Origin of the sequence: Apibacter sp. ESL0432, assembly GCF_019469225.1 — a bacterium.
Lineage (GTDB): Bacteria > Bacteroidota > Bacteroidia > Flavobacteriales > Weeksellaceae > Apibacter.
Genome location: NZ_CP048266.1, coordinates 980,413 through 1,441,785, shown reverse-complemented (window position 1 = coordinate 1,441,785; position 461,373 = coordinate 980,413). Strand labels below are relative to the sequence as shown.

At 30.2% G+C, this 461,373-nt stretch carries 382 protein-coding genes and 4 tRNA genes (2 of these 386 cut by a window edge); 209 read left to right on the top strand and 177 right to left on the bottom strand.

All coding sequences use genetic code 11. The annotated features are described in order from the left end of the window. The 4 genes from GYM73_RS06075 to purB form a co-directional block, all read left to right on the top strand. Positions 1-2,240: the 3' portion of an efflux RND transporter permease subunit gene (locus GYM73_RS06075; RefSeq protein WP_220233299.1), read on the top strand. Its footprint begins 859 nt before the window's first position; only the last 2,240 of its 3,099 coding nucleotides appear in the window; its start codon lies off the left edge, out of view; it ends in the stop codon at positions 2,238-2,240. 31 nt (positions 2,241-2,271) lie between these two features. Next, complete coding sequence (locus GYM73_RS06070; RefSeq protein ID WP_160557280.1) at positions 2,272-2,961, top strand: response regulator transcription factor; 690 nt, start codon at positions 2,272-2,274, stop codon at positions 2,959-2,961. Continuing rightward, a complete protein-coding gene (locus tag GYM73_RS06065; RefSeq protein ID WP_220233298.1) occupies positions 2,961-4,325 on the top strand; it encodes a HAMP domain-containing sensor histidine kinase in 1,365 nt (454 codons plus the stop codon). Before GYM73_RS06070 ends, GYM73_RS06065 begins: the two co-directional genes overlap by 1 nt. A 266-nt stretch (positions 4,326-4,591) precedes the next feature. Beyond that, positions 4,592-6,019: an adenylosuccinate lyase gene (purB, locus tag GYM73_RS06060; protein ID WP_220233297.1), complete on the top strand. Its 1,428-nt coding sequence runs from the start codon at positions 4,592-4,594 to the stop codon at positions 6,017-6,019. Between the two features lie 158 nt (positions 6,020-6,177). On the opposite strand, the gene GYM73_RS06055 is transcribed toward purB, so the two are convergent. From GYM73_RS06055 to thiL, 5 genes are all read right to left on the bottom strand, one after another. Next, positions 6,178-6,825 carry an HD domain-containing protein gene (locus GYM73_RS06055; protein WP_220233296.1) on the bottom strand — a complete coding sequence of 216 codons (648 nt, stop codon included), beginning with the start codon at positions 6,823-6,825 and terminating at the stop codon, positions 6,178-6,180. A 210-nt stretch (positions 6,826-7,035) separates the two neighbouring features. Then, on the bottom strand, positions 7,036-7,989 hold the full coding sequence (locus GYM73_RS06050; RefSeq protein WP_105297870.1) for an acetyl-CoA carboxylase carboxyltransferase subunit alpha: 954 nt from the start codon (positions 7,987-7,989) through the stop codon (positions 7,036-7,038). A 108-nt stretch (positions 7,990-8,097) separates the two neighbouring features. Beyond that, the gene (rimM, locus tag GYM73_RS06045; RefSeq protein WP_220233295.1) at positions 8,098-8,616 is read right to left on the bottom strand and encodes a ribosome maturation factor RimM; all 519 of its coding nucleotides are present in this window, start codon (positions 8,614-8,616) and stop codon (positions 8,098-8,100) included. 8 nt (positions 8,617-8,624) lie between these two features. Continuing rightward, positions 8,625-9,182, bottom strand: coding sequence for a 30S ribosomal protein S16 (locus tag GYM73_RS06040; protein WP_220233294.1), 558 nt, complete (start codon positions 9,180-9,182; stop codon positions 8,625-8,627). A gap of 106 nt (positions 9,183-9,288) precedes the next feature. Beyond that, positions 9,289-10,344 (bottom strand): thiamine-phosphate kinase, encoded by a 1,056-nt coding sequence (gene thiL / locus GYM73_RS06035; RefSeq protein ID WP_160543367.1) that lies wholly within the window; start codon positions 10,342-10,344, stop codon positions 9,289-9,291. A 602-nt stretch (positions 10,345-10,946) separates the two neighbouring features. Here thiL and GYM73_RS06030 point away from each other — a divergent pair. The 12 genes from GYM73_RS06030 to GYM73_RS05975 all read left to right on the top strand — a co-directional run bounded on the left by GYM73_RS06030 (position 10,947) and on the right by GYM73_RS05975 (position 26,784). After that, positions 10,947-15,188 (top strand): PAAR-like protein, encoded by a 4,242-nt coding sequence (locus GYM73_RS06030; protein WP_220233293.1) that lies wholly within the window; start codon positions 10,947-10,949, stop codon positions 15,186-15,188. A gap of 9 nt (positions 15,189-15,197) precedes the next feature. Continuing rightward, entirely contained in the window at positions 15,198-16,472 is a 1,275-nt protein-coding gene (locus GYM73_RS06025; RefSeq protein ID WP_220233292.1) for a hypothetical protein, read from the top strand. 106 nt (positions 16,473-16,578) lie between these two features. Further along, a complete protein-coding gene (locus GYM73_RS06020) occupies positions 16,579-17,880 on the top strand; it encodes a peptidoglycan amidohydrolase family protein (RefSeq protein WP_220233290.1) in 1,302 nt (433 codons plus the stop codon). A 17-nt stretch (positions 17,881-17,897) separates the two neighbouring features. After that, complete coding sequence (locus GYM73_RS06015) at positions 17,898-19,160, top strand: hypothetical protein (RefSeq protein WP_220233288.1); 1,263 nt, start codon at positions 17,898-17,900, stop codon at positions 19,158-19,160. Positions 19,161-19,202: 42 nt separating this feature from the next. After that, entirely contained in the window at positions 19,203-20,405 is a 1,203-nt protein-coding gene (locus tag GYM73_RS06010; protein ID WP_220233287.1) for a CHAP domain-containing protein, read from the top strand. Between the two features lie 7 nt (positions 20,406-20,412). Beyond that, entirely contained in the window at positions 20,413-21,015 is a 603-nt protein-coding gene (locus tag GYM73_RS06005) for a hypothetical protein (protein WP_220233286.1), read from the top strand. Next, positions 20,954-21,688 (top strand): hypothetical protein, encoded by a 735-nt coding sequence (locus GYM73_RS06000; RefSeq protein ID WP_220233284.1) that lies wholly within the window; start codon positions 20,954-20,956, stop codon positions 21,686-21,688. Before GYM73_RS06005 ends, GYM73_RS06000 begins: the two co-directional genes overlap by 62 nt. A 387-nt stretch (positions 21,689-22,075) precedes the next feature. Continuing rightward, positions 22,076-22,702 (top strand): TIGR02594 family protein, encoded by a 627-nt coding sequence (locus GYM73_RS05995; protein ID WP_220233283.1) that lies wholly within the window; start codon positions 22,076-22,078, stop codon positions 22,700-22,702. A gap of 9 nt (positions 22,703-22,711) precedes the next feature. Continuing rightward, on the top strand, positions 22,712-23,983 hold the full coding sequence (locus GYM73_RS05990; RefSeq protein ID WP_220233282.1) for a hypothetical protein: 1,272 nt from the start codon (positions 22,712-22,714) through the stop codon (positions 23,981-23,983). Between the two features lie 470 nt (positions 23,984-24,453). Continuing rightward, positions 24,454-25,161 (top strand): CHAP domain-containing protein, encoded by a 708-nt coding sequence (locus GYM73_RS05985; protein ID WP_220233281.1) that lies wholly within the window; start codon positions 24,454-24,456, stop codon positions 25,159-25,161. 13 nt (positions 25,162-25,174) lie between these two features. After that, positions 25,175-26,470 (top strand): hypothetical protein, encoded by a 1,296-nt coding sequence (locus tag GYM73_RS05980; RefSeq protein WP_220233280.1) that lies wholly within the window; start codon positions 25,175-25,177, stop codon positions 26,468-26,470. A 98-nt stretch (positions 26,471-26,568) separates the two neighbouring features. Further along, positions 26,569-26,784 carry a hypothetical protein gene (locus tag GYM73_RS05975; RefSeq protein ID WP_220233279.1) on the top strand — a complete coding sequence of 72 codons (216 nt, stop codon included), beginning with the start codon at positions 26,569-26,571 and terminating at the stop codon, positions 26,782-26,784. Between the two features lie 437 nt (positions 26,785-27,221). Here GYM73_RS05975 and GYM73_RS05970 read toward each other — a convergent pair whose 3' ends face one another. Next, positions 27,222-27,662, bottom strand: coding sequence for a hypothetical protein (locus GYM73_RS05970; RefSeq protein WP_220233278.1), 441 nt, complete (start codon positions 27,660-27,662; stop codon positions 27,222-27,224). Positions 27,663-27,764: 102 nt separating this feature from the next. Between GYM73_RS05970 and greA the strand changes: the two genes are divergently transcribed. The 4 genes from greA to GYM73_RS05950 all read left to right on the top strand — a co-directional run bounded on the left by greA (position 27,765) and on the right by GYM73_RS05950 (position 32,384). Further along, positions 27,765-28,235: a transcription elongation factor GreA gene (gene greA / locus GYM73_RS05965; protein WP_220233277.1), complete on the top strand. Its 471-nt coding sequence runs from the start codon at positions 27,765-27,767 to the stop codon at positions 28,233-28,235. 19 nt (positions 28,236-28,254) lie between these two features. Further along, positions 28,255-28,644: an HIT family protein gene (locus GYM73_RS05960; protein ID WP_160564843.1), complete on the top strand. Its 390-nt coding sequence runs from the start codon at positions 28,255-28,257 to the stop codon at positions 28,642-28,644. 67 nt (positions 28,645-28,711) lie between these two features. Continuing rightward, complete coding sequence (gene clpP, locus GYM73_RS05955) at positions 28,712-29,371, top strand: ATP-dependent Clp endopeptidase proteolytic subunit ClpP (RefSeq protein WP_105297863.1); 660 nt, start codon at positions 28,712-28,714, stop codon at positions 29,369-29,371. A 109-nt stretch (positions 29,372-29,480) separates the two neighbouring features. Further along, positions 29,481-32,384 (top strand): DUF5686 family protein, encoded by a 2,904-nt coding sequence (locus tag GYM73_RS05950; protein ID WP_220233276.1) that lies wholly within the window; start codon positions 29,481-29,483, stop codon positions 32,382-32,384. A gap of 71 nt (positions 32,385-32,455) precedes the next feature. Here GYM73_RS05950 and GYM73_RS05945 read toward each other — a convergent pair whose 3' ends face one another. Beyond that, a complete protein-coding gene (locus tag GYM73_RS05945; protein WP_220233275.1) occupies positions 32,456-33,070 on the bottom strand; it encodes an NUDIX hydrolase in 615 nt (204 codons plus the stop codon). A 29-nt stretch (positions 33,071-33,099) separates the two neighbouring features. Between GYM73_RS05945 and GYM73_RS05940 the strand changes: the two genes are divergently transcribed. Further along, positions 33,100-33,492: an SRPBCC family protein gene (locus GYM73_RS05940; protein ID WP_160543200.1), complete on the top strand. Its 393-nt coding sequence runs from the start codon at positions 33,100-33,102 to the stop codon at positions 33,490-33,492. Between the two features lie 70 nt (positions 33,493-33,562). Here the strand turns inward: GYM73_RS05940 and GYM73_RS05935 are convergent, their stop codons facing one another. From GYM73_RS05935 to GYM73_RS05925, 3 genes are all read right to left on the bottom strand, one after another. Then, entirely contained in the window at positions 33,563-35,257 is a 1,695-nt protein-coding gene (locus GYM73_RS05935) for a S8 family peptidase (RefSeq protein ID WP_220233274.1), read from the bottom strand. 14 nt (positions 35,258-35,271) lie between these two features. Further along, a complete protein-coding gene (locus tag GYM73_RS05930; protein ID WP_220233273.1) occupies positions 35,272-35,871 on the bottom strand; it encodes a WbqC family protein in 600 nt (199 codons plus the stop codon). 120 nt (positions 35,872-35,991) lie between these two features. Beyond that, positions 35,992-38,031, bottom strand: coding sequence for a TonB-dependent siderophore receptor (locus tag GYM73_RS05925; protein ID WP_220233272.1), 2,040 nt, complete (start codon positions 38,029-38,031; stop codon positions 35,992-35,994). A 125-nt stretch (positions 38,032-38,156) separates the two neighbouring features. Between GYM73_RS05925 and GYM73_RS05920 the strand changes: the two genes are divergently transcribed. Then, positions 38,157-38,822: a metal-dependent transcriptional regulator gene (locus GYM73_RS05920; protein ID WP_220233271.1), complete on the top strand. Its 666-nt coding sequence runs from the start codon at positions 38,157-38,159 to the stop codon at positions 38,820-38,822. An 86-nt stretch (positions 38,823-38,908) separates the two neighbouring features. Beyond that, the gene (locus GYM73_RS05915; protein ID WP_220233270.1) at positions 38,909-40,165 is read left to right on the top strand and encodes a DUF763 domain-containing protein; all 1,257 of its coding nucleotides are present in this window, start codon (positions 38,909-38,911) and stop codon (positions 40,163-40,165) included. Between the two features lie 14 nt (positions 40,166-40,179). Here the strand turns inward: GYM73_RS05915 and GYM73_RS05910 are convergent, their stop codons facing one another. After that, complete coding sequence (locus GYM73_RS05910) at positions 40,180-41,187, bottom strand: chorismate-binding protein (RefSeq protein ID WP_220233269.1); 1,008 nt, start codon at positions 41,185-41,187, stop codon at positions 40,180-40,182. After that, positions 41,187-41,624, bottom strand: coding sequence for a hotdog fold thioesterase (locus tag GYM73_RS05905; RefSeq protein ID WP_220233268.1), 438 nt, complete (start codon positions 41,622-41,624; stop codon positions 41,187-41,189). The genes GYM73_RS05910 and GYM73_RS05905 overlap by 1 nt, the downstream gene beginning before the upstream one ends. A 163-nt stretch (positions 41,625-41,787) precedes the next feature. On the opposite strand from GYM73_RS05905, the gene GYM73_RS05900 reads away from it, so the two are divergent. Beyond that, the gene (locus GYM73_RS05900) at positions 41,788-43,773 is read left to right on the top strand and encodes a heavy metal translocating P-type ATPase (protein ID WP_220233267.1); all 1,986 of its coding nucleotides are present in this window, start codon (positions 41,788-41,790) and stop codon (positions 43,771-43,773) included. Positions 43,774-43,911: 138 nt separating this feature from the next. Here GYM73_RS05900 and GYM73_RS05895 read toward each other — a convergent pair whose 3' ends face one another. Further along, positions 43,912-44,910 carry a tyrosine-protein phosphatase gene (locus tag GYM73_RS05895; protein ID WP_220233266.1) on the bottom strand — a complete coding sequence of 333 codons (999 nt, stop codon included), beginning with the start codon at positions 44,908-44,910 and terminating at the stop codon, positions 43,912-43,914. Positions 44,911-45,204: 294 nt separating this feature from the next. On the opposite strand from GYM73_RS05895, the gene pnuC reads away from it, so the two are divergent. Together pnuC and GYM73_RS05885 are read left to right on the top strand one after the other, a co-directional pair. Then, positions 45,205-45,822, top strand: a complete 618-nt coding sequence (gene pnuC, locus GYM73_RS05890; protein ID WP_220233265.1) for a nicotinamide riboside transporter PnuC — start codon at positions 45,205-45,207, stop codon at positions 45,820-45,822. Positions 45,823-45,833: 11 nt separating this feature from the next. Further along, the gene (locus tag GYM73_RS05885; RefSeq protein WP_220233264.1) at positions 45,834-46,073 is read left to right on the top strand and encodes a GlsB/YeaQ/YmgE family stress response membrane protein; all 240 of its coding nucleotides are present in this window, start codon (positions 45,834-45,836) and stop codon (positions 46,071-46,073) included. Between the two features lie 47 nt (positions 46,074-46,120). On the opposite strand, the gene GYM73_RS05880 is transcribed toward GYM73_RS05885, so the two are convergent. From GYM73_RS05880 to GYM73_RS05850, 7 genes are all read right to left on the bottom strand, one after another. Continuing rightward, on the bottom strand, positions 46,121-46,723 hold the full coding sequence (locus GYM73_RS05880) for a superoxide dismutase (protein WP_160543189.1): 603 nt from the start codon (positions 46,721-46,723) through the stop codon (positions 46,121-46,123). 168 nt (positions 46,724-46,891) lie between these two features. Further along, on the bottom strand, positions 46,892-49,489 hold the full coding sequence (locus GYM73_RS05875) for a DNA gyrase/topoisomerase IV subunit A (RefSeq protein ID WP_220233263.1): 2,598 nt from the start codon (positions 49,487-49,489) through the stop codon (positions 46,892-46,894). A gap of 39 nt (positions 49,490-49,528) precedes the next feature. Further along, complete coding sequence (locus GYM73_RS05870) at positions 49,529-50,014, bottom strand: hypothetical protein (RefSeq protein WP_160543187.1); 486 nt, start codon at positions 50,012-50,014, stop codon at positions 49,529-49,531. 49 nt (positions 50,015-50,063) lie between these two features. After that, complete coding sequence (locus GYM73_RS05865; RefSeq protein ID WP_220233262.1) at positions 50,064-51,902, bottom strand: DNA topoisomerase IV subunit B; 1,839 nt, start codon at positions 51,900-51,902, stop codon at positions 50,064-50,066. A 130-nt stretch (positions 51,903-52,032) separates the two neighbouring features. Further along, positions 52,033-52,725, bottom strand: a complete 693-nt coding sequence (locus GYM73_RS05860) for a hypothetical protein (RefSeq protein WP_160543185.1) — start codon at positions 52,723-52,725, stop codon at positions 52,033-52,035. After that, complete coding sequence (locus GYM73_RS05855) at positions 52,715-53,215, bottom strand: RNA polymerase sigma factor (protein ID WP_105297843.1); 501 nt, start codon at positions 53,213-53,215, stop codon at positions 52,715-52,717. The genes GYM73_RS05860 and GYM73_RS05855 overlap by 11 nt, the downstream gene beginning before the upstream one ends. Before the next feature lie 68 nt (positions 53,216-53,283). After that, entirely contained in the window at positions 53,284-54,672 is a 1,389-nt protein-coding gene (locus GYM73_RS05850) for an FAD-binding oxidoreductase (protein ID WP_220233261.1), read from the bottom strand. Positions 54,673-54,765: 93 nt separating this feature from the next. On the opposite strand from GYM73_RS05850, the gene GYM73_RS05845 reads away from it, so the two are divergent. Both GYM73_RS05845 and GYM73_RS05840 read left to right on the top strand, forming a co-directional pair. Continuing rightward, positions 54,766-55,755, top strand: a complete 990-nt coding sequence (locus GYM73_RS05845; protein WP_220233260.1) for an iron ABC transporter permease — start codon at positions 54,766-54,768, stop codon at positions 55,753-55,755. A 4-nt stretch (positions 55,756-55,759) separates the two neighbouring features. Then, positions 55,760-56,752, top strand: a complete 993-nt coding sequence (locus tag GYM73_RS05840) for an ABC transporter ATP-binding protein (RefSeq protein WP_220233259.1) — start codon at positions 55,760-55,762, stop codon at positions 56,750-56,752. A gap of 9 nt (positions 56,753-56,761) precedes the next feature. On the opposite strand, the gene GYM73_RS05835 is transcribed toward GYM73_RS05840, so the two are convergent. Beyond that, entirely contained in the window at positions 56,762-58,297 is a 1,536-nt protein-coding gene (locus tag GYM73_RS05835; protein ID WP_220233258.1) for an anaerobic C4-dicarboxylate transporter, read from the bottom strand. Positions 58,298-58,476: 179 nt separating this feature from the next. Further along, complete coding sequence (locus GYM73_RS05830) at positions 58,477-59,652, bottom strand: MalY/PatB family protein (protein ID WP_220233257.1); 1,176 nt, start codon at positions 59,650-59,652, stop codon at positions 58,477-58,479. Between the two features lie 154 nt (positions 59,653-59,806). On the opposite strand from GYM73_RS05830, the gene GYM73_RS05825 reads away from it, so the two are divergent. Then, on the top strand, positions 59,807-60,229 hold the full coding sequence (locus tag GYM73_RS05825) for a DUF4359 domain-containing protein (RefSeq protein ID WP_220233256.1): 423 nt from the start codon (positions 59,807-59,809) through the stop codon (positions 60,227-60,229). Between the two features lie 165 nt (positions 60,230-60,394). Here the strand turns inward: GYM73_RS05825 and surE are convergent, their stop codons facing one another. After that, entirely contained in the window at positions 60,395-61,171 is a 777-nt protein-coding gene (surE, locus tag GYM73_RS05820) for a 5'/3'-nucleotidase SurE (protein WP_220233255.1), read from the bottom strand. A gap of 108 nt (positions 61,172-61,279) precedes the next feature. Here surE and GYM73_RS05815 point away from each other — a divergent pair, with 108 nt between their 5' ends. From GYM73_RS05815 to GYM73_RS05740, 16 genes are all read left to right on the top strand, one after another. After that, positions 61,280-63,424 carry a carboxy terminal-processing peptidase gene (locus GYM73_RS05815; RefSeq protein WP_220233254.1) on the top strand — a complete coding sequence of 715 codons (2,145 nt, stop codon included), beginning with the start codon at positions 61,280-61,282 and terminating at the stop codon, positions 63,422-63,424. A 105-nt stretch (positions 63,425-63,529) separates the two neighbouring features. Further along, on the top strand, positions 63,530-65,587 hold the full coding sequence (gene ppk1, locus GYM73_RS05810) for a polyphosphate kinase 1 (RefSeq protein ID WP_160566531.1): 2,058 nt from the start codon (positions 63,530-63,532) through the stop codon (positions 65,585-65,587). Beyond that, positions 65,584-66,483, top strand: coding sequence for an exopolyphosphatase (locus GYM73_RS05805; protein ID WP_160543174.1), 900 nt, complete (start codon positions 65,584-65,586; stop codon positions 66,481-66,483). The genes ppk1 and GYM73_RS05805 overlap by 4 nt, the downstream gene beginning before the upstream one ends. A gap of 481 nt (positions 66,484-66,964) precedes the next feature. Then, positions 66,965-67,750: a polysaccharide biosynthesis/export family protein gene (locus tag GYM73_RS05800; protein WP_160543173.1), complete on the top strand. Its 786-nt coding sequence runs from the start codon at positions 66,965-66,967 to the stop codon at positions 67,748-67,750. Between the two features lie 13 nt (positions 67,751-67,763). Then, complete coding sequence (locus GYM73_RS05795) at positions 67,764-70,166, top strand: tyrosine-protein kinase family protein (protein ID WP_220233253.1); 2,403 nt, start codon at positions 67,764-67,766, stop codon at positions 70,164-70,166. A gap of 59 nt (positions 70,167-70,225) precedes the next feature. Continuing rightward, positions 70,226-71,767 carry a lipopolysaccharide biosynthesis protein gene (locus tag GYM73_RS05790; RefSeq protein WP_160543171.1) on the top strand — a complete coding sequence of 514 codons (1,542 nt, stop codon included), beginning with the start codon at positions 70,226-70,228 and terminating at the stop codon, positions 71,765-71,767. A 311-nt stretch (positions 71,768-72,078) separates the two neighbouring features. Continuing rightward, the gene (locus GYM73_RS05785) at positions 72,079-72,813 is read left to right on the top strand and encodes a glycosyltransferase family 32 protein (RefSeq protein WP_220233252.1); all 735 of its coding nucleotides are present in this window, start codon (positions 72,079-72,081) and stop codon (positions 72,811-72,813) included. Next, positions 72,800-73,738: a glycosyltransferase gene (locus tag GYM73_RS05780; protein ID WP_220233251.1), complete on the top strand. Its 939-nt coding sequence runs from the start codon at positions 72,800-72,802 to the stop codon at positions 73,736-73,738. The genes GYM73_RS05785 and GYM73_RS05780 overlap by 14 nt, the downstream gene beginning before the upstream one ends. After that, complete coding sequence (locus GYM73_RS05775) at positions 73,735-74,730, top strand: glycosyltransferase family 2 protein (RefSeq protein WP_220233250.1); 996 nt, start codon at positions 73,735-73,737, stop codon at positions 74,728-74,730. Before GYM73_RS05780 ends, GYM73_RS05775 begins: the two co-directional genes overlap by 4 nt. Further along, a complete protein-coding gene (locus GYM73_RS05770; RefSeq protein WP_220233249.1) occupies positions 74,727-75,626 on the top strand; it encodes a glycosyltransferase family 2 protein in 900 nt (299 codons plus the stop codon). Before GYM73_RS05775 ends, GYM73_RS05770 begins: the two co-directional genes overlap by 4 nt. Beyond that, on the top strand, positions 75,623-76,507 hold the full coding sequence (locus GYM73_RS05765) for a beta-1,6-N-acetylglucosaminyltransferase (protein WP_220233248.1): 885 nt from the start codon (positions 75,623-75,625) through the stop codon (positions 76,505-76,507). The genes GYM73_RS05770 and GYM73_RS05765 overlap by 4 nt, the downstream gene beginning before the upstream one ends. Continuing rightward, entirely contained in the window at positions 76,485-77,669 is a 1,185-nt protein-coding gene (locus GYM73_RS05760) for a glycosyltransferase family 4 protein (RefSeq protein ID WP_220233247.1), read from the top strand. The genes GYM73_RS05765 and GYM73_RS05760 overlap by 23 nt, the downstream gene beginning before the upstream one ends. Positions 77,670-78,058: 389 nt before the next feature. Then, positions 78,059-78,904, top strand: a complete 846-nt coding sequence (locus tag GYM73_RS05755) for an O-antigen ligase (RefSeq protein WP_220233246.1) — start codon at positions 78,059-78,061, stop codon at positions 78,902-78,904. After that, positions 78,885-79,979, top strand: a complete 1,095-nt coding sequence (locus GYM73_RS05750; protein ID WP_220233245.1) for a glycosyltransferase family 1 protein — start codon at positions 78,885-78,887, stop codon at positions 79,977-79,979. Before GYM73_RS05755 ends, GYM73_RS05750 begins: the two co-directional genes overlap by 20 nt. A gap of 49 nt (positions 79,980-80,028) precedes the next feature. Next, positions 80,029-81,141, top strand: a complete 1,113-nt coding sequence (locus GYM73_RS05745) for a glycosyltransferase (RefSeq protein ID WP_160543163.1) — start codon at positions 80,029-80,031, stop codon at positions 81,139-81,141. 47 nt (positions 81,142-81,188) lie between these two features. Continuing rightward, complete coding sequence (locus GYM73_RS05740) at positions 81,189-82,541, top strand: exopolysaccharide biosynthesis polyprenyl glycosylphosphotransferase (protein ID WP_220233244.1); 1,353 nt, start codon at positions 81,189-81,191, stop codon at positions 82,539-82,541. Positions 82,542-82,608: 67 nt separating this feature from the next. Here the strand turns inward: GYM73_RS05740 and GYM73_RS05735 are convergent, their stop codons facing one another. After that, a complete protein-coding gene (locus tag GYM73_RS05735; RefSeq protein ID WP_220233243.1) occupies positions 82,609-83,847 on the bottom strand; it encodes an OmpA family protein in 1,239 nt (412 codons plus the stop codon). Positions 83,848-84,408: 561 nt separating this feature from the next. Beyond that, positions 84,409-85,737 carry an RIP metalloprotease RseP gene (rseP, locus tag GYM73_RS05730; protein WP_220233242.1) on the bottom strand — a complete coding sequence of 443 codons (1,329 nt, stop codon included), beginning with the start codon at positions 85,735-85,737 and terminating at the stop codon, positions 84,409-84,411. 110 nt (positions 85,738-85,847) lie between these two features. Here rseP and GYM73_RS05725 point away from each other — a divergent pair, with 110 nt between their 5' ends. From GYM73_RS05725 to obgE, 4 genes are all read left to right on the top strand, one after another. Beyond that, the gene (locus GYM73_RS05725) at positions 85,848-86,306 is read left to right on the top strand and encodes a universal stress protein (protein WP_160543159.1); all 459 of its coding nucleotides are present in this window, start codon (positions 85,848-85,850) and stop codon (positions 86,304-86,306) included. Between the two features lie 103 nt (positions 86,307-86,409). Next, complete coding sequence (gene hpt, locus GYM73_RS05720; protein WP_160543158.1) at positions 86,410-86,952, top strand: hypoxanthine phosphoribosyltransferase; 543 nt, start codon at positions 86,410-86,412, stop codon at positions 86,950-86,952. A gap of 14 nt (positions 86,953-86,966) precedes the next feature. After that, positions 86,967-87,545, top strand: coding sequence for an adenylate kinase (locus tag GYM73_RS05715; protein WP_166004005.1), 579 nt, complete (start codon positions 86,967-86,969; stop codon positions 87,543-87,545). Positions 87,546-87,624: 79 nt separating this feature from the next. Further along, a complete protein-coding gene (gene obgE, locus GYM73_RS05710; RefSeq protein WP_220233241.1) occupies positions 87,625-88,611 on the top strand; it encodes a GTPase ObgE in 987 nt (328 codons plus the stop codon). A 109-nt stretch (positions 88,612-88,720) separates the two neighbouring features. Here obgE and GYM73_RS05705 read toward each other — a convergent pair whose 3' ends face one another. Next, positions 88,721-90,274, bottom strand: coding sequence for a Do family serine endopeptidase (locus GYM73_RS05705; RefSeq protein ID WP_160566479.1), 1,554 nt, complete (start codon positions 90,272-90,274; stop codon positions 88,721-88,723). 230 nt (positions 90,275-90,504) lie between these two features. Here GYM73_RS05705 and pdxY point away from each other — a divergent pair, with 230 nt between their 5' ends. Beyond that, positions 90,505-91,365 (top strand): pyridoxal kinase PdxY, encoded by an 861-nt coding sequence (pdxY, locus tag GYM73_RS05700; protein WP_220233240.1) that lies wholly within the window; start codon positions 90,505-90,507, stop codon positions 91,363-91,365. A gap of 120 nt (positions 91,366-91,485) precedes the next feature. Here the strand turns inward: pdxY and GYM73_RS05695 are convergent, their stop codons facing one another. Together GYM73_RS05695 and GYM73_RS05690 are read right to left on the bottom strand one after the other, a co-directional pair. Beyond that, positions 91,486-91,935 carry a MarR family winged helix-turn-helix transcriptional regulator gene (locus GYM73_RS05695; RefSeq protein ID WP_166006061.1) on the bottom strand — a complete coding sequence of 150 codons (450 nt, stop codon included), beginning with the start codon at positions 91,933-91,935 and terminating at the stop codon, positions 91,486-91,488. Between the two features lie 147 nt (positions 91,936-92,082). Beyond that, positions 92,083-92,295, bottom strand: coding sequence for a heavy-metal-associated domain-containing protein (locus GYM73_RS05690; protein ID WP_160543152.1), 213 nt, complete (start codon positions 92,293-92,295; stop codon positions 92,083-92,085). A gap of 256 nt (positions 92,296-92,551) precedes the next feature. On the opposite strand from GYM73_RS05690, the gene GYM73_RS05685 reads away from it, so the two are divergent. Together GYM73_RS05685 and GYM73_RS05680 are read left to right on the top strand one after the other, a co-directional pair. Next, positions 92,552-93,370 (top strand): AraC family transcriptional regulator, encoded by an 819-nt coding sequence (locus GYM73_RS05685; RefSeq protein WP_220233239.1) that lies wholly within the window; start codon positions 92,552-92,554, stop codon positions 93,368-93,370. Positions 93,371-93,420: 50 nt separating this feature from the next. After that, positions 93,421-94,266, top strand: a complete 846-nt coding sequence (locus GYM73_RS05680; protein ID WP_255570948.1) for a carboxymuconolactone decarboxylase family protein — start codon at positions 93,421-93,423, stop codon at positions 94,264-94,266. Positions 94,267-94,600: 334 nt separating this feature from the next. On the opposite strand, the gene GYM73_RS05675 is transcribed toward GYM73_RS05680, so the two are convergent. Continuing rightward, on the bottom strand, positions 94,601-99,649 hold the full coding sequence (locus GYM73_RS05675; RefSeq protein ID WP_220233238.1) for a T9SS type B sorting domain-containing protein: 5,049 nt from the start codon (positions 99,647-99,649) through the stop codon (positions 94,601-94,603). A gap of 411 nt (positions 99,650-100,060) precedes the next feature. Here GYM73_RS05675 and GYM73_RS05670 point away from each other — a divergent pair, with 411 nt between their 5' ends. Beyond that, a complete protein-coding gene (locus GYM73_RS05670; protein ID WP_220233237.1) occupies positions 100,061-101,260 on the top strand; it encodes a DegT/DnrJ/EryC1/StrS aminotransferase family protein in 1,200 nt (399 codons plus the stop codon). Between the two features lie 84 nt (positions 101,261-101,344). On the opposite strand, the gene GYM73_RS05665 is transcribed toward GYM73_RS05670, so the two are convergent. Together GYM73_RS05665 and GYM73_RS05660 are read right to left on the bottom strand one after the other, a co-directional pair. Then, entirely contained in the window at positions 101,345-101,659 is a 315-nt protein-coding gene (locus GYM73_RS05665; protein ID WP_160543148.1) for a hypothetical protein, read from the bottom strand. A 3-nt stretch (positions 101,660-101,662) separates the two neighbouring features. Continuing rightward, positions 101,663-102,658, bottom strand: a complete 996-nt coding sequence (locus tag GYM73_RS05660) for a cation diffusion facilitator family transporter (protein WP_220233236.1) — start codon at positions 102,656-102,658, stop codon at positions 101,663-101,665. Between the two features lie 246 nt (positions 102,659-102,904). On the opposite strand from GYM73_RS05660, the gene GYM73_RS05655 reads away from it, so the two are divergent. Together GYM73_RS05655 and GYM73_RS05650 are read left to right on the top strand one after the other, a co-directional pair. Beyond that, on the top strand, positions 102,905-104,251 hold the full coding sequence (locus tag GYM73_RS05655) for an MATE family efflux transporter (protein WP_160556771.1): 1,347 nt from the start codon (positions 102,905-102,907) through the stop codon (positions 104,249-104,251). After that, entirely contained in the window at positions 104,248-104,535 is a 288-nt protein-coding gene (locus GYM73_RS05650; protein WP_160543145.1) for a hypothetical protein, read from the top strand. The genes GYM73_RS05655 and GYM73_RS05650 overlap by 4 nt, the downstream gene beginning before the upstream one ends. Positions 104,536-104,553: 18 nt before the next feature. Here GYM73_RS05650 and GYM73_RS05645 read toward each other — a convergent pair whose 3' ends face one another. Further along, the gene (locus GYM73_RS05645) at positions 104,554-104,838 is read right to left on the bottom strand and encodes a hypothetical protein (protein ID WP_220233235.1); all 285 of its coding nucleotides are present in this window, start codon (positions 104,836-104,838) and stop codon (positions 104,554-104,556) included. A 145-nt stretch (positions 104,839-104,983) separates the two neighbouring features. On the opposite strand from GYM73_RS05645, the gene GYM73_RS05640 reads away from it, so the two are divergent. The 5 genes from GYM73_RS05640 (at position 104,984) to GYM73_RS05620 (ending at position 114,930) form a co-directional block, all read left to right on the top strand. Continuing rightward, entirely contained in the window at positions 104,984-105,418 is a 435-nt protein-coding gene (locus GYM73_RS05640) for a helix-turn-helix domain-containing protein (protein ID WP_220233234.1), read from the top strand. A 582-nt stretch (positions 105,419-106,000) separates the two neighbouring features. Further along, the gene (locus GYM73_RS05635; protein ID WP_220233233.1) at positions 106,001-107,671 is read left to right on the top strand and encodes a site-specific DNA-methyltransferase; all 1,671 of its coding nucleotides are present in this window, start codon (positions 106,001-106,003) and stop codon (positions 107,669-107,671) included. An 11-nt stretch (positions 107,672-107,682) separates the two neighbouring features. After that, positions 107,683-110,346 (top strand): DEAD/DEAH box helicase, encoded by a 2,664-nt coding sequence (locus tag GYM73_RS05630; RefSeq protein ID WP_220233232.1) that lies wholly within the window; start codon positions 107,683-107,685, stop codon positions 110,344-110,346. Positions 110,347-111,871: 1,525 nt separating this feature from the next. After that, positions 111,872-113,134: a site-specific DNA-methyltransferase gene (locus GYM73_RS05625; RefSeq protein WP_220233231.1), complete on the top strand. Its 1,263-nt coding sequence runs from the start codon at positions 111,872-111,874 to the stop codon at positions 113,132-113,134. Between the two features lie 5 nt (positions 113,135-113,139). Then, a complete protein-coding gene (locus GYM73_RS05620) occupies positions 113,140-114,930 on the top strand; it encodes a DGQHR domain-containing protein (protein ID WP_220233230.1) in 1,791 nt (596 codons plus the stop codon). 198 nt (positions 114,931-115,128) lie between these two features. On the opposite strand, the gene GYM73_RS05615 is transcribed toward GYM73_RS05620, so the two are convergent. The 5 genes from GYM73_RS05615 to GYM73_RS05595 form a co-directional block, all read right to left on the bottom strand. Continuing rightward, positions 115,129-115,204: transfer RNA gene (locus GYM73_RS05615), tRNA-Met, on the bottom strand. A 399-nt stretch (positions 115,205-115,603) separates the two neighbouring features. Further along, on the bottom strand, positions 115,604-116,284 hold the full coding sequence (locus tag GYM73_RS05610) for a hypothetical protein (RefSeq protein WP_220233229.1): 681 nt from the start codon (positions 116,282-116,284) through the stop codon (positions 115,604-115,606). Positions 116,285-116,377: 93 nt separating this feature from the next. Next, positions 116,378-117,394, bottom strand: coding sequence for a tetraacyldisaccharide 4'-kinase (gene lpxK / locus GYM73_RS05605; protein ID WP_220233228.1), 1,017 nt, complete (start codon positions 117,392-117,394; stop codon positions 116,378-116,380). Between the two features lie 28 nt (positions 117,395-117,422). After that, positions 117,423-118,448 carry a UDP-N-acetylmuramate dehydrogenase gene (gene murB / locus GYM73_RS05600; RefSeq protein WP_220233227.1) on the bottom strand — a complete coding sequence of 342 codons (1,026 nt, stop codon included), beginning with the start codon at positions 118,446-118,448 and terminating at the stop codon, positions 117,423-117,425. Beyond that, positions 118,445-119,644: a pyridoxal phosphate-dependent aminotransferase gene (locus tag GYM73_RS05595; protein WP_220233226.1), complete on the bottom strand. Its 1,200-nt coding sequence runs from the start codon at positions 119,642-119,644 to the stop codon at positions 118,445-118,447. Before GYM73_RS05595 ends, murB begins: the two co-directional genes overlap by 4 nt. Positions 119,645-119,878: 234 nt before the next feature. Here GYM73_RS05595 and GYM73_RS05590 point away from each other — a divergent pair, with 234 nt between their 5' ends. From GYM73_RS05590 to GYM73_RS05580, 3 genes are all read left to right on the top strand, one after another. Further along, entirely contained in the window at positions 119,879-120,160 is a 282-nt protein-coding gene (locus GYM73_RS05590; protein WP_160543134.1) for a YtxH domain-containing protein, read from the top strand. 69 nt (positions 120,161-120,229) lie between these two features. Further along, the gene (locus GYM73_RS05585) at positions 120,230-120,568 is read left to right on the top strand and encodes a phage holin family protein (RefSeq protein ID WP_160543133.1); all 339 of its coding nucleotides are present in this window, start codon (positions 120,230-120,232) and stop codon (positions 120,566-120,568) included. Then, on the top strand, positions 120,555-120,950 hold the full coding sequence (locus GYM73_RS05580) for a hypothetical protein (protein ID WP_220233225.1): 396 nt from the start codon (positions 120,555-120,557) through the stop codon (positions 120,948-120,950). Before GYM73_RS05585 ends, GYM73_RS05580 begins: the two co-directional genes overlap by 14 nt. A gap of 104 nt (positions 120,951-121,054) precedes the next feature. On the opposite strand, the gene GYM73_RS05575 is transcribed toward GYM73_RS05580, so the two are convergent. From GYM73_RS05575 to GYM73_RS05555, 5 genes are all read right to left on the bottom strand, one after another. Further along, on the bottom strand, positions 121,055-121,327 hold the full coding sequence (locus GYM73_RS05575; protein WP_160543131.1) for an HU family DNA-binding protein: 273 nt from the start codon (positions 121,325-121,327) through the stop codon (positions 121,055-121,057). Positions 121,328-121,480: 153 nt separating this feature from the next. Further along, positions 121,481-122,536 carry a diphosphomevalonate/mevalonate 3,5-bisphosphate decarboxylase family protein gene (locus GYM73_RS05570; RefSeq protein ID WP_220233224.1) on the bottom strand — a complete coding sequence of 352 codons (1,056 nt, stop codon included), beginning with the start codon at positions 122,534-122,536 and terminating at the stop codon, positions 121,481-121,483. Then, positions 122,529-123,542, bottom strand: a complete 1,014-nt coding sequence (locus GYM73_RS05565; RefSeq protein WP_220233223.1) for an NAD-dependent epimerase/dehydratase family protein — start codon at positions 123,540-123,542, stop codon at positions 122,529-122,531. Before GYM73_RS05565 ends, GYM73_RS05570 begins: the two co-directional genes overlap by 8 nt. A 235-nt stretch (positions 123,543-123,777) precedes the next feature. Beyond that, positions 123,778-124,782, bottom strand: coding sequence for an acyltransferase family protein (locus GYM73_RS05560; protein ID WP_220233222.1), 1,005 nt, complete (start codon positions 124,780-124,782; stop codon positions 123,778-123,780). A 248-nt stretch (positions 124,783-125,030) separates the two neighbouring features. Continuing rightward, positions 125,031-125,591, bottom strand: a complete 561-nt coding sequence (locus GYM73_RS05555) for an AraC family transcriptional regulator (RefSeq protein WP_160543127.1) — start codon at positions 125,589-125,591, stop codon at positions 125,031-125,033. A gap of 131 nt (positions 125,592-125,722) precedes the next feature. Between GYM73_RS05555 and rpe the strand changes: the two genes are divergently transcribed. The 7 genes from rpe to murC all read left to right on the top strand — a co-directional run bounded on the left by rpe (position 125,723) and on the right by murC (position 135,585). Further along, positions 125,723-126,376, top strand: coding sequence for a ribulose-phosphate 3-epimerase (rpe, locus tag GYM73_RS05550; RefSeq protein WP_105297791.1), 654 nt, complete (start codon positions 125,723-125,725; stop codon positions 126,374-126,376). A 17-nt stretch (positions 126,377-126,393) separates the two neighbouring features. Continuing rightward, on the top strand, positions 126,394-127,272 hold the full coding sequence (locus GYM73_RS05545) for a diacylglycerol kinase family protein (protein ID WP_220233221.1): 879 nt from the start codon (positions 126,394-126,396) through the stop codon (positions 127,270-127,272). 316 nt (positions 127,273-127,588) lie between these two features. Further along, the gene (locus GYM73_RS05540) at positions 127,589-130,351 is read left to right on the top strand and encodes a 2-oxoglutarate dehydrogenase E1 component (protein WP_220233220.1); all 2,763 of its coding nucleotides are present in this window, start codon (positions 127,589-127,591) and stop codon (positions 130,349-130,351) included. Between the two features lie 28 nt (positions 130,352-130,379). After that, positions 130,380-131,600, top strand: a complete 1,221-nt coding sequence (gene odhB / locus GYM73_RS05535) for a 2-oxoglutarate dehydrogenase complex dihydrolipoyllysine-residue succinyltransferase (protein ID WP_220233219.1) — start codon at positions 130,380-130,382, stop codon at positions 131,598-131,600. A 98-nt stretch (positions 131,601-131,698) separates the two neighbouring features. Beyond that, positions 131,699-133,009 carry a S28 family serine protease gene (locus GYM73_RS05530; RefSeq protein ID WP_220233218.1) on the top strand — a complete coding sequence of 437 codons (1,311 nt, stop codon included), beginning with the start codon at positions 131,699-131,701 and terminating at the stop codon, positions 133,007-133,009. A 318-nt stretch (positions 133,010-133,327) separates the two neighbouring features. Further along, positions 133,328-134,152: a 1-acyl-sn-glycerol-3-phosphate acyltransferase gene (locus tag GYM73_RS05525; protein WP_160543121.1), complete on the top strand. Its 825-nt coding sequence runs from the start codon at positions 133,328-133,330 to the stop codon at positions 134,150-134,152. Between the two features lie 86 nt (positions 134,153-134,238). Continuing rightward, a complete protein-coding gene (gene murC / locus GYM73_RS05520; protein ID WP_220233217.1) occupies positions 134,239-135,585 on the top strand; it encodes a UDP-N-acetylmuramate--L-alanine ligase in 1,347 nt (448 codons plus the stop codon). 63 nt (positions 135,586-135,648) lie between these two features. Here murC and GYM73_RS05515 read toward each other — a convergent pair whose 3' ends face one another. From GYM73_RS05515 to GYM73_RS05480, 8 genes are all read right to left on the bottom strand, one after another. Further along, positions 135,649-136,170, bottom strand: a complete 522-nt coding sequence (locus tag GYM73_RS05515) for an NAD(P)H-dependent oxidoreductase (RefSeq protein ID WP_160543119.1) — start codon at positions 136,168-136,170, stop codon at positions 135,649-135,651. 303 nt (positions 136,171-136,473) lie between these two features. After that, a complete protein-coding gene (gene recN, locus GYM73_RS05510; RefSeq protein ID WP_220233216.1) occupies positions 136,474-138,126 on the bottom strand; it encodes a DNA repair protein RecN in 1,653 nt (550 codons plus the stop codon). Positions 138,127-138,132: 6 nt separating this feature from the next. After that, on the bottom strand, positions 138,133-139,041 hold the full coding sequence (locus tag GYM73_RS05505) for a DUF4835 family protein (RefSeq protein WP_220233215.1): 909 nt from the start codon (positions 139,039-139,041) through the stop codon (positions 138,133-138,135). A gap of 3 nt (positions 139,042-139,044) precedes the next feature. Next, positions 139,045-140,253 (bottom strand): bifunctional phosphopantothenoylcysteine decarboxylase/phosphopantothenate--cysteine ligase CoaBC, encoded by a 1,209-nt coding sequence (coaBC, locus tag GYM73_RS05500; protein ID WP_220233214.1) that lies wholly within the window; start codon positions 140,251-140,253, stop codon positions 139,045-139,047. Between the two features lie 15 nt (positions 140,254-140,268). Next, positions 140,269-140,586 (bottom strand): DNA-directed RNA polymerase subunit omega, encoded by a 318-nt coding sequence (locus GYM73_RS05495; RefSeq protein ID WP_160543115.1) that lies wholly within the window; start codon positions 140,584-140,586, stop codon positions 140,269-140,271. A 21-nt stretch (positions 140,587-140,607) separates the two neighbouring features. Further along, positions 140,608-141,489, bottom strand: coding sequence for an outer membrane protein assembly factor BamD (locus GYM73_RS05490; protein WP_220233213.1), 882 nt, complete (start codon positions 141,487-141,489; stop codon positions 140,608-140,610). A gap of 120 nt (positions 141,490-141,609) precedes the next feature. Next, positions 141,610-142,497 (bottom strand): 4-hydroxy-tetrahydrodipicolinate synthase, encoded by an 888-nt coding sequence (dapA, locus tag GYM73_RS05485; RefSeq protein WP_220233212.1) that lies wholly within the window; start codon positions 142,495-142,497, stop codon positions 141,610-141,612. A gap of 114 nt (positions 142,498-142,611) precedes the next feature. After that, entirely contained in the window at positions 142,612-143,646 is a 1,035-nt protein-coding gene (locus GYM73_RS05480) for an acyl-CoA reductase (protein ID WP_220233211.1), read from the bottom strand. Positions 143,647-143,711: 65 nt separating this feature from the next. Here GYM73_RS05480 and GYM73_RS05475 point away from each other — a divergent pair, with 65 nt between their 5' ends. The 5 genes from GYM73_RS05475 to GYM73_RS05455 all read left to right on the top strand — a co-directional run bounded on the left by GYM73_RS05475 (position 143,712) and on the right by GYM73_RS05455 (position 147,479). Next, the gene (locus tag GYM73_RS05475; protein ID WP_105297776.1) at positions 143,712-144,062 is read left to right on the top strand and encodes a 4Fe-4S dicluster domain-containing protein; all 351 of its coding nucleotides are present in this window, start codon (positions 143,712-143,714) and stop codon (positions 144,060-144,062) included. A gap of 61 nt (positions 144,063-144,123) precedes the next feature. After that, positions 144,124-145,188, top strand: a complete 1,065-nt coding sequence (gene serC / locus GYM73_RS05470) for a 3-phosphoserine/phosphohydroxythreonine transaminase (RefSeq protein WP_220233210.1) — start codon at positions 144,124-144,126, stop codon at positions 145,186-145,188. A 22-nt stretch (positions 145,189-145,210) separates the two neighbouring features. After that, complete coding sequence (locus GYM73_RS05465; protein ID WP_220233209.1) at positions 145,211-146,164, top strand: D-2-hydroxyacid dehydrogenase; 954 nt, start codon at positions 145,211-145,213, stop codon at positions 146,162-146,164. A gap of 63 nt (positions 146,165-146,227) precedes the next feature. After that, positions 146,228-146,905 carry a DUF1015 family protein gene (locus tag GYM73_RS05460; protein WP_220233208.1) on the top strand — a complete coding sequence of 226 codons (678 nt, stop codon included), beginning with the start codon at positions 146,228-146,230 and terminating at the stop codon, positions 146,903-146,905. Then, entirely contained in the window at positions 146,874-147,479 is a 606-nt protein-coding gene (locus tag GYM73_RS05455; RefSeq protein ID WP_220234365.1) for a DUF1015 family protein, read from the top strand. Before GYM73_RS05460 ends, GYM73_RS05455 begins: the two co-directional genes overlap by 32 nt. Positions 147,480-147,554: 75 nt before the next feature. Here the strand turns inward: GYM73_RS05455 and GYM73_RS05450 are convergent, their stop codons facing one another. The 3 genes from GYM73_RS05450 to GYM73_RS05440 all read right to left on the bottom strand — a co-directional run bounded on the left by GYM73_RS05450 (position 147,555) and on the right by GYM73_RS05440 (position 150,684). After that, the gene (locus GYM73_RS05450; protein WP_105297772.1) at positions 147,555-148,175 is read right to left on the bottom strand and encodes a DUF4230 domain-containing protein; all 621 of its coding nucleotides are present in this window, start codon (positions 148,173-148,175) and stop codon (positions 147,555-147,557) included. Positions 148,176-148,308: 133 nt separating this feature from the next. Beyond that, entirely contained in the window at positions 148,309-148,866 is a 558-nt protein-coding gene (locus tag GYM73_RS05445) for a hypothetical protein (protein ID WP_166003925.1), read from the bottom strand. A gap of 273 nt (positions 148,867-149,139) precedes the next feature. Next, entirely contained in the window at positions 149,140-150,684 is a 1,545-nt protein-coding gene (locus tag GYM73_RS05440; RefSeq protein ID WP_160543106.1) for a bifunctional response regulator/alkaline phosphatase family protein, read from the bottom strand. A 57-nt stretch (positions 150,685-150,741) separates the two neighbouring features. On the opposite strand from GYM73_RS05440, the gene GYM73_RS05435 reads away from it, so the two are divergent. The 11 genes from GYM73_RS05435 (at position 150,742) to prmC (ending at position 163,489) form a co-directional block, all read left to right on the top strand. Continuing rightward, positions 150,742-151,971 carry an HD domain-containing protein gene (locus GYM73_RS05435; RefSeq protein ID WP_220233207.1) on the top strand — a complete coding sequence of 410 codons (1,230 nt, stop codon included), beginning with the start codon at positions 150,742-150,744 and terminating at the stop codon, positions 151,969-151,971. A 41-nt stretch (positions 151,972-152,012) separates the two neighbouring features. Further along, the gene (gene lpxD, locus GYM73_RS05430) at positions 152,013-153,032 is read left to right on the top strand and encodes a UDP-3-O-(3-hydroxymyristoyl)glucosamine N-acyltransferase (RefSeq protein WP_220233206.1); all 1,020 of its coding nucleotides are present in this window, start codon (positions 152,013-152,015) and stop codon (positions 153,030-153,032) included. 25 nt (positions 153,033-153,057) lie between these two features. Then, entirely contained in the window at positions 153,058-154,461 is a 1,404-nt protein-coding gene (locus GYM73_RS05425) for a bifunctional UDP-3-O-[3-hydroxymyristoyl] N-acetylglucosamine deacetylase/3-hydroxyacyl-ACP dehydratase (protein WP_166003921.1), read from the top strand. A gap of 4 nt (positions 154,462-154,465) precedes the next feature. Continuing rightward, positions 154,466-155,254, top strand: coding sequence for an acyl-ACP--UDP-N-acetylglucosamine O-acyltransferase (gene lpxA, locus GYM73_RS05420; protein WP_105297766.1), 789 nt, complete (start codon positions 154,466-154,468; stop codon positions 155,252-155,254). 33 nt (positions 155,255-155,287) lie between these two features. Beyond that, positions 155,288-155,854, top strand: coding sequence for an elongation factor P (efp, locus tag GYM73_RS05415; RefSeq protein ID WP_105297765.1), 567 nt, complete (start codon positions 155,288-155,290; stop codon positions 155,852-155,854). 49 nt (positions 155,855-155,903) lie between these two features. Continuing rightward, on the top strand, positions 155,904-156,815 hold the full coding sequence (locus tag GYM73_RS05410) for a UDP-3-O-(3-hydroxymyristoyl)glucosamine N-acyltransferase (RefSeq protein WP_105297764.1): 912 nt from the start codon (positions 155,904-155,906) through the stop codon (positions 156,813-156,815). Positions 156,816-156,850: 35 nt separating this feature from the next. Then, a complete protein-coding gene (gene sucD / locus GYM73_RS05405) occupies positions 156,851-157,723 on the top strand; it encodes a succinate--CoA ligase subunit alpha (RefSeq protein ID WP_220233205.1) in 873 nt (290 codons plus the stop codon). Positions 157,724-157,763: 40 nt separating this feature from the next. Next, on the top strand, positions 157,764-158,345 hold the full coding sequence (locus tag GYM73_RS05400) for a porin family protein (protein ID WP_220233204.1): 582 nt from the start codon (positions 157,764-157,766) through the stop codon (positions 158,343-158,345). Between the two features lie 531 nt (positions 158,346-158,876). Then, the gene (locus tag GYM73_RS05395) at positions 158,877-159,098 is read left to right on the top strand and encodes a DUF2795 domain-containing protein (RefSeq protein ID WP_055424695.1); all 222 of its coding nucleotides are present in this window, start codon (positions 158,877-158,879) and stop codon (positions 159,096-159,098) included. Between the two features lie 97 nt (positions 159,099-159,195). Next, positions 159,196-162,528: a preprotein translocase subunit SecA gene (gene secA / locus GYM73_RS05390; protein ID WP_220233203.1), complete on the top strand. Its 3,333-nt coding sequence runs from the start codon at positions 159,196-159,198 to the stop codon at positions 162,526-162,528. A gap of 91 nt (positions 162,529-162,619) precedes the next feature. Further along, on the top strand, positions 162,620-163,489 hold the full coding sequence (prmC, locus tag GYM73_RS05385) for a peptide chain release factor N(5)-glutamine methyltransferase (RefSeq protein ID WP_220233202.1): 870 nt from the start codon (positions 162,620-162,622) through the stop codon (positions 163,487-163,489). A gap of 79 nt (positions 163,490-163,568) precedes the next feature. Here prmC and GYM73_RS05380 read toward each other — a convergent pair whose 3' ends face one another. From GYM73_RS05380 to GYM73_RS05355, 6 genes are all read right to left on the bottom strand, one after another. After that, the gene (locus GYM73_RS05380; protein WP_220233201.1) at positions 163,569-163,988 is read right to left on the bottom strand and encodes a hypothetical protein; all 420 of its coding nucleotides are present in this window, start codon (positions 163,986-163,988) and stop codon (positions 163,569-163,571) included. Positions 163,989-164,883: 895 nt separating this feature from the next. Further along, a complete protein-coding gene (locus GYM73_RS05375) occupies positions 164,884-165,231 on the bottom strand; it encodes a hypothetical protein (protein WP_220233200.1) in 348 nt (115 codons plus the stop codon). Positions 165,232-165,241: 10 nt separating this feature from the next. Then, a complete protein-coding gene (locus GYM73_RS05370; protein ID WP_220233199.1) occupies positions 165,242-165,712 on the bottom strand; it encodes an ankyrin repeat domain-containing protein in 471 nt (156 codons plus the stop codon). Between the two features lie 6 nt (positions 165,713-165,718). Further along, positions 165,719-167,602 (bottom strand): polymorphic toxin-type HINT domain-containing protein, encoded by a 1,884-nt coding sequence (locus GYM73_RS05365; protein WP_220233198.1) that lies wholly within the window; start codon positions 167,600-167,602, stop codon positions 165,719-165,721. A 5-nt stretch (positions 167,603-167,607) separates the two neighbouring features. After that, positions 167,608-168,417: a hypothetical protein gene (locus GYM73_RS05360; protein WP_220233197.1), complete on the bottom strand. Its 810-nt coding sequence runs from the start codon at positions 168,415-168,417 to the stop codon at positions 167,608-167,610. A gap of 10 nt (positions 168,418-168,427) precedes the next feature. Then, positions 168,428-170,662, bottom strand: coding sequence for a type VI secretion system Vgr family protein (locus GYM73_RS05355; RefSeq protein WP_220233196.1), 2,235 nt, complete (start codon positions 170,660-170,662; stop codon positions 168,428-168,430). 515 nt (positions 170,663-171,177) lie between these two features. Between GYM73_RS05355 and bshC the strand changes: the two genes are divergently transcribed. The 9 genes from bshC (at position 171,178) to GYM73_RS05310 (ending at position 183,392) form a co-directional block, all read left to right on the top strand. After that, positions 171,178-172,776: a bacillithiol biosynthesis cysteine-adding enzyme BshC gene (gene bshC / locus GYM73_RS05350; RefSeq protein WP_220233195.1), complete on the top strand. Its 1,599-nt coding sequence runs from the start codon at positions 171,178-171,180 to the stop codon at positions 172,774-172,776. 36 nt (positions 172,777-172,812) lie between these two features. Beyond that, positions 172,813-174,546 carry a LysM peptidoglycan-binding domain-containing protein gene (locus GYM73_RS05345; RefSeq protein ID WP_220233194.1) on the top strand — a complete coding sequence of 578 codons (1,734 nt, stop codon included), beginning with the start codon at positions 172,813-172,815 and terminating at the stop codon, positions 174,544-174,546. A gap of 56 nt (positions 174,547-174,602) precedes the next feature. After that, entirely contained in the window at positions 174,603-175,490 is an 888-nt protein-coding gene (gene fabD, locus GYM73_RS05340; RefSeq protein WP_160566347.1) for an ACP S-malonyltransferase, read from the top strand. A 371-nt stretch (positions 175,491-175,861) separates the two neighbouring features. After that, complete coding sequence (locus GYM73_RS05335; RefSeq protein WP_105297756.1) at positions 175,862-176,557, top strand: ABC transporter ATP-binding protein; 696 nt, start codon at positions 175,862-175,864, stop codon at positions 176,555-176,557. Between the two features lie 10 nt (positions 176,558-176,567). Beyond that, positions 176,568-177,797, top strand: coding sequence for an ABC transporter permease (locus GYM73_RS05330; RefSeq protein WP_220233193.1), 1,230 nt, complete (start codon positions 176,568-176,570; stop codon positions 177,795-177,797). A gap of 31 nt (positions 177,798-177,828) precedes the next feature. After that, positions 177,829-179,079, top strand: a complete 1,251-nt coding sequence (locus GYM73_RS05325) for an ABC transporter permease (RefSeq protein WP_160543213.1) — start codon at positions 177,829-177,831, stop codon at positions 179,077-179,079. A gap of 193 nt (positions 179,080-179,272) precedes the next feature. Continuing rightward, positions 179,273-181,891, top strand: a complete 2,619-nt coding sequence (locus GYM73_RS05320) for a valine--tRNA ligase (RefSeq protein WP_220233192.1) — start codon at positions 179,273-179,275, stop codon at positions 181,889-181,891. A 129-nt stretch (positions 181,892-182,020) separates the two neighbouring features. Then, a complete protein-coding gene (locus GYM73_RS05315) occupies positions 182,021-182,914 on the top strand; it encodes a hypothetical protein (protein WP_220233191.1) in 894 nt (297 codons plus the stop codon). A gap of 340 nt (positions 182,915-183,254) precedes the next feature. Then, positions 183,255-183,392, top strand: a complete 138-nt coding sequence (locus GYM73_RS05310; RefSeq protein WP_105297751.1) for a multidrug transporter — start codon at positions 183,255-183,257, stop codon at positions 183,390-183,392. Positions 183,393-183,883: 491 nt separating this feature from the next. Here the strand turns inward: GYM73_RS05310 and hemN are convergent, their stop codons facing one another. The 4 genes from hemN to GYM73_RS05290 form a co-directional block, all read right to left on the bottom strand. Next, positions 183,884-185,248, bottom strand: a complete 1,365-nt coding sequence (gene hemN, locus GYM73_RS05305; protein WP_220233190.1) for an oxygen-independent coproporphyrinogen III oxidase — start codon at positions 185,246-185,248, stop codon at positions 183,884-183,886. A gap of 237 nt (positions 185,249-185,485) precedes the next feature. Further along, positions 185,486-186,304, bottom strand: coding sequence for a 3-deoxy-8-phosphooctulonate synthase (gene kdsA / locus GYM73_RS05300; protein WP_160543217.1), 819 nt, complete (start codon positions 186,302-186,304; stop codon positions 185,486-185,488). A gap of 213 nt (positions 186,305-186,517) precedes the next feature. Continuing rightward, positions 186,518-187,570: an RluA family pseudouridine synthase gene (locus GYM73_RS05295; RefSeq protein WP_220233189.1), complete on the bottom strand. Its 1,053-nt coding sequence runs from the start codon at positions 187,568-187,570 to the stop codon at positions 186,518-186,520. Positions 187,571-187,592: 22 nt separating this feature from the next. Further along, on the bottom strand, positions 187,593-188,597 hold the full coding sequence (locus GYM73_RS05290) for a PASTA domain-containing protein (protein WP_220233188.1): 1,005 nt from the start codon (positions 188,595-188,597) through the stop codon (positions 187,593-187,595). A 137-nt stretch (positions 188,598-188,734) separates the two neighbouring features. On the opposite strand from GYM73_RS05290, the gene GYM73_RS05285 reads away from it, so the two are divergent. The 9 genes from GYM73_RS05285 (at position 188,735) to GYM73_RS05245 (ending at position 197,047) form a co-directional block, all read left to right on the top strand. Next, positions 188,735-189,715 carry a D-alanine--D-alanine ligase gene (locus tag GYM73_RS05285; protein WP_220234364.1) on the top strand — a complete coding sequence of 327 codons (981 nt, stop codon included), beginning with the start codon at positions 188,735-188,737 and terminating at the stop codon, positions 189,713-189,715. A 2-nt stretch (positions 189,716-189,717) separates the two neighbouring features. Beyond that, a complete protein-coding gene (coaD, locus tag GYM73_RS05280) occupies positions 189,718-190,179 on the top strand; it encodes a pantetheine-phosphate adenylyltransferase (protein ID WP_105297745.1) in 462 nt (153 codons plus the stop codon). Between the two features lie 210 nt (positions 190,180-190,389). Continuing rightward, positions 190,390-191,205, top strand: a complete 816-nt coding sequence (locus tag GYM73_RS05275; protein WP_160543221.1) for a MotA/TolQ/ExbB proton channel family protein — start codon at positions 190,390-190,392, stop codon at positions 191,203-191,205. An 81-nt stretch (positions 191,206-191,286) separates the two neighbouring features. Further along, positions 191,287-191,898, top strand: a complete 612-nt coding sequence (locus GYM73_RS05270; RefSeq protein ID WP_105297743.1) for a biopolymer transporter ExbD — start codon at positions 191,287-191,289, stop codon at positions 191,896-191,898. Positions 191,899-191,934: 36 nt separating this feature from the next. Then, positions 191,935-192,471, top strand: coding sequence for a biopolymer transporter ExbD (locus GYM73_RS05265; RefSeq protein ID WP_160543222.1), 537 nt, complete (start codon positions 191,935-191,937; stop codon positions 192,469-192,471). Positions 192,472-192,486: 15 nt separating this feature from the next. Continuing rightward, positions 192,487-193,329: an energy transducer TonB gene (locus GYM73_RS05260; RefSeq protein WP_160543223.1), complete on the top strand. Its 843-nt coding sequence runs from the start codon at positions 192,487-192,489 to the stop codon at positions 193,327-193,329. 195 nt (positions 193,330-193,524) lie between these two features. Continuing rightward, on the top strand, positions 193,525-194,211 hold the full coding sequence (locus GYM73_RS05255; protein WP_160543224.1) for a succinate dehydrogenase cytochrome b subunit: 687 nt from the start codon (positions 193,525-193,527) through the stop codon (positions 194,209-194,211). 22 nt (positions 194,212-194,233) lie between these two features. Further along, positions 194,234-196,249 (top strand): fumarate reductase/succinate dehydrogenase flavoprotein subunit, encoded by a 2,016-nt coding sequence (locus GYM73_RS05250; RefSeq protein WP_160543225.1) that lies wholly within the window; start codon positions 194,234-194,236, stop codon positions 196,247-196,249. A gap of 21 nt (positions 196,250-196,270) precedes the next feature. Then, positions 196,271-197,047, top strand: coding sequence for a succinate dehydrogenase/fumarate reductase iron-sulfur subunit (locus GYM73_RS05245; protein ID WP_220233187.1), 777 nt, complete (start codon positions 196,271-196,273; stop codon positions 197,045-197,047). Between the two features lie 239 nt (positions 197,048-197,286). On the opposite strand, the gene GYM73_RS05240 is transcribed toward GYM73_RS05245, so the two are convergent. After that, a complete protein-coding gene (locus GYM73_RS05240) occupies positions 197,287-198,411 on the bottom strand; it encodes a GNAT family N-acetyltransferase (protein ID WP_220233186.1) in 1,125 nt (374 codons plus the stop codon). Between the two features lie 126 nt (positions 198,412-198,537). Between GYM73_RS05240 and GYM73_RS05235 the strand changes: the two genes are divergently transcribed. The 9 genes from GYM73_RS05235 (at position 198,538) to cysK (ending at position 206,029) form a co-directional block, all read left to right on the top strand. Then, positions 198,538-199,242 (top strand): zinc metallopeptidase, encoded by a 705-nt coding sequence (locus GYM73_RS05235; RefSeq protein WP_220233185.1) that lies wholly within the window; start codon positions 198,538-198,540, stop codon positions 199,240-199,242. A gap of 24 nt (positions 199,243-199,266) precedes the next feature. Further along, entirely contained in the window at positions 199,267-200,316 is a 1,050-nt protein-coding gene (gene aroB, locus GYM73_RS05230) for a 3-dehydroquinate synthase (RefSeq protein ID WP_160565031.1), read from the top strand. A gap of 170 nt (positions 200,317-200,486) precedes the next feature. Continuing rightward, positions 200,487-200,828, top strand: a complete 342-nt coding sequence (gene rpsF, locus GYM73_RS05225; protein ID WP_105297735.1) for a 30S ribosomal protein S6 — start codon at positions 200,487-200,489, stop codon at positions 200,826-200,828. A 3-nt stretch (positions 200,829-200,831) separates the two neighbouring features. Beyond that, positions 200,832-201,137: a 30S ribosomal protein S18 gene (rpsR, locus tag GYM73_RS05220; protein WP_055425972.1), complete on the top strand. Its 306-nt coding sequence runs from the start codon at positions 200,832-200,834 to the stop codon at positions 201,135-201,137. Between the two features lie 20 nt (positions 201,138-201,157). Beyond that, positions 201,158-201,622 (top strand): 50S ribosomal protein L9, encoded by a 465-nt coding sequence (gene rplI / locus GYM73_RS05215; protein WP_105297734.1) that lies wholly within the window; start codon positions 201,158-201,160, stop codon positions 201,620-201,622. A 125-nt stretch (positions 201,623-201,747) separates the two neighbouring features. Next, positions 201,748-202,848 (top strand): Nif3-like dinuclear metal center hexameric protein, encoded by a 1,101-nt coding sequence (locus GYM73_RS05210; protein WP_220233184.1) that lies wholly within the window; start codon positions 201,748-201,750, stop codon positions 202,846-202,848. 310 nt (positions 202,849-203,158) lie between these two features. Continuing rightward, positions 203,159-203,935, top strand: a complete 777-nt coding sequence (locus tag GYM73_RS05205) for a zinc ribbon domain-containing protein (protein ID WP_105298147.1) — start codon at positions 203,159-203,161, stop codon at positions 203,933-203,935. Positions 203,936-204,255: 320 nt separating this feature from the next. Continuing rightward, positions 204,256-205,077 (top strand): serine O-acetyltransferase EpsC, encoded by an 822-nt coding sequence (epsC, locus tag GYM73_RS05200; protein ID WP_160543229.1) that lies wholly within the window; start codon positions 204,256-204,258, stop codon positions 205,075-205,077. Positions 205,078-205,114: 37 nt separating this feature from the next. Then, the gene (cysK, locus tag GYM73_RS05195; protein ID WP_220233183.1) at positions 205,115-206,029 is read left to right on the top strand and encodes a cysteine synthase A; all 915 of its coding nucleotides are present in this window, start codon (positions 205,115-205,117) and stop codon (positions 206,027-206,029) included. Between the two features lie 72 nt (positions 206,030-206,101). On the opposite strand, the gene GYM73_RS05190 is transcribed toward cysK, so the two are convergent. The 8 genes from GYM73_RS05190 to GYM73_RS05155 form a co-directional block, all read right to left on the bottom strand. Beyond that, on the bottom strand, positions 206,102-207,808 hold the full coding sequence (locus GYM73_RS05190; RefSeq protein ID WP_220233182.1) for a phospho-sugar mutase: 1,707 nt from the start codon (positions 207,806-207,808) through the stop codon (positions 206,102-206,104). A gap of 24 nt (positions 207,809-207,832) precedes the next feature. Further along, positions 207,833-208,543 carry a GIN domain-containing protein gene (locus GYM73_RS05185; RefSeq protein ID WP_220233181.1) on the bottom strand — a complete coding sequence of 237 codons (711 nt, stop codon included), beginning with the start codon at positions 208,541-208,543 and terminating at the stop codon, positions 207,833-207,835. Between the two features lies 1 nt (position 208,544). Further along, the gene (locus GYM73_RS05180; RefSeq protein WP_160543233.1) at positions 208,545-209,507 is read right to left on the bottom strand and encodes a glycosyltransferase family 2 protein; all 963 of its coding nucleotides are present in this window, start codon (positions 209,505-209,507) and stop codon (positions 208,545-208,547) included. Then, complete coding sequence (locus GYM73_RS05175) at positions 209,473-210,060, bottom strand: DUF4199 family protein (protein WP_220233180.1); 588 nt, start codon at positions 210,058-210,060, stop codon at positions 209,473-209,475. Before GYM73_RS05175 ends, GYM73_RS05180 begins: the two co-directional genes overlap by 35 nt. Before the next feature lie 186 nt (positions 210,061-210,246). Next, the gene (locus tag GYM73_RS05170; protein ID WP_220233179.1) at positions 210,247-211,425 is read right to left on the bottom strand and encodes a carcinine hydrolase/isopenicillin-N N-acyltransferase family protein; all 1,179 of its coding nucleotides are present in this window, start codon (positions 211,423-211,425) and stop codon (positions 210,247-210,249) included. A 10-nt stretch (positions 211,426-211,435) separates the two neighbouring features. Then, positions 211,436-212,128 (bottom strand): thioredoxin domain-containing protein, encoded by a 693-nt coding sequence (locus tag GYM73_RS05165; RefSeq protein ID WP_220233178.1) that lies wholly within the window; start codon positions 212,126-212,128, stop codon positions 211,436-211,438. Between the two features lie 13 nt (positions 212,129-212,141). Beyond that, complete coding sequence (locus tag GYM73_RS05160; protein ID WP_220233177.1) at positions 212,142-214,910, bottom strand: TonB-dependent receptor; 2,769 nt, start codon at positions 214,908-214,910, stop codon at positions 212,142-212,144. Positions 214,911-215,580: 670 nt separating this feature from the next. Continuing rightward, the gene (locus GYM73_RS05155) at positions 215,581-216,588 is read right to left on the bottom strand and encodes a peptidylprolyl isomerase (protein ID WP_255570947.1); all 1,008 of its coding nucleotides are present in this window, start codon (positions 216,586-216,588) and stop codon (positions 215,581-215,583) included. Between the two features lie 740 nt (positions 216,589-217,328). Between GYM73_RS05155 and pheS the strand changes: the two genes are divergently transcribed. From pheS to rplS, 6 genes are all read left to right on the top strand, one after another. Further along, a complete protein-coding gene (pheS, locus tag GYM73_RS05150) occupies positions 217,329-218,345 on the top strand; it encodes a phenylalanine--tRNA ligase subunit alpha (protein ID WP_220233175.1) in 1,017 nt (338 codons plus the stop codon). Positions 218,346-218,481: 136 nt separating this feature from the next. Next, complete coding sequence (locus GYM73_RS05145) at positions 218,482-220,218, top strand: thiamine pyrophosphate-dependent enzyme (RefSeq protein ID WP_160566283.1); 1,737 nt, start codon at positions 218,482-218,484, stop codon at positions 220,216-220,218. Positions 220,219-220,327: 109 nt separating this feature from the next. Beyond that, positions 220,328-221,389 carry a chorismate synthase gene (aroC, locus tag GYM73_RS05140; RefSeq protein ID WP_220233174.1) on the top strand — a complete coding sequence of 354 codons (1,062 nt, stop codon included), beginning with the start codon at positions 220,328-220,330 and terminating at the stop codon, positions 221,387-221,389. A gap of 232 nt (positions 221,390-221,621) precedes the next feature. After that, complete coding sequence (locus GYM73_RS05135; RefSeq protein ID WP_220233173.1) at positions 221,622-222,224, top strand: thioredoxin family protein; 603 nt, start codon at positions 221,622-221,624, stop codon at positions 222,222-222,224. A 235-nt stretch (positions 222,225-222,459) separates the two neighbouring features. Next, positions 222,460-223,551, top strand: coding sequence for a redox-regulated ATPase YchF (ychF, locus tag GYM73_RS05130; protein WP_160543242.1), 1,092 nt, complete (start codon positions 222,460-222,462; stop codon positions 223,549-223,551). A 271-nt stretch (positions 223,552-223,822) separates the two neighbouring features. After that, positions 223,823-224,176 (top strand): 50S ribosomal protein L19, encoded by a 354-nt coding sequence (gene rplS, locus GYM73_RS05125; protein WP_105297718.1) that lies wholly within the window; start codon positions 223,823-223,825, stop codon positions 224,174-224,176. A gap of 84 nt (positions 224,177-224,260) precedes the next feature. Here the strand turns inward: rplS and GYM73_RS05120 are convergent, their stop codons facing one another. Next, positions 224,261-224,770 carry a helix-turn-helix domain-containing protein gene (locus GYM73_RS05120; RefSeq protein ID WP_220233172.1) on the bottom strand — a complete coding sequence of 170 codons (510 nt, stop codon included), beginning with the start codon at positions 224,768-224,770 and terminating at the stop codon, positions 224,261-224,263. A gap of 311 nt (positions 224,771-225,081) precedes the next feature. On the opposite strand from GYM73_RS05120, the gene GYM73_RS05115 reads away from it, so the two are divergent. The 4 genes from GYM73_RS05115 (at position 225,082) to GYM73_RS05100 (ending at position 228,947) form a co-directional block, all read left to right on the top strand. Next, on the top strand, positions 225,082-226,263 hold the full coding sequence (locus tag GYM73_RS05115) for a M14 family zinc carboxypeptidase (protein WP_220233171.1): 1,182 nt from the start codon (positions 225,082-225,084) through the stop codon (positions 226,261-226,263). A gap of 198 nt (positions 226,264-226,461) precedes the next feature. Then, positions 226,462-227,418 carry a thioredoxin-disulfide reductase gene (trxB, locus tag GYM73_RS05110; RefSeq protein WP_160543245.1) on the top strand — a complete coding sequence of 319 codons (957 nt, stop codon included), beginning with the start codon at positions 226,462-226,464 and terminating at the stop codon, positions 227,416-227,418. Positions 227,419-227,442: 24 nt separating this feature from the next. Beyond that, positions 227,443-228,057, top strand: coding sequence for a recombination mediator RecR (gene recR, locus GYM73_RS05105; RefSeq protein WP_220233170.1), 615 nt, complete (start codon positions 227,443-227,445; stop codon positions 228,055-228,057). A gap of 26 nt (positions 228,058-228,083) precedes the next feature. Beyond that, on the top strand, positions 228,084-228,947 hold the full coding sequence (locus tag GYM73_RS05100) for a glycosyltransferase family 2 protein (RefSeq protein ID WP_160566269.1): 864 nt from the start codon (positions 228,084-228,086) through the stop codon (positions 228,945-228,947). A gap of 75 nt (positions 228,948-229,022) precedes the next feature. On the opposite strand, the gene GYM73_RS05095 is transcribed toward GYM73_RS05100, so the two are convergent. Beyond that, positions 229,023-230,210 carry an MFS transporter gene (locus GYM73_RS05095; protein ID WP_220233169.1) on the bottom strand — a complete coding sequence of 396 codons (1,188 nt, stop codon included), beginning with the start codon at positions 230,208-230,210 and terminating at the stop codon, positions 229,023-229,025. Between the two features lie 187 nt (positions 230,211-230,397). On the opposite strand from GYM73_RS05095, the gene GYM73_RS05090 reads away from it, so the two are divergent. Beyond that, positions 230,398-231,132, top strand: coding sequence for a carbonic anhydrase (locus GYM73_RS05090; RefSeq protein ID WP_160543249.1), 735 nt, complete (start codon positions 230,398-230,400; stop codon positions 231,130-231,132). Between the two features lie 131 nt (positions 231,133-231,263). After that, positions 231,264-232,598: a tRNA (N(6)-L-threonylcarbamoyladenosine(37)-C(2))-methylthiotransferase MtaB gene (mtaB, locus tag GYM73_RS05085; protein ID WP_220233168.1), complete on the top strand. Its 1,335-nt coding sequence runs from the start codon at positions 231,264-231,266 to the stop codon at positions 232,596-232,598. A 78-nt stretch (positions 232,599-232,676) separates the two neighbouring features. On the opposite strand, the gene serB is transcribed toward mtaB, so the two are convergent. Beyond that, positions 232,677-233,909: a phosphoserine phosphatase SerB gene (gene serB, locus GYM73_RS05080; protein ID WP_220233167.1), complete on the bottom strand. Its 1,233-nt coding sequence runs from the start codon at positions 233,907-233,909 to the stop codon at positions 232,677-232,679. Positions 233,910-233,940: 31 nt separating this feature from the next. After that, positions 233,941-234,762, bottom strand: a complete 822-nt coding sequence (gene folP / locus GYM73_RS05075; protein ID WP_220233166.1) for a dihydropteroate synthase — start codon at positions 234,760-234,762, stop codon at positions 233,941-233,943. Positions 234,763-235,252: 490 nt separating this feature from the next. On the opposite strand from folP, the gene GYM73_RS05070 reads away from it, so the two are divergent. From GYM73_RS05070 to gyrB, 5 genes are all read left to right on the top strand, one after another. Next, the gene (locus GYM73_RS05070; RefSeq protein ID WP_220233165.1) at positions 235,253-236,290 is read left to right on the top strand and encodes an acyltransferase; all 1,038 of its coding nucleotides are present in this window, start codon (positions 235,253-235,255) and stop codon (positions 236,288-236,290) included. 25 nt (positions 236,291-236,315) lie between these two features. Then, the gene (locus GYM73_RS05065; RefSeq protein WP_220233164.1) at positions 236,316-236,858 is read left to right on the top strand and encodes a DUF1599 domain-containing protein; all 543 of its coding nucleotides are present in this window, start codon (positions 236,316-236,318) and stop codon (positions 236,856-236,858) included. A 10-nt stretch (positions 236,859-236,868) separates the two neighbouring features. Then, a complete protein-coding gene (locus GYM73_RS05060) occupies positions 236,869-237,963 on the top strand; it encodes a BT_3928 family protein (protein WP_220233163.1) in 1,095 nt (364 codons plus the stop codon). Positions 237,964-237,980: 17 nt separating this feature from the next. Further along, on the top strand, positions 237,981-238,739 hold the full coding sequence (tpiA, locus tag GYM73_RS05055) for a triose-phosphate isomerase (RefSeq protein WP_160556681.1): 759 nt from the start codon (positions 237,981-237,983) through the stop codon (positions 238,737-238,739). Between the two features lie 157 nt (positions 238,740-238,896). Beyond that, entirely contained in the window at positions 238,897-240,834 is a 1,938-nt protein-coding gene (gene gyrB, locus GYM73_RS05050; RefSeq protein ID WP_220233162.1) for a DNA topoisomerase (ATP-hydrolyzing) subunit B, read from the top strand. A gap of 75 nt (positions 240,835-240,909) precedes the next feature. Here gyrB and GYM73_RS05045 read toward each other — a convergent pair whose 3' ends face one another. The 3 genes from GYM73_RS05045 to GYM73_RS05035 all read right to left on the bottom strand — a co-directional run bounded on the left by GYM73_RS05045 (position 240,910) and on the right by GYM73_RS05035 (position 243,095). Then, positions 240,910-241,443, bottom strand: coding sequence for a GNAT family N-acetyltransferase (locus GYM73_RS05045; protein ID WP_220233161.1), 534 nt, complete (start codon positions 241,441-241,443; stop codon positions 240,910-240,912). A gap of 87 nt (positions 241,444-241,530) precedes the next feature. Next, positions 241,531-242,418 carry a hypothetical protein gene (locus GYM73_RS05040; protein ID WP_220233160.1) on the bottom strand — a complete coding sequence of 296 codons (888 nt, stop codon included), beginning with the start codon at positions 242,416-242,418 and terminating at the stop codon, positions 241,531-241,533. Then, on the bottom strand, positions 242,415-243,095 hold the full coding sequence (locus tag GYM73_RS05035; RefSeq protein ID WP_160565080.1) for an RNA methyltransferase: 681 nt from the start codon (positions 243,093-243,095) through the stop codon (positions 242,415-242,417). The genes GYM73_RS05040 and GYM73_RS05035 overlap by 4 nt, the downstream gene beginning before the upstream one ends. 67 nt (positions 243,096-243,162) lie before the next feature. Between GYM73_RS05035 and GYM73_RS05030 the strand changes: the two genes are divergently transcribed. After that, on the top strand, positions 243,163-244,185 hold the full coding sequence (locus GYM73_RS05030; RefSeq protein ID WP_220233159.1) for an asparaginase: 1,023 nt from the start codon (positions 243,163-243,165) through the stop codon (positions 244,183-244,185). 291 nt (positions 244,186-244,476) lie between these two features. Here the strand turns inward: GYM73_RS05030 and GYM73_RS05025 are convergent, their stop codons facing one another. Next, complete coding sequence (locus GYM73_RS05025; RefSeq protein ID WP_160543261.1) at positions 244,477-245,115, bottom strand: porin family protein; 639 nt, start codon at positions 245,113-245,115, stop codon at positions 244,477-244,479. Between the two features lie 1,462 nt (positions 245,116-246,577). On the opposite strand from GYM73_RS05025, the gene GYM73_RS05020 reads away from it, so the two are divergent. Continuing rightward, the gene (locus GYM73_RS05020) at positions 246,578-247,177 is read left to right on the top strand and encodes a DUF4468 domain-containing protein (protein ID WP_220233158.1); all 600 of its coding nucleotides are present in this window, start codon (positions 246,578-246,580) and stop codon (positions 247,175-247,177) included. A 294-nt stretch (positions 247,178-247,471) separates the two neighbouring features. Here GYM73_RS05020 and GYM73_RS05015 read toward each other — a convergent pair whose 3' ends face one another. From GYM73_RS05015 to GYM73_RS04980, 8 genes are all read right to left on the bottom strand, one after another. Next, positions 247,472-247,618 carry a hypothetical protein gene (locus tag GYM73_RS05015; RefSeq protein ID WP_160543263.1) on the bottom strand — a complete coding sequence of 49 codons (147 nt, stop codon included), beginning with the start codon at positions 247,616-247,618 and terminating at the stop codon, positions 247,472-247,474. Positions 247,619-248,665: 1,047 nt separating this feature from the next. After that, positions 248,666-250,297: a type I restriction-modification system subunit M gene (locus tag GYM73_RS05010; protein WP_220233157.1), complete on the bottom strand. Its 1,632-nt coding sequence runs from the start codon at positions 250,295-250,297 to the stop codon at positions 248,666-248,668. A 21-nt stretch (positions 250,298-250,318) separates the two neighbouring features. Continuing rightward, the gene (locus GYM73_RS05005) at positions 250,319-251,437 is read right to left on the bottom strand and encodes an AAA family ATPase (RefSeq protein ID WP_220233156.1); all 1,119 of its coding nucleotides are present in this window, start codon (positions 251,435-251,437) and stop codon (positions 250,319-250,321) included. Between the two features lie 3 nt (positions 251,438-251,440). After that, positions 251,441-252,709, bottom strand: a complete 1,269-nt coding sequence (locus tag GYM73_RS05000; protein ID WP_220233155.1) for a restriction endonuclease subunit S — start codon at positions 252,707-252,709, stop codon at positions 251,441-251,443. Next, entirely contained in the window at positions 252,702-255,737 is a 3,036-nt protein-coding gene (locus GYM73_RS04995) for a type I restriction endonuclease subunit R (RefSeq protein WP_220233154.1), read from the bottom strand. The genes GYM73_RS05000 and GYM73_RS04995 overlap by 8 nt, the downstream gene beginning before the upstream one ends. Positions 255,738-256,025: 288 nt before the next feature. Beyond that, positions 256,026-256,271 (bottom strand): hypothetical protein, encoded by a 246-nt coding sequence (locus tag GYM73_RS04990; protein WP_220233153.1) that lies wholly within the window; start codon positions 256,269-256,271, stop codon positions 256,026-256,028. Between the two features lie 167 nt (positions 256,272-256,438). Beyond that, positions 256,439-256,525: transfer RNA gene (locus tag GYM73_RS04985), tRNA-Ser, on the bottom strand. Positions 256,526-256,763: 238 nt separating this feature from the next. Next, the gene (locus GYM73_RS04980) at positions 256,764-258,518 is read right to left on the bottom strand and encodes a long-chain fatty acid--CoA ligase (protein ID WP_220233152.1); all 1,755 of its coding nucleotides are present in this window, start codon (positions 258,516-258,518) and stop codon (positions 256,764-256,766) included. A gap of 173 nt (positions 258,519-258,691) precedes the next feature. Between GYM73_RS04980 and GYM73_RS04975 the strand changes: the two genes are divergently transcribed. From GYM73_RS04975 to GYM73_RS04955, 5 genes are all read left to right on the top strand, one after another. Then, positions 258,692-260,206, top strand: a complete 1,515-nt coding sequence (locus tag GYM73_RS04975) for a GH3 auxin-responsive promoter family protein (protein WP_220233151.1) — start codon at positions 258,692-258,694, stop codon at positions 260,204-260,206. A 16-nt stretch (positions 260,207-260,222) separates the two neighbouring features. Next, the gene (locus tag GYM73_RS04970) at positions 260,223-260,615 is read left to right on the top strand and encodes a hypothetical protein (protein ID WP_220233150.1); all 393 of its coding nucleotides are present in this window, start codon (positions 260,223-260,225) and stop codon (positions 260,613-260,615) included. A gap of 224 nt (positions 260,616-260,839) precedes the next feature. Continuing rightward, a complete protein-coding gene (locus GYM73_RS04965; RefSeq protein ID WP_185149850.1) occupies positions 260,840-262,117 on the top strand; it encodes a replication-associated recombination protein A in 1,278 nt (425 codons plus the stop codon). Positions 262,118-262,321: 204 nt separating this feature from the next. Then, the gene (uvrC, locus tag GYM73_RS04960) at positions 262,322-264,109 is read left to right on the top strand and encodes an excinuclease ABC subunit UvrC (protein ID WP_220233149.1); all 1,788 of its coding nucleotides are present in this window, start codon (positions 262,322-262,324) and stop codon (positions 264,107-264,109) included. A gap of 107 nt (positions 264,110-264,216) precedes the next feature. Next, positions 264,217-264,921, top strand: a complete 705-nt coding sequence (locus GYM73_RS04955) for a DUF4197 family protein (RefSeq protein WP_220233148.1) — start codon at positions 264,217-264,219, stop codon at positions 264,919-264,921. Positions 264,922-265,099: 178 nt separating this feature from the next. On the opposite strand, the gene htpG is transcribed toward GYM73_RS04955, so the two are convergent. After that, on the bottom strand, positions 265,100-266,983 hold the full coding sequence (gene htpG / locus GYM73_RS04950; RefSeq protein WP_220233147.1) for a molecular chaperone HtpG: 1,884 nt from the start codon (positions 266,981-266,983) through the stop codon (positions 265,100-265,102). Between the two features lie 279 nt (positions 266,984-267,262). On the opposite strand from htpG, the gene GYM73_RS04945 reads away from it, so the two are divergent. After that, positions 267,263-267,709, top strand: a complete 447-nt coding sequence (locus GYM73_RS04945) for a GNAT family N-acetyltransferase (RefSeq protein ID WP_220233146.1) — start codon at positions 267,263-267,265, stop codon at positions 267,707-267,709. A 333-nt stretch (positions 267,710-268,042) separates the two neighbouring features. Further along, positions 268,043-269,524, top strand: coding sequence for an amino acid permease (locus tag GYM73_RS04940; RefSeq protein ID WP_160565100.1), 1,482 nt, complete (start codon positions 268,043-268,045; stop codon positions 269,522-269,524). A 68-nt stretch (positions 269,525-269,592) separates the two neighbouring features. On the opposite strand, the gene GYM73_RS04935 is transcribed toward GYM73_RS04940, so the two are convergent. Then, positions 269,593-270,480 carry a nucleoside phosphorylase gene (locus GYM73_RS04935; RefSeq protein ID WP_220233145.1) on the bottom strand — a complete coding sequence of 296 codons (888 nt, stop codon included), beginning with the start codon at positions 270,478-270,480 and terminating at the stop codon, positions 269,593-269,595. A 40-nt stretch (positions 270,481-270,520) separates the two neighbouring features. Beyond that, entirely contained in the window at positions 270,521-270,859 is a 339-nt protein-coding gene (locus GYM73_RS04930) for a translation initiation factor (RefSeq protein ID WP_220233144.1), read from the bottom strand. A 177-nt stretch (positions 270,860-271,036) separates the two neighbouring features. Between GYM73_RS04930 and GYM73_RS04925 the strand changes: the two genes are divergently transcribed. Then, entirely contained in the window at positions 271,037-271,549 is a 513-nt protein-coding gene (locus tag GYM73_RS04925) for a GNAT family N-acetyltransferase (RefSeq protein ID WP_220233143.1), read from the top strand. A gap of 120 nt (positions 271,550-271,669) precedes the next feature. Here the strand turns inward: GYM73_RS04925 and GYM73_RS04920 are convergent, their stop codons facing one another. After that, entirely contained in the window at positions 271,670-272,269 is a 600-nt protein-coding gene (locus GYM73_RS04920) for a nitroreductase family protein (RefSeq protein WP_220233142.1), read from the bottom strand. 144 nt (positions 272,270-272,413) lie between these two features. Further along, a complete protein-coding gene (locus GYM73_RS04915; protein ID WP_220233141.1) occupies positions 272,414-273,460 on the bottom strand; it encodes an alpha/beta hydrolase in 1,047 nt (348 codons plus the stop codon). Between the two features lie 370 nt (positions 273,461-273,830). On the opposite strand from GYM73_RS04915, the gene GYM73_RS04910 reads away from it, so the two are divergent. Next, a complete protein-coding gene (locus tag GYM73_RS04910; RefSeq protein WP_220233140.1) occupies positions 273,831-274,490 on the top strand; it encodes a hypothetical protein in 660 nt (219 codons plus the stop codon). A gap of 126 nt (positions 274,491-274,616) precedes the next feature. On the opposite strand, the gene GYM73_RS04905 is transcribed toward GYM73_RS04910, so the two are convergent. The 8 genes from GYM73_RS04905 to GYM73_RS04870 all read right to left on the bottom strand — a co-directional run bounded on the left by GYM73_RS04905 (position 274,617) and on the right by GYM73_RS04870 (position 284,031). Then, the gene (locus tag GYM73_RS04905) at positions 274,617-276,530 is read right to left on the bottom strand and encodes an ATP-binding protein (RefSeq protein WP_220233139.1); all 1,914 of its coding nucleotides are present in this window, start codon (positions 276,528-276,530) and stop codon (positions 274,617-274,619) included. A gap of 1,103 nt (positions 276,531-277,633) precedes the next feature. After that, complete coding sequence (locus GYM73_RS04900) at positions 277,634-278,161, bottom strand: GNAT family N-acetyltransferase (protein ID WP_220233138.1); 528 nt, start codon at positions 278,159-278,161, stop codon at positions 277,634-277,636. 4 nt (positions 278,162-278,165) lie between these two features. Beyond that, positions 278,166-279,347, bottom strand: a complete 1,182-nt coding sequence (locus GYM73_RS04895; RefSeq protein ID WP_220233137.1) for an aminopeptidase C — start codon at positions 279,345-279,347, stop codon at positions 278,166-278,168. 10 nt (positions 279,348-279,357) lie between these two features. After that, complete coding sequence (gene lepB, locus GYM73_RS04890) at positions 279,358-280,968, bottom strand: signal peptidase I (protein WP_220233136.1); 1,611 nt, start codon at positions 280,966-280,968, stop codon at positions 279,358-279,360. 64 nt (positions 280,969-281,032) lie between these two features. Continuing rightward, positions 281,033-281,734: a 4-hydroxy-tetrahydrodipicolinate reductase gene (gene dapB / locus GYM73_RS04885; RefSeq protein WP_160556652.1), complete on the bottom strand. Its 702-nt coding sequence runs from the start codon at positions 281,732-281,734 to the stop codon at positions 281,033-281,035. Positions 281,735-281,770: 36 nt separating this feature from the next. Next, a complete protein-coding gene (locus tag GYM73_RS04880; RefSeq protein ID WP_160566168.1) occupies positions 281,771-282,370 on the bottom strand; it encodes a DUF5683 domain-containing protein in 600 nt (199 codons plus the stop codon). Beyond that, a complete protein-coding gene (locus tag GYM73_RS04875) occupies positions 282,367-283,251 on the bottom strand; it encodes a ParB/RepB/Spo0J family partition protein (protein ID WP_105297598.1) in 885 nt (294 codons plus the stop codon). The genes GYM73_RS04880 and GYM73_RS04875 overlap by 4 nt, the downstream gene beginning before the upstream one ends. Before the next feature lie 3 nt (positions 283,252-283,254). Then, complete coding sequence (locus tag GYM73_RS04870; RefSeq protein WP_160542095.1) at positions 283,255-284,031, bottom strand: ParA family protein; 777 nt, start codon at positions 284,029-284,031, stop codon at positions 283,255-283,257. 317 nt (positions 284,032-284,348) lie between these two features. Here GYM73_RS04870 and GYM73_RS04865 point away from each other — a divergent pair, with 317 nt between their 5' ends. Next, on the top strand, positions 284,349-284,732 hold the full coding sequence (locus tag GYM73_RS04865; RefSeq protein ID WP_160566165.1) for a Spy/CpxP family protein refolding chaperone: 384 nt from the start codon (positions 284,349-284,351) through the stop codon (positions 284,730-284,732). Between the two features lie 100 nt (positions 284,733-284,832). On the opposite strand, the gene GYM73_RS04860 is transcribed toward GYM73_RS04865, so the two are convergent. The 9 genes from GYM73_RS04860 to GYM73_RS04820 form a co-directional block, all read right to left on the bottom strand. Continuing rightward, the gene (locus GYM73_RS04860; RefSeq protein WP_220234325.1) at positions 284,833-286,674 is read right to left on the bottom strand and encodes an ABC transporter ATP-binding protein; all 1,842 of its coding nucleotides are present in this window, start codon (positions 286,672-286,674) and stop codon (positions 284,833-284,835) included. Between the two features lie 49 nt (positions 286,675-286,723). Beyond that, positions 286,724-288,325 carry a BamA/TamA family outer membrane protein gene (locus GYM73_RS04855; RefSeq protein ID WP_220234324.1) on the bottom strand — a complete coding sequence of 534 codons (1,602 nt, stop codon included), beginning with the start codon at positions 288,323-288,325 and terminating at the stop codon, positions 286,724-286,726. A gap of 292 nt (positions 288,326-288,617) precedes the next feature. After that, on the bottom strand, positions 288,618-289,322 hold the full coding sequence (locus tag GYM73_RS04850; protein ID WP_220234323.1) for a hypothetical protein: 705 nt from the start codon (positions 289,320-289,322) through the stop codon (positions 288,618-288,620). Between the two features lie 52 nt (positions 289,323-289,374). Next, on the bottom strand, positions 289,375-290,163 hold the full coding sequence (gene pgeF / locus GYM73_RS04845) for a peptidoglycan editing factor PgeF (RefSeq protein ID WP_220234322.1): 789 nt from the start codon (positions 290,161-290,163) through the stop codon (positions 289,375-289,377). 57 nt (positions 290,164-290,220) lie between these two features. Beyond that, entirely contained in the window at positions 290,221-293,046 is a 2,826-nt protein-coding gene (polA, locus tag GYM73_RS04840; protein ID WP_220234321.1) for a DNA polymerase I, read from the bottom strand. Positions 293,047-293,375: 329 nt separating this feature from the next. Next, complete coding sequence (prfA, locus tag GYM73_RS04835) at positions 293,376-294,455, bottom strand: peptide chain release factor 1 (protein ID WP_220234320.1); 1,080 nt, start codon at positions 294,453-294,455, stop codon at positions 293,376-293,378. A gap of 244 nt (positions 294,456-294,699) precedes the next feature. Then, complete coding sequence (locus tag GYM73_RS04830; protein WP_220234319.1) at positions 294,700-296,550, bottom strand: DUF3413 domain-containing protein; 1,851 nt, start codon at positions 296,548-296,550, stop codon at positions 294,700-294,702. Next, entirely contained in the window at positions 296,550-297,005 is a 456-nt protein-coding gene (locus GYM73_RS04825; RefSeq protein ID WP_160542103.1) for a CvpA family protein, read from the bottom strand. Before GYM73_RS04825 ends, GYM73_RS04830 begins: the two co-directional genes overlap by 1 nt. 2 nt (positions 297,006-297,007) lie before the next feature. Continuing rightward, entirely contained in the window at positions 297,008-297,835 is an 828-nt protein-coding gene (locus GYM73_RS04820) for a prephenate dehydratase (protein ID WP_220234318.1), read from the bottom strand. A 93-nt stretch (positions 297,836-297,928) separates the two neighbouring features. Between GYM73_RS04820 and GYM73_RS04815 the strand changes: the two genes are divergently transcribed. Further along, on the top strand, positions 297,929-298,627 hold the full coding sequence (locus GYM73_RS04815) for an ABC transporter ATP-binding protein (protein WP_105297586.1): 699 nt from the start codon (positions 297,929-297,931) through the stop codon (positions 298,625-298,627). A 37-nt stretch (positions 298,628-298,664) separates the two neighbouring features. Here GYM73_RS04815 and GYM73_RS04810 read toward each other — a convergent pair whose 3' ends face one another. Both GYM73_RS04810 and GYM73_RS04805 read right to left on the bottom strand, forming a co-directional pair. Further along, positions 298,665-299,288, bottom strand: coding sequence for a hypothetical protein (locus tag GYM73_RS04810; RefSeq protein WP_220234317.1), 624 nt, complete (start codon positions 299,286-299,288; stop codon positions 298,665-298,667). Positions 299,289-299,305: 17 nt separating this feature from the next. Continuing rightward, positions 299,306-299,848, bottom strand: coding sequence for an RNA polymerase sigma factor (locus tag GYM73_RS04805; RefSeq protein ID WP_160556641.1), 543 nt, complete (start codon positions 299,846-299,848; stop codon positions 299,306-299,308). Positions 299,849-300,096: 248 nt separating this feature from the next. Between GYM73_RS04805 and GYM73_RS04800 the strand changes: the two genes are divergently transcribed. Then, complete coding sequence (locus GYM73_RS04800; protein ID WP_220234316.1) at positions 300,097-301,002, top strand: TIGR01777 family oxidoreductase; 906 nt, start codon at positions 300,097-300,099, stop codon at positions 301,000-301,002. A gap of 133 nt (positions 301,003-301,135) precedes the next feature. On the opposite strand, the gene alaS is transcribed toward GYM73_RS04800, so the two are convergent. Together alaS and GYM73_RS04790 are read right to left on the bottom strand one after the other, a co-directional pair. Further along, positions 301,136-303,745 carry an alanine--tRNA ligase gene (alaS, locus tag GYM73_RS04795; protein ID WP_220234315.1) on the bottom strand — a complete coding sequence of 870 codons (2,610 nt, stop codon included), beginning with the start codon at positions 303,743-303,745 and terminating at the stop codon, positions 301,136-301,138. A 60-nt stretch (positions 303,746-303,805) separates the two neighbouring features. Then, entirely contained in the window at positions 303,806-304,306 is a 501-nt protein-coding gene (locus tag GYM73_RS04790; RefSeq protein WP_220234314.1) for a hypothetical protein, read from the bottom strand. A gap of 281 nt (positions 304,307-304,587) precedes the next feature. Here GYM73_RS04790 and GYM73_RS04785 point away from each other — a divergent pair, with 281 nt between their 5' ends. Continuing rightward, positions 304,588-305,064, top strand: coding sequence for a septal ring lytic transglycosylase RlpA family protein (locus GYM73_RS04785; protein ID WP_220234313.1), 477 nt, complete (start codon positions 304,588-304,590; stop codon positions 305,062-305,064). Between the two features lie 232 nt (positions 305,065-305,296). Here the strand turns inward: GYM73_RS04785 and GYM73_RS04780 are convergent, their stop codons facing one another. Further along, a complete protein-coding gene (locus GYM73_RS04780; RefSeq protein ID WP_220234312.1) occupies positions 305,297-306,193 on the bottom strand; it encodes an AraC family transcriptional regulator in 897 nt (298 codons plus the stop codon). Between the two features lie 166 nt (positions 306,194-306,359). On the opposite strand from GYM73_RS04780, the gene GYM73_RS04775 reads away from it, so the two are divergent. Then, positions 306,360-307,346: an aldo/keto reductase gene (locus GYM73_RS04775; protein WP_220234311.1), complete on the top strand. Its 987-nt coding sequence runs from the start codon at positions 306,360-306,362 to the stop codon at positions 307,344-307,346. 310 nt (positions 307,347-307,656) lie between these two features. On the opposite strand, the gene rimO is transcribed toward GYM73_RS04775, so the two are convergent. From rimO to lpdA, 7 genes are all read right to left on the bottom strand, one after another. Continuing rightward, positions 307,657-308,958, bottom strand: a complete 1,302-nt coding sequence (gene rimO / locus GYM73_RS04770; RefSeq protein WP_166003718.1) for a 30S ribosomal protein S12 methylthiotransferase RimO — start codon at positions 308,956-308,958, stop codon at positions 307,657-307,659. Positions 308,959-309,039: 81 nt separating this feature from the next. Further along, positions 309,040-310,002, bottom strand: a complete 963-nt coding sequence (locus GYM73_RS04765; protein WP_220234310.1) for a hypothetical protein — start codon at positions 310,000-310,002, stop codon at positions 309,040-309,042. 101 nt (positions 310,003-310,103) lie between these two features. Continuing rightward, positions 310,104-311,267, bottom strand: coding sequence for a class I SAM-dependent RNA methyltransferase (locus GYM73_RS04760; RefSeq protein WP_220234309.1), 1,164 nt, complete (start codon positions 311,265-311,267; stop codon positions 310,104-310,106). Between the two features lie 290 nt (positions 311,268-311,557). Then, the gene (locus GYM73_RS04755) at positions 311,558-312,895 is read right to left on the bottom strand and encodes a peptidylprolyl isomerase (RefSeq protein WP_160542115.1); all 1,338 of its coding nucleotides are present in this window, start codon (positions 312,893-312,895) and stop codon (positions 311,558-311,560) included. Between the two features lie 72 nt (positions 312,896-312,967). After that, positions 312,968-314,833, bottom strand: coding sequence for a hypothetical protein (locus GYM73_RS04750; RefSeq protein ID WP_220234308.1), 1,866 nt, complete (start codon positions 314,831-314,833; stop codon positions 312,968-312,970). 127 nt (positions 314,834-314,960) lie between these two features. Next, on the bottom strand, positions 314,961-315,530 hold the full coding sequence (locus GYM73_RS04745) for a Maf family nucleotide pyrophosphatase (RefSeq protein WP_220234307.1): 570 nt from the start codon (positions 315,528-315,530) through the stop codon (positions 314,961-314,963). A 157-nt stretch (positions 315,531-315,687) separates the two neighbouring features. Continuing rightward, on the bottom strand, positions 315,688-317,076 hold the full coding sequence (lpdA, locus tag GYM73_RS04740; RefSeq protein WP_220234306.1) for a dihydrolipoyl dehydrogenase: 1,389 nt from the start codon (positions 317,074-317,076) through the stop codon (positions 315,688-315,690). A 150-nt stretch (positions 317,077-317,226) separates the two neighbouring features. Between lpdA and GYM73_RS04735 the strand changes: the two genes are divergently transcribed. Then, the gene (locus tag GYM73_RS04735) at positions 317,227-317,544 is read left to right on the top strand and encodes a TM2 domain-containing protein (protein ID WP_220234305.1); all 318 of its coding nucleotides are present in this window, start codon (positions 317,227-317,229) and stop codon (positions 317,542-317,544) included. A 46-nt stretch (positions 317,545-317,590) separates the two neighbouring features. Here GYM73_RS04735 and GYM73_RS04730 read toward each other — a convergent pair whose 3' ends face one another. Beyond that, positions 317,591-322,066 carry a translocation/assembly module TamB gene (locus tag GYM73_RS04730; protein WP_220234304.1) on the bottom strand — a complete coding sequence of 1,492 codons (4,476 nt, stop codon included), beginning with the start codon at positions 322,064-322,066 and terminating at the stop codon, positions 317,591-317,593. Between the two features lie 2 nt (positions 322,067-322,068). Between GYM73_RS04730 and tsaD the strand changes: the two genes are divergently transcribed. Together tsaD and GYM73_RS04720 are read left to right on the top strand one after the other, a co-directional pair. Beyond that, positions 322,069-323,085, top strand: a complete 1,017-nt coding sequence (tsaD, locus tag GYM73_RS04725) for a tRNA (adenosine(37)-N6)-threonylcarbamoyltransferase complex transferase subunit TsaD (protein WP_220234303.1) — start codon at positions 322,069-322,071, stop codon at positions 323,083-323,085. A gap of 4 nt (positions 323,086-323,089) precedes the next feature. Continuing rightward, complete coding sequence (locus GYM73_RS04720) at positions 323,090-323,713, top strand: hypothetical protein (protein WP_220234302.1); 624 nt, start codon at positions 323,090-323,092, stop codon at positions 323,711-323,713. 38 nt (positions 323,714-323,751) lie between these two features. Here the strand turns inward: GYM73_RS04720 and GYM73_RS04715 are convergent, their stop codons facing one another. Further along, entirely contained in the window at positions 323,752-324,558 is an 807-nt protein-coding gene (locus GYM73_RS04715; RefSeq protein ID WP_220234301.1) for a M48 family metallopeptidase, read from the bottom strand. An 89-nt stretch (positions 324,559-324,647) separates the two neighbouring features. On the opposite strand from GYM73_RS04715, the gene metK reads away from it, so the two are divergent. The 4 genes from metK to GYM73_RS04695 are packed head-to-tail and all read left to right on the top strand — an operon-like array spanning position 324,648 to position 327,535. Beyond that, positions 324,648-325,916, top strand: a complete 1,269-nt coding sequence (metK, locus tag GYM73_RS04710) for a methionine adenosyltransferase (RefSeq protein WP_220234300.1) — start codon at positions 324,648-324,650, stop codon at positions 325,914-325,916. A 16-nt stretch (positions 325,917-325,932) separates the two neighbouring features. Then, a complete protein-coding gene (gene ruvX, locus GYM73_RS04705; protein WP_220234299.1) occupies positions 325,933-326,343 on the top strand; it encodes a Holliday junction resolvase RuvX in 411 nt (136 codons plus the stop codon). A gap of 4 nt (positions 326,344-326,347) precedes the next feature. Then, on the top strand, positions 326,348-326,923 hold the full coding sequence (def, locus tag GYM73_RS04700; protein ID WP_160542125.1) for a peptide deformylase: 576 nt from the start codon (positions 326,348-326,350) through the stop codon (positions 326,921-326,923). A gap of 42 nt (positions 326,924-326,965) precedes the next feature. Then, the gene (locus GYM73_RS04695) at positions 326,966-327,535 is read left to right on the top strand and encodes a DUF5606 domain-containing protein (RefSeq protein ID WP_220234298.1); all 570 of its coding nucleotides are present in this window, start codon (positions 326,966-326,968) and stop codon (positions 327,533-327,535) included. 135 nt (positions 327,536-327,670) lie between these two features. Here the strand turns inward: GYM73_RS04695 and dnaJ are convergent, their stop codons facing one another. Together dnaJ and GYM73_RS04685 are read right to left on the bottom strand one after the other, a co-directional pair. Continuing rightward, complete coding sequence (gene dnaJ, locus GYM73_RS04690; protein ID WP_160542127.1) at positions 327,671-328,789, bottom strand: molecular chaperone DnaJ; 1,119 nt, start codon at positions 328,787-328,789, stop codon at positions 327,671-327,673. 28 nt (positions 328,790-328,817) lie between these two features. Continuing rightward, positions 328,818-329,363, bottom strand: a complete 546-nt coding sequence (locus GYM73_RS04685) for a nucleotide exchange factor GrpE (protein ID WP_105297562.1) — start codon at positions 329,361-329,363, stop codon at positions 328,818-328,820. 133 nt (positions 329,364-329,496) lie between these two features. Here GYM73_RS04685 and GYM73_RS04680 point away from each other — a divergent pair, with 133 nt between their 5' ends. From GYM73_RS04680 to GYM73_RS04665, 4 genes are all read left to right on the top strand, one after another. Further along, positions 329,497-330,477, top strand: a complete 981-nt coding sequence (locus GYM73_RS04680) for an acyl transferase (RefSeq protein ID WP_220234297.1) — start codon at positions 329,497-329,499, stop codon at positions 330,475-330,477. A 132-nt stretch (positions 330,478-330,609) separates the two neighbouring features. Beyond that, a complete protein-coding gene (locus tag GYM73_RS04675) occupies positions 330,610-331,194 on the top strand; it encodes a YdcF family protein (RefSeq protein WP_105297560.1) in 585 nt (194 codons plus the stop codon). 33 nt (positions 331,195-331,227) lie between these two features. Then, positions 331,228-333,930 carry a PD-(D/E)XK nuclease family protein gene (locus tag GYM73_RS04670; protein ID WP_220234296.1) on the top strand — a complete coding sequence of 901 codons (2,703 nt, stop codon included), beginning with the start codon at positions 331,228-331,230 and terminating at the stop codon, positions 333,928-333,930. 62 nt (positions 333,931-333,992) lie between these two features. After that, positions 333,993-335,219, top strand: a complete 1,227-nt coding sequence (locus tag GYM73_RS04665) for an aminotransferase class V-fold PLP-dependent enzyme (RefSeq protein ID WP_220234295.1) — start codon at positions 333,993-333,995, stop codon at positions 335,217-335,219. A gap of 177 nt (positions 335,220-335,396) precedes the next feature. On the opposite strand, the gene GYM73_RS04660 is transcribed toward GYM73_RS04665, so the two are convergent. The 7 genes from GYM73_RS04660 to GYM73_RS04630 all read right to left on the bottom strand — a co-directional run bounded on the left by GYM73_RS04660 (position 335,397) and on the right by GYM73_RS04630 (position 344,247). Next, positions 335,397-336,209 carry a YgcG family protein gene (locus GYM73_RS04660; RefSeq protein WP_220234294.1) on the bottom strand — a complete coding sequence of 271 codons (813 nt, stop codon included), beginning with the start codon at positions 336,207-336,209 and terminating at the stop codon, positions 335,397-335,399. Further along, positions 336,181-336,603: a TPM domain-containing protein gene (locus tag GYM73_RS04655; protein ID WP_220234293.1), complete on the bottom strand. Its 423-nt coding sequence runs from the start codon at positions 336,601-336,603 to the stop codon at positions 336,181-336,183. The genes GYM73_RS04660 and GYM73_RS04655 overlap by 29 nt, the downstream gene beginning before the upstream one ends. Positions 336,604-336,624: 21 nt before the next feature. Then, positions 336,625-337,242 (bottom strand): LemA family protein, encoded by a 618-nt coding sequence (locus GYM73_RS04650; protein ID WP_105297555.1) that lies wholly within the window; start codon positions 337,240-337,242, stop codon positions 336,625-336,627. Between the two features lie 125 nt (positions 337,243-337,367). Beyond that, positions 337,368-338,747 carry a tetratricopeptide repeat protein gene (locus tag GYM73_RS04645; RefSeq protein WP_220234292.1) on the bottom strand — a complete coding sequence of 460 codons (1,380 nt, stop codon included), beginning with the start codon at positions 338,745-338,747 and terminating at the stop codon, positions 337,368-337,370. Positions 338,748-338,757: 10 nt separating this feature from the next. Next, complete coding sequence (gene gyrA, locus GYM73_RS04640; RefSeq protein WP_220234291.1) at positions 338,758-341,370, bottom strand: DNA gyrase subunit A; 2,613 nt, start codon at positions 341,368-341,370, stop codon at positions 338,758-338,760. A 173-nt stretch (positions 341,371-341,543) separates the two neighbouring features. Further along, complete coding sequence (gene nrdG, locus GYM73_RS04635) at positions 341,544-342,047, bottom strand: anaerobic ribonucleoside-triphosphate reductase activating protein (RefSeq protein ID WP_220234290.1); 504 nt, start codon at positions 342,045-342,047, stop codon at positions 341,544-341,546. Continuing rightward, entirely contained in the window at positions 342,040-344,247 is a 2,208-nt protein-coding gene (locus GYM73_RS04630) for an anaerobic ribonucleoside triphosphate reductase (protein WP_220234289.1), read from the bottom strand. Before GYM73_RS04630 ends, nrdG begins: the two co-directional genes overlap by 8 nt. A gap of 454 nt (positions 344,248-344,701) precedes the next feature. Between GYM73_RS04630 and GYM73_RS04625 the strand changes: the two genes are divergently transcribed. Next, positions 344,702-345,121, top strand: coding sequence for a hypothetical protein (locus GYM73_RS04625; protein WP_105297550.1), 420 nt, complete (start codon positions 344,702-344,704; stop codon positions 345,119-345,121). A gap of 2 nt (positions 345,122-345,123) precedes the next feature. Here the strand turns inward: GYM73_RS04625 and GYM73_RS04620 are convergent, their stop codons facing one another. The 5 genes from GYM73_RS04620 to GYM73_RS04600 all read right to left on the bottom strand — a co-directional run bounded on the left by GYM73_RS04620 (position 345,124) and on the right by GYM73_RS04600 (position 352,681). Next, on the bottom strand, positions 345,124-346,128 hold the full coding sequence (locus GYM73_RS04620) for a glycosyltransferase family 2 protein (protein WP_220234288.1): 1,005 nt from the start codon (positions 346,126-346,128) through the stop codon (positions 345,124-345,126). Between the two features lie 16 nt (positions 346,129-346,144). After that, positions 346,145-347,458: a UDP-N-acetylglucosamine 1-carboxyvinyltransferase gene (murA, locus tag GYM73_RS04615; RefSeq protein ID WP_220234363.1), complete on the bottom strand. Its 1,314-nt coding sequence runs from the start codon at positions 347,456-347,458 to the stop codon at positions 346,145-346,147. Then, positions 347,455-348,099, bottom strand: a complete 645-nt coding sequence (locus GYM73_RS04610; RefSeq protein WP_105297547.1) for a DUF4290 domain-containing protein — start codon at positions 348,097-348,099, stop codon at positions 347,455-347,457. The genes murA and GYM73_RS04610 overlap by 4 nt, the downstream gene beginning before the upstream one ends. Positions 348,100-348,681: 582 nt before the next feature. After that, entirely contained in the window at positions 348,682-351,921 is a 3,240-nt protein-coding gene (gene ccsB, locus GYM73_RS04605) for a c-type cytochrome biogenesis protein CcsB (RefSeq protein ID WP_220234287.1), read from the bottom strand. Between the two features lie 106 nt (positions 351,922-352,027). Further along, positions 352,028-352,681 carry a DUF4294 domain-containing protein gene (locus GYM73_RS04600; protein WP_160542140.1) on the bottom strand — a complete coding sequence of 218 codons (654 nt, stop codon included), beginning with the start codon at positions 352,679-352,681 and terminating at the stop codon, positions 352,028-352,030. 61 nt (positions 352,682-352,742) lie between these two features. On the opposite strand from GYM73_RS04600, the gene GYM73_RS04595 reads away from it, so the two are divergent. Then, entirely contained in the window at positions 352,743-353,828 is a 1,086-nt protein-coding gene (locus GYM73_RS04595) for a M42 family metallopeptidase (protein WP_220234286.1), read from the top strand. Between the two features lie 696 nt (positions 353,829-354,524). Here the strand turns inward: GYM73_RS04595 and GYM73_RS04590 are convergent. Beyond that, positions 354,525-355,067: a YqgE/AlgH family protein gene (locus GYM73_RS04590; protein ID WP_160542143.1), complete on the bottom strand. Its 543-nt coding sequence runs from the start codon at positions 355,065-355,067 to the stop codon at positions 354,525-354,527. Between the two features lie 50 nt (positions 355,068-355,117). Here GYM73_RS04590 and pdxH point away from each other — a divergent pair, with 50 nt between their 5' ends. Next, positions 355,118-355,762 carry a pyridoxamine 5'-phosphate oxidase gene (pdxH, locus tag GYM73_RS04585; RefSeq protein ID WP_220234285.1) on the top strand — a complete coding sequence of 215 codons (645 nt, stop codon included), beginning with the start codon at positions 355,118-355,120 and terminating at the stop codon, positions 355,760-355,762. Between the two features lie 104 nt (positions 355,763-355,866). Here the strand turns inward: pdxH and priA are convergent, their stop codons facing one another. From priA to GYM73_RS04570, 3 genes are all read right to left on the bottom strand, one after another. Beyond that, positions 355,867-358,290, bottom strand: coding sequence for a primosomal protein N' (priA, locus tag GYM73_RS04580; RefSeq protein WP_255571034.1), 2,424 nt, complete (start codon positions 358,288-358,290; stop codon positions 355,867-355,869). Positions 358,291-358,382: 92 nt separating this feature from the next. Then, positions 358,383-359,309 (bottom strand): tRNA epoxyqueuosine(34) reductase QueG, encoded by a 927-nt coding sequence (gene queG / locus GYM73_RS04575; RefSeq protein ID WP_220234284.1) that lies wholly within the window; start codon positions 359,307-359,309, stop codon positions 358,383-358,385. 95 nt (positions 359,310-359,404) lie between these two features. Then, a tRNA-Arg gene (locus GYM73_RS04570) sits at positions 359,405-359,476 on the bottom strand. A 152-nt stretch (positions 359,477-359,628) separates the two neighbouring features. On the opposite strand from GYM73_RS04570, the gene GYM73_RS04565 reads away from it, so the two are divergent. Together GYM73_RS04565 and GYM73_RS04560 are read left to right on the top strand one after the other, a co-directional pair. After that, the gene (locus GYM73_RS04565; protein WP_220234283.1) at positions 359,629-362,073 is read left to right on the top strand and encodes a cation-translocating P-type ATPase; all 2,445 of its coding nucleotides are present in this window, start codon (positions 359,629-359,631) and stop codon (positions 362,071-362,073) included. A 1,672-nt stretch (positions 362,074-363,745) separates the two neighbouring features. Further along, positions 363,746-364,471, top strand: coding sequence for an SHOCT domain-containing protein (locus GYM73_RS04560; protein WP_105297537.1), 726 nt, complete (start codon positions 363,746-363,748; stop codon positions 364,469-364,471). Between the two features lie 352 nt (positions 364,472-364,823). Here the strand turns inward: GYM73_RS04560 and GYM73_RS04555 are convergent, their stop codons facing one another. The 6 genes from GYM73_RS04555 to GYM73_RS04530 form a co-directional block, all read right to left on the bottom strand. Then, the gene (locus GYM73_RS04555) at positions 364,824-365,357 is read right to left on the bottom strand and encodes a hypothetical protein (RefSeq protein ID WP_220234282.1); all 534 of its coding nucleotides are present in this window, start codon (positions 365,355-365,357) and stop codon (positions 364,824-364,826) included. A 284-nt stretch (positions 365,358-365,641) separates the two neighbouring features. Next, positions 365,642-365,992 carry a hypothetical protein gene (locus GYM73_RS04550; RefSeq protein WP_220234281.1) on the bottom strand — a complete coding sequence of 117 codons (351 nt, stop codon included), beginning with the start codon at positions 365,990-365,992 and terminating at the stop codon, positions 365,642-365,644. Positions 365,993-366,123: 131 nt separating this feature from the next. Then, positions 366,124-366,327, bottom strand: a complete 204-nt coding sequence (locus GYM73_RS04545) for a hypothetical protein (protein WP_220234280.1) — start codon at positions 366,325-366,327, stop codon at positions 366,124-366,126. 296 nt (positions 366,328-366,623) lie between these two features. Further along, positions 366,624-367,811 (bottom strand): site-specific integrase, encoded by a 1,188-nt coding sequence (locus tag GYM73_RS04540; protein WP_220234279.1) that lies wholly within the window; start codon positions 367,809-367,811, stop codon positions 366,624-366,626. A 212-nt stretch (positions 367,812-368,023) separates the two neighbouring features. Beyond that, positions 368,024-368,097, bottom strand: a tRNA-Arg gene (locus GYM73_RS04535). A gap of 30 nt (positions 368,098-368,127) precedes the next feature. Beyond that, positions 368,128-371,577: a DUF2723 domain-containing protein gene (locus tag GYM73_RS04530; protein WP_220234278.1), complete on the bottom strand. Its 3,450-nt coding sequence runs from the start codon at positions 371,575-371,577 to the stop codon at positions 368,128-368,130. A 194-nt stretch (positions 371,578-371,771) separates the two neighbouring features. Between GYM73_RS04530 and GYM73_RS04525 the strand changes: the two genes are divergently transcribed. Both GYM73_RS04525 and GYM73_RS04520 read left to right on the top strand, forming a co-directional pair. After that, entirely contained in the window at positions 371,772-373,274 is a 1,503-nt protein-coding gene (locus GYM73_RS04525; protein ID WP_220234277.1) for a GH3 auxin-responsive promoter family protein, read from the top strand. Between the two features lie 48 nt (positions 373,275-373,322). Then, on the top strand, positions 373,323-374,177 hold the full coding sequence (locus GYM73_RS04520; RefSeq protein ID WP_220234276.1) for a glycosyltransferase family A protein: 855 nt from the start codon (positions 373,323-373,325) through the stop codon (positions 374,175-374,177). A 42-nt stretch (positions 374,178-374,219) separates the two neighbouring features. Here GYM73_RS04520 and GYM73_RS04515 read toward each other — a convergent pair whose 3' ends face one another. Next, on the bottom strand, positions 374,220-374,936 hold the full coding sequence (locus tag GYM73_RS04515) for a class I SAM-dependent methyltransferase (protein ID WP_220234275.1): 717 nt from the start codon (positions 374,934-374,936) through the stop codon (positions 374,220-374,222). A gap of 55 nt (positions 374,937-374,991) precedes the next feature. On the opposite strand from GYM73_RS04515, the gene GYM73_RS04510 reads away from it, so the two are divergent. The 4 genes from GYM73_RS04510 to GYM73_RS04495 all read left to right on the top strand — a co-directional run bounded on the left by GYM73_RS04510 (position 374,992) and on the right by GYM73_RS04495 (position 378,872). Further along, positions 374,992-375,879, top strand: a complete 888-nt coding sequence (locus tag GYM73_RS04510; protein ID WP_220234274.1) for a glycosyltransferase family 2 protein — start codon at positions 374,992-374,994, stop codon at positions 375,877-375,879. Further along, positions 375,880-377,361 (top strand): lipopolysaccharide biosynthesis protein, encoded by a 1,482-nt coding sequence (locus tag GYM73_RS04505; protein WP_220234273.1) that lies wholly within the window; start codon positions 375,880-375,882, stop codon positions 377,359-377,361. It begins immediately after the preceding gene. Positions 377,362-377,454: 93 nt separating this feature from the next. Next, positions 377,455-378,279, top strand: coding sequence for a hypothetical protein (locus GYM73_RS04500; RefSeq protein WP_166006379.1), 825 nt, complete (start codon positions 377,455-377,457; stop codon positions 378,277-378,279). 74 nt (positions 378,280-378,353) lie between these two features. After that, positions 378,354-378,872, top strand: coding sequence for a PaaI family thioesterase (locus tag GYM73_RS04495; protein ID WP_166003639.1), 519 nt, complete (start codon positions 378,354-378,356; stop codon positions 378,870-378,872). A 76-nt stretch (positions 378,873-378,948) separates the two neighbouring features. Here the strand turns inward: GYM73_RS04495 and GYM73_RS04490 are convergent, their stop codons facing one another. The 4 genes from GYM73_RS04490 to prmA form a co-directional block, all read right to left on the bottom strand. Next, on the bottom strand, positions 378,949-379,902 hold the full coding sequence (locus tag GYM73_RS04490) for an electron transfer flavoprotein subunit alpha/FixB family protein (RefSeq protein ID WP_220234272.1): 954 nt from the start codon (positions 379,900-379,902) through the stop codon (positions 378,949-378,951). Between the two features lie 43 nt (positions 379,903-379,945). Then, entirely contained in the window at positions 379,946-380,692 is a 747-nt protein-coding gene (locus GYM73_RS04485; protein WP_220234271.1) for an electron transfer flavoprotein subunit beta/FixA family protein, read from the bottom strand. A gap of 119 nt (positions 380,693-380,811) precedes the next feature. Next, a complete protein-coding gene (locus GYM73_RS04480) occupies positions 380,812-381,099 on the bottom strand; it encodes an ATP-dependent Clp protease adaptor ClpS (RefSeq protein ID WP_105298139.1) in 288 nt (95 codons plus the stop codon). After that, on the bottom strand, positions 381,096-381,926 hold the full coding sequence (gene prmA, locus GYM73_RS04475; protein ID WP_220234270.1) for a 50S ribosomal protein L11 methyltransferase: 831 nt from the start codon (positions 381,924-381,926) through the stop codon (positions 381,096-381,098). The genes GYM73_RS04480 and prmA overlap by 4 nt, the downstream gene beginning before the upstream one ends. Before the next feature lie 226 nt (positions 381,927-382,152). Between prmA and GYM73_RS04470 the strand changes: the two genes are divergently transcribed. Both GYM73_RS04470 and GYM73_RS04465 read left to right on the top strand, forming a co-directional pair. Continuing rightward, on the top strand, positions 382,153-382,986 hold the full coding sequence (locus GYM73_RS04470) for a hypothetical protein (RefSeq protein ID WP_220234269.1): 834 nt from the start codon (positions 382,153-382,155) through the stop codon (positions 382,984-382,986). 11 nt (positions 382,987-382,997) lie between these two features. Continuing rightward, positions 382,998-383,612: a deoxynucleoside kinase gene (locus GYM73_RS04465; RefSeq protein WP_105297521.1), complete on the top strand. Its 615-nt coding sequence runs from the start codon at positions 382,998-383,000 to the stop codon at positions 383,610-383,612. A gap of 129 nt (positions 383,613-383,741) precedes the next feature. On the opposite strand, the gene recQ is transcribed toward GYM73_RS04465, so the two are convergent. Beyond that, positions 383,742-385,937, bottom strand: coding sequence for a DNA helicase RecQ (gene recQ, locus GYM73_RS04460; protein ID WP_220234268.1), 2,196 nt, complete (start codon positions 385,935-385,937; stop codon positions 383,742-383,744). Positions 385,938-386,021: 84 nt separating this feature from the next. Here recQ and GYM73_RS04455 point away from each other — a divergent pair, with 84 nt between their 5' ends. Next, entirely contained in the window at positions 386,022-386,984 is a 963-nt protein-coding gene (locus GYM73_RS04455; RefSeq protein WP_370625985.1) for an SIS domain-containing protein, read from the top strand. 40 nt (positions 386,985-387,024) lie between these two features. Further along, positions 387,025-387,846, top strand: a complete 822-nt coding sequence (gene tatC, locus GYM73_RS04450) for a twin-arginine translocase subunit TatC (RefSeq protein ID WP_160542164.1) — start codon at positions 387,025-387,027, stop codon at positions 387,844-387,846. Between the two features lie 36 nt (positions 387,847-387,882). Here the strand turns inward: tatC and GYM73_RS04445 are convergent, their stop codons facing one another. After that, positions 387,883-388,731: a fructosamine kinase family protein gene (locus tag GYM73_RS04445; protein ID WP_220234267.1), complete on the bottom strand. Its 849-nt coding sequence runs from the start codon at positions 388,729-388,731 to the stop codon at positions 387,883-387,885. Positions 388,732-389,081: 350 nt separating this feature from the next. Between GYM73_RS04445 and GYM73_RS04440 the strand changes: the two genes are divergently transcribed. Further along, entirely contained in the window at positions 389,082-389,624 is a 543-nt protein-coding gene (locus tag GYM73_RS04440) for a plastocyanin/azurin family copper-binding protein (protein WP_220234266.1), read from the top strand. A 70-nt stretch (positions 389,625-389,694) separates the two neighbouring features. Here the strand turns inward: GYM73_RS04440 and GYM73_RS04435 are convergent, their stop codons facing one another. The 3 genes from GYM73_RS04435 to GYM73_RS04425 all read right to left on the bottom strand — a co-directional run bounded on the left by GYM73_RS04435 (position 389,695) and on the right by GYM73_RS04425 (position 394,053). Continuing rightward, a complete protein-coding gene (locus GYM73_RS04435; protein ID WP_220234265.1) occupies positions 389,695-390,462 on the bottom strand; it encodes a hypothetical protein in 768 nt (255 codons plus the stop codon). A 591-nt stretch (positions 390,463-391,053) separates the two neighbouring features. Then, positions 391,054-392,340 (bottom strand): adenylosuccinate synthase, encoded by a 1,287-nt coding sequence (locus GYM73_RS04430; protein WP_166003622.1) that lies wholly within the window; start codon positions 392,338-392,340, stop codon positions 391,054-391,056. Positions 392,341-392,592: 252 nt separating this feature from the next. Further along, the gene (locus GYM73_RS04425; protein WP_220234264.1) at positions 392,593-394,053 is read right to left on the bottom strand and encodes an aminoacyl-histidine dipeptidase; all 1,461 of its coding nucleotides are present in this window, start codon (positions 394,051-394,053) and stop codon (positions 392,593-392,595) included. Between the two features lie 494 nt (positions 394,054-394,547). On the opposite strand from GYM73_RS04425, the gene tssD reads away from it, so the two are divergent. The 12 genes from tssD (at position 394,548) to GYM73_RS04365 (ending at position 408,287) form a co-directional block, all read left to right on the top strand. Continuing rightward, positions 394,548-394,946 (top strand): type VI secretion system tube protein TssD, encoded by a 399-nt coding sequence (gene tssD / locus GYM73_RS04420; protein ID WP_166003618.1) that lies wholly within the window; start codon positions 394,548-394,550, stop codon positions 394,944-394,946. A 38-nt stretch (positions 394,947-394,984) separates the two neighbouring features. Then, a complete protein-coding gene (locus GYM73_RS04415) occupies positions 394,985-396,772 on the top strand; it encodes a type VI secretion system Vgr family protein (RefSeq protein ID WP_220234263.1) in 1,788 nt (595 codons plus the stop codon). 16 nt (positions 396,773-396,788) lie between these two features. Further along, a complete protein-coding gene (locus tag GYM73_RS04410) occupies positions 396,789-398,159 on the top strand; it encodes a PAAR-like protein (protein ID WP_220234262.1) in 1,371 nt (456 codons plus the stop codon). Between the two features lie 67 nt (positions 398,160-398,226). Then, on the top strand, positions 398,227-399,219 hold the full coding sequence (locus GYM73_RS04405; RefSeq protein ID WP_220234261.1) for a hypothetical protein: 993 nt from the start codon (positions 398,227-398,229) through the stop codon (positions 399,217-399,219). 62 nt (positions 399,220-399,281) lie between these two features. Beyond that, entirely contained in the window at positions 399,282-400,091 is an 810-nt protein-coding gene (locus GYM73_RS04400; RefSeq protein WP_220234260.1) for a hypothetical protein, read from the top strand. Next, positions 400,078-401,808, top strand: coding sequence for a hypothetical protein (locus tag GYM73_RS04395; RefSeq protein WP_220234259.1), 1,731 nt, complete (start codon positions 400,078-400,080; stop codon positions 401,806-401,808). The genes GYM73_RS04400 and GYM73_RS04395 overlap by 14 nt, the downstream gene beginning before the upstream one ends. 12 nt (positions 401,809-401,820) lie before the next feature. Further along, positions 401,821-402,849 carry a hypothetical protein gene (locus tag GYM73_RS04390; RefSeq protein WP_220217240.1) on the top strand — a complete coding sequence of 343 codons (1,029 nt, stop codon included), beginning with the start codon at positions 401,821-401,823 and terminating at the stop codon, positions 402,847-402,849. A 109-nt stretch (positions 402,850-402,958) separates the two neighbouring features. Continuing rightward, on the top strand, positions 402,959-404,188 hold the full coding sequence (locus GYM73_RS04385; RefSeq protein ID WP_220234258.1) for a peptidoglycan recognition family protein: 1,230 nt from the start codon (positions 402,959-402,961) through the stop codon (positions 404,186-404,188). A 35-nt stretch (positions 404,189-404,223) separates the two neighbouring features. Then, on the top strand, positions 404,224-404,988 hold the full coding sequence (locus tag GYM73_RS04380; RefSeq protein ID WP_220234257.1) for a hypothetical protein: 765 nt from the start codon (positions 404,224-404,226) through the stop codon (positions 404,986-404,988). A 761-nt stretch (positions 404,989-405,749) separates the two neighbouring features. Further along, positions 405,750-407,048 carry an aminopeptidase P family protein gene (locus GYM73_RS04375; protein ID WP_105297512.1) on the top strand — a complete coding sequence of 433 codons (1,299 nt, stop codon included), beginning with the start codon at positions 405,750-405,752 and terminating at the stop codon, positions 407,046-407,048. A 29-nt stretch (positions 407,049-407,077) separates the two neighbouring features. Beyond that, positions 407,078-407,947 (top strand): cupin-like domain-containing protein, encoded by an 870-nt coding sequence (locus tag GYM73_RS04370; protein WP_166003601.1) that lies wholly within the window; start codon positions 407,078-407,080, stop codon positions 407,945-407,947. A 97-nt stretch (positions 407,948-408,044) separates the two neighbouring features. Further along, positions 408,045-408,287, top strand: coding sequence for a hypothetical protein (locus GYM73_RS04365; protein WP_220234256.1), 243 nt, complete (start codon positions 408,045-408,047; stop codon positions 408,285-408,287). Positions 408,288-408,362: 75 nt separating this feature from the next. On the opposite strand, the gene GYM73_RS04360 is transcribed toward GYM73_RS04365, so the two are convergent. Together GYM73_RS04360 and ahcY are read right to left on the bottom strand one after the other, a co-directional pair. Then, positions 408,363-409,574 (bottom strand): acetate/propionate family kinase, encoded by a 1,212-nt coding sequence (locus GYM73_RS04360; RefSeq protein WP_160565279.1) that lies wholly within the window; start codon positions 409,572-409,574, stop codon positions 408,363-408,365. Positions 409,575-409,939: 365 nt separating this feature from the next. Further along, positions 409,940-411,253 carry an adenosylhomocysteinase gene (gene ahcY / locus GYM73_RS04355; RefSeq protein ID WP_166003598.1) on the bottom strand — a complete coding sequence of 438 codons (1,314 nt, stop codon included), beginning with the start codon at positions 411,251-411,253 and terminating at the stop codon, positions 409,940-409,942. Between the two features lie 301 nt (positions 411,254-411,554). Here ahcY and GYM73_RS04350 point away from each other — a divergent pair, with 301 nt between their 5' ends. Continuing rightward, positions 411,555-412,337 carry a nitrilase-related carbon-nitrogen hydrolase gene (locus GYM73_RS04350; protein WP_166003595.1) on the top strand — a complete coding sequence of 261 codons (783 nt, stop codon included), beginning with the start codon at positions 411,555-411,557 and terminating at the stop codon, positions 412,335-412,337. A 106-nt stretch (positions 412,338-412,443) separates the two neighbouring features. Here the strand turns inward: GYM73_RS04350 and GYM73_RS04345 are convergent, their stop codons facing one another. Next, positions 412,444-412,998, bottom strand: coding sequence for an RsmD family RNA methyltransferase (locus GYM73_RS04345; protein ID WP_220234255.1), 555 nt, complete (start codon positions 412,996-412,998; stop codon positions 412,444-412,446). Continuing rightward, a complete protein-coding gene (locus tag GYM73_RS04340) occupies positions 412,995-413,756 on the bottom strand; it encodes a DUF3822 family protein (protein WP_220234254.1) in 762 nt (253 codons plus the stop codon). The genes GYM73_RS04345 and GYM73_RS04340 overlap by 4 nt, the downstream gene beginning before the upstream one ends. A 459-nt stretch (positions 413,757-414,215) precedes the next feature. On the opposite strand from GYM73_RS04340, the gene tig reads away from it, so the two are divergent. Continuing rightward, positions 414,216-415,574 carry a trigger factor gene (gene tig, locus GYM73_RS04335; protein ID WP_220234253.1) on the top strand — a complete coding sequence of 453 codons (1,359 nt, stop codon included), beginning with the start codon at positions 414,216-414,218 and terminating at the stop codon, positions 415,572-415,574. Between the two features lie 796 nt (positions 415,575-416,370). Here tig and GYM73_RS04330 read toward each other — a convergent pair. After that, positions 416,371-417,048, bottom strand: coding sequence for a hypothetical protein (locus tag GYM73_RS04330; RefSeq protein ID WP_220234252.1), 678 nt, complete (start codon positions 417,046-417,048; stop codon positions 416,371-416,373). Positions 417,049-417,193: 145 nt separating this feature from the next. Here GYM73_RS04330 and GYM73_RS04325 point away from each other — a divergent pair, with 145 nt between their 5' ends. Beyond that, complete coding sequence (locus tag GYM73_RS04325) at positions 417,194-417,544, top strand: hypothetical protein (protein ID WP_105297502.1); 351 nt, start codon at positions 417,194-417,196, stop codon at positions 417,542-417,544. A 17-nt stretch (positions 417,545-417,561) separates the two neighbouring features. Here the strand turns inward: GYM73_RS04325 and GYM73_RS04320 are convergent, their stop codons facing one another. The 5 genes from GYM73_RS04320 to GYM73_RS04300 all read right to left on the bottom strand — a co-directional run bounded on the left by GYM73_RS04320 (position 417,562) and on the right by GYM73_RS04300 (position 422,648). Continuing rightward, a complete protein-coding gene (locus GYM73_RS04320; RefSeq protein WP_220234251.1) occupies positions 417,562-418,512 on the bottom strand; it encodes an endonuclease in 951 nt (316 codons plus the stop codon). A gap of 382 nt (positions 418,513-418,894) precedes the next feature. Beyond that, positions 418,895-419,455, bottom strand: a complete 561-nt coding sequence (locus GYM73_RS04315) for a hypothetical protein (protein ID WP_220234250.1) — start codon at positions 419,453-419,455, stop codon at positions 418,895-418,897. Between the two features lie 168 nt (positions 419,456-419,623). Then, entirely contained in the window at positions 419,624-421,663 is a 2,040-nt protein-coding gene (gene metG / locus GYM73_RS04310; RefSeq protein WP_220234249.1) for a methionine--tRNA ligase, read from the bottom strand. A 127-nt stretch (positions 421,664-421,790) separates the two neighbouring features. Then, positions 421,791-422,216: a DUF2752 domain-containing protein gene (locus tag GYM73_RS10015; RefSeq protein WP_160542182.1), complete on the bottom strand. Its 426-nt coding sequence runs from the start codon at positions 422,214-422,216 to the stop codon at positions 421,791-421,793. 57 nt (positions 422,217-422,273) lie between these two features. Continuing rightward, positions 422,274-422,648, bottom strand: coding sequence for a CD225/dispanin family protein (locus tag GYM73_RS04300; protein ID WP_166006416.1), 375 nt, complete (start codon positions 422,646-422,648; stop codon positions 422,274-422,276). A 360-nt stretch (positions 422,649-423,008) separates the two neighbouring features. On the opposite strand from GYM73_RS04300, the gene GYM73_RS04295 reads away from it, so the two are divergent. From GYM73_RS04295 to GYM73_RS04255, 9 genes are all read left to right on the top strand, one after another. Next, on the top strand, positions 423,009-423,938 hold the full coding sequence (locus tag GYM73_RS04295; protein ID WP_160542184.1) for a dihydroorotate oxidase: 930 nt from the start codon (positions 423,009-423,011) through the stop codon (positions 423,936-423,938). Between the two features lie 72 nt (positions 423,939-424,010). Then, positions 424,011-424,631 (top strand): uridine kinase, encoded by a 621-nt coding sequence (udk, locus tag GYM73_RS04290; RefSeq protein ID WP_160542185.1) that lies wholly within the window; start codon positions 424,011-424,013, stop codon positions 424,629-424,631. 3 nt (positions 424,632-424,634) lie between these two features. Then, on the top strand, positions 424,635-424,988 hold the full coding sequence (locus GYM73_RS04285; RefSeq protein ID WP_160567302.1) for a septum formation initiator family protein: 354 nt from the start codon (positions 424,635-424,637) through the stop codon (positions 424,986-424,988). 299 nt (positions 424,989-425,287) lie between these two features. Next, positions 425,288-426,382, top strand: coding sequence for an AI-2E family transporter (locus tag GYM73_RS04280; protein ID WP_160567304.1), 1,095 nt, complete (start codon positions 425,288-425,290; stop codon positions 426,380-426,382). A gap of 149 nt (positions 426,383-426,531) precedes the next feature. Beyond that, entirely contained in the window at positions 426,532-427,707 is a 1,176-nt protein-coding gene (locus GYM73_RS04275) for a class I SAM-dependent methyltransferase (RefSeq protein ID WP_220234248.1), read from the top strand. 125 nt (positions 427,708-427,832) lie between these two features. Then, positions 427,833-429,047 (top strand): serine hydrolase, encoded by a 1,215-nt coding sequence (locus GYM73_RS04270; protein WP_220234247.1) that lies wholly within the window; start codon positions 427,833-427,835, stop codon positions 429,045-429,047. A gap of 113 nt (positions 429,048-429,160) precedes the next feature. After that, the gene (asnS, locus tag GYM73_RS04265) at positions 429,161-430,609 is read left to right on the top strand and encodes an asparagine--tRNA ligase (RefSeq protein WP_220234246.1); all 1,449 of its coding nucleotides are present in this window, start codon (positions 429,161-429,163) and stop codon (positions 430,607-430,609) included. 443 nt (positions 430,610-431,052) lie between these two features. Then, positions 431,053-432,522 carry an RNA polymerase factor sigma-54 gene (gene rpoN, locus GYM73_RS04260; protein ID WP_160542191.1) on the top strand — a complete coding sequence of 490 codons (1,470 nt, stop codon included), beginning with the start codon at positions 431,053-431,055 and terminating at the stop codon, positions 432,520-432,522. A 16-nt stretch (positions 432,523-432,538) separates the two neighbouring features. Further along, complete coding sequence (locus GYM73_RS04255) at positions 432,539-433,333, top strand: thymidylate synthase (RefSeq protein ID WP_220234245.1); 795 nt, start codon at positions 432,539-432,541, stop codon at positions 433,331-433,333. An 88-nt stretch (positions 433,334-433,421) separates the two neighbouring features. On the opposite strand, the gene GYM73_RS04250 is transcribed toward GYM73_RS04255, so the two are convergent. From GYM73_RS04250 to GYM73_RS04225, 6 genes are all read right to left on the bottom strand, one after another. Continuing rightward, on the bottom strand, positions 433,422-434,933 hold the full coding sequence (locus GYM73_RS04250) for a YARHG domain-containing protein (RefSeq protein WP_220234244.1): 1,512 nt from the start codon (positions 434,931-434,933) through the stop codon (positions 433,422-433,424). Positions 434,934-435,231: 298 nt separating this feature from the next. Next, the gene (locus GYM73_RS04245; protein WP_220234243.1) at positions 435,232-436,626 is read right to left on the bottom strand and encodes a DHA2 family efflux MFS transporter permease subunit; all 1,395 of its coding nucleotides are present in this window, start codon (positions 436,624-436,626) and stop codon (positions 435,232-435,234) included. Between the two features lie 229 nt (positions 436,627-436,855). Further along, entirely contained in the window at positions 436,856-437,530 is a 675-nt protein-coding gene (locus tag GYM73_RS04240; RefSeq protein ID WP_220234242.1) for a YiiX/YebB-like N1pC/P60 family cysteine hydrolase, read from the bottom strand. A 95-nt stretch (positions 437,531-437,625) separates the two neighbouring features. Then, positions 437,626-443,535, bottom strand: coding sequence for an alpha-2-macroglobulin (locus tag GYM73_RS04235; protein ID WP_220234241.1), 5,910 nt, complete (start codon positions 443,533-443,535; stop codon positions 437,626-437,628). A 318-nt stretch (positions 443,536-443,853) separates the two neighbouring features. Continuing rightward, positions 443,854-444,243, bottom strand: a complete 390-nt coding sequence (locus tag GYM73_RS04230; protein WP_220234240.1) for a DUF3037 domain-containing protein — start codon at positions 444,241-444,243, stop codon at positions 443,854-443,856. After that, positions 444,221-445,003 carry a HipA family kinase gene (locus tag GYM73_RS04225; RefSeq protein ID WP_166006445.1) on the bottom strand — a complete coding sequence of 261 codons (783 nt, stop codon included), beginning with the start codon at positions 445,001-445,003 and terminating at the stop codon, positions 444,221-444,223. Before GYM73_RS04225 ends, GYM73_RS04230 begins: the two co-directional genes overlap by 23 nt. 281 nt (positions 445,004-445,284) lie before the next feature. On the opposite strand from GYM73_RS04225, the gene GYM73_RS04220 reads away from it, so the two are divergent. The 3 genes from GYM73_RS04220 to GYM73_RS04210 all read left to right on the top strand — a co-directional run bounded on the left by GYM73_RS04220 (position 445,285) and on the right by GYM73_RS04210 (position 447,541). Then, the gene (locus GYM73_RS04220) at positions 445,285-446,364 is read left to right on the top strand and encodes an Mrp/NBP35 family ATP-binding protein (RefSeq protein ID WP_220234239.1); all 1,080 of its coding nucleotides are present in this window, start codon (positions 445,285-445,287) and stop codon (positions 446,362-446,364) included. A gap of 14 nt (positions 446,365-446,378) precedes the next feature. Next, positions 446,379-446,618, top strand: a complete 240-nt coding sequence (locus GYM73_RS04215) for a NifU family protein (RefSeq protein WP_105298136.1) — start codon at positions 446,379-446,381, stop codon at positions 446,616-446,618. A 137-nt stretch (positions 446,619-446,755) separates the two neighbouring features. Beyond that, complete coding sequence (locus GYM73_RS04210; protein WP_220234238.1) at positions 446,756-447,541, top strand: DUF3108 domain-containing protein; 786 nt, start codon at positions 446,756-446,758, stop codon at positions 447,539-447,541. A 5-nt stretch (positions 447,542-447,546) separates the two neighbouring features. Here the strand turns inward: GYM73_RS04210 and GYM73_RS04205 are convergent, their stop codons facing one another. Further along, complete coding sequence (locus tag GYM73_RS04205) at positions 447,547-448,545, bottom strand: hypothetical protein (RefSeq protein ID WP_220234237.1); 999 nt, start codon at positions 448,543-448,545, stop codon at positions 447,547-447,549. Then, the gene (locus GYM73_RS04200; protein ID WP_220234236.1) at positions 448,542-449,108 is read right to left on the bottom strand and encodes an RNA polymerase sigma factor; all 567 of its coding nucleotides are present in this window, start codon (positions 449,106-449,108) and stop codon (positions 448,542-448,544) included. The genes GYM73_RS04205 and GYM73_RS04200 overlap by 4 nt, the downstream gene beginning before the upstream one ends. Positions 449,109-449,283: 175 nt before the next feature. Between GYM73_RS04200 and GYM73_RS04195 the strand changes: the two genes are divergently transcribed. From GYM73_RS04195 to GYM73_RS04175, 5 genes are all read left to right on the top strand, one after another. After that, a complete protein-coding gene (locus GYM73_RS04195) occupies positions 449,284-450,363 on the top strand; it encodes a DUF6263 family protein (RefSeq protein WP_220234235.1) in 1,080 nt (359 codons plus the stop codon). A gap of 30 nt (positions 450,364-450,393) precedes the next feature. Beyond that, positions 450,394-450,621, top strand: a complete 228-nt coding sequence (locus GYM73_RS04190; protein WP_166006457.1) for a hypothetical protein — start codon at positions 450,394-450,396, stop codon at positions 450,619-450,621. Continuing rightward, positions 450,608-453,121 carry a YfhO family protein gene (locus tag GYM73_RS04185; RefSeq protein ID WP_220234234.1) on the top strand — a complete coding sequence of 838 codons (2,514 nt, stop codon included), beginning with the start codon at positions 450,608-450,610 and terminating at the stop codon, positions 453,119-453,121. Before GYM73_RS04190 ends, GYM73_RS04185 begins: the two co-directional genes overlap by 14 nt. Before the next feature lie 3 nt (positions 453,122-453,124). After that, entirely contained in the window at positions 453,125-454,405 is a 1,281-nt protein-coding gene (locus GYM73_RS04180; RefSeq protein WP_220234233.1) for a glycosyl transferase family 1, read from the top strand. 1,067 nt (positions 454,406-455,472) lie between these two features. Then, a complete protein-coding gene (locus tag GYM73_RS04175) occupies positions 455,473-456,072 on the top strand; it encodes an acyltransferase (RefSeq protein ID WP_160542209.1) in 600 nt (199 codons plus the stop codon). A gap of 1,324 nt (positions 456,073-457,396) precedes the next feature. On the opposite strand, the gene GYM73_RS04170 is transcribed toward GYM73_RS04175, so the two are convergent. Further along, positions 457,397-457,783, bottom strand: a complete 387-nt coding sequence (locus tag GYM73_RS04170; RefSeq protein ID WP_220234232.1) for a hypothetical protein — start codon at positions 457,781-457,783, stop codon at positions 457,397-457,399. Between the two features lie 81 nt (positions 457,784-457,864). On the opposite strand from GYM73_RS04170, the gene GYM73_RS04165 reads away from it, so the two are divergent. The 4 genes from GYM73_RS04165 to GYM73_RS04150 all read left to right on the top strand — a co-directional run. After that, positions 457,865-458,101 carry a hypothetical protein gene (locus tag GYM73_RS04165; RefSeq protein ID WP_160567349.1) on the top strand — a complete coding sequence of 79 codons (237 nt, stop codon included), beginning with the start codon at positions 457,865-457,867 and terminating at the stop codon, positions 458,099-458,101. A gap of 96 nt (positions 458,102-458,197) precedes the next feature. Further along, entirely contained in the window at positions 458,198-460,198 is a 2,001-nt protein-coding gene (locus GYM73_RS04160) for a hypothetical protein (protein ID WP_220234231.1), read from the top strand. Between the two features lie 45 nt (positions 460,199-460,243). Continuing rightward, positions 460,244-461,098 (top strand): AAA family ATPase, encoded by an 855-nt coding sequence (locus tag GYM73_RS04155; RefSeq protein WP_166003534.1) that lies wholly within the window; start codon positions 460,244-460,246, stop codon positions 461,096-461,098. Beyond that, a protein-coding gene (locus tag GYM73_RS04150) for a hypothetical protein (RefSeq protein ID WP_160542212.1) crosses the window boundary here: on the top strand, positions 461,095-461,373 show its 5' portion. Its footprint extends 336 nt past the window's final position; 279 of the gene's 615 nt are visible here — the first part of the coding sequence; it begins with the start codon at positions 461,095-461,097; the stop codon falls past the right edge of the window. Before GYM73_RS04155 ends, GYM73_RS04150 begins: the two co-directional genes overlap by 4 nt.

Sequence of the window (461,373 nt, the reverse complement as noted above, 5' to 3'; positions counted from 1 at the left end):
TAATGTTGAGAGGACAAAATCCGGGAGATGTGATTAAAAATTTAAAGGTTAAAATAGCTGATTTAAATGATCGTATATTACCTGAAAACGTAAAAATCGTACCTTTTTTAGATCGAACAACCTTAGTAGATGCTACTGTCCATACCGTAATGAAAAACCTTATCGAGGGTATTGTGTTGGTTTCCATTGTAGTATTTATTTTCCTGTTTAACTGGAGAACCACCTTGATTGTGGCTACGGTTATTCCGCTTTCTTTCTTATTTGCCATTATTATGCTTCGAATACAAGGACTTCCGGCGAACCTTATTTCAATGGGAGCACTAGACTTTGGATTGTTGCTCGAGGGAACATTGGTTATTGTTGAAATCATATTTGTCTCGATGGTAAAGAGAACGGAAGAGTTGGGAGGAGAACGATTTATAAAATCGTCCAAAGGGGGATTAATTAAAAAAAGTGCCGGAGGAGTTGCTTCTCACATATTTTTTGCTCAGATAATTTTGGTCGTTGCCTTATTTCCTATCTTTTCATTTCAAAAAGTGGAAGGTAAAATGTTTTCGCCGTTGGCATTTACTTTAGGATATGCATTAATGGGATCATTAATTTTATCTCTTACCTATGTGCCGGTTATGTGTAAAATTTTGCTAACCAAACCGGTTAAAGAAAAATCAAATGCAATCAGCAGATTCTTTTCCTCCCATTTATATAAAATTTTTCTATTTGCATCCCGACATCGTAAAGGAAGTATTATAACCTTCTGTATACTTTTAGTGCTTTGCATCGTAAGATTTAGTTTTTGGGGTACGGAATTTATACCCAGTATGAACGAAGGAGCAATTTATATACGTGCTACCTTACCCAACAGTATTAATTTGGACGAATCAGTAAAAATCACTCAACAAATGAAAAAGAAGTTGAGGAGTTTTGATGAAGTACAATTTGTATTGTCACAGACCGGACGTCCGAATGACGGAACAGATCCAACCGGGTTTTTTAACATAGAATTCCATGCCCAGTTGAAGCCGGAAAATCAATGGAAGAAAAAAGTTAAAAAAGAAGAGCTTATCCGAGAAATGAAAGATTCTTTAGACATTTATCCCGGAACAGTTTTCGGCTTTAGCCAACCCATACAAGATAATGTAGAAGAATATGTAGCAGGAGTAAAAAGTTCCTTAGTAATTAAAATATACGGAGATGACTTACAAAAGTTGGAACAAATGGCAGATCATGCAGCTTCTATCATACAAAAAGTGAAAGGAGTAGAAGATGTGAATGTGTTCCGAAGCATCGGTTTACCTGAATTACAAATCCGTTTATCCGAAGATCGTATGGCCCGTTATGCGGTGTCCATGGCAGATGCTCAGGCAGTAGTGGAAATGGCAATAGGAGGTAAAGCTGCTACCCAGTTTTATGAAGGCGAAAAAATATTTGATGTCAGAGTACGATTTCAAAAAGAATTCAGAGATAATGAAGATAAGATCGGGGAAATTCTAATACCTACCATGGATGGAAAACATGTTCCGTTAAAAGAAATTGCCGATATCAAATTTGTAACCGGCCCGACATTTATCTATCGAGATGGAAGCAGCAGGTACATCGGAGTTGGGTTTAGTGTTCGCGACCGTGATTTAGGTTCTACTATCAAAGAAGCCCAAGAAAAAGTAAATAAAGAGGTCAAACTAGGTCGAGGAAACCGCATGGTTTGGGCAGGAGAATTTGAAAGCCAACAAAGAGCAACACAACGATTGATGATTATTGTACCTTGTGCCTTATTATTGATCTTATTTTTACTCTATATGAATTTTAGGACCATCAAAGACACTTTAATTGCAGCAAGTGCCATGCCTTATGCTTTTATCGGTGGTTTTATTTCCCTGTGGATAACCGGTACCACTTTTGGAATTTCTGCAGGAATAGGATTTATTATACTCTTTGGAATTACCGCTATTGACAGCATTTTGTTGATTGCTTTGATGAAGAAAAAGATGAATTCAACCGGAAATTTAAGATTAGCCATAGATAGTGCAGTTAAAAGCAGGATACGTCCGGTGCTGATGATAGCCCTTATGGGATCGATGGGATTATTACCGGCCGCTATGTCCAATGGAATGGGTTCTGAAGTTCAAAAGCCTTTGGCAATTATGATTGTTGGGGGTATAATCACTTGTATGCTTTTATCATTTACTATTTTACCGCAGGTTTTTTATTTTGCTTACCGCAAGAAAAGAAAAATTAAATCATAAAATAGTAACTTTATAAAGCAAAAAGTAAAATATGGAGTTGTTATTGGTAGAAGATAATAAAAAAATCAGTGAGTTCATGATCAAAGGATTAGAAGAAAGCGGTTTTTCAGTCACTTTGGTTGAGAACGGTGTGGATGCAAGAAGTCGTTTAAATGATACCAATTGGAATATGATCTTATTGGATATTATGCTGCCTGATATTGATGGAATGGAGTTGTTGCAGTATATCCGCTATAAAAAAATAACCACTCCTGTTTTAGTAATCAGTGCTTTAGGAGATCCCGATGATAAAGTAAAAGCCCTAAGTTACGGTGCAGATGATTATCTGACCAAGCCTTTTCATTTTAAAGAACTCGTAGCACGAATTCATGCATTGGACAGAAGAAGGAAAATGAATTATGATTCTTCTTCCAATGTATTGGTATGCGGAGATTTAAAAATGTATTTGGATGAGCATAAAATTCTAAGAGGAGATACAGAAATAGTTCTAACCCATCTTGAATTTAAATTATTAAAATTCTTAATGGAAAATAAAAATAAAGTTGTTTCAAGAACCCAAATTCTAACCAGTGTTTGGGGAATTAACCATGATATAAACACCAATATAGTAGAAGTATATATTTCTTATTTAAGAAATAAAATTGATGGCGAGTTTGAAACAAAAATCATAGAAACCATAAAAGGAAGGGGATATCGTATTAAATCTTTATTAGCTGAATAATGAAAATACAGACAAGATTAAGTTTACTAAGCTCCGGTTTTTGGGGAATTGTCTTTATAGCCGTAGCGCTTCTGATATTCAGCTTCTACAAAAGGAGCATTGAAAACTCCGTTTACAGGAATTTACAAAAGACTGCTCAAATTATCGGCTATTACTTTTTTGAAGAAGATGAAATAAGCGCAAAAGAATTTCAAAAAATAAAAAAGCAATACGAAAAAATAAACAATCCCTACTTTGAAATTTACGACGATCTGAATCAATTAAAATATGGAAATATACAAGATGTTCCCGAATCGGTAATTAATGAAATACGCTATCAAAAGAAATTGTCCTTTACCACCGATAACTTTTTATGTTATGGAATGTATTATAATGACAACGAAGGCAATTTCGTAATCATTGCTAAGGAAAATAAACACGATGTGTATCAATACATCAATCCCCTTATAGGAATATTAGTATCCGCCTTTATTGTCGGGTTATTGGCTACCATATTGCTAAACCGTTGGATAGCCAATATAGCCTATCGTCCCATAAGAGAAGCCATTAACCAAGTAAAACAAATGACTCCGGGCGATTCCATGGAATTGAAGACGAGCCGAAATACAGTTAAAGACGAATTGTACGATCTAACTGAAACCTTTAATGAATTGCTTAAAAAAATTTCCGATTCAATTAAAATACAACAAAATTTTGTGAGCTATGTTTCACACGAATTCAAAACACCTTTGGCGGCAATTCAAGGAAATTTGGAGGTATTTTCCATGAAAAACCGTTCACCCGAAGAATATCAAGCCTTATCCCAAACATTGATGGAGGAAATAGACCGGCTTCAAGAAATATTAGATATTTTACTCATTGTTTCCGATTTGCGAAAAAATACAGACATTTCAGAACAAATACGTATTGACGAACTCATATTTGAAATTATTAAACGGGTTTCAGATAAATATTCCGATTGCAGTGAGATCATAGATTATACTTTAGATGTTACTTCGGAAAATATAGAGTTGCTTTACATTAATATAGATAAAACACAATTATTTATAGCCTTATTCAATCTGATTGAAAATGCGGTTAAATTCTCACAAAGAAAATTAGTACGTATTCAACTGTATGAACGTGAAGGAAAATTACATCTTTTGATACAAGATCATGGGATTGGAATTCCCAAAATGCAATTAAGCGAAATAAGTCGTCCGTTTTATCGAGCCCCAAATGCTGAAAAAGTATCTGGATCGGGGATAGGGCTTTCCATTGCCCTTCGTATTTTAGAAAAAAACCATATAGAATATACCATAGAATCCGAAGAAAATAAAGGAACTAAAATTACCTTAACTTTTTTCGGCATGAATCAGGAGTAAATTTACACTCATATTTGTTTTAGCTGTTTATTGTTAAGTAAAATTAGTATCATTTAAATACTAATTCACTTAGCTGGAAAAGGTGAATTTTAAGTAATTCACCTTTTCATTTTTTAACAATAGAATCTTTCCAAAAAAAGATATTTTTAATAATTACAAAAAGCAAAGTGAGTTAGTAAACTTTCATAATTTAAAATTTTTAAAGGAGCATCTTAATTAAATCCTTATTTTTGAGCTGATTTAATCCATATAACCAAGAAGATAAAATGAATACGTATCAAAATCCGTTGGAAAGCCGCTATTGCAGTGATGAAATGTTGTACAATTTTTCTCCTGAAAAAAAATTTACTACTTGGAGAAAATTATGGTTAGCCCTGGCAGAAATACAAAAAGAGCTTGGTTTAGATATTTCGGATGAGCAAATAAAAGAGCTTAGAGAGCAAGTATCGAAAATAGATTTTAAGAAAGCAGACGAATACGAAAAAAAATTTCGTCATGATGTTATGGCCCATGTACATGCATATGGAGATGCAGCACCGGCTGCACGTCCCATTATTCATTTAGGGGCAACTTCTGCCTTTGTAGGGGATAATACGGATCTTATCCAAATACGTGACGGTTTCGAACTGGTGAAGAAAAAATTGATTAATGTTATTAAAGGATTGCATTCGTTTGCACTCAAGTATAAAGACCATCCTACCTTAGGGTTTACTCATTTTCAACCGGCACAATTAACAACGATTGGTAAACGAGCTACTCTTTGGCTGCAATCGGTTTTATTAGATTTGGAAGATTTAGAATATCGTTTGGAAACGTTGCGCTTCAGAGGAGTTAAAGGTACTACCGGAACGGCTGCCAGTTTTAAAGAATTGTTTGACGGGGACTTTTCAAAAGTCAAGGAATTGGACCGGAAATTATCAGAACGTTTCGGCTTTAAAAAAGTTTTTAAAGTAAGTGGTCAAACTTATGACCGAAAGATAGATGCTCAGGCACTAGAAGTACTTTCCAATATTGCACAATCTGCACATAAGTTTACGAATGATTTGCGCTTGTTGCAAAGCTTAAAAGAAATAGAAGAACCGTTTGAAAAGAATCAGATAGGTTCCAGCGCCATGGCTTATAAGCGTAATCCGATGCGATCTGAAAGAATTGCTTCATTAGCTAAATTTATAATCTCTTTAGCAACATCTCCTGCAATGGTTGCATCCACTCAATGGTTTGAAAGAACATTAGACGATTCCGCAAATAAAAGGTTGAGCATACCTCAGGCATTTTTAGCCGTAGATGCTATCTTATTAATCTGGAATAATATTTTGGACGGATTGGTCGTATATCCTAAAATGATTGAAAAGCATATTAATGAAGAACTGCCCTTTATGGCAACCGAATACATCATTATGGAAGGAGTTAAAAACGGAGGAGACCGGCAGGAACTTCATGAAATCATTCGTCAACATTCTATGGAAGCAGCCAAAAAAGTAAAAATGGAAGGAAAGCCTAATGATTTAATCGAGCGAATTATCATGGATGAAAAAATAAATATTGACAAAGAAAAATTGATGAAATTGATTAATCCATCCAATTTCATTGGCTTTGCTCCGGAACAAACAGAAGAGTTTTTAGATCAGGAAGTAAATCCTATTTTACTAAAATATGAACATCTACTAGGAATAAATTCCGATCTTAGAGTCTAAAAATATATATACTGAATTAACCACTGTGGCAGTCCTGATTGTTTAAACTAATTTAAACTAAACATAAACTAAATATTAATTCGATTTGCCGATTATATGGCAAAGTAACGATCTTCGTGCCCGGTGGTTTTTCAGTAGTATTTATTAATTCGGTTTCGTTATCTAGGATATCCGATTTCTTTATAAAATTCTTCCAAAAATTTCAGCATAAATAAATGCCTTTCTTCAGCCATTTCTTTAGCAATATCGGTATTCATCAAGTCTTTCAGCTTCAATAGCTTTTCATAAAAATGATTGATCGTACATGAGGTACTTTTTTGATAAGAAGCACTTTCCGTATATTCGGTCGGTTTTTCGTTCGGATCAAACAATTCTCGACCTTTGGTGCCACCATAAGCAGATGCTCGGGCTATTCCTACAGCACCTATTGCATCCAATCGATCGGCATCTTGAACAATTTTTGCTTCAAGTGAAGTAGGAGGAGGATTATGTCCACCCTTATACGAAACTTCGTTAATAATTTTAATGATATCTTCAATGAAACTTTTCGGATATGATAAAGAAGACAGTAATGGAAATACGAGTTCTTCAGTACGGTCCGTTCCATTATGGAGTTTATAATCTCCGACATCGTGAAGCCAGGCTGCCAATAAAACTTTAGAACGATCAGCCTTTTCGTGAAGGAGAATATTTTGGGCGTTGGTTACTACTCGCTCAATATGCCAATAATCATGTCCACTTTTATCCGAAGAATGTTTATTTTTTATATAATCCCGAATGATTGATATTGCTTGGTCTAATTCCATGCTTAAATATAGAATTTTAATAAGAATTATAGGTAAATATAAGTTCAATAATTTAAAAACCCTTTTATTATATTAAAGGGGTATAAAGATATTGAATAGGACTTTTCAACTTCAATTGAAAGTATTGAAATGAAAAATAAAAAAGAAAAAGCCCCTTTATAAAAAACAGGGGCTTATATTATATTTAATATGGTAAATGTAAGTAGATAACTATTCGCTATATACACCCATATTTATAAATTTATTTTGTCTGTGTTCCACCAACTCATCAGGAGACATTTTAGAAAGCTCATTATAGGCCTCTAAAACTTGATTTTTTAAAGACATAAAGGCTCCTTCCGGGTTGTAATGAGCGCCGCCAAGCGGCTCCTTAATTATTCCGTCAATAATGCCTAATTCCAAAGAATTTTTAGGAGTTAAACGAAGATTTTCGGCAGCAACTTCTTTGTATTCCCAGCTTCTGAATAAGATTGAGGAACAACTTTCCGGAGAAATTACGGAATACCAAGTATTTTCCATCATGTAAACCTTATTTCCTACACCTATTCCCAACGCACCGCCACTGGCACCTTCACCAATAACTACGCAAATAATCGGAACTTTAATTTGGCACATCTGAGCGATATTATACGCGATGGCTTCTCCTTGTCCTCTTTCTTCGGCATCAAGTCCCGGATAGGCTCCCGGAGTGTCTATTAAGGTTAGAATAGGGATGTTAAATTTTTCAGCAACCCTCATCAAACGTAACGCTTTTCGGTAACCGTCTGGATTGGGCATACCAAAACGACGGTATTGTCTTTCTTTGGTATTTTTACCTTTTTGTTGACCGATAATCATAAAAGTTTTACCGTCAATTCTTCCCAATCCTCCAATCATGGCTTTGTCATCGCCATAGTTGCGGTCTCCGTGTAATTCAATAAACGTATTATCAGTGATGGCACTGCAATAGTCTAACGAATAAGGACGAGAGGGATGTCTGGATAATTGAACGGTTTGCCAAGGGGTAAGGTTATCGTATATTTGATGTTTGGTTTGTTCGATTTTCTTTTCGATTTCTTTGCAAGTAGAATTTATATCTACTCCGCTTTCTTTACCAAGCTCGATCCATTTTTTAAGCTGGTCTTCTAATTCTTTTATAGGCAATTCAAAATCTAAATATTCCATTTTATGAGTATTAGTGACTAAATATACTAACTTTTAAATAAATCAAATTAAATTCTCATTTTTGAAACTACTTAGAAATGGTATTTTCAAAAATAAATTTCCAATGAATTATAAATCCAAAATTCCTTCAGGTAAAGTCATTGAAATGTAATGATCATTTCTGTTTACTTCAATAATCCAATCATTAATAATAGGAATGTAAATAAATTTATCATTTTTAGATAGTTTTATAATAAAAAGAGCTTGTGCGCTGTTATCGTTTATTTCAGTAATTTCTCCAATCTTTTGTAGGTTTTCGTCTACTAAAGAAAAGTGTATAACTTCATGATAATAAAATTGTTTTCCTTTTAATTTAGGTAATGTATTTAAAGGAAGGTACAGCTGCGTCCCTATTAAGTCTTGTGAATTGATAGAAGTATCTTCAAATTTTACACGTAATGAATCTTTATTATAGAGTTGACATTCATTTAGAAAAAAAGGAACCGGCATTTCATTGATATTAATAAATACCGATTCCAAATTATTGTAAACCTCCGGTTCATCTGTGTCTAGTTTAACAATCAGATGACCTTTCAGACCATGAGTTTTAGTGATTGTGCCTAGGTAGTAACAATCTTCCAATTGCATGAATCTAATTAGGCTTTAGGTTCTTCATTAGTTTCAGCCTGAGCATCAGTAGCTGCTTCATCTTCTGCGATGATTGCTTCTACTACTTCCTCTGCATCGTTAGCTTTTGCATCTTCTGCTTTTTGTTGAGCAGCGATACGGCTTTCATTTACTTTTCTTTCAGCTTCAAGCTTTTCTTTTTTCGCTTGTTGCTTAGAAGAAGCCAATTTGTCTTTTTTCGCTTGAATAGCTTTTTCTTTGTCTTCCAACCAAGCTTGGAATTTTTTCTCTGCTTCTTCAGCCGAAAAAGCTCCTTTTTTAACCCCTCCGTTCAAATGCTTTTTTAATAAAGCACCTTTGTAAGAAAGGATAGATTTTGCTGTATCTGATGGTTGAGCTCCTTTTTCTAACCAGCTCACTGCTCTGTCAACATTTAATTCAATGGTTGCAGGGTTGGTCGTAGGAACGTAAATTCCTAATTTTTCGATGTTTTTACCATCTCTTTTAGCTCTAGAATCTGCTACAACAATGTGAAAAACCGGTTTTCCTTTTTTACCGTGTCTTTGTAATCTAATTTTTACTGCCATAATTTTTTATTTTGGGATCCCGTCCCGTTATTAGTTAAGTTTGCAAATATACTACTTGTTTTACTATTGCTGCAAATTTTTGCGTACAAATTATCGTTTTATACTCTTAGTTTTTCTTGGAAAAATGAGCATCCCAGCCTTGAGCATTCAACGGAATGCGCTGTGTATTTCCTTTAGTTATCAAAACATTTTCAACCGTTTCGGTAGCATGACCGATAATGGTGAAGTTAGGATTATGTTTGATCTTATCATGATCTTCAATAGGGATGGTAAATAAAATTTCATAATCTTCTCCCCCGTTTAGTACCCCTGTTACGGGATTAATACCGAATTCTTCCGCTGTAGTAATTACCTGGCTGTCCATCGGGATTTTTTCTTCATAAATGGAGAAGCCAACGTTACTTTGTTGGGAAAGATGAATGATTTCAGATGCCAACCCGTCGGAAATATCAATCATAGAAGTAGGATGTACGTCCATTTCTTTAAGTAAGGCTTTAATTTCCGTACGTGCTTCAGGTTTTAATTGCCTTTCCAAAATATAAGTATACCCCGATAAATCCGGTTGAAGGTTTGGGTTAACTTTAAAAACAGAATTTTCACGTTCCAATACTTGTAATCCGAAGTAAGCACCGCCCAAATCACCGCTGACAACCAAAAGGTCATTGGGTTTTGCTCCTTTTCGGTAGACAATCTCGTCTTTATGAGCATATCCCACGGTAGAAATATTTATTACCAATCCCAGGTTGGATGAAGTGGTATCTCCTCCGACTAAATCTATAGAATAGTGCTTACACGCCAGGTGGATGCCGGTATATATTTCTTCTAATGCTTCTACCGGAAAACGATTGGATACGGCTATGGAAATCAGTATTTGTTCCGGAACGGCGTTCATGGCAACCAAATCGCTGAGTCCGATAACTACTGACTTATAACCTAGATGTTTTAAAGGGGTATAAGCCAAATTGAAATGAATATTTTCCAATAGCATATCGGTAGAAACTAACACCTTTTTATCTTTTGGATCCAACACGGCGGCATCGTCTCCAACTCCTTGTAGAGTAGAGGGATGTTTGGGTTTGAAATTTTGAGTAAGATGTTCGATCAGTCCAAATTCACCATATTCTGAAATTGAAGTTTTATATGGATTCTTATTATCAAGCATACTGCGGATATCTATTAATTTATTTTGAATTCGATTTTCGAATTTACGGCTTTTTCGGGTATATGCCTTATTATTTGTATTGCGATCCGTAATTTTTTCGATTTTTTACTAAATAGTAGGAGTGTAATTAAAATATTTTACAAGGATTGAATAATATAAAGTTTTTTTAGAAAAAAAATCCATACAGATTCAAAGATTAATTTTTAAGGCGGTTACCCATAACAATAACAACACTCCAATCCCCGTAATTCAATAAACTACAAACAGATATCCCATACTTATTTTCAAAATAAGAACCGAACCAATCCATAACTTTGTTCAGACAACCCAACAGCATCTTTTTGATGATCAACAAGTTAAACTAAAAATAACCGTAAAAGTTATAAATTCTGATAAAAAAATCTTTATCTTAGCCGAATAATTTTCACAAAGCCTAACTTATGAATATAACGTTTTGTTGTTTCGTGTATAGTTTATTTAGTGTAAATCGGAATCTAATTCTTATGGAATTTTTCCGCTTGTAAAGCTTAAAAAATAAAAAAGTAAAGGGAATTTTTAATTGCTTTACTCCCACTAACTCAACCTTAAAAAAAACTAACTCCATGCCCGATAAAAAACCCGATCATTTAGCCTTAGTAGTAGAAGGAGCTTGCGTAAGCTGCAACCGAGGAAGCATTCCCGAATGTATTTTAAAAGTAAAGCATAAGGACGATGACAAGTACCTGGCCAACCAAAAGAAAATAGCCACTTGGCTGGAAGATGACCAAGACCACATGAATTTTGGATTGTGTAACCGAAGCAGCCCCCAGCCGGCCTGCACTCCGCAAATTTCATGGAAAGATTATTATCAAAACGCCGAATTCGGCAAACAAAAACCACTGACGGAAGCTTCCTACGGGGAGTGTAAGTATAAGGGGAAAATCACCATAAAAAACCACGGCCAAAAGGTCAAACTCTCGGCTAAAATTTTTAAAAAACACCTCAGGGAATCGTATGATATTTTTATGATAAGTCCTAAGGTTGCGGCTTCATTAGGAAATACCATTCCTTCGGTAAGCAAAATAGATTTGGTTTCTTCAAGCGTTCCCAAGCAAACAATCCCCTCCCATCGAGAAGTGTGCTTTGAAATAGGCGGAGCGGTTAAAACAATCACCCTTCAGGCCACAGTAAGGGAAAAAGACGATGCCAGCCTGGTCAATTGGGCCTACTACAAAGGAGATACTCAAAAAGACCGAATAAAAACCTATCTGGAATACGGAAGCACACACCAAGTAAATCTGGAAGAGTTACCTGAAGGCAAGACCACCATCTTCGGATACGGAAAGGTTCCCATCGGCGATTCTACCAAAATAATCATCCATCGCAAAGCAAACAAACTCGAGGAAATTGTTGTCAACGCAAAGCAGGTTTCCAAAGAGAAAATCGTGGAACTTCCCAAAAATACCCCCGCCTATTTTACCCCTCGCTATACCTTTCCCGATTCGGAAAAAACCAAGTTTTTTATGTTGCAAGGCATGCGATGGCGCATCAAAGATTTGAACGGGACGATCTTATATACCAATGCTCCGGGATTTTCTGCCGATCATAAAAACAGTCCTTTGGGAGCGCAGATTCTCTCGGGAAGTCTGATGGCTTCTTTTCGCAACAGCGGCTCTTATGTTATAGAGTTGGAAGACCATAATTATGTTCCGATGGGAATGTTGCCTAATCGGCGCATGTTGACCGTAAAAATAAAAAACCGATCGGCAGAAAATATAAAAAACCTGGGAAGCGACAAGATACGAAAAGACGGCATTTTTCATCTGAAAGTCTCGAAAATCAAGTATAATTACGAAGGAATGATCGGATTAGGGAATCGGGCTTTTTGGATTGTTCAAAAAGACGGGGGAAAAGTCATGCGGTTAGGACTTAAAGAAGAGTTAAAGATCAGTGTTGCAGCGCTTGTCGAAGAATTCAAAAAACAAGGGCAGCCTGTAACCGACCTTTACGGGATTTATAAATTCCAAGCCTTCGGGGAAGATAAAGACTCGACAGCTGTTTTGGGAAAGGGCCCGGATACGGCATGGATTGAAGTAGGCAAGAACCGTTTGGAAAGCATCAGCGGTCCTGAAAAAATACCCGTGGGAGCAGAAGCTGTCTATAAGATCCAACCCTTGATGTCTCTGCAAGCGGGAGAAACGCCGCAATGGACCTATCCGCATTCTGTCGAGTTGGAATGGAGTCTGTCCTCCGACTGTCAACAAGCGTTTTTACGAATGGACAGGAAAGATAAAGTTACTTTTTCGGCCCAACTGAAGGGAGAGGAAGTAAGTCGCCGTTCGGTAAAAAAAACCGTACAAGCGGAAGAGGTTTTTCTGGAAAGAGCCCTGTGGTGTTACAAAAACGGAACCAGAAGGACCGAGACGGGCTGGGAGGAAGAAAATTATTTCTACCTTAGTTTGAAAGGGTTGGAGAGCGTTGGAATCAAAGTAACGATTTGGGCAGAACATCCCAACTTTGAACCGTTGGAAACCTTCCGCCGACAAGAATGTTTGATAAAAGAACTGGATGCCGTCTTGGATAAAAAAGGAAGTTGTCAACTTTCCTTTATTGTGGACCGGGAAAGTAAAGAAAAGATACAAACCATCAATCCCGACCCTAAAGTACAGACCCAACTTTTTTTTACGGTGGAATTTACCTCAAAAGAACCGTTGGATCTTTCTCGCATATCCTTGATCCACCGGGCAGACGGTCAAGAAGTGGAAACGGTGCATATAGACGGGAAAACGTTATATTTGATATTGGATCGCAGAGAATATTTGAAAGTCCCTGCTCCTGCGCGCATTACTTCTATGTGTTTTTCTAATGAGGCAGCGGATGATGTTCAGATAAAGACTACTGAGTACGGCATAAAACATACGGTTTGGGTACATACCGTGGGTATGGCTAAGGAAAAACTAACGGTGGTTGTGTATAAAAAATTGGGGGCGGATGATTGGGCGGATTCTTATAACGAAAAGCAAAAGTCCTTTATGGTGGCAACACAGGCAAAAAGGTATGAGGCTGAGGTGGTGGGGACCGACGGCTTACTGTCGCTGGATTTTACCCCGGAGAGGGACTCGAACGTTCCGAGCCCTCAGGTGTTCTATATCGCTGTTTTTAAGGAGGAAAAGGATGCAAACGATGCAACGGTTTGGGTGGAATTGGAATCTCAGCTGAAGACGGTAAACAGGGATTCGTATGAAAAGGTTTTTAATGAGGAGTATTCGCAGGTGGGCATTGCCATGCCCACTTTGGAGGAAGGGCAAACTCCTACCGCGGAACAATTAAAAAAGGTGGAATCTGTTTTTTTCCGTTTTTTTAATCCGCTCTATGTTTCTGATCTGGGAAATCTTGAAGATTTATCTTCGGTTTCTTTGGTTACCGTGGCCAGGGGGAAGAATTTGATGAAAAAACGTAATTGTTATTGTCATCGAGATTTTACCGAAGAAGAAATGGAACAATTGCTGATCCATATGAACGGGAATACGAAACTGTGGACCGACGGATTGATTAATGACAACAGCGTAAAAAGTTTAACTAGGGAATTAAATCAAATGTTTCGCAGATATGGTATTAATTCTTGCATACAAAAAATTACTTTTTTGGCTCAAGTAAATGCGGAAACGGGATTTTTTAAATTATCGCAAGAAAAACCGAGTAAATATAAATCCAGTACTTCCTTTTATAAAGGGAGAGGATTGATTCAACTTACAGGCAATTTAAATAAGGATAAAACTGTTTACGATGATCCCGGTCCTTATGAAAAGTATGGAAAATATTTAGCAGACAATGGTTATCTGAAAAAAGAAGAGGAAGGAATATTTATCACCAATCCTGATTTGATATCCAAAGATCTACATTATGCCATAGACAGTGCCGGTTGGGAATGGGAGGTTTTTAAAAGGGTTTCAAAATGGGGAGATAAAGACTATGATTCGGCTAAAATAAGAGAAGTTAAGGCATGGAAACGGGAGCGTTTTAGTAAAGGATTAGATCAAAGTTTAAACCGATTGGCTTTGGTTATGGAAGAAAGCGGAGAGGAAGAAAATTATTTTTGGCTGCAGTCTAAAATACTTAACGGTTACTCGCCCGATCATAAAGATAAACCCGATCCGCATGGTTGGGAAAAGCGCAAAGAAGGACTTAGAAAGTTAAAAACATGGTTTAAGTACGACAAGGCTGTTTGTAGAGGGGAGAAAGAGTTGGAGTTTATAAACACCAAAGGGAGAGCGCCGTGGATGGAACTTGCAGAAAGTATAGCTAAAGAAATGAAAGGTTGTAAAGAAGGTAAAGAGCCCATGTACTCAAATGCTAAAAAGTATTTACAATATTGTGGACTTAAGACTAAACCCACAGATGGGGAAAATGGTCCTTGGTGTGCCGCTTTTATGAATTGGGTAATAGGACAGACTATAAATCCTAAGACAAATATGCCATATAACCATGCAAAATCAGCATCATCATTAGCCCCAACACATAATTTAACAAAAGATAAATATAAACAAATATCAGAACCCATTTATGGTTGTTTAGTAGTTTACAAACATATAAAAGAATGGAAAGGGCATACTGGTTTTCTTTATGGTAAGACAAAAAGTGGAAGATATATTTTATTAGGAGGGAATCAAGATGATACAATACGATTCGATTCCTATGGAGAGATGATAGGAAATGTTAAAAAAATTCATGGATTTTATGTTCCAAAAGACTATGAAATTAAAGATCAAGACAAATTAACGGATAATGACATATATGAAAGTGCAAAAATATTAAATATAAAATTTGGAATTATAGCAGAACCATCAACAGGAAAAACAAATTAATTATAACTTATGAAAAAACAGATAATAAATATATTATTTCTACTGGGAAATATTTTAACTATTTCTTGTCAGGAAACCCCAAAAAACGAAACCGTACAAAAAAACAAAAAAGAAATTCAATCTATTGATACCCTTACTTTAAAAAAATCGGATACTATGTTGAATATAGAAGAAATTAAAAAGCATATAGAATTACAAAAAAGAATAGAATCGGATGAATTAGAGTTTGATGATCCGTATGAATATACCGAAAAAGACTTAGAATTAGCCTTAAAAGTTATACATATAGGATTACTGAACAATGGTTTTAAAGATATAACTGATCATGATTTCAAATTAAAGATGCAAAAAATATTTAATTATGAAAGGAAATATAGTGATAAATGTGCTTATAACTGGTATTATTTAAACGATAATAATTATAATTATATATTATATGGATTCTCAACAGTGTTAGATGGAGAAGTAATAAAAGCTGACAATATAAAATTTAGCCCTTTTATTGATGTGGGAAACTATTTTTTTAGTAAAGATTATCATTTTGTGACAATTATACCGTATCTAAAAGATTTAATCCAAATTAATCCCGATAATTCGTATAAAATAAAATTACCACAAGAAATAATATCACGAAACAAATACTTATTTACTGACGATAAAAGCCAGTTCCCATGGCTGATTACGCAAGATGAATTTTTTATGCGCAGTTTAGTAACAGACTTTGGTTATACGGAAGATAAAAAACTATTGAAATGGGTGATTGAAAACACCCATCTTCCATTTTTTTATACTTATGCTAAAGACGATGATTTGGAGGAGTTGGGAAAATTATTATGGACTAAAGATTGTAATGGAGAAATACGAGTTCATCAAAATACCTTAGATCTTCTAAAAGAAATGTCAACACCGGATAAAAATTTATATATCATGTATGTAGCAGAGTATTTATCAAATTATTTGGTATCCTCTGCAATTAAAGAAGAAAAATTGACAATAGAACAAAAAGCAAAAATAGCTGCTCATTTGTTGTATTGGGGAGAGCAATATAAATACGATAAACATTACGATTATAATCAAATGTTTATGGGGCATTTCTGGCATATTATTGATAATGGCAATTATGAAAAGGAATTTAAAAAGAATAATTATTATGGTTTACCTAAATTTAAAGAGTGGTATGAAGCAGCAAAAAAAGAAGAAAATATATTTGAAGGTTATGAAGATTATTTAAATGATGAACCACAACCATTAGATTATGAATTTAAAGCAAGACCAATAAAATAATAATCCCTTTTTAAATAAACTTTAAAATAAAGACAACTTTAACTTAGACACTTGTGCTCGAAAAGCACATTTTTTTGCACAATCTCGAGAAGAATCAGGCTTAGATTTGAAAGCAGCCCTAGAAGGAGAAAGTTTAAATTATGCTGCGGAAGATTTACCCAAACATTTTAAAGCTTTTCGGGCCAATCCGGCCTTGAAAGAAAAAAGCCCTCCTAATGAATTAGCCTATCAATATGGAAGGACGGCTCATCACCCGGCCAATCAAAGAAAAATAGCAGAAATAGCATACGGCAATCGTAAGGTATTAGGAAATAAAGGAGGAGAAGACGGTTGGAGATTTAAAGGAAGGGGATTGCTTCAGATAACCGGAAGAGAAAATTACGGTAAAATTCAAGAGCAAATAGATCAACTTGCTCCCGACAGTGGTTTTAATGTATTTACCTCCGCAATTAATGAAAAAGGCTATACCCCGTATCAAGCAGCCCTAACCGGAATGGCCGACTGGTATAAAGATAAAATGTATTTGGAAGCAGATAAGACCGGTCAATACTCCGATGATAGGGTTGTGGAAATGATTGTTGATATACTAAATAAAAACACGAAGTCACGTCCTAAAAGAAAAGTATGGTACAGAGGAGGAAAAGAAGAGAAATTATCCGTAGCCGTTGAAAACTCAACCAAGGTCCTATTTAAGGTAGCAGAATGTGAAAAGGTAGACAAGCCGTTAGACTATATTGATAGCGATTTAAAGATACAACAAGGAATAGACTGGTTATTAACCAAAGCCATAAGCCAGGAAGAAGCAAAAGCAGGAAAATCGTATAAAGTAAGATATGCCAACGATCAAAACCGAGTAGAAGAATCGGGAGAAAATACGATGGATTGTTCGGAATTAGTGTGCCGATATTTACAAAAAATAGAATGGAGTAAAAAGGTAATGGCAGGAAATACAAGGATACTGCATGACTTTGGTGAAACCTATTCGGAATATTTACTGAAACATGATGATATAAATTACAAACCTCAAAAGGGAGATATATTTATATGGAAAAATAAAAGCGGAGGAATGGGCCATACCGGGGTAATTATCGATTATGAAGAAAAAAAGATAAAAAGGAAAAATGAAGAAGGAAAAGAAGTTGAAGAAACCCTGGAAATAGTCACCACCATTGAAGCAATCAGTTCTTCTGAAACTCCTTATGGAATGAGTTCGAAATTAATTATGGGAGGAGTTATTAAACTCAAATGGTTAAGAAAATCAAAACATTTGCTCAATCACGCTCTAACTAAAAATAGGCAAAGCTTTACACCCTGCCGTTTTTATACCCCCAAAGTTCACTTTAGTAAGACAGATAAAAAAATACGGTGGAAAGATCAAGGGTACACCTTTGAAATAAATAAAAAATAATAAAAAAATAAAGAATTATGAGAAAGATATTGGTCTCATGTATACAAGTATTGGTTTTATTTTCTTGTCAAGGCCAAGAAAATAAATCGGCAATACAACTTAATAATGAAAATAAAGAAACAACAACAAAACCTATTGAAAAACCGACAGAAAATAAGCCCGTTATGAATAATGATATAGATTTAAAAAAAATAGCCGAGCATATTGAATTACAAAAACGGGTTTTTGTAGCAGATCATACTCCGGAAAACGAATATGTTGCCACCCGGGAAGATTTAGACTTGCAACAACCCTTAATTGAAAAAACGCTGTTTAACAGCGGATATAAATTTCCGGAATATGCCGAATTCAGAGAACGTGTAAAATATCTTTTTGGAGTAGACTTGGATAAAAGTAAAGAAACGATAGTTACCTTATATCCACTTCGTTTTGCCAATCTAAGGGGAATAGCTTATACGGATGAGGAAATCAAAGGTAATGTCAGTAAAACCATGACTTTTGATAAATATAAATATACTTTTGCCTGGGATGGATGGAATTTATTTATAGATAAAGAAAGAAAAATAATAACCCCGATGGTTTTTTTGGAGGATTTAATAAAAATAAATAATATCGATAAAAAGGAGTATTCGGTTAAACAAAATTTATCGATAGTAAGTTTAAATAAATATTTAATGTATGGAGATAAAGCCGGTTTGATATATTTACTTTCAAGGGAAAAAGAAATGGCTCATGACTTATTATTAAATTTCAATTATGATAAGGAAGATAAAATTAATAAAAGTGTTTTAGATAGTTTGTATAATCGATGTAATCCAAGAAGTTATGAGTTTGGGCAAGAGGTTAGAAGTTTAATTTTTGTAGATAATTTTAAAACGGATGATAAATTATATATCAGAGAAGGAATATTAAAAACGATAGAACATATAACTAATGAAAATGAAGGCACCTATGCGATAGAATTAATTGACAGCACATTATATCTATTAAGAGAATTAGATAAAAGTGATTTAACAAAAGCGCAAAAAGGATATAGTTATAAAAAAATAGGGTATTTAGCCAATACCTGTGATCCTCTATTTAGGAAATATCATTTATCAAGAACTGTAAGGTGGGGAAGGGGAAATATCTTAGGTGCATATCATGCCTCATTAGAAGATTTGGAGCCTTGGTATGATTTAAAAAACACCTTTATAGAAAACAACTACTATAATTTACCCCATTTAGAAGAAATGGTAGATTATGCGGAACAATTTAGTGATAAGGAGACTCCTGAATAATTCAAGTAAGGTACACGTAAAGGCTCAGATATAATATAAATATTGGTATTCAAAAAGATAACTTTTTGGGCTCAAGTAAATGCAGAGACGGGATTTTTTAAATTATCGCAAGAAAAACCGAGTAAATATAAATCCGGTACTTCCTTTTATAAAGGGAGAGGATTGATTCAACTTACCGGTAATTTAAATAAGGATAAAACTGCTTACGATGATCCCGGGCCTTATGAAGACTATGGAAAATATTTAGCAGACAATGGATATCTGGAAAAAGGAAAGGAAGGAATATTTATCACCAATCCTGATTTGATATCCAAAGATCTACATTATGCCATAGACAGTGCCGGTTGGGAATGGAGTATTGAAAAAAAGGCACTTTCATATATAAGAGATTATGGTGATAAAGAAAAAAATGCGTACGCTAAATGGAAACGAGATACATTTCCAAAAGGAGTGGGAAAATCATTAAATGATATTGCATTAGCCTATGAAGAAACTATAGAGGAAGAAAAATACTTTTGGTTTCAATCTAAAATATTAAATGGGTATCCGCTCACACATAAAGATAAACCCGATCCGCATGGTTGGGATAAGCGCAAAGAAGGGCTTAGAAAGTTAAAAGCATGGTTTAAATACGACAAGGCTGTTTGTAGAGGAGAGAAAGAGTTGAAACTAGATACAGGAAATAGGGCGCCATGGATAAATATTGCATGGGAAGAATATAATAAATATAAAGGACTTATAGAAAAACAAAGTCCATTAAAAGAAAAAATTAGTATATATTTTAAAGAATCTAATTCAAAGTTGAATTATAATGATCCTTGGTGCGCAGCATTTGTTACATGGTGCTTTAAACAAACAGAGTACTTGAATATAATTCCAGAAGGATGTACATATGCTTTTGCTTATACGGAATTAAATAGTCCAAAGGCTAAGTTAAGAGGAGTTAAAGGATGGTTACAAGGAGAAATATCTGAACCATTCATTGGTGCAGTAATAGTTTTTAATTATTCTCATGTTGCGTTTATAGTAGGAGAAAATAATGATGGATCTAAATATGTATATTTAGGAGGGAATCAAGGAGATAAGAGACAAAATCATCAAAAAATATGTTTAGGTTCTGTGAGTAAAAAAGATTCTAGTATTTATGCAATCATGAAACCTAAAAAATATATAATCTCAGATGATGAGAAAAAATTGCCTAAATATGATGTAAATATAGAAAATTCTGGAAATAGTTCAAGATAAAAATAAAATGAAAAAAATTAAATTTATAACTCTGTTATTACCTTTATTTTTTGGATGTCAAGAAAAGGAAAAACAAAATATCATGTCGAAAATACCTAATAATATGAATAATATTATAGAAATTGTTTTAAAAAAACAATTAGAAAATGGAGCAAATCAATATATAATAAGTGCGGGAGTAGAACTTCCTAAAGAAGAATTTTCAAATGAGGAATTAGATGTAAGTGTACATTTTGGAAAAAAAATATTAGATTCAAATGGATACAAAATTATTTCAAATAAAGATTTTAATAATAAAATTAAAACTATATTTAGAAGAAAATTAGATAGCACCACACAAAATAGATATATATACATAAATCAAAATAATATTTGTGATAAAACTTTTATAAAATATCCAAATTGGGAATTTCAAGGTTTTTACATTATAAAAGAGTGTAACTTTATTTCTAAGTTTTATTTTGTTCCAGAAATTGTAAACTATCAAAATGAATATTCTAAAATAGCTGAAATAGAAAATACAATATCATTAACAAAAAAAATTAATGATGAAAAGGTTTCTATCGAACGATGGAAACTTGGAAAATTTATCAAAAAAAAGATATATTAATCAACAATTATTAATTTCCCGAAACAAATACTTATTTAATGACGATAAAAGTCAGTTTCCATGGCTGGTTATGTATGATGAATTTTTTATGCGCAGTTTGGTAACTGAATTTGGTTATACTGAGGATAAAAAACTATTGAAATGGGTGATTGAAAATACGGATTTACCACTATTTTCAAAGTTTGCCGAAACAAAACATTTGAAAGAATTGGGAAAACTATTATGGACCAAGGATTGTAATGGAGAAATACGAGTACATCAAAATACCTTGGATTTACTGAAAGAATTATCTACCCCACATGACGATTTATATATTATGTATGTAGCAGAGTATTTATCAAATTATATGGCATCCTCAGCAATTAAAGAAGAAAATTTGACAATAGAACAAAAAGCAAAAATTGCTGCTTATTTATTGTATTGGGGAGAGCAATATAAATACGATAAACATTACGATTTTAATCAAATGTTTATGACCCGATTCTATTACTATCATTTTGAAAGAGAGGCTTACGAAAAAGAATTTAAAAAGAATAATTATTACGGTTTACCTAAATTTAAAGAATGGTATGAGGCAGCGAAGAAAGAAAAAGATTATTTTAATGGAGGAGAAGGAATGGAAGATGATCCAAACCCTTATGATTACAGGCGTATTGCAGAACCAATAAAATAAAAAATATATTTAAATATAACAGGTTTAATTCAACAAACAATGTATAAAAGAAGATGATCATATAAAATAAAAACACATTACAGTTTAAATTGAACTATATATATTAAAATAAAATTCTATGTCTATACGACATTTATGCTGTTATAACCAATTTTTTAAATATAGAGTTTATTATAAAATTCAAAAATAATCTCTAATAATATCTTTAAAAATATTAATTCAGAGGAAGAAAAATACTTTTGGCTGCAGTCTAAAATACTTAACGGATATTCGCCAGGTCATAAAGATAAACCCGATCCGCATGGTTGGGAAAAACGTAAAGAAGGACTTAGAAAGTTAAAAACATGGTTTAAATACGACAAAGCTGTTTGCAAAGGAGAGAAAGAGTTGGAGTTTATAAACACCAAAGGCAGGGCGCCGTGGATGGAACTTGCAGAAAGTATAGCTAAAGAAATGAAAGGTTGTAAAGAAGATAAAGAGCCCATGTACTCAAATGCTAAAAAGTATTTACAATACTGTGGACTTGAAACTAAACCTACAGATGGGAAAAAGGGCCCTTGGTGTGCCGCTTTTATGAATTGGGTAATAGGACAGACTATAAATCCTAAGACAAATAAGCCATATAACCATGCAAAATCAGCAGCCTCTTTAGCTCCTACAAAAGATGCAACAAAAAATAATTATAAGCAAATATCTGAACCTATTTATGGTTGTTTGGTTGTATACAAACATTCCAATGGCTCTAATGGGCATACGGGATTTTTAATGGGCAAAACGAAAGATGGAAGATATATTTTATTGGGTGGAAATCAAGATGACACAATACGTTTTGATGCTTATGGAGAGCATACAAGCAAAAGTAAAATAAAAAAATTATATGGATTTTATGTTCCTAAAGACTATGAGATAAAAGATCAAGATAAATTAACGGATAATGATATATATGAAAGTGCAAACGCATTAAATATAAAATTTGGAATTATAGCAGAACCATCAACAGGAAAAACAAATTAATTATAACTTATGAAAAAACAGATAATAAATATACTATTTCTACTGGGAAATATTTTAACTATTTCTTGTCAGGAAACCCCGAAAAACGAAACCGTACAAAAAAACAAAAAAGAAATTCAATCTATTGATGATACCGTAACTTTAAAAAAATCGGATACTATGTTGAATATAGAAGAAATTAAAAAGCATATAGAATTACAAAAAAGACTAGAAACAGCTGAATTGGAGTTTGATGATCCGTATGAATATACTGAAAAAGACTTAGAATTAGCCTTAAAAGTTATACATATAGGATTACTTAATAATGGTTTTAAAGATATAACTGATCATGATTTCAAATTAAAGATGCAAAAAATATTTAATTATGAAAGGAAATATAGTGATAAATGTGCTTATAACTGGTATTATTTAAATGATAATAATTATAATTATATATTATATGGATTATCATATAAATTGGATAATGAAATACTAACAGCTGAACGACTTAAATTTGGATCTTTTATAGAAATAGGAAACTATTTTTTTAGTAAAGACTATCATTTTGTGACAATTATACCGTATCTAAAAAATTTAATCCAAATTAATCCCGATAATTCGTATAAAATAAAATTACCGCAAGAACTAATCTCCCGAAACAAATACTTATTTACTGACGATAAAAGTCAGTTTCCATGGCTGGTTACACAAGATGAATTTTTTATGCGCAGTCTGGTAACTGAATTTGGTTATACGGAAGATAAAAGACTATTGAAGTGGGCACTTGAAAACACCCATCTTCCATTTTTTCATACCTATGCTAAAGACGATGATTTGGAGGAGTTGGGAAAATTATTATGGACTAAAGATTGTAATGGAGAAATACGAGTTCATCAAAATACCTTAGATCTTCTAAAAGAAATGTCCACCCCAAATGAAAATTTATATATTATGTATGTAGCTGAATATCTTACAAATTTAGAACACCTAAATGCTAACAAAGAATTAAGTGATGCGCAAAAAGCCAAAATAGCAGCTCATTTGATGTATTGGGGAGAGCAATATAAATACGATAAACTTTATGATTATAATCAAATGTTTATGGGGCATTTTTGGCATTATAAGGATGATGGCACTTATGATAAAGAATTTAAAAAGAACAACTATTATGGCTTACCCAAATTTAAAGAGTGGTATGAAGCTGTCAAAAAAGAAGAAAATCTATTTTTAGATGATCAGACTATACCTGATTCACCACAACCTTTAGATTATAAGCATAAAGCAAGACCGATAAGAAAATAATTATTTTTTAAATAAAATTTAAGATAAAGACAACTTTAACATAGACACTTGTGCTCGAAAAGCACATTTTTTTGCACAATCTCGCGAAGAATCGGGCTTAGATTTGAAAGGAGCCTTAGAAGGTGAAAGTTTATATATCGTGCAGATATAATTCCAGTAAATCTAAGTATAAAGGAAGAGGTTTCCATCAGTTAACAGGAAAACAAGATGATACCGGATAATATAATAAACCCGGACCTTATGAAAAATATGCGGAATTTGTAGAAAATAAAAAAATAGTAGAACAACCGGATTTAATTTGTACTCAAATTCACTATGCTATAGATAGTGCCGGGTGGTTTTGGACTAATAAAGAAAGCGGAAAAACTGTACCTAATTGGTCTTCATCGTCCCAAAAAGAATATATAAAATTCCGTGCAGAGCATTTTTCAAAAGCATTAGGTAAACCTTTAAATGAAGTATCTCGTTTAGTGGAAGAAGATGAAAAATATTACTGGCTTCAAGCTAAGTTACTTAATGGATATCCAAAAGGACAAAAACTTGAAACAAATCCTATAGGATGGAACATTCGGGAAAAAGCATTTAAAATACTCAAAAATGAGGTTTTTGAGTTTGATAAACTTTGCAAAGGAGATAAAGAACTAGAATTTAGTATAAAAGAAAGAGCCCCGTGGATAAATATTGCAATTTTAGAATATAACAAATATAAAAATTATTTCAATCCAGATTCAATAATACAATCAAGAATTAAAGAATATTGTAGCCCAAATAAACCTTACTATACTTTATGGTGCGCTGCTTTTGTACACTGGTGTTTTCAAGAAGCAGGATATTCCAAAATACATAGTGGAAATTGGCTAGGTGCATATCAATTCAAATCAGAAAATTGGAAAGAAGGTGAATCATGTGAAGCTTTTGTCGGAGCAGTAATAGTTTTTAATTTTTCACATGTGGCTTTTATAATAGGACAAACAAAGGATAAGAATAAGTACGTATATTTAGGTGGAAATCAGGGAGGAAGTGCAGGTAAAAGAAGCATTTCAGTAAATGCAATCAGTAAAACTAGCAATACATTTTGGATTACTAAACCAAAATCTTATATTATTTCAAAAGAAGAAAAGGAATTACCATTGTTAGAGGCCTCAGGAAAAGATCTAACATATGATGATACTCATTAAAATTAAAATTTGTATGAAATATTTAGTAATAATTTTATTATTAATTTTTGTTTCTTGTCAAGGACAAATAAACAATGACAATCATATAACAAAAATTAATGATAATTTAAATAACGAAAATGTTTTGAACGAAAAAATAGAAAAATTATTAAAAAAACAATTAGAATATGGTGCCTCAGCAAAAAATGAGGTTACCGATATTTCTACTGGTTATATATTTGAAGAAGAAGATATTAATGTAGAATCTATATTGATTAAAAAAATATTAGATAATAATAACTATAAAACCAATCAGGATAAATTTAATGAAAAAATTATAAATATTTTTGGCATTAAACAAAAAAAACATTTTCATATTAATCTCCTTAAGAGTAAATGTAAAACTGAGTTAAATCATGATATTTTTGATTTTCCATTCGAACAAATATATGTTATACCTGATAAGCAAATTATTTTTCCAATATTTTTACTTCCAGAGTTAATTGATTATCAAAAAGATTATCCTAATATGAAATTATTGGAAGATAAAGTAATTAAAGATTTTGTTAGAGATGGCTATAAAGTTAATATTAAGTTATGGAAAGAAGTAAAAGATTTATCACAAAGAAGAAATTTTAATAAGCAACTATTAATTTCTAGAAACAAATACTTATTTAATGACGATAAAAGCCATTTTCCATGGCTGGTTACCCATGATGAATATTTTATGGAATCTTTAGTAACCGTTTTCGGCTATACAGAGGATAAAAGATTACTAGAATGGGCTTTTAAAAAACAAGGCTTTAAATATGTGAAATATCCATCAGATAAAATCTTGGAAAATTTCGGGAAATTTTTATGGACAAAACAATGTAATGGTGAAATTAAAATTCATGATACAACATTAAACCTAATAAAAGAATTATTAGTACCTTCTTCCCAATCAGGAAATGAAGTTAATATATTGTATTTAGCAGAATATATAAATTATTTGTCTAATGAAGATAAAGATATTCCTCTTGATTTTTCGCAAAAAGCAAAACTAATAGCCACATTATTAGCCTTTGGAGAACAATATAAGTATAACAAAGAATATGGTTATAATCAAATGTTTTTAGGTAAGTTCATACATTATCAAGATATCGAAAAAAAATATAAAAAAGAATTTGAGAAAAACAATTACTACAACATACCTAATCTAAAAAAATGGTTTTTAGAAGCAGAGCAGGAAAAAGATATGTTTGAAAATGATCAAACCTTATCAGATGATCCTCAACCTATGGATTATCTATACAAAGCTACATATAAGAAAGGGCCTTTTTCAAAATAGTTTAAAAAATTTAATATTCTCCAGTATAAATTAAAGGGTGAATATTAAATTTAAAGAAAAAAGGTTGTTATTGTCATCGAGATTTTACCGAAGAAGAAATGGAACAATTGCTGATTCATATGAACGGAAATACGAAACTGTGGACCGACGGATTGATTAATGACAACAGCGTAAAAAGTTTAACTAGGGAGTTAAACCAAATGTTTCGCAGATATGGTATTAATACTTGCATACAAAAGATTACTTTTTTGGCTCAAGTAAATGCAGAGACGGGATTTTTTAAATTATCGCAAGAAAAACCGAGTAAATATTAATCCAGTACTTCCTTTTATAAAGGGAGAGGATTGATTCAACTTACAGGTAATTTAAACGAGAAAGAAGAAACCTCTAATTGGTTTAGAAAAGCTTAATTGAAAAAAAATTCATAACTAAATGAAAAATTAGTAACATTAAATTCTTACTATGAAATAATTTATAATCAATAAAATTTGAAAACAATTCACAACAAGCTTCTGATTACTATCATAAAATAAAATTTATATTAATTAACATAGTATCAGAATATAAGAATCATTATCTCAAATTTATTTAAAATTTTATACCACATTATTAGTATAATTGAAAAAAAGGCGTGAATAAGTAGTTAAATAAATTTGAAAACAATTCACAGCTGCTCAGGCAATGCATTAATTTTTGTATACTATACAAGTATATTATTATAACTGATAAGTATTAAAAATATTATATAAAATTAATACGATATTATAACCGTATTTCCAATCAATTGTGCAGGATAAATTTTAGGTGCTCGGTCAGCTATCTCTAACGGTTGACCGGAGGTTAGAGACCATTTTGCTCCATCTTCAGGACAATAGATATAAAAATCGTCCTTAACTTCCAATTGGGTATTTGGTCCCGGGCAAATATGCGGTGCATTTCTGTCGTAGGCTAAAAACTTATTAGCCTCTATTCTAACCAATATTAAGCCTTTAGTACCGGTTAAAGGACCCGCCTCAATATAAGCATAACCATTAATACCGGATAATTTTTGGAACTGAGGTAAATTGAGATCGGCTGAATAACTTATAGAAGAATTAGGAAAACAACTAATTGTTTTATTTCCATTTTCGCATTGGATGAAGATGAATAACTGTGAAATTAATAATATATAAAGAATTAATTTTTTAATCATAATAAATTTGCTAAATTTGCATACGGATAATCCGACCGTGAAGAGTCGGGTTATTTTTTTTATGTTTATAAATTACAACGCAAAATTACAAAAAATAGTATCATGAATTATGTAACGAAAGAAGGTCTAGATAAATTACGTAAGGAACTTGATCAATTGGAACAAGTTGAAAGACCTAAAATCACACAGCAAATTGCTGAAGCTAGGGATAAGGGTGATTTATCTGAAAATGCGGAATACGATGCGGCTAAAGAAGCACAAGGTCTGCTTGAAATGCGTATAGCTAAGCTTAAAGATATAATTTCTAATTCTAAAATAATAGATCAATCGCAAGTTGATACTTCTAAAGTAGCTATATTATGTTCTGTTAAAATAAAGAATACTGCCAATGGACAGGAGATGAAGTATACCTTGGTTCCGGATACGGAAACCGATTTAAAAACCGGAAAAATATCTGTTAATACACCCATTGCTAAAGGACTTTTAGGAAAGGAAGTAGGAGAAACTGCCGAAATAAATTTACCGAACGGTAATCGAATTAATTTTGAGATTTTAGAAATTTCATTAGATTAATAAGCTAAATTTACAACCTATGGCAAGTATATTTTCAAAAATCGTAGCAGGAGAAATTCCCTGTTATAAAGTTGCAGAAAGCGAAAAACACCTTGCTTTTTTAGATGCATTTCCGGTAGTTATAGGACATGTCTTAGTAATTCCTAAAAAAGAAACCGATAAACTGTTTGATTTGCCCAAAGAAGAGTATGATGAATTAATGGATTTTACTTATAGGGTGGCTCAGGCAGTAGGGAAAGCTATTCCATGTTTACGAGTAGGAATGTCTGTACAAGGATTGGAAGTTCCCCATGTTCATGTTCATTTAATCCCATTAAACGCTATCGGAGACATGAATTTTGGTAACAAATTGACACTGAGTTCGGAAGAATTTACTGAAATTGCTGACAAAATAAAGTCTTATCTATAGGGACTCTTGTTTGGTATAGTTTTAGTGAGAAAATTAAGTAAAAAATTTTAGAAAAAGATTAATAAAAATGGATTTAGGAAAAGAGTTCCATAAATATGCAGTAAAACACCAGGGAATTAATAGTCTGGCGGTAGATCAGTACGTAAATTCAATGACTCCATATATTACTGAAGAACGAAAATTAAATGTAGCACAAATGGATGTGTTCTCTCGGTTGATGATGGATAGAATTATATTCCTGGGAACAGGTATAGACGATCAAATAGCCAATATTGTAACCGCTCAATTATTGTTCTTGGAAAGTACAGATGCCAATAAAGACATTCAAATATATATTAATTCTCCCGGAGGAGGAGTGTATGCCGGACTAGGGATATACGATACCATGCAAATTATTAAGCCCGATGTGGCTACTATTTGTACCGGTATGGCTGCTTCTATGGGAGCCGTATTATTGACAGCCGGTGCTGCAGGAAAAAGATCAGCATTGAAACATTCTCGAATTATGATTCATCAACCATTGGGAGGAGCTCAAGGGCAAGCCTCCGATATGGAAATTACATTAAAGGAGATCTTAAAGCTGAAAAAAGAATTATATGAAATTTTGGCAGAGCATTCCGGTCAACCTTTTGAAAAAATTGAGAAGGATTCAGATAGGGACTATTGGATGATTGCTTCGGAAGCTAAAGAATATGGACTTATTGATGAAGTTCTTGAAAAACGGTAAAGCTTTGTTTTGTTGAGAACCACATACATATAATATAATATTTATACTAAGACTTTCGTTTGTTCGATATCTACAAACGAAAGTTTTTTGTTTTTTTAAATAACGTTCAATGAGTAATAAATTACTTTTTTTGTTTGCATTTTTATTTAGTTTATCTTATAATGCACAAATCAAAATTACGGGGGTAATTATAAATCAGGATACCCAGCGTCCTATTGAAGGAGCAAAAATATCTTTTCCTGAAGCTCCCGAGATTTCAACCCTTTCAAATAATATTGGATATTTTTCACTCGAATCTAAAAATAACTTTGATTCTATCGTTGTTCAGATTGTAAATTATAAGAAAAAGTCATTTCCTGTCAATAAAAAACAAAACTTAAATTTAATTATTAAATTCTCTGAAAAAGATAAGATTGGTACATCCTCAATTCCTCCATCAATTATCAATCAAACTAAAATTGATACCGATACAATATCACAATCTTCAAACCAGCAAGTTAATTACGTTAGAGTTTCCGGTCAATTGCTAGATGAAGATACAGAAAAGCCAATTACGGATGCTGATATTTTTCTTAAAAATACTCAGGTTTACGCCACTACCGACAGTGATGGAAATTTTGAATTACAATCCAATAAATTCATTGACACGTTACAAATTATTACAGATAAATACCCGACAAAATATATACCTTTACAAAGGGGAGATAATTTAGGCTTAATTGTAAATCTCAAATTAAAAAACAAAAATAGTAGCCAATCAACCGATAAAGGAACCGTAAGCAAAGAAAAGGAAATAGACGAGGTAGTAGTTACCGGCTTTCCGAAAAAGCGTTTACCTAAAAAAGAAAATCCGGCATACCGCATACTGCGTGAATTATGGAAGAGAAGAAGAACCAACGGTTTGACTAATTTTAAGAATTATCAATATAAAGAATATGAGAAAATCGAATTTGATTTAAATAATGTTGATAGTGCTTTTATAAGTAAAAAAATCTTTAAAAAATTAAACATTTCAGCCAAAGACATAGATACATTAGATATCTCAGGAAAAACGTACATTCCCGTTTTTCTTAACGAATCCCTTTCCGATATAGTTGGACAAAATACACCTTCTAAACGGGAAAAATCCTTTTTGAGAGGAAATAAAGCTTCCGGAATTCCTAATAATGATATTGTAGCCAATACGGTTAAAAATTTGTATAAAGATGTTAACATATACGATAATGTGTTAAACTTTTTTAATAAAGGATTCACCAGTCCGGTAGCTACTATTGGATTTTCCGTATACGATTATTTATTAGCTGATACGGTTTCCGTAGATGGAATTGATTGTTATTATATTAAATACAGACCTCGAAGAGAAAATGAGCTTACTTTTAAAGGAGATTTATATATTACTAAAGATACTTATGCAGTAAAGCAAGTAACCTTACAATCCACTTCAGGTATTAATGTAAACTTCGTTAAAGACATATATATGGAATTGAATTATGACAATGTCAATGATTCAATCTTTATTCCATTACGAAATTACACGGTTTTAGATATGTCTCTTATAACTAAAAAAGAAGGAGGAAAAGGTATGTTTGCAAAACGTACCATAACTTATAATGATTATAAATTCGATGAACCGCAAGATACTGTTGAAAAAATCTTAGATCAACAATGGGAACCTATTTCTGAAGGAGCTTATAACAGGAAAGATGATTTTTGGGCCGACAATCGTCCGGATCGTCTTAATGAAGATGATAAAAAGGCATATGAAATGGTAGACAAGGTATCTAAAACCCGATTATTTAGAAATATTGTAGATGCCGTACAAATTCTTTCCTCAGGCTATGTCAATGTGGGTAATGCCATTGATATTGGAAATCTGTATCAAACACTAGGATATAACGATGTTGAAGGAACCAGAATTCGTTTAGGAGCCAGGACGTTTTTCTCTCCCAATGATATGTGGAGAGTGGAAGGATATACGGCATACGGATTTAAAGATGATCAATTTAAATATGGTTTTGAAGGGCGCTTGATGTTAAATAAATACAATCGTTTTACGATAGGTGCGGGAACAAAAAGGGATATAACTCAGTTAGGGACTTCGCTTACAGAAAATGAGGGAATTATGACCCGTTCTTTTGCATCATCTTCCATCATATCCCGAGGAAGTAATGAATATTTGAGTTCTGTCAATCAAACCAATGCATTTTTATCTATTGAACCGTGGAAAAATGTACAATTGCGATTAGATGGAACTTATCAATACATAAAATCGGCGAACCCTTTTAAATTTAATATCGGGTATTACAACAAAAAAGGTGATAATAAAAACGATTTGTATGATTCTCATTTAACATTTAGTATTCAAGCGAGACCGGGAGCTAAATATTCTCGTTTTGGATTAGACAGGTATGAGCATACGACTTTATCTCCAACCTTAATTTTAAAATATATAAAAGGATTCAATGGAGTATTGGATGGTGATTTTAACTATGATAAAATACAATTTTTATACAATCATCCGATCCTTTGGGGACCGATTGGTAAATCGAATGTTACTTTTGAATTCGGAAAATCGTTTAATAAATTGCCCTTATCCTTGTTAGGAATTATACCGGGTAACCAGTCTTACGGTATCGTAAATAATACCTTTGCATTGCTGGATTACTATGATTTCGTAACAGATATATATACGGCATTGCATGTTGAACATCACTTCAACGGAAGGATATTTTCCTATATTCCTTTATTGAAAAAATTACAATTAAGAGAAGTAGCGATTTTCAGAGGTGTTTGGGGAGATATATCCGAAGGCTCCAAGAATATGAATGCTTCTAATATCAGATATGTAGCTCCCAATAAAGATATCTATTATGAATATGGATTTGGTATCGAAAATATAGGGTTTGGAAATTTAAGAATCTTTAGAGTAGATTTTAACTGGAGAGGGAATTACTTACATATGCCGGATGTTAATAAATTCGGAGTTAAATTTGGAATGCAATTTACATTCTAAAAATCATACGATTTAAAAAGAAAAAAAAGGAGTAATTATAGTACTCCTTTTTTTATTGAATTTTATATTAATTATTTTTTAATTCGAGAATTAGTTAAAACATAAGTGCCGACTAATTCCCTGATATTTACATAGGTTTTCTTCATAAGTTTAGGGATATCCTTTTTTCTAATCCATTGGGCTTTATCAATTCCTTCATTTTTTTGAGGTTTAGGTTTTTCATTTCCATCATACTTCATTTCAAACCATTGAACTATTTTTAAAAAGTATTTTTTTTCAGATTGATACACATGATAAGTTGTCGTTAGGTATTTTTTTAATTTTAGATCAGAAATAGAACATTCTTCTTCTACTTCCCGTTTGGCAGCTTTTTTAAAAGTTTCATTTTCTTCCACATGACCTTTCGGTAAATCCCAATAACCGTTTCTTTTAATAAATAAATAATTGTCTTTACTATTATTAACTAATCCTCCCGCTGCATACACGGGGGTAGCTATTTTTAGTAATTTTTTCCAAACTTTTTTGGTTTCAGATGAGTAAACATGAATGGAATTTACTTTCGTATGGTACAAAATATCCAGAGCGTATACTAAAGTTTTCGAATTTTCGTATGGAAGGTTAATGGCACCTTTTCTCTTATTTTTACCAAGGGTAAGAAATCTTTCGTTTACAGAAATTTTGTACATTTGTGTTTGTTTTTACCAAAATTACAAAAATGAATATTAAAGGAGAAAAAATACTGGTTAATAAATCGGCAGAAGATATTTACACGTTAGCATCTCAGCCTTCTGAATTTAAAAAGTTCATGCCTGAAACCATTGATAAGTTTGAGGCAGATGAAGATGGATTTGTTTTTGCATTAAAAGGAATGCCTGAAATTGCCTTGAAAATGAAAGAAAGAATTCCTTATTCAAAAATTGTATTAAGTTCGGCTAAAGAAACTTTGAATTTTGACTTAAGTTTATTAATAGATCAGGTTACAGATAGTTCAAGTGAAGTTCAATTTACTTTCGATGGTAAATTTAATATGTTTATATCTGCCATGGTTGAAAAGCCTTTAAAAAATTTAATTAAAGCTTTAACGGAAGGAGTTACTAAAATTTCATAACGTTAAATTTGAAACATAAAAAAAAGCTATTTTATTTAAAATAGCTTTTTTTATATAAAGAGTATTCAACTTATTTTTTTCCTTTTTTACTTCCTTTTTCAGGGTTGAAATTATCATACGCATATTTCACGGCTCTAAAAACATCTACAACACCTCCGGTTGCTGAAAGTTGATCAAAAGTTGTTTTAATCATAGGACTGTTTTCACTCTCGCCACCTGCTGTTACTTCTATAGTAGATTTATTTGCTGTTATAAATAATATATTTTTCACTTGTTCAGCAGTTAACTGAGGAAAATAAGACCATAAAAGGGCAGCACATCCCGCAACAACCGGAGAAGCCATACTGGTACCTTGTAAAAATTTATATTTTCCTTTAGTAACGGTAGAGTAAATTTCTAATCCGGGTGCAAAAATATCAACTTTTTCTTTTCCGTAGTTAGAAAAAGACGCCTTCAATGCATTATTATATCGAGTACTGGCTCCTACGGTAATCCAATTATTTACAAAAGATTTATGCTCATTATCCTTAAAATTGGTTGGATAATTATATTCAGTATCTACATTTTTATTATCATTACCGGCAGCATGAACCATTAATACACCCTTTTTTTCCGCGTATTTCATAGCTTCCCATACTCTCTCTTTATTAGGAGAAAAAGGCTTACCAAAACTCATATTAATGACTTTAGCGCCATTATCAACGGCATAATATATGGCATTGGCAATATCTTTATCTCTTTCATCACCATCCGGAACGGCTCGAACTACTAAGATTTTTGCAACATCCCCGGCAATACCGTCCATACCTATATTATTATTTCTAACTGCTGCAATTATACCGGAAACATGAGTTCCATGTAATGCATCCGGGCCTTCCACTTCATTGTTACCGTAATGTTTTTCCTTAATATCAGTATAATCATCACCTACAATGTAGCGAGGATCATAACTTTTATTAAGCATGTAATCTACTTTTCCGGAATAATAAGCAACTGCTTCACCCATTTCACTATCCGCCAACATATTGATTTGAGTTGCATTTTTTCCTTCCAAATCGTTATTATTTGCAATCATCTGAAGGAAAGCTTGTTTATATTGAGGAACAGTAAAAGTTGCCTCATTTACATTTTCAAGAGTCAAAGGTTTGTCACCCAGAGCATTTTGTAATTCAGTGGTCATTTGTCTTATCAAAGCTTTTTGCTCTTCAATATTAGATAGGGCATCTTTAGCTTCACCTAAATCTTTATCATATGTAAATTTAGCTCTTTGATATTCTTTGAATTCGTTCGGATACTTTTCCCGATTTTTTTCATTCGTTTTCAGGTCACCGGTTTCGAATAGTTTTTCATATAAAGAAACAATACGGGTTGATTCCATAGTATCGTGGTCTACATCTTTTCCATCTTTTCCACCGATAAAATCCCATCCATGAACATCGTCAGCATATCCATTACCGTCGTCATCTTTACCGTTATTAGCGATTTCTTTTGGATTATTCCAAATATTATTTTTCAAATCCGGATGATCAATTTGTACACCACTATCAATTACACCGACGATAATAGGAGAGGGCTTGAGTCCTTTAGAATTTAGAAATTCAATAGCATCAGTAGTCCCTACACCATAAATACCGGTTTTTTCATAACTTTGATGATACCAATTTTTTAAAGCAAGGGAATCAACTGCCGGAACGTTATTTTGAGCAAATGCATTGGCAGTAAAGAATGCAAAAGCGAAGCTTAGGCTTAATAGTTTTATCTTCATTTAAAATTATTTATTTATTCGACATTAGTAAGGTAATTAGCAGATTTCGGGCCAAGATTGTATATAAGATCTAGTATGGAAAGATCATTCATAAACTCGAAACGGTCTGAAAATACCTGAATATATTTTTTATTTTTATAGGGACTTTCTTTTTTTGCATTGAATGCTTCTCGCGCATCGGTAAACGGAGGATTTTTTACATATTCATCCGTTAGTTCGTACGAACATTCCAACTTTAGGATAGAACATGCCCATTCTATTGTGTTTAGATTTAAATCTAATAAAAAGGTTTCTTTTTTTTCCAATAATTGGATTAGCTTATCTTCGTAATATTCAAAGTAAGGAGAACTTTGATATGCTGATTGCAATGATTTACTATGTAATTTTTGCCATGAAGACGCATAGGAAATCTTAATATCTTTTATAATTCTGGCTCCTGAATGTTCAATAGGAACAATAAGAGGCAATTTTCCATTAGCTCCTTGAACAATGCAACGATTACGATAAGTTTGTTTAGGAAAATTTTCCCACTGTTCCAAATAGATCTTTTCCGAATGGATCCATTTTTCAAAATAAGAAACAGGAGGAAAATAAAAACAAGGTAAGACGATCATAGTTATTTTTTATGAAAGTGCTAATTTACCATAAAAATAAATATGATCTTCTTATTTTAACAAAATATGTATGCGATCTATTTTATATGAAATTTACTTTTTTTCTGTCTTTAAAATTAATTAGAAAAAATTATATCGTATACCCATAAATCCTCTTAATTTTTGCAAGGACGCATAATTATAAGAAGTATCAAAAGTGTACCCGTTAGGATTGGTAATCGGATTATCTACCTCTTTATTGAATGGGTCAAAAGGACGCATGATCGGGTTTTTGGGCGTAAAATTAAATAGGTTTTTAATTCCTCCGTAAATTTCCATTCCATTATGGAATTTCTTGGTTACCTGTATATTTGCAATGCAATACCACGGGGAATATTCACTTCTAAAATCATTAGGCTCGATAGGCAACCTCATTTTTCCGTTCCATTGTCCTGAAAAGTCCAATATATAATTTTTAGGAAATGTGTAAGTCATAACAAATGTTCCGGACCATTTAGGTGCATAAAGCTGATCTGTTCTAAAATAAGAACCCTTGTCATCTTTTTCTTTGGTGTAAACATCCATATAAGTAACACCCGCCATAATTTTAAAAGGAATTAAAAAAGACCATTCCGTATTTAAAGATATACCTTGCGAAACAGCATGTCCGTCTAAGTTATCATAAATGATTTTAGTAGGATCGGAATCGAAATCACCAATAATTTTATTAGTAAAATAAGAATAAAAACCGGTGATATCCAGATTTATATTCAGATCATCGAACATCATTTTTTTAACATAGTTCAAATTTCCGTTATATGAACGTTCAGGCTTTAAAGAATTCAAGATAACTACATCTCTGGCTCCCGTAAGAGCAGAATGATCTTCCGTAAAGATATTTACAACTCTAAAACCGGTTCCAAAACTGGCTCGGAAGGTATTCGTATAATTGGGTGAAAACTTATAGGCAATTCTGGGAGAATGTACATTTCCATGATGTTTATCGTTATCGTATCTATACCCAAGTAAAAGTTTATTTTTAGTATTTATAGACCATTCATCTTGTAAAAATAATCCCGGTAACGGTGTTTCTGAAGGTCTGTTTTTCGAGCCGTCAGGAGAAGCGGTCGCAGGTGTATTGTCATCGTAGTAAGTATATCTAAAAGAAGCACCTGCTAAAAAGTTATGATTTTTTATGGTTTTATCCCAATAACTTTGGATAAAGGCTACTTGTTGAGTTGCCATATACGGAGTATTCCCATACCATGAGTTTTGATCATGCCAATTATATGAAAATTGGGTGTATATTTTTTCATGTAGAGGTAATTGGTAAAGTCCGATAACTTCGGCACGTTTCGTATATATACTTTCTCCGTAAACCTCGTCACTTCCTCGATATTTTTTACTCCAGTTCATTTCTCCACCCCAGCGATCTTCATTGACCCATCGCAGCCCTAAACTGGCAACTCTGTTTTCTTTTCGTTTAAAACTCCATTTATTAAAAACCGATATCCTGTTTTGTAAAGTTAAATCGGTAAATCCGTCGTGATTGGCATCGATAGGATTATCATAATAAAAATGATTGATACCCAGTAAACTGGTTACTTTTTTACCGGCATTAAATTTAAAGGATAAATCCGTACTTAATTCTCCCCAGCTTGTACTGAAAATATCCGCTGCAAATTTGGGTGCTTTTTGCGGGTTTTTAGTGATTACGTTTATAATTCCCCCCATAGCTTCTGAGCCGTATAAAGAAGAGGCGGGACCTTTAACTACCTCAATTCTTTCTACCAAACTATTGGGAATCCCACTTAAACCATAAACAGTAGCTAATCCGCTAACGATAGGCATCCCGTCAATTAATATCATAGTATAAGGACCTTCCATACCGTTTATGTGAATATCTCCCGTATTACAAACGCTGCAATTTATTTGAGGTTTAACTCCGTTAATCATTCCTACGGCATCGAAAAGACTGGGAGTAGGATTTTTTTTGAATAGTTTTGGTGTAATAATTTCAACAGGCACCGGGCTGTCAGATTTTCTAACTTCCTTCAAGGTTCCTGTCACGACAATATCGTCAATCGATTTTTCTTTAGAGTTTTTAATTGAATCTTTAACTTCTTGGGAATATAGTGTGCAAAGGGATAATGCAAAAAGTACAGTCAATCCTCTTTTCATAATTATTAATTTTAGACTCGCAAATATAAAAAATTAGATTAGTCTAACAAATTTATTTTACGATTGTATTTTGGAAAAATAAATTATTTGGTCTTGAAAAATTAATATTTTAAATATATTTGTAAATGTTCTCATCTATAGAAGAAAATTATCTAAAAGCCTTATATAATCTGTCTGACGAAAAGGGAGAAGTATCTACTTTGGCGTTAAGCCAATCCTTAGATATCAAAATGCCTACTGTGAACAGCATGATGAAAAAATTCTTGAAAAAAGGATTGGTATACTATCAGAGCTATAAACCGTTAAAACTGACAGAAAAAGGTAAAAAAGAAGCCGCTTTAATTCTTAGGAAACACCGTCTAACAGAAATGTATTTGGTTGAAAAAATGGGATTTAGTTGGGAAGATGTTCATGAAGTAGCCGAACAAATCGAACATATACATTCAGAAAAATTTTTCAATAAAATGGACGAATTGTTAGATTATCCTAAGTTCGATCCTCACGGTTCACCTATACCGGATAAACAAGGAAATATTGAAGGGGGACGCTTTAAAAGGTTAAACGAATACCAAATTGGAGAAATCGTGGAATTATCCGCTATCATTCACAGTTCTAAAGAATTTTTAAAATATTTAAATTCTAAAAATTTCAATTTAGGAATTAAATTTCAGATTGAATCAGTCGAAGAGTTTGACGGAAGTGTAACCGTTCAAATTGTAGGTCAAAATAGAACAGAAGTTTTAAGTAATATGATTGCTGAAAAACTTTTAGTCAAAAATTGTTTAAATTAAAGTTACCGCGCAATTACTATCATTTAATTATAAGGTAAAAGTGCAGTAAATGAGTTAATTAATTTAATTTTTACTATATTTACTATATGAAGAAGGGATATGCAGATTTACCTTTACACTATGGAACAGTTCCCGCCTGGTTAGCTAAAAGAATGGCTTTATTAGGTGGAGCGATTGTAGAGGCTATAGTTCAAGAATACGGAAGAAAAACTTTATTACAAAAATTAAGCGACCCGTTTTGGTTTCAATCTTTAGGATGTGTTTTAGGAATGGATTGGCATTCTTCAGGAATAACCACTTCCGTTATGAATGCTTTGAAAAAAGCAATAAATCAAAGATCCTCGGAACTTGGTATTTATGTATGCGGGGGCAGGGGAAAATCTTCACGAAATACTCCAACGGAATTACTTCATATTGCCGATAAAACCGGTTTAGATGGAAATGAACTCATTACTAAGAGCAGATTGGTAGCAAAGGTTGATAATTGTGCGGTTCAAGATGGTTTCCAAATATATTTACATTCTTTTGTAGTTACTAAAGATGGGGATTGGACAGTTGTACAGCAAGGAATGAATATCAACGATAAATTGGCAAGAAGGTATCATTGGCTGTCCTCCTCAGTTCAATCCTTTACGGAAACTCCCCATACTTTTATTTATGGTAAAAACAAAGGAGAAATCCTTAATCTGACCGATAAAGATGCTTCTACTACCAAACAGGGAATTTTGGAACTAACTAAGGAAAATCCGGATCGTTTAATGAAAGAAATATCCCTTATATTGCCTACTCATCATGAGGTACGCGAAAAAGACGTCAATTTGAAGAGATTGGGTGCTGCTTTGGTACTTGCTCATGAAACAGATGTTCAAGATGTGGAATCTCTGTTGCTTTTGAATGGAGTAGGACCCAGAACGCTTCAATCGTTGACCTTAGTTAGTGAGGTAATACATGGCACTCCTTCCAGATTTTCAGATCCCGCCCGATTTTCTTTTGCACACGGAGGAAAAGACGGACATCCTTTTCCTGTACCCACTCGAGTGTATGATGAAACCATTGAAGTTTTTGATAAAGCATTGCAACGATCTAAATTAGGAGATACCGATAAATTGGAAGCATTGAAAAATCTTTCCAAAGTATCTATGGAAATTGAAAAGAATTTTAAACCCAGTGACAATTTTCATGAATGGATTGAAAATGAACGGAAAAATTCCTGGAAATACGGTGGTAAAACCATATATGGAGACGCCGTTGAAAACAGCAGTCTTATAAAAAAAACCGGCAAGAAAACTAATAAATCTGTAACTAAAAAAATTGATAAAAACCAACTCAGTCTGTTTGATTAAGCATAAGAAGGTATTTAAAGACTTTCACCAATAAATTTAGCCTTTAATTCTGTTTCCGTCCATTCTTTTTGCGGATTACTTTGCGCTGTAATACCACCACCTACATAAAGTAACGCTCCATTAGCATATAGTTTAGCACATCGTAAATTAACGAAATACTTTTTAAATTTCTGAGTTTCCAATCCTATATATCCTGCATAAAAATCACGATTATATCCTTCATTCTCCAAAATATAACTTCTACTTTTATTTAACGGAATTCCACAAACGGCAGGTGTAGGATGCAAATCTGCTATCAATTGAGGTAGTTGATCAGAAGTATTTAATTTTGCAGAAAGATAGGTTACTAAATGTTTAACATGTCCTAAATGAAGTGTTTCAGGACCTTTTACCGTTAAATTCGAAGTATAGGCTTTAATTTTTTCACAAATATAATCTGTGACATATTTTTGCTCTTCTATTTCTTTGCTTTCCCACTGAACAGAATCAATATCCGGTAATGTTCCGGCAAGTGCCATCGTTGTAAATAAAGAATTTTCAAAAGAACCTAAGAGTTCAGGAGTAGCCCCCATCCAAATTTCATTTTGATTCCAATAGCTTACTTGGCAAAAGGAGGATGGATATTTTTCACATAAAAACAAAAACGATTTGAAAGGGTTGATCTTATCCTTATCGATCCATTTTTCGCGAGAAATTACAATTTTATCTGTTTGTTTTTGTTGAATATAATGAATGGTCCGTTGAAGTAGATTTAAATATTCTTGTTCTGAAATAACCTTTGTATTTTCATTGTTAGGTAGAGGAAATATATGATCATTCGATGGTAATAAATCTTTTACCTCAGTAAAAGTTGAAAAATGGAAAGTATATTTCTTTGAATTATCAAAAGATTGAAAAGAATATTCATATAAGCCGCCCTCTTCCTTTTTAATTAAAAATATTTTTTTGTCTTTAGGAAGTCGAATAAAAGCAAAAGGAATATTTTTTTTAATGCAATCTTTAACTATTTCAGAAAGTACCATTATTCAAAATTATTTTTAGGAACAATGCGATTAGTCATGGTAACATAACAATTTTTAAAAGTATTTCCCTCATCATCCGTACAAAAAATATTAATTTCAACCACATGGGATGTATTTCCTTTGTTAATAAATTGGGCTGTAGCTGAAATTTTTCCGTTTTTAACAGATTTTAAATGATACCCGTTTACTTGCGTTCCGAAAACATAATAATTTGAAGGATCAACCGTGGTAATAGATAAAACCGAACCTACAGTTTCAGCAAGAGCTAATGAGACTCCACCATGTAAAAATCCTATCGGTTGGTGTACCCGGGAATTTACTTCCATTTCTGCAGTTAGTGTATCTCCTGTAAAATCAGTGTATACGATCCCTAAGGTATCCATTAGTGTATTTGGTGAAGATTCATTTAGCTTGGCCAAAAGTTCTGCCTTATCCATTTTTTATTATTTACGTTTCATGCAAATTTATAAAAAATTAAACTCAAGGATTGGGCGAGAGGAAAGAATACCGATTCTAATTTTTTTACTATTTCTTTCTTTGCAATCTAATTGCAACATAGGGGAATTATTTTTGTTATATAATTAAAAAATACAGATAGTTATGTCTTCTTATAAACCCGGTTGCGCCTGTAATGACAACGATAGAAAAAATATTACTAATCAAGGAGATCATGAATCTTCTCATGGACATACCCATGATCACGAACTAGATTTCAACATAAATATTTTTCAATTATTTTTACCGGCCATCATAAGTTCTATCCTTTTAGCTCTCGCTCTCATTTTAGATTATTCTAAAACTTCATTTTTCAATTCTTGGATTAGATTGGGAGTATATATTCTAGCTTATTTGCCTGTAGGGTTTCCTGTATTTAAAGAAATGTTGGAAGAATTTAAGCATAAGGATTTTTTCAATGAGCTATCGTTAATGTTTTTAGCTTCGGTAGGTGCTTTTTATATAGGAGAATATCCGGAAGCGGTTGCAGTTATGTTATTTTATTCCATTGGAGAGAACTTCCAATCGTTGGCAGTAGCTAAAGCTAAAAGAAATATTAATGCTTTATTGGATCAAAGACCCGATGAAGCAACAATTATTGAAAATCAAACTACTAAAGTCGTAAAAGCTAAAGAGGTTCAAGTAGGCGAAATTATACAATTGAAACCGGGAGATAAAGTAGCATTGGATGGAGAATTGATTTCTTCAACGGCTACGTTCAATACCTCTGCGTTAACCGGGGAAAGTACTCCGCAAAGTAAAGAAAAAGGGGAGACCATTTTAGCAGGAATGATAAATCTTAACACTTCATCACTTGTAAAAGTTACTACTCCTTACTCAGACAGTAAACTATCTAAAATATTGGATTTAGTTCAAAACGCTACCGGTCAAAAAGCGAAAACAGAATTGTTTATCAGAAAATTTGCGAAGATTTATACTCCGGCGGTTTTCTTTATTGCTTTGCTGGTGTTTATATTACCTTATTTTTTTATTGCAAACTATGAATATGAAACCTGGTTGTATCGATCCTTAATATTTTTAGTTATATCCTGTCCTTGTGCTTTGGTAATCTCAATACCTCTAGGATATTTCGGTGGCATAGGTTTAGCTTCAAGAAACGGTATTTTGGTTAAAGGTTCCAACTTTTTGGATATCTTGGCTGAAGTCAAACAAATTGTATTTGATAAAACAGGAACTTTAACCTTAGGAAATTTTTCTGTTCAAAATGTACATGTTGAGCAAGGTTTTGATCGGACTCAATTATTACAATGGGTTAATATAGCTGAATCTCATAGTAATCATCCGATTGCTATCGCAATTCAAGCTTATGTTAATCATAAACCTGAGGTAACAAAAATTACTTCCATGGAAGATATTCCGGGAAAAGGGATTAAAGTGGAAATAGAAGATAATGAATTATTAGTAGGTAATTTTAAATTAATGGATGCCTATTCTATTTCTTATCCGGAAACTTGTAAAGAAATCATAAATACTGTAGTTTTAATTGCAGTAAATAATAAGTTCGCCGGATATTTGGAAATTGCAGATCAAATTAAATCAGGAGCTCAACAAGATATTAAAAAAATACATGATTTAGGTATCGGGTCAACTATTCTTAGCGGAGATAAAAATACAATCGTACAAAAAGTTGCCCGAGAATTAGGTATAGATCATGCCTATGGTGAACTTTTACCGGAAGATAAGGTAAGTAAAATGAAGGAAATAAAATCAACAGTGATTGGTAAAGTAGCTTTTGTAGGTGATGGATTTAATGATGCACCGGTGATCGCTTTAAGTGATGTTGGAATTGCCATGGGAGGTTTAGGCAGTGATGCGACGATTGAAGTAGCCGATGTCATAATTCAAGACGATCAGACCTCTAAAATTCCTTTAGCCGTTAAAATAGGAAAAGCCACCAAACATGTTGTATGGCAAAATGTGATATTAGCTTTTGGTATTAAAATTATTGTAATGATTTTAGGAATTTTTGGTGATATCCATCTATTGGAAGCTGTATTTGCCGATGTGGGTGTAGCCCTTTTAGCAATATTAAATGCCGTTCGTCTACAAAAAGCCAACCTAAATAAATAGAATTTTCTCTACCATTTGTACGAATAAATTTTAATACATTCTTCATTAAAACAGGTAAGTAAACTAGGTACTTATCTGTTTAAAATTCGATACATGTTGATTTCCGATTAATTTTTGATTTTAAAGTTTAAACAGATATTAATACAATAAATTATTTTTCAATTTATCAATATTTAAATGCATTCTTTTAATCAAAAAATTTTGAATGGAACCATATTCATTTTCTATTTCGTTTAATGCGCTTTCTAAGTATTCCGGTATGACCGTATATAAATATTTGTTGGATGGATTTTGTTCAATTAACGGATGGTATTTATCCGCCAGATAATCGTTGGATGCTAAATAATCCTTTAAAATAATATCTTTTGGAATATCTAGAGCATATAGCAACAATGCGGTAGCCAATCCGGTACGATCTTTCCCTGCTGAACAATGAAAAAGGAGCGGTAATTTTTCTTGATCTTGTATATAGGTAAAAAATTCTTCGTATGCGTTCAAATATTTATCTTCTGTAACTAAAAGTTTGTATAAATGCTTCATAGCATTTATTACATCATTTTTGCTTGTATGAATACTTTTAGCATATGCTTTTAAACGACCGGGTTCAATACACAAATAGTAATGATTTTTAACTTCTGCAGGAATTTTGTCGGGTAAGGCCTTATATTCTTCTTCGCATCTGAAATCAACTAAAGTAATTATAGGAATACTGGATAAATATAGTAAATCATTATGAGTTAGATTATATAAATCGTCTGTTCTAAATAATTTCCCCCATTTAATTCGTTTTCCGTCTTTAGACTCTAAACCTCCTAAATCCCTAAAATTATATCCTCCTTCCATCGGAAGGTGTGTTTCCGCAAGTATAGCCGATCCTTCCGAAGTCTCTAATTTAAAATAACTTCTTTTGGATGGTAATATATATAAAGGATAAGTACCGTAATCTTTACCTTGCGCGATCGGTTTTTTAGTATCAATAGTTTGAACTGAATCGCCTGAATATAATTTCCATTCTCCCGAAATATTTATATTTAAATAAGCTGATTTTGTATGCTTTTCTCGTATAATTTTACATCTTTTTAGAATGTCAATAGGGTTATCTGAATTTTCTTTTTCTTTAGTCATACCTGCTATCATACTAATTTTTGGATTATATTACTTATTAAAAACTTAAATCACATCAAATTTATTGCCATAAAAATTATTGAAATAATCTATATTTTAATTATTTGTAAAAGAATACTAATTAAAGTAGGTCTTTTTAATATCTTTGCAGGTAAAATAATAATTTACTATACGAAATCAGGAATACTACGTTTTAATTAATCGGATTGATTTTAAAATTTATTTTAAAATCATGACTTTCTAAGAAAATAAAATATCTACATATAATGTATGTTTAAGTACTAATAAATAAATATAGGTGTTACTATGGTTTCAATACACGAATGGTGGACAATTTTAAAACAACAATTTTATCAAATTTCTTTTTTAGAAGCCATAGGAGTTGCTTTTGGTATAGCGGAAGCTTTATTCGCAAAATATAATAAGGTTTGGTTGTATCCTTGCGGAATACTTAATATACTCATAACCATGTATATTTATTGGGATTTTCGTTTATACGCGGAAATTTTATTGCAAGTATATTATTTTGTAATGAGTATATACGGATGGTTTTTATGGACAAGTAAAACTAAGAATAGTAGTACGGTAAGTTTATGTACTGTCAACGATAGATTAATTGCATGTTGCATTGTGATATTTTCATGGTTTCTTTTATATTTTTTCTTAACGAATTATACTAATTCAGATGTTCCTGTATGGGACTCATTGGTGAGCGCATTTGCTTGGGCCGGTATGTGGCTATTAGCAAAAAGAAAACTGGATAATTGGATTTTTTTAAATATTAGTAATTTTATAGCCGTTCCATTATTACTTCATAAAGGACTTTTATTATATTCTCTTTTAACTATATTTTTATTTATCATCGCAATTTTTGGATATTTAGATTGGAAAAAAATTATTAATTCACAAAAGTTAAAAAATTAGAACATAAAATAATGTGGACATTACTTATAGGGATTTCATCCGGTTTTTTAGCAGGGACTTTAATTAAAGGTCGAGGTTTTGGATGTTTTGGAAATTTAATGATTGGTATTTTAGGTAGTTTTTTAGGAAATTGGCTATTTAAACATCTTCAAATACCGGTTAATGAAAATGATAAAACTCTCCTGTTGGCTATGTCCACTCTTGGCGCTATTTTCCTTTTAGCATTGGTGTCAATCTTCACTAAAAGATAAAAAGCCATCTAATTTAGACGGCTTTTTATTAAATCTTTATACTTGATTTATTTACTTGATTCAAATAATTCAGAAACTTTATCCCAGTTTACCACGTTAAAGAAAGCACTGATGTAGTCTGCTCTCCTGTTTTGATAGTTAAGATAGTAAGCATGTTCCCAAACATCTAACCCTAGAATAGGAGTTCCTGATGCACCTACTCCCGGCATTAAAGGATTGTCTTGATTTGCCGTTGAGCCAATGCTTAATTTTCCATTATTGGATAACAACCAAGCCCATCCGGATCCGAATCTGCCGGCTGCTGCTTTTGAAAATTCCTCTTTGAAAGCATCAAAAGATCCAAAAGATTCGTTGATTGCTGCAGCTAAATTTCCTTCCGGTTTACCTTTACCATTAGGGGTTAACCATTCCCAAAATAAACAATGGTTCAAATAACCACCGCCATTATTTCTTATAGGGGTTTTATCAAAACCTTTAATTATAATTTGTTCTATAGGTAAATTTTCAAGTTCTGTACCGGCGATTGCATTATTTAAATTTGTAGTATAAGTACCATGATGTTTCGTATAATGGATTTCCATGGTTTTTGCATCGATATAAGGCTCTAGCGCATTGTATGCATACGGTAATTTTGGTAATTCAAATGCCATATTCTTTTTTTTAATTAAAAATTAAACTTAACTTAAATTTATTAAACAAATCTAGTGAATTTAAGAGTAAGTATGCGGTAAAGGCATTAAATTATTTAATAATGATATTTGAAATTAATATGTAAACAAATATTTATTGTTTTTTTGAAATAAAAAATATTCAGATTATTAGAAAAGATTTATCTGTTCACCATCTGTACCGGAGTTTCCATCTTGAGAATCTTTAGGTTCAGTTGGGGCGTCTTCAGTTTCAGCATTGGCATTTGCTTCATTTTCCTGTTCGGAAGGTTCTTCTGTAATGGTTATCTTTTTTATTTTTTCTTTAGAAATTTGATTTCCTTGTGCCTTAATTCCTTTAATAGCTATAAAGTCTTCTAAATTAATAGTTTCCGGACTCTTATCTTTTCCAAAGTTGATTTCAGCAATTAATTTCCATCCGGTTCCAACCCATTCTATAAAAGATCTTGGATTTTCTGAGATAAAAAATACTTGCGGATTCAAGGTATCATCTAATAAGAAGCGTTTAATATAATAAATGGATTTATCTCCGTCGTAATATATACAACATACCGGTTTTTCCGGATTCCATTTTTCAAGCACTAAAAATTCATTATCAAAATGATTCAAAAGATCAAAAGTATGAAGTTTAGCAATACCGGTAGAAGAGAGGGTAACAATTTTATCGGCTCCTTTAAAAGCGCCTAAATATTTACCGCGGCCTTCAACGTTTAAGCGTTGTACTGATTCATCAAACCATATTTTTCTAGGGGCTAAAGTAGAAATACCTGATTCTTTTAATTCAATTTTCTTTATATAATTTTTTGATACTAAATTTCCTTTAGAGCTTCTTCCCTTAATGGCTAATTCTGAAAAATCAATGTCAAACTTTAATTTTTTTAACCTTTGGCTGGGTTTAAGGAAAATGGTAACTGATTCCGCTTCACCATTAGGATTCGCAGTAAAATATTGGACTTCTGAACCTTTAGCGGTAGAGGCTAAATTGTATTCTTTATCTCTAGTTATGGAGGTAACCGGAAATCTTTTCATATACCAAGGACCTAGTTTACCTTCACGATAGATCATGTTGTAAATAGTACGGGTATCATTTTTCTTCCAAATTCCAACATGGATGATGTTTTTTCCTACAAAAGTTTTAGCATCTGCTTTAGTAACCAGCATTACCCCGTCTTTTCTAAACACAATTATATCATCTATATCCGAACAGTCAAAAAGGTATTCATCCTTTTTAAGGGAATATCCAATAAATCCTTCTTCACGATTGACATAGAATTTAATATTTGCAACTGCAACTTTTGCTGCGTCGATTGTATCAAAAGTTCGAATTTCGGTTTTTCGTTCTTTATTTTTTCCGTATTTTTTCTTTATATTGGTAAAGTATTCAATTGCATATTGGATTAAATGATCCAAATGGTGTTTTACTTCTTTTATTTTTCCATCTAATGCTGCAATATTTTCCTCTGCTTTATCCAGGTCGAATCGGGTAATTCTTTTAATGCGTATTTCAGTTAACTTATTAATATCGTCTTCGGAAACTTCTCTAATCAAATGGCCGGTAAAAGGTTTTAATCCAGCATCAATAGTAGAGATCACATCTTCCCACTTAACAAGTTCTTCGATTTGATGGTAGATTCTGTTTTCGATAAATATTTTTTCTAACGAAGCAAAATGCCATTGTTCCTGCAATTCGCCGAGTTCAATCTCTAATTCTTGTTTAAGAAGATTTACAGTATGGTTGGTATTTCTTCTTAATATTTCAGAAACACTTAAAAATTCAGGTTTGTCTACATTGATGACACATGCATTCGGAGAAATTGAAATTTCGCAATCTGTGAATGCATATAAAGCATCAATCATCTTGTCCGGAGAGACATCGTTAGGTAAGTGTATTAAAATTTCAACTTCTGAAGCGGTATTATCTTCAACTTTTTTTATTTTAATTTTTCCCTTCTCATTGGCTTTAAGGATACTGTCTATAAGAGATCCTGTATTAGTTCCATACGGAATTTCATTTATTAAAAGAAGTCCTTTTTCCGGATTTGAAATTCTGGCTCGAGCTCTTATTTTTCCTCCGCGTTCTCCGTCATTATAATTCGCAACGTCAATTAAACCTCCTGTTTGGAAATCAGGATATAAGGTAAATGGTTTTCCTTTTAAAATCGCAATAGAAGCATCGATTAATTCTAAAAAATTATGTGGTAAAATCTTAGTTGATAATCCCACGGCAATACCTTCCACTCCTTGAGATAAAAGTAAGGGAAATTTTATAGGAAGGTTTTCAGGCTCTTTATTCCGTCCATCATAAGATGGTTTCCAAACCGTAGTTTTAGGATTAAAGACAACTTCTAAAGCAAAAGGAGTTAATCTGGATTCAATATAACGGGCAGCAGCTGCTCCGTCTCCTGTATATATATTACCCCAGTTTCCTTGGGTATCAATTAATAGTTCTTTTTGTCCTATTTGAACGATAGCATCAGTAATAGCAGCGTCTCCATGTGGATGATATTTCATGGTATTACCCACCACATTGGCAACCTTGTTATACCGGCCATCTTCCAATTCCCTCATTGAGTGAAGGATTCTTTTTTGAACCGGTTTTAAACCGTCGAAGATGGATGGAATAGCCCTTTCAAGAATGACATAAGAAGCATAATCTAAAAACCAATTCTGGTACATACCAGATATTTTTTGAATAGTTTCAGTGTTTTGATTATTTTTATTTACGTTTTCTTGATTGTCTTCGTTCATTATTAGTTTAAAAGTGTTTTTTTATGCTTGTGTAAAATTTTATTGATATATTTCCTTTTTATTTTCGCTAATTACTTTATTAAGAGAAATTCGTATATCTCTAATCTGTCGGGAATCTAGATAAGATATATCAAAATTCACTTTAGATTGTCCCGAACTTACTCGTTTGCTTGATATGTAAATTTCTAAAACTTTTTTGAATAAAGGTTTATTTTTAATTACAAATTTAATAAGTTTTCTTTTAGGAAAGTCAGATAATGATTCTTTAACCATAAAAGCAATCGGAAGAGATTTTTCATTTTGAAATATTAATGTTTCTCCGTCACTGTCATACCTAAAGAAAGGACAACCTAAATAGGCCAAATAAACAAGTACTAACAGACTCATTAATAAAACAAATTCATCTCCTCTGCCAAATGCAGGTACATTTAAGTAGATAAATACAAAGCTGGTAAAAAAAATGATCAATATTACAATGTTAATAATTGCAATTTTACTTTTAGTTTTTGGATTTTGAAATTTCATAAAATAGTAGCTTTTAAGTCATTATTCATATTTAATTTTGTTTATATCACTAAAAGGTATCTATTACTAAATTATTAATTATAAATTCTTGCCTGGTTTGTGTATTTTTTCCCATGTAAAAGTCCAATAGTTCTTCAATAGAAGTATTTTTACTTAACATTACGGGTTCTAATTTTATATCTTTACCGATAAAATTTTTAAATTCGTCAGGAGATATTTCTCCCAACCCTTTAAAACGAGTTATTTCGGGATTTTTTCCTAATTCTTGAATTGCTTTAATTCGCTCTTCATCAGTATAACAATACCGTGTTTCTTTTTTATTTCTAACCCTGAATAAAGGAGTTTGGAGAATATATAAATGTCCGTTCTTTATTAAATCAGGGAAAAATTGTAAGAAAAAAGTTATCATAAGCAAACGGATGTGCATTCCGTCAACGTCGGCATCAGTTGCGATAACTACATTATTATAACGTAAATCTTCTAAGCTTATTTCAATATTTAAAGCAGATTGAAGTAAATTAAATTCTTCGTTCTCATAAACTATTTTTTTGGTTAATCCATAGCTGTTCAATGGTTTTCCACGAAGGCTGAATACCGCTTGGGTTTCCACGTCTCTACTTTTAGTTATGGATCCGGAGGCTGAATCACCTTCCGTAATAAATATAGTAGATTCTAATTTTCTTTGAGACTTCTGATCATTGTAATGTTGACGACAATCTCTTAATTTTTTATTGTGTAAACTTACTTTTTTTGCTCTTTCTCTTGCCAGTTTTTGAATGCCGGAAAGTTCTTTCCTTTCTTTTTCAGATATTATAATTTTTCTTTGAAGAGCATCCGCCACCTCCGGATTTTTATGTAAAAAATTATCTAAATGTTTTTTTAGAAAATCATTCATAAAAGTTCGAATCGTGGGTAATTCGGGTCCCATTTCACTACTTCCCAATTTAGTTTTAGTTTGCGATTCAAAAACCGGTTCAATAATTTTAATTGAAACAGCAGCTATTATTGATTTTCTAATATCAGATGCATCGTAGTTTTTATTATAAAATTCGCGTATGGTTTTTACGAAGGCTTCTTTAAAAGCATTGAGATGTGTTCCTCCTTGTGTGGTATGTTGACCGTTTACAAAGGAAAAATAAGCTTCTGATTGAGAACGTTCGCTGTGAGTGAAAGCTACTTCAATATCTTCATCTTTTAAATGGATGATAGGATAAATAGTTTCTCCTTCAATATTATCTTGAAGTAAGTCTTGCAAACCATTTTCAGAATAGTATTCTTCTCCATTAAAGAAAATTTTCAGTCCGGGATTAAGATAGACATAGTTTTTAAGCATTTTGTCTATATATTCTTTCCTAAACTTGAAGTTACCGAATATGGATGAATCAGGTTCAAAAGAAATTTCGGTACCTTTTCTTTCTTTGGATTCTGTTTCAGGGCTTTCGTATGTCAGTACACCTTTTGAAAATTCAGCATATCGTGAAACTCCATCACGTACGGATTTAACCTTAAAGTAGGAGGATAATGCATTTACGGCTTTTGTACCCACTCCATTCAATCCTACGGATTTTTTAAAGGCTCTGGAATCATATTTTCCTCCCGTATTCATTTTAGAAACGGCATCAACCATTTTTCCTAAAGGAATACCTCTTCCGTAATCTCGTATTTTTATTATGGTATTATCAAGGGAAAGATCAATTTTTTTTCCTGCTCCCATAACATATTCATCGATGGAATTATCGATTATTTCTTTTAAGAGAATATAGATACCATCATCCGGGGAAGATCCGTCACCTAATTTTCCAATATACATTCCCGGACGGATACGAATATGCTCCTGCCATTCGAGAGTTTTTATATTATCCTCGGTATATTGAGTACTTTGATTCATCTTCTTCCAACTAAATATGTGCAAAAATACGATTTTTCATTTATAAAAAAAATCATACACAAATTGTATATTGTATATGATTTTGTAATAGGGTAGACCACTGGTCGACCTCTTGTATTTTTAAAATAAATTATAGATTGTCTTTTTCCAATTTTTTAATTTCGTTTAAATTTTTCTTTAATTTTTTTAGTAATATTCCATAAATTAATAAATAGTAGGCGATAATTATTAAAAATAAAATTATGCAAATGATAATAAAAACAAATATATTTTCAGGATAAGAGAAATTAAGTCTTATTTGATCAATATTTAAAATATCTGTAGAATTGAATCCTCGTCCCAATCTTTTTCCATACATAAATTCATAAAAGCCGGTTAAAATAAGTATTAATACACCCAGCAAAATATTAATACAAATGAACCAATTAACGCTTTTTCTAAATCTTAATATATTATTGATTAAATCTTTGGTTGAATACAGGAGATTGATTTTTTTATAGCATCTGTAAAAATAAAATATAAATCCAATGGAAGTTATAAGATTAAAATAGATGAGCAATCTGCTAATATGGTAGTTACGAATGTAAACTTTTAGAGCTTCCCCTCCCAAATTGGGCATAATAAGGTTCATATCCGCTGCTGTAAACAGAAGAGAGGTCATTAAAATTATAAATTCAATAACACTTATGATTACAATGTATTTTACATTATTACGTGATTTTTTATTAAGCATCAATATTAATTCTGCCTGAGAATATTGATTGGTCTCACTTTGCTTTTGCCAAGATTTTTTTAGACTGTCTATATCCAATTCATTCTTCATTTTTGTTCATTATTTCTTTTAATTTGGTTTTCACACGATTCATCTTTACCCGAGCATTAACTTCTGTAATACCCAAAGTCTCGGAAATTTCTCTGTAAGATAAATCTTCTAAATATAGCAACACTAAAGCTCGTTCTATTTCAGAAAGTTTTTTGATAGCCTCATAAAGCTTGTTGATTTGTTCTTGCTTTTCACTAAAATCATCATTTTCAGATATTTTATATAAGGTGTTATCAATTTCTTGGGTATTGATGGTTTTAGTTGATTTTCTAAAAAGAGTGATAGCCGTGTTTAGTGCAACTCTATACATCCAAGTAGTGAATTTAGAATTTCCTTGAAAACTTTTATAGGATTTCCAAAGTTGTAATAGAATTTCTTGAAATAAATCTTGAGAATCTTCTTCATTGTTTGTATAAATTCGGCAAACTTTATGAATGATTCCCTGATTTTTTTCAATTAATTTCGAAAATTCTAATTCGATTTTTTTCACAGGTTTAGTTATTAAATTATAAGTAATTACATTAAAAATTTTGTTACATAAATAGAATTTGGATTATTTTAATCGGGGATTAATTTTCCAGGATTCATAATATTTTTAGGGTCAAGGGCTTTTTTTATGTTTTTTTGGATTTGCAAATTAGCCTTTGAAAAAACTATAGGCAAGAATGTTTTTTGAAGCAATCCTATGCCATGTTCTCCTGAAATTGTTCCACCAAGAGAATGGATATACTCAAATAATTCAAAAAGCATAGCGTGGATAACCGGATTATTATACGAATTTTTATATTTCGGATGATTGAATCGAATGTGTAGATTTCCATCTCCTGCGTGACCGTAACAAACTACTTTACATTCATTTTTTTCAGCTAATTGATGAGCAAATTTTATCAAATTAGGTAATTCAGCTCTTGGTACAACCGTATCTTCTTCAATAGTATACCCGTTTGATTTTACAATTTCAGCAACTTTTCTTCTTAATTCCCATAAACGGTTTTTATCTGTTTCATTGTCAGCAAAGTAAATTTCTTCTGTCGGAAACGATTCAACAACCGATATGGTTTGTTCAAGTAATGGTAATAGCTCTTCTTGAGAATTTCCGTCAAAATTTATTAATAGATGAGCTTGTACATTTTCCTGTAAAATAATAGAGTTTTCATCTAAATGCAATAAGGTTTGTTCCAAAGCATTTCTTTCCATAAGTTCAAGTGAACAGGGTAGTAAACCGCTTTTAAAAATTTCCGTTACAGCCTTTGCCGAATCCTCTAAATTGTGGAAAGGAATAAGCAAAGTTATATCAGTTTTGGGTTTTGTAAGAACTTTTAAAACGGCTTTGGTAACTATACCTAATGTACCTTCACTACCAATAAACAATTGGGTTAAATTATACCCTGTTGAATTTTTAAGCGTATTAGCACCTGTCCATATAATTTCTCCATTGGGGAGTACTACTTCTAAATTCAATACAGAAGCAGAAGTGACTCCGTATTTCACCGCTCGTAATCCTCCTGCATTGGTAGCAATATTTCCTCCTATATAGGAACTGCCCCAACTCGAAGGATCGGGACCATAAAATAAACCGTGCGGTTCTAAGGCTTGTTGAAGTTGGTAATTGATAACACCAGCTTCTACAACAGCCTGATAGTTCTGAATATCGATTTTAATAATTTTATTAAGTCTTTCCATGGATAAAACAATTCCTCCATGTATAGGTAAAGCTCCTCCCATTAGTCCGGTACCCCCGGATCTAGTTGTGATAGGTATCGTCTTTTCATTGCAGAATTTAACTATTTGAGAAATTTCTTCCGAATTTTCAGGCTTAACAACCAACATAGGTTTAAAACTTAAATTTTCGGTATGATCATAAGAATAAAATTCAAGACTTTGTTCATCGTAGAAACAATGTTCAGGTCCTAATAATTCAACAAAAAAATCAATATATTCAGGCATAAAGTTAAAATTCAATGCAAAAATACTAATTTGATAACAGAATTTACTAGATTATTCACTACAAATGGTCGAGTAGTTTTTATATTTGTATTTATGTTTTCAAAAAGATTTATACTTCTTATAATTTTACTTTTACTAAGTTGTATATTCTTATTTCTTATTAATTTATTGACCGGATTTGAAAATATTTCTTTATACGATCTTTTTTTTACTCAAGAAGAAACTAAAAAATTAATTATATCGTATCGATTTAACAGGACGGTAGCTTTAGTATTAGCAGGGATATCATTACCCGTTAGTGGATTTTTACTTCAAGAACTTTTTAAAAATCCTTTAGCAGAACCTTCCGTTTTAGGAATTACATCTGCTTCAGCTTTAGCTGTAGCATTGCTTATTTTTTTAGGTGGAGGACTTTTCTTTCTTCAATATCAATGGCTAGAAGGTTGGTTACTTATCATAAGTGCTTTTACGGGTGCCTTGCTTACTTCACTCCTGTTATTGTTTATATCCAAAGAAATTAAGAATATTTCCACATTTATTATTATTGGTTTTCTTTTATCCTCTTTTTGTGGGTCATTAATCAGTACTTTACAATTTTACTCACAGTCTGAATCTCTCAAACAATACGTATATTGGTCTTTTGGTTCATTTGAAGGATTATCCGGAAATCAAATTTCAGTTTATACAATTTGCACGATACTGGGACTACTTCCGGCTTTTATGTCGGTAAAAAAATTAATAGGTTATCTCATGGGAGAAGAGTATGCAAAGGTTTTAGGAGTGAATATGGCGAAGCTTAAAATTAATATTCTGATAGCCGTCTGCTTACTCACGGGAAGTACAACCGCTATGCTTGGACCGATTGTATTTGTAGGTATTATTATTCCGCATTTTTGCAGACAAATTTGGAATCCTGCCGCACTTTGGGCTCAAGTTAATTTAAATATTTTAATAGGCAGCGGATTTATGTTATTGGTAAGCCTTATTATGAGCTATACGCAATTGCCTGTAAATATACTTTCCTCTTTGATTGGTGTACCAACAATATTATTTATAATTTTAAAAGACAGATTTAAAAATTAATCCTTTGGAAACAAACAGTAATTCTATACTTGAATTTCATAATCTATCCATAGGTTATCAATCGCCAATTCTCTCAGGGATAAATGCTACCGTGAAAAAAGGAGAAATTATACTTTTGACTGGAAAAAACGGAAGTGGAAAGACAACATTATTAAAAACCATTTATGGAGAACTCCCTTTGCTTGAGGGATCAATAAAAATTGTGGGTAAAAATATTTCTGAAATCTCACCCCTAGAAACAGGAAAATATCTTGCGGTAGTTCTTTCTCAAAACCCTGTTAGCTCCTCTCTACGGGTTTTTGATTTAGTGGCTTTAGGTAGATATCCTTATAAAAAATGGTATCAGAGTCTTACAAAAAAAGAGATTGAAGCTATTGACGATATACTGCACCTGTTGAATCTTAGCCAATATAGAGAATATAATATAACTAAACTTTCGGATGGTAATCTTCAAAAGGTGATGATTGCCAGAGCTTTAGTTCAAAATTGTCCAATATTAATTTTAGATGAACCTACCTCACATTTAGATATAGCTAATAAATTAGAAATCATGAATGTAATTAAAATGTATGCCCACGATCAGGGTAAATCTATTTTATTCACTTCTCATGATTTATCCTTAGGCCTTGCTATAGCAGACCGATTATGGTTTATAAAAGATGATTTGTTACATACAGGTTTTACAGAAGATGTTGCTAACAGATACAACTTATATGATTATTTTGTAAACGATACCATAAGTTTTGATTATCAAGCTAATGAATATAATTTTTTCAAATCTGATAATTCTAAAACGGTACGAGTAGATTCCAATTCACAATCTGCATACTGGTTAAAAAAAGCTTTGGTAAAAAATAATTTTGTTATTTCTGATCAAGCATCCATCCAAATTTTAGAAAAAGATTCCGTATTTTATCTTCTTTATAAGAATCAAAATGAATACAGTTTTATATCCATTGAAACACTTATCAATTTCTTGAGATTAAAAAATAGTTAATCAGTTAATTTAATTAACTACGTAATAGGATAAAAATAGAGCAATGGCTGTAGCTGAAATTACACCGATTAAACCCGGTATCATAAAACTGTGATTGAGAATATATTTTCCGATATGGGTTGTTCCTGTTCTATCAAAATTTATGGTCGCTAAATCTGATGGATAAAAAGCAAAAAAGAAGTAAGCATACGATGCAGGAATACACCCAATTAAAATGGATACAGGTATATGTAGCATAAATCCAATGGGCATCATAACCAATATTGTGGCTGCTTGACTTTTTAAAAACATAGACACACAGAACATGGCTATGGCAAATGTCCAGGGACGTTCTTTCACCATATCACTTATTAAAGACAATAAGTAGGATTCATTATTTTTTATTACGGTTTCACTCATCCAAGCTATACCAAAAATCATAATTACAGCAATCATTCCCGCATTAAAAACCTTAGTATCCGATATAGATTTAGCTTTAACTCCGGTTATTAAGACTATAATAGCACCAACTCCTAACATGATAAATTGCAATACGCTGGTCATTGGAATAGTTTTGCCGTTATTTTTTGGTAAAATTGAATCCGGGAATAAAGCAATTAAGATAATAAATAGGATACCAATAAAGAATAAGCTTAATGATATTTTAGCATCTTTTGAAGGTTTAGTACTTTCAGATCTTTCTAAATCGCCTACTATATAGGCTTTCATATCAGGATCTTCCATTTTCTTTAAAAATGCAGGATCTTTATCGAGATCTTTTCCTCTGTTTAAACTCCAAGTTGCAGCTAACATCACTCCTAAAAAACAAGAAGGTGCGGTAACTAATAAAATGTCAATTAAATTTATGGTAACTCCGGCTTTATAGGCTACACCGATCATAGCAGCTGTTGCTGCTGCTATAGGACTGGCTGTAATTCCCATTTGACTGGCTATGGAAGCTACCGCCATAGGTCGTTCGGGTCTAATTTTTTGTTTAAAAGATACATCGTAAATAACCGGTAATAATGGATATACAGCATGACCGGTTCCTACAAGCATGGTTAAAAAGAAAGTGGATAAAGGAGCTAAATAGACAATATATTTTGGATTTTTACGTAAAATTCTTTCCGCAAAACTCACCAACATACCGAGTGCACCGGTGGCCTCTAAGGTTGAAGAAGCAGTAACTACGGCAAGTATTATAAGCATTACATCAATGGGAGGTAATCCGGGAGAATCCCTGAATAATAAAACTAATATGGCCACTCCAAATCCCCCTAATAAACCTAAGGAAACTCCTCCTTTTTTTATACCAAAATAAATAACGATTAATAATAACCCTAATTGTGTTATAAATTTTAAAGGGGCGTTATTTTCATTCGTTGCATTCGAATTAGAAATGGTTTCTTTTTTAGTTTCCTCTGATTTTATTTCATTAGAATTCGCAGAAGTTTTTTGATTTACCTGAGCTGTTGAGGCAATTGCAAGTAAACTTACATTCTGGGATTTAATAAATATTGGCGTGAATAAGATGAAAGTTAACAATATAATATAAATGTTTTTCATATAACTCCTTTTTCAAAGATAAAACTAGATAATTTATCATTTTTTATTTATATGATTTTTAACATGTATATGTATAATAGGATCTAACATGCTGATAATGTGATCGAAAAGTAAAAAGTTAACTACTAATTTATTTTAATTATAAATAAGTTAATGATTAGTTAAAATAATAAACCTAATTATAATTGACTGACAGCATCTGATAATTGTTTTAAAGCAACATCAAGTACAGATCGAGGACATCCGACGTTCATCCTCATAAATCCTGTACCTTCCTTACCAAACATAGCTCCATCATTTAATGCTAAACGAGCTTTCTCTATAAAAAACGAATTCAATTCTTTTTGAGATAATTTTAATTCTCTGCAATCCAGCCATATCAAAAATGATGCTTCCGGTATGATTACTTTGATTTTTGAACAGTTTGATTTTAGGAATTGGTCAACATATTTAGTATTTTCTTCGATATACTTTTTTAATTGATTCATCCATTCTTCTCCTTTTTCATACGCAATTTGTATGGCCAGATAGGCAAATATACTTCCTTGATTCAATTCATTGCTAACCAAATATTTATGATAACGCTCTCTTAAATTTTTGTTTTTAATAATGGAGTAGGAGGTAACCAAACCGGCTATATTGAACGTTTTGGAAGGTGCACTAAGGGTAATGCTGTTTAGTTCTGCTTCTTCTGAAACTGTTGCAAAAGGAACATGTTTATTTCCAAATAATACCAGGTCAGAGTGTATTTCATCCGAGATAACCAAAACCTTATTTTTATAGCAAATTTCAGCAAGTTTTTTCAACTCATCTCGACTCCAAACTCTGCCTCCGGGATTGTGGGGATTCGAGAGTAATAAAATTTTACATTTAGTAGTCATTAATTTTTCCAATCCCTCAAAATCCATTCTGTATTGATCTCCTATTAAAAGTAAAGGGTTGGTTACCACTTCTCTGTCATGTAATTGGGTTATAGTGCGAAAAGGATGATAAACGGGCGGTTGAATTATAATTTGGTCTCCTTTTTCTGAAAAGACATCTATAGCAAAAGCAATTCCTTTGACTACTCCGGGTAAATAACTAATCTCTTCTTTGCTTACTTTCCATTGATGTTGTTTCCATTGCCAATTACAGATTGATTGATAGTATTCATTGGAAACATAAGGATATCCAAAAATTCCGTTCTTTGACCTTTCAACCATAGCATCAACAAGTTCCTTTGGAGATTGAAAATCCATATCTGCAACCCAAAGAGGGATAAGATCATCTCTTCCAAATCTTTCTTTAAGTACTCCAAATTTAAGTGAATCTGTATTTTTTCTATCTATGATTTGATCAAAATTATAATTGCCCATTTCCGAATAATATTTACACAAAAATATGAGTTTTATTTAAATGAAGAAGGTGATTTTTTATATAAAATTTTATATTACTGTTTTGTTATTCAGAACAATAAAATAGTTTTATATAATTTTTAGCTTACCTTTACAACTGCTAATTTGAAGAATTATGAAATTAAGGTATTTATTTATTTTTGTTATTATACTACTGAATGGTAGTCTTTTTATTACTAATCCGGACAAAGAAATGCACCAAGCATTTATAAAAGATAAATTAACGTCCATTATGAATCAGAAAATGGGGGATGAACTAAATGAAAACAAAGATCCTCATCTTAAATTTTTAGCTGAATTTAGTAAGAATATTATTCCCGTCATCAGTGATAAGATCGTTACTTACATGATGGATACTCATATACGAAGAGAAAATTATTATCTGTTTTCTACCATTCAAATCTTATATCATGATCAATGGAAAACTATCGGATTAGGTATATTCGATAAAATATTCTTATTTCCTAAAGTAGAGGAAGAAATTCAAAAAGTTGATTTTAAGAAAGAATTTAATAAACTATTGCAAAATAATCCTTAATATCAATATGATTTTAAATTGTTTTGAAGAGAAAAGCTTAATATAGAATCTATTTTTTATTATTCAATATAGCAAAAAGAATTATCCCCAAAATTGCAAAAATACATATACCAATAACAACCAACATTTGAAATATTTCTTTTTTAAAATTTATTTAAAATCAAATTATTTTATTTCAAAATTCCATTGTTTAATTTTTTCCATAAAATGGTAAGCAGTTAAATCAAATTGAACGGGAACTATACTTATAAAATTATTCTCTAACGCCCATTCGTCCGTGTCATCTCCCTTATCTGAGTTACACCAGTTACCCGTCATCCAATAATAAGTTTTGCCTTTAGGATCAATTCGACGGTCAAATTCTTCATCCCAATGAGCATTTGCCTGTCTGCAAATTTTAATTCCTTGAATATCTTTTTCTTCGGCTTTAGGAATATTTACGTTGAGAACGACCCCTTCCGGTAATCCATACTTTAAAATATTTTCACATATTGATTTTATATGTTTTCTGGCTGATTTGAAATTTGCATTATATGAAAAATCGCAAAGAGAGAAACCAACGGAAGGAATTCCTTCAATACCTCCTTCAATGGCAGCAGACATCGTTCCGGAGTAAATTACATTAATTGAGGAATTGGAACCGTGATTAATTCCGGAGACACAAATATCCGGTTTTCGGGGTAATAATTGATCAATGGCTAATTTCACACAATCCACAGGAGTACCGCTACAAGCCCATTCTCTGCGGGAATCATTTTCAATATACATTTTTTCTGCACGAATAGTGGAATGAATGGTTACTGCATGTCCCATTCCACTTTGAGGCTTATCCGGAGCAACAACATATACTTCACCGATTTCATTCATAATATCAATCAACTCACGTATTCCCGGAGCATTGATTCCGTCGTCATTGGTAACTAAGATTAAAGGCTTTTCCATAGGATTTCAATGAAATTTAAAATTTATAACAAAACTAAGATTTTTCCTTGTAAAAATATAGTATCTTTGAATTTATTTTTTAAAATTACAAATAATATACGTAAACCGATGCTTAATTTAAAAAAGACCTGGATATTTTTATCGCTATGTTCCATGAGCCTGTTAGTGTTTTGTTTTAATGCTTCTTCTCATGCCGACAATGAAAGAGAGATAATTAAAAGAGTTAGAGAAACACTACTTTTTACAAGCTATGCGCCTAAAAATTTAGATGTGTCTTATTCAAGGGATGTTTTTAAAAAATATATGGAAGACTTAGATCCGTTTAAAAGATATTTTCTGGATTCTGATATGGATGAGTTTTCTGAATACAGAGATAAAATGAGTGATATGTTTATTAATAATGATGTTTCATTTTATCATTTAACTATCGATAGGTTGTATAAAAGAATTGATGAAACGGAACAATATGTTAATGATATTTTCAGTCAGCCAATTACCTTCTCTAATGATGATTATTTTTATTCTGATGATAAAAAAAGAAAATTCCCAAAAAATAAAGATCAGGCAAAACAGTATTGGAAATCTTACATTAAATATAGAATACTACAGGAAATATTTAATACTCAAAACGTAAAAGATAGCATTAATACTAGTGACTCCATAAAAACGGATTCGATCAGTAAAAAAGTTACCAAAAAAATTGAAAAGCCTAAAACAAAAGAAGAAATAGAAGCAGATGCCGTAAAAAAAGTTAAAGAAAACTTGTCAGAATACTTTAGACAAATAAAATTAAGAAAAAAATCTGATCTATTTTCCATATTTGTCAATGCATACACGGAAGTTTTTGACATTCACACTACCTACTTTTCACCTAAAGATAAAGAAAATTTTAACAGCTCTATAAGTGGTAAAATTATAGGAATTGGTGCAACATTACAAGATATTAAAGGATATCCTACGATCAGGGAACTAGTAATTGGTGGTCCGGCTTGGAAATCTAAAGAAATTGAGGCAGGAGATAAAATAATTAAAGTACAACAAGGTAAAAATGGTAATCCGGTAAGTGTAGTAGGAATGTTATTAGATGATGCCATTCGATTAATAAGAGGTGAAGAAAAAACTACGGTAGTATTAACTTTAGAGAAAAAGGACGGAAGTACCAAAACGGTAACTTTAGTAAGAGAGGAAATTGAAATTCAAGAAACCTTTGTTAGAAGTGCGATTATAACGGATGAAAAAGGTAATAAATTCGGTATATTGTATTTGCCAGAATTTTATGTGAATCTAGAGAGTAACAGTAAAGGTAGAGATTGTTCCGATGATATCAAAAGAGAAATTAATGAATTAAAAAAGCAAGGAATTACCGGTTTGATTATGGACGTAAGAAACAACGGGGGAGGATCATTGTCTGAGGTGGTTGATATAACCGGATTATTTGTAGGAAAGGGGCCCGTAGTTCAAGTGAAAGATTCCGGTGGAAAAATAAAAGTATTAGACAGCAAAGAAAAAGATATTGTTTGGGATGGGCCTTTAATTCTTATGACCAATGAACTTTCAGCGTCTGCGTCAGAAATACTGGCCGGAGCTATGCAAGATTATCATAGGGCTGTGGTTGTCGGACCTTCTCAAACATATGGTAAAGGAACGGTACAAACTATCTTTCCTTTGGATCGATTTGGTATGAAAGACGATAAGTTCGGGGCCTTAAAGGTAACTATTCAAAAATTTTATAGGATAAACGGAAGTTCAACTCAGTTGAAAGGGGTAAATTCCGATATAGTTATTCCCGGTATTTTTTCCTATTCTGATATCTTTGAAAAGTCTCAAGAATATGCTTTACCGTGGGATCAGATATATCCAACAAATTATTCTACCTGGAATGGTACTCCTAAAATAGATTATGAATATCTTAAAGCAAGAAGTGCAGAAAGATTAAAAGGCAGTACCTATGTTTCGTCTATAGAGAAAGCAGGTAAATGGACAAAAGAATTGGAAAAGATTACTAAAATTCCGCTAAAGTATGATAAGTTTATGCAGGAAATGAATAAAAGAAGGGATCAAAGTAAAGTATATGAAAAGGAAACTAATTTTGATGCAAAAATAAAAGTAGAGGCTCCGGCTTACGAGTTAGTCAAGTTTAAAGAAGATACTGTCCTTAAAGCAAAACGTGAAGATTGGTACAAAGGAATGAAAAAAGATTTTAACCTTAGAGAATCTGTCAATGTTTTAAATGATATTATTAATAAAAAGTAATTGAACAATAGTAAAAACAATCCATAAATTTTATGGATTGTTTTTTTTTAACCCATTTGAAAATAGAATAAATTTTTTTAGATTTAATTATAATAAATTTTAGTCATGGATAGATCTAATTTTCGATATATCAATAGGGAAATAAGTTGGCTTAAATTCAACTCTCGAGTACTTCAAGAGGCAATGGATAAAAAAAATCCTTTATTGGAAAGACTTCGTTTTTTAGGAATATATTCTAACAATTTAGATGAATTTTATAAAGTAAGGTATGCTTATATAGCTCGAATGGTTCAATTCAACAGAAAATATAATAATATTGTTGAGAGTCAAGAAGATGTAAATTTATTGGAAGAGATTAATATGACGGTTGCTCATCAGCAAGAAAAATATGATAAATTGTATGAACAAATTATTAAGGAGCTGGCTAAAGAAAAAACCTTATTAGTTGATGATAAGACCTTACCCGAGAGTTTGAAACCTTTCGTTCAAGATTTTTTTGAAAATAAATTAAGTCATAATTTAACTATATTATATTGGAAAGAGGGAGATAAAACAATCAACCTTAGAGATAATGTTTTTTATTTAATAGTAACCATGACTAAAAAAAATGGAAATCAACAATATGCACTTATTGAAGTTCCTTCGGACAGATTTTCGCGTTTTTTAGTCTTACCTGATATTAATGATAAACATTATGTAATATTTCTTGAGGATATTATTAGATATCATTTAAAAGATATCTTTCAATTTTTTAAATTCGAGACCATCGAGGGTAAATCCATAAAATTAACGAAAGATGCGGATCTGTCCATTGATAACGATGTGCAAGTCAGTTATGTAGATAGCATAGCCGTTGCCTTAAAAGAAAGATTAAAAGGATTACCGGTCCGCTTAGTATACGATAAAACTATTGATCCTAAAACGCTCAGGTTCTTAAAGAAAATGTTTGATCTTGATGAATACGATAGTTTAGCACCCGGAGGAAAATATCATAATAAAAAAGATTTTATGAAATTTCCTACCTTAGGGCGACAAGATCTGGAATATAAAAAAATAGAACCTGTTATTCCTAAAATTTTAAAAGGAGAAAAAAACTATTTTAAGGCTTTTGCCAAAGAAGATACTTTACTTTATGCTCCGTATTATGATTATTCTGTTTTTTTAAAATTTTTAAGAGGAGCGGCTATCGATCCAAAAGTAAAAAAAATAAAAATAACCATATACAGGGTTGCCAGTGACTCCCAAGTTCTAAGTGCCATACTCAATGCTGCAAGGAATGGAAAAGAAGTAACGGCAGTTTTAGAATTAAGGGCAAGATTTGATGAAGCTCATAATATAAAATGGTCGAAGCAATTACAAGATGAAGGAGTCAAGGTAATTTTTGGAGTTCCCGGATTAAAAGTCCATTCAAAAATTGGAATTGTAGAAAGAGAACCTCAACGAGGTGCAGCTACTAAATATGCATTTATTTCAACAGGAAATTTTCATGAGGGTACCGCACGATTGTACACGGATTTTACTCTTTTTACAGCTAATGAAGCTATAGTAAAACAAGTGGACCAAGTTTTTGATTTTTTTAATGCCAATTATTTAGTTAAACATTATAAAGACATAGCAGTAAGCCCTTGGGGAATACGTCGAAAAATTATACAAGGTATTGAACGGGAAATAAACAATAAAAAAAACGGATTACCCGCGCAAATTAATATTAAAGTTAATAGTATATGTGATAAAGAAATCATTGATTATTTATATGAAGCCAGTAAAATGGGAGTGGAAGTTCGAATGGTCGTACGGGGCATTTGTTCTATTATCCCTCAAGTTCCCGGTTTAAGTGATCATATTAAAATAATTAGTGTTGTAGATAAATTTTTAGAGCATCCGCGAGTGTATTGGTTTAAAAATGGAGGTGATGACCTCATTTATATTTCATCGGCGGATATTATGGCAAGAAATCTTGATCATAGAGTAGAAGTAGCATGTCCTATTATCAGCGCAAAAAATAAACAGGAGATTATGAAAATTTTCGAACTAGGTTTTAACGATAATGTCAAAGGACGTTTGATACAAGAAGGATTTGAGGAACCCTACCAGAAAAACAGAAAAAAGAAAAACCGTTCTCAAGAAACAATATACCAATATATTAAAGAGTTAAATAAATGATGAATATATTAACCTATGCTGCTATAGATATTGGTTCTAATGCAGTACGACTACTAATAAATACCATTTATGAAACTAAAGAAACTGTAACATTTAATAAGACCAGCTTAGTTCGTGTACCTATAAGATTGGGACAAGATGTTTTTACAGATAAGAAAATATCTAAAAAAACTATGGTGCGGTTAAATGATGCAATGACAGCTTATAGCTTATTGATGAAAGTTTATAATGTGGATGAGTATAGAGCATTTGCAACCTCTGCTATGCGAGAAGCTTCAAATTCCAAAGATGTTATCAATTATATAAAAGACAAAAGTGGAATTAAAATAGATATCATCTCCGGAGAAGAAGAAGCAAAGATCATTTTTAGTTCAGAACTTAAAAATTTTTTGTATTCCGATAATTATTATTTATTCGTAGATGTTGGAGGGGGCAGTACGGAAATATCCCTTTTAAATAAAGGTAAAGTTCATCATAGTCAATCTTTTCCTATAGGAACCGTTAGATTATTAGATAAAAAGGTAGATGAAAATTATCTAACAAATGTCATTAAACCCTGGGTGACTAAAATAACAAAAGGTAAATCCGTGGATTTAATAGGATCAGGAGGAAATATAAATTTTGTATTTAAAAATTCAGGAAAAAAAGAAGGTAAATTTCTTTCGGCTTCTTATATACATCATCAGTACGAACTATATAAAGGCATTTCTTATGAGGAAAGAATTGAAAAATTTAATATGAAACCGGATAGGGCAGATGTAATTGTTCCGGCATTATTAATATATAATTCGGTCATGAAATTTGCACATTCCACACGAATTCATGTTCCAAAAATTGGTGCTGCTGATGGCATGATTAATTTAATGTATAAGAAAATAAATAATAAATTAAGGTAGATTAATAGTTGTTCTTATTTTTATTGATATAAATTATTTATTAATTATATTTATAATTATAAATTTTACCATTAAAAAGTATATAATTTTTGGATAATTTATTATATAAACATTTTACAATCTGTTTTTTTGTTAATTAATGATAAAATTTAGCTCTTAAATATTAACAATTCCTCAAAGTTATTTATTGATTAATTATATAGTTTTTAGCTAATTTAAAGATAAAAGTAAACCTAAATTTTAAATTAAATTTATATTTTGAAATTAAAAGTAAAATAGTTTATTTTTGTGAATTAAAATAAAAATTAAGAGAAAAATTTTATACAACCTAAAAGACGATCTTTTTATATTTCTAAATTAAGATTTATTATTAATATATAAAGGTTGTTTTTAGTTAAATTATAAGATTATATAGTATAGTATTATTATAATTTAAAAGATTTTAAATAAATTTTTAAGTATAAAACTAATGAATAAACTAATGAAAAAAACTAGTTCTTATATTGTTTCAATAATAGTAGTATTATTCCTTATTTGCCTTTCATCTTGCGCTTCAAAAAAAAAACTATATTATTTTCAAGGTAATGAAACTATATTAAAAGAAGTGTATAAATATGTGCCAACACTAAAACCGGATGATTTATTAATTATAACTATTTCTGCCTTAGATTTGGAATCAACACTTCCATTTAATCAACAGAGTCCTTATAATGCTAATGCAGCAGGCTCTGAAAGCATCACGTCTACCAACCCAAGATTGAAAACCTATTTGATAGATGAAAATGGTGAAATAGATTTTCCTGTTTTAGGGAAATTAAAATTAGGTGGATTAACTCGATCTCAGGCGATGGATTTTATGAGAGAAAAACTAAGAGTTTATATCAAAGACCCTTCTGTCAATATTCATATATCTAATTTTAGAATTACAGTATTAGGAGAAGTATCTAAACCGGGAACCTATACACTATCCAATGAAAAAATTACGATTTTAGAAGCCTTAGGTTTAGCAGGTGATTTAACAATTTATGGAAAAAGGAAAGATATAATAGTGATTCGTGATAAGGATGGAAATAAAACTTTTACACATGTTGATTTAACATCAAATGAAATTTTTAGATCTCCGGTATACTATTTATCTCAAAATGATGTGATTTATGTTCATCCGAATGGAGCAAAAACCAACTCATCGGCCTATAGTGCTACAAATTCTGTCTTTATATCTTTGGCAGGTATTATATTATCTGTGATTTCAATTATTACCCGTTAAATAATTATATATAATGAAAAATTATAATAAAAATTTTTATTCCAAAGAAGAAGATGATCTAGATATAAAAGATTTGGCTTATCGTTATTTATTATATTGGAAATGGATTATCTTTTCTATAATAATCACAATTTCTTTAGGGTTTTTATATTTGTATGTTACTCCTAAAAAATATTTATCAGAATCAAAAATTCTTATCAATACGGGTAATCACGATAATTTGGCTTTATCCGGAATGATGGAAATAACTGAATTTACGGATTTAACTAGGAATAATATAGATGATTGGATAGAAATGTTAAAATCACGTCGATTATTATCTAAAGTAATTGATAAATTAGATTTAAACGTTCAATATAGTGAGAAAAACGGGTTTATAACCAAACAAATTTATAAAAAAGATGCCGGTGTTTCGATAAAATTTATTGATGAAAAATCTAAATATTTAATTGATAAACCCATTAATTTAGAAGTTATTATTGATGATAATGAAAAATTTACATGTAAAGATTTAAAAAAAGACAGTGTATTTAATGGGAAATTTAATGAACCGGTGAAATTTCCTTTTGGAGATATACTTTTCGTTCGTAATCCAAAATCAGAATCTGGAGATCAATTATTTATATCCCTTAATCCCATAATCGATGTAACATTAGAATATATTAATTCTCTTGAAATTGAAAATGTTTCTAAAAATGGAAATATTATTAACTTAGGTTTACAAAGCATTTTACCAGAAAATGCAAATAAAGTTATAGATCTTTTAGTTTTACAACTTCAAGAGGATATTATTGATGATAAATACAAAATAGGCCAAAATACAATATCATTTATAAATGATAGATTATCATTGATATCTAAAGATTTAAGCAATGCAGATGATCATATGGAGAAGTTTAAATCGAGTAAAAAAATCATTGATGTTGAAACGGAAGGAAGAAAGCAAGTACAAGAATCTTCAAGAATAGAAGAACAGCTTAAACAATATTCTATACAGTTGAGCTTAATCGATTATATGGAAAACTTTATTGGTTCTAATAATAATTCTTTATTACCTTCAAATATTGGACTTAATGATGCGTCTATAGTATCTACTACACAAGAATTTAATAAATTAATACTTGAAAGAGATAATTTACTAAAAAGTTCAACCCCGGAAAATCCTATTGTTAAAAATTTAGATATTCAAATTCGTGATTATAATAATAATTTAAGAAAAAGTTTAAAAAATTATAAAAATTCAACTAGCATTGCTATTGGTAATTTGCAAAAGCAAATGGGGCAAGTTTCAAATAAAATATCAGATCTTCCGGCAAAAGAAAGAGGATTTAAAGATATTTTTAGAAAACAGCAGACTATAGAATCTTTATTTTTATTATTACTTCAAAAAAGAGAAGAAACAGAAATTGCTACCTCTTCAACCCCTAACGTAGTTAAAGTGGTGGATACAGCATATTATTCCAATCAACCGGTTTATCCTAAGCCCTATATTATTTTATTTATATCAGCCATAATGGGATTAATAATTCCAATGGGGATTTTATATGTAAATTTCTTTTTTGATGATAAAGTAAAATCTAAAAAAGAGATAGAAAATGTTATATCAAATTTTCCATTTTTAGGTTACATTCCAAAAGCAGAAAATGATATGGTTGATATCCAAAGTACTAATTCCTCTTCAGCTGAGGCATTTAGAATTTTACGAACTAATGTAAATTTTTTATTGTCTGAATCGGTATATAAAAATAAATGTATTTATGTTACCTCAACAATAAGTGGAGAAGGAAAAACTTATACATCCCTAAATTTAGCTTATACTTTAGCATTGGCTAATAAAAGAGTATTGTTGGTTGAGGCAGATATTCGCAAACCTAAAGTTAGAGAAAATTTAGGTATAAATAATAATTTAGAGGGTATTACAGAATATTTATCCGGGAATGTTTCGGATTTATCTAAAATAATATTTTCAAATTCTTATTCTAATAATAAAAAATCCGAACATTCTTTAAATATAGATATACTTCCTTCGGGTAGAATAGCTCCCAATCCTTCAGAATTATTAATGAATGGAAAATTTAAGGAAATAATTAAATATGGTAAGGATTATTATGATTATGTTATCATAGATACAGCTCCGGTAGGGGTAGTTACAGATACACTTTTGATAAATGAGTATGCTGATTTGGTTATATATCTAATAAGAGTCAACTACTTACAAAAGAATATGTTAGATATTTTGGTTCAGTTACAAGAAGAAGGAAAATTTGATAAACATAAAACAGCCATATTGATTAACAATGTGGATTTAAAAGGTGGTTACGGATATGAACGTTATAATCCATATGGATATAATCAAGAAAAAAAAGCATGGTATAAATATTTCACAATAAATCGAAGTAAAATTTTTCACCGTTGAAAATAAAATACTAATTAAAGGTAACTAACTAACTACAAATTGAAAATTTATTGCTAATCATGGAAGAAAAAAAACGCTTATTGGTAAATTTAGCAGCACAATTAAGTTCATTTATAGTTGGTTTTGTAATTAGTTTTTTTTTAACACCTTTTGTAATTAAAAAATTGGGTGCAGATGTATACGGTTATATAGGATTAGCAAATAATTTTGTATCGTATACATCGCTAATTTCGGTAGCTTTAAATTCAATGGCAACTCGTTTTATTACCGTAAGTTATCATAAAGGAAATTTAATTTTAGCAAAAAAATATTATTCTTCAGTTTATTATTCAAATATTTTTTTAGCTATAATAATACTATGTGTAGCGTTTTTAGTTGTTTTTTACTTAGATAACTTAATTAAAATAGATATACAGCAGCAATGGGAAGTGAAATTATTATTTGGACTTACCTTTTTAAATTCTGCCATTTCATTAATGTTTAATATTTATTTTGTTCCTCTTTTTATAAAAAATAGAACAGATATATCATCTGTACTTAATATTATTTCAAATATATTAAGGATTATATTTGTAGTAGTTCCTTTTTCATTATTTAAGCCACATTTATGGTATTATTCAATATCTGCCTTAATTAGTACTTTATTTATAGGTTTGTGTAATAAAAAAATAGCTGTAAAAATATTTCCGGATTTTAAAAATAACAAAAATTTATATGAATTTAAGTTAGTAAAAAAGATACTATTATCCGGTTGGTGGAATTTATTGAATAAATTGAGCGATATACTTTCAACAGGAATGGATTTATTATTAGCCAATGTTTTTATTAGCACCTTAGCTATGGGAACATTATCTATAAGTAAAACTATACCTACAATTATTTTATCATTGTGTGCTTCTGTAGCTATTATTTTTGCTCCAAAATTAACCGAATATTATGCTAAAGATAAAATTCTTGATTTACAAAACGAGATTCACAAAAATATTAGAATAATGGGTATTATTTCAATTTTACCTATACTAGTATTTATTATTCTTGGTGAAGATTTTTTTCAATTATGGTTACCCAATCAAGATCATCAAAAATTATATCAGCTTTCTTGTATTTCCCTTTTTTCATTAATGATTGCAATGCCACAAGAAAGCCTTTGGAATATATTTACTATAACGGATAAGATAAAAATTTCATCTTTAAGTCTTTTGTTTTTTAGTATTCTCATTTTTATTACAATTTTTATAAGTGTTAATTTTTTAAAAGATGATTATGATAAACTATTAGCAATTGTAATTTCAAGACTGGTATGGGGAGGTCTACGTTCTTTGACTTTTTTACCAATTTATGGAGCAAAATGTTTAAAATTAAAATGGAATACATTTTATCCGATAATATGTAAAAATTTAGCAATTTCTCTATGCTTATTAATACTATTTTTAATCATTAAATATTATTTTATTAAGATTGATGGATGGGGCACTTTAACTTTTTATTCAATCATTATATCCATTATAGTATTATTAATTATGAGTTTAGTTATGTTAACTAATAATCAAAAAAAGCAATTTAAAAGTATTATAAGGAATTTGATCATTAAATTTAAATAAAATTATTAATTTTTTAATTTTCAAGTATTAAAAGGCAGTTTCAGGATTTTAATAAAATAAAATATAAATAATATAAAACATTTAAATATAAAATAAATTAATTTATAAGATTTAAAATGAATATAATTATTAATGAATTAATGGTAAAATATTATAATTTATATATTTTAAATATATTTAAATTTATATCATTATGATAATTTAATTAGTTGTTTATAATTATTTTGATTTTAATAATAGCTTTATAATTAAAATTAAATAATAATTTGAAATAACTTTAGTTAAATATAGTAATTAAAATTATTTCTACTATGATACCAAAAATTATACATTACTGTTGGTTAGGTAAAAAACCATTGCCGGAGAATTTAGAAATATATATTAATTCCTGGAAAAAATATTTGCCGGAATATGAAATTATCTTATGGGATTTAGAAAAATTTGATATTGAAAAATCATTATGGGTAAAACAAGCATGTGATTCAAAAATGTATGCTTTTGCGACAGATTACATGCGATTATATGCATTATATAATTATGGAGGAATATATCTAGATACAGATGTTGAGGTTTTAAAAACATTTAATGATTTACTTCATTTGCCTTATTTTATTGGAAAAGAAAACACAAAATATGGAATTGAATCAGCAATATTAGGTGTAGAAAAAGGATGTGTGTGGATAAAAAAATGTTTGGATTATTATGATCATAGAAATTTTATTAAAGAGTCAGGAGTTTATGATATTGAACCATTACCTTCCATAATGAATAAGGTAATACGAGCTAATTTTAATTTAATTTCAATTCCAAGTATTGACAAAATAGATAATAATCAGGAAAACGTTTATATTTTACCGTTAGAATATTTTAGTCCCAAGAAATGGGATGATCCATCTGTTTTGAATTTAACGTGTAATACTTATACAATTCATCATTTTTACGGATCTTGGAAAAAAGATAAATCTAAATTTAACATTTCAAATAAAAATTTATTACGGAACAAGATAAAAAAGTTAATCAAAAAAATTTTTTATGTCAAGAATTAATCAGAATCTTATATCTGTAATAATTCCTGTTTATAATGTTGAGAATTATCTTGATAGGTGTATTACCAGTGTGATAAATCAAACATATAAAAATTTAGAAATACTATTGGTAAATGATGGATCAACAGATACGAGTGGTGAAATCTGTGATAATTATGCTCAGCAGGATGAAAGAATCAAAGTAATTCATAAAAAAAATGGTGGGTTATCCAGCGCAAGAAATGCAGGTTTAGATATTTCGAAAGGTGATTTTATAGGTTTTTTGGATAGTGATGATTTTATAGCATTAGAATATTATGAAATATTGTTCAAAATATTAGCAGAATCAAATAGTGATTTATCATTTTGTAGCTTTCAACGCTTTTATAATTATGATGAATTAAAAAAAATTGATTTAAATAATTATACTATAGATATTTTTCAAAATAATAAAATTTTTGATGATTTTTATAACAAATCAAATTTCGTTGAAAATGTAATAGTATGGAATAAACTTTACAAAAAAGAAATATGGAATTCTTTAAGATTTCCGATAGGAAGATTTCATGAAGATGAATTTATATGTCATGAAATATTTTTTTTATCACAAAAAATAGCTAAAGTTGATTTAAAAATGTACTATTACCTTCAAAGGGAAGGGAGTATAATGAGCAATAATAATTATTTAGAAAAATTTATTGATATTCTAGACTCAAATAATTTAAGATTACAATTTAGCAAAAAAAATAATCTGCAAAAGCTATATAATGATACGTTAAAACTTCGATATAGAAGATTAAACAATATTTATCAACTAATACCCTATGAAAAACTTACTCCATCCATACAATCGGAGATAAAAAAATCATGGATTCATTTTAGTTTAAAAGATAAAATAAAGGTTGCTATTTTCTACTGTACTAATTTATTAAAATTAAAAAAATGAATTCATTAGTATCAATTATTATTCCGGTTTATAATGTAGAAGAGTATTTGGATGAATGTTTGAATTCAGTAATTAAACAAACGTATTCTAACGTTGAAATTATAATTATTAATGATGGATCTACCGATCGAAGTGTAGACATAATAGACAAATATAAAAAGAAAGATAATAGGATAAAGGTTTTTTCAATTAGTAACAGTGGACAAGGTAAAGCAAGAAATATCGGTATCAATAATTCTTTAGGAGAATATATCTATTTTTTAGATTCAGATGACTTTATTGAAGCTCAAACTATTGAAATTTTAGTAAATTCAATTTCTAAGAATAACATTTGTATTTTTAATGCTGTTTCTTTTATACACGAATCAGGTAAAATTGTATCCTCTAAATATTTCGAAATAAATGAAGAAGATCTAAAGAAGGAAATAAAGATAGGGAATCAAATTAAATATTTAGCTCCTTGGATTTCTCCCTGGTCAAAATTATATTCTAAAAAATTTATTCAAAACAATAATATTTATTTTCCTGAAGGTATCTATGGTGAGGATGTTGAATTCTGGTTAAGATGTATCATATCTACTAACAAAATAACTTATGTAGACTACTATGGATATCACAGAAGATATAGAAGTAATTCAACTATGACCGGAGGCAGCATCAAAAATTTAAAAGATAGAATATATTCAATGGATCGATTGATAAATTTAGATCCTTTCTCAAAACAGCTTAGGTTATTTGTTTTACAATATCTATTAGATATTTGGCGTCAATCATACCAAAAGAATGATCAAGAATTAATTGAATATGCTAAGTTGAAATTTTCGGAATATAATGCCAAAAGCTTATGTGAAAATGTAAATATTTTATATAAGGTAAGATATATTTTATTTTATAAACCAATAGTAAATAATCGTATGTTACTGGTAAACATAGATAAATTGTTATTTAAATTAATAAAATTCTGCAACTTATTTAGTTTTAACGATAAATGATTAACTATACTATAATAATTCCACATAAAAACTCCATTAAATATCTACAAAGATGTTTAGATTCTATTCCGGATAAAAATGATATACAAATTATTATTGTTGACGATAATAGCGATGCTGTTGAAATAAATAATTTTCCGGGATTAAATAAAAAAAATACAGAAGTATATTTTACTAAAGAAGGAAAAGGAGCCGGATATGCAAGAAATATCGGATTATCTCATGCAAAAGGTAAATGGCTGTTATTTGCTGATGCAGATGATTATTTTAATGATGGATTTTACAATGTCATTGAAAAATATGTGAACTCAGATTATGAAATAATTTACTTTTCAGCAACAAGTATAGATAATAATTCAGGTGCAAAGGCAAATAGAAATAAAAACATAGTTAAAGTAATAAATAATTTTAATAAAGAAAAGTATAAAACCTTTGAAGATTTAATTTTTAAGAATTGGACACCTTGGAGTAAGATGTTTAAACATAAATATATAAAACAAAAGAATTTATTATTTGAAGAAGTAAAAGTCGGTAATGATGCTTTATTTGTTTTAGAATCGGGAATAAACGCCAAAAAAATTGCTGTAGATAAATATCCTATTTATTGTGTTACCTATAGCCCAAATAGTCTGACCTATACAATTACCAGTGAAAAAAGATTTGATGAAAGATTCAATGCAAAAATTAGAATTAATAATTATTTACATAATATACAACAAAACAAATATAAAATACCATTAGGAGAAGACATAGTTATTTCAATGAATTACGGATTTAATAAATTTTTCAATGCAATAACTCAAGCAAAAAAAAATAATAATAAAATTATTTTTAGTATTGGCAAATCATTAATAAAAAGATTTTTAAAAAAATTTAATTTTAAAAACTACCTATGAAACAAGCAATATTAATATTAGGTTATCAAGATATTAATAATATAATTAGAATAATACATTATTTTGATGATTGCTTTGAATTTTATATACATATAGATAAAAAAAGTAAAGCCGATTTATCACGACTTTATACCATCAAAAATAAATCACTAAATATTTACAGAAAATATGTAGTGAATTGGGGAGGGATTTCCATTATGAAAGTTGCCTTATTTTTAGTTAAAAAAGCATTAGAGAATGATAGTAATAAATATTTTCATTTGATCAGTGAACAAGATTTTCCAATTAAACCATTAAGTTATTTTTATGATTTAGCTAAAGAAAATAAAAACTATTTAGTGTTCGAAAAATTGCCTAAAAAAGTTTGGGATGGAAATGGGGGACTTGATCGTATACATTATTATCATTTTAATGATTTCTTCAATGCACGGAAATTTGGACGCGGAAAATTATTAAAACTGTTAATTCACCTTCAAAAAACATTGAAAATAAAGAGATCTTATGAAGAACATTTACCTCAATTATATGGAGGTAGTATGTGGTGGAGTTTAACAAGAGAAGTTTTACTTTATGTTATTCATGAGAGCGAAAATAATACTTTTCTAATAAATAGATTAAACTATACCCTTATACCGGATGAAATATATTTTCAAACAATTTTAGTCAATTCACCCTATTTAAAAAATATTATTAATGATAATTTAAGATATATAGATTGGACCTATAGGGGAGGTAGCAGACCTGCTTTTTTAGATATGAGCGATTATAATAAATTGATTACTTCGAATAAAATATTTGCTAGAAAGTTTAATGAGAATTCGCAAGTTTTAATTAATAAACTAAATGAAATAATAAAATATGAAAAAAATTTTATTAATTAATACTTTATATTACCCATATATTGGTGGTGGTGCAGAAATAATTTTTCAACAACAGGTTGAAGGTTTAAAAAAAAGAGGATATGATGTAGCTGTATTGACAACCGGAAAAAATGAAAATTTAATTAAAGAATATATAAATGGAATTAAAATATATAGAGCCGGTATAAAAAATTTTTATTGGCATTATGGAAATAACAAATCCAATAATAAATTGATTAAACTTCTTTGGCATTTGAGAGATTCGTATAATATAGAAATGAAAAAATATATAAATGTCATTATAGATATGGAAAATCCGGATCTTATTATATGCCATAATCTAGCCGGGTTTTCAATATCGATTTGGGACGAAATAAAAAAAAGAAATGTAAAAGTAATTCAAGTATTACATGATTTGTATTTATTATGTGCAAATAGTACTATGTTTAGAAAAGAGCATACTTGTAAAAAGCAATGCACTATTTGTAGGACATTAAGAAGAATTCATAAGTATAAATCAGAAAAGGTTGATGTTTTAGTTGGGGTCAGTAAATTCGTAATTCAAAAAATGTCCAATTATAATTATTTTACTACGGTTAGAAAACACATAATTTATAATGCCCAAAATATTAACTATGTAGATAAAGTAAAAATATGGGATGGAAAGGATATTTTTAAAATAGGATATATAGGATCTTTAACTCAATCAAAAGGTCTAGAATGGTTAATTACTCAATTTAACAAATTAAATATTAATGCAAAATTATTAATTGCAGGAAAAGGAGAATTGAATTACGAAAAATATCTTAAGCAACTTTCCAATGATAAAATTGAATTCTTAGGATATACTGACTCATCAGAATTTTACAAAAATGTACATATAATTTGTCTGCCTTCAATATGTGAAGACAACCTACCGGGAGTAGCTTATGAAGCCTCTGCAAATAACATACCCGTAATAGCTTCAATGCGTGGAGGTATACCGGAAATAATAATAGATATGGTAAATGGTTTATTAATAGATCCAGAACAGGAAGACTCTTTGGGGAAAGCAATTTTAAAATTATATAATGATAAAAAATTATTTAAAAAATTATCACAACAAGGTAGAAATAGTGTTGAAACTTTTTTAAATGTAGATAAAATGTTAGATAAATATGAATCTATTATTGAAAATTTATGAAGTTGTATAAATATATAGTATCGATACTTATAGTTGCAGCAATGCAATTAACAGATTATAAAATTTTAGATATAAAATTTGGTGATGTATTGTCTTTATATTGTGTTTTTGTGTTTATTATTTTAATTACCCACACTAAATTACCAAAATTTTATTTTCAATTAATATTAGTTTTTTTTCTTTTATTTCTTTTTTCTTTAATAACTGCGTTATACATTAAATTTTATTTGCCTCCAAATATAAATTTTTTAAAAAAGCCGGTAATTTTGAGTATATCCAGATATATGCAATATACGGGTTGTGTATGCTTTTCATTTTATGTTTTTAAATTTTTTAGTTCGAGCATAAAAAATTCAGATATAAAAATATTTACATATATTGATAAATTAATGATAGTAATATCATTCTTTTTTGCATTAATATTTTTATTAAGTTGGGTAGGGATAGAATCACCATTTATATATTCCGGACATAGATTGAGAGGAGGTTATGTTGAAGGGGGGCCTTTTGGATTATTTATTGGTTATTATCTAATTTTACGATACTTAGTTTTTGAAAAGTTCGATAGATATACAATTTTATTTCTTATTTTAATTATTTTCTCAGAGTCAAAAGCTGCCATAATATTTATGTTATTTTTTTATGTTATTTATTTACTAATTGAAGGTAAATTAAAAATCTATAACATATTTATTTTATTAATGATGGGAAGCCTATTTTACTTATTTATAAACTATTATTATAATTTTAATCAAAGAATTTTATCTTATTGGACAGAATATAATAATATAAAATATTATATTTCTTTACGTGGAGATGATGATCCCTCGTTAGTAATGGGAAGGATTGCAGCTATGCACATTGCACCCAATATTATTAAAGATAATCCAATATTAGGAGTAGGTATGGGAAATTATTCTTTAGTAAGAAATAATCTTGACTATTTACAAGGCCTGCCGCGGGTTGTAGGATGGGATTTATCGGGGCTTGGTGGGGTCTTTAATACGGTTATTGAGTCTGGTTTTGTAGGATTATTAATTTTATTAATACCCTTTATCTATTTATGGAGGAAATACAATAGTAAAATTATTAGACACGGGATTGTACTTTTTTTTCTTGCTCAAATTTTTGGAGTTCAGTTGTACTTTCAATATATATGGTTTGGTTTAGGTTTGTGTTTTTATTTAGGTATTAAAAATCAATCAGAATTAAAGAATGAAAAAAATAGTCATTGATTGCCGAATGATTTCAATGTCAGGAATAGGTAGATATATTTCTACGTTAATACCCTATATAATTGATGAACTAAGAGATAATGTTGTGCTATTAGGTAGAAAAAAAGAGCTTAAACAATATGATGCTGAAACCATCCCATTTGATGCTCCAATTTATTCCATACAAGAACAATTGAGTTATAGAAGAATTATTCCTCGATCAAAGATATTTTGGTCTCCACATTTTAATATCCCCATATTGCCCATAAATTCCGAAAAAAGAATTACAACCGTTCATGATGCCTATCATTTAGCTTATTATGATAAGCTGACACTAGTACAAAAAATATATGCTAAAGCAATAATTAATAAAGCATTAAAAATATCAGATAAAATCATCACAGTATCTAATTTTTCTAAGAAAGAGCTATTGCAGTATACTCATTCAATATATAAAGATAAAATTGAAGTAATATATAATGGTATTTCAGATAAGAAATCAGATGAATATAATAAGAATGTGAGTATAAATCCTAATCCTTATATTTTATATGTAGGAAATATAAAGCCTCATAAAAATTTGGAAAATGCCCTTGAGGCATATGCTCTTTTTTTAAAAAAACATTCTGAAATTACTAATAAGCCATTATTTAAAATAGTCGGAAAACGAGACGGATTTATAAACGGAAGTCAAGATCGATTAAAAAAAATACTAGATAATAATCCTGTTTTAAATGAATTTGTTGTTTTTACAGGCTTTGTTTCGGATATAGAATTAAATAAATTATATTCTGAAGCTTTAGCTTTTATTTTTCCATCTAAATATGAAGGATTTGGTTTACCTCTCTTAGAAGCAATGAGAGCGAATTGTCCGGTATTAGCATCCAATATTCCACCTGTCAAAGAAATTTGCGGAGATAGTGTTTTATATTTTGATCCGGAATCTATAAACGATATTTCAGAAAAAATCAGTTTAATATATTCTTCTAAAGATTTAAGAAAAGAACTTATTACCAAAGGAAGTCAAAGAGTTAAAAATTATTCATGGGAAATATCAGCTAAAAAACATTTAAATATTTTTATGCAATTATTATAATTTTTTTATAAATTGCGAACACTAACAACTAGATACTCATTGTTTTTATATGAACAAAGCATTGATCCACGATTGGTATTGTACTATAGGTGGAGGCGAAATAGTAGTAAAGGCTCTCAATGAAATATGGAGCGATTTTGATCTTTTTTCTTTAATAGATACTTTCGATGAAACCAAAAGGAAAGAAATATTAAATGGCAAAAAGGTTACCACTAGTTTTATACAAAAGTTACCTACAGCCAAAAGAAATCATAGAAAATTCTTGCAATTTTATCCAAAAGCCATTGAACAGCTAGATGTAAGTAAATATGATCTGATTATTAGTTCTTCATCTTCCTCAGCAAAAGGTGTGCTTACATCCAGCAACCAATTGCATATATGTTATTGCCATTCGCCGGCAAGATATGCTTGGGATTTATATCAACAATATTTATTTGAATCAGGACTTACTCATGGTCTGAAAGGATTATATGCAAAATATATACTACATAAATTCAGAATATGGGATGTAATTTCATCAAACAGAGTAGACCATTTTATAGCCAATTCAAATTATATAGCGAAAAGGATTAAAAAAATCTATAACAGAGATTCTGAGGTTATCTATCCGCCAATTGATACGGAATACTTTAGCTATTACGATAAAAAAGAAGATTTTTATTTAGCTGCTTCTAGAATGGTTCCTTACAAAAAGATGGATTTAATTGTGGAAACATTCAACAATATGCCGGATAAAAAATTAGTTGTTATAGGAGACGGTCCGGATTTTAAGAAAATAGAAAAACTTGCTAAATCCAATATTGAACTAAAAGGATTTGTTTCGAACGAAAAATTAAGATTTTATCTACAAAGAGCTAAAGGATTTGTATTTGCAGCCGATGAAGACTTTGGTATGCTGCCTGTTGAGGCACAATCGTGTGGAACTCCTGTCATAGCCCTGGCAAGAGGTGGAACGCTTGAAACAGTCATACCCGGAGTAACGGGAGTATTTTTTAATAATCATAGTACAGAAAGTTTAAAGGCTGCTTTAGATAAATTTTCTACAATAGAATTTAATTATAAAATTATAAGAGATCATTCATTAAATTTTTCAAAAGAGAAATTTAAAAATAAAATAAAAGAATTTGTATTAGAAAAATATAAAGAATTTCAAAATTCTTAATTATCTGAATTTAATATTAATAGGATAACAACAAAAAAAATCTTAAAATGAATCCCTATAAATCATTTATACCAGTGATTCAATTTCTAATTGATATTCTAATAATTATTTTTTTGTTCTTTCGTTTTCTAATAATACAATATGAAACACTAGGCAATAAATGGGATATTGTATTATTATTTGAAAACCATTATAAAGCCTTGTTGCTATTTATTATAAGTTGGTATTTTATTTCAGAAAAAACCGGATTATATAAATTAAAAAAGAGCAATTTTTTAGAATCAATAAGAAAAGTCTTAATACAAGCAATTATATTTACACTTATAGTATTTACAGTCTCAGAATTAAAAAGTAAATATTTATTTAATAACGATATAACATTACTGTATAACATTTCAATATTTATATGCATAGCCATACATCATATAATCGCAGATCAATTTCAAAATAAGAAATTTTCAAGAGTTGTATTTATAGATTCTAATAATAATACAAACAATGTTATAAAGCAATTCTTCCATGGTGAAAAGATGTATAATTATGGAAAATTTGTTAAAGTTCCCCAAGAAAAAAATCAATATAAATATGATTTCGATAAATTGGAGACATTTATAAGAGATCATAACATACACATTTTGTTTTTTTCATTGAATGGAGAATTAAGTAAAGAAGTTGAGGATGCCATTATCAAATTTTCAGAAAGTAAATATTTAATTTATATTATTCCGGATATATCCTATGAGTTCTATAATAATTCAATCATAAGCTATTACGGGACTTTTCCTATATATATTTATAGAAGAAAATCAAATATATTTAATAAAATTTTTAAAAGATTATTTGACGTAGCGTTTTCACTATTTTTTATCACATTTGTATTAAGTTGGTTATTGCCCATATTAGCCTTAATTATTAAATTTACATCTAAAGGGCCCATTATTTACAAACAAGAAAGAATAGGATTAAATGGTAGACCATTTAAAATAATGAAGTTTAGATCAATGTATGTTGATGCGGAGTATAGTGGACCAAAATTGGCTACAGATTCAGACCCGAGAATAACATCTGTTGGTAAAATCATGAGAAAATACCGCATTGATGAATTTCCGCAATTTATTAATGTATTAAAGGGAGAAATGTCCATAGTAGGTCCTCGTCCGGAAAGAAAATTTTTTATAGATAAAATTATAAAATTAAATCCCAATTATAAAAAATTACATAAAGTAAAGCCCGGTATAACGTCCATAGGGCAAGTATATTTCGGCTATGCCGAAACAGTTGAAGAAATGTCACAACGTTTAAAATATGATTTATTGTACCTACAAAATGAAAATTTCTTTTTTGATTTAAAAATCATATACTTAACTATAGTTGTTATGATTCAAGGTAAAGGCAAATAGTTGATAGAAATAAGAAAAGCTAATCATTAATTACTAATGATTAGCTAAAATAAATTAAAATTAAAATCTAATTAGAATCAACTAGCGTTATTATAACTACACGGTTCCATTGATTTTTAGGATATGGTTGAACGGTATCACCTTTGCCTAAAGTAATGATGCGATTAGGTGATATACCATAATCTTTAATCAGCTTATTTTCAACCGCTTTTGCTCTCTTAATAGATAAAATTTCATTGAATTTAGGTGAACCGGTATTTTTGTCGGCTAATCCCACAATTTCAACTTTTAAGTCTTTATTCTTTTTTAATAAATCAGCGATATCATATATAACAGCTTCTTGTCTAGATTTTATTAAACTACTATTAATATCGAAAGGTATTGAATAAGGATTGTTTTTAATTATAAATTCTTTAGAATAAATAGTATCAGGTTTCTTATTTCTGGCAATTTCCAATTCTTTAATCAAATTTTTATTCTCCTTGGCTAATGAATCTATTTGTTTAGATAACTTGCTTAATAATATTTCATCAATATTGTTTTCAGGTTTATTAATAATTACTGTATCGCAATTTATTTTATCAAATTTTTGTTTACGACTTAAACCTATGATTAATCCGACATTTATTGAGCCAATACAATCCCAGTCCTGTTTTTTATATGATTTTACCCACTTTCTTTGATATTGAGCATCATTAAATTTTGATTGGACCACTTGACCGGATATGTCGAAGCTTATAGCTAATTTTTCATTAATCCTAATAGTATTAAGCAAACCAAGAACAATGACCGGTGAATTATTGTCTATGGCATTTCTATCCGTACCAATACCTGCTCCGGCATACGTAATTAAATTATATAATCTATCGTATTTATACCCGTAAAATAAATTTGAAAAATTAAACAAAGCATCAGCATGTACAGTGATATAGTATCCGCGTGTCATGTGATGAAATTTACCGGGATCAAGAGTATTTAAATCAATAGGTTCACCGTTAATATCGAACACGGGTTTACCATTAACATTAAAAGTATGTTTTTTTCCTCCCTGAAATGTCAATCTTGCTCCTATTACAGGAGAAAACCATTTTCCGGTATTTAATGTAGCTGCCCAGTTAAGCCTATCAATAAATTTAGCTTCTTTATGTTGTTTACCTCCAAAATATACACCGGTTCCGCCACCAAAATTTAAAAACCAGTTATCCCAAAAATCGTTAAAAACAATTTTTTGATTAGTCAGAGATTCCTGTGATAATAAATAAACTGAATGTAAGGATAAAAAAAGAATTAAAAATATCTTTTTCATGTAAAAAAACATAAATATTTTGTAAATATAATATTAAAGAATTTTTATAAATAGAATTAATAAAAAAATAAATTAATTTCATAATAAAGATTAATAAAAAATAAAATTTATTATTTTTTAAATTAATAGGTATAAAATAAATTTTTTTGTTTTATTTGTATGATATCTCTGTTTTTTTTAATTACTTACTTGGATTTATAAGTTACGATTTAATAAATAGAAATATGAGTATGAAAAAATCGAAAAATAATTTTATCCATTTTTATAGTATTATATAATGTCCAACAAATAAAATCGAATTAAAAATATTTATTGATTATAAATTTTTATAATTCTTAATTGAATTGAGAAGATAAGATTAATTTTTAATTAAAGTAGGATATTAGCAGCTATAGAGTATGACTAAATATAAATAATTCTGAAGATTATTAATAAAAAAAGGTTGCATTTAAAAGTATGCAACCTTTATATAAGTAAAGTTTAATTAAATTTATTTTACGAATTGGATTTGTTTTAATAATGAGAACATGAAATATTAATCTTGGCAGTAAATTAAAACAATTATTTGTTTATAACACTTTGTATAATATTCCATATATCGTTTCCAAATACCAAAATCATTAATCCAAGAAGGATAAATATACCCACCATCTGAACCTTTTCCATTGTCTTATCACTTAATTTACGACCGGTAATCATTTCAGCAATGGTAAATAAAGCATGACCTCCGTCTAAACCGGGAATCGGTAATAGATTTAAAAACGCAAGCCATATAGAAAACATAGCGGTAAAACTCCAAAATTGTCCCCAATCCCATTCAGGTGAAAATGCTTTATATAATCGTAAAGGACCGCTTACTTGTTTATAAGCTTCTGTTTTTGGATTAATAATAAGTTTAAATTGTTTTATTTGAACCAATAACATTTCCCAAGACAATACCGGCGCCCTTTTAAAGGCATCTATAAAATTATATTTTTTATATGCAGTTGCATTTTTTAAATTCGAAGCACTAGGAACAAAACCTAAAATGGCGCTATCAGGAACAAAAAGTTTTTCATTTATATTTTGTCCGTCTCGATATATTCCTAAAGTTACACTGTCATTTTTATGTTTAGAAAGTTCTAATCTAAATTCATCAATATATTTAATAGGTTGCTTGTTGAAACTAGTTATAACATCCCCTTTTTTAAGATATTTTGAAGCAAGTGAATTAGGTAAAATCGAATCAACATCGGCAATTATTCTCGGAGAAATAAAGCCTCTGCCTTCCTGTTTTAAAACATCCCTTTTTTCTTCAGGGAGGAGGTTAAATTTAATGATTTTTCCATCGCGCTTAACCGTTACATGATCTCCGAATAAAAGAGAAACAGGTAAATAATTAAAAGTAGGAATCTCTTTATTATCAACTTCTAATATAATATCACCATCTTTAAATCCTAATTTTTTACCTACATCAGAAAATGCATATCCGTCTTTTAATTGATCCGTATTAATAGTTTGTTCACCCGTAGTCATTAAAATTCCGGCATATATAATGATAGCCAATAAGATATTAACAAAAATTCCGGCAAGCATAATAATTAAACGTTGCCAAGCCGGTTTAGAACGAAATTCCCAAGGCTGAGGTGGACTTTTCATTTGCTCAGTATCCATGCTTTCATCAATCATGCCTGCTATTTTAACATATCCCCCTAACGGCAACCAACCAATACCATATTCAGTATCACCTATTTTCTTTTTGAATAAAGAAAACCATGGATCAAAGAATAAATAAAATTTTTCAACCTTTGTCTTAAAATATTTTGCCGCTAAAAAGTGTCCTGCTTCATGAAAGACAACTAAAATAGATAAACACAATAATAACTGGGCAATTTGGATAAATATATGCATATTCAAAATAAAACTTAGTTTGCAAAAGTAAGAAAATTTATTCTATTGAAATTTTATGATAAAAATAAAAATATTCATTAACTTTAAGCTGTATAATAAAATATTAGGTTATGAAAACAATGATAGTCCCTGTAGATTTTTCAGCAACTACAAAATATATTTTGAAAGAAGCTGTGATCTATGCCAAAGCTACCGGAAGTAAAATGTGCCTTTTACATGTTGCCAGTTTAGATTTAGGTTTTATTATAGGGGATATCGGTTTTCAATATCTTCCGGAATTGGAGGAAGCAGGTATGAAGGAAGAAACCAGACAATTGGTAGAATATGAAAAATCAATTAAAGAACAAGGCATTGAAGTTGAAATTGTTATAAAACAAGGAACTCCTGCAGATATAATTTTGAAAGAAGCAGAATCCAGAAAAGCTAATCTCATCATTATGGGTTCTCATGGAAGAGGTTTACTTATGGAAGCAATCCTTGGCAGTGTTTCAAAAAACGTTATTAATAAATCTAAAGTACCCATTCTTATAGTTCCTCCCAATCAACATCAACATCATCATGAAAAATAATCTTTTATGATGGTTCAGTTATCTAACATTAAAAATTATATACTTCAAACTTTGATATTTAGTCAATATCATTATATTTGCGGCATAGTAAAGATAGTTATATATGGAAGAAATTAAGATTCTGGATAAAACTTTTACCCCTTTTATATCTTCGGAAGAAATAGACCATTCCATACAAAGGATGACCAATACTTTGTATGAAGAATACAAAGACACCGTCCCCGTTTTTATAGGGGTACTTAACGGAGTTATTATGTTTTTCAGTGATTTTTTAAAAAATTATAAAGGCAACTGTGAAATAGGTTTCCTTCAGTTGTCTTCATACAAAAGTGGAATGCAAAGTTCAGGAACCGTTGATTTAATTACAGATATGACTGTAGACATCACAAACCGAGATATAGTAATACTTGAAGATATTATTGATACCGGTAACACCTTGGAATACCTTTATAAATTACTTGAAGTAAAACCGGTGAGAAGCATTAAAATTGCAACTTTGTTTTTTAAACCGGATGTTTATAAAAAGGATCTAAATATAGATTTAATAGGAATGAATATACCAAATAAATTTGTTATAGGGTATGGGTTGGATTATAATGGTTTAGGAAGGAATTTTAAAGACTTATACCAATTAAAAGGAGAATAAACAGAATTTCAAATATGAATATAATTGTTTTATTTGGCCCTCCCGGGAGTGGAAAAGGGACTCAAGCAAAAATTTTAGCAGAAAAGTTTCACTTAGAACACATTTCCACCGGAGACTTATTCAGATATAATATAAAGAATAATACCAAATTAGGTCAAGAGGCTCAAACCTATATAAATCATGGAAAATTAGTGCCGGATGAACTTACAACAGAAATGTTGATAGATGAACTTAAAAGAAATTCAAACAAAAAAGGGTTTATCTTAGATGGATATCCAAGAACTAAAAGCCAAGCAGAAGCCCTTGATGAATTATTGGATTCTATATTTCAAACCCAAGTTGATGTAACGTTAGCCCTTTATGTAGAAGATGAAATTCTAGTCAAAAGAATTTTAAAAAGAAGTGAAGAAAGCGGTCGTTCAGATGATGCAGATGAAAGTATAATTCGTAACAGAATTAAAGAATATTATGAAAAAACAGCCGTTGTTTCCAACTATTATAAAGAACAACATAAACTGGTTGAATTAGATGGAGAGGGAAGTATTGAAGATATAACCGCAGAACTGTCTAAAGAAATAGAAAAGTTTGTATAAAAAATACATGTAACACATACAAATAAAAGGATTATTATGAAAAATGATAATCCTTTTTTTATAAAAAAATAAAAGATATATGCAGTCGAATTTTGTTGATTATGTTAAAATTTTTTGTAAAAGCGGACACGGAGGCGCCGGTTCTGCACACCTTCACAGAGCAAAATATATCCCTAAAGGTGGCCCTGATGGAGGAGATGGAGGAAGAGGGGGACATATAATTATACGTGGTAATGCTCAACTATGGACCCTTTTGGCTTTAAAATATTCCAAACACAATAAAGCTGAAAACGGTAAACCCGGAGGAAAACAAGAATTAACCGGAGCTAATGGAGCGGATTTATATATCGAGGTTCCCGTTGGAACTATTGCTAAAGATGAAAGCGGAACTATTGTTGGAGAAATAACTAAAGATAAAGAAGAGATAATTTTACTTGAAGGAGGAAAAGGAGGGTTAGGAAATTCACACTTTAAATCATCAACCAATCAAACTCCGCGATATGCTCAACCCGGATTGCCCGGTAAGGAAGGTAATTTTATTTTGGAATTAAAATTATTAGGTGATGTGGGATTGGTAGGTTTTCCAAATGCAGGAAAATCAACATTATTGTCTGCTTTAACATCTGCAAAACCGAAAATAGCCGATTATGCTTTTACCACCTTAGTACCGAATTTAGGAATCGTTAAATACAGGGATTTTCAATCATTTGTTATTGCCGATATTCCGGGTATTATTGAAGGAGCATCCGAAGGAAAAGGACTAGGGTATAAATTTCTAAGACATATAGAAAGAAATTCAATTTTATTGTTTTTGATTCCGGCTGATGCAAAAGATTATTACCAAGAATATAAAATTCTGTTAAATGAGCTGAATAAATATAATCCTGAATTAAATGATAAAGATCGAGTAATTGCTATTTCAAAATCAGATTTACTGGATAAAGAATTGGAGGAAGAAATAAGGAAGACTTTTCCTGAAAATTTCAAATTATTATTTATTTCTGCCGTAACCGGAGAAAATTTAATTCAATTAAAAGACGAACTTTGGAAATTATTACATCAGTAATAATTTATGTATCATAAAAACATTATATAAAAAGAATTGCAACTTTTTAATAAATTTAAAAAGTTGCAATTCAAACTACTAATTAATTATATATCAATAACTACATTTCTTATTCCATTTTAAATCCTCTACGATAGATTCTACCATAAGGATCTACATATCTTACAGAAACTGTTCCTTTATAATTTTTTAATATTTTTTCAATGTCTTTTTCACTATTAACAGGCTTATCGTTTACTTCCATTAAGATATATCCTTCACCAATGCCTGCTAATTTCAATTTTCCGTTAGAATCGATTCTGGTTACAACAATACCGGATTCTAAACCGTAATTAACCTTTTGGTCATCAGTCAATTCTTGAAATTCAGCACCCAACTTTTCGGCGACACTTAAATCGTTCTTCGTTTTAACCGAAGTCCCTCCTTTAGCATCTTTAATTCTAACATTAAAAGATTTATACGAATCATCTCGTATAACGGTAACCTTCACTTGGTCACCCGGTCTTTTCTCTCCAATAACTCCCGAAAGAGTAGGGAAGTTTTTAATATTCGTTCCGTCAATTTGCTTGATAATATCTCCTTTTTTCAAGCCGGCATCTTTTGCTCCTCCGTCATTTTGAATATCAGTGATAAGTACACCTTCTTGTGATTTATAGTTGGTTTTATTTTGAGAATTATATTGTTTAACTGCAGAATCATCACTTAAGTCAAGAGCACCAATACCCAAATAACCCCGTTGAACCAAACCGTATTTGCGAATATCTTCCACAACTTTTTTAGCTATGTTGGAAGGAACAGCAAAACTGTACCCTTCAAATGTTCCGGTTCCGGAATGAGAAGCAATTGCTGTATTAATACCAATTAAATCACCATTGGCGTTTACTAAAGCACCTCCGCTATTCCCGGGATTTACTGCCGCATCGGTTTGAATAAAAGATTCAATAGGACTTCTGGAATTGGAACGCAAAAGATCTAAACTACGACCTTTGGCTGAAATGATACCCGCTGTAACTGTTGAAGTTAATCCAAATGGATTTCCTACAGCTAATACCCATTCTCCAATTCTCACATTATCGGAATTATAGAAATTTAAAAAGCTTAACCCTTTTTCATCAATTTTTAACAGAGCAATATCGGAGTTGATATCCGTTCCTACTAAAGTGGCTGTATATGTTTTTTGATTATTAAGTGTAATTTCTATTTTATCAGCTCCATCAATCACGTGGTTATTGGTAACAATATAACCATCACTAGAAATAATTACTCCCGAACCTAAACCGTTTGGAGAATCTTTTGGAGTTTGTTGCTGTCTTTGTTGCCCTTGAGAATTAAAAGGATCTCCAAAAAAGAAATCAAAAGGATCTAAGGATCTGCGTTGTTGTTGCTGCACATAGGAAGAATAACATTTTACACTCACTACTGCATTCACGGTTTTTTCTGCTGCGATGGTTAAATCGGGAGGATTTAATCCAACTACGCTATTAGTAGAAGCTGAAGTAAAATAAGCTTTTTCGTTATGAGTAGGATTTTTAAATATTTCAAAATCATTTAAATTCGTATTTTTTGATATGGAGGTAACTGCACCTGCAGAAATTAATCCCCCTATCGCACCTACTAAAATATAAGAACCTATTTTTTTAATTTCAAACTTATTTTTTTTCATAGTACAATTTAATTTAAATAAATACTGGATTTTTTTATTTCAAAAGTAATACCAAATTTCAATTATTTTGTTGCTTTAACGGTTTTTAACAAGAAATTAATCTTCTTTTATATGGTTTATTAATTATTTCACTTTTCATATTGAGAAATGAACATACTGAACAATTCTTAATAAATAACTACTAATTGCCAATAAAGTTTATAAATTTGTAACTAATAATTGTAAAACTAATGAAAAATATTTTATCCATCCAATCTCATGTAGTGTATGGCCACGCAGGAAACAGTGCAGCTGAATTTCCCATGCAGCGTTGCGGCGTTAGAGTATGGTCATTAAATACGGTACAATTTTCCAATCATACACAATATGGACAATGGACGGGTGAAGTAATGACAGCCAAACATTTATTGGATATTGTTCAAGGAATCGATAATATCCATCAGTTGAAAAAGTGCGATGCAGTTTTAAACGGATACATTGGTTCTCCCGAACAAGGAAAATCAATTTTGGAAATAGTTAAAAAGGTTAAAAATGAAAATCCAAATGCCGTTTATTTTTGTGACCCCGTTATGGGACATCCGGAAAAAGGCTGTATTGTAGCTCCCGGAGTGTCGGAATTTTTTAAAAATGAAGCGATGGGAGTAAGTGACATTATGGCACCTAACTTATTAGAGTTGGAAATTTTAACCGATCGAACTATAACTTCGGTTGCGGAAGTAGTTTCTGCAATTGATGTAATTCACAGTAAAGGGGTAAAAACAGTATTAGTTAAACATTTAAGCAGGGCAGGCTATCGTTCAGATAAATTTGAGATGTTATTGTCTACTTCTGAAGGAAAATGGCATATATCAAGACCTTTAGTAGATTTTGGAGTTCGTCAACCGGTTGGCGTAGGGGATCTTACTTCCGGTTTATTATTGACCCATATGTTACTGGGGAAAAATTATAAAGAAGTTTTAGAACATACAACTGCTGCTGTTTATGCGGTTATGCTGGAAACTCATAGACAAGGAGAGTATGAATTGCAATTGGTAGCAGCACAAGATGAAATTGTAAATCCGACTCAAATGTTTGAGGCTGTAAAATTATAATTGATATTTTAAGGTAAGCTATTACTTAAAACGCATATCTTTTTTACCGCAAATTTTAAATTTTAAAACGCATAGTGGTGAAGAATAAACCTTTTATATAAAAAAGTTTATAAAGCATTTCTATATATTAGATTCATTAATATTTTTCTGGATAATCTTAAGAATAGTAAATAAATCATTAAGTTGTTTTTCAGTTAGTCCTTTGGCTACTTCTTTCGCATATTGCTTTGCTATGTCTTTGGCATTATGTAAAAGTGTAATTCCTTGCTCAGTGATTAATATAATTTTTTTCCGACGATCTTTTTCTGCATTGACTCTGCTTACCAAATTTTTTTTTTCTAAAATATCAATGGATCGGGTGATGGCAGAATTATCTCTGTGTATTTTTTCTGATATTTTCTGCATGGATATTCCTGTAGAATGTTCCGTTAATAAATCTAAAATAATAAATTGTTCGGGAGTAATGTCTAACTTATTGGTAGAAAATTTTTTATTTAATAGATTCCTGTGCAGATTTTCTGTATAACTTAATTGGTAACCGATCGAATTTTCTTTTTCAGAGTTAGTCATTGCTATCCGAATTATATTTTATTTATATATAAATTTTTAAAATGCAAAGGTAATTAATATTATTATAGGATTAAAGAACAAAAAGAAGATAACAATAAAAAGAACCCTTAAAAAAATAAAGGTTCTTTTAGCAATTTTATTGAAAAATTAAATTTTTTCAATGGTAAATCCGGCTTTTTTTACTGCATTGACAACCTCTTCTTCCGTAGCACCCGCTAAGTCTACAGTCAAGATTTTATCCGGATTGGCTGTATCAACTTCCCATTTTGAAATACCTTCTACTTTAGACAAAAAGGGGGTTACTGCTTTTACACAACCTCCACAATCTATATTAGTTTTAAATTTTAATTCATTTTTCATATTTATTGTTCAAATTTATTTGATATCTCAAATGTACTCTATAATTAATGAAAGTAAATTATATAATTATGGAAACTTTTTATATAAAATATATTTGATACTAATCAATAATACAAATTTTACTGTCAATAAATTATATAATTCCATTATAAAAAAGGTAATCATTAGGTTTTCAAACTAGTTTTTAAGTTCAGTATCAGAAATTTAAAAAATATATTTCTATTATATCACTCACAATAAATTTTATCTTTGTTATATGTTAAAAGAATATTCAATAGCAAATATCTTAGGGGTACCGAATCATTTCATTTCGTATTTTGTAGGAACATTTGAAGGAACAGAAGATCCGGATATTGAATGGCCTCATCGACATTCCTTCTATTCTCTGGTTTGGTTTACTCATGGAAGCGGATTTTATGTTGTCGATTTTCAAGAGTATCCCATAAAACCCAACCGTATTTTTCTTGTAAATACTAAACAGATACATAATTGGGAATATTCTTCTGACAGTAAAGGATATATTTTGATGGTGGATGCTTGCCTAGGCTTGGAATTGGGTATTAATAATCATAGGGCATTTGTAGATATTCCAACTTCATATATACAAATTATGGAAAGCTGTTTTATGAACCTTATTCATGAATTTGGATTGAAAGATGAAGTAGCCGAAACAACTATAAAATTAGGAATTCCCTATCTCTATTCCATACTTAACAGATTGTCATTTAAAAAAGAAACAAACTTTCATCATACTCTTTTAGACGATTTAAAAATGGTAATTTTTGAAGAAAATTTTAAAACATCATCCATTGAAGATTACGCTGAAAAATTGAAAGTTACAACTCAAGAATTAAATGAAATTTGTAAACAATACAAAGGCATTTCTTCCAAACAATATATTATAGATCTTAAAATTACGGAGGCCAAACGATTATTACTATTTAGCGAGTATAATGTTAACGAGATAGCTTATAAATTAGGGTTTGAAGATCCCTCTTATTTTTCACGTATTTTCAAAAAGAAAACAGATTTCTCTCCTTCAACCTTTTTGGAAAAGTACCGAAAACAGAAATAAAAGTCCTACCTGTAGAGTGTTGATCTCCGGTACCTTTGCTTAAAAACAAAATGAAAAAATTACTTACCGTATTAATGGTATTTATATTAACATTAAATAGTTATGCGCAAATGGAAAAATCAGAACGTTACCAAAAAGGTTGGGAAAAATTAAAAGAAATTGATGGAGAAGCCGGAATCAGAACCGTTGAAAGTTTAAAAGATATTTCACCGGAATTAAGTAGATTTATTATTGAATATTCATTTGGAGAAGTGTATAGTTTAAAAGCACTGGATAATAAATCAAAAGAAATAGCGGCCATCTCATCTCTCATGGCACAGGGAGCCATACCTCAATTAAAAGTCCATTTACATGGAGCCTTACAAGTAGGTTGTTCCATAAATGAAATAAAAGAGGTTATTTTGCAAATGTCGGTATATTGTGGATTTCCAAAATGTATTAATGGAATGAATGCATTTAGAGAGGTCCTTAAAGAAAGAAAAGAAAAAGGAATCAAAGATGAAGAAGGTAAAAAGGCTTCTAAAAATGAGACAGACCGATATAAGTTAGGAGCTGATTATTTAGCCATGTTGAAGAAAGAACAAGAAGATATTCTAAAAAAGGCGTATCGAGACATTTCACCGGAGTTGGTTAATTTTGTTATCGAATATGGATATGGAGATATTTTTTCAAGAGATAATTTAGATAAAAAATATAGACAAATTGCCACCATAGCAGCTTTAGCAACATTGGGAAATGCACAATCTCAATTAAATTTTCATATAAAAGGAGCATTGAATATAGGTTTAACTCCTGATCAAATCAAAGAGGTAATGCTACTTATGACAGTCTATGCAGGATTTCCTGCTTCTATAAACGGAATAAATATTCTTAAAGAAGTTGTTTATAATAAATAAGAATACACTTTAACTGCTATATTTTATTAATTACACACACCAAGTCTTAAAAATTTAAATGATAATAGTTTAAATTTTAATCTTAACAACCGCTAAGCCTTCTGATTGTTTAATTCATTCAGAATGGCTTACTTTTAAATTACCAATTCAAAAATTTTTATAATGCCCTCGACTCTAAACTTTGTATTCCTTACTCTTTTCAAAAAATTTTATAAGTATTTACGAAGTTAAAACATAAAAAAATACAGACATATAATCGCTGCTCAAAAAATTGAATACGTATATGCCTGTACGTGTTTTAAAGATAAAAATTTATATGAGAACTATTTATTCATTAATCAACGTGATTATTATGGTTTCTTACAACGATCCATCCGGTAAATTGTCTTCCGTCAGCAATATCAATAACATACCAATAGGAAGTAGTAGGTAATGGTCTGCCCAAATAATATCCATTCCATACAAAGCATGAATTAGAACTTTGTGAAAATACAACTTTACCATATCTGTCAAAAATTTTGATATGAGAAGGAAGTGAGTCGAAATTTTCCAGGCCGCATAATCGCCATGCATCATTAAGATTGTCTCCATTGGGAGTTATCACATTATTTATCTTAAATAAAACTCCTTTCTTTTCAGGAGAATAACAACCGTTTGCCAATGATCTTACATAGAAAGTATATATCCCCGGTTTTAGATTATAAAATGTATTATGGGATTGCCAATTTTTATTATCCATAGAATATTCCAAAGGAGCATCCCCTTCGGCAATTACCGTTATATAATCATTACCTTCCTTTAAATCTGTAATTCTCGTTTTAGCATATTCGGTTACATGAGTAGTATAAGTATACTTACAACCGTTTTTACCGGTAATGGTAACCGTATAAATACCTGCTTTATATATGGTTATTGTATGTTTATCATATCCTTTTACTCCGGTATTCCATTCGTAAAAATCCTCAGGATTTTTTGTATCCGCTACTAGTTCAAGAGTTCCATTCGGACATATTTTTAGGTTCTTTTGTAATGTACTTACAGGAACCGGTAAAACCTTAAGATTTATTACACTTAGAGCCGGACAGTAATCGGGAGATGAAACTCGGACGTATACTTGGTCCTTAAAAGATACAATATTTTTATAATTATATGGATCTACAATAGGATTGGTTTGGTTTTTAGCATCGTTTAAAGTGCTGAAATATTCAAAAGTAGCCTTTGGATCTTTGGTTATGGATGAGTTCATGGTAGTGATATTAAAAAAAGTTAATCCATCAAAGTCATCATCACAACTTTCAATTTCCATGGATTGAGTTGATACCTTAATTTTATCTTTTGTGTATAAGGTAACAGTTCTGATTGAGCTGCACCCGTATTTATTGGTTGCTTTTAGTACTATTTTTTCATTAAAGCTTTTTACTGTGTATTGATGTATATTTTTGATCTTATTGATGTCTTTAAAAGCATCTTCCTGAGAATGATAATAGGAAAATGTATACCCGTCGGGATTAAAAATTACGGTATAGCGAAGATCATCTAAATCTACTTTATATATATCGTCAAAATCTGAATCACAAACTAAATATTTAGCATTAATAAGTTTAGGAAGAGGTTCTAAATTAACTTCTAAATATCTAACCGTATAACAACCGGTAGAAGGATTATCCATCCGTACCCATACATAATCTTTTGCTAAGGTAACAGAATAACGTTCAGGATTTTTTATAAGCGTATGGCTGTCTCTATTATTAGCTCCTTCCTCGGTTTTGTAATAATTTATAGTTAAATTTTGGCCCGAGGTAATTAAAACATCAGATATATAGTTGGTTAAATTAACATATTCTTGCATATCTGATCCCACATCGCAAATATGTATTTTTTTATTTTGAGCTAACACTTTTTCTGCACTTTTGAATGTGAGCTTTGCAATGGAAAAACATCCTGAAGAATTCGTAATTCTTACATAAATGGTAGTAGGAAATGGTTGAATGACATATTCTTTTGTATTGGAAATACTAAATTTATCAGCATACGCATTTTCATATGAAGTGTAATATGAGTATTGATAATTTGATCGGGAAGTTGTAACTAAATCTTCTTCATATAAGGTTAAATCGACGATTTCCGTATCATCGGCATTGTTGTCACATATTTCAACAATTTTATCTTTAACTAAAGGTGAAGATTGTAACGTAAAACCTAATTTTTGAATGATCTGGCATTCCTTACCTGAAGAGATTTTAACATATAGTTGCGTTGAATTTTTTATGGTATGTTTTATAATAGTATTAATGTTGTTTAAAGCATCTTGTTCATTTAAATAATAGGAGAAAGTAAAACTTTGCGGATTGATAACTATATGAGAGTTTAATTCACTTAAAATTACTTCTTCCTCATTATCATTACTAAAGTCACAGATATCCAAGTTATATTTTAAGACAATAGGAAAAGGATTTAACTTTATTTTTAAAGGCTTTATTTCACAACATTTTGATTTTTTGTTGGTAAAACGAACATATAGTGTAGTAGTGTTGTATAAGACGAAAGCAGCAGGATCTAAAATTTTTTCATTATTGTTTTGATTTTGAGCTCCTTCTGCCGTTAAATAAAAATCTACCGAAACTCGTTTCGTATCAACTCCGCTTTCTGCAATCACCGGAATTAAATTTACGATTTTGTTATGGCTATTGTCTGTATCACAAACCTCAATAGTTTTCAAATCAGGAACTGTTACCGATTCCAATAAACGTATTTCTACAGGTATAATACTTGGACAACTGTTTTCATAATTAGTTCTAACATATACTTTATTATTACTTATACTTATAGGATAGGGTTCTATAGCAGAAATCGGATGTATTTCTTTGAAAGCATCGTGTTCAGACGTGTAGAATTGAACAGAACTGTAATCGGTTAGGCCTAAAAAATTTATTAAATCGTTCAAATAATAAATTTCATTTCCATCATTTCCCCTATCGCATAGATATACGTTTTGCCATTCGGATAATTCTAAAGGTTTTAAAATCAAATCAATTTTATGAAAATATCTACACACATCGTTTACTTTTACTTTTACGTAAATAGTTTTTTTACCTCTTACAATCGTTTCTTTTATGGGATTAACTTCATTAGTATAGTCATCCAATGTTTCATAAAATGAAATTGAGGATGGAGGATAACCGGCAAGAAAAATAGGTCTTAATGTATTTAGGTTAAATTTACTTTCTCCTGAATTATTTACATCGCATATGTTATAACTCGGCCTTTTTTCAATTTGATCGATAACTTCTAATTTTATTTCACGTATATGTACACATTGAGTTTTATTGTCAAAAAATCGTACATAAACTATGGAAAAAGGATAATTAACCGGGTAATTTTCCAAGTCTGAAATAAGTTGAGAACTATCTTTAGAAACAGCCCCATCCCAAGAATTGTAAATTCCTTCCAGCACAATGTCATGCCCTTTCTTCATGTCATTATAATATTCCCAAAGATTTTCATGTAATCCCGATGTTTTTTTATCGCATACATATTTATGCATGTTATTTACCAAGGTATTTTTGAAAGTAAAAGAGAGGGTAGTTATAGAAGGGCAATACCCGGGACCGGATATACTTACATAAATAATTTCTTCATTAGTAACCGAATACGATTCGGGATTTTGTATAGGATTTATATTTTGTAAAGCATCAGATTCGGAAGTAAAATAACTAAAAGAAAGATTATCATATCCCGTAATCGAGGCTTCATAGGATCTCAAATTATAAATTTCTCGTCCTTTTAAATCTTCGTTACAAAGTATAATTTCTTGAGGTTTGGAAACAATCGTTTTTTGAAATTTGAAAGTTACAGGAATGATAGAAAAGCAATCTTCAAAGTCTTTATTACTTGCTTTTGCATAGACGGTTACCGCAGAAGAAAGCGAAAGAGTACTAATGGGATGATTTCCGTGTAGAGCATTAGTATAGGAATCGTAAAAATCGAGGTTCATCCATTCTTCATATCCATTTATTTGATTCGTATAATTGTTTAAATATATTATTTCAGAATCCCGGTCACCATTACTGCAAATTATAATAGGTTCCATTTCTTTTAGGCCGGGTTTTCTTTTCATGTGAATGGTAATCACCGAAGTCGAATAACAATCTTTACCCTTTGAAGCTCGTAAATAAAAGGAATTTGAATTAGAAGTAATCGGATAGGAATTTAAACCCGTCAAAGGATATTGTCCTGAATGGGCATCGTCTAAATTCTGATGTAAAGTAGTAATGACATCGGGAGCAGATTCAGAAGCTTCTTTCATCAATTCTTCTAAATTGATAACTTCATTTGGGGTTATACCTTCAAAACATTTATTTACCTCTAAGTCTTTCACTTTTGGAAAGTCAGAGGCGAAAATAATTCGGAATTCATCATTGAGGGTAACCGGAGTACAACCGGCATAGGATACGTTCACATAATAAGTTGTTGAATTTTTCGGATTAACTTCCGATGAAGGAATAACGGTTTGATCAGCATCTTTCCATTCAACTTTAGGAACATTAGGAGTACCTTGCGGAGCAAATCTCCATGCTTCATGATAGGCTTCCCAGATTCCTGTATTTCTTTGATCGGGTGAAATTCCTTCAGATCCATCGGAATTAGTGATTCCGATAAGTGCTCTTTTTTCATTTCCTATTTCACAAGTTAACGGTTTTTCTTTTACATAGACTTCGATAACATTAGTAGTTTCATAAAGTATTATTTGCACGGTCGATTTTGAGTTTTCGCAACCAAAATGATTCATATTATAATAATTTATGATTGTTTTTCGGAAAGGAATCATCCCTGTCGTATACATGGTAATTTTACCGCAATCACGAGTACAACCAAACACATCACTATCATTGGTCATATCATGATATGCCCCGAATATGGTATTATGCATTAAATTAGGGTCGGGGATAGATCCTGCAATGGCATAAGGACATTCTGTTCCCGCATATTGGGTATCAAAACAGATGACTCCGTTATCACCTAAAATAATAGAGTTAAAAGTATTACCGTAAAAACAGAAATTAAAAGGGAGTTCTTGCGCGTTGCTCCATTTATCATCACTGTCAATGATAACTTCTTGACCTTCAGAGAATGTTCCCACCGGATTAAAAGGAATAGAGGTTACAGCATAGGAAGACGTGTTTTTTAGTTCCGGATATTCAGCCTTCAGTAAAATTTTATGGTTTTCGTTGAATTTATAATTACAATCAATGGTAACAGGACTTTTCAGGCCATTATGATCTTTTATCGTCACCGAAGGGCTTGTCATAATTTGGGCAGGAATTGAATTAAAAATTCCTAAGAATAATAAAATGAAAAAACGGTATGGAGCCTGTGTGCTCATGTAATTTTTTAATGTTAATGTTAGTTTAACAAAGTTAACAATTATTAACATTTAATTTTATATAATTTTAAATATTTTTTCAAATAAAATAAATTATTATGAATAAAAATTAATAATGTTTAAATATTTAATAAATTTTATGCAATAAAATTAGATATATTATAATTTTATAAAATGAGTTAATATAATAGTTGGTATTTTTTATTTCTAATAGGGAAAATATAAAAGCTTGATTACTGTTTTTTACCTTTATAAACGGGAGTTCAGCTCCAAAATTTGTAAATAATCTATAGTGAAATAGTTCAGGTATTAACTTTTTTTTATTTGTTTTTATAAAGATTCTTTTCAGTCAATTTGTTACCTTTGTTTAACATTTTTAACAAAAAAAAATAATATAAAAATAGTTTTATTATGCCAGGATATGAGCTTTGGGGTGAAGAAGAAAAAAAACACCTGAACGATGTTATTGAAAGTGGTATTCTTATGCGTTATAACTTTGAATCCGCAAGGAATAATCATTGGAAGGCAAAAGAGTTTGAACAGGCCATTCAAAAAAGAATGCATGTAAGTCATGCACAACTTACCAGTAGTGGTACAAGTGCTTTATTAACGGCTTTGAATGCTGCAGGAGTTGGGGCGGGAGATGAAGTGATACTTCCAACCTTTACCTTTGTGGCCAGTTTCGAGGCGGTATTAAGCGTGGGAGCCATTCCTGTTTTGGTTGACATTGACGACACGTTAACCTTAGATCCCAAAGCTGTAGAAAAAGCCATATCTTCCCGAACCAAAGTAATTATGCCCGTACACATGTGTGGAGCTATGGCAGATATTTCCGCATTGAAAGAATTGGCAAAAAAATATAAATTATTATTAATTGAAGATGCATGTCAAGCATTTGGCGGTACTTATAGAGGTAAATATTTGGGAACTATAGGAGATTTAGGATGCTTTTCATTTGACTTTGTTAAAACCGTAACTTGTGGAGAAGGAGGAGCCGTAGTAACCAATAAAGATGAGTACTATGTACATGCCGATCAATATACGGATCACGGACATGATCATATCGGCAATAATAGAGGCGCCGAAAATCATCCGTATTTAGGATTAAATTACAGAATTTCTGAGTTACACGCCGCTGTAGGTCTTGCTCAATTTGAAAAATTAGATCAAATACTTTCCATACAACGTAAAAATAAAAAAGTATTGAAAGATGCGTTGAAGGAAGTAGAGGGTGTTAATTTCAGACGAATACCGGATGAAGCGGGAGATAATGCTTCTTTTTTAAGTATATTTTTACCTAGCCAAGAATTAGCAAAAAAAGTATCGCTTGAATTAAGCAGTAAAGGTATTGGCAATGCTTATTGGTATGATAACAATTGGCATTATATCAGAAAATGGGATCATTTGAAATTACTGAAATCGTTAGCCCCTCTTTATAAAGAGCACAAAGAATTGTTACCAAATTATGCTAATGCAGATTATTCACAATCAGATGATATTATCAGCAAAACGGTAACCATTCCTATTTCTTTATTGTGGAATGATGAAGAATTAGCTAAAAAAGCAGAAATTATAAAATCTGCCGTTTCAAGCATTTTAACTAAAAAATAAAATTAGAATATATTTTATAAATAGAAAAGCTGCTTTCTAATCAGGAAGCAGCTTTTTATTTTAGTGTAATTTTTATTGTTAGATCTATTTAGAAAATTCATTCGTTAAAGCTTTGCTTCTATAAAAGCCCAAAATAATAAATATAACGCCAAAGAAAACTATTTTAAATAAGGAGAAAGAATAATTTTTCCACATTAAGTTGATCCAATTTGAAAAAGGAATTTCCCCTGAGAATAAGAATTTAGAAGTATAATGATTATCTACAAAACAATGAAGTATAAAATCTACTAACACCATTACGAGAGAAAATACTAAAGTAAAGATAATGATATATCCAATTTTTCCTAAAGACTTAAAAATAGTTTCTTCAATACGTAAATAATTTTTTTTCTTACTCATATTTTATTTATCTAATTTATGGCGTTTGTCAATCTCAATAATTTCTTTTGTCCACAAAACCTCCTTATCAAAAAGATATTTACGATAAGGGCAATTGGTTTTTGTACAAATTTTGCATGAAATAGATTCACAGCAATCATCAACGTGAACAAACATTTCAAAACTGTTGCCAAAGTTATCAATAATTATCTTTTTAAGCGCATCTAATTCTTTATGAGCTTCCCTCACATTAAAATACCAGGGCAAGGTTAAATGACAGTCCAGATGTAAGCTGCTTCCGTATTTTATAAACCGTACATTATGAATGTCAATCCAATTTGGATTTCTGTTCTTATTTAAAGTTTCAACTAATTGAACGATCAATTCTTCGTCGGCTTCATCCATAATTCCCGCATAGGATTTACGAATAATTTTAACCCCGGTAAAAATAATAATCAAAGCAAAAATCAGGGCTATCACGCTATCCATCCAATATATTTTAAAAAAATACATGACAAAAAGACCCAGTACAAGTCCTAAGGTGGAATACGTATCTGATTTTAAATGCTCTCCTCCCGAAATTAAAGCCAAAGATTTATTTTTCTTACCTTTTTTAATGGCGGCAACTCCCATAATATAGTTAACCAGTCCGGTCACGGCAATTAAAAGAATTCCAAAGTCCAGTTTGCGTATTTCATGAACGTTGAAAATATTAAGTACCGATTCATAAATAATCAGTACACCGGCTACGGTAATAAGACTTCCTTCAATCCCGGCCGAAATAAATTCAATTTTACCGTGTCCGTAGGGATGGTCTCTGTCTTTGGGTTTGGAAGATAGGTAAAGGCTGTATAATGAAAATAATCCGGCAGCAACATTAATAATACTTTCCAACGTATCGGTTAAAATCGCTATGGAATGGGTAAGCTGCCATGCAATAACTTTAATAATAAATAAAGCCGTTCCGACAATAACCACAATTTTCTGAAAAAAATAATTTTCTTTTGCAGGGGTATTCATGTATTAGTGTATTACATTTATAATGGCGAATGCCTGGCAGTGCAAAGGTACATCTTTTGTTTGATTAATACTGATATTATTCTTGAAAATTTAAAAGTTGACTTCTATATAATACAAAATGCCATTGATACAATAGATTTTATTCTATAAAATGAAAATATTTTGGATTTTTAGTATAAAGATTCAGAAAGTCCGGTAATTGAATTTCTGTTAATTCACTATCTTTGCAGGCTCTAATAAAATCAAATGGATTTAAAAGGACATTTTAAAGCAAATATTAAATTAGCATTACCTGTTGTAATTACTCAATTGGGACAAGTTTCCGTGAATTTTATTGATATTATTATTATAGCAAACTTAGGAGAAAGAGCCGTAGCCTCATCCTCATTGGCAACCAGTTTGTTTTTCATTTTCTTGGTTTTCCTGTTAGGGTTTTCCTATTCCATGTCGCCTCTTATATCTTCATCTGTTGCCAATGGAAACACAGACCGAGTGAAAAAAATATTTACTCACGGAATGGTTTTGAATGTATCTTTGGCCTTAGGGGTCATTCTTTTACTTGAGTTGTGCTCACCTTTAATGTACAAAGCCGGACAAGATGTATCCGTAATTCCCGATGCAATTACTTTTCTTAATATAAGCGCATGGAGTTTATTGCCTCTAATGATTTTTCAATCTTACAGACAATTTTCTGAAGGTATTTCCATGACTATTTTAGTTACCATCGCAACCATTATATCTAATATTGTAAATGTAATTTTGAATTTCGGATTGATTTACGGATATTGGGGATTGCCGGAAATGGGATTGCAAGGTTCTGCAACGGCAACTTTAATAGCGCGTATTTTAATGATGTGTATTATTATAGTGGTTTTATATACTAACAAAAAATCATTATTTTATTTAAAAGGGGTAAAATGGAAAAATTTTCAAGCGGCCTATTTTCGTAAGCTTATATCCATAGGGTTGCCTTCTTCATTACAGTCTTTATTTGAAATAAGTTCGTTTGCCCTTGCTGCATTTATTGCAGGAATGCACAGCTATTTAGATACTTCTGCCCATTCGGTAACATCCAATTTGGCTTCTATAACCTTTCAAGTATGTACCGGTTTCGGTGTGGCAGCAACCGTTAGAGTAGCCGGATATTATGGAGTAAAAAATATGGCGGATCTAAAAAAAGCAGGGATGGCAAATATTTATTTGGTTGTCGGTTTTATGACGATATGCGGTATACTTTTTATCATTTTTAAAGATCAACTTCCGTTAATATTTTTTGATAAAAGTAAAACCGAAGTTATTGCTATTGCTTCACGATTAGTGATTTTAACGGCCTTATTCCAGATTTTTGACGGAATACAGGTGGTGAGCTTAGGTTGTTTACGAGCCATGAGAGATGTGAAAATTCCGACCCTTATTTGTTTTATAGCGTATATTATCTTAGCTATTCCCATAGGATACTATTTATGCATCCAACAAAAATTGGGAGCTGTGGGAACCTGGATCGGTTTGTGTATTGGGTTAGGATTTGCTGCCGTTATGTTGTTATGGCGTTTTCATATTCTTACGAAAGATAAAAAGAAATTTAACCATTGATTTTACTTTATTTAGAAAATAGTTCTAAATTACTTTCTATTAAAAGGGAAGAGGCTTTACCTGCATTAAAATCGCAAGTACTCGAAATTTTTTCTAAAATAAATTCGATTGAAAATGCCGTTTTAGGTTTGTTTGTAGATGCTTCAATGGAGATTAGAATTCAATCGTACAACAAATATATTTGGAAAGTTGAGGTCATGGATTTGCTTAATTATAAAATGTTTTTGTATTATTATTCAACCCAAAGGGTGCAACAACTAATCCAAGATATTTTTAAAGTATAATTGCGTATTCCAATTTCGTTAGTCTTCGACTAATACCTTATCTAAAAATTCAAATTCGAGATGTGGAAGAAGTTTTTTTATTAATTCCAAAAGGTTATAAATATCAATCCGTATTTCTTCTTCTTCCTTTGAACCTTGATTTTCCAAAGAAAACAAATGCGTTTGACAACTATTTAGCATTGAAAGAATAGTAAACCCTAAATGTTTATAACTTCCGATACCTGCATATTCACTGTGTTTAGCGTGATCTTTTTTTAATTCATTGATTAAATCTTGTATGTGTTTATAAGGCTTGTGATTCATATTTTAATTATATTTATACAAGCAAAGTAACGACACCTAGATAAGATAAATAATTATAAAATGTTAATTCGCACAACAACCGAAGAATATCTTATTTAATTCGTATAATTTTATATTTTTGTAAACAGATAAAACGAAACAGATCATGAATGCTGATATTAGCTCTAAAAAAGTACATCTCGGAAGAAATATAAAGAGATTGCGCGAAATGTTAGGCGTTAAACAAGATGCTTTAGCCGTTGAATTGCATATAACACAAGCAGGAGTATCTAAATTGGAAGCCAAAGAAGAAATTGAAAAAGAAACTCTTGAAAAAATCGCTCAAATTCTTAAAATTCCCGTAGAGGCGATTGAAAATTTCAATGATGAAGGCGCTTTGAATTTTATTGCAAATACATTTCACAGTCAAGATTTAAGTGATAATTCTATAGGTCATCAATTCACATTTAACTTTAATCCGATTGATAAAATCGTAGAACTTTATACCGAGAAAGAAGATCTTTATAAAGAAAAACAAGAGCTCTATGAACGCATGATTCAAGAAAAAAATGAGTTGATTGAGAGATTATTGAATAAATAGTTTGTTTTAGGCAGCTAAAATAATCAAGATATTGGTTTATTATTAATCCAGTCATTAATAAAAAAAACATATAATATATATTGACTGGATAAGCAATATTTGTTTCTTATAATAAGTTAATGACTTATTTTAATTATTAATTTTTACAAAATTTATTCTGAAAGTATATTGTTAAACAGAATATTATATATTTATTAAATTGTTAACTTTTATTTCTAAAATAATTTAAATAATTGAATTTCCATTCTATTTTTTTTTCATTTAACATAGTTAAATATTTTGTTTATTCTCTTTATAAAACCTTCTTTGCTTTTATCTTTTAAAGTTATACTAATGGATAATTTTCCAAATTTTTGCTCATTGATATAATATTTTAGTTTAAAAATAAGATAAACAACTAACTCTAAACAAAAAATTAGAAATATTTTAAATACAAATATTTGCAATAATTTATTCCATATACATTAAATAAGAAATAAAAATCGATTAAAAAATAAAAATTAATATAATAAATTTGTTAATTTATATTGTATACTAAAGTCTATATTTTTTATCTTTGCTCTAGATAAAAAAATTAGATAAATGCCTACACTCCACTGGATAGGAAAAGAGAAAGTAACCAATCATCATCAGGAAGTACCCTTTAGGATATTAGAAAAGCTATATACCTATACAAACGGTACACAAACAGAAGAGAAAGAGAAAATCAGCGAAAATAAAATTATACACGGCGATAATCTGGAAGCCTTAAAAAGTTTACTTCCAGAGTACGAAGGCAAAATAAAGTGTATTTATATAGATCCTCCCTACAATACCGGAAACGAAGGCTGGGTATATAATGACAATGTAAACGACCCTAAAATAAAAAAATGGTTGGGGCAGGTAGTAGGTAAGGAAAGCGAAGACTTAAGCCGTCACGATAAGTGGCTTTGTATGATGTATCCCCGGTTAAAACTATTACATAAATTATTAGCTGACGATGGGGCTATTTTTATTTCCATTGACGATAACGAACAGGCAAACCTAAAATTAATCTGTGATGAAATTTTTGGAAAGAATAATTATTTAGGATTAATTACACGTAAGCAAAGTAGTGGTTCAAAAAATGATACAGGAAATAATAAAATTATAACAACTACAGATTATATTTTACCGTATAAAAAAAATAATTTTACATTTAGATCTTATCAAATTAAAAATAGTAAAAAATTTAAATTAAAAGATAGTATTGGATTTTACAGTATTCGTGCTCTAGAAATGCAAGGGGGAGATGATACATTAGTAAAAAGAAGTAAGATGGGGTATTCTATTTATTATAATGAAGAATATAATAAAATAGACTTAAAATTTGACTATAATTTGGAAAGAAGTACTGTTTATGAGAATGAAGATTTAGAATTAATAGCAAAAGGATATAAATGTTATAGACCTAGAAAAAGAGGTAATGAATATGGGATATGGAGATGGGGTTATGATACTTTTATTGAAAGATTTAGGAGTAATTTAGTTCATTTTGAAAAAAAAAGAGTGTATATGAAAGAACGAGAGATAGATTTTGTAAACAAATACCCAGAGGCACTACTCGAAGAATTTTTAAATACTCAAGGTACTAATGAATTAAAAGATATTTTTAAACAGAAATTATTTGATTTTCCTAAGCCATCAGAATTAATAAAATTTATACTTACTGTATCAACAGATAAAAACTCCATTATTTTAGACTCCTTTGCAGGCTCAGGAACCACGGCTCATGCCGTTTTAAATCTTAATAAACAAGACGGAGGCAACCGCAAGTTTATTTTGGTAGAAATGGAAGACTATGCAGAAAGTATTACCGCCGAAAGGGTAAAACGGGTAATTTCCGGCTATGGAGAAGAAAACAAAGCGGTAGAAGGCACCGGAGGAGATTTTTCTTATTACGAACTAGGTAAACCGCTGTTCTTAGAAGAAAATATATTAAATGAAGAAGTAGGAGAAGATAAAATCAGGGAATATATTTGGTATTCCGAGGTGAAAACTCCTTACCAAAAACAGGAAGAAAACTATCTGTTAGGAAAACAATACCAAACGGCGTATTATTTTTATTACGATAAAGAAAAGCTTACCACATTGGATGAGAACTTTTTGCGCATCCTGAAAACGAAGGCAGAACAATATATTATTTATGCAGATAACTGCTTACTCGATGCAGATTTTATGAACAAACATTCCCTTATATTTAAAAAAATACCCCGGGATATTACCCGGTTTTAAGAACAATTAGTATGGAATTAAAACCCTACCAACAAAAGGTAATAACCGATTTAGAAAACTATTTAAGTTATCTGGAAGAATGTAGCTCTCCGGCACAGGCATTTAATGAGTATTGGAAAGACAAACTGGGAGAATATACCGTAAAATTAGACGGTTCTACCACCGGAATGCGACCGTATAAAGATACCATTCCCGGAGCGGCTCATATAGCGATAAAAGTACCTACTTCCGGCGGAAAAACCTTTATTGCCTGTAATGCCTTAAAAAGTATTAACACTTATTTTAACAAAGGAAATCCAAAGGCCGTGGTTTGGCTGGTACCCTGGTCTAACCTGTTGCAACAAACGGTGGGTAATTTATCCAACCCTTCTCATCCGTACCGCGAAAAACTCAATACTCTCTTTAACGGAAGAGTAGAGGTATACGGAAAAGAGCAACTATTGCAGGGAGCCAATTTTAATCCTTCCTCAGTACTGGAACAATTAAATATTTATGTTTTCAATTTTAGCAGTTTACGAATAAATAAAGCCAACAAGGAAGATCGCAAAATATATCAGGAAAACGGAGCCTTAGAATCCTTTGTAGATACCATCATTGATGAAGAGGTAGTATTGGAAGGAACGGACAGAACGGCTCTGATTAATGTAATAAGAAGCCTTAATCCCGTGGTAATAGTAGATGAAAGTCATAATGCAGAGAGCGATTTAAGCGTGGAAATGCTGAATAATTTAAACCCTTCTTTGGTTTTGGATTTAACAGCGACCCCCAAATCGAACAGTAATATTATCAGTTTTGTAAATGCAGTAGAGCTGAAAAAAGAGCACATGGTAAAACTACCGGTAATTGTGTACAATCATTACCGGAAAGAAGAGGTGATTAACAGTGCCTTACATTTACAACGACAATTAGAATTACAGGCACTGGAAGAAGAAAAACGGAAGGGCAAATACATACGCCCGATTATTTTATTTCAGGCCCAATCCAATATTAAAGGAAAAGATAATACTACTTTTCAGAATATAAAAGAAAAACTAATTCGCTTAGGTATACCAGAAGAACAAATCAAAATAAAAGTAAGCGGAATAGATGAGCTAAAAGGAATAGACCTAACTTCCAAAGATTGTCCGGTGCGGTATATTATTACCATTAATGCATTAAAAGAAGGTTGGGATTGTCCCAATGCTTACATTTTAGCCTCATTGGCAGATAAATCTTCCGCAGTAGATGTAGAACAGATTTTAGGGCGTATTTTACGTCAACCCTATGTAACCCAACACTCGCAAACTCTCCTAAACCTTTCCTTTGTTCTTACGGCTTCTGCTAAATTTAAAGAAACACTGGATAAAATTGTGAAAGGATTGCAAGATTCCGGCTTTAGTAAAGATGATTATTATGCAACTGATACCCAACAAGAAGAAGAGCTTACAGACAATGATATTTTAAAGCAGGAATTGCTTTCTGTTGATACACCGGAAAACACCTCTTCAGATGATGATTTTGCAATTGAAAAAATAGAGTATATCCCGTTAAATGATAACGGAATTGTTTCGAAAGTAACAGATAATAGTATTGTTCAGCAAATAACCGAAAAAGCGATAATTGAAGGAAAAGAGTTTGAACAAAAACTTGCAATTACCGATGAAGACGATGACACCTATCTTATACAAGCAATGGGAGGAACAGTGAAAACCTATAAAATAAATGAAGAATATATTGCCGGTAATATGAAATTACCTCAGTTTTTTAAAAAATCTCCAGTAGAAGATTTGAATGCAATTCTTTTTAAAGAATTGAAAGAAAATGAAATTTTTCTTAGTAAAAACAGTCTTTTAGAAGGATTTGTCTTAGCCACTCAGGATACACAGATTGACTTTAAAATCTCTGCCGATATTTATAAAACAGATATAGATGAACGAACAGGAACCGTTAAAACGGAAAAAATAGTAACCCGGGGAAAAGAATTGTTACTCAACGCCATACTCAACACTCCGAAAGAAGGACAAATAAGACAGATAAGTAGCTTAATAGTTAGAAAACTGGGAGATCAGAGCCCTATCTCTCAGCAGGATTTAACCAAATATGTAAACAAAATTTTTGAAAATCTTACCAATACGGAACAAATTAGAGATATAGTTACTAACGTATATATATACATAGCAAAAATAAAAGAAAAAATAAATAAATTAACCGATGTCTATTCCCGGGAAAGTTTTAACCGATTACTAGATACCAACCATATTATCACTAAAGAAAGTTGGAGTTTTCCTAAGCAGGTAAACCTGGTAGAACCTAGCAGTCCAATCATTAAATCCTTATATGAACAGGAAGAGAAAATGAATCAGTCAGAACATAAACTCATTATGGAAGTAGCCGCTTTAGAAAATGTAAAGTTCTGGCATCGGAATTTAGAGCGAAAGAAAGGTTTTTTTCTGAACGGATATAACAAAAACCATTACCCGGATTTTATCATTTGTACCGAAAAGAATAATCTGATTTTATTAGAAGTAAAAGGAGATCATTTAAATAATGAAGATAGTAAAAATAAAAATTTATTAGGTAAAAAATGGGCTGAAAAAGCAGGAGAAAAATATAAGTATTTTATGGCTTTCGAATCAGTTCAAGTACCAGATACTTATACTTTCAGAACAATTACTGAAGTAATAAAAAGTTTATAATAAAAAGTAAACGTAAAACCTGAAAACTAAAATCTATGAAAGAATCAGCATCTATACTCAAATCACGTAATCAATTTGTTATTCCAATATACCAACGTATTTATAACTAAATATTGGAACATTGTCAAGAATTATTTAAAAATATTTTAAGTATTGGATGAAAATATACCGGTTGACACTTTATGGAGTTTGTGATCTATTTTCAGGAAAGCATTCTTGCCATTTCGAATATATCCCAATTGCAAATAATAGATGGTCAACAGCGATTTACTAATGTTTCAATACTTTTTGCAGCTCTGCCAATTTATCAAAGAGAATAAGACTTATATAGAAAATACTTCTTATAAAACACCTACAAAACTATTATGTGTTTTATTAAGATGAAGAAAATGATTAACGATTTAAATTATTACTTATAAAAAAGGATAAGTAAACTTATTTAAACAATATAAAAGGAATAGATCTTTTCGAAAATTATTCACTTTGTTTACTGGAAAATTTATAATTTTTAAAAAAGAGATTAATTTTATAAATGTAGTACAAAATTATAATGGCTTTTTATTCTTACTTATCGTGAATATAGCCTTAGAATAAAACTAAGACAATCGCCAGCTTATTTTTGAAAGCCTGATTTTATAAGAAATTATATATTTATTGAGCGTGAAATAGTTAAACAAAACCATTTATGCAATAAATATTGGTTTCCCATAGAGCAAAGTTACGGGATTAAGTAAATATCATTAACCTTTATACAGTAAAAGAAGATCTTTACAAAGAAAAAAAGAGCTCTATAAACACATGATTCAAGAAAAAAATGAGTTGATTGAGAGATTATTGAGTAAATAGTTTGTTTTATTCAGTTCATAGTTTAAACAATCCAGAATAAGCCTAGAAAAGGTGAAAAATATATTTTCATAAGTTACCACTCAACCAAAAAATAATAAGTTTATTTGATTATTATTAAATAGATTGCAGATACTAAATACATTAAATTATAAGCTTGTTACATTTTTCTCTGTTAAATTCAATCACTTTTATAATTTTTTTAAGAAGTAAGAATAATTAGAAATGGAAAATGATTTTATCAAAAGTAGAAGGAATAAATTTCATTTTATTCCTAACTTAATAATTGTCTATCAGCTAAAATTATCTCATTTCAATGCTATCAGAAATTTCTCATACTCATGTAACTTGAATCTTCTCATTTTCTTTCTTTGAAGGTGATAATTTTTATCATTGATTTATGTTATTCAGTTAGTAAAGTCACCGGTAAATAAAAATACAGCGGAAAAAGACCAAGATTCTTATTGAATTTTTATTATCTCAAAATATTTAAGTTTTCTATATTATATATTAGTGATGGAAGGTCTTCATTTAATATTAGTGAGAGTATATTTTTATCTAGGTTACACATGTAAAATCTATCTAAAAAAAATTCCATTAGGATTTTATCTTATTATTATGTAGTTTTGCATATTATGAAATTTTTAACTTACTTAAGTAACAAATTATTGGAAGTTTATTAATGAAGAAAATAAAGAATGATATTTTAAATAAAATTTTCAATAAAGATGCAAGAAATATTTTAGATTTTCTTGATAAGTCTATTTCAATTAATTCGACTATTACCTCTCCTCCCTATTTTGATATGAAAGATTATGGTTCAGATAATCAGATTGGTTATGGTCAATCATATCAAGAGTATCTTAATGATTTAAAAGACATATTTGAGAAGATATTTCAGATAACAGAAAAAGATGGTAGTTTATGGATAATTATTGATACTTTTAAAAGAGAAAATCAAGTTGTTACTCTTCCTTTTGATCTTTCTAATAAGCTAAAAGAAATAGGATGGTTACTACAAGACATTATTATTTGGAAAAAAGATAAAACTGTTCCTTGGTCAAATAATGGCTTTGTCCAAAGAAAGTTTGAATATATTTTATTTTTTGCAAAGTCAGAAAAATTTAAATATAATAAGGATAAAGTCAGAAATTTTGATGTAAATCAATTAAAAAAATGGTGGGTTAAATATCCTGAGCGTTATAACCCTAGAGGTAAAGCTTTGGATGAAATATGGGAATTTCCAATTCCTGTTCAAGGATCTTGGGGTGATAAATATATTCGTCATTTTTGCCCCCTACCGAAAGAAATGGTGGCTACTATAATCGAAATTAGTTCAAATGAAGAAGATATCATTTTAGACCCTTTTGCTGGAAGTGGATCTGTTCCATTCCAATCTGCATCAATGAATAGAAAATATATTGGATTTGAATTAAATACCACTTATATCGAAATGTTTGATGATTATCTAAAAAAGAATTTAGAGCAATCAAAAAAGGATTATCTTTTATTACAGAAAATAACTGATCAAGAGGAATTTAGAAAAAGAATACTTAATTTAAGATCTTTAAAATATGGTCGTATATTAATTAATGAAATTGAAAAGAAATTTGAACTTGATTTAAAAATTTTTGTTAAGATAAAAGAGTATATTAATGATAGCAAAACCCATATAAACGTTGAATATCAAATTATAGGAGATATTTCAAATAAAAAAAAGTTTTTAATAAATGAAATAAATGATTTAACAAATAAACCTCCTCTTTCTAAATTTGGTATAAATCCAGTTTTCAAATTTTTAAAAAATAAAGAATTTAATTCTAAAAAATATTATAACTACACAAATACTAACACATATTCATATTCTGATTTACCTTCAACATCTCCCAAAATTAAAGTCATTAGTGAAATATGTGTAGATTTTAATGAAAATGATTATAATTAATAATTATGGCCAAAAGAATAAAGATATCTTCAAAAAAAAAAGTTCAAAAATTGACGCCTGAGCAAAAAAATCAAAATAAATTAAAAAGAACTCAGGAAAATGAAATAAGAACAATTTTTAAAAATTTAGGATTTATACGATTGCCTAATATTGATGGAAAACAGATTCACTATAAAGATAGAACATCTGAAATGGACGATATATTTATCTGTGAGAATGTAATTTTAATTACTGAATATACCATATCAGAAAACCCTGGAAATCATATAAAAAACAAATCTTTTTTTTACAATAAAGTACTTAAAAACGAGAAAGAATTTATAGAATTCTTACTCAATGAACCTAAATTAAATAGTTTTAAAAAATATTATAATGAAAATGTAGAAACAAGTTATACTCTTAATCAGCTAAGATTACGAATCTTATACTGTTCAAGATATAACGTTGCTGAAGAACATAAAAACATAGCTAAAGGAGTATATTTTTTTGATTATGATCTTGTTCAATATTTTAAATTATTGTGTAAAGTTATAAAAAAGACAGGTAAATATGAATTTTGCGATTATATCCAATTACCATTTGATGAATTTGGTGAAAATATTTTAAAAAGTGATAATTCTCAAAAAAATAAATATTTAGGACATATACTTCCAGAAGAAAAAAGTTCTTTTAAAGAAGGATATAAAATTGTATCTTTTTATATTGATGCCGAATCTCTAATGAGAAGAGCTTATGTTTTACGTCAAGAAGGATGGAGAAAAAAAGAAAATATTGGTTATTATCAACGTATGATTGAAGGAAGTAAAATTTCAAGTATGCGTAAATATTTATCTGAAAAAAAGCGAGTCTTTATTAATAATATTATTTCTACAATTTCAGAATCTAAGATAAAGCTATATGATGAAGATGGAAATCAATTGCAAATAGATGAAAATGGACAATTTGTTAATTCTTCTAAAACAAGAGTTACTCCAGCCCAAATTGAGATTAATGACGAATGTAATATTATTGGGATAATTGATGGACAGCATAGAACTTATGCGTATCATGAAGGAGATGATTTTTATGAAGAAAAAATTAAATCCTTGAGAAAAATACAAAACCTTTTAGTTACAGGAATTATTTTTCCTAAAAATGAAAATCAATCAACAAGATTAAAATTTGAGGCTAACTTATTCTTGGAAATTAATTCTAACCAAACGAATGTAAAATCTAAATTAAAACAAGAAATAGAATTAATGATAAGACCTTTTTCTAATATAGCTATTGGAAAAAGAATTTTGATAAAACTTAATGAGAGTGGTCCATTTGAAAATTTAATAGAACAATATAGCTTTGAAAAAGGAAAATTAAAAACAGCATCTATTGTTAGTTTTGGATTAAGGCCACTAATTAAACTTGATAATGAAAAAACTCATGATAGTTTATTTTATATATGGGATAGAAATGATAAAGAAAAATTAAAAGATAAAAATATAGAAAATTTTGATTTATTAGATGAATATATAAATTATAGTGTCCAAAGAATTAGAGATTTATTTATTGCTGTTAAAAACAATTTAGATAAGGATCAATGGTCATTATATAGCCATAAAACTCAAAAAGGAATATTAAATGTAACTTTTTTTAATGGTTTTCTAAATGTGCTTAGATTACTTATAGAAAACAAAAAATTAAATCAATATTCAGAATATTCCAAAAAATTAGAAGGATTAAATAAATTTCCGTTTAAAAATTATAAGTCAAGTCAATATAGAAAAATGGGAGAAGATATTTACAAAAAATATTTTTTATGATTTATAATAGTGAATCCTATATTAGGATTCTTTTTGTTTTTAATGTTTTTTTATTTTCATAAATATGTCCTCAAATTGTTGGGTTTTATTTAGAACGAAATAATAAAATTTAAATATTTTTTAGGAGTTAAAATTATATAGAGTTCCTTAACAATAAACAAAAAAAGAGAATCAATATGCTTGATTCTCTTTTAAACTTGGTAGCGGGAACAGGACTCGAACCTGTGGCCTTCGGGTTATGAGCCCGACGAGCTACCTACTGCTCCATCCCGCGGTGTTTGTGAGTGCAAATATACAACAAATTTGTTACAATGCAAGTTTTATTTGAAAATTTTCAGGTAAAAAATGAATTTTTTACAATTAAAATAGAATTTATCTTGATAAAAAAGATAGTTCGCATCAAAAATAGCTGAATTATAAGTATCTCTCTCAACCCTTTATACACATAAGAATTGAAAACGTTACATAACTTATTTAAAAAAAGATTTAGTAGAAAAGATTGATAAATTTATAATTACGTTTAGGTATTTACGAATAATGAACGATGGAGGCATTTAATTTTTAAGACTTTGCAATTAAAATCAAAACGTTTGTAAATAAATTAAACAAGAATATAAATTTAAAATCACTCGATTTTATATTTTATACATTAATAAAAGAAACAGTATTTGTTCTATAAGGACTTTTGTAAAGCCTCAAACTCATCCCATCGATCTGTTGCTGCCAGTTCAGCCAGTTGCGGCCAATGGCTTGGATTGTGTATACGATAGGAAGCTCCTTCATAAAGCTCAAGAATATTTTTCAATGAATCTACAGATTGTTGAGAAAGTTGTTCCCAAGTATAAATGCCGCTTTCATTTAAAAAGAATTCAATACGTTCACCAATACCTTCAATAATTTTTAAATCGTCTTTTTTAATGGGCTTATTTTCTTTATTTTCTTCATCAACAATACCGTTTTCAGAAGCAGAGAGGGGAGAGGTGTTTTCAAGCGTCTTTATGGGTCTTCTTCTGATTTTTCCACCGGTATATAAAACCTTCATGGTTTCAATTTTATCAATATGCGTGGCAATTTCGTTTTTTAATTGCTCATTTTCTTTTTCAATATCCGTAAAATATTTTTCCTCTTTTTTACCAAACAATAAACCTATAAAATAAAAAAGAAAAGCTGTGATCAATAAAGGTACAAATACCACAGATACAGCTTTAAAAAAAGCCTTAGTATTCGGGTCATTGCTGCTTAAATTTAATTTGCTTAAATCCAGATTTTCAATCCATATATACCAATAACTTGCCCCTAAAATCCATATTATTCCTGTAATAAGAAAAACCCAAAATAATATCTTTTTATTCATGTAAAGGTAATTTAATGTTAAAATTTTGTGATAAAGATAAGGAAATCCATTCAAATATAGATAAATATCTATTTCAAAGATGAGTACCTCTCTTTATCCTGCGAATTTCGTTAGTAATTTTTTAAACTCTTCAGGTCTGTCTAATTTAATATTAATAGGAAGATAAAAAAGAATATCTTGCAGTTGTTGAAAATGTTTTAACCGCATAAAGTCTTTTTCAGTAGTTAAAATGACTGCTTTACCATCTAATTTTTGATAAGCTTTTTCAATTTCCACAATATCCGCTTCCGAAAAATTATGATGATCTTTAAATTGTAAATGAGTAACCGATGAAAATTTACTTTCCGCAAATTCCAATATATCCTGATATTTAGCTATTCCTGTTACTAATAGGATCTGATAAGAAAGCAGATCATCAATAGGTAAAGTTAAAGTAGAAGAGATCACCTGTTTTTCGTATATAATGGTTGAAAAAAACAATGATTGATAGGGTTGTAATTTTAATTTTCTTTCAATGGTCTTTTTATTTTCATCATCTAAATTTTCGGGACATTTGGTAACAACAACTATTTGTGCCCTTCTAGCACCATATCTGCCTTCACGTAAACGTCCAACAGGTAAAATATGATCTTCATAATAGGGATGACTGTAATCTGTTAAAAGAATATTCAATCCCGCCTTTACATACCGATGTTGAAAAGCATCATCTAAAATAAAAAGATCAGGATTAAAATCCTTGATTAAATTGTCGATTCCATGGGCTCTTTTTTCGTCTACTCCTACAATTATTTTGTTTTTAAAACGTAAAAAAAATTGCATGGGTTCATCACCAATATCTTCATAACTGGTAGTATAATTTGCAAAATGGAAACCTTTGGATTTCCTGCCATAGCCGCGGCTCAAAACGCCTATAAGATGAGTATCTTTCAACAATCCGATTAAATATATAACGAAAGGTGATTTACCCGTTCCTCCAACGCTTAAATTTCCTACCGTAATAATCGGTTTTTTATAACTTTTTGAATGTAAAAGTCCCCAATCAAAAAATTTATTTCTAATATAAGTAACCAGCCAATACAGACCGGCAAAGGGATAAAGGAATATCTTCATATTTTAATAAGGAAGCAAAAATATAAATTTATAAGATGATATTTACTTCTCGTTCTAATTGAATATTAAAAATTTTATTAACATCTTCAATTATAGAGTTTGATAGTGATAAAATTTCTTCTCCGTCGGCATTATGCAGATTAACTAATACCAACGGTTGTTTTTCGTGCACACCCACGTTTCCGATTTTTTGGCCTTTCCAACCGGCTTTTTCAATTAACCAAGCAGCAGGAATCTTAACCCAAGTATCGGAAATGGTATAAAAAGGTATATTTGGGTAATTTTCTTGAATTTTAGTTAATTGATCGATCGTTATAATCGGATTTTTAAAAAAGCTTCCTGCATTTCCCAAAAGTGCGGGATCAGGAAGTTTACGTTTACGGGTAGCTATAATTTGATTTCTTATGTCTAGCAAAGAGGGTTCAGAAATATTATTTTTTATAAGTTCTTCTTTTATATCTCCATATGAGAGTTTAAGTTTATGTTTTTTAGTGGTTAATCGAAAAGTAACTTCAATAATGGCATATTTATTTTTTCCTTCATTCTTAAAAAAAGATTCTCTATATCCGAATTTACAATCTTCAGAAGAAAAAATCTCTATTTCACGGGATTTTAGATTAAGAGCTTTCAGTTGATAAAAAGAATCTTTCATTTCAACTCCATAAGCTCCAATATTCTGTATAGGAGAGGTTCCAACATATCCGGGAATAAAAGATAAATTTTCCAATCCTCCGTAATTTTTAGCTACACAATAGCTCACAAAAGAATCCCAGTTTTCTCCGGCCATAGCAGATACGAATACATGATTCTCATCATTACCCGGCCTTTCTTGAATTCCCTTTAAATTAACTTGTATAACTAATCCATGAAATGCTCTTGTAAATAAAATATTGCTTCCTCCTCCTATAAATAATACAGGTAAATTTTGATTTTCAGAAAAATTTAAAGCCTCGTTGAGCTCTTCGAGTGTAGATATTTCCGTAAAAAAATTACAAAGCGCAGGTACTTGAAAAGTCGTAAATTTTTTTATATCCTTATTCTCCTGAACTATCATTGAAGTGAATTATATTTTTCTAAACCTTTTTTGATAATTTTTATGGATTGGGCAATGTCATCTTTATTGATTACATAAGCAAGTCTAACCTGTTTTTTGCCATGTTCATGGTTGGAGTAAAAACCTTGTGCAGGGGTAAGCATAACCGTACCGTTTTCATACTCAAAGTCTTTTAACATCCATAAACAAAAATCCTCAGCATTATCAACCGGCAATTCTACAGTGCAATAAAAAGATCCTTTGGGATTGGGACAAATTACCCCCGGGATTTCATTAAGTAATTTTACCAATAAGTCCCGTCTTTCCGAATATTCTTTTCTTACGTTTTCAATGTACGAAAGAGGTTGTTTATGTGCGGCATTGGCAATAATCTGTCCAATTAAAGAAGGGCTCAAACGAGCTTGGGCGAATTTTAAAGCTATTTCCAAAAATTTTGTATTTCTGGTAACTAAAAAACCGCAACGGATTCCACAAAGGCTGTAACGTTTGGATTCGGAATCTACAACAATCACATTGTCTTTAAGTTCAGGAAAATCTAATACGGAATGGAACGTTAATCCATCGTATACGTATTCTCTGTATACTTCATCGGATATAAGAAATATATCGTGTTTTATTGCTATATCTGCCAATTTTTGCAATTCTTCTCTTGAATAAAGGTAACCTGTGGGATTACTTGGATTGGTAATGAGAATTGCACGGGTTTTGGGTGTAATTACTTCTTCGAATTTTTCAATATCGGGTAATGAAAATCCGGTGTCAATAGTTGAAACAATGGGAACTATAGTAACACCAATAGATTCTGCAAAACTATAATAATTTGCATAAAACGGCTCAGGAACGATAATTTCATCTCCATGATCGCATAAGCAACTTAAAGAAAATGAAAGAGCTTCAGACCCCCCGTTGGTAATAATAAAATTGTCTCTGGTTAAGTCATTGAATCCTAACGAGTGATAATAATCTTTTAGTGTTTCTCTATAATCAAATTTTCCTTCAGAAGGAGTATACGCATAAATATCAATATCAATATTTTTTAAAACATCGATGGAAGTTTGCGGGGATTTGATATCCGGCTGTCCGATATTCAAATGGTATACATGCAACCCTTTTTCCTTTGCTTTAACTGCATAAGGAGCTAGTTTCCTTATAGGAGACTCAGGCATATTTAAACCTCGTGAAGAGAACTTTGGCATAATTTTTTATGTTGTTTTGGAAATTACAAATTTATTGAGTAAATTTGTTTAAGGCAACAAAATTAAAAATAAGTTTTAAATTTTTAATTATTATAGTTTAAGCATATTATATAAATAGTAAATTTATTTAAATGTTTAGTTAAATAATTGACAATCTTAGTTGTTTTTTCTTGTCTTAAGTAAAGTGCGAAAATTCTAAAAATAACATTATAATAATATTTAATAGTAATTAGTATGGGAAATAAAAATGCTCAAAATGTTTTAACCGGTATGGTATTAGGAGCTGTTGCCGGATTTCTTGCCGGTGTGTTAATTGCTCCTGATAAAGGTAAAAACACCCGTAAAAAAATAAAAAGAAAAGCAGAAGATTTAGGGGAAAGTCTAAAGGATTCTTATCATAAATATAAAGATGAATTGAAGGAGGGGTATGATAAGTACAAAAAAGAGTTTAACAGAAAAAAAGATGAGACAATTGATCATCTCGCGGAGGAATACGATGAGTTGACCAAAAAATAATTACTGAAAATTTAAAAGAGTCTGTTTTAATGACTCTTTTTTAATTTTATCACTATATTTTAATAACTTATGTTAGGTTTTGTAAAAAAATATATCAATAATAGAATTGAACTTCTTAAATTGGAATTGACTGAAACTATTTCCGGTTTGTTGAGCATAGTAATTTTCATTATTATTGTTTTCAGCTTAGGAATGATGTTCTTATTTTTAGCCAGTATTGCTTTGGGAGTAATGCTTGGAACTCATTTTAATAATATGGGATTAGGCATTTTAATTATTTCTTGTATCTATCTCATCATTTTTATGATTCTTCTGTCCAATTATTCGAAAATCAAAAAATTTATTGAGAGGAAAATTATTGAATTACATTTAAATGTAAAAGAAAATGAACTTAATGACAAAAACTAACGGAAGATATACGTATGAAGATTTTTTATTACGTAAACGTGTATTAAAAGATGAGATTTCTGATATGGAGAATAAACTCTCCCTAAGTCATTTACCTGAAACCTTAGGTTTAGTTAATGATAATGTAGGAAACAAAGCATTAAACTTTGCTTCTAATTCAAATCTCTTAAAGATGCTAATTAATTTTGGAATAGGTTTCGGAACTGAAAAAGTAATTTCAAGGTTTGTAAATAAGAAATCTTTATCAGGAAAATTGATCATGTTGGCTTCTTCTTATGTTGTTCCTATGGTCATTTCTAGAGGTAGGAATATTTTATCATCTATACGTAACAGAAATGAAGTTAAAGCTCTGAGGAATTTTAATGAAGATGACGAAATTTAGAAAGTAGTATTTTTTAAATACATATCAAATCCATTACAAAATAAATAAAAAGGCTGTTATCATAACAGCCTTTAATTTTTTTAAACTTAATTAATTTAGTTTATCTAGTTAACTGCAGAGGATAATTCTGCACCTGCTTTAAATTTAGCAACTTTCTTAGCAGGAATTTTAATTTTAGCTTTTGTCTGAGGATTAATTCCTTCTCTTGCACTTCTTTTAGAAACAGAAAAAGTTCCAAAACCTACAAGAGTAACTTTGTCTCCTTTTTTTAATGCTTTGGTTACATTATTCAAAAATGAATCTAAAGCTTTTTTTGCTGCTGCTTTAGTAATATCAGCATCAGCTGCAATTGCATCAATTAATTCTGATTTGTTCATGATGATTTAATTTTAATAAGGTTATTTATCTTAATTTAACAAAGGTAATATTTTGTTTGATATAAACAAGCAAATTCCCTCTTTTTTTCGTTCTAACAAAGAAGACTTTACATTTTTTTGTTAAGAATTAAATTGTTTTTTTATACCTTATGTTTAAAATAAAACCCTATCTAATATTAAATTTCCATTTTCAGTATATTTAATAAGATCATTTTTTATAAAACTGGTAATCAGACCTTTTTCTCTTTCAGGATGAAGCAAATGTATATTAGCTCCGGCATCCAAAGTAAAATATAATTGAGCGTTAGAATCGTGTCTGAATTTCCAAATTTTATCAATGATCGCCAAAGTGTTAGGCTTAATCAAAATATAGGGCGGGGTAGAAGTCATCATCATGGCATGAAGTGTCAATGCTTCATGTTCAACTATTTTACCAAATTGTTCCCAATCTCCGGATTGAATCAAATCGCAAACTTCAGATAAATTTTTATTTGCTTCTTGGAAACGTGTGGATGCATAGGGATGTCCTTTCATTAAACTATGGCCAACGGAGCTGCTCACTTGTTTAGATCCTTCATGGACCAATAAAATGGTATCTTGAATTTCTTTAAATATAGGCGCTATTTCATAGGGAAAAGGAATAGCATATAAATCGGAACTGGAAGGTATATCTGGGCTTTTACCCCATACAGCCAATCCCTTGTAAATTGATCTGCATGCACTTCCGGAACCTAATCTAGCCAAAAAAGAAGCTTTTCTTAACCTAAATTCTTCGGAATTTTTCTCTCCCAATAATTCGCTCATATTCATAAGACATAAGGCCAAAGCACCAAATCCGGATGCAGATGAAGCAATTCCACTACTGTGAGGAAAAGAGTTTTTGGTATGTATGGAATAGGAGTATTGGTCAATAAATGGTAAATACTTTTTTATAGATAAAAAATAGGTATGAATTTTTGCTGCGAAACTTTCTTGAATTTGGTCTTCAAGATATACTTTTACCGAAAAGGTATCGGATTTTTGAAATTGGATTGAAGTCTCCGTAAAACTTTCGGTAAGTGTGTAACTTATAGATGGATTGGCTGGTAATTGTGTGTCATATTTACCCCAATATTTAACTAATGCTATGTTTGAACTGCATTTAGCGTTCACTTCTCCATTTTCTATATTTTTATACGTTTCAGATGGAATAAAATTTTCCTCAGTCATTATTTAATTTTTTATATTGTAGATAATTTTTAGCGTGAGATTTTAACGAATCTTGAATAGGTATGAATGCATACGACAATAATTTTTTTATCTTGTCGTTGGAATAGGTGTTTTGAGAAGTCAATGCTAAGTAAACAGGCTTACTTATCGTTTTCTTACCGGGTAAAAATCGAGACAATACGGATATCCTTTTTAACAATGAATTAGATATTTTAATAGGAGGTTTCCTGTTCAATTCTTTTCTTAACAGGCACATGAGGTTTTTATACGATATGTTGTCTGCAGTTAAAATAAATTTTTCATTACTTATTGAAGGATCATCCATAAGTCGTATACAAACATCGGCGACATCCGAAGCATCAATACATCCGGTGATCCCCGAAGTATAAAAGGCTCGATCTGCATATGCCTGATCGTAGAGTAATCCATTGCCTCGTTTCCAATTTCCGGAACCTAATACGATACCCGGATATACAACTAATACATTTAATCCTTCTTGAGAACCTCTCCACACTTCCATTTCAGCTCCGTATTTTGAGCAAGCATAGGAAGAATGATTGAATTTAAAATTCCACTCAGCATTTTCATTAATTGAAGAATCTTCAAAGTTGGAGTCTAAGGTGGCGATTGAACTTATATAACAAAATTTATCTATTTTATGATTAATAGATAAATTAACCATATTTTGAGTTCCTTCAATATTTATCTTGCGTAATTCTTTTTTATCTTTTTCATTAAAACTAACCTTTCCGGCAACATGATATACTTTTGTTACACCTATAAAAGCTTCTTCCAGGGAAATAATATCAAGAATATCCCCTTTAATCCATTGTAAAGAATCATATAATTCGTTAAATCTTTCCGGTTCGTATAATTTAAACAAGTTGAAAACTTCTTGTTTAGAATCTTCCGATCTATATAAAGCTTTAACTTGCTCACCTTTTTCGGCTAATTTTAATAAAAGATAGCTTCCTACTAAGCCCGTACCTCCTGTAACTAATATCATAATGGATTGCTAAATTACAGCTTTTTAATTTTATTTATTAGTGAAATTAGCTTAAGTTTTGAAAATATACAGTAGGTAGTTTGAATAAAAAAAATAAGCTTATTATTTATCAAATTAAATAATATACAAGTAAATTGCTTATTAAAAAATTATCTCTAAAAAATTTATATAAAATATGAGTATTTTAAAAAAGGGTGTATAACAAAAAAATGCCTGTATTAAACAGGCAATTTTTTTATTTTTTTTGAAAAAACATAATTGGACTCATCCAATATTGGACCGGTTTTATTTCCGATAAGTATAAACTTATAAAGCTTATAACCAATGCTAGTGGAAAATCAAAAAGAATCGGGTAGGTAATATCTAAAGGAGGAAGTAAATACATCCTGATACCGGATATTATAAAAATAACACAAGGATGCACCAAAAATATTCCCAACGAATATTTACCTAATTTATAAAATCGATCAGTTGCTAAATTTATTACGCAAGTAATGCTAATCATACTAATTAAATAGAAAGATGCTCTATATAAAAATCCCTGTAAAAGAGTCGGATAAGTACTTTTATAAGATCCTTCTCCAAAAGTAGCCATCACGAAATAAAAAAGGTTTTTAGCAAAGTATAAGCCGGTGAATATGGTTAATAAAATAGCAACGGGTATAATAGGATTAACTTTTCTGATCTTATTGAACATTTGTTCATTGCAATAATAACCTAATACAAAGTACGGAAAGAAGGTAATTACTCTGAAGGCATTTAATTGGATATCTATAAAGCCAAACAGTAAAGGTATAATTAGTGAAAGACTAAACACTAATGGGAATTTTAAATTTAACTTAGCAATATAGTAAACCAGTAATCTCCAAACTAATAGACCAACCACATACCAAAGCCCTCCATAAGGAAGAATGAAAATAGAAATAATTTTTTGAACAATATTAAATTGATCCGCAGGAAGGGTTACTGCTTGTACAGTTATGAAAGGTATGGAATAAGTTAGCTGTGCTGCTAAGTAGGTGAGTCCTAAAGATTTAAATGATTTGATATATTTATCCCACGTAATGTTTTTTGAAAAATAGCCGGATATAAATATAAAAAGAGGCATGGTAAAAGTAGAGAGAAAGCTAACTAAAACTGCTGTTCCTCTATCTTTGTAAAGGTTTTCGGTAGTATGAGCATATACTACAAAACAAACTAATATAAATTTCAAAGAGTCAAAGGTCTTATTCCTGTTCATTGTTAAAAAGCAATTAAATTAACGACGACAAAACTATAAATATAATAGTAAAAGTCCAAATTAATAAGTATATTATAAAAAATTTTATTTCAAGCCTAAAATTTTATATGAAATTGAATAAAAATAGATAAATATCATAAATTTAATATCTTATAAACATAAACTTTAGTAAATCATTTTATATTTATATGCTAAAATAATATAATATTTAAATAAATAAATTAATATATAATAATAAATGAGAAATATTATATTATTTTATCTATACTTTTTCTTGTTTTTATTTTTTGAGCTTTAAATTGAGAGGGTGTTAGTCCGGTTACCTTTTTAAATTGCGCAGAAAGGTGAGCTACACTGCTGTATCCCAGTTTATAAGAGATTTCCGATAAATTCAATTCATCATAAGACAATAATTCTTTTACGGTTTCAATTTTTTGAAGAATGATATAATGTTCAATGGTAATGCCTTCAGAAGAAGAAAAAAGTTTGCTTAAATAAGAATAGTCTTTGTTTAATTTGTGGGATAAAAATTCAGAATATGTTATCGATGGTGCTGTATGTTCTCGAATCTGTGAAATTAACAGAGATTTAATCTTTTCAATTAATTTTTGATTAGAATCACTTATAAGCTCGAAACCCAGCTTTTCTAATTTATCACTAAAAATATGCTCCTTTTCTTTGCTCAATTCCTCATTTAAAATAACCATCCCAAGCCTGACAGTAACCGGCTTAATATGAATTTCTTTTAAAATTTCCTCAACCGCAAAAATACAGCGATCACAAACCATATTTTTAATATATAAATTCATAAATGAAATTTTATACAAATGTAATGCCTAAATTCTTACTGTAAAGTGATGGATAGTAAGTCGCACTCATTTTTTCGGCTAAATTTCAATATCGATTAGTAAATAGTTTTTTATAAATTTGTATAAAAAAAATGGCACTACTAGCACCTTCCATCCTTTCGGCAAACTTTGGAAATTTAGATAAGGATATAGAAATGATCAATTCGAGCGAAGCCGATTGGTTTCATATAGATATCATGGATGGAGTATTTGTCCCTAATATTTCTTTCGGATTTCCGGTTTTAGAAGCTGTTAATAAAAAAGCTAAAAAAATCAAAGATGCTCATTTAATGATTGTAAATCCGAGTCAATATTTTCAAACTTTTAAAAATTTAGGTATAGATTATATTACGGTTCATTATGAAGCCTGTATCCATTTACACCGGACTATTCAGGAAATTAAAAATTTAGGTATGAAAGCCGGAGTGGCCTTAAATCCGCATACCAATATAAATTTATTGGATGATACTATCCAAGATTTGGATTTAGTGTTAGTAATGACTGTAAATCCCGGGTTTGGAGGACAAAAATTTATTGAAAACTCATATAAAAAAATAGCCTCTTGTAAGGATTTAATTATACAAAAAAATTCCCAAGCATTAATACAAGTTGACGGAGGAGTCAGTCTGGAAAATGCTAAAAAGCTAACTGATGTCGGAGCCGATGTATTGGTTGCCGGAAGTAGCATTTTCAATGCGAAAGATCCCATACAAATGATCAAAGATTTAAAAAATAGTACCAACTAAGTTCATAACCCATTAAAATGAAAGACAAAAAAATTCATTTTATAGTTAATCCTATTTCAGGTAAAGGAATAGGTAAGAAAGTAAAAAATAGGATTGAAGAACTTTTTGCAGACTATGATAAAGAAATCAAAGTAACAAGAAAAAAAGATGATGGATATAAATTTGCATTGCAATCCATTAAAGAAGGAGCCGACATTATTGTAAGTTGTGGAGGTGACGGAACACTTAATGAAGTAGCTACTGCCTTACTTAATAAAGAAATCCCCTTAGCAATCGTTCCTATAGGTTCCGGAAATGGATTGGCCAGACATTTACATATTCCTCTTACTTATGAAGAAGCATTACAATCGTTGAAAACTTCCCAACATACTAGTAAAAAAATTGATTGTGGAAAGATTAATAATATATATTTCTTCAGTAATGCAGGTATAGGATTTGATGCACATACTGTGAAAGAATATGCTCATCAAAAGAAAAGACAATTAGCAGGATATGTTAAAAGTGCTATCGTAAGTGTTTTTAAATATAAGCCCATTCAGATTGATATGCATTCAGAAACGAAAAACTTCAAGGGAAAAGCCATGATGCTGAATATCTCTAACAGTAATTGCTTAGGATACGGGTTTTCCATTTCGCCAAAAGCTTCTTTGCAGGACGGTAAATTTGATGTTAATTTGATAACTGAATGTTCCTGGGGAGCATTTGGTTTAATCGGTATGGGATATTTATTAAATACTAATTTTGGAAGTAAGAAGAAAATATTTTTTAAATCCAATCAATTAGAAATTGAATTTGATGGAAAATATTTACAAATTGATGGAGAATTTATACCCACCAATGCTAAAAAACTAACAGTTTCCTTATTACCTCAATCACTTAAAGTTTTAGTAGCTTAAATATATAACCTATAAATTAATATTCTTTAAGTTGCTTAATGTCATTTTTAAAATATAGATAAATTCTAGAAATGTTAAAATTATCGAATAACTAAAATTTGGATGAATAGGGTAGTTAATGAGGAATTTATATAGAATTTTAATGTATCAACATACATACAAACTAAAAATAAGAATCTTATTTTCAAAAAATAATTGTTCACTTACTGCCAATAAATTTATAATATATAAAATATTTACTTTGAAGATATTATCAAAATCAGTAGATTTGAACCTATACAGTAAATAAAATATACCCGTTAAAGCAAAAAATAAAATGGACCAATTTTCATTTTTAAATGCAATCAATTCAGAATACATAGATGAGTTGTATCAAAAATATTTGAAATTTCCTGATAGCATAGAACCCAGCTGGAGAAGCTTTTTTCAAGGATTTGATTTTGCCAGAAAATCCTACAATGAAACATCAGAATATAATCAATATAGTGAAAAGGACTTTTCAAATGCAAAAGGAATTTCTGAAGATATCATAAGAGAATTTAAGATAATAAATTTAATAAACGGGTATCGAACAAGAGGTCATTTATTTACTAAAACCAATCCGGTCAGACAAAGAAGAACTTATACTCCCGATTTAAGCATTGAAAATTTCGGACTTAGCAAGTCAGATTTATCCGTACCCGTCAACGGTAAAATTATAGGAATTGAAGGAGAATATACTTTAAAAGAAATAATAGACATACTTAATAAAGAATATTGCAGTTCCATTGGAATTGAATACATATATATTAGAAAACCCGAAGAAATCCGTTGGATTCAAAATTGGATAAAGCAAAATTTTAATCAGCCCGTATTAGATGTAGAAGAAAAGAAAAGAATATTAAAAAAGCTTTCACATGCCGTTGCCTTTGAAAATTTCTTACATACGAAATTTGTCGGTCAAAAAAGATTTTCATTAGAAGGAGGAGAAACTTTAATTCCCGCTTTAGATGAAATAATTAACCATTCCTCAGAACTGGGAGTGGAAGAAATCGTTATCGGAATGGCTCACAGAGGAAGATTAAATGTTTTAGCCAATATATTTAATAAATCGTATTCGCAAATATTTAATGAGTTTGAGGGTAAAGATTATTCAGAAACCATTTTTTCAGGAGATGTAAAATATCATTTAGGATCTTGTAATAATTATAAAACTAAAAAAGGTAAAACCGTAAAAATAAGTTTAGCTCCCAACCCGTCGCATTTGGAAACCGTTGATGCCATAGTGGAAGGAATTGCGAGAGCAAAAACAGATCACGAATATCAAGAAGATTACGGTAAAGTCATGCCTATACTAATCCATGGAGATGCAGCCATTGCCGCTCAAGGAATTGTATATGAAGTAATTCAAATGATGAACTTGGACGGCTATAAAACCGGTGGAACCATTCATATTGTAATTAATAATCAGGTAGGATTTACTACCAACTATTTAGACGCACGTTCCAGCACCTACTGTACAGACATAGCTAAAACGGTTTTATGTCCGGTATTGCATGTAAATGCAGATGATGCAGAAGCAGTTATCCATGCAGTACGATTTGCTTCGGATTACAGGAATACCTTTAATAAAGATGTATTTATTGACCTTTTAGGGTATAGAAAATATGGACATAATGAGGGCGATGAACCTCGTTTTACACAGCCTCAATTATATAAAATAATTGAAAATCATCCGAATCCCAGAGAAATATATCGAACAAAACTTGAGAAAGATGATATCATCACGCAAAAAATGGTGGCTGACGATGATGAAGAATACAGAAAGTTACTGGATAAAAATTTGGAAGATTCTAAAGAAATGGAACAAGCGACCGTTGAATTATTCATGCAGCAAGAATGGAAAGATTTTGAAAGAGTAGGAGCTGCCGAGCTTTTAACACCCATAGATACAACCTTTCCATTGGAAAACTTGCGTACCATAGCGCATCAAATTACGGAAATACCGGAAGGAAAAAACCTCTTTAATAAAACCAAACGTTTATTGAAACAAAGGCGGGATATGATTGATGTTACCCAGACCATAGATTGGGGGATGGCAGAATTGTTAGCTTACGGTTCGCTGTTAACGGAAGGACATCATGTCCGATTATCCGGAGAGGATGTTGAACGAGGAACTTTTTCACACCGTCATGCAGTGATTAAAACGGAAGACACAGAAGAAGAAATCATTTTATTAAACAGCTTGAATACCAAAGCTAAATTCTATGTTTATAATTCCCTGCTGTCAGAATATGGAGTTTTAGGATTTGAATATGGATATGCCATGACTTCTCCTTTTTCGCTTACAATTTGGGAGGCCCAATTTGGAGATTTTGCTAACGGAGCACAAATTGTAATTGATCAATATATTTCTGCCGCTGAAGATAAATGGAAAATGCAAAACGGATTGGTTATGTTACTTCCGCATGGTTTTGAAGGACAAGGAGCAGAACATTCTTCGGCGAGGATCGAACGATTCCTATCTCTTTGTGCCAATGGAAATATGTATGTAGTAAATGCAACTACTCCGTCGAATTTATTTCATTCTTTAAGGCGACAATTGAAAACTGATTATAGGAAACCGTTGATTGTTTTTTCTCCTAAAAGTTTACTAAGACATCCTCAAGTAGTGTCTACCCTGGAAGAACTAGCAGATGGTGCCTTTGAAGAGGTAATCGATGATTCAAAAGCAACTAAGATAGAAAAAATAACTCGTGTCGTTTTTTGTTCAGGAAAATTATTCTATGAATTGGATAAGAAAAGAGAAGAACAAAAAGAGGATCGAGTGGCATTGGTACGTATAGAACAACTCTATCCTTTACATTGGGATAAAATCCAACAAATATTACAAAAATATTCTTTTCAAAAAGAGTTAATTTGGGCACAAGAAGAACCCGAAAATATGGGCGCATGGTGGTACATACTCAAAGAATTTAGAAAATTCAATATTGAAGGTATTTATACATCCGAAAGCGGTTCTCCTTCACCGGGCTCACACAAACGTTACGATAAAATACAAAAAAAATTAATCAATTCTGTGTTTGAAAATATAAAATAAACCATTAAAAAATAAAATATTTGAACTTATGATACTTGAAATGAAAGTTCCCTCTCCCGGGGAATCAATAACAGAAGTAGAAATTTCAACCTGGTTGGTTAAAGAGGGAGATTATGTTGTAAAAGATCAGGCTATTGCAGAAATAGACAGCGATAAAGCCACTTTAGACCTTCCGGCAGAAGCTTCCGGCAAAATATCTTTGAAAGCTCAAGAGGGAGATACAGTTCAGGTAGGACATATTATATGTTTAATTGACACGGATGCTGTAAATCCAATTCATGATAAAAAAGAAATAGTAACCAACGAAGCAGAAACAACTGTTCCTATTCAAACTACGGAAAATTCTAAAGAAAGACCCGCCGATTCATATGTAAAAGGAACTTGTTCACCGGCAGCCAGAAAAATAGTTAAAGAAAAAAATATTTCTCCCGAAGATATTCAAGGAACCGGTAAAAATGGAAGAATAACAAAAAATGATGCCTTACAAGCAGTTCCATCTCTTGGTAATTCTACAGGAAATGGAGTCAGAACGTACCAATCAGTTAAATTATCGGCACTTAGAAGAAAAGTAGCCGAAAGATTGGTAACCGTAAAAAATCAAACCGCCATGTTAACTACTTTTAATGAAGTGGACATGAGTGAAATTTATTGTATAAGGAATGAATATAAAGAGGCATTTAAAAATAAACACAATGTGAATTTAGGATTTATGTCTTTTTTTACCCTTGCTGTTGTAAGAGCATTGCAACTGTTTCCTGATGTTAACTCTATGATTGACGGTGAGAATAAAATAACCTATGATTTTCAAGACATAAGCATAGCTGTGTCCGGACCTAAAGGATTAATGGTTCCTGTGCTTAGAAATGCGGAAACCATGACATTTAGAGGAGTAGAGCACAATATAAAGATCCTTGCGGAAAAAGTGAGAGACGGAAGAATTACCGTGGATGAAATGACCGGAGGAACATTTACCATTACCAACGGTGGGGTTTTTGGTTCTATGTTATCTACCCCGATCATCAATCCACCACAAAGTGCAATTCTTGGAATGCACAACATAATTGAGCGACCCATCGCAAAAAATAAACAAATTGTTATTGCTCCCATGATGTATGTTGCCCTTTCTTATGATCATAGAATTATCGATGGTAAAGAATCGGTTAGCTTTTTAGTGGCTGTGAAAGAAGCACTTGAAAATCCATTGGAATTATTAATGAATAATAACATAAATAAAGCATTTGAATTATAAAAAACTATACAACCGCTTATAGCGGTTTTTTTTATGAACCAAAAACGTTTTTATACTAAGATTAAATCCATAAAATAAAGCATATATAATATTTTAATATGAAAAGAATACTCTTTGTCTTTACTCTATTATTTTCGTTTCATATTTTATCAGCTCAAGAGTCAGACAGAAAAAAACTGGAAGAATTTCTTTCGAAACAGCAAGATATAACTTATGAAAGGATTGAAACTTATAAAGGAGGACCTTTACAATATAAGTTACAAATTAAACAACCTTTAGATTGGTCGAATACCCATGCCGGTTATTTTAATCAACAAGTCATTTTGACTCATACAGGCTTTGATCGGCCTATGCTCATGGAAACGCAAGGGTATGGGATGTATGATGTTAAAAATGAATTGCAGCAAATCTTAAATTCTAACGATTTAAATATTGAACATCGATATTTTGGTACTTCAATACCCGACTCTTCAATATTTAACTGGAAATATTTGACTCTTTATAATGCAGCTCATGATTTACACCATATAAATACTATTTTTAAAAAAATATACGGTAAAAAATGGATCAGTACAGGTATAAGCAAAGGAGGACAAACAACTATATATTATCGATATTTTTTTCCTGAAGATGTAGATGTCTCCGTTCCGTATGTGGCCCCGATAAATTATTCTTTGGAAGATTCGCGAATATATAGTTTTTTAAACTCGGTGGGATCGGAAACTTGCAGAAAGAAAATTAAAGATTTTCAATTGTTTATGCTAAAAAATGAAAAGGAAGCCTTAAAATATGTACAAGCCTATTCTGATATAAAAGGTCTTACCTTTAATTATTTGGGATCCATAGGCAAAGCATTTGAATATACGGTATTGGAATATCCTTTTTCATTTTGGCAATGGGGATATTCTTGTGATTCCATTCCTCAATCAAACGAGGTTGCGAAGGGAGTGGATTATCTTATAAAAGCCGTTGATATAAGTTTTTTTAGTGATCAGGAAATTAAGCAATATGCGCCACATTATTATCAAGCAGCCTTAGAAATGGGATATTACGGATATGATATTTCACCATTTAAAAATTATTTAAACTATTTTACTGAAAATCCTTTAGCAACATTTCCTCCTAAAGAAGCAGGAAAAATCACGTATAGTCCGAAACTCACTAAAAAATTAGAAAAATGGTTAGATACTCAGGGTACTAATTTTATATATATTTATGGGGAATTGGACACATGGAGCGCTACCAAAGTTATCCCTTCTTTAAAAACTAATTCCATTAAATTGGAACTCCCCGGAGCAAACCATGCTTCAGCAAGAATCGCAAACATGGATCAAGTGATGAGAAATCAGTTGAGCGATACCTTATATCAGTGGATAGGGATTAGGCCTAATTATAATTTATTGAATTAATTATTTTATATTTTTAAAAAGAAGTAACTAATAAATTTATTAAAATATAAATAGGAAACTAAATTTAAATTTTTATTTTATCTTGGAATAGAATTTGTATTTAAATGATTTAATTGTAGGATATTTCTTTTTTTTAATTAAAATAGAGATAAATACAGGGTTAATTAAAAATACTTTCGTTTTAATTAATATTTAATTAACAAGAATTCTGTATATAAATTATAATTTTGTGTAATCATTAATGTACTAATAATACGGATTGAATTAATTATAAATTTAAAAGTAATAAATTTACAATTTTAAAACCTGGGTGTAAAAATGGAAAAAGGAAAGAAGAAGAATAGAATATTTAGAGATGCGTTTGGCCATTGGTTTATCTTAAAAAGATTTCTTATATTCACCTTTGGGGTTATATCATATAATAGATTCAACGGATTTAATAAATTAAAGCTTAAAGGAACTGAAAACTTGTTAAAGCTTCCCGATACCAATGTATTGTTCGTATCCAATCATCAAACCTATTTTGCGGATGTATTTGCCATGTATCATGTATTTTGTGCCGTAAAGCACGGATATATTGACACCATTAAAAATCCTGTTTATCTTTTAGATCCGAAAGTAGATTTATATTATGTGGCGGCAAAAGAAACCATGAATAAGGGATTATTAGCCAAATTATTTTCTTTAGCAGGAGCAATTACTGTTAAAAGAACTTGGAGAGATGCAGGAAAAGATGTCAATCGAAAAGTTGATATGAATGAAATAGATAATATTTTGCAAGCCTTGGATAGCGGATGGGTAGTTACCTTTCCACAAGGTACGGTAACTCCTTGGTCACCCGGTCGAAGAGGAGCGGCAAAAATTATCAAAAAAAATAAACCCATTGTAATACCTGTTGTAATCGATGGATTCAGAAGAGCTTTTGATCGTAAAGGCTTACTCGTTAAAAAAAGGGGAGTTGAACCCAAAATGACATTTAAAGCTCCTTTAGACATCGATTATGAGAACGAAGATTCAAATGAAATTTTAGCTAAAATCATGATAGCTATAGAACAAGATCCAAGTTTTTTAAAAGTCAAATCGGTTGAGGAACTGGAAGCAGAAAGGGAAGAAGAAAAGACCCGATCATTTTTTGAACTATAATTTATTACAGAGATAAAAAAAGGCAGTAGTATTTAGCTGTCTTTTTTAGTTTAAAAAAGTATCTTTGTTCTGAAAAATATCGGTAAATGAAAATACATTTTATAGCGATAGGTGGAAGTGCCATGCATAATTTGGCTTTGGCCTTGGCTCAAAAAGGCTACACTGTTACAGGTTCTGATGATGCAATTTTTGAACCCTCCCTCTCAAGATTAAAAAAACAAGGTATAGCACCCAATTCATTGGGGTGGTTTCCCGACAAGATTACTCCGGATATAGATGCAGTAATTTTAGGAATGCATGCTCATTCAGATAATCCCGAACTTCAAAAAGCAAAAGAATTAAATTTAAAAATTTATTCATATCCTGAATTTTTATACGAACAATCTAAAAATAAAACCCGAGTAGTCATCGCAGGTTCTCACGGTAAAACCACGATAACCTCTATGGTTCTTCATGTACTTAAGTATCATCAGGTAGATGTTGATTATATGGTTGGTGCTCAGTTGGAAGGATTTGATACCATGGTGAAGCTCACAGATACTAATGAATTTATGATTTTAGAAGGGGATGAATATTTATCTTCACCGATCGATTTACGTTCAAAATTTCTTTTGTACCAACCTAATATAGCTTTACTCAGTGGGATCGCCTGGGATCATATCAATGTTTTTCCAACTTTTGAGTCTTATAAGCAATCCTTCCTAAATTTTGTAAATACGATAAGTCAAGGAGGTGCTTTAATTTATAATGAAGAAGATAAAGAAGTTGTTGAGGTAGCAGAACAATCGAGTAACTATCTGAAAAAGTTTCCCTATCATACACCCAATTATGTAATTAAAGATGAAAAAGTATATCTTCAAACTTCTGAAGGAGAATTACAATTGTCGTTATTTGGTAGACATAACCTTTTGAATTTAGAGGGAGCGCGATTGGTTTGTAATCAAATAGGTATACAAAATGAAGCGTTTTATGAAGCAATACTATCATTTAAAGGTGCTTCACGAAGATTGGAAAAAATATACGAAACAAATGAATATATAGTATATAAAGATTTTGCACATGCACCTTCTAAAGTAATGGCAACGGTCAAAGCGGTTAAAGAAAATTTTTCCAATAAACGACTGGTAGCTTGTTTAGAACTCCATACATATAGTTCACTAAACCCTGAATTTTTAAAACAATACAAAAACACATTAGACAAAGCTGATGAGGCACTTGTTTTTTATAGTGAAGATGCTTTAAAAATCAAAAGAATGGAACCAATTTCAAAAGAACTGATTATAAATTCTTTCGAAAAAAATAATTTACAAGTCTTTACAGATCCTGTTATATTAGAGAACTATTTAAAAGAAATCGATAAAAATAAAAGTATTTTTTTAATGATGAGCTCAGGAAATTACGGCGGAATAAATTTGGACTCAATTTTTAAATAAAAACAAAATATACTAAATCATAAAAATCTTTCTTTTCGGAAAGATTTTTTTATGCGATGAATTTTATAAGCCTTTTATAAAGGATATATATTCGTCTATGCTTTTATCCAAAGTACCATTATCAGCTGCATAATAAGAATTATATAACATATAATATCCCCTAAAATTCGAACTAACGTAGGCTGCCGTAAGTTTAATAGGCAAAATTAAATCTTCCAAATTCAGATTTTTATTATCTTTAAGATCGTCTTCACTTATACCGGCAGACAATGCTAATGCTATTTTTTTATCTTTTAATTTATCCCCTTTAGATCCATAGGCCCAGCCATAAGTAAATACCTCATCAATCCATCGTTTTATTAAACCGGGTACATTAAACCAATATATTGGATATTGTAAAATTAAGTTTTCATGGTTTTCAATTAACTTTTGTTCTTTTTGAACATCAATTTTATAATCCGGATATTCATAGCAAAGATTATGAACTGTAAAATCTTTCGGATATTTTTTTAATTCTTCGGACCATCTTTTATGAATTATCGATTGATTTAAATTGGGGTGACCATTAATAATTAATGTTTTCATCTTTTTTAATTTGATTATAGTTTTTATAAATTATATATTGTAATCATTGTAAATATATTAATTTAAAATCAAATTTAATATAATTATGAATCAATATTTGCTAAAAAATAAATAGATGAATAATTTTGATTTCAATAATTATTAGTACTTAACCAATATAAATAAATGTAATATGAAAAATAAAGAAGTATAAATGATTATACTTAAAATAGTGTATATTTTAAACTTTTGAATAAAAAAGGAAATCAGACTATATTTTTAGTAAGTAAGGATTAATTCAAAATGTGACTAAAAAACTTGAAATTATTTCAATAATTCAATAGCTTGTTTTCTTGCGTTTTCTGTAATATCAGAACCGCTTATTAACTGAGCAATTTCCTCAATCCTTTCCTCATGATTCAGTAAACGTATTTGAGTTTGTGTTTCCCCCGATTTTTCCGTTTTTTCGACCTTAAATTGACTGTTTCCTTTTGCTGCGACTTGAGGCAAATGAGTAATGGCAATTAATTGCATGGTTGAAGCCATTTGTTGCATTAATTTTCCCATTTCGTTAGCAATACGTCCTGAAACCCCCGTATCAATTTCATCAAGAATTAAAGTAGGCAATGCTTCTTTTTCAGACATAATTTTTTTTATTGCCAACATAACGCGAGATCGTTCACCTCCCGATATGGCTTTAGCTATAGGCTGTAAGGACATGCCGGCATTAGCGGAAAATAAAATATTGAAGATATCTGTACCGTTTGCAGTAAATTGATCTGTTTTTTGTATGGAAATTTCAATTTTAGATTTTTCCATTCCTAAATGTGAAAGAATAGTGAGTATTTTGTTTTCTAATTCAGGTACATGTGTCTTTCTTTTAGTATGAAGATCCTGAGCCCATTTAGTAAGTTCTGAAGAAAGTGTTTTTATAGTATCTAGACAGGCATGGATTTGATTTTCCAAATTCATCAAATCAGAGGTATCTTTAGATAAAGAATCTCTAATTTGTTTTAATTCCTCTATAGTGGTTACTTTATGCTTCGCATATAAAGAATGAATTAAATCAACTTTTTTAGTAAGATCTTCATAACGCAGCGGATTGAAGTCTAATCTTTCAAGGAAAAACTCGGATTCTGTTGAAATATCTTGTAATTCCAACTTAACGCTGCTGATTCTTTCAGATAATTTCATTAAATCCCCTGAATATTGCGAGCCTTTATCCATGCGCGAAGATACTTCACGTAATTGATTTAAAATCCCTATCTCATCATTATCTAAGATTTGTTTAACTTCAGTTAAGATTTGAGCTAAATATTCTGAATTTTTCAATAAATTCAGTTCATTTTCCATTTCAACAAAATTGATGGAATCTAATTGAGCCGTATTTAACTCTTCTAATAAATAGTTTTTATAATCAACTTCTTCATTACCTAAAAGTAATTTATCCTTTAACGAGGTAAGCCTCGAATTTTCAAATACGTATTTTTGATAAACATTTTGATACTCTTTCAAATCTAAAGTTGCACCGGAATAAGTATCCAATATATGTAATTGATATTTTTCATTCATCAGATCCGAAGTATCAAATTGAGAATGAATATCAATAAGTTTTTCAGTTAGCGAATGTAATACAGATAGGGTAACCGGAGTATCATTAATGAAAGCTCTAGATTTACCTGAAGGTAAAATTTCTCTTCTAATAATAGTAATAGGATCGAAATCCAATTCATTTTGAATAAAAAAGTCAGAAAATAGTTCGCGATCAAGAGTGAATTCCGCTTCAACAAAGCATTTTTCATCAGCATTTTTCAAAGATTTGTAATCTGCCCGCTCGCCTAAAACTAATTTTAATGCTCCCAGAATTATGGATTTACCGGCACCGGTTTCGCCTGTAACAGTTATCATACCGGAAGGAAAGTCAATATCCAGGATATCTATCAACGCATAATTACGAATTGATAAATGAGATAGCATAAATTTCTAATTTTTAATTTTATTCCAGTATTCGTTACTGTTGATTGGATTGATTTTTTGTAACAGAGTTTTCAATTCTGAAATGTTCATTGAAGTAACCGGAGTTCCGCCAGAAAATATATTGGCTATTTCTTCACGTTTTGCAGTTAAGAAAAGATCTAAAGGATAAAACTGATAATTGGAAGAATATTCATTTAATTTCATTAAATAAGTAGCAATGTGAGTTTTAGCTTGTAATTCATTCGAAGACATTACATCTAATCCTAAACGATGATAGTTATAAGAAATATTTCTTAACATTTTTGCTTTATCATTTATTAGATAGGAAATAAGAGATCCTCGGGTTCTAGGACCGTCAAAAGTATTCCACCCGTTGTATCCTTGATTAATGGAATTATCTGCAATTTTTTGAGCTTTATCAAAGTATTCATTTCCTCCGTATCGTGAAAATGTGTCTGCGTCATATCCTAAGATCATATAAATATAATAGGCAATAACATCAGTTAAATTTTTTCCGCTGAATCGGGTTTCATTAAATACTAAATTTTCGGATTCTAGATAATTAAAGGTAAAATCGGTATCTTGATAATTTAATACGGGTGTGATATAAGACGAATTATAAACCGGTCTGCTGGATTGAATTAATAAGGTAGCTTTAAATTTATCTGTTGAAATTCGTTCCTCAATAATAATTCCGAACGAACATTTAATTCGTTCCTGCACAGATAATTTTTTACCCTGAACCCAATCCGTATTGTTGATAAATTCTTTTAAATCTTTTTTCAAGGTAGTAAAAACTTGATTGTTTGATCCTTGAACTTTACTGAAATCGATATTAACATCAGCCAATAATTGTTGGCAAGCAGCAAACAAAGGTAAAAATAGCAATAGAGTAATTAAAGATATATGTTTCATAAATCAGGTTTTAATTCTTTCATGAATAGATTTTAAAATATTTTCAGCAACTTTTTCTTTGGTTTGAAGATCAAAATACTCTATACCTCCCTTGTTATCTAAAATAGTTATTTTATTGGTATCGTAAGAAAACCCTGCGCCTTTATCCTGTAAAGAATTTAAAACAATCATATTCAAATTCTTTTTGTTCAATTTAGTAAGAGCATTTTCTTCTTCATTATTCGTTTCAAGAGCAAATCCCACTAAAAATTGGTTACTTTTGGTTTTACCTAACTCTAAAAGTATATCTTTATTTTTTAATAAGGGTAAAGAAAATGATTCTTCATTTTTCTTAATTTTAGTTTTAGATACAGTTTCTGGTCTATAATCGGCTACAGCTGCGGCCATAATAACAATATCTGTACTCTGATAATGTTCTGTTACTTTTTGATACATTTCTTCAGAAGACATAACATCTATTCTTTTAATAGAAGAATAATGAGAGAGTTTTTGACAGGTAGGACCGGATACTAAGGTAACTTCAGCCCCTAATTTTTCGGCTGCTTTAGCTATTTCAAAACCCATTTTACCTGAAGAATGATTGCCTATAAAACGTACCGGATCAATAGGTTCATAGGTAGGACCGGCAGTGATCAATAGTTTCTTTTTATAAAAAATTAACTCTTTTCGTATATAATTTTCAATAAAGTCTAAAATTTCTTCCGGCTCTGCCATTCTTCCTTCACCTTCCAATCCACTGGCAAGTTCGCCCTTATTTGGAGGTATTAAAATATCTCCTTTTTGTTGAAGTTTCTTAATGTTTTCCTGATTGTATGGATTTTTATACATATCCAAATCCATTGCAGGAGCAAAAAAAACTGTGTTTTTTGCTGACAAATATGTTGCTAAAGCTAGATTATCAGCTTCGGCACTGGCCATTTTAGACAATGTATTGGAGGTAGCAGGTGCTACCACTAAATAATCGGCATGTAATGCTAAATCTACATGGTTGTTCCATTCTCCGGTGTTACCTTCAAAAAATTGAGTATATACCGGTTTTTTGGAAAGAGTCGATAAAGTTAAGGGAGTAATAAAATTATGGGCCTTATGGGTCATAATTACCTGCACTTCACAACCTCTTTTCATGAAAAGCCTTACAAGGGAAGCAGTTTTATAAGCAGCTATGCCACCTGTAATAATTAAAACGATCTTTTTCCCTTCTAAAACCGACATTTGAAAAAATGGATATTAGGCGTCTGTTTTTCTAAAATATACTTCGTTATCTAACCATTCTTGAATGGCAATTAACGTTGGTTTAGGCAATCTTTCGTAATATTTAGAAACTTCGATTTGTTCTCTGTTTTCGAATACTTCATCTAAAGAATCGCTATTAGAAGCAAATTCATCCAATTTTTGGTTTAAATCATTTTTAATGAAGGTATTGATTTGTTCAGCTCTTTTACCTATGATTACTATGGCTTCATAAATGTTACCTACTTTACTTTCAATTTGTTGTCTGTTGAAAGTAATGGTTGTGTTGGGTGCATTTAATTCTTTTAAATTCATATTTTGATGGTGTATAATTAGTTAACTTATTTTATTTTTTCGCTCTTTTTCTGCTGATTTTAGTTTATCTTCTGATTGATCTTTTGCGTCATTAATGCTTTTTTCTTTGTTCTGATATACAATTCTGGCATTTTCCAATCGATTATTCAATCTTTTAGCTTCGTCCAAATATTCAGATTTTGGAAATAATTTGCAAAAGTTGTTATATGAATTAACCGCATCATTGATCCGTTCATTTTGCAATCTATGAATGGAATTAACTGCTAATTCAGTTTTTGCTCTTAAAGAATAAATTAAGATATCCTCACGTAATTTAGTATCCGGAAAATCGCTTAATACATTGTCAAAAGAAATAATAGCGGCTTTATATTCTGTTACTTTATATAAAGTTTTAGCATTTTCAAAGGCTTTCTTTTCCAACTTTCTTGTCAAATCGTCCATCATTCGGTTGCATTCTGCAATCTTATCCGAGTTTGGATATGTGTCGATATAAAGTTGTAGTTCTTTTAACGCATCACGAGTATTTGTTTGATCCAAATTATAATCAGGAGAGTCTGCATAATAACAATAGGCAGCCATAAATGCAGCTTCATCCGCTCTTGAATCTTTAGGATACGACATTACAAAATTTTTAAACTGATGAGCCGCAAGTCTGTAGTTTTTATCCAGGTAATTCAAATAAGCTGTTCGATAAGAAACTTCAGGAGCTTCATCTGTTCCTACTATAAATTTGTTTGCATACTCGTATAAGCTAATGGCTTGAGAATATTTTTTTCTTTGTTCATATTCTTCAGCAACCTTTAATATCAAGTCTTTATCAGTACTTTTCAAAGCTTGATTTAATCTTCTCTCACAACTAATTAAAAGGAGAAATGACAAACCTAGTAGAGGTATTTTTTTCATCTAACTACAAAATTACATCTTTTTATAATTTAAAACAAATAAATAACATTTATTGATATAAATGATACCTAAAAGTAAACAGCTAATAAATAGGTCGATAAACCCTTATTGCAATAAAATTTAAGCTAAGATGGATAGGTTTTCTAATTCTTTTTCTATTTTTTCAATGAGATTAGAAGACGCAGGAGTCAATGGTAAACGTGTATAGGGTTTACAAATTCCTTTAAGAGATAATAATGCTTTTATACCGGAAGGGTTACCTTCAGCAAAGATAAGTTCAAACAGTTTTTTAATTTTATAATGAATTTTATACGCATCATCGACTTTCCTTTCTAATGCCAGTTGCATCATTTGAGAAACTTCATGGGGAAGAGCTTGACCTAAAACAGATATAACTCCCAAACCTCCTGCTAAAACCATAGGTAAAGCCAATTCATCATCTCCGGAAATCACCATAAAATCCGATGGTTTATCTTTAATAATCTGTGTGGATTGTAAAAAGTTTGGGCTTGCTTCTTTAATTCCCAAAATATTTGAGCAGTCTTGAGCTAATCGTAGGGTTGTTGCAGCTTCAATGTTAGAGCCGGTTCTCCCGGGAACATTATATAGTAATATAGGTTTGTTGCTGTTTTCTGCTATGCTTTTATAGTGAAGGTAAATTCCTTCTTGGGAAGGTTTATTGTAATAAGGAGAAACGGAAAGTATTGCCGTAAAATCTTCCAGATCGGTTGTACGAACTTGATGTAATATATCTGCCGTATTATTTCCCCCTATACCCAAAACCAAAGGTAATCTCTTGTTGTTACTCTTTTTTACGCAATCAATTACCTGTTTTTTTTCTTCTGAGTTTAAAGTAGCATTTTCGGCAGTAGTACCCAAAATTACTAGGTAATTGGTACCGCCTTCAATATTGTAATTTACTAATTTTTCTAAGGATGGAAAATCAACCGTCCCATCTTCGCAAAAAGGTGTAATCAAGGCCACACCTAATCCTTGTAATGATTTCATAAGAGTAACAATTTTGTCTTTATACTATAAAAAGTAAAAATACTATTAATTATTGAAATATGTAAAAAAATGAATGATAGATATAACTATTTTATGGCCTTAAAAATAAGCATCTTACAAATTCGATAAGAAGTCTAAAGTATCAACGCCATCTGCATAATCATCTATTTTAGGATTTTGGGCCTGTCCGGGAGCTACAGTTTTAAATTGTTGATAAGGTTGAGCACTCACTACGCATTGTAGAGAATCGGCATGCTGAGAGATAAATTTTTCAAGTTCTGAGTCATCCGAATATGTACTGTAATATAGAGTGCCTATAGGACTAAATAAATTTCGTGATTCTTTCAATAGTATAAAGTTATTGTCCCAAAACAGTTCTTGATTCATTAGATAAATCGCTTTATTATAATCGTAATTATTCGAATATTTGGTATGATTAATACAATCTTGATAGGAAATAAAAACTTCGAAGAGTTTATTAATATCATAATTCTCTGGAATGAAAAGTTGAGTAACACTTCTGCATCCTAAACCAAAATAAGAAAATACATCATCAGCCAGGCCGTGCAAATCTTCTTTCGATTCATTCCCATTAAGTATAGCGATTGAAGTTCTATTTTTACGTATTATATGCGGTATATCTTTAAAATAATATTCAAAATACCTGGCAGTATTGGTAGTTCCGGTAGTAATAACCGCATCACAAGGAGGAAGTTTATCTACCCATTCAAATTCCAATTCTTCACAAAATTCTTTCCATAAGTTAAGTATAAAAGGGATAAGAACAGAGTCTTTAGATGATAATTTTATTTTTGCCTGATGCCCTGCCAGCAAAGTACTGATACAGTCGTGAAATCCAACCATAGGTATATTACCCGCTAATACCAATCCAATTTTTTTAGATTCTTCGGATTTTATTGTATAGTTAGATAACCATTGGGTTAGTATTTCTTCAGTAAGAACATTATTCCAATAATTTAAAACCGAAAGAATGCTGTTTTCAGTAAACCAAGGGTTTTTTATCTCAGCAAGAGAGATACTATTTTTAAATTCGGAATATGTTGGGGATTCCGCCCGGTTTTTAGTAAGAAATTGATCTAAAATATTTCTTACGGCAGCTAACGACTTTATTCTTTGATTTAAACTCATTTTTACTTATGATAAATGTGAAAAAAATTGTATAATTTTGCACAAAAGTAAATTAAAATTAAATAATGGCTATAAAAATTACGGATGAATGTATAAATTGTGGAGCTTGTGAGCCGGAATGTCCTAATAATGCAATATATGAAGGAGCTGTTGACTGGAAACTGTCTGAAGGAACAGGTTTAACCGGTATGGTAGTTACGAAAAGTGGTCTTTCAATTGATGCGGATGCTCCTCAAAAACCTATATCTGACGATATTTATTATATAGTTGCTGACAAATGTACAGAATGCGTAGGGTTTCATGAAGAACCCCAGTGTGCTGCTGTATGTCCTGTCGATTGTTGTGTTCCGGATGATGCTCATGTTGAAAGTAATGAAGAACTACACGCTAAAAAAGATTTTTTACATCCTTCTTAAAAGAAGTTGTACGCATTTACTTTATTTCTCAATAAGATAAAAACATTATATTTATTAAATAATGAAAAAATATAACTTTAGTGCAGGACCTTCTACTTTACCGGAAGAAGTTATTCAACAAGCCTCTCAGGCTATATTGGATTTTAATAATAACGGGATCTCTTTAATTGAAATATCTCATAGAAGTAAAGATTTTATAGCTATCATGGAAGAAGCTAGATCGCTAGCTAAGAAATTAATGAAGTTGGATGATAATCATGAAGTTTTATATTTACAAGGAGGAGCCAGTTTGCAATTTTCTATGGTTCCCTATAATCTGCTTAAATCGAAAGCGGCTTATATTGACAGTGGAAATTTTGCATCTATGGCAATTAAAGAAGCAGAAAAAATCGGTAATATAGAAGTTGTTGCCTCATCTAAACAAGATAAATATACCTATATTCCTAAAGATTATGTGGTACCCTCTGATGCTGATTATTTACATATAACCACTAATAATACGGTTTACGGAACAGAAATAAAAACATTTCCTGATACTGATATACCTTTAGTATGTGATATGTCATCGGATATTTTAAGCAGGAATATCGATTATAATAAATTTGCTGTATTGTATGCAGGTGCTCAAAAAAATCTTGGTCCGGCAGGAGTTACGCTGGTTGTTGTGGATAAAAGATTTTTGGGAAAAACAGGAAGAAATTTACCTTCTTATTTAGATTATGAAGTTCATATTGCCAAAGAAAGCATGGCTAATACTCCACCCGTTTTTGCAGTGTACACCACCTTATTAAATTTACGCTGGTTGGAGAAACAAGGAGGAACAGAAGGCATTGAGAAAAAAAATAAAGAAAAGGCGGAAGTGTTATATAATGAAATCGATCGAAATCCGTTATTTAGAGGTGTTTGTGTGAAAGAAGACAGATCGCCTATGAATGTATGTTTCTTTTTGAACGATGAAGAAAAACATAAAGCCCGATTTGATCAAATGTGGAAAGATGCAAATATTGTAGGTGTGGGAGGATACAGAACAGTAGGAGGATACAGAGCCAGCATTTACAATGCCATGCCTTTAGAGGGGGTACAAGTGTTAGTTAATGTTATGAAAGAACTTGAAAAAACCGCTTAAAAATTAATTTAAAAGTATTACAATGAAAATATTACCTAACGATGGCATTTCTTTATCTGCGATCGAATTTTTAGAAAAAGAAGGACATGAAGTTTTAAACCATAAAGTTGCTCAAGAACAATTAGCTAACTTTATAAATGAGAACAACATTGATGTATTATTAGTTAGAAGTGCTACTCAGGTTCGAAAAGAACTGATAGATCAGTGTCCGTCAATAAAAATTATTGGTAGAGGAGGAGTAGGCATGGACAATATAGATGTACAATATGCCAAAGAAAAAGGAATTCATGTAATTAATACTCCGGCTGCATCTTCCAGATCTGTCGCAGAATTGGTGTTTGCACATATGTTTAGCCTATACAGATATTTGCAAGATTCTAATCGTAACATGCCTTTAGAAGGAGACACGAATTTTGCAGCATTAAAAAAGTCTTATTCAGGAGCTATGGAGCTTGGAGGTAAAACTTTAGGAGTTATCGGTTTCGGACGAATCGGGGTGGAAGTTATCAAAATAGGATTGAGTTTAGGAATGAAAATATTGGTTTCTGATGTAAATGACATCACTAAAACTATTACATTGGATTTCTTTGACGGTCAACAAGTTCATTTTGAAATATCCACAGTTCCAATGGAAGAAGTCATTAAAAATTCTGATGTTATTTCTGTCCATATTCCTAAACAAAATAAATATATAATTGGCGAAGCAGAACTTAATAAAATGAAGCCTAATGCAATTATTGTGAATGCTTCAAGAGGGGGGATTATCGATGAAGTTGCCTTAATTAATGCCTTAAATGAAGATAAAATATTCGGAGCAGCATTAGATGTTTTTGAAAAAGAACCTAAACCGGAAATTACTTTATTAATGAACCCTAAACTATCTTTATCTCCACATATAGGAGGAAATACCAAAGAAGCTCAAGAAAGGGTAGGTATGGAATTAGCTGATCAAATTATTGAATTAGCAAAAAAATAGTATTGTTAACAATATACATTAAAAATTTTATTTAGTTCTTACATTGTTCTTAAATGGTCTTATATGTTAAGTTTTAAACCTTTTAAAGGAATACATGCTAAAGAGGAAGATATCAAAGATTTTCCCATGTATTCACCGGATATATATTCTGATGAGCAAATAAGAATGAAACTAAGAGGCAAAACTCCTTCTTATATCGATCTTATTAAACCGATTTTTTTCAAAGGAGAAAGTCCTTTGGAAAATCGTTTAAAAAAGATAAGAAAAAGGTATGAGGATTATGTGAAAGACAATTTGCTTGATCATGATCCTGCCTCATTTTATATTTATGAGCAGAAAAAAAAATCCGGAGAAACCTTTAGAGGAGTTATAGGATTAATCTCTGTGGATGATTTTGAAGGAAAAAATATAAAAGTACCTTCGCCTACTAATGAAACAAAAGTCAATGGATTTACCCAATTTTTAGATACCACCTATTTGCAAACTAATCCAATATTACTTTGTTATGAATCCAATTCCAAAATAGAGATATTAATGGATTTAGAAATGAAAAGTAAACCATTTATCCATTTTGAGGATGAAATGGAGGTTTCACATAGGTTATGGAGAATAGATAACCGATTAAAGTTATCACAATTTAAAGACGTTGTTTCCAATTTGCCTTCTTTATATTTAGCCGATGGATATTACCGGTTGATGGGAGCTATAAATCACTCAGACAAGATTAAAGATAAAAAGTAAAACTAAAAATTTCTTATTTGACCAAAACCATCAAGTATTATCTTTATTAGTTTCTGGTCAAAACTTAAAAATTATAGAATATAATAGATTAATAAAATCACTAAACGGGTTAACAAAAAAAGATATTTTCTCAAAACTGGAAGAACATTTTACTATTAATTATAAAGGCAAAGAACCCTATTTTCCCTCACATAAACATCATATAAGCATGTACATGGACGGAGAGTTTTTTGGTTTATACATTAAACACGAATTTAGGGGAATGAAGGAAGGATTAGGTACTATTGATACGTATTTATTTAATACCTTTATCTTAGAAAGGATTTTTAATATAAAGGATTCCACACAAGAAATGAATTTAGTATCTTATATAAAAGGTTCCAACGGTATTGAAGGGATAAAAAAAATAAAAGAAGAAGTAGATAAGGGTGATTTTACTATAGGATTTGGTTTTTATCCTCCTTCATTTTCCGACTTACAAAAAGTATTGGAATTAGGAGAAAAATTACCCGATAAAATTACCTATATTGAACCTAAATTTCCTACGGGTTTGATCATGGTAAACATGAAATAAATAATAATAAATTATTATAATCAAAATTCATATCCATGAGTCGATGGATAAAATTTTGTAATTATCCAAACTCAATTAATCTTTCATTGATTGTATTTGACCGGCATAAGGGGTGTCATCAATAATTTTCCAATTATTAAGTTTTACCATGTTATACAATTCTTTCAGATTGGAAATTAATTGTTTTTTAGCTAAAGATTGTATATTAGATTTTTGAACTTCTTTAGTTATATCTTTTTTCCCTTCTTCCATTACTTCATTAAGTTCAGATTTTGAAAAATCATTTAAAAAACCGGTTTCCATATTATAAATTTCAACATCTGGATATACATGTAATTCGGGATCGGGTATTGACAAAATATGTACTGTTTTATGAGCTGAATCTACCTCAATTTTCATCTTTTTCATATCATACGTTACTTGAGCCATGGCAGTAATGTACAATACAATATTTTTATTTAGAAAATCAAAATATTTAGGATTAAAATTATTATACTTTTTAGTCTTAAATGAAGAATAATTTTGTTCAATAACAATCATTTTATTCAAACGCTGAATTTCATGATTTATAATTCTGGTTTCAGATTTTACATTTTCTTTACCCGATTGTCTTAAAATAAATATAAATAGTAATAAACCTAAGATTAAAAATACTATGGATATAAAATATTTTTTTAAAAATTTAAGGATTATCATTATATATTTTTTAGTGTTAATAATAGTGCATAAATCATGCAAAAAGATAATAAAATAAAAAGAGTTTAAGGCGTGAATGGAATAATTTTTATGTAGGATTTTTATTTGATTTAAACAATAGTATATTAATATACTATTGTTTAAATTCTTTTCCGGTAAGAATTTTGTATAAATCTAATTCCAGGGATTCTTTTGGAGATTCAACTATTCTGCCAATTTCTATATCGCTACGTTTCGGGTTATGATTGGCTTTATAGAGTATAAAAGTCGGTATACTAACTATATTCTTTTGATTTTGTTCGCCATACAAACTCTCTTTTTTACGATTTAAAGCATAAAGTTTTAATTTTCTTTGAGGATAATTGGTTACATCCAGGATTTTTAAAAATCGAGGAAGTTGCTCATGAGTGTCGCTGCACCAAGTTCCAAAATATATTTCAATTTTATATATTTTTATTTTATTTTTTATTTTATTTATAACATTACGATCAGGAACATAGGAATTATATTCGTCTGTATACCATGAATTAAAATCAGATTGTTTCAAGGCATCTCTAGTTATTTGACCAAATAAAATGGTTTCTCCTTCCGGATCGGTTAGCTTTTTATTAACAATCATTTTATCGGATGTTCTACAACTTATAAGTATAGTTAAAATAAATATAAAAATAAGGGATTGTTTTAACTTCATATAAATATAATTTTGGTAAATATACAAATCTCCGCCTATTATCTTAAAAAGAATAGTTCAAACATTTAATATAACATAATTTCACAAAATTTAATTTACGAACACCAATAATATAAAATACAATATTTAAATATTTAATTATGTAGAATCAAACATTAAAATAAATAATAAAAGATAATGCTTACAAGTTTATCATAAATAATTAAATATATTGTTCGTATGTTAAATGTTGTTAGTTCAAGCAACAGCGTTTAGATGAGATATTATAATTGTTTACTCCAAAACAGCTATGGGAATAATCATTTCCTCAAGTGAAATCCCACCATGCTGGTAAGTATCTTTATAGTAATTAACATAATGATTATAATTTTTTGGATAAGCGAAAAACTTGTTTTCTTTAGCAAAAATATATTTTGAGTTTAAGTTAACTTTTGGTAAAAAATAATCCTCCGGATCACTCACCGCAAAAACATCTTTTTCATCGTATTGTAGGTTTTTTCCTAATTTATATCTAAGATTGGTGGATGATTCTTTATCGCCGATTACTTTACTAGGTTTTTTCACATAAATGGTCCCATGATCGGTTGTAATGATCAATTTAAATCCTTCCTCAGCGGCGGATTGAATAATTTTTAATAAACTTGAATTTTCAAACCAGGTATAAGTTAAAGATCGGAACGTTTTGTCATCCCTGATTAATTCATTGACAATATTATTGTTGGTTTTCGCGTGAGAAAGAATATCTATAAAGTTATAAACGATAGTAATAAAATCTGCATTACTGCTGTGATGTTTAAATTCATCAGAAATTTTTTTCTCAAATTCAGCATTTAAAATTTTAAAATATTTATTTCTGATATTTTTTAGACCTAAACGCTGAAGCTGAGCAGTTAATAATTCACTCTCATATTGATTTTTATGTTCTTCATCATTCTCGCCTATCCAATATTGAGGAAATTTTTTTTCAATCTCTAAAGGTAATAAACCGGCAAAAAAAGAATTTCTTGCATATTGAGTAGCTGAAGGAAGAATGCTGAAATAGGATTTCTCAGTTACAGAATTAAAATATTTAGAAAATAAAGGTTCAATAATTTTCCATTGATCATAACGCAAATTATCGATCATTAAAAGCAAAACCTTTTTATGTTTGTTAATAACCGGTCTAACGACATCATTAAATGCAGTATGAGACATGATCGGTTTTTGTTCAGAATGCAACCAATCATGATAATTATTTTCTATAAACTTTGCAAACAAACTATTTGCTTCATCCTTTTGATTACTTAAAATAGCACTCATTTCAACATCGGAAAGTTTATCAAAACTAATATCCCATTGAATAAGTTTTAAATAAAGTTGTATCCAATCTTCATACGATTGAGCATACATTAAGTCCATTGAAATCTTTCGAAATTCCTGTTGATAATTTTGAACCGTTTTTTTCTCGATTATCTCATCGCTTTTAAGTATTTTCTTTAAACTTATCAATACTTGATTGGGATTAACAGGCTTAAGGATATAATCTGTGATTTTTTCGCCAATGGCTTCTTCCATAATATCTTCAGCTTCATTTTTCGTTACCATAATTACAGGTAAATTCGATTTTATTTCCTTAATCTTTTGTAGAGCTTCTAAACCGCCAATACCGGGCATATTTTCATCAAGCAGAACTGCGTCAAAATTGTTTATGGGAATCAGTTCTAAGGCCTCAGCTGCATTGTTGACATAAATAACCTCATATCCTTTGTTTTTTAAAAAAATTATATGAGGTTCCAATAGTTCTATTTCGTCATCAATCCATAATATTTTTTTACCCATGCCTATATAGTTATTTATTTACATTAATTTTGCATTAATGTACAAAAAATATGCCTATTGGAAAAAATAAATAAGAGGAAAATTTTTAATGATCCGGTATTAGGATTTGTTTCCATATCCGATGATTTATTATTTGATATCATTGAACATCCCTATTTTCAGAGGTTACGACGGATATCTCAAACAGGCTTAAGCTATTATGTTTATCCCGGTTCTACACATTCGAGATTCCTACATGCCTTAGGGTGTATCAATTTAATGCAAATTACCCATAAAGTTCTTAAAGATAAAGGCGTTAAAATTTCTAAAGAAGAAGAAAGAGCCTCTTTAATAGCTATATTATTACATGATATAGGACATGGACCCTTTTCTCATGCACTAGAATCAACATTGTTGGAAGGAATACATCACGAAAAACTTTCAATCACTTTTATGAAATTATTAAATGAGGAATTTAATAATGAATTATCATTAGCAATTGATATTTTTTTAAATAAATATTCTCGTAAATTTTTCCATCAATTAATTTCAAGTCAAATAGATTTAGATCGATTGGATTATCTAAAAAGAGATAGTTTCTTCACCGGAGTTTCTGAAGGGAATGTAAATTCAGAAAGGATAATAACTATGATGAATGTAGTTAATGATGAGTTGGTAATTGATGGTAAAGGAATCTATTCAATAGAGAAATACTTGACATCAAGAATGTTTATGTATTGGCAGGTATATTTTCATAAAACATCGGTAACTGCCGAAATATATTTAATTGAAGCTTTAAAAAGAGCCAAACAATTGGTAAAAAAAGGTAAAAATGTTCCTTCTTCCGATGTTTTGCAATATTTTTTGGAAAAATCTGACTTTATTGAAATTAACAAAATGGATTTGGAGAAATTTGCACAGCTTGATGATTCAGATGTAATTTCAGCTTTGAAATTATGGCAGTCTCACGAAGACAAAACATTGAGTTTATTAAGTCAATTCATTATTCAAAGAAAATTACCCTCATCACTTATAATTTCAGAACCTATTTCAAATGAAAAAGTAGAACAAATAAAAAATGAAGTTAAAAAATTATATTCCATAGAAGATGCAGGGTATTTTGTACACCAAAAAGAATTAAGTGTATTAGCTTACAACGATACCAAAGACCCGATCAAATTACTTTTAAAAAATGGGGAAATTTTGGAATTACAAAAAGCAGATAATCAAGTCTTAGTTAAAGATTTAAGAAAGAAAATAACTCGTTATCATTTATGTATACCCAGAGAAATTAGTGGTGTTAAATAAAGATTTTTATAATCATAATAAAATGTTTACATTTGCCAATCATGGAATTTAGCGCTGAACAAGTAGCAAATTTAGTAAATGGGGTTATAAAAGGTAACCCCCAGGAAAAAGTATCTTATATATCTAAAATAGAAGATGGTAAGCCTGGCACCATAACCTTTTTAGGAGGAGAAAAATATCAGGAATATTTAAAAGATACCAAAGCTTCTATTGTTATTATATCAAAAGAACTATTACCGAAGGACATTTCCAATTTACCAACTATTATTGTTGTGGAAAATGCATATTCAGCTTTCAATAAATTATTGACTATTTATAATGAGATGAAAATAAAAAAACAGGGTATTGAAAGTCCTGTATTTTTATCTCAATCTGCAACTTTATTGGAAGATGTTTATGTAGGGGCATTTGCTTATATATCAAATCATGTAAAAATAGGTAACAATACTAAAATTTACCCTCATGTATTCATAGGTGAAAATGTTAGTATCGGAGATAATTGTTACTTAGGTCCTGGAGTTAAAATTTATGATGATTGCGTTATAGGAAATAATTGTTCTATTCATGCAGGAACTATAATAGGAGGAGACGGTTTTGGATTTCAGCCAACAAGCGAAGGATACGAAAAAGTACCCCAATTAGGTAATGTTATTATTGAAGATAATGTAGAAGTAGGATCGAATTGTTCTATTGACCGAGCCACCATAGGATCAACAATAATCAAAAAAGGAGTTAAATTAGATAATTTAATACAAGTGGCACATAATGTAGTAATTGGAGAACATACAGTTATAGCAGCTCAAGCAGGTATAGCAGGTTCTTCAAAATTAGGAAAATGGAGTATGATCGGTGGACAGGTGGGAATTTCCGGACATCTAAATGTAGGAAATAGAGTTATAGTTCAAGCACAAAGCGGGATAACTAATGATGTAGAAGATGACCAAAGACTATTCGGTTCTCCTGCAATACAATATTTAAAATATCAAAAAAGTTTTATATACTTTAAAAAACTTCCTGAAATAGTCAATAGATTAGAGAAGTTAGAAAAAGGTAAAAAGTAAATCTTTAACTAGTAATTTATATAAAATGTCAGATAAGCAAAAGACACTTAAACAGGAGTTTACATTAAAAGGAAAAGGTTTGCATACAGGTAAAGAAGTTGTCATGACAATTAAACCTGCACCTGTAAACACAGGATTTATTTTTGTTAGGGTGGATTTGGAAGGGCAACCTACTATTGAAGCTGATGCAACCTATGTGACTTCTACTGAAAGAGGTACCGTTTTAGAAAAAAAAGGAGTAAAAATACATACTTGTGAACATGTATTAGCTGCATTAACCGGAATGGATTTGGACAATGCATATATTGAGATGGATAGTTCAGAACCTCCTATTATGGATGGCTCATCTAAATTTTTTGTAGAAGCTATTGAAGAAGCGGGTGTAGTTGAACAAGAAGCAAACAGAGAATACTTCACAATAAAAGAAATAATTTCTTACACAGATCCGGAAACAGGTTCAGAGATTACTGCAATACCTTCCGATCACTTTGAAGTAGCAACTATGGTAGATTTTGGTACGAAAGTATTGGGAACACAAAATGCTACCATGAAAAGTATTCAAGATTTTAAATCAGATTTTGCCAATGCCAGGACCTTCAGTTTTCTTCATGAACTGGAAACCTTATTAGACTCCGGATTAATAAAAGGCGGAGATATTAATAATGCCATTGTTTATGTAGATAAAGAACTTTCCCCGGATACGCTGGATAAACTAAAAGTTGTATTTAATCAACCGGAAGTTAGTGTAAGACCTAACGGAATATTAGATAATGTGACCTTATACTATCCAAACGAAGCAGCCAGACATAAATTATTAGATGTCATTGGTGATTTAACCTTAGTAGGGGTTCGATTAAAAGCTAAAATTATAGCTACCAAGCCCGGACACCATTGCAATACACAGTTCGCAAAAAAATTAAATAAATTATATAAATTATTTAAAAGAAAAAATATACCGGAAATTGATTTGCAAAAAGAACCGGTATACGATATAAAAGATATCATGAGAATGCTTCCCCATCGTCCTCCATTTTTATTGGTGGATAAAATAATGGAAGTTGATGATAAACATATAATCGGAGTTAAAAACGTAACTATCAATGAACCTTTTTTTGTAGGTCACTTTCCTAATGAACCTGTTATGCCGGGAGTATTACAAATTGAAGCTATGGCTCAAACAGGAGGTATTTTTGTGCTCGAAAATGTAGATGATCCTCAAAATTACTCTACCTACTTGATTAAATTAGATAATGTGAAGCACAAAAGAAAGGTGATACCCGGAGATACCTTAATTTTTAAAATTGACTTATTAGAACCTATACGAAGAGGAATTGTACATATGCAAGGATATGGATACTGTAATGGACATATGGTTGTTGAAGCAGAAATGATGGCTCAAGTAGCGAAAACAAAAGAAGAGAAGGAGTAGAAAAATGATTCAACCATTAGCTTTTGTACATTCCGATGCAAAAATTGCAAAGAATGTTGTTATTGAACCATTTTCATCTATTTATAAAGATGTTGAAATTGGAGAAGGAACATGGATAGGCTCTAATGTCATTATTATGGAGGGAGCTAGAATTGGAAAAAATTGTAAAATATTTCCCGGAGCAGTAATTTCAGCAGAACCTCAAGATTTAAAATATAAAGGTGAAAAATCTTTAACGATTATAGGAGATAACACTGTACTGAGAGAATGCGTTACTGTAAGTAGAGGTACTTCAGATAAAATGAAAACAGTTATAGGTGAAAATTGTTTGATAATGGCTTATTCCCATATCGCCCATGATTGCGAAGTTGGGAATAACTGTATATTCTCTAATAATACCACCTTAGCAGGACACATAACTGTAGGAGATTACGTTGTTATGGCAGGAATGACAGCCGTACATCAATTTTGTTCCATCGGTAATCATGCATTTGTAACCGGAGGATCACTTGTAAGGAAAGATATTCCCCCTTTTGTAAAAGTAGCAAGGGATCCATTGTCCTATGTTGGTATTAATTCTGTAGGACTAAGAAGGAGAGGTTTCAGTTCCGATAAAATTGCGGAAATACAAAACATTTATCGAGTTATTTTTCAAAACAAATTGAATATCACACAGGCCTTATCAGTAGTAGAAGCTGAATTTGAGGCCACCCCTGAAAGAGATGAAATCATCCAATTTATACAATCAAGTATGAGGGGGGTAATGAGAGGATTTAACGCTCAAGGATTATAAAAATAGTAGTAAAAAAATTTAAATTATATACATATGGCTGGAATGGGAGATATAAAAAAGGGACTTTGTATCAATTTTAATGATGACATCTATAAAGTAATTGAGTTTTTACATGTTAAACCGGGTAAAGGCCCTGCTTTTGTAAGAACTAAATTAAAATCTTTAACATCAGGAAAAGTTGTTGATAATACCTTTTCAGCAGGTAGTAAAATAGAAGATGTAAAAGTTATTACTCGCAAATATCAATATTTATATGATGACGATCATGGTTTTCATTTCATGAACAACGACGATTTTTCTCAAATTTATATAGATAAAAATTTGATTGAAAACGCTCAATTTATGAAAGCAGGAGAGGAGGTTATGATTATCCTGAAAGAAGAAGATGAAACACCATTGTCAGCAGAATTGCCGGCAAGTGTTATCATGGAAGTAATAGAAGCAGAACCCGGCGTTAAAGGAAATACAGCTACCAATGCGCTTAAAAATGCAATCATTGAAACCGGAGCTAAGGTTTTAGTGCCCCTATTTATTGAGGCCGGTGAAAAAATAAAAATTAATACAGATGACGGCTCTTATATCGAAAGAGTAAAAGATTAGAAAAGATTAAATATATTCGTATATTTACCTATCATTTTTATTTAATATCATGAAATTTCCAAAATCATTTACACTAAAAAACATTGCATCAATTATAGGATGTGAATATATTGGAAAAGATGACTTTCCAATTTATGGAACTAACGAAATTCACCGCGTAAAAGAAGGAGAAATAGTTTTTGTAGACCATCCCAAATATTATGACAAAGCATTACGCAGCGAAGCAAGTGTAATTTTGATTAATAAAAAGGTTGAATGTCCGAAAAATAAAGCACTCCTTTTATCTGATGATCCTTTCAGAGATTTTAATAAAATCAATGATTATTTTGTAAAATTTACGCCTCAAAATAAGTTAATTTCCGATGACGTTCAAATTGGTACAAACACCGTCATACAACCGGGAGTATACATTGGTAAACATGTAAAAATTGGCAATGATTGTGTAATTTTTCCAAATGTTACCATACATGATTATACTGAAATAGGTAATAATGTCGTTATACAATCAGGAACGGTACTTGGAGGTGATGGCTTTTATTATAAAAACCGCGGAAGTTATTATGATCGATTGAAATCTGTAGGTAATGTTATAATAGAAGATAATGTTGAAATTGGTTCTAATTGTACCATCGACCGAGGGGTTACAGCTTCTACCATTATCGGTGAAGGTTCAAAATTGGATAATCTCATACAAGTGGGACATGATACCGTTATTGGAAGAAAATGTCTAATAGCATCTCAAGTAGGTATTGCCGGTTGTTGTAATATTCAAGATGAAGTGAGCATATGGGGACAAGCAGGATTTGCCTCTTCACTTACCGTGGGAGAAAAAGCTGTGATATTGGCACAATCGGGAGTTTCTAAAAATTTGGAAGCAGGAAAAACTTATTTTGGTTACCCTGCCGAAGAAGCTAAAAAGAAATTAAAAGAAATGGCTACACTCAAAAGATTAGCCAAATAAAAATTGAATTAATTATTCATCTTTAAATTATAGATATGTCTGTTTTGGTTGATAAAAATTCCAAAGTAATTGTTCAAGGATTTACAGGTAAAGAAGGTTCTTTTCATGCTGAACAAATGATTGAATACGGAACCCAAGTGGTTGGAGGAGTAACTCCGGGAAAAGGAGGAACTACCCATTTGGATAGACCTGTTTTCAATACAGTTAAGGAAGCCATCGACCAAACAGGGGCTAATACCTCCATCATATTTGTTCCCCCTGCGTTTGCTTCAGATTCGATAATGGAAGCAGCACAAGCCGGAATAAAAGTTATTATATGCATTACAGAAGGTATTCCCGTTGAAGACATGGTTCAAGTTAAAAATTATCTTAAATCGTACGATTGCACATTAATAGGCCCTAATTGTCCGGGAATTATATCTGCCGAAGAGGCAAAAGTTGGAATCATGCCCGGTTTTATTTTTAAAAAAGGAAAAGTCGGTATAGTTTCTAAATCAGGTACGCTAACCTATGAAGCTGCTGACCAAGTGGTTAAAGCCGGGTATGGCATTTCAACCGCAATTGGAATTGGTGGAGATCCTATCGTAGGAACATCTATTAAAGATGCCTTGCAACTACTTATCGAAGATAAAGATACAGAATGTATAGTTATGATAGGGGAAATTGGAGGTCAACTGGAAGTAGATGCGGCATTATGGTATAAATCTAATAATATAACCAAGCCTATTGTCGGATTTATTGCAGGAATTACTGCACCTAAAGGAAGAACTATGGGTCATGCCGGGGCTATTGTTGGAGGAGAAAATGATACAGCACAATCAAAAATGAAAATTTTGGCTGAATGCGGTATCCACGTTGTCAACTCTCCTGCAGATATAGGAAAAACGGTTGGCAAAATATTCGTTTAGGTATTTTTTGCACAGCAACAAACCAAAAAATTATATATTTATGAAAAAAAGCGTTCTTTTATTATTATTAATTCCGATTTTGTCTTATTCGCAAGTAAGATTTGGTGTAAGAGGAACACTTCAAAATACAAGTGTTTCCAATATACATAAAGAATCCAGCAGTAGAAATGCAGCATCTATAGGTGTTTTAGCCCAAATTCAATTAGACTCTTATAATCGGTTTTTCATACAGCCTGAGATATCATATTCCATGCAAGGCGAAAAAGATAAGGTTAAGATGTCAGGAAATCAAACGAAAGCTAAATTTTTTCAAAATTATATAAACATACCGATTTATTTTAGGGCGTATTTATCAGAATCCGAAAGCGAATTTTTTGCAGAAGTTGGACCTCAATTAGGAATATTAATATCCCAAAAAGATAAAGACTTAGAAAAAAAGCGATACGGATCCAACCCTAAGAATCTTGATACATCCATATCAGTAGGGTTAGGATATAGCATTGTAAGAAAATCAGAAATTTTCGTTCGTTATAATTACGGTTTTATGGATATTTATGATAAATTTTACCAAAAACAAAATACATCAGTAATTGCTTTAGGTTTTGCCTATATTTTTGATTAACGAAATATAAATAAAATATATTCATGGGATTAATTTTGTTTAATCCCATTTTTTTATGCTTATAACTCTCTGTGTTTTTTAAATATTTGATCTAAAATACCGACAGCTTTAAGCTTTATCTATGAAAAATTGTCAGTTATAATATATGACATTTGTGACAGAAAATTTTCAGCTATTATTTTTTTTAAAATTGCAACATTTATTTTTAAAATATGTATTATTTAAACTAAAGGACACTTTTTATAAAAATAATATTAATATTTTTATTTATAACAGTACAATAATTTATATTTTAAATACAATAATTATCACTTTTATATATTGTCTGACCTATATAATAGTCAACTTGATAAAAATTATTGACGATAATAATCCAATAAACTAAGTGAACAAATTATCTCAAATACTATAATAATTAGATTATAAATTGAAACTATTTGTATTAAATAGAAATAAAAAATGGGATTAAAAAATTTGGCTTGAAGTTTGATGTGTGGAAGGAAAAATTAATCATAATATAAATTTTACCTTATGTATTGGACCTTAGAATTAGCGTCTTATTTAAGTGATGCGCCGTGGCCCGCCACAAAAGATGAATTAATTGATTATGCCATCAGAACCGGCGCCCCTTTGGAAGTAGTTGAAAATCTACAGGCAATTGAAGATGAGGGCGAGATTTACGATAGCATTGAAGAAATATGGGCGGATTATCCGACTGATGATGATTTCCTCTGGAACGAAGATGAATATTAATTTATAAGCCCTAGCTCGTTTAGGGCTTTACTTTTCATAGTTCATACTAAAAAAGCTTTTTTTTAGTACATTTGTACGTACAAATTAATTACATATAATGAATATATTAAATTCAGTCCTCAAATTATTTATTGGGGATAAACATAAAAAAGATCTTGCACAATTAAATAAATATCTGGACAAAATTAAAAAGGAAGAAGAAAGTATTTCTTCTTTATCTTTTGATGATCTAAGATTTAAAACCATTGAGTTTAAAGAAAAAATATCTCAAGCAACTTTTGATCTTAAAAATAAAATTGCAGAATTAAAAGAACAAACTCAAAATGTTGATAATATAGACGAAAAAGAGCGATTATACAGCGAGATTGAAAAATTTGAGAAGGAATCCTACGAAGTAGAAGAAAGAATATTGGAAGAAATACTTCCTCAAGCGTATGCTTTAATTAAAGAAACAGCCCGACGATTTGCTGAAAACAATACTATTACCGTTACAGCCACCGAGTTTGATAAAACATTGGCATTAACTAAAGAGTATGTTACCATTGAAGGAGATAAAGCCGTATGGAGAAATTATTGGAATGCGGCGGGTAAAGAAGTAAAATGGGACATGATTCATTATGATGTTCAGTATATAGGAGGAACGGTATTACATCAAGGAAAAATTGCTGAAATGGCAACCGGTGAGGGAAAAACGTTAGTAGGAACACTTCCTATGTATTTGAATGCTCTACCGGGACGTGGAGTTCATGTAGTAACAGTTAATGATTATTTAGCAAAACGGGACTCCGCATGGATGGCTCCTTTGTTTGAATTTCATGGATTAAAAGTAGATTGTATTGATAACCATCAACCTAATTCTGAATCTCGAAGACAAGCTTATCTTGCTGATATTACTTACGGAACTAATAATGAATTTGGATTCGATTATTTACGTGACAATATGGCAAATTCTCCAAATGACTTAGTTCAAAGAGAACTTAATTATGCCATTGTCGATGAGGTAGATTCCGTTCTAGTAGATGATGCACGTACGCCATTAATTATATCCGGTCCGGTACCTCAAGGAGATAAACAAGAATATCAGGAATTAAAACCGGTTGTTGAAACCATTTTTACGGCTCAAAAAAATGAAATTTCAAAATTATTTCAGGAAGCAAAACAATTAATAGCTTCTGGAGATAAAAAAGAAGGAGGTTATAAATTATATCAAGTATATAGAGGATTACCTAAACATAAGCCTTTAATTAAATACCTTTCAGAAGAAGGGAACAAAGCTATTTTGTTAAAAGCAGAAGCTTATTTTATATCGGATAATAACCGAATGATGCCTGAGGCTGATAAAGATTTATATTTTTCAATTGATGAAAAAAATAATCAGGTGGAACTTACCGATAAAGGAATTGAATTTTTGTCAAAAGGAAATTCCGATCCTAACTTTTTTGTATTAGAAGATTTAGGAACTGTATTTGCCGATATTGAAAATAAAAACTTATCCAAAGAAGAAGAACATAAAGAAAAAGAAGAATTCTTACGATACTTTGCTATCAAATCCGAACGTATTCATTCTTTAAGTCAATTGCTCAAGGCATATACTTTGTTTGAGAAAGATGTAGAATATGTTGTAATTGACGGACAAGTTAAAATTGTTGACGAACAGACCGGACGTATTATGGAAGGGCGTCGTTATTCTGATGGATTGCATCAAGCTTTAGAAGCTAAAGAAAATGTAAAAGTCGAAGCAGCAACACAAACATTTGCTACAATTACTTTACAGAATTACTTTAGAATGTATAATAAATTGGCAGGTATGACCGGTACTGCCGAAACGGAAGCCGGAGAATTTTGGGAAATATATAAATTAGATGTAGTGGTTATTCCTACCAACAAACCTGTAATTAGAAATGACCAACAAGATTTAGTTTATAAAACCAACAGAGAAAAATTCAATGCCGTTTTAAATGAGGTGATACGTTTATCTCAAGAAGATAAAAGACCGGTATTGGTGGGAACTACTTCTGTAGAAATTTCCGAATTATTAAGCAAAGCTTTAAAATTAAGAAAAATACCGCATAATGTATTAAATGCAAAATTACATAAAAAAGAAGCAGACATTGTTGCAGAAGCGGGAAATCCGGGAGTAGTAACTATTGCTACCAATATGGCAGGAAGGGGTACCGACATTAAGTTAACGGATGAAGTTAAAGCCGCAGGAGGGTTAGCTATTATTGGTACGGAAAGACATGATTCTAGACGGGTAGACAGACAGTTAAGAGGTCGTGCCGGTCGTCAGGGAGATCCGGGATCTTCTCAATTCTATGTTTCTTTAGAGGATAACTTAATGCGTTTATTCGGTTCTGATCGAATAGCTAAAATGATGGATCGATTAGGGCATAAGGAAGGAGATGTAATTCAACATTCTATGATCACTAACTCTATTGAAAGAGCTCAGAAAAAAGTTGAAGAAAATAACTTTGGAATTCGTAAAAGATTGTTGGAATATGACGATGTAATGAATAAACAAAGGGAAGTAATTTACAGCAGACGTAAAAATGCTCTTTTTGGTGAGAAATTAAGTATCGATATCGCTAATATGATTTATGACACTGCTGCTTTGTTAGTTAGAGACAATAAACAAGATAAAAACTATAAAAATTTTGAGTTTGAGTTGGCAACAGTGTTTGCTATGGATACTCCTGTAGATGAAGCAGAGTTTAACAGATTATCTGAAAAAGAACTTGTTGATAAAGTTTTTGAACAAGCAGAAGCTTATTACAAAGAAAAATTAGAAAATACGGCACAACAGTTGTATCCTATCATATCTAACGTCTTTTTAGCAAGAGGAAATACATTTAAAAATATTTCGGTTCCTTTTACTGACGGCACAAAAGTATTAAATGTAACCACCAATTTAGAAGATGCTTACAATTCTGAAGGAAAAGCTTTATTAAAAGACTTTGAAAAAGGAATTACTTTAGCATTAATAGACGAAAATTGGAAAGAACATTTAAGAGAGATGGATGAATTAAGAAAGTCTGTACAATCAGCCGTTTACGAACAAAAAGACCCGTTGGTTATTTATAAACAAGAATCCTTTGCTTTATTTAGGGATATGCTAGATAAAACCAATAAAGAAATTATCTCTTTCTTGTTCAAAGGAGGTTTACCATCTGAACCTGAAGAATCAAAAATAGAACAAGCTCGTGAAGTAAAACAAAAAGTGGTTGAGAGCAGAGAATTTGTTGAAAACGATGAAAAACAGACTCAAGAAAAGTCGGTTTCCGAACCATTACGTGTAAACAAGATCGGAAGAAATGAAATGGTACATGTGCGTAATTTGAGAACCGGAGAAGTTAAATCTTTGAAATTTAAACAAGCGCAAAGTCTTATAGAGGAGGGAAGTTGGATATTGGTTGATCAAGAAGATGAATAACTTCTAAAAAATATTAGAAATTTGAGCCGGAATAATAATATTTTATTATTCCGGTTTTTTATAAAAAAATTAAAACCTTAATGCATTTAGCATGAAATCATTAGCAGAAATTAGGAACGAGTTTATTAAAAATCTTTCTTTGCAATATACTCTTAAAGAAATAGATATTATTTTTTATGCGTTGGCAGAAACATATTTGCATAAAGATAAAATTACTTTAAAATTAGGATTGGATGAAATGCAAGAAGATTCTCAAATAAAGCCTACACTTTTTCAAACAGCCTTATTTCATTTAATTAGCGGTATGCCTTACCAATATGTGGTAGGATATACGGAATTTTACGGCTGTAAAATTTCTGTAAATCCCCATGTTTTGATTCCCAGACCGGAAACAGAAGAATTGGTATCTTGGATTTGTAATGACTTTGAAAATAAAAATGAGGAATTGAATATCATCGATTTATGTTCCGGAAGTGGATGTATTGCTATTGCATTAGCTAAAAACTTAAAAGCAAAAGTATCTGCTCTTGAAATTGATGAAAAGGCGATAAATTTAGCCAAAAAAAATGCAGAAAGTAATCAAGTTCAGGTAGATTTTATACAGGCTGATTTACTTAATACGGGGCATCTAATAAAGAATACTGAAAAGTATGATATTATTGTATCCAATCCTCCTTATATCAGAGAATATGAAAAAGAAGGTATGGAGAGTAGGGTAGTCAATTATGAACCATCCAAGGCCTTGTTTGTACCGGACAATGATCCATTTGTTTTTTACAGGAGTATAATAGATTTTTCTCTAAAAAATATGAAGCCACAAGGAAGAGTATATGTTGAAATTAATCAAGATTTAGGAGAAAAAACCAGACAATTGTTTTTGGAATACTTTAATTACGTAGAATTAAAACAAGATATATCCGGAAATTTTAGGATGATTAAGGCTAAAGAAATAGCTTCCTAAACAAGTAAATTTTTTATGTAATGTATTATTGCTTTAGAAATAAAAAAATTAAATCTTAAGATAAAAAATAAGCTTTATTTTATAAAATAATACTTCCTAAACGAGAAAATTTCAATTTTTTATCGGTAACATACGTTCCTTCTAATTTAATTCCGCTACAGTTACGGGCGCATATACTGGATTCATTTCCATTTAAAGACCTGCGATAGGTATATATAAAATCATGTGAATTAGGTATATTAATTGAAAATCTTTTATCTTTATAAACGTTTGGTATAAAGGTAATTTTTCCACTTTCAAATGCTTTAGTTAATTCAAATAAATTTAAAAGAGTATGGCTGGTTTCGGAATTATTGCTGTAATGATCATCAAAATAATTTTTATCCTTAGTTGCATCTTTAAATAAGTGATTACTTCTAAAATTAAAGTCAAAAGTACAAGTATATTCTTCTTTACCAATTTTAATTTTTCTCTCCAATGTATAATCAGAATCTTCCATAATTTTTATATTTTTATAAATATAAGCATATTAATTGAAATATAAGTATATATATTTAAAAATTTATATTTATTATTTTTTATAAATATGTATTAATGCTTAATTAATAATATATTTTTAATAATGTGTGAATTTATTCAAATTAAAAAATGGATTAAAATTAATTGGATTCTATCTATTATTATAATGTTTCTTTAAATTTAAAATAATTGTGATCATTTGATCATGTTTATTTGGAATTATACTTAATTCTTTGTTTAATATTATATAAATAATTTTACTAAAATCATTGAAAATATCAAGGTAAATCTATTCTATTAATACAAATTGAGTTTATACAGAGATTTTAACCAATAAATCTTTTATTCCTCAAAGTTTAATTATAAAATTGCTTAATAAACTAAATAATTTAAATATAAGAATATATATAATAATATTTTAAAATTTATTCATTTATAAATATATTTATATTTTTCATACAATTCTTTAATATTCAACATATGTAATTTACTTTTAACTATAAATTAAAGCAGTAGTAAATTTTAAAAGAGATTTATATTTAACCTTTATATTTTTATATTTTAATCTGTTAAAACAGGGTGATAATAGGCATATTCTTTATCTTCTAAAATTCATATAGCAATTACAATCTATTTATTTTCAAAAGGTTACTCCTACATATGATTTAATTAACAAATCTAATTTTATTTTACCCGAAATAATTTCGTCCGGATTACAAAAACTAAACGTAATCTTGTTTTTCCATAACATCTAAAGACTTAATACTATTTCAATTTATCTATAATATTTTAGAAAATTTATACGTATAAGAATATATTTTGAAATATGTATAAAATATAATTTGATAAGAATATCGACTATTAAAAAGTATTAATTACTTATTATATCCGTTAAGTGTTTTTTTATTCATAGTGAATTTTACCATTCCATCAACTACAATAATTCTATTATTTCTATATATTTCCGTAATAATTTTTTTGCACTCATCTATATTTGCCCTTTTAAGAAAGTTCACAAATGTTGGAGCAATAGATATATTCACCAAAAACAGATTTTCGTTTTCACAATATAACTTCAAAACACTATTATTATCGTCTTTGATTCCAAAAAGGCTCCCATTTTCTTTTGACAGCTCATCAAATTCTTTTAAACACTCATGTTCTGAGAAATTTAAATTTTCTAAATATTGATGTTTAATTATATCATTAAAAAATATTTCCATACATATTTGATTATTTATATTTTTCTAATATTGTTAATAAGTCTTTATCATTCAAAATTTTTGCCAAATCATAGCATGTTTTATTAGAATGATTTATTATATCAATTTTTGCGTGAAATTCTAAATATAAAATAACTAAGTCATACTGCCTCCTAGAATTAAATATTGCTGTCCATAATGGGGTATTTCCCCATGAATCTTGTTTATTAACATCTCCTCCATTTTCTAAAATTAATTTAGCTATTTCTAAATTTTTATATAAAGGGATATAATGCAATGCTGTTTGACCATTTGAATCTTCGCTATTAACATTTATATTTTTTGATATTAAAATTTTTGCTATATCAAAATGTTTTGAAACTATAGCTTGCTGCAATAATGATTGCTTTTCTACATTCCTAGCATTTATTATGCTTTTATTTAAAATATTTTTTAATACATTAATCTTATTTTCTCTAACTAATCTAAATATATCTTCCATTTTATATTATTTTTTTTCAAATTTTCTACTTCTATTACTTGATGGAGATTCTGGAAGGTAATTTTCTGGATTTCTATATTCATCTAAAAACTCTTGATATGTAATTTGTTCATTTTCATATTTATCACATAATCTTCTATATTCATTTCCTGGAGTATGTCCCATGTCCCACGTACGAGTTTCATCCTTTAATCTATTCCAAGTTATTGGTTCTGAAGTGTTTGGATCTAAAGCTATCTCAGAATAATCATCTTTTGTTAAAAGTTTATTACCTTTAGAATCTGTAAGTGCCCTTTTTTCCCAAACCTCTTCAACTTGACCTGGAGCATATTTAGGCCTATTAGTTCTTAATTTAGGACGTTTTTGATTTGGAAATTCAGCAAATCTCTTTCTATTATATCTTTTTCGTTTAGAAATTCTTGTAGGATCAGATTTTTTGGTAGCAACACCAGAATTCTTTTTTTTGGTAGTAACATCAGAATTCTTTTTTTTGGTAGTAACATCAGAATTCTTTTTATTGTTAGCGACATCAGAATTCTTTTTATTGTTAGCGACATCAGAATTCTTTTTATTGTTAGCGACATCAGATTTCTTTTTATTGTTAGCGACATCAGAATCCTTATATCCATTATGCACCAATATTCCTTCTTCGGTAACATAATAATTTTCATTATCTTTTACGGTTAAATTATAAACTTTTTCATAATGTGGCAAAATTTCTTTATTAAGGACTGAAATATAGTCGCCGTGTTTATTTTGTAGAAGGTCGCCTACTTGCAGCGCTCGGGCTTCTATCCATTCTTCGTTGTTATAGAACCGGTGCTCGGGTGTTACCCGCAGCATTTCGTTCCCAGAAATCTCAAGTCCACACATTTGCATGGTATACCGCTGGTGTGTGACTAAAATAGGTTTGTATTCCTGTTCTTGAGTTTGCTCATTAAAAGTTAATACTTTATCCTCAACTTTTAAGTCTTCGATATGGGCAAGGCCGTTATCGGTATGTACCAATGTTCCTTCAGGAAAACAAACGGTAGTAAGTCCTTTAGCAGCAAAGATACTCATTATTAAGCTCAATGTGCAATCTTGAATTTTTTCCATTAAGCTTTGATCGCTACTCCAAATTTTATACTGTTGATAGTAGGCGCCTCCAATTCCTAAACCTCTGACTATTTTACAAAAGATTCCGCCATTGCCGAATCCCTTAAAAGTAAATTGTTCAAACAAATCTTTCTTGGCAGTTTGTAAAAAGTCTTTTCCAAATTCTTTTCCAAAAGTAGTTACTCCCTGTTTCGTAAGTAAAGCTCCGGATTCCCTTGCAGCCGATGTAGCACCCATAGCCATACTTCCTATACCTCTTCCGGCTAAAAATCCAAAAGCAAATTGACTTAGATGACCTAAATTGGTTAATGTTGCTGAACCCCATGCACTCCAAGCAGTTTCCTTAGGGGTTATTGTTCCTCCCTCTTGGGGACATATCATGACTGAATTTAGCGTTAGAGCCTTGCCTTTAACTATTTCAACCTCAAGTGTTTGAGTCCAAACTCTGCTAGAGGCTGCTCTTGTACATATAGCATTTCCGCTAAGCATAACGGCTGCTATGGCTACAGCTATAATTCCTGCTACTACCCACCCGGGTCCGGGAATACAAGCGCAGGCTGCCGCAATGGCTCCCGCTCCCAAAGAAGCAACACCTGCAACAGCACCCGCTAAAAAAGCATACTTACCTACACAAGTGAAGTTGTTACTTTTTAATGTATCTTTAGAAGTAGCTGCTAAATAACCTCCAATTTTTACTGTATTATGGCTAGTAACTTTTATCTTTTTAGGCTTTAATCCTTTATTACAAACTAAGTAATGTTTTTCTGTGAGATACTGATCATTTTCATCCATGGTTTTTAAATTATTTCAATTAGTTTCATTTCTAGATAGGAATGGGTAGAATAATTCTTTCCTAATTCTTCCTTTAAACTGAATCCTGAATAATCAAGTTCTCTCTTATCGTTGTAATAATATTTTCCATTTAAGAAAAAAGTGGGCTGCATACTTTTGTCATTAACAGATTCTTTAAGCCTTTTTATAGTTTCCGGAGATAATTCCATTTCTGAATGAAAAACTTTTTCATAGTTATTATTTTCCGTATTTTTTCCAATAGACGTTATTTTTAAAGGAATAATTACACCTGAACCGAATTGATCCATCTCATTTTTTTTAAAAATTGTGTGTAAATTAGGCTCCAATGCGCGACCTAAAAGGAAAAAATATTGGTGGATAAAATGAATATATTGTATATTTTTAAACATAAATTTTTCTTCTTTTAATTCGAACTCAATACCTCTTATAATTTTATAAGACTCCAAGGGATGGGTGTTTATAAGCCATTCCTTAACTTTTTCCCATTCTTTATTTATATGATATATATTATTAATTTTTTCAATATTTCCAAAACGATTGACTGTAATATCTAACTCTTTATATATACTACATATCTTATTAGTCATTTCAGTAATTGCGGTGAGTATTGCATCTTCATATTGAATAAGTTCATACTCCAACTCTTTAATAAAATATCTTCTATCTCCATTATTTTTTTGTTCTAATAAGGTAATTTCTGTCTTAATCTTTATTTTAAATTTACTTTCAACTTCAACAGCCTTAGTTGTTCCTTCAATATTTTGTTGATACACATATTTTTTATTTAATACCATATTACATTAATTATGTGTTTATTTTAACTTCTTGTCCGTGAATATTAGTTGAAGACATGCCAGTAATATTGATATTTTTACTATTAATAACTAAATGTTCTGCTGCACCTAAATTGGTTTGTTCAGTTGCGTTTAATGTTATTAATTTTCCATTAACTGAAATAGTACCGTCTGCCTTGATTGAAACAGTACTAACACCAACTGTTATTTTAAATTCTTTTGTAGCATTTAAAGAAACTTCACCGGTTTTACTCATTTGTATAACAGAATTTTTATCTCCTACATTGATTTCATGTTTTGATTTAGATTCCTGTTTGGTATTTCCACTATTATCCATGGTAATAGCCGTTTGTCCATTTCCTACATCTATAATATTGGTTTTGCCAACTTTTGTTATATTATCAATATCTACTTTTGTAGTAGCATTCCCTTTTCCATCAAAGTTCATCATCGCAGGTCCTTGGTCAGCCAAAGTCATGGAGCCTTCTTTATCATTGAAAGTAAGGTTAGATCCTGCTGCTGTTTGCAAACCTTTCATATAATTACCTGCTCCCCCGTGTCCGGATTTACCTCCTCCATTAAACATAGCCCCTAAGCTTACCGGCTTTTCTGCATTTCCGTTTTCAAAACTTACGATTACTTCCTCACCAATTTCAGGCACTACATGCATTCCTTTGCCTTTTCCTGCATACGGGGTAATTGAACGAATCCAGGGTGTCATACCGTTAAAAGGCTTTTGCCAAGGAAACTGTACCCGAATTCGGGACATTCCCTCCGGGTCGTTATTATCCGTAACCGTAGCCGATTGCTCTTCACACAAAGGAATTGCATCTTCATCCATATATTCAGGAACCATATTGTCCATAGGCACACCTATCAATTCATTATAATATCCTTCGGTAATATCTTGAGAATGCGTAATTTCTATAATTTTATATCGTTCCAAAGGAACTTCCCCGTCTTTAAAAAGTCCGCTTTTAGGCATCCAGCCTTTAAGCTTTACAATATCTCCCAATCTTAAATTAGGATTATTGGTCTTAGCTTCTAAAAACAGTACATGTTGACGTCTGAGCTTTTGCCTTTCCACGGCTTGGGTTACCTCAATAGAACCTTTTTCCAATAAAGATTGATTGTATAAGGATAAAGGCACCTTAGCGTATATTTTTTCCGAAGCAGTGATAGCATGTTGTTGAAAAGGATTAACAATACTCCATTTAGGAGGAATACTGTCAGAGTCTACCGTATGGTTTTGAGCCCTTTTCGCATCATAACCAACATAGCTGAATTTTTGAGGAACTAATCTCATTTTCAGCTCATAACTGTAGACATCTTTTTCTTCCACCAATTCCACGGTTTTACCTCCCGCTCCTCCAAAAACAATTTGTTGCCCGTTATAATAGAGCCATTCCCCATACCTTGTAGCCAAACGTTTAATAAACTCCCAATCCGATTCACGGTATTGTACCGTATAAAGTAGAGGGTCTTTTAACATAGGACGTAAGTCCCAGCTGAGCAAATCCGATTGATATTCCGAAGTGGCCTGTTGAATAATAGCGTCCAAACTTTGATTTTCAAAACTTTGGCAATCCAGCCCGTTTTCCAATAAAATAGTAGGAGCATGGCCCTTGATAAAAAGCTTATTATAGCCATCCACCTTTTTATTGGAAAGTTCGGTAACAATACCCGAAAAAATATAAGCGGTTTGTCCGTATTGTTTGAGTTGAATAGAAATTTTCTTACCTAAAAGCTCACGAGAATTGGTCATCGGATAAGAATCCCTGTCACCGAATGCTTCCGCATAACAAGAAATTTCAAAATGGTCATGGTCCGCCATTTTTTGATTTAGCGTAAGAGTAAAATGACTGTCTCGTAATACTTCGTTACCATCAATAGAAATAGCTGCATAAACAATATGAGAATTTTTAAGTTGAGAAGCTAAATCCCCTCCATATTTAGCAAAAAATTGAGAAGCCATATCTTTAATTTTCTTTTCCAGAGCATCCGGAGGAGTTACACTAAAACAATCGGGAGGTTTAATGGCATCTTCAAGTTTAATGGATATATCACTACCGGCAACTATATTTTTTTTAAGCATATTAAGCTTATCCGAATGATCGGAAACAGGAGCTGTAAACGAATTAATTTTTTGATTTACCTTATCGGTAATTCCGGAAGAATCAACTATATTTTTAGTCAAATCTTTAGTGTTAAGATTCACCGAATTCTTTTTATCCAAAGGATTCATGGGATTTTAATTTAATTAAGTTAAAAAATAAAAACTAATATTTATAAAAAATATGGAGTAAATATAGTTATTTTATTTATTTATTAATAATTAAATATTAAAAAATATCTTAAATAAATACATAAAATAATAAATATATATCTATAAAAGCTAATAAAATTAAATAATAGAGAAGATTTATGAGTTTTGAATTTTTTATTAATATCTACACTATAAATATTACATAGATGAAATAATAACTTATAATGTAATATATTGGAGATGAGGTTTTTAATAGTAAATACGATTCTTTAATTTAAAATCAAAGTAAAGTATAAGATCTAATTCTACTAATTAATCTGTATTTCATTAAATATTTTAAATTAATAATTAATATACATTACTATTATTATTATAACTATTTGGCACAATTATTTTATTTACAGTACATAAGGTTAAAAACTAAATCTTTGTCATTACTATTTAAATACAAAAGTGTAGTTTTTATCTGAAAAAATTTATTGTAAATTTGAATTGTGAAAAATCAGATTAACATTGCCGATATTCCCGGAATTTCTCAATTAATTAAAGATTATGTAACTAAGGAGGAAAAAACAGCATCTCTTTATGGAAGAAATTTATCGCCTGAATCTTTACTTCTACAAGCTAGAGAAAAAATTACCAATTATAAACACAGGGAAAAGTTAGTTGATGAATTACAAAGACAGTTAAAAAATTTACAATTGTCTGAAAAGCAAACACTCAATCTAAAAAATCTTAGTTTAGCGAATTCAATAACTGTCACAACCGGGCATCAACTAAATTTAATGACCGGTCCGTTATATTTCATCTATAAAATTTTACAGGTAATAAAATTATGTGATACGATGAATGAAAGACAAGAGGAATTTAAATTTATTCCAATTTTCTGGATGGCTACGGAAGATCATGATTTTGAGGAAATAAATCATTTTAATTTTAATAGGGAATTTATAAGTTGGAATGAGAAACATCATGACTATGTAGGTGAAATTTCAACCGGTGGATTAAAAACTGTCCTATCCGATTTTTATGAAGAATTGAAATATTATCCTTTTGGAAAGGAATTAAGAAAGATTATTGAAAAATCCTATTATACCGCGGATAATCTTTCAGATGCCACTCGAATTTTAGTTCATGAATTGTTTAAAGAACATGGTCTATTGTTTATAGATGGTAATACAGAGTCTTTAAAAAAATTGTTTATACCTTTTATTAAAGATGATATCAAGGAAAAAAAATCTTTCCGAATCATTTCAAAAACAATCGAAAAATTAAAATCAAATCATTATAAAATACAAGTAAATCCAAGAAAAATTAATTTTTTTTATCATAAAAATAAAGAAAGAAACCGTATAGATGAAACCAATGGTAAATATTATATTTTAGGAAGCTGTAAAAATTTTAGTGAAGTTGAAATACTGGAAGAAATAGATAAACATCCCGAAAATTTCAGTCCCAATGCATTAATGAGACCGGTGTATCAGGAAGTCATATTGCCTAACGTTGCCTATATTGGTGGAAATGCAGAAATTGCATATTGGATGGAACTTAAAGATTATTTTTCTGCACAAAATATTCCTTTTCCTATATTGGTACCAAGAAATTCCTTTTTATTGATTAATGACAATCAAGAAAAAAGAATGAAAAAACTTTCTTTAAATATCAATCATTTATTTCTTCCTAAAGAACAAACAATTAATACCCTAGTAACTCAAAATTCATCCTATATATTTGATTTTGCAAAGTACGAAAGTCGTTTAAAAGTTATTTTCGATGATTTATTGAAAGAATCTGCCAATACAGATCCTAGTTGGAAAAATATGATTTTGGCTCAAAAGAAAAAGCAGCTCAATGGGTTGGAAAAAATAAACAAACGTTTTTATAAAGCAAATAGATTAAAACATAAAGAAATTGTGTACAATTTTGAAAAATTATATGAAGAATTATTTCCTGAAGGTAGTTGGCAGGAAAGGGTCTACAATTTTTCATTTTATTATGCCACAATGGGAACTGAATTTTTAGCTCGAATATATAATGAAATCAATGAATTTCAAAATATTGTAACAGTATTTAATTTAGAAAAAGGGAAATAAATAATTTAATTACATTTGCAACAAAGTTATTTAGAAATGAAAAAGCAATTTAATACGCTGCTATTATTATTTATAAGTTCCTTGATGCTTTCGCAACAGCAAAAACATACTGTTATGGCGAAAGAAACGCTTTATGGGTTAAGTAAAAAATACAATGTTTCTATTGATGATTTAAAAAAAGTAAATCCTCAATTAAACAGCCGTACACTTCAGATAGGGGAAATACTTAATATTCCGGATAAAAAAGCTTCTTCTAAAGCGAATGAGTATTTAACTTCCAACACTGCTAATAACACACAAAATATAGAAAATTCAAAAAATTTAGATTATTTTTATATTACCGTTGAGCCTAAACAAACGTTGTACGGATTAAGTAAAAAGTATCATACTTCGATTAAAAGCATAATAGCTCTTAATCCGTCTATGGATAAGAACGGTCCCAAAATTGGTGAAATTCTAAAAATTCCTGCCAATTCCTCATTGGAAAATTCAAATGCTTATAATCATGTTTATAGTGATGATAAAAAGGATCAGGAAGAATTAAAAATAAATAATTCAGATTCAAAAGAAGAAATCAACATAAAAGATAAAAAAGAGTTAACTTCGGCAAAAGATGATCCAATAGAAACTAATAAAAAAGAAAATATTGAAAATCAGAATGATAAGGAATCAGATATCTTAAGTAAAAATAAATTACCTGAAAATGGTTTACAGAATGATGCTAAAGATCAATCATTAAGTCAAGCCGATAGTGAATTTAGAAAAGACGGAGTAAATGTGGTTTTATTTTTACCTTTCCATACCGGAGAATCGTCCGTTAATGCGGAAAGACGTATAGCTACTCAATTTTATTCAGGAGTTAAACTTGCACTGGATTCTTTGTCCAATAGAGGAAAAAGAGTTCATGTAAAGATATTTGACACAAGTAATGATAATAAATTCAGAGAAATTGTAAATACCTATGATTTTTCGAATACCAATCTTATAATAGGACCTTTATTTAAATCGAACTTATTGACCCTAGCAGATAAAATTAAAAAAATTCCGATAATTTCTCCATTTTCTTCCAGCGATGACCTAGATAAACACGAAAATTTAATTTTATATAATACAAAAGATCAAATATTAGCTGAGAAAGTAACTGAAGAAATGTTAAAAAAATATTCCAACGAGAAAATATATATAGTATATGATGAGGAACATTTTAAAACGGCTCAATTTATTCAATCATTAATTAAAGATAGAAAAAATAATGCGGAAGTAATTTTAACTAAAAATGCAGAAGATATTAAACCGGATCAGAATTTAGTTACTGAAGAATATAATAAAATTTATGCCCTATTAATTTCAAATCAAGATCCGGTAATAAATAAATATTTGGATACGATAACTAGTTTTGAAAACAATCAAATACAACCTATTTCTTTATTTTACTCTTCTTTGTTTGATAATAAAAAATATGAAGAAAAACTTATAAATTTCGGATTGTTATATTTAGACACAAATTATGTAAATGAATTTGGATTTAATGAACAAAAAATGATGAATTTATATAAGAAAAAATATTGTCATATGCCGGATAAATATGCTATTACCGGTTTTGATGTAACCTATGATATTTTAAGTCGTGTTGATGAAAAAGGGAATTTATCAAACGCAATTATGAAAGCGGAAAGCAAACAAGTCAGCAATAAATATTCTTTTAGAAGAATAAATAAAAATGGAGCTTGGGTTAATCAAGAAGCTAGAATTATTCAATTATTAAAATAACTTAGAACAAACAAAATTACATATAACAATAAAATACTTAATATTAAAAAAAATTAATGAATTCATTAGTATTTCCCGGACAGGGTTCTCAGTTCCCAGGCATGGGAAAAGAAATATATGAGAGCAGAGCTGATATTAAAGAAATGATGAACTCTGCTAATGATATATTAGGGTTTAATATCATTGATATCATGTTTAAGGGAACCGAAGAACAACTAAAACAAACAAAAGTAACACAACCTGCAATTTTTATCTATTCCATAGCTTCTGCTAAAGTTAATGAAAATGCCCGAATTGAAATGGTAGCAGGGCATTCCTTAGGAGAATTTTCTGCATTAGTTGGAAATGGAGTCCTGTCTTTTGATAACGGTTTAAAATTAGTTTACGAAAGAGCCTTGGCGATGCAAGAAGCTTGTGAAGAAAATCCTTCTTCGATGGCAGCGGTTATAGGTTTAGATGATGAAACTGTCGAAAAGGTATGTCAGGAGATTTCCTCTGAAAATAATATTGTAGTTCCGGCAAATTATAATTGTCCGGGGCAATTGGTTATATCAGGAAATACAGAGGCAGTTAAACAAGCTTGTGAAACTTTAAAAGAAAAAGGGGCTAAAAGAGCAATTTTGCTGCCTGTTAGCGGGGCTTTCCATTCACCACTTATGAAGAGTGCCGAAAAAAGATTAGAAGAAGTTATTCTTAAAACTAAATTTAATACACCTAGTGTCCCAATATATCAGAATTATACCAGTAAAGCAGTTACCAATATTGAGGAAATAAAAGAAAATCTTATTAAACAATTGACCTCTCCGGTAAACTGGACAAAAATAATTCGTAATATGATACAGGATAATTGTTCGGTATTTACAGAAACCGGTCCGGGAAAGGTTTTACAAGGATTAATTAAAAAAATTGACAGTTCCGTTGAAGTTTCCTCACTTTCCAACTAAAAAAATTTGATAGAATACAAAAAAGAGATCTTATTATAAGATCTCTTTTTTTATGACGAATATTTTTTAATGATAAATCTCTAACTTTTTTTAAACAAAAAGATTTTAAATCTGTATAAAATATCACCATTTAGAATTTATGTTTATAAAAATTTTTAAAACAGATTAAACAAAAATTCATTAAAGGTTTATACGGATATAATTAATTTGCTTTAGTAAAAGCTATAATTAATCATTAAATTTAATTTATCGATCATTTTTAGTTTATATAGAATGTTAAACATATATTAAATAAACTGTTTCGATTTTGCGGTAATCTGTAACATTTAGTAGTTAAATTATACAAATTAGTAACTACAATTGCAAACGACATGATTTCATTGAAAAACATACATAAGTATTATGACATAGGTCATAATAAATTACATGTATTAAAAGGAATTAATCTGGAAATAGGAGAAGGAGAAATGGTTGCTATTATGGGATCTTCCGGATCAGGTAAATCTACCTTATTAAATATTCTTGGAATATTGGATTACGCTGACGAAGGAGAATATCTATTGGATGGGGTTAAAATTGAAAAAGATTTAAGCGAATCAAAAGCAGCAGATTATAGAAATAAATTTTTAGGCTTTGTTTTCCAGTCCTTTAACTTGATAAGCTTTAAAAATGCTATGGAAAATGTCGCACTTCCTTTATATTATCAAAAAGTAAAACGTTCTCAAAGAAATTCCAGGGCCATGGAATATCTAAAAAGGGTAGGATTAGATGATAGAGCAGATCATATGCCCAATGAACTGTCAGGTGGACAAAAACAAAGGGTGGCAATTGCTCGCGCTTTGGTAACACATCCTAAAGTTATTTTAGCCGATGAACCTACAGGAGCACTTGACAGTCAAACCACTTATGATGTAATAAAATTTTTACAAAAAATTAATAACGAAGGAAAAACTATTTTAATAGTTACACATGAACCCGATGTGGCGAAACAATGCAAAAGGGTAGTTCATTTAAAAGATGGTATAATTGAAAGGGATGAATTTATTAATCAAGAAGTTTTAGTATAATTTATTAACTATGTTTAATATAGATCGCTGGCAGGAAATATTTTATTCCATCAAGCAAAATAAATTAAGAACTTTTCTTTCGGGTTTTACAATATCATTAGGATTATTTATCTTCATTATACTTTTCGGTTTTGGAAATGGTTTAAAAAATGGCTTTTCACAAGCCTTCATATTGGATTCCTCCAGTACAATTAATATTATTCCGGGAAAAGCAATCGAAGCATATTTAGGTTTACAACAAAACAGGGATGTTACTCTTAAAAATGAAGATCTTGAACTTGTTAAGAAAGAATTTGATGAAAATTTAGAGTTTAAAACAGCTACCATCACACAGCCTGAAAATGTTACTTACAGAACATCCTCAGGAATCTATACAGTTCAGGCAACTTACCCGGATAAGCAATATATTGAGAAAGCAATTATTACATCAGGACGTTTTTTAAATCAATCAGATATAATAAACAAAACTAAATTTGCCGTTATAGGTCGATTGGTAGAAAAAGATCTTTTTAAAAATGAAAAAGCCTTAGGTAAATATATAAATATAGGCGGAATCAATTATAAAGTGGTTGGTATATTCTACGATGAAGGAGGGGATAATGATGAAAGAATAATTTACATCCCTATATCCACTTTACAAAGTCTCAAAAAAAATACGGATCATGTAAGCCAGATAGATGTTGCTTATTTATCGGATATGAAACCAAGTGTAGCTGTGAAATTAGGAGATGAGATTGAGAGAACTTTACGTTCTAAACTTAAAATTTCTCCTACGGATAAAACCGGTTTGGTTATTCGAAACAGAGCCCAAAATATGGAAGATACCTACTCGTTTTTCACGGTGATTTCTTCTTTGGTTATGTTTATAGGATTTGGTACCATAATGGCCGGAATTATCGGTATTAGTAATATTATGGTTTATATAGTAAAAGAAAGGACAAAAGAAATAGGAATTAGAAAAGCCTTAGGAGCAAAACCGTTCAGTATTGTTTGGCTTATCTTGCAAGAATCTATTTTCATTACAGTTATTTCCGGTATTTCAGGGGTTATTTTAGGTAGTCTGGCACTTTATTTTATAGGTAATAATCTTTCCACCTATCTTATAGTAGATCCTTCGGTAAGTAAAGAATTATTAATTTTTGCGACGGTATCCTTAATAACTTTTGGTACGGTAGCAGGATTTATTCCGGCAAGAAAAGCTGCAAAAATAAAACCTATAGAAGCCTTAAGTTCAGATTAAACTATTTATTGAAATTTAATATCTTATACAAATGCAAATTTTAGATAGAGAAACATGGGTTGAAATTTACCATACTCTCAGCAAAAATAAGTTGCGCACCATTTTAACAATGATCGGTGTGGCATGGGGAATGTTTTTGTATGTATTTCTTTTAGGAGCTGCTAAAGGTGCTGAAAATGGTTTTTATAAAATATTTGACGGATATGCAACCAACAGTATATTTCTTTGGGGTGGATCTACAGGTGAACCCTATAAAGGATACCCGAGAGGAAGGGAGTTAGCCATTCATTTGGATGATGTAGAATATTTGAAAAAACAAGTTCCTGAAATTGATTTTGTAGTACCTAGAAATGCTGCTTCCTCAGAACAAAGTGTTATAAACAGAAAAAATAAAAGTAAAAATTTCACCGTATTTGGTGATTTTGCTTCGGTATCCAAAGTACAAAAGAAACAATTGATTACAGGAAGATTACTAAATGAAGAAGATGATGTTCAGAAAAAAAAGGTTGCGATAATCGGTAAAGAGGTTTATGAACAATTATTCAATAATAAAGAAAATGCTATAGGTGAATATATCAAAATTAACGGAATTTATTTTCAAGTAGTTGGAGTTTACAGAAATCCAAATTCAGGATTTTTACCGGAAGATGTGGTTTATATTCCTTTCAATACCTATCAGAAAATCTACAATCAAGGAGATAAAGTAAATTGGATGGTAATTTCCATTAAACCACAATACAATGTTAATGTGGTCGAAGAAAAGATTAAAACAGCTTTAAGAAAAAAATACGATGTAGCTCCTACAGATGAAAAGGCTTTCGGTGCTTGGAATTTTGCTGAGAACTTTAGAAAATTAACCAATTTCTTAAAAGGATTGCAAATACTTACTTGGTTTGTGGGAGGTTTAACCATTCTTGCCGGAGTAGTTGCTATTTCCAATATTTTATTAATAACGGTGAAAGAAAGAACCCTGGAAATAGGTATCCGAAGAGCATTAGGAGCCAAACCGGGTGAGATAAGATCACAAATACTTATGGAAAGTGTGTTTTTAACTGTCTTTTCCGGTCTACTCGGTTTCATATTAGGAGTATTACTTTTAATAGGAATGAGTTCATTTATGGGCGATGCCAATCCTAAATTTCCGTTCTATAATCCAACCGTAAATATTTGGAACGTATTAGCAGCCTTGTTTTTAATGGTAAGTTTAGGTTTGTTTATTGGACTTATACCGGCCCAAAGAGCAGTTCAAATAAAACCGATTGAGGCTTTGCGAACAGAATAATAGTCATATAAATTAGTTTAATTTTGGAAATTATGACTTTATCTAAAAAATCAGATAAGTGATAAGACACAAAAGCAAATGCAATGGGATTTTCAAATTTTGAAAATCCTATTTTTATATCTAGTAATATAATTTTTTTAAAAAATTTTAATAAAATACTACCTTTGTAGTCATTCTCAAAAAATAAGAATACATGTCAGAAATTACAGCAAAATATTCTCCTAAAAACGTTGAAGATAAATGGTATAAATTTTGGATGGATAACCACTTTTTTCATTCAGAACCGAATGAGAAAAAACCGTATACTATTGTAATTCCTCCCCCTAATGTAACCGGTGTATTACACATGGGACATATGCTTAATAATACAATTCAGGATGTATTAATAAGACGTGCCCGAATGTTGGGATATAATGCATGCTGGGTTCCCGGAACAGATCACGCTTCCATAGCCACTGAGGCCAAAGTAGTTAATAAGCTAAAAGAACAGGGAATTAGTAAATTTGACATAGGAAGAGAAAAGTTTTTAGAACATGCATGGGAATGGACTCACACACATGGTGGTATCATATTAGAACAATTAAAAAAATTAGGTTGTTCTTGTGATTGGGATCGTACTAAATTTACCCTTGACGGTGATCTATATAATTCAGTAATTAAATGTTTCGTGGATCTTTATAATAGAGGATATATTTATAAAGGGAACAAGATGATTAATTGGGATCCGGAAGCGAAAACCAATATATCCGATGAAGAAGTAATTTATAAAGAACATAACGGAAAACTATATTTTTTGAGATATAAAGTAGCTCATGAAGACCATTATGTAATCGTAGCTACTACAAGGCCGGAAACTATATTCGGTGACACCGCTCTTTGTATAAATCCTAGTGATGAGCGTTATCAATTTTTAAAAGGAAAGAAAGTTATAGTACCGATCTGTAACCGAGAAATACCGGTCATTGAGGATGAATATGTAGATATGGAGTTTGGAACGGGAGTTTTAAAAATAACGCCTGCTCATGATGTGAATGATTATAATTTGGGTAAGAAGCACCAATTAGCTACCATTGATATTTTTAATGATAATGCAACTCTAAATGATAATGGATTGCATTATAAAGGAAAAGACAGATTCATAGTTCGTAAGGAAATAACTAAAGAGCTTAAAGAAAAAAATCTTCTTGAAAAAGAAGAAAATTATGTAAACAAAGTGGGAACTTCTGAACGAACCGGAGCAGTTATTGAGCCTAAAATATCGGTACAGTGGTTTATGAAAATGAAGGATTTTGCTAAACCGGCTCTTGATGCAGTATTAAATGAAGAGCTTAAACTGTATCCGGATAAGTTCGTTACTACTTACAAAAATTGGTTAGAAGACATTCATGATTGGAATATCTCTCGTCAGCTTTGGTGGGGACATAGAATACCTGCTTATTATTATGGAGAAGGCGAAAATGATTTTGTAATTGCAGAAACAAAAGAAGAGGCTCTAAAGTTAGCTCAAGAAAAAAACTCATCCATCACACCCGAAACCTTACGACAAGAAGAAGACGTATTAGATACCTGGTTTTCTTCCTGGTTATGGCCTATTTCAGTTTTCAATGGAATCAATGAACCGGACAATAAGGAAATTAATTATTATTATCCTACCCAAGATTTAGTTACCGGACCGGATATTATATTTTTCTGGGTTGCCAGAATGGTAATGGCAGGATATGCTTTCAGAAATGAAAAACCATTTTCTAACGTTTATTTCACCGGAATTGTACGAGATAAATTAAGAAGGAAAATGTCTAAGCAGCTCGGAAATTCTCCGGATCCTTTAAAATTGATTGAAGAATACGGAGCAGATGGTGTACGAGTAGGGGTATTATTAAGTTCATCTGCAGGAAATGATCTTATGTTTGATGAAGATTTATGTTTACAAGGGAGAAACTTTTCAAATAAAATTTGGAATTCTTTCCGTTTAGTACAATCTTGGAATGTAGATTCATCAAAACCTCAAACCATTGAAAGTAAAGAAGCTATATCTTGGCTAAAAAATAAAATAGCTAAAACAGTTACTTTAATAAATGGAGATTTTGAAAAATATCGAATTTCCGACGCTTTAATGAATATTTATAAACTCATTTGGGATGATTATTGCTCTTGGTATTTAGAAGCTGTTAAACCCCCATTTGGTGAAGATATTGATGAAAAAACTTATATAGAAACAATAGCGATTTTAGAAGACCTGTTAAAATTGCTTCATCCCTTCATGCCATTTATCTCTGAAGAGATTTGGCAAACAATTAAAAAAAGAGAAATACAAGAAAGCCTTATTATCACTTCCACAGTCTCTGAAAACGCATATAATGAATCCATTATATCCAATTTTGAAGTAACCAAAGAAATTATTTCAAGTATTAGAAATTTCCGTTCTGAAAAAGGCCTTTCACCCAAAGAATCGTTAACGCTTATAGTTAAATCATCCGATAAATTGGAAAATATTGCTACCATAAAAAAATTAGCTAATATTTCACAAATAAAGGATCAACTGAATGAAAATGAGCCATCATATACATTTTTAGTTGGTAAATTGGAATTTGCCATACCTTTTACACAAACAATCGATACAGAAGCAGAAAAAGCAAAAATATTGGAAGATATAGCTTATTTAGAAGGATTTTTAAAAAGCGTAAATGCAAAACTGTCTAATGAAAAATTTGTGAATGGAGCTCCTCAAAAAGTAGTCGAAATGGAAAGAAAGAAGCAATCTGATACACTGGAAAAATTAACTATTTTAAAAGAGAGCTTAAAAAAGTTATAAGACTAGCTATTTTTATCAAATTTTAGTTTACAGAAAGAAATAAAACTATTGAAACATTTCTAAATGATTTGATTTATTTGAATTAATAAGTAAATAGGATTAGTCCTATCAATTAAATACTGAGAACGTATGATGAAACTACTTAGCCTCATTTTTTGTCTAGTTTCAATAGTTTTATATAGTCAGGTAGAAAAAAATATATTAGACTTATCCGAATATCCCGAAAAAAATATATTGTCGTCTCAAATCAAGGAAACTTCTGCACTTGAGTTTTATAATGATTTCTTATATACCTGTAATGACAGCGGAGGAGAAGCCGAAATATATAAATTAAGCACCCTGGATGGAAAAATAGTAGAAACGATAAAAATCAAAGGAGTTAAAAATGTTGATTGGGAAGAATTGGCACGTAAAGGAGATACTCTTTTTATTGGTGATTTTGGAAATAATTTAGGAATTCGCAAAGATTTAACTATATATCAAGTAGTTTTGCCTACTAATGCAACAAATTTTAAAGAAATAACTATAGTCGATCAGTTTCAATTTACGTTCGAAGATCAAAGAGATTATGAAAACAAAGGAAACTTTAAGACAAACTTTGATTGCGAAGCGTTTATTTATTATAAAAATAAGCTTCATTTATTTACTAAAAGATGGGGAGATTTTCATACCGCTCATTACGAAATAGATTTAACTTCTGTATCAAAATCTAAAATTGCAAAAAAGATAGAAACTTTTAATACGGAATGTTTAATAACCGGAGCAGACATACTCAATGATATATTATATTTGATAGGATATACCAAAGAAGCAGCCTATGTATGGAAATTTTATGATTTCAAAGATCATAATTTTTTTAATGGTAAATCCAAACAAACCTTGATCGGTTTAACTGCTGCTATCGGTCAAACAGAAGGTATTGCCGTAACAGATTCCAAAATATATATAACCGCTGAAGAAATGAATTATTCGCTCTTTCATGTTAAACCCACGCTATATATTCTCAATAAAGATGAACTCTAGTTTAAATAATATTTTTTGATTTAAATTTATAACTGAAGATGGTTTTATTTAATATCATTTTATAATCCATAATTTTATATCTTTTAATTTAAATAGAAGGTTGCTAATGCTCAAATTAATAATCCTCAAAGTTATACCTTCATAAAAAAATAGATGTTTCTATCTGTATTTATCCTTGTAATCAGTTTTTTCATTTTATATTAAAAATAAAATCAAATACTATATTTAGTGAAAATAAATTTATTTATTTTAAAAGTAATAGAAGATAAAAAAATGAAAATATATACTTTATTTTTAAAAATTATTTTATCTTTGCCTATAAATCACAAAAATTAATACTATGGCTAAAGAAAAAAAAATAGTAAGGTACAGAGATGCCGAAACTGGACACTACACCACTAAAAAATATGCTGAAGAAAATCCTAAGACTACAGTAAGGGAGACTGATCGGGTTAGACCCAGAACTAAGAAAAAATAATAGTTAATTTTGCCTTTATCTTTTTTGTCATCTAATTAATAAATTATGCAAATGTTGCATTTATTAAATGAAAATTTATTCATTTTTCCTTAGTAACGTGGAAAAATCAAACCTTTATATATTGAAACTATCTGATTATAACAAAATTTCATTAATAGTTTAGTTTGCATAAATAATAATGGCAAAAGTAATAGATAAAATAATAATTAGTAGTATTCCGATACTATAATCTTATAATTTTCGAAACTAGTTATAGTACAGTTAAAGCTCACATCAATTAATGTGAGCTATTTTTTTGCATACTTTATTTGCTAATTTATAGTATAGAACAAATTATAATTCAATCAATTAATCTATACAGTATAATGTTGGACTTATATATGAGCCCTTTAAAAATAAATTTTACGCAATTTAACTATATATTGAATGCGATATATATTTACTTAAAATTCGTAGATAGTAAAATAAATCAAATCAAACGATTTTCAAGATTAAACCGTCATAGAAAATAATTTGGTTTGAGGTGCATTTTTCATCATTCTCAGATCAAAAGCCATACAAATATTACGAATAAATGAACGACCATTTTCTTTTATAACTAAAGAATTTTCCAATAATTCAATAAGACCGTCTGCTTCAAACTCTCGTAATCTTTGAATGATTTCAGGATAATTTTTTTGAATAATTCCATCTTCCCAACGGGTTTCCAACAAACACATTAAATTCAGTATGTGTCTTCTAATAAATAAATCTTCCTTGCTTAAGATATGCCCTCTAAAAACAGGAAGTTCTTGATTATTAACTTTTTGGTAGTATTCTTCTATAGTTTTTACATTTTGAGCAAATGCATACCAATTATCTGAAATCGAAGAAACTCCTAATCCGATCATTACTTGAGTGGAAGAGGAAGTATATCCCATAAAATTTCTATGTATTTTTCTATTTAGCATGGATTGGTACAAAGAATCTGATTTTAAGGAAAAATGATCCATTCCGATTTCAAAATATCCCATATTTTCCAATAACTCTTTACCTTTTTCATATAATTCTCTTTTTTCCTCACCGCTTGGCAAATCTCCATCTTTGAAACCTCTTTGTCCTACACCTTTAATCCACGGAACATGAGCATAAGAATAGAATGCAATTCTGTCTGGATGCATTACTTCGGTCATCTTGATGGTATGCTTCACTTTATTTAAATCTTGAAAAGGCAGACCAAAGACTAAATCATGGCTTATACTTTCATATCCTATTTCTCGAGCTATATCGGTTACTTTTTTAACGTTTTCAAGAGGTTGAATACGGTGTATCGCTTGTTGTACTTTAGGATCGTAATCTTGAACTCCAAAACTTACTCTTCTAAATCCGAGATTGTATAAGGATTGAAGATGTTCACGGGTGGTATTATTCGGATGCCCTTCAAAACTAAATTCTTTTTCCGAATGAATTTCTGCTTTTGAGAAAATATTTTCTAATAAATACGTTAGATTTTCAGGAGAAAAAAACGAGGGAGTTCCACCTCCTAAATGTAATTCTTTAATAATGGGTTTTTCAGGCAGTAAAGCTAAATACAATTGCCATTCTTTTAAAAGAGTTTCTATATATACTAACTCAACATTATGCTGTTTAGTAATACGCTTATTGCACGCACAAAAAGTACATAAACTTTCACAAAAAGGAAGGTGAATATACAAACTAATGCCTTCTCTTTTATTACTTTCTAAAAAAGATTTTTGTAGCGTTTGAATCCATTTTTCAGAAGAAAAATTTTTTTCATCCCAATAGGGTACCGTAGGATAACTGGTATATCTGGGACCGGGTACATTGTATTTTTGTATAAGAGTATTATTTTGCATATTTCGTTTCGTTACTGCAAATTTATTGATAACAAAATATATGACTTACATAATTCAATTACTTTGAATTATGTATTTATAAATCAAACCAATAAAGTTATTTTAAATTTTATTAAGATGGTAAACCCAGGATAAAAAATTAATTAAAAAACAATGTCAAAATCAATAATAATCAATAAAAGATATGAAATGATTGATTTATATTGTATTAAATTAAAATCATTTTTTACCCAAATACTAACTGATAGCTTTTCGTATTTTTACCAATTTTTCCAACAAGTTTTCCAGTAAATCCAGTTTTAACATATTTGCACCATCGGAAAGGGCAATTTCAGGTTTCGGATGAGTTTCAATGAAAATTCCATCAGCACCAACGGCAATACCTGCTTTAGCAATAGTTTCAATCATATCGGGTCTTCCTCCCGTTACACCGGTTGTTTGATTGGGTTGTTGTAATGAATGCGTAACATCTAATATTACAGGTGCGTAGTTCCTCATAGTAGGTATTCCTCTGTAATCTACAATTAAATCATGATATCCAAAAGAAGTTCCTCGATCAATAATTGCATAGTTGGAATTTCCTGAATCTTTTATTTTTTGAGCGGCAAATTGCATGGCTTCTGGAGACAAAAATTGACCTTTTTTTAAGGTAATATACTTTCCGGTTTTTGCAGCCGCAACTAACAAATCGGTTTGTCTAACCAAAAAAGCAGGAATTTGTAATACATCCACATATTTTGCAGCCCATTGAGCATGTTCGTTTTCATGAATATCGGTAGTGGTGGGTATTGAAAACGTATCACCAACTTTTTTTAATATTTCTAAAGATTTTTGCTCTCCAATCGTGGTGAAGCTGTCAACTCTTGATCGATTTGCCTTTTTGAAAGAACCTTTAAAGATATAAGGAATACCTAATTTATCAGTAATTTCAACAATTTTTCCGGCAATATCCATAGCCATTTGCTCACCTTCAATAATACAAGGTCCTGCAATTAAAGTGAAATTATTAGTAGTTGTATTTTTTATTTTAGGAATTGAATATAAGCTGTTTTTCATGAGGAATCTTTTTTACAAATTTAGTATATATTTATGATCCATAGAAATTACCGATAGATCACTTTTATAAAAGGCTGAAAAGAAATTACTTTCCAATAAAAAATGATTATTTATATAAAATATATACTAATTAAAAGATGTAAAATTGTATAAAAACACTTATAATTTTTATGAAAATGATTTAAAAATACCAATTTAACAATTTACTAAAATTTATTGCGGTGTATTGAAATGAATATAAGATCTCCATTTTTCTATCACCTGTTTCATATCATCAGGTAATTCAGTTTCAAAAAACATTTCTTTTTTTGTTCTTGGATGAATGAAACCTAAGGTACGAGCATGCAAAGCCTGTCGCGGAAGAACTTGAAAGCAATTTTCAACAAATTGTTTATATTTTGTGAAAGTAGTTCCTTTTAGAACAATGTTTCCTCCGTATCTTTCATCATTAAAAAGAATATGCCCTAAGTATTTCATATGGGCCCTAATTTGGTGAGTTCTTCCGGTCTCAAGTTGACATTCAACCAATGTAACATAACGGAATCTTTCTAAAACCTTGTAATGGGTTACCGCATGTTTACCATGAGAACCATCAGGGAAAACAGCCATTTGCATACGGTCTTTCAAATCGCGTCCTATATGACCGTTTATAGTTCCTTCATCTTCCTCAAAATTACCCCAAACTAATGCATTATACACCCTTTTAGTAGTCTTATTAAAAAATTGCTTAGCTAAATGATTCATCGCAAATTCATTTTTAGCAATTACCAATAATCCCGAAGTATCTTTATCAATCCTGTGAACTAGTCCGGGACGCTTGTCTAAGTCTGTTTGAAAATAGGGGAGAGTACTAAAATGGTAAGCCAAAGCATTAACTAGGGTGCCTTCAAAATTTCCAAATCCGGGATGAACCACCATGCCGGCTTTCTTATTAACCACCAACAAATCTTCATCTTCATAGATAATATCTATAGGAATATTTTGGGGAACAATACTCGTATCACGAGGAGGATGTGCTAAAACAATGGAAACGATATCATTAGGCTTAACCTTATAGTTAGATTTTACAGGTATATTATTAACTAAAACATTACCGGCAAGAGCAGCCTTTTGAATTTTATTTCTTGTTGAATTTTCAATTAAATTTACAAGATATTTATCAATACGTACGGAACCTTGACCTTTATCTACAGTGATTTTAAAATGTTCATATAATTCATCCGCATCATTATTCTGATCAGTATCTAATATATCTTGCTTTTCCATAATATTTATAAATCTATCCTAACTATTCCAATATTACTCTCTTAGGTTTTTTCGGAGCATCATCTTTTGGAAGATGAGCAGGTTGAGCCGAATTTTCTTGAATATTAGAACTATTATTAGTAGTGTTAGTAGTTTCGTTAGAAGAAGGAATATTTTGATGATGGTTAGAAGAATTACTAATATCATGAGAATAATTAACAGAGTTCAAAGAATCGGAATATTTATGAATGTTAAATGTTTGATCCAATTCTCTGATCTTTTCTCGTAAACTACTCAAAGGTTTATCACTAAGATATAAATCTATGGGTTGACCTTGATCATAAATAAATGAAGGAGCAGGCACTTGATAATAAACACGATTGTTTTCTGTTTTGGCAGGATCATCATAGGTTATATTACCAATTGAAAACAGGTTTTCTGTAATCAGTTTCTTGGCTGTTTCTTCATTTAAACCAATAAAATTAGGTACGGAAACATTTTTGGCAAGGCTTTTTGCCAATACAATAGTTAAAGGAGAAAAACGGGGTAACGTTAAACCCGGTTGTACTTCTTTACCTTTATATAATAGTTTTAGAACCGTATTTGTTGCCAAACTTGGTTCATAAATCGTATCGGTAACTTTTAATCCAACTAAATCTAATTGGCTGAAAGCTAAGTATTTGTATTTTCCGATAACATTGGGTACCGTTACAGGTTTCCATGTTTTGGCATTGGCTCGAATAAATATTCTTCTGCCTTTTTTAACATGCGAACCTATTAGAGGATATATATCTAGAATTTGATATGATTTATATTTAGGATCATACTTAGAAGTATCAATCTCATATTCCAAGTCATTATCTTCAAGCTTAACTACTGCTTGATCCAGAGTTAAATTATTTAAATTAGGAACTTCCACTTGAACACCGTGATTTGTGTAAGCATTCAACCATAGAAAGGTTCCTTGTAAAAGTCCAAAAAATATTACTATAGCTAGAATAATGCTGACCCAAAATTGCCAAGATCCTAACAGTTTTAAGAATTTCATACTTACATTTTACAAAGCAAATATATAAATAATAAAAATATTATGGTTTATTAGTTAAAAATATGTTTAATTTTGTACGTTCTAACTCTAAATAACAATAAATAATTAATTACTATTATAATAATTGAAATTTTATGATGACAGTCGGAATTGTAATGGGAGGCTATTCTGAAGAAAGTAACGTTTCTTTAAAAAGCGGTGATTATTTTTATTCTCAAATAAATAAATCAAAAAATACTGTCTTTAAAATAACCATTTTAAAAGACGGATGGAATGTCATTATAAATGATCAATCATATCCTATAAATAAAGGAGATTTTAGTTTTCAGTTAAATGAAAAAAAAATCCATTTTGATGTATTATTAAATACAATACATGGAAATCCGGGTGAAAACGGATTGATGCAAGCTTATTGGGAATTGTTGAATATTCCCTATTCAGGATGCTCTTTTTATAATTCTGCATTAACATTTAACAAAAGAGATACTTTATCAGTGCTTAAGAAATTTAATGTTTCGGTAGCCAACTCAGTTTATTTAAATCAAGGAGATCATATAGATGTTGATTCTATTATTGAAGAAGTAGGTTTGCCTTGTTTTGTAAAACCCAATCAGTCGGGATCGAGTTTAGGAGTATCAAAAGTGAAAAAAAAGGAAGATTTTTTAACAGCCTTAAATTTTGCATTTAAAGAAGATAAAGCCGTATTGATAGAAAGTTATTTAGAAGGTAGAGAAGTTCAAGTAGGAGTATTTAAAAATCAAGGAGAAGTGGTTGTAGTAAATACAACCGAAATAATTTCAAAAAATGAATTTTTTGATTACGAAGCCAAATATTTGGGAGCATCAGAAGAAATAACTCCCGCTCCTATTTCAGAAGAAGAAGATAAACGAATAAGAGAGGCTGCGGCCCATATTTACAGATCTTTAGATATGACCGGGTTTTCAAGATTAGATTTCATAATAGTTAATGGAAATCCCTATTTCTTAGAAATTAATACAACTCCCGGATGCTCACCGGCCAGTATATTTCCACAACAAGTTAAACAAGCAGGGTTGGATTTTTCGGAATTATTAGACAACGAAATTTCAATTGCATTACAAAGATTTGAAAATAAATAAACATGGAAAGAGTAGCAGTATTTCCTGGTTCTTTTGATCCAATTACCTTAGGACATTCAAATATAATTGAAAGAGCTGTCCCATTATTTGATAAAATTATTGTTGCCATAGGAAATAATTCCAATAAACAATATATGTTTCCCTTAGAAAAAAGAATGGAATGGATACGTGAGACAGTTAAAATATTTCCTAATGTAGAAGTTGACTCTTTTGATGGGCTTACGATTGATTATTGTGCAAAAAGAAAAGCTCCTTATATTATTAGAGGTCTTAGAAATCCAGCAGATTTTGAGTTTGAAAAAGCAATAGCACATACCAATCGAACATTGGCAAAAAAATCTGTAGAAACCGTATTCTTTTTAACATCATCCGGAAAATCTTTCATAAGTTCAAGCATTGTAAGAGAAATAATGAGATATAACGGAGATTATGAAATATTAGTGCCAAAAGCAGTTAGAATATGAATTTATTATTAAAATAATATATAACTAAGAACGGCTGCTAAGATTTTTTGTGAAATCAATATTCTTAAAATAAATATAGTTCGATTAATGAAGGAGGAATGTTAATAATATCTAGTAAAACTTAGATAAAAATTATTGCTTAGTTAATTTTTTTGTATTTATTTTACGTGATATTTTTACGAATAGTTAAAAAATTAATTTATATATCAGATGGAAAAACAACAATTAACCCAAACAAATTCAAAGACTAGAGTAGGAGGATTAAATCCTTTTATTACGATCATTATTTTAATAGCTATAGGAGAATGCATTTATCACTTTGTACTAGGTGCACCTTCAAATTTTAAAGGTGATACTACCGATAGCGACCCTAAAACATTTATGGGTATTATCCATAAAGGGGGTGTGATTGTTCCTTTTTTGATTTCCTTTTTACTTATGGTTATCGTATTTTCAATTGAAAGATTTTTTATCATTGGAAAAGCGGAAGGAACAGACAGCTTAACAAAATTTGTAAATGATATCCGTGTATTATTAGATAAAAACGATATCAATAATGCCATTTCATTATGTGATAAACAAAAAGGTTCTATAGGAAATGTAGTAAAAGAAGGGTTAATTTCATATAGAGCATTAGCTAATGATACAACTTTAGATAAAGAACAAAAATTAGTTTCATTAAACAAAACATTAGAAGAAGCTACCTCATTGGAAATGCCAATGCTTGAGAAAAATATGACTATTTTAGCAACAATAGCATCAATCGGTACATTAGTTGCCTTAATGGGAACCGTAATCGGTATGATCAAAGCATTCTTTGCATTAGGTGAAGGAGGTGGGTCTCCGGATGCCGCTGCTTTATCAGTAGGTATATCTGAAGCCTTAGTAAACACGGCATTAGGTATTGGTACTTCAGCACTTGCTATAATTGCTTATAACTATTTTACATCAAGAATAGATACTTTAACTTTCAAAATTGATGAAATAGGTTTAAGTATTCAACAGTCTTTTTCTGCTCACCATTAATTAAGTTTCTAATTTTCTTTAAAGAGTAAAGAAAATTAAAAAGATAAGATTAAAAATTATTTTAAAAACTTAAAAAATAATATGGCAAGAGTTAAACCAAAAAGACACGGGATACACATAGATATGACGCCAATGAGTGATTTGGCGTGGTTGCTGTTAACGTTCTTTATCTTGACAACACAATTTAAGCCTAAAGAAACGGTAACCATTGATCCGCCTTCATCTATATCTCAAATTAAAGTCAGAGATCATGGAATGATGAAGATATCTATAACTTCAGATGGAAAATACTATTTCTCAATGGATGAGGAAAAATACAAAGTTCAATTGCTCGATGCAATGGGAAAGAAGTATGGCATCAATTTTACGGATAGAGAAAAAAGCGAATTTAAAAAATTAACGGATTTCGGGGTATCAATAACCGGTCTTAAGCAATATTTAAATATTCCGGAAGGACAAAGAGAATCTGTAAAAGTTCAGGGAATACCGGCAGACAGTGCAAAACCTGAAATTACCGATTGGGTTTTTGAAGCTAGAGAAATAGCTAAGAAAAATGGCGATTCATTAGACTTAGGGATCAAAGGTGATGTTAATACGCAATATCCTGTATTTAAAAATCTTTTATCTAGATTACAGGAGAAGAATATGAATAAATTTCAATTAATTACTTCAGCCGAAAGTAAACCGGAATAATGTAATTAAATTAACCCATTAACGAAAAAGAAAAATATGTCAGCAGGCGTAGATACAAGTAATAGTGGAAAAGGGGATGGAAAGGTAAGGGCTAAAAAAATGAACCTTAATGTGGATATGGCACCGATGTGTGATTTAGGTTTCCTTTTAATTACATTTTTCATGTTTACAACCACATTCAGTAAACCGAATATCATGCATTTAAACATGCCACCCAAGGTTGAAATCCCCCCTTCTAATATTCCTGAAATTAAAACAAAGAATTCGTTAACTATAATTTTAGGAAAAGACGATAAAATATATTGGCATCAACAGGAACAACAGGATTTAAATGCTTCCACTCTGATGGAATCCGATTATTCAAAAGAAGGAATACGTAAAGAAATATTACGAGCTCAGAAACAAGCAGATCAAAATAAATTCACTGTAATTATAAAACCTACCGATGATTCAAGTTATAAGAACTTGGTGGATATATTAGATGAAATGGAAATTACTAATTCTGATCGATACGGAATTAAAGAGCTTTCTTCAAAAGAAAAAGCAGTATATAAAGAAAAAGTTAATAACTAACGAAAAATTAAAAGAATGGCAGAAAATAATATGAAGTCCTTAGACGACATAGTTTTTGAACATAAAAATAAAGACTATGGAGCCTATTGGATAAGAAATACAGAAAGAAAATATCTGACAAGAGCATTTATTATAGGAACGGCTATCTTTATTGCATTCGTTTTGTTATTATATTTTTATAACAGATGGCAAGCTAACAGCGGAGAAGTACAAAAGGCGGTAAATATTGAATTAACGGATATACAAACTCCTGAAGAGGAAAAAGAAGAAATCTTTGAACCTAAAGATGAACCGCCACCGCCACCACCCGTACAGCAAGATGAAGTGGCTCAAGTAAAAATGGTTATCCCTGAACCTAAAAAGGTTGTGGTTAAAGAAGAAACCGTTCCTAAAGTTCAAGATACCAAAGACAAGGCAATTGGATTAGAAGATAAAGAGGGAAAAAATACAACAGATGCAGCCATATCTCATGGACCTAAAAATGATGTACCTCCGGCACCACCACCGCCAATCCCTCCAGCAGATCCTAACAAAGTATTTACTCAAGTAGATCAAGAAGCCGAATTTAAAGGAGGAGGATTGAAAGAAGTAAGTAAATTTATTGCCCGTTATATGGAATATACAGATCGAGCAATAGATAATGGAACTGAAGGTAAAATAACCGTACGTTTCGTGGTAGAAAAAGACGGTAGCGTAACCGATGTTCAGGTTGCCGGTAAAAAATTGGGTGACGGGTTAGATGAAGTAGCTATTGCAGCTATTAAGAAAACCAGTAAAATGTGGACTCCGGCCAAAGTAAATAATCAACCGGTAAGATCTTATTTTAGAGTACCCGTAGCATTCAGATTGCCACAATAATTTTATAATTATTTACAATAATAGTAAAACTATCTCTTTCTAAAAGAGATAGTTTTTTTGTTTTTATATACAATTATATACGGATGAAATAAATTATTTAGATGCATTCTAAAAGAACGAAAGGTGATATAAGTCATAACACACAGGGTTAGACGTTTTTTAAATTTGTATTCCAAAATTAAACATTAAAGTATTATGACAAGATTTTACTCTTCCTCCATAGGAAGAAAGTTTATGATGGCTTTAACAGGCTTTTTTCTCATGATTTTTTTACTGGTGCATTTAGGAATAAATTTAACTCTATTTGCAGGTAATACAGATAATGAAGGAAAATTATTGCCTAAAGAAGAAGTGATTTTTAATCAGGCGTCACATTTTATGGCAACTAATCCCTTAATCCAGATCATGCAATATGTACTGGCTTTTGGCTTTATCTATCACATCTTCTTAGGAATTATATTAACCTCCAGAAATCAAAAAGCAAGAGGAAAAGAACGTTATGCCGTAAATCAGTTTTCAGCAAACACTCCTTTTAATTCAAGAACTATGATTTATACAGGGTTGTTAATTTTAATATTTTTATTATTACACCTTTATAATTATTTTGTTCCCATTAAATTCGGTACGGTAGGAGATGATTATTTATTAGTGACAGAATTATTTAAAAGTCCGGTATATACCTTAATATACGTCTTGGCTTTTATATTTTTAGGATTGCATTTAAGTCACGGATTTGCATCTTCTTTCCAGTCAGTAGGATTTAATCATAAAATTTATACTCCTGTTATTAAAATACTGGGAAAAGCATATTTTATATTTATCGCAGTTGGATTTGCCGCAATTGCAATTTATTTTTACTTCAAAGGCAATGGTTTAATTTAAATTATTTTAAGAAAATACTATTATGGGTATAAAATTAGAATCAAAAATACCGGAAGGAGATATCCATGAAAAATGGAAAAATCATAAAGATCATATGCGTTTGGTTGCGCCCAATAACCGAGGAAAAATAGATATAATTGTAATAGGTACAGGATTAGCGGGAGGTGCAGCAGCAGCATCGTTAGCAGAGATGGGGTATAATGTAAAAGCTTTCTGTTATCAAGATTCCCCGCGACGTGCGCACTCCATTGCAGCTCAAGGAGGGATCAATGCAGCTAAAAATTATCAAAATGATGGCGACAGCGTTTACAGATTATTTTATGATACAATTAAAGGAGGAGATTACAGAGCGAGAGAAGCAAACGTATACAGACTAGCTGAAGTTTCCAATTCAATCATAGACCAGTGTGTGGCACAAGGAGTACCTTTTGCACGAGAATACGGAGGACTATTAGATAACCGATCATTCGGGGGTACACAGGTACAAAGAACCTTTTATGCAGCAGGACAAACCGGACAGCAACTATTATTAGGCGCTTATTCCGCAATGAACAGACAAATAGGTAAAGGGCGTTTACAAATGTTTAATAGACATGAAATGCTCGATCTGGTTGTGGTTGATGGAAAAGCTCGTGGAATAATAGCCAGAGATCTGGTTACCGGAGAAATACAAAGACACTCTGCTCACGCGGTTGTTATTGGATCGGGAGGATACGGAAATGTATTTTTCTTATCAACCAACGCCATGGGATCCAATGGAACAGCAGTTTGGAAAATACATAAAAAAGGGGCAGCCTTTGGTAATCCTTGTTTTACACAAATTCACCCGACTTGTATTCCGGTACATGGTGATCAACAATCTAAATTAACCCTAATGTCAGAATCTTTAAGAAATGACGGAAGAATTTGGGTACCTAAAAAAATTGAAGATTCACAAGCTATACGTGCAGGAAAATTGAAACCAACAGAGATAGCTGAAGAAGACAGGGATTACTATTTGGAAAGAAGATATCCGGCATTTGGAAATTTAGTTCCAAGAGATGTGGCTTCACGTGCGGCAAAAGAACGATGTGATGCAGGATACGGAATCGAAAATAATGCTACCGGAGAAGGAGTTTATTTGGATTTTTCTTCATCTTTTGTAAAATACGGTAAAGAAAAAGCAAATGAGCTGGATATTCACAATCCATCACAAGAAGAAATTATTAAATTAGGAAAAAAAGTAGTTGAAGAAAAATATGGAAACTTATTTACCATGTATGAAAAAATTACGGGTGATAATCCATACGAAACTCCAATGAAAATATATCCTGCAGTGCACTATACTATGGGAGGAATTTGGGTTGATTATAACCTAATGAGTACCATTCCGGGTTGTTTTGTAACGGGTGAAGCTAATTTCTCTGATCATGGAGCTAACCGCTTAGGAGCGTCAGCCTTAATGCAAGGGTTAGCCGATGGGTATTTTGTTTTGCCGTACACTATTGCTGACTATTTAGCCGATGATATACGTACCGGACCGATATCAACAGACTTACCTGAATTCGTAGAAGCTGAAAAACAAGTCAAAGATCGAATTCAACATTTTCTAACCAATAAAGGAACTAAAACCGTTGATTATTTTCATAAAAAATTAGGTCGTGTCATGTGGAACAAAGTAGGTATGGCTCGGGATGAAAAAGGATTGAAAGAAGCAATCTCTGAAATAGAAGAAATCAGAAAAGAATTTTGGAGAGATGTTAAAGTACCGGGTTCCGATAATACAATTAATATGGAACTTGAAAAAGCGGGTAGAGTGGCAGATTTCCTAGAATTAGGTCAATTGATGGCCATGGATGCATTAAATAGAAATGAATCATGCGGAGGACATTTCCGAATTGAATACCAAACAGAAGACGGTGAAACGCTGCGTAATGATGAAGAATATTCTTATGTAGCCGTTTGGGAGTATAATGGTGAAGATTTAAATAAAGAAATTCTGCATAAGGAAGATCTAAATTACAAATACATTAAAATAGCAGCAAGAAATTATAAATAACCTGTAAATAAAAATAAAAAAATGGCAGGAAAATTATTAAACCTAACACTAAAAGTTTGGAAACAAGCAGGTAGGGGACAAAAAGGAAAATTTGAAGAATATAAATTAGAAGGAGTATCTACTGAAAGTTCATTTTTAGAAATGTTAGATATGCTAAATGAGCAATTAGTAGAACAAGATAAAGAACCCGTTGCATTCGATCATGATTGTCGTGAAGGAATATGCGGAATGTGTTCACTATATATAAATGGAAGGGCTCATGGTCCGGATCGAGGAATAACCACTTGTCAATTACACATGAGAATGTTTAATGATGGAGAAACTATTGTTATTGAACCTTGGAGATCAGCAGCTTTTCCTGTAATTAAGGATCTAATTGTTGATAGAACTGCATTTGACAGAATTCAACATGCCGGAGGATTTGTTTCTGTGAATACTTCAGGAAATACAATTGATGCCAATGCGATACCAATTGAAAAAGAAAAAGCAGATAAAGCATTTGCTGCAGCCGCTTGCATTGGTTGTGGAGCTTGTGTGGCTACTTGTAAAAATGGATCAGCCATGTTGTTTGTTTCTGCTAAAGTTTCTCAATATGCATTATTACCTCAAGGTAAAATAGAAGCTACCCGCAGGGTATTAAATATGGTTAGAAAAATGGATGAAGAAGGATTTGGTAACTGTACCAATACAGGTGCTTGTGAGGTTGAGTGTCCTAAAGGAATTTCTCTTGAAAATATAGCCAGAATGAACAGAGAATTTCTACATGCCAGTATTGTAAATGATATTAAGGCAGAATAATTGTCAAATATTTTTAAGTATAATTTACAGTTCGAAGCGTACGTTTCGAACTGTTTTTTTATTTTATAATCTCATCTACTATATTAATATTTTGTATCAGAATATATTCCGAAAACTATTTATCCCAAAAAAAATAAAGATATATTACGAGCTTAATTGATCCGTAAACGTTAATAATCTTTCATAATTATTATAATTCAGAATTACCTTTGGTAAAATTTCAAATTAAGACAAAAATATTATATTTCCTTATAGTATGTTTTCCTTCTTTTATGATTGATAGGATTATAATCCTTCCATAATAATTGAATACTTTTATTATCTGCTAATTCAGGATTAGTTTCCAAATATTTAACACCTTTATTGTTAAACAAATCAAAGAATTCTTTCAAAACAATGGCAGTAATTCCTTTCTTTTGATAATCGGGATGGATGCCTATCAAATAAAAATTAGCCCATTCATTATTTTTGGAAGCTCTTAGTAAATGATACCATCCGAATGGAAATAATTTTCCTTTCGCTTTTTGTAAGGCTACGGAATAGGAAGGCATGGTTATGGCAAAACCCACTAAATTATTACTTTCATCTGCAATACAGATGACATAATCCTTATTTATAAATGGAATGTATTTTTCCTTATAATATTGTATTTGCTTATCTGAAAAGGGAACATAAGTGGGTAAAACCTTGTAGGTATCTTCTAACAATTTAAAAATTTCATCCGCTCGCTCAATTAATTCATCTTTCGTTTTAAACTGTAAAGATTTTAATTTATATTTTTGCTTTAATAAGTCGGAGAACCGAATAACTTTATCCGGTAATTCTTTAACAACTTCAATGTAAAATTCAACCCATTCATTAGCTTCAGTAAAACCTAATTTTTTAAAATGATCATGATAATAAGGAAAATTATAAATACCAATCATAGTTGCTAATTTATCATATCCTTTACTTAAAAATCCCGCCTTATCAAGATTAGTAAAACCAACCGGTCCTTCAACTCGTTGAATACCCTTTTCCTCAGCCATTTCATAAGCTTTATCTAAAAGTCTTTTGGTAACTTCAAGATCATCTATAACATCAAACCAACCGAATCGTAGTTTCTTTATACCGGAAAATTTTTCCTCATTTTTATTGATAATCAAAGCAATTCTTCCAACGATTTCATTATCCCTGTAGGCAAGAAATTTTTTACATGTTGAAAATTCAAAAACAGGATTTTTAGTTTCGTCGAAAATTGCCATTTCTTCAGAAATTAGCGCCGGTACATAATAAGGATTATTCTTATAGAGTTTAGTTGGAAATGTTACAAAATTTTTTAAATCTGATTTCGTGATAACCTCGTTAATACTAATTTTGTTCATGTACTGTTAGATTTACAAGTCTTTTTGGTTTTACAACTAAAAAGTTATAATTTTAGCAAATATACTTAGTATAAATTAATTTTAAAATTTACAAGAATAATAAGTCTATAAAGAATTTAAACAATTATGGTAAACGATCCCATTTATTTATTAATAACAGCAATTATTTTCATAGTAAGTACGATTGTTCAAGGACAATTAAAATCAAAATTTGAAAAATACTCCAAAACAAGGTTATCCAATGGGTTGAGCGGAAAAGAAATTGCAGAAAAGATGTTACGAGATAATGGAATAACCGATGTTAAAGTTACATCAACTCCCGGAATGTTAACAGATCATTACAATCCGGTAAATAAAACCGTCAATTTATCTGAAGGTGTTTATAACCAGCGGTCTACAGCCTCAGCAGCGGTGGCTGCTCATGAATGCGGACATGCCGTACAGCATGCCGTTGGATATTCCATGTTACAATTACGTTCCCAACTAGTTCCCATAGTAAGTATTAGTTCTAAATTTCTACAATGGGTATTATTAGCAGGGTTAGCTATTATGGTGTTTTCCGGAAATACGATTGTATTAGGAGTTGGAATAGGTTTATTTGCCATAACTACCCTTTTTGCATTTATCACCTTACCGGTAGAATATGATGCCAGTAACAGAGCATTAAAGTGGTTAGAAAATAATCATGTCGTTCAACCCGGTGAATATGATGAATGTAAAGATGCTTTGAAATGGGCAGCAAGAACTTATTTAGTATCAGCTGCCGGGTCTTTAGCTCAATTAATTTATTTTGTCATGATATTTTTAGGAAATAATCGAAGAAATGACTAACTAATAAGCCAATCATAACGAGTTATGAATTTTATAAATCCTATATATTACGGAGTTGAAGGAATCAAAGAAATCAATAAGTATATTCAAAGCTATCAACCTTCCAAAATAGTTTTTTTGGTGGATGAAAATACGCATGAGCTATGCTACCCGAAAATTATTACTGAAATTGAAAGTTCTGCTGAAATTGAAATTTTGGAAATTGATTCAGGAGAACATAATAAAAATTTATATATATGTATAAATTTATGGGAGGCTTTAACAGAACTCAAAATAGATAGAAAAGCCTTACTGATAAATGTTGGAGGGGGAGTACTTACGGATATGGGAGGATTTGTAGCAAACTGTTACAAGAGAGGAATTCCTTTCATAAATATTCCAACCACACTTTTAGCAATGGTGGATGCCTCCATTGGAGGAAAAACGGGCGTTGATTTAGGCAGTCATAAAAATCAAATTGGTAACTTTGTTTTACCTCAATTAGTCCACGTAGATGTTGGTTTCCTTACTACGCTTCCTACCGAGCAAATTTTAAGCGGTTTTGCAGAAATTATTAAGCACGGACTAATTGCAGATAAAAAATACTGGGAAGAAATAATTCGCTTAGATGATCGTAATCCGGATTATTTAGAACCATTGATAAAATCCAGTATTGAAATAAAAAAGAAAGTAGTTTCAAATGATTTTACCGAATCAGGATTAAGGAAAATATTAAATTTTGGTCATACCGTAGGTCATGCAGTAGAAAGTTTCTTTTTAGAAAATAACACCCCTATTTTGCATGGAGAAGGGGTAGCCATGGGAATGATTGTAGAAAGTTATATTTCCATGAAAAAAGGCTTTCTTTCTTATCCCGAATATGAAGAGATTAAGCTATATATTTCCTCCTTGTATCCTAAATTAAATCTGAAGAAAGACTATTTTGATGATATTTTTTCATTCATGCAAAACGATAAAAAAAATGTGAATCGGGAAATTAAATTTGTTTTGTTGGAAAAAATAGGACAAGCAGTTTATGATATTTCTGTGGAAAAAGAACTTATTAAAGAGGCAATTTATTTATATATAGAGTAAGAAGGTTGAATATGGTTTAATTAACCATTTGAGAAAATATAATTAGCTAACTCTAATAGGTATCATTTTTTTCAATCAATCTATATATGTATATGTAGATTTCATTTTGCAAAACCAATAAAAATCTATATATTTGCACTTCGAAAAAAATAATTAAAAAATTTTGATCTATGAATCATTACGAAACTGTTTTCATTTTAACTCCCGTTCTGTCTGATTCTCAGGTAGAGGAAGCAGTTAAATCATTTGAGGCTTTACTCAAAGAAAACAATGCAACTATTGTAAACCAGGAAAATTGGGGATTAAAAAAATTAGCATATCCAATTCAACTTAAAAGAAATGGATTTTACAATCTGATTGAGTTTCAAGCTCCCGGAGAAATTGTTAATACATTAGAATTAGCATTCAAGAGAGATGAAAGAGTACTAAGATTCTTAACTGTGAAATTAGACAAGCACGGGGTAGAATGGGCTAGAAAAAGAGAAGAAAAAGTTAAATCATTAAAAAAATAAGACATGGCAATTGATGAATTAGCAAAACAGGCAGCAGGAGGAAATGTCAGTGAAGTAAAATTCTTAAGTCAATTAGATATTGAGACTAAGACAGAAAAAAAATATTGCCGTTTTAAAAAATACGGTATAAAATACGTTGATTATAAAGATCCTGATTTCTTATTGAAATTTGTAAATGAGCAAGGTAAAATCCTTCCAAGAAGACTTACCGGAACATCTTTAAAATTTCAAAGAAAAGTATCTCAAGCAATTAAAAGAGCAAGACATTTAGCATTATTGCCATATGTTGGAGATCAATTAAAACCTTAATTTAAAGAAAAAAAGAGATCATGGAAGTAATTCTTAAACAAGACGTTGAAAATTTAGGACTAGAGTTTGACGTGGTTAGCGTAAAACCGGGTTATGCTCGTAACTTTTTAATACCTAAAGGATTTGCCTTATTAGCAACTCCTAAAAATAAAGCAGCATTAGAAGCTACTTTAAAAGAAAGAGAAGCAGAAGAAGCAGCTCAAGTTAAAGCAGCTAACGATATCGTTGCAAAATTAAAAGAAGTAGTAGTTTCTATTCCTGCAAAAGTAGGTGCCGGAGATAAATTGTTCGGTTCTATTAATAATTCAGACTTAGCAGAAGCATTAGCAAAAGCCGGAGTTAATGTAGATAAAAAATACATTAAAATTCCTGGAAATACTATTAAAAGACTAGGAAAATATACAGCAAAAATTCGTTTACACAGAACCGTTGAATATGACTATTCCTTTGATGTAGTTTCCGATGGAGTTGCTGCAGAAGAATAATATAATTTGTAAAAAGTAAATACAATACAAAAAACTGTCAGTTAAACTGACAGTTTTTTTATTGCTTAAATTCTTGGCTTATTTTATTTCTTATCTTATCTTTGATAAGAAAAATTATTTAAAATATGAAAGTAGCAGATGTTGCAGAACTTTTAAAACAACTGGCGCCTGAGTCCAATGCAGAAAACTTTGATAATGTTGGTTTATTAGTTGGAGACCTTCAAGCTGAAATATCAAGCATTTTAATAACCCTGGATTGTTTAGATGAAGTAGTAGACGAAGCAATTCAAAAAAATTGCAATATGATTGTTACCTTTCATCCCATAATTTTTTCGGGTATGAAATCAATTACCGGTAAAAATTACGTTGAAAAAGCAGTTATTAAAGCCATCAAAAATGATATAGCAATCTATGCCATTCATACGAATTTAGATATAGCTAAAGAAGGTGTTAATTATGAAATATGTAAGCGTTTGCATATTAAAAACAGTAAACCGTTAATTCCTAAAATTAGAAGCATTAAAAAGCTGCAAACATTTGTTCCTTTGACGCATTTTACCCAAGTACAACATGCATTATTTAAAGCCGGGGCAGGAGAAGTAGGGAATTATAAAAATTGCAGTTTTAGAGTTGAAGGAACCGGCACATTTTTACCAACAGAAAATTCTAATCCTTTTATTGGCAAAAAAAACGTAATTGAAGAAGTACAAGAGGTATTGATTAGTGTAATATTTGAGGATTTTAAACAAGCAACCGTTTTAGAAGCATTACGAAGATCTCATCCTTACGAAGAAATTGCTTATGAAATTTTCACTTTAGATAATGTAAATCAAGAATTAGGTATGGGTAGGATAGGAGAATTGGAAACCTCATTATCTCAAGAACAATTCTTATCATTTCTTAAAGAAAATTTGCCTACCTCATGTATTCGCCATACCAATTTAAAAAATAAACAAGTCAAAAAGGTAGCAGTTCTAGGGGGAGCAGGTAGCTTTGCAATAAAAAACGCGTTAAATGCCGGAGCAGATGTTTTTGTGACGGCAGATATAAAATATCATGAGTTTTTCCAAGCAGAAGGAAAAATTCTTCTGGCAGATATCGGACATTATGAAAGCGAGCAGTTCACTAAAAATTTATTGCATAATTATTTACGTGAAAAACTAAATAATATCGATATTTCACTCTCTGAAATAAATACAAATCCGATAAACTATTACTTTAAATAATAGTTGAGTTTTAAAACTCCTTTTTTATAAAATTGTGACAATTAATTTAGATCAATCATAAAATATGGTATTACAGGATTAATCAACTATACTGTAAATAATAGAAGTTAAAAGATTATTATTTTTCCTTAAGCATATTTTTAATATAAAGTAACTATATTAAATAATAAATTAATAATTTAACTAAACGATGAATGTTCGTTAAGCAAATACCTCATGCTATTGAAACATATTATAAAATTTAGTAACTTTGTAAACTTTAATAAGATATAAACATAAATTCCAAAAAATAATTATAATCAACCCTATGATAAAGAAAAAAGCAGATAATACTACTGTTGAAGAAAAGTTGAGAGCATTATATGATTTACAAATCATAGATTCCCGCCTGGATGAATTGAGAAACTTAAGAGGAGAATTACCTATTGAAGTGGAAGATTTAGAAAACGATATAGCCGGATTGGAGAAACGAATAGGGAAAATGGAAGATGAAGTAGTTCATCTGAATAATGAGATTAAAGTAAAAAATGAATTAAACAAAAATTCAGAAGCTCAAATAAAAAAATATAAAGTACAGCAAGATAATGTACGTAACAATCGTGAATTTGAAGCATTAACAAAAGAAATTGAGTATCAAGAATTGGAAATTCAATTACAAAATAAAAAAATAAAAGAAATTAATGCTAAAATTGAGTTTAAAAAAACTCAGATAGAAGAACAACGTACCAAATTATCTAATTTCCAAGAACATCTTAAATTTAAAAATTCCGAATTGTCCAATTTGATAAAAGAAACTGAAAAAGAAGAAAATTTCTTATTGGAAAAATCGGAAGAATTTGCTTCTAAAATTGACGAAAGATTATTAAATAGCTATCGTCGTATTAGAAAAAGTTCTAAAAATGGTTTAGCTATAACCAGCATTGATCGTGGTGCTGTGGTAGGATCATTCTTTACCGTTCCTCCTCAAAAACAAGTTGAAATTGCTTCCAGAAAAAAAATTATTTTGGATGAACACAGCGGAAAGATTCTTGTTGATGAATATTTAGCAGGAGAAGAACAACAAAAAATGAAAGACTTATTAAAATAAGATACCAATATCTTTTAAATAAAAAGGCCTATTTCAATTGAAAAAGGCCTTTTTTATTTTAGATAAAGTTTTAATTGAAAGATATTAAAATGTAAAGAAAATAATATTTAAACATAAAATAATAAATATTTATACATTAAATCTTATTTTATATTTTATTTATAAAATATATTGGTCTACTATTTGACAATAATTAAATATTATAAAAAAAATAAAATAGGTTTTAAAATATTTTTATAGATTTGTTTATCGCAATAATAGGATAGCAAAGATTTATTTAAGGTTCTCTTTCATAAATCAACTATAATCCAAAAATAGTCATGAAAAAAAAAATAAATGAACTTATTGATCGATTAGAACTTCATCCAATCTGTTTGCCTATAAATAAAAAAGAATTAGAACAGGTAGTAAAAATACTATTTTCCAAAATGTTTCCGGTATGTGAGAGAAAAAATCGACGTAAAATAGAGCAAGAACTTACATCCGTTTATAATATCTTATTGGAAAATATTTCTAAAATTATCAATACTAAGGCTGCAGAATCAATAGTAAATACTTTTTTTGATAAAATTCCTTCGATTCAGGAAGCACTATATAAGGATGCAAATGCCTTTTATAAGAATGATCCGGCAGCAGATTCATTGGAAGAAGTAGTATTGGCATATCCCGGTTTTTTTGCGTTGGCAGCTTATCGTATTGCCCATGAATTTCATAGGTTGGAGGTTCCTATAATACCTCGTATTTTTTCTGAATATGCACATGCCAAAGTAGGTATAGACATACATCCCGGAGCACAAATAGGAGAAAGTTTTTTTTTAGATCACGGTACGGGAACAGTCATTGGAGAAACAACCATTATCGGAAACAACGTTAAAATATATCAGGGAGTAACTTTAGGAGCTTTGTATGTAACCAAGAATCTGTCTAAAGTTAAAAGACATCCTACCGTTGAAGATAATGTAGTGATTTATGCAGGAGCTACCATTTTAGGGGGAGATACAGTTATAGGTCATGATTCAATTATTGGAGGTAATGTATGGATAACAAAATCCATACTTCCTTACACATTGGTGTATTATTCTTCAGAAATGAAAATTAAAACCGTGAAGGATTTCAAAGAACCTATTAATTACGTAATTTAAAACTTATAATAACCATAAAATTTAAAAGCAAATCGTCATGAAAATAAATAGTATTTTAGAAGCCATAGGAAATACTCCCCATGTGAGATTACCCAAAATATTTCCCGATCATGAAGTATACATTAAACTAGAAAAACAAAACCCCGGAGGAAGTATCAAGGACAGAATTGCTTTAGCAATGATAGAAGATGCTGAAAAAAGAGGAATTCTTAAACCCGGTGGAACCATTATAGAACCGACTTCGGGAAATACAGGAGTGGGATTAGCATGGGTGGGAACGGTTAAAAGGTATAAGGTTATATTAGTTATGCCGGAATCCATGTCAATTGAACGCAGAAGACTTGCAGCCGCTTATGGAGCTGAATTGGTATTGACTCCCAGAGAAAAAGGAATGAAAGGAGCTATTGAAAAAGCGGAAGAGTTACAAAAAAATACACCAAATTCATTTGTTCCTCAGCAATTTAAAAATCAAGCCAATCCTAAAATACATGCACAAACAACCGCTAAAGAAATTGTTCAGGATTTTCCGGATGGAATAGATGTTCTAATTACCGGAGTGGGAACCGGAGGACATATTACCGGAGTAGGCGAAGTATTAAAACAAAAATTTCCTTCTGTAAAAATCTTTGCAGTAGAACCTACTGAATCTCCTGTTATTGCAGGAGGAAATCCCGGACCTCATGCAATTCAAGGAATTGGTGCAGGATTTATACCGGAAACTTTAGATACAAAAATTCTTGACGGTTCCATACAAATTACAAAAGATGAAGCATTTAATTATGCAAAGCTTTTAGCTAAAAAAGAAGGAATTTTAGGTGGTATATCCACCGGAGCTTCTTTGGCTGCTGTTTCTAAAAAAATACAAGAATTGAATCTTCCTTCAAATGCTAAAATTTTAACATTCAATTACGATACCGGAGAAAGATATTTTTCTGTAGAAGGTTTATTTTAAAACGTTTTAATCAAAAATATAAATGCAAAAAAAATTCCGATAAATACTTATCGGAATTTTTATTTAGATTTTTTATTTTTCTAAAAATTCTTTAATTTTTTGAATTTTATTTTGAGCATGGCTCAATTTGCTTTCAAATTCATCTTTAGAAGATAACGTATCTTGCACGGAGAAATAGAATTTAATTTTCGGTTCAGTTCCTGAAGGTCTACAAGCTAATTTAGTTCCTTTATCTGTGTAGAATATTAATACATTTGATTTGGGAATATCAATTGGTGTTTTTTCACCCGTAATCAAATTTAAAGAAGTGGAAGATTGGTAATCATCTAGTTTAACAATTTTCTCACCTACTAATTCTTTAGGAGGATTACTTCTAAATTCTTCCATCATTTTCGCGATTTGTTCTGCTCCATCTTTACCTTTTTTAACGATTGAAACCAATTCTTCATAATAGTATCCTACTTTGGTGTATATTTCAATCAATTTATCAAATAAAGTTTTACCTTCATTTTTAGCTTCCTGAGCCGCTTCACAAGCAACTAAAATTGATGAAATGGAATCTTTATCGCGAACATAGTCACTTGGCATAAAACCGAAACTTTCCTCACCGCCGCAAATAAATTTTTCTTTACCTTCAGCTTTTCTAATCAAATCGGCAATCCATTTAAAACCGGTTAAACCAACTTTACATTCTACCCCATAATATTTAGCTAAAGGAAAAAATATGTCAGAAGTAACAATAGTTGAACCGATAAATTGTTTACCGTCTATTTTACCGTTTTTTTTCCATTTTCCTAAAATATAGTCAGTAATAACCGTGTTGGTTTGATTCCCGTTTAAAAGTACTAATTTACCGTCTAAACCGCGTACGGCTACTCCTAAACGGTCTGCATCGGGGTCGGTACCGAATACGATATCAGCATTTTGTTCTTCGGCATATTTTAAAGCTAACGATAAAGCTTCCGGTTCTTCCGGATTTGGGGATTTTACAGTAGGAAAATCTCCATCGGGATTTTTTTGTTCCGGTACAATAAATACATTTTCAAAACCTGCTTCGGCCAAAGCATCAGGCAATATTTTTATGGAAGTTCCGTGTAAGGAAGTATAAACAATTTTTAAGTCTTTTTTACCTTTTAAATAGGAAGTATTTTCAACCGCGGCATGGATAAATTTTTTATCTTCTTCTTCCCCTAAATAGGTAATTTTGGAATCATCACCGTCAAATTTAATATCGGCAAAATCAACCGAACGAACTTCTTTTATAATAGCAGAATCATGAGGAGGAACAATTTGAGCTCCATCATTCCAATATACTTTATAACCGTTATATTCCGGTGGATTATGAGAAGCTGTCAATACAATCCCTGCATCGCATTTTAAATTACGTACGGTGAAGGACAGTTCCGGTGTGGGACGAAATTCTTTATATAAGTAAACATATATACCATTGGCAGTAAGAACATCAGCTACCAATTTAGCAAACGTGTCGCTGTTATGTCTCACGTCAAAAGCTATGGCTACTGTAATTTTTTTATCAGGAAATTGCTGATGCAGGTAGTTAGCCAAACCTTGGGTTGCTTGACCATAGGTATATTTATTCAACCGATTTGTACCTATACCCATAATTCCACGCATTCCTCCCGTTCCAAATTCGAGGTTTTTATAAAAAGCATCATCCAATTCTTTTGGATTAGAATTAATTAAGTTTTGTACAGCCTTTTGAGTTTCTTCATCAAAAGGAGGTTGTAACCATGTTTTTGCAATTTCTAATGAATTCATATAATAATAATGTTAAATTTATAATTATTTAAAATTGATAACCGCGAGATCTTTTTGTTGAATGTTCTTAGCGGGATTACCAATTACTGTTATTTTCGTATTGTCAGATATTCTTCCAACCAATTTGCTTTTTACATTTATTTCTGCAGTGGCAACATCGGAAAGCTCAACATTTGCTTCAGATACTTCTAAAAACGGCGCAGTAAAGTCACTTGTATCACTGGCAGTTAAATGTAATGTATTACTAGTCCCTTTTAAATTTATCTTGGAAACATCCCTCACATTTACATTTAATTCATCGGTAATCACTGTGTTGGCTATAAGTTTAGAAACATCATTTAAATTAATGGATAATTTTGAAACTCGTAATTGAGAGTTTATGTCAACATTAACAAGATCATGAATGTCAAATGTTTCGATCTGAGGATTGTAAATATATACATTATAGAGGTCAGGATCTTTAACGTTATCGATTTCAGAGATAGTTAGTTTTCCGTTGGAATCATCAATTTTTAAATTATCGATCAAGTTCTTATAAGATTCTATTACAATTCTCGGATTATTGCTGTCATATAAATAGATCAATCTATAGGAGCCATTGGCTAAAATTTCTTTTACGGGACTAATTTTAAGTTCCTTGGTGGTTACTTCTCCTTCTCCTTTAATAGAACGAGAACAAGAAAGTAAAACGATAGATAGTATACATAAAATGCTATAATGTACTAATTTTTTCATGTTAATTAATATTTAGATATTGTGAAACCGTATAATCATCTTTTTTTCCTCGTTTTAATTGTACGATTAATTCTCCTAAAAATCCGGCAATAAATAACAAAGTACCTAAAATCATCATAGTTAAAGCTATGTAAAACAAAGGATCATTAGTAACCAGTTGAGCAGGAATTTTTTTCCATACTTTTATTAATTTATTGATGCCTATCCAAGCGGAGGATATAAAACCGATAATAAACATTAAAGTACCAATAAAACCAAAAAAATGCATAGGTCTTGTTCCAAAGGTGGACATAAACCAAACGGTAATTAAATCTAAAAATCCGCGTACGAATCGATTGGCACCAAATTTTGATTTTCCATACAATCGCGCTTGATGAGGTACTTCCTTTTCAGTTATTTTAGTAAATCCCTCATTTTTCGCCAATACAGGTATGTAACGATGCATATCGCCGTGTACGTCGATGGCTTTAGCTACTTCATTTCTATAAGCTTTTAACCCATTATTAAAATCATGCAATTTGACCCCTGAAGTTATTTGAGCGGCTTTATTAAATAATTTAGAAGGAAGGTTTTTTGTTAGAACATTGTCGTATCTTTTCTTCTTCCAACCGGAAACCAGGTCAAAACCATCTTCAACAATCATTTTCCTAAGTGCAGGAATTTCTTCTGGAAAATCTTGTAAATCTGCATCCATAGTTATGATTACTTCTCCTTTCACTACTTTAAAAGCAGCATTTAAAGCTTGAGATTTTCCGTAATTTTTAGCAAATTTAATACCTTTTACTTCCGCATATTGTTGGCTGAATTCTGAAATGATTTTCCAGGATAAGTCGGTGCTACCATCATCTACGAAAATGATTTCATAAGTATAGTTTTCTTTTTCACATACGGCTTGTATGCGATTCAATAATTCTTGCAATGATTCTGCTTCATTGAGCAGGGGAATGACTATAGATAGTTGCATTAGGTTTTCTGGTTCTAAAAAATATTGACAAAAGTACGGATATTATAAAGTAAAAAAAGTATAGCACACTTAAAATAATGCAGGAATTTTTAAACGTGAAAAAAGATTCCTTTTCAATTATTCTTGTTTGAATATTGTTTACGTATTCCTTATATTTTAACGTAATTTCTTCTGTTGGGTGCTCAATGGATGCATATTCGGAAGTAAGATTTTCCAACATTTTATTTAATCCTTGATTTTGCAAAAGTTGTTGCGCATCTTGATCTATATAATTGAAAAATAAAGCTATAAAAAGGAAGGAAAGAGTACCTCCTATAAACATCGTCGTAAATGAATATTGTAAACACGTTAGAAAAGAAAGTTTTTCATAATTAGTCAGTTTATATAGCAAAAGTATCGATGCTAACGTATAAAGAGCAGGAAGAACAAAAAAATTAACCTGAATACTAATTATATAATAATTAAATCCTATAAAGTAAAAATATACAGCAAAAAATAAAATAAGAGTAGTTGCTGCCAATAATAATCCGTAATGCGTAGGTTTATTTTTCATATCGATATGAAAGCAAATTTAACGTTTTTTGCCATAATCGAAAAAATATCCTTTATTTATGCTTATAAATCGATTAGATTCCAAAGAATAAAAAATATACACCTGCAGAAACTTTTTCAATGAAATTTTTTAAAATTTAAACAGGTGTAATAAAAAATAATCAGCCGGATTGAAAAAAAGTGATTTTTATCGTGTTAACGGATAATATTTATCATGGATGTATTTATCAATCCAAGAGTAAAAATTAATTAATTCTTTAGTATTAATTTTACCCTCATTTCTCCATTCATTAAGAAGCACGCCCGATTGTTCCAATATTTCATTTTCAATCGATATAAGTTTAGGATAAACCGATACTAAAGTAGGAACATGAATATAATCAGATCCTTCTCCTTTTTGTATGGGAAATAATTTCTTTTTTATTGTTGTGGCCCATTCATCCATTGGTGTCGAATTGTTTGAATCAGCAGTTAAAACTTTGGGAAATATTTGATTGGAATTTAACCATAAAGGAATGCTAACAGAGCCCAGCGAAGAACCTAAAATAGTCCAGGCTGTAGTAAGTAAAGGCGTTTCGTTAGGTTTAACTCCTTGAATAACTACCACGGATGCTGTATAATAACGAGGTATAAAATCTCTGAAAGCTGAAAATTGCTCAGGATATTTGGTCAAGTCAACTTTGGTCAAACCATGAACTAAAGATCTGGAAACATTTTGTAAAAAGTATTTCGGAGTAAGAGAATTAGTAAGAGAAGCCGAATATAACAATTCCTGTGCGCGAAGGAATCTACTATATCCTTTACCATCTTCAGGTTTGCCTGAAAAAGAATAATTCGTACGTATCAGATATCCAAACGGTGCCACATCAGGATTATTAGCGTCGTATTTAACAAATCCCTGATTTCCTGTTTCATAATAAGCAGCACCACCGTGTGCATCAATAACTCCGAAATTGGAACTTAAGCGCAAAGGTTTAGAAAGATTAGAAAGTAAGTTTTCAAAGTCTTCAAGAGTGGAACAAGTTTCCAGTGCAAGTCTCATTATTTCTCCATCTTGTCTTTGATCCTCTTTCAATTCAGGATAATTGAGGTTATAGCTGTCAGAATTCATGATGGCAAATCCGGCACTATTATGTCCGTTCAGTATATTTTTATTTTCTTTATCCTCGGGGTTAGTCATTCCTATAAAAGAATATTTTCCACGATTGGAATAAACCATTCGACTATGTAGGGTGGTCGTATCCCTGTTTTTATATAATAAAGGTCTTCCGTCAGGGGTGGCTTTACCGGATATCACGGCAGTAGTACAGCCGGATCCTATTGCCATTGAAAAAATTAAAATAGTTATAAGAAAATATTCTTTCATAGGTAAGATTTTAATTTATTAATTTTTCAATACTTTGTATAAGATCTTCTTCATCGATCAATCCTACTTTTTCCCATTGCGTTTTTTGGTTTTTATAAGCTATTAATTTTGGAAAACCATCTTTAATATAGGGTTTAGCTAAATTTTTATTTTCATCGCTGTTAATTTTGATAATTTTCACTTTGTTTTTATATTTTTCAGCTAAATTTTTAAACATAGGTTCCATTTTCAAACAAGGTCCGCACCACGGAGCATAAAAATCAATTAAAACTATGCGATCAGAAGAAATCATTTTTTTAAATTCTTCTTTAGATATTTTGTCTTCGGCTTCACCCACCACCGGTAAATTTTCAGTTTTCCAAGCATTGATTCCCCCTTTAAGGTCGTATAGATGAGTAAACCCTAAGTTTTTTAGAGAGTCAACCGTTGAAGCGGAACGTTTTCCTGATCTACAATAGATCATGTATGTTTTAGAAGGATCCAACTTACGAATTTTATCACTAAAAGAAGCATTTCTGTAATCTAAGTCGATAGCATTTTTGATATGTCCGGTTTCAAATTCTTCAGGTGTGCGGACATCTATCAATATACTATTTGAATTTTTTAATTTTTGTAAAAAATCTTTGGGCTCTAAAACCGAATTCACTTGTGCGGATATATACCATCCGAAAAGTAAGTTAATGGTTAAAATAATTTTTTTCATGGTTTTATTATAATTATAGATTAAAATTTAATCGAGTAAAAATATAACGACCATTAAAACCAAATTGACTGACATATCGAGAATAAACGAATTGTCCTTGATTACTATTGGCTTTTTTGGCTACTTTTTCGGGATAGCAATTAAACAAATTATTTGCTCCTACGGTAAGTTTTAAAACATCAGTTAATTTATAGGCTATAGAAGCATCCGTAATCCATCTTGGATTATAGTATTGTTGATTTGAAAGTATATTAGAAGGTTCCGTTACGCCTCCAAAATAATTATTTCGTAAAAATAAGTTCCATTTTTGGATAGCATAAGTAAGTGAGATGTTAAATTTCTGGTTAGGAATTACATTTTCTAAATATACTTTACTGGAGTTGCTGAAATATATATCTTTTTTATCTTTTAATAAACGGGAAGTATGAATCGAACCCACTTGTTGAGTATAGGAGATCGTTCCGGCTAAATCTATAAACAGCTTTCCATTTCCTAAAAGAGTATTATAGGAAAGTACAGCATCTATACCTTTAGTTTCCGTGTCAACAGCATTGGCAAAAAATCGAGCTTTTTGAGCTCCTGCTTGTTGCAATATTTGATAGATTTCTTTTTCTGAAGAGGAGCCGTTGGGATCTCCGCTAAACAAATCGGTATATACAATTTTATCATTAATTCGAGTAAAATAACCGTCAAGGCTGAAATGGAATCTTCCAACCTTAGCCGAAAGTCCCGCACTCAAACTCCTGGATTTTTCCGGTTTGAGTTTGGGTATACCCAGAAGTTGAGCTACTTTACTGTCATTCGTAAAAGTTCCTACCTCATACATATTTCCGTTGACATATGAAGTCCCCGTACTGGAATAGTAACGTTGTTGTAAGGAAGGAGCACGAAATCCGGTGCTTCCCGAACCTCTTAAATTAAAAGAATTGGAAATTTTGTAACGAAGAGCTATTTTACCGTTAACGGTCGATCCGAAATCATTGTAATATTCATATCTTCCGGCCAAGTCCACCAGGAAAGATTGGTTGAAATTGATTTCAACATCTGTATAAGCGGCGAGAGAGTTTCTTTGAGAGTCCGTTGCATTTTGCGGAGAAAATCCTGCATTTCCTTGTGCTCCGCCCGGTATCGGTGTTTTACCGTCCGGTCCAAACTTCATAGGTATAGTACCATTAATATCGGGTACGAGGGAAATACTGCCATCGGGATTGACTATTTCTCTGCCCATAGCATAATTGGCATAAGAAGCTTCTTCACCGGCAATAATTTGGTATCTTTCATATCTGTATTCACCTCCCCATGCTATTCCTACGTCGGAAAGCCAATTAAATTTTTTTGACATATCTACATTGACCACGTTTTGTGTAAATTGTAGTTTTCCCCCACGGAAGGAGGTTGGAGACTGTTCGCCTAAAGAAGCATTTAACGTGTTTTTCGCTTTATTAGTAAATGTATTTTGTCCGAAAGTATTGCTTACTTCCATTTTCCATCCTATGAACATTCCTTTTACCCCGAGAGTGGCAGATCTGTCATAAATGCTAACTTCTGCTTGGGGTCTAAAACCTAAGGGGTATATGGATGGTACATTATTTTCAGAATTTGGATATCTGTAAAATTGAGAAGCAGTGCTGTTTCTATATCCGAAAATTCCAAAAGAATATACTTCCGTTTGAGTATTTAAGGGTAAAGAGGCATTATAAGCAACTTGCCCATTTAATGCCTTAGATTGGCCGATAATTAAACTATAATCGCGACGATTGGTATGTGTAGTTTCTAAAAATTCATCGGTTTTATCTACAGGAGCACCCGAAGTATACTCTTTATAAATACTACCTTGATACATTCCGCCTCTGTTTGTCGGGTTTCTTCGGTCGAATGTTGCCGAAAAGTTGATATATCCTCCTTTTTCACTCAATGGAATACCATAATTTAAACCCACCTGTACAGCTTCTCCGTCTTTGGAAGTTTTACCTTGAGCGCTATTTTTACTTATATATTCTCCGCCTGTAATTGTTGCACTAAATTTATTAATGGAAGTTTTTAAGATAATGTTAATTACTCCCGCTACGGCATCACTCCCGTATTGAGCAGCAGCTGCGTCTCTCAATATTTCGATTCGATCAATTGATGAAACGGGAATTGAATTTAAGTCAGTACCGACTGTACCCTTACCAAAAGTTCCGTTGACATTTAATAAAGCAGAATTATATCTACGTTTGCCGTTTACTAAAACTAACACCTGATCCGGAGTTAAACCTCGTAAGGATATGGGATCTGTCATATCCGTTCCGCCACCTAACGATTGAGTGGTAGAGGTAAATGAAGGTGCTACATAATTTAATATTTGATTGACACTAACTTGTGCTCCGTTTTCTGCTATTTTTTTAACATCAATAATGTCCACAGGAGTGGGGGATTCCAATAAAGTTCTAGGTTTAGAGCGTGTACCCGTTACTACAACATTCTCAATCGTAAATGTTTTTATGGTAAAATCTACAATTTTTTGTTTTTCATTATTGATAGGTATTATTTCCGAAATTTCATCGTGATCGGGCGTGGTAATAATAAATTTATATTTACCATTCGGAAGGGTGATTTCATACCTTCCATGAGCATCGGTTGATGTTTCCATACCTATTTCTTCCACATTAATTTGTGCTCCTTTTATTTTTTCTTTTTTATCATTTTGTACCGTTCCTTTAACAAGGGTTTGCGCAGATAGAAACGAATAAAAGATACTAATAACCGCTACCAAAGTCTTACTAGTTAATTTTTTTTTCATGAAAAATTAAAATAATTACTACACTAAAAATATTTCCTACTTAACAGGTAGGAATAATGTCAAATGTAAAAAATTTATTTTATATTATTATACCTTTATAATTAAAATTTTATATTATTTTATCATTATTGATATATATAACTGATAATCAGTATAATAAAATTATTTAGAAATACTATTATTTATTTAAATAATTTAATTTTAAATATTTGTAAAAAATATAATTATAGTGTGTATTTATGGTAATAATAACTATTTAAATAATTTTATTCTTTTATTTAAACATGATATCCTTCCTGAAAAAAATGAGTATAATAAAGGAGTTGAAAATTTTATATTCTTTTTTTTATATCTGATGATACGAAATTTTTAAAGTAAACGAATGTTTATGGTTTCGCATTATAAATAATTTGAGAGAGTAATAAAAGTATCTGATTTATGAAATCTGTGGTAACGATTTTTTATATACTATTTTTTTAATTATTTAAAGGTAATGGTTGTAATACTTAGAAAGAAATATTTAATCCTTACCAGGTTTCAATAACTAAAGGAAGAATTTTTTAGAATCAAATTTAGTGTATACTTAAAAATTAAGAAAAAAAAGAATACTCAATTTAAATAAAAAATCCGGTTACTATCTAACCGGATTGATTTATAAAATAAGATTTTTTTATTTAGCTTTCACAAGTTCAACTTTGAAAATAAGCCAAGCATTCGGAGGAATAACTCCACCACCGGCACCTTGAGCTCCATAACCTAAAGAAGGTGGAATTAAAAAAGTAGCTTTATCACCTTCATTTAATAATGAAATACCTTCTTCCCAACCTTTAATTACCATTCCTTTGCCCAAAGGAAATTCAATAGGTTCATTTCTTGCAAAAGAAGAATCAAATACACTTCCATTAGCTAAAGATCCTTCATAATGTACGGAAACAGTATCACCCGATTTTGCTTTTGCTCCTGAGCCTTTTTCATTAATTTTATAAAATAATCCACTAGGCGTTTCAGTCATATCGGCTTTTAATTCATCCAATTTGGCTGCAATCTGTTTTTGTTTTTCCTCAAGATATTTTTTATTTCTTTCGGAAATTAAATCTTTATTATCTCTAAAAAATTGTGCAGCATCATAATTTTTATACTCGTCCCCTTTGGTAATTATAGAAACTTTTTCCATAATTACAGGATCAATCGGTTTATCTTGAGCTCCGGTTTTAACACTTGCAATGATATTAACGGTTTCTAAACCTTTAATAACTTCTCCGAAAATAGTATGTCGTCCATCCAACCACGGGGTTGGGACTTCTGTTATAAAAAACTGGCTTCCGTTGGTATTAGGGCCGGAATTAGCCATTGATAAAATTCCTGTTCCGGTATGTTTTAAATCATTTTTCTCATCTTCAAATCTGTATCCCGGGCCTCCCATTCCTGTTCCCTGAGGATCTCCGGTTTGAATCATAAAATCTTTAATGACTCTGTGAAATATAATTCCGTCATAGAAGGGTTCTCCCGGTTTTTTGGCATCATTAGGAATTTTACCTTCTGCCAATCCTATAAAGTTAGCGACAGTTACCGGAGATTCATGATCAAAAAATTTAACCAACATATCTCCTTTATTGGTTTTAATATTTGCATATAAACCGCTTTGCAGCCCGTCATACGTTTGTTTGTCTATTTCCAATGTTTTACAATTTATAAAGGTTAGTATTAATAAACAATATAGTACGATTTTATGTATCTTACGTATACTGTTATTTAGAAAATTCAAATTTACTAAATTAATTAGTATCTTATGTTTTAAAGTTGATAGGAACGGAAATTCTTCAGCCATATGTATGAATTCAATACATTATTTATTTATATGAACGGCTATATTATCAAATTTTATTTTATACGATATTTTTTTTCGATCAATTAAACACATAAAGTAATTGAAAAACAATATAGATAAGTTAAATTTCTATGTAGTCATTGACTGTAAAAAAACAAATTGTTTAGAAAAATAAACATTTTGCTATATGAAAATAGAAATATAATAATATAAAATTACTTTATTGTCATAAATTTATAGTAATATTGATATAATTGATATTTTAATTAAATAATTTTTAAAAATTAAAAATAATAAAATAGGATAAAACCAGATAAATGGTATGGTGTTTGTTTATTGGTACAATGATTACAAACACACTAAAATAGTTTATATTAAAAAAGGCATTATTTTAATGTTTATTTAGTTTTTATTTCTTTAAAAACCTTGGCCTCTGTAAAAGGAGGCTTTTTTATTGAATTTACTTTCTGTTTAATTGATCTAAAATTATTTATGATATCTTTTATTTAAATTAATAATAGTATTTTTGTTTTATTATTTTTGCAAGAAGATAAAAATCTTTATAAAATAGAAAATATTAAAGATAACTAATGATTAATACTATCAAAAAATATTTAGAAGAAGTAGAATCTTTTACTTCTCAAAAAACTGAGGATGTTGAACAGTTTAGAATCAAGTATTTAGGTAAAAAAGGAATTTTGAACGATCTGTTTCAAAAATTTAAAGAAGTACCTAATGAAAATAAAAAAGAATTTGGACAATTGATCAATAACTTAAAACAGTCGGTTGCTCAAAAAATAAATACGTTAAAAGAGAATGTCGGCGAGTCTACAAATGCCGGTTTGCAAGAAGATTTAACCCGTCCGGGACTAGCCTTGAATTTAGGCAGTAGACATCCCATTAATATTGTTAAGCATAAAATCATAAACATATTTAAAAAAATAGGTTTTTCAGTAGCTGATGGCCCTGAAATTGAAGATGATTGGCATAATTTCACCGCCTTAAATATGTCTGAGTATCACCCTGCAAGGGATATGCAAGATACTTTTTTCATAGAGAAAAATCCGGATAGAGTATTGAGAACTCACACTTCTTCTGTACAAATACGATATATGGAGCAAAATGAACCTCCCATTCGTATATTGTCTCCCGGACGAGTTTACAGGAATGAAGATATATCGTCTCGATCTCATTGCATGTTCCACCAAATAGAGGGATTATATATTGATACGGACGTATCCTTTGCAGATTTAAAACAAACCTTACAATATTTTACTTCAGAATTGTTCGGTAAATCCGAAATTCGAATGAGACCTTCATATTTTCCCTTTACAGAACCCAGTGCAGAAGTAGATGTATATTGGGGATTGGAGACAGAAACCGATTATCGCATCACTAAAGGAACGGGTTGGTTGGAAATTCTAGGATGCGGAATGGTTGATCCCAATGTTCTAAAAAATGTTAATATAAATCCTGAAAAATACAGTGGTTTTGCCTTTGGTATGGGTATCGAAAGAATTGTCATGCTGATGTACCAAATTGGCGACATTCGAATGTTTACTGAAAATGATATACGAATGCTACAGCAATTTAAATATGAATTTTAAATTAAGCTAAATTTATAACTATTTGTAGATGTATCATATAAATAATAATTTTTAAATTTATTAATAAAGTATATTTACCTGGAACAAATTTTGAGCATTCAGTATCTAAATATACTTTATAAATTTAAAAATTATTATGGAAAAAAAAGTAGCAGATCAATTAGTTGAAATACTAGTTGATGCCGGTATAAAAAGGATTTATGCTGTAACAGGCGATAGTTTAAATGAGCTTAACAGGGCCATTAAAAAAAACGGAAAAATACAATGGATCCATGTTAGGAATGAAGAAGCCGGAGCCTTTGCTGCCGCAGCCGAAGCTGAATTGGAAGGCATTGCTTGTTGTGCCGGTAGTTCCGGACCCGGGCATGTACATTTAATTAATGGATTGTATGAAGCAAACAGGGCAAATGTACCTGTTATCGCTATTGCCTCCACGTGTGGAACAAGAGAATTTGGTACAGATTATTTTCAAGAAACTAATATAACCAAACTATTTGATGATTGCAGTGTATACAACCAAATTGCAACATTACCGGAACAAGCCCCTAGAATGTTACAAAGAGCAATTCAAAATGCTATATCTAAAAAAGGCGTAGCCGTTTTCGGGTTACCCGGTGATTTAGAATCAAAACCGGCGGAAGATATTTTGAGTTCTTTAAAAGTTTATCAAAACGAACCTATTTTAAGACCATCCGATAAAGAACTACAAGAGTTGGCAGATGTTCTTAATGAACATGATAAAGTTACCATTTATTGCGGTATCGGTGCTTCGAAAGCTCACAAAGACTTGGTAAAACTTGCAGGTAAATTGAAAGCTCCTGTAGGGTATTCTTTTAGAGGTAAAATGGGTATACAATATGATAATCCTTATGAAGTGGGCATGACCGGATTATTAGGGTTGCCTTCAGCATTCCAAAGTATGCACGAAGCGGATGTAGTACTACTTTTGGGTACAGATTTTCCGTATGCGAATTTTATGCCTTCCAATAAAAAAATAATTCAGATTGACGAAAGGGCAGACCGTTTAGGCAGAAGAGCTAAAGTAGATATGGGATTGTGCGGAAAAATTGAAGATACTTTATCTGTATTATTGCCTTTGATTGAAGAAAAACAAGATGATTCTTTTCTTAAAAAACAGCTGAAAAAATACGATAAAGTTAAAGAAGATTTAGATGTATATGTTAAAGATCCAGGAAAAGAAAATTTAATTCATCCCGAATATGTAGCCTCAGTTATCAATAATCTAGCAGCTAAAGATGCCATATTTACCGTAGATACCGGTATGTGCTGTGTATGGGGGGCGCGGTATATTCATGCCACTGGAGAAAGAAAAATGTTAGGTTCTTTCAGTCACGGTACGATGGCCAATGCCATGCCGATGTCCATAGGAGCATCGTTATCTCATCCTGACAGACAAATTATAGCTTTTTGCGGAGATGGTGGTATTTCAATGCTTTTAGGGGATTTAGCCACTATATATCAATATAAATTGCCTGTCAAATTATTTGTGTTTAATAATCGATCATTAGGAATGGTAAAACTTGAAATGGAAGTGGATGGTATCCCTGACAATGAAACCGATATGGTAAATCCTGATTTTGCCATGATAGCAATGGCTATGGGCTTTAAAGGAATAAATGTCAATAAGCCTGAAGAGGTTGAAGGAGCTGTAAAAGAAGCATTTTCAACAGAAGGTCCGGTTTTAGTTAATGTAATGACCGATCCCAATTCACTTGCTTTACCGCCTAAAATTGAATGGAGCCAAATTAAAGGTATGACAACTTCCATGACTAAAATGATGCTTGGAGGAAATATTAAAGAAGTGGTTGACACAATTCAAAGCAATATCAAACATATAAAATCCTTAATTTAAAGGATAAGCAACCGAATATCTTAATGAAACAGAAAATCTAATTTAGATTTTCTGTTTTTATAGTTAACGCTAGGTTTACATTTACTTTATTTCTTACATTTGTAAGCATATGTTCAACGAATTCGGTAAATTTATTAAGCTTACTACCTTTGGTGAAAGTCATGGACCGGCACTGGGAGGCGTAATTGATGGTTTTCCGGCTGGATTATCCGTTAATTTTGATGAAATACAAAAAGAATTGGATCGCAGAAAACCCGGACAATCGAAAATTGTAACTCAACGAAAAGAAGACGATAAGGTAGAATTTCTTTCCGGCATTTTTGAAGGAAAAACTACAGGACAAGCTATTGGATTTGTTATTAAAAATACCAATCAAAAATCCAATGATTACGATCATAATACCGGTATTTTCAGACCTTCACATGCAGACTTCACTTATTTTCAAAAATATGGAATCAGAGACCATCGGGGCGGAGGAAGAACCTCAGCAAGGGAAACAGCTAACTGGATTGTTGCCGGAGCTTTAGCTAAACAATTACTATCCTCAATATCTATCCATGCATTTGTTTCTTCAGTAGGGGAAATTACTTTGAAAAAGAATATCCATGAACTGGATTTAAGCCAAACGGAATCTAATATAATCCGATGTCCTGATTGGGAAACTGCTGAACAAATGATTCAGAAAATAGCTGAAATTAAAAAGGATGGAGATACTATTGGCGGAGTCATAACCTGTATGATTAAAAATGTTCCAAGGGGTTTAGGCGAACCGATTTTTGATAAATTATCTGCCAGATTGGCTCAAGGAATGATGAGTATAAATGCAGCTAAAGGTTTTGAAATTGGCAGCGGCTTTGCAGGTACTCGATTAAAAGGTTCTGAACATAATGATATTTTTACTCAAGGAGGAAAAACACTGACGAATAATTCGGGAGGTATACAAGGGGGAATATCCAACGGTATGGATATTGTTTTTAAAGTTGCCTTTAAGCCGGTTGCTACCATTATGAAAGAGCAACAAACGATAGATGAAAACGGAAATGTATGTTCAATTAAAGGGAAGGGAAGACATGATCCTTGTGTGGTTCCTAGAGCGGTTCCTATTGTAGAAGCTATTGCAGCTTTTATTTTGGCTGACTTTTGGTTGATGAATAAAGTTAGAAAAATTTAATTTTTTATCTTTAAAATAAACCTTTACATACAATTGGCAATAACTATCCTTTACCGGTCAAAAATACTATTTGAAGATATCTTTCGTTTAACTAACCAAGAATATACATAACTATATTTTCGATTTATCGGTTAAATAAAGAACATATAAAATTATGTATTTGAAAACATGTAATTTTTATAATTAATAAAGATTACCAAACTATATATTGGTAACAGCTAATAAATATACGATGGATTCAATAAAATTAGAAAACTATTGGGACAAAGGGGTGTCTTACAATGAATATAAAGATATTATAGAGATTCAAGCAAAAGAAGGTTTACTTTCTAAAAATGAAGATATTAAAAAACTTGCTGAATACACACGTTTAAATTTGAGCCGAATCCATAGGAATGATAAAACGCTCGTATTGGATGAATCAGTGAGTTCGGGCTTGAAGAAAATTAGTCGTAAAATTCATATATTAGTCATATCCGAAGGATGGTGTGGAGATGCAGCGCAAATAGTGCCGGTAGTCAATAAAATTTGCGAATCATCCGAGAGGCTGGACATGAAAATTTTTTTTAGAGATCAAGATGAATTATTGATTAATCAATATCTAACTAATGGAGGAAAGGCAATTCCCATTGTAATTTTTATTGATGCGGAAACTTCCGCAGAAATTGCTCATTGGGGGCCTAGACCTAAACCTTGTGCTCCTTTCCTAAAAAAATATAAAACAGATCCTGAAAACTATACCCATGACGATTTTGCAAAGGATATTCAAGGATTCTATAACAAGGATAAAGGACGTACCATTTCAGAAGAATTGTTGGAAAAGATTTTACAGTAAAAATGTTTAATTTTTTCGAAAATCTATAGTATTCTTTACATAAGTTATTACAAATCTTTATTTTTTTAATTTGGCAAAAGATCTTATCTAATTCTATCCTTTGTATATAATAAAATACTCATTGCATCAATGTTTTAGTGGGATACTAGTTTTTTCGTATACACATATTTTGATTTAAAGAGCCAGTTCTTAGGCTAAATTATAATTTTATATATTTGTCACAAATTTTTCGAGTATGAAATGTGGAATTGTTGGTCTACCCAATGTAGGGAAATCTACTTTATTTAATTGTTTATCTAATGCAAAAGCACAATCGGCTAATTATCCGTTCTGTACCATCGAACCGAATGTAGGTACAGTTTCTGTGCCTGATTTAAGGTTAAATAAACTTGAAGAATTAGTAGTGCCGGAAAGGGTAGTGCCTGCCGTAGTGGAAATAGTAGATATTGCCGGTTTAGTTAAAGGAGCCAGTAAAGGAGAAGGTTTGGGAAATCAATTTTTAGCTAATATCAGAGAAACCCATGCAATAATCCATGTGTTGCGTTGTTTTCAAAATGATAATATTACCCATGTTGAAGGAACTATAGATCCGGTTAGAGATAAAGAAATTATTGATATTGAGCTGCAACTTAAAGATTTGGAAACCATTGAAAAAAAATTGGATAAATCCAAAAGAGCGGCTAAAGCAGGAAATAAAGAAGAGCAGCAAATTGTGTCTGTGTTGGAAAAGTTGAGAGCTTTTATTGAAGAAGGTAAAAATGCACGAGAATTCGAAACAGATTCTATTTCAGAGCCGATTATTGCAGAATTACAACTCTTGACCTTTAAACCTATTATGTATGTGTGTAATGTAGATGAAAAATCAGCAAAAGAGGGCAATGAATTTGTTGAAAAGGTAAAAGAAAAGGTAAAAAACGAAAAGGCGGAAGTGATCGTATTAGCGGCTCAAATTGAGGCAGACATTTCTGAATTGGAAACCTATGAAGAGCGTAAAATATTTTTAGAAGAATTAAATTTAGAAGAACCGGGGGTAAATCGCTTGATTCGCCAAGCATACAAACTCTTAAATTTACAAACTTATTTTACTGCCGGAGTTAAAGAAGTTAGAGCTTGGACAATTGAAAAAGGATGGACAGCTCCTCAAGCTGCCGGAGTAATACATTCTGATTTTGAAAAAGGATTTATTAGAGCTGAAGTTATTTCCTATCAAGATTTTGTAACTTACGGATCGGAAGCTAAGGTTAAAGAAGCCGGAAAATTATCGGTTGAAGGTAAAGAATATATCGTTAACGATGGAGATATTATTCATTTCCGATTTAATGTTTAAGCTATTTTAATGTCAATCGTTTAGTTTTAAACTATATTTTTAAAACACGTCTCCTTTATTTAGCATAGATTATAAATAAAGAACTCATTTTTGAATACATTATAAAATTATTCAGCTATTTGTTATAAAACTTTTTAGTATTCAAAAGAATTTTAAATTTACGTATAGTATTTGTACAATTAAATAAGAATTATTAATTTTGCACCCAATTGATTAACCTCTGACGAAAGACGTGAATGTTATTCAATTTTATAACTGTTATATTTTTTAAATGGAACCATTAATTAAGTACGTACAGGATAAGTACATCGCAAAAAAAGAATTTCCAAAATTTGGAGCCGGGGATACCCTAACTGTTTATTACGAAATTAAAGAAGGTAATAAAACAAGAACCCAGTATTTTAAAGGGGTAGTTATTCAGGTTAAAGGAACCGGAGCAACCAAAACATTCACTATCAGAAAAATGAGCGGTGATGTAGGGGTTGAAAGAGTTTTTCCTATTAATATGCCAGCGCTTCAAAATATTGAAGTTAACAGAAGAGGAAAAGTACGTAGAGCAAGAATTTACTATTTTAGAGACCTACGCGGTAAAAAAGCAAGAATTAAAGATGCTAGAGTTAAATAATATTACTTTTAGCATTTATTTTAAAATAAAAGAGGAAAATTTAAATTTTCCTCTTTTTTTTGGTTTTTACTTTCCTTTTAAAAATTAATTTTCGAATACTTCAAACGTATGATCTTCGTATATAATTAAGATTTTTTCTATTTTTTTCTTGTTATTTTTCGTTTTCTGCAGGATTGAATTTTTAATTATTTGATCTTCTGTCTGAGAATTTTCTTTTACGCGATTCTCAGGCGCTTGAATAGTATTATCATTATTAGAGTGTGAAGAATCTTTTTGTTTTTGATCCATTTCATCTAAAGAAAAGAGTGTAGGGGATGGTTGTTCCTGAACCGTTTTATTTTCTAAATCTAAACTTTCCTTTTTATTATTTTCCAATTGAGTTTTCAAAGGTTTTCCTTTTCCTAAAATAAGCCATTCAGAATTTATTTCAGGAAAAACAGATAGAGTTCTTTCTAAAAAATCTAACGAAGGTTTATTTCGAGCAGAAGTGATATGCGAAATGCTCGATCGTTGGACATTTATCTTATCTGCAAATTCTCCTGATGTTAAACCTAATATTTCTATGAGTGTAGCTATTCTTTTATCAATTTCCATGATTTACAAATGTTAACTATTTACATATGTGAAATAGAATAATAAATACAAAGTTACTAAAAATACCATTGATTCTGTCAAAAAATAACTTAAAGTTAACTTTAATAAAAACATTAAATAAATATATATAAAATAATGGTAAATAAATAATTAAATATTTTTTAATAAGAAATTAAATAAAATAACTCATAATTATATGACACAATATTAGAACGGATAAATTATGGAAGAAGATGTTTTTACAAATGTGAATTACAAATGTAAATCAAGAAAACTGTGTATAATTGAATATCTTTGTAAAAAATATAATTATGTCTGCAGAGTTTAAAATCTTTGATTTAAATGAAAATTTAAGTATCGAAGAAAATTTTAAAAATAGATATGTAAACCCTTCGGAGCTTTCCGATTTTTTAATAAAAAATTATAAAAGCTTACTTACAGAAATTGGAAGATCGGAACTTAATAAACCTATATATAAATTGACCTTAGGAAAAGGACCTAAAAATATATTACTATGGACCCAAATGCACGGGAACGAAACAACGGGAACCTTAAGTTGTCTAGATTTGCTTAAATTTTTTGAAAATGAAAATAATTGCTCACACGAAATTCTCAGCAAGTTTACCCTCGATATTATTTTCATGTTAAATCCGGATGGAGCTGAAATTTGGACACGAAGAAATCGTTTAGGAATTGATATTAATCGGGATTTTTTAACCGCTTCATCAATTGAAATGCAAGTATTAAAAAAAACTGCAAGTGAAAAAAAATATGATTTAGCGTTTAATCTACACGATCAAAGAACTATATTCGGTGTAGAAGGAAAAAAAGAACCGGCCACCCTAGCTTTTTTATCGCCATCGGAATCGGTTGATAGAAAGGTGACTGAAACCCGAAAAAAATCGATGGGATTAATAGCTGATATATATAAAGAAATTTCAAAACTTATACCTAATAAGATATCAAGGTTTACCGATGAATTTTATCCAAGATCAGTCGGTGATAATTTTCAAAAATTAGGAATTCCTACTATACTGTTTGAAGGCGGGCATTTTCCCAAAGATTATTATCGTCAAAAAACCCGACGATATTTTACATTATCGTTGATTACTGCTCTATATTATGCCTCTTTTAAGGATGAATGGCAAAAGGGGTATGAATTATATAATGAAATACCTAATAATTCTTTATCATTTATTGATATTATATATAGAAATGTACGCATACGTGAAGATAAAAAAGAAACAGTTGATATTGGTATACAATATGTAGAAAAGATTACTAAGGGAGAAAATGAACTTTCATTTATTGCCAAAATAGAAGACATTGGAGACCTTTCATTCATGTATGGACATGAAGAAATTGATGCAGATGGAAGATGTATCGTTTTCGCGGACTCTGCCATACAGTTTCCTAAAATAGGCATCTTGGCTGATTTTAAATTAGATGAGTGGATTATTGTAAATGGAAAAAAATTGGATTCATTTGCTTAATAGTTACTTAACAATATATTCAAACATGATAATTTATTTCTAATATTAGCGGAAAAAATTGCTTAATACTTGAAATAATTCATTTACCGTCCTTTTAGATAGTAAATCATAATAGTATTATATAGAGTTTACATAGGCTTACACACAGTCTCAAAGATAAATTTAGTAACTTTGTCCGGTTAATTATATATGATAAAGATGACAGAAAACACAGATATATTAGAAACTATTATTATAGGTTCCGGCCCTGCAGGATTTACGGCTGCAATTTATGCTGCCAGAGCCGAAATGAATCCGCTTATGATCACCGGTTTAGAATTAGGGGGACAGCTAACGACTACGACCGAAGTTGAAAATTTTCCTGGATATCCCGATGGGATTACCGGTCCTGAAATGATGATTCAGTTACAAAAACAAGCCGAAAAATTCGGCACTCAAGTTATCATCGATACCGTATCAGAGGTTGAATTAGGAAAAAATGTAGGAGACATACATATTGTAAAAACTATATCGGGAAAAGAATTTAAAACTAAGACTATTATTATTTCAACGGGTGCTAGTGCAAAATATTTAGGTAAAGATTTTGAAAAAACGTATAGAGGAGGCGGAGTTTCTGCTTGTGCCACTTGTGACGGATTTTTTTACAGAGGTAAAAATGTGGTAGTTGTAGGAGGCGGAGATACGGCAGCAGAAGAAGCAACGTACTTAGCAAAAATATGTAAGACTGTTTATATGCTTGTACGTAAAGATTATTTAAAAGCTTCTAAAATTATGCAAGAACGAGTAGACCTTACCACTAATATTGTACTTATGTATAATACCGAATTGCAAGATTTAAAAGGCGATAATAATTTGGTTTCTCAAGCAGTGGTTATTGATAATTTAAACAACGAAGAAAAAGTATTGGATGTAGACGGAATATTTATTGCTATCGGACACAAACCCAATACCGAGATATTTAAAGGTAAATTGGAAATGGACGAAACCGGATATTTACATGTTAAGCCATTTAGTACAGAAACAAATATTCCGGGAGTTTTTGCGGCGGGTGATGTTGCCGATAAAAAATACAGACAAGCAATTACTGCCGCAGGAGCAGGTTGTATGGCTGCTTTGGATGCAGAAAAATATGTATCGTCCCTAGATCATCATTAAATTTAAGCAGGTCTTGATAATTGTATGAATTATCCCAGCAAAATATTAGAAAAAGCAGTTGAAGAAATTTCACAACTTCCGGGTATTGGAAGGAGGACGGCCCTACGTTTAGCCTTGCATTTATTGGATATACCTGAAATTCAGGCAGATAATTTATCAAAATCAATTAGTCAGTTAGTACATGAAATAAAGCACTGTAAACTGTGCAACAATCTATCGGATACTGATATCTGTACCATCTGTGCAAATCCGTATCGAAATGAAAAAATTATCTGTGTGGTTGAAGATGTAAGAGATGTAATGGCAATAGAAAGTACCCAACAGTTCAATGGGAAATATCATGTATTGGGGGGAAGAATTTCCCCTATGGAAGGAGTCAGCGCAACCGATTTGTGTATCAATCCGCTAATTGAAAGAGTTAAAGAACAGGGAACAGAGGAAATTATATTTGCATTAAGTGCTACTATAGAAGGAGACACAACCATGTTTTATTTGTATAAAGTATTGAATGATTCTCATATAAAATTCACTGCAATAGCAAGGGGAATAGGAGTCGGTGATGAACTTGAATATACAGATGAGTTAACTTTAATACGTTCCATACAAAACAGAGTACCTTATAAACAAGGAATTAAGTAGTTCTTATAGTAATTAAAAAATAATTAATGAATTTGAAACAACTTTCAATTATTATTGTTAATTATAATGTAAAAGATCTTTTAAAAAATTGCATTCAAAGTTGTTTACATGCAATAAAAACTATTGATGCAGAAATTATTATTGTAGACAATAACTCCAATGACGGTAGCAAAGAATTTATAACGCGAGTATTTCCTCAAGTTAAATGGATTCAAAATTCGGCAAATTTAGGTTTCTCTAAAGCAAATAATATAGGTGTGGCGTATTCAAATGGAAACTATTTACTAATTCTCAATCCCGATACTATTGTTAAGCCGGATGTTTTTGAAAAAATTATACCTTTTGCCGAACATGCAAAAAAATTTGGAGCCTTAGGGGTTCGAATTACCGATGAACACAACCATTATCGTCCGGAATCGAAGAGAAATTATCCGAATCCTAAAAATACATTTGATAAGTTATTCAGCCAATTATTTTTTAGTAAATCAAAAAAATCTAAAGGCTATTATAATACGGAATTGGGTGAATATGATATTGGAAAAGTGGAAATTTTAACAGGATGCTTTTTCTTTACTACCAAAAAAATATATACTGAAGTAGGAGGTTTCGATGAATCTTATTTTATGTATGGTGAAGATATCGATCTAAGTTATACTATTTTAAAAGCCGGTTATCAAAATTATTATTACGGGAAAACTTCCATAATACATTATAAAGGAGCAGCAACTAAAATAGATAAATCGTATTACAAAAATTTCTATAATGCTATGGAAATTTTTGTAAGAAAATATTTTAAAAAGCCTTTTGTAATGTATATTTTCCTATTGTTCGGATTAAAAATAAGATATTATTTAGCTTTATTAATATTTAGCATGCAAAGAAAAAAATAACACAATATTTATAAAACAATGCTCATAAATTTATTTAAATTTATGAGCATTGTTTTTTTTGGAAAACTACTTATTTTAATCTTTAAAAACTTTTAAATTAGAAGAAAGTATAAAAATACAAATTCCAAAAATACCTATTAAAGCAAAGGAAAATCTAAGATTAAGAGCTTCGGATATGTAACCTATTACCGGAGGACCTAATAAAAAACCTATAAATCCTATGCTGGAAACTATAGTCAATGCCATGCCGGTTGGAATTTTAGTTTTCTGTCCTGATAAGCTGTAAATTGTGGGTATTATGCTGGATACTCCTAAACCGATAATCATAAAAGACAAAGTGGTGATAATCAAATTAGGAAAGGCAACAGAAATAAATAAGCCCAATGATATCAGTATTCCACTTAGTTGAACTACACGTTTTCTTCCCCATTTTTGTATGGCATGATCAGCAATAAAACGACCACTTGCCATCATAATCATAAACGAGGTAAAACCCAAAGGAGCCCAATTTTTGGAAGCTTTAACGATTTCTTCAAAATATATTCCACTCCAATCAAACATGGCACCTTCGGAAGCCATACCACAAAAAGCAGTAATTCCCAAGAGAAATAAAAATTTTTCAGGTTTTTGCTTTTCTTTTGTACTTTTTGTTTCTGAATTTTTATCAGAAATATTTTTTGCGTCTATTTGTAGATATTTGAAATTAAATAAAATAAGTATCCCTACTGTAAAAAGAATAAACAAATAATGTTGAAAAGGCGATAGCCCTAAATTTACCATTACTAAACCTATTAAAGAACCGGTAAATCCGGCTATGCTCCAGCCTCCATGAAAAGAAGACATGATGGATTTATTGTATAGATTTTCAACAAGTATTCCTTGAGTATTAACGGAAATATTACAAAAATTACCAAAAAAGCCAAACAAAATTAAAGTAAGAATTAACATTAATTCGGTTTGTGAACATCCGATTAATAATAAACTTAAGGCATAGCAAGGAAGAGAAGCTATCAATATTTTTTTACTTCCCATTTTAGATATTAAAAATCCCGATAGGGTCATCCCTAAAATTTGACCAACCGGCAGCATTAATAAAATAGTTCCCCAGGAAGCATCCCCTAATTTCAAAAAGTTTTTAATATCGGGAATCCTGCTGGCCCAGCTGGAAAAACAGATTCCTTGTGAAAAGTAAAAAGCAAATACCCCCAAACGGATTCTTTTGGGCGATAGATTGTTAGGCTTCGAATCAATAGCGTTAGTCATGAATAAAATTTTGTTTTTTTTGAAAATTAGCTGCAAATTTAATTCGCAAGTTTGTAAAATCATAAAATATTATGTAAAGCTCTTAAATGAGGACATTTTGTTTTAAATTAAACTAATTAACAAAAATTTAACATTTATATTGTTTCATGGTTCTATAATTTTGTGCTAAATTATAATAGATAAAACAATGAAAAAAGTATTTTTATTTTTAAGTATACTTGCTGCAAGTATGAGCTATTCTCAAAATCATCATTGGGGATATGAAGGAGAATCTTCTCCGGAACATTGGGGAGAATTGGAAGAAGGAAAACAATGCGGTACAGGTAAATTTCAATCACCAATTAACATTTCAAAATCTAACTATAAAAAAGATTTATCGCCTATACAATTTAATTACGGATCCGGAGAAATCGAGGATATCGAAGACAATGGGCATTCTCTTCAATTTGATTTTAAATCGGGAAGCACCATTACGTACAACAAAAAAGTTTATACCTTAGTTCAATTCCACGCTCATGAAGAATCTGAACATACCATTGATAGAGTGAGATACCCGTTGGAATTACATTTTGTTCATAAAGCAGAAGATGGTTCAGTATTGGTAATTGGTGTTATGGTAAAAGAGGGCAATTTAAATTCTTATTTTGAAAAACTCGAAATTTTTAAAACATTGAAAGGGTTAGGAAAAATTAATACGGTTATAAAATTCAATCCTGAAAATTTATATCCAAAAGATAAATCCTATTACACTTATTTAGGATCTTTGACTACCCCTCCTTGTGCAGAAAATGTAACTTGGATCGTATTTAAAAATCCAATAACTATGAGCGAAGAAGAAATTGATGAAATAAAATATCATTTACCAAAATCAAATAACAGACCTCTTCAACCTTTAAACGGTAGAAAAATATTTAATAATTAAAAAAATACACTCATAACTTAAATTCCCTGATTATACTTTTAATAATCAGGGAATTTTAATAAAATCATAAAAATTATTTAATACTAATTATATTAATTTCAGTAAATAAATTAAATACGTAATTTTGCACTATGCTAAACGAAATCAGGAAATCCGTAGCTTTTCATACCATAGGATGTAAATTAAATTTTGCTGAAACTTCTACAATTGCCCGTCAATTAATAGAAGAAGGATTTGTAAAGGTATCTTTTGAAGAAACAGCAGATGTTTATATTATTAACACATGTTCGGTAACCGATAATGCCGATAAAGAGTGTAAAACTATCGTTAAAAGAGCGTTACATTTAAATCCTGATGCTCTGATTTGTATTATTGGATGTTATGCTCAATTAAAACCGCATGAAATCAGTAAGATTGACGGGGTAGATTTAGTTTTGGGTGCAAAAGAAAAGTTTAATATCCACAAGTATATTATGGATCTTAAAAAAGATTCTGAAGTAAAAGTTCATTCTTGTGAGGTTGATCAAGCTGATTTTTTTGTAGGTTCCTATTCAATTGGAGACAGAACACGTGCTTTTTTAAAAGTACAGGATGGTTGTGATTATAAATGTACGTATTGTACTATTCCTTTAGCAAGAGGAATTTCACGTTCTGCTGAGCTTGAAACCATTATTAAACAAGCCGAAGAAATTTCTGAAAAAGGTATTAAAGAAATTGTACTTACTGGCGTGAATATTGGCGATTATGGAAAAGGTGAGTTTGGAAATAAAAAACATCAACATACTTTTTTAGAATTAATACAGAATTTAGATAGGGTAGAAGCTATTGAACGCATACGAATATCTTCAATTGAACCAAATTTACTTAAGGATGAGATTATTGATTATGTTGCTGATTCGAAAATTTTCGTTCCTCATTTCCATATTCCTTTGCAATCCGGCTGCGATGATTTATTGAAGAAAATGAAGAGAAGATATCTGACTCATTTATACGAAGAGAGAATCCATAAGATACATTCTGTAATCAAAGATGCTTGCATAGGAGTTGATGTAATTGTAGGTTTTCCAGGAGAAACGGAAGAAAAATTCTTAGAAACGTATAATTTTTTACAAAATCTGCCGATTAGTTATTTACATGTTTTCACTTACTCGGAGAGGGATAATACAGAAGCTGTTCATATGGAAGACAGGGTACCATATTCTGAGCGCAAGAAAAGGAATAAAATGTTAAAAATCCTTTCTGAAAAAAAACGCCATGCATTTTATGAATCTCAATTAGGCAAAGTTAAAACGGTCCTTTGGGAGCATGAGAACAAAAATGGGATGATGTTTGGATATACTGAAAATTACGTACGCGTTAGTCAGCCTTATAATCCTAAACTTATTAACCAATTAGAAGAAGTTTATCTGGAAAAACTTGATTCTTTTGGAAATGTGCTGGTAAAATCTACCATTGCAGCTTACTAAGCTAAGAAATTTAATCTAAGTATTAAAATTGTACACATAAACCGTTGGTTTACGTTTATTTAACTTTACAATCAAATGTTAAGAAATAGACGTCATTTCAATATCTTCGGAAGAATCTTTATAACCTAAGAAATATAAAATTCCATCTAATCCGATGGTAGATAACGAATGATTCGCATTTTGTTTGACTGTTGGCTTCGCATGAAATGCAATTCCGAGTCCGGCTATGGATAACATAGGTAAATCATTTGCTCCATCGCCAACCGCAACAGTTTGTTGTATATCTATATTTTCAAAAGTTGAAATTAATTTTAAATATTCGGCTTTCTTTTTGCCATCCACAATATCTCCAATGTAATTACCTGTTAACTTTCCATCAATAATTTCCAATTTATTGGCAAATACATAATCGAATCCAAATTTATCTTTGAGATAGTCTCCGAAATAGGTAAATCCTCCGGATATAATTGCTGTTTTAAATCCACTTTTCTTAAGAATTCCCATTAATCGTTCGAGCCCTTCAGTAATGGGTAAATTTTCTGCTATCTCTTTTAAAACATTTTCATTCAAGCCTTTTAATAACTTTATTCTTCTTTTAAAGCTCTCGGAAAAATCTATTTCTCCGTTCATGGCAGAATCAGTGATGGCTCTAACTTCATTTCCAACCCCTGCTTTTTCTGCAAGTTCATCGATAACTTCAGTTTGAATTAAGGTTGAATCCATATCAAAGCAGATCAAGCGTCTCATTCTTCGGTACCTGTTTTCTTCCTGTAAGGCAATATCAATATTTAAATCAGATGATAAGGATAAGAATTTATTTTGTATTTCTTTTAGGTTAGATAGATTACCTCTTACAGCAAATTCAAAGCAAGTTCGATCAATATTTCGATCTAAAGGTATGCGTTGAGTTAAACGTATAATCCGTTCGATATTAAGTTTAAAATCCAATAAAACTTTAGAAACTTCAGAAATTTGGTTAGCACTGATTTCTTTACCTAAAATATTTATTATATATCTATTTTTACCCTGAACTTTAACCCAATTACTGTATTCTTCTTTGGTTAAGGCTGAAAATCTAACATTAATTTCTAATGAATTGGCTTTAAATAAAATTTCTTTTAAAATATTTCCGGAACTTCCGTTTTCAGACATGAAAATAATAGCTAAGGATAAAGAATGATGTATATTGGCTTGACCAATATCAAGTATTTTTGCATTATATTTTCCTAAGATATGAGTGATTGCTGTTGTTATTCCCGGTTTATCAACTCCTGATATGCTGACTAAAATTATTTCTGATGAATTTTTCATGTGAAAATTAATTTTTTAAATCATTTAATTATTAATTTAACATTTTCCACAGTTTAATCATTTGTTTTGCTTCTTTCACATCATGAACACGCAAAATCTGAGCACCTTTTTCTAAGGCGTACAAATTTAATGCGGACGTACCTATCAATGCATCTTCAGCAGAAGTTTCTAAACATTTATAAATCATACTCTTTCTGGAAATTCCTATATATAAGGGAAGATTAAATATTTTGAATTTATCTATATTTTTCAGCAAATCGTAATTTTGTTGTAAAGTCTTACTGAATCCAAATCCCGGATCTAATAAAATATCATTGACTCCAAATTTTCGTAATTCACTAATTTTTTTAGAAAAGTAATAATTAATATCGGTGATTAGATTTTCATAATCTGTATAATTTCCCATAGTTTGAGGAGTTCCTCTCATATGCATTAAAACATAAGGAACGTTGAGTTTTCCCATAGTTTCAAACATTTTATTATCCAAAGTACCTCCCGAAATATCATTTATCATTCCCACTCCTTCATTGACACTTTCAATGGCAACTTTAGACCAAAAGGTATCGATCGATAATTTCACCCGAGGAAATTCTTTTTTAATAGCTTTAATTACTGGAATTACTATGCTTAGTTCTGTTTCATCAGATAAAAATTCGGAATCCGGACGAGTGGATTGTCCACCAATATCAATGAAATCTGCGCCTTCATCTATTAATTTTTCTGTTTGTTTTAAAGCTTTATCAATAGTGGAATACCTACCACCATCAAAGAAAGAATCCGTAGTAACGTTTAGTATTCCGGCTACTTTTGGTTCATTACAATCGACTAAATCACCATTAATATTAATTGTCATATATCGCATTTGAAGCTGTAAATTTAAAAAAATAAATAAAGTTTAAAGTAAATATAGTTACACAGTTTAATAGCATCCTTTTTTTATATTAATTAAATTTAGTTGAAAATTATATTTTCAGAAATGTTTTAAAATTGTTTAAAATAAAAATGGTACAGAATTAACTTCCTACTATTCTTTGTTTTTATATTATTTATATTTTTATATTTCAAAATTTATATAATATAGAATTTTTTATCATACATATAATTTTGTAGATGAAAAATGATTTTTATAACAATTAAATTAGTGTAATAAATTATATTGTAACAATTTATTGAATTGATAGACCAATAAATTTCCAAGATTTAATCTTAAAATAAAGAGAAAGAATGTATCTAAATTTTACCTGTCATGTAACTAATATTATAGTCAATTAATAAACATCTATGAATAAAAAGATATAGTAAGTAAAATTAATTTATTTTTGCGCTCTTAAAACTAGGATTAAATGAAAAAATCTGTGAATAAAAATAATATCATATGGATTGATAATCTTAGGGCTGTTTCGGCTATAGGAATTATTTTATTGCATGTGGCAGCCAGAATGAGCCATCATTATGGAAGTGTTCCTAATAAAAGCTGGTGGATATCAAACTTTTATATTAATATAGCCCGATTTGGTGTACCGGTTTTTGTTATGATGACCGGTTTATTATCATTGGGAAAACAATACACTTTTAAACATTTTACCAAAAAATTATCGAGAATATTAATACCGTTTTTATTTTGGAGTTTAATATATATTTTCTTTAAAATACTAGGTATTCATTATAAAGATCATGTGGATCTGGGATTTAGATTTGTTATTGATTATACCTATCTAGAATTGGTTTCGGGAGCGAGTTATCATATGTGGTACATTTACATGATTATAAGAATTTATCTATTATATCCGATTATTAATCAATGGATTTTAGATAGTAATCCCAAACAACAATTATATTTTATAGTCGTTTGTTTTTTAATATTTTTAATTTTCTATACTTTCTTTAGTACTGTTTATTTAGTTAACTATATAAAATTATATTCCGAATTCTTGGGATATTTAGTATTAGGATATTATTTAGTAAGAAGAAAATATGAATATAATGTTAAATATTATGTTTATGTGTGTCTAATTATTTACTTATTGTCCTATTTAGGAATTTGCTTTGATACCTATTTAACGTCAAAAATGAACAATTTTTATATAGAGCAATATAAGCCCTGGGATTTATTTCAAGCTATTTCTGTTTTTCTACTTTTCTTTTTAGTTCCGATTTTCAATAAAAAAAGTAAAATATTATCATTTATTAGTGAATACAGTTACGGGATATATTTAATACATGTATTAGTTATGGCCTTAGTTGAACAATTCGGCCTAAGCGCTTATTCTTTTAATCCTTTATTTTCTATTCCAATTACTACCTTATGCACTTTACTAATTTCTATTATCATATTATATACTTTAGATAAGATACCTTTAGGAAAATATATAGTTAAATAGTACATTTGTAGGTATTAATGGAATAATGGAAAAAACATCAGAACAATTTGATTCAGTAATTTCGGTTTGTAAGGAATTATTTATAAAAAAAATGATTGATTACGGATCGGCTTGGAGAATATTACGATTGCCTTCCTTAACAGATCAGATATATATCAAAGCCAATCGAATTAGGACTATTCAGGAAAAAGGAAATCAAAAAATTTCAGAAGGAATCGACGAAGAATTTTTAGCGATAGTTAATTATTCTATTATGGCATTGATTCAATTGGAAAAAGGAATTGCAGAAAATCCTGATTTAAATTTAGAAGAGGCTGTACAGCTTTACGATGAAAAGGTTAGTCAGGCTAAAAACTTAATGATGCATAAGAACCATGACTATGGTGAGGCTTGGAGAGATCTGAGAATAAGTTCTATTACAGATTTAATTTTGCAAAAATTATTGCGTATAAAACAAATTGAAAACAATGAAGGCAAAACATTAGTTTCCGAAGGTTTAGACGCCAATTATTTTGATATTCTAAATTATTCTGTATTTGCTTTAATTCTTCATCAGGAAATTAATTAATTGTTGTTACATGAAATTTTTAACTCAATTTTTTAGAATACTTGTTGGAGTAGTTTTTATAATATCCGGTTATGTTAAAACTATTGATCCCATTGGATTTTCATATAAATTGGAAGAATATTTTGGAGAAAGTGTATTTAATCTGCCGAGCTTACATCACTTAGCACTTCCGTTGTCTATATTTTTTGTAGTTTTTGAAGTAATGTTGGGTGTATTTCTTTTATTGGGAGTTTGGAAAAAATTTACACTTTCTTCTTTGTTATTATTAATAATTTTCTTTTCATTTTTAACTTTTTATTCTGCATATTTCCACAAAGTAACTGATTGCGGTTGCTTTGGAGATGCGCTTAAATTAACGCCGTGGACTTCATTTGGAAAAGATATTGTTCTTTTGGTAATGATTTTAATCTTAGTTTGCGGTTCAAAATACATCCGCTCTGTATTTTCTGTAAAAATTAATTGGATAATCATAAGTGTTTCTTTTGCTATCTGCTTATGGACTGTTTATCAAGGGATTGCCCATTTACCCATCATTGATTTTAGACCTTATGCTGTGGGAAAAAATCTTAAAGAAGGTATGAATGACGGTGAACCGGAGCAAAATATAATTATATATACACTCAAGAATACTTCCAATAATGAGATTAAAAAAATGAATTCCGAGGAATATATCAGTTCCGGAATTTGGAAAGACACCCTAACGTGGAAGATCAACGATACTTCGGTTAAAATTTTAAAAGAGGCAAAATTACCTTCTGTTCACGATTTTACAGTAGAATGTTTAGGAAATGATATAACGCAAGATATTTTAGATCAAGAAAAAATAGTGATAATTACTGTGCCATTTGCAAAAAAACTTAGTATTATTGAACGAGCTAAATTGAGAAAAATCACTTTTCAATTTAAGGAGAAAAAACTTAATTTTGTTATTTTAACGAATGATCCACAATATTTGAATCCTTTATCTTCATGCATTACAGATCAAACAACATTAAAAACAATTAATAGAAGCAATCCCGGGGTATTAATATTAAAAAGAGGAATAGTTGTTGCCAAATACAATGGCAATGATTTTCCAACCGTGAATGAAATAGAAAAATTATAAACTTAATAAACATACATATGAGAAAAAAAATTGTAGCCGGAAATTGGAAAATGAATAAAACATTGCCTGAAGCTAAAGCTTTATTAGCAGAAATTGACTCATTTATTCAATCTAATTCACCTAAATGTGAAGTTGTTGTAGGTATACCATTTATATATTTAGAAAATGCCAAAGCTAATCATAAAAATGTACAAGTTTTTTCTGAAGATATTTCCGAACACAAGTCGGGAGCATATACAGGAGAAATTTCCGCAGAAATGCTTACCTCTATTCAGGTAGACGGTTCAATCATTGGCCATTCTGAAAGAAGACAATATCATAAAGAAACAGACGAACAAATAGGAGCTAAAGTTAAAATAGCTTTAGATAATGGTTTAACCCCTATTTTTTGTAATGGAGAATTATTAGAAGAAAGAAAAGCAGGTAAACATTTTGAAGTAGTTAAAAGACAAACCGAAATTGCTTTATTTAACTTATCAGCTGAAGAAATCGTTAAAGTAGTAATTGCCTATGAACCGGTTTGGGCTATTGGTACCGGCGAAACAGCTACCCCGGAACAAGCGCAAGAAATACATGCATATATCCGTTCATTAATTGCTGATAAATATGGAAAAGAGGTTGCTGATTCAGTATCCATTCTATATGGAGGAAGTGTGAAACCGGATAATGCTAAAGAAATTTTCTCAAAACCGGATGTTGACGGTGGATTAATCGGAGGGGCTTCTTTAAATGTTAAAGACTTTGGATCATTAATCAATACGTACAAAGAAATTTAATTACATTATAAAATAAGTTTTAAAAAAACAGATTCAGTTATTTGAATCTGTTTTTTTATTTGGTTTTATAGAGTATGAAATACCTTAAATACTAGTAAATATCAATATTTTTACGTATATTTGTAAGCATTTCTTGAAATAAATTAACGATTAAAAAATGAGTGAACAAAAATATACTGCAGATAGTATTCAAGCGCTTGAAGGAATTGAACATGTACGTATGCGTCCCTCCATGTATATTGGGGATGTGGGAGTTAGAGGATTACATCATTTAGTATATGAGGTAGTTGACAATTCCATTGATGAGGCTTTAGCCGGGTATTGCGATACTATTAATGTAAGTATAGGAAAAGATAATTCTATAACGGTAAAAGATAACGGTCGAGGTATTCCTGTAGATACCAATAAACAGACGGGATTGTCTGCTTTAGAATTGGTTATGACAAAAATTGGAGCAGGAGGGAAATTTGATAAAGATTCATATAAAGTTTCCGGTGGATTGCATGGAGTGGGAGTGTCCTGTGTCAATGCATTATCTACTGAATTGATTGCTACCGTTAACAGAGACGGTAAACAATACCAGCAAAAATACTCTAAAGGGGTTGCATTAACTTCTGTTGAAATTGTTGGAGTTTCCACCCATACAGGAACTTCAGTAACATTTATTCCCGACAGTTCAATTTTTACCGAAACTATTTATAATTACGATACATTAGCCACTCGTCTTCGTGAACTTTCATTTTTGAACAAAGGAATTACTATTACTTTATCAGATGAACGTGAAGTAGATGAAGAAGGCAACATTAGATCGGAAGAATTTTATTCTGAAAGAGGATTAGAGGAATTTGTCGAATTTATAGATGAGAACAGAGAACCCTTAATGGATGAAATCATCCATATGGAGGGAGAGATTGATGAAATACCGGTTGAAGTTGCTATGAGATATAATACTTCGTATACGGAAAATATTCATTCATATGTAAATAATATTAATACCCATGAAGGGGGAACGCATTTAACCGGGTTTAGAAGGGCGTTAACCAGAACCTTGAAAAAATATGCCGATGAAAATATTAATTTGGCAAAAGAAAAGGTTGAAATTACCGGTGACGATTTTCGTGAAGGTTTGACTGCTGTTGTTTCAGTTAAAGTCATGGAACCTCAGTTTGAAGGACAAACTAAAACTAAATTAGGTAATTCGGAAGTTAGTTCTGCTGTAGATAAAATAGTTGCCGAAATGTTAACTAATTATCTGGAAGAACATCCTAATGAAGCAAAACAAATTGTTCAAAAAGTTCTTCTTGCAGCAAAAGCGCGACAAGCGGCTAAAAAAGCAAGAGAACTTGTACAAAGAAAATCTCCGTTAGGAGGAAGCGGTTTGCCTGGAAAATTAGCTGATTGTTCTTCACGTAAAGCAGAGGAAAGTGAATTATTCTTAGTCGAAGGAGATTCAGCAGGGGGGACAGCCAAACAAGGTAGAGACAGAAACTTCCAAGCGATCCTTCCATTGAGAGGTAAAATACTTAATGTAGAAAAAGCTGTTAGCTATAAAGTATTTGAAAGTGATGAAATAAAAAATATTTATACGGCCTTAGGGGTATCTGTTGGTACAGAAGAAGATTCCAAAGAATTAAACCTTTCTAAGCTGAGATATCACAAAGTGGTAATTATGACCGATGCGGATGTAGACGGTTCTCACATTACAACTTTAATATTAACCTTTTTCTTCCGTTACATGAAAGAAATGATAGAAAAAGGATATATTTATATTGCAACCCCTCCTTTATATTTATTGAAAAAAGGAAATAAAGAATATTATGCCTGGGATGATAAACATAGAGAGGAAATAGCTTCACAATTAGGTAATTCTCAAGGTAAAGGTTTTACCGTTCAAAGGTATAAAGGTTTAGGAGAAATGAATGCTGAACAGCTTTGGGATACGACTATGAATCCTGAAAAAAGAACGTTGAGACAAGTTACTATCAATAATGCATCTGAGGCAGATCGTATATTCTCCATGTTAATGGGAGATGATGTACCGCCACGTAGAGAATTTATTGAAAAAAATGCTGTTTATGCAAATATTGATGCTTAAAATATTTTAACATTTATATATAATAAAAAAGCCTATTTTTATTAAATAGGCTTTTTTTATTAGTAATATTTTAGATTAAACTTGGTACACTTCTGAATGTATTAACTTTATAACATTTATTTCCTCTTTATCTAATTGTATTTCACGAAGAGACATTAATTTCATTGGATAACTTTTACCATCCTGATGATAGGAAGGTTGTTTATATTCAATTTCATTCCATAATTTGAAACCTAAACGTTCATAAAAATTAATTCGACGTATATCCCAATGTGAAGTTGGAGGTTCCACTTCAAGTACAATAGGTTGTGAAATTTTTTCTATGAATAGTTGCATAATCTTACTTCCATATCCTTTTTGTCTATAAATAGAAGAAATCGCAAAATGTTCAATAAATGTAAAAGTATTTAATTTCCAGTAAGTAATGAAACCGATCCTTTCGTTGTCTTTTATACATAATAATATTTTAAATTTATCTTTATAATCTTCATAAAGTTTAAACATTTGATCCGTAGGCCTCCTTTCTTCAACAGGAAAAGATTTTGTATAATTATTTTCGACAAATGTAATTTCATTTTGATCTAAAAGATTTAATTTTTCAAGTTTCATATTAATTTATGGAATTTTATTTAAAATTGAGAGAAAACACTTTTATTAAAAAATTGAATATAATTTATTTCAAAACGATCAAATTTATTAATGATTATCAAAATAATCTGAAGAATGATAATCTTTTTCTTGATCAGTTGTATTTAAATTTTCATTGTTATCAGTACTAATGGTAGCAGAATTATTATAATTAGTATTGGGTTCACTTTCAGTTGAAATATTATTTTCACTCTGATCATCAGTAGAAACTTTACCTTCTAGAGTGTCTAATTTGTTTTGGAAACCTTGAATGACCAATGTTTGAGAATTTAATTCTTGATCAATGTCTTTATTACGGTTTTTTAAAGTTTGTAGCTCCGCTTCATTTAAAATTATCCTTTCTTTAATTTTAGTTAAATTATCTTGTTCTTTGTCAGAAATTTTGGAGTTGGCTTTTAAGTCAATTTTATTGTAATCGTCACGAATAATTTTTTCTAAATATAAAATTCTATCGGAATTACGAACTTTTTCTTTAGTAAGCTTTATGGTAAAACTTTTCGCATTCGTTAAATCATCAATTACACAAGATTTTTGAATGTCTAACTTAAATTCTTCAAGAATTGGGATTGCTAATTCTTTTTCAGTAGTATTTGAATTGATGAAAGTATTGGATAAATTATGAAAAGAAGTGAATATCGTCATACTTTTATCATCATTATATTCATATGCAAAATTTCCTAACCAGCTTTCACCATTTGGTGAAAATTTAATATCCGAACCATACACTTTATTAACAATTCCACCTTTCACTTTACCTCCTTGTTTTTTGATAAAATTCTTCCAAGTATTTACTAGGACTTCCTTATTACAAATTGGTAATGTAAAACTTAAGGATTCCATAATCTTGTTTTTTTCTGTATATGAAGATTCTTCAATAGTTTGAGAATGTGCAAAAGCACAGATAAAACTTAAAAGTATAATAGGTGTTTTATTCATCGTTTTAAAGATTTAATATAATGGGCTGCAATTTCCTCACCTGAACTAACCGATTTTATAGCCCATTTTATTTTTAAATTAAGTTTTTGAATTTCAGTTAACTGCCAATTTAAATGACTATCTTCCAATTTCTTTCTCATTTCATAAAAACATATTCCGGCTGCTACAGAAACATTAAGACTTTCTGTAAAACCTAACATTGGAATTTTAATACACGCATCAGCATAATTTAAAGTTTCTTCATTTATACCTTTAAATTCAGTACCGAAAATTAAAGCTGTTGGCTGAGTTAGTTGAAAATCATAAATATCTATAGCATTTTTTTCAGGAGAAACTGCTACCAATTGATACCCATTTTCTTTAATCTCTTTTAAAGATTCCAGATTTGAAGACTTATAAGATATATCAATCCATTTATCGGCTCCTCTTGCAACAGTACTTTCCGGCTTAAATTCATTTCTGTTTTCCAGGGCAATCAATGATTGAAACCCAAAAGCTTCCATACTTCTAACTATGGCACCGGCATTACGATATTGATACAGATCCTCTAGTATCGGAAGTACATAATTTGACCTGTAATTAACCAAATTTTCTATTTTTTCAAATTTTTCTTTTGATATAAAATCTGTTAAATAGTTATATAAATCCAAATTATTCAAAAATTCTTTTGAAATCATGTTTCAAAAATAACAATTAAAGCTGTTAATATTTTCATAAATTGCAATTTTAAACCGAGAAATATAGATGAAACGTAAGATTTTATTAATTTATACAGGAGGAACTATAGGAATGATCAAAGAGTATAGTACCGGAACACTAAAACCTTTTGATTTTAATGCGCTATTAAAGCATATACCCGAGATAAAACTAATTGATGCAGATATAGATATCAACGTATTTGAAAAACCTATTGATTCTTCAGACATAGATATTCTTGATTGGATTACATTAGGCAATATACTTGAAAATTCTTATTTCAAATATGACGGATTTGTAATATTGCACGGTACTGATACGATGTCCTATACTGCTTCTATGATGAGTTTTATGTTACAAGGATTGAAAAAACCTGTAGTATTTACGGGATCTCAATTGCCAATTGGTGAATTGCGAACAGATGCCAAAGAAAATTTGATAACTTCAATTTATTATGCTTCTTTATATGAGAATGATAAGCCTGTTATCAACGAAGTGTGTATTTATTTTGAATATAAATTATATAGAGCAAACAGAACAACCAAATTCTCAGCAGAACATTTTGATGCTTATATTTCACCCAATTATCCTAAATTAGGAGAGTCCGGCGTTAATCTTGGAGTTTTTAAAGAATATCTTTTAAAACCTAGTCATACAGATTTTAAGGTAAATAAAAATCTTGCTAATAAAATTGATATATTCACATTTTTTCCGGGAAAAAATAAGTATTTATTAGATCGAATGGTTTCAGACAATGATCTAGAAGGGATTATCTTAAGAACCTTCGGTTCGGGAAACATTCCTTCCGACAAAGAAACCTTAAGAGCCTTACATAAAGCCAAAGAGTTAGGAAAAGAAATTATAGTTATTACACAGTGTGTAAGAGGAAATGTAAATTTTGGAAAATATCATAATAGCCTCATATTTAAAGATTTAGGAGTAATATGTGGTTATGATATAACAGTAGAAGCTGCCACAACTAAGCTAATGCATTTACTCGGACAAAATTTAAAAGGTAAAATACTCAAAAAACAGTTTGAGGAAAATTTATCCGGTGAAATAACTAATTAAGATTAATTAATTTCAACCATTATTTTAGTCTTTAAAATAATTAAAATTGCTTGTAAATTAGGCTTATATATTTCTTTCTTTCTTTCTTATAACTTACTTTTATTATAGTATATAAATATAACTTTATATACAAAATTATAAATATTAATAAATAAAATTATTTTACAACAGTATCATAAGTAAACATTATCAATATACTTATGATGATATATTAATAAAATAAATACCTTTTTAAATTAATCATTAACTAATAAAAAATGATTAAATAACAATAGAAATAGTGTGTTTATATTAGAAAAAGTAAAAATAAGAAACTCCTAAATTAGATGTATTATGAGATTTAAACCATTTTCCATGCTTTGAATACACTTTATTATTATCATATATATTATTTAACCCCCAATTATATCTGATACCTATTTCATGTTTACGGGCAAAGCTAATTCCACCTCCTAATCCTGCTGAAATATCAAATTTTGAAGCTCCTCCGTACCATTTTTTGTCTCGGTGTTTATTTTTTTCATGAATTAAATAACCAACCTGTGGACCGGCTTCTATAAATAATTCATGTGTTTCTTTTCCTCTACAGCAAGGAGGGAATATAAAATCTCCAAAATAGAACTTAACCATCAACGGAATGTTGATATAAGTCTGATAAAATTTAACATTAATATCTTTACCATCTTTTTCTCCTTGTTCAGAATAAACTATTTCCGGTTTGAAAAACCAACTATCGTTGAAGTCATTAAAAGGAATTTGTGCAAACAAACCTACAGCAGGTGCAAAAATACGCGTTTCTGAGTGTCTATGCACATTTCTGATATTTGTAAATTGCAAGCTCCCTTTTACACCAAATTGAACTTGCGATTTTAATGTAGAAAAACTTAAAAATAAAATTACTACATAAAAAATTTGTAAATTTTTAATCATTTTATGAAATATAACTTGTAAATATTTTAAAGATATTAATAAACTTTTATAAAAAATTTAACATTTGCGCAAATATAATCATTATTTTAAAATATAAAAATGAAAATAATCTTAGAAAATATCATTAAATAAATATAAAATATATGTAATAATTAAAGATTATTTATTAGTATTTTATATCATTTATTTGTAATAAAATAATAAAAAATATTTATAAATAACTTTTTAAATTTAATTTATTTCTTAATATTTAATTTATATGCGCTTAAAATAATTATTTTTTAAATCTAACATGTAAATTCTTATAGAAGTATTAAGCTTCCCATAACTTACATAAAATATTTTTTTAATTTAAAAAATAATATTTAACAGTATAAAATTATAAAAAAAAAAATTATTATAAAAAGCTTTTACAATAATTTTTTTAATTATGAGAAGTATATTTTATTATTTTTAAATTATTATCATAAAAATAATTAAATAATATAATATTTAGTTAAAAATTTAAAACTATTATATTTAAATTAGTTATTAATAATTTATATTAAATAGTAATATTTAATTTTTTGTATTAAATTTAATAAAAAAAAAAATCTAAATACGATTAGTTTTATATTTTATATTTATAAATATATGTTTATTTATAAATGTGTTTATTAATATAAAAATAAATGTTTTTTATTGTTTATATTTATAATATTAAAAATTAAGTAGGGGGAATATTGATTTTTTAAAAAATAATAGTATTTTTGCGTAAAATTAACACTAATAAACACCTTATGAAATTTAGAAGAATTATTTCCGCTCTTAATTTAGAAAATTCCTTATTGTTTATTGCTTTAACTTTATTTTATTGTTTTGCTAAAATGTTAAAAATAGCAACTTCTTAAAAACATATTATATTTACCATAATATATAGATATTATCTTGAATTTTAGTTGAATATAGTTTTTAAATATATATATGGCTAAAACTTTAAAGTGATTATAAAAATTTTAAGCTTAAAAAAATAAAGGGAATATGATATCATATTCCTTTTTTTATGATTTTCAAAATTTAAATTAATTAAAATTTAAAATTATTACTAATGAATGCTTAAAATTTAAAAAATATTTTAAATTTTTTTGATATCGTAATAGATGATGAAGTTTTATTTAGTCTTTTTTTGTTAAGAACTTATTTTATTTATAAAAAAATTTTGTTACCAATGTAAAAAGTTTAGCAAAAATAATCTTTGAATATGGCACTGGCAAAAATTACCTCATTTGTAAAGTCGTAAGAAGTGGTTAAAATTTAATCAATTAATATTTCATTTATATATTTTGGTAAGATTTAAATCTAAATCGCTATTATATAAATCTCTTTAATTTTATTTTCAAATAAGTAATATTTGTAAAAATAATATTTTTATTAGAGATAAAATAAAGTAAATTTTATATATTTGAATTCAAAATTGATTAGTATGAAAAAGATATTTTTAGTTTTATTTATTTTAATTTATACAGTTTCTTTTGGACAGAGCGCAAAAGAAATGCTTAAAGAAATACAAGGTAAATGGAGTTTAGACGATAATAATAATGTTACCGTTGTTAGAATCATTGAAGTGCCAAATATGAGCAAAAATGAAATCTACCAAAGGGCATTAAATTATTTTACATATAATTATGTAAACGGGTCATCAGCAATTCAGACCCAAGATAAAGAGGCTGGAGTTATTGTTGGCAAAAGCCTTTATAACAATGTACATAAGGGTATCAATATCTTCACGATGAACGTTAATGCAACGTATATATTGAGAATAGATGCTAAAGAAGGTAAAGCTAGAGCTATGGTAACACTTTTACAATATGAAAAAAAAATAGTTAGTAGAAATACGGCACCAAGTTATACAACAACCAATATTGCCCAAGAATATCCAATAAATCCTAATGGTGCGAATAAAACAATTATGGCTAAAGCATTTTATAAAACATTCAAAAAAGCCAATGTTACATTAGAAAACTTAGAAAAAACTATTAAAGAAGGTTCTACATCAAAAGATATAGAAAATTCTGATTGGTAAATTTTTAATTTTGTGACACATCATAACCATCAAAAATTTAATCCGTTGAATTATCAGCGGATTTTTTTTTACTATTTGTACAATGTAAAATTTGTATTTCTTATATTTAATATAATTATTATTATGTCCTTGTTGAAGATGATTTACGGAAATACCTTTACCTATTTCTCATTCAAATTTTACACTACCGTCTCCGGCATCACTGACTTCCGCAATTGAAAAAAAATTTTTTTAATCATTTTTTTTATCTTTAGATTCTTTTATGGTTGCTTTAATGGGGATTCTTTCAGAATTTTACAAAATCCAACTATCTAAATAGTTTGTTTCTTCTTTCTCTTTATTTAAAAATAATTCTAATATGGCTTGAAATTTTTTTGTGTCCGGATCTCTTGTCATACATCTGAAAATGAGTTGTAAATCGTCATTAGTTTGGTCTCTCATAATATCTACTTACTTTTAATTAGTTATAATGTAGCTTTTGTTTTTATATTTATTGATGAAGGGTATTGTCTGGATATAAAACCGTTGCCCAATATTTCCTCTAAGTTCTCTTTAGGTGTTTAGTATTATTTTCCATTGTTTCATCAATTTATTTAAGTATTAAAATAATATTAATTTCTAAAAATTTATTTTTAGGATGGCCTATGAAAGTAATGGATTTACTATTGCTGCTGTCTTTAAAGAAAGGCATAAAAAATAAAATATTACTGTTCGTATCGGTGTTTTTTGGAGGCTGCTTTGGCACCGACATTAAAAACGGATGAACACCAACCATAGTCGTTGGTATAAGCTATAATTATAATTTTATAAGGCTTTAAATTTATATTTATTTATGAGAAAAAATAGATTGTTGTATTTTAAATCATGAATTTTTTGGTCACATAAATCTTTTATTGTAAATTTGTATATATTTAAATTAGACATTAGAAATTTGACATATTAGACATAGAAAAATTAATTGAACATTCTAAATCACTCTGAATTACTCAATACAGAGTGATTTTTTATATTCTAAAGTAAATTTTTATTATGATGTAGAATATTCAAATTCCTAATTATTATATTAAAGATAATCTTTAAAAATTTATTTAATAATAAATTAGTACAATATCTTTAATACAAATTGTAATAAACTTTTGTTACAAATTTAAAATAGTGTAACAAAAATTAGGAGAATATGGCACAGGTGAAAAAACGTAAAAAAGCACCATAATCTGTATAAAAACAAGGAAACCCTCTATATAAGCGAGTTTATTAGCAGAGAGGATGGTCTCTTTCTAAAATATCGTAACATTGTTCTATAAGATCTTATTTTTATTTATATATTACGGTAACGGTTTGATAACACTCCTAAAAAAGAAAAACTACAATTAAACATTGATTAAACCGATGTATACTATCGTACGTTCAGTGTAGTTTTATTCAAGCTTTTCGCAAGTATCTAAATATAGATATTTGCGCCTTGCATTAAATTTATAACTCTTCCTATTAGTTAATAGGAGGTAACCCCAGCTCTTTTAGAAATTCATTATGTTTATCCGTATTTGTTTTTATTATTTTGTTTATTGATATCAATTTTTTATTTACCTCTTTTAAATCAATTGGTACTTCATCATCTGATATATCTACATATCTCGAAATATTTAGGTTATACCCATTTTTCACAATTTCTTCCATCGAAACTTTACGAGAATATCGTTCTATTTCATATCGGTGCTGATATGTTTCGACAATTTTATCTATATGTTTATCTTCTAATGAATTTTGCCTTTTACCTTTTTCATAATGTTCACCGGCATTAATAAACAAAATATCATCCTCTTTTTTACATTTTTTCAAAACCAGAATACAAACCGGAATACCTGTTGAGTAGAATAAATTGGAAGGTAAACCAATAACCGTGTCAATATTATTATCTTTTAATAGCTTAGTTCGTATTCGCTCTTCTGCTCCTCCACGAAATAAAACACCATGAGGCAATATAATAGCCATAGTACCTTCTTTAGCTAAAAAGTGAAATCCGTGTAATAAAAAAGCAAAGTCAGCTGCTGATTTTGGCGATAACCCATGGCTTTTAAAACGAAAATCTTCTGCCAGAGTATCGTTCGGTTCCCAACGTAAACTAAAAGGAGGGTTAGCTACTATCGCATCAAACTCAATCTTCTTAGAAGGATTCATTTCGTTCAATATATCCCATTGGTTGAGCAAAGTGTCTCCATGGAAAATTTCAAACTCGGTGTCTTTCATGCCGTGTAGAAGCATATTCATACGTGCCAAATTGTAAGTCGTTACGTTTTTTTCCTGCCCGTATATTTTCCCTATAGTACCGCCATTTTCCCTTAATTTGGTTCTTACATTTAATAGTAACGAACCCGAACCACAGGCAAAATCCAATACTTTGTCTAATTTAGATTTTGGACCTCTTACAGGGTCTTGAGTATCTAAGATAACAATTCGGGAAAGAATGGTTGAAATTTGTTGAGGAGTATAAAACTCTCCTGCCTTTTTTCCTGAACCGGCGGCAAATTTTCCAATCAAATATTCATAAGCATCTCCAAGAGTATCGGTATCTGTAGAAAAATCAGCAATGCCTTCGGCTATTTTTGTAATTATCTTACAAAGCTTATCATTTCTTTCTTTGGAAGTTTTTCCGAGTTTTTCCGAGTTCAGATTGATTTCAGAAAACAAACCTTTAAATGTGGTTTCAAACGATTCGTTTTCAATGTAACGAAACCCTTTTTGGAGTGTTTCCAATAAATCATTATCTTGAGTACGAGCTAGTTCGGTAACATTACTCCATAAATATTTCGGTTTGATAACATAGTGAACTTTTCTACGCATCTGCATTTCAAAATTTTCTATATCCTCTTGGTTTTTGTCGTACCAGAATTGTAAAGGGAGAGGTACAATAAAATCATCTCGGTTATCTTTAGAAGAACTTTCGGGATAATCTTTTCCTAATTCCTTTTTGGCTGCTTCTTCATAGTTAAAAGACAGATACCGGAGAAAGAGAAACGAAAGCATATAATCACGAAAGTCATCCGCATTCATGGCTCCTCGCAATTGATCTGCTATAACCCAAAGTGTATCCCCTAATTTATTTTTATCTTGTTGTGTCATACTGTTTCTGTTTTAAGTTTTTTAGTTAAATATTTCTGGAAAATGAAATTCGTACTTTTCTGTAAAACCGGTAAAAATTCTTTTGAAAAGTTCTTTGTTGTCATCTCCCATTTCTACGGGGTCGAATATTGAATATTTACCATGGCTGAATAATTGTAATGCCCGTTCAAAAAGTACTTCATCTTCTAAACCAACAATACATTTATCAATTTTATCATAACCAAAAAAAGTTGCCGTTTTTTCTAAAATACTTCTCAAAGAATTAAAATGATAGGTATAAATTTTATTTGATTCACAGACTTTTTTTAATTCGCTCAGTATGGCTATATGATGAAAAAAAGGGGTATCATTGGTATTTTGTAAAGCATAACCATCAGCTCCTTTACAGTGTAAAAAGTAGCGTTTATTCTTTAGTTTTTTTCTACCTAATTCATTCCAAAGAACATTAAAAAACAAGCCATGATGAGTTGATATTACCGTTTTAATCATGTTACCTTCCGTGGTAATTAAATTACATAAATCACAAGCAACCGCAATAGCATTATTTTCATCAAGGGAGGATATGGGATCATCAATATAAATATACTTCACCCAACTGTATGCAGGGTCTTTATCAATAGCTAACTGACAAATGGCGAGAAAAAAACACCATATAAATAAGGTTTCTTCCCCTCTTGAGATTTTAATATTCTCTACAGTTTGTTCATTTCCGTCAACAATCATGCTTCGTGAAAAAGCTACGGTGGAGGTATCATAATCGATGCCGAACTTTAAATCTACATAATTATTAAAAAATGATTCAATTTTGACATCCAAATCCAACTCATGTAATCCGTCAAAAAATACAGAGTCAGGATTTAATTTAAGTACTCGGTTGGTATCATTTTCAAGGTCATTATTCCAGAAGAATAAATCTTCAGTAAACGCATTGAAATATAAAGTATCCCGACTGGTTACATTACCATCAACATCAACCTTTTTTCCGACCTGTTTAAATTCCATGGAAAGCCGGGTTTTACCACTACCATTATGAGCAAATAATAATACCAAATCTTTCATTTTACGATTATCTCCTAGTAAATCTTTTCGGAGATGCTGGGCTACCTCTGCAAGGTTTGTAAAATTAATTATTGTACTCATATTCTAGTCGTTTATTTTAGGGAACAATCCCTGCATCAAACCTTTTTTATGTAGTTTTAGCTGTTCTATCTTTTCTGTCTGGGCTGTAATTAAAGCATCTAAGGATGATAGGCAAGATGCGATTTTTTGTTGTTCTCTGAACGAAGTGTGAAAAAGTATTGTTTTATATACAATCTCACTACTAATATTTTGGACGATTCCACCAGCAGATAATTTTTGATATTGCCTTTGCATATAATCTGAGTTAAGCAGTTGTAATAAGAAAGGTTTATAATAATGATTTTCATATTCACGAAGCACAAACCAACCATCATAAATATAACCATTAATTGCTAATTCATAGGTTTTTCCAAAACTCATTGAGTTTGCTAATATCAATTCTCCAGTTTTAACTTTTCGAGATTTTTGAGCTCCTTTAAGAGTTATTCTTTCCTCAACCTTATAAATAGTAGAATTAATAGCATTCTTCGTATCACCAATTTTTATCCAATTAACACCATTTTTATCTTGTGTTAAGTAATTTTGGATTGGCCTTGGAGAGCTTCCTCTATATAGTTTAATGTAATTTGAAAACTCTTTTAAATTCCACTCTCCATCTTTCTCAAATTCCTTAAACCTATATTTAGGTACTTTTTCTCCTTCTTGAGGAAAAAGCTTTTGCATTAATCCTTTTTTGTGGTCTTTAAGCAGATCCAGCTTTTGGACTTGAGCTGCTATCATCTCATCTAAAGAGGATAGGCAGGAAGCTATTTTTTGTTGTTCGCTGGGTAAAGGATATAAAATCGGAATATTCATAAAAACAGAATCTGTTATGCTCATTCTGTCAAATCTGGCACCAGTGTTTGAAGCTTTTCTTATTGCGCTATACCAATGAATTGTTTTGAAATAGTACTCATAAAAATCGTTATTTTTATTTGTAAATCTAAAAACAGTATAAAGTGGAGACAGTACCCCTCTTTTCTTTGTTTTGTTTTTAGATATTGGACCTACTGGAGCAATATTCGAAATACGAGGGTTATAGACATAGTCGCCATCTTCTACTATATAATAATTCTCTAAATTATTTTTATTTGCAATATCTTTATCAAAATAGTCCCTTTGGTCTACGATGCCATCAATAGCGGAATTAGTAAAAACATTATTTATTAATCCATCTTTATTTTTTTTGACTATTATTTTTGCGAGTTTCCCAAGTATTTTCTCCTCCCATTCACCTTCATCCACAAACTCAGGAAAACGCAATTCAGGTGTTAATTTAGTCTTTTTACTCATAAGCTGTTAATCCTGATATTTCACGTCCTTGGGCTAATTTATTTAATTGGGGTACTAGGTCTTCCATCAATGCTAATTCTTTAACCCTGCGTTCTTTCCAGCCTAAGCTTAAGGGTTCTAATAAATCCGTAAGCTTTTCCCCGTCAAAAATCATCCGGCTCATGATCTCTTCTACAAAAGCTTTCAGGTCTGCTGTTTCTAATCCGTACTTGTGAGCTATGGCAGCCAGTTCTTTGTTGTATTTTTGAACTTTAAATGTATTGTACCCTTGATAAAGCGCCTTTACATCCTGTCCGCTGTTCCAATCCAAACTGTTGATATATTCGGTTAAATCTTCTTCTTCTTCCATTAAATTGGAATTGGATTTCAGCAAACTAATTACCTGTTCTTTAGTCATCTTATGCTTAGAAGGTTTCTTTTGCGTATTGTCTGCAATCAGTTTTATGATATAATCATAATCTATATCTGCAGAGGCAAACAATACAAATTCAAAATCCAGTTGTTGAATTTCGGGCGGTACTTCATCGCCTCCTTTTTGCTGGATTTCTCTTAGTCGCTTCGCTGTTTCCAAATACGAACTTCTAAATTCTTGTAAAGTTTCGTAAGGTAAAATGGTTTCGATGGTAGTTTTTTGATCTTCATCCAAGTCTGTATATTGATCAAGTTGGGTTTTAAGCCGTTGTACCTCTTTAAAGTTTTTCATAAAGGTAATCCTTGCAGCATCTCCTCTCAATCCGTATACTTCTTGCGGTTCATTAACAAGGTTTTGTTGTTGCATAAAATCTCCCAATTTATCTACGGCTTCTTTATATTTTTCAATAATTACCGGAGCAGGATCAACCAGCCAAATTTTTCTGGACTGTCCACTGTCTTCTCCCGAAAAAAGAGCGATAGCTTGATTTACGGCATCCTGCTGCGAACGGAAATCTAAGATATTGCCGTAAGGCTTGGAGTCATTGAGTACCCGATTGGTTCGTGAAAATGCCTGAATCAGTCCGTGATATTTCAGGTTTTTGTCTACGTACAAAGTATTCAGGTATTTGCTGTCAAAACCTGTAAGCAACATATCCACTACTATGGTAATATCAATTTTATTTTTATGTGGATAATCTTTATTACTATATTTTTGATCTTTAATGCGTTTTTGTACGTCCTGATAGTATAAATCAAACTCATGGATGCTATGATTCGTACCGTATTGTATATTGTAATCGGTAATAATTTCCGTTAAAGCTCTTTTCTTTTCTTCAGGGTTTTGTGTATTGTCTTCTCTTTCCTGAATTAAATCTTCCTGAAGTTGCTTGATATCTGCTGCATTCTTTTGGCTTTGACGGTCTCCATCCTTAGCAATTAACTGTGCGGGTGGTGAAAATACACAAGCAATATTCAACGGCAGATAATCAGGATTTTCGCTTTGTTTCTTTTTCTGAACTTCTTTGAATAACTGATAGTATTCAATAGCATTGTTGATAGAAGCAGTAGCCAAAATAGCATTAAATTTTCTGTTGTTGGTTGCTCCATTATGCTTCTCCAAAATGGACTCCACAACAGCCTTTCGTTTAACCGTTTCTCCATGATTTATTTTAGTAGAATTTTTGCCCTTAAAAAAATCTATGTGAAAACGCAATACATTTCTATCATCAATAGCATGAGTGATGGTATATTTATGTAACTTGTGTTCAAATATATCTTCCGTCACTTTGTATGTTGCTTCTTCCCCCTCTCTTATAACATAAGTCGCATTATCTCCAAAAATGGGTGTACCTGTAAAACCAAATAGCTTTGCATTGGGAAAAAACGCTTTTATCGCTGTATTATAATTTCCAAATTGAGAACGATGGCATTCGTCAAAAATGAAAACCATACGTTTATCTTTCAAAGGTTCTAACCTCTTTTTATAAATTTCTTTACCGTTTTTTTCCTTTGGTTTGTTATGCTTACTATCTTCCTCGGCTAAAGCCAAACCCAATTTTTGGATGGTAGTAACAATTACTTTGTCGGCATAGTCGGTAGAAAGCAAACGCCTTACCAATGTTTCTGTATTGGTATTTTCTTCTACACTCCCTTCCTGAAATCTATTGAATTCCTCACGGGTTTGTCTATCGAGGTCTTTCCGGTCAACTACAAATAAACATTTTTCAATATCAGGCATATCTTTCATCAAAGTAGAGGCTTTGAAAGAAGTTAGGGTTTTACCACTTCCTGTAGTATGCCAAATGTAACCGTTTCCTCTGTTTTGTTTAATAGAGTTAATAATAGCCTCTACTGCATAAATCTGATACGGACGCATCACAAGCAATTTTTGTTCGCTTTCCACCAGTACCATATATTTACTAATCATTTCTCCAAGTGTGCATTTTTTGAGGAATTTATCAGCAAAATCATAAAGATTATTAATCTTGTTATTATTGATGTCAGCTAATTCATAAACCGGAAGAAATTGTTCATCTGCATTAAATGCAAAATGCTCATTTTTATTATTCGCAAAGTATAAGGTTCTGCTTTCATTACTAACTATAAATAACTGCATAAAGCAAAGCAGAGAGTTTCCGTAACCATTGCCCGGTTCGTTTCTATAATCCACTATTTGCTGCATGGCTTTTCGCGGCGATATATCATACTTCTTTAATTCAATCTGCACCACAGGCAAACCATTGATTAAAAGAATAACATCATAACGTTGATTACTATTTTCTGTATTAATGCGTAATTGATGTATAACTTCATAATTATTTTTACACCAATCCTTGATGTTTACTAAAGTATAGTGTAGAGGAGTTCCATCTTCACGCAGGAAGTATTGTTTTTCACGCAACATTTTGGATGTAGTAAATACATCGGAATTAATTATTTCTTCCCGAAGTCGAGAAAATTCACTATCTGAAAGATGAACACGGTTAAGCTCTTCAAATTTGGCTTTAAAGTTTTCCTCAAGTGTTTTTCTATCAACTATATCCGGGCGATAATTATATTTTAAATCTGAAAGTTGTTTAATTAATTTTTTCTCTATTTCTATTTCTTTAATCATATATAAATGTATATGCCAAAATGATATATATTATTCCCTATTCTGTTAATTACAGATGGTTAGTAATTTATCTGTTCTGTTACTAGTTAATTAGATAAAGAGTACAAATATACATAAAAAGCAACGCTTATTGATGATTATAAATCATATTTACTATTCTAATGTTATCTCATCCAAGCCCTTAAGAAGATTCAATTTTTTTGATCCCGAATGGGTATTTTTAAAATCTATTTTTATGTTAATTATATGTAATACAGTAAAATATAATATAGAATTTAAAAATATAAACTACCGAAATAATAATGGGATCCGATGAGCCTTAGCGGTTATAGCAGTTGCATTAGGATGGTTTTTGCAGGTAAATCCGTTTTTGGATGTAAATTCAGATGGTTTTAATCTAATGCCTGTAGATATAAATATACGGTTTATGGTTTTGTTCTGCCTGACTTCAATGTGTAATAGCCCTGTTTCTTTACCTTTATTCTTAATTTCATTTTTCCTGTCAAATATAAAGCGTAATGATAAGCTATCCATGTAATTATAAATTTGATTAAAGGTATCAAAAAATTTGATACTTTTTTAAAAAAAGGTATCAAAAAATTGGCAGAATATGGCAGAATATGGCATAGATAAAAAAACGTAAAAAAGGGCTATAAACCGCGTAAACACAACAAAACCCGCTATTTAAGCGGGTTTATTAGCAGAGAGGATGGGATTCGAACCCACGATACGGTTACCCGTATACTACCTTTCCAGGGTAGCCTCTTCAACCACTCGAGCACCTCTCTGTTTAGTAGAGCGCAAATATAGAAATATTTTTAGATTGAACCAACTATAATATAATCTTTATTAAAATTAAATTTTATCGGGATGAACGTTTAAATTTATATTTCATCAAGAAATTAATAATATAGATATAAAACTCAAATAGTATTAAAACTATGTTTCTGATTACACTAATTATAAAATAAAAAACAACTAAGATTATCTTAGTTGTTTTTTATAATAATAAGAATTTATTTACTGTTAACTATACATATCATCGATTAGAAATTTAAATTTTTCCAATACAATTTTACGTCTAACTTTTAAAGTAGGAGTGATCTCACCAGAATCCATGTTAAAATCCATAGGAAGCAATTGAAATTTTTTAATTTTTTCAAATCCTGCTAAATGTTGCTGAATATGATTGATTCTCGCAGTGAACAAATCTTTTATTTTTTGATGAGATATAAGCTCCTCAAAAGAATTAAAATGAATATTTAAATTTTCTGCAAAATGTTTCAACGCTTCAAAATTAGGTACTAATAAGGCAGTTACATACGGTTTATTATCACCCACAACCACAGCTTTCTCAATATAATTATCATTGGTTAAAAGATTTTCAATCGGCTGCGGACAAATATATTTACCGTTAGACGTTTTCATTAAATCTTTAATGCGATCAATAATAATTAAATTACCGTTTTCGTCAAATTTTCCTGCATCACCGGTTTTGAACCATCCATCGGCAGTAAATGCATCTTTAGTCTCTTTTTCCTTCTTATAATAACCTTTAAAAACTCCGTATCCTTTAATTAAAATTTCATTCTCATCGCCTATACGTATTTGTACTCCTGTCATGGGCTTACCAACTGAATTATAGTCATAGTTTTTCAACGGAAAAGCTGCCACAGTTGCAGTGGTTTCAGTTAAGCCATATCCCACACATAAATGAATTCCAATACAATCCAAAAATTCTGTTATTTCAGGACTGATCGAAGCTCCTCCCACAGGAATAAATCTAAGATTTCCTCCCAATTGTTTCTTAACTTTTTTGAAAAACAGTGTATCAACGATTTTATACTTAAGGGCTAAAAACCAAGGGATTTTTTTGTCATTTCTTTTTAGATTGGAGTATTTTTGACCAATTTTCAAAGATGATGTAAATAATTTCTTTAAAAATTTGGGACTGTTTTGGATCTTTTCATTAACAGAAATGAAAATCTTTTGGAAAAGGCGAGGAACCGAACACATGGTTGTCGGTTTCACTTCTAAAAGAAATTGTGATATTTCTTTCGGGTTTTCACAAAAGCTCAGCTGTCCACCACTTGAAAGTACAAATGAACTCCAACATTTTTCGAATACATGACTTAATGGTAAAAACACTAATGAATTTTCATTTTTAGGAGTAAAACCAAAGAAACTTTCATGAGCTTTACAAGCTTCGATAAAATTTCCGTGAGAAAGCATTACGCCTTTAGGTTCTCCGGTTGTTCCGGAAGTATATATTATAGAAGCGATATCGTCTTTATCTTTAGAAACCACTTCACAGTCTGTTGACTGATCTTTAATCAAATCATAAAAATGATAGGAATATTTACTTTGTAATTCAATAAAATTCTTAGCTACTAAAATATGTTCAAGAGATGTTCCTTTAGAATAGATCTTTAAACAATTCGTATATTGTTTTTCATTTCCGGCAAGAATAATTTTTACATTAGCATCATCTATAATGTATTCAGCTTGTTCAGAAGTTAGAGTAGCAAAAATCGGTACAGTAACAGCACCAATAGTAAGAATCGCTAAATCTAAAATCATCCATTGCGGCATATTATCAGCATATATGGCAATCTTGTCATCAGGTTTAGCACCTAAAGACTTTAGAGCATTGGCTGTTTGTTTAACTAAATTAGTAAACTCTAACCAAGTATACGATTTCCATTCATGATTTTCTTTAAAATTTAAGGCTACTTTAGAAGATAATACTTTATTATCAAGTATGATTTGCGAAAAATTCATATATAATTTTTTTTATCGAAATTTAGAATAAGATAAGCCTAAATCTCGAAATGTAAAGTTAAGAATAATATAATTCTTATGAAATTAAGGTATGTTAATTATTTCAAAAATTAGTTAATTTTTGGCTAGATTTAGTAATATATGTACTTTTATATCCTAAAATTAGTAAAGAAATGGTATCAGGAATTGTAAATACCTTTATCCAGTGGTATGTAAAGAAAAGGGTTAAGCAAATGGAAGTGTTCATTAATAATCCTGAAGATACCCAAAATGCCGTATTAACAGCTCTTTTATATAAGGCAAAAGATACCGAATACGGGAAAAAATATAAGTTTAATCAAATAACTTCATATAAGGATTTCAAAAATCAAGTTCCATTAGTACATTATGAAGATTTCGAACCTTATATAACGAGAGCAAGAAAAGGCGAAAAAAATGTTATATGGCCCGGAGTAATTCAATGGTTTGCCAAATCATCCGGTACAACCAATGCTAAAAGTAAATTTATTCCAATTACAGAAGATAGCTTACAAGAATGTCATTATAAGGCAGGAAAAGATTTATTTTCAATGTATGCTTTCCATAATCCAAATACAAAAATTTTTCAATGTAAAAATTTAAGATTGGGAGGAACCAGGGAAAATTACGCCGGTTTCGATTCGAAATATGGAGATTTATCTGCCGTTTTAATAGATAATCTACCCTTTTGGGCAGAATGGAAAAGCACTCCAAATAAAGAAGTTTCTCTTTTAAAAGATTGGGAAATCAAATTACCGGCAATTGTGGAACAAGTCATTACGCAAGATGTGGGAAGTTTTACCGGAGTTCCCTCCTGGATGATGGTATTATTAAGAAAAGTTTTGGAAGCCACTGATAAAAAATACATTGATGAAGTATGGCCGAATGTTGAATGTTTCTTTCATGGGGGAATAAGTTTTACTCCTTATGTTGAGCAGTATGCATCCATATTTTCCAAACCGATTAATTATTATGAAATTTATAATGCTTCCGAAGGGTATTTTGCCATGCAAGATACCAATGAAAGTAAAGATATGCTCTTAATGCTCGATTATGGTATATTTTATGAGTTTATACCTATGGATGAATTTTATTCGGATAATCCGACAGTTATATCCATTGAAGATGTAAAGTTAGACACCAATTATGCATTGGTTATAACAACTAATGGCGGATTGTGGAGATACATTATAGGAGATACGGTAAAGTTTGTTTCTAAAAATCCGTATAGAATAAGAGTTACGGGAAGAACCAAATTTTATATTAATGCATTTGGTGAAGAATTGATGGTTGAAAATGCTGAAAAAGCCTTAAAAGAGGCGGAAAAAGAAACCCAAGCGATAATATCCGAATATACGGCCGGGCCGATATTTATGAAAGGAAAAGAAAAAGGTTCGCATGAGTGGATTATAGAATTTGCGCGTCAACCGAATTCTCTGGAAAAATTTACGGAAATTTTAGATAATGAATTGCAGAAATTAAATTCTGACTATGAAGCCAAAAGATATAATAATATGACATTAACGATGCCCAAAGTACATTTAGCAAGACCTCATCTTTTCTATGACTGGATGAAGGAAAGAGGTAAATTGGGTGGTCAAAATAAAATACCCCGTTTAGCTAATGACAGGGAATATTTGGATTCATTGCTGAACTTAAACCATAAATAATCTAAAAACTTTAATAATGAAACAATTTTTTTTAATTTTAGGAACTACTCTAAGCTTACTTGCCTGTTCATCTAAAAATAATACCCATTCGGTCATTGTAGGAAATGATGCAGACGAACACGGGTGTAAAAGATCTACCGGATCTCAATGGTCGCAAATTAAAAGAGATTGCGTTCAACCATTTAGTGTAGGAATTAAATTAAAACCAGTTTCCACAACCTCTACTCAAGCAGCTTATATACTTGTAGATAAAGATCGTATAGAAATATTTTCATCTGAAATACCCGGTTCAGTGATCGCACAAAAGATAAATGATACTGAATGGAAAAATGGAAATTGGATAGTAAAAAAAATTAATGATACTTATGAATTAGAAAAAGACGGCAAAACGCTTTACAAAAATAACTAATAAGGATATCTATTCAATATAATATTAGTTTACGAAAAATTATATGGTAAAACTACAGAAACTTTAGGTAACTCTATTTTTATAAAGTAGGATTTTTTTAAAGTTTTAAATTCAAATATGTATAGCATATATACACTAGAAAATGTAAAAATTTATTGCCTTAAATAATAAAATTTGAAAATAAATAATTACATTTAGAAACAGTATTAATAAATAAGAGGATGATCCAGTCACCTTTAGCAGAAAGAATGCGTCCGAAAACCCTTGAGGACTATCAATATCAAAATCATTTAATTGGAAAAGACGGTCCCATTAAACGAATGGTGGAAAGTGGAAATCTGGCTTCCATGATTTTTTGGGGTCCTCCGGGAACAGGAAAAACAACTCTGGCAGAAATAATAGCCCATGAATCTCAAAGAGACTATTATACACTTAGTGCCGTAAGCTCCGGAGTTAAAGAAGTAAGAGAAGTAATAGAAAAGGCTAAAAATCAAAATTTATTTACCGGAAAAAGTCCTATTTTGTTTATTGATGAAATCCACCGATTCAACAAGTCGCAGCAAGACAGTTTATTACAAGCCGTTGAGAAAGGATGGGTCGTATTAATCGGAGCAACCACGGAAAATCCCAGTTTTGAAGTTGTATCAGCACTATTATCCAGGTGTCAGGTATATACCCTTTATCACTTAGATAAAAAAGCGTTGTCCAATTTATTGCACAGAGCTATAACAGAAGATGAAATTTTGTCCCAAAAGAAAATAATCATAGATGAAGAAGAGGCCTTATTGCAATATTCAGGAGGCGATGCCAGAAAACTGTTAAACAGCTTGGATTTAGTAGTACAACAATTCAGTGATCAGGAGGAAATCCATATCAATAATGAAGAAATAAAAAAAGTCATTCAACAAAATATGGCTTTGTATGATAAAGGAGGAGAACAACATTACGATATCATTTCCGCCTTTATAAAGTCGATTCGAGGTTCAGATCCCAATGCAGCCGTATATTGGTTAGCTCGAATGCTGGATGGGGGAGAAGACATTAAATTTATAGCCCGAAGGATGGTTATTTCCGCTTCAGAAGATATAGGTATGGCCAATCCTACAGCTTTAATATTAGCAAATAATACCTTTCAAGCGGTAAATGTCATTGGAAATCCCGAAGCAAGAATTTTATTAAGTCAGTGTGCCATTTATTTAGCAACCTCTCCTAAATCAAATGCTTCCTATTTAGCAATAAATTCAGCCTTAGCATATGTTAAAGAAACAGGAAATTTGCCCGTTCCTCTACCAATAAGAAATGCACCCACTCAATTAATGAAAGAGCTGAATTACGGTTCAGGATATAAATATGCCCATGATTATCCGGGAAATTTTGTATATCAAGAATTTTTACCCGATCAAGCTTCTCATCAAAGTTTTTATCAACCCGGTAATAATCCGAGAGAAAACAAACTCAGAGATTATCTTAAAAATTTGTGGATGGATAAATACAATTTTTAATATGATCACAGAATCGACTAAAATTCAGTGATGTAATAAGATGTAGTAAAATAGAATAAATCTTCCTTTTAGTCCTATTTTAATTTTTCCAACCTTGCCATTCAATAGTTGCAACTAAGATAAGAATCTTAGTTCGTCTCTATTTTTGAATCATTAATTAATTTAGTTATACGTATTTTTGTATAGGAAATTTCAGTAACAGATATGTCATTAGAACTTCAGTTAAAAACATTACCTAACAAACCGGGAATTTATCAGTTTTTTGATGAAAACCAGAAAATTTTATATGTTGGAAAAGCTAAAAACTTAAAAAAAAGGGTTTCATCCTATTTCAACAAAGAACATGTAGGTAAAACTAAAGTTTTAGTTTCAAAAATTAAAAATTTAAAAATTACGATTGTTGATACTGAATACGATGCCTTATTGTTGGAAAATAATCTGATTAAAGAATTTCAGCCGCGATATAATATTCGTTTAAAGGATGATAAAACCTATCCTTGTATATGCATTAAAAATGAACCCTTTCCAAGAGTTTTTTTAACCAGAAAATTAATAAAAGACGGTTCCGAATACTATGGACCCTATAGTTCCGTAGTAGTTGCCAAAGCACTGTTAGAGTTAATAAAAAGTATCTATCCCTTACGAAGTTGTAATTTAGATTTAACTCAAGAAAAAATTGAATCACATAAATTTTCCGTTTGTCTGGAATATCATATCCATAATTGTTTAGGTCCCTGTGAGGAATATCAAACGCTTGAAGATTATTTAGAAAATATCAAAGAAATACGGGATATTATCAAAGGTAATATATCCGAGCCTTTAGCATCCTTACGAAAAAAAATGATGCAGTATTCTGATAAAATGGAATACGAAAAAGCTCAGCAAATAAAAGAAAAACTAGATATATTAGAAAAATATCAAGCGAAATCAACTGTAATTTCACCCACTATATCCAATGTGGATGTATTCGGAATAACTTCCGATGAATCGGCTGCTTATGTTAATTATTTTAAAATTGTTAAAGGTAGAATCATTCAATCCTATACAACTGAAATAAAAAAACAATTGGATGAATCCGATGAAGAAATACTACAAAAAAGTATAATTGAAATACGAGAAAAATTCAATTCAGTATCTAGAATCATTTATATTCCTTTTCCTGTAGATATAAAAATACCGGATGTAAAATTATATATTCCTAAAATAGGGGATAAAAAGAAAATATTAGATTTATCTGAAAGAAATGCCAAAGAGTATAGGTTAGAAATGCTAAAACAGGTTAAAATTGTAGATCCCGAACGACATTCCAACCGAATTATGGCTGAAATGAAAACGCTTTTACATTTACCGGAAGAACCACGATTAATTGAAGGTTTTGATAATTCCAATATACAAGGAACCAATCCGGTTTCTGCCTGTGTTGTCTTCCGCAACGGCAGACCGAGTAAAAAAGAGTATCGTATTTTTAATGTTAAAACAGTAGAAGGACCTAATGACTTTGCTACTATGGAGGAGGTAATATATCGCAGATACAAAAGGCAATTAGAAGAAAATAACGAATTACCTCAACTTATACTAATTGACGGAGGAAAAGGTCAGTTAAGCTCTGCCTATAAATCATTGGAATTACTGGGATTGGCGGGAAAAATACCTATTATCGGGATCGCCAAAAGGTTGGAAGAACTCTATTTTCCCCATGATTCCATCCCTTTATATTTGGATAAAACTTCAGAAACCCTAAAAGTGCTGCAAAAAGTTCGAGATGAGGCGCACAGGTATGGAATAACGAGGCACAGAAATAAAAGAAGTAAAAAAACATTCACGACTGAACTGGAAACAATACCCGGAATTGGAAAAAAAACCATTGAAATACTTTTAAATCACTTTAAATCCGTATCAGCCATAAGACAGGCTAGCGAAGATGAAATTCAAAAGCTTATTGGTGATAAAAGAACTTCAATAATCCTAAATTATTTTAAAACGGATAAATAAGTTTTATTAAACCTCTTAAACTCGATAAAAAAGTTAATCGGATAAAATCGTTACTATAATTAAAAGATAATAGTATTTTTGCTTGTTATTTTTAATTATAAAAATTTATGAATTATACATTTTATTCTAAAATTGGATTGCTTTTTATTTTTATATTGAGTTTTCAACTATGTATCTGTCAAAAAAGATCATCCAATCATTTAGCCGCCTTACATGCCGTAAAAAAAATTTTAACTGCAAGTACCAATGAAAGTTTTTCCGTACTAAAAGATACAGGATCATTTCTGATCAATACGAAAATGGAAGATGCCTTACCTGATGAACTTAAGGATATTAATACGAAACTCGAAACCTTAGGCTTATCCAGTATTGTTGAAAGTGAAAAGCAAAACATCGGTAAAGCAGCTCAATCTTCGGTTAATTTATTTAAGCCTATCATTAATTCTGCAATTAAAGACATCACGCCTTTAGAGGCTGCTAAAATTATAGCAGGTGGAAAGGGAGCAGCTACTCAATATTTGAAAAAGAAAACGGAAGCGAAACTTTTTGAAGCAATACAACCTAAAGTTGAAAATGAATTAAACAGCAGTGGAGTGACCGCATTGGTTAATTCTGCATTAAACAACAAAACAATTCAAAATGCCTTAGCCATGATTACGGGAAACCCTGCTTCAACAACTGAAAACGGAGCTAATTCGATTGCTAAGTACGCAACTAGTCAAATTGTTAATGGATTTTTTCAAGTAGCAGAAGAATATGAAGTAAAAAATTCCAATCTTTCTACAGATCTTATTAAATCGTTAGTTAAATAAGCTAAAAATAAAGCTATTTTTGAATTAAACAGTATCTATCACTTAATTTTAGTCATTCGGAAAAAAGTAAAGAAATGGTTAAAATAGAGGATTAGATAACTAAAATAAGTTTTATTAAAATAAAATTAAAAAAAGCCATTCTGATTAGAATGGCTTTTAATGTATCAAAGATTATTTTTTACTTTATCATTTCGTAACTTCTCTTAATAAAATCAGTAAGATCTTTACCTTTTAGTATATTTTGAGAAAGTTTAGCTAAGTCTAAAGCTTGTTTAATAATGGAAGCTTTTTCGTCTTTATTTTCCTTCTTTAAGATTTCGGAAGCAATAGGATTATTGGTATTTACGACAAGATTATAAGATTCAGGGAAATTACCCATCATGCCGTACATTCCACCGCCCACTTGTTGCATATCTTTCATTCTTCTCATAAATTCCGGCTGAGTCAAAATAAAAGGAGCATCATCCTTACTTAAGTTTTCTAACGAAATAGTATAAGTTTTAGATTCTACATTTTCCTCAATTTCTTTTTTAAGAGTTTCTTTTTCTTCATCGGTTAAAACAGATACGATGTTTTCGTCCTTCTTGATAAGATTGTTAATATGATCTGCATCTACTCGTACAAAAGAAATATTTTCTTTAGAAGTTTCCAATTTTTGAATTAAATGAGGAACTATTGGAGAATCCAATAATAAAACTTCATAGCCTTTTTGTTTAGCCGTTTGAATGTATTGATCTTGCTCATCTAAATTGGAAGCATATAAGATCACTAATTTACCATCTTTGTCGGTTTGGTGATCTTTAATCTTATCTTTTAACTCGTCGAACGTATAATATACATGATCTACCGTAGGATAAAGCGCGAATTTATCTGATTTTTCATAGAATTTTTCTTCGGAAATCATTCCGTATTCTATTACTATTTTAATATCATTCCATTTCTTTTCAAAATCCTCGCGGTTTTCATTAATTAAAGAAACCATCTTATCAGCCACTTTTTTGGTGATGTAAGAAGAAATTTTCTTAACGGCGCCGTCAGCTTGTAAATAAGAACGAGAAACGTTTAACGGAATATCGGGAGAATCTATAACCCCTCTCAATAACATTAAGAAATCGGGAACAATGCCTTTAACCTCATCGGTAACAAAAACTTGATTTTGATATAATTGGATTTTGTCTTTATCTAAATTCAGGTTATTGGCTAATTTAGGAAAAAATAAAATTCCGGTTAAATGAAACGGATAATCTACATTCAAATGAATGTAAAATAAAGGTTCATCAAATTGCATCGGATACAGCTCATGGTAAAATGCTTTGTAATCCTCATCTTTCAATTCAGAAGGAGACTTTGTCCATGCCGGATTAGGATTATTGATGATATCATCAACGATTACTTTTTCAGGTTTGGCATCTTTATCAGCACCCTCAGGTAGCGGTAACATTTCTTCCTTAGTTCCGAATTTAATCGGAATAGGCATGAATCGATTGTATTTTAACAGCAGCTCGCGAATTTTGTATTCTTCTAAAAATTCAGAAGAATCTTCGGCAATGTGTAAAATAATTTCAGTACCGCGATCTTTTTTATCCGCAGGACCTAAATCGAATTGAGGACTTCCGTCGCAAACCCATTGCACGGCAGGAGCATCTGTATAAGATTTAGTTATGATTTCCACTTTATCGGCAACCATAAAAGCAGAATAGAAGCCTAAACCGAAATGACCTATAATACCTTCTTTTTCAGCATCTTTGTGTTTAGAAATAAAGTCTTCAGCTCCGGAAAACGCTACTTCATTAATATATTTTTGTACTTCTTCTTCTGTCATACCGATCCCTTGATCGATAATATGAAAGGTTTTATCTTCTTTGTTTATTTTAATTTCAATAATTGGACTGCCGTATTCAACGTTAGCTTCTCCAATATTCGATAAATGTTTAAGTTTTAATGTAGCATCGGTAGCATTAGATACCAGCTCACGTAAAAATATTTCGTGATCGTTATATAAAAACTTTTTAATCAGTGGAAAAATATTTTCAACCGATACATTAATATTTCCTTTTGCCATATATTTTTTTGTTTTTTACGATTAATTAATGAAAATTAATTTTCAAAAGTCAAAAAAAGTACCAATGAAAATCTTATGACAAAATGACGGGAAACAAAGGTAAAAGGCGGATTAGCATTAGATAATTTTTATTTCCAATATTATAAAAGCATTTATTATTGAATTTACTATATACTATCCAATTTTTATTTTCTAAAATAAGATAAATTTATTTTAATTTTTTATCTTTAATAGTTTAAATTAAAAATTATTACAAACTTAATTTTAAGTGTAAACAGAATGATAAGAAAAGCAGTTAAAGGAGATTGTAAAAGATTAATAGAATTAGTACAAGAATTAGCCGATTATGAAAAAGCACTGGATGAAGTTACCGTAAATCTATCCCATTTTGAAGAAAGCGGATTTGGAGATCATCCCGTTTGGTGGGCGTTAGTCGCTGAAGATGAAAAATCTAAAATCCTTATAGGTTTTGCTTTATACTATGTGCGATATTCGACATGGAAGGGGCAACGCCTGTATCTTGAAGATCTGTATGTATGCCCCGATTGGAGAGGAAAGGGAATAGGAAGTCAACTTTTTGAGGCTGTGATTAAGGAAACTAAAGATAAACAATTAAACGGGATGGTATGGCAGGTATTGGGATGGAACGAAACGGCGATAGAATTTTATAAAAAGTATAATGCAAAATTTGATGCAGAATGGATCAATTGCAGTATCGATTTATAGTCTCAAGCATTTAAAAAATATATCAAAGGGTTTATTTTATACAGCAAAGTAGATAATTTACATTTTTTTGTGTTGAATCTTTAGTTTTAATTGTGATTTGGTAAAAAATCATTGTTAATTTAGGAATAGATTTATCGAAAATGTAAGATTTTAACAGATATATATCATTAAAAAAACAGTTATTTTTCGAATTTCATTATATTTGTAAAATTTATTAAATTCCGTATAAAATAAGATAAATTTTATCTGAAATTATATATTATTTGAAAATAGAGCAAAAATAATTACAATTTTTTATACTAATACTAAATTACTAACTGTAAAGAATTAATTTTGAAGAATTTAAAGTCTGATAGAACAAAGAAAGAATTAAAAAGAGGATTATCTAATCGACATATACAACTTATCGCTTTAGGCGGCTCCATAGGTACCGGTTTATTTTTAGGAATCGGACCGGCTGCTGTCATGGCAGGACCATCCGTTATTTTAGGTTATACCATTGCCGGATTTATAGCATTTATGATTATGAGGCAACTGGGAGAAATGGTGGTTGAAGAACCGGTATCGGGAAGTTTTAGTCATTTTGCCAACAAATACTGGGGACCTTTTGCAGGTTTTGCTTCCGGTTGGAACTATTGGTTGTTATACACGTTAGTAAGCATGACGGAATTAACCGCCATAGGAACGTATGTACATTTTTGGTGGCCGGAAATTCCATTATGGGTATCGAGTTTATTCTTTTTTGTGGTTATTAATTTAATTAACCTGGCTAATGTTAAGATTTACGGAGAAGCAGAATTTTGGTTTTCAATCATAAAAGTTATTGCAATCATTGCTATGATTGTTTTTGGAAGCTATCTTTTGATAAGCGGTTCGGGAGGCCCTAAAGCATCCATAACTAATTTATGGAACGACGGTGGATTTTTTCCTAAGGGCTTATTTAATTCAGATGGAGCAGGAGGTTATCAAGGGTTACTTGCCGCAATGGCTTTCATTATGTTTTCTTTCGGAGGATTGGAGCTGATCGGGATCACTGCTTCGGAAGCAGAAAATCCTGAAGTAACTATCCCTAAAGCAACGAATCAGGTAATATACAGAATCCTTATTTTTTATACCGGAGCATTACTGATTTTATTTTCACTTTCTCCTTGGAGAGAAATAACAACAGGAAGCAGTCCGTTTGTAACCGTTTTTGATACCCTTAACGGTTTTAGTTTTACATTATTAGGTCATACTTTTTATTTTACAAGCATCATTGCAAATGTTCTGAATGTGGTGGTTTTAACTGCAGCCCTATCTGTTTATAATAGCAGCGTGTACAGTAACAGCAGGATGTTATATGGTTTGTCCGTACAAGGAAATGCTCCTAAATTTTTATCGAAACTGAATGCCAATCATGTACCGGTAATGGCCATATTGGTTTCCGCCTTATTTGCTGCTGTTTGTGTTATTGTAAACAAAGTAATGCCGAAAGAAGCTCTCAATTATTTAATGTCGTTAGTAGTTTCTTCTCTAATCATCAATTGGATAATCATCAGTTTAACCCATTTTTATTTTAAAAGAAGTAAAAATAAAGAAGGAGTGTTTAAAACTAAATTTCCTTCTTTATGGTTTCCGCTGGGAAATATTATTTGTTTGATATTCTTAGTTGGAATTTTACCCATTATGTGGTTTACCGGTATGGAATTATCTATTGAGCTGATTCCTGTATGGTTGTTTGTTCTGTATTTCTGTTATAGATTTCCTAAATATAAATGGATTTTATTAATTATATTTTTAGCCTATTTTCTCTGGAGAATTTACTGCTTAATTTAGTGGGTTATTATATTTTCAACCATACAATGATTAAGAAATAGATTAGGGTTCTAATTAATTTAAAAAAATTAATTAGAACTTGTAAGCTTTTCTAAAGCATATTGTATCATTTTATCTATAGAGGAATAAGGATCTTTACTAAAAGTACCTGCATAACGGTTAGCTACAATAGTATTTAATGATAAAGCACGATGACCCATCAATTGAGATAAACCGTAAATGGCTGATGTTTCCATTTCAAAATTGGTAATTCTGTGATTTTTATATTCGAATCGATTAAGTTTTTCGTTCATCTTTTCATCATCTAAGTCCAAACGTAAAATTCTTCCCTGAGGACCGTAAAAACCAATAGCAGTTGCAGTGATACCGGCTCTGACGGCTGAATTTTCACACATAAGGTCCAATAATTCTTGAGAGCCGTCTACAACATAAGGAGCTGCTCTTTTTTTATTCCAGTTGGTTTGCGATGTAAACGCTTCTGCAATTTCATTGGTGTAAAAATTTTCAGTATTTGCGTAAAAGCTCATTAAACCGTCAAATCCTAATCCTTTAGTTGAGGCAACCATCGTATCTACCGGAATATCGGACTGTAAAGAACCGGAGGTTCCTAATCGAACAAAAGTAAGTCGGTTAGAGGTAGTTTTAATTTTCTTATTAACTAAGTCAATATTGGCAAGAGCATCCAACTCATTCAAAACGATATCAATATTATCGGTACCCATACCTGTGGATATTACAGTAAGCCTTTTTCCGTTAAGTGTTCCCGTGTGAGTAACAATTTCTCGTTTTTGAGACGTAACTTCAACGGTATCGAAATATTGTGACACTTTAGGTACTCGTCCCGGATCTCCAACCAGTATAATGGTATCTGCCAGCTCATCGGGTTTGATATTGCAATGATAAATACTCCCGTCGGGATTTAATACTAATTCTGAATTTGATAATTTAGAAGCCATAGTTTGTAAAGCTAATTTTTTTAAATTTGATATCTATATTTTATCCGCCCACTCGTTTTACGGAAAATCCTTTTTCTTTTAAAATATCCATTATTTTATCTCGATAATTTCCCTGAATAACAATAATTCCGTCTTTGGCAGATCCGCCCACCCCTAATTGGGATTTTAGTTCTTTGGCAAGTTGTTTTAAATCTTCATCTGCTCCGTTATAATTTTCCAAGATAGTAACGGGCTTTCCATTTCTCCCTTTTTTTTCATATTTACAAATAATAGGGTCCTCCTGCATAAATAATTCTTTTTCAGGGGTGGAAGATGATTCTTCAGGTTCTTCAAACTGATGATTCGGAAATAATTTCTTAAGCTGATCTTGCAAATCCATGGTATTGCTTTATATATACAATTACGAAATTAGTAATTTTTTATTGTAAGAAATTGATTTTACTTATCTATAGTTTGAAATTATTATAAGGAATTGTTTCAATTGATAAAAAATTTATACGATCGTGTATGAATAGTAATTTTAGTTTAATTTTGAATTTAAAAAAATTCAGGTAAAATGCTAGAGATACGAAAAATAAGTGAAAGAGATATAGAATCACTGGTTCATATAAGTTATAAAACTTTTGTTGAAACTTTTGGAAGTTCAAATACTCAAGAAAATATGGATCGTTATTTGAATGAACATGTAAATTCAGATCAATTGAAATCCGAGTTAGCTGATTCAAATTCAGAATTTTATTTTGCCGAAATCGATCAGAATCCTATAGGTTATTTTAAAATTAATTTTGGAGAAGCTCAAACGGAAATTAAAGAAAATGAGGGAATGGAATTTGAACGGATATATGTTCTTAGGGATTTTCAAAAACAATTTATAGGACAACAATTATTTAATCAGGCCATTGCCATAGCTAAAGAAAGAAATTGTACTTATGTTTGGTTAGGAGTTTGGGAGAAAAACACTAAGGCTATAAAATTTTATCAAAAAAATGGACTCAAGGTTTTTGATACGCATTTTTTTGTATTAGGAGAAGATAAGCAAACGGATCTTATGATGAAATTGGAATTTTAATATACGTATTTGATCAAGTATCATTTATTTAAAAAATAGCTTGAATTAAATACGTTGAAGCATATAAAAAAAATACTATTTAAACATTAAATAGTATTTTTTTTAAACTTTTTATTCTAATTACATTGATTTTATAATCTTGTCCATTTCCAATCTGGATTTTGGAGTTTTAGAAGGTTGATTATTGTCATCCGTATTTCTATATCCAATGGCTACAGCAAAAAGGGTTGTATAATCGTTGAGTTTCAATATTTCATTATATTTTTTAGGTTCAATTCCTTCCATGGGAGTACTGTCAATACCTAAGGCGGCACAGGCACTTAAAAAGAATCCTAAGGATAGATATACTTGTTTTTGAAACCAAGATTTTATTTCAAATTCTGATTGCGGTTTTAGTACTTGATTATAATAAACCATGCTTCCTTCAGGTAAATAGTTTGGCATTTCCTCTTCAAATTTTTTAACATTATCCAGAGCAGTAAATACTATGATATGGCTGCAATCTTTTATTTTTTGTGAATTAAATTCAGAAGCTCCCGCTAATTGATCTTTAAGTGACGGATCTGATATAAAATAAAATTTCCAAGGTTGGCTGTCGATGGAAGAGGGACTAAGCCTCAAAATTTCTTTTAATTTTTGAATATTTTCTTCAGAAACTTTTTTAGTGGGATCGTATAATTTAGTAGTATACCTGGTTTTTGCTAATTCCAAAAAATCCATATTTTCTATTTTTAAAATTTAAATAATTATTTATTCTGTTACTAAGTTATGAAGATATGACGAATTAATAAAATTATAGGGTTAATACTGAGATATTTTTTACTATTTATTTAAAATCTTACAATAAAAAAATTTTATTTAGTATTATTTTAAATGCTCTTTAAAAAATCGTTCCAATGTATTAAAAGGTATGATAGTTACGTTATCATATAAATCCACATGAACAGCATTTGGAATTAGTAGTAATTCTTTAGGTTCTGCAGCCGATTGATAGGCATCTTCACTGAAATATCGTGAATGTGCATTTTCTCCGGCAATTAATAATATCGGACGGGGTGAGATTTCTTTAATATAGGTTAAGATAGGCATATTCATAAAGGAGAGGGGATTGGTAGCATTCCAAGCTCCTATTGAATTCAAAGAGCGTTCATGAAATCCTCTGGGTGTTCGGTAGTAATCGTAATAATCTTTTACAAATTGCGTTTCATCGCCATTCAATTTTACAGGATTTAATAAAGGGCCTGCATGAAATATGCCATCTTCTGCATCCTTCCATCGTTGCTCACTCAATTGCTTTAAAATGTTGGTTCGTTCTTCTAAAGTCATTTTATCAAAATATCCTTTGGACATCACCCGGGACATATCATACATACTTGTTGTGGCAACTGCTTCTACTCTTTTGTCTACCGCCACAGCATTTAGGGCAAATCCTGCCCATCCGCAAATACCAATAATTCCAATTTTATTTTTATCTACATTTTTTTGAATTCCCAGAAAATCAACGGCTGCACTAAAATCTTCAGTATTAATATCGGGAGATGCTACATTGCGAGGTTCCCCGCCGCTTTCTCCTGTATAAGAAGGATCAAAAGCCAAAGCAATAAAACCTCGTTCTGCCATTTGATTGGCATATAATCCCGAAGCCTGCTCTTTAACTGCTCCAAAAGGTCCACACACAGCAAGTGCGGGTATGGGCTTGTTAGTGTGTTTTTTAGGGATATATAAATCTCCGATAAGAGTAATTCCGTAGCGATTTTTAAATGTAACTTTCTGTCTTGTTACCTTATCGCTTAACGTAAATGTGTAATGTTCGGTTTGTTTTTTCTGATTCATTTCTACTTGATGTTTATTTTGCTGACCTGCTGCCCAAATAACTAGGTTCATTGCCAGTAATAGGATTATTTTTTTCATTCGTTGATAATTGATGGTGTTAATAAAATCATTATTTCAACCTTATTAATGATATAATTGTATGGTTTGAATGATATTTATTTTATCAAGTAAAAATATAATGGGATTTCTTTTTTTATTTTGTTGTACGGATCATTTTAGTATTCTGTAAGGCTCAATTCTTTTATTTGCCTTGAAATAAAAAATTCCTAAGAAATCATCAATATGCACGTTTTCTGAAATACGTTCAACTTAAACTTAAATTTGTAAAGTAACGAAACAAAAGTTAAAGAATTATAAAATTCATATTATATCTAACTGTTTAAATTATGTTTATATTGGATAAAATATAAAAAATTTATTACATTTGTAAATAAAAAAACATTTAATCATGAAAAAGATCATTATTGCTTGCCTGGTATCAATTTTTCTGGTATCGTGTTCAAATCCTTTAAATAAAAAATTTGATCCCAAAACATTTGATACAGATTATGAAGCTATTTTAAAAAGTAAAAAACTAGATAAAGAAGATGAAGAATTACTTGCAGCAATGGCATTATTTGGAAATCGATCTTCAATAGGCAAAACATATAAGCAAATTTTAAAGGAAGCTAAAGAAAAAGAAAAAGAAAGAAAAGAATTAGCAGAAAAATCTGCAAGAGAAAAAGCAGAAAAGGAAGAAAAGATTAATAATGCTATAACTATTTCGTTTTATGATTATTATTTTAAACCTACAGATGTTGATCATTTATTTACCTCTTATCATGTTTTTAAATATGCTGTTCAAAATAAAACAGATAAAGAAATTGTTGGAGTTAAATTTACTTATACAATCTATAATACTTTAGGTGAAATGATTGGTTTATCTAATACGGTTAGTTTGACCGACAAAAGAATACCTCCCAAAGAATCTATCCAAGCTGAAACTGAGATTGCTAAAGGACGTAGTGAAAAAGAAAAGGATATTAATGAGTCCAATTTTCGAAATTTAAAATTTAAAATTACTATAGAAAAAATTGTATTTGCCGATGGTACACAATTAGAAAATTAAACTTATATTACCTAATGTTAAAAGCCTGATAATTTAATACTATCGGGCTTTTAATGTTACATAGCTTTGGGCTATTTAATTAAAAAAAGGAGAGGGGAAAAGAAAATTTATTTGAAGATTATTATTTCACAATGCTATTTTCTTTTGTGTATTCAAAATATCATTATCTGTAAACTCTGAATATCTTTCAGACAACTTATTTCTTAAATTAAAAAGTCTTTTTTCGGAAGAATCAACAATTTGAGAAAATAAACATACTTGTACCTTTCCCATTTCATTTCCACTTTCATTCTTTATAGTTTGGATTGGTTGTATTTTCTCAGAAAATGACTCACCAACTACAAAAGCATTTATATATGGAGTTCCTATAATAGTACCACAACTCATAAGATCTTCCACATATCCCACAGCTTGATCACGTTCTTTTCTACCTATTTTAAATCCACCTCTTTTTAATTCTATTATTAAGACTTTTTTAATATTAGAGATTTCAGAATCTGTATCAACTTCATTTATACAATTAATTGAAAAAGTAGAATTTCCCATCACAACTATATCTGGTCTTTTCATATAATTATTGAAAATATTTTTATCAATCTTTTTTCCAAATACTTTTTTAACAGTTGTTTGTAATTGATTATTGTAAGAATATTCTGGAGAATCAAACTCAGGACCAAATATCCATCGTGCGTTTGCTATTAAAGGATGTAAAACATGTAATTCATCTACATTTTTCTCAGAAGATAATTTTCGGATTGATTCAATAACAGATATTCTTTTATCAATTTCATCTAGAACTGTCAAGGCATCTTTTACGCTCCAATTATCTAATAATCTATTTAATCCCTCTATATCTTCACTCTTTAAATTAGATAATTTAATTAATAACTCACTACCACCTCTCGTATTTTCTAAATTTATCAAAGTATCCATTGCTAAATTAATAGAATCTTGTCTTGCAGAAGGATTAGTTTTGGCTATATGCTCTAAAGCCTCATTAAATTCATATTTAGCTAAAGGAGTTAAAGAGTTATATTCGTTTTTATATAATTTCTTAACATTTTTTTTTGTTTCTTCAATGTTTTCAATAGCAATTTCTGCAAATATTTCTGATATTTTTTTAGATAGTTCTAAAAAAATATTATTAAGCTCCTTATTGTTTTTAAATCCAGACCAATCTTCTCTAATATAGTTTTCTAAATCTTTTGTTTGTATTACTATTGAATATTTTTTTGCTTCTTGTGTTCTACCATCAAGGACGATATTAGTTCCTAAAGTCCATGAAGGTTCTCCTATTAATCTACCTGACTGCCAGATAGCAATTCCCTGATATAAAGTATTCTTTCTTGATTTTTTTGTATCTATTAAATTAATTTTAAAATTGTATTTTTCAAATGTGAAGTCAATTGTTTTAATAAGACCAGAATGAGTCTCCAAATTTATAATTTCTCGATTTATTGTAATTTTAAAATTTGGGTCATGTAAAAATCGAGCAGAAATTATGTCATTAATTTCATTGGATTTAGGAAGGTTTTTTTGTACAATAACTTGTAAAGTTGTTCCATGTGATTTTGCTTCGTTATGTGATTCTTTTTTTATAACAAATGGCTCTTTTCCACTTTTTGTTGTTATTTGGAAAGTTGATTCAATTGCATTCTTACTTGTTATAACATTATATTCATCATTAAAACATAAAAGACCGTGTCTTCCTACACCATTTCTTCCATAAGCATATCTTTTTAAATCAACTCCAGTTGGAAAAACAACTCTCTTTCCTTGATTTTTAACCCTATTATAACCAAGTTTCATCCAACGTGTTTTAAATTCTTCTGAAGTAAGCCCTGTTCCATTATCTTTGATTGTTAATATTTCTCCACATTCTTCAGGTATAAAGACATCTACTTCTGTAGCTCCTGCATCCCAAGCATTTGCTATCAATTCAGTTAAGGCAATATCTGGTTGATTAGCTAAATTTCCTAATGTTCTAATTAAAAAATCTTCTTCAAATAATGAACCTTGAATATAATCTTTATTCTCCATAATCTTGATTATTATTCGATTAATTTATCTTATCCAAAATATCCATCATAAGCTGGTTTTTTTCTTTCTCAATTTATAACAGGCGTTTAAAAGTTTCTTATTTTCGTCTAATACCTCTAACCTATTGTTAATAGGATTAATATTAATAATAGGAGTATACATTGTATTCAAAAATATACATCAATAAATTTGTTTAATATTCACATAACAAAAGCTAAGACATTTGGTTTTATACCAAATATTTCACGAAAACGGTTAATATTTTTATTTTGAAGTAATTTTTTAGATCTGTAATTGTTCAAAATCATAAGGCAAAATCATTAATTTATATTTTAGCTAATTTACAAAAAAAAATACAAGATAAGCTAAAAAATTATTTGTAAATCAACAGATTGAAAAATTAAATATCGGGCAGGAAAGAATTTTCTTTGTGGAGAAATTAGTAAGTTCTCAAATGTAAGAGCAAAAGCAAAATACACACTATATAGTAATAATATATTGAACAGGAAAAAGGTTGCAAAACTAGGGATTAAGACTAGGAGATCAGATAGTTATTATATACATATACAGCCAAAAAAGGGTTATTGCAAAGATATGATAAGAAATGTAGATATATTATGTTAAATAGAAAAAGAATAAGTAATGATAATAGTGAAGAGGTTTAACAATCTTTCTTTTTAAAATATTCTTTTATCTAGATACAAAAGCTTTGTATACTTGAACTCCATATAATTTATTAAAAAAGAATCAAAAATTTTAGTAAATAAAAATTCGCTAGTGCTCAAACATTTATTTTTCTTCATGTATGGAAATCATAGTTTTTCACATACATAAATTCAAAGAAATTAAAGACATAAAAATAATATTTCTTTTCACAGATGTTAGACAAAAAACTAAATAATACAATCACAATCTGCCGGTATAGAATTTTTTTAAATAATTTACAATATAATATTAAAGCCACAGTTCGAAGCTTAAACAGAGACACAAAATAACATTATAGAAAATGTATGAAAACATCTTTAATTTAGAAATATTTAATTTCCTATAATTTATATTATGTTAAATAGAATATTTAATACTGTTATTTAAGTTTATCGATTCTATCTCCAATTTTCTTTTTTTAGTTCATACAAATAATTAATATAGGAACTGTTTCCATCGGTAACTGTGATTTCCTTAGACGTTTTGATTGCATTTATTTTAGCTATAGCTTTTTGTGATCTAAAGTTAGTAGAACCTATATGAAAATAAATTTTGTCAACATATTGGAAAATATAATCAATCATCAATTTTTTAATTGAAGAATTTATACCTGTTCCCCAGTATTTCACTGCTATAAAAGTATATCCGATTACGATACTTTTATCATTTTCCGAATAATCATAATATCGAGTACTTCCGATTAATTCTCCGGTTGTTTTATCAATAATTTTAAAAGCTGCTTTACTTTCAATTGCTTCTTTAAAAAATACTTTGAATACGTCTTCTTTCCAACGATTATGACAAGGATGTTGTTCCCAGATTTTTTTATCTTTTGCTACTTGATACAAACTCTCAAAATCGTTGATTTCTAAGGGTAATATTTGTACAAAATCATTTTCTAAATTGGGTTGAATTGAAAAATTCATTGTATTAATTCTTAAGGTTTAGTTTTTTATTAATTTTTTTAGGAATGGCTTTTTTGTTCACTAAAATTCCAGTGGTTTTGAATTGAACGTAATTTTTTGTGACGTATAAATATCCTTGATAATCATTACTAATTCCCCAAGAATTTTTAACTAAATAATATTCCTTTCCGTTTTGGTCTTTTGCCAAGCCTACTATATGCATGGCATGATCATCTGTTGTAGTTTTATTGTTAAAGGCTTTCTGACGCAATTCTTCAGTGATAACCTTTTCCGGCTTGGGATAACTGAATAAATTAGCTTTTTCTTCGGAAGAAATGGAATAAATATTCGTATCGGGAACATAAGCGATACCATTTTTCCAACTGAAATACGGCTCGCTAACATCGCTGGCCCATCCAATCGTATATCCCGTTGATAAAGCATGATCTATAATTTCAGTCAATTCCTTCATGGGAACATTGTACATTTTGTCTCCACTCCAATTATCAGGTAATGGCGGATAAAATAGTGTATAATATTCGTAATCTTTAAAAGATGAAATTTCTATATAATCATTTGGATCTAAATCAACGATTTCTTCTGCAAATGTTTTAGGTGTATATTCTTTACCCTTATAAATAAATGTTTCAGGAACTTTTCCAATGTATTTATCTAAAATAGATGAAAAATTTTGCGTCCATTGGGTATTAATAGGTGCTTTTTGAGATTTTACCGTATCTAGATACTCTTTAAGTTCTTGCTGCATTTTACTGAAATTATTCTTTATAGCACCATTAATTAGTCCGGTATAGGCTTCCTGAGGAACCATTCCATATTTTTTGTACATATTAATAACATCGTGTAAAGAACCGCCATCACCATAATTAACGTAACCGTCCATTAAAATATAATTTTTGGCTTTATCCTCGTAAGTTTTTCTGGCAGTGTATATTTCTGCTATATCTAATACTCGATGATGTTTTTTATATATTTCAGATTCTAAAAAAGAATTTCCTGCATAACTCCAGCAAGTCCCTGAGGATCCTTGATTTTTTACGGAAGTATTATCCAGTTGTTTTATGATGGTAAAACGAAAATCGGTATGGGTTGACTTATTATCTTTAATTTTATTGATTAAATCATCTTGAGCATAACTTATTGAAGGTAAGATCCATAATGCCATTACAAAAAAGATGGTTTTCTTCATACTTTGATAATTAATTTTTATCGTTTGCTTTCTTTTTCTTTTTGTTAAAGTAATCGTATGCAAAATATCCTCCTAACAATAAGATAAATACAGGTATATAATTAGTTTTATCTTTAAGCGGAACATTTGTGTTAACGGTACGAAACATTCTATCCCATCTTATTTTAAATTTGGCAGGATGCCCGAAAGGATCATTTTCGAATAAACCTTGAATGCTTAACCAGGTAAAAATAGGAGTTCCTATAATGTGATCTTCCGGAACATATCCGAAATAACGGCTATCCAAAGAATTATCTCGGTTGTCCCCCATCATCCAATAATAATTTTGTTGGATGGTATAGGTGTTGGTTTCCTTACCATTAATGTAAAATTTGCCCTCCTTTTCCTTAAAATCATTATATTCATAATTTTTAATGATTCTTCTATATTGATCTATATTTTGACGGGTCAACGTAATAACATCCCCTTTTTTAGGTATCATGATAGGTCCATATTGAGAGCCGTTCCAACCACTATGAAGGGGAAAAATGGAATTAGTTGTATCAATTTTAGTTTTAGCTATATCTCTATAATGGATGCCCTCCTCTCCTTTATTTGCATATAAAATCTGAATAGAGTCTACCGTATCAAAATTTTTTATTTTGTTTGCATTTTCTTGGGTAAGCCCTTTGAAATAATAAATAGTATTACCCTGTTCGTTCATTCCTTCTTGATAGGTGGCATATCCCAATAGATCTTCAATTTTTCTTTGACTGATTCCGGCTTGGGTTGTATATACTAAATAGTCTCTTTGTTGTTCTTCATCTTTTTTTATTTCTTCGGGTTTTCCATTGATAAATAAATTTCCATCAATCAATTGAATTTTATCTCCCGGTAAACCCACACAGCGCTTAACATAAGGATCTTTCCTATCTATGGCAGTATGCAGAGAATCTGTAGGATAATTAAAAACAACGATATCATATCTGTTAACCTTTGTCCAACCGGGAAGTCTCATATACGGCAAACGAATTTTATCCACATAAGAATTTATTTGATTTTGAGGTTGTTGATTGTTTCCCAACGGAATTTTATTTTGTAAAAAAGGCAACGCTACCGGAGTCATCGGAATTCTTATTCCGTAATTCAACTTACTGACAAAAAGGAAATCTCCTACCAGCAAGGTTCTTTCCATAGAAGCTGTTGGAATGGTAAACGGTTGAATGACAAAAGCATGGATGACTGTGGCAAATATAACGGCAAACAATACGGCAGATATAAATGTTTCTTTTCGTTCTTGTTTACCACTGTATTGTGTTTCAGGTGAATAGTTTATATATGCTAAAAAAATAAATGAGAAGAATAAAACTAAAACGGCATCTAAGTATGAACGACGATTGTAATGTCTTATGAAATCTACTAGTATAATAGCTCCCATAATTGGACCGACAATCGGGATAAATACTATAATAAACCACCACCAAGGTCGATGAATAATTTTTAAAGTAACTAAAATATTATAAAAAGGAACTAAGGATTCCCATGCTTTTCTACCTGCTTTTTGAAATAGTTTCCAAGCAGTCAGGAAATAAAATATATTTGAAAGTAAAGCGAATAGTAAATAATAAGTTAAATAATGCATGAGATAATCTTTAAATCTTTTTAATATTTAGTTATTTAGTAGCCTAAAATAAAATAGTTTTTATCTAAAAGCCTAATACATCTTTCATGGTGAATACCCCTTTTTTTCCGATAAGCCATTGGGCTGCGATTAATGCTCCCATAGCAAATCCTTTTCTAGAATGGGCTACATGTTTCAGTTCAATATCGTCTATAGGCGAATTATAAATTACAGTATGTGTTCCGGGAACATCATGAACTCTCTTAGCTTCGATTCCCAATAAATTATTATTGGTTTTATAGGATAAATTCCATCCGTCAAAACCATAAATCGGTATGATTTCATCCGCAAGCGTTATGGCAGTACCACTGGGTGCGTCTTTTTTTTCTGTATGATGAATTTCTTCAATGTGAACTGTATATTCCCGGAACTTCTGCATAATTTCAGCCGCTCTTTTATTTATTTCGAAAAATAAATTAACGCCTAAACTGTAATTGGAAGAATAAATAAATCCCCCGTTATGCTTTGCGCAATATTCTTTTACTTGAGGAAGCTTATCTAACCAGGCAGTTGTTCCACAAACAACAGGTATACCCAATTCTAAACAAGCAATTACATTTTCATAAGCAGTAGAAGGAGTTGAAAATTCAATAGCTACATCCGCACCATTTAAATTTTTTTGAGTTGGTTTTTCTTCTAATCGGGCTACAATTTCGTGATTATGATTTTTAGCTATTTCTTCAATGGCCTTACCCATTTTACCATAACCTACTAAAGCTATTTTCATAAGAATATATATTATTTTTTATAAACATTAATCATTTTAAAAAGACAAGCAAAATGAAAGTCCTACTTTTTGATTAGTAAACCAGGTATCGGCGTCTTCCATAATAACAGGTCGTACGGCAAGATCTTTATCTTTGTCGAATATTGAAAGATGGGCGTCAACGGTGGCATCAACAATATTTAAAAGATAAGCCAGAGAAGTTAGCACAATCGCATAATCTCTGTTTCTCCTTTCCGAATCTTGAGCGTTAGCTAAAACTTTAGGACTGATTCCCGCTACATCTGAAAATTGATGCTTTTGTCCGCTAAGTTCCGCTAAATAGGCTTTGTGATATTTATTATATCGATTGTCGTAGTATTTTATAAAACCGATCCCTGCACCAATAACCCCTAACACAATAGGAGCTTTAATGTATTTTTTATTGTACAATTGTCCTAAACCGGGAAGTATGGCAGAATATAAAGAAGCTTTCAGAGGGCTTCTCAACATCGTTTGAGTTAGAGAATCAGTATGATTAATATTGCGTATTATAACGCCATCATCACTAATGGTGGCATGGTTTGTTTCTTGATTTTGCGCTAAAATAAAACAAGTAAGAAATAATGAAAGTATAACCAATATTTTCTTTCGTATCATTCTAATAATTTCTGAATTCTTTCAAATTCTTCCGTGGAATCAAAATTAATGATAATTTTTCCTTTTCCTTTTTCTGTAGCCTTTATTTCAATAGTTGTTTCGAAATAATCCTCAAAATTTTTCAAACCCTTTTTTAAATGATTGGGTAATTCTTTTTCTTTGGAAACTTTTTTGCTTTTAGGATTTTTAAAGGTTCGAATGAAACTTTCGGTTTGTCTTACGGATAATTGTTCTCGAACAATTTTTTCATAAACAAATAATTGTTTCTCTTGCTCTTCCAAGGATATGAGCGCCCTTCCATGTCCCATGGAAATTATCCCGTCTCGGATTCCCGTTTGGATAATCGGAGAAAGTTTTAAAAGTCTTAAATAATTGGTTATGGTGCTTCTGTCCTTTCCTACTCTGTTACTCAAATTTTCTTGAGTTATATTGATTTCTTCAATTAATTTTTCAAAGCTTAAGGCAATTTCAATAGGATCCAGATCTTTTCGTTGAATATTTTCAACTAAAGCCATTTCTAAAAGTTCCTGATCGTTAGCTAATCGAACAAATGCAGGTAATTTTTTTAAACCGGCCTGTTTGGAAGCGCGATATCTCCTTTCACCCGAAATTAAATCGAATTTGTCTCCATTTTTACGAACAGTTATTGGTTGTATTAATCCTAACTGTTTAATAGAAATGGATAATTCATCTAATGCTTTTTGATCAAAATTAGTTCTGGGTTGATTGGGATTGGTTATAATATCATCAAGTGAAATCTCCAAAATGTTACCTACTAATTCTTCTGCTCCTTTTTCTTCGGCAGAATTAACTTTTTTAGAATTCTCACTTAAGATTGCGGATAGACCTCTACCCATAGCTCTTTTTTTGTCTATAGCCATAATTTATTTAACTTCAGCCTTGTTTTTATTTAATACTTCTTCAGCAAGTAAGATATAATTTATAGCACCTTTGCTTTCTGCGTCATATTTTAATATGGATTCGCCAAAACTCGGAGCTTCGCTTAATCGCACATTTCTTTGTATGAGACTGTCAAACACCATATCCGGAAAATGAGTTTTGACTTCTTCCACCACTTGGTTCGATAAACGTAAACGAGCATCATACATAGTTAATAATAACCCTTCAATAGTTAGATCCGGATTGTGCAATTTTTGCACGCTGTTTATCGTATTAAGGAGTTTTCCTAAACCTTCTAAGGCGAAATATTCACATTGGATGGGAATTATTACAGAATCGGCAGCAGTTAAAGCATTTAAAGTAATTAATCCTAATGACGGGGCACAATCAATGATTATGAAGTCATATTCATCTTTTATATCTTTTAAAGCTTCTTTTAACATGTATTCTCTATTGACCTTGTCAACCAATTCAATTTCGGCAGCAACAAGATCTATATGAGCCGGTATTAATTCCACATTTGGGGAAGTAGAAGGTTGTATGGCATCTTTGGCAGAAGCGCTGTGTTCCAACACTTCATATGTACCATATTCTACTTCTTCGATATTAATACCTAATCCGGAACTGGCATTTGCCTGAGGGTCTGCATCGATGAGTAAAACTTTTTTTTCAAGCACCCCTATGGCCGCAGCCAAATTAACGGCTGTAGTGGTCTTTCCAACTCCTCCTTTTTGATTAGCTATAGCAATAATTTTTCCCATCAGTATAATAAAATTTCAAGCTGTAAAAATACAATTTTTAAACGGTATATTCAGAAAAAATTATCAACATTAGAGGGATTTATAGCAGGTTATTGACTATTTTTTTGGTATTATTATGCTGTTTTTTCTCTCTAATTTAATTATTTTACTTTGAACTTTATTTTAATTTTATTTGGTTTTAAACATTCATCGCAAAAGTATTACAAGTAAAAAAGGTTGCTCTTTGTTATATATTAAAAAAATAGTTTAGAATATATAACTTTAAATTAAACCTTTTAAAATATGCTTTGTCAATAAAGTTGTAAATCTAAAGTTATATGAAAAAAATAATTTTTGTAGGAGCATTAGTATTTTCCTCTACTTTTGCTTTTACACAATCCAAATGTGAGGATCCTAAGGATCATGATAAAAAAGAAGAAAAAGTGAAAGAGATGAGGGATAGGATGGCTAAAGAACTTAATTTAACAGAAGATCAAATTAAAAAGATTAATTTAATTGAGGATAAATATAAAAGCCGTGAAGATGAGTTAAGGAAAAAATCAGAAGAATTGCGTCAACAAATTCATCAATTAAAGGAAGATAAAAAATCTGAAATAAATAAAGTTTTTACTGAAGAACAAAGACAAAAGCTTAAGAAAATTAAAGAGGACATGCATAATAAAAAGCATTTACATAAACAGGGTAAAAAATTTCATTCCTAGAGAAAATAGTATATAATACAATTCTTATTTCAATTAAAAAGAGCTTCTATCTAATAGAAGCTCTTTTTAATTTTATAGTATAAATATTATTCTCAAAAAGTTAAGAAAAATTTTGCATGTCAATTAATTTTTTATAAATACCATTTTTCTCCAATAATTCAGCATGAGTTCCTTGTTCCATTATTTTTCCTTTATCCATCACCACAATCATATCTGCATTGACAATGGTTGATAATCTATGAGCTATAACCAGGGATGTTCTGTTAGACATAAGATTATCTAAAGCATCTTGTACCAATCGTTCACTTTGAGTATCTAAGGCAGAGGTTGCTTCATCTAAAATCATGATAGGTGGATTTTTCAATATAGCTCTGGCAATAGCAATCCTTTGTTTTTGTCCACCCGATAATTTTCCACCTCCTTCACCAATGGTTGTTTCGAAACCTTCCGGCATTTGCTCAATGAATTCCAGTGCATTGGCTACTTTAGCAGCTTCTATAACTTCTTGCATGGATGCATTTGGATTGCTTAATTTAATATTATTGGCAATGGTATCATTGAATAATATGGATTCTTGAGTAACCATGCCCAGTAATTTACGGTAAACTTTTAAATTTAAATCTCTTAAATCATGACCATCTACATAGATCACTCCGCTATCTACGTCATAAAACCGTGCAATTAAATTGGCTAAAGTAGTTTTACCGCTACCGCTCTGTCCCACTACTGCTATTGTTTTGCCTTTAGGTATAAATAAATTTACATTTTGAAGAATGGGATGTCCGTCAACATATTGGAAATTAATATTTTTCAGTTGAATTCCTTCTTTTATTTCGGATAATTCTATGGCATGTTCCGGTTCGTAAATCTGTATACTGGTTTCTAATGTTTCCACCAAGCGATCTGTAGAGGCCGTACCTTTATGTAAATTCGTGATGGAAGTTGACAAGGTTTTGGCCGGTTCCAATAATTGAAAAAATAGAGCTATATAGACTAAAAAGGAAGGAAGATTTAAACCTTCACCGTCTAAAATAAGAACTCCGCCGTACCAGGTTATAAAAATCATGGCAACAGAACCTAAAAATTCTGAAGAAGGCGAAGCAAGTTCATATTTTTTCATCATATTTATGGATAGCCTTCTGAGATTAAGAACGCTATTCATAAATCGGTTTTTCATGGATTCTTCGGCATTGAAAATTTTGATTATTTTAGTTCCGTTTAGCGTTTCATCAATTACTGAAAGTACATTACCCGATTCGGCTAATCCCTTTTTAGCATCTTTTTTCAAACTTTTTCCAATTGCGGAAATAATCCACGCCATAAAAGGCAGAACAATAAATGCTATTAAAGTTAACGAAGGACTAATGGTAATCAAAGCGATAAGAGTAAAAAGAATGGAAAAAGGCGTTCTCCAAAGCTCTAAAATAGAAGTTAAAATATTGCCTTCCACCTCTCCTACGTCTCCGGAAAGTCGTATCATAATATCCCCTTTTTTTCGATCAGTGAAATAAGAAACCGGAAGCGTAAGGATTTTATCATACATAGCAACCCGCAAATCTTTGGAAACTCCGCTTCGTAACAGTACAATAAAATATTGAGCTAAATATCTGAAAATATTTCTAAATAAAAATAAAACTATAACAGTAACACAAAGATAAGCTAAAATCGTTTTAGGATTGGTTCCTTCAAGGGAATGATCTAAAAATACATAAAATTTATATTTCAGCTCAGCCATCATACCCGTTGAGGCTTGCATTTCTTTTTTCGTTTGTTCAATTAAAATTTGATTTTTTCCTCCTAAAAGCATTTCCAAAATGGGCATAATGGAAAAAACGGAAACTATTGAAAATAAAGAATATAGAACGTTAAATAGAATTCCTAATATAAATTCTTTTCTGTAGGGAGAGGCAAATTTTTTTAGTATTTTTTTTAATGATTTCATGCTACCTTGAGATTAATACAAAGGTAAACAAAAATTCGATTCTTTTTTGTCAAAAAGTAGCTTGTATTCCAATATGAATTTTAGAATCTGAAAAATTTACAGGTTCAGAATCGTATTTGCCAACGGCATAGTTCAATGAAAAAATCCCGAAACGCGTTAAAAAGCTAATTCCTACTCCGGTTCCCAATAAAAAGGGTCTTGTATTTTGATTTTTATTCTCAATCCATGCAACATCTGCAAATAAACTTAAATACAGTTCTTCAAACGGAACGTATCTGTATTCTAAACTTCCGATGATATACGCATTGGCATAAATAGATTGTTCATTGAATCCACGGATAGTTTTCAAACCACCGATTTTAAATAATTCATTTACTGTCAACGTATCCGACAGTAAGGTTGAAGCATTTATTTTCGGTTTTAGATAATGAGAAGCAGATAATTTTATTAATTTCTCTAGGGAAGCACTTACATTATATTCAGTTAAATTTTTTCGATCTTCCGGTATATTCCTATATGCAATTCCTTTTATAGAGTATAAATTTTTAGGACCTAAAATTTCGTTTTCATTTCTTTCTTTGTATTGATAACTTATGCCTAATCCTGTTTTGGAAAAGTTGTTATTATTATCTAATTCCGATACATATCGTGAGTTTTCATATAATCCTTCTATACCTAACCGTTGATTTACGGTATATTGATAATATATATGTTCATTCAGGCGAATGGTTGCATAGGTGCTGTCTTGTTTAAATATAGTTAACGATGATTCCGATCCGAATTTAGATTTAAAAAGATAGGGCACGTTGACTTGAACTTCAAAGTTTTGAGATTTATCCGGTGTGGATAACCAATTTAAGTTAATGGTTTCAAATGAATTCAATACATTACCTAAAGATAGTTGCAGTTGACCGTTGACTTTGAATTTACCTTTTTCGTCATTTCCAAAGCCTACCATGCCATCCAATGAACTGGCTTTTCTTTTTTTTAAATATAAATAAATTTTGGTGGAATCGGGGGTGAATAATACTTGCGGATTTTTTTCTTCTGCTATAAATGCTGTTCCTTGTAACATAGCTGAAATTTCTTTAAGTCGCTCGTCTGAGTAGGTTTTACCAAGAAATTCATATTCTAATTCTTTTATTATTCCGCGAGGGATTTTGGTATATCCGTTTAAAACAAATGAATTGATGAGTCTTTTTTGATGAAGTTCAACATGTATGGATGCTTCTAATGGTTCATTTGCAAGGGATAATTTTGTATGGACTTGGTTAAATGCATAGCCTTTTTTTATATAATAATAATGAATTACTCCTGCTAAAGAATCAATATTATCTGTTTGAAAATAATTTTTGTTAGTAATTGCCGCTTGTGAAAGAGAGTCTAATTGTACCCATACTTTTTTGTAAAATTTTCCTCTGTTAATATAAACTAAGGTTTCTTTTTTATCTTTTTTTAAAGAATCCAGTTTTAAGGTATAAAAACCTAGATCTACTAAAGAATCCAAAATTGAACCTACTTTATTTTCTGAATAGGTTTTTGAAAACCAAAGTTTTTGATTATTATATATCTTAATGAAATTTTTTTCTACTTGGCCATGAAGCAAAATGGGTAAAATAATTATATAAATATAGAGCAGCTTAAATTTCATAAGTTGTACTAACAAAAAAGCTCAATGGTAAGGTACAAATTTAAAACTAAATTATTTTATATTTTTATTTAATAAAATTCTTTAGTTTTTTGTAGGCGTCATTGTAAATGTAATGGGAAAATTACAGATATTTTAGTATAATCGTCTTGTAATGAAATATATAAATACTTATATACTTTCTAATTAATTATAGTTATGTATGCATTTCCTTTAAATAGATTGTAAAATAGTTTGTAAATTTTTTTATTAACTAAAATTTGAAATAAAATGTAAGTAGTTATATATCAGAATTTTAAGATTTAAGGATATTTGAGTTAATAATTTCTAACATATGCTCTTTACCTATAGTATGGGCTGTTTTAAGTGATAGAATCCATTGGATGGTATGATCCAGCTTTTCTTGTTTTTTTATACTATCTTTTTGATTGATACAATGAAGAAGCATAAATAGTATTGAAAAAATAAGTAAAATAATAGCCAATGCAAACGCAGGATTAAATTGTTGATAGGCGGAAGGTGATGGATTTACATCATAGATCCAATTAACTAATAAAACAAGGGCGGAAATTATAAACAATCCAATAGCTGTCATATAATTAAGCAATGATAATTGTCTTACTTGCTTTATTTTTTGTTCAGAACTTGCTATCCATAATTTAAATTCTTCTTCCATGTTTTTCCAAGAATCAGAAGTATTGTTTTGTTCTTTATTAATGAGCGTAAATTCATCGGTTGTGAAATGAGTGAATACCCAATATTCCCATCCCAAGCCTAAAGCCAAAACAATTACAATAAAAATTATAGAAAGAAAACTGTAAAATATCTCTTGGATGATATGGTAATAAAATCCTAAACCTACTAAGACAAACACTAATAGGGTAACTAAAAAATACTTTAAGGATCCTGAATTTTTTTTCTTCTTTTGATCATTATCTTTTTTATCGATATTATCAATAGTATTTCCTATATTTTGTTTATCTGATATATTTTTATCCATTTTATAAATTTATTAACAAAATTATATAATATTTTAATAAATTCATAAAAAATTAACGTAAAATACCACCGGTTACCATTCTACCGGAATTTATGGTTTGCCTTCTTGCCGAAAAAAATAAATGAGGTTGAGTAACCGTACATAAATTTTTTATTTCTATATGTTGAGCGAGACAACCTGCTTGTTCCAGTAGCAACTGATTTGCTTTTCTAAGATCAATATGATATTTTCGGGTTTCTTTATTTTTAAAACTAATTAGATTACTATCAAAACCTTCTTTAATAAAATCTTCAATGACATGATCTCCTACTTCAAAACAATTCGCGCAAATGCACGGACCAATTCCTACTCTTATATTTTCAGGTTTGCAATTAAAAAGACGTACCATTTCCGACAGAGTTTTTAAAGCAATTTTGCTAACGGTTCCTCTCCATCCTGCATGGATGGCTGCCAAAGTTTGGGTTAAAGGATCATAAAGTACTATAGGTACACAATCGGCTGTAGTTATTCCTATGCAAATTTCCTTTTCTTGAGTCAGTAAAGCATCTTTATTTTGAAGAATTTCAGATTGTTTATCACTTGTTAAATCTAAAAAATTTCGATCAATAAGTAACACGTGATTGCTGTGAGTTTGAACAGGTATAAATAATTTATGGTTTGAAATACCTATCTCATTACAGAGTCTTTTTCTGTTTTCAATCACATTTTTCGGATCATCACCGGAAGTAGTTCCTAAGTTGAACGATGCATAATTCCCGATACTTACTCCTCCTACAATTGTAGTTGTAAAATGGGTTAATTCTCTGTATGCAGATAAATTATCAAATGTCAGAAAATTCATATAGTTAAAAGAGAATATTTATAAACTCATCAATTCTAGAGTGTTCTATATAAATTCTTAATGGGCTTCCAGCCAATTGGGGCCCACTCCAACATCTACTATTAAAGGAACTTCCATACGTACGGAGTTTTCCATTGTTTTTTTAATCAGTGTCGATACTTCCTTAATTTCTTCATCGGGAGCGTCGAAAACCAATTCATCGTGCACTTGTAACAAAAGTTTGGTTTGAAATTTTCTTTCCTGCAACAGTTCATGAATGTGTATCATGGCTATTTTAATTACGTCTGCTGCAGTTCCCTGAATGGGTGCATTTACTGCATTCCTTTCTGCATGAGAACGCACTACGCTGTTTCCGGAATGGATATCCGGCAAATATCTTCTTCTTCCCAATAAGGTTTCTACATATCCGTTTTTTCGTGCTATCTGTACTTGTTCAGAAATGTATTCTTTTAAAACGGGATAAGCCTGATAATAAGCATCAATCAAACTTTTTGATTCGGATCTAGATAAACCGGTTTGTTCACTTAATCCGAATGCAGATACTCCGTAAATGATACCAAAGTTAACCGTTTTCGCTTGAGAGCGCTGCTCTTTAGTCACTTGATCCATAGGTACATGAAATACTTTTGATGCGGTAGCCCTATGGAAGTCCTCACCGTTTTTAAAGGAAGTGATCATGGTGGGATCTTTACTCATGGCTGCAATGATTCTCAATTCAATTTGGGAATAATCGGCAGAAATTATTTTATGTTTAGAATCCTTTGCTATAAAGGCTTTACGTACTTCTTGCCCTCTTTCGGTTCTAATAGGAATATTTTGAAGATTGGGATTATTAGAAGCTAAACGACCGGTAGCAGCTACAGTTTGTGCAAAGGTTGTGTGTACTCTTCCTGTTAGTGGATTTACTTCATTGGGTAGGGCATCAACATAGGTTGATTTTAATTTTTGCAGCTGTCTGTATTCTAATAATAAATCTATAATTTTATGTTTATGCGCCAGTTTTAATAAAACATCTTCGCCGGTTGCATATTGCCCTGTTTTGGTTTTTCTGGGCTTAGTACCTAATTTTAATTTATCAAAAATAATATCTCCTAATTGTTTGGGTGAACTGATATTAAATTCCTCTCCGGCTAAAGAATAAATTTCTTTTTCCAACTTAGACAGGTCTTCAACTAATTCTTTAGACATTTCGCCTAATGCTTTGATATCTAAATTGATACCTTCCCATTCCATGTCTTCCAACACCTTCATTAAGGGCATTTCTATGTCATCAAAAAGCTTTTTAAGATTATCATGTTTGAGTTGAGGTTCAAATTTGTCTTTAAGCTGTAAGGTAATATCAGAATCTTCAACCGCATATTCTTTTTGCAATTCAATAGGAACGGAAGAAAACAATTTTTGATTTTTTCCTTTTTTTCCGATTAAAGATTCTATGGGAACAGGCTTGTAATTAAGCTCTGTTTCAGCCAATAGGTCCATATTATGCCTTGCATCGGGGTTGATTAAGTAATGCGCAATCATGGTATCAAAAAGTACCCCTTTAACTTCTACCTTATATTTTCTTAAAACTTTACAATCATACTTCAAGTTTTGGCCTACTTTAACTATATTCTCATCTTCGAAAACCGGTCGGAGCAGTTCTATAAATTCTTGTGTTTTTTCTTTGTCCTTAGTACTAAAAGGTACATAGTACCCTTTTGCCTTTTCATATGAAAATGAAATACCGACTAATTCCGCGATCATGGAATCAGTTGAAGTAGTTTCCGTATCAAAGCATACAATTTTTTGCTTTAAAAGCTTATCTACCAACAATTTTACTGCCACAGGCGTTTCTGTCAGTTGATAGAGATGATCTGTATTTTCAATAGTTTTCCAGTTGGCGCTTTCTTTCATTTCAATGTCCTGATCGGTTGTATCAAACAACGATCTTTGTCCATTTACCGGAGCTTTACCGGAAGAATTTTTTTCTAAATTAGATTCACTTTCAGAAATAATATGATACGTTTTCTGAAAATTTGTAATCATATTTCTAAACTCTAATTCTTCAAAAATTTTAATGACCTCATCAACATTCGGCTGATCCACCGTTAAACTTTCATAATTAAATTCGATAGGAACATGAGTATCAATGGTTGCCAATTTTTTTGATAAAAGGCCTAGTTCTTCATTTGCTTCCACTTTTTCTCTCATTTTTCCTTTTAATTTAGAAGAATGAGCAAATAAGTTTTCAATGCTTCCGTATTCTTTAATAAATTGTTTAGCCGTTTTTTCGCCTACACCGGGTATTCCGGGTATATTGTCTACACTGTCTCCCATCATGCCCAAAAGGTCAATAACTTGAGACGGATTTTTAACTTCGAATTTTTCTTTAACAGATTCTACATCCCAAATTTCAATATCGTTTCCTCTGGATGCCGGTTTAAAAACAAAGATATTTTCGGAAACTAATTGCGCATAGTCTTTATCCGAGGTCATCATATAGGTTGTATATCCCTCCTTTTCCGCTTTTTTTGCCAAAGTTCCTATAACATCATCGGCCTCGTATCCTTCTTTCCAAAGACAAGGAATATGTAATGCTTCCATCAGTTTATGGATATAAGGAACAGCTATGCGTATAGCCTCCGGTGTTTCTTGCCGATTGGCTTTGTATTCTTTATAGACCTGATGACGGAACGTTTCTCCCACATCAAAAACTACTGCCAGATGTGATGGCTTTTCTTTTTTCATTAAATCGAAAAGCGTATTGGTAAATCCGAAAATAGCGGAAGTATTTAACCCTTTAGAATTGATTCTCGGGTTTTTTATAAAGGCATAATAAGCTCTGAATATAAGAGCATAGGCATCAATCAGAAATAGTTTTTTATCGCAATCTTGACTGGTCATTCTTTAGGGTTATCTGTGTTTTTATTTTCAAATATAAGATATTTGAAGTTAACACTTGTTGCAAAATGTAAAAAGAAAAACCTTAAGATATTAATTGAAAAAATGTTTATATTGATTTTAAAGTAGTAAATCCTGAAGAAAACTAAAATATCAATGATTTATACCGATAGTAATTTTAACACGTAAAGGATTTATTTAACAGATAAATAGAACTTTATAGAGTAGTATAGTATCTTTTAAGTATGATTTATAAATAATAAACTTTATATAATTCGTTAAGATAAAATGGTAGTTGATAGCGAATTATATAAAGCTTATTATGTAACAATTTAGTCTTCTTGACCTTTTAGTTTTTCTGCATTTTCGGCAATTTTTACCGCTTCAATCATTTCATCAATATCTCCATTCATAAAGTTATCTAAATTATAGATGGATTTATTAATACGATGATCCGTTACACGACCTTGCGGGTAATTATAAGTACGAATTTTAGCCGAACGGTCTCCGGTGGATACCATCGTTTTTCTGTGTGCCGAAATTTTATCAAGATGCTCTTGCAACTTCATATCGTATAATTTGTTACGAAGCATTTGTAACGCCATCTCTCTATTGGCATGTTGTGAACGTGCTACCTGACATTGAATCATTATTCCGGTGGGCTTATGCGTAAGCTGAACTTTGGTTTCTACTTTATTAACGTTCTGTCCTCCTGCTCCACTAGATCGTGCGGTTTGATATTCTAAATCTGCCGGATTAATTTCAACATCTACTTCTTCGGCTTCAGGTAAAACGGCTACGGTTATGGCTGAAGTATGTACTCTTCCTTGTGATTCGGTTTCGGGAACCCTTTGAACTCGGTGTACTCCCGATTCAAATTTCATGGTTCCGTAAGCTCCTTCTCCACTAACATTAATAATCATTTCTTTATATCCTTTAACGCTACCTTCCGTAGCGTCTACTACTTCAAAGTTCCAACCCTTTTGTCTCCAATACATGGTATACATTCGGAAAATGTCTTCCACAAAAATAGCCGATTCATCACCCCCCGTTCCGGCTCTTAATTCAACGGTGATATTTTTGTCGTCTTCAGGATCTTTTGGAATTAACATATATTTTATGTTTTCTTCCATTTCAGGAATTTTGGTTAAGGCATCATTTTTTTCTTCTTTTGCCAATTCAACCATATCAGGATCAATGCCTTCTTTAATAATTTCATCGGCATCTGAAACTGTATTAAGTAAGGATTTGTATTGATGATAGATTTCTACTATTTTATTTAAGTCTTTATATTCTTTGTTTAGTTGAGCATATCTTTTTTGGTCTGAAATAACATCCGGTTGAATGATTAAATCTGATACTTCATCAAATCTTTGTTTTATAGCCTCTAATTTTGATACTAAATCTGACATATATACTGATGGTTTAAGTTTGCAAATGTACAACTTTGATAGAATATTTTCAGCTTCTTGCTTTTATATATATTTTTTTTAAAATTATTTTTGAAAATAACAAATAGGTATTTTAAATCATTAATACTTTGATAGTCGATTAAACCGGAAGTTCAGTCGTTTTATTAATTATTCTGAATATATTTTTTTGTTTAATTTTCTGTTATTTGATGTATAGAATTCTTTTATTTAGCAAATAAAACTACTATTTTTTGGATGTATGGTAAAAACGTGAATTTTCAATCACCGCATCTTTAATTACACTAAAATCAACGGTATTTTCATTTACCGGATTTAATTTTTTATCGACAACATCATACATTCCCGAAGAATAAACATTAATTATCATATTTTTTTCAATGATAGCATATTTTTGATTATACCCGCAGATAAACCATTTTCTATTCTTGCAATCATATAAATTTTGGCCTACGCTATAATCGTAATATTGATTTGTAACACCCAAAACGGTATTCATAAGCATTGGAATAATATCATAATGTAAAGTTAAATGAGTATAAGTTTTTGCCGGTCTAGAAGCATCAAATACAATTAGAGGTGTGCCAATTTGATAATCTGAAAAATTTCCTCCGTGTTGCCAATATCCTTTTTTATTGTCATTAAATTCTTGTCCATGATCTCCTGTAATGACTACAATTGAAGATTCTAAGAGCTTTTTCTCTTCTAATTTTTTCAATATGTTGCCGATGAGACCATCAATATAATTTAATGAATTTTTATATCTGTTATAAAAAGGGATTGGATTGTAATCATCGTTTAAGGCTATATAATTTACTTCATCTAAGGTCGGTTTAAACTTAACAGGAAAATCTGAAGGGTAATCAAAGCCATGAGCAGAATCAAAAAATAAGAAGCTAAAAAAGGGAGTATTTTCTTTTGAATCATAGCCGTTAATAAATTTTATCCATTCATTATAAATGTCTTTATCTCTTTCTGAGGGAGAATTTCCATTCGATTCCAGTCTTAAATTTTTAATTCCTGAAAATACATTTTTATTAAAAGGGGGATTTTCAAGCGTTGAGCTGGACAAAATTGATAATGTATAGCCTTGTTTAAGTATTTCATTGAAAAAAACCGGAGATACTTGTAATCCAGTAAAATTATCATAATAAGTAGCAGGTATGGCATAAAATAATGAAAATATACCTCCTGTGGTCATATTTGATCCGCTTTTATGGTTTTGAAATACTTGTGATTTTTTGGACAACTCAAAAATATGCGGAGTTATATTTTCGGTCATGCAATTGAATCTCCATGAGTCTATTACTATGAAAATTATATTCTTTTTTTGGCTATTTTCAGATAGAATGGGCTTTAAAGGATAATTGATCAATGATTTTGAGTACGAGCGACTAAGTAAAGTATTTTTTTCAATTTCTTGTTTATTAATTAAATTAAGTTTGCGAAAAAGTGATTCAGAGGTTAACGGATAGAAAACAGGATATATATTTTTCATTTGAGCAATAGGCCTGTATCGACTCGCATCAGCCCAAGCATATATAAAGTTTGTACCAACTAATAAAAATCCTATAATCACTAAGATTAGCTTAATTTTCAAATTAGGTAATTTTTTGGATAGTTTGGAAGAAAAATACAGTATTAGTATCATAAGTAAAATAAGTCCAATTAGGTAAAGTATTGCAATGGTAGTATTTATAGTTGAAAAATGAAAAATATCTGTAGCTCTTTTTCCAAAGACTAATTTAAATACTATAGGGGATAAATGATACCTAAATTGGCTAAATACCAGTATATCTATTTGCAGATATAGTATAATAAGAATAGAAAGTAAGCTAAAAATAAGTTTAGATAGTAATTTTGATTTGGTAAAAAATAAGAATAAAAGACTCAGTAACAGTGGAACACAATTAAGAATAAAAAAATGTGTAATAAGTGAAGAAAATATATAAAAATATGTAATGAATCCGCTTAAATTTTCGGTATATTTTAAATATTTAATCCCTAAAAAAATTACCAGTAAAAAATTAAAAAAATTGGCTAAACATAATTGTTTACTAAAAAAATTAATTTTCATTATATATATTTAAAAACAACAGTTTTGAATAAAGATACAAAATTTAATAAATTAATAGAACAATTTTCTTCAGTTAAAATATTTAAATAGTATAAAAAACAATAAATCATCATTATTAGTAAGAAATATTTTAAAGCACCCAATGCCATTCCTGCTAGTTGGTTAGTAAAACCTAAACCTAATTTTTTTAAAATTTTTTCAATAATTCGGGATAAAAATAGAATACTTATAAATAAAATAATAAAAACGCAGACATAGCTAACCCATGTCGATGTTTCTTCTGAAATTATTTTATTTTGTAATAAAATGTGATGCATTTGAGATAAAAACAGAGAAGAAAATAAATATCCGACCGTGAGTCCTGCGATTGAAGAAATTTGTTTTAGAAAGCCTTTAATATATCCTATAATTGCACCGATTAGAGTGCCTCCCAATAAAATATATTCATAGTTCATTTTTAAATTTTATCTTCCTTATACTCCCCTAAGATATGTAAAAAATTGGTATTATTTTTTATCTCTTCCAACGCCCTGCGGTAATTGTCATCATTTCCTCCGGGAGTAATAATATCCGCATGAAAAGAATATTGGAAAACCGATCCTGATAAAGGCACAGATTGTATTTTAGTGATATTCATTTGATAGTTTGCAAGAATATTTAAAACTTTTGCTAAACTGCCCATTGTATGATCTGTAGTGAAGTATAAGGATGCTTTCGTAAAATTTTCAACTTTTTCCGTTTGAGGAGATAATAAATAAAAACGGGTGTAATTGTCAGAAACATCATGAATATTTTCAGCCAATACTTGCAAATGATACATTTCTGCTGCCAATTTTGAGCCAATAGTCGCTATACCTTTCATTTTCTTACTATGAATGTTGTATGCACAAGTTGCGGTATCGTCTTTAGATAATAATTTCCAATCAGGATATTTTTCAAGAAAATTTTCACATTGTAATAAAGCCATAGGATGGGTTCTAACTTCAGAAATAGAATCTAATGTTTCTCCCGGTAATGCTAATAAATGATGTTTAATCGGTAAGACCACCTCACCGACTATGTGTAACCCGTGTTTGGTAATTAAACTATAATTGGGTAAAATAGCTCCCGCTATTGAATTTTCTATGGCCATCATTCCATAGTTTGCTTTCCCATTAATTACATCCCTTACTACGGTTTTAAATGTAGGACTATCAATTATTTCCACTTTTTCATTTTGAAAAAAACGGTTTACGGCTTCATGATGAAACGATCCTTTAATCCCTTGTATTGATATTGACTTCATAAATTAATGGTACTAAATACCCAATTTTTTTTATTTTTATTAATTATATTTACATAAATTTAATGGAACAGCTTTGTTCAAGCTAGAAATAAAATGTCTGTAAAAATACAAAATCTATCTAAACATTATAAAGGACAAATTGCTTTACATGCTATTTCTCTGGAAATAAAAAAAGGTGAGATTGTCGGCTTATTAGGTCCAAATGGAGCAGGTAAAACAACCATGATGCGGTCAATTACAGGATCGTTATCTTTTGACCGGGGAAAAATTTGGATCAATGGTATGGATAATCAAGAGTTCCCATATAAAACCAAATCGTTAATTGGTTATCTTCCGGAAAATAATCCATTATATTTAGATATGTATGTTAAGGAGTATTTAAGCTTTGTTTCGGATATTCATCATACTCCCAAAAGCGAGATCTCCGACATTATTGAAAAGGTAGGCCTACAAAAGGAACAAAATAAGAAAATCAGTCAATTATCTAAAGGATATAAACAACGAGTGGGACTGGCACAAGCAATTCTCTTTGATCCTGAAATTTTAATTTTAGATGAGCCGACTAATGGCTTGGATCCCAATCAAATTATTGAAATCAGGCAATTAATTCAGGAATTAGGTAAAAAGAAAACCGTTATTTTATCTACTCACATTATGCAAGAGGTTGAAGCCTTATGTTCAAGAGTCATACTTTTAAATAAAGGATCTATTATTCAAGATAGAAGCATTGAGGATTTTAAAGGTAAATATTTAAGTTTGGAAGAAGCTTTTTTCGAATATACCCATCATTAATTCATTAACTATTGAAAAAATAACAACTTTACTTTTTCTAAAATAAAACAAAACTATCCTGTGATGTTTCTTCATCGTATAAATTGGTAGTTTCTTCATTGGTAAAATACAAATCATAGATAACATTTGAAGAAGAAATCATCTCTTGTTCAATCATTTTATCTTTACTAGATTCCATTTTTTTTGGAATTCTTTTAGTTGAACTTTTAGGAATATTATTAGTGGTTTTATGAATATTGGACGTTAAACCGGAAGTTGATACAAACGAATCCGACGGTTTAGGTGCATATAAATTATCTGTTAGAGCTAAATGGTTTTGATTTTCTAAGTTAGCACTTGTTATCGAAGAATCATTAGTGTATTGATTTTTAGTACTATATATTCCCACCATTACAGCGAAAAATAAACAGGCTGCTGCCGGAATCCAATATATTTTTCTAGAAAATAAAGTAAAAATTTTTGGCTTATCAGGATTTATTTTTTCAATCGTATTTGATACAATTTTCTTGTCTAAATTTTCAAAATAGTTATTTGGAATTTTGTAGGGTGATTTTGAAGTTTTATTAATTAACGATTTGGAAACAATACGTTTCTCCAACTGAGCAAAATAATTTTCAGGGGTTTGGAAAGGAGTAGATTTATTTTTATTGACGTTATTCATACAAGGTTTTAAATAAACTATTTTTCTATATTAGCTAAAAGAAATTGTTCAACTTTTTTAGAAGCATGGTGATAGGAAGACTTCAAAGCCCCTACAGATGTTTCCAGAATTTCCGACATATCTTCATATTTTATATCGTCAAAATACTTCATATTAAATACAATTCGTTGTTTTTCGGGTAATTCGGCTATGGCTTGTTGCAATTTGAATTGAATTTCATCTCCATCAAAAAAATTATCATCTTTGAGTTGAGAAGACAACTGAATGACTAATTCATCGCTTCTTATATTTTTTTTCTGAGCAGCACTATTAATAAAATTCAGCGATTCATTAGTTGCTATTTTGTATATCCAGGTTTTAAGACTTGAATTTCTTTTAAATCCGGATAAATTTTGAAAAACTTTAATAAATACATTTTGAGTTATATCGTCTGCATCTGCATGAGTATAGACAATTTTACGTATATGCCAATATATGGGTTGACTATACCTTTTTACCAGCAGCCTGAATCCGTTGTTAACATCTTTTTCTAAAAGAAGTAAAAGTTCTGTTTCGTCCATTTTTATTTCTTATTATTTAGACAATAAGAAATTAGAAAAGTTTAATTTCAATTAATAATTTCATGCATTATAATAAAAATATTCTTTATTAAAGGAATGTTATTTCAAAAAATTAGAAATTATTTTTAAATATATAAAATAAATTATGGGATTAAACCAACGGCCTGTTATTTGATATAATAGTTTGATAACTATCAGCATATAATTTTGTTATCGCAATTACAACGATTACCGTTAAATACTAAAAAATGGAAGAAAAAGAAATTATACTAATAACCGGCGCTCACGGAGCGGTTGCCAACCAATTATCGACACTCTTAAAAAGTTACTCTCTACGTTATCTTACCAGAAAAAAAACCAAACCGAATGAATATGAATGGGATATTGAAAAGCAATATTTGGATACCAACGCTTTGGAGGGAGCTAAACATATTATTCATCTAGCCGGTGCAGGTATTGCCGATGAAAGATGGTCGGATGAAAGAAAAAAAGTTATTCTTTCCAGCCGTGTAGATTCGGCCAAACTTATTTTAAAAGCTCTAAAGGATAGGAATCAAAAAATACTCACCTTTATCAGTGGTTCGGCTTCCGGCTATTATGGCAATACCACTTCAGACAAGATATATAAAGAAACAGATTCTAAGGGTAATGATTTTTTAAGTGAGGTATGCTTTCAATGGGAATCAGCAGCTGATGAATTTTTATCAGAAGGTGTAGCTGACAGAGTAGTAAAAATAAGGACAGGTATATCTTTATCTAAAAATAAAAAAGGCGTTTTATATAAAATTAAAAAAATGGTAAACTATTATGTAGGCGCCTGTCTCGGTTCAGGAAAACAGTATATTCCATGGATTCATATTGATGATTTATGTTCAATTTATAAATATGTTTTGGTAAATGAAGGTTTACAAGGCACTTACAATGCGGTGGCTCCTTCCTACACAACTAACAAAGATTTAACCGTTGCTATTGCCCGAAAGTTAAATAAACCTCTTTTTTTACCTAATGTGCCCGGTTTTATACTGCGCTGGTTATTTGGTGAAGTTTCTACACTTTTATTGGAAGGCAGCAGAATTTCATCGGAGAAAATTCGCACATCCGGATTTACTTATAAGTATCCCGATTTAGATAGTGCTTTAGATTCTTTATTATAGTTTTATTATAATTTAAAGAATAATGTTTGTGGTAGAAAAAAGTTTAGACGAAGTCGCAATCTTTTCATACAAAAAGTTTGTGCTCAATTATAAATTTTTATAATTGAGCACAACACAAATTATTATTATTTATTTATTGTAAATAGTCTAAAGACTTTTTAATAGCAATTTCCAATCCTGATAAATCGCTTCCTCCCGCTGTGGCAAAAGAGGGTTGTCCTCCACCGCCGCCTTTTATTTCTTTAGATAAAGCTTTTATGATCGTTCCTGCATGTAAATTTTTAGCTTTGATTAAATCTTCAGAAATACCTATGGAAAGTGTAGGTTTTTGATCGGTATGAGTACCTATGATAATAAACAAATTGGAAATTTCATTCTTTAGTTGAAAAATTAAATCTTTTACCGAAGCATTACTTAAGTCGGTCTGTAATCCAAGGTAGTTTACTCCCTTCACTTGAGTAATTGAATTTTTCCAAAGTATTTTTTCATGATTTGCTTTTTCTTTGTTGAGTTGCTCAACTTGTTTTTTTAGTTGATCATTTTCCGAATATAATTTCTCAATGGATTTAATAGGATCATCCGGCTGTTTTAAAAAGCTTTTTAAACGATCATATTGACTGAATTGATCTTTAAGAAATGCTATTCCCGTTTCGCCGGTAATCGCTTCAATTCTTCGTACTCCTGCGGAACTGGAAGATTCACTCATAATTTTAAAAAATATGATTTCATGCGTATTTTTTACATGGGTTCCTCCACATAATTCAACCGAATTTCCAAATTTAATTACCCGTACTAAATCGCCATATTTTTCACCAAAAAGAGCCATAGCTCCCATATCAATAGCTTTTTTAAATGGGACTGCCCTATTTTCGTCTAATTCGATTCTTTCATATATTTTGGTGTTGACCAACATTTCAACTTTTTGTATTTCTTCCGGACTCATTTTGCTGAAATGGGAAAAGTCAAAACGTAAATAGTCCGGTCCTACATAAGAACCTTTTTGTTCAACATGTTTACCAAGTACTTCCCGCAATGCTTCATGTAAAAGATGGGTCGCCGAGTGGTTTTTGGTAATTGCCTCTCTTCTTTTGCTGTCTACCTTTGCATTAAATGGAAATTCAGGGTATTTCGGAAGTTCTTTTACTGTATGGATAATTAAATTATTTTCCTTTTTAGTATTTAGAATTTCAATTTTTTCATTTAAATTTTCAATATACCCTATATCCCCTACTTGTCCTCCACTTTCGGCATAAAACGGGGTAATTTGAAATACTAATTGATAAAATTCTCCTTCTTTATTTTCTACCTTACGATATCTTGTTATTTTAACATGAGTTTCCAAAAAATCATAACCTACAAATTCTTCTACATCATCTTCTTGTAAGATAACCCAATCATAATTTTTAAAAGTGGAAGCAGATTTGGAACGAGCTTTTTGCTTGCTCATTTCTTCATTAAAGCCATTTTCATCAATGGTTTTTCCATGATCCTCGGCAATTATTCTAGATAAATCTGAAGGAAAACCATAGGTATCGTATAATTCAAAAACAACATCTCCGGGAATGATTTCTAATTTAGGATTGTTTTCCATAAAATTAGCCAATCGTACCAATCCTTGATCCAGCGTTCTTAAAAATCCAATTTCTTCTTCTTTTATAATTTCTGATATAAGGCTTTCTTGTTTAGAAATTTCGGGAAAAAACTCTCCCATTTGAGTATTTAAAATCGGAACCAGCTTGTATAAAATAGGTTCTTTGATATGCAATACTCGGTATGCATAACCAATGGCTCGTCTTAAAATTCTTCGTATTACATATCCTGCTCCGGAATTAGAAGGTAACTGTCCGTCGGCTATAGAGAATGTGATGGCTCGTACGTGATCTGCCAAAACTCGCATGGCAATATCTACGTTAGTGTTTTCGCCGTATTTTAGTTCGGATATTTCTTCTATTTTTTTTATTAATGGAGTAAATACATCGGTATCGTAATTAGAAATTTTGCCTTGTAATACCATACAAAGCCTTTCAAATCCCATTCCCGTATCTACATTTTTTTTAGGAAGTTTTTCTAAACTGCCGTCCGCTTTACGGAGAAATTCCATAAAAACCAGGTTCCAAACTTCAATGACTTGCGGATGGTCATGATTAACTAAATCTTTACCATCGATTTTTTTTCTTTCTTCATCCGAACGGATATCAACATGTATTTCCGAACAAGGCCCACAAGGTCCTGTTTCTCCCATTTCCCAAAAGTTGTCTTTTTTGTTACCGAGAAGTATTCGATCTTCTGAAATATGTTCTTTCCAAAAGTTGTAGGCTTCCCTATCTTTTTCTAAGCCTTCTTCTGCATCTCCTTCAAATATGGTAACATAGAGCCTGTCTTTTGAAATTTGAAATACATCAGTTAACAATTCCCAAGCCCATTCAATAGCTTCTTTTTTAAAATAATCTCCAAAACTCCAGTTTCCAAGCATTTCAAACATGGTGTGATGATAGGTATCTTTACCTACATCATCCAAATCATTATGTTTTCCTGAAACCCGTAAACATTTTTGAGTGTCGGCCGTACGCTTATTTTTAGGTTCTTTATAGCCTAAAAAATAATCCTTAAACTGTGTCATTCCGGAATTGGAAAACATGAGTGTAGGATCATCTTTTAAAACAATCGGAGCAGACGGAACTATACTATGTTGTTTAGATTTAAAAAAATCCAGAAAAGTTTTTCGTATTTCTTTAGAAGTCATTTTTACTACTTGGTTTTTGGAGCTACAAAAATAAGAATTTTAAAATTTCGTTTAAAAAAATTAATTTATTTCTGCGTTTTGTTTAAAATTTATGATATCCTTTAAATCATTCATGGTGTATTGCATCCACTCGATTTGTTTTTTAATCTTTCCCTCTTTATCAAAATAGAACCATGAAGTGAATTTCATGGAATGTATTAATTTATCCTTATAATAATAGGGATTATATTGCCCACTAACTGCTACGATGCTATCATTCGAAACTATTTCTTTAATTGTTACGCTTTCGGGATAATCTTGATGTTTTTTAAAATTTTTGTCATTCCAACTGTTCTCATACATATCCAAAATTATATTTTTGCCTTCCAATAAAGATTGCGAAACGGCATCTACCCATTTAGGATTGTTATCCGTATAAAAGCCCATAAGTTGTTTAGCGTCTTCTCTTTGAGCATATATTTTATAAAATTCTTCTACATTTTTTATATTTTTCTTTTTCTCAATTGAAGTACACGATAGTAAGACGAGGCATAAAAGAAAATAAAAAACAATTTTTTTCATTATATAATTATGTTTAGTTGTCAAAAATAATACTATTAATTTATATTTATTTATCAATAAAACATTTGTTTTTAATAAAGTGAATTTCATTTATGATTAAAAGTGAAAAAAATTAACAAAATCAATATAATTTAACATTTTTTTAACTATCTCATTGAAACCCTTTATTTAAAATAAATATAGAAGTTTTCATATGTATGCTTACCATATGTGAAATGTATTTAAGAATATTTTAGATAATGAGATTGTAATTTTGCAGCACAAAAGAGTAAAACTAAAATATGAAGAAAGTAACTTTAGCATTGATGATTATTTTATTAGTGTCTTTATCATTTACATTTTTTCACAGTGAAGAATTGGTAAAAGCTCCTTCCCTTTCTCATGTATCCGGTGACACTATTAAAGTAAATTTCCAAAATGACAGTTTGACAAGTAACGTTTCCAAAGAAGAGGTAGATAGTAATGAAAAATCCACTCTTTCCGGGCGTGTTTCTTGGTATGGAGGAAAGTTTCACGGTCGATTGACTTCAAGCGGAGAAAGATATAACATGAATGATTTTACTGCTGCACATAAAACATTACCATTTGGGACGAAAGTTAAAATTATAAATCCAAAAAATGGTAAAGAAGTTATTGTACGAATTACTGATCGTGGACCATTTGTACCTAAAAGAGAATTTGATTTAAGTAAAGCTGCTTTTGCAGAATTAACAAGCTTAAATGCAGGAGTCATAAAAGTTAATTATGAAATATTGTAATTTCATTGCTTAAAAAAATTTTAATTATAAACTCCGGTTATTGTTAACCGGAGTTTTTTTGTTTATAAATAGGGAATCTTTCTTTTAATTATTTTAAAATGAAATGGAGTAAATAAATTGTATTTTAAAAGATATTTTATTTGATAAGATTTCAATTGATTTTCTTTATTTACGTACAAGTTATTAGGTAGTTAATTGTTTAAATTTGAATATCCAATACTTATAAAAATTTTTAATTGATATTCCTATATTCATTAGGAGTAATACCCAATTGATTTTTAAAAAATCGGGTAAAATGTTGAGGATATTTAAATCCAAGTTCATAAGCGATTTCAGAAATATTTTTATTCAGATCTAAAATTTTTTCTTTAGCTAAATAAATAACTTTTTCTTGGATATATTCTTGAGCTGATTTTCCGGTTTCTTTTTTTACTAAATCTCCAAAATAGTTGGATGATAAATTCAATTGTGAGGCGCAAAAAGCTACTGAAGGTAAACCCAAATTTTTTGAATTATCAGAAGAAAAATATTCATAAAGTAGTTTTTCAAATTTTTCTAAGATTCCTTTATTAATATCTTTTCTTGTATCGAATTGACGATCAAAAAAACGAGAACTGTAATTTAGTAGTAGTTCAATATTGGTCGTGATCAGTGTATTGCTGTGTTTATCAATAGGTTGTTCAATTTCATATTGAATATTCTTAAAACATTCTAAAACCATTTGTTTTTCTTTGTCGGATAGATGTAAAGCTTCGTTACTATCATAAGAAAAAAATGAGTATTTTTTTATGTCTTTACCTAATTGAGTTCCAAGTAATAGGTCGGGATGGAACAATAATCCCCATCCTTTAGGTGCAAAGGTGGTTACATTGGGCTCCACTTTCATAATCTGTCCGGGTGAAATAAAAACGAGAGAGCCTTCTTGGAAATCATACGTATTTCTTCCATATTTTAATTCACCGCATTTTAATTCTTTTAAAAATATGGCATATAAACCGTAATTGAATGTTTGAGCTGTTATCGGTTTAGTTTTTGATAAATCAAGTACGTTAACTAATGGATGAGTGGTTTCAACTCCTCGCATGGTATTATAGGTTTTAACACTATCTATAGAAATAATTTTTTCCATTTTAGATGATCATTAGATTCATTCAAATTTACATAAATCATGTTTTTACTCGTATAAGAAATTAATAATCAGTAAAATTGATAACAATTTCAGTAAATTATATAAAATTAAAGCTATCTTATAAAAGTATCTTTGTTGATATAAATTTACTATTAAATATTTTTAAATGAAAACAAGAATATTAGGAAAAAATGGACTTGAGGTTTCCGAATTAGGTTTGGGTTGTATGGGATTAAGTTTTGGTTTAGGTCCGTCCACTGAAAAAAAAGAAGCAATAAAAGTAATACAAACTGCTTACGATTCCGGAATAACTTTTTTTGATACAGCTGAAGTGTATGGCCCCTTTACGAATGAAGAACTATTAGGAGAAGCGGTAAAAGAATTTAGAAGTAAAATAAAAATAGCCTCCAAATTTGGATTTAAAGATGGAAATTCTGCCAATCCTCCCGACAGTAGACCCGAAAGTATCAGAAAAGCTTTGGAAGGCTCACTTAAAAGATTAAAAACCGATTATATTGATTTGTATTATCAACACCGAGTTGATAAAAATGTACCGATTGAAGAGGTGGCAGGAACAATAAAAGATTTAATGAAAGAAGGCAAAATTAAACATTGGGGATTATCGGAAGCAGGTCCTCAAACGATAAGAAAAGCTCATGCCGTTCAACCGGTTACTGCTCTGCAAAGTGAGTATTCCTTATTTTACAGAGATCCTGAAAAAGAGATTATTCCTACACTGGAAGAATTAGGGATAGGATTTGTTACATTTAGTCCACTTGGCAAAGGTTTCTTAACCGGAACCATTAATGAAAATACCCGGTTTGACAAAAATGATTTTAGGAATATAGTTCCTCGTTTATCGGCTGAAAACAGGAAAAAAAATTTTGTATTAATTGATTTTATAAAATCTATCGGTACAGAACTTAATGCAACACCTGCCCAAGTTGCTATTGCTTGGTTATTAGCTCAAAAGCCGTGGATTGTTCCAATACCGGGTACTACTAAATTAAATCGTTTGAAAGAAAACATAGAAGCTACTTCTCTAAAATTAAGTCCTGAAGTTTTAAATCGGATCAATGAAGGATTGTCTAAAATTAATATTGTTGGAGATCGATATCCGGAAAATCTTAATAAAATGATTGATAAGAATTAAAAGAATTATAGTTGGATAGGGTTTTTAATGAGTTAAGATTGCTAAACAATTTTATATGAGTTAATAAACGCCGAAAATCAATCAATTATATTATTTTTTTTTTGCTTATTTGTGACAACCGTTGATTGTCATATAATTTAAGTAAATGTAACTTTATATAAGGGACTGATATAAATTATATATCAGTCCCATTTTTATATTGTTTACCAATATGTAGAAGCAAATGCATAAATAAGAATTTTTTTAATCAAATGAATCGATGATAAAAACGATTATTGATAGCCGGCAAAATTTTAAATAAATAGGATTACTAAACTAATTCGCCATAAAGGTCAAAATCTTCTGCACGATTAATTTTAACAGATACAAAACTTCCTACGGATAAATATACATCATGGGCTGAAATTAAAACTTCATTGTCCACATCCGGTGAATCGTATTCTGTACGGGCAATATAATAATCTCCTTCTTTTCTATCTATAATACACTTATAGGTTTTACCGATCTTTTCTTGATTTAATTCCCACGAAATTTGAGATTGAATTTCCATAATTTCGTTTACTCGATTCATTTTTTCTTCTTCAGAAAGAGAATCTTCTAATGAATAAGCGGACGTGTTTTCCTCATGGGAATAAGAGAAACAACCTAAACGATCAAATCGTTGTTCTATAACCCAATTTTTTAATTCTTCAAAATGTTCTTGAGTTTCTCCCGGATAGCCTACAATTAAGGTTGTCCTAATTGCCATGTCGGGAACTTTCGAACGGAAATCAGTCAACAATCGGTTGGTTTTTTCTTTGGTAGTTCCTCTTTTCATGGATTTTAATATATCGCTTGAAATATGTTGGAGAGGAATATCAATATAATTGCAAATTTTAGGTTCATTTTTCATAAGTTCCAGAACGTCCATAGGAAATCCTGTAGGGAAAGCATAATGCAGACGAATCCACTCAATACCTTCCACTTTAATAAGCTCTTTTAATAAATCTGCGAGAGCTCTTTTTTTGTATAAGTCTAAACCGTAATAGGTTAAATCTTGAGCAATTAAAATTAATTCTTTGGTTCCACCTCGAGCCAACGATTGAGCTTCTTTTACCAGTTCTTCAATGGGAGTTGAAATATGCTTTCCACGGATTAAAGGAATTGCACAAAAACTACATGGTCGATCGCAACCTTCCGAAATTTTTAAATAGGCATAATGTCTAGGAGTGGTAATTAATTTTTCTCCTACCAATTCATGTTTATAATCAGCACCTAAAGCTTTTAGTAATAATGGCAATTCACGAGTACCGAAATATTGATCGACATTAGGAATTTCTTTTTCTAAATCGGGTTTATATCTTTCCGAAAGGCATCCGGTAACAAATATTTTTTCAATAGTTCCTTCTTCTTTTTGTTTGACACATTCTAAGATTGTATTAATACTTTCTTCTTTGGCATTATCTATAAATCCGCATGTATTAATTACTACAATGTCTCCATTTTGTTCATGAACAACCTCTTTGTTATTGGCTTTTAATTGATTGATGAGAACTTCAGAATCGTAAATATTTTTAGAACAGCCTAAAGTTATAACGTTAATTTTTTTTTTCCCAACAGATTTTGTTCGCATTCGCTGTTATTTTTAATAAGGCAAATTTATTTATATTTTTATGAAATGTACAGGATTGATTACAATCAAATAGTTTTTTGATCAATTTAATTCTAAAATTTGTTTAACCCATGTTTTAACATGGTATTTATTAAGTATATGATCCGGAACTATCTCGTATTTTGAATATAAAAATTCATCCGGTATTTCAATATTTTCAGGGTCTATAATTAAAATGTTCGCAGGATTATAAAAATCGTAATTGATAATGTCTTTATTGGTAGTTATCAATTTTTTATGATTTCCTAAAGCTTCAAATACACGAAATGTCAAGCCTATTTGTTCAGGCCTTTGTATGTCAACCATAAGATTAGATCTTTTAATTTTTTCAAGGACTTTATCTCTGGAGACCATTTTATTTAAATATTTAATCTTGGTTTTGAATTTTTGAGTGTAAAAATTAAAATGGTTACGATTTACAACCAGAAATTCATAGGGATAATTTTTATTTTCTAAAATTTTTGCAATTTTTTCTAATATGGGAGTTCTATTATCTAATGATGAAATATTGAAAGCTATTTTTTGCTCATGAAGATTTCTATCTTCCATTTGCTCATAAATATAATTGGGTATAAATTTTAAATTATATTTTTCAGCATCATTTCTATCATAACTGTAAATTTTATCAAAATATTTAAAAGTATCTGTAATAGAAGGCATACGCTGAATACCATCGTAATGGTAGGCAATCATTTCATTACTTGTATGTTTACAAAATTTTAAAGTTTCAGGAGATAACCATTCTGCATGAATAATAACGATCTTATCAAATTTATCGTTTTTAGATAAAGCATTTTTAATTAATTTTTCCAGATGGGTTCTTTTGATATTAGTATTAAAAAATGATTTATTAATTAAATTTTTTAATCGAACCCATAAATTGGGATACCTATATCTGTTTGCATAAATATCAATATGAATTGCTTCTATATCTAGTTCTTTCATTGCAGAGATAATATATTTATCATATCTATAATAATCTAAAGATATTAAAGCGATTTTCATAATTTACTGTTATTATATAACCGTTGTTAGTTATTAAAATATAGCAAATTTAACTGTATGTACTAAATTATTATATTATAATCATCAATTTTCACTAATTTTTAACTTATTATCTTATTTTTTTTACTTCCTTCATAAATATCGTATTGAAAAAAACGACATTCCAATTTCCCGTTATAAATTTTAATTTTTCTTGAGGGACGTAAGCCGATTTTTTTATAGGCTTCCAAATCTGAAGTAATGAACCAAGCTAATGTGTTCTTATAATTATTTTTTAATGTATCGCCGATATTTTTGTAAAAATGATCTGTAGTAATGGATAGTCTTTCATCGTAAGGAGGATTAAAAACAACTAATAAGGGAAATAGTTCTTTTTGTGAAGTAAAAAAATCTTTATTTTTTAATTCTATAAATTCTGACAAATCTGCTGCTTCAATATTATTCTTTGCAGAAACTAAGGCTTTATCAGAAATATCATATCCGACTATTTTACCTGAAAAATCTTTAATCCTGTTAATTCGAGTATCTTTTATTTTGTTAAATAACTCCAAATCGAAATTTTTCCAATTCATAAACCCAAATTGTTTCCGATGTAATTGCGGAGGCATATTTAAAGCGATCATGGCGGCTTCTACTAACAAAGTGCCCGAACCGCACATCGGGTCAAGAAAATTTCCTTTCCCGTCCCATCCTGCTAAGTTCAATAATCCGGCAGCTAATACTTCATTTATGGGAGCTTCAAAATGAGATTTTCTGTAACCTCTTTTAAAGAGTGGATCTCCACTGCTGTCTAGAGATATAGTAACTTCTTGGTTACTGATATGTAAATGAAATTTTATATCCGGATTGAATCTTTCAATATCGGGTCTTTTGCCAAATTTTTTTCTGAAACGATCAACGATTCCATCTTTCATTTTTAACATAATGTATTGGGAATGTTTAAAATAATCGGAATATACCGTTGCATCAATTGCAAAAGATTGCGAATTGAAAAAATAATTTTCCCAAGGAATTTTATTTATTTCCTTTTCAAAAATAGTTTCATTTTTAGCTTTAAAATGGTGTATGGGCACCAAAATTTTCAGGGCTGTTCTTAACGAATAATTCGCTTTGTATAAAAATCCTAAATCACCAAGGAATTCAACCGCTCTGTTTTTTTTAACAATTTGAGAAGCACCTAATTGTTTTAGTTCTTGTACAAGCACATCTTCTAAACCATAAAAGGTTTTGGCTTGCATCGTAAAGGAATCGTTATTAGCAAACATTATAATATTTCAATTAAAATGAAGTTAAATGTGTTAATAGGAATATATTAAATTTTATTTAAAATATTTTTTTATTAGATCTTATGGGTTCTTTAAATATTTTTCAAATATAGGATTACTTTTTTTAGAAATTGGTAATTGAGTACAATTATTAGTTGAACCGAAATAATTATTCAATCAATAGTTATTGATTTCAGATAAATTATAAAAAACATTCGCATATACTAATGAAGTTTATAGAAAAAAATAAAGCCCTGTAATACAGGGCTTTTTAACTAATAGTTTACTAATTATCTATTTTTATTTTGTAACCAATCGATAGAAAAGTTACATTTTTTATATTCATCTTGAACTGTTATAAAGGTTGAAGGAATTTGCGCTTCTACCCATTTTTCAATTACTTCATTTTCTTTAGTTTTCTGAGCAAAGCCTTTGATTCTGTTATAGTCAATTTCTAAATTCATTTTGTGAGCCGGAATAACATCGGTTATTTTCAATAGTTTTACTACCGTTCGGTTATTTTCTTTATCTTCAAATACTTCGGATAAATCTCCTTTTCCAAGTCCTGAAAGGTTATAAAGCACTTTGGTAGGTAGTTTTATTTTTTCAAATCTGTTATCACCGGTTTGAGAATTTGATAATAAACCGCCATTGTATTTAGTATATTTATCGTCAGAATATTTTAAAGCAGCTTGATTGAACGTTATTTTTTCTGATTTAATATCTTCCCTGATATCTTCCAGTTTTTTTATGGCTGTTTTAATTTCTTCTTGATTAGGAACAGACATTAATAATATATGTCTTAAATCAATCACTTGTCCTTTCTTTTTTTCAAGATAAACAATATGGAATCCATATTCAGTTTCAAATGGTTCGGATATTTGTCCTTCTTCCAATCCAAAAGCAACGGCATCGAACTCTTTTACCATTTGTTCTCTTCTAACATTTAAAATTTGTCCACCATTAGCAGCTGAACCCGGATCTTGTGAATATTTTTTAGCCATGTCAGCAAAACTGGCTCCTTCTTCAATTTGTTTTTTTATAGATTTTAATTGATCAATCAATTCTTGTTTATGACTTTCTGTTAATTTAGGATACATATAGATTTGCCCATATTCGATTTCTTCATTTAAAGTAGGAAATTCTGATTCATGAGCTTTGTAAAAATCTTTTAAATATTCTGGAGAAACGTCTACATTTTTGGTTATGTCAGCCATTTTCCTTTGAGTATACATTTGATTTTTAATCATTGTTTCGAGTAAACTTCTTAGCTCACCCATAGTTTTAAATTTGAAATTGGTTAGAATATTAACATCTGAACCAAAATAATTTCTATATCCTTCGATACGTGATTCAGCCTCTCTAGCTACTTCATCTTTATTAACAGTTATAAGAGTATCTTGTTTTGCTTTATATAAAATAATTTTTTCTTTCATCATATTTTCTATAAAGCTGCATCTATCAGTTACGGTTTGTCCTTCAGATCGAGCGTAATTTTCACCTTCTTTAACATCAGTTTCTGTAATAATTTCATTTCCCACGACAGCTACAATTCCATCAATTTTTGTTTCTTGTGCAAAAATGAAGGTAGCCATAAAAAAGGTTACAACTATAAATAATCTATTCATTTTAATTTTTATATTCTGCAAATTTAAAATTCTTTTATGAGTAATTAGTGTTTATATTAGTTTTTAACGTTATCATTTATAAATATCTTTTAATCTTTTTACTTGATTTGAATCCATTGTGACAACAGCTTTCTCTTTTAATAATTTAATTGTTTGTGACGTTTTATAATCAATGAATTCATTTAAACAATATTTTTGAAGATCATCTAAACTCATTTTATCATTTTTAATTATTTTTTTAATATTTATTATTAATCTTCTATTTTTACTGTCAACGACATATAATCCTTTGGTTAATTTTTTATTTACAGGCAAATTAAGAGATTCTCGAGTCTTTTTACCTTCTTCGATTATTAATTCTTCACGTTTATCTTCAAATTGATTTTTTATAAAGTTTACTGACTTTTTATTTTTTAACCAGTTAAGGACTTTAGTTTCTATATCAGAATTGAGACAATAATAAAAAGTACCTTCAATTCTTTCCTTCCAGGTCAATCGAGCAGCTTGATCATGTAAAAATTTTTTTTGACCGATTTTATCGTTTTGAGCTTTGTAAGCAATAAAATTAAGTGCATATTTAATAAGAAGTTGATCTTTAATATTCTCATAATTTTTTTTAGCTTTGTTGAATTCGAAAAAGTGTGTCGTGTAAAATTCCAAAATATTCTCTTTCCCCCATTTATTTAAATAATCAAAAATTAATTGATTTCTTTCAAAATAATTTTCAGAATTTAAATATTTTTTAAGATTTACCAGTATATCATTTAAGGTAAGTGTATAGGAATCTCCAATAGTAATAATTGTCTCATTATTTGGAATAGTAAAATCAGAAAATTGATTATAAGTTTGAGGTAAAGAAGAAATAAAATTACTTAGATGGATAAAATTTTCTTTATAAAAAGGTTGTTTTTTTAATTTCAAAACTAATAAATCGTTTAATCGGTTGATTTCTTCTGATTTTTTTAAGCTGTTGTATATTTTATTTCTAACGATTAAATATGAATCATAATTATCATTAAAATAATATTCACAAATAACATAACCATCTTCTAATTTAATGGGTTGAGAATAATCTGAGATATTATTAGATTCGGATTTAATTTGATTCACCACGTATGTATATACTTCCTCATTAGAAAGAATGTTATTTTTATTTAAAACATTATAATTTTTATAGATTTCATCTTTAATTTTAGAAAAGCTTTCTCCTTGTTTAAGTTTTTTATAAACTTTATCAATCTCAATTTTACCTAATCGAGAAGTATCCGGAATATATATTTGGCCTAAAGATACTTCACCTAAGTATTTTCTTTCATTGGAAACCAAAATAAGATATATATTATCATTTTCATCTACAAATGTAGTTACCTGATTAAGCGGTGCATTATATATAGCATCCACCATTTTTTTATTTAAAGCGAATATATTTAAATAAGAAGGTTTTTTAAAATCCGAAAGCATTGAATATTTTGATACGGCTTTTTCAAAGCGTAAGGGATCATTACCGATGCTATCTATAATTGAATTTATAAATTTGCCTTTATCAGTTTCATTTTTGTTGGTTAAAAATTCATTTTTAAAAAACAACAATTGAAATTTTTTTTCAACCAGAATTTTTTTATAATAATCGCGCAGTAACGGTTCAAGAAATTCAGAAGGATAAAATAAGCTGTTTTTTAATTGTTCAGCTCCTTTGGCTAATTCTGTCTGAAAACCTATAGAATTTTCTATGTTGTTTGCAAGTGCATATTGTTTAAGAAGGTTAAAGTCAATATAATTGTCTATGGTCTTGTCCGTTCCAAGCAGTTCTAAACTTTTTCTATAATTATTTTCAAAATTATTGGTATAAATATTTTCATTATTTATGGTCATTAAAACCGATTGTGAAAATACAATACAGGTAAAAAAATATAAACAAACACTTATGGATTTTTTCACTTTTACTTATTTTATATGATACAAAAATATATAAAGAATTAGTACTCTGAAAATATTTTTAACTCTTTAAATAATGGAATATTTTGATTGTAATTACTTTACAGCTTTATACTATATATAAGATAGGTTAAAAGGTTAGATTTTCAAGATATTCATACACTATATGCGTTGGTAATCCCATAATAGTAAAAAATGAACCGTTTATTTTATCGATTTTAGCCAGTCCTATCCAGTCTTGAATACCATAAGAACCCGATTTATCATAGGGTTTGAAATGAGATAGGTAAAATTCAATTTCTTTTTCATTCATAGGTAAAAAATGAACTTCTGTACAATCCGTAAAAACCTTAAAATCATTTTTGGTTGAAAATCCTACAGAAGTATACACTTTATGTGAATTTCCTGATAATTCAAACAACATTTTTTTTGCTTGTTCGAAATTTTCAGGTTTTTCCAATGCATGATCTTTCATCCAGACAATGGTATCCGCTGTGATCACAACCGTTTGATCAGCTACTTCTCCATAGTGTTTCGATTTCTGCTCTGCTAAATATTCGGTAATTTGATTTTCTTTTAATAAGGGAGAATAACTTTCATCTATATTTAAATTTAGGGTCTCAAATTTGTAATTTAAACTTTTTAAAAGTTCTTGTCTTCGTGGAGATTGAGAAGCTAAAATAATTTTAAATGTATTCATATAGTTGTAATTCGATAATCAATAAGTTAAAAAATAAAAGACTATCTTATGAATAGATAGTCTTTTATTTTAAAATTATATTTTGCATCCATTATATATTTATTTAAATAGAATAAGAATTCACACTATTTAAACAGAACTATATAACTAAACAATATTATAAATCGATTGCTTCTCCATATGCCGCCTCTGTTGCACCTTTAAATGCTTCTGAAATAGTCGGATGTGGATGCACAGTGGTTAAAATTTCATGTGAAGTAGCTTCTAATCTTCTCACAGCTACAGCTTCCGCAATCATATCAGTAACTCCGTTACCAACCATATGACAACCTAATAACTCACCGTATTTTGCATCATAAATAACTTTTATAAAACCATCAGTGTCACCGTTAGCAGTTGCTTTACCGGATGCTACAAAAGGAAATTTACCCACTTTAATATCATAACCTGCTTCTTTGGCTTTTTTCTCTGTCATTCCCACAGAAGCGATTTCAGGAGAACAATAAGTACATCCCGGAATGTTTCCATAATCAATAGGTTCAACATTCATACCTTTAATTTTTTCAACACAAAGAATTCCTTCTGCAGAAGCTACGTGGGCTAAAGCAGGGCCGGGAATAACATCACCAATGGCATAATAGCCCGAAATGTTTGTATTGTAAAAACTGTCAACAAGGATTCTTCCTTTATCTGTAGATATTCCTACCTCTTCTAATCCTATATTTTCGATATTTGCGGTAATACCTACTGCAGATAAAATAATATCTGCTTCTAAAGTTATTTCTCCGTTCGCTGTTTTAACAAAAGCTTTAACTCCGTCTCCCTGAGTTTCAACTCTTTCAACTGACGAATTAACCATAACTTCTATACCATGTTTTTTAATAGATTTTTCAACATGTTTGGAAACTTCTTCATCTTCAACAGGGACAATATTAGGTAAAAATTCAACTACGGTTACTTTAGCTCCCATGGTTGCATAGAAATATGCAAATTCAATACCTATAGCTCCTGAACCAACTACAATCATAGATTTAGGCATAGTTGGAAGAGTAAGGGCTTCTCTATAACCGATTATTTTTTTACCATCTTGAGGTAAATTAGGTAATACTCTTGATCTTGCACCGGTAGCAATAATAATGTGAGATGCTGAATATTCTGTTACTTTACCATCTTTATCAGTAACCTCTATTTTTTTTCCGGGCTTAACTTTGGCATTTCCGTTAATTACATCAATTTTATTTTTTTTCATAAGGAAGCCAACCCCTTTATTCATTTTATCGGCTACTCCCCTACTGCGTTTAATAACATTAGAAAAATCAAAAGATGATTCGGTTTTATTCAATCCAAATTCTTCAGCATGATTTATTTCTTCATATACGTGAGCACTTTTAATAAGAGCTTTAGTTGGTATACATCCCCAGTTTAAACAAATTCCTCCTAGATTTTCTCGCTCTACTACAGCTGTTTTAAAACCTAATTGAGCGGCTCTAATAGCAGCAACATATCCACCGGGCCCGCTACCTATAACTATAATATCATAATTCATGGTACAGATTATTTTGTTGACAAAAATACTATTTTTTTTCCAAAAAGAAGATTTATATATATAAACCCAAAAAATGCATAATATTTGTTTATAATTTAAAAAATATTATAAGATTACGGTTTTATTAATATTTAATATAAATAAAAATATATGCAAGAAACGAATCAAACTTATAGTAATTCATATGAAATTTCACAAGATCAACTTAAAGATGCTAATAGTAAAAAATTAATAGCCGGAATTTGTGGTATTCTACTAGGTAGTTTTGGTATTCATAAGTTTTACTTAGGGTATAATAAAGAAGGCTTAATTATGTTATTAATTACTTTATTAACTTCATGGTTTACTTGTGGTGGAGGCGCAATTGCAATGGGTATTATTGGATTAATTGAAGGAATTTTGTACCTTACCAAATCTGATAAAGAATTTTATAAGACTTATATTTTAAATCGTAAAGGGTGGTTTTAATAAAATTTATAATAATTTATAACGCTATAATTAATTTTGGAATCCATTAGTGAGTACTAATGGAATCCTTTTTATCCTTTATAATTTCTTTTTTCTTTCTCTTTTTACTAAACAAATCACTGAATTTATTAAAAGATTTTTTGTAAACAATCCCCCCGCCATACGATTGATTATTTGCCCCTGTAGTGGATAATACCGATGTTTCCAATCCAAAAGTGGAAGGTTTTGAAAAACCATTGATAATTAGCGATTTATCATTGTTTTTTGATATGTCATAATTAATTTTTGCACCATAGGTCCATACGTCGGCAGCACTTTTTTGTTCCAGAGGCATATTAACTGATCCAACTATGGATAACCTTTGATTCACTTTAAATGTAGGGTCTAAAGAGATCCGGTCACTTGTATCGTCGACTCTTGAACCGGCATTAAAATTAGCATCCAGAGAAAATACTCCACTTATATTATTTATTGCAGAAGTTAATTGTTTCAATACTACATCATAAGCAGAAGAAGCATAACTGCTACCTCCCATTTTATCGGATAAAAAGCTTCCAAAAACAACAATTCCTGCTACTTGATTGTATTTTTCCCCTTCATTATTATTTAGTTTAGTATTGAGTTGATCACGAACCGAAGAAGAAGCATCTGCTTGTATATCAAAAGTCAAACTTGGTTTAGATAAATAACCAGTTAATAACGCCGAAACTGTTACATTAGAAGCGGGAACTGTAGAAATACCCAAATAATCGCCAATATTACTTACTAATCTGGTATAGGAAGCGCGAATATTTAAATCGGCTTCGGTAGGACCACGATTTTCCCATCGGATAGTACTTCCGGGAACAATAGTAAAGTCCTTATTAACAAACATATTATAATAATATTTACTATCACCGGTTATTGTGTAAGTACCGTCCATAGAAATAACTCCTGCTTTTGACATATCAAATTTTAGATGTTTTGCATCTCCCCGAACCACTATTTTATCTCCGGTTTCTTGACTAATAATTAAATTAACCACAGATTTATTGTCTGCTGTAACGTCTGCACGTATGGATAATCCCATAGGTGGTTTAGTTTCTTTTTCATCTCCTTCTTTATGTTGTTCAGGAATGAATTTGATAAATTGAATGTCGGTAGCATTAGTTGTACTACTGCTGTTTATTGTGAGGCTGCTTCCCTCAAGAGCCATGGCAGTTGCTGAAATATCAATACCTTTATCCGTTGTTCCTGTTATGGAAAAATTACCTGAAGCATAAATAGTTCCATAAAAAAGATCATTTTCTTTCATGGTAGTATTCAACACTAAAAGTTTATCCGAAGTAAAGTCTAGGTTCATTCCCCATTCTGAAAAATTTTTAGTCATTAAAGGTCCAAAAACTACTCCCTTAGTTTTTCTTTGAGTATCCATCAACTCAATATTATCAAATAAAAATATGCCGTCAGATATTTGTAAGTCTTGATCTTTAGTAAGTTGATAATCAACCCCTAAAAAGTTAACTTTAAATCCAACTTTAGACATTGTAAGGGATCCTTGATATTTAGGAGAAGTTATATCTCCTGAAATTTGAACATTTCCTGTGGCAGTTCCTCTGAAATTTGAGAAGATACTTTGTAAAAAAGTCCCTATAGGAGCAATGTTCATTTGATTGGCTTGCAAATCTATATTCAATTGAGAAGGCTTACCATTTTGATTGGCTATATATCCGTCAGCTAAAAAACGATCTTGTCCGGAATCTTCTAATTTACTTTGTAATAAATATCGGTTGGTTTTAGCATCGTAGATTGCTCTCATGGCCAAATTCCCTAAATTTTGACCATTAAATTTCAATTGATCGATATAAAGATCCACAAGAGGTTTAAGTTCACTTGAATTTTTAAGTACTTTGGCAGATCCATTGGCAACACCCTCAAAAGACATATCTTTAAGTAAGCTGTGAGGTAATATTTTTTCTAATTTAACATCTTTTAAATTCAAATCAAAAGTATATTCGTTTTTGGTGGTATATTCACCGGACATTAAAATTTCAGAATTTTCAGATGTTAATTCAATTTTTTGTAAAACTAATTTGTTAGTTAATAAATTATATTTCGCAATGGCTTCATCCGATTTAAAATTAGGATTCAGTTTCCATTTTGCTTGTGCCAAATTAATATTAGAAGGTTTAAACCCAATAATAATATCATTATTTTTTTGAGTTTGATATAAATTTAAATCAAAATTAGTTTGTTTTTCTTTATATTTTCCATGATAAAAATTAGTGGAAACAAATAGGGAATCATTTTTATTATATCCGGAAAAATTGATTTTTTCAATATTCGTATTGTCTATATTTAGAGAAGATAAAGATCCCATAAATTGTCGTAAGGTATCTTCTGTATTTAAAAATATATTCGGATTGGTTAGTTTGATATTTTTATAATATATATATTCTGAAATCATTTGTGCCTGTAACTTATTTCCATTGCCAACATACCTTCCTGTAATAGTCGTTCCCGGGGATAAGTTAACATCCATCATTAATAAATCAAATAAATCCTTTTGTATATCCAAAATAAATGAAAACTCTTGATTGTCAAATCGTTTATTAGTTTTAAAATTAGCTACCAGGTTCCCAATTCCTTTCTGTAACATATCAGGAATATCTTCTAATTTGTATTTACCATAAATATTGGCAGTAATCATGTTCGGAGAAAAAATATCTAAATTTCGATTTCCTTCTTCAAAACTTGTTTTAATTTGAATATCATTATAATTTGTAGTTTTACCATTATTTTCTAGAGAAATTGAATTAATGTTGATTTGTCCAATTAAATCATCAATGGAGCTGAATTCAATATCTGCTTTAACAAATCCTTTAAATGATTTATTTTTATCGGCTTGAGAAGTAAAATAGCCTAAATTTAATGATTGGATATCTACATCAAAGTTGGTTTTAATATATTTTTGAGCGAAATTTATTGTACCATTAAAGTCAAAATTAGCGTATTTATCATCGGAAATAATTTTACCTTCAAAAATTTTATCTCTTAAGTTACCCACAGCTGAAATATCATTAATCGTTTTACCATTAATAACTAAGCTATTCAGTTTTGCATCAAATTTAGTATCCATATGGTCCAGATTAAATCCGCTGCCGTCAAATTGAATTTTAGCGGATATGGGACCTAGTGTTGTTGTTTTAATAAAAGAAGCTAAATTTAATTGGTATGTTTCTAATTTTCCTTTATATCTAGGTTTTTGGGAAGCGTAATCTTTTAATTGAGCATCCGCTGTTACTGTACCTAAAGAGCTAATCATTTTACCATTTATACTAAGGTCTTTTTTATCAATTAAAAATGAACCCATATAATTCATAGTTCCAAATTCTGATACAATTTTGGGTATTTCCTTAGAAATAAATTTCGGTAACCATGAATTAAGAGAGGCATATGAAGATTGAAGATGCGTTTCTTTGGTTTCTATATTAAAAGATTGGGAAGGATCATTACTAACTAAATTTTTCAACACTAAGCTAGGGGAAGAATAAAAAGTACCGTTAACCGATAAGATTGGATTAGTTAATGTTAAATTATTAAGTGTACCATTAACTTTCGAAGAAATGTTAAGTATAGAATTAGTATCCCAGTTTTTTACAAAATATCGTATGTCTTTACCTGATACTTTACTTCCTTTGGTAACATCCATATTCCAAGCTACCTGATCAGAAAAGTTGCTCAATCCATTTTCTTTGGTGTGATTAAAAAATAAAGAACCTATTAACAATGAGGTATCTGATTCAAAAAGAAGGTCTTTGAAAGAAAGTTCTGTTTCTGAATAGTGAATATCGGATGAAAATTGGTAAACCGTATAATTTTCCTTATGCCTTTTAGCTTTGAAATTAAATTGCTCAACTAAAACCCTTACATCCGAATTAAAAACATCAACGCTCGAAGCTTTTAAATTTAATTCAGAAGTATCTAACCAGACTTGATCTTCTAATGGTAAATTTTGATTTACAATTGAAAATCGACCATTGATTATATCTACCCTTCCGTTTAATTTAAAATCTTTTTTTTGAGATGGTTTATCTGAGTTAAAATTATCTATGAAAATAGAAAAATTATCATGATTTTCATTTTTATAAGTAATTACTTTGATGACAGGATCTTGTAAGCGCAATTGATCAATTTTGATATCATCAACATGCTTAATTACCAAATTTTCAATTAGAGATATGGTATTTAAATATCCTTTTAATTCCTTTACGGTTAATAAATTATTCTGATGATGATCTTTAATAACTACATCATGTAAAGTAAGATTTCCAAAATAATCAACTTCAATTCTTTGAGCAGAAATGGAAGTTTTAAATTCTTTGTTTAAATAAGAAAGTGCCTCTTTTGCTATTTTATCTTTTACAGAAGGTAAATTTATAACAATAATTAAAGATAGAAGTAATAAAAATAAAATGCAAAAAGCATAGAGAATTGCTTTGGATGACTTAAAAAATATTTTTTTAATTAGTAACTTTGTCATAAATGAAAACACCCATTATTTTAGGAATAGAATCGTCATGTGATGATACATCAGCAGCTGTAATACAAGGTAAAAAAATACTATCTAATGTAGTATCTACCCAAAAAATACACCAAAATTATGGCGGTGTAGTTCCGGAATTAGCCTCTCGTGCACATTTACAAAATATTATACCCGTTGTACATCAAGCAATTCAATTAGCAAATATAAATAAAAAAGCAATTGATGCGATATCTTTTACCCGTGGTCCGGGTTTATTAGGTTCCTTATTAGTAGGTACCAGTTTTGCTAAATCATTATCTATGTCATTGAACGTTCCTCTTATTGAAGTTAATCACATGCAGGGGCATATATTTGCACATTTTATTGAGGATGAATCTAAAGAAAATATATCATTTCCATTTTTATGTCTCACGGTAAGTGGTGGACATACCCAAATTGTTCAGGTAAATGATTATTTTAATATGGAAGTGTTGGGAGAAACTTTGGATGATGCGGCGGGCGAAGCTTTTGATAAGATAGGTAAAATTTTGGGACTTGAATATCCGGCAGGACCTACAATTGATAAACTTTCTCAAAATGGAGACAAAGATAAATTTAAATTTCCTTTACCAAAATTAGAAGGAATCAAATTTTCCTTTAGTGGCATAAAGACTTCCGTGCTTTATTTCATACAAAAAGAACTACAGAAAAACCCGGACTTTATAAAAGAGAATCTTGAAGATATATGTGCATCCGTCCAAAAAACAATCCTATCTTCATTGTTAGATAAATTAAAGTTGGCTATTGAAATTACGGGAATTAAAAATGTAGCAATTGCCGGTGGTGTTTCGGCGAATTCGGAGTTAAGGAGAGAAATAAAAAAATTAGAATTAGAAAAAAATTGTAAAACTTTTATCCCAAAATTCGAATATACAACAGACAATGCAGCCATGATTGCCGTGGTTGGAAGCATTAAATATGAACATAATAAATTTTCTGATCTTAAAACTATAGCTATCGCTAGATATAAAATGTAAGATTATGATTGGAAATAACTTTTATAAAAAAAGCTTACTATTTATTTTAAGTTTATTAATTTTTAATTCCTGTAAAAAAGAGTCTCTATTGTTTAACGATGATTTTCATACCAATACCAATCATTGGGACACGATATCTACAGATGCACTATATACTAAACTTGAAGAAGGAAATTTATTGATGAAGGCTGATTTGAAAAATGTTTTAAATTATTCTTTACTCTCCCTTCCAATATCCGATCGAAATATTACCTATACTACTTTATTACAAATTAATAGTTTTTATGATCCTAAGGGCGTTGCGGGTTTAATTTTATATGCTGATGATCGGAAATATCCTGAAAATTATCTCCTATTTGGAATTAATGCAGAAAACGAAGTAGTTATATCATACGAGAGCAAAAGAGAAGGAAAATCACAAATTTATTTTAAACAAAAAACTCAAAAATATAAAAAAAAGGAAAAGAATAGTTTTTCAATCGTAACAGACAAAAGTTCTATTCAATTCCTTTTGAATGGTAAAATATTGACAACCATATCCAAAAATAAAGAATTAGGATCCTATTTTGGTTATATGGTAATCAATTCGAATATATCTGTTTCTTCTCTTCAAATTAAAAGTCATTAGTTAAAGCCAAATTACATGCCAATAAAGACTAATTCAAATTAATTAGTTTTATAAGCTTGATAGTATTGTAATGCTTTAGGCATTATTTTATTTATATCAGCAATTCTATTTTGAGGATTCGGGTGCGTGGAAAGAAATTCAGGTGTATCGGAACTTCCGGTAGCGTCAATCATTCTTTGCCAAAATAAAGGGGCTTGTCTAGGATCATATCCTGCCATTGCCATAATATATAAACCCATTTCATCTGCATCAGATTCTTGTTTACGACCATAACGTAAAAGAGTGATACCACTGGCTACGGGGTAATATTGATTAATTGCCGAACGCAAAGCTTGGTTATTGGTAACCCCTCCTAATACCTGTCCACCGATTTCTGAAATATATGATTGTGAAATTTTTTCAGCTCCGTGACCTGCCAGAGCATGGGCAATTTCATGTCCCAAAACAACAGCTAATCCTGTGTCGTCTTTACAAATAGGTAAAATTCCTGAATATACAGCCACTTTTCCTCCGGGCATACACCATGCATTAACCGTTTTTGGATCATCAATTAATACAAATTGCCATTGATAACCGTTTAAAGCCGAAGACTTTCCAATGAATCTATAATAATCTTCTGCGGCTTTTTTTATTCTGTTACCAACTTCTTCCACTTGCCTTGCTTGAGGAGTTCCGGTAATAATTTTATTGGAAGATAAAACTTGTTGATATTGCTGAAATGAAGATGGCAATAATTGAGAATTGGATACAAAATTTAACGATTTTCTTCCGGTTAACGGATTAGTTGCACATGCTACTGTTAATAAAGATACTAGCGATAATAATAAGCATTTTTTTGAATTCATAAACTCTATAATAATTTTTGAAATATAGTAAATTTATTAATTAATGTTCTTAAATTTGCAATGATTATAATAAAATAAAAGCAAAAAATATGCCTTACTTATTCACATCCGAATCGGTTTCGGAAGGCCATCCAGATAAAGTTGCTGATCAGATTTCAGATTCGATATTAGATAATTTTTTAGCATTTGATCCCGATTCTAAGGTAGCTTGTGAAACTTTAGTTACTACCGGTCAGGTAGTATTAGCCGGAGAAATTAAATCCAACACATATATTGATGTTCAGCATATTACCAGAGATATTATAAAAAAAATAGGCTATACGAAAAGTGAATATAAATTTGAAGCCGAATCTTGCGGTATTTTATCCGCTTTGCATGAACAATCGCAGGATATAAACCGCGGAGTGGATAAACAGAATAAAGAAGAACAGGGTGCAGGTGACCAAGGGATGATGTTCGGCTATGCCACCAATGAAACGGATAATTATATGCCTTTGGCTTTAGATATTTCACATAGCATCTTACGTGTGTTAGCTCGAATAAGAAAAGAAGGTCAAATTATGACCTATCTTCGTCCGGATGCAAAATCACAAGTTACTATTGAATACGACGATAATAATAAGCCGATACGTATTGACACGATAGTTCTTTCTACACAACATGATATGTTCGATGAGGATGAAAAGGTTGTATTGGACAAAATTGCCAAGGACATTATTTCAATTGTTATTCCTGAAGTTAAGGCAGAATCAAAAGATGAAATAAAAGCATTATTTGATGATAATATCACTTACCATATAAATCCAACCGGAAAATTTGAAATCGGAGGACCTCATGGAGACACCGGATTAACCGGAAGAAAAATAATTGTTGATACTTATGGTGGTAAAGGAGCTCATGGCGGTGGCGCATTTTCCGGAAAAGATCCTTCTAAGGTGGATCGTTCTGCTGCCTATGCTACAAGACACATAGCTAAAAATTTAGTAGCGGCAGGGGTTGCTGATGAAGTTTTAGTACAAGTTTCATATGCTATTGGTATTACCGAACCGTGCGGTGTTTATATTAATACTTTTGGCAGCTCAAAAGTTAACCTGTCCGATGGAGACATAGCATTGAAAGTTGAAAAATTATTCGATCTAAGACCTTATGCTATAGAAAAAAGATTGAAATTAAGAAATCCAATATATACGGAGACAGCAGCCTATGGACACATGGGAAGAAAGAACGAAATCGTTACAAAAAAATTTGTAAGAAATCGTGATAATGGAAAGACAGAAATAAAAGAAATCGAAGTAGAATTATTTACTTGGGAAAAATTAGATTATTTAGATCAAATTAAAGAAGCTTTTAATCTGTAAACTAACATTTATTTTCATGTCAAAAATACTGGCCATCGATTATGGTGAAAAAAGATCCGGATTAGCAGAAACGGATGATATGCAAATTGTTGCCAGTGGGTTGGCCGGAATTATGACTTCTAATTTGATTCCATTTCTTGAAAAATATATGTCTGAAAATTCCGTTGAAAAAATAATTATTGGTTTACCTGTTCGATTAAACGGAGAACTTTCAGATGTTGAAATTTCAATTCAAAAATTAATCAAGAAGATTAACTCTCTTTTTCCAAATATTCTGGTTGAAAGAGTAGATGAGAGATTTACTTCAAAAATTGCTTCTCACTTTATTAGTTTGAGTGGAAAAAGTAAAAAAAATAGAGAAAATAAGCATTTATTGGATGAAGTAAGTGCTACTTTAATTTTACAAACCTATTTAGAGAAAAAATAAAATTATGATTTTACCTATTTATGGCTATGGAGAACCTGTTTTAAGAAAAAAAACAGTAGAAATCGGTAAAGATTATCCCGATTTAGATCAATTAATTGAAAATATGTATGAAACCATGTATAAAGCACATGGAATTGGTTTAGCAGCCCCACAAGTAGGATTGAACATACGTTTATTTGTTATTGATGCATCTCCATTGGCAGAAGATGAGGATTATGTCGACATAAAAGACGAGTTAGCCCTTTGTAAGAAAGTTTTCATAAATCCGAAAATAACTAAAAGAGATGGTGAACTTTGGAAGTTTAACGAGGGATGTTTAAGTATTCCTGATATTCGAGAAGATATTAAAAGATTGGAAAATATTACAATTGAATATTTTGATCAAAATTGGAATAAAAAAACTGAAAATTTTGGTGATGTTCGTGCGCGCATTATTCAGCATGAATACGATCATATTGAAGGAATTCTGTTTACAGACTTATTATCTCCACTTAAGAAAAAATTACTTAAAGGTAAACTTGCCAATATTAGTAAAGGAAAGGTGGAGACTGAATACCGAATGAAATTTCCGTCTCATTAAATTTTAAAATAAATTAATTAAAAATATAATTACAATATTGATATGGATCTTACTAAAATCATTGCAATTACAGGGAAATCCGGTTTATTTGAATTATTATCTCAAACTAAAGGAGGTTTCATTGTTAAAGATTTAGTTGCTCAAAAGAAATTGTCTATTAATGCAAATAGTCAAGTAAGTTTACTACAAAACATTTCAATCTATACTCAAGATTCTGAAGTATCATTAATTTCAGTTTTAGTTTCAATTTCCAAAAAACATCAATTTAAAGAAATTGAATTTGATAAAAATGATACCAATACGTTAAGATCTTTAATGAAAGATGCTCAACCGGATTATGCAGAAGACAGAGTATATAATTCAGATCTTAAAAAGCTTTTTACTTGGTATAATATATTGGTTAAAAATGGTATCATAACTGAAGAAAGCGTAAAAGCTTATGAAGACAATCTAGCTAAAGCTTCGAATGATAGCCAAAAAGAAAATTCAGAAGATTGTAACATTTCACAAAAAACAGCTACTAATGAGGTATCAAATGATGATACAAAAGATGAAGCCGGTGTAACTAAAAAATCTACGAAAAAAATACCTTCTAAGAAAAAAGCTGAATAGTATAAATAATTTTAAATATTATTAATGAAAAGGTATCAATGTAAAGTTGGTACCTTTTTGTATATTAACTATAAAAAATCTTTGAGTATCATATATACTCAAAGATTTTTTTCTATATAAATTCCGGATAATTTTTTACATGAACATATCTTTGATCTTTTCAAAAAATGTTTTATCATTTTTTGAGGGTTTAGGATGAAAATGTTCATTATCTAACATAGATTCAAAAAATTCTCTCTGCTCTTTAGTTAATTTATTCGGATTAGGTGTCCAAACATTGATATGAATAAATAAATCTCCGTATCCATATCCTTGAACTTGAGGCAATCCTTTATCTTTCAATCGTAGAATTTTCCCTGATTGAGTTCCGGAATCTACTGTAATTTTTACTTTTCCCGTGATCGTAGGAATTTCTTTTTTCGTACCTAAAATAGCTTCGGGTACAGAAATATATAGTTCATAATGAAGATTATCCCCTTCCCTTTTTAAATTTTCATCCTCAATTTCTTCAATCACAACGATTAAATCTCCGGGTATTCCTCCAAATGGAGCATCATTTCCTTTACCTCTAACTTGCAGTTGAACTCCTTCTCTAACACCGGCAGGAATTTTAATGGATACTTCCTCTTCAACTTTAATTAAACCATGATTATTAGCACCGGGTGGTATATGATCCGCAACTTTACCGGTACCTCCACAAGTATTACATACTGATTGAGTTTGCATTTGTCCAAACGGAGTATTCATGATTCTTCTCGTTTGACCGGTCCCGTTACAGGTAGGACAATTTTTTGAGGTAGCTCCCGGAGCTAATTTAAATCTTTTTACTTTAACGGTTTTTTCAACACCGTTAATAATTTCTTTAAGAGTTAATGATAAACGGATACGTAAATTGGAGCCTTGAACTTGTTGAGGTCTTGAAGAAAAGCCGCCAAAACCGCCTCCGAAGGCACTACCGAAAATATCACCAAAATGGGAAAAAATATCTTCCATATTCATTCCCCCTCCAAAGCCACCACCGGCAGCCCCTCCTACTCCGGCATGACCGTATTGATCATACCTTGCTCTTTTTTGAGGATCACTTAAAACTTCATAAGCTTCAGCAGCTTCTTTGAATTTTTCTTCAGCTTCTTTATCACCGGGGTTTTTATCCGGGTGATATTTGAGTGCTTTTTTCCTATAGGCCTTTTTTAACTCTACTTCAGTTACACTCTTAGAAACCTCCAATACTTCGTAATAATCTCTTTTAGACATAATTTTTTATATAAACCTCTTTGAGTTCTTAATTTCCAATAACTACTTTTGCGTATCTAATTACTTTTTCATGCAATAAATACCCTTTTTGAACCACATCTATAATTTTACCTTTTAGACTTTCATCAGGAGACGGGACTTGGGTAATTGCTTCATGATAATCAATGTTAAAATCATCACCGGCCTTTACATCAATAACAGTCAATCCTCTATCTTTCAAGGTATTGAACAACTTATTATAAATAAGTTTCACTCCCTCTAAAACAGAAAGGTCATCCTCCTTTTTTTCAAGTTCGGTAATAGCTCGATCAAAATCATCCAATACCGGAAGTAAGGATTCTAAAATATCTTTATCCGAGTATTTAAGAAGATCCTGTCTCTCTTTAATTACACGTTTTTTATAGTTATCAAATTCAGCAAATAAACGGATATATCTGTCTTTTTCTTTTTCAAGTTTTTCTGTTAAGTCAGAATTATTGTTAGGTTCTGACATATTTTCAGTATCCTTAGAATTTTCTTGATTGTTATTTTCTTCAATTAATTCGTTTTCTTCGTTATCACTTTGAATTGACATGGTTAAATTCTTTATTGGTTACTGATATTTATCAATTTTATTGCCATAATAAAAATGCTGTCAAATCGACCTATATTTAAAAAATTATTTAAATACTTCTTATTAAATTTGCATATAAAGTAAATATATTCAAATGTTGAAAAGTTTTGATATTTTTTCAATCAAATCGGAGGAAGAATTTAATTCACTCGCCATCCAAATTTTTTTGTATCAATATAAAAATAATATACCCTATAGAACTTTTGTTGATTTATTATCTATAGATTGTAATAAAATTCTCAATTATCGGCAAATACCTTTTTTACCGATTGAATTTTTCAAAACCAATACAATAGTTGATAAAAATTTCTCACCGAATTTATATTTTCAAAGTAGCGGTACTACTTCCGAAAACCTATCCAAGCATTATATAGCAAATGAAAATATTTATAAACAAAGTATTTTACATTCATTTTCAATTTTTTTCGGAGACCCTTCCGAATACATATATTTAGGTTTGCTTCCTTCTTATTTGGAGAGAAATAATTCTTCGCTTATATATATGGTAAATTATTTAATGGAGCAATCGGGAAAGGTGGAAAATGGTTATTATCTACATAACTTTGATGATTTACATGTTATAATTAATCGACTGGAAAAAGAGAATAAGAAAGTTATTCTTTTTGGTGTTTCCTATGCTTTGTTAGATTTTGCGAATTCTTATCCTCAACAACTGAGAAATACTATAATTATCGAAACAGGAGGAATGAAGGGAAGAAAAAAAGAAATGACAAAAGATGAGTTGCTAACAGAATTAAAAAATTCATTTCAAACCGATAAAATTTATTCAGAATACAGTATGACGGAATTATTGTCTCAAGCTTATTCTTTATCTAATAATGTTTATAAATGTCCTCCCTGGATGAAGATTTTAATTCGAGATGTGGATGATCCTTTTGAATATGTTGAGACAAACAGATCAGGAGGTGTCAACATCATAGACTTGGCAAATATTCATAGTTGTTCATTTATATCTACCCAAGATATTGGTAAAGATGAAGGTAAGAATGGTTTTAAAATTTTAGGAAGAATGGATAATTCCGATATTAGAGGGTGCAGTCTTTTATTATTATAAAATATAAAATTTACTAATTAAGCTTATTTTAACTAAAATTTGTATTTAATTTTAAACTTTTTCTATAAAAAAATAATAAATTTAATAAAATTATATATATAAGTTTTATTTTTCGGAATTGTATATTGTAATATGTCTTATTACAGAAAATTAATAAAATATATTATTACAGGAATTATACTTTTATTCTTGTGGTTTATTCTTCATACCATTGCTATTATTATTGATGGGAACCAAGAAGATACCAGGGATGCAGACGTAGGAGTTATTTTTGGAACAAAAAATAAAACAGACGGTTCTATGCCTATGTCTTTAATACGAAGACTAAATATTGGTTTAAAATTATACAATGAAGGTCAAGTTCAAAAATTAATTGTTTCCGGAGGTTTAGCTAATAAAAACTTTTGTGAAGCTGATCTCATGCAGGAATATTTATTGGAACACGGCGTGCTTTTATCTGATATTATTTTAGATAATAAAGCCTTAAATACTGAAGAAAATGTGGAAAATTCATTAAAAATAATGAAAGATAATAATTACAGAAAATTAATTATTATATCACAATATTATCATATTTCTCGTATTAAGCTGATGTATTATAAGCTAGGCTTTTATAATTTAGGTTCTGCAAGTTCTCATCACTATAGTAAAAGGCATCATTATATGTCATTAATAAGAGAATTTTTTGCCTATTACTATTATTATTTTTTTAAATAAATTAATTCTTTAACAAGCGCTTTTTATATATTTATGCATACAAATTTTATAGAAAAAGTAATTGATGAGTTATTGGAAAAAAATAATGATTTATCTAAATTTACTATCATTATTCCCGGAAGAAGACCTATCATATTTTTTAAAAGATATCTTATTAAAAAAGGGTATAACGGATTTTTGCCCACTTTCTATACCATTGAAGATTTTATATACAAACATTCCCATTTAGTTAAAATCGAAAATATTCCTCTTTGGTTGGAAGCTTTTCAGATACAGAAAAAATTCGTAAATGCAGAGGAAACTTTTGATGAATTTTTAAAATGGATCCCTACTCTTCTTAAAGATTTTAACGATATAGAAATTTTCTCTGATAATCCTCATAAGGTTTTAGAGCATATGGCTTCCATTGAAAGAATAGAAAATTGGGTGAATAAGCTGGATACCACCAGTGAAAAAAAATTATATTATAAAAATGTAAAATTCTGGGAAAACAACATAATTTTATATAATAAATTAAAGGATTCTTTGGAAACTAAAGGATTGGGTACGTACGGAATGATTCTAAACCATGTGTTAAGCCAATTAACAGGTATTCATATTCCTGAAAATGATAAGTATGTTTTTGTCGGATTAAATGCCTTAACGCCTAAAGAAGAAAAGCTGATTAAACATTATATATCACATGCCGAAACGTATTTATATTGGGATGCCGATAAATACTATTTAAACAACAGTAATCAAGAAGCCGGAGATTATTTAAGAAAATATAAAAATTGGAATTATTATGCAACTCGAGATTTCAAATGGGTAACTGATGATTTCAACCAAAAAAAAAATATACATGTAGTGAGTACTTCTCAAGACGTAGCTCAAGCCAAATATATCAGTTCAATCTTATCTACCCTTCCTGAAGAAGAGTTACACAATACCGCATTAGTATTAAGCGATGAATCAATTCTACCGGCAATATTGGAAAGCATACCTAAAAATATATCCCGAGTTAATATAACTATGGGATTTCCTCTTAAAAATTCATTTTTAGCATCATTATTTAAGCAAATTTTTAAATTACACATATTTAGAGAAAAAAATACATCTAAAGGATATTACTATAACGATATCTTATCCCTTCTTCAGAATCCATTACTACATAATACTATATCTGTTATTGAATTTATTTCTGAAATAAAAAGGAATAATCTTATCTATTTAACTGATTCTCTCATATATAAACGTTTAGGTAGTTCTTACTATTATTTTATATTTAAAGAATATGCAAATCCTATCGATTTGATACATAAACTTTATGAATTTTGTACTGAACAATTTTGGAAAACAGATTCTGATCATCAGGTGTTAAAAGAAAATTATTTAAAATTTAAAAATCTTTTCTCCATTTTACATACACAATTATCGCAAGATCTTTCCATTCAAAATTTTTCTCTTCTTTATACATTTTATCAGCATGTAATCAATAATGAAACTATTGATTTTATTGGCGAACCGGTAGAGGGACTTCAAATTATGGGAGTTTTGGAAACTCGATTGCTAAGCTTTAAAAATATACTAATGACGGGAGTTAATGAAGGAATTTTGCCGGGTGGAAAAAATGATAATTCTTTTATTCCTTTTGATGTTAAGAAAAATTACGGAATCAATACTTTTCTTGAAAGTGATGCCATCTATGCGTATCATTTTTATAGATTAATACAACACGCACAAAACATTACCTTAGTCTATAATAATTATACTGAAGGTTTTAACTCAGGAGAAAAAAGCAGATTTATTAATCAATTAGAATTTGAGTCTCAACATACCATAATAGAATCTGTAGCCACCTATGGAGGAAATTTAAAACAATCGAAGGAACTAATCATTGAAAAATCTCCTGCTATATTGAATTCAATTCAAGATTGGCTAAAAAATCCTATTTCGCCAACTCATTTAACCAATTATCATTACAATCCAATCAATTTCTATTTGCAAAAGATTTTAAAGATTAACGAGCAACAAGAGATGGAAGAGGAAATTTCTGCTTTAAATTACGGAAATTTGATTCATCATACTCTAGAGTCTATTTATTCCCCATGGCAAGGAAATAAACTAACGGAAAAGGAGTTACTTGCAGCTTTAAAAAATTATTCTGTTTATTTAAATAAATATATTGAAAAAGAATTAAATCCCGACTTATTTAAAAAAGGGCAAAATTACTTGCAAAAGCTGCTAGCGGAAAAAACCATTGAAAAAATATTGTTAAGAGATTTAACCGACCTAAAAAACGGTAATATCATTTTCTTAAAAGAAATTGAAAAAGAACTTAGTTCCACTATTAATTTACCTGAAATAGGCACCTTATTTTTGAAAGGATTTGTAGACCGCTGGGATAGTTTTAATGGCCGGGACCGAATTATAGATTATAAAACATCATCTATAGATACTCTTATATTTAAGTCAGATAGATTTGATCAAATTCAAGAAGATAAAAATTTTAAATTTTATATTCAGCTTGTTTTCTATGCTTATATGATTTTACATGAAAAACTTTCAGAATCGGTAAAGGTGGGAATTTGGAGTTTTAAAAAACCTTTTCGAGGATTGGAGATTTTAAAAATTGATTCTTCTGAAAGTTTAAACGAATCTCAAGCTACTATTTTATTTGAGGAAGTTTCCCGATTGATATTAGAAATTGCTGATCCGGATATTCCATTTGTAGAAAAATCTTCTTTTATTAAATAATAACAAAAAAATAATTTTTAATTCAATTTAATCATTTAATTTTGAAGTTTAACTTTCTTACCATGAACGAAGATTTAAAAGATATAAAAAATATTTTTCCTATACTGAATCAGTTAGTAAATGGCAAACCTTTAGTCTATCTTGATAATGCTGCAACTACTCAAAAGCCGATTTCCGTAATAGAGGCAGAAGAAAAATATTATAAAACTATAAACTCTAATGTTCATAGAGGAATTCATACCTTAAGTCAATTGGCTACCGTGGAAATGGAAGAATCCCGAAAGTCTGTGCAACAATTTTTAAATGCAAAAAAGGATTACGAAATTATTTTCACTAAAGGAACGACCGACAGTATCAACTTAGTAGCTACAGGAATTGAACCCTTACTTAATGAAAGCGATGAAATTATTATATCCAACTTAGAACATCATTCGAATATCGTTCCTTGGCAATTATTAGCCGAAAGAAAAAATCTAAAAATTAAAGTTATTCCTGTGGATGACAACGGAGATTTGATGATGGATGAATATGATCGACTCCTTTCGGAAAAAACTAAAATAGTAGCTGTAAATCATATTTCCAATGCATTGGGTGTAGTTAATCCAATTGAAGAAATAATTTCCAAAGCTCATAAAATGGGTTCATATGTGCTTATAGATGGAGCGCAAGCCGTATCTCATAGAAAAGTTGACGTACAAAATTTAGATGCTGATTTTTATGTATTCTCTTCACATAAACTTTATGGCCCTACCGGTGTGGGTATTTTATACGGTAAAGAAAATATATTAGAATCCATGAAACCCTACCAGGGAGGTGGAGAAATGATTAAAGAAGTTACTTTTGAAAAGACGACCTATGCAGATTTGCCTTTTAAATTTGAAGCAGGTACTCCGAATATTTCCGGTAATATTGTCTTAAAAACTGCTATAGATTTTGTGCAAACTATAGGTTTTAAAAATATTAGTAAGCATGAAGACGAAATTATGAAGTATGCTAAAAATAAACTTTCGCAATTAGATAATATAATCATCTATGCTCAAAATGCAAAACATACCTCCGGAGCACTTTCTTTTAATTTAGATATCGAAAATATTCATTCGTCAGATGTCGGGTTTATTCTAGATAAACAAGGGATAGCAGTTAGGACCGGACATCATTGCGCTCAACCCATTATGCAACGCTTGGGAATAAAAGGTACTGTTCGAGCATCATTTGCCATCTATACAACTAAGGAAGATATTGATCAATTAATTGATGGGATGTATTTAGCTCAAAAAATGCTTAGATAAAACTAAATTATGATTAATTAAACAGTTATTTCAATCGTCTAATAAGGATGACAATATTTAATTAGAAAAGTCTGGCCGGCGATTATATAGTATTATTATATTCCTATTCATTTCCATATAAACACGAATAAATAATGAGGAAAATAATCGATAACTAATAGTTATATTTTTTAAATATTACCAACTACCACTGGCACCGCCTCCACCGAAGCTTCCTCCGCCGCCAAAACCTCCAAAACCACCACCTCGGGAACTACTGCCGCCACTTCCGCCAAATATACTTCCGCCGATAAATCCACCTAATCCACCCCAAAAATCATCATCATTATTTCTTCTCTTACCGTTACGGTCATAATATGTGTTGTTTCTATTGTTTTTATGCATTAATATATACAGTAGTATAATGAAAAATATAAATACGGCTACTATAATCCCTGAAGTAGTATCATCAGTATCTTCCGGGTTATCTGCTTTAAATTTCCCTTGAAGAACCTTTATGATTTGATCCGTACCGGAGTTTATAGCACCGTAATAATCATTTTGCTGAAGATAAGGAATCATATATTGATGAATAATAGTACTGGAAGTATAGTCAGTCATGACATCTTCCACTCCTCGCCCATTCTGTATAGCTAATTTATGATCATCGGAAGCAATTAATAATAAAATACCATTATTTTTATATTTTTGTCCGATTTGCCATTTTTCACCCCATTTGGCTCCCACGTAATTGATATCGTCACCATTTAATGTTTTAACAATACAAACAATTATTTCCGTGGAGGTTGAATCACTATAAGATATTAACTTATTATTTAAATTATTTTGTTGCTCTTCCGTAAGAATTTTAGCATAATCATTAACGGGATAAATTATTTTTGGTTTTTCCGGGATTTTAAATTCCGTTTGGCCGTAAATGAAATTATTTAAAAATAATACGCCAAAAAGGACTAAAATAATTTTAACGGGATATTTCATTGGGTAATTCATTTTCTATATTTTTTCCATCTCTTGGAAAAAATTTTTTCAATTTAGTTCCGGTTTTTAAAATTGCGTTGATTAATCCTTCTTTATAATTATCTTTTTTAAATGAAAATGTAATTTCCTTTAAAAGTCCATCCCAAAAACTTTGATGCACATATTTATGAATGTTGACATCTCCAATTACAGCAATTTTTTTCTTATTTTCGGATACATAAAATAAGACACCATTTCTATCTTTTGTTTTTTCCATACCCAATTTGGTAAAAAGGGATTGCGCCGTGGCTAACGCATCCCCCGTTAGGTTTTGGTCTAAATGTACCCTAATTTCCCCTGTAGACATCGCTTCGGCTTGTCTAATGGCTTCAATAATATCTTCTTCGTCCCGGGGTGAAAATAACATTCTAAAAGTAGTTTTTTTAAATTATTTACCGTTTAACAATTGATCAACATTTGGGGCTTTTTCAGCACCTGCATCGGCTTTAAATGTACCTTTTTCTTTAAAATTTCTAAAATTAGCTACAATACTTGCGGGAAACTTTTGTATATAATTGTTATAGGTTGTAACAGATTGGTTGAAATTATCTCTATCGATTTTAATTCTATTTTCAGTTCCTTCCAATTGATTTTGAAGTCCTAAAATATTTTGATTGGCTTTTAAATCAGGGTATTTTTCAATAGTAACTAATAATCTGCCTAAAGCAGAACCTAAGCCGGATTGCGCTTTTTGATATTCAGCTAATTTTTCAGGAGATAAATTTGAAGGATCAATCTGTACTGAAGTTGCTTTTGCTCTGGCTTCAATTACAGAAGTAAGAGTTTCTTTCTCATAATTGGTTGCTTTATTAACGGTTGCTACTAAACCGGGTACTAAGTCTGATCTTCTTTGATATGAACTTTCTACAGCACTCCATTTTAAATTTACATCGTTATTTAGTTCAATCATATTATTATTAATGCTTACCCCCCACATAAATACTCCGATTACAATTATAGCGATTAATCCTATTATACCACCTCCGATTAAACATCCTTTTTTCATAATTTTTACTTAAATTTATATTTACGATTAATTAATTATATTATCCAATATCAAATATTATTCCTAAAAAGTAAGGGAAGTTTTCAACTACTTCCCTTACAATATGTTGTATTATATTATTTTCTTTATAAAGCAGATTCTGCTTTTTTCATTTCTTCCATTTTATCCTTCATCTGTAAAACTCTATACGCTTCTATTAACGCTTGAATAATACCTTTATCTTTTTGATCATAACTATATGCTTTCTCCATGTAAGGTAAGGCCTGTTTGAACATTGCTTTTCTTTTTTCGACTAAAGCATCATATTTTTCTTGATCAGCTCTAGAAGATCCTAAAGCTTTCATTTTTTCTACAATTTCTTTATCAGGAGCTAATAATAAAGCTGCCAAATTCAGATATGCTGCCGGATAATCCGGCTTAATAAGTATAGTCTTATTATAATATTCTTTAGCTAATTCAGCTGCTTTAGGATCTTTGCTGTATAATACTCCTAAGTTATAATAAGAAATATAATCATAAGGTTTTTTTACAATAGCTTCTCTTAATTTAGCAATATATTTATCAGTTTGACCGGTTTGATAGTATAATTCTCCTATTTGAGAATTTAAATTAGTATCATTAGGAAATTTTTTCAATCCTTTTTCAGCTAAAGTCATAGCTTCATTATACCTTTTATCTGCAACTAATAAGGAAATTGCATAATTGTATAAATCTGCTTCAACGGATGGAGATTCCTCTTTTTTAAAGTCAGAAAACCCGGAATTGGGTGCCGATTTGAATAAATTGTATTGTTCTTCGCTTAAACCGACTCTTTTACCGTTTTGTAAAGCTGTATACGTGGTTGTCTTACCGGTATAGCTTTCATTTAGTAATTCTAAGTACAGTTCAAGAGCTTTTTTATTATAATTGGCTGCATGATAAGAAATTGCTGCATAATATTTAAAAACTTCATCCGCATTTCCAGCTGCTTGAGTTAAATAAAAGGATTCTAAAAAATCATCAGCCGCTTTCGAAAATTGTTTCGCATTATATTCAGAAGTTGCCCGGCCGGATAATTCTTGTCTTTTTTGCTCTAAAATCGGAATTATTTTTTGAATATAGTTTGTACCTGATTTAGTTTCTTTTAAACCAGTAAAACCTTCTGATTTAAGTTTTTCTACTTCTTCTTTAGTAAGAACAAAAGCCTTTTCTTTAGTATTTTTATTTTTTAAAGAATAAATAGGGCCTTTTTCATAAAGGGCTAATTTGGAAAATATTTTAGCAGATTCAAGAGTTTTTCCTTGTTCCAATAAAGAATTTCCTTTTACATATAAATATTTAGCATATACGTCGGGATTGATTCCGGATATATTAGAACTAACCGTTGGTTCTACTTGCTGAATTAATGACTCTGCCTGAGTTTTATTTCCTTTCTCTAATGCATTAAAAGCATCTTTTATTTCTTTCTCTTGGCCAAAAGACCATAAACTAACTAATATAAATAGAGAAACTGATATTTTTTTCATATAATGATTTTTAATCCTGTGATTCTGAATTATTTTCTTCGTTTGATTCATTTAAATCATTTTCTGAATCGTCAGAATCATTTAATTTTTCATTTGTTTCTGTAACGTTTAGCGAGGTTTCACCATCCATACTATTTCCATTTTCATCATATTCTTCTTCATCAACCCCTTCTTCTTTTTCAATTTTAGTTATGGCAGCAATTTCATCGTTCTTTTTAAGATTAATTAATTTAACTCCTTGTGTATTCCTGCTCATAACTCTAAGTTGTTCCACAGACATTCTGATGGCAACACCGGATTTATTAATAATCATTAAATCGTTATCATCGGTAACTTTTTGGATAGCTATCAGATTACCGGTCTTATCAGTTATATTTAAAGTTATTACTCCTTTTCCTCCTCTGTTAGTAATACGATATGCATCGGCGTGAGTTCGTTTTCCATATCCTTGTTCTGATACAACTAAAATTGTGTCATTTTCAGGATCTGAAATAATAACCATTCCAATTACTTCGTCATCCTCATCGCCAAGAGTAATACCTCGTACACCTGAAGCATTTCTACCGATAGGTCTTAATTTTTCTTGAGGGAAGCGAATAGCTTTTCCATATTTAGTAGCAATCATTATTTCATCGTTACCGGAAGTTAAACTTGCGCTTACCAAAGTATCTCCTTCCCTAACATTAATAGCATTAATTCCGTTGGCACGTGGTCTGGAATAAGCTTCCAATGTTGTTTTTTTAATGGTTCCTTTTTGGGTAACCATTACTAAAAACGTATTATTTATATATTCCTCATTTTTCAAATCATGAGTTAAGATATAAGCTTTGATTTTATCGTCTGATTCGATATTTATTAAATTCTGAATAGGTCGTCCTTTAGCTATTTTGGAACCTTCTGGAACTTCAAATACTCGTAACCAGAAACATTTACCTTTTTCTGTGAAGAAAAGCATATACTGATGTGCAGTAGCGGAAACAACGTATTCAAGGAAATCTTCATCTCTGGTAGATGCTGCACGGTTTCCAACGCCACCTCTTGATTGGGTTTTATATTCTGAAAGAGAAGTTCTTTTGATATATCCCATTTTAGAAATAGTTAAAACAACTTTTTCGTCAGGAATAATATCTTCAATGCTCATTTCTCCACCCGCAAAATTGATTTCAGTCTTACGCTCGTCACCGTATTTTTGCTTGATCTCTTCTAATTCTTCTTTAATGATAGAATATCTTAGTCCTTCGTCATTTAAAATAGTCTTAAGGTATTCGATCTCTTTCATAATAGCATTGTACTCATCTCGGATTTTATCCAACTCCATTCCGGTTAAACGAGCCAATCTAAGATCCAGGATCGCTTGAGCTTGTATTTCCGTTAATTCAAATTCTTGAATTAAGCCCGTTTTTGCTTCGCTTGGACTAGAACTTTCACGGATTATTTTAATGGCTAAATCCAAAGTATCTTGAGAAGCAATAACTTTCATAAATCCTTCCAAGATATGGGCTCGCTCTTGAGCTTTCTTAAGAAGGTATTGAGTACGTCTTACCACGACGTCATGTCTGTGCTCAACAAAATGATGAATGATATCTTTTAAATTAAGCTGAACGGGTCTACCGTTTACTAGTGCAATGTTATTAACACTAAATGAGGTTTGTAATGCGGTGTATTTGTATAAAAGATTTAATACTACATTCGGGATGGCATCATGTTTAAGCTCATAAACTACTCTCATTCCATTTCTGTCAGACTCGTCTCTGATTTCAGAAATACCTTGTAGTTTATCTTCTTTGATTAACTCGGCCGTACGAGCAATCATATCGGCTTTATTTACTTGATATGGAATTTCTGTTACTACGATGGCTTCTCTGCCGTGTACCTCTTCGAAATTGGCTTTTCCTCGTAAAATGATTCTCCCCCTTCCTGTTTCAAACGCAGATTTTACCCCTTCATAACCGTATATGATACCACCGGTAGGAAAATCGGGAGCTTTAATGTGCTGCATTAATTCATCAATAGTAATATTTCTGTTATCAATATACGCACAAATGGCACTAATAGATTCAGTAAGATTATGAGGAGCCATATTGGTAGCCATACCAACCGCGATTCCTGATGCACCGTTCACTAACAGAATAGGAATACGGGTAGGCATTACTTTAGGCTCTTCTAACGTATCGTCGAAGTTAAGTTGAGTATCAACCGTATCTTTATCTATATCCGATAATATTTCTTCGGAAATCTTTTTTAATCGGGCTTCAGTATACCTCATTGCTGCAGGCGGATCGCCGTCTACGGAACCGTAGTTACCTTGACCGTCTACCAGCTGATACCTCATAGACCATTCCTGAGCAAGCCTTACCATAGTGTCGTATACTGACGAGTCTCCATGAGGATGGTATTTACCCATAACCTCCCCAACGATTCTTGCAGATTTTTTGTAAGAACTGTTGGCAGTAACTCCCAATTCATACATCCCATATAAAACCCTTCTATGTACGGGTTTCAAACCATCTCTTACATCGGGTAGAGCCCTGGAAACTATCACAGACATTGAATAATCAATGTAAGATGATTTCATTTCATCTTCAATATTAATAGGAATTAATTTTTCCCCTTCTCCTATCATAAGTGTACTTGTTTATTTTTTCTTTAGTATATAAGACCGTAAAGATAATGAATTTTTATCGAACACGCAATTAGACATGCCTTTTAAGGATTTTGTGCGATTATAGTTCGTATTTATATATCAATTTGGATTCAAATGAATTTATCTCAATGGAATATTTACTTATTAAATTTTTATATAAATTGGTTCTCTCTGATTACTATACTTTTATGCAAAAGTGTTTTTTGGACATCAATTATTCTTTGATTGGTACTTCCTCTAAATGGTAGTCCTTCTTCGTATAATGTATTCACGTATTTACCGTCTACAAGTACGTCTATATAAGGTAAAATTTGTGATAATTTTTTGGATTTATGTATTTGCTCAAAGGTAAATCCGGTGTAACACCAAATATTTTTATGGGAAGTAGCTTTAATTTCTTTGGCTAGTTCGGTAAATTCTTTTACTTGTATTAACGGATCACCGCCCGTAAAAGTTACATTTGAAAATTCTGATTGATTTATAATCTCAATCAGCTCATTAATTGTATAGGGTTTTCCATTATCAATATCCCAAGATTCCGGATTGTGGCATTCTACACATTTATGAATGCAACCTGCCGCATAAATTGAAGTCCTAAAGCCGGGCCCGTCCACCGTTGTATCCTGTATAATATCTAGTATAGATAATTTAGTCATGAATAATACGGTCGTTTAATTCCGCTAACTTAGCATAATTCCATCTATCGGTTGTCCCTACTAAATATCCCGTAATTCGTTGCAAACGGTCAATATGGGTGCTTCCACATTTTGGGCATTCGTCTAAATGGGCAGAAGCATTTTCATACCCGCAGGGTAAACATCTGTTTCGAGTATGATTCACAGAAGAATAGCCGATGTTATATTTATCCATCATATCTACAACAGTCATGATTGATTCGGGATTGTGAGTGGCATCTCCATCTATTTCAACATAAAAAATGTGTCCACCGCGAGTTAAATCATGATAAGGTGCTTCAATTTTAGCTTTTAGGTGAGCGCTGCATTTATAATATACCGGTACATGATTAGAATTAGTATAGTATTCTCTGTCCGTTATTCCTTTAATACTTCCAAAGTCTTTTTTATCTTTTCTGGTAAACCTACCTGCTATACCCTCTGCCGGTGTGGCTAGAATACTATAGTTATGTTTATAATTTTCTGAAAAAGTTAAAGATTTGTCCCTCATAAATGTAACTATTTCCAGTCCTAATTTTTGAGCCTCCTCATCTTCCGCATGATGTTTTCCTATCAAAGCTACTAAAGCTTCAGCAAGTCCTATAAATCCGATTCCCAAAGTTCCTTGGTTGATTACTTTTTCTACTGTCTCTTCAGACTTTAGTTCTTCGGATCCATTCCATAATGTCGACATCAACAAAGGAAATTGTTTAGGGGCTGCTGTTTTTTGAAATTCAAAACGTTGATGCAGTTGTTCAGCAGCTATTTGTAACGTATGATCCAGCTTTTGGAAAAATTGACGTTTTCTTTCAGTTTCATCATTTATTTCGCGGGTTTCTAATGCCAATCTAACTAAGTTGATTGTTGTAAAAGATAGATTACCTCTACCTATGGATGTTTTCTCTCCAAATCTGTTTTCAAACACACGCGTACGACATCCCATAGTGGCTGTTTCGTATTGATATCTTTTAGGATCTTGTGCATTCCATTTTTCATGATGATTGAATGTAGCATCTAAGTTCAAAAAGTTTGGAAAAAAACGTCGGGCGCTAACTTTGCATGCTAATTTATACAGGTCATAATTCGGATCCTCCGGTAAATAACTTACTCCTCGCTTTTTCTTCCATATTTGGATAGGAAAAATCGCAGTTCCACCGTTTCCAACACCTTCATCCGTGCTTGTTAAAAGTTCTCTTATCACACATCTTCCTTCCGGAGAAGTATCCGTACCGTAATTAATGGAACTGAATACTACTTGATTTCCTCCCCTGGAATGGATCGTATTCATGTTGTGGATAAATGCTTCCATGGATTGATGAACTCTGCTTACGGTTCTATTGATGGCATGTTGTACAATTCTTTCATCACCTTGTTTTTGTTCAAGTTCTTCCTTAACATAATCCTTAATCGCGTAGTCATACAGGTGTTCATAATTTTGACCGTTTATATTTTCAAGAATTTTTATTTCCTCGATATAGCTTTTTCTTACAAACGGCGCTAAATAAAAGTCAAATGCCGGAATTGCTTGTCCTCCGTGCATTTCATTTTGAGCGGTTTCTAACGAAATACAAGCCAACATGCTGGCGGTTTCAATTCTTTTTGCCGGTCTTGATTCTCCATGTCCTGCAAAAAGACCGTTTTCTAAAATTTTATTTAATGGATGTTGTACACAGGTTAGACTTTTAGTCGGGTAATAGTCTTTATCGTGAATGTGTATATAGTTGGAAAGGACCGCTTCTTTGGCTTCAGGACTTAAAAGATAATCATCAACAAAGGGTTTGGTAGTTTCACTGGCAAATTTCATCATCATTCCTGCAGGGGTGTCTGCATTCATGTTTGCGTTTTCCCTTGTAACTTCATTGGATTTGGTTTCAATAATCTCCAAAAACATATTGCAAGTTTTAGCCTTTCTTGCAACATTTCTTTGATCTCTATAGGAGATATATTTTTTTGCAACTTCTTTACGGGGACTGTTCATTAATTCCATCTCTACCATGTCTTGAATGGCTTCAACCGTCATTTCTACATTGCCTGTTTGGGATATATCTTCAGTAATTTTTTGTATTAAAAAAGAATCCACTCCATTTTCCGTATTTTGCATAGCTTTGCTAATCGCATTAAAAATCTTATTTTTATTAAACTCGACAATGCGTCCATCTCTTTTAATAACTGTCTGAATCATTTTATGTTTACTTTATCTATTGCACTTTATGTAAGATGAAAACCTTATACTTGGAGACATAAAATTTAATTGTCGCCAAATACAGGGTTATATATGAAACTTGGAATACTAATAATTGTAACGTAATTATTGAATATTCAATAATTTAAGGTAGTAAGAATACAGGATTTTTTCCTGTTATTGGTCATGTATTCGATAAAGCTTCATATGTTAGTACAAAGATAATTTTATTTTTACTTAGCTTTTTTTATTTAAGAATTTAATTTTCAACATAATTATTTCTTATGATATTATTACTAAAATTTATAGAAAAATATCAATTATTGATCGAATCGTCTAAAAAAATAAATAAGTCAAAATAATAAATAATCACATTTTAAAAGATCAGCATTTAGGTAGTAAAGTTATTAACAGGGACTTAAATTTGGAGATATTATTTTACTATATTTGAGACATGAAAAAACTATCAGTACTTTTATTTTTATATACTTCTTTTATCTGCTATGCTCAGGAAAAGAACCTTACCTGTCTTGACTTTAATCGGGGTGAATTCAGAAATATTAGCGAAAATTCCAATTTAAGTTCCCTTATTGTGAGAAATGGCAATAAACAGTTGGAAGTTACCAACGGAGTTGAATCTTTTAAAAGGATTGAATGGTTAAATGATTGCGATTATATATTATTTTTCTCTAATCGAGACGCTAAAAAGGACAGTTTTAAAAGATTTATCAATAAAAATGGAGGGATTAAAGTAAAGACTGTTAAAATTGAAAAAAACATTTTATACTATAATACCTATTATTTTGATGGTAAAAAAGAAATTATGGGAGAAGGAAGATTGCTCAAAACAAGTAATCATGCTTCATTTAAATAAAACTAATAAAAGTGTGATGGAAATGCCTCTTTAGGTTCCCTATTTAAGATATTTAATTTTATATAGGATTGTAAAAATCCAAATCCATAGGAAAAAAATTGAATAAATGTTGTAAGTAAAGATATGAGACCAATTTTGATGCTCCTGTTTTTATAGCTTGAATCGAGGAAAATAGCACAGCAATAAAAAAGCAAAGGAAAGATACACCTATAATTAACTATCGATAAAACTAAGGACAAAACAGTGAATATCAAAAAAAGAGAAGGAAACCAAAAAGTAATTTTTGAAAAGTTAGGATGTCTTTGATTCAATATGGGACGGGCAATTCCAAAATGATATACTTGATTAGCAAATTTCTTAAGTGAAGTTCTTCTTTTATGAAAAACCTTGCATTCAGGAAAAAATCGGGTTTTAAACCCTTTTTCCCAAAGAGTAAGACTTAAATCGGGGTCTTCTCCTACCCTCAGTTCCGAAAATCCGCCAACACTTTTAAATGCTTCTTTGGATATACCCATATTAAAACTTCTGGGCTGGAATTTATTTATCGCTTTTTTATTGCCACGAATTCCTCCCGTGGTTAATAAAGAAGTCATGGAATATGAAATTGCTTTTTGTAAATCATTAAAATTTTTATCGGCCGAATCAGCTCCTCCAAAAGCATCCACATAATTTAATCTTAATTCTTTACGCACATTTTCTATATAATGAACCGGAGCAATACAATCTGAATCTAAGAAAATATAATAATTTCCTGAAGCATGTTCCGCTCCGTAATTTCTTGATAATCCTGCTCCGGAATTCGATTTGTAATAATATTTAATATCCAATACTTCTGCATACGTGGAGACTATAGGTTCTAACTTTTCTTGAGATCCATCGTCAACAATAATAATTTCAAAATTTTTATCCGTTTGATTAATTAAACTAAACAGTAATTCCTGTAGTTCATCTTTTCTATTATAGACTGCTATAATAATTGAAATTTTTAAATGTAAATCTCCATGCATAGATTTGTTTTATAGATTATAGTTCAATCCGAATAATATCGGCCCCCAAGGCCCTTAATCTCTCATCGATGTTTTCATATCCTCTATCGATTTGATAAATATTATGTATTCGGCTGGTTCCTTTTGCAGACATGGCGGCAATCAGTAAAGATATTCCGGCTCTGATATCCGGAGAAGTCATTACTGTTCCTCGTAAAGGAATTTCATGATTTAATCCGATAACTGTTGCTCTGTGCGGATCACAAAGAATTATTTGTGCCCCCATGTCAATGAGTTTATCAACAAAAAACAGTCTGCTTTCAAACATTTTTTGATGTATTAAAACACTTCCTTTAGCTTGTGTGGCAACTACTAAAATAATACTTAATAAATCGGGAGTGAATCCCGGCCAAGGAGCATCGGAAATCGTTAATATAGATCCGTCTATAAAATTTTGAATTTTATAATGTTCTTGTGAAGGAATATATAGGTCTTCACCTCTTTTTTCGATTTGAATACCCAATCTTCTAAAAGTATCCGGTATATTACCTAAATTTTCCCAGCTAACCTCTTTGATGGTAATTTCCGATTTAGTCATGGCAGCCAAGCCAATGATACTTCCAATCTCAATCATATCAGGGAGTACAGTGTGTTCGGCACCGTTAAGTTCGGAAACGCCATAAATAGTTAAAAAATTAGAGCCAATTCCTTCAATCTTTGCACCCATTTTAATCAACATCTTACATAATTGCTGGATATAGGGTTCACAAGCGGCATTATATATTTGAGTTTTTCCTTCAGCCAAAACTGCAGCCATAATGATGTTTGCCGTACCTGTTACGGAAGCTTCTTCTAAAAGTAAATAATTACCATTTAACTTTTTAGCTTTTACGGAATAAAACTTTTCTTCTTCGTCATATTCAAATTGAGCTCCTAAATCAATAAATCCTTTAAAGTGAGTATCTAATCTTCTTCTACCGATTTTGTCACCGCCGGGAACGGGAATATAAGCTTCTCCGAATCGACTTAAAAGAGGACCTAATAGCATGATAGAACCCCTTAGCTGAGCTCCGTTTTTTCTAAATTCTTTACTTTTCAAAAATTCAAAATCAATTTCTTCAGAACAAAAGGTATAATCTCCCTTAACGTTTCGGGTAACTTTTACACCCACTGTTTTTAATATTTCAATTAGTATTAAAACATCTTGAATTTCGGGTATATTTTTTATCCTAACTGATTTAGATGTTAAAAGGGTTGCACAGATAACTTGAAGAGCTTCGTTTTTGGCACCTTGCGGAAAGAATTCACCATGAAGAGGCTTTCCACCGCAAATCTGAAAAGTATTCATTATTTATTTTTATTTTTAGAAAAATTATTTTTCTTTTGATTTCTATAGTTACTATTGTTGTTTCTATTCTTGTTTTTATAAGAAGTATTTGAATTAGTCTGAACCGGCACATTCATTAAAGCTTCTTTTGAACTCAATTTTAAGGAACCGTTAGATAATTCTTCTAAATGATTAAATATTACTTCATCTTCTACCTGATCTTTGTTCCATTTCAGGTAATTTTTTTTCATTTGATTAGCGATCACATATTTCAATCCTTCTTTCTTATCACCTTCTTCCCATGACTTTGCTATTTCAATCATTTTTTTCACATTCGTTCCATAATATCTGTATTTAGATTCATTGGAAGGATAAGCCATTTTTTTGGGAGCCGTATTCATTTCTGCCTTGGTAGGAATCGGGTAAGGTGAATCTACTTTTAAATCAAAATTGGCCATTATAAAAAGTTGATCCCATAGCTTATGTTGAAAATCCGGCACATCTCTTAAATGAGGATTTAAATCTCCCATAACATCAATGATTGATTTGGCAAATTTATTTCTTTCATCATCGTCCTCGATCGTCATACAATGATCAACTAATTGTTGAACATGTCTTCCATATTCCGGGATAATTAATTTTTTTCTTTGAGTATTATACTCCATATTTTAATTTTAAAATTAATAATACAAATATTATTTTGTGTAAAATTTACTGTAGAAAAGACTCCTTTTTTCCGACCTATTAGGTAAGCTAATGGTTTATATATAAACCGTGTAATTTACATTAACATAAACAAATTGCCATAAAGAAATTTTTGTCATAAAATTTCTGAATCTCTATTTATTTAGCTTATACTTTAGTCTTATAAAGTATATTTTTGTTTTTATTATATAGTAAACTGTAAACTCCTGACTAAATCATATACATTTATGCGACTTATAAATAATGTCATCGGAAATTTTTTTAAAAGGAACAATAGTTTTAGTAAATTATAAATCTACTATTTGTAGGTTGCAAATGTAATCATAATTCTTGATATTTTCCTTGTAATTAGTATTTATTTATCATATAGTTATTTTTTTTTCATTAATAAATAATTAATTGATGTAAATAATTTTATTTTTATGCAATTAATAAGGTTATCTAGGAATGTAATTGATTTTAACAAGCTTGATTCTCTATTAATTTATCTTTTTAGAATATTTATAACTATATTTTATATTTTGTTTATTTATTTAACTTTTTTAGGAATTGAATTTTCTTTTTTGGGCTATATATGAAGTTAATCCTAATATAGCAACCAATAATAGTACAATATATACCCATAAAGGCATAGGAACCGGATCTCCTTGTGCGTAAGAGTGTAAACCCGATAGATAATAATTTACACCAAAATATGTCATTATAATGGTCGAAAAAGCTACTAAAGATAAAAAATTAAATAGGTATTTACCCCTCCAATTAGGAACTAATCGCAGGTGTAAGACAACCGCATAAACTATTACGGAGATAAATGCCCAAGTTTCTTTAGGATCCCAACTCCAGTACCTCCCCCAGCTTTCATTTGCCCAGATACCGCCCAAAAATGTTCCGATGGTTAATAAAAAAATACCAATCGTCAATGATAGTTCATTTACAATAGTTAATTCTTTAATTGAATTTTCAACTTTATAAGAAATATCTTTACGGTTTATTATAAACAAAAATAAAACTACGGTTCCTATTAAGGCACTCAATCCGAAAAAACCATAGCTGGATGTAATTACCGCAACATGAATCATTAGCCAATACGATTTCAACACAGGAACTAACGGCGTAATTTGTGGATTCATCTGATCTCCTCCATGAGCAAATCCCATTAAAATAACTGCTACCCAACAACCCGCCGCAGGAATAAATCCATTTCTGTTTCGATATAAGAGAAAACCGGCCAATACACTTATCCAACTTATGAACAGTACCGCTTCGTATCCGTTAGACCAGGGTTCATGTCCCGAAACATACCATCGAATCCCTAATCCCATTCCATGTATAAGAGCAGTTAGTATAACTAGGATTAACAAAATACCCTCTAACCAAGAATAAAGCTTATAATTTTCAGTAAATAGCTTGGTAAATGCCAATATTAGTAATACAAGTCCCAGTACGGCATATACTATCATTATTTTAAAAAATACATCCCAATTATTGTATCTTAATTCCCAATTGATCTTGGCTTGAGAAGGTATAATTTCTTTACCCCATTTGAGTTGATAATCGGATATTTTTTCCAGGGCTTCATCCGCTTGATTCCAATTATTATTTTTTTCAGCCACTACTATCGCTCTAAAATACCCTCCCAACAAGTTCAAAGCAACGCTATCAGTTTTCATATCGGGTAAAATCCAGGAAGTCCAGGTATGATTTTTATCGTTGGGTATCGGAATAAATTTTAAATAATACCCGCTGATTAATCCTTGCATTACTTGTAGCTTATCATTTAACTCAATTATTTCTTTATCATAATTTGATCTTTCTGCCGGTTTTTTTCTAAAAGCTTTTTTAAAATCATTTTCCAAAATAAAATCGGGAGATCCATCCGGTTGGGTAGTAAATAAATTCATTAAGGAGGTATAACCTTCTGTATTTGCTTGAGTAATTTTTTTTAATTGGTCCCCTCCCTTATTTCCTATTTTGAGTAAAGGAACATTTGCCCAAAGCATAGGATTGGTGGATATGGAAATAAAAAATTGATTAGCGTCCAACTCAAAGAATTTTTCGCTTTTATGTAATTTTCGCAAAATTTCTAAAGCCAATGTATTCACCGGTTCTATTCGTCCCTCGGATGATTGAACCAAAAGTGCCCCAAATTTATCTGAATGTGATTTTGGAATGTGTATACTTTTACTAAAAGTTTCCCCGTCTACTACTTTTGAATACGTTGTATTTTTACTATGGGTATGCTCATGAATTTCCGGTTTACGGACGGAAGATTCAGGTAAGGTGTCCAAATTGTTCTTCTCCTGATTTTGACTAAAAGCATATTGACTGAATAAAAGAAATAATAAAAGAAATGATTTTTTATGAGCAGCTATTTTTTTAAGTTGAACATTAAGTTTAGAAAATCTTGTCCCCTTCCAAAATAAAGTCATAAACATTCCCACTATTAATAATGCATAGCCTACATAGGTTAAAGTTGTCCCCCAGAAATCATGATTAACGGAAAGTACGGTTCCTTTTAAATCTGAATCAAAACTGGATTGAAAAAATCGGTATCCTTTGTAATTGAGTATGTGATTCATATAAATTTTAAAAGGTGTTTCTTTTCCATTATCTAAAATGGATATATCGGATTCATACGAAGATGGACTGTTACTTCCCGGATAATGTTCCATAATGAATTTATTCAGTTTTAACGAAAATGGAGAAGTGGTATAGATTTTAGAACCATAACCTATAGAAATGAGCAAATTATCTAGGGCTACTTGTTTTTGAACCCCGGTTAACCCTTTTTTTCCATAAAATAAAAATTCTTTAGATTGTTGATTGGTTGAGGCTTTCATGTAAATAAGATCGGGATCTTCAGAATTTTTATTTTTATCCCCTTCATAATAAATAATTTTACCCGATTGAGGAGTAATCGGTATCACAAAACTTACATTGGGAAATTGATAGAGACTGGCAAAATGTAATTTTTGTTTTTTATCGCTTCCTTCTACCGAAAGTTCTTCCTGTGTTGTCATAATCATACGCCTTCCCATCATGGGCGAAGAAATATAGATTTCTTCATTTTCTGTGGTAATATTTATGGCTCCTTGAAGATAATTATTGAAACTTAGGGTTGAATTTTGAACTTGTCGGGCACTTCCTTCTTCAATATAAATAGTTTCTCTTCCCTTTGATCCTGAACAAATTACTTTCAATATTTTTTTACCTGAAGGTGTTATTTGTACTGAATCTTGAGCTCTCGGAATAAATTTTACAGATTCTAATTTTACCTTTTGACCTAAAAAATCGTAATTGGCAGAAAATTTCTTTTGAAATGGCTTAAGTAAAAAAGGAATATTTTCTGAGGTTAAAGTGAAAGGAATATCTTTATATGCTCTGGTTTCTCCTTGAAAATTTGAAATTTGTACTTTAAAGTAGGTTGCGTCTGATATAATTTCATTACTAGTCTCTTCTTCTCTAATATGCATTTGTCCTTCATAGCTGATATATCTTGTGATTGCACCTCCTAAAAAAATAAAGATAAAAGATAAATGAAAAGTTAAAATGGGCCATTTTTTTAAAGACCAAAGCTTATATTTTTTAATATTTCCTATGAAATTTAAGATTAAAATGAGCATGATCAGTTCAAACCATTTCGAATTGTATATTAATGCCTTGGCAACTGAAGTACCATAATCATTTTCTACAAAAGTTGCCCATGCCATAGAGAGAGCATAAATGACCAACATAATCGCTGTTGTTTTATTAGAAAACAACAAGTCAAGAATTTTCTTCATTGGTTTTTTTATATTATTTTATATAAACTCCCAAAAATACGTCAACTTACCTCTTCATCAAAATGTTTATAAAATAAATAGTTAAAACATGATTTTTTTTAATTTTTTAATCATGTAATTCATTGGGCGGAATCAATTCTCCTCGTTGGAAAGCTCTTTGAAGTATCGATTCTACAAAGGCATCATCACGGATATGATAAGGATCAAAAGGTTCTTTTAAATCAATATCAAAAGCGCCCGCTTTTGCATTCCACCAAAAAGCCGACCAACCGTTCCTTAATTCTTTAATAATTTCATAAACGGTTTTACCGGTGTAACGATACATTAATTTGGAAAATATTCTGCCTTCCGTTTTGGTTAATCCTTTTAGTTTACCTTCATATTCTTCGGACAGTTGCTTTTGCCTTTTTTTTAAATATTTACGAAAAGCAGCATTATTTAAATTCAAGTTTAAGGAATCGTGTAAATTATTGTATTGTTTGAGTGCAATAAGAAAATAGGGATATACTCTAAAAACTCTTTTTTTAAGCCAGTTGTACTGATTCTTATCTAAGTTGTTGTTAAACTTAGGCATACCTTCTACTTGTATTGTTTTTAAGTCAATTAATACACTGTCTTCCGTAATGCTGTATTGGGATGATTCATTACGCATTACTGAATCAGAATTAAAATGAATAGTAGTTTCTAATGAATCTGTTTTTTGACATAGAACGATGTTAAAAATCAAGATAAATAAAAGAGTAAAAATTCTTAAGTTCATAAATTTTATCCCGTCAAAAACTATTCCCAAATTTAGTACATTTGTAAAAAAACAGGTTAATATGAAAAATTCAATTATAAATGAAAATTCGTTGAAATTTTTAGAAAAATATATTAATACTCCTTCGCCCACCGGAGCCGAAAGTAAGGGACAAAAATTATGGATGGATTATATTACCCCTTATGTGGACGAAGTCCGAACCGATAATTACGGAACAGCTTACGGAATTATTAATCCCGAATCAAAGTACAAGGTGGTAATTGAAGCTCACGCAGATGAAATATCCTGGTTTGTAAATTATATCACTGATGACGGCTTAATTTATGTTATTCGTAATGGGGGATCCGATCATATGATAGCTCCTTCAAAAAAAGTTCATATACATACTAAAAAAGGTATCGTAAGCGGTGTATTCGGTTGGCCGGCAATTCATACCAGAAATTATACCGGAGTTGAAGAACCGCCTAAAGTAGAAACTATATGGGTTGATTGTGGTGCCACCACTAAAGAAGAAGTTGAAGAATTAGGGATTCACGTGGGATGCATCATCACATATCCGGATGAATTTTTTATATTAAATGATACGTACTTTGTCGGCAGAGCTCTAGACAACCGTGTCGGCGGATTTATGATTGCAGAAGTAGCTAAGCTTATTAAGGAGAATAAAGATACGCTCGATTATGGTTTATATATTACCAATGCTGTTCAGGAAGAAGTTGGATTGCGAGGAGCTGAAATGATCACGCAAACCATTAAACCTGATGTAGCTATTGTTACGGATGTTACTCATGATACTACTACTCCCATGATAAATAAGATGAAGCACGGAGAAATAAAATGTGGTAAAGGTCCGGTAATTTCCTATGCGCCGGCCGTACAAAATAATTTAAGGGAATTAATAATTGATAGTGCAGAAAAAAATAATATTCCTTTTCAGAGACAAGCTTCCAGTAGAGTAACCGGAACCGATACGGATGCTTTTGCTTATTCGAACGGCGGTATTCCATCTGCATTGATCTCTCTTCCTTTGCGTTATATGCACACAACGGTTGAAATGGTGCATAAAAAAGATGTTGAAAACACTATTCTTATGATTTATAATGCTTTAAAAGCAATAAAAAATAATCAAAGTTTTAAATATTTGTAATATAAATTTAAAAAGGAGCTACAAAAATAGCTCCTTTTACATTCTTTGTTATTTCCATTGTATGATATCAATGGTTTTAAATAGTTTATGATATTTTGGAAAAATAAACAAAGTGGGTCTCTGATAATTCAAAGACATCAATTATATATAATTTATAGTTAGTTACGATTTGAGTTTTGAATGGGTTTACTTTAAAAGCACGGGTTGTAATGCCTTTATTGATAGATGAAGTGTTGAATATATTTTGATTATATAAATCTCTGAAACAGCATTGAAAAATATTTTTAATTCTGTAATTCCTTGCTAATTTTTTTGAGGTGGTTGAAACAAAATTTTCAGTATGAATTTTTAAATCTGTTGATTTCTTATTTTGATGTAATTTATTGAAGTAAATATTAGAATATGACTTACCAATAGTAGTTTGCCCATTGAAATAATTTATTCTATTAAAACCGGCAAAAATTATTAATATTAAAATTAATAATAATTTGTGAATTTTCATGATAATATTGGTTAGCAAAATAAGATAATGTTAACTTATCTGCAAAAATATTAAAAAAATTGTTAAAATTCATAATTTTATTATAACTTTCATTTTTATAAGGTTAGTTGGAAAAAAATTAAAAATTAAACAAATAATTTTTTATTATTATATCATATCATTGTTTTATAAAAAAATATTTATATTAAAGTATATTAATTTAATTTTGGATTTTTAGGAGAATTTATCCAAATTATATTCTTTTTATCTACTTTTATCAGTTGGTTTTTCCATAAATGATCTTCCCATTTTAATATATTTAACTCTTTATTATCACTTATCAACCAATCATCATTTTTAATTTCATTTTCTAATTGATTAGCTTTCCAACCGGAATATCCGATAAAAAAACGAATTTCATCCGGTTTTATAAGCTTTTCTTTTAAAGCTGTTTTAATGTCTTCAAAATTTCCGGACCAATAGTATTTATCGTTAATTGAGATACTGTCCCCAATTACATCAGGTCGAGAATGGATAACAAAAAGATGATCTGAATCAACCGGTCCTCCCACATAAACATCCATATCTATATCAATATCAGGGACTAACTCCGATAGTTTTTGATGATATATTTTTGTAAGAGTGAAACCTATAGTTCCTTTTAACATATCATAATCAGTAATAAAAATTACACTTTTAGAAAAAAAAGAATCATAGCTGATAGGTTTTGAAATTAAAAATTTACCTTTGTAATCCATTTTTATCTTCTTTTATAACTTAGAGACATAAAATTACATATTTTTTACTAATGAAAGACTTATCTGATCGCAGAAAAATATACAAACAAGGTTCGCTAACTGAATCGGATATAACAGACAATCCGATGGAACTATTCAGAGAATGGTATTTACTGGCTGAACAAAGTGATCAAGTTTCTGAAGTCAATGCTATGGCTCTTTCAACTGTTGAAGATAATTTGATTCCCCGAACTCGCAGAGTTTTATTAAAACAATATACTTGGGAAGGATTTATTTTTTATACTAATTACCACAGTAGGAAAGGCAGAGCAATAAGTAAAAACCCGAATGTATGCCTGAATTTTTATTGGGAAAATCTTGAAAAACAAGTTACCATTAATGGAATAGCAGAAAAATTGGCTCCTAATTTATCTGATGGATATTTTCATTCCCGACCTTTGGGTAGTCAGTTAGGTGCAATTGTATCTCCTCAAAGTGAAGTAATACCTAACCGAGATTATTTGGAAAATAAATTAAGGGAATTGGAACTTTCTACTAAAACTAAGGATGAAATCAAAAGACCCAAACATTGGGGAGGATATTTAGTTAAACCGTATCAAATTGAATTTTGGCAAGGCAGACCTAATCGCCTACACGATCGGATTGTTTATACATTGCAAGATATGGATTGGATTATCCAAAGGTATGCTCCATAATTCTAATTTTAACTATTCCTACTTTCACATAATTAGAATCCCCCCAACTATTTGTTGCAGTTTTACCCTATAATTGTAATTCAAAAATAGGATATACAAATCGATTAAGAAGGATCAACGTCTACATCAATTTTTACCGAACGAAACGACGAAAGACTTTGTAATTTTGAAATAGCTTCTTTTATGAACTTTTTACTATTTTTAGTAGATTTTATAGATGGTATTTTTAAAAGAATTTTATATATAAACTGATTATTTATCCTCGGTATCAATCCTTCTTCCGGTCCTAAAATGAACGGTTCATGAATAAAATTTTTTAGATAATCTCCTACCATTGCAGCTGCTTTTTTAACCTTTTCATTATTTTTATGCTTGAAAGTCAACTCAATCAATCTAAAGTAAGGAGGATATAAATATTCTTTACGTTCTCTTAAAATACCTTCTTTTGCCAAATTATAGTTATTCTCTTTAATAAATAAATAAAACGGATTTTCCGGGTCAAAAGTTTGAATTAAAACCTTACCTTCTTTTCTTCTTCCTGCTCTACCACTTACCTGAGTCAAGAGTTGTAACGCTTTTTCTTCTGCTCTGAAATTGGGCAGATTTAATAAAGAGTCCGAACGTATGATTCCTACCAACTGAACGTCATCAAAATCAAGTCCTTTGGTTACCATTTGTGTGCCGATAAGGATATCTATTTCTTTAAGAGCCATATTTTCAAATAATATTTCATAGGCATGTTTGCGTTTCATAGTATCAACATCCATACGGGCAATATTAGCATCGGGAAAAAGTTGTTTTACCTCTTCTTCGATTTGCTGGGTTCCTATTCCTTTCGTTTCTAAAGCATGGGAATGACAGCTTGGGCATGATTGGGGAAATGCCATGGTATATCCGCAATAATGACAACGAAGGGTTGAGCTTACCTTATGATACGTAAGTGTAACATCACAATTAGGACACGACGGTGAATGTCCGCAGTCATTACATTCCAAAATAGGTGAAAATCCACGTCGGTTATGAAAAAGAATAACTTGTTTTTTCTGAATTAAACATTGATGGATTTCTTCTTGTAACCGATACGATATATTGGGGGTTACTGTGGGTTTACATAAGGAAACCATTTCTATTTCAGGTAGTTTTACATTGCCAAACCTTTCCTTAAGCTCTACTAAACCGAATTTTCCTTGCTCATGATTATAAAAACTTTCCATCGAGGGGGTGGCAGATCCTAATAGAACTTTTGAATTATTTTGTTGCGCTAAAATTTGAACACAATCTCTTGCTTGATAAAAGGGTTTTGTGTCCGTTTGTTTATATGAGCTGTCATGTTCTTCATCTACAATAATCAATCCGATGTTAGATAATGGTAAAAAAATAGACGAACGAGCTCCAATAATTACTTTATATTTATTTTTTAAAGTATTTTTCCAAACTTCCACTCGTTCATTTTGATTGAGTTTAGAATGATAAACCCCCACTTCATCGCCAAAACGTTTTTTTATTTTACTCACCAGTTGCGTTGTGATAGATATTTCAGGTAATAAAAAAAGGGAATTACGAGAATTAGAAATTTGTTTTTCAATCAATTGAAAATATAATTCGGTTTTTCCGGAAGAAGTGATGCCATGCAATAAAACCGTCGAAAATTTTTGAAATTGCTTTTCAATCTCTCTTAATGCTATATCTTGAGCGTTAGAAAGTTTATAAGAATCTTCAATATGATCATCATATTCCTCTATACGATCTTTTTGGAGTTGAAATTCTTCTAAATATTTTTTTTCAATCAGAGATTTAACGACAGAGGGTGATGATATTTCTATCAGCTCTCTTTTTTGTATGAATGTTGCTCTCTGTTGTTGCATTTTAATAAATAATAGTAACGCTTCTCTTTGTTTTTCCGCCCTATTAATATCGACCAATGCTTTTTGAAATAGTTCTGAATCTTCAAATAAAGGATTTAATTTGATATAAGTAAGTTTCTTGGGTTTATATTTATCAATGATTTGCTCATCTAATTCAATTAATTTTTTATCATATAAAGATTTTATGGTAGGAATGATGTATTTTTTCGCTAAAAAAGCTTCTATTTCTTTTAAATTAATTGCAGTTTTAATTTCGAGATTTTGCATAATGAACGTTTCCTTTTCGTCCAACTCTTCCCAAATTATATTTTGAGATGTTTTTCGGATAAATGTTTCACTTTCCAATTTTAAGGCTGAAGGAAAAGCATTTCTAAATACATCTCCTAAAGAGCACATATAATAATCAGCAATCCATTTCCAAAATTCAATCAGTTTAGGAGTTGCTAAGGGGTAATCTTCAAGGATGGTATATATTTCTTTGGTTTTATATAGTTCCGGCTTCTTATCATGGAGACTTTCCACTATAGCCGTATATAATTTTTTTTCTCCAAATGAAACAACCACCCGTTGCCCGACTTGAATGTGGTTTTGTAATTCTTTAGGTATATGATAGGTGAAAACACCTTCTAATGAAAGTGGAATAATTACGTTTGCAAACTCCAATTGATATATTTTTTAAGTAACAAAGATACAGTATTTAATATTTACAGTTTTTTATTTTAAACCCGTATATAAGAGTAATTAAGTAGATACGGCTATGTTTTTTTGTTAAAAAGAATATTTCTTTGAAAACCTGAAAATTTGGTTCGTTTAACAGCTGAATTTTTAAATAGTATTTTAAAGGCTTCTTCATTTATATCATTCCAATCATTTTTAGTGTATGATAACAAATCGGGATGCGGATTAAATTTATCTTCTGTATGCGGTGTAGAAAATCTATTCCAAGGACAAACATCCTGACAAATATCGCATCCAAAAATCCAATCTTTCAATTTTCCATCAAACTCCTCTCCGATCTGATCTTTTAATTCTATGGTTAAATAGGATATACATTTTGTGGAATCTATGACCCTTTCAGATATGATGGCTTGGGTGGGACAAGCATCCATGCAACGGGTACAGCTTCCGCAATGATTGGTTGGAAAAGCTTCATCATACTTCAATTCGAGGTCGCAAATGATTTCAGCAAGAAAAAAAAATGAACCTTTTTGTTTGGATAATAAGAGTGAGTTTTTTCCGATCCAACCTAATCCGGATTTTTGCGCCCATGTTCTTTCCATCACGGGAGCCGAATCTGTGAATACTCTATAGGAAAATTGACCGATTTTATCTTGGATTTCTTCTACAAATTTTTGTAATTTTTTACGTATTACTAAGTGATAGTCTTCTCCATATGCATATTTAGCAATACGGTAACTTTCCGAATTTTGTTTTTCTTGCGGGTAATAATTATATAAGAAGGAAATAACTGATTTTGCACCGTCTACAAGTAATCCGGGATTAAGCCTTTTATCAAAGTTATTTTCTAAATATTTCATGTTTCCATGATAACCTTCTTTAAGCCATTTTTCTAATTTTAGAGCTTCTTCTTCCAAAAATCTTGAACGTGAGATCCCACATCCTATAAAAGAATATTCTTTGGCTTTTTCTTTTATGAAATATGTAAGTTGCTCTTTATTCAATTGTTTCGTAGTATAGATAAAATATAATGGTGAAGGTCAAGTATATAAAAAAAGACTCAAAATACTGCAAACAATAGATTAAGTCTTTTTCATAGTAGCCCCAGCGAGGATCGAACTCACATCTAAAGTTTAGGAAACTTTTGTTCTATCCATTGAACTATGAGGCCTTTTTTAAAATCTTTTGCAAAAATATGAAAAACTATGGAAATTTTGTACTATAAATTTATTCCATAATTGTATAACATATTCCACTACTTTTCAACCTACTTTTGTATAGGTAAATAGATAGTTAAATTTATATTCAGTCTGAAATAAAATTATGAATTCTTCTAAAAAAAATAATCCGGTATATTATTACATACCCTTCAAAAATGACATTGACGAATCAGATGTTTCCAAGATAACCCATGCTTTACAATCAATAAAAGAAATTGATACATGCAATTTAGAATTAAATAATCAAAAGATCCGTATAACCAGTAAATACCCTGATGAAGCCATAGCCAAGGCTGTTCCGATTCTCACAGAATTACAAGTTAAAGTTCCGGTTACCAAAAACAACTTTCCTTTACTCAACTTAAGTTGCGCATCTTGTGCCAATAGCAGTCAAAATATTCTTAAAATGCAACCGGGCGTGATAAACGCCTCGGTAAATTATGCAAATGAAATGGCATACATTGAATACATACCTTCAATGATAAACCCGCAAAAATTGAAAGACTCTCTCCAAGAAGCCGGTTATGATTTGATTATCAAAGAAAATGATGATTCGCAAAATTCATTGGAAGAAATACAAAAAAATCATTACAAAGCTCTAAAAAGGAAAACCATCGGTGCCATGATTTTTTCCATTCCTTTATTAATTATAGGGATGACACCTTCACTCATGCATCAACATTGGGCAAATTACATCATGTGGATCTTAGCTACTCCGGTTGTTTTTATTTTTGGAAAACAATTTTTTACGGGAGCTTATAAACAAGCAAAACATAGATCCGCCAATATGGATACCCTGGTAGCGGTAAGTACGGGAACCGCATACATTTTTAGCGTTTTTAATACATTATTTCCTTCGTTTTGGATTAAACGCGGATTGCAACCGCATGTATATTTTGAAGCTTCGGCTGTAGTTATTGCATTCGTTTTATTAGGTAAAATATTAGAAGAAAAAGCAAAAGGGAATACTTCTTATGCCATCAAGAAGTTAATAGGTTTACAACCTAAAACAGTTACTGTAATTCAAGGAAATGAGCAAAATGAAATTCCCATTAAGTCAGTTTCTATTGGAATGACCATTTTAGTTAAACCGGGTGAAAAGATTGCGGTGGATGGAACTGTTCTTTCGGGTAATTCGTATGTTGATGAAAGTATGATCAGTGGTGAGCCCATTCCAATTGAAAAAGTGAAAGGTTCAAAAGTATTTGCAGGAACGATTAATCAGAAAGGAAGTTTTCAATTTAATGCAGATAAAGTGGGTAAAGATACTCTTTTATCTCAAATTATTCAGACGGTGCAAGAAGCCCAAGGCAGTAAAGCTCCTGTTCAAAAATTGGTTGATAAAATTGCCGGAATTTTTGTTCCCACAGTTTTTATTATTGCTTGTTTATCGTTGATTATTTGGATTTTTTTCGGTGGTAAACAAGGGATAATTTATGGTTTTCAAAGCTTTGTAACCGTATTGGTTATTGCTTGTCCGTGTGCTTTAGGTTTAGCAACTCCAACAGCCATTATGGTTGGTATCGGTAAAGGTGCGGAAAAAGGTATTTTAATTAAAGATGCAGAAAGTTTGGAAAATACCAAAAATATAAATGCGATAGTTTTGGATAAAACCGGTACGATTACAGAAGGTAAACCTCAGGTTGAAGATTTTAAATGGTTTAGTTCAACGCATGATCTTGAAAAAAACATTTTATATAGTATTGAACGTTCCTCTGAACATCCTTTAGCCGGAGCTATTGTAAGTTATTTGAATGATAAAAGCATAACTTTTATTCCTGATATGGAAATTACAAATGCATCAGGGCAAGGAATTATTGGTATTTACAATAATCAAAAATATTTTATTGGAAATCTTACTTTGTTATATAAAAATACAGTTCCTATCGATAAAGAAGTTAAAAATTGGTTGGATAATAAATTTAAACAAGCTACTACTACTATTTTATTTGCTAATGAAAATACTATACTTGCAGGAATATCCATTTCAGATAAGATTAAACCTACTTCTCTAACTGCTATTAAGCAGATTAAAATGTTAGGAATTGAGGTTCATATGCTAACGGGAGATAATCATACTACAGCTAATTATGTAGCTAAGGAAACAGGAATTAACAAATTTAAAGCCGAGGTTTCTCCACAGGATAAAATTGATTATGTGAAAAAACTTCAAGCTTCGCCTAACAATAAAATTGTGGCTATGGTTGGTGATGGTATTAATGATAGTGCTGCCCTCGCTCAAGCGGATGTTAGTATCGCAATGGGCCGTGGATCTGATATTGCCATTGATGTTGCTAAGATGACTATAATTTCAGGAGATCTTCAAAAAATACCTGAGGCAATTAAACTTTCCAAGCAAACGGTTAAAACTATTAAACAAAATTTATTTTGGGCATTTATTTATAATATAATAGGTATTCCTATCGCTGCGGGTATATTATTTCCTATCAATGGCTTTTTATTAAATCCAATGGTTGCCGGTGCTGCCATGGCTTTAAGCAGCGTTAGTGTGGTTAGTAATAGTTTGCTTTTAAAATTAAAAAAATAACTGTTGAATAATTAATTCCTTTTTTAACAAATTAAAAGAGCCTCCTATAATAGGAGGCTATAATACAAAACTCAAAAAATAAAATTAATCTATAATTATTTTATTATCTAATTAAAATACGTATACTAACATATACAGCAAAAATCATTGCTATAAAATAAATTAGGGTGAGTAATGAAATAGAGGGTCTAATATGCTTCATAAAGTTTAGTGTTTAAGGTTTATACTAAATTCAGTTATATAAAAATTAAAATAAATTAACTATCTGTTATTTTAATACTACAAATATATAAAATTATTTTATTTATATAAATATAATATTTATCATATTTAAATCTTATAAAATTTTAGTATGATTTAATCAAAAAATATTTATTTTTTTTTATATAATTCATATTATTATTTTATTTATTTAAACTATAAAAATTATTAAAAATAAAATTAAGTTTTTTTATAATAAAATGCAGTGAAGAATGCTAAGTATTAATTTAAAATAGTGAAGGTATATTTAACAAAATTGATCCTCTACTACCCAGAGAAGATTTTTTAAAAATATTAGTTAACAGCTTTTTAAGCTTACTTTATTAATAAAAAAATTTTATCAATATTTAAAATTAACTATGTAATATAATATTAAATTATCCTATCTAATAATATAAATGACTTATAGTAAAAAATATGTTTTTATAAAATAAATAACATATAATAATGTCACTTCCATAGTAAGAAAAATCTAATTTACTATAATATTATTTTTTATTTTACGGAATTCCGTAATCTAACCTTTTTATTTTTTTATAATTTCAAAAAATATCATTTACAAGTTATTTTTCAATAGTAAGAGTATTAAAAATATAATTTGAATGTTAATCTAAAATATATCACTTGCAGAACCATCTGATTAGTCTTTAAGAAATCCTGAGATAAAAACTCAGGATTTTTTTATTTAATAAGTGATATTTATATTTATACAAATATAATTCCATGTTTTAGTCAAAATGTTATGTACCCAACTTAGCTATCTTAATTCTATATTTATTGTATTTAATTTGTTAGAATATTAAAATCTAAAATTACTTTTAAGTTCAGACAAAGTTTTTCTTCCTTCTTTTTTAAATATGATTACATAACCAATTATTTTAATTTAATCAATATATTTTGATAAAACGTTTTAAAAATATTTATAAGTTAAATTAAATATTTAAAATAATTAAAATATGATTTATCTTTTATGTATAAAGCAATGTTTAAGATATCATAAAATATTTATATTAAAAAAAAATATTTTTTTTCTTTTATTAAGCTAAATAAATAAAATAATTTATATATTTGAAAAAAAATAAGAATTTATATATTAAAAAGAGATGTATTTTTTTAAGTTGTAATATATAAATTCTTTAATTCAAATTATATTATAAATATCTTATTATAAAAAATTGTAAAGCTTTATTATTTAAATAGAAGAATTGCTCTTCAAAAAATTGGTTCTTAAAAAAATATAATATAATTGAAATTTTATTTAAAATTTATGAATAACCTTATATCTTTTGATTAAAAATTACTAAAAAATTTAGATTAGGGATTATAGTCTTTCATAAATGTTTGAATGAACATATTAAATCTTAATTAGTTAGAAATAAAAAAATAACAATAATATATTAATTTAATTAAAATGAAAATTTTTATTATCATTATTATAACATTAGCAATTTTGTATATTATATGGAGATATTATGAAATATCTCAATGCCGTATTGACGAAGATAATCCTTTAAAATCTAATAATAATTTTACTCCTTCAAAAACGATTATTGGTTATAGTAAATTTTACACATTTAATGTAGATGATAAAAGAAAACAGATAGCTATTTTAAAAGGTAAATCTGAACCTATATATATTGATTTCAAAGATATTTTAGGTGTTAAATTCATTGAAGATATAACATATTTTAATTTATCAAATAGGAAATTTGTAGCAGGAGGTTTTTTTAGCCGTATTTTTTTTGGTTTGTTTGGAACAGTTGTAGGAGGTTCAACCAAGTCTCATCATAAACAAAAATATGTTACAAAAGTATGTGTTAAAATATTTATTAAAGATATAAATAATTCAGCGGTACTAATTGATTGTTTTGACCCTGGTACAATGCTTTTTTTTAAAAGACATAGAGTTGATATAAGTAAATTATTTATTAGAAAAGTATATCAAATAGGAGTTCGAGATGCAAATGAAATAAAAGATACCATAAATATGATCATTAAACATACTCCAAAAAATTTATCTGAAGATATTTCTTTTAAAATTTCAAATCAATTATTGAAATTACATGAATTAAAAGAAAAGGGAATTTTGACAGAAACAGAATATCTTTCTCAAAAACAAAAAATATTAAATACTTAACAAATCTTTATTTAAATCTATATTTTAAACTTTGTTATTGAAAATGATCTATTTAGAATTAAAAAAGTTTTAAATCAAACTTTAAATACGAAAATTCATTTTAGGTAAATATATTCGTAAATAAAGATAGATTGCTTTTATTATCAGTGAAAATTAGCCTTATAGAGGAAGAGGTTATCCTGAAATAAACTATATGTATTTTAAACTAAAATAATCAATCATGCTGATTATTATTAAAATAGTTTAGATAATTTATTTATATTTTATCTCATAGTTCTTACTTACATTTTGATAACATTTTAGTTCATATTCCCAAGTAAGATTTAAGAAACAAATAAAAAGGTTTAAATTTTTAATTTATTGCTTCTAATATTCTGTTTTTTATAGGATACTTATATTGTTCTGTACCATAATAAGTTAAATGATTCGTATCATACATATATGGAATGTAATTAGGACATATCTTATTAATTTTATAGTCCATTAAATCAATATATTTATTACCCAAATAGTGTTTTAAGAAATTATTGATTTCAATTAAATTTTCATTATTTTTTATATCATTTCTATATTCATTACCATAGGTAGTTTTTAAATAATAATAGGTTGGATAATCTATTGGATAAATATCTGTTTGACCTAAATAAAGTACTTTAATATTGTATTTGTTAAAATACGAATCAGTAAAATTAATTTTTTTTATTAATTCATCTTTAGAATATGCTGCATAATTAGCACTTCTTTCCAGGTCCTCTTCTATTTCATCGATTATACTGTCATAAGGTTTATTGAAGTTGTAAAGAGTTGAATAACAGTCGATAACTTCTTCCAAGTAATTGCAGGAGTAATTGTAATTTTGAAAATCTTTTGTCCAATAAAATTTCACACTTACGATGGATCCTTCTATTTTTTCTATCTCGTAATGTAACTTGCTTTCTTTAGGAAGTATTATTATGTTGAATAAAACCTCAAGAGACTCTTGAAAAATTGACTCAGCTAATTTTTTTGATACTTCTCTTTTTTTAGTTACATTTGCATATATTATCTTGATGATAATATTTGATTGATTAAAAATTATTAAGTCCTATTGCTGCAGGGATTTTTTTATTTTATTACCCTAATTTTTGATTAGCGATTTTACAGGTAAAGGGTTTTGAACGTTTTTGTTTTCTACATGATTTTCTGTAAATGCTCGAAAAACTCATTATATTTCTCTGTCTCTAATTCGGAAATGCGATCGATATTGAATTGGTTTAGTAATTCTTTAACTTCTTGACTTTTTTTAAACCTTATAAGAGAGTTAATCTTTTTTTTGATTTTTTCGAATTTTATATTGTCGGTGAGTTTATAGAAAGGTTCTACAGTCTGGATATTTTTTTTACCCTCTTTCTTGTTTTCTTTTATACTTTCATCTGTCGGTTCATTTAAATCAACAATATCTAAGAAATTTTTACCGCATTTTTTTAAAACTTCTAAGGCTTTTTCTCCAAATTCTATATTGATTTTTATATTTATTTCCATAACAAGACAATTTTTTAAGGTTTTTTCTAATTATACCTTCTGTGTTTATTTATAAAATCTTCAACCCTCTGCTCAGTTATGACTCTTTTTTCTGATGTTACCCACCAAGAAAGTATCATCTAATCCTATTATCATATAGGGTTTCTGGATTTAAAATATTTGTTTATAAGTAGTTGCCTATATTCTTCCATAATCTTTTGTTTTTCCGTCATAGGCTTAGGTTTTAATTTTTTTTCTTCCTTTTCTTTTACTTTAACATACCCCATTTTTTTCAATATTTTTTTCAAATCTTCTTCTGGGATTGCATTTAATATTTTTTCGTAAGTATCTGACATTTTTCTTTTTCTTATTTAAAACAAAAAAATTTTTGTTCCATATTCTGTCACAAATATAAAAAAAGTTAATTTTTAAGGGGACTATATTTAAATTATATTCAAAATATTGGCAAAAATGGTTAAAATTTAGAATCAATGCCATTTCTTTTACCTGGAATTTTACGGCACTTAAAGAAAAAATAAAAGATATTACCGTTAAAAAGAAATTATATGCATACCATAAAGTACATATTCCTAAAAAAATAACCCGCTCGGATTTATCCGATCAGGTAGTTAAAATTGAAGTTGAGACCTATTCAGAATAAATTGTCCAATAAAAAAATAGATTCGTCCTCCTCGGCTTCTACCATATGTACATAAATCATGGTTTCTTTTATTGAGGTATGATTGAGCAGTTTTTGTAACTGCTCAACTTTGCCTCCGGCGCGTAAATAATTAGTGGCAAAAGTATGTCTTCCAACGTGTAATGAAACTTCTTTTTTTATATTTAATTTTTGGGTCACTCTTTTTATAACCTCATTTATATTTTGTTCTGCTATCCATCTGGTAAATAAATCGGGGACCTGCTCAACAATCGATAAGGCTTTGTTATTGACTCGTACGCGATGCATATACGGTTTTGACTGTTCTGTTTTTACCGGTATAAACTCTAATATTCCGGTAAATATTTGTTCTCTTGTTAATTTTTTAAGGTCTGATATCCTCAATCCGGTATAGCATGAAAACAGAAAAATTCCGATCGGTATTTTTTCTCCCGGTAATATAAATTCCGATAAATAAAAATTGTACAATTTCTTTACTTCTTCCGGGGTTAATGCAACCCGATTGGATCTTATATTTTTTATTTTAATGGTATCAATATCTATCTTTAACGGAATTCCTTTTTTGGATGCTTTCCTTAAATATTTCTTTATTACTTTTAGGTTGGAGTAATAGGTATTGTAATTTCTTGTTTTTAAAAAATAGCTTTTATAATTATCTAAAAAGGTTTCGTCTATTTCTGAAAAATAAATTTCCTTTTTAAATTTTCTTAAATTCATAAGAACGCTTTGATGTCTACGATACGTGCCATCTTTTAAAATGGTTTTCTCTTGGCTTAATTCATACTCAAAAAAGGAAGTAAATTCCCCTCTGGGTATGTTATTCTTTAATTCTTCTATTAATTTTTCGGGGGTTAATATTTTGTTGGAAAGCCAATAAAAAGTTTTTACGGCGGTTACTTTAGACTGCACATTATCTAGTAAAAGCTGTAATTCTTTATGTCTTGATTCTTTGCCGATAATTTTTTGAGTTGATGAATCAAACTCATTATCTTTTACTGTAAAGCCTAAAGATAACTTTAGTTGCTTTCCATTACCACATATATGAAGATACATAAGGTATTCTCCGTTTTTATTTTTATTCTTTCTTCTGTAAAATCTGGCTTTCATAGCTGTGTATATACCTGTACACGTTTGAAAATGTTTATTTCTAAGTTCTTCCATACTATCTAACTTATTAATTTAGATAGTGTTACAGTTAGTGACAGATAAAATCGAACAAACTTTTTTTTATTTTAGAACAAAAAAAATTCTTGTTCTATATTCTGTTCTAAAAATTTAAAAAAAAGCCAAATTATAACTAAACGAATTTTACTTATATACCCTATTATTTCAGTAGGTTACTTGAATTTTAGTGTTTTTTTTTTCTTGTTTTGTGACCACGGAGGGATTCGAACCCCCAACCCTCAGAGCCGAAATCTGATATTCTATCCAGTTGAACTACGTAGCCGAAAATATTTTCTGCAAGTATACTAATAATTTAGTCTAACTTCATAATAATATTTGAAATTTCTTCTGCTTTTTCTTTTTCATATACAGAATCAATAGGATGCAAAACTTGAAGCATCTGTCCATAGGAATACATCAAATTCTGAAGTGATACTTTTTGATCTTTCGCATTATTTTTACCTAGCATTTCAAAAGTTTTTAATCTTTTATCTAAAGGTTTCATTGATTCTGTGATATATGCTATAGCTTTATCTCTTTGATTTAATTCCAGATAAGTATTTACAATATTATCAACAATAAGTGTATAATAACTGGATAGTTTACTCATATCATCGGTAGCAAACGTTTGATCGTGTAGTGGTAATGATAAATAATAATTTAATTCCTTAAAAATTTGATCTTTATATGCTTCTGCTAATTTTAATCCTTCTTTTTCTTTTCCTATAAGAAAATATCCGGATATAATTGAATTATAAGAAGGCGTAGCCGGATACATAAATATTGGAATCTCTTTATTGATTAACTCTAAAATATCATTGGCCCTTTTTTTGTCTCCACTTTTTGCTAAAGCGATAGCAGCTCTTCCACAAGACATTCTATAATTTAAAATATTACTTCTACAAGTTTCATCAAAATAAGCTTTCGGATCTTTTAAATTTCCAAATTTATAATTCATAACTAAGTTATAAATCGTATTAGGATTTATTCTTCCTTGTTCCCCGTTGTTGGTTTCGGGAGTATATATAGGTACTAATTTTGAAATTAAACCTTGATATTCCAAGTAATTTTGTGCAAACATGATATTAGATTGAGAATAGGTTCCTCCTGAACTAAAATAAATGGAACGATCCCAATTGTAATTGGCAAGTAAATCCAACATAGCTAAACCGTCTTTATACAAAGCTTGTTTATTTATTGTTAATACTACCTTATTTACCATCAATTTAGAATCTTCGGGTTTAACTATTCCATATTTTAACGCATTTTCCTTGTTTACAGGCAAAGATATTTTGTTAACAGGAATAAATCCAACATCTGTTCCTCTATAATCCCTTTCAGTTACATATGTATATAAATCTTTAATAGCAGATTGTTCTTTTTTATTTCTAAGAAAATTAATGGCTTCTTTAGCAGATATAGTATCAGAAATTGCATATTTCTTAAATGGAAGAATATCCGCAGGTATACTATCAGCCGGAAGATTATCAAAAATTTGCTTCCAAAAATCTCGATTTAATAAAATAACCTGATCATTAACGCCGTCTCTAAATTCTTCATGTGTTAATGAAGAAGGAATACCGGGTGCTTTATAAGTTCTTCTCTGAACCTGATCAATATACCATGCAGTACCCAGCAAAGTAAAATTAACCACTTTGGCATCTGATCTAAATTCTTCAGTTTCTTGTAATGCCCATAACGGATATGTATCGTTATCTCCATATACAAAAAGTATAGGATGATTTGCATCTAAACTTTGTAAATAGCTTTTTGAAAAATCATAAGCTGTATATCTCCTACTTCTATCATGATCGTCCCAATTTTGGAATCCAACCAAAACAGGAACTCCTAAGGCAAGAAAACCAATAATAAGTCCTATTTGCCTTTGTTTAAGTTTATTTAATAAAAACATAATTGCTGTCACTCCCATCCCTATCCAAATAGCAAAAGTGTAAAAGGATGTCACTAACGCATAATCTCGTTCTCTGGGTTCAAATGCTTTTATACTGGTGTATAAGATAATACCCACGCTGGCTAATAAAAATAAAGCTATTAAAGAAAAGTTTCTACCCGGATCTCTGTTTAGTTGAAAGAAGAATCCTATTAAACCTAATAACAATGGTAAAAAATAATATTTATTGGTAGCTTTGTTCACATATGCTTGAGGTAATTTGTCTTGGTCTCCCAAACGTAAATTATCTAAAAATTTAATACCGCTGATCCAATTTCCTTTGGTAGATTCATAATTACCTTGTAAATCATTTTGACGACCGGCAAAATTCCATAGAAAATATCGTATAAACATATATCCCATTTGATAGGTCATCATAAAATCCAAGTTTTGGCCTAAAGTTGGTTTTTTAACATTAATTAGTTCATTTTGTTTAGCCATTTGATAATCACGAACAGATATTTCTCCCGTTTTCTTTTTCCTCACTAACTCATCAAAAACCTTTTGTGCTTCAGGATTACCAATATATTTAGAATTTAAAGTAAAATCGGGGTATCCTTCCATTAATCCGTAATTTTCAATAACACTAGGATCAGGATTATACATTCGTGGAAATATACTGACTTGCTCCGGATTAAACTTATAATTAATCCTTCTGCCTGTTTCAATATACCTGCCTGAATTTTCATCCTTTTCATAAATAGGGCCATTATCCTCGGTTCCAATAATTCCGTTAGGATCTAAATATGCAGTATAATTAGCTCCGTAAAACACCGGCCAATCACCATATTGAGCCCTGTTATAATAATCCAACATACCTATTGCATTGTCGGGATCATTTAAATTAATTGGAGGATTTGCTTTAGCACGTATGGGAAGTACCACCCAACTTGAAAAACCGATAAGCATAAACAAAATCGATAAAATAATGGTATTTCCTGTTTTATATCCATGATTGGATGTATATCGTAAGGCAAAATAAAAAGCAACAATTAAAAGTATGAATGCCACTACCGAACCCGTATTAAATGGCATTTGTAGATTATTTACAAAAAATATTTCACATTTTCCGAAGAAAGACATCGTAAAAGGAAATATAATTTTAAAAACGGCTAAAAATACACCGCCAATAGCAATATTGGCCCATATAAAACTTTTCCAAGTAAAGGTATATTTTTTTGCATAATAAATATATCCTAACGTAGGAACCACTAGTATTACCATTAAATGGATTCCAACAGACAGACCGATAAGTAGAGAAATTAAAATAAGCCACTTATTGGATCGGGAATCAGATAAATCATTTTCCCACTTACACATAAGCCACAACAGCAAAGCGGTAAAACAGGAAGCCGCCGCATAAACTTCTCCTTCAACTGCTGAAAACCAAAAAGTATCGGTAAAAGTAAAAGTTAACGCCCCTACTGCCCCGCTTAATAAGATGGTAGCGATCTGATAGGAAGTAAATTCTTTGGGTTCGGTATGTAAAAACAGAGTTTTACGAACCATATGAGTAATTGTCCAGAATAAAAATAATATAGCAAATGCACTCATAATAGCAGACATAGCATTTATAACTATGGAATATTTGGTGGGATCGCCAAAGGCTAAGATCGCCCAAACGGCACCCAATATTTGAAAAAATACGGCTCCCGGTGAATGAGTAACTTCCAGCTTAACCGCTGAAGATATATATTCACCACAATCCCAAAAACTGAAATTGGGTTCAATAGTTAATAAATAAGTTATTGCTGCTATAATAAAAACAACCCATCCGGTAAGGTTATTCAATTTATTGTAATTTAACTTCATTTTACCTTAATTCTTGTTTGCGAATATACTAATAATATTAATTTTAAAAGTTTTCATTTTATATTTTATTCTCTTTTTATATTAATTGTTAGAAAGTTATTTATAAAAAATTATAAGTTTTATTATTCTTTAGATTTTAACATACTAAAATTAAATTACGATATTTGTTACGTGATAAATTCATACTAGTTACCATGGGTTTTTTAAAAAAGAAACTGGCACAAGGGTGGGCATCCCTTCACCATAAAAAAGAGCAAAAATGGATTGACAATCCGGTGGAAACACAAAACTATTGGTTTGAAAAACTCATTAAAGAATCTCAAAATACAAATTTTGGCGTTGATTACTCTTTTTCTAAAATAAGTTCTATTTCAGATTTTCAAAAAAATGTTCCTGTTCAGAATTATGAAACGTTAAAACCTTATATAGAAAAAATTAAATCGGGACAAGATAATATTTTATGGCCTAATAAGCCCCTTTATTTTGCAAAAACCTCAGGTACCACCTCAGGCACTAAATACATTCCTATTACTAAAGAATCCATGCCCTTTCATATAGAAGGAGCTAAAAGTGCTTTACTTCACTATATATATAAAAGAAAAAATCCCAATTTTATCAATGGTAAAATGATTTTTTTACAAGGAAGTCCTGTTTTGGAAAATAATAATGGGATCATGACGGGAAGGCTGTCAGGAATTTCCGCCCATTTTGTTCCGAAATATCTTCAATACAATCGTATGCCTTCATGGAAAACCAATTGCATTGAAGATTGGGAAACTAAAGTTGATAAAATTGTAGAGGAAACTGTTGATAAGAATATGACTTTAATCAGCGGCATTCCTCCATGGCTGGTTATGTATTTTGAAAGATTGATTGCAAAATCGGGTAAATCTATAAGTAAAATTTTTCCCAATTTACAGCTTTTAGTAACGGGGGGTGTAAATTATAAGCCGTATGAAGATAAAATAAATGAATTAATTGGTAAAAAGTTGGATATTATCCAAACCTATCCGGCTTCGGAAGGATTTATAGCCTTTCAGGATGATGTAGACCATGAAGGATTGTTGCTTATGTTGAATCATGGTATTTTTTATGAATTTATTCCTTCAGAAGATATTGGTAAAAATAATCCGAGACGTCTTACTCTGGAACAGGTGGAATTGAATACGGATTATGCTATACTATTGACAACGAATGCCGGATTGTGGGCTTATGAAATAGGTGATTTAGTTCGATTTATCAGTAAAGATCCGTATAAAATTCTTGTCACCGGAAGAACTAAACATTTTACTTCTGCATTTGGTGAACATGTCATTTCATTCGAAGTAGAAGAAGCTATTAAAGAAACCATGGAAGTAACGGGATGTATTGTTCAAGAATTTACTCTTGCTCCTCAGGTGAATCCTTCGGAAGGGCTGCCCTATCATGAATGGTTCATAGAATTTGAAAAACCGCCGATCAACATTGATGAATTTGAATCAAATTTAGATCAGGCTCTTAGAAAAAGAAATTCTTACTATAATGATCTTATTACGGGTGCTATCTTAAGACCTTTAAAAATTTCAACTATCAAAAAAGGTGGATTTAATGAATATATGAAAGAAATCGGTAAGTTAGGAGGTCAAAATAAACTTCCTCGTTTGTCTAATGATCGAGCTATTGCCGATAAACTTGAAAAATATGTTTTGATAAGTTAGAACGAAAATATGGTAGTAAATTGAAATCATTTTGAAAAAACATACTATTTGAAAATTTTAGTTGTAATACCGGTATTTAATGAGTCTAAACATATATTGAAATGTTTACAATCTTTCAATGAACAATCCTATAAAAATATTGATTGGATTTTAGTCAATGATTCTTCAACGGATAATTCAAAAGAAGTTATTGAAGATTTTATTAAAGATAAACCTACTTTCCGCCTTATTAATTTAATTAATAGCTCCGAACATATACCGGGTGCAAAAGTGGTTAAAACGTTTTATGCCGGATTAAATTCAGTTAATTGGAAACAGTATGATGTTTTAGTTAAACTGGACGCAGATATAATTCTTCCTGATAATTATTTTGAACTAATCATAAATGAGTTACAGAACAATCCAAAAATTGGCATTATCGGTGGATTGGTTTACATAAAAAAAGGGAATCAATGGGTTTATGAAAATATTTCAAATAAAAATCATGTACGCGGTCCCATAAAAACTTATAGAAAAGAATGTTTTATTGATATTGGTGGCCTTCGTATGACATTAGGTTGGGACAATCTCGATATATTACTTGCCCGTATGCATCATTGGGAAGTTAAAGTCTTAAAGAATCTTTTCGTAAAACACCTAAAACCAACTGCATACGTTTATCAAGAAACTAAATCCCGAAAATTGGGAGAATATTTTTACAATATCGGACTATCCAAAAAATTAGCCTTTATATCCTGTGCAAAATCTTCATGGAAAGAAAAATCTTTACGACATTTTATAATTTCATTTAAAACTTTTATTTCTTTAGAAAAAGAAAAGAAAGAACGAGTGATCACTCAAGAGGAAATGAATTTCATTCGCAAATTTCGATGGAATGAAATGATTAAAAAATTCAAAAGTTAAATTTTTCAACTTTCCTTTTATACTATTTTATATGAAAAACTATTATTCTTTTCCTAAAAAAATTTCAATGGGTACTAGATTTAAAAGTTCTTTTCTATGTGAAGCCAAAAAAGAGTATTCCAATTGTGGAATATCTTCATTTGATATTGAATCAAAAACAGGAGGTAAAACTTCTTGGGTCGGAATTTTTTTGACTACTCCTAATCCATGATCGGTATCTAAAACACTTACTGTTAATTCAGGATGATTTTTTCTAAGAAAAACAATCGTTTTCCATACATCGCCGTTCCAAATATTTTTCCAACTTTTATGAGATGAAAATTTAATTCTTGCATCTTCAATATTACTCGCAGGAAAGGCTGCAATTTTATCCTGAGGATTACAATCATGTAAGATTATAATTCCTTGATCAGACAAATACTTAAGCGAATTTAGCGTATCTTTGAGAGATTGACTGAAAGTGTGTAACCCATCGATAAAAGTTAGATTTATCGGATTATTTTTAAGAAATTTATGATGGCTGTCAAAGAAACGATCACTGGTCATCTCAAAATATTTGTTTTTAAAATTATGCGGATTTTTAACTAAATATCTAATTTTTTTGATAAAGCTAAAATTAAAATAAGGATCCACTGCAATTCTTTGTTTTGCTCCTTTGATATTAAAAAAACATTTTCCTCTGTTTACACCGATTTCTAAATAGTTTTTAACATCATAAACTTTTATTAAATAATTTAAAACATCAACTCTAGTAATCATAAGGTTTCTACTATTTTATTATTTATATATTTGTAATAGGTTTTATATCATGTAAATGTACAACATTGTAAGTGTAATTGTTACATATAATGGGGAAAAATGGATAAAAAAATGTTTGGATTCTTTATTGGCATCTAGCATACATACAGATATTTACCTTATAGACAATGGATCGACCGATAACACTTTAAAAATTGTCGAAAATTATCCCGCTGTAACTTATATTGAAAGTGGCCGTAATGTAGGGTTTGGACAAGCTAACAATATCCTTTTAAAAAAACTATATAAAGAAAAAAACTATACCCATTATTTTCTCATCAATCAAGATGCTTGGATAGACAAAAATTGTCTACAATATTTAGTTGATGTTTCCATTAAAAATCCAAAGTATGGTATACTAAGTCCCATACATTATAATCATGATTTCTCTGAAATGGATTTTAATTTTAAGGAATATTTAGCGAAAAGTAAAAAGAAAAATCAAGTTATTTTAGAAACTAATTTCGTTAATGCCGCTTTTTGGTTAATTAGTAAAAAATGCTTGGAAAAGACGGGAGTTTTTAATCCTTATTTCACCCATTACGGAGAAGATAAAAATTATTGTAATCGAGTTATTTATTCCGGCTTAAAAATAGGAATTGTTACTACAGCTAAAGCTAATCATGATAGAGGTAAAACAACAGATTTTAGTAAAATACAAAGATTATCAAAAATAAAATTGGATTGTATACTTTTAAATCCAAATAATAATCTTTACAAAGCATATTTTGAAGCTTTTATTAATGTTTGGGGAATACCTAAGTATTATTTTAAAATGTTATCTATTAAAAATACTTCCGTATTATTTTATAAATTAGGGATTCACTATATACATTTGCTTTTCTCTAAAAAGATCCGATTGAATCGTAAACAACAAAAGGAAAACTTATTTAGCATATATTAAATGGGAATAGTAGCACGTCAAGGGATAAAATACAGTCTAATTAGTTATCTAAGTTTTTTACTGGGTACATTTTCAACCATTTTTATCTATCCTTCCAATCCTGAATTTTTGGGTAAATTAAGGTTCATTCAGCCATATGCTGAACTGATCTGTCCATTCATCCTTTTTGGACTTAGTTATGCAAACATAAAATTCCATCAAAAACTTAAAGCAAAAAATCAACAGGTCGACTTTCTTTATGCTTCAATTCAGTTTGTGTGTCTCAATTTTATTTTTATCTCATTAGTATATTGGATAATCACTCGAGTGATTCCAAGTATTCAAGAATCTGATTCCTGGAAAATGAAACAGTATGTTTTGCCGGCCGCTTTGTCTCTTGCGTTAACTCAATTACTTTCAAAATATATCTCTAATTTAAAAAGAATAACAGTTCCCGGAATTTTTGAAAATTTTTTTCCTAAATTGGGAGCTCTTACGGCTTTTATCTCCTGTGTATATATAGGATTATCACAAGAAAATGCTCTTTATATATTCGTATCATTTTTTGTGATTGCTATGATTGGACTGGTATATTATTTTGTAAAATTAAACAAAGACCATAAGAGCGGATCATTAGATATATTGAAAGAAAAAAATTTTAGACTTAACTTATTAAATTTCTGTATATTTTCAGTTCTTGGAAGTATTGGAAATAGATTAGCTCTACAAATTGACAACCTGATGATTCCCGAACTATTGGATTTTAAACAAAACGGGATCTATTCTATTTTAACTTCTATTGTGGGTTTTCTTACCGTTCCATTGATGGGTATTTTCACCATATCCGGTCCTATAATTGTTGAAAAGCTGGAAAATAATAAATTAGATGAACTAAATGATTTCTATAAAAAAGTATCCAAATTTTTATTCTTATTTGGTACGGTCTTGTTGTCTTGTATTTTAGTCGGAATAGACTATCTATTCTTATTCATGAAAAACGGAAAAGAATTATCGGATGCAAAAGTTATTATTTACATTCTAGGAGCAGCCACCTTATTTGATTTGGCAACCGGTTTTAACAGTAATATTATTTCTTATTCAAAATATTTTAGATTTAATATTTATGCAATGCTATTTTTAGCGATTTTTACAATTATTTCAAATATTATATTTATTTCGTATTTCAAATTAGGTATCGAAGGTATTGCTTTAGCAACGGCCCTATCTTTAACATTGTTTAATTTAATAAAATTAGGCTTTAATTATCGTAAGTTCGGCATTCAACCGTTTTCAAAAGAGTATATATATATAATTTTAACCGGAATAATGGGTGTTTTACTTGTAAATTATATACCCGATTTTTCCAATAATTTATTTAATTTAATTACTAAGCCCCTACTCATTTTATGTATTTTTTTCGTCGCCAATAGTGTATTTAAATTTATTCCGATAAAAGAAATACTATCCACAAATATTAAATCTTTTTTAACGGGTAAAAAATAAAATATATAATTTTTTCAATAATAATAATTAATTTTTAATGAGTTGATAGATAATTGTTGTATTTAATGTATTTTTGTTAGGTAATTTTAATACATGAAACTTTTCTATACTTATTTTTTACTTTTATTTACCATAATCATCTTTTCTCAAGATAGAAAACAAATTAAAGGAAAAGTATATATTCTTGATAAGTATCATGAAATGGTTTCCGGTATTTATGTTAAAAATCTTTCAACCAATTACACAACGTTAACCGATATAACCGGTAATTTTTCTATTCCTGCACTTATTGGAGATGCCATTACTTTTCAATCATTCAATATCGAAAAAAGAACTATTTTGGTTACCCAAGACATGTTTGATCATTTGCAAATGAAAATTCAATTAGATCTTAAAGAAAAGCAATTAGAGGATATTTATGTTACTCCTTTTAAAACTTTTGGAAGCCTTGAATTGGATGTCAAACGAATTCCAATGATGAATAAAACCAACGAGATTTTAAAAAAATTAGGCAGTTTAAATCCATCACAAAAAATGGATGGAAGTACGGATGTTGATTCCGAAGCTGCAAAGTTATCTTCCATGAAATTTGGTATTGAAGGTATTTTGGATTTTATATCCGGAGAGGGTAAACGTAAAGAGCGTTTATCAATTTTTGAAGAACAGTCAACCATAATCAAAAATGTTAGAGACTATTTTGGAGATGCTTACTTTGAAGAATTAGGTTTGAAAAAAAATGAAATCAATGATTTTATATTGTATGCTTATTTAAATCATAATTTAAAGTTTTATTACGATCATAATAATTACTTCCAGATTTTAAATATTTTCGATAAAAATATTCTTATCTACAAATCAAGAAAAAACAACGAGAAAAAGATTACACCTAAAATTGGCAAGCCTTATTTTCCTCAATAATGTACCCTTTTTCAATCAATTTGTATAAATAATTTTTTAACTCTATTTTTATAGGGTTAAAGACATCAATTGGTATGTACAAAAAAATATATAAGCTCCTTACTACTTTGTTTAAACCCTCAACCATTTATAAATATTTTTTTAACATTTCTCCTCTTTACATAAGGACAACAGGAAATATCAAATATGTTTCAGATGATGTACATAAAATAATAGTCGAAATTCCTCTTACGTACAAAAACCGAAACTATTCGGGAACTATGTTTGGCGGAAGCATACTTTCAGCTACGGATCCTATCTATATGTTGCAGCTCATACATATTCTGGGAACTAATTATATCGTTTGGGATAAATCTGCTTATGTTGATTACATAAGGCCGATTAATAAAAAAGCCATAGCTGTATTTGAATTTCAAAAAGAAGAAATAGAAAAGATAAAAGAAATGGTTAAAAATGATAATGAAATATTTATCAAAAAGCAAATGAACATTACCAATTCAGAAGGTCAAATTTATTGTTATTTAGAGAAAAAAATCTATATAGCAGACAGTCAGTTTTATAAAGCAAAATTAAAAAGTAAAACTCACAGATAAATAAGTATAAATAAAAAGAATCAGCTTTGTAATTAAACTGATTCTATATAATTATGTATAGAGTAAAGACGATCAATTAATGAGCATCTTTAAAAGCTTTTAATTTTTTAGTCAATTCCGGTACAACTTCGAATAAATCACCAATTACACCATAATCAGCCGTTTTAAAAAAAGGTGCTTGCGGATCGTTGTTTATAACGACTATGGTTTTACTTTTAGTAATCCCGGCAACATGTTGAACAGCTCCCGAAATACCGATTGCTATATATAGTTTAGGAGAAATAGTTTTCCCTGTTTGTCCTACATGTTCGGCATGAGGTCTCCATCCTAAATCGGCTACCGGTTTAGTACAAGCTGTAGCTGCTCCAAGTACATTTGCTAAATCTTCAATTATTCCCCAGTTTTCCGGTCCTTTCATTCCTCTACCCGCTCCAACTACCAATTCAGCCACTTTAACATCTAACTTCCCTGTAGCTACTTCTTGTTGTTTTACTTGATACGTTGGATCTGCAACTGTGGTTACCGTAATTTTTTCTTCTGTACCGGAAACGGGATTTTCTTTTGCTCCCACAGAATTAACGGAAAGAGTTAAAACTATAGTAGGTTCTTGAGTTTCAACGATAGCAATTCCTTTTCCTGAAAAAACAGATCTTTTAACTTTAAACGGTGTTACGGACAGCGGCCTCGAAATGGCTTGTGTAATATAAGCACCAGATTTTTCTTTGACAATATAAGGAGCTATAGAAACACTTTCATTAGTATGTGCAAAAAGAATATAGTTACCGTCAATTATTTTTGATAAAACCGAAGCGTAAACCTTTGGATTGAAAAATTGCAAAGAATCATCTTGAATATTTATAACTTTAGTTGCTCCAAATTTGAATAAGTGTTCTGAAGAATCCTCAGAATTTATAGTTAGTGCCGTTACTGAATCTCCAATTTCATCTGCCAAAATTTTAGCGTATGTTATTAATTCGTAGGCCTCTTTTTTATATTTTCCTTTAGAGTTTTCTATATATGCGTAAATCATTTATTTCAACGTTTGTATTACAAAATTGATAGTAAGTTTATACTTAAATTACTTTCGCTTCTTCATGAAGCAAGCGAACCAATTCTTCTAAGTTATTTTTATCTACATAAACCACTTGAGATCTTGTCTTTGGCTTTTCAAATTCTGCAATGGTAACCTTATTTCCAGAAAATTTAGGTTCAACAACCGTAAAGGGTTTATTTTTAGCAGTCATAATACCTCTTATATTAGGAATTTTTAATTGATTTTCAGGAACAAAACCTTCTTGACCTGCTAAAACAGCAGGTAATTCAATTGAAATTGTTTCTTTTCCATTATCTATTTCCCGTACCACCTGTATGGTTTTTCCTTCAACTTCCAAACCGGTAACAGCATTAACAAATGGGTAATCTAATTCAGCTGCCACTAAACCCGGAACCAATCCTCCGTTATAATCAATCGATTCTTTACCTAAAAGTATTAAATCATAAGCTCCCTCTTTTGCTACGGCTGCAATTTCTTTAGCCACTAATTCACTATCCGTAGGTCGAATATTAACCCGAATGGCATTATTAGCACCGATTGCCAAGGCCTTACGCATTACCGGCTCAACAGTAGTATCTCCAACAGTAATAATGGTTACTTCAGCTCCCTGTTTTTCTTGAAAATATAATGCTTTGCTTAGGCAATATTCATCTTGAGGATTAATTATATATTGAATTCCATTAGTATCGAATTCTTTTTGATCATTCGTAAAATTAATTTTGGATGTAGTATCCGGTACGCTACTAATAGCTACTAATATTTTCATCAACGTATTTTTTCCTGTAACTAAATTAAGTAAAAATAATAAAGTATTTTTATTTATTTACTTCTTTTACTAAGAAATTAAAGTAAATAAAATAAAAAATATAGGAATGTGTATACAATTTAGACAATTTGTGAAGAAAGCCCTTTTTTCAATAATGCTTGATGGATCGGAGTTAGTTTTTCTAAAGATCCGGTTTTAACTTCACATTTTCCTTTGTAATGAACTAAAAAAGTACATTGTTGGGCTTGTTCTAAAGTATGTTCACATATCTCTATTAAGCAATCGATGACATAGTCAAATGTATTAAAATCATCGTTATGCAAAACAATTACATGAGGAGCAGCTTCTTTTACCAACGTATCAACACTCTCCTGCTCTTTCCAATGGGGTTGATTATTGTAAATCATATTTTGTTTAATAAAATTGAAATCCAATTATTTTTACTTAATTTCTGAACAAATTTTAAGCCATTCCCGGTAGCTTCTGCAATAATGTCATCAAAATCATGTTCAAAGATACCACTTACCAATAAGTATCCATTGGGGCGCAGATTTTCAACGTATTTTGACATATCTTTCAATAAAATATTTTTATTGATATTGGCTAAAATTATATCAAATGAGTGATTTCCTAATAAATCGGCATCTCCCAATTTAATATCTATATCTACTTCATTTTTTTTAGAATTTTCCAGAGCATTACCGTAAGACCATTCATCAATATCTATAGCTTCAACATAATGGGCTCCCCTCTTTTTTGCAAAAATTGCCAACACTCCGGTTCCGCTGCCCATATCTAAAACATCTTTACCTTCAAAATTCATTGTCAACATTGCATGAAGCATGTTATAAGTGGTTTCATGATGCCCCGTACCAAAAGACATCTTCGGATCAATTTTAATGGAAAAAGGAAGATCGTTTCTGACAGGATGAAAATCTGCATGTAAATAAATTTGATCTTCAATGACTACCGGTGGAAAATTTTTTTCCCATTCTTCATTCCAATTGATATCGGGAGATAATTTTTTTTCGTAAGATATTTCAACTTCAGGAGAAGACATAATAGGTAATTCCTTAATTAATTGCTCATCTTCTTCTTCAACCTTAATATAAGTTAAAAAACCCTGTTCGGTTTCAACAAAACTTTCAAAAGGCAACTCTGATAAAAACGCGATTAAAATGTCTCTCCAAGGTTCTAATGGTTTTACGTTGAAATGGTATTCTGTATATTTCATGGAATCATTTAAGTATCGCAAATTTAAAAAATTAATATCTTATTCTCTTAAGGATCTATAAAATTCATCCACGTTATATATTATAGCTACGCTTTGTTAATGGTTGATAATCTATAGCTGAAAATCCCTATCCAATTATTGAAAATTATTTTCTTTGAGAAGATTTTTTGGAATCAAACAAGTAAAATTATTTTTTTACTTTTACTTTATATTTTTTGAAATTTCAATGTCACGATTCATCAATTTGCCGGTTTTAGTACTATTTATCAATATTTCATTGGGACAACAATTGGTTTTACAAGATAGTATTAAAATTGAAGTTCCTGAATCGTTTAATTTTCTACAAGCAGATATCTTCAATTCATTATATTTCGTTTCTCAAAAAGATAACACTTTATTAAAATACGATCCAATTTCACAAAAAACATTTATACTTAAAAATTTTAATACATCCAAAAAGCTGTTTATCGTAAATCCTTTATTTTTAGTAACTTTTGATAAGATGAACCAAGTTCTTGAATTTTATGACGATAAGCTGATCAATACTCAGGATAATGTTTCTATTTTAACCGATCAACTTATAAATCCTGACTTAATTTATGTTCAAGATAATCATTCTTTATTATATTTTGATGAGTTGAACTCTCAAAACTTTATTCAATACGATTACAGATCAAAAAATACAATCCTTTTTTCAAATACTTTGTCTAAAGAACTTTCAGATAATTTTGTTCTAAAGGATATCTACAGTTCTAAACAATCAAAATTTCTTCTTTTAAAAAGTTACAACGAATCCAACGAAGCTTATCAATACAAAATTTGTAAGCAAAATAATCAAAATGTTTATACTTATGTAATACCCGAAATGGAAGACTATGGATGGATGGAACAAAATTTTTATTGGATACATAATGGTTATTTATATATCTATGATTTTGAAAACAAACCCGTTCAAATACCCTTGCCGAATTTAGGTGAAAAATATTATATTTTAAATAAACATTTATTTCTATGGAAATCTAAGGTTATGTACCTTTACACATTAGAAACTAAAAAATAAATTTATTAAGAATGCATATTGCTATAACCGGAAATATCGGCGCAGGAAAAACTACATTAACTAAATTATTATCAAATAATTACAATTGGATTGCACAATTTGAAGACACCGAACAAAACCCATATCTAGACGATTTTTATTACGATATGGCAAAATGGTCATTTAATTTGCAAATCTATTTCTTAAGTTCTCGTTTTAAACAAATAAAAGAAATTAGAGAAAATAAGAAAAACACAATCCAGGATAGAACTATTTATGAAGATGTATATATTTTTGCTTCAAATCTTCATGAAATGGGATTGATGCAAACTCGAGATTATGACAATTATTTGAATCTTTTTAATTTAATGAAAGAGTATATCCAAGCTCCGGATCTTCTGATCTATCTTCGCGCCACCGTTCCTACTTTAGTAAATCAAATTCAAAAAAGAGGAAGAGAATACGAAACGTCCATTAGCATTGATTATCTTCAAAGATTAAATGAAAAATATGAAGAGTGGATTTCAAATTATACTGAAGGAAAATTATTGATCATCGATGTTGATAATATGGATTTTGTTGACAATAAGGAAGATTTAGGAAAAATTATTGATAAAGTAGAGGCTAATATTCACGGTTTATTTTAAAAGATTTCCGTCTTTATACGATTAAAATTATACTCTCTAAAATTTAAAAAAAATAGTAAATAATTTTAATAAATTATTTACTATTTATAGTTTATAGGGTGAATAATTGTACTATTTATCCAACTAAATTTAGTTAGCAACTTCACTAATAAATTTAATCCTCATAATTCGTAATTCATCTTCTGAATAGTCTTCTCCAAATTCATCCAACAAGACGGACATTTTATCACTTTCAGACTCCATCAAAAAATCTATTATTTCGTCTTGTTGCTCTTCATCCAATAATTCATCTACATAGTAACCAATGTTTAGTTTAGTTCCTTGATAAACAATACTTTCCATTTCATTAAGTAAATCATTGATTGTTAAATCTTTTGCTTTTGCAATATCTTCAAAATCCAATTTCCTATCCGTACTTTGAATTATGAATACTTTATGAGACGATTTATTGGCTACTTGCTTAATGACTAAATCATCAGGACGTTCAATATCATTTTCTTCAACATATTTAGCAATATATTCAACGAAATCTTTTCCAAATTTCTTTGCTTTACCCTCTCCTACACCAAACACATTGGAAAGTTCTGAAAGGGTGGTCGGATAATGTAAAGCCATATCTTCCAAGCTTGGATCTTGAAAAACAGCAAACGGAGGAATTGCATTTTTCTTGGCAACTCTTTTTCTGATATCTTTTAAATCATCAAATAATTTTTTATCTAATGCATTGCTACCCGCCGCTTGAGGGGTGACGATCGGAGTTTCCATTTCCTTTTCAAAATCAACATCCTCGGCTATTAAAATTTCTTTGGGATCATTAATAAATGTTTTGCCTAATTCAGCTAATTTTAATAATCCGTAAGTTTCTATATCTTTAGTAAGAAAATTATGGACAATGGCCTGTCTGATGATGGATTTCCAGAAATTATCCGATTTATTTTTACCAAAACCAAAATAATCTTCAAATCCCAACTTATAGGATTTGGTAATGGCTGTTTCTTTTCCAACAGCTACATTGACAAGATCTTTTAATTTTAATTTTTCTTTCGTTTTTTCAACTACGGTAAGGATTTGTTTCATTTCTTCCGAAACATTTACCATTGTTTTCGGATTCATGGAATTATCATCCATTTTTGCACCCAAGCCATTTTTTTCATCAAAATCTTCTCCAAAATAATGAAGTAAATATTTTCGTCTGGACATGGATGTTTCCGCATAACCTACCACTTCTTGTAAAAGTTGTAAGCCTACTTCTCTTTCGGAAACAGGCTTGGAAGCTAAAAACTTTTCTAATTTCTCAACATCTTTATAATCGTAGAAAGCAAGACAATAACCTTCTCCTCCATCCCTTCCGGCTCTTCCGGTTTCTTGATAATAACTTTCTAAACTTTTGGGTATATCATAATGAATCACAAAACGCACGTCCGGCTTATCAATACCCATTCCGAAAGCTATGGTTGCACAAATTACATCCGTTTCCTCCATTAAGAATTTGTCTTGATGGGCTGCTCTGGATTTACTGTCTAATCCGGCATGATAAGGCAAAGCGTTTATTCCATTGACTTTTAATAATTCAGCTAATTCTTCTACCTTTTTTCTGCTTAAACAATAGATAATTCCGGATTTACCCGGATTGTCTTTTATATATTTTATGATTTGTTTTTCAGGATTTATTTTAGGTCTGATTTCATAATATAAATTCGGCCTGTTAAAAGAAGATTTGAAAATTTTAGCATCTGTCATTCCTAAGGTTTTTTGGATATCATCCTGAACCTTTGGCGTTGCTGTAGCCGTTAGGGCTATTATAGGTGTTTTACCGATTTTTTCAATTATGAATCGTAAATTTCTATATTCAGGACGAAAATCATGTCCCCATTCAGAAATACAATGCGCTTCATCAATCGCAAAAAATGATAATTTTATAGTTTTTAAGAACTCTATATATTCTTCTTTGGTTAAAGATTCGGGAGCTACATAAAGCAATTTGGTTGTCCCAGATAATATATCATCTTTAACTCTTTTTATTTCTGTTTTATTTAATGAAGAATTAAGGACATGTGCTATTCCTTCACTTGAGGATATACCTCTGACAGCGTCAACCTGATTTTTCATTAAGGCTATTAAGGGAGAGACAACAATCGCTGTACCCTCTAATAATAAGGCAGGTAACTGGTAACACAAGGACTTTCCGCCACCTGTAGGCATCAATACAAATACATCGTTGCCGCTCAACAAATTCGTAATTACTTCTTCTTGCGGCCCCTTAAATGAATTAAAACCAAAAAATTTTTTTAATAATTTAGGCAAGTCTTTTTCCAAAGATTTCATTCTTAAACTTTAGTTTTTTATTAAATTTGCTGTTTATTAAATTAAATATACAACAAATTTCTTAAACAAAAAAAATTATTTATTTTGGATGATCAAATGATTTTAAAAGCAGGCAAAGATACTATTTTATTTGAAACAACCGAATTACAATCCTTATATAATCGTTTAGGTGATGATTTTGTTAAAGCGGTACGTTATATACTTGATTCTAAGGGTAAACTTGTTTTGTGCGGAGTCGGAAAAAGTGCACATATAGCCAATAAATTAGTAGCCACCTTTAATTCTACCGGAACACCATCACAATTTTTACACGCCGCCGAGGCAAAGCATGGCGATTTAGGTATTATTTCTAAAAATGATGTGGTCATCTGCATTTCTAACAGCGGTACTTCCTCAGAAATTCAAGAAGTAGCTCCTTTTCTTAAAGAATATTCTTCGGTATTAATAGCCATGACCTCTAATAAAAATTGCTTATTGGCAGAACTTGCTGACGTGGTTTTAGATACTCAAGTGGAAAAAGAAGCCGATCCTAATAATCTGGCACCCACCACTTCCACTATAGTACAATTAGCTATGGGGGATGCTCTTGCAGTCGCCTTACTTCAGGCTAAAAATTTCACTTCATCCGATTTTGCAAAATATCATCCGGGAGGTGCTTTAGGTAAAAAACTGCTTCTAAAAGTGGAACAATTGGTAAAACCTGACCGAAAACCTGAAGTTCAATTATCTGCTCATCTTAAAGAAATTATCAATTCCTTAACGTATTCATCTTATGGTATCACTGTTGTTATTGAGGATCATAAGGTTAAAGGAGTAATTACCGATGGAGACGTAAGAAGGACGTTAGCTAAAGATGTGGATTACAATCAAATTACAGCTAAAAATATAATGTCTGTTACACCTAAAACCATTCAAAAAAATGAATTAGCCAGTGTTGCTTTTGAAGAGCTTAAAAATAATCAAATAGGTCAATTAGTTGTACTAGATGGAGAAAATTATGTAGGTATTATAGACCTGCATACTCTATTGGATAATGGATTTAAATAATTTTATTTAAATTAGTATCTTTTTTAACTAAAAAAATTCAATGGCTCAAAAAAAAGAGAATGATAATGCGAATATGCCGTTTCTTGCTCATATTGGCGTTTTAAGAAAGCATATTTTACGATCTTTAGTGGCTATATGTTTAGGGGCATGTTTCGTTGGATATAAAATTCATTTTGTAATGGATCATATTATATTCGGTCCGATTCATAAGAATTTTTTGACTTTTAAACTTATGAATTTTTTCGGTCGGATCTTTGGTTCTAGTGATGTATTTGACATGCCTGACGAATTTCCCATCCAAGTGCGTAAAATTTTTGAGCAATTAAATACAGCCTTTTATGTGTCTATTGTTGGAGGCTTTATATTGGTATTTCCTTATGTTATTTATGAATTATGGAAATTTATTTCTCCCGGACTAAAACCAAATGAAAAGAAAAATTCTTTGACTTTTTTCATATCAACTTATTTTCTCTTTATTCTCGGATGTTGTTTCGGTTATTTTTTTGTTACTCCCCTGACGATGCACTTTGGTTATTTTTTTAATATTTCCGAAACCATTAAAGTTAACATTGATCTGTCCAGTTATATACGAATTCTGTTACAAACCGTATTAGGAATGGGCTTGATTTTTTTATTGCCTGTTATTGTATATGTTCTTACCAGTATCGGTATCTTAACTCCAAATTTCTTAAAAAAATATAGAAGACATGCCTTGGTTATTATTTTAATAATTGCCGGATTTATCACCCCCGGTGATATTCCTTCAATGCTCGTTGCCTCTTGTCCTTTATATTTATTATATGAAGCCAGTATATTGGTTTCTTCCTTAGTTTACAAAAGAAATAAAAGTGAAGCTTCTTAATTACGAAATATTGTAAGCATTTGAGATTCTAATAATCTAAAAATCACTTAAAATACTTTTAACTTCCTCTAAATAATAATTGCCGAATAAAATAGAATGAACCAGCAAAGGGTATAATTGGGTAAAGGGTATACGTTCTTCCCATCCTTTTTCTAATGGGTATTTAGAATTGTAACCTTCATAAAAATCGACGGAAAATCCTCCAAACAGGCGGGTCATTCCCAAATCCATTTCTCTATGTCCATAATAAACGGCCGGATCTAAAACCACCGGATCACCGGTATCTGATATTAAGAAGTTGCCACTCCACAAATCTCCATGGACTAGTGAAGGAGTTTCTTTAGGAAAAATATTATCAATTTGTTGATAAAAATTTTCTGCCGCTCGTACTTCTTGATTAGTTAAAGCATTCATATCAGTCAATTTTTTTATTAAGGGTAGCAAATGATATTGAGCATAGAATTCACCCCATGTAGACGATTTAGTATTTTTTTGAGGTAAACGTCCCACATAATTATCGCTACTGAATCCAAAAAACGGTTGAGGAATTTTATGCATCGAAGCAAGAGATTTTCCAAAATTTTCCCATATTTCTTCATTGGCTTCCCCTTTGGAAATTAATTCTAGAATCAAATATTGCTCATTGCCACTATCATCAATTTTAATAATCTTAGGGGTTCTTAATGTATGGGTTTCCTCTATAGATTTTAGTCCTTTTGCTTCCTCTCTAAGCATTCCGGGAAATTCTTTTGTACTATTGGTTTTCATAAAAAAATTTCCCTCCTCAGATTGTAAAACGTATGACTTATTTGTGTCTCCGCCCGAAATAGGCTTATAACTAGTTATCTTAATCGGTAAACGTTTCAGTATATTTTGTAGATTCATGTTTGATTTTTTATAATTTAAAATAATGTTTATTAATAATATCAAAAAATATACAAAAATGTATTACTATTTTATAATATTCTTACATACTAATATATCAATATAAAAAACAAATAAAACTTTAAAATAATTGGATACATGTAACAATTAATTCTTAACTAATTTTAATTGTTATATCAATTTCTATGTAAATATTGATTTATATAGATATTTTAATTATAAATAGCTAATTTTAAATTTTATTTTAATAAAAAATTACTAATTTTGAAGAAACTAATTTTATACTCTTTTACATTTACTTTTCCTTAAAATCTGAACACTTTTAGTCAACCCTAAAATTTTAAGAATTCATGAAAAAAAAGATTATTTTATTAGCACTATTTTTAATAACCTCATTAAATCTTTATACTTCTTGTAATAAAAAGGATTCATCACATAAAATTGATCCTTTATCTGCAGCCGCTTCTATGACAAAAGAAGATATTCAAAAATCCAAAGAGGAAGAGATTGCTAATCTTCCTGAAAATACTTTTATAGTAGAGGGAGATGATGCAATGCAATTTAATATACACGAATTAAAAGCAAAAGCAGGAAAACCTATAACACTTACACTTAAACATGTGGGCAAAGCAAGTGTTAAAGATATGGGACATAATATAGTAATTATAAAACCGGGTACCAATTTTAATGATTTTGCAAATCGAGCAGCTAAGGATGCGGCTGATGATTATATTCCTAAAAATGATCCGTCAATTGTTGCCCATACCAAATTGCTAGGAGGAGGTGAACAAGATACGATAACCTTTACAATTAATGAAAAAGGAACTTATGAATATTTATGTACATTTCCCGCGCATAGTGCGACAATGAGAGGTAAACTTATCGTAGAATAAATTTTTAACTTTTAAAATAAAAAAAACAGGAATATACTTCCTGTTTTTTTATTTTATATAAAAATTAAATCTATTTAATTTTTGGCGCTTGTAAATAAAAATTATGGGCCGTTTTTAATATATATTCCTCATTTATATCCGAATAGTCTATGCAGCTGACTTGAGAATTTACATCGTCATTATATAATTGGCGATACACATTGGATCGAACAAATGGATAATATTTTCCTTTTTTAACTAATAGCATTAACACCGTTAATAAATCTTTATCATTTTTATCTGTTGAATTATAAAAATCAACAAGAAATGGTATGGACTCAACAGCATTAATTTCCAATAAAGCTTTTTTAAAGTTGAGACCCATATATTGATTTTTTAAAGAGGTTTCACGTATAAATTCTTGAATATTTTTTCGATACTGTTTTAAAAATTTTTTTTGTCTTGCACTCCATCTGGGATCATTAACCGAAGTAGGCAGCTTTCCGAAAATTTTATTTTCCTCATAGATCGCTAGGGAATCAATATCTTCGCTTGAAGATTTAATTTCGGGATAAACCATAGTATAGGTAAATTTTTCTTTGATTGTCAATTTATCAAAATCTTTTTCCGATAAGTACCTATCATTATATTCATTTGATTCAGTACCATTGATAGATGATAATTTTGAAATCAACTTTTCAATTTTTGATAAATTATAAGATGGTATTGAATTTTTTAAACGTTCTTCTTGATTTATACTTTTTATATTAGTTGAATCAATCGAAATGTTATTTTCAGTTTCTTGAGCAATATAAATATTAAAAATCAATAGAATAATAAGTAAAAATTTTTCTCTCATAAGCGCATATAATATTAGTTTTTTTCATAATAGTAATCAGTGTTACATTAAAAAGCAATATAAAACGCTCGAAACATTTTATATAAAAACTCGCTTTTAATAGTAATGTTTTAGAGTAAATCTTATGGATACTGATTTATTCTCTCAAATACCTTGCAATATAAACAATAATTTATCATAAATAGCAATTTATTTTCATAAAATAGAATAATATTTGTCATATAATTAGCATTTTGAAATTAAAAATTAAGAATATATAAATATTCAATTTATATTTTTTATATAAAAAAAATCATTTATAAAATTTTATAATATATAATAATGATTTTTACTGCTACAATTCTTTTTTAAATTTTAAAAACTAAATATTTGATATAGAATATATAACTATATCAAATAAAATAAGTAAATAACATAAAAAGGAGAATGATATCAATAATATTTGATTTCATTCTCCTCTTTAGTATGTTAAGTGAACATATTTATGATTCAATTATTAATTCTTCAATAAAATACAATGTTCAATATATTATTTAAATTTTATTTATAATGGCTTGAACGGAGTACTTGAAAAAAATGTAATAATAAGAATTATTTTAAATTAGATTTAATGATATTTTGCGATCTTTCAGGACCTACAGAAACTAAATATATCTGAACTCCAAGAAAATTTTCAATAAATTCTAAATATTTTTTAGCTAAAATAGGTAATTCTTCATAAGAGGTAACCTTTGAGATATCTTCTTTCCAACCGTCTAAATCTTGATAAATAACTTCATAATTTGCTAATTCTTCAATAGTAGACGGGAAAATATCAGTTATAGTTCCTTCAGGCGTTTTATAGGCGGTTCCCACTTTAATTTTATCAAAATCACTTAATACATCCAATTTGGTTATTACTAAATGCGTAATCCCATTAATCATGCATGAATAGCGTAAGGCTACTAAGTCTAACCAACCGCAACGACGTGGGCGTCCGGTTGATGCCCCATATTCATTACCTATTTTACGTATAAGTTCTCCTGTTTCGTTTTCCAATTCTGTAGGAAAAGCCCCGTTACCAACTCTTGTACAATAAGCTTTAGATACTCCTATTAAATTTTTTAAACTGGTTGGTGGAACCCCTGCTCCTACGGTTGTGCCACCGGTAGTTGGAGACGACGAAGTTACATAAGGATAGGTTCCGAAATCTATATCTAACATAAGTGCCTGAGCACCTTCAAACAGAACGTTTTTATCTTCTTTTATCGCATGATTAATTTCGTATTCTGAATCTATAATGCGATTTTTAAGTTTTTTTCCAAATTCAAGATATTTTGTGTAAATATCATCAAATTTTAATGGTTCTTTGTTAAACAGTTTTTCAAATAAAACATTTTTAACATTAAGATTTTCCTTTATTTTAGTTTTTAAAACTTCAGGATTTAATAAATCAATGGCTCTGATCCCTGTTCTTGAAATTTTATCTTCATAACAAGGTCCTATCCCTCTTTTGGTTGTTCCAATTTGAGAACTTCCGGCAAATTCTTCTCTATAGGTATCAAGTAAAATATGATACGGCATAATGATATGAGCCCTGCTGCTGATAAAAACATGATCGGTATTTAAACCTCTTTTTTCAATTTGTTCTATTTCATTGAAAAAAGCTTCAGGATTTACTACCACCCCATTTCCTATGATACATTTTCCTTTACATTGAAGAACTCCGGAAGGCAAAAGATGTAATACAAATTTATCTTCTCCTACGTATACTGTATGTCCTGCATTATTTCCTCCTTGATAGCGTACTACATAATCTGATTTTTCCGCTAAAACGTCTGTAATTTTTCCTTTTCCTTCGTCGCCCCATTGTAAGCCGACAACAACATATGTTGACATATATAGTTTAATTTATAATAGTTTTATTATTTTATAGAAATTACTTAAAAATAGCAACTCTTTTTGCAAAATTAATTGATTATTATTAATAGCTGCTATTTTACTTAAAAAGTAATTGACATTTTATTACCATATATTAAAATATGAGCTTATTAAAATTAATTTATTTAAGCATCTTACGGATCATTATTTATTTAATGATGGTATATCTGCAAAAAATCACTTCTTCTTAACAAGCTCATAAAAGAAATTTTATTTTACCGTAATGTTTTTAAGAATTTCCAGTAAGAAATCCCAAAATTTTTGAACCGATGATATACTAACTCTTTCTTTAGGAGAGTGGGCACCTTTAATAGTTGGCCCGAATGAAATCATATCCATAGATGGATATTTTTCTCCAATAATTCCACATTCCAATCCTGCATGACAAGCCTGAACAGAAGGTTTCTCCCCGTATTTTTTTTCATAAATACTTTCCGCCAGTTTTAATATTTCTGAAGAGGGATTTGGCTTCCATCCGGGATATGAACCGGTTAATTCAACTTTCATTCCTCCTAACTGTAATGCAGCTTCAAGTGACGTTGCCACCCACATTTTAGAACTTTCAACTGATGATCGCGTTAAACATTGTATTTCAGCCTTTCCTTTTTCCAATTTTACTCTTGCAATATTATTTGAGGCTTCTACTAATCCTTCGATATCCGGGCTCATTCGAAATACTCCGTTAGGAGCAGCTTGTAGACTTGAGATAAATTTTTTACTGTCTTCAATGCTTAATCCTTTCTCTACATGGTCTATCTGAGAAAGATGAATAGTCAGATTGCTATCTATACTACTAAATTCTGATTTGATCTCTGAATATAGATGATTAAATTGTTCTTGTAATTTGCTTTCAAATTCAGAGGATATTGAAAATATTGCAGAAGCTTCTCTGGGTATAGCATTTCTCAAGCCTCCTCCATCAACAGAAATCAATTGAATATTAAATTTTAAAAAATCATATAAAAAACGGTTTAATAACTTATTAGAATTACCTAAACCTTTATGAATTTCCATTCCGGAATGACCTCCATGTAAACCGGACAAATTAATTTGGTAAGTTTTAGAATTTTTATTGATTTCTTTTTCTTCATAATTTGCTTTAGCAGTAACATCAATTCCTCCCGCACAACCTATGTCAATTTCATCATCTTCTTCTGTATCCAAATTAAGCAAAATATCTCCTGATAATATATCTTTACTTAATTCAAGTGCTCCGGTTAAACCGGTTTCTTCGTCAATGGTAAATAAAGCTTCTATAGCCGGATGTTCAATATCTTTTGAAGATAAAACACTCATTATGGCAGCGACTCCTATTCCGTTGTCTGCCCCTAAGGTTGTACCTAATGCATGAACCCAATCACCTTCATAAGTCATTTGTATTCCTTGGGTTTCAAAATCAAAATCTACATCATTATTTTTTTGGCAGACCATGTCCAAATGGGATTGTAAAACCACCTTTTTTCTATTTTCATATCCCGGAGTTGCCGGTTTTTTTATTACCACATTTCCACAGATATCTTCAATAGTTTCTAAATGTAAAGATGCTCCAAAGTCTTTAATAAATTTGATAACTTTTTCTTCTTTTTTAGAAGGTCTTGGTACGGAGTTCAAATCTGCAAAATGATTCCATATAGACTCGGGTTTCAATTTCTTAATAGTGTTGTTATTCATATCTTATCTTATTAAGAGGAATTTTTATTGAACAAATTTCGCTTTTTTAATATAATATGTTTTAAGTTTTAACATTTGTTATTAAATATTTTTGAAAAATATCATTACATATTATCTAATTTTTAAAATAATAATTTACATAAAAAACTAATATATTAATTTAGATAAGCAAAATTAACATTATTATAAATATTAAAAATATAATATGACTGTTTTACTTTCCAGCTATTTCTTTAGCTAAATCTTGAACTAATTTTAAGTTTACTTAAATATACATATGATTGATTAATATATTGTAAGAAAATATATTTTTTAAAAAAAACTTATTTTTAATATCAAAATCTAATTTTAAATATTATTTTATCATAATTTAATTTTTTTAATAAATAATTTAATATATTAGCTAAATATTTCAATATTAATATTTCTATTAAAGTATAAAAACAATTATTAATATATAATAAAAATAATTTTTAATATTAAAATTTATAAATATGTCAGCATTTTTAGCTAAATTAGAATTGGACGGAATAACTTATACAATATTAGAATGCGATTATTTTTTCCACAAAAAAACAGACAGTACTTCAAAACCTACAGGTGAAACATCGGGTGGAGAAATAAATTTGAGTATAGAAAGCAACGGAAAAACTGATTTTGTTGAATGGGTTTTATCGGAAGACAAAACTAAAGACGGTAAAATCATTTTTTATCGTCGAGATGGAATGAGTAAGCTTTATGATATTGAATTTGAAAAAGCTTACTGTCTAGATTTTAAAGAAATCTTTAATTCAACAAATTCTTCTCCCATGAAAATAGATTTTACAATATCATCACGTACACTAAAGTTTAATTCTAAAGCAACTTATGAAAAAAGCTGGAAGATCTCATAATTATTTAAAGTCAAACTAATCCCCAAAAAAATCATCCCATGAATATATATCGTAGCTCTACTTTAGGTGAATCCTTTAAAACCTATGCAAAAGTTACTGTTAATGGAGTGGAAATATCACGAGAAAATCATATTCAAGTGAAAATCAAGCAAAAGTTACTAACCCATAATTATTTTGAAATATTATGTCCAAGTGAAGCCTTTAGCGAAAAAAACAGTTATCCTCTTACCAATAGCCAAAATCTGCACTATTCCTATTTTTCCGTACATTTGATTCGATTTAAAGAAACTACGGCGATATTTCAAGGTGTTATTACGGGGGTTGAGCATCGTCTTCAGGATGGATATCCTTATATACTTTTGACTGGAGAAGCTACTACACAGCTTATGGATGAAAACATAAATTGCCAAACCTTTATTAACAAATCTCTGAAAGAAATAGTAACAGCGGTTACCGATAAATATAAAGATAATCGCTTACAGGTACTTATATCTCCCGAAACTACGGAAATCCTGCCTTATACAGTATGCTATAACGAAACCGATTTTCAATTTTTAAAACGATTAGCCAAGCGATACGGTGAATATATGTATCATAATGGAGAATATTTTGTTTTCGGAAAAGGTAATCAACTAAGGACTGAAATATCCGAAGGAGAAGATTTTCAAGAATATTCCTTAAACGTAATCAGTAAACCTCAACATTTTATCCGTCAACGATATGATTTACGTAATGATAAGGTTATAAAAGAAGAATCAAATCAACTGTTCTATCCCGATCAAAAAAATCTTTTTCATGTCAAATCAGTTCGAGCCTCTGAAAAATACTCCATACAACCGCAAACGGGTTATTCTGCTCCCGATTTATTCTATGGGGATGCTCAACAATTAGAAAGAGCCGTACAGCGTAAAAAACTAAGTCACGAATCAACCATTATAGCCACAACTAAAACCGATAATCCTCATCTCCGTTTAGGCGATACCATGCAAATGAATGCATGGACTAAAGAAAATAATAAATTTCAACCCATCGAAAGCTACCGTATCACAGAAATCGAACACAGCTTTACCGATGAAGGATATACCAATCATTGTAAAGGTATTCCTTTTGAGCAAAAAATAGCCCCTTATTTAGATGAAAATGCATATCCGCATATCGATAATCAAATTGCGATTGTGGTTGACAATAACGACCCCGAATCTTTAAACCGACTAAAAATTCGCTTTTATTGGCAACAAGAACATGAAAGTACCTTGTGGGTTCCTTTAATGCAAGGACATTCGGGGGGTGGACAAGGAGCGCATGTTATCCCGGAAATCGGACATATAGTATGGGTGGATTTTCTCGGTCATAATGCCGAAGCTCCTATAGTTCTAGGTAGTCTATACAGTGGAAGTCAGAAAAGCGGGTTTCATACAAAAAATAATGACTTGAAGGTATTTCAAACCCGAAGCGGAACTAAACGTATTGTCAATGATGCCGAAGGAAGTATTTTGGAAGAGGATGCAGCAGGCAGTTTTATAAAGTTTGAAGGTGACGGTAACGTGACTTTGAACGTAGTAAAAAACTTAACCATAAAAGTAGGTGAAAACATGAATGTTTCAGTTCAAAATGATAAAACTGAAAGAATAAACCATAACACTTATTATTATTCTGAAAATTTGAGCAACAGCATATCTAGCAATAAAGCTGAAATGATTGGAAATTATTATTATCAAGAATCAGGAAATGCAAATATACAAACATTAAAAGGCAGTTTACTGATGAGAGGTACTACGCTATCTGTCTTACAAGGTGGAGATGATGTAAAAATAAGTAAAGGCTAATAAGTAAGAAAATGAAATGGACAAAGAAAAGAAATTTAACTTTTTAGCCGAAGAATCTGAACAAGGTTTTTGGGTAGATTCTCAAGAATTAACCCAAAATACGCAAAGACAAACAGCGAAAACAGAAACCGCCCGAAAAGAAGAAATTGCCAATAAATTAAGAGCAGAAAATGAAAGATTGCTAAAGGAAGGACAGCCCGAAGAAAAGCGAGAAATGGTAATACATGGCGCAACCTTACATTGTCCGTACGCACAGTCAGAAGGAAAACTAAAGGTTACTTCTAACGAAATATTATTACAAGATCGCATTTGTGCTACAGAAGGCGACGGAAATAATATGATTAATCTGAAATTTTCAGGTGTTTGTAATCATCCCAAATGGGGGGATAAAAAACCCGCTTGTCAAAGTGTAATCAACTTATCGCCGTGGCAAAATTTAGGTAAAACCGTAATTCAGGAACAAAGAGTTTTAGTTAAAGAATCCTACATAAGTTGTAATCCTTCCCCGAATACTGCCGTAGCAAGCCCTATTCCTACTGTGAACAAAATAACTGTAACCGGCTGTGATAGAAATGTAATTATCAGTTACAACAATGGAAATTATGGAAATTGTGAATTTTATAAATTTAGATATGAAGATTTTATGAAACGTCACAGTTTATGCAATCATATGCCTCCGGTTTATTATTTTGGAGAAATGCATGAAATCAATGAACATGATCACGAGAATTCTGTTAATGACTGGTTGACAAAAAGTTTAACCGAAGAGATGGACAAGATCGTAATCTCAGAAGTTAAGAAAAATGGTAGTTCATATAAACCAGTTCCTGCTACCAGTTACGGATATAAATATTGCGTGCGCTTCTCTAAAGTCTTAATGCCAACTTTGACCCTAAGAGGGCAACGCTGGTTGAAAGATGCAAGATTTAAGTTGCAAGAATATATGGAACAAGGAGTGATTTGTAAATCTTATAAAGCTGAACATGATGTGATTACATTTGATATATTGGAAGATAACTTTAATGATAATTTCGAACCTTCATTTTTTGAAAAAATAGGTTGTTGGTATGACGGAGCTGAATTGAATAAAATTCGTGCAGAAAAAATGGAAAAATATTATACTGATATTGAATTAGATAATGATCGATTTCAAGAATTTGCTTTTGCCACTCATCCCGATGCGTATAATCCTGAAGAAATGGGAAAATTACCGGCAGATGATTTAATAAAAATAATATCAACCCCCGATGCGAAAGAGTGGTTAGGTAGGCATACATGGAGGCAGGCACTTATTATGGCTCGAAATTTAAATTATCTGTCAATTGCAAGTGCCACGGCACAAAGAATGTATAAACAAATTATTTTATGGGATGATACCTTTGAATAAAAAAATACTGATAACAATTTTAGTAAGCTTTGCTTTATTAAGTTGTAACCCCGTTAAACAAGGAAATATGAAATGGATAGCCAAATACGATTTTAATCAATTATACCAATTAACCGACCAAGCAACTGTCTTAGACCCAATGTCTGCTTTTCGTTTTGAAGAATTTATAGCCCCCAATGAGAACACCATTATTTTAATCGGAAATAAAAGTCTTCGCTCTTTCGATTCAATCCAAAGAGGGTATCAAGCAGTAATACTTATATCGAAAGATCGGGGCAAAAGTTATCAAGAATTATTGCTACCCGAACAAGAGATGAAATGGATTGATACCAGTAATGATTATTCATTAGTAGAAGCTCAAAATAGATTACCCGATAACAGTAAAAAAATTTCCCAATATCTTTTAGATCATAAGAGTCTAAAAGTGGTTAAAATAGATGAGTATTTATCTGCCGATGATATCGATTATAAAAAATTCAACGGTAAATATGTCATATATTCCAATCGAGGCAATTTAAAACTGATTAATTTATTGAATCGAGAAGAAGAATACCCCTTGCCTGACGACTTAAACAATCAGCCATTTTATTTAACCGCACAGGGTAACATTCTAACTTTACAAAAAAATCAGATCATTAGTTATGACCCTAAAACCCAAAACAAGCAAATCATCAAAAGTTTCAAAAATAACTATGATGTCTTACTATATCAAGATGACACTTTTGTTTTGGGTAAAGCTAACTTGTTAAAAACATCTGCAACTTTTTATAATGAAGAGGAAAAAGAGTTATACACACTTGATTCAAAAAATGATAACTTTTACCGATATAAAAATTTTGTATGCGACTATAAACTTTTATCATCTATTAACCCGTCAATTCGATATTCATATGACTATGGACAAACATGGAATAAGTATGAGTTAAAAGGCATGTTTACTGCTTCTAGACCTGTCGGATTTTATAAGGATAAATTTATCATTTTACGTGCATCATTTCATGATAAACCAGATCCTGAAGATCGAGGGGGACGGCTTTTAATCGGTGAGTTTGAAAAATAAAAAAACCTCATGGTAATAAGTAGAGGTATTTACCTTTTTATTCGAAAAATATATCCAAATACATGCAGAAATCTAAAATAATTTTAGGATCGTTTCCAACTACAACACAAAGATATTACGACTTTCAACAAGAAGAGTTGACCCGTATTAATGGTATCGAAGAACGTGAGGTACAAACCGCACTCATATACTGCACCCGTTATTCTATACAAGAGTTTTTTAAAGTACGTTGGGAAACGTTTAAGAATCAATATTGGAGTACTCGAATGTCGGAAACTGATAAGATATTACATAAGAAATTAGATCTTATTACTTCCGATTTGCAAATCATAATCTCACCACAAGGCACTCTGCACGACCTTACAAACTTTAACGAAGTGCAAAAGAAAGCAAAATTAATTTTAGATCAACTATCTAAAAAATACACAGACAATACAGATTTTTTGGAATATAGAAATTTATATACAGATAAACAACGGGTTTTACTCACCCTTAATTACTACCCTGCTATTTCCTTATATTTACCGCTTGCTCATGAACAAGATCCTATCGTTAGGAATACACAATTGATACCCAATACCATTTTTTATATTAATGAAACGCTGCAAAAAAATTCAACCAATATCCAAATAAACGGTAGTTTACACCAAACGCCCGACCTTGACGGATTACGTAAACTTTTTGCGTTGAAAGGTATTAAAATTTCATCTGAAAAGACACTTCCTTGCTTAGAAGAATATCAAGGAAACTATAATCTTACTTCATCAGGCACGGTAAAAGACGCTTCCTTTGACATTCATTTTACCTTTGGAAAACACTATGAAAAAAAAATAAACTATCAACTTAAAACTTTACGCCATGAGGAAATATAAACAATTAAAACATGCCGTACAATTACAAAAACAGTTGGATCGTAAATATGGAACCAGCCGTTTTCATGCTGCTTTAATTATAGCTCTATTTTTCTGCCTCTTTTTCACCTCGTGCAGCAGTTCACAAGCTGCAAGTTCTTCTTCCAGTACCCAAACAAGTACCAGTACAGGTCAATCTCAAAGTGGAAGTACAAATGTTAGCATTATCAAAACAGGGCAAACCGTTAGTGTTAACCCAGTTAACCCACCAAACGATGGGTTAAAAAGGATATACAGTGTATATTTTGCGAAAAAAAAAGTACAAAAAAATCAAGTGTCATTTGAACCCATAGATTCACTACATCCTCAACGAGACGGAGAAAATAATTTGCTAACATATGATTCTATTTTAGGAAAAACGGTTTATTTAGTAATTGAAACCCAAAATTTGACGCCAAATAAATCGATAAAAGTTCAACTACAAAGCAATGCACTCACTGGAAACTCCAATGTACTTGAAGTCATGCAGTTTAATGAATCCCGTCAATATGTATCAGCTCGAAATATCACGGCTGTGGTAGGTAATACAAATGCCTTACATAATAATAGCGGTAGTTGTCCTTATACCAACTTAGCCGATCATTCTCACCGTGCCATTGTGAAATTGCAACTGCGCCCTAGCACCCGTCCCGCTTTTGATAATTGGGCAAACCGTTTGAAAGATGCCAATGGTACGATAAAAGTGTCGGTACAACTAGAAAAAGATAAATGTGCGTATGGTAACGATAACAAAGAGAGAAGCAAAGGGGGACTTTTTTTATCAACCGATAAGCAACAATTTAGAGTAGTAAATAGACATTTTCTAGAAATTTATCACAAAGATAATTTATTTAATTTTTTACCGATAAGAACCTTACCTAATACCAGAAAGCCGATAGGTGAACTAAATAACAGCGTTAACTCTAAGGTTTGTTATTTTTATTATGATAAAAATGATAACGAACATTTTGTGTGTGAGTCCAATAAAATAACTGTTAAATCAAAAATAAGATCAATTAATATTCCAAAAGATGAAGATAAAGGAAATCTTATTGATACCATTGATCATTCAGAAAATATAAATGCGAATGAAAGAATAGATGCACAAACTCTTGAAATATATGAGAATGGTGTACTTGCTACCCCAAGTAGATTTACTTCTAAAAAAGAAATGTGGTATAAAAACAAAGAAAATAATGTAGAACTGGTTTTTGCCGATATTCTTGAAGATCCGGGCATAGGTAGTGAAGCTTTTAGAGCTTTAAATTATGAAAGTCCAGACGGTAGCTTTGTTATTACCTTTGCATTTAAAAATACAAGAAGGCGATACGCCAATCCGGCATTTTACGCAGCATTTTTGGGCGCTTTAGCTCAGTTAAATCAAACTAAATCAATGAGTGAAATTTATATTGATAGCGGTGGATTTTCGTATAAAGATGGATCTTGTTATCCAAGTTATGAACATGTTGATGGAATTGCTGTTGATACCGGTTATTTGGAAAATCTTAAACAACAAAATGCATTTGTTAATTGCATGAGAAACTATGGTTTGTTAAGACATGGTGTAGGGAAAAACAATTGGTATCCAAAAATTAATCACTCAATTTATATGGAGGGACATGAAGATCATTTACATTCTTCTGTTTATAATGCAAAGTATGTTAATTTTACTAGAGATTATGTTCATTCAATTATCTAAGGAATTATTGTAATGAAAAAAAATTACCTTTTACTTTTAGTTATTTTTCTATGTTCTTGTCAAGGCATAAAATCTCAGGATTTTTCAGATTCGAAAAAGAAGAATTCAATTCCCGTAATTACTTTACCTTTCGGAACTAAAGAGTTAATTGACGTCCAATTCCCAGCAAATTGGAAAAAATACGATTATCCAAGCAATACATGGTATAAAACACCTATAGATTTAGCTTATAATCATTCAGATTTGTTTTATGATGTTTATAAAGGTAAAAAACGAGATTTAAAACTTACCGATAGTATTACTTATACTTATACTAATGCTAATATGGCTAATATCTATTATGATAACTTTTTTCCCTACCCGTTTATAAAAAACCAATCAAGTATATATTACAACTATAAAGAAATATTATATCCATTATGGAAAATTAATTTATCAAATAACCAAAACTTAGTATTCCTTTTTAGTGAAGATGTTCCTACTTCACAAAAACCAAATGTAAAACCCTACACTAAATTACAATTAGTGGTTATGGATAGTCAAGGAAACATCTTAGATTCCCTAAATGCTTATATTGATGCCAATTTTGATAGGAAACGTCTATATATTGACAGAGAAGGAATTATTCACATTAAATACTTTGATATTGATGTTGAATACGTTAACTTTATCCGTTATGAAAAATTCCAAATTTCGACTGAAGGCAAATTTATTCGATATTACGATCAAAACGGATTTTTCCAAAATGAAGAAGAACAAGGATTAGTCGAAAATCATACCCGTGAAGGTTTATGGATTGAGAAGAAACCGAACGGTTATTATACTTATTCTCACCGTTATACTTATCTTGAAGCAAATTACCATAAAGGGTTACCGATTGGAATTTGGAAGTTTTATAAATTAGATTATCAAAGGAAAATAGGTTGTCCTATCGATCTATTTTCTGCTAAAAAAGGCAAACTTTTGTACACAGAAACCTATAAAGACGGTGAGCTTGTCGAACGCAAATTTGTGGATAAAGAAATTGATGAATTGAATTAAAGATTGTGTAGTAAACAAACGATTATTATGCTTATCACCCTCATAAATATGAACGGTGGTAAGTAAACAATAAATAAAAAAATAAACATAACAACTTAAACATCCTATAATGGAAAACGAAAGCCTTCCGACAGAAAATATAAAATCCCCTAACGATCAATCCGAAATAGTGGATTCTTATTCAGCCAATCCTAACCAAATTGTTTATGATTTGTTACATCAATCTGATTTTGATATTAATGTAACGGATGCCTATTTTGCAAAAAAAGTAAATGCCCCGAATAAACCAAATGAATATACCTATTTAAAATTAAATCAAGCCCGTTTGGGTGACAAAATTTATCTTGTAGTTAAATGTTACGGTAAGCCCCCTAAAGGATCTTTGGTTATTAGCATTCGTGAAATGGAAAAAAAAGGTAATGAGCTTAACTTATATCCACAAAAATCTATTTCCTTTTTAGTGAATGGAGTTGAAAAAACCGAACTACAATTTACTATTGATGAGAAAATTGAGTATATCCAAGAGATTGAAATTCGTCCTAAAGATGATGAAAAGTATCAGGAATTAGTAGATAAATTAAATAGTCTTGAAAATAAAAGTACTCATTTGACCATAAGAACAGAAATAAAAGATACCAACGCAACTAAGGTAAATTTTAAAGGTATTCTTACAGGTGAATTCGATGCGGTTAAGGGGGCAAGGTATTATGATTTTTTAAATGAAGAAAAAGAATATTTTACACTTTATAATTTATCAAGTTGTTTTTGTTCAAAATTAAAAATTGATTCTGAAGGATTTATTTCTGGAGGTAAAGTAGAAAAAAATAAAATAGCAAGTTGTAATAATGGTTCCAATATGACAGAAGTTAAAATCATCGTATTACATAGAACTGCGGGTGGAGTAGCTGCTGGAACTTTATCTCATATGAATACTAATAAATATGGCGCTCACTTTGTAATAGATAATGCTAAAAATACAGATGGAACAATTTATCATGCTATCAGCATATATAAAAAAGGAACTCATATGGGGAGAGGACAATATAAAATCACTAAAGACAATAATTGGGGAAATCATAATTCAATAGGAATTGAGGTATGTGGTTATTCATATACCTCTGATGGAAAAAAAAGAGTTGGAGCTAATGGAAATTTACCTCACGGCTATTGGCAGGAGGTAACAGAAGAGCAAGCTAAGTCATTATCTTGTTTAGTTAAATTTCTTTTAGAACACTATAATTTAACAATAGATGATGTAAAATGTCACGAAGATTTATGTGCAAAAGATCCAAATGAAGGAAAAGATGTATATAAAAAAATGATGAATTATTGGCATTAATTATATAAAAAATTTAACAGTTTAAGAGTAAAATAATGAATAAATTTTTAATACTGATAACAAGCTTATTAATAATTTTCTCTTGTAAAGCGCAAGATGAGATAACCAATATTGCTAAGTCATGCCATGATTTAAAATTTCGAAATCTAATTTATTATCAAATGTGTTTAGATTGGAATTTAAGTGCAGACAATATTCTCGAAATTACTCAAAATAAGCACGAAGAGTACTTACCTGATGATGTTAATTTTGAACATTTCTATGGTTTTACCCCTGATGGTATCTATATTAAAGCTGAATTAACGAAAAATAATAAACTTTATGATATCCTGTTAGGTTCGCAGTCATGGTTTTTACTTACCGATAAGCACACTGAACAATCACAACTATATTCTTATCGAGATCCTAAAAATTCTCGATACTTTATAGGGGACTTTGTCACCGAAGCATTAGTCGAACAACATCCTGAGTTAGAAGAACGGTACAAACAACATTATCAAACAGCAATTAACACTATTTCGCAATATCAACCAACTACCTTAAAAGATTTTAATGGTCATTATTTTTCCACTAATTTAACTGTTACTATTAGTGATACTAAGATTAAACTCAATACGCTTGATTATGATTTACCATTATTCCTAAAAGACGATGACAATATTTGCGCCTACCAAGGATTAGCAAAAGAACAAACACAAGGCGATTTTATCTTTACCCTGTTTATTAAGGATAAAAAATATTATTTTCAATCACCAGACTTTATGGATAATAAAATGACTGAAGTTTATAAAAGAGATTAAAAAATGAAAAAAAATATCTTTCTTTTTCTGTTTTTTATTTTAAAGCAATTGATAAAGAAGATAAGCACGAAATTAATGGATGTTATTTATTCAGTTTCCATATACCCGAAGGATCTGACGAATTAGAGGTAATAAGATAGGGTAATAATGTAAAAATTATTTAACTAATTAATGATACTATTAAAACTAAAAACATAAAAATAAATTGCCATGAAAGATATATTTAGCCATATCTATTCATTATAAGTAAACATTATTACCATAGAAGGATTCAAAGGGATGTCAACCGATGATGCATACCATCATAAGATTTATAATAAAGATATATAAAAATAAGTTAAACCCATTAATTATTATATGAATTCGTACCCAAAGTGATCAATATAGCCAAAGAGTAAATTTAACAATTAATGAATTAACAATATTTACACTTTTTATTTACAACTTCCAATCGTATTATAAATGACATAATACAAAATTTAAAGATGATTGTACACACATTTTTTGCCTTTAAATACATGAAAAAAAGAAAAACCTAATTTAACTTTTAATAATTAACAATTAGACTATTCAATGATTATTGATAATATTTAGAAAAATAGCCTTTCATTTTATTAATAATGCATTTATATGCTCTTTTGTAATAATAAATTTATCTATATAACAATAAAGTAAATAATCTAAAAAAGCTTTTTTAACTTTTTTAAAATTATAAAGAGTTGAAGTATTATTGTTATTTTTGATAAATAAAAATTAGTTAAATGAATACCAGATATAATGCTTTAGACAAAGATTTATTTATTAAAAATAGAAAAAAATTTGTCCAAAGAATGGCCCCAAAATCAGTTGCAATATTCAACAGTAATGATATTTATCCTATCAGTGCAGACAGTACTCTCCCTTTTCAACAGCAACGAGATTTATTTTATCTTTCGGGAATAGATCAAGAAGAATCAATTTTAGTATTATGTCCCTATGCTTATTTAGAGGAACATAGAGAAATGCTTTTTTTACGGGAAACTAATGAACATATTGCCATTTGGGAAGGAGAAAAATATTCTAAAGAGCAAGCAACTGAGGTTTCAGGAATTAAAAATGTGTATTGGTTACAAGATTTTGATAAAATTCTTGAAATGGTTATTGTTCAAATGGATAATATATATATAAATATAAATGAACATTATAGAGCCGAAAAAGTTGTTGAAACCCGAGAAGACAGATTCATAAAAAAATTACAAAATAAATACAGAGGTCATTGTTATTTACGAAGCAATCCCATCTTACAACACCTACGCTCAATTAAAGAACCTGAAGAGATAAACGCTATTCAACAAGCCTGTGATATAACGGAAAAAGGGTTTAGAAGGATTCTTCCTTTTATTAAACCGGGTGTTTGGGAATATGAAATTGAAGCGGAGTTAATTTATGAATTTATTAAAAACCGTTCTAAAGGCTGGGCTTATACACCAATTATAGCTTCCGGTAAAAACAGCAATGTTTTGCATTATATATTAAATAATAAAGAATGTAAAGACGGAGATGTTGTTTTGTTGGACGTGGGGGCCGAATATGCCAATTATTCTTCTGATATGACACGTACTCTTCCCGTGAACGGAAAATTTACACCCCGACAAAAAGAAGTATATCAATCGGTACTAAATGTTAAAAATGAATCTACTAAGCTTTTAATTACGGGTAATAATTGGTACAGTTACCATGAAGAAGTGGGCAATATAATGACGGAAGAATTGTTAAAGTTAAATCTCTTAACAACAGAAGAAGTTAGAAATCAAGACCCGAAATGGCCCGCTTATAAGAAATATTTTATGCATGGAAACTCACATCATTTGGGCCTTGATACACACGATTATGGTATACTGACGGAATCATTTGTACCTAATATGGTATTTACCGTTGAACCGGGTATTTATATTCCTGAGGAAGGATTCGGGATTAGAATAGAAGATAATGTAGTGATTCAATCGAATGGAAATCCTCATAATTTAATGAGAAATATACCTATCGAAATTGAAGAATTAGAAGATCTTATGAATTCATGATACTATAAAAAACTATAAACCTTTAACCTATGTTTACTTATAAACCTATTGATCGAGTTGAAAAAATATCCAAAGAAGATTTTTATAATCAATATTATAAACCACAAAAACCGGTTGTAATTGAAAAACTGACTGAAGATTGGCCTGCTTATAAAAAGTGGAATTTTGACTATATAAAAAAAGTTGCAGGTGATAAAATTGTCCCTCTATATAATAATGATCCGGTTAGTGCTGACAAAAAAGTAAATGAACCGGACGCCAGAATGAAAATGTCCGACTATATTGATTTACTTCAAAAAGGCCCGACTGATTTAAGAATATTTTTATTTAATATATTGAAACAAGTACCGGCCATGCAAGACGATTTTAAGTTTCCGGACTTAGGTCTAAATTTATTTAAAAATTTACCTATGTTGTTTTTCGGAGGTGCGGGTTCCAATGTTTTTATGCATTTTGATATAGATTTAGCCAATATTTTACATTTTCATTTTGCAGGTGAAAAACAATGCATATTGATGAAGCCTCAAGATACGAAGTATATGTATAAAATACCATATGCTACTATTTGCAGAGAAGACATAGATTTTGATAATCCGGATTTTGATAAATGGCCCGGATTAAAATACATTACTCCATATAAGGCTCATTTATCTCATGGTGAAATGCTATACATGCCTGAGGGTTGGTGGCACTATATGCAATACTTAACTCCGAGTTTTTCAATGAGTTTACGATCTTTGGCTAAAAGACCTGCAAATTTTGCTAATGCTGTATTGAATATTTTCATTAAAAGGAATTACGATAATTTTATGAGAAAAAGACAGGGGCAAAAATGGATTGAATATAAAAATAATAAGGCCATACTTGATACTAACAGAGCAATTCATCTTTCAAAATAATTTTTTGATAAGTTGAGCTATAATAACCTGAATTATTTTTTGTTTTGATTAAAATTAATTATTACATTTGAGCAAAACAATATATAATAATTGTATTATGGTAACATTGCTTTATATAGGCGCTTGGCCATTTGTGAAATTTATAGGATTTATTTTATTTTTATTAATTGCCTTTATAGGTTTTTGGTGTCTTACTTTTTTAGTATGTATCCTTCCATATTGGTTAACTTTTGGTATTGCAGAAAATAAAGGTAAAACAAATGCTCATATAGCTCCTGATGAGGTGAGATCTAAAACTCTTCCTCAACAACAAAATGTAGAAGTTGTTTATACAAAATAGGTAAATTATACTCAACAAAAAACAAAAGCTGCAATAATTTGCAGCTTTTGTTTTATTATCTTATATCTTTACTATTTACATTTTCTTTAAAATGTTCAAAGTTTCATTAGCTATTTCTAATTCTTCATTAGTAGGTATTATCATTATTTTAACTTTTGAATCGGAAGCCTGAACTTCTTCTACCTTTTCCGGCCCGCTCAATTCAACATTCTTGTTTTCATCCAATTTAATACCTAAATAATCTAAGTCTTTGCAAATTAATGAACGCAATTGGGCATCATTTTCACCGATTCCGGCTGTAAAAGCAATCGCATCCACACCATTTAGAGCGGCTATATACGCTCCTATGTATTTCTTAACTCTATAAGAATACAAGTCTAAACACAAAATAGCGTTAGGATCACCGTTTAAATACATCTCGTCAACATCTCTTGCATCGCTTTTTCCGGTAAGACCTAACATTCCAGATTTTTTATTTAGCAGATCATCCAATTCCTCGAATTTTACTCCGCATTCTCTAACCATGTAAAAAAGAACGGATGGATCTATATCTCCACTTCTAGTTCCCATAACTAAACCATTAAGCGGGGTAAAGCCCATTGAGGTATCAATACTTTCCCCTTTTTCATTAATAGCGGTAATGCTTGATCCATTTCCTAAATGAATAGTTATGATTTTAGCTTCTTGATTATTTAAGTAATTTACGGCCTGCCTTCTTACGTATTTATGACTTGTTCCATGCGCTCCGTAAGATCTTATCTTGTGATCTGTGTAAAAATGGTTCGGAATTGCATATCTGTATGCTTTAGGTGGCATAGTAAGATGGAATGCTGTATCAAATACAGCTACTTGAGGGGTATTTGGAAAAAATTTTTGCGCAACTTCAATACCTAACAAGTTAGCAGGATTATGTAAGGGTGCTAATGCACTCATTTCATCAATTTCGTTTTTTACTTCATCAGTAATTAAAACCGGAACGTTAAATTTCCCTCCGCCTTGTACAATTCGGTGTCCTACTCCTTTTATTTCTGATGGATCATTAATAACTCCAACATCTTTTGCTGTTAACAATTCAACAATAAGTTTCATTCCTTCAACATGTGTAGGAAATTCTTGATGAATTTGTTTTTTATCTGAAATGCCGTTTTTCAGATATTTGTGTGTAATAATTCCGCCAGTCGTACCTATTCTTTCTACCAATCCTTTAGCAATAACGGAGTTTGAATCCATGTTAAGCAATTGATATTTAATAGAAGAACTTCCCGCATTAATAACTAATATTAACATCCTTATAATTTTTAATGCAAAAGTATAGCTTTTAAATTTTTATGCAAAAAATTAAATGAATCTTGTAGATTAATAATTTTATTATTTATCTTACTTTAATCTTTTTACTTCATAAAAGTTAGTATTTCTAATTAGTATGTTTAAAAGATAATTCATTTAAAAAGTTTAATTAAAAATGATAAATATCCAATTAAATAATACAATTTGTATTCTTATTAAAGAATTTAATATTTATTCAAATTTTAAGGATTGATAAGCACTTGTTTAAATTAAAATAATGCTTTACATAAACCCTAAACATAATTAGTAAAAGCAAAAAAAATCCGGAAAAATTCCGGATCATAATTAGTGTAGTAATGAATTTATTAATATCTATATTCATCCGATTTAAATGGTCCTTTAACAGGAACTCCAATATATTTTGCCTGTTTTTCTGAAAGAGTATCCAATTCAACCCCTATTTTAGCCAGGTGAAGCATGGCAACTTTTTCGTCTAAATGTTTAGGCAAGGTATAAACTTTATTTTCATAGTTATTTGAATTGTGCCATAATTCTATTTGAGCCAGCGTTTGATTGCAGAAAGAATTACTCATCACAAAACTTGGATGACCGGTTGCACAACCTAAATTTACTAATCGACCTTCGGCAAGAACAATAATATCTTTACCATTGATCGTATATTTATCTACTTGCGGCTTAATAGTAACCTTTGTAGATCCATAGTTGGCATTTAACCAGGCCATATCAATTTCATTATCGAAATGTCCTATATTACAAACTACGGTTTTATCTTTCATTCTCTCGAAATGCTTACTTTGAATAATATCGCAATTTCCAGTACAAGTAATTACAATATCAGCTTTGGTAATGGCATAATCCATCTTTTTAACTTCATATCCATCCATTGCGGCTTGTAAGGCACAAATCGGGTCGATTTCAGTAACTATTACTCTGGCTCCTGCTCCTCTAAATGAAGCAGCTGAACCTTTTCCTACATCACCATATCCTGCAACTACAACTACTTTTCCCGCAATCATTAAATCTGTTGCCCTGCGTACTGCATCAACAGCAGATTCTTTACATCCGTATTTATTATCAAATTTAGACTTGGTAACGGAATCATTTATATTGATGGCCGGTAATAACAACGTACCGTTTTTTACTCTTTCGTGCAAACGATGTACCCCTGTAGTAGTTTCTTCTGATAAACCTTTAATTCCCGGTACTAACTCGGGATATTTATCTAAAACCATATTTGTTAAATCTCCTCCATCATCTAAAATCATGTTTAACGGTTTTTTATCTTCACCAAAGAAAAGTGTTTGTTCAATACACCAGTTAAATTCGTCTTCATTCATTCCCTTCCAAGCATATACAGATGTTCCTTTAGCTGCTATAGCGGCTGCTGCGTGATCTTGAGTAGAAAAAATATTACATGAGCTCCAAGAAACTTCAGCTCCTAATGCTTGCAAAGTTTCAATTAAAACAGCGGTTTGTATAGTCATATGAAGACAACCGGCTATCCTTGCACCTTTCAAAGGCTGTTCGTCTTTATATTCTTTACGTAAGGCCATTAATCCGGGCATTTCTGCTTCCGCTAATTCAATTTCCATTCTTCCCCAATCGGCCAGTGAGATATCCTTTACTTTATAAGGGATATAATCAATTTTTGTGCTCATACTAATAAAATTTATTCAAAGTTATTAATTTAATTCACAACTTACAACTTAAATTTATCTTTAAAAATTAATAAATTCGTAGATTTGTATTATAAAAGAATAAAATCTAATAATCCATGCAGTTAGATATTAAAATTTCGCGGTAATTGAATATAGGATCAATAAATTTTTTAGGTTATGCTTAGACTATTTTTTAATATTACTAATTTGATTCTTAAATATTAATGTTAAATATATTTTATAAATTGGGTTAAAGTATTTATTAGTATTAAAAAAGATACGTTTTTGTAAAATTTATAGTATGATTACTAATGATTTATTTGTCAATTTAATCGAATATTCTCCTCAGTGGGAAAATTGTTCTGAAAATCTTTCTTTTTTATCATTACTTTTAGAAGATTTAACTTCATCGGATCTTATTATTTTACCTGAAATGTTTAATTCCGGTTTCAGTCTTAATCCTACTAAAATCGCTGAAAAAATGGACGGTAGAACAATAAAGTGGATGATTGAAATTTCTTTAAAAAAACACACCGCTATTTGTGGAAGTTTAGTAATTGAAGATAATGGCAATTTTTATAACCGATTTATCTTTGTTGCTGAAGGAAAAATAGTAACGTATTATGATAAGCGACATTTATTTTCATACGGAGGAGAAAATCGATCTTATAAATCGGGAAATAAGCGCGTTGTTTTTTCCTATAGAGGATGGAAAATTTGTCCAATGATTTGCTTTGATCTGCGTTTTCCGGTTTGGTTCAGAAATACGGAGTATTATGATTTATTGATAAATGTTGCTAATTGGCCGGATTCACGTATAGATACTTGGGATACATTATTGAAAGCTCGTGCCATTGAAAATTTATGTTATGTTTGCGGAGTAAACAGAATCGGTTCCGAACCAACCGGGCTCAATTACATTGGTCATTCATCTATTTACACACCCGTTGGTAAAAAGTTAAATTTAACAAATAACCGTAATGCAATTTATAGTCACACTATATCACTAGATGAAATAAAGAAATGGAGATCTCAGTATAATTTTTTAGAAGAACGAGATCATTTTAAAATTTTAAATGATTAGAAAAGAAATTGAAACAAATTTATCCTTTATGAATTTTTAAAATTTTTAATTATAAAAACTTAAATCTTCTATAATTAAGATAATTCGTATAAACATGTATTATTGGTTATTCTTGAGATAAACTAAAAAAAGAAAATCGAACATTACCGTATTTTCTGGATTCGGTAAAATTTGGAAATTCGGAAAAATCTTTTCTTGTATTATGTTCTAAAATAAATTCGCCTTGTTCGGATAAAAAATGATTCTCAAATACAGATTTTATTAAATTTTCGTATTGTTTATCTTCTAAATCGAAAGGGGGATCTGCAAATATGAGATCATATTTTTTATAGCTTTGTTTTTCTAAAAAACTAAAAACATTTTGTTTTATCACATTTACTTCATTTATTCCTAAGAGTTTAATGGTATCTTGAATAAATTTAACATGCTTTCCGTTCAATTCTACCGAGGTTATATCTTTACAACCACGTGAAGCAAATTCATAATCTATTGAACCAATCCCGGAAAATAAATCGAGCACTGAAATATCCGATATCATATATCTATTGGAAATAATGCTAATTAATGCTTCTTTCGCAAAATCAGTTGTGGGTCTAACATCAAAATGTTTGGGGGCTGAAATCTTCTTTCCCTTTAATTTTCCTGATATAATTCGTATCATATATCTAATAGTGTATAATTTTCTCTTTTAAAAGTGTTTTCATCACCGGGTACTACCTTTTGAAAAAGCTTTTTAAATTTTTTTATTGCATTCAGATGGTGCGGTATATGGTAATAATATAATATATGGGTTGAAAGATTTTGGGATAAAGTGTTTGCAATAAATTTCAAAAAATATTCTATATCCTCAACTTTTTTGTATGGATATATATTATATAAAATTAATTTTTGATTTTCTATAATGGATATCTCAAAATAATGATCGTAAATGTGTATAAAAAAACCATTACTGTAAAGGTTTTTGTTAATTTTTGATAAAAATTTAAATCCCGTATGAGAAATTCTTATTTTTTCGGAATAAGAGGTAAAAAGAGTTTCAATTATTTCGGGATAATAAAAAACTAAAACTAAATCAAAATTGGGTATTAAATTAAATCGTATTCCTAAATTTTCTAAATGCGGAACATTAAGATTTAAAAACTTTTCTGCAGTTCTTTCTTCAAAAAATTCATTGGGAATAAGGGTAAATTTGTCATTTAATAGTGTAATGTCTAAAAAATTACACTTGGTATTAAAAAAATTATTTTTTAAGAGTTTATGTGTTAGGGTTTCTTTATCTACTTGGTTCACTAAATTTTCATAATGTATAATTTTTTTTTCATTATTTATAATATAAGAAGCTTTTTTATCTTCAAATAAAAAATTTACTGTAGTAGATAATGATGGATTGGAGGTATGTAATCGTTTACTTTTTTTCAAAGCTTGATTATTATTATGAATAGCAAATATAAATCATATCAACATCATACACAATTTTTATATACATTATAAACTTTATGAAATTAGTCTATGGACCGGTATTTAATTAACTAATTGTATATTTTGATAGTAAAACTATATTTTCTTTTTTAAAATTAAGTGATTGATCAGATTTTTTTTTTATCTAAATAAATTTTGTTTAAACCATTTATAAAACTGTATAATTTAATATTCATGTTTATCTTTATGAACCATTTATTTATACAATAGTAAACAATAACATATTAAACATTTTTTATTAATTACTTAAAAAAATACATAAAATCTAGGAAGTATAATTTTGATAAATGACAGATTTATTGAGAATTAAATATGATTTCAATTTTATCCTTAGTATTAAAATATTTCCTTTTTTTAAATAGTTTTTGTAAATTTGCCCGCTTATAAATTAGAATATAAATGAACGTTACACAAAACAAAATAGATGATTTAAATACTATTGTTAAAATCACCATTAAGCCGGAAGATTATAAACCCAACGTTGAGAAATCACTTAATGATTATCGTAAAAAGCTGAATATGCCTGGCTTCAGAAAAGGAAAAGCTCCGATGAGTATTGTTAAAAAACAATATGAAGGTGCGGTAACTTTTGAAGAAATCAACAAAGTTTTAAATGATGCTTTAAGTAACTTCATTTCTGAAAACAAATTATCCATTTTAGGGCAACCTTTGCCTAAAGAAAATAATGAATTGGATAAAAATGCTCAAGATATGACCTTTGAATTTGAATTAGGATTAGCTCCTGAATTCAAAGTTGATCTTTCAAAAGCTAAAATCCCTTATTATAAAATTGAGGCTACTGAAAAAGAAATTGATGACACTGTTGCTAGAATGCAAACTCAATTTGGAGAAGTTGTAGATGCCGACGCTATTGAAGAAGGTGGAAATTTTGTAGGAGAAGTAGAAGAAATTGATGCTGAAGGAAACCCTGTAGAAGGTGGTGTAAATACTACTATAACTTTTATGGTAGACGATTTAAAGAATAAAGATTCTTTTTTAGGTAAGAAAAAAGGTGATGTAATTACTATCAAGGCTCAAGATTTATTTAATGATGTACATCAACTTCAACATTTCTTTGGGCTTTCCCATGAAGATGCTCATCACTTTAATGCCAATTTAAAAATTACTGTTGAAAAAACTTCTATTAGAACAAAAGCGGAATTAAATCAAGATCTTTTTGATAAAGTTTACGGTAAAGATAAAATTAAGAGCGAAGAAGAATTAAGAGCTAAAATTAAAGAAGAAATCGAAAATTACTATAAAAAGGAATCTGATACTAAATTCATGAATGATTCTGTTGAATGGTTATTAGATACTATACAATTCGATTTACCGACTGAATTTTTGAAAAAATTCATTAAAAGCAAGTCCAAAGAACCAATGACCGACGAAGAAGCGGATGTAGAATATGAAAAATCTGCAAAAGCTTTACGTTATCAATTAATTGAAGGTCAAATTCTTTCAGATAATCAGATAAGCGTACAATATAATGATTTGGTTGAATTCACTAAAAATCAAATGAAACAACAATTTGCAATGTATGGATATGTAGATATTCCTGATTCAGAGTTAGACAAATATGTTGCGAATGCAATGAAAAATGAAGAACATGTTCGTCAATCTTCCGGCAACTTAATTCAACAAGAATTATTCAAAATTTTTGATTCAAAAATTCAGAAAAAAGAAAAAACTGTAACTTTAGAAAAGTTTGATGCAATACTGAAAAAAGAATCAGAAGAAAAGGAAGCTAAAAAATAAGTTAAAACATTGTAGTATATATAATGATATAATGTATTAATCTCATTCTTAATAATATATTTAAACAGGCTATTTTAATAGTCTGTTTTTTTATAAATTTTATAAAAAAATAAATATCATTTAATTTATTATATGTATATTGCAAAGCAAAAAGTCACCTTTTTGTGTTAAAAAGATGACTTTTCTAATAAATACTCAATCAATTATGATCTTTCAATTTCAAAATTGAGTTTTAGTGTTAATTAATTAATAATTCTTCTAAGCTTTTAGTGTTAAAGTGTGTGTGTGTTAAGTCTTAGTGTTAATTAATAATTTTAGTGTTAAAAGCGTTAATTAATTAATTCTAATAAAGTTATTAGTGTTAAAGTGTGTTAAGCTTTAGTGTTAAATTAATAATTTTTAGTTTTTAGTGTTTATATCTTTATATTATGTTATATTCTATTTAGTTTTTAATTTCTTTACGTTAATCTTTATTTTCCTTAGCCTCATTTATTTGATTACAAAGTTATAGATTTTTTTCTAATATCCAAAACCGCTTAAATTCATTTAATCAATTATTGACAAAAAACTATATATTTTCAATACTGAAAAAAAAATATTTATTTGATTATTAAGCAATTATACAACAAAAAGAGACAAAAAATGAGCAATGTTAAAATTATTATAAAATTATGTGTATAAAATTTTAGAAAATTTTAACTATATATTTTATCCTTGAATCTTAATTTAATAGATTTTTTTCCATATAGAAATTTATAATAGCATTATAAAAATTACTAATAGATAAATTAACTTTCTATTCTTCTTTATGCTTATTGAAGGAATCCAATATTAATTTTTGTCTAAGATCCAATAACCTTTTCATATTATGGAATACTCTACCGGTCAAGCTTCTCACCCACCCTTTCTTTTTTAGTGAAGGAAGTATTTGTTCCAATGTATCAAAATTCTTATTCATTTTTTGAATTTCCAATCTGCTAATCTCTTCGTCATCAACAATAGATGTTATTTCTTCTTCAAGCTTTTTTCTAAGGAGTTTAAGTTTTTGTTTAATTCTTATAATTTCTTCCGTATTGAAATAATCATCATATTCATCAAATTTTTCACAAATTTTATCTATTTGTTCTTGTTCTTCTGCCAAAAGACCTAATGGTGAAGCTAATGAAATTTCATTCCAAATAACTTCCAACCATTTTTCTATTTTTATATATACGTTAGCAATTGAATCTATAATGAAATCTTCATGCATTGAAAATCTGCCGGGAACTGCTTCTCCTGAAATAGTGTATTTTTCGTTATCTTTTTTTTCAATGAAATAATTTTCATCTTTAAATAAAATATAATATTTGGGTTCTATTAGATATATAATTTTAATAGTATTTTGATTTATATCAACTTTAAAGTCAACATATTCAAATTTATCATTCTGTTTAAAAATTTCGATAATGTTCTCTAAAAAATCTTTTTGTATCATATATTGAAGCAGTTACACAACTATTTTAATTGTAAATATAAATATTTAATCTTGAAAATTATCAATATAAAACTTTTTTTTTAATTTTGTACTATTAATAAACATACCTTATTTTTTATATATTCATTATTTTATTCGTTAAATTATGGAAAATAAACATAAAACTACTATTGACAGATTACTAGATTTTATGGTTTATAAAAACCTAAATGATAACAAACTAACTAAGTTAGCAAATTTATCTGTTGGACTTATCGGAAGGGCTAGAAGGAACAAGTCGGGTTTACATACAGATACTATTGAAAAAATTTTACATACGTTTCCGGAATTAAATCCTACTTGGCTGCTTACAGGTAATGGATCTATGTTATTAGATTCGAATGATATTCCTAAAGACAAACCGGTAATGAATGAGTCAGATACCCTTATTGATGAAATATTCATTACTCAAAAAGATATTATCTATATGTTGAAAAAGAAATATTTTAAAGTTTAAGATATAAAATCTTATTTTTACTTTATATTTTCAATAATAGCATATACAGGAAAGTGGTCACTATACCCCCCTAAATATCTACTTCCTGTATAGGTCCGCCAAGGGGTTCCTAATTTTTCCCTATCCGGATTTTGAAGAAATGGAGGATTAAATACATTGGAATTTGAATATCTGAGTTTGCTGTTTTCATCGAAAAAAGATTTTGAAAAAATAATTTGATCAAAAAGCATCCCTTTTCCTTCATGAAAAGTACTGTATAAATCTCTTTTATATAAATTCTCAAAAGGATTATATAATTCACGTTCTTTTAATTCTTGTATCGTTTTTTTATTCCAAAGCTGTTGATATAAATAGGTGGTGGTAGGATCTTCATTAAAATCACCCATTATAATAATATTTGCTAAGATATCTTTATCAAAAATTTCATTAATTTTTTTTCTTAATTCGTGAAGAATATGAATACGTTTAGATACATTAATATTATTTTCTCGTTTAGAGGGTAAATGCAATACAAAAAAATGAATGGTAATATTTTCTAGCTTTCCCTTTGCATACGTAATATCTCTTGTATAATCTCTACTACCATCACTATTAAATATAGGAATTCTTATAAATTCTGAATCTTTAATAGTAAAGAATTCTTTATTGTAAAAAAAAGCAGTATCTATACCTCTTTCATCCAATGAGTCTTTATGAACATACCCATAATTAGCTTTAAAAGGAAATTCTTCAAGAAGTTCATCTATCACCTTTTTATTTTCAATTTCACATAAACCAAAAAACGTTGGTAACTTTTGAGTTTCTTCTTCTCCTATACGACTAATAGTTTTGGCTATTTTAGCTAATTTATTTTTATATCTTGAAATGTTCCAGGAACGACTACCCTGAAAAGGTAAATCGCCAATATTTTTTTTACTTCCGGATTCATATAAATTTTCAACATTGTAAAATGCAATGGTATGATGCATAAATATTTTTTATATATCAAATGTATTAATTTATTATATAATGCAATATTTATTCCCAACCGTAAACAATAGTTAGTATTTTTTCATTTATTGTATTACTTACTTAAACCAATTGAAAGTTTTATAACCATGGTCTTATTTACTATTGATGTTATAACTCCCGGATTTATATTTATAAATTTATCTAATACATAAAAGGCTTTTCGCTGTAATTTAGTTCAATAAAACTATATAATTCATAAACTAAATTCTTACAGTTAAACAAAGCTTAATAAGAGCATTTGCACTATAGATATTGGATAAGATAATGTAAAACTTATATAATGTATAGAATTATATCAAAATTTATAAAAGTCAATAAATTAATTTAGAGATTACATCATCAAAAAAATGACATCCAAAATTTTTGTTGCAAATAGGCTTTAAAATTATATTCCTCTATAACTTTAGACATCTCAAAAGGTATATATACCTGATAATCATTTCTTTCATCTTGCAGTTGATTTAATATAGTAACAAAACTAATATTAGAAATTATTTTTTCACCTAGAAAAGCAGATATTAATAAGCCCAGTTTGTTTACTATAATTTTAGAATTTAATAAAGATATTTGAGAAGAAGAGGCAATCAAGGAATAATATTCTTCTAATCGATCTTTAAGTAAAAAAATCAAAAATTTAGAACTTGCACATTGCTTTTTTAAATTCGTTGGATCCAAAAATAAATTTGAAACACTAAATAATATATTCATCTTTCCAATACTTTTACACATGGATTCTAGCTTTTTTTGCTCTCCTTTCTCTAAAATTAATTCAAGTAAACTAGCTGTTGTAGTATGAAGGGCTTGAATAATATTTGATTCTTTTTCCTTTGAAATTTTGGAAATATTGGTTATTACTTCAGGGGTAATAAATTCAGAAATTGAATTAAATAAGTATTCCATAATTTTTAGTGTTAAAATTTAAAATAAAAAATACAAAAACTATACCAATTAATAGTTTATTATAATATATAAATAAATATCATTATTTTATTTACATATAATTTAATTAATTATAAAACAAAAACCCCAAAAATAAAGGGGTTTTTATATTATTTAAAAAATCTGAAATTATTTTACAGATACACCATTTTCAATGATATCATCAGGGGTTATAAATGAAAATTTTCCATCTACATTCTTTGATAAAAGTAACATCCCTTGACTTTCAATGCCGCGTATTTTTCTGGGAGCTAAATTAACAAGTACGGTAACCTGCTTACCAACTAATTCTTCAGGAGTAAAGCTTTCTGCAATTCCCGATACAATGGTTCGAACATCTATTCCTGTATCTACTTTAAATTGCAGTAATTTATCAGCTTTTTCAACCTTTTTGGCTTCCAATATGGTACCTATTCTTAAATCAATCTTATCAAATTCATCAAATGTGATATTATCTTTTTGAGGTTCTGCCCGGTTATTATTTAGAGAAGCATTTTGTTTTTTTGAATTTTCTAATTTTTCAATTTGATAATCAATTTGTTTATCTTCAATTTTATCGAAAAGAAGGGATATAAGATTTATTTTACTTCCGGAAGGTAACAAGATTTTACCTGATTCAAGATCTTTCCATGAATGATAATTTAAATTTAAACCATTCATTATTTTTTGCGAAGAAAAAGGTATAAATGGCTCAGATAATTCCCCGAGATAAGCAGCAATTTGAGCTGATACGTATAAAGTTTCTTTTACTTTTTCCGGTTCATCTTTAATTTTTTTCCACGGCTCTTGCTCTTGTAAAAATTTATTACCTAAACGAGCTAAATTCATTAAAGAACTTAAACCGTTCCTAAATTCGTAGTTAGATAAATAAGTTGATATTTCTTTGGATATTTTAGAAAGATATTCTAATTCTTCGGAATGAAAGTTATTTCCAACTTCGGGTATTTCTCCATCATAATATTTATTAATTAGAACGGATACCCTATTTATAAAATTACCAAAAATTCCTACTAATTCTGAATTATTTTTAGTTTGAAAATCTTTCCAAGTAAAATTATTATCTTTTGTTTCAGGGGCATTGGCTAGTAAAGTATATCGTAAAGAATCTTGTTTTCCCGGAAAATCAGCAAGATATTCATGAGCCCAAACCGCCCAATTTCTTGAGGTTGATATTTTATCGTTTTCTAAATTTAAAAACTCATTAGCCGGTACATTGTCCGGTAATATATAATCCCCATGAGCTTTCAACATAGACGGAAAAATTATGCAATGAAAAACAATATTATCTTTTGCAATAAAATGAATCAGCTTGGTTTCTTTATCTTGCCAATAAGGTTTCCAATCTTTTCCTGTTCTTTCCGCCCACTCTTTGGTGGAGGAAATATACCCTATCGGGGCATCAAACCAAACATATAGAACTTTACCTTTTTCTCCTTCTAAAGGCACGGGCACTCCCCAGTCTAAATCTCGAGTCATGGCACGAGGTTTAAGTCCCTCTTCCAACCATGATTTCACTTGACCGTAAACATTGGGTTTCCAATCTTTTTTATGACCTTTTAATATCCAATCGGAAATAAATTCTTGATATTCATTAAGAGGCAAATACCAATGCTTCGTCTTTTTCAAAATAGGTTTCTCACCACTTAACATGGAATGAGGATTGATTAGTTCATCCGGACTCAATGTGGAACCACATTTTTCGCATTGATCTCCATATGCGTTTGTATTACCACATTTAGGACAGGTTCCTACAATATATCGATCTGCTAAAAATTCATTTGCTTTTTCATCAAAATATTGTTCTGTTTCTTCTTCAATAAATTTTCCATCCTCGTATAGTTTTAAAAAAAATTCTTGAGCTGTTTTAATGTGTATAGGAGCCGTAGTACGCGAATAGTTATCATACGAAATTCCTAATTCCGTAAATGTTTGCTTCATTAATTCATGATACCTATCTACCACATCTTGAGGAGTAACACCTTCTTTTTTCGCTCTTATCGTAATTGGAATTCCGTGTTCATCTGACCCTCCTATTAATATAACATCATGATCATTTCTTCTTAAAAATCGGGCATATACGTCCGCAGGTATATATACTCCTGATAAATGACCTATATGTAAAGGGCCATTTGCATAGGGAAGTGCTGTAGTTATAGTATATCTACTCATTTAATTAATATTATGTTTTTTGTTTAAAAAATGCAGTATGCAATCTTTAACAAAGGTACAAAGTAACAAAATACTAAAAAAGGATTATCTTATTTTTATATTTTTATCCTATTATATTAAATTGTCTTTATTTAGGAGGAGCTAAATATATAAATGGTTCATAAGGGATATTTCTTAAAACAGTAAAAATAATTAGAAACACTAAAATCAGTATTCCAATTTCATTTGAAAATATAAATTTGATAACATACTTTTTACTATTAAAAATATACATCTGAATTGATGCAAATACTACATATAAAAGAAAAGGTAGAAAATATATTAAAATATTATAACGTGACGCTTGTAAAAATTCTCCATGTAATAAAAAATGAAACGCCCTTTGTCCGCCACAACCCGTACAATTTAGTCCGGTTAATAATTTAAAAAGACATGGTAATGCTAAATTTGTTTTATTGGGATTTATAACATAATAATATATACATAAGAAAGTAATAAGAGTTAGTAAGCTAAACCACACTAAACCTCTATTTCGAAGAATTTTGATTAACATAAATTACAGAAATAGTTATCAATTTATTTTTAATATTATAAGTGGTTTAAGAACAACTTAACCATTCTTAAACCATCCTTGGTAATAAAACATATTTCCAAAAAATATAATAAAGAGAATAAGTAAAATGTATATTAATACATTGAAAAAAAAGATAATTAAAGAAATTATTGATAAAATTCGAGTGTCTTTTGATTTTAGCATTGCTCCGAAATGATCTCCGGAATTGTAAATAGTTTTTACCTCATTAGCAAATATTATAGATAAAACTCCAAATATAATTCCTATTAAACTAAAAGAAAAAATATTAAGTATGGTAGAAATAATTGCTAATACCATATGATTATTGGGTAATCTATCATTTTTTTCGTCAGTTGGAACTGTCGAAGCAGCTGAATTTTCATATTGCAAATTTGAATGTTGATCTTCCATAAATAAAATTTTTTATCATATATAATTTTCTATTGAACCAATAATTTTAAATATTTATTAATTTATGAAATATATTCTTATTTGTAAATCAATATTTAGTAAAAAAATGATTAAAATAAAAATTATTTTTTATTAATCTCAATAATTACAAAAATTATACCTTTTATCATAAATTTATAATCTTAGATTGTTAAATTAAATAAATTATATTAATTAAACCATGATCCTAAAGATTGTATAAGTTATAAATAAAATATTCTAAGCATCTATTATAAAGCAAGTAATAACTTTTTTAAAGAGTGAATAGTAAATAACTTTCTATTCACCATAAATATTCTGATATTTGCAAAAAATATAGTAATGATATCTTTAGAAACAACCATTTCCAATAAAAAATTCAGTAACTGTTTGATGAATGCATCGGGTGTAAAATGTATGACGTTAGAAGAGTTATCGAACATGAAAAACTCAGGATCAGGAACTTGGATAACTAAAAGTTGTACCCTATCTCCTAGAGAAGGTAACCCGTCTCCTAGATATGTTGATTTAAAATTAGGAAGTATTAATTCGATGGGATTACCAAATTTAGGTTTTGAATTTTATCTTGATTATGTTCTTAATGAACACAAAGAAGGAAATGATAACTTATTTTTTTCAGTTGCCGGTTTAACGTTAGAAGATAATATAGAAATGTTGAACCAAATTGAAAAGTCTGATTTTCAAGGTTTGGTTGAATTAAATTTATCTTGCCCAAATATACCTGGAAAACCACAAACGGGTTATGATTTTGAAAGAACTGAAGAAGTTTTGAATAAGGTATTTTCATTTTATACAAAACCTTTAGGAGTTAAGCTTCCTCCATACTTTGATATGGTACATTTTGAAATGGTTGCCGATATTTTAAATAAATACCCGATTCAATTCGTAACTTGTATCAATAGTATCGGAAATGCCTTGTATATTGAAGATGAATCCGTTGTTATAAAACCTAAAGGAGGATTTGGAGGAATTGGAGGAGCTTATGTAAAACCTACCGCTTTAGCTAATGTTAGAATGTTTTATAAATTATTAAGAAAAGATATTTATATTATCGGATGTGGAGGGGTCGAAACCGGTAGAGATGTTTTTGAACACATCTTATGCGGGGCTTCCATGGTTCAGGTTGGTACACAGTTAATGAAAGACGATACTAAAATTTTTTCCAAATTATCTTCTGAATTAAAAGAAATTATGAAAACCAAAAATTACGCTACATTATCCGATTTTAAAGGTATGCTTAAAGAACTTTAATATTTACTTTAGCTAAATTTTGGTACACTATTTTCTGCTTAAAAAAATAAACTCAAAAATATAATAAAATAAATGTTAACCATTGGTATTGCCGGAGGAACTGGTTCCGGAAAAACAACCGTTGTAAACAACATCCTTAATCAATTGGATTCCAACAGTGTAAATGTACTCACTCAAGACAATTATTATCATTACAATCCTGAGTTGTCATTTGATGAGCGAGAACTGTTAAATTACGATCATCCGAGAGCTATTGATTTTGATTTATTAATCGACCATGTAAAAAAGTTAAAAGCGGGGCAAGCTATTGAAGAGCCTCTTTATTCTTTTATAACCCATTCCAGAACGGAAGATGTTACGATTATTCAACCTAAGGAAATCCTTATTGTCGAAGGAATATTAGTATTGACAAATCCTGAATTAAGAAAAGAATTTGATGTTAAAGTATATGTCAATGTTGATTCTGACGAAAGATTAATTAGAAGAATCAGAAGAGATATTCAGGAAAGAGGCAGAGATTTAGAAGAAGTATTGAGTAGGTATCAATCTACTTTAAAACCGATGCATGAAGAATTTATACAACCCTCTATGGCTTATGCTGACATTATAATTCCGACAATGAAAAAAAATACTGTTGCAATTGATGTATTAAGTACGGTGATCCAAAATACTTTAAAAAATCGTTCTAACTAAAGAATGGAAAAAAAAGGCAATAAATCGTCAGATAAAAAATCTATCTTCGGTAAACACTGGTATTCCAGTATTTACTTAATACTTTCCATTATATTTATTATTTGGATGCTTTTTTTTGATACAAATTCTTATTTAACTCATAAAGAATTAAATAATGAAATTTCCAAATTAAAACATGAAAAAGAATATTATAAAAGTAAACTAGATTCTGAAAATATTCAGTATAAAAATTTAAAAAATAATAAAGAAGCTCGAGAAAAATATGCTCGAGAAAATTATTTTTTTAAAAAAAATAATGAAGATATTTTCATCATGGTAACGAAAGATGATTCTATAACGCCAAAATCTAACCCTTAAATCTTAGATTAATTAAATAGTTACATATTTTTTTAGCTTTTTAAAATAAATACATTTAAAATGCATACTTTAACATTTATTTCGTTATAACTTTATTAATTTAATTAATAAGCTTTAAAATAACTTATATTTTTATAATTTTAAAAAAAATTAGTATAATATAAAAAGATATGATTCTATAACTTTTAACAATTTTATAGTAACTGTATCATATAATGTATACTATATAAATTAAAAATACCAGTTAATGGGATAAATAGTAAGAATAAGATAAATAAGGTAAAAGATATTTATAATGTATGAATTACAAAGATATTAGTAAAGGTATAATTAGCGCTGTATCCGTTATTGCACTTACAGTTCTTTTATTTTTTTTATTATGGAAAATTCGATTTGTATTAGGTTATATTTTTGTTGCATTTGCCTTTTCTTTAATGGGAAGACCTTTAATGAATTTTCTAAGTGAAAAGGTTCGAATATCTAATACCATTTCTGCTTGTATCACTCTATTAATTATGGTAGGTACTCTTCTTACTTTTTTAAGCTTTGTAATTCCTTTAGCCATCGAACAAGCCGGAAATTTATCTTTGTTGGATACAGATAAATTACAAAATTCAATAACAGAACAAGTAAAATTAATTGATGAAGCCTTACGAAGCAAGCATATCTATTTATTTGAAGATAATTATGCACAATTATTTACTTCAAAGTTTAATTTTAAAATACATATGGATACACTGCAAAGTGGATTTTCAATTTTAGCTGAATTAGGTATTTCCATATTTTCTGTAACATTTATTACTTTTTTCTTTTTAAGAGAAAAAGACTTATTTAACAGAATGATCATTGGTGCAGCTCCAACCAATGACATAAAAAAAGTCATTCAGGTGCTCTCTAATATTAAAGATTTATTAACCAGATATTTTCTTGGATTGTGTTTACAAATATGTTCTATGTTTTTACTTTATTTAGCTATTTTGGGCGGTTTTAACATTAAAGATATGGTAATAATAGCTATGTTTTGTGCGTTTTGTAACCTTATACCTTATTTAGGACCTTTGCTTGGTTTTTTTATTATCAATTTGCTCAGCATGAGCAGTATGTTTTCCTTAGGTATGGACTTTAATAGTCAAATTATACCTACCATATTTTGGATCAGTATTTTATATTTAATTGCCCAATTAATTGATAATGCGATATTTCAACCTTTAATTTATGCTAAAAGTGTCAAATCTCATCCATTGGAAATTTTTTTAGTTATGCTAATCTTCGGTATTTTATTTGGTGCTATCGGTGTTACTTTCGCAATTCCCGGTTATACGGTATTAAGAGTCGTTATGAAAAGCTTCTTCAACCGTTTTAAAATTGTACAAGCCATTACAAAAAATTTGTAGTTAAAAAACTTTCAATCTTGCAAAGATTCTAATAATGTCTTTTGGTAAAAAATCTATTTTAAAATTAAATAAAGTACTTTTTATAAATCAATATTTAACTTATTTACAATCATGTAATTTTGTAACTAATATATAGCCATTCAAGAATTGTGATAAATACTCATTTACTACATAAAGAAGTTCAAGAATATATAACCAACCATCTTAATTCTAATATATCGGAATTAAGGTTTAAAAAATCTCCTTTTACGGGGATCTCTTCTCTTGAATTAATTCAACAAATTCAAGGAAAGAAAATTTCTCAAAAAAAATTTCCATTTCTTTATGAGAATAATGAGATCATATACCCTCCGCATATTAACCTTGAACAAGCTTCATCTCAAAGTACGGCTTTATTTAAACAATCAATTATAAACGGCAAAACCGGTATTGATTTAACAGGTGGTACGGGAATTGATAGTTTTTTTTTATCGGAACAAACCAAAGAATTTTATTATGTCGAGCCGAATCTTGATCTCCTGGAAATAGTAAAACATAATTTTACAGTACTTGGTAAAAAAAATGTGAACTTTATAAACAAAACCGCCGAGGAATTTATTTCTTCTAATTCTACACATTTCGATTTTATTTATTTAGATCCATCCAGACGTGATGAAAATAAAAATAAAAAAATTGATTTAAAAGATCTATTCCCTAATATATTAAACTTAAAAGATACATTATTTAAATTTTCGAATTCCATTTTTATTAAGCTTTCTCCTCTTCTTGATCTTCAAAGAGCAATTGATCAATTACCGATTTCAAAAATTTATATTGTGTCTGTTAAAAATGAAACCAAAGAATTAATAGTGCAATTGAATCCTGAGGATAAATTAAACCTCTCCAATCCTTATGTACATTGTATCAATCTGGAATCAGGACAGCCTGATTTTTGTTATTTTTGGCAAGAGGAAAAAATATCTCCAGTTCCCTCCTATTCCATTCCGAAATCGTATCTATATATACCCAATTCATCCCTATTAAAATCAGGAGCATTTAAACAATTAGGTATTAAATTTACTATTGATAAGTTACATTCCAATTCCCATATGTACACTTCAGAAAACAAAATTGAAAATTTTCCGGGACGTACTTTCATACTTATTGACAAAAATTTTAATCCTAAAAAAACTATTCATAAACAATTTAATATAATCAGTCGAAATTATCCGTTAAGACCTGAAGAAATTAAGAAAAAATATAAGCTTGTTGATGGCGGAACTAAGTATTTAATTTTTACACGTTCTTTACAAGGAAATATTTGCATGCTGGCAGAAAGTATCTAGATTGCCAATTTAATATAACTTAATTTTATAACATTTTATATTTTATTTAAGAAATAATTAAGATTATTAAATTTAACTTGCAAAATCATTTTAGAAGAACTAATTATTCAAACATTCATTAAAAAATGTATAAAAAAATTATATATATTATATCATTAATAAGCCTTTTCAATACAACCTTTACCAATTGCAAAAAATCAAATTACGAAGTAAATAAAAGTGTTCAGAATAAAAAACCTTCAATTCCCGGATATTACAATATAAATTTTGATTCTATATTTACTAAAAAGGATAATTATTCTCCGGAAGACGATACCATTGTATATCAGTTGAATAAATATTTCACTCATGTCTGGAAATCAAAAAATTTAAGCGGTGGTATTTTAGTCGCTAGAGGCAACTCCATACTGTTAGAAAAATATAATGGATATTCCAATTGGGAAGATAAAACATTAATTTCACCCCAAACCTCTCTGCACGTGGCTTCGGTAAGCAAAATTTTAACTTCTTTAGCTGTATTGAAATTAGTTGAAGCTCACAAGATAAATTTAGATCAGAAAGTAAATACCATACTTACTGATTTTCCCTATTCGGATATAACTATACATGATTTATTGACACATCGAAGCGGTCTTCCGGAATATACTCATTTGGTTGATTTGATTAACACTTGGGATAAAAGAAAGAAAATGTCCAATGAAGATGTTTTAGATTTATTTTCAACTCATACTCCATTACTACAATATAAACCGAATACTCATTTTTCATACTCAAATTCTAATTTTGCTCTTTTAGCCTTAATCATAGAGAAAACAACCAACATGTCTTTTCCGGAAGTCATAAATACAATGATATTTACCCCTTTGGGAATGAAACATTCGTATATACTTCAAGAAAAGGATTTAAAAAAAGCTAATCTATCCTACTATCCTGACGGCAGACCCTATAAATTCAATCACCTGGATTTAGTTTACGGAGATAAAAACGTTTATACCACTCCAGAAGATCTGTTCCGATTAAGTCAGGCCATGTATGCTCCAAACTTTTTACGTAAAGACTTATTAGATCAAATGTACACTCCGTACAGTAATGAAATACCGAACATTAAAAACTACGGATTGGGTATGCGATTAATGGTATTTAAAAACGGCAAAAAATTAATCTACCATACCGGATGGTGGCATGGAAGCAATGCCATATTTATTCATCTTGTGGATGAGAAAGTCACTATTATAGCCATTGGAAATAAATATTCAAATATGATCTATTCGGCTATTCGATTAGCACCTCTATTCGGTGACTATCCTTTACCAAATATGAATAAGTATAAGTACGATTAAATTTACTTATTAATAAACAGTATAGAAGTCAACCTTAAGTATATTTGGATGGAGTAATACCATAAAATACGTTGAAATTTATTTATATTTGCTTACCGATTAAAATATATTAAATGAACGATTACAGTATTAAAGAATTGTTAGCTAAAGGAAAAAAAGCTTTACAGGAAGAAGTAGTAATTAGAGGATGGGTGCGATCTTTTCGTTCCAATCAATTTATTGCTCTTAATGATGGTTCGGGGCAAAATAATGTTCAAATTATAATCAATTACAACGATTTTGATACTGAAACTTTAAAACAAATTACAACAGCATCTTCTCTTTATGTTGAAGGAAAAGTTACTGAAAGCAAAGGAGCGGGACAAGAGATTGAAGTCGTAGCCAATACAATAAAAATTTACGGATATGCTAATCCTGAAGATGTTCAGGAAACTATCTTACAGCCTAAAAGACATTCATTGGAAAAATTGAGAGAGCAAGCACATCTTCGTTTTCGCACCAATACCTTTGCTGCGGTAATGAGGGTTAGAAATGCTTTAAGTTTTGCCATTCACCAATATTTTAATAAAAATGGATTTTGCTATATCAATACTCCTATAATTACCGGATCAGATGCTGAAGGCGCGGGAGAAATGTTTACCGTTACCAATTTCAATTTAGATAATCTTCCTAAAAATGACGAGGGAAACACAGATTTTTCTCAAGATTTCTTTGGAAAAAAGACAAATCTGACCGTTTCAGGACAATTGGAAGCTGAAACTGCTGCTATGGGTCTAGGAAAAGTTTATACATTCGGTCCTACTTTTCGGGCTGAAAATTCAAATACTACTCGACATTTAGCGGAATTTTGGATGGTTGAACCGGAAGTTGCTTTTTATGATTTGGATCAAGATATGGATCTTGCAGAAGATTTTCTAAAATATTGCATCCAATATGCTGTTGATAATTGTAAAGAAGATTTGGAATTTCTAAACAAACGATTTGAAGAAGAACAAAAACAAAAACCGAAAGAAGAAAAATCAGAACAAAATTTACTTGAAAAATTAGATTTCGTATTAAATAATAAATTTATCAGACTTAGCTATACGGAAGCTATTAATATTCTTAAACAATCGAAACCGAATCAAAAGAAAAAATTCAAATATCTTATTGATGAATGGGGAGCAGATTTACAATCTGAACATGAAAGATATTTAGTTGAAAAACATTTTAAAAGTCCGGTAGTGTTATATGATTATCCGGCAAAAATAAAAGCTTTCTACATGCGTTTAAATGACGATCATAAAACCGTACGTGCTATGGACGTTCTCTTTCCGGGTATTGGTGAAATTATTGGAGGATCACAAAGAGAAGAAAGAATTGATATTTTAAAACAAAAAATGAAAGATATGAATGTTGACGAAAAGGAATTATGGTGGTATTTAGATACACGTAAATTCGGTACAGTGCCTCATTCAGGATTTGGACTTGGGTTAGAACGCCTCGTTTTATTTGTTACAGGTATGAGTAATATTAGAGACGTTATACCTTTTCCTAGAACCCCTAAAAACGCTGAATTTTAAAAATTGATTAATAATAATAAAAAAGATGCTTATATATATGTAAGCATCTTTTTTATTATTATTTATTACCATCTTAAAATTTATATTTTATTAACTCTTCTACTATTTACTTAAAGAATTGATGAATAAAATATATTCATTACTAGTCTAAAATCCATTAAATGAAAAGCAATTTCTAAAAAATTTAATTAAATCATCTCTTAGATAACGATATTTTTATTATATGTTTACTATATAATAACTTGTAAAAATTGCTTTAAAAAAAATAAAACCACCAAAAAAAATATTGTGAAGTTTTAATTTAATATAAATTGAAAAATTTAAGACTTTAGCAAAAAAAAATTCATTACAAAAATTATGCCTTTATTTGTATCTTACATATTAATAATGTAAATTTGAATTTATAAACCTTACTTAATCTACTTTTATAAAGAAACTATTTTATGTTAAAACAGGATTTAAGACTAAAACAACTTTTAAAACTATCTCCTCAGCAAATTCAGCTAATGAAACTAGTTCAGCTTCCTACCCTTGCATTTGAGGAAGTAGTAAAACAAGAAATCGAAGAAAATCCTGCCTTGGAAGATAATTCTAATGAAGATTATTATGATTCTGCTGATTCCTTTGATTCCGAAAAAGAATATGATGATTCCGCAGACAATGAGATTATTGAAGCTCCGGATATAAATATCGATGATTATCTAAGTGATGATGAAGTACCCAGCTATCGGGTACAATCCAATAATTACAGCGATGACGATGATGATAAAGAGTTACCCTATGCTCAATATGAATCATTTCAAGAACATATATGCTCTCAATTACACACATTTAGATTAACGGAAAATGAAGAAGAAATAGCCGATTTTATTGTCGGAAATCTAGACGATGATGGCTATTTACGAAGAGATTTATCATCCATCGTGGATGATTTGGCTTTTACTCAAGGGATTTATACTGATGTTCCGACAATTGAAAAACTGTTAACTAATTATATTCAAAGATTAGATCCTACCGGTATTGGAGCCAGAGACCTCAGAGAATGTCTGTTATTGCAACTCAGAGCAAAAAATCCTTCAGAATCCACGGAACTGGCTTACAAGATTATTAATGAAATGTTTGATGCTTTTACAAAAAAGCATTACAGCAAAATACAGCAAAAATTTTCCATTTCTGAAGAAAAGCTTAAATGCGCGGTGAATGAAATTGAACGCTTGAACCCTAAACCGGGAAAGGCTTTTACTAACAATTCAAAAAATACGGAACAAATTATTCCTGATTTTACAATTAGAATTGTAAACGGAGATTTGGAATTAACGCTTAATGGTAGGAATGCTCCTGAATTAAAAATTTCCAGAGAATATTCTGAAATGTTGGATACATATAAAAACACCGAACATAAATCGAGAGAGCAAAAAGATGCGGTAATGTTTGTTAAACAAAAGTTAGATTCTGCTAAATGGTTCATCGATGCGGTTAAACAACGTCAACAAACCTTGTATGTTACCATGAAATCAATTATGGATTATCAGAAGGAATATTTTTTGACGGGAGATGAAGAGCAAATTAAACCAATGATTTTGAAAGATATTGCCGAAATCACCGGTTTAGATATATCCACTATCTCAAGGGTTGCCAACAGTAAATATGTGAATACTCCGTATGGAACTTTGCTTATAAAAGATTTATTTTCTGAAAGTCTTACCAATTCAGAGGGCGATGAAGTTTCCACACGCGAAATTAAAACCATCTTACAAGAAGTCATTGAAAATGAGGACACTAAAAAACCACTTACCGATGATAACTTGATGAAAATACTTAATGATAAAGGATATAATATAGCAAGAAGAACTATTGCAAAATATAGAGATCAACTCAATATTCCTGTAGCAAGATTAAGAAAAAAAATATAATTTAAATTCATTTTCCATGCAGGTTTATTTAGAACTTTTACAACATATATTAAATAAAGGAACTCGTAAACAAGATCGAACCGGAACGGGTACAATAAGTACTTTCGGATATCAAATGCGATTCGATTTACAAAAAGGATTTCCTCTTGTTACGACTAAAAAGCTCCATTTACGATCCATCATTTACGAATTACTTTGGTTTTTAAAAGGAGATACCAATATTAAGTATTTAAACGAACATAAAGTTCGTATATGGAATGAGTGGGCAGATGAAAATGGAGATTTAGGTCCAGTTTACGGGCATCAATGGAGAAGCTGGGGGGCTCCGAATGGCAAACATATCGACCAGATCTCGGAAATCATCGATCAAATTAAAAATAATCCGGATTCTCGTAGAATTATTGTCTCCGCTTGGAATGTAGCAGATATTCCTCAAATGGCCCTTGCACCTTGTCATGCACTTTTTCAATTTTATGTGGCTGACGGAAAGTTATCTTTACAGTTGTATCAAAGAAGTGCAGATGTTTTTCTTGGCGTGCCTTTTAATATTGCCTCTTATTGTTTGCTGTTACATATGGTGGCTCAAGTATGTAATTTAAAAGTGGGAGAATTTATACATACCTTCGGAGACGTTCACATTTATAATAACCATATTGATCAGGTAAATCTTCAATTAACGCGTGAGCCTCGACCGCTTCCAACATTGAAACTCAATCCTGATAGGAAGGATATTTTCAGCTTTCAATACGAAGATTTTTCCATTGATGGCTATGATCCTCATCCTCATATTAAAGCAGATGTAGCTGTTTAATAATCAGATACTTTTTATTTTTATAAAACCAATTATAAGATATAATTAATAGTATAATTATACCTTATAATTAAACAACAGTAATCGGCTAGTTGTTATATTTAACTTCAATCATATTTAATGATGAATTTCTGCTGTCTTTTTCATTAAATATTACCGAAAGCAATCGATTGTCTTTGCCCCTGTTAGTCACTAATACCTTAACATCCGTTCGTTGTTTGATGTTTTCTATATCATCAACTATTTTATAACATTTGGTTTCCACAATTACATCATTAAATTTGTTATAAGTATAATCACAATGAAGGTCTTTATCCTTAATATATCCCGTCATTAAATTTTCGTCATCATAAATATATTCTGTAACCATGTGTTCCGATCCATCATCATCTTTATAATATTCTTTTTTAAGATTTCCTTCCTCATCGTATTCATATAAAACGGAGCTGTTAAAATCATTATTTTGATAGATATTCTTTTTAGTTATATTCTCATTTGCATCATAATCAAAATAGGCTTCTTCGGTAGTTTGATTAGCATAGTCGAGTTTCACAGATTTATAAGGTAAACCATTTTCATTATAATAATAAAAGGTATCATTTAAATCATCTATGTGCTGTATAAGAAAATCGTTATAAAAATAATTTACATACACATCTTTCTTATCCACACAATCGTGCTGAAACAAAGCAATACCCTGTTTATTGAATTCTGTTAATTTACATTTTTTACCGTAAAGACTATCTTTAACAATATATTGAATACTTTTTAGAGCCTTTTGATCATATAAAGTGTTACTGGTAGTTTCTAAGGGTATAATATGACTGTACGCTTTCCTATTAATATCTTTATAAGTAATTAATTTTTTGAATAAATCAATCATGGCTACATTATCGAATTCCAAATCATTTAATTCAATATTTTTATTATCAACAATCGGTTCATACCAATCTTGTTTGTAAAAATATTTTACATCATCCGGATTTGAAAAACGATATCCATACCTGGCATAAATTTCATTTTTCATTAATTCCAACTCTTTCGGTTTTTTATCTTTTAAATCTTCAATACCTAAACGAGTAAAAGCAGTTTGCGGATATTTTCCTGGAAATTCTTGAGGGGTTAAGATAACTTCATCATCATTAATACGACAATTCCTATTCCCGATTTTATCTTTGGTACAAACCATTAATTTGATTTTCGAATTACTTTCGTTATGAGATTTATCCTTTTCTTTTAAAAATATAAAAGATGCTTTGACCTGATCTGAAATAAAATTACCGTCTTCTATCTTAATATTGGTTAATTTTTGTACTTTACGGTGTAAATCTCCCCCTTTTCTGCTGTTAAAATCAAGTTTAATAAACTCACTTATTCCCTGTGCATATGTTTTACCGTCTAGATTTAAAATTTTAATGAAGTAATTTTTTGTATCATTCTTGAAATGAAAAACGGTATTTATTTTAGTAACACTATCTCCCACTTTCTCATCAACTAAAGAGGGATCAACTCTCATTCCACTTTGCGAATAAATTGTTTTTTTTTGTGCCATAAAAAAAATAGGTATACATACCATTACACCTAAAAATACTTTTTTCATATAAAAATGTTTATTAATGCAAAAATACACAAATATGTATAACCTCAAATTTACCTTATATATTTATGCCTATTTTTATATAATCATGGTTTTTTAAAAAAACAAATTAAGCTAAAAGTTGGGTATATAAGACATTTGCATCCATAAATATCAAAAAAATTTAAATATTAATCCTATCATGAATTATAATTATTTAACCTATATTAATAATAATATAAAATTTAATTAATTTATTACAATATTAAATAATGATATTAAAAATAGAATGAATAAGTATTTTTTAATTTTTACTGTTCAGTTATTTAAATTTTTTTATTCCTGACATCTCTGCTCCATCTTCGGGATTTAAATATTTAAATGTGAAGGATGAAAGTATGGTTATAATACCCAAAATGAATAGGGTTGCTTTAAAGCTTGAACTTACTTCGGTAAATATTTCTGATTGATTGAATCCCCTTAAAATTAGAGAACTTAAGGATATTCCAAAACTCACGGATAACTGTTGTGTAACTGAAAGTATCGTATTACCTCCACTTGCATTAGCGGGTGTTAAATCAGCCAGAGAAATGCTATTCATTGTGGTCATTTGAATAGAATTAAAAAAGCCATATAAAACTAAAATAGGAATCAACCAAAACAATGAAGTATTTTTATCCGGAAATGAAAATAATGAAATCGACAAACCTAAAATTATCGTATTCGAAATTAATAAATTTCTATAACCAAATTTCTTTACCAACGGGATTACCCAAGATTTAGCAAAAATGGTTGAAATAGCTGAAAATATAAGCATCATTCCTGAAACTGTGGGTGATTTACCGAACCCGACTTGCAACATAAGTGGAAGCATCAACGGAACGCCTCCAATACCTAATCGAGTGATCAAATTTCCTATGATTCCAATTTTTAATGTCCTTATTTTAAATAAGTTTAAATCGATAATAGGCCGAACTATTTTTTTTGAATACATCACATATACACTTAATAAGCTAATACCTATGAATAATAAAATTAAAACATTAATTAAATCGGTCATTCCTTCTCCGGCAAATTCTAAACTTAACGAAAGCAATACTAAACCTAAACTGAATAAAATAAATCCGAAAAAATCAAATTTGCCTGTATTTTTTTTATAGTTTGGAAAGGCTTTCCAGGCAACTAAAATTCCTATGATACCTATAGGGATATTAATTAAAAATATCCAATGCCAACTAGCAATTTCAACTAACCAGCCTCCTAAAGTTGGACCAATAACCGGTCCTATTAATCCGGGAATAGTAATAAAATTTATAACTTTCAAAAGTTGATGTTTAGGATAGGAATAGATCAACGTTAATCTTGAAACGGGAACCATCATAGATCCTCCTATGGCTTGCACAATTCTCATACAAACCAACATTTTCAGAGATACAGAAACTACACATAAGAAAGATCCTATGGTAAAAACAGCGATAGCTAAAATAAATATATTTTTAGATCCGAATTTATCTGAAAGCCAACCGCTTAAAGGAATTAGTAATGCTAACGTTAATACATACGCTATCAAAACCGATTGCATTTCGAGGGGAGATTTATGTAAGTCTTTTGCTATGGAAGGAAGGGCTGTATTTAATATGGTTGAATCCAGAAATTGCATAAATATAGCCATTGCAGCTATCCACGGTAAATATTTTGAAACTTTTCTTTCTGTCATTTTTTATATAAATCACAAAATAATTTATTCATCATTATACAAATTTTGTACAGAAATGATTTATTAAGAAAAATAATAAACTTATATTGATTTCTATGTTTTACAGCGTAAATTTTCTTAGATGAGTATTAATACGTTTTTATTAACTTTTAAAATAATTCGGATTTTATATGTAAACTTTTTGGTTTGAATTAATTGATATATGTATCTATCATTTAAATGAGTAAGACTAATTATCGTATTTCGGTTTATAATAATAAACAATATCGATGACATCAGATTTAGACATAGCTCCCGGATTAATTCCTAATTCTCCTTCCGGAATAGGAATTCCTAATTTTTGAAAATGACTTTCCCAATACGGAATAAATTTTCTTGTCTCGGAGGATTTAAATGTCATTACATTTAAAGGAAATACTTCTTTATTACCATTGGATATAAACAAAATTTTATATATAAGCTCTGAACAATAGTATTGATCATTAGTCAAATCAAAAGCGTCATCGTATTCTTTACCTATTAATTTTTGAGCTTCTTTTATCGCTTGTGGAATCAATTTTTGATAGGGTGCTTTCAATCTTCCTACAACAGAAATGGGCGGTTTATTTTCATATTTTTTTGGAACTAAAAATTCTTCCAGCGGTGTAATTTTTACTTTTGGATGAGTTGCTTCAATTACATAAAATGATTTTGTAATAGAATCTTTATATACCATTCCAACATGGGTGAAATTATAATTATCTATGCCTGAAGTAACCTGTTTGATCGCGCTATCCATATTTTTAGCATAGGATTCTTGAAACAGTAAATCTCCATCTTTTAAATCAAATGTAAATGAACTATAACTTTGTGAAAAAACAAAACAAAATTGATATATAACGATTAGGCTAAAATACTTTTTCATAGAATCTATTTTTCGATACAAATATAAAAAACACATAATAGTTTATGTGTTTTTTATATTTTTTTAAGTTTAAATTAATATTCAAACATTTTAAATCAGTTGATTGTTATATAATCTACACCGCTATGAGCGGACATTTCAGGCGCATACACGGATTGCACTGAAGTAAACCCGTTTGAAAATTCTCCTTTATTAGTAGCTCTTACCTCATATTCAAACACATACGTTCCTTTTCTTATATGTTCAAAGAAAAAATTAGTAGATGAATCGCGGGTACTTTCATAATAACTTAATCCGTTTTGATATTTATACGAAGAAAAAATATTAACTGGTTCAAACCCTGATGCTCTCATATCTTTAATATGAATAAAATCCATATCACGATCTGCTTTTAGTATCAGTCTTACAGTAATTACATCACCGATGGATATATAATTTTTACTCGAAATATCCTGTAATATAAAACCTTGATCGTTTACCGTTTTTTTAAATAATTTTTTCTGAATTTTTATAGCATTTCCTGCATCAGTTATTTTATCTAAATCTTCGATATATTGATAATATAATCCTCCCCAAGCTATACCGGGAGATGTTTTCTCAATTTTTATATCTCCCATTTCCGATTTCATTTGCTCAGAATTCCATGTTTTTTTAAAATATCCTGTAGTTTGAGTCAAGGAAGCATCGACTGATGGATAAATTTGCTTGTTTCCACTAAAAATGCTCACATTTTTTTCTCTTTCAGACCAATCTTTTCCAAAATTCAATAAAGCATACAAAGCATTAGTTGTAGCTTTCGTAGAGCCCCAAGAATTAGTCTGTTTATTACCTAGCAGCCAAATTTTCATTTCTTCTATAGAATTAATATCTCGGGGAGTCACCTCTGCAAAGGCTTCTATAATTTTAGTTTGAGATTCGATCGGTGTTTGGTATCTCGACCATCCGGCTAGATTATCTTTCCAATACATACCTGTAGTTTCTGATTTCACCGATGTTTCTTTCAGGTTATGAAGCACAGTTTGCTCTGATGTTGTATATCCAAATCTATGCAAAGTGACGGCCAACATCGCTTTATTTTGTGTATCTAACTTTTTAAAATATTTTGTAAAATTTCTGTTAATCTCTTTACTGTAGTTTTCTGTTTCTAACGGTAATGGATAACGATCTTTCCAAAAACTTCTTACATAATAATACTGTAGTAAATCGCCCTCCTCTCCTGTTTTTTCCATTTGATTTTTATGGATATAATCCAATGCGTTTTGATCGGAATATGCAATAGCTTTTTTAATCACCTGTTCCAGATCATTCGGTATATATGTTGAATACTGAATGCCCAACATTCTTCTGAGTTGACCTATTCCGGCAATAATATTATCAGTTATATATGCATTAGAATTTCCTCCTTCAAACCAAGCAAAACCGCCATCAGGATTCTGCAAGTTTTTTAGTTTCTCTAGAACTTTAGCATTTTCTTGAGCCATTTGGTTTAAATCGAACAGCAAAGAAATTCTCTTTTTCTCTTCGGTTTCATTTTCACCGGTACGTATCCAAGGGGTTTCTTCTAATAGAATATTTTTCAATTCTTGATTCTTTTCTAAATTGGATATGTTGATCCCTTTAGAATTCCAATCATTTAATACATTTTTAATATTCGGAACGGTATTTACTATAAAAGAGGCCAATATATTCCCATATAAACGACTAAACACTTGCTCCGAATTTTCATAGGGATATTCCTTTAAATAAGGAATGGTAAATATAGCCAGCCATACAGGGTTACTAGCAACCTCCAAATTTAAACTTAATGGAGATAACGACTTTGAAGAATGAGTACTAAGCTTATCTAAATGATATTCTTTTGTTTCATTTTCTTTTATGTTGATAGGTACAGATTCGGTAATTAATACCCTATCGGAAAGTATGGGAAGTACACTTTCTTCACCATCTGAAAAATTACCTGCATTTGCAACTATGCGTAAACTGACGGCTTGAATATTTTTTGGAACTTTAATTTTCCAACTTACTTCGGTATTTTTAGAAAGTTCTGCTTTGAAAGTTATAACAGGGGATAAATTATTAAATATATCATCTACCGATTTTTGAGTAAATGCATCAAATAGAAAAAGCCGGGCATTTCCTGTTATATTTTTTCCGGTTAAGTTATTAATTTTTGTACGTATCGTTAGTTCATCTCCTTCTCTTAAAAATCTGGGAAGATTAGGAACTACCATGAGATCTTTTTGAGTTTGTGCATGAAATTTGGCTGTTCCCGTTTGTAAATCTTTAGTGTGAGCTAAAATAAGAAGTTTCCATTGAGTTAAAGCCTCAGGTGAGGTAAATGAAAATGTAACATTACCTTTCTCGTCAGTATAAAGATTAGGATAAAAGAATGCGGTTTCTTCTAAATTCCTTCGATACTTCAATTGAGAAAAATTCTTTTCTACATCTGCATCTTGATTTATTATCTTTTGCTTATTATTACTTCCAGTTAATCCGTTTTCCCAATTAGAATCGGATTGCATATAATCAGCGTTTTTAGGAATGGCAATTGCAGAAGTAGCTACCACTTCCCCATCGTATAAAGAACCTATGGATATATCCTTCAAATCAACATTTTTTGGATTTTTATAAATTAAATTAGGTAACTTTTCTGATAATCTATTTGAAATGAGATTATAACCAATGGTAGAAGCCGATTGATATAATACCCCATACGTATAATACTTCCAAGGAGTGAATGTGTAAGTAGTTGGAGCAAATTGATCTAAAGACTCGTCGTACATTGTAGCCAGTACTTCTGCAGCAATTTTATCTTTATCATTCCCGCTAATAGTCAAAGTCCAGGTTTCTTTTTGTCCCGGATATAGCTTATTCCTAAATACATCAGTTTTAATTTTTAAGTCTTTAGGTTTTTCAACAACCTCAATTTGAAAGCTTTTTACTTGATATCCATTTTCATTAACCAAATAAGTTAAAACAAATAGTCCATTACTAATAAAATCCTTAGTTGTCATAAAGGAATAGGTTCCTCTACCTTTAACTAAGGGTATTTCTTTGTGAACTATCCATTTCCCGTTACTTTCCAAATGTAAAACGGCTGTTGTATTTTTTAAATCAGAAAAAAAGTTGAGTTCAATTTTTTCTCCTACCTGATATGATGATTGTGTGGCGTTTACACTAAAATATTCATAATCTGATGATTTTAATGTTTTATCATCTTTTATTTCAATAATTCTTTGAGTTTTAACGGTATCAGTACCCAATACAGTTTCAGCTTCCACTAAATAAAATCCTTTAGATAATCGAGAAGAAAGATTAAGAGTATCTGATATTTGAGTATCAAACTTATAGGTATTTATTTTTTCTTTTTTCCACGCCGACGGATCCTGCTCATCTTTAGCATAAGGTAAATGTGGAAAATAACGTTCAAATGATTCTTTATCGTATAATTGATATTCCGGAACGATTGCCAATTTATTTGGAAGAAGTATTCTGGATGGCCCTTCAAATTTATATAGGTTAACCATCCCTTGAGCATAAACTTTTACCTCATTTAAATTAGTTGATTGTATGATTAGTTTTGTAAAATCTTTTTGAGTGGATACATCCGGTGTATGTAAGGTTAGTTGAAAAGGGAGATCTCCCAAAGTAATTTTAGTTTTTTTAGTTTGGGTTTCTCCGGTATTATCTGTAACATCTACTGTTAAAATATAGGTATAATATCTATATTCATTATCCTTTTTAACATCTTTAGCCTTTGCGAGATAGGAAATTGCAAAAACTCCCTCTTTATCTGTATTTACTTCTCCATGTGCTATTATTTCGGATTGATCTGAATAAGGCATGGGATAATACATCCTATATAAAGGTACTAAACCTTTTCTTTCAACCCTGTAATTAACTTTTGCATCAGAAACAGGCGATCCATTATATGATAACGCTTTACCTTTACTTTCCACCTGTTCATCTAGTTTATAATTTCCTGAAAAATCATCAAATGTGATTTCAAATTTTGGTCTTTTGTATTCTTCTACTGAAAAATAATGAGTATCATTACTGAAATTGGAAGATATATAATAATTTCCTGTCAAACCTTCTTGAGGCAGAATAAACTCTCCAAATATACTTCCGTAATCATTTGTAGTTAAATTTAATGTTGAAATTTCCTGTCCATTCGCATTATTTAATGATAGAGTCACTTTTTGCTGTTTTACTACTAAGGTTTTATCCTTATCTTTAGTATAAAGTATTACTTTAAAAAAAACTTTTTGTCCGGGTCTATAGATGGATCTGTCCGTAAAAAAAGCACTCATCTTTTGAATATCATTTTTAATTACATCACTTTCATCATTGTACATGCTTGAAGGAAGTTTCATGTAGAAATGTGAAGAAGGAATATATATATAAGTATCTCCAAATTTTGAGCTGAGTTTAGATAAATCAAAAAGTCCGTGCGAGTCGGTTGTAATGGTATAGGGCTCAAGTAAATTTTTTGAATCTATATTTTTATTTTGTTTTTTGTATACGGTTATAGATTTATTTGAATAGACCTTTCCCGTTTTACGATTTAATAATTGAAATAATGGATTTACGTATCTTCCTAATTTAACAATACTCCAATCATGGACCATAAAGTATAAGGTTCCATTGAACTCTGAATTTAATTCTTTATTGGGTATAAATGATGAATTAGTTGACAATTCCAACATATAATTTCCTTCGGAAAGACCATCTAATTTAATTAACGTAGAATGAGTCTTAAAATCTGAAAACGATTTCCATTCCAACACACCATTTCTTATCTGTTTTTTATTTACCATGGAATAAATCCCATTGGATATAAATTCTGAATTAGTCGAATTTATCATCGTATTATTATCCGAACTTAGCTGAAAAATTCGATAATAAACTTTATTGATATTAGTAGCTTCTATTATCAACGGGATGTTTTCATTTGGTAATTGAACTTCATCCAATGAGGCATTGAGGGATATTTTTTGAATTTCTTCGATAAGATTTTTACAATTTATAGACCACGGGTTATTTTCAGAATAGGTAACATTTTTACAAATTGAATATGCTTTTTCTTTGTTTGAATTCATATTCATACTCGCTGCTTTGTAATATAAATAGGCGGAAAATTTTTGAGTCGGATAAGAATTTGCTAAATTCTCTACTAAAGCTGCTTTCATCTCCAAAGTTTCAGAAGAATGAATAGTATTTTCAATTTGTTTTAATTTAACGTTTAGAAAAGCTGATTTATCCGGATCATTTTTATGAAATTCGTATAAATCTTTATAAAGATCGTTAATTTCTTCTTCTTTATTTTTTTTATCCAAAGACCCTTTGGTCTCAATTGTATTCTGCGTTAAAATAAACTCGCTTGATAAATCATTTTTTTCTAAAGCATGGATATATCGAAACACTAAAATATCGTATAAAGTAGGATATAATTCTATATCTTCATCTGAATTTAAAATGTTTTTCCAAAGTAATGTTTTTTCTTTCTTAAGTAATTGATCATTTTTAATGGATTTTTTATACAAGGAAAAACTCTTTTGCATAAGTTGTTGAGTGGACCAATCGCTAATATCATTAGAATGAAATTCAGTTTCTGTAATATTTCTTCTTTCCCAACGAGTTCTAATTGAATAATCTTCATAAATTTTTGCTAACATCGATTTTGTTAAGGATAAAGTAATCCCTTTAAAAGAATTCATTTCCTTTTCAAAATTTTGGATTACAAGTTTGTACGGATCATTATCTTTATCCTCTTGAGTTTGTGATAAGATTTGATATTGATATATCAAGGAATTAATAATTTCCGAAGAATTATTTTCTTTTTTTGCCTGAATGTAAAGTTGATTAACTTTAGGAAGTAAAGATTTAAACTTTCCATTCTTCATTTCTATATCAATTTCCTTCCATTCTTTATCATAATTGATAACTTGTGCCATACCTATTTGAATTATCCAAAAACTTAAAAATAAAAAAATCGATTTCATATGATTTTATTTCAAAATATAAAATATCTATTCTTAATTTATTACAATAAAGATGCTTAAATTACTAAATTCCATAAAGATTGTATATAATTTTTTAAAAAATTAATCTTATACATGGAAAAAAAAACAATAAACTTAATTGATAATATGATATAATATTCTATAAATTATATAATACAATAAAAAAAGCTAAGGAACAATTATTCGTATTAGAACTAATTATCTTACTATGATTGCTAAATTTTAGCGTAAAAATTACATATAATTTTAAATGAAAAGATAAATGAAAATGATCTTTGTGTTAACAAGCAATTTGTTTTACATTACCAATTCGTTAAATAATTTTAAAAATGTTTGATTAAGATCCGAAGAAAACCCGGGATGTGGTCTGGATGTTTGAATCATAGTACTTCTTTCAGAAGTTAGCCAACGAAATCTTTCTGCAATCCCCATAGCAGCTATGCCTCGTCCTGTAGAATCTCCTATACTAATTTTTTTAAATGCTTCCAACGCATTTATAATACAATCAATATCAAAAGTATTATCTTTACTAAAACATTTTATTTTCTCTTGATCAACTATATATTCGACTTTAATAAATTTAGCTTCTTTTGAAAACAAAATAATTCCCACATTTATAAATTCTTCTCTTTCAACTTTCGGCACCAATCGTATGACGGAATATTCATATAATCGTTTTTCTTGCATTATTTGCTTCTTTTATAAATAGTTGTGAATTATTTAATCTGTTAGAAAGGAATTCTAGATAAATATTTTTTATATCCTGTGTGGATTCTTCGGAACTTCTCCAATCTAACCAATCATCGGGTATTAAATTTACTATTTCACCGATTTTTTCTAAACTTATTAGTTCTTTGCACTGTTGATCAATTTCTTCGAGGTGCGAGGCAAAAGGTAATAACACATGGTTTTTAATTTCGGCAAAAGGTGTAACCGATAATCGTTCCCAGTTTATCCAAGAATGATGAAAATATAAGGAAGCTCCCATATCAATCAGCCATAATTCTTTATGCCAAATAAGCATATTCGTATTTTTAATCGTTCTGTCAATATTAGTTAAAAACGCATCTAACCATACAATTTTTGAGGCTAGATAGGAATCAACCTTTGTAACCACCGGATCATAAGTTAACGCTCCTGATAAAAAATGTAAACCTAAATTCAAACCTCTACTTGCTTTAAGTAAATCTTGTATTTCTTCATCAGCTTCCGTACGACCAAACGCTTCATCTAAGTTGATAAATACTATTTCAGGAATGTTCAATCCTAACAATCTCGCAATTTCCCCTCCAATTAACTCAGATATTAAAGCCTTAGTTCCGTGTCCTGCTCCCCTGAATTTAATTACATAATTAAACCCGTCATCAGCTTCTGCCAAGGCAGGTAAGGAACCTCCTTCTCTCAACGGGGTAATGTATCTTGTAACGTGTACGCTTCTCAGTTCCATAGTGAATGGGTTATCCTCGGTAAAGTTACATTTTTTTCTAACTATTAATTTTTATTAAAAATTAAATTTTCACTCAACATAAGTTTTTATCTTAGCTTAAACTCAAATTAAATCCGAATACCCTTCACCAAGCAAGTTAAAAATTTAATATACTTTGATTCATTTAAACTATTCAACTATAGATTTTCTTTAGTAAAAAGTATACATAAATCCATAAAGATTAATACATTTGTACAGACAATAAAAAGGAATTATACTTTTTTATTTTAAGAAAATACAAGATGGCAAGTAAAGAAGAAATTAAAAACTTTTTGAAGGAAATAGAGGTTGATGACTTAGTCAGGAATGTACAAATAATGGGTGATACCGTTATCATCGATATGCTTTCTCATTCACCTGCCCTACATGAAAAGAAAAGATTGGAAACAGCTATGCATACAGCTTTTGAACAAAAGCTTGGAAAAGATGTACAGCTTAAATTGAATATTTCAGTAGAAGTACCGGAAAAAAAGGATTCCAGAGGAAATGCTATTCCGGGTATTAAAAATATAATAGCAGTTGCTTCAGGAAAAGGCGGTGTTGGAAAATCTACCGTTGCATCCAACTTGGCAACAGCGTTAGTTAAAATGGGATTTAAAGTGGGCTTATTGGACGCTGATATATACGGACCTTCGGTTCCTACCATGTTTGATGTTACCAATGAAAAGCCTTTATCAGATAATAATAAAATTATACCTGTGGAAAGTTACGGAGTAAAGCTTCTTTCTTTAGGATTTTTTGCAGGAGCTAATCAGGCGGTTATTTGGAGGGGAGCTATGGCTTCCAAAGCGATCCACCAATTACTTCATGATGCCAATTGGGGCGAATTGGATTTCCTTCTTATAGACCTTCCTCCGGGAACTGGAGATATACATCTATCGATCGTACAGGAAGTTCCCGTAACCGGATCCGTAATCGTTAGTACACCGCAACATGTGGCCCTGACGGATGTAAAAAAGGGGGTTGCTATGTTCCAAATGCCGGAAATTAATGTACCTGTTCTTGGTTTAATTGAGAATATGGCTTATTTTACGCCAAAAGAATTACCGAATAATAAATATTATATTTTCGGAAAAAAAGGTGTTAAAAAATTAGCTGAATCTATGGACCTTCCTTTCCTCGGTGAAATTCCTATCATACAATCCATCAGAGAGGCTTCTGATTACGGAAGACCGGCCGTATTACAAGAAGATGAAATGGTATCCGGAATTTATATGAACTTGGCTAAAAATATGATAAGCAGCCTGGTTAAAAGAAATGAAGATTTACCACCTTCAGAAGCGGTAAGAATTACAACAATGGCGGGATGTTCCAACAATTAATTTTATTATTTTACATGCAAATGAATACATTAACAGACAGAATAAATCAAGCATTAGAAGAAATTCGTCCTTTTTTAATGTCCGATGGCGGCGATGTTAAACTTATTGAAATCAAAGATAATAAGGTTTTTGTAAGCTTTACCGGCGCATGCTCTGATTGTTCAATTAATCAAAGTACATTAAAATTAGGAATTGAATCAACTATAAAAAAACATGTACCCGAAATTGAAGAAGTAATAAGTATAAGCGAATAAAAAATTTAATCCTGCTCTTTTGTTATTTAATTTTTGGCAATAAGTTTGATAGAATTATGATATTTTAATCTATTTTTATATTAATTACTTTTATTTAATAAATGTTATGAGCTATAACTAATAACCAAAAATTTGGAATGAAAAAATTATTTACGATAGTCGCTACGTTCTTATTCTTTTTTATATTTATATCAGCGGATTATTCAACGCCCTCTCCTACTCAATTTAAAGACGGGGAATATTTAAAGTACAGGATTCATTATGGTTTTTTAAATGCCGGATATGCTACTTTTACCACAAATGTGGTAACTTATAATGAGAAAACTCATTATCATGTGGTTGGTAAAGGATATTCTACCGGTGCGGTAAAATTATTTTTTAAAGTGGAAGACCTATATGAAACTTATATAGATAAATCCACTATGCTTTCTTCTAAATTTATACGTAAAATTCGCGAAGGTTCCTATGTGAGAGATCAAACGATGGTCATAGATCATACGAATAAAAATATTACTTATACAAATAATAAATCCAATACTTCCAAAACCTATAATTATACGGGAGAAATGCACGATATGTTATCTGCATTTTATTATTTAAGAAATATGAATACCGATAATTATACAGCGGGCGATTATATTAATCTTAATATATTTATGGATGGTGAAACTCTAAATTTTAAACTTAAAATTTTGAATAGAGAAACAGTCTCTTCAAGTTTTGGAAAAGTAAAATGTTTAAAAATCAGACCCTATGTCCTTGCAGGAAGAGTTTTTAAAGAGAAAGAAAGTGTAACTATGTGGGTAACCGATGACTCAAATCATGTTCCAATTCAAATTAAAGCTGAATTAGCCGTTGGATCTTTAAAAGCCGATTTAAGTAGTTATAAAAATTTAGAAACTCCAATTAATTTTAGTAAATAATTAAGTTATCTGACAAAACGATATATTCCTTCTCCTTCCGTCCAACTGCTTCCCGATTTAATTAATTTAATGATTCTATTGGCTAATTTATCGCAATTGGATTGAAGAATGTGTATTTTCTTCGGTCTGCCTTCTTTACTTACAGTAAATCCAATAACTATCTTAACTTCTTTAGAATCGCATTTTTCTTTTTTAACCAACAGATTTTTATAGATATAGGTATTGAAATTGTCCCTTCCTATAGTGGGCTGAGATTCAAAACTTTTATGTATAATACCATAAGATTGTGAATCTCTTACTAAAGAATCGCCTGAATAGATTTGATCTGTTTCTTGATCAGTTTTGTTGAGTTTTTTTACCGGTTCAAGAGAGGAATCTCTATTCATTGTTTTCAAAGATAATAACGGTTCCTCAACTTTTTCTTGACTGAGTTCAGGGCTTATATCCCGGTGTGCAATAAATTTATTTTCAAAGGTATCGGTATCTTCTTCGATTGATTCCGGTTCTATATTTCGAATAAATTCTTTAGGATCAATTTTTTGTTTCAATGTATGATTAGATACTATAGTCAAAGGTTTACTTTTATTTTGTGATTTTACTTTGAAAGTATCGGAAAAATCCTTCTTTTCATTGTTTGAACTATTGTTGTATTCATTGATTGCAAAGGGAATATTCGTATTCTTGTCGTTACTTCCTGATTTTTCATAAGCGATTAAATTTCTTTCCTTTCTTTGACAGTTTGTTAATTTATATAGTATACTTATACTGACTAGAAGAACTAATCCGGCAGCTACGACATAAATTGGAAATATATTCTTTCGAGGATTCGTTTTATCTAAAATTTTTCTTTCGAGCTTTTTAATATCCTTATTTGGGTCTCCTTGAACTTCATCATAACCCTCTAAAGCTTCTCTTAAAAAGTCATCCTTCATGGATTGCCTTTCAATATCTCTAGCATCTTTACCTCTTTTTTTGCCTCCTATATAGTTAAGTAATTTTTTCATTTAAGGTTTTTTTCTAAGCAAAGCTTTAAATTTCTTTTACCGTTCTGTATATAACTTTTAACACTTTTCAAGCTGTATTGAGTAGCATCACAAATATCCCTATACGATTTATCTTTGAAAAAAAACATTTCAATGGATGTCTTTTGAGGTTGAGGTAGCCTGGATATACAATCGTCTAACATTTGATATTTTTTATCATCATTATTTTCATCCAATAAGTCCCAAACATCCTCAGATTGCACATTTTCCATAGCATGATCTATATTTATTTCTATACCTTCTCTTCTTAATTGTTGTAAACAATAATTTTTGGAAACTGTATATAACCATGATCTGAAATAATCTATTTTATAATTTAAAATTTTAGGAAGTAAATTTTCAAACAGTTGCATTACTGCATCTTGGGCTTTATGTTCATCTTTTAAATATTTAAGGCAAAGTCCATATTGTAAAGGAATATACCTGCTATATAATACACCAAAATATTCGATATCTTGAGTTTCCCTATATTTATCTAAAAGCTCTTGGTCTTTGTATGTCTTAAGTTCTAAACGATCTTTCAAAAATCCTCGAATAAATAATATTTAACGCTAAAATACAAATTAATTAGCCTGACAAAATTTTCAAAATATATAATTTTCAGAATTATTGTAAATAACTGAGAAAAATCTTAGTTTTTCCGAGCTTTATCATTCGTTTACTAATTATCTTTAGTAAATTGCAGAAAATTTTGACGTAATGAAAAAATTGTCAGTAGTATCTTATTTGTTTATATCTATTTTATTGGGTGGTGGTCTTGTATCATGCAAAAATGAAGAAAAATCCAAACAATTACCAGATACTTCCCTTTCAAAAAAAGATGAAACAAACCGTTCTGGAAATTCTTTGAACGCGGAATCATCTTTACCGAGTAATGATACTAATAAAAAAGAAAAAAGTAGTCCAGAAATTATAACCGGTATCTATCAAGATGCGGATAGCCTTTATCATCTTAGATATATTCTTGAAAAAGGTAAAACCTATTCTTTTAATTCCAGAGAAATTAATAAGCAAACAGTAACTTTTAGAGATAAAAGTCAATCTGTTTCGCAAGAATCCATAGATCCAATAAGCTTTACGGTATTAGATATCAAAAATGATATATATACCTTACAAGTATCCATGGGGGGCAAAAAAGTTATTACTAAAGCGGATGGTAAAGTAGTAGTATTTGATACCAACGGTAAGAAACCGGAAAATCCCGATCAAGCAAAATTGTGGAAAATATACAGAGCAATCAGCAATGTTACTTTTACATTAACGATGGATATTTACGGAAATGCTTCAAACATAAAGGGTATGGACGCCATTTATGAAAAAGCAAAATCAACCTTAAAATCCGAATTGAAAGGAAAAGAACTGGAAGATTTTATTAATGCTTTTAAATTGGGTCTGAATCCTGAAACTTTTAAAGCACAATTTGAAGGTTCCATTATGAAATTTCCATCTAAAGGATTAAAAATTGGAGAGAAATGGAATTCTCATCCGGAATTGAAAGACCAAGGGTATAATCAGTTAGTAAAAGTGGGTGACAGTTTAACTGAAGTTCGTATTCAGGGAACTTTACCGTCTAAAACAGATTCTAAAGTGATAGAAGGGATAACTTATAAATTGTCTGTAAAGGGAACTCAAAGTGGAAAAATTATCATAAATAATAAATCCGGTTGGATTTCCAATGCCAATTTTACTATGACTATTACGGAAACCAAATCAGCCAGTAAAGGTGATGAAACTGAAAAGGTGGTGCAGAAATCTGTAAATAACACGTATATTAATTGATAGGTTACTAATTAATTTATATATTTATCGATGGGAAGATTAATTGAATTTATATTTTTTGCCACAGTTGCTTATTTTGTTTTTAATATTTTAAATAAAATTTTCTCGGGTACTCGTGCAAAAAAGAAATATTCCAGGTCCAAGCCCCATCAATTTAATAACCAAAGAAAAAATTCTTCTCCGAATAAGGGTATTAAATGGGATGCAGAAACAGTTGATTACGAAGAAGTAGAAACTAAAGACAATGAAAAAAAATAGTTATTTTTTGCCGGTTGTAGGATGTTTGCTTTTTTTTGTCATCCTCTCCTTTATGTATTTTAGTCCATTATTATCAGGGAAATATATTTCTCAACCTGATATCATTCATTATAAAGGCGGCGCGCATGAATTAGAAGAGTATCGATCTATTCATGGAGAAGACACTTATTGGAGCAATTCCATGTTTGGGGGAATGCCCACCTACCAAATGGGAGCTAATTATCCTTCAGATATAATTAAAAGTATCGATCGTTTATTAAGAACTTTTCCTACTCCCGCCAGTTATTTATTTTTGTTGTTATCCGGTTTTTACTTGTTAGGTATGGTATGGTTAAAAAATTGGAAATATGCTTTGCTGGGAAGTATTATGTTCTCTTTTTCAACCTATTTTTTTATCATAATTGGAGCCGGTCATAATGCTAAAATTCATACGATAGCCTATTTTGCGCCATTTATTGCAGGTGTATATTTACTGTATCAAAAAAAATATGTTACCGGATTTATTCTTACCACTTTATTCTTATCGTTACAAATTGCAGCCAATCATCCACAAATGACCTATTATCTGTTTTTAGCTTTAGGAATTTTTGGTTTGATTGAACTTATTCACAGCTTTAAAACGAAAACTTTAAAAACTTTTGGTATTTCTTCTGGTTTTTTTCTTCTGGCCATTTTACTGGCGCTGGGAATGAATTCTACCCGTTTACTATCAACCTATGAATATTCAAAGGAAACTACGCGAGGAAAGTCAGAATTAACTATAAGTAAAAATAACGTTTCCTCTAATCAGGGTTTAGATACAGATTATATTACTCATTGGAGCTACGGCATTTTAGAGACGGCAAATTTATTTGTTCCTAATTTTATGGGGGGTGGCAACAATGAAAAAGGATTTAAAACCTCTAATCTTGAATCATCTTTACAGGAAAATATTAGATCACAGGAAGAATATACTCAATTTCAACGTGCTTTTAATGGCTCTTATTGGGGAGAGCAACCGGGTACCGTAGGCCCTGCTTATCAAGGATCTGTAGTAATATTTTTAGCATTTTTAGCTTTATTTTACTATAAAGGCAGATATAAATGGTGGTTGGTTGCAGCAACCGTTCTAAGTTTCTTTTTAGCTTGGGGTAAAAATTTTGGGATTTTTACTGATTTTATGATTCAGCATTTCCCATTATATAATAAATTTCGAGCTGTTTCTTCCGCTCTCGTGATTGCTGAATTTACTATTCCTTTATTAGCTTTATTGGGTACGTATTCATATTTTATGGATGAATCTCTTACCCAAGTTTATAAAACTAAAATTTTATATATAAGTTCCGGTTTTATATTGGTTATTTTATTACTTCTGTATGTATTAGGATTACAAATATTTAGCTTCCATACTTCTTTAGAAGGTAATGCTATAAAATCTGAAATACTTGAAGCTATTAGAAAAGATCGTTTTGCCCTTTTCCAATCAGATATTTTACGAACTTTTTTCTTCGTTTTAGTTTGTTCTGTACTTCTTTGGGCAGCGCAAATTAAGTCCTTTAAATCAAGTTATGCGGTTTTAGCTATTGCCGCATTATCTTTAGTTGATTTATGGGGAGTGGATAAACGTTATTTAAATGATGATAATTTTGTGGACAAACAATTTTATAAAAATCCTTTTCCTACTCAAGTAACAGAAAGTCAATTAGAAAAAGCCCAAACCGATCCAACCTTAGCTCGTATTGTCAATGCAGCACCTATTAACCAGGCATTAGATATAATTAAACAAAACGATCATGCTCATTACAGAGTATTCAATTTGTTATTAAGTCCATTTAATGAAACTAATACCTCTTATTTTCATCAATCGATTGGTGGATATCATGGAGCTAAATTAAGGAGATATCAAGATTTAATAGATTTTTATTTATCGGACAGCTTAAATTTACCTATACTTGATATGCTAAATACCAAGTACATCATCACTGCCGATTCTATAATCAGACCTATTCCTAATCCTAATAATAATGGAAATGCTTGGTTTGTAAGTGAAATTGTTTTTGCCAACAATGCCGATGAGGAATTATTAGCATTGGGAAAGATTGATAACAAAAGAAAAGCAGTCATAAATTCAAAATATAAAAAAGACCTTACTATTCAATCTTCTTCTGATAGTTTGTCTTCTATAGAATTAAAAGAATATTTACCGAATAATTTAACCTATGTTTCTAATAGTAAAGAGGAAAAATTAGGAGTTTTTTCGGAAATTTATTATCCACATGGTTGGAAGGCTTCAATCGATGGAAAAGAAGTTCCTATTTATAGAGCCGATTATACGTTACGTGCCTTAAAAATACCTGCAGGAAAACATACTATAAATTTTTCCTTTAATCCTCCCGTAATTCAAAAAGGAAAATATATAACTCTGGGCACTTGTCTTCTTTTTGTAATCATAAGCAGTACATTATTGATATATGACTACAAAAAAAGATGTAAATCCTCTGAGATTTCAAAATCTTTGTAAGACATGTGTAAAAAGGTTTTGATCATTTCCTATTATTGGCCTCCGGCCGGAGGCCCAGGGGTACAAAGATGGTTAAAATTTACAAAATATCTGCCGGAATTCGGTATTGAACCTCATGTTTATATTCCCGAAAATCCCTCCTATCCTATTTTAGACCCAAGCTTGGTTGATGAAATAAATCCTAAAATAAAAATTATCAAAAAACCTATATGGGAACCGTACCGTTTAGCTGAGACACTCACCAAGAAAAATAAAGATTTTAAAGCCGGTCAATTTGAAACTTCTAAAAAACAAGGCATTTTATCCAGGGTTTCCGTATTCATAAGAGGAAATTTTTTTATTCCCGATGCTCGTATGTTTTGGATTAAACCATCGATTAAGTTTCTTGAAAAATATATGGATGAATACGATATAGATACTTTAGTAACAACCGGACCTCCTCATAGTATGCATTTAATAGGATTAGGATTAAAACAAATAAAAAAAGACAAAATCAAATGGATCGCCGATTTTAGAGATCCTTGGACTCAAATTTCCTATTACTCTCAACTAAAACTAACTCAAAGATCAGATCAAAAACATAAGGAAATGGAAAAAAAAGTTTTTCAAAATGCCGATCTGATTCTTTCGACCAGTTATACAGATAAAGAAAATTTTAAAAAATTAGGAGCTAAAAATGTTGAATGTATTACTAATGGTTTTGATTCAGAAGTAAATAGAGCAGATGAACCAACTTCTGTATTCACCATCTCGTATGTTGGAATGCTCGAGACGCTACGAAATCCCACTAATTTATGGAAAGTATTAGCGGAATTAATTTTAGAGAATCCAACATTTGCCTCTCAATTCCGTTTAAAATTTGTGGGAAAAATTTCTGATTCGATTATAGAAGAGTTAAATAATTCAGCTTTAAAAAATAATTGGATCAATATAGGCTATTTACCCCATGTTGAATCGATTAAAGAAATGATTAATTCTAATTTATTGCTATTAACCAATTTTAATAATGAAAAATCCAAAGGTATCATTCCGGGTAAATTATTTGAATATTTAGCTACAGGTAAAACCATTTTATCTATAGGACCACAAAATGCTGATGTTGAGAAAATTTTAATTGAAACCGAATCCGGTAAACATTTTACTTATAACGATCACGATCATCTAAAACAATTCATTTTAACTGAATTTAAAAGTTGGAAAAGCAATACTGCGCATGTTCCCTCAGCAAAAATTTCCAATTTTCATAGAAAATTTCTGACTGAAAAATTAATTAAATATTTATAGAAATTAACTCAAATAATAATTACATTTTCTGCATTACAAAAATTTGAGAATGAAAAAAATTATTATTAAATGATATATAATTTTTTATACATATAAAATATTTATAATTAACAAGTTGTACTATCATTATTAATTAAAATTAATAAATAATCTAATCTTCTTTATTGCCTTAATTGCTTGATTAATAATAAAAATGTAGTCAAAAATAGTTTTAAAAATTCATAATTTATAGTATATAATTTTATATATTACATAAAAAATTTGCTTTCTTATCAAAATAAATAGTATCTATTTTATACTTAAGTATTATTTTTTGATTTAATTCTATTTGTTGTTATTTTACAATTTATAATAAATACTTTAATTTTTTAATTTAAATAAGACAAAATTTCATTATAGTATATGGACCAACGCAAACTTACTTTTAAACAAGGCTTATATATACTAAAAATTATGATAAAATATAATTTTATAAACCAATACTCTTGTAATTCATAGATTTAGCCTATAATTATTAGTAAAAAACAAATTTTTCTCAATAGTTGTTTACTATTAATTTCAATTTAAGTTTATTCAAATCTTATAATATAATAATGTATATATCAAACAATATTATGCTATTAGTAAATTAATAAATATTTTTTTTTTACATATATTTATTTTAATTACTTAAATATTTTAATAATTAAAAAAATATTTAAGTATTAATATTATAAAAATTTATAAATTAGCGCCATTATTATTAAAATTGTTTATAAATTAAATTATATGTTTATAACTAATTGTTTTGATATAAAATAAAAATATTTTTTTAACCAGTATTGAAATAAAGTTGTCTTTAAATGATAAAAAAACTCTATAATTTTATAAGATCAAGGTCCCATCTCTCCTATTACATACTTTTATTTACAAAAAATTGGATAAATCCATTTTTAACAATTTATATAAATTTTAAATTTTTACCTTTTAATCAAGCTATCAAATTTCCCATATATATTTATAGCAAAACAAAGTTTTTATCGTTTAAAGGAAAAATAATTTTAAATGTTAAAGAGGTTAAAAAAGGAATGATTAAAATTGGTCAATCCAATGATTCTCCTTGTTCCAGTGGAGGAGGCACAGAAATAACTAACCATTCAATAATTAAATTCAACGGTAAAGCTGATATTGGATGTGGTTGTAAAATTCTAGTTTATAATAAGGGAGAAATAGTGTTTGGAAAAAATTTTCGTATGAATAATCAAAATTTTATCGGATGTTGTAACAATATAACTTTTGGAGAATTTGTTAATATAGCTCATCAGACACAAATATTTGATACAGATTTCCATTATTTATTTAATTTAAAGTCTAAGAGTACGAAAAATAATAATATGCCTGTATACATAGGTAGCTATAGTTGGATTGGTAATCGTGTAACTATAATGAAAGGAACTAAAATACCTGATTATTCTATAATTGCATCCAATACATTATTAAATAAAAAATATGATACCCAAGAAGGATCAATTTTAGCAGGTATTCCCGCTAAGATATCTAAAGAAAATTATCTCCGAATAAGAAATAATAGTATGGAAAGTAAATTATCTAAATATTTTGAGCAAAATGAAAATACGGAATATAAATTTCCTATAAATATAGATGTTATGAAGTTAACTAAATATTAAAAAAATCGAAATATATAGACTTTAAAAATTTGTTATTTATACGGATACGGAGTAAATTGAATTATGTATAATTTATATAAAAATAAGCTAAAAAATCATATTGATAATATAAGGTTAAAGTGAATTTTATAAATTTTTTCATAAAAATGAAATATACAAATATTACATTTTTAATTACATAAATAAATTATATGCACTTTAAATTGTTAAATTAATAAAAATTTGCTAGGACTCTGTATTATTCCCATTAATAGGGTATTATTTAAAATCAATATATTTAAAAGAGTATAAAAGATTATACTCTTTTTTTTTATTTTTCGCATATAATACAGTAAAAATAAAATGTGTTTAAATTAAAATATTTAAATTCATATACTATTTTTTATATTAAGGAATTAAGAGATATAAGAAGATAACTCAACATTTTTAAAATGTACATTATTACGATCATCTTTCCTTTTTGCATATACTCTATTCCCTAGAGATGCGACTAAAACGATATAACCAATTAACTTTCTAAGTTAATCATTTACAACCATTTATAATAAAATAAATTTAAAAAAAATATTCTTTTTTTATTTCCTAAAAATTCATTCTAAACCTCAGTAAAAAGTTGGGTATAAAATTGGGTATACAGTTGGGTATACAAAAAACATTATAATATATACCGATGGCATATATATAATTCTAATTATCTATAAAAAATATAACTAAGAAGTAATAATAATATATATATATTCCACGCTAAAAAAAATATTTTACCTACAATGAATTGATTATCAATTGATTGAGATAAGATATAATTTTTTGCGTGGATATATATAAAAATTGGTAATAAGGTTAAAAAATAATTAAAATCTATTTCGTTAAAGCATAAATTATAATTAAAATAAGTAGTAGATTTCTAGTAAAGATTCTTCATATATTATTTATTAATTATTTAAATTTTTGTCTAAATACTTTTTGCAAAGTATTTTAAAATCTATCAAATTAGATTTATTATATTTTTTGATATAATATTCATTATCGTATGCGAAATTTTTTAAATAATCAAAATATATCTGTAATAATTCCAATATTATATCTTTATTTTTATATAACCAATTAAATTTTTTTTCAGAAATAGTGCCCTTTTTATTTAAATAAGTAATTATTCTTATAAGCGTATTTTCGTCCATTATTAATAGTAGTGTAAAGTTTTTTTGTTTTTTTGTAAAACTATAAATGTACGAATATACAGGATAAATGAAACGATATTTATATATAGCTACCTAAAATTTATCTTTTTAAAATATATATTTTAATATTATTTATTCGTTATAAACTAAGTATTAATTTTTTTTTCCAATTGTTTTATCTCTTGTTTGAGCTCTTCAATTTCTTCTCTATAAAATTCATTTAGTTCGATTAATATTTTTATTTTTTTTTCGGCTACATTAAGTTTTTTTTGCATCCTTATAGCATCTATAAGTGCAATGTCAGATAAATCATCATTACTCTTTAACATTTCGCCGTCACCGGTTAAAAGCCATACAGGATTTATATCTAAACAATTGTCTAATATTTTATTAAGTACGCCTTCTCCTAAATCAGATTCTCTTTTCAATTGAGTACCTATATACCCGTTAGACAAATTATTTTTTTTCTCAAAAGAACTATTATTAAGTCCTTTATAATCAATGTATTGCTTGATTCTATGTATAGCTTTCATAATAAATATTAAAATATTGTCTAAATATTTTGTTTTATTAGACTATTGTTTATATATTTGTAAAAACATGTACACAAAGTTATGGAAAGAAGTAAGAATGTTAACAAAAACGCACAAAAAATACAATATGGAGATTTTGTAACCCTATCGGAAATGTTAGGTTGTACCAGTCAGGCAGCACGTATGAGGTATGAAAGAGGAGATTTAAATGCAAAAGAAGCTCTGGATATTATTATAGAAACTCGAAAAAAAATTATCCAAGAATACCACTTAAAAAATCCTACAAAAAAAAATTCAACTATTTTAAAAACAAATTAATGAATCAAAAATAGTCTAAGAAAATATGCATCAGTATATTAAAAACTCGTCTAAATAACTAACGCAGAATAAGAATACTATTTTTTATCAATACAAATGGAAGTTTATGAATTCTATAATAATAAATGGGGAGTCTTATCCAATTGGTTGTTTGGAAAATCCGGTTTACTCAAACAAAGTACCTATAAACAATTAACACAAAGAAACCATTTAATTCTTTTACGAAAAGGAGGAAATGGAAGAAAGGCGTTAGTTGAATTTGACAGTATGAGATCCGACATTAAAAAATCGGTATTAGAATTAGCCGGAGATCCTTATACTATAGGAAAAAAATACACTTTCTTAGAATGCATAGAAAAAGACGAAAAAGCGGAAAAATTTTTCAATGAATACCTATTGGAAAATGGTCAATCCTTGCCTGAAAACAGAAAAAAAGAATATACCTGCAATGCATCCCTGCTAAATACTATTTCAAAAATTATAAATCAAACCCTGATGCGCCGTCGTGTCTTGGGAGGCAGTCAAAAAAAAATGTGGGAAAATATTGCGGAAATTGTAAAAAATCTCGATAAAAACAAATGGCCGCATTCTTTACCGGAAAATTATCGCCGTTTACGAGAACGATTAAAAGTATATCAAACCCATGGATATCAAATCTTAATACATAAAAACTATTGCCATACCCACAGTCAAAAACTAACAGAAAATTCCAAACTCTGGCTGTTAGCCAAATGGAGTAATCAAGTCCAAAGAACAGTCTGCATATCACAATTACATCAAGAATATAACCTTTATGCCCTGAGCGAAGGATTAAAAACAGTTGAAGAAAAAACCATATACAATTTTATATATGATGAAGAAATAATGCCCCTGTGGTATGGACACAAATTTGGTGAACTTAAATACAAAGAAAAATATAATTACCAACAAAAAACTAAATTACCAACACTACGAGATTCACTCTGGTATAGCGACGGAACCAAATTAAACTTCTTTTACCTAACTGAGGAGGGCAAAATGGAAACCATTTCTGTTTATGAAGTTATGGATGCATACAGCGAGGTTTTGCTTGGATATCATATCAGTAAAGAAGAAAACTATCAAGCCCAATATTCAGCATATCGGATGGCCATACAATTTTCAGGACATAAACCCTATCAAATAGGTTTTGATAATCAAGGAGGACATAAAAAACTTGAAACGGAAAATTTTTTAAATAAAATAGCCCATTTGTCCATAAAAACCGAGCCATACAACGGAAAATCCAAAACCATTGAAAATGCATTTTATCGTCTGCAAAATCAACATCTTGCTCGTTATTGGTTCTTTACAGGACAAAATATCCAAGCTAAAAAAGAAATTTCTAAAGCTAATATGGAATTCATCTTAGCTAACAAAAGCAATCTCCCTTCCCTTACCGAAATAAAAGAAATTTATAAAAAAATACGAGAAGAATGGAATCTTTCTCCCCATCCGTTCAGCGGTAAATCCCGACTTCAAACATATTTAGACAGCGAAAATGAAAAAGCGCCTAAAATAGAAATGTGGGATATGGTCAATTTCTTTTGGGTAGAAAGAAAACAGCCTGTAAAATGGTCTTCCTTCGGATTTTCTTTTAAGGAAAAAAAAGTAACCTACGACTATTTTGTTTATCGAGAAGATGGTATGCCCGATTTAGATTTTCACGAAAAAGCCGTGAATCAATCATTCTTTGTCAAATATGATCCGGAAGATATGAGCATGATTTATTTATATCAGAAAGATCCACAAGGACAATTACGATTTGTAAGAGAAGCCGTTTTAAAAACCGAAATACACCGAGGAAAACAAGAACAAGAACAATTCGAAGCAGAATGGATTAAAAAGGTCAAAAAAGAAAATAAAAATAAGCGTATCCAACGAAGAAACGAAATGGATGAGATCCTTAAAAGTTTTAACATGGACGCGGAATCCTATGGATTGATTAAACCCAATCTGAAAGGGTTGGAAAATTCCAAAATTGGAAGAAAAAGCAAAAAAGTGATGCATGAAGATGTTGGAAGTTGGCAGAAAAAAGAAAGTTTACAAACCGTAGAAGATATAAGAGAACTTTATTAAAAAACAAAAATGCCCCCCTTAGGGGACTAAAAGCCAAACAAAAATATGGATAATGAAGAAAAAATACAAACGGTTCAAAAAATTCAAGCCTATGTTAAACAACTGGGAAGTGAAACAGAAGCCGCCAATAACTTGAAACTAAGTAAGGATCAACTCACTCAGATACTCAAAGGAGAAAAGCCGGTTATCAAAGACAACGTATGGAAATCTATCAATGCACAACTAAAAATTCACGAAAAAAGTTGGAAAGTAGTAGAAACAACGAATTTTAAAAATCTTCGTACCCTGTTTCAAGATGCAGTTGACGACTCACAAGTATTTGCCGTAATAAACTTTGCCGGTAGCGGTAAAACCGAAACAGCAAAAGCATTTGTTGAAAATACACCCAATACCTATCTCTTACAATGCAATGAATATTGGAATCGGAAATACTTTTTAGCTGAATTATTAAACGTCTTGGGACGAGATTCCGGTGGACTGACCGTTGCCGAGATGATGTCTGAAGCAGTACGGATTTTAAAAAAAAATAAAAAGCCCGGTATAATCCTGGATGAAGCAGATAAATTAAGCGATCAAGTCCTTTACTTTTTCATTTCCCTCTATAATCAATTAGAAGATCATTGCGCCATTATCTTAATGGCAACCGATCATTTGGAAAAAAGAATCAAAAGAGGTTTAAAATTAAACAAAAAAGGATATAAAGAAATTTTCAGCCGAATTGGCAGGAGATTTATAGAATTTGGAGGAATCACGGCATCAGATGTCGCTTCCATTTGCATAGCAAACGGAATTGAAAATAAAAGCCGTATTAAAGAAATATGGCAAGATAGTGAAGGAGATTTGCGCAGAGTGAAAAGAAAAATATATGCCTTAAAAAAAATAAACAAAGAAATTAAATGAAACGAGCTATATCCATTCATGAAATTTATACCAAAAAAAGAAAAGTATTACCATTTGATGGAATATGGGAAGCACATATAGGTAAACCGGAATTAAAAGGCAGTTGGATTATTTGGGGAAATTCAGGAAACGGAAAAACCGGATATGCCATACAATTAGCCAAATATCTCTCAAAGTTTGGCAGAGTGGCTTATAACGGATTAGAAGAAGGAAACAGCGAATCTTTTGCAGAAGCCTGCAAAAGAAATAATATGGACAAATGCCGAGGAAGATTT

Bases quoted from the DNA above. Each gene is read 5' to 3' on its own strand.
- gyrA (WP_220234291.1), bottom strand. From the start codon at position 341,370: ATGATAGGAGAAGGGGAAAAATTAATTCCTATTAATATTGAAGATGAA.
- GYM73_RS05785 (WP_220233252.1), top strand. From the start codon at position 72,079: ATGATACCAAAAATTATACATTACTGTTGGTTAGGTAAAAAACCATTG.
- lpdA (WP_220234306.1), bottom strand. From the start codon at position 317,076: ATGAATTATGATATTATAGTTATAGGTAGCGGGCCCGGTGGATATGTT.
- fabD (WP_160566347.1), top strand. From the start codon at position 174,603: ATGAATTCATTAGTATTTCCCGGACAGGGTTCTCAGTTCCCAGGCATG.
- GYM73_RS05175 (WP_220233180.1), bottom strand. From the start codon at position 210,060: ATGAAAAATAAACCTACGCATTACGGATTATTATTGGCAGCAACTACT.
- GYM73_RS05530 (WP_220233218.1), top strand. From the start codon at position 131,699: ATGAAAAGAATACTCTTTGTCTTTACTCTATTATTTTCGTTTCATATT.
- GYM73_RS04540 (WP_220234279.1), bottom strand. From the start codon at position 367,811: ATGGAAGAACTTAGAAATAAACATTTTCAAACGTGTACAGGTATATAC.
- GYM73_RS05920 (WP_220233271.1), top strand. From the start codon at position 38,157: ATGTTCTCATCTATAGAAGAAAATTATCTAAAAGCCTTATATAATCTG.
- serC (WP_220233210.1), top strand. From the start codon at position 144,124: ATGAAAAAATATAACTTTAGTGCAGGACCTTCTACTTTACCGGAAGAA.
- GYM73_RS05935 (WP_220233274.1), bottom strand. From the start codon at position 35,257: ATGAAGATAAAACTATTAAGCCTAAGCTTCGCTTTTGCATTCTTTACT.
- GYM73_RS05645 (WP_220233235.1), bottom strand. From the start codon at position 104,838: ATGAATCACAAGCCTTATAAACACATACAAGATTTAATCAATGAATTA.
- folP (WP_220233166.1), bottom strand. From the start codon at position 234,762: ATGACAATTAATATTAATGGTGATTTAGTCGATTGTAATGAACCAAAA.
- GYM73_RS05895 (WP_220233266.1), bottom strand. From the start codon at position 44,910: ATGATAGCAGGTATGACTAAAGAAAAAGAAAATTCAGATAACCCTATT.
- GYM73_RS05360 (WP_220233197.1), bottom strand. From the start codon at position 168,417: ATGGTATTAAATAAAAAATATGTGTATCAACAAAATATTGAAGGAACA.
- rseP (WP_220233242.1), bottom strand. From the start codon at position 85,737: ATGCATATATTTATCCAAATTGCCCAGTTATTATTGTGTTTATCTATT.
- GYM73_RS05575 (WP_160543131.1), bottom strand. From the start codon at position 121,327: ATGAACAAATCAGAATTAATTGATGCAATTGCAGCTGATGCTGATATT.
- GYM73_RS04495 (WP_166003639.1), top strand. From the start codon at position 378,354: ATGTACAAAAAAATATATAAGCTCCTTACTACTTTGTTTAAACCCTCA.
- GYM73_RS05445 (WP_166003925.1), bottom strand. From the start codon at position 148,866: ATGAAGTTAAAACAATCCCTTATTTTTATATTTATTTTAACTATACTT.
- GYM73_RS04190 (WP_166006457.1), top strand. From the start codon at position 450,394: ATGGGAAGATTAATTGAATTTATATTTTTTGCCACAGTTGCTTATTTT.
- GYM73_RS04800 (WP_220234316.1), top strand. From the start codon at position 300,097: ATGGAAGAAAAAGAAATTATACTAATAACCGGCGCTCACGGAGCGGTT.
- GYM73_RS05860 (WP_160543185.1), bottom strand. From the start codon at position 52,725: ATGAAGAATGAATTGGATATAGACAGTCTAAAAAAATCTTGGCAAAAG.
- GYM73_RS05740 (WP_220233244.1), top strand. From the start codon at position 81,189: ATGAATCCCTATAAATCATTTATACCAGTGATTCAATTTCTAATTGAT.
- GYM73_RS05265 (WP_160543222.1), top strand. From the start codon at position 191,935: ATGTCAGCAGGCGTAGATACAAGTAATAGTGGAAAAGGGGATGGAAAG.
- efp (WP_105297765.1), top strand. From the start codon at position 155,288: ATGGCTGGAATGGGAGATATAAAAAAGGGACTTTGTATCAATTTTAAT.
- kdsA (WP_160543217.1), bottom strand. From the start codon at position 186,304: ATGAAAAACAGCTTATATTCAATTCCTAAAATAAAAAATACAACTACT.
- GYM73_RS04445 (WP_220234267.1), bottom strand. From the start codon at position 388,731: ATGAATCTACAAAATATACTGAAACGTTTACCGATTAAGATAACTAGT.
- GYM73_RS05670 (WP_220233237.1), top strand. From the start codon at position 100,061: ATGCCAGGATATGAGCTTTGGGGTGAAGAAGAAAAAAAACACCTGAAC.
- GYM73_RS05030 (WP_220233159.1), top strand. From the start codon at position 243,163: ATGAAACGTAAGATTTTATTAATTTATACAGGAGGAACTATAGGAATG.
- GYM73_RS05835 (WP_220233258.1), bottom strand. From the start codon at position 58,297: ATGAAAAACATTTATATTATATTGTTAACTTTCATCTTATTCACGCCA.
- GYM73_RS04680 (WP_220234297.1), top strand. From the start codon at position 329,497: ATGTTGAAAAGTTTTGATATTTTTTCAATCAAATCGGAGGAAGAATTT.
- GYM73_RS04345 (WP_220234255.1), bottom strand. From the start codon at position 412,998: ATGATACGAATTATATCAGGAAAATTAAAGGGAAAGAAGATTTCAGCC.
- greA (WP_220233277.1), top strand. From the start codon at position 27,765: ATGAATTATGTAACGAAAGAAGGTCTAGATAAATTACGTAAGGAACTT.
- lpxA (WP_105297766.1), top strand. From the start codon at position 154,466: ATGATTCAACCATTAGCTTTTGTACATTCCGATGCAAAAATTGCAAAG.
- GYM73_RS04375 (WP_105297512.1), top strand. From the start codon at position 405,750: ATGAATACCAGATATAATGCTTTAGACAAAGATTTATTTATTAAAAAT.
- GYM73_RS04945 (WP_220233146.1), top strand. From the start codon at position 267,263: ATGATAAGAAAAGCAGTTAAAGGAGATTGTAAAAGATTAATAGAATTA.
- GYM73_RS04395 (WP_220234259.1), top strand. From the start codon at position 400,078: ATGAGGAAATATAAACAATTAAAACATGCCGTACAATTACAAAAACAG.
- GYM73_RS04215 (WP_105298136.1), top strand. From the start codon at position 446,379: ATGCAAATGAATACATTAACAGACAGAATAAATCAAGCATTAGAAGAA.
- GYM73_RS04720 (WP_220234302.1), top strand. From the start codon at position 323,090: ATGATTGGAAATAACTTTTATAAAAAAAGCTTACTATTTATTTTAAGT.
- GYM73_RS05290 (WP_220233188.1), bottom strand. From the start codon at position 188,597: ATGAAATTCTTAAAACTGTTAGGATCTTGGCAATTTTGGGTCAGCATT.
- GYM73_RS05235 (WP_220233185.1), top strand. From the start codon at position 198,538: ATGGTAAACGATCCCATTTATTTATTAATAACAGCAATTATTTTCATA.
- GYM73_RS05945 (WP_220233275.1), bottom strand. From the start codon at position 33,070: ATGTACAAAATTTCTGTAAACGAAAGATTTCTTACCCTTGGTAAAAAT.
- GYM73_RS04160 (WP_220234231.1), top strand. From the start codon at position 458,198: ATGGAAGTTTATGAATTCTATAATAATAAATGGGGAGTCTTATCCAAT.
- GYM73_RS04365 (WP_220234256.1), top strand. From the start codon at position 408,045: ATGGTAACATTGCTTTATATAGGCGCTTGGCCATTTGTGAAATTTATA.
- GYM73_RS04270 (WP_220234247.1), top strand. From the start codon at position 427,833: ATGTATAAAAAAATTATATATATTATATCATTAATAAGCCTTTTCAAT.
- GYM73_RS04515 (WP_220234275.1), bottom strand. From the start codon at position 374,936: ATGATTACTAGAGTTGATGTTTTAAATTATTTAATAAAAGTTTATGAT.
- GYM73_RS05045 (WP_220233161.1), bottom strand. From the start codon at position 241,443: ATGAAACTTGAAAAATTAAATCTTTTAGATCAAAATGAAATTACATTT.
- GYM73_RS05135 (WP_220233173.1), top strand. From the start codon at position 221,622: ATGGATTCAATAAAATTAGAAAACTATTGGGACAAAGGGGTGTCTTAC.
- def (WP_160542125.1), top strand. From the start codon at position 326,348: ATGATTTTACCTATTTATGGCTATGGAGAACCTGTTTTAAGAAAAAAA.
- GYM73_RS04255 (WP_220234245.1), top strand. From the start codon at position 432,539: ATGCAGGTTTATTTAGAACTTTTACAACATATATTAAATAAAGGAACT.
- GYM73_RS05885 (WP_220233264.1), top strand. From the start codon at position 45,834: ATGTGGACATTACTTATAGGGATTTCATCCGGTTTTTTAGCAGGGACT.
- alaS (WP_220234315.1), bottom strand. From the start codon at position 303,745: ATGACTTCTAAAGAAATACGAAAAACTTTTCTGGATTTTTTTAAATCT.
- GYM73_RS04855 (WP_220234324.1), bottom strand. From the start codon at position 288,325: ATGAAATTTAAGCTGCTCTATATTTATATAATTATTTTACCCATTTTG.
- GYM73_RS05070 (WP_220233165.1), top strand. From the start codon at position 235,253: ATGAAAAAATCTGTGAATAAAAATAATATCATATGGATTGATAATCTT.
- GYM73_RS06005 (WP_220233286.1), top strand. From the start codon at position 20,413: ATGAAAAAAATTAAATTTATAACTCTGTTATTACCTTTATTTTTTGGA.
- lpxD (WP_220233206.1), top strand. From the start codon at position 152,013: ATGGAATTTAGCGCTGAACAAGTAGCAAATTTAGTAAATGGGGTTATA.
- secA (WP_220233203.1), top strand. From the start codon at position 159,196: ATGAATATATTAAATTCAGTCCTCAAATTATTTATTGGGGATAAACAT.
- GYM73_RS05775 (WP_220233250.1), top strand. From the start codon at position 73,735: ATGAATTCATTAGTATCAATTATTATTCCGGTTTATAATGTAGAAGAG.
- GYM73_RS05395 (WP_055424695.1), top strand. From the start codon at position 158,877: ATGTATTGGACCTTAGAATTAGCGTCTTATTTAAGTGATGCGCCGTGG.
- GYM73_RS04330 (WP_220234252.1), bottom strand. From the start codon at position 417,048: ATGATACAAAAAGATTTTTTAGAGAACATTATCGAAATTTTTAAACAG.
- GYM73_RS05020 (WP_220233158.1), top strand. From the start codon at position 246,578: ATGAAAAAGATATTTTTAGTTTTATTTATTTTAATTTATACAGTTTCT.
- GYM73_RS05780 (WP_220233251.1), top strand. From the start codon at position 72,800: ATGTCAAGAATTAATCAGAATCTTATATCTGTAATAATTCCTGTTTAT.
- GYM73_RS05450 (WP_105297772.1), bottom strand. From the start codon at position 148,175: ATGATAATCCTTAAATTTTTAAAAAAATATTTTATATCCATAGTATTT.
- GYM73_RS05515 (WP_160543119.1), bottom strand. From the start codon at position 136,170: ATGAAAACATTAATTATTAATGGTCACCCCAATTTAAATCAATCGATA.
- ahcY (WP_166003598.1), bottom strand. From the start codon at position 411,253: ATGAGCACAAAAATTGATTATATCCCTTATAAAGTAAAGGATATCTCA.
- GYM73_RS05865 (WP_220233262.1), bottom strand. From the start codon at position 51,902: ATGAATCAAAGTACTCAATATACCGAGGATAATATAAAAACTCTCGAA.
- GYM73_RS04510 (WP_220234274.1), top strand. From the start codon at position 374,992: ATGTACAACATTGTAAGTGTAATTGTTACATATAATGGGGAAAAATGG.
- GYM73_RS05800 (WP_160543173.1), top strand. From the start codon at position 66,965: ATGAAAAAAACTAGTTCTTATATTGTTTCAATAATAGTAGTATTATTC.
- GYM73_RS05910 (WP_220233269.1), bottom strand. From the start codon at position 41,187: ATGGTACTTTCTGAAATAGTTAAAGATTGCATTAAAAAAAATATTCCT.
- GYM73_RS04660 (WP_220234294.1), bottom strand. From the start codon at position 336,209: ATGAATTACCCAATGAAATATCCCGTTAAAATTATTTTAGTCCTTTTT.
- GYM73_RS04790 (WP_220234314.1), bottom strand. From the start codon at position 304,306: ATGAAAAAAATTGTTTTTTATTTTCTTTTATGCCTCGTCTTACTATCG.
- GYM73_RS10015 (WP_160542182.1), bottom strand. From the start codon at position 422,216: ATGTTAATCAAAATTCTTCGAAATAGAGGTTTAGTGTGGTTTAGCTTA.
- GYM73_RS05755 (WP_220233246.1), top strand. From the start codon at position 78,059: ATGATAGTAATATCATTCTTTTTTGCATTAATATTTTTATTAAGTTGG.
- GYM73_RS05145 (WP_160566283.1), top strand. From the start codon at position 218,482: ATGGAAAAAAAAGTAGCAGATCAATTAGTTGAAATACTAGTTGATGCC.
- GYM73_RS05880 (WP_160543189.1), bottom strand. From the start codon at position 46,723: ATGGCATTTGAATTACCAAAATTACCGTATGCATACAATGCGCTAGAG.
- GYM73_RS05160 (WP_220233177.1), bottom strand. From the start codon at position 214,910: ATGAAAAAAAAATTAACTAGTAAGACTTTGGTAGCGGTTATTAGTATC.
- GYM73_RS05505 (WP_220233215.1), bottom strand. From the start codon at position 139,041: ATGAAACATATATCTTTAATTACTCTATTGCTATTTTTACCTTTGTTT.
- GYM73_RS05190 (WP_220233182.1), bottom strand. From the start codon at position 207,808: ATGAATTCATTAGAAATTGCAAAAACATGGTTACAACCTCCTTTTGAT.
- GYM73_RS04875 (WP_105297598.1), bottom strand. From the start codon at position 283,251: ATGGCTATAGACAAAAAAAGAGCTATGGGTAGAGGTCTATCCGCAATC.
- GYM73_RS04990 (WP_220233153.1), bottom strand. From the start codon at position 256,271: ATGGATAGCTTATCATTACGCTTTATATTTGACAGGAAAAATGAAATT.
- GYM73_RS05585 (WP_160543133.1), top strand. From the start codon at position 120,230: ATGTTAGGTTTTGTAAAAAAATATATCAATAATAGAATTGAACTTCTT.
- GYM73_RS05625 (WP_220233231.1), top strand. From the start codon at position 111,872: ATGAAGAAAATAAAGAATGATATTTTAAATAAAATTTTCAATAAAGAT.
- GYM73_RS05260 (WP_160543223.1), top strand. From the start codon at position 192,487: ATGGCAGAAAATAATATGAAGTCCTTAGACGACATAGTTTTTGAACAT.
- GYM73_RS05100 (WP_160566269.1), top strand. From the start codon at position 228,084: ATGAATTTGAAACAACTTTCAATTATTATTGTTAATTATAATGTAAAA.
- GYM73_RS04385 (WP_220234258.1), top strand. From the start codon at position 402,959: ATGGAAAACGAAAGCCTTCCGACAGAAAATATAAAATCCCCTAACGAT.
- GYM73_RS04165 (WP_160567349.1), top strand. From the start codon at position 457,865: ATGGAAAGAAGTAAGAATGTTAACAAAAACGCACAAAAAATACAATAT.
- dnaJ (WP_160542127.1), bottom strand. From the start codon at position 328,789: ATGTCTAAAAGAGATTATTACGAAGTATTGGAGGTTTCTAAGAGTGTA.
- purB (WP_220233297.1), top strand. From the start codon at position 4,592: ATGAATACGTATCAAAATCCGTTGGAAAGCCGCTATTGCAGTGATGAA.
- ruvX (WP_220234299.1), top strand. From the start codon at position 325,933: ATGTCAAAAATACTGGCCATCGATTATGGTGAAAAAAGATCCGGATTA.
- rpoN (WP_160542191.1), top strand. From the start codon at position 431,053: ATGTTAAAACAGGATTTAAGACTAAAACAACTTTTAAAACTATCTCCT.
- GYM73_RS05165 (WP_220233178.1), bottom strand. From the start codon at position 212,128: ATGAAAAAAATTATTTTAACCATTAACTTACTTTTCGGATGGTATATA.
- GYM73_RS05335 (WP_105297756.1), top strand. From the start codon at position 175,862: ATGATTTCATTGAAAAACATACATAAGTATTATGACATAGGTCATAAT.
- polA (WP_220234321.1), bottom strand. From the start codon at position 293,046: ATGACCAGTCAAGATTGCGATAAAAAACTATTTCTGATTGATGCCTAT.
- GYM73_RS06065 (WP_220233298.1), top strand. From the start codon at position 2,961: ATGAAAATACAGACAAGATTAAGTTTACTAAGCTCCGGTTTTTGGGGA.
- GYM73_RS05905 (WP_220233268.1), bottom strand. From the start codon at position 41,624: ATGGATAAGGCAGAACTTTTGGCCAAGCTAAATGAATCTTCACCAAAT.
- GYM73_RS05090 (WP_160543249.1), top strand. From the start codon at position 230,398: ATGAAAAAAGTATTTTTATTTTTAAGTATACTTGCTGCAAGTATGAGC.
- GYM73_RS05660 (WP_220233236.1), bottom strand. From the start codon at position 102,658: ATGAATACCCCTGCAAAAGAAAATTATTTTTTTCAGAAAATTGTGGTT.
- GYM73_RS05015 (WP_160543263.1), bottom strand. From the start codon at position 247,618: ATGAGAGACCAAACTAATGACGATTTACAACTCATTTTCAGATGTATG.
- GYM73_RS05970 (WP_220233278.1), bottom strand. From the start codon at position 27,662: ATGATTAAAAAATTAATTCTTTATATATTATTAATTTCACAGTTATTC.
- lepB (WP_220233136.1), bottom strand. From the start codon at position 280,968: ATGCATTATTTAACTTATTATTTACTATTCGCTTTACTTTCAAATATA.
- GYM73_RS05270 (WP_105297743.1), top strand. From the start codon at position 191,287: ATGGCAAGAGTTAAACCAAAAAGACACGGGATACACATAGATATGACG.
- GYM73_RS04430 (WP_166003622.1), bottom strand. From the start codon at position 392,340: ATGTCAACATATGTTGTTGTCGGCTTACAATGGGGCGACGAAGGAAAA.
- asnS (WP_220234246.1), top strand. From the start codon at position 429,161: ATGAACGATTACAGTATTAAAGAATTGTTAGCTAAAGGAAAAAAAGCT.
- trxB (WP_160543245.1), top strand. From the start codon at position 226,462: ATGACAGAAAACACAGATATATTAGAAACTATTATTATAGGTTCCGGC.
- GYM73_RS05170 (WP_220233179.1), bottom strand. From the start codon at position 211,425: ATGAAAGAATATTTTCTTATAACTATTTTAATTTTTTCAATGGCAATA.
- GYM73_RS04655 (WP_220234293.1), bottom strand. From the start codon at position 336,603: ATGTTATTTTCACCCCGGGACGAAGAAGATATTATTGAAGCCATTAGA.
- GYM73_RS04625 (WP_105297550.1), top strand. From the start codon at position 344,702: ATGAAAAAACTATCAGTACTTTTATTTTTATATACTTCTTTTATCTGC.
- GYM73_RS04665 (WP_220234295.1), top strand. From the start codon at position 333,993: ATGAACGAAGATTTAAAAGATATAAAAAATATTTTTCCTATACTGAAT.
- GYM73_RS05365 (WP_220233198.1), bottom strand. From the start codon at position 167,602: ATGGATGAAAATGATCAGTATCTCACAGAAAAACATTACTTAGTTTGT.
- GYM73_RS04650 (WP_105297555.1), bottom strand. From the start codon at position 337,242: ATGAAAAAAGGATGTTTAATCGGAGGTGGTATAATAGGATTAATCGCT.
- GYM73_RS04775 (WP_220234311.1), top strand. From the start codon at position 306,360: ATGAAAACAAGAATATTAGGAAAAAATGGACTTGAGGTTTCCGAATTA.
- tig (WP_220234253.1), top strand. From the start codon at position 414,216: ATGAACGTTACACAAAACAAAATAGATGATTTAAATACTATTGTTAAA.
- GYM73_RS05060 (WP_220233163.1), top strand. From the start codon at position 236,869: ATGAAATTTTTAACTCAATTTTTTAGAATACTTGTTGGAGTAGTTTTT.
- pheS (WP_220233175.1), top strand. From the start codon at position 217,329: ATGATTAATACTATCAAAAAATATTTAGAAGAAGTAGAATCTTTTACT.
- GYM73_RS04320 (WP_220234251.1), bottom strand. From the start codon at position 418,512: ATGCATCATACCATTGCATTTTACAATGTTGAAAATTTATATGAATCC.
- GYM73_RS05635 (WP_220233233.1), top strand. From the start codon at position 106,001: ATGCCTACACTCCACTGGATAGGAAAAGAGAAAGTAACCAATCATCAT.
- GYM73_RS04595 (WP_220234286.1), top strand. From the start codon at position 352,743: ATGAAAAATTCAATTATAAATGAAAATTCGTTGAAATTTTTAGAAAAA.
- GYM73_RS04630 (WP_220234289.1), bottom strand. From the start codon at position 344,247: ATGATTCAGACAGTTATTAAAAGAGATGGACGCATTGTCGAGTTTAAT.
- GYM73_RS04910 (WP_220233140.1), top strand. From the start codon at position 273,831: ATGAAAAAGATCATTATTGCTTGCCTGGTATCAATTTTTCTGGTATCG.
- GYM73_RS04695 (WP_220234298.1), top strand. From the start codon at position 326,966: ATGGATCTTACTAAAATCATTGCAATTACAGGGAAATCCGGTTTATTT.
- recR (WP_220233170.1), top strand. From the start codon at position 227,443: ATGAATTATCCCAGCAAAATATTAGAAAAAGCAGTTGAAGAAATTTCA.
- GYM73_RS05460 (WP_220233208.1), top strand. From the start codon at position 146,228: ATGTTAAGTTTTAAACCTTTTAAAGGAATACATGCTAAAGAGGAAGAT.
- GYM73_RS04245 (WP_220234243.1), bottom strand. From the start codon at position 436,626: ATGACAGAAAGAAAAGTTTCAAAATATTTACCGTGGATAGCTGCAATG.
- GYM73_RS04860 (WP_220234325.1), bottom strand. From the start codon at position 286,674: ATGAAATCATTAAAAAAAATACTAAAAAAATTTGCCTCTCCCTACAGA.
- GYM73_RS04155 (WP_166003534.1), top strand. From the start codon at position 460,244: ATGGATAATGAAGAAAAAATACAAACGGTTCAAAAAATTCAAGCCTAT.
- GYM73_RS04735 (WP_220234305.1), top strand. From the start codon at position 317,227: ATGCAAGAAACGAATCAAACTTATAGTAATTCATATGAAATTTCACAA.
- GYM73_RS05425 (WP_166003921.1), top strand. From the start codon at position 153,058: ATGTCAGATAAGCAAAAGACACTTAAACAGGAGTTTACATTAAAAGGA.
- GYM73_RS04490 (WP_220234272.1), bottom strand. From the start codon at position 379,902: ATGATTTACGCATATATAGAAAACTCTAAAGGAAAATATAAAAAAGAG.
- GYM73_RS05655 (WP_160556771.1), top strand. From the start codon at position 102,905: ATGGATTTAAAAGGACATTTTAAAGCAAATATTAAATTAGCATTACCT.
- GYM73_RS04975 (WP_220233151.1), top strand. From the start codon at position 258,692: ATGGTATCAGGAATTGTAAATACCTTTATCCAGTGGTATGTAAAGAAA.
- GYM73_RS04610 (WP_105297547.1), bottom strand. From the start codon at position 348,099: ATGGAGTATAATACTCAAAGAAAAAAATTAATTATCCCGGAATATGGA.
- obgE (WP_220233241.1), top strand. From the start codon at position 87,625: ATGCAGTCGAATTTTGTTGATTATGTTAAAATTTTTTGTAAAAGCGGA.
- GYM73_RS05325 (WP_160543213.1), top strand. From the start codon at position 177,829: ATGCAAATTTTAGATAGAGAAACATGGGTTGAAATTTACCATACTCTC.
- GYM73_RS04915 (WP_220233141.1), bottom strand. From the start codon at position 273,460: ATGAAAAAAATAATCCTATTACTGGCAATGAACCTAGTTATTTGGGCA.
- GYM73_RS05790 (WP_160543171.1), top strand. From the start codon at position 70,226: ATGGAAGAAAAAAAACGCTTATTGGTAAATTTAGCAGCACAATTAAGT.
- GYM73_RS04180 (WP_220234233.1), top strand. From the start codon at position 453,125: ATGTGTAAAAAGGTTTTGATCATTTCCTATTATTGGCCTCCGGCCGGA.
- GYM73_RS05565 (WP_220233223.1), bottom strand. From the start codon at position 123,542: ATGATATTAGTTACAGGAGGTACGGGCTTAGTAGGAAGCTATCTTTTA.
- GYM73_RS05065 (WP_220233164.1), top strand. From the start codon at position 236,316: ATGGAAAAAACATCAGAACAATTTGATTCAGTAATTTCGGTTTGTAAG.
- GYM73_RS05760 (WP_220233247.1), top strand. From the start codon at position 76,485: ATGAAAAAAATTTTATTAATTAATACTTTATATTACCCATATATTGGT.
- GYM73_RS05795 (WP_220233253.1), top strand. From the start codon at position 67,764: ATGAAAAATTATAATAAAAATTTTTATTCCAAAGAAGAAGATGATCTA.
- GYM73_RS05825 (WP_220233256.1), top strand. From the start codon at position 59,807: ATGAAATTAAGGTATTTATTTATTTTTGTTATTATACTACTGAATGGT.
- GYM73_RS05765 (WP_220233248.1), top strand. From the start codon at position 75,623: ATGAAACAAGCAATATTAATATTAGGTTATCAAGATATTAATAATATA.
- GYM73_RS04785 (WP_220234313.1), top strand. From the start codon at position 304,588: ATGAAGAAAGTAACTTTAGCATTGATGATTATTTTATTAGTGTCTTTA.
- GYM73_RS04465 (WP_105297521.1), top strand. From the start codon at position 382,998: ATGCATATTGCTATAACCGGAAATATCGGCGCAGGAAAAACTACATTA.
- GYM73_RS06025 (WP_220233292.1), top strand. From the start codon at position 15,198: ATGAAAAAACAGATAATAAATATATTATTTCTACTGGGAAATATTTTA.
- GYM73_RS06055 (WP_220233296.1), bottom strand. From the start codon at position 6,825: ATGGAATTAGACCAAGCAATATCAATCATTCGGGATTATATAAAAAAT.
- GYM73_RS04230 (WP_220234240.1), bottom strand. From the start codon at position 444,243: ATGCAAGAAAAACGATTATATGAATATTCCGTCATACGATTGGTGCCG.
- GYM73_RS05400 (WP_220233204.1), top strand. From the start codon at position 157,764: ATGAAAAAAAGCGTTCTTTTATTATTATTAATTCCGATTTTGTCTTAT.
- GYM73_RS04930 (WP_220233144.1), bottom strand. From the start codon at position 270,859: ATGGATTTGCAAGATCAGCTTAAGAAATTATTTCCGAATCATCAGTTT.
- GYM73_RS04240 (WP_220234242.1), bottom strand. From the start codon at position 437,530: ATGAAAAAGTATTTTAGCCTAATCGTTATATATCAATTTTGTTTTGTT.
- GYM73_RS04295 (WP_160542184.1), top strand. From the start codon at position 423,009: ATGATATCTTTAGAAACAACCATTTCCAATAAAAAATTCAGTAACTGT.
- GYM73_RS04175 (WP_160542209.1), top strand. From the start codon at position 455,473: ATGATTAAAATTGGTCAATCCAATGATTCTCCTTGTTCCAGTGGAGGA.
- GYM73_RS04730 (WP_220234304.1), bottom strand. From the start codon at position 322,066: ATGACAAAGTTACTAATTAAAAAAATATTTTTTAAGTCATCCAAAGCA.
- GYM73_RS04560 (WP_105297537.1), top strand. From the start codon at position 363,746: ATGAAAATTTTTATTATCATTATTATAACATTAGCAATTTTGTATATT.
- GYM73_RS04235 (WP_220234241.1), bottom strand. From the start codon at position 443,535: ATGAAATCGATTTTTTTATTTTTAAGTTTTTGGATAATTCAAATAGGT.
- GYM73_RS05250 (WP_160543225.1), top strand. From the start codon at position 194,234: ATGGGTATAAAATTAGAATCAAAAATACCGGAAGGAGATATCCATGAA.
- GYM73_RS04225 (WP_166006445.1), bottom strand. From the start codon at position 445,003: ATGGAACTGAGAAGCGTACACGTTACAAGATACATTACCCCGTTGAGA.
- pnuC (WP_220233265.1), top strand. From the start codon at position 45,205: ATGGTTTCAATACACGAATGGTGGACAATTTTAAAACAACAATTTTAT.
- murB (WP_220233227.1), bottom strand. From the start codon at position 118,448: ATGATAGTTCAGGAGAATAAGGATATAAAAAAATTTACGACTTTTCAA.
- rpe (WP_105297791.1), top strand. From the start codon at position 125,723: ATGGCACTACTAGCACCTTCCATCCTTTCGGCAAACTTTGGAAATTTA.
- GYM73_RS04280 (WP_160567304.1), top strand. From the start codon at position 425,288: ATGAATTACAAAGATATTAGTAAAGGTATAATTAGCGCTGTATCCGTT.
- GYM73_RS04765 (WP_220234310.1), bottom strand. From the start codon at position 310,002: ATGAAAATCGCTTTAATATCTTTAGATTATTATAGATATGATAAATAT.
- GYM73_RS04870 (WP_160542095.1), bottom strand. From the start codon at position 284,031: ATGGGAAAAATTATTGCTATAGCTAATCAAAAAGGAGGAGTTGGAAAG.
- GYM73_RS05355 (WP_220233196.1), bottom strand. From the start codon at position 170,662: ATGAATCCTTTGGATAAAAAGAATTCGGTGAATCTTAACACTAAAGAT.
- GYM73_RS04315 (WP_220234250.1), bottom strand. From the start codon at position 419,455: ATGGAATACTTATTTAATTCAATTTCTGAATTTATTACCCCTGAAGTA.
- GYM73_RS04550 (WP_220234281.1), bottom strand. From the start codon at position 365,992: ATGGAAATAAATATAAAAATCAATATAGAATTTGGAGAAAAAGCCTTA.
- GYM73_RS04780 (WP_220234312.1), bottom strand. From the start codon at position 306,193: ATGGAAAAAATTATTTCTATAGATAGTGTTAAAACCTATAATACCATG.
- uvrC (WP_220233149.1), top strand. From the start codon at position 262,322: ATGTCATTAGAACTTCAGTTAAAAACATTACCTAACAAACCGGGAATT.
- GYM73_RS05770 (WP_220233249.1), top strand. From the start codon at position 74,727: ATGATTAACTATACTATAATAATTCCACATAAAAACTCCATTAAATAT.
- metG (WP_220234249.1), bottom strand. From the start codon at position 421,663: ATGAGTAGATATACTATAACTACAGCACTTCCCTATGCAAATGGCCCT.
- GYM73_RS04920 (WP_220233142.1), bottom strand. From the start codon at position 272,269: ATGGATTTTTTGGAATTAGCAAAAACCAGGTATACTACTAAATTATAC.
- serB (WP_220233167.1), bottom strand. From the start codon at position 233,909: ATGAAAAATTCATCAGAAATAATTTTAGTCAGCATATCAGGAGTTGAT.
- GYM73_RS05120 (WP_220233172.1), bottom strand. From the start codon at position 224,770: ATGGAAATTGATAAAAGAATAGCTACACTCATAGAAATATTAGGTTTA.
- tpiA (WP_160556681.1), top strand. From the start codon at position 237,981: ATGAGAAAAAAAATTGTAGCCGGAAATTGGAAAATGAATAAAACATTG.
- GYM73_RS04285 (WP_160567302.1), top strand. From the start codon at position 424,635: ATGGAAAAAAAAGGCAATAAATCGTCAGATAAAAAATCTATCTTCGGT.
- GYM73_RS05745 (WP_160543163.1), top strand. From the start codon at position 80,029: ATGAACAAAGCATTGATCCACGATTGGTATTGTACTATAGGTGGAGGC.
- GYM73_RS05815 (WP_220233254.1), top strand. From the start codon at position 61,280: ATGCTTAATTTAAAAAAGACCTGGATATTTTTATCGCTATGTTCCATG.
- GYM73_RS05690 (WP_160543152.1), bottom strand. From the start codon at position 92,295: ATGAAAAATGAATTAAAATTTAAAACTAATATAGATTGTGGAGGTTGT.
- ccsB (WP_220234287.1), bottom strand. From the start codon at position 351,921: ATGAAGAAAATTCTTGACTTGTTGTTTTCTAATAAAACAACAGCGATT.
- sucD (WP_220233205.1), top strand. From the start codon at position 156,851: ATGTCTGTTTTGGTTGATAAAAATTCCAAAGTAATTGTTCAAGGATTT.
- htpG (WP_220233147.1), bottom strand. From the start codon at position 266,983: ATGGCAAAAGGAAATATTAATGTATCGGTTGAAAATATTTTTCCACTG.
- GYM73_RS04955 (WP_220233148.1), top strand. From the start codon at position 264,217: ATGAATTATACATTTTATTCTAAAATTGGATTGCTTTTTATTTTTATA.
- rplS (WP_105297718.1), top strand. From the start codon at position 223,823: ATGGAACCATTAATTAAGTACGTACAGGATAAGTACATCGCAAAAAAA.
- GYM73_RS05115 (WP_220233171.1), top strand. From the start codon at position 225,082: ATGTCTGCAGAGTTTAAAATCTTTGATTTAAATGAAAATTTAAGTATC.
- tsaD (WP_220234303.1), top strand. From the start codon at position 322,069: ATGAAAACACCCATTATTTTAGGAATAGAATCGTCATGTGATGATACA.
- GYM73_RS05525 (WP_160543121.1), top strand. From the start codon at position 133,328: ATGGAAAAAGGAAAGAAGAAGAATAGAATATTTAGAGATGCGTTTGGC.
- GYM73_RS05685 (WP_220233239.1), top strand. From the start codon at position 92,552: ATGTTAAAAGAATATTCAATAGCAAATATCTTAGGGGTACCGAATCAT.
- GYM73_RS04820 (WP_220234318.1), bottom strand. From the start codon at position 297,835: ATGAAGTCAATATCAATACAAGGGATTAAAGGATCGTTTCATCATGAA.
- GYM73_RS04425 (WP_220234264.1), bottom strand. From the start codon at position 394,053: ATGAATAACAACACTATTAAGAAATTGAAACCCGAGTCTATATGGAAT.
- GYM73_RS04185 (WP_220234234.1), top strand. From the start codon at position 450,608: ATGAAAAAAAATAGTTATTTTTTGCCGGTTGTAGGATGTTTGCTTTTT.
- GYM73_RS05735 (WP_220233243.1), bottom strand. From the start codon at position 83,847: ATGAAAAAGATATTTTTAATTCTTTTTTTATCCTTACATTCAGTTTAT.
- pdxY (WP_220233240.1), top strand. From the start codon at position 90,505: ATGAAAAATATTTTATCCATCCAATCTCATGTAGTGTATGGCCACGCA.
- GYM73_RS05640 (WP_220233234.1), top strand. From the start codon at position 104,984: ATGAATGCTGATATTAGCTCTAAAAAAGTACATCTCGGAAGAAATATA.
- GYM73_RS04370 (WP_166003601.1), top strand. From the start codon at position 407,078: ATGTTTACTTATAAACCTATTGATCGAGTTGAAAAAATATCCAAAGAA.
- GYM73_RS05310 (WP_105297751.1), top strand. From the start codon at position 183,255: ATGGCTAAAGAAAAAAAAATAGTAAGGTACAGAGATGCCGAAACTGGA.
- GYM73_RS05440 (WP_160543106.1), bottom strand. From the start codon at position 150,684: ATGGGTAAAAAAATATTATGGATTGATGACGAAATAGAACTATTGGAA.
- GYM73_RS04170 (WP_220234232.1), bottom strand. From the start codon at position 457,783: ATGAAAGCTATACATAGAATCAAGCAATACATTGATTATAAAGGACTT.
- GYM73_RS06070 (WP_160557280.1), top strand. From the start codon at position 2,272: ATGGAGTTGTTATTGGTAGAAGATAATAAAAAAATCAGTGAGTTCATG.
- GYM73_RS05580 (WP_220233225.1), top strand. From the start codon at position 120,555: ATGACAAAAACTAACGGAAGATATACGTATGAAGATTTTTTATTACGT.
- GYM73_RS05990 (WP_220233282.1), top strand. From the start codon at position 22,712: ATGAAAAAACAGATAATAAATATACTATTTCTACTGGGAAATATTTTA.
- GYM73_RS04415 (WP_220234263.1), top strand. From the start codon at position 394,985: ATGAATATATATCGTAGCTCTACTTTAGGTGAATCCTTTAAAACCTAT.
- metK (WP_220234300.1), top strand. From the start codon at position 324,648: ATGCCTTACTTATTCACATCCGAATCGGTTTCGGAAGGCCATCCAGAT.
- GYM73_RS05465 (WP_220233209.1), top strand. From the start codon at position 145,211: ATGAAAATATTACCTAACGATGGCATTTCTTTATCTGCGATCGAATTT.
- GYM73_RS05345 (WP_220233194.1), top strand. From the start codon at position 172,813: ATGAAAAAGCAATTTAATACGCTGCTATTATTATTTATAAGTTCCTTG.
- GYM73_RS05980 (WP_220233280.1), top strand. From the start codon at position 25,175: ATGAAATATTTAGTAATAATTTTATTATTAATTTTTGTTTCTTGTCAA.
- GYM73_RS04470 (WP_220234269.1), top strand. From the start codon at position 382,153: ATGTCACGATTCATCAATTTGCCGGTTTTAGTACTATTTATCAATATT.
- GYM73_RS04325 (WP_105297502.1), top strand. From the start codon at position 417,194: ATGGAAAATAAACATAAAACTACTATTGACAGATTACTAGATTTTATG.
- GYM73_RS05665 (WP_160543148.1), bottom strand. From the start codon at position 101,659: ATGAGTAAGAAAAAAAATTATTTACGTATTGAAGAAACTATTTTTAAG.
- GYM73_RS05620 (WP_220233230.1), top strand. From the start codon at position 113,140: ATGGCCAAAAGAATAAAGATATCTTCAAAAAAAAAAGTTCAAAAATTG.
- GYM73_RS04530 (WP_220234278.1), bottom strand. From the start codon at position 371,577: ATGAAGTTAAATTACAATAAATTGAATAACCTTACCGGATGGGTTGTT.
- GYM73_RS06050 (WP_105297870.1), bottom strand. From the start codon at position 7,989: ATGGAATATTTAGATTTTGAATTGCCTATAAAAGAATTAGAAGACCAG.
- GYM73_RS05830 (WP_220233257.1), bottom strand. From the start codon at position 59,652: ATGGGCAATTATAATTTTGATCAAATCATAGATAGAAAAAATACAGAT.
- pgeF (WP_220234322.1), bottom strand. From the start codon at position 290,163: ATGAATTTTCTGACATTTGATAATTTATCTGCATACAGAGAATTAACC.
- GYM73_RS04830 (WP_220234319.1), bottom strand. From the start codon at position 296,550: ATGAAAATTAATTTTTTTAGTAAACAATTATGTTTAGCCAATTTTTTT.
- lpxK (WP_220233228.1), bottom strand. From the start codon at position 117,394: ATGAAGATATTCCTTTATCCCTTTGCCGGTCTGTATTGGCTGGTTACT.
- GYM73_RS06030 (WP_220233293.1), top strand. From the start codon at position 10,947: ATGCCCGATAAAAAACCCGATCATTTAGCCTTAGTAGTAGAAGGAGCT.
- tatC (WP_160542164.1), top strand. From the start codon at position 387,025: ATGGCTCAAAAAAAAGAGAATGATAATGCGAATATGCCGTTTCTTGCT.
- GYM73_RS04590 (WP_160542143.1), bottom strand. From the start codon at position 355,067: ATGGATTACAAAGGTAAATTTTTAATTTCAAAACCTATCAGCTATGAT.
- GYM73_RS04390 (WP_220217240.1), top strand. From the start codon at position 401,821: ATGAAAAAAAATTACCTTTTACTTTTAGTTATTTTTCTATGTTCTTGT.
- gyrB (WP_220233162.1), top strand. From the start codon at position 238,897: ATGAGTGAACAAAAATATACTGCAGATAGTATTCAAGCGCTTGAAGGA.
- hpt (WP_160543158.1), top strand. From the start codon at position 86,410: ATGGAAGAAATTAAGATTCTGGATAAAACTTTTACCCCTTTTATATCT.
- GYM73_RS04810 (WP_220234317.1), bottom strand. From the start codon at position 299,288: ATGAATAACGTCAATAAAAATAAATCTACTCCTTTCCAAACCCCTGAA.
- GYM73_RS05255 (WP_160543224.1), top strand. From the start codon at position 193,525: ATGACAAGATTTTACTCTTCCTCCATAGGAAGAAAGTTTATGATGGCT.
- GYM73_RS05095 (WP_220233169.1), bottom strand. From the start codon at position 230,210: ATGACTAACGCTATTGATTCGAAGCCTAACAATCTATCGCCCAAAAGA.
- GYM73_RS04405 (WP_220234261.1), top strand. From the start codon at position 398,227: ATGAAATGGATAGCCAAATACGATTTTAATCAATTATACCAATTAACC.
- GYM73_RS05480 (WP_220233211.1), bottom strand. From the start codon at position 143,646: ATGAGTTTAAATCAAAGAATAAAGTCGTTAGCTGCCGTAAGAAATATT.
- GYM73_RS06015 (WP_220233288.1), top strand. From the start codon at position 17,898: ATGAGAAAGATATTGGTCTCATGTATACAAGTATTGGTTTTATTTTCT.
- GYM73_RS04865 (WP_160566165.1), top strand. From the start codon at position 284,349: ATGAAAAAAATAATTTTTGTAGGAGCATTAGTATTTTCCTCTACTTTT.
- GYM73_RS05960 (WP_160564843.1), top strand. From the start codon at position 28,255: ATGGCAAGTATATTTTCAAAAATCGTAGCAGGAGAAATTCCCTGTTAT.
- GYM73_RS04825 (WP_160542103.1), bottom strand. From the start codon at position 297,005: ATGAACTATGAATATATTTTATTGGGAGGCACTCTAATCGGTGCAATT.
- GYM73_RS04485 (WP_220234271.1), bottom strand. From the start codon at position 380,692: ATGAAAATATTAGTAGCTATTAGTAGCGTACCGGATACTACATCCAAA.
- GYM73_RS05930 (WP_220233273.1), bottom strand. From the start codon at position 35,871: ATGATCGTCTTACCTTGTTTTTATTTTCCTCCTGTTTCTTATTTTGAA.
- recQ (WP_220234268.1), bottom strand. From the start codon at position 385,937: ATGAAATCTTTGGAAAAAGACTTGCCTAAATTATTAAAAAAATTTTTT.
- GYM73_RS04410 (WP_220234262.1), top strand. From the start codon at position 396,789: ATGGACAAAGAAAAGAAATTTAACTTTTTAGCCGAAGAATCTGAACAA.
- GYM73_RS05715 (WP_166004005.1), top strand. From the start codon at position 86,967: ATGAATATAATTGTTTTATTTGGCCCTCCCGGGAGTGGAAAAGGGACT.
- rimM (WP_220233295.1), bottom strand. From the start codon at position 8,616: ATGCAATTGGAAGATTGTTACTACCTAGGCACAATCACTAAAACTCAT.
- GYM73_RS05185 (WP_220233181.1), bottom strand. From the start codon at position 208,543: ATGAAAAAATTAGTACATTATAGCATTTTATGTATACTATCTATCGTT.
- GYM73_RS05040 (WP_220233160.1), bottom strand. From the start codon at position 242,418: ATGAATAAAACACCTATTATACTTTTAAGTTTTATCTGTGCTTTTGCA.
- GYM73_RS04500 (WP_166006379.1), top strand. From the start codon at position 377,455: ATGAAACTTTTCTATACTTATTTTTTACTTTTATTTACCATAATCATC.
- aroC (WP_220233174.1), top strand. From the start codon at position 220,328: ATGTTCAACGAATTCGGTAAATTTATTAAGCTTACTACCTTTGGTGAA.
- GYM73_RS05675 (WP_220233238.1), bottom strand. From the start codon at position 99,649: ATGAGCACACAGGCTCCATACCGTTTTTTCATTTTATTATTCTTAGGA.
- GYM73_RS05000 (WP_220233155.1), bottom strand. From the start codon at position 252,709: ATGAGTAAAAAGACTAAATTAACACCTGAATTGCGTTTTCCTGAGTTT.
- hemN (WP_220233190.1), bottom strand. From the start codon at position 185,248: ATGCAAAATAATACTCTTATACAAAAATACAATGTACCCGGTCCCAGA.
- GYM73_RS04715 (WP_220234301.1), bottom strand. From the start codon at position 324,558: ATGAATTCAAAAAAATGCTTATTATTATCGCTAGTATCTTTATTAACA.
- GYM73_RS05560 (WP_220233222.1), bottom strand. From the start codon at position 124,782: ATGAACAGGAATAAGACCTTTGACTCTTTGAAATTTATATTAGTTTGT.
- rpsR (WP_055425972.1), top strand. From the start codon at position 200,832: ATGGCAATTGATGAATTAGCAAAACAGGCAGCAGGAGGAAATGTCAGT.
- GYM73_RS05380 (WP_220233201.1), bottom strand. From the start codon at position 163,988: ATGGAAGATTCTGATTATACATTGGAGAGAAAAATTAAAATTGGTAAA.
- nrdG (WP_220234290.1), bottom strand. From the start codon at position 342,047: ATGACTAAATTATCTATACTAGATATTATACAGGATACAACGGTGGAC.
- GYM73_RS04815 (WP_105297586.1), top strand. From the start codon at position 297,929: ATGTCTGTAAAAATACAAAATCTATCTAAACATTATAAAGGACAAATT.
- GYM73_RS04670 (WP_220234296.1), top strand. From the start codon at position 331,228: ATGCATACAAATTTTATAGAAAAAGTAATTGATGAGTTATTGGAAAAA.
- GYM73_RS04935 (WP_220233145.1), bottom strand. From the start codon at position 270,480: ATGGCTTCTAAATTATCAAATTCAGAATTAGTATTAAATCCCGACGGG.
- GYM73_RS05570 (WP_220233224.1), bottom strand. From the start codon at position 122,536: ATGACTGAGGAAAATTTTATTCCATCTGAAACGTATAAAAATATAGAA.
- prfA (WP_220234320.1), bottom strand. From the start codon at position 294,455: ATGTCAGATTTAGTATCAAAATTAGAGGCTATAAAACAAAGATTTGAT.
- coaBC (WP_220233214.1), bottom strand. From the start codon at position 140,253: ATGTCGGTTTTAGAAGGGAAAAAGATCGTTTTAATTATTACAGGTGGC.
- GYM73_RS05275 (WP_160543221.1), top strand. From the start codon at position 190,390: ATGGAAAAACAACAATTAACCCAAACAAATTCAAAGACTAGAGTAGGA.
- dapA (WP_220233212.1), bottom strand. From the start codon at position 142,497: ATGAAATCATTACAAGGATTAGGTGTGGCCTTGATTACACCTTTTTGC.
- GYM73_RS04600 (WP_160542140.1), bottom strand. From the start codon at position 352,681: ATGAACTTAAGAATTTTTACTCTTTTATTTATCTTGATTTTTAACATC.
- recN (WP_220233216.1), bottom strand. From the start codon at position 138,126: ATGCTATCTCATTTATCAATTCGTAATTATGCGTTGATAGATATCCTG.
- GYM73_RS05555 (WP_160543127.1), bottom strand. From the start codon at position 125,591: ATGAATTTATATATTAAAAATATGGTTTGTGATCGCTGTATTTTTGCG.
- GYM73_RS05410 (WP_105297764.1), top strand. From the start codon at position 155,904: ATGAAATTTCCAAAATCATTTACACTAAAAAACATTGCATCAATTATA.
- GYM73_RS05370 (WP_220233199.1), bottom strand. From the start codon at position 165,712: ATGGAAGATATATTTAGATTAGTTAGAGAAAATAAGATTAATGTATTA.
- coaD (WP_105297745.1), top strand. From the start codon at position 189,718: ATGGAAAGAGTAGCAGTATTTCCTGGTTCTTTTGATCCAATTACCTTA.
- GYM73_RS04620 (WP_220234288.1), bottom strand. From the start codon at position 346,128: ATGCATGGAGATTTACATTTAAAAATTTCAATTATTATAGCAGTCTAT.
- rplI (WP_105297734.1), top strand. From the start codon at position 201,158: ATGGAAGTAATTCTTAAACAAGACGTTGAAAATTTAGGACTAGAGTTT.
- GYM73_RS04900 (WP_220233138.1), bottom strand. From the start codon at position 278,161: ATGAATTTTTCAATTCAACCCAATTTAGAAAATGATTTTGTACAAATA.
- GYM73_RS04905 (WP_220233139.1), bottom strand. From the start codon at position 276,530: ATGGAGAATAAAGATTATATTCAAGGTTCATTATTTGAAGAAGATTTT.
- GYM73_RS05850 (WP_220233261.1), bottom strand. From the start codon at position 54,672: ATGCCTGAATATATTGATTTTTTTGTTGAATTATTAGGACCTGAACAT.
- GYM73_RS04350 (WP_166003595.1), top strand. From the start codon at position 411,555: ATGATTACTAATGATTTATTTGTCAATTTAATCGAATATTCTCCTCAG.
- rpsF (WP_105297735.1), top strand. From the start codon at position 200,487: ATGAATCATTACGAAACTGTTTTCATTTTAACTCCCGTTCTGTCTGAT.
- GYM73_RS04760 (WP_220234309.1), bottom strand. From the start codon at position 311,267: ATGTTTGCTAATAACGATTCCTTTACGATGCAAGCCAAAACCTTTTAT.
- ppk1 (WP_160566531.1), top strand. From the start codon at position 63,530: ATGGATAGATCTAATTTTCGATATATCAATAGGGAAATAAGTTGGCTT.
- GYM73_RS04360 (WP_160565279.1), bottom strand. From the start codon at position 409,574: ATGTTAATATTAGTTATTAATGCGGGAAGTTCTTCTATTAAATATCAA.
- GYM73_RS05540 (WP_220233220.1), top strand. From the start codon at position 127,589: ATGGACCAATTTTCATTTTTAAATGCAATCAATTCAGAATACATAGAT.
- GYM73_RS04675 (WP_105297560.1), top strand. From the start codon at position 330,610: ATGTCTTATTACAGAAAATTAATAAAATATATTATTACAGGAATTATA.
- GYM73_RS04980 (WP_220233152.1), bottom strand. From the start codon at position 258,518: ATGAATTTTTCGCAAATCATACTTGATAATAAAGTATTATCTTCTAAA.
- GYM73_RS04435 (WP_220234265.1), bottom strand. From the start codon at position 390,462: ATGAGAGAAAAATTTTTACTTATTATTCTATTGATTTTTAATATTTAT.
- GYM73_RS04880 (WP_160566168.1), bottom strand. From the start codon at position 282,370: ATGATACGAAAGAAAATATTGGTTATACTTTCATTATTTCTTACTTGT.
- GYM73_RS05750 (WP_220233245.1), top strand. From the start codon at position 78,885: ATGAAAAAAATAGTCATTGATTGCCGAATGATTTCAATGTCAGGAATA.
- GYM73_RS05950 (WP_220233276.1), top strand. From the start codon at position 29,481: ATGAGTAATAAATTACTTTTTTTGTTTGCATTTTTATTTAGTTTATCT.
- GYM73_RS04205 (WP_220234237.1), bottom strand. From the start codon at position 448,545: ATGAAAAAATTACTTAACTATATAGGAGGCAAAAAAAGAGGTAAAGAT.
- GYM73_RS05805 (WP_160543174.1), top strand. From the start codon at position 65,584: ATGATGAATATATTAACCTATGCTGCTATAGATATTGGTTCTAATGCA.
- GYM73_RS05315 (WP_220233191.1), top strand. From the start codon at position 182,021: ATGATGAAACTACTTAGCCTCATTTTTTGTCTAGTTTCAATAGTTTTA.
- aroB (WP_160565031.1), top strand. From the start codon at position 199,267: ATGAATTTTATAAATCCTATATATTACGGAGTTGAAGGAATCAAAGAA.
- GYM73_RS05940 (WP_160543200.1), top strand. From the start codon at position 33,100: ATGAATATTAAAGGAGAAAAAATACTGGTTAATAAATCGGCAGAAGAT.
- GYM73_RS04545 (WP_220234280.1), bottom strand. From the start codon at position 366,327: ATGTCAGATACTTACGAAAAAATATTAAATGCAATCCCAGAAGAAGAT.
- GYM73_RS05025 (WP_160543261.1), bottom strand. From the start codon at position 245,115: ATGATTAAAAATTTACAAATTTTTTATGTAGTAATTTTATTTTTAAGT.
- GYM73_RS04970 (WP_220233150.1), top strand. From the start codon at position 260,223: ATGAAACAATTTTTTTTAATTTTAGGAACTACTCTAAGCTTACTTGCC.
- GYM73_RS05900 (WP_220233267.1), top strand. From the start codon at position 41,788: ATGTCTTCTTATAAACCCGGTTGCGCCTGTAATGACAACGATAGAAAA.
- murC (WP_220233217.1), top strand. From the start codon at position 134,239: ATGAAAATACATTTTATAGCGATAGGTGGAAGTGCCATGCATAATTTG.
- GYM73_RS06000 (WP_220233284.1), top strand. From the start codon at position 20,954: ATGAAAAGGTTTCTATCGAACGATGGAAACTTGGAAAATTTATCAAAA.
- clpP (WP_105297863.1), top strand. From the start codon at position 28,712: ATGGATTTAGGAAAAGAGTTCCATAAATATGCAGTAAAACACCAGGGA.
- GYM73_RS04895 (WP_220233137.1), bottom strand. From the start codon at position 279,347: ATGAAGAAAACCATCTTTTTTGTAATGGCATTATGGATCTTACCTTCA.
- surE (WP_220233255.1), bottom strand. From the start codon at position 61,171: ATGGAAAAGCCTTTAATCTTAGTTACCAATGACGACGGAATCAATGCT.
- GYM73_RS05375 (WP_220233200.1), bottom strand. From the start codon at position 165,231: ATGGAAATATTTTTTAATGATATAATTAAACATCAATATTTAGAAAAT.
- GYM73_RS05915 (WP_220233270.1), top strand. From the start codon at position 38,909: ATGAAGAAGGGATATGCAGATTTACCTTTACACTATGGAACAGTTCCC.
- GYM73_RS06040 (WP_220233294.1), bottom strand. From the start codon at position 9,182: ATGGCAGTAAAAATTAGATTACAAAGACACGGTAAAAAAGGAAAACCG.
- GYM73_RS04195 (WP_220234235.1), top strand. From the start codon at position 449,284: ATGAAAAAATTGTCAGTAGTATCTTATTTGTTTATATCTATTTTATTG.
- GYM73_RS04645 (WP_220234292.1), bottom strand. From the start codon at position 338,747: ATGAAAAAAATATCAGTTTCTCTATTTATATTAGTTAGTTTATGGTCT.
- dapB (WP_160556652.1), bottom strand. From the start codon at position 281,734: ATGAAAATAGCTTTAGTAGGTTATGGTAAAATGGGTAAGGCCATTGAA.
- ychF (WP_160543242.1), top strand. From the start codon at position 222,460: ATGAAATGTGGAATTGTTGGTCTACCCAATGTAGGGAAATCTACTTTA.
- GYM73_RS05330 (WP_220233193.1), top strand. From the start codon at position 176,568: ATGTTTAATATAGATCGCTGGCAGGAAATATTTTATTCCATCAAGCAA.
- GYM73_RS04685 (WP_105297562.1), bottom strand. From the start codon at position 329,363: ATGTCAATTCAAAGTGATAACGAAGAAAACGAATTAATTGAAGAAAAT.
- GYM73_RS05705 (WP_160566479.1), bottom strand. From the start codon at position 90,274: ATGAAAAAAAATAAGTTTGAAATTAAAAAAATAGGTTCTTATATTTTA.
- prmA (WP_220234270.1), bottom strand. From the start codon at position 381,926: ATGAAATATACAGAATACCATTTCAACGTAAAACCATTAGAACCTTGG.
- GYM73_RS04805 (WP_160556641.1), bottom strand. From the start codon at position 299,848: ATGGACGAAACAGAACTTTTACTTCTTTTAGAAAAAGATGTTAACAAC.
- tssD (WP_166003618.1), top strand. From the start codon at position 394,548: ATGTCAGCATTTTTAGCTAAATTAGAATTGGACGGAATAACTTATACA.
- GYM73_RS04995 (WP_220233154.1), bottom strand. From the start codon at position 255,737: ATGATTAAAGAAATAGAAATAGAGAAAAAATTAATTAAACAACTTTCA.
- GYM73_RS05295 (WP_220233189.1), bottom strand. From the start codon at position 187,570: ATGGAAAAGCAAGATATATTAGATACTGATCAGAATAATGATGCGGAT.
- GYM73_RS04480 (WP_105298139.1), bottom strand. From the start codon at position 381,099: ATGATTTACAATAATCAACCCCATTGGAAAGAGCAGGAGAGTGTTGAT.
- GYM73_RS05320 (WP_220233192.1), top strand. From the start codon at position 179,273: ATGTCAGAAATTACAGCAAAATATTCTCCTAAAAACGTTGAAGATAAA.
- GYM73_RS05285 (WP_220234364.1), top strand. From the start codon at position 188,735: ATGACAGTCGGAATTGTAATGGGAGGCTATTCTGAAGAAAGTAACGTT.
- GYM73_RS05495 (WP_160543115.1), bottom strand. From the start codon at position 140,586: ATGAATTTAAAAGAATTAAATGCACCCAACACAACCATTACTTTCAAC.
- GYM73_RS05845 (WP_220233260.1), top strand. From the start codon at position 54,766: ATGTTTTCAAAAAGATTTATACTTCTTATAATTTTACTTTTACTAAGT.
- GYM73_RS05975 (WP_220233279.1), top strand. From the start codon at position 26,569: ATGGAACAATTGCTGATTCATATGAACGGAAATACGAAACTGTGGACC.
- GYM73_RS05240 (WP_220233186.1), bottom strand. From the start codon at position 198,411: ATGAACAAAATTAGTATTAACGAGGTTATCACGAAATCAGATTTAAAA.
- GYM73_RS05630 (WP_220233232.1), top strand. From the start codon at position 107,683: ATGGAATTAAAACCCTACCAACAAAAGGTAATAACCGATTTAGAAAAC.
- GYM73_RS05875 (WP_220233263.1), bottom strand. From the start codon at position 49,489: ATGAACGAAGACAATCAAGAAAACGTAAATAAAAATAATCAAAACACT.
- GYM73_RS05210 (WP_220233184.1), top strand. From the start codon at position 201,748: ATGAAAGTAGCAGATGTTGCAGAACTTTTAAAACAACTGGCGCCTGAG.
- GYM73_RS04565 (WP_220234283.1), top strand. From the start codon at position 359,629: ATGAATTCTTCTAAAAAAAATAATCCGGTATATTATTACATACCCTTC.
- odhB (WP_220233219.1), top strand. From the start codon at position 130,380: ATGATACTTGAAATGAAAGTTCCCTCTCCCGGGGAATCAATAACAGAA.
- GYM73_RS04250 (WP_220234244.1), bottom strand. From the start codon at position 434,933: ATGAAAAAAGTATTTTTAGGTGTAATGGTATGTATACCTATTTTTTTT.
- epsC (WP_160543229.1), top strand. From the start codon at position 204,256: ATGAAAAAAAAAATAAATGAACTTATTGATCGATTAGAACTTCATCCA.
- GYM73_RS04400 (WP_220234260.1), top strand. From the start codon at position 399,282: ATGCAGAAATCTAAAATAATTTTAGGATCGTTTCCAACTACAACACAA.
- GYM73_RS05035 (WP_160565080.1), bottom strand. From the start codon at position 243,095: ATGATTTCAAAAGAATTTTTGAATAATTTGGATTTATATAACTATTTA.
- rimO (WP_166003718.1), bottom strand. From the start codon at position 308,958: ATGCGAACAAAATCTGTTGGGAAAAAAAAAATTAACGTTATAACTTTA.
- GYM73_RS05680 (WP_255570948.1), top strand. From the start codon at position 93,421: ATGAAAAAATTACTTACCGTATTAATGGTATTTATATTAACATTAAAT.
- GYM73_RS04220 (WP_220234239.1), top strand. From the start codon at position 445,285: ATGGCAAGTAAAGAAGAAATTAAAAACTTTTTGAAGGAAATAGAGGTT.
- GYM73_RS04380 (WP_220234257.1), top strand. From the start codon at position 404,224: ATGAATAAATTTTTAATACTGATAACAAGCTTATTAATAATTTTCTCT.
- GYM73_RS04440 (WP_220234266.1), top strand. From the start codon at position 389,082: ATGAAAAAAAAGATTATTTTATTAGCACTATTTTTAATAACCTCATTA.
- GYM73_RS05005 (WP_220233156.1), bottom strand. From the start codon at position 251,437: ATGAGTACAATAATTAATTTTACAAACCTTGCAGAGGTAGCCCAGCAT.
- GYM73_RS05695 (WP_166006061.1), bottom strand. From the start codon at position 91,935: ATGACTAACTCTGAAAAAGAAAATTCGATCGGTTACCAATTAAGTTAT.
- GYM73_RS05475 (WP_105297776.1), top strand. From the start codon at position 143,712: ATGGCTATAAAAATTACGGATGAATGTATAAATTGTGGAGCTTGTGAG.
- GYM73_RS05610 (WP_220233229.1), bottom strand. From the start codon at position 116,284: ATGAATAAAAAGATATTATTTTGGGTTTTTCTTATTACAGGAATAATA.
- thiL (WP_160543367.1), bottom strand. From the start codon at position 10,344: ATGCTTGATAATAAGAATCCATATAAAACTTCAATTTCAGAATATGGT.
- GYM73_RS04300 (WP_166006416.1), bottom strand. From the start codon at position 422,648: ATGGAAGATCAACATTCAAATTTGCAATATGAAAATTCAGCTGCTTCG.
- GYM73_RS05870 (WP_160543187.1), bottom strand. From the start codon at position 50,014: ATGAAATTTCAAAATCCAAAAACTAAAAGTAAAATTGCAATTATTAAC.
- udk (WP_160542185.1), top strand. From the start codon at position 424,011: ATGTTAACCATTGGTATTGCCGGAGGAACTGGTTCCGGAAAAACAACC.
- GYM73_RS05590 (WP_160543134.1), top strand. From the start codon at position 119,879: ATGGGAAATAAAAATGCTCAAAATGTTTTAACCGGTATGGTATTAGGA.
- GYM73_RS04745 (WP_220234307.1), bottom strand. From the start codon at position 315,530: ATGAATACATTTAAAATTATTTTAGCTTCTCAATCTCCACGAAGACAA.
- GYM73_RS05010 (WP_220233157.1), bottom strand. From the start codon at position 250,297: ATGACACAACAAGATAAAAATAAATTAGGGGATACACTTTGGGTTATA.
- GYM73_RS04210 (WP_220234238.1), top strand. From the start codon at position 446,756: ATGAAAAAATTATTTACGATAGTCGCTACGTTCTTATTCTTTTTTATA.
- cysK (WP_220233183.1), top strand. From the start codon at position 205,115: ATGAAAATAAATAGTATTTTAGAAGCCATAGGAAATACTCCCCATGTG.
- GYM73_RS04755 (WP_160542115.1), bottom strand. From the start codon at position 312,895: ATGAATAGATTATTTATAGTTGTAACCTTTTTTATGGCTACCTTCATT.
- GYM73_RS04925 (WP_220233143.1), top strand. From the start codon at position 271,037: ATGCTAGAGATACGAAAAATAAGTGAAAGAGATATAGAATCACTGGTT.
- GYM73_RS04850 (WP_220234323.1), bottom strand. From the start codon at position 289,322: ATGGATAAAAATATATCAGATAAACAAAATATAGGAAATACTATTGAT.
- GYM73_RS04505 (WP_220234273.1), top strand. From the start codon at position 375,880: ATGGGAATAGTAGCACGTCAAGGGATAAAATACAGTCTAATTAGTTAT.
- mtaB (WP_220233168.1), top strand. From the start codon at position 231,264: ATGCTAAACGAAATCAGGAAATCCGTAGCTTTTCATACCATAGGATGT.
- prmC (WP_220233202.1), top strand. From the start codon at position 162,620: ATGAAATCATTAGCAGAAATTAGGAACGAGTTTATTAAAAATCTTTCT.
- GYM73_RS05725 (WP_160543159.1), top strand. From the start codon at position 85,848: ATGAAAACAATGATAGTCCCTGTAGATTTTTCAGCAACTACAAAATAT.
- GYM73_RS05245 (WP_220233187.1), top strand. From the start codon at position 196,271: ATGGCAGGAAAATTATTAAACCTAACACTAAAAGTTTGGAAACAAGCA.
- GYM73_RS05925 (WP_220233272.1), bottom strand. From the start codon at position 38,031: ATGAAAAGAGGATTGACTGTACTTTTTGCATTATCCCTTTGCACACTA.
- GYM73_RS05180 (WP_160543233.1), bottom strand. From the start codon at position 209,507: ATGCAACTATCTATAGTCATTCCCCTGCTCAATGAAGCAGAATCATTG.
- pdxH (WP_220234285.1), top strand. From the start codon at position 355,118: ATGAAAGACTTATCTGATCGCAGAAAAATATACAAACAAGGTTCGCTA.
- GYM73_RS05490 (WP_220233213.1), bottom strand. From the start codon at position 141,489: ATGAAAAAAATACCTCTACTAGGTTTGTCATTTCTCCTTTTAATTAGT.
- GYM73_RS05545 (WP_220233221.1), top strand. From the start codon at position 126,394: ATGAAAGACAAAAAAATTCATTTTATAGTTAATCCTATTTCAGGTAAA.
- GYM73_RS05595 (WP_220233226.1), bottom strand. From the start codon at position 119,644: ATGCCAAAGTTCTCTTCACGAGGTTTAAATATGCCTGAGTCTCCTATA.
- GYM73_RS04525 (WP_220234277.1), top strand. From the start codon at position 371,772: ATGGGTTTTTTAAAAAAGAAACTGGCACAAGGGTGGGCATCCCTTCAC.